Annotated in this window: 413 protein-coding genes, 8 tRNA genes, 14 pseudogenes, 1 riboswitch and 1 other annotated feature (1 of these 437 only partly in view); of the genes and pseudogenes, 186 read left to right on the top strand and 249 right to left on the bottom strand. The window is 52.6% G+C overall.

Going from position 1 to position 461,373, the window contains the following annotated elements; translation table 11 throughout:
- From tssH to AC0XWG_RS16975, 23 genes are all read right to left on the bottom strand, one after another.
- Positions 1-418 carry the 5' end (the start) of a type VI secretion system ATPase TssH gene (gene tssH, locus AC0XWG_RS17085; protein WP_475680850.1) on the bottom strand. The gene continues 2,198 nt to the left of window position 1, outside the view, so 418 of the gene's 2,616 nt are visible here — the first part of the coding sequence; its start codon is at positions 416-418; its stop codon lies beyond the left edge, outside the window.
- 34 nt (positions 419-452) lie between these two features.
- Positions 453-1,496 carry a type VI secretion system baseplate subunit TssG gene (gene tssG / locus AC0XWG_RS17080; protein WP_129323414.1) on the bottom strand — a complete coding sequence of 348 codons (1,044 nt, stop codon included), beginning with the start codon at positions 1,494-1,496 and terminating at the stop codon, positions 453-455.
- Positions 1,493-3,364: a type VI secretion system baseplate subunit TssF gene (tssF, locus tag AC0XWG_RS17075; protein WP_128347558.1), complete on the bottom strand. Its 1,872-nt coding sequence runs from the start codon at positions 3,362-3,364 to the stop codon at positions 1,493-1,495. The genes tssG and tssF overlap by 4 nt, the downstream gene beginning before the upstream one ends.
- A 2-nt stretch (positions 3,365-3,366) precedes the next feature.
- Positions 3,367-3,930 (bottom strand): type VI secretion system baseplate subunit TssE, encoded by a 564-nt coding sequence (tssE, locus tag AC0XWG_RS17070; RefSeq protein ID WP_028018721.1) that lies wholly within the window; start codon positions 3,928-3,930, stop codon positions 3,367-3,369.
- On the bottom strand, positions 3,923-4,735 hold the full coding sequence (locus AC0XWG_RS17065; protein ID WP_128347557.1) for a type VI secretion system accessory protein TagJ: 813 nt from the start codon (positions 4,733-4,735) through the stop codon (positions 3,923-3,925). Before AC0XWG_RS17065 ends, tssE begins: the two co-directional genes overlap by 8 nt.
- Before the next feature lie 9 nt (positions 4,736-4,744).
- Complete coding sequence (locus AC0XWG_RS17060; RefSeq protein WP_128347556.1) at positions 4,745-5,743, bottom strand: hypothetical protein; 999 nt, start codon at positions 5,741-5,743, stop codon at positions 4,745-4,747.
- A gap of 16 nt (positions 5,744-5,759) precedes the next feature.
- A complete protein-coding gene (locus AC0XWG_RS17055; RefSeq protein ID WP_028018718.1) occupies positions 5,760-6,557 on the bottom strand; it encodes a PP2C family protein-serine/threonine phosphatase in 798 nt (265 codons plus the stop codon).
- A complete protein-coding gene (gene tagH / locus AC0XWG_RS17050) occupies positions 6,554-8,302 on the bottom strand; it encodes a type VI secretion system-associated FHA domain protein TagH (RefSeq protein WP_475680849.1) in 1,749 nt (582 codons plus the stop codon). Before tagH ends, AC0XWG_RS17055 begins: the two co-directional genes overlap by 4 nt.
- Positions 8,303-8,411: 109 nt before the next feature.
- Positions 8,412-8,810 carry a hypothetical protein gene (locus AC0XWG_RS17045; protein ID WP_128347554.1) on the bottom strand — a complete coding sequence of 133 codons (399 nt, stop codon included), beginning with the start codon at positions 8,808-8,810 and terminating at the stop codon, positions 8,412-8,414.
- 1 nt (position 8,811) lies between these two features.
- On the bottom strand, positions 8,812-9,801 hold the full coding sequence (locus AC0XWG_RS17040; protein ID WP_257247381.1) for a hypothetical protein: 990 nt from the start codon (positions 9,799-9,801) through the stop codon (positions 8,812-8,814).
- A 42-nt stretch (positions 9,802-9,843) separates the two neighbouring features.
- A complete protein-coding gene (locus AC0XWG_RS17035) occupies positions 9,844-10,197 on the bottom strand; it encodes a T6SS amidase immunity protein Tai4 family protein (RefSeq protein ID WP_128347552.1) in 354 nt (117 codons plus the stop codon).
- A gap of 1 nt (position 10,198) precedes the next feature.
- Positions 10,199-10,621 carry a putative T6SS immunity periplasmic lipoprotein gene (locus tag AC0XWG_RS17030; protein ID WP_128347610.1) on the bottom strand — a complete coding sequence of 141 codons (423 nt, stop codon included), beginning with the start codon at positions 10,619-10,621 and terminating at the stop codon, positions 10,199-10,201.
- Between the two features lie 67 nt (positions 10,622-10,688).
- Entirely contained in the window at positions 10,689-11,171 is a 483-nt protein-coding gene (locus AC0XWG_RS17025) for an Hcp family type VI secretion system effector (protein ID WP_075606776.1), read from the bottom strand.
- A 180-nt stretch (positions 11,172-11,351) separates the two neighbouring features.
- Positions 11,352-11,741, bottom strand: a complete 390-nt coding sequence (locus AC0XWG_RS17020) for a T6SS amidase immunity protein Tai4 family protein (protein ID WP_128347609.1) — start codon at positions 11,739-11,741, stop codon at positions 11,352-11,354.
- A gap of 367 nt (positions 11,742-12,108) precedes the next feature.
- Entirely contained in the window at positions 12,109-13,608 is a 1,500-nt protein-coding gene (gene tssC / locus AC0XWG_RS17015; protein ID WP_475680848.1) for a type VI secretion system contractile sheath large subunit, read from the bottom strand.
- Between the two features lie 3 nt (positions 13,609-13,611).
- Positions 13,612-14,136: a type VI secretion system contractile sheath small subunit gene (gene tssB, locus AC0XWG_RS17010; protein ID WP_008502644.1), complete on the bottom strand. Its 525-nt coding sequence runs from the start codon at positions 14,134-14,136 to the stop codon at positions 13,612-13,614.
- 75 nt (positions 14,137-14,211) lie between these two features.
- Complete coding sequence (gene tssA, locus AC0XWG_RS17005; RefSeq protein WP_028018711.1) at positions 14,212-15,228, bottom strand: type VI secretion system protein TssA; 1,017 nt, start codon at positions 15,226-15,228, stop codon at positions 14,212-14,214.
- A gap of 11 nt (positions 15,229-15,239) precedes the next feature.
- A complete protein-coding gene (gene tagF / locus AC0XWG_RS17000) occupies positions 15,240-15,956 on the bottom strand; it encodes a type VI secretion system-associated protein TagF (RefSeq protein ID WP_028018710.1) in 717 nt (238 codons plus the stop codon).
- Between the two features lie 16 nt (positions 15,957-15,972).
- Complete coding sequence (tssM, locus tag AC0XWG_RS16995) at positions 15,973-19,593, bottom strand: type VI secretion system membrane subunit TssM (RefSeq protein ID WP_257247385.1); 3,621 nt, start codon at positions 19,591-19,593, stop codon at positions 15,973-15,975.
- 2 nt (positions 19,594-19,595) lie between these two features.
- Complete coding sequence (locus AC0XWG_RS16990; protein ID WP_128347549.1) at positions 19,596-20,834, bottom strand: DotU family type VI secretion system protein; 1,239 nt, start codon at positions 20,832-20,834, stop codon at positions 19,596-19,598.
- Positions 20,835-20,851: 17 nt separating this feature from the next.
- Entirely contained in the window at positions 20,852-22,195 is a 1,344-nt protein-coding gene (gene tssK / locus AC0XWG_RS16985) for a type VI secretion system baseplate subunit TssK (protein ID WP_128347548.1), read from the bottom strand.
- A gap of 25 nt (positions 22,196-22,220) precedes the next feature.
- Positions 22,221-22,724, bottom strand: coding sequence for a type VI secretion system lipoprotein TssJ (gene tssJ / locus AC0XWG_RS16980; RefSeq protein WP_049008586.1), 504 nt, complete (start codon positions 22,722-22,724; stop codon positions 22,221-22,223).
- 23 nt (positions 22,725-22,747) lie between these two features.
- Positions 22,748-23,242 carry a hypothetical protein gene (locus AC0XWG_RS16975; RefSeq protein WP_028018705.1) on the bottom strand — a complete coding sequence of 165 codons (495 nt, stop codon included), beginning with the start codon at positions 23,240-23,242 and terminating at the stop codon, positions 22,748-22,750.
- Positions 23,243-24,242: 1,000 nt separating this feature from the next.
- Between AC0XWG_RS16975 and AC0XWG_RS16970 the strand changes: the two genes are divergently transcribed.
- Both AC0XWG_RS16970 and AC0XWG_RS16965 read left to right on the top strand, forming a co-directional pair.
- Entirely contained in the window at positions 24,243-26,531 is a 2,289-nt protein-coding gene (locus AC0XWG_RS16970) for an FdhF/YdeP family oxidoreductase (RefSeq protein WP_128347547.1), read from the top strand.
- A gap of 22 nt (positions 26,532-26,553) precedes the next feature.
- The gene (locus AC0XWG_RS16965; RefSeq protein ID WP_128347546.1) at positions 26,554-27,450 is read left to right on the top strand and encodes a LysR family transcriptional regulator; all 897 of its coding nucleotides are present in this window, start codon (positions 26,554-26,556) and stop codon (positions 27,448-27,450) included.
- Here AC0XWG_RS16965 and AC0XWG_RS16960 read toward each other — a convergent pair.
- The 4 genes from AC0XWG_RS16960 to AC0XWG_RS16945 form a co-directional block, all read right to left on the bottom strand.
- On the bottom strand, positions 27,429-28,175 hold the full coding sequence (locus tag AC0XWG_RS16960) for a phosphate/phosphite/phosphonate ABC transporter substrate-binding protein (protein WP_128347545.1): 747 nt from the start codon (positions 28,173-28,175) through the stop codon (positions 27,429-27,431). The genes AC0XWG_RS16965 and AC0XWG_RS16960 overlap by 22 nt on opposite strands.
- Positions 28,168-29,139, bottom strand: a complete 972-nt coding sequence (locus tag AC0XWG_RS16955) for a fatty acid desaturase (RefSeq protein WP_475681115.1) — start codon at positions 29,137-29,139, stop codon at positions 28,168-28,170. Before AC0XWG_RS16955 ends, AC0XWG_RS16960 begins: the two co-directional genes overlap by 8 nt.
- Positions 29,140-29,276: 137 nt before the next feature.
- Entirely contained in the window at positions 29,277-30,371 is a 1,095-nt protein-coding gene (locus tag AC0XWG_RS16950) for a hypothetical protein (protein WP_475680847.1), read from the bottom strand.
- Positions 30,364-32,241 (bottom strand): AAA family ATPase, encoded by a 1,878-nt coding sequence (locus tag AC0XWG_RS16945; RefSeq protein WP_164881331.1) that lies wholly within the window; start codon positions 32,239-32,241, stop codon positions 30,364-30,366. Before AC0XWG_RS16945 ends, AC0XWG_RS16950 begins: the two co-directional genes overlap by 8 nt.
- A 182-nt stretch (positions 32,242-32,423) precedes the next feature.
- Here AC0XWG_RS16945 and AC0XWG_RS16940 point away from each other — a divergent pair, with 182 nt between their 5' ends.
- On the top strand, positions 32,424-33,404 hold the full coding sequence (locus tag AC0XWG_RS16940) for a GlxA family transcriptional regulator (protein WP_475680846.1): 981 nt from the start codon (positions 32,424-32,426) through the stop codon (positions 33,402-33,404).
- A 78-nt stretch (positions 33,405-33,482) separates the two neighbouring features.
- A complete protein-coding gene (gap, locus tag AC0XWG_RS16935; RefSeq protein ID WP_049008573.1) occupies positions 33,483-34,493 on the top strand; it encodes a type I glyceraldehyde-3-phosphate dehydrogenase in 1,011 nt (336 codons plus the stop codon).
- A gap of 41 nt (positions 34,494-34,534) precedes the next feature.
- Here gap and AC0XWG_RS16930 read toward each other — a convergent pair whose 3' ends face one another.
- A complete protein-coding gene (locus tag AC0XWG_RS16930; protein WP_049008571.1) occupies positions 34,535-35,722 on the bottom strand; it encodes an MFS transporter in 1,188 nt (395 codons plus the stop codon).
- Positions 35,723-35,837: 115 nt separating this feature from the next.
- Between AC0XWG_RS16930 and AC0XWG_RS16925 the strand changes: the two genes are divergently transcribed.
- Together AC0XWG_RS16925 and AC0XWG_RS16920 are read left to right on the top strand one after the other, a co-directional pair.
- Entirely contained in the window at positions 35,838-36,794 is a 957-nt protein-coding gene (locus tag AC0XWG_RS16925) for an AraC family transcriptional regulator (protein WP_128347543.1), read from the top strand.
- 102 nt (positions 36,795-36,896) lie between these two features.
- Positions 36,897-38,582 carry an alpha,alpha-trehalase gene (locus AC0XWG_RS16920; protein ID WP_475680845.1) on the top strand — a complete coding sequence of 562 codons (1,686 nt, stop codon included), beginning with the start codon at positions 36,897-36,899 and terminating at the stop codon, positions 38,580-38,582.
- Between the two features lie 64 nt (positions 38,583-38,646).
- Here the strand turns inward: AC0XWG_RS16920 and AC0XWG_RS16915 are convergent, their stop codons facing one another.
- Positions 38,647-40,749 carry a TonB-dependent siderophore receptor gene (locus AC0XWG_RS16915; protein ID WP_475680844.1) on the bottom strand — a complete coding sequence of 701 codons (2,103 nt, stop codon included), beginning with the start codon at positions 40,747-40,749 and terminating at the stop codon, positions 38,647-38,649.
- 112 nt (positions 40,750-40,861) lie between these two features.
- The gene (locus AC0XWG_RS16910) at positions 40,862-41,116 is read right to left on the bottom strand and encodes a GlsB/YeaQ/YmgE family stress response membrane protein (RefSeq protein ID WP_049008565.1); all 255 of its coding nucleotides are present in this window, start codon (positions 41,114-41,116) and stop codon (positions 40,862-40,864) included.
- Positions 41,117-41,324: 208 nt separating this feature from the next.
- Here AC0XWG_RS16910 and ycgR point away from each other — a divergent pair, with 208 nt between their 5' ends.
- On the top strand, positions 41,325-42,056 hold the full coding sequence (gene ycgR / locus AC0XWG_RS16905) for a flagellar brake protein YcgR (RefSeq protein WP_028018693.1): 732 nt from the start codon (positions 41,325-41,327) through the stop codon (positions 42,054-42,056).
- Positions 42,057-42,094: 38 nt separating this feature from the next.
- Here ycgR and emtA read toward each other — a convergent pair whose 3' ends face one another.
- Entirely contained in the window at positions 42,095-42,706 is a 612-nt protein-coding gene (emtA, locus tag AC0XWG_RS16900; protein ID WP_028018692.1) for a membrane-bound lytic murein transglycosylase EmtA, read from the bottom strand.
- 107 nt (positions 42,707-42,813) lie between these two features.
- On the opposite strand from emtA, the gene ldcA reads away from it, so the two are divergent.
- Both ldcA and AC0XWG_RS16890 read left to right on the top strand, forming a co-directional pair.
- The gene (gene ldcA / locus AC0XWG_RS16895; RefSeq protein ID WP_049008564.1) at positions 42,814-43,728 is read left to right on the top strand and encodes a muramoyltetrapeptide carboxypeptidase; all 915 of its coding nucleotides are present in this window, start codon (positions 42,814-42,816) and stop codon (positions 43,726-43,728) included.
- A gap of 97 nt (positions 43,729-43,825) precedes the next feature.
- Positions 43,826-45,493 (top strand): annotated as a pseudogene (locus AC0XWG_RS16890) (potassium/proton antiporter); the annotation flags it as partial.
- On the opposite strand, the gene AC0XWG_RS16885 reads toward AC0XWG_RS16890, so the two are convergent.
- From AC0XWG_RS16885 to AC0XWG_RS16875, 3 genes are read right to left on the bottom strand one after another with little or no spacing between them, the layout of a single operon-like run.
- The gene (locus AC0XWG_RS16885) at positions 45,410-45,604 is read right to left on the bottom strand and encodes a hypothetical protein (RefSeq protein WP_475681114.1); all 195 of its coding nucleotides are present in this window, start codon (positions 45,602-45,604) and stop codon (positions 45,410-45,412) included. The pseudogene AC0XWG_RS16890 and the gene AC0XWG_RS16885 sit on opposite strands and share 84 nt — an antisense overlap.
- 1 nt (position 45,605) lies before the next feature.
- The gene (dadX, locus tag AC0XWG_RS16880) at positions 45,606-46,676 is read right to left on the bottom strand and encodes a catabolic alanine racemase DadX (protein ID WP_108089702.1); all 1,071 of its coding nucleotides are present in this window, start codon (positions 46,674-46,676) and stop codon (positions 45,606-45,608) included.
- Between the two features lie 9 nt (positions 46,677-46,685).
- Positions 46,686-47,984 (bottom strand): D-amino acid dehydrogenase, encoded by a 1,299-nt coding sequence (locus tag AC0XWG_RS16875; protein ID WP_475680843.1) that lies wholly within the window; start codon positions 47,982-47,984, stop codon positions 46,686-46,688.
- Between the two features lie 321 nt (positions 47,985-48,305).
- On the opposite strand from AC0XWG_RS16875, the gene AC0XWG_RS16870 reads away from it, so the two are divergent.
- On the top strand, positions 48,306-49,838 hold the full coding sequence (locus AC0XWG_RS16870; protein WP_024909810.1) for a SpoVR family protein: 1,533 nt from the start codon (positions 48,306-48,308) through the stop codon (positions 49,836-49,838).
- A gap of 72 nt (positions 49,839-49,910) precedes the next feature.
- On the opposite strand, the gene fadR is transcribed toward AC0XWG_RS16870, so the two are convergent.
- Positions 49,911-50,630, bottom strand: a complete 720-nt coding sequence (fadR, locus tag AC0XWG_RS16865) for a fatty acid metabolism transcriptional regulator FadR (protein WP_028018687.1) — start codon at positions 50,628-50,630, stop codon at positions 49,911-49,913.
- 201 nt (positions 50,631-50,831) lie between these two features.
- Here fadR and nhaB point away from each other — a divergent pair, with 201 nt between their 5' ends.
- Together nhaB and dsbB are read left to right on the top strand one after the other, a co-directional pair.
- Positions 50,832-52,370: a Na(+)/H(+) antiporter NhaB gene (nhaB, locus tag AC0XWG_RS16860; RefSeq protein WP_128347539.1), complete on the top strand. Its 1,539-nt coding sequence runs from the start codon at positions 50,832-50,834 to the stop codon at positions 52,368-52,370.
- Between the two features lie 143 nt (positions 52,371-52,513).
- Positions 52,514-53,044 (top strand): disulfide bond formation protein DsbB, encoded by a 531-nt coding sequence (gene dsbB, locus AC0XWG_RS16855; protein ID WP_028018685.1) that lies wholly within the window; start codon positions 52,514-52,516, stop codon positions 53,042-53,044.
- 65 nt (positions 53,045-53,109) lie between these two features.
- On the opposite strand, the gene AC0XWG_RS16850 is transcribed toward dsbB, so the two are convergent.
- The 3 genes from AC0XWG_RS16850 to AC0XWG_RS16840 form a co-directional block, all read right to left on the bottom strand.
- Positions 53,110-53,550, bottom strand: coding sequence for a YcgN family cysteine cluster protein (locus AC0XWG_RS16850; RefSeq protein ID WP_049008556.1), 441 nt, complete (start codon positions 53,548-53,550; stop codon positions 53,110-53,112).
- A 93-nt stretch (positions 53,551-53,643) separates the two neighbouring features.
- Positions 53,644-54,303, bottom strand: a complete 660-nt coding sequence (locus AC0XWG_RS16845) for a fumarylacetoacetate hydrolase family protein (RefSeq protein WP_028018683.1) — start codon at positions 54,301-54,303, stop codon at positions 53,644-53,646.
- Between the two features lie 47 nt (positions 54,304-54,350).
- Entirely contained in the window at positions 54,351-54,626 is a 276-nt protein-coding gene (locus AC0XWG_RS16840) for a YcgL domain-containing protein (RefSeq protein WP_028018682.1), read from the bottom strand.
- 123 nt (positions 54,627-54,749) lie between these two features.
- Here AC0XWG_RS16840 and minC point away from each other — a divergent pair, with 123 nt between their 5' ends.
- From minC to minE, 3 genes are read left to right on the top strand one after another with little or no spacing between them, the layout of a single operon-like run.
- Positions 54,750-55,457, top strand: coding sequence for a septum site-determining protein MinC (minC, locus tag AC0XWG_RS16835; protein WP_128347538.1), 708 nt, complete (start codon positions 54,750-54,752; stop codon positions 55,455-55,457).
- 23 nt (positions 55,458-55,480) lie between these two features.
- A complete protein-coding gene (gene minD / locus AC0XWG_RS16830; protein ID WP_023312187.1) occupies positions 55,481-56,293 on the top strand; it encodes a septum site-determining protein MinD in 813 nt (270 codons plus the stop codon).
- 3 nt (positions 56,294-56,296) lie between these two features.
- Complete coding sequence (minE, locus tag AC0XWG_RS16825) at positions 56,297-56,566, top strand: cell division topological specificity factor MinE (RefSeq protein WP_008500504.1); 270 nt, start codon at positions 56,297-56,299, stop codon at positions 56,564-56,566.
- A gap of 73 nt (positions 56,567-56,639) precedes the next feature.
- Here minE and rnd read toward each other — a convergent pair whose 3' ends face one another.
- From rnd to AC0XWG_RS16800, 5 genes are all read right to left on the bottom strand, one after another.
- Positions 56,640-57,767 (bottom strand): ribonuclease D, encoded by a 1,128-nt coding sequence (gene rnd, locus AC0XWG_RS16820; RefSeq protein WP_028018680.1) that lies wholly within the window; start codon positions 57,765-57,767, stop codon positions 56,640-56,642.
- A gap of 71 nt (positions 57,768-57,838) precedes the next feature.
- Positions 57,839-59,524: a long-chain-fatty-acid--CoA ligase FadD gene (gene fadD / locus AC0XWG_RS16815; protein WP_475680842.1), complete on the bottom strand. Its 1,686-nt coding sequence runs from the start codon at positions 59,522-59,524 to the stop codon at positions 57,839-57,841.
- 203 nt (positions 59,525-59,727) lie between these two features.
- Entirely contained in the window at positions 59,728-60,309 is a 582-nt protein-coding gene (locus AC0XWG_RS16810; protein WP_028018678.1) for a Slp family lipoprotein, read from the bottom strand.
- Positions 60,310-60,346: 37 nt separating this feature from the next.
- The gene (tsaB, locus tag AC0XWG_RS16805; RefSeq protein WP_049008547.1) at positions 60,347-61,042 is read right to left on the bottom strand and encodes a tRNA (adenosine(37)-N6)-threonylcarbamoyltransferase complex dimerization subunit type 1 TsaB; all 696 of its coding nucleotides are present in this window, start codon (positions 61,040-61,042) and stop codon (positions 60,347-60,349) included.
- A gap of 66 nt (positions 61,043-61,108) precedes the next feature.
- Complete coding sequence (locus tag AC0XWG_RS16800) at positions 61,109-63,019, bottom strand: DNA repair helicase YoaA (protein WP_128347536.1); 1,911 nt, start codon at positions 63,017-63,019, stop codon at positions 61,109-61,111.
- 133 nt (positions 63,020-63,152) lie between these two features.
- Here AC0XWG_RS16800 and AC0XWG_RS16795 point away from each other — a divergent pair, with 133 nt between their 5' ends.
- Entirely contained in the window at positions 63,153-63,497 is a 345-nt protein-coding gene (locus tag AC0XWG_RS16795) for a RidA family protein (RefSeq protein WP_008500498.1), read from the top strand.
- Positions 63,498-63,502: 5 nt separating this feature from the next.
- Here AC0XWG_RS16795 and AC0XWG_RS16790 read toward each other — a convergent pair whose 3' ends face one another.
- A complete protein-coding gene (locus tag AC0XWG_RS16790; protein ID WP_128347535.1) occupies positions 63,503-63,697 on the bottom strand; it encodes a YoaH family protein in 195 nt (64 codons plus the stop codon).
- 61 nt (positions 63,698-63,758) lie between these two features.
- Here AC0XWG_RS16790 and pabB point away from each other — a divergent pair, with 61 nt between their 5' ends.
- From pabB to AC0XWG_RS16770, 4 genes are all read left to right on the top strand, one after another.
- Positions 63,759-65,084, top strand: coding sequence for an aminodeoxychorismate synthase component 1 (gene pabB, locus AC0XWG_RS16785; protein ID WP_128347607.1), 1,326 nt, complete (start codon positions 63,759-63,761; stop codon positions 65,082-65,084).
- Between the two features lie 6 nt (positions 65,085-65,090).
- Entirely contained in the window at positions 65,091-65,669 is a 579-nt protein-coding gene (locus AC0XWG_RS16780) for a CoA pyrophosphatase (protein ID WP_047652298.1), read from the top strand.
- 185 nt (positions 65,670-65,854) lie between these two features.
- Positions 65,855-67,219 carry an L-serine ammonia-lyase gene (sdaA, locus tag AC0XWG_RS16775; RefSeq protein WP_023336071.1) on the top strand — a complete coding sequence of 455 codons (1,365 nt, stop codon included), beginning with the start codon at positions 65,855-65,857 and terminating at the stop codon, positions 67,217-67,219.
- A gap of 131 nt (positions 67,220-67,350) precedes the next feature.
- The gene (locus AC0XWG_RS16770) at positions 67,351-68,949 is read left to right on the top strand and encodes an EAL domain-containing protein (RefSeq protein WP_128347534.1); all 1,599 of its coding nucleotides are present in this window, start codon (positions 67,351-67,353) and stop codon (positions 68,947-68,949) included.
- 6 nt (positions 68,950-68,955) lie between these two features.
- Here AC0XWG_RS16770 and yoaE read toward each other — a convergent pair whose 3' ends face one another.
- Positions 68,956-70,515, bottom strand: a complete 1,560-nt coding sequence (gene yoaE / locus AC0XWG_RS16765; protein ID WP_028018671.1) for a CNNM family cation transport protein YoaE — start codon at positions 70,513-70,515, stop codon at positions 68,956-68,958.
- A gap of 461 nt (positions 70,516-70,976) precedes the next feature.
- Here yoaE and manX point away from each other — a divergent pair, with 461 nt between their 5' ends.
- From manX to mntP, 5 genes are all read left to right on the top strand, one after another.
- Positions 70,977-71,939 (top strand): PTS mannose transporter subunit IIAB, encoded by a 963-nt coding sequence (gene manX, locus AC0XWG_RS16760; protein ID WP_028018670.1) that lies wholly within the window; start codon positions 70,977-70,979, stop codon positions 71,937-71,939.
- A 46-nt stretch (positions 71,940-71,985) separates the two neighbouring features.
- Positions 71,986-72,786, top strand: a complete 801-nt coding sequence (locus tag AC0XWG_RS16755) for a PTS mannose/fructose/sorbose transporter subunit IIC (protein ID WP_028018669.1) — start codon at positions 71,986-71,988, stop codon at positions 72,784-72,786.
- A gap of 12 nt (positions 72,787-72,798) precedes the next feature.
- Positions 72,799-73,650: a PTS mannose transporter subunit IID gene (locus AC0XWG_RS16750; RefSeq protein ID WP_028018668.1), complete on the top strand. Its 852-nt coding sequence runs from the start codon at positions 72,799-72,801 to the stop codon at positions 73,648-73,650.
- 62 nt (positions 73,651-73,712) lie between these two features.
- Positions 73,713-74,171, top strand: a complete 459-nt coding sequence (locus AC0XWG_RS16745) for a DUF986 family protein (protein ID WP_475680841.1) — start codon at positions 73,713-73,715, stop codon at positions 74,169-74,171.
- A 399-nt stretch (positions 74,172-74,570) separates the two neighbouring features.
- Positions 74,571-75,137, top strand: a complete 567-nt coding sequence (gene mntP, locus AC0XWG_RS16740) for a manganese efflux pump MntP (protein WP_028018666.1) — start codon at positions 74,571-74,573, stop codon at positions 75,135-75,137.
- Here mntP and rlmA read toward each other — a convergent pair.
- The 7 genes and pseudogenes from rlmA to mgrB all read right to left on the bottom strand — a co-directional run bounded on the left by rlmA (position 75,134) and on the right by mgrB (position 80,366).
- Positions 75,134-75,949, bottom strand: coding sequence for a 23S rRNA (guanine(745)-N(1))-methyltransferase (gene rlmA, locus AC0XWG_RS16735; RefSeq protein ID WP_108089695.1), 816 nt, complete (start codon positions 75,947-75,949; stop codon positions 75,134-75,136). The two genes, mntP and rlmA, sit on opposite strands and share 4 nt — an antisense overlap.
- A 65-nt stretch (positions 75,950-76,014) precedes the next feature.
- Positions 76,015-77,733, bottom strand: coding sequence for a peptidoglycan glycosyltransferase FtsI (ftsI, locus tag AC0XWG_RS16730; protein ID WP_475680840.1), 1,719 nt, complete (start codon positions 77,731-77,733; stop codon positions 76,015-76,017).
- A 219-nt stretch (positions 77,734-77,952) separates the two neighbouring features.
- The gene (cspE, locus tag AC0XWG_RS16725) at positions 77,953-78,162 is read right to left on the bottom strand and encodes a transcription antiterminator/RNA stability regulator CspE (protein ID WP_001062678.1); all 210 of its coding nucleotides are present in this window, start codon (positions 78,160-78,162) and stop codon (positions 77,953-77,955) included.
- A gap of 12 nt (positions 78,163-78,174) precedes the next feature.
- Positions 78,175-78,319, bottom strand: a pseudogene (locus AC0XWG_RS16720) (DUF2627 domain-containing protein).
- 525 nt (positions 78,320-78,844) lie between these two features.
- Positions 78,845-79,834 (bottom strand): MBL fold metallo-hydrolase, encoded by a 990-nt coding sequence (locus tag AC0XWG_RS16715; protein ID WP_128347531.1) that lies wholly within the window; start codon positions 79,832-79,834, stop codon positions 78,845-78,847.
- A 23-nt stretch (positions 79,835-79,857) separates the two neighbouring features.
- Entirely contained in the window at positions 79,858-80,148 is a 291-nt protein-coding gene (locus tag AC0XWG_RS16710) for a YebO family protein (protein WP_028018662.1), read from the bottom strand.
- A gap of 74 nt (positions 80,149-80,222) precedes the next feature.
- On the bottom strand, positions 80,223-80,366 hold the full coding sequence (gene mgrB / locus AC0XWG_RS16705) for a PhoP/PhoQ regulatory lipoprotein MgrB (RefSeq protein ID WP_089598207.1): 144 nt from the start codon (positions 80,364-80,366) through the stop codon (positions 80,223-80,225).
- Between the two features lie 159 nt (positions 80,367-80,525).
- On the opposite strand from mgrB, the gene AC0XWG_RS16700 reads away from it, so the two are divergent.
- Complete coding sequence (locus AC0XWG_RS16700; protein ID WP_049008652.1) at positions 80,526-80,765, top strand: YobH family protein; 240 nt, start codon at positions 80,526-80,528, stop codon at positions 80,763-80,765.
- A gap of 60 nt (positions 80,766-80,825) precedes the next feature.
- Here AC0XWG_RS16700 and kdgR read toward each other — a convergent pair whose 3' ends face one another.
- The gene (gene kdgR, locus AC0XWG_RS16695) at positions 80,826-81,617 is read right to left on the bottom strand and encodes a DNA-binding transcriptional regulator KdgR (RefSeq protein ID WP_028018660.1); all 792 of its coding nucleotides are present in this window, start codon (positions 81,615-81,617) and stop codon (positions 80,826-80,828) included.
- 179 nt (positions 81,618-81,796) lie between these two features.
- Between kdgR and AC0XWG_RS16690 the strand changes: the two genes are divergently transcribed.
- On the top strand, positions 81,797-83,170 hold the full coding sequence (locus tag AC0XWG_RS16690; RefSeq protein ID WP_128347530.1) for an MFS transporter: 1,374 nt from the start codon (positions 81,797-81,799) through the stop codon (positions 83,168-83,170).
- Between the two features lie 50 nt (positions 83,171-83,220).
- On the opposite strand, the gene htpX is transcribed toward AC0XWG_RS16690, so the two are convergent.
- From htpX to AC0XWG_RS16670, 4 genes are all read right to left on the bottom strand, one after another.
- Complete coding sequence (gene htpX, locus AC0XWG_RS16685) at positions 83,221-84,102, bottom strand: protease HtpX (RefSeq protein WP_028018658.1); 882 nt, start codon at positions 84,100-84,102, stop codon at positions 83,221-83,223.
- Between the two features lie 193 nt (positions 84,103-84,295).
- On the bottom strand, positions 84,296-86,344 hold the full coding sequence (prc, locus tag AC0XWG_RS16680) for a carboxy terminal-processing peptidase (protein ID WP_028018657.1): 2,049 nt from the start codon (positions 86,342-86,344) through the stop codon (positions 84,296-84,298).
- Positions 86,345-86,363: 19 nt separating this feature from the next.
- On the bottom strand, positions 86,364-87,050 hold the full coding sequence (gene proQ / locus AC0XWG_RS16675) for an RNA chaperone ProQ (RefSeq protein ID WP_028018656.1): 687 nt from the start codon (positions 87,048-87,050) through the stop codon (positions 86,364-86,366).
- Between the two features lie 96 nt (positions 87,051-87,146).
- Entirely contained in the window at positions 87,147-87,644 is a 498-nt protein-coding gene (locus AC0XWG_RS16670; protein WP_028018655.1) for a GAF domain-containing protein, read from the bottom strand.
- 132 nt (positions 87,645-87,776) lie between these two features.
- On the opposite strand from AC0XWG_RS16670, the gene yebS reads away from it, so the two are divergent.
- The 4 genes from yebS to AC0XWG_RS16650 all read left to right on the top strand — a co-directional run bounded on the left by yebS (position 87,777) and on the right by AC0XWG_RS16650 (position 93,527).
- Positions 87,777-89,060: a membrane integrity lipid transport subunit YebS gene (gene yebS, locus AC0XWG_RS16665; RefSeq protein WP_014832380.1), complete on the top strand. Its 1,284-nt coding sequence runs from the start codon at positions 87,777-87,779 to the stop codon at positions 89,058-89,060.
- On the top strand, positions 89,029-91,662 hold the full coding sequence (locus AC0XWG_RS16660; RefSeq protein WP_049008513.1) for a PqiB family protein: 2,634 nt from the start codon (positions 89,029-89,031) through the stop codon (positions 91,660-91,662). Before yebS ends, AC0XWG_RS16660 begins: the two co-directional genes overlap by 32 nt.
- A gap of 76 nt (positions 91,663-91,738) precedes the next feature.
- Entirely contained in the window at positions 91,739-93,181 is a 1,443-nt protein-coding gene (gene rsmF / locus AC0XWG_RS16655) for a 16S rRNA (cytosine(1407)-C(5))-methyltransferase RsmF (RefSeq protein ID WP_128347529.1), read from the top strand.
- Between the two features lie 106 nt (positions 93,182-93,287).
- Positions 93,288-93,527 (top strand): YebV family protein, encoded by a 240-nt coding sequence (locus tag AC0XWG_RS16650; protein WP_028018652.1) that lies wholly within the window; start codon positions 93,288-93,290, stop codon positions 93,525-93,527.
- A 34-nt stretch (positions 93,528-93,561) separates the two neighbouring features.
- Here the strand turns inward: AC0XWG_RS16650 and pphA are convergent, their stop codons facing one another.
- A complete protein-coding gene (pphA, locus tag AC0XWG_RS16645) occupies positions 93,562-94,206 on the bottom strand; it encodes a protein-serine/threonine phosphatase (protein WP_108089688.1) in 645 nt (214 codons plus the stop codon).
- Positions 94,207-94,382: 176 nt separating this feature from the next.
- Here pphA and AC0XWG_RS16640 point away from each other — a divergent pair, with 176 nt between their 5' ends.
- Positions 94,383-95,324: a VirK/YbjX family protein gene (locus tag AC0XWG_RS16640; protein ID WP_128347528.1), complete on the top strand. Its 942-nt coding sequence runs from the start codon at positions 94,383-94,385 to the stop codon at positions 95,322-95,324.
- A gap of 407 nt (positions 95,325-95,731) precedes the next feature.
- Here AC0XWG_RS16640 and AC0XWG_RS16635 read toward each other — a convergent pair whose 3' ends face one another.
- Genes AC0XWG_RS16635 through yobA form a run of 3 tightly spaced genes read right to left on the bottom strand, consistent with a single transcriptional unit; the run spans position 95,732 to position 97,329 of the window.
- Positions 95,732-96,070, bottom strand: coding sequence for a YebY family protein (locus AC0XWG_RS16635; protein ID WP_049008505.1), 339 nt, complete (start codon positions 96,068-96,070; stop codon positions 95,732-95,734).
- Between the two features lie 16 nt (positions 96,071-96,086).
- Positions 96,087-96,956: a copper homeostasis membrane protein CopD gene (gene copD, locus AC0XWG_RS16630; RefSeq protein ID WP_475680839.1), complete on the bottom strand. Its 870-nt coding sequence runs from the start codon at positions 96,954-96,956 to the stop codon at positions 96,087-96,089.
- 1 nt (position 96,957) lies between these two features.
- A complete protein-coding gene (yobA, locus tag AC0XWG_RS16625; protein ID WP_128347527.1) occupies positions 96,958-97,329 on the bottom strand; it encodes a CopC domain-containing protein YobA in 372 nt (123 codons plus the stop codon).
- A 137-nt stretch (positions 97,330-97,466) separates the two neighbouring features.
- Between yobA and AC0XWG_RS16620 the strand changes: the two genes are divergently transcribed.
- The 3 genes from AC0XWG_RS16620 to exoX all read left to right on the top strand — a co-directional run bounded on the left by AC0XWG_RS16620 (position 97,467) and on the right by exoX (position 99,146).
- Positions 97,467-97,697, top strand: a complete 231-nt coding sequence (locus AC0XWG_RS16620; RefSeq protein WP_028018646.1) for a DNA polymerase III subunit theta — start codon at positions 97,467-97,469, stop codon at positions 97,695-97,697.
- Positions 97,698-97,808: 111 nt separating this feature from the next.
- Complete coding sequence (locus AC0XWG_RS16615) at positions 97,809-98,459, top strand: carbon-nitrogen hydrolase family protein (protein WP_108089684.1); 651 nt, start codon at positions 97,809-97,811, stop codon at positions 98,457-98,459.
- 24 nt (positions 98,460-98,483) lie between these two features.
- On the top strand, positions 98,484-99,146 hold the full coding sequence (gene exoX, locus AC0XWG_RS16610) for an exodeoxyribonuclease X (RefSeq protein WP_028018644.1): 663 nt from the start codon (positions 98,484-98,486) through the stop codon (positions 99,144-99,146).
- Here exoX and ptrB read toward each other — a convergent pair.
- Together ptrB and AC0XWG_RS16600 are read right to left on the bottom strand one after the other, a co-directional pair.
- Positions 99,143-101,203 (bottom strand): oligopeptidase B, encoded by a 2,061-nt coding sequence (gene ptrB, locus AC0XWG_RS16605; RefSeq protein ID WP_049008497.1) that lies wholly within the window; start codon positions 101,201-101,203, stop codon positions 99,143-99,145. The genes exoX and ptrB overlap by 4 nt on opposite strands.
- A gap of 84 nt (positions 101,204-101,287) precedes the next feature.
- On the bottom strand, positions 101,288-101,938 hold the full coding sequence (locus tag AC0XWG_RS16600) for a tellurite resistance TerB family protein (RefSeq protein ID WP_128347524.1): 651 nt from the start codon (positions 101,936-101,938) through the stop codon (positions 101,288-101,290).
- A gap of 170 nt (positions 101,939-102,108) precedes the next feature.
- Between AC0XWG_RS16600 and purT the strand changes: the two genes are divergently transcribed.
- Positions 102,109-103,287, top strand: coding sequence for a formate-dependent phosphoribosylglycinamide formyltransferase (gene purT, locus AC0XWG_RS16595; protein WP_128347523.1), 1,179 nt, complete (start codon positions 102,109-102,111; stop codon positions 103,285-103,287).
- A 41-nt stretch (positions 103,288-103,328) separates the two neighbouring features.
- Here the strand turns inward: purT and kdgA are convergent, their stop codons facing one another.
- The 3 genes from kdgA to zwf all read right to left on the bottom strand — a co-directional run bounded on the left by kdgA (position 103,329) and on the right by zwf (position 107,531).
- Entirely contained in the window at positions 103,329-103,970 is a 642-nt protein-coding gene (gene kdgA, locus AC0XWG_RS16590; RefSeq protein WP_108089680.1) for a bifunctional 4-hydroxy-2-oxoglutarate aldolase/2-dehydro-3-deoxy-phosphogluconate aldolase, read from the bottom strand.
- A 39-nt stretch (positions 103,971-104,009) separates the two neighbouring features.
- On the bottom strand, positions 104,010-105,821 hold the full coding sequence (edd, locus tag AC0XWG_RS16585) for a phosphogluconate dehydratase (RefSeq protein ID WP_028018639.1): 1,812 nt from the start codon (positions 105,819-105,821) through the stop codon (positions 104,010-104,012).
- A 234-nt stretch (positions 105,822-106,055) separates the two neighbouring features.
- Complete coding sequence (gene zwf / locus AC0XWG_RS16580; RefSeq protein ID WP_028018638.1) at positions 106,056-107,531, bottom strand: glucose-6-phosphate dehydrogenase; 1,476 nt, start codon at positions 107,529-107,531, stop codon at positions 106,056-106,058.
- A 357-nt stretch (positions 107,532-107,888) separates the two neighbouring features.
- On the opposite strand from zwf, the gene AC0XWG_RS16575 reads away from it, so the two are divergent.
- A complete protein-coding gene (locus tag AC0XWG_RS16575) occupies positions 107,889-108,758 on the top strand; it encodes a MurR/RpiR family transcriptional regulator (RefSeq protein WP_028018637.1) in 870 nt (289 codons plus the stop codon).
- Positions 108,759-108,897: 139 nt separating this feature from the next.
- Entirely contained in the window at positions 108,898-110,340 is a 1,443-nt protein-coding gene (gene pyk, locus AC0XWG_RS16570; protein WP_008500455.1) for a pyruvate kinase, read from the top strand.
- A gap of 45 nt (positions 110,341-110,385) precedes the next feature.
- Here the strand turns inward: pyk and lpxM are convergent, their stop codons facing one another.
- The 3 genes from lpxM to znuA all read right to left on the bottom strand — a co-directional run bounded on the left by lpxM (position 110,386) and on the right by znuA (position 113,757).
- On the bottom strand, positions 110,386-111,357 hold the full coding sequence (gene lpxM / locus AC0XWG_RS16565; RefSeq protein ID WP_128347522.1) for a lauroyl-Kdo(2)-lipid IV(A) myristoyltransferase: 972 nt from the start codon (positions 111,355-111,357) through the stop codon (positions 110,386-110,388).
- A 120-nt stretch (positions 111,358-111,477) separates the two neighbouring features.
- Positions 111,478-112,797 carry a murein DD-endopeptidase MepM gene (gene mepM / locus AC0XWG_RS16560; protein ID WP_028018635.1) on the bottom strand — a complete coding sequence of 440 codons (1,320 nt, stop codon included), beginning with the start codon at positions 112,795-112,797 and terminating at the stop codon, positions 111,478-111,480.
- A gap of 15 nt (positions 112,798-112,812) precedes the next feature.
- Positions 112,813-113,757: a zinc ABC transporter substrate-binding protein ZnuA gene (znuA, locus tag AC0XWG_RS16555; RefSeq protein ID WP_028018634.1), complete on the bottom strand. Its 945-nt coding sequence runs from the start codon at positions 113,755-113,757 to the stop codon at positions 112,813-112,815.
- A 77-nt stretch (positions 113,758-113,834) separates the two neighbouring features.
- Here znuA and znuC point away from each other — a divergent pair, with 77 nt between their 5' ends.
- Both znuC and znuB read left to right on the top strand, forming a co-directional pair.
- Positions 113,835-114,590, top strand: a complete 756-nt coding sequence (gene znuC, locus AC0XWG_RS16550; RefSeq protein ID WP_023312233.1) for a zinc ABC transporter ATP-binding protein ZnuC — start codon at positions 113,835-113,837, stop codon at positions 114,588-114,590.
- Entirely contained in the window at positions 114,587-115,372 is a 786-nt protein-coding gene (znuB, locus tag AC0XWG_RS16545; RefSeq protein ID WP_128347520.1) for a zinc ABC transporter permease subunit ZnuB, read from the top strand. Before znuC ends, znuB begins: the two co-directional genes overlap by 4 nt.
- Positions 115,373-115,431: 59 nt before the next feature.
- On the opposite strand, the gene ruvB is transcribed toward znuB, so the two are convergent.
- The 6 genes from ruvB to aspS form a co-directional block, all read right to left on the bottom strand.
- Positions 115,432-116,442, bottom strand: a complete 1,011-nt coding sequence (gene ruvB, locus AC0XWG_RS16540) for a Holliday junction branch migration DNA helicase RuvB (RefSeq protein WP_028018631.1) — start codon at positions 116,440-116,442, stop codon at positions 115,432-115,434.
- 8 nt (positions 116,443-116,450) lie between these two features.
- The gene (ruvA, locus tag AC0XWG_RS16535; protein WP_048223742.1) at positions 116,451-117,065 is read right to left on the bottom strand and encodes a Holliday junction branch migration protein RuvA; all 615 of its coding nucleotides are present in this window, start codon (positions 117,063-117,065) and stop codon (positions 116,451-116,453) included.
- Positions 117,066-117,144: 79 nt separating this feature from the next.
- Positions 117,145-117,666, bottom strand: coding sequence for a crossover junction endodeoxyribonuclease RuvC (ruvC, locus tag AC0XWG_RS16530; RefSeq protein ID WP_014832404.1), 522 nt, complete (start codon positions 117,664-117,666; stop codon positions 117,145-117,147).
- Positions 117,667-117,700: 34 nt separating this feature from the next.
- Entirely contained in the window at positions 117,701-118,441 is a 741-nt protein-coding gene (locus tag AC0XWG_RS16525; protein ID WP_028018629.1) for a YebC/PmpR family DNA-binding transcriptional regulator, read from the bottom strand.
- Between the two features lie 27 nt (positions 118,442-118,468).
- Positions 118,469-118,912 (bottom strand): dihydroneopterin triphosphate diphosphatase, encoded by a 444-nt coding sequence (nudB, locus tag AC0XWG_RS16520; protein ID WP_128347519.1) that lies wholly within the window; start codon positions 118,910-118,912, stop codon positions 118,469-118,471.
- Between the two features lies 1 nt (position 118,913).
- Positions 118,914-120,686: an aspartate--tRNA ligase gene (gene aspS, locus AC0XWG_RS16515; protein ID WP_028018627.1), complete on the bottom strand. Its 1,773-nt coding sequence runs from the start codon at positions 120,684-120,686 to the stop codon at positions 118,914-118,916.
- A 264-nt stretch (positions 120,687-120,950) separates the two neighbouring features.
- Here aspS and AC0XWG_RS16510 point away from each other — a divergent pair, with 264 nt between their 5' ends.
- From AC0XWG_RS16510 to cmoB, 5 genes are read left to right on the top strand one after another with little or no spacing between them, the layout of a single operon-like run.
- On the top strand, positions 120,951-121,517 hold the full coding sequence (locus tag AC0XWG_RS16510; protein ID WP_128347518.1) for a hydrolase: 567 nt from the start codon (positions 120,951-120,953) through the stop codon (positions 121,515-121,517).
- Complete coding sequence (locus AC0XWG_RS16505; RefSeq protein ID WP_108089678.1) at positions 121,514-122,332, top strand: DUF72 domain-containing protein; 819 nt, start codon at positions 121,514-121,516, stop codon at positions 122,330-122,332. Before AC0XWG_RS16510 ends, AC0XWG_RS16505 begins: the two co-directional genes overlap by 4 nt.
- A 52-nt stretch (positions 122,333-122,384) precedes the next feature.
- Positions 122,385-122,780, top strand: a complete 396-nt coding sequence (locus AC0XWG_RS16500) for an MAPEG family protein (protein WP_028018624.1) — start codon at positions 122,385-122,387, stop codon at positions 122,778-122,780.
- 41 nt (positions 122,781-122,821) lie between these two features.
- On the top strand, positions 122,822-123,565 hold the full coding sequence (gene cmoA / locus AC0XWG_RS16495) for a carboxy-S-adenosyl-L-methionine synthase CmoA (RefSeq protein ID WP_028018623.1): 744 nt from the start codon (positions 122,822-122,824) through the stop codon (positions 123,563-123,565).
- Positions 123,562-124,533, top strand: coding sequence for a tRNA 5-methoxyuridine(34)/uridine 5-oxyacetic acid(34) synthase CmoB (gene cmoB / locus AC0XWG_RS16490; protein WP_028018622.1), 972 nt, complete (start codon positions 123,562-123,564; stop codon positions 124,531-124,533). The genes cmoA and cmoB overlap by 4 nt, the downstream gene beginning before the upstream one ends.
- 140 nt (positions 124,534-124,673) lie before the next feature.
- On the opposite strand, the gene cutC is transcribed toward cmoB, so the two are convergent.
- On the bottom strand, positions 124,674-125,417 hold the full coding sequence (gene cutC, locus AC0XWG_RS16485) for a copper homeostasis protein CutC (RefSeq protein WP_049006637.1): 744 nt from the start codon (positions 125,415-125,417) through the stop codon (positions 124,674-124,676).
- Between the two features lie 78 nt (positions 125,418-125,495).
- Positions 125,496-126,056 carry a VOC family protein gene (locus tag AC0XWG_RS16480; RefSeq protein ID WP_128347517.1) on the bottom strand — a complete coding sequence of 187 codons (561 nt, stop codon included), beginning with the start codon at positions 126,054-126,056 and terminating at the stop codon, positions 125,496-125,498.
- A gap of 239 nt (positions 126,057-126,295) precedes the next feature.
- On the opposite strand from AC0XWG_RS16480, the gene argS reads away from it, so the two are divergent.
- Positions 126,296-128,029, top strand: coding sequence for an arginine--tRNA ligase (gene argS, locus AC0XWG_RS16475; RefSeq protein WP_134708050.1), 1,734 nt, complete (start codon positions 126,296-126,298; stop codon positions 128,027-128,029).
- 42 nt (positions 128,030-128,071) lie between these two features.
- On the opposite strand, the gene flhE is transcribed toward argS, so the two are convergent.
- The 14 genes from flhE to AC0XWG_RS16405 all read right to left on the bottom strand — a co-directional run bounded on the left by flhE (position 128,072) and on the right by AC0XWG_RS16405 (position 143,450).
- Positions 128,072-128,464, bottom strand: coding sequence for a flagellar protein FlhE (flhE, locus tag AC0XWG_RS16470; RefSeq protein WP_049006633.1), 393 nt, complete (start codon positions 128,462-128,464; stop codon positions 128,072-128,074).
- Positions 128,464-130,542: a flagellar biosynthesis protein FlhA gene (flhA, locus tag AC0XWG_RS16465; protein ID WP_475680838.1), complete on the bottom strand. Its 2,079-nt coding sequence runs from the start codon at positions 130,540-130,542 to the stop codon at positions 128,464-128,466. The genes flhE and flhA overlap by 1 nt, the downstream gene beginning before the upstream one ends.
- Complete coding sequence (gene flhB / locus AC0XWG_RS16460) at positions 130,535-131,683, bottom strand: flagellar biosynthesis protein FlhB (protein ID WP_028018616.1); 1,149 nt, start codon at positions 131,681-131,683, stop codon at positions 130,535-130,537. The genes flhA and flhB overlap by 8 nt, the downstream gene beginning before the upstream one ends.
- A gap of 148 nt (positions 131,684-131,831) precedes the next feature.
- Positions 131,832-132,476, bottom strand: coding sequence for a protein phosphatase CheZ (gene cheZ / locus AC0XWG_RS16455; RefSeq protein ID WP_008500432.1), 645 nt, complete (start codon positions 132,474-132,476; stop codon positions 131,832-131,834).
- Between the two features lie 10 nt (positions 132,477-132,486).
- Complete coding sequence (gene cheY, locus AC0XWG_RS16450) at positions 132,487-132,876, bottom strand: chemotaxis response regulator CheY (RefSeq protein ID WP_000763862.1); 390 nt, start codon at positions 132,874-132,876, stop codon at positions 132,487-132,489.
- A gap of 17 nt (positions 132,877-132,893) precedes the next feature.
- Positions 132,894-133,943: a protein-glutamate methylesterase/protein-glutamine glutaminase gene (locus AC0XWG_RS16445; protein WP_028018615.1), complete on the bottom strand. Its 1,050-nt coding sequence runs from the start codon at positions 133,941-133,943 to the stop codon at positions 132,894-132,896.
- On the bottom strand, positions 133,940-134,806 hold the full coding sequence (gene cheR / locus AC0XWG_RS16440; RefSeq protein ID WP_028018614.1) for a protein-glutamate O-methyltransferase CheR: 867 nt from the start codon (positions 134,804-134,806) through the stop codon (positions 133,940-133,942). Before cheR ends, AC0XWG_RS16445 begins: the two co-directional genes overlap by 4 nt.
- 19 nt (positions 134,807-134,825) lie before the next feature.
- Positions 134,826-136,427, bottom strand: coding sequence for a methyl-accepting chemotaxis protein IV (tap, locus tag AC0XWG_RS16435; RefSeq protein WP_475680837.1), 1,602 nt, complete (start codon positions 136,425-136,427; stop codon positions 134,826-134,828).
- 44 nt (positions 136,428-136,471) lie between these two features.
- Entirely contained in the window at positions 136,472-138,139 is a 1,668-nt protein-coding gene (tar, locus tag AC0XWG_RS16430; protein WP_049006624.1) for a methyl-accepting chemotaxis protein II, read from the bottom strand.
- An 83-nt stretch (positions 138,140-138,222) separates the two neighbouring features.
- Positions 138,223-139,185, bottom strand: coding sequence for a Csu type fimbrial protein (locus AC0XWG_RS16425; RefSeq protein ID WP_475680836.1), 963 nt, complete (start codon positions 139,183-139,185; stop codon positions 138,223-138,225).
- Positions 139,182-141,566, bottom strand: a complete 2,385-nt coding sequence (locus AC0XWG_RS16420) for a fimbria/pilus outer membrane usher protein (RefSeq protein ID WP_475680835.1) — start codon at positions 141,564-141,566, stop codon at positions 139,182-139,184. Before AC0XWG_RS16420 ends, AC0XWG_RS16425 begins: the two co-directional genes overlap by 4 nt.
- A complete protein-coding gene (locus AC0XWG_RS16415; protein ID WP_134708047.1) occupies positions 141,542-142,300 on the bottom strand; it encodes a fimbrial biogenesis chaperone in 759 nt (252 codons plus the stop codon). The genes AC0XWG_RS16420 and AC0XWG_RS16415 overlap by 25 nt, the downstream gene beginning before the upstream one ends.
- A gap of 16 nt (positions 142,301-142,316) precedes the next feature.
- Positions 142,317-142,865 (bottom strand): Csu type fimbrial protein, encoded by a 549-nt coding sequence (locus AC0XWG_RS16410; RefSeq protein WP_134708046.1) that lies wholly within the window; start codon positions 142,863-142,865, stop codon positions 142,317-142,319.
- A 12-nt stretch (positions 142,866-142,877) separates the two neighbouring features.
- The gene (locus AC0XWG_RS16405) at positions 142,878-143,450 is read right to left on the bottom strand and encodes a Csu type fimbrial protein (RefSeq protein ID WP_028018607.1); all 573 of its coding nucleotides are present in this window, start codon (positions 143,448-143,450) and stop codon (positions 142,878-142,880) included.
- Positions 143,451-143,879: 429 nt separating this feature from the next.
- Between AC0XWG_RS16405 and AC0XWG_RS16400 the strand changes: the two genes are divergently transcribed.
- A complete protein-coding gene (locus tag AC0XWG_RS16400) occupies positions 143,880-145,139 on the top strand; it encodes a dicarboxylate/amino acid:cation symporter (RefSeq protein WP_028018606.1) in 1,260 nt (419 codons plus the stop codon).
- 96 nt (positions 145,140-145,235) lie between these two features.
- Here AC0XWG_RS16400 and cheW read toward each other — a convergent pair whose 3' ends face one another.
- The 6 genes from cheW to flhD form a co-directional block, all read right to left on the bottom strand.
- Positions 145,236-145,739, bottom strand: a complete 504-nt coding sequence (gene cheW, locus AC0XWG_RS16395) for a chemotaxis protein CheW (RefSeq protein WP_008500420.1) — start codon at positions 145,737-145,739, stop codon at positions 145,236-145,238.
- 19 nt (positions 145,740-145,758) lie between these two features.
- Entirely contained in the window at positions 145,759-147,789 is a 2,031-nt protein-coding gene (gene cheA, locus AC0XWG_RS16390; protein WP_049006612.1) for a chemotaxis protein CheA, read from the bottom strand.
- Between the two features lie 4 nt (positions 147,790-147,793).
- A complete protein-coding gene (motB, locus tag AC0XWG_RS16385; RefSeq protein WP_028018604.1) occupies positions 147,794-148,723 on the bottom strand; it encodes a flagellar motor protein MotB in 930 nt (309 codons plus the stop codon).
- Positions 148,720-149,607, bottom strand: a complete 888-nt coding sequence (motA, locus tag AC0XWG_RS16380) for a flagellar motor stator protein MotA (RefSeq protein WP_008500417.1) — start codon at positions 149,605-149,607, stop codon at positions 148,720-148,722. The genes motB and motA overlap by 4 nt, the downstream gene beginning before the upstream one ends.
- A 123-nt stretch (positions 149,608-149,730) precedes the next feature.
- Positions 149,731-150,309: a flagellar transcriptional regulator FlhC gene (gene flhC / locus AC0XWG_RS16375; RefSeq protein WP_475680834.1), complete on the bottom strand. Its 579-nt coding sequence runs from the start codon at positions 150,307-150,309 to the stop codon at positions 149,731-149,733.
- Between the two features lie 2 nt (positions 150,310-150,311).
- Positions 150,312-150,662: a flagellar transcriptional regulator FlhD gene (flhD, locus tag AC0XWG_RS16370; RefSeq protein ID WP_023312264.1), complete on the bottom strand. Its 351-nt coding sequence runs from the start codon at positions 150,660-150,662 to the stop codon at positions 150,312-150,314.
- Between the two features lie 796 nt (positions 150,663-151,458).
- Between flhD and uspC the strand changes: the two are divergent.
- Positions 151,459-151,887, top strand: a pseudogene (gene uspC / locus AC0XWG_RS16365) (universal stress protein UspC).
- A 15-nt stretch (positions 151,888-151,902) separates the two neighbouring features.
- On the opposite strand, the gene otsA reads toward uspC, so the two are convergent.
- The 5 genes from otsA to araF all read right to left on the bottom strand — a co-directional run bounded on the left by otsA (position 151,903) and on the right by araF (position 157,851).
- Positions 151,903-153,327 (bottom strand): alpha,alpha-trehalose-phosphate synthase, encoded by a 1,425-nt coding sequence (gene otsA / locus AC0XWG_RS16360; RefSeq protein ID WP_028018601.1) that lies wholly within the window; start codon positions 153,325-153,327, stop codon positions 151,903-151,905.
- The gene (gene otsB, locus AC0XWG_RS16355) at positions 153,302-154,105 is read right to left on the bottom strand and encodes a trehalose-phosphatase (protein WP_028018600.1); all 804 of its coding nucleotides are present in this window, start codon (positions 154,103-154,105) and stop codon (positions 153,302-153,304) included. The genes otsA and otsB overlap by 26 nt, the downstream gene beginning before the upstream one ends.
- A gap of 176 nt (positions 154,106-154,281) precedes the next feature.
- Entirely contained in the window at positions 154,282-155,262 is a 981-nt protein-coding gene (araH, locus tag AC0XWG_RS16350; protein WP_032666953.1) for an L-arabinose ABC transporter permease AraH, read from the bottom strand.
- A gap of 14 nt (positions 155,263-155,276) precedes the next feature.
- Positions 155,277-156,791, bottom strand: a complete 1,515-nt coding sequence (araG, locus tag AC0XWG_RS16345) for an L-arabinose ABC transporter ATP-binding protein AraG (protein WP_028018598.1) — start codon at positions 156,789-156,791, stop codon at positions 155,277-155,279.
- 70 nt (positions 156,792-156,861) lie between these two features.
- Positions 156,862-157,851 (bottom strand): arabinose ABC transporter substrate-binding protein AraF, encoded by a 990-nt coding sequence (gene araF / locus AC0XWG_RS16340; protein ID WP_024909787.1) that lies wholly within the window; start codon positions 157,849-157,851, stop codon positions 156,862-156,864.
- 789 nt (positions 157,852-158,640) lie between these two features.
- Here araF and AC0XWG_RS16335 point away from each other — a divergent pair.
- Entirely contained in the window at positions 158,641-159,144 is a 504-nt protein-coding gene (locus tag AC0XWG_RS16335) for a non-heme ferritin-like protein (protein ID WP_475680833.1), read from the top strand.
- Positions 159,145-159,301: 157 nt separating this feature from the next.
- Positions 159,302-160,645 (top strand): anaerobic C4-dicarboxylate transporter, encoded by a 1,344-nt coding sequence (locus tag AC0XWG_RS16330; protein ID WP_475680832.1) that lies wholly within the window; start codon positions 159,302-159,304, stop codon positions 160,643-160,645.
- 42 nt (positions 160,646-160,687) lie between these two features.
- Here AC0XWG_RS16330 and AC0XWG_RS16325 read toward each other — a convergent pair whose 3' ends face one another.
- The gene (locus AC0XWG_RS16325) at positions 160,688-160,939 is read right to left on the bottom strand and encodes a DUF2766 family protein (RefSeq protein WP_028018595.1); all 252 of its coding nucleotides are present in this window, start codon (positions 160,937-160,939) and stop codon (positions 160,688-160,690) included.
- Between the two features lie 231 nt (positions 160,940-161,170).
- Here AC0XWG_RS16325 and yecR point away from each other — a divergent pair, with 231 nt between their 5' ends.
- From yecR to tyrP, 3 genes are all read left to right on the top strand, one after another.
- A complete protein-coding gene (gene yecR, locus AC0XWG_RS16320) occupies positions 161,171-161,509 on the top strand; it encodes a YecR family lipoprotein (RefSeq protein WP_128347508.1) in 339 nt (112 codons plus the stop codon).
- Between the two features lie 202 nt (positions 161,510-161,711).
- Complete coding sequence (gene ftnA, locus AC0XWG_RS16315) at positions 161,712-162,209, top strand: non-heme ferritin (protein WP_028018593.1); 498 nt, start codon at positions 161,712-161,714, stop codon at positions 162,207-162,209.
- 248 nt (positions 162,210-162,457) lie between these two features.
- Positions 162,458-163,669: a tyrosine transporter TyrP gene (gene tyrP / locus AC0XWG_RS16310; RefSeq protein WP_475680831.1), complete on the top strand. Its 1,212-nt coding sequence runs from the start codon at positions 162,458-162,460 to the stop codon at positions 163,667-163,669.
- 426 nt (positions 163,670-164,095) lie between these two features.
- Here the strand turns inward: tyrP and AC0XWG_RS16305 are convergent, their stop codons facing one another.
- Entirely contained in the window at positions 164,096-165,064 is a 969-nt protein-coding gene (locus AC0XWG_RS16305; RefSeq protein WP_000654811.1) for an IS5 family transposase, read from the bottom strand.
- Positions 165,065-165,098: 34 nt separating this feature from the next.
- On the opposite strand from AC0XWG_RS16305, the pseudogene AC0XWG_RS16300 reads away from it, so the two are divergent.
- Positions 165,099-165,815 (top strand): annotated as a pseudogene (locus AC0XWG_RS16300) (DUF1214 domain-containing protein); the annotation flags it as partial.
- A gap of 264 nt (positions 165,816-166,079) precedes the next feature.
- Here AC0XWG_RS16300 and AC0XWG_RS16295 read toward each other — a convergent pair.
- The 6 genes from AC0XWG_RS16295 to uvrY all read right to left on the bottom strand — a co-directional run bounded on the left by AC0XWG_RS16295 (position 166,080) and on the right by uvrY (position 169,616).
- Positions 166,080-166,166, bottom strand: a tRNA-Leu gene (locus AC0XWG_RS16295).
- Positions 166,167-166,177: 11 nt separating this feature from the next.
- A tRNA-Cys gene (locus tag AC0XWG_RS16290) sits at positions 166,178-166,251 on the bottom strand.
- Positions 166,252-166,297: 46 nt separating this feature from the next.
- Positions 166,298-166,373 (bottom strand) — tRNA-Gly (locus AC0XWG_RS16285).
- A gap of 152 nt (positions 166,374-166,525) precedes the next feature.
- A complete protein-coding gene (pgsA, locus tag AC0XWG_RS16280; RefSeq protein ID WP_028019572.1) occupies positions 166,526-167,074 on the bottom strand; it encodes a CDP-diacylglycerol--glycerol-3-phosphate 3-phosphatidyltransferase in 549 nt (182 codons plus the stop codon).
- Positions 167,075-167,130: 56 nt separating this feature from the next.
- On the bottom strand, positions 167,131-168,963 hold the full coding sequence (uvrC, locus tag AC0XWG_RS16275) for an excinuclease ABC subunit UvrC (protein ID WP_129323352.1): 1,833 nt from the start codon (positions 168,961-168,963) through the stop codon (positions 167,131-167,133).
- A complete protein-coding gene (gene uvrY, locus AC0XWG_RS16270) occupies positions 168,960-169,616 on the bottom strand; it encodes a UvrY/SirA/GacA family response regulator transcription factor (RefSeq protein ID WP_028019574.1) in 657 nt (218 codons plus the stop codon). Before uvrY ends, uvrC begins: the two co-directional genes overlap by 4 nt.
- 372 nt (positions 169,617-169,988) lie before the next feature.
- On the opposite strand from uvrY, the pseudogene AC0XWG_RS16265 reads away from it, so the two are divergent.
- Positions 169,989-170,057, top strand: a pseudogene (locus tag AC0XWG_RS16265) (hypothetical protein); the annotation flags it as partial.
- Positions 170,058-170,082: 25 nt separating this feature from the next.
- Positions 170,083-170,307 carry a DUF2594 family protein gene (locus AC0XWG_RS16260; protein ID WP_014832453.1) on the top strand — a complete coding sequence of 75 codons (225 nt, stop codon included), beginning with the start codon at positions 170,083-170,085 and terminating at the stop codon, positions 170,305-170,307.
- A 66-nt stretch (positions 170,308-170,373) separates the two neighbouring features.
- Here AC0XWG_RS16260 and sdiA read toward each other — a convergent pair whose 3' ends face one another.
- From sdiA to AC0XWG_RS16225, 7 genes are all read right to left on the bottom strand, one after another.
- Positions 170,374-171,096 (bottom strand): quorum-sensing transcriptional regulator SdiA, encoded by a 723-nt coding sequence (sdiA, locus tag AC0XWG_RS16255; protein ID WP_129323351.1) that lies wholly within the window; start codon positions 171,094-171,096, stop codon positions 170,374-170,376.
- Positions 171,097-171,317: 221 nt separating this feature from the next.
- Complete coding sequence (tcyN, locus tag AC0XWG_RS16250; RefSeq protein ID WP_475680830.1) at positions 171,318-172,070, bottom strand: L-cystine ABC transporter ATP-binding protein TcyN; 753 nt, start codon at positions 172,068-172,070, stop codon at positions 171,318-171,320.
- Entirely contained in the window at positions 172,067-172,735 is a 669-nt protein-coding gene (gene tcyL, locus AC0XWG_RS16245; protein WP_028019576.1) for a cystine ABC transporter permease, read from the bottom strand. The genes tcyN and tcyL overlap by 4 nt, the downstream gene beginning before the upstream one ends.
- A gap of 21 nt (positions 172,736-172,756) precedes the next feature.
- Entirely contained in the window at positions 172,757-173,743 is a 987-nt protein-coding gene (gene dcyD, locus AC0XWG_RS16240; protein ID WP_475680829.1) for a D-cysteine desulfhydrase, read from the bottom strand.
- A gap of 107 nt (positions 173,744-173,850) precedes the next feature.
- The gene (gene tcyJ, locus AC0XWG_RS16235; RefSeq protein ID WP_028019578.1) at positions 173,851-174,651 is read right to left on the bottom strand and encodes a cystine ABC transporter substrate-binding protein; all 801 of its coding nucleotides are present in this window, start codon (positions 174,649-174,651) and stop codon (positions 173,851-173,853) included.
- An 86-nt stretch (positions 174,652-174,737) separates the two neighbouring features.
- Positions 174,738-175,289 (bottom strand): flagella biosynthesis regulatory protein FliZ, encoded by a 552-nt coding sequence (gene fliZ, locus AC0XWG_RS16230; protein WP_028019579.1) that lies wholly within the window; start codon positions 175,287-175,289, stop codon positions 174,738-174,740.
- 54 nt (positions 175,290-175,343) lie between these two features.
- Positions 175,344-176,063 carry an RNA polymerase sigma factor FliA gene (locus AC0XWG_RS16225; protein ID WP_028019580.1) on the bottom strand — a complete coding sequence of 240 codons (720 nt, stop codon included), beginning with the start codon at positions 176,061-176,063 and terminating at the stop codon, positions 175,344-175,346.
- A 238-nt stretch (positions 176,064-176,301) separates the two neighbouring features.
- On the opposite strand from AC0XWG_RS16225, the gene AC0XWG_RS16220 reads away from it, so the two are divergent.
- Both AC0XWG_RS16220 and AC0XWG_RS16215 read left to right on the top strand, forming a co-directional pair.
- Complete coding sequence (locus tag AC0XWG_RS16220; RefSeq protein WP_208595303.1) at positions 176,302-178,698, top strand: hypothetical protein; 2,397 nt, start codon at positions 176,302-176,304, stop codon at positions 178,696-178,698.
- Positions 178,691-180,016: a hypothetical protein gene (locus AC0XWG_RS16215; protein WP_128348958.1), complete on the top strand. Its 1,326-nt coding sequence runs from the start codon at positions 178,691-178,693 to the stop codon at positions 180,014-180,016. Before AC0XWG_RS16220 ends, AC0XWG_RS16215 begins: the two co-directional genes overlap by 8 nt.
- Positions 180,017-180,694: 678 nt before the next feature.
- Here AC0XWG_RS16215 and AC0XWG_RS16210 read toward each other — a convergent pair.
- From AC0XWG_RS16210 to AC0XWG_RS16200, 3 genes and pseudogenes are all read right to left on the bottom strand, one after another.
- Positions 180,695-181,236: pseudogene (locus AC0XWG_RS16210) on the bottom strand (transposase); the annotation flags it as partial.
- Positions 181,237-181,533: 297 nt separating this feature from the next.
- Positions 181,534-181,992, bottom strand: a pseudogene (gene tnpA / locus AC0XWG_RS16205) (IS200/IS605 family transposase).
- 193 nt (positions 181,993-182,185) lie between these two features.
- A complete protein-coding gene (locus AC0XWG_RS16200) occupies positions 182,186-183,010 on the bottom strand; it encodes a flagellin N-terminal helical domain-containing protein (RefSeq protein ID WP_475680828.1) in 825 nt (274 codons plus the stop codon).
- A gap of 389 nt (positions 183,011-183,399) precedes the next feature.
- Here AC0XWG_RS16200 and fliD point away from each other — a divergent pair, with 389 nt between their 5' ends.
- Genes fliD through amyA form a run of 4 tightly spaced genes read left to right on the top strand, consistent with a single transcriptional unit; the run spans position 183,400 to position 187,170 of the window.
- A complete protein-coding gene (fliD, locus tag AC0XWG_RS16195; RefSeq protein WP_128348960.1) occupies positions 183,400-184,824 on the top strand; it encodes a flagellar filament capping protein FliD in 1,425 nt (474 codons plus the stop codon).
- A 21-nt stretch (positions 184,825-184,845) separates the two neighbouring features.
- Positions 184,846-185,250 carry a flagellar export chaperone FliS gene (gene fliS / locus AC0XWG_RS16190; protein ID WP_023312296.1) on the top strand — a complete coding sequence of 135 codons (405 nt, stop codon included), beginning with the start codon at positions 184,846-184,848 and terminating at the stop codon, positions 185,248-185,250.
- Between the two features lie 5 nt (positions 185,251-185,255).
- Positions 185,256-185,630 carry a flagella biosynthesis regulatory protein FliT gene (gene fliT / locus AC0XWG_RS16185; protein ID WP_128348961.1) on the top strand — a complete coding sequence of 125 codons (375 nt, stop codon included), beginning with the start codon at positions 185,256-185,258 and terminating at the stop codon, positions 185,628-185,630.
- A 52-nt stretch (positions 185,631-185,682) separates the two neighbouring features.
- A complete protein-coding gene (amyA, locus tag AC0XWG_RS16180) occupies positions 185,683-187,170 on the top strand; it encodes an alpha-amylase (protein ID WP_128348962.1) in 1,488 nt (495 codons plus the stop codon).
- Between the two features lie 42 nt (positions 187,171-187,212).
- Here amyA and yedD read toward each other — a convergent pair whose 3' ends face one another.
- Both yedD and AC0XWG_RS16170 read right to left on the bottom strand, forming a co-directional pair.
- Complete coding sequence (gene yedD, locus AC0XWG_RS16175; protein ID WP_108089646.1) at positions 187,213-187,626, bottom strand: lipoprotein YedD; 414 nt, start codon at positions 187,624-187,626, stop codon at positions 187,213-187,215.
- 231 nt (positions 187,627-187,857) lie between these two features.
- Entirely contained in the window at positions 187,858-188,247 is a 390-nt protein-coding gene (locus AC0XWG_RS16170; protein WP_128348963.1) for a HumD family translesion DNA polymerase, read from the bottom strand.
- 113 nt (positions 188,248-188,360) lie between these two features.
- Between AC0XWG_RS16170 and AC0XWG_RS16165 the strand changes: the two genes are divergently transcribed.
- From AC0XWG_RS16165 to AC0XWG_RS16155, 3 genes are read left to right on the top strand one after another with little or no spacing between them, the layout of a single operon-like run.
- Complete coding sequence (locus tag AC0XWG_RS16165; protein ID WP_128348964.1) at positions 188,361-188,723, top strand: GtrA family protein; 363 nt, start codon at positions 188,361-188,363, stop codon at positions 188,721-188,723.
- Positions 188,720-189,643: a glycosyltransferase family 2 protein gene (locus AC0XWG_RS16160; RefSeq protein ID WP_257247397.1), complete on the top strand. Its 924-nt coding sequence runs from the start codon at positions 188,720-188,722 to the stop codon at positions 189,641-189,643. The genes AC0XWG_RS16165 and AC0XWG_RS16160 overlap by 4 nt, the downstream gene beginning before the upstream one ends.
- On the top strand, positions 189,640-191,301 hold the full coding sequence (locus AC0XWG_RS16155; protein WP_475680827.1) for a DUF6056 family protein: 1,662 nt from the start codon (positions 189,640-189,642) through the stop codon (positions 191,299-191,301). The genes AC0XWG_RS16160 and AC0XWG_RS16155 overlap by 4 nt, the downstream gene beginning before the upstream one ends.
- Positions 191,302-191,330: 29 nt before the next feature.
- Here the strand turns inward: AC0XWG_RS16155 and AC0XWG_RS16150 are convergent, their stop codons facing one another.
- On the bottom strand, positions 191,331-192,290 hold the full coding sequence (locus AC0XWG_RS16150) for a hypothetical protein (RefSeq protein ID WP_475680826.1): 960 nt from the start codon (positions 192,288-192,290) through the stop codon (positions 191,331-191,333).
- A 166-nt stretch (positions 192,291-192,456) separates the two neighbouring features.
- Between AC0XWG_RS16150 and AC0XWG_RS16145 the strand changes: the two genes are divergently transcribed.
- A protein-coding gene (locus AC0XWG_RS16145) for an IS1 family transposase (RefSeq protein WP_223216367.1) occupies positions 192,457-193,154 on the top strand; the annotation gives its coding sequence in 2 pieces (ribosomal slippage) (positions 192,457-192,706 and positions 192,706-193,154; 699 coding nt in all).
- Here the strand turns inward: AC0XWG_RS16145 and AC0XWG_RS16140 are convergent.
- The 3 genes and pseudogenes from AC0XWG_RS16140 to AC0XWG_RS16130 all read right to left on the bottom strand — a co-directional run bounded on the left by AC0XWG_RS16140 (position 193,089) and on the right by AC0XWG_RS16130 (position 196,827).
- Positions 193,089-194,360, bottom strand: a complete 1,272-nt coding sequence (locus AC0XWG_RS16140) for a tail fiber/spike domain-containing protein (protein ID WP_475680825.1) — start codon at positions 194,358-194,360, stop codon at positions 193,089-193,091. The two genes, AC0XWG_RS16145 and AC0XWG_RS16140, sit on opposite strands and share 66 nt — an antisense overlap.
- Positions 194,361-194,417: 57 nt before the next feature.
- Positions 194,418-196,711 (bottom strand): annotated as a pseudogene (locus AC0XWG_RS16135) (host specificity factor TipJ family phage tail protein); the annotation flags it as partial.
- Positions 196,657-196,827, bottom strand: coding sequence for a hypothetical protein (locus tag AC0XWG_RS16130; protein WP_164881361.1), 171 nt, complete (start codon positions 196,825-196,827; stop codon positions 196,657-196,659). The pseudogene AC0XWG_RS16135 and the gene AC0XWG_RS16130, both read right to left, overlap by 55 nt.
- A gap of 421 nt (positions 196,828-197,248) precedes the next feature.
- Here AC0XWG_RS16130 and AC0XWG_RS16125 point away from each other — a divergent pair, with 421 nt between their 5' ends.
- From AC0XWG_RS16125 to AC0XWG_RS16115, 3 genes and pseudogenes are all read left to right on the top strand, one after another.
- Positions 197,249-197,401: a DUF1317 family protein gene (locus AC0XWG_RS16125; protein WP_128348905.1), complete on the top strand. Its 153-nt coding sequence runs from the start codon at positions 197,249-197,251 to the stop codon at positions 197,399-197,401.
- Positions 197,402-197,536: 135 nt separating this feature from the next.
- A complete protein-coding gene (xisR, locus tag AC0XWG_RS16120; protein WP_128348908.1) occupies positions 197,537-197,746 on the top strand; it encodes an excisionase family protein in 210 nt (69 codons plus the stop codon).
- A 45-nt stretch (positions 197,747-197,791) separates the two neighbouring features.
- A pseudogene (locus tag AC0XWG_RS16115) lies at positions 197,792-199,086 on the top strand (tyrosine-type recombinase/integrase).
- A 26-nt stretch (positions 199,087-199,112) separates the two neighbouring features.
- Here AC0XWG_RS16115 and fliE read toward each other — a convergent pair.
- On the bottom strand, positions 199,113-199,427 hold the full coding sequence (gene fliE / locus AC0XWG_RS16110) for a flagellar hook-basal body complex protein FliE (protein ID WP_028019587.1): 315 nt from the start codon (positions 199,425-199,427) through the stop codon (positions 199,113-199,115).
- 228 nt (positions 199,428-199,655) lie between these two features.
- Between fliE and fliF the strand changes: the two genes are divergently transcribed.
- The 14 genes and pseudogenes from fliF (at position 199,656) to rcsA (ending at position 211,187) form a co-directional block, all read left to right on the top strand.
- Positions 199,656-201,335: a flagellar basal-body MS-ring/collar protein FliF gene (fliF, locus tag AC0XWG_RS16105; protein ID WP_028019588.1), complete on the top strand. Its 1,680-nt coding sequence runs from the start codon at positions 199,656-199,658 to the stop codon at positions 201,333-201,335.
- On the top strand, positions 201,328-202,326 hold the full coding sequence (gene fliG / locus AC0XWG_RS16100) for a flagellar motor switch protein FliG (protein ID WP_008500327.1): 999 nt from the start codon (positions 201,328-201,330) through the stop codon (positions 202,324-202,326). The genes fliF and fliG overlap by 8 nt, the downstream gene beginning before the upstream one ends.
- On the top strand, positions 202,319-203,026 hold the full coding sequence (fliH, locus tag AC0XWG_RS16095) for a flagellar assembly protein FliH (RefSeq protein WP_028019589.1): 708 nt from the start codon (positions 202,319-202,321) through the stop codon (positions 203,024-203,026). The genes fliG and fliH overlap by 8 nt, the downstream gene beginning before the upstream one ends.
- On the top strand, positions 203,026-204,396 hold the full coding sequence (gene fliI / locus AC0XWG_RS16090) for a flagellar protein export ATPase FliI (protein ID WP_475680824.1): 1,371 nt from the start codon (positions 203,026-203,028) through the stop codon (positions 204,394-204,396). The genes fliH and fliI overlap by 1 nt, the downstream gene beginning before the upstream one ends.
- Positions 204,397-204,417: 21 nt before the next feature.
- On the top strand, positions 204,418-204,861 hold the full coding sequence (gene fliJ, locus AC0XWG_RS16085) for a flagellar export protein FliJ (protein WP_006811155.1): 444 nt from the start codon (positions 204,418-204,420) through the stop codon (positions 204,859-204,861).
- On the top strand, positions 204,858-206,087 hold the full coding sequence (gene fliK / locus AC0XWG_RS16080; RefSeq protein WP_128348904.1) for a flagellar hook length control protein FliK: 1,230 nt from the start codon (positions 204,858-204,860) through the stop codon (positions 206,085-206,087). Before fliJ ends, fliK begins: the two co-directional genes overlap by 4 nt.
- A gap of 106 nt (positions 206,088-206,193) precedes the next feature.
- On the top strand, positions 206,194-206,664 hold the full coding sequence (gene fliL, locus AC0XWG_RS16075; RefSeq protein ID WP_028019592.1) for a flagellar basal body-associated protein FliL: 471 nt from the start codon (positions 206,194-206,196) through the stop codon (positions 206,662-206,664).
- A 4-nt stretch (positions 206,665-206,668) separates the two neighbouring features.
- Complete coding sequence (fliM, locus tag AC0XWG_RS16070) at positions 206,669-207,673, top strand: flagellar motor switch protein FliM (RefSeq protein ID WP_028019593.1); 1,005 nt, start codon at positions 206,669-206,671, stop codon at positions 207,671-207,673.
- The gene (fliN, locus tag AC0XWG_RS16065) at positions 207,670-208,083 is read left to right on the top strand and encodes a flagellar motor switch protein FliN (protein ID WP_028019594.1); all 414 of its coding nucleotides are present in this window, start codon (positions 207,670-207,672) and stop codon (positions 208,081-208,083) included. Before fliM ends, fliN begins: the two co-directional genes overlap by 4 nt.
- A gap of 2 nt (positions 208,084-208,085) precedes the next feature.
- Positions 208,086-208,460 carry a flagellar biosynthetic protein FliO gene (gene fliO / locus AC0XWG_RS16060; protein ID WP_128348902.1) on the top strand — a complete coding sequence of 125 codons (375 nt, stop codon included), beginning with the start codon at positions 208,086-208,088 and terminating at the stop codon, positions 208,458-208,460.
- Complete coding sequence (gene fliP, locus AC0XWG_RS16055) at positions 208,460-209,197, top strand: flagellar type III secretion system pore protein FliP (protein WP_008500316.1); 738 nt, start codon at positions 208,460-208,462, stop codon at positions 209,195-209,197. The genes fliO and fliP overlap by 1 nt, the downstream gene beginning before the upstream one ends.
- Positions 209,198-209,206: 9 nt before the next feature.
- Positions 209,207-209,476 carry a flagellar biosynthesis protein FliQ gene (gene fliQ, locus AC0XWG_RS16050; protein ID WP_008500315.1) on the top strand — a complete coding sequence of 90 codons (270 nt, stop codon included), beginning with the start codon at positions 209,207-209,209 and terminating at the stop codon, positions 209,474-209,476.
- Positions 209,477-209,483: 7 nt separating this feature from the next.
- A pseudogene (gene fliR, locus AC0XWG_RS16045) lies at positions 209,484-210,285 on the top strand (flagellar biosynthetic protein FliR).
- Between the two features lie 278 nt (positions 210,286-210,563).
- The gene (gene rcsA / locus AC0XWG_RS16040) at positions 210,564-211,187 is read left to right on the top strand and encodes a transcriptional regulator RcsA (RefSeq protein ID WP_008500313.1); all 624 of its coding nucleotides are present in this window, start codon (positions 210,564-210,566) and stop codon (positions 211,185-211,187) included.
- A 101-nt stretch (positions 211,188-211,288) separates the two neighbouring features.
- On the opposite strand, the gene dsrB is transcribed toward rcsA, so the two are convergent.
- Complete coding sequence (dsrB, locus tag AC0XWG_RS16035) at positions 211,289-211,477, bottom strand: protein DsrB (RefSeq protein WP_013097741.1); 189 nt, start codon at positions 211,475-211,477, stop codon at positions 211,289-211,291.
- Positions 211,478-211,613: 136 nt separating this feature from the next.
- On the opposite strand from dsrB, the gene yodD reads away from it, so the two are divergent.
- On the top strand, positions 211,614-211,841 hold the full coding sequence (gene yodD, locus AC0XWG_RS16030) for a YodD family peroxide/acid resistance protein (RefSeq protein WP_028019596.1): 228 nt from the start codon (positions 211,614-211,616) through the stop codon (positions 211,839-211,841).
- Positions 211,842-212,141: 300 nt separating this feature from the next.
- A complete protein-coding gene (locus AC0XWG_RS16025; RefSeq protein ID WP_108089643.1) occupies positions 212,142-212,960 on the top strand; it encodes a mannosyl-3-phosphoglycerate phosphatase-related protein in 819 nt (272 codons plus the stop codon).
- Here the strand turns inward: AC0XWG_RS16025 and dgcQ are convergent.
- From dgcQ to AC0XWG_RS16010, 3 genes are all read right to left on the bottom strand, one after another.
- The gene (dgcQ, locus tag AC0XWG_RS16020; protein ID WP_028019598.1) at positions 212,927-214,627 is read right to left on the bottom strand and encodes a cellulose biosynthesis regulator diguanylate cyclase DgcQ; all 1,701 of its coding nucleotides are present in this window, start codon (positions 214,625-214,627) and stop codon (positions 212,927-212,929) included. The genes AC0XWG_RS16025 and dgcQ overlap by 34 nt on opposite strands.
- A 75-nt stretch (positions 214,628-214,702) precedes the next feature.
- Positions 214,703-214,885, bottom strand: a complete 183-nt coding sequence (locus tag AC0XWG_RS16015) for a YodC family protein (protein ID WP_028019599.1) — start codon at positions 214,883-214,885, stop codon at positions 214,703-214,705.
- Positions 214,886-214,962: 77 nt separating this feature from the next.
- Positions 214,963-215,877 (bottom strand): DUF808 domain-containing protein, encoded by a 915-nt coding sequence (locus tag AC0XWG_RS16010; RefSeq protein WP_192831230.1) that lies wholly within the window; start codon positions 215,875-215,877, stop codon positions 214,963-214,965.
- Between the two features lie 175 nt (positions 215,878-216,052).
- Here AC0XWG_RS16010 and yedA point away from each other — a divergent pair, with 175 nt between their 5' ends.
- The gene (gene yedA / locus AC0XWG_RS16005; RefSeq protein WP_028019601.1) at positions 216,053-216,967 is read left to right on the top strand and encodes a drug/metabolite exporter YedA; all 915 of its coding nucleotides are present in this window, start codon (positions 216,053-216,055) and stop codon (positions 216,965-216,967) included.
- Here yedA and AC0XWG_RS16000 read toward each other — a convergent pair.
- From AC0XWG_RS16000 to drpB, 4 genes are all read right to left on the bottom strand, one after another.
- The gene (locus AC0XWG_RS16000) at positions 216,939-217,430 is read right to left on the bottom strand and encodes a very short patch repair endonuclease (RefSeq protein WP_128348900.1); all 492 of its coding nucleotides are present in this window, start codon (positions 217,428-217,430) and stop codon (positions 216,939-216,941) included. The genes yedA and AC0XWG_RS16000 overlap by 29 nt on opposite strands.
- Positions 217,411-218,826 carry a DNA cytosine methyltransferase gene (locus AC0XWG_RS15995; protein ID WP_128348899.1) on the bottom strand — a complete coding sequence of 472 codons (1,416 nt, stop codon included), beginning with the start codon at positions 218,824-218,826 and terminating at the stop codon, positions 217,411-217,413. The genes AC0XWG_RS16000 and AC0XWG_RS15995 overlap by 20 nt, the downstream gene beginning before the upstream one ends.
- A 61-nt stretch (positions 218,827-218,887) precedes the next feature.
- The gene (locus AC0XWG_RS15990) at positions 218,888-219,589 is read right to left on the bottom strand and encodes a phosphohydrolase (RefSeq protein ID WP_128348898.1); all 702 of its coding nucleotides are present in this window, start codon (positions 219,587-219,589) and stop codon (positions 218,888-218,890) included.
- 51 nt (positions 219,590-219,640) lie between these two features.
- A complete protein-coding gene (drpB, locus tag AC0XWG_RS15985) occupies positions 219,641-219,910 on the bottom strand; it encodes a cell division protein DrpB (RefSeq protein ID WP_028019605.1) in 270 nt (89 codons plus the stop codon).
- Between the two features lie 435 nt (positions 219,911-220,345).
- Between drpB and ompC the strand changes: the two genes are divergently transcribed.
- On the top strand, positions 220,346-221,509 hold the full coding sequence (ompC, locus tag AC0XWG_RS15980; protein WP_028019606.1) for a porin OmpC: 1,164 nt from the start codon (positions 220,346-220,348) through the stop codon (positions 221,507-221,509).
- Positions 221,510-221,564: 55 nt separating this feature from the next.
- Here ompC and AC0XWG_RS15975 read toward each other — a convergent pair whose 3' ends face one another.
- Positions 221,565-222,428, bottom strand: coding sequence for an N-acetylmuramic acid 6-phosphate etherase (locus AC0XWG_RS15975; RefSeq protein WP_028019607.1), 864 nt, complete (start codon positions 222,426-222,428; stop codon positions 221,565-221,567).
- A gap of 165 nt (positions 222,429-222,593) precedes the next feature.
- On the opposite strand from AC0XWG_RS15975, the gene AC0XWG_RS15970 reads away from it, so the two are divergent.
- Both AC0XWG_RS15970 and dcuR read left to right on the top strand, forming a co-directional pair.
- Complete coding sequence (locus AC0XWG_RS15970; protein ID WP_028019608.1) at positions 222,594-224,210, top strand: sensor histidine kinase; 1,617 nt, start codon at positions 222,594-222,596, stop codon at positions 224,208-224,210.
- The gene (gene dcuR, locus AC0XWG_RS15965; RefSeq protein ID WP_028019609.1) at positions 224,207-224,926 is read left to right on the top strand and encodes a two-component system response regulator DcuR; all 720 of its coding nucleotides are present in this window, start codon (positions 224,207-224,209) and stop codon (positions 224,924-224,926) included. Before AC0XWG_RS15970 ends, dcuR begins: the two co-directional genes overlap by 4 nt.
- On the opposite strand, the gene AC0XWG_RS15960 is transcribed toward dcuR, so the two are convergent.
- Both AC0XWG_RS15960 and AC0XWG_RS15955 read right to left on the bottom strand, forming a co-directional pair.
- Positions 224,907-225,869: an FAD:protein FMN transferase gene (locus AC0XWG_RS15960; protein WP_128348832.1), complete on the bottom strand. Its 963-nt coding sequence runs from the start codon at positions 225,867-225,869 to the stop codon at positions 224,907-224,909. The genes dcuR and AC0XWG_RS15960 overlap by 20 nt on opposite strands.
- A 94-nt stretch (positions 225,870-225,963) precedes the next feature.
- The gene (locus tag AC0XWG_RS15955; RefSeq protein WP_128348833.1) at positions 225,964-228,744 is read right to left on the bottom strand and encodes a flavocytochrome c; all 2,781 of its coding nucleotides are present in this window, start codon (positions 228,742-228,744) and stop codon (positions 225,964-225,966) included.
- Positions 228,745-229,352: 608 nt separating this feature from the next.
- On the opposite strand from AC0XWG_RS15955, the gene AC0XWG_RS15950 reads away from it, so the two are divergent.
- Both AC0XWG_RS15950 and fumA read left to right on the top strand, forming a co-directional pair.
- Positions 229,353-230,861 (top strand): anion permease, encoded by a 1,509-nt coding sequence (locus AC0XWG_RS15950; RefSeq protein ID WP_023325580.1) that lies wholly within the window; start codon positions 229,353-229,355, stop codon positions 230,859-230,861.
- Between the two features lie 55 nt (positions 230,862-230,916).
- Complete coding sequence (gene fumA / locus AC0XWG_RS15945) at positions 230,917-232,566, top strand: class I fumarate hydratase FumA (RefSeq protein WP_128348834.1); 1,650 nt, start codon at positions 230,917-230,919, stop codon at positions 232,564-232,566.
- On the opposite strand, the pseudogene AC0XWG_RS15940 reads toward fumA, so the two are convergent.
- Positions 232,560-232,694: pseudogene (locus AC0XWG_RS15940) on the bottom strand (LysR family transcriptional regulator); the annotation flags it as partial. The gene fumA and the pseudogene AC0XWG_RS15940 overlap by 7 nt on opposite strands.
- A 355-nt stretch (positions 232,695-233,049) precedes the next feature.
- Between AC0XWG_RS15940 and tcuC the strand changes: the two are divergent.
- Both tcuC and AC0XWG_RS15930 read left to right on the top strand, forming a co-directional pair.
- Positions 233,050-234,363: an MFS transporter gene (tcuC, locus tag AC0XWG_RS15935; RefSeq protein ID WP_128348835.1), complete on the top strand. Its 1,314-nt coding sequence runs from the start codon at positions 233,050-233,052 to the stop codon at positions 234,361-234,363.
- Positions 234,360-235,148, top strand: a complete 789-nt coding sequence (locus AC0XWG_RS15930) for a substrate-binding domain-containing protein (protein WP_049005752.1) — start codon at positions 234,360-234,362, stop codon at positions 235,146-235,148. The genes tcuC and AC0XWG_RS15930 overlap by 4 nt, the downstream gene beginning before the upstream one ends.
- On the opposite strand, the gene psrA is transcribed toward AC0XWG_RS15930, so the two are convergent.
- Positions 235,123-236,022: an L-proline-binding transcription factor PsrA gene (gene psrA, locus AC0XWG_RS15925; RefSeq protein ID WP_028019615.1), complete on the bottom strand. Its 900-nt coding sequence runs from the start codon at positions 236,020-236,022 to the stop codon at positions 235,123-235,125. The two genes, AC0XWG_RS15930 and psrA, sit on opposite strands and share 26 nt — an antisense overlap.
- A 334-nt stretch (positions 236,023-236,356) precedes the next feature.
- Here psrA and mtfA point away from each other — a divergent pair, with 334 nt between their 5' ends.
- Positions 236,357-237,154 carry a DgsA anti-repressor MtfA gene (gene mtfA, locus AC0XWG_RS15920; protein WP_028019616.1) on the top strand — a complete coding sequence of 266 codons (798 nt, stop codon included), beginning with the start codon at positions 236,357-236,359 and terminating at the stop codon, positions 237,152-237,154.
- Here mtfA and AC0XWG_RS15915 read toward each other — a convergent pair.
- Positions 237,151-238,362, bottom strand: coding sequence for an MFS transporter (locus AC0XWG_RS15915; protein ID WP_108089629.1), 1,212 nt, complete (start codon positions 238,360-238,362; stop codon positions 237,151-237,153). The two genes, mtfA and AC0XWG_RS15915, sit on opposite strands and share 4 nt — an antisense overlap.
- A 138-nt stretch (positions 238,363-238,500) precedes the next feature.
- Here AC0XWG_RS15915 and AC0XWG_RS15910 point away from each other — a divergent pair, with 138 nt between their 5' ends.
- The 6 genes from AC0XWG_RS15910 to AC0XWG_RS15885 all read left to right on the top strand — a co-directional run bounded on the left by AC0XWG_RS15910 (position 238,501) and on the right by AC0XWG_RS15885 (position 246,705).
- The gene (locus AC0XWG_RS15910; protein WP_475680823.1) at positions 238,501-240,243 is read left to right on the top strand and encodes an IucA/IucC family protein; all 1,743 of its coding nucleotides are present in this window, start codon (positions 238,501-238,503) and stop codon (positions 240,241-240,243) included.
- Positions 240,243-241,190, top strand: a complete 948-nt coding sequence (locus tag AC0XWG_RS15905; protein WP_028019619.1) for a GNAT family N-acetyltransferase — start codon at positions 240,243-240,245, stop codon at positions 241,188-241,190. The genes AC0XWG_RS15910 and AC0XWG_RS15905 overlap by 1 nt, the downstream gene beginning before the upstream one ends.
- On the top strand, positions 241,187-242,929 hold the full coding sequence (gene iucC / locus AC0XWG_RS15900) for an aerobactin synthase IucC (protein ID WP_475680822.1): 1,743 nt from the start codon (positions 241,187-241,189) through the stop codon (positions 242,927-242,929). Before AC0XWG_RS15905 ends, iucC begins: the two co-directional genes overlap by 4 nt.
- Positions 242,926-244,251 carry a lysine N(6)-hydroxylase/L-ornithine N(5)-oxygenase family protein gene (locus tag AC0XWG_RS15895; RefSeq protein WP_049006653.1) on the top strand — a complete coding sequence of 442 codons (1,326 nt, stop codon included), beginning with the start codon at positions 242,926-242,928 and terminating at the stop codon, positions 244,249-244,251. Before iucC ends, AC0XWG_RS15895 begins: the two co-directional genes overlap by 4 nt.
- A gap of 24 nt (positions 244,252-244,275) precedes the next feature.
- The gene (locus AC0XWG_RS15890; protein WP_049006657.1) at positions 244,276-246,465 is read left to right on the top strand and encodes a TonB-dependent siderophore receptor; all 2,190 of its coding nucleotides are present in this window, start codon (positions 244,276-244,278) and stop codon (positions 246,463-246,465) included.
- 164 nt (positions 246,466-246,629) lie between these two features.
- Positions 246,630-246,705 (top strand) — tRNA-Asn (locus tag AC0XWG_RS15885).
- Between the two features lie 54 nt (positions 246,706-246,759).
- On the opposite strand, the gene AC0XWG_RS15880 is transcribed toward AC0XWG_RS15885, so the two are convergent.
- Positions 246,760-247,161: a RidA family protein gene (locus AC0XWG_RS15880; RefSeq protein WP_475680821.1), complete on the bottom strand. Its 402-nt coding sequence runs from the start codon at positions 247,159-247,161 to the stop codon at positions 246,760-246,762.
- A gap of 141 nt (positions 247,162-247,302) precedes the next feature.
- Between AC0XWG_RS15880 and AC0XWG_RS15875 the strand changes: the two genes are divergently transcribed.
- The gene (locus tag AC0XWG_RS15875) at positions 247,303-248,223 is read left to right on the top strand and encodes a LysR family transcriptional regulator (protein WP_475680820.1); all 921 of its coding nucleotides are present in this window, start codon (positions 247,303-247,305) and stop codon (positions 248,221-248,223) included.
- Positions 248,224-248,277: 54 nt separating this feature from the next.
- Here the strand turns inward: AC0XWG_RS15875 and cbl are convergent, their stop codons facing one another.
- Positions 248,278-249,228, bottom strand: coding sequence for an HTH-type transcriptional regulator Cbl (cbl, locus tag AC0XWG_RS15870; RefSeq protein WP_028019625.1), 951 nt, complete (start codon positions 249,226-249,228; stop codon positions 248,278-248,280).
- A 96-nt stretch (positions 249,229-249,324) separates the two neighbouring features.
- A complete protein-coding gene (gene nac, locus AC0XWG_RS15865) occupies positions 249,325-250,242 on the bottom strand; it encodes a nitrogen assimilation transcriptional regulator NAC (protein WP_008499475.1) in 918 nt (305 codons plus the stop codon).
- A 318-nt stretch (positions 250,243-250,560) separates the two neighbouring features.
- Here nac and AC0XWG_RS15860 point away from each other — a divergent pair.
- Positions 250,561-250,636 (top strand) — tRNA-Asn (locus tag AC0XWG_RS15860).
- A 76-nt stretch (positions 250,637-250,712) separates the two neighbouring features.
- Here the strand turns inward: AC0XWG_RS15860 and ldtA are convergent.
- From ldtA to AC0XWG_RS15845, 3 genes are all read right to left on the bottom strand, one after another.
- Positions 250,713-251,609, bottom strand: coding sequence for a L,D-transpeptidase (gene ldtA / locus AC0XWG_RS15855; RefSeq protein ID WP_108089622.1), 897 nt, complete (start codon positions 251,607-251,609; stop codon positions 250,713-250,715).
- A gap of 62 nt (positions 251,610-251,671) precedes the next feature.
- Positions 251,672-254,365 (bottom strand): cation-transporting P-type ATPase, encoded by a 2,694-nt coding sequence (locus AC0XWG_RS15850; RefSeq protein ID WP_475680819.1) that lies wholly within the window; start codon positions 254,363-254,365, stop codon positions 251,672-251,674.
- A 47-nt stretch (positions 254,366-254,412) separates the two neighbouring features.
- Entirely contained in the window at positions 254,413-254,844 is a 432-nt protein-coding gene (locus AC0XWG_RS15845; RefSeq protein WP_028019628.1) for a universal stress protein, read from the bottom strand.
- Between the two features lie 397 nt (positions 254,845-255,241).
- On the opposite strand from AC0XWG_RS15845, the gene AC0XWG_RS15840 reads away from it, so the two are divergent.
- From AC0XWG_RS15840 to AC0XWG_RS15830, 3 genes are read left to right on the top strand one after another with little or no spacing between them, the layout of a single operon-like run.
- Complete coding sequence (locus tag AC0XWG_RS15840; protein WP_028019629.1) at positions 255,242-256,324, top strand: efflux RND transporter periplasmic adaptor subunit; 1,083 nt, start codon at positions 255,242-255,244, stop codon at positions 256,322-256,324.
- Positions 256,324-259,386, top strand: a complete 3,063-nt coding sequence (locus AC0XWG_RS15835; RefSeq protein WP_475680818.1) for an efflux RND transporter permease subunit — start codon at positions 256,324-256,326, stop codon at positions 259,384-259,386. The genes AC0XWG_RS15840 and AC0XWG_RS15835 overlap by 1 nt, the downstream gene beginning before the upstream one ends.
- Positions 259,383-260,348: an acyltransferase gene (locus tag AC0XWG_RS15830; RefSeq protein WP_475680817.1), complete on the top strand. Its 966-nt coding sequence runs from the start codon at positions 259,383-259,385 to the stop codon at positions 260,346-260,348. Before AC0XWG_RS15835 ends, AC0XWG_RS15830 begins: the two co-directional genes overlap by 4 nt.
- Here the strand turns inward: AC0XWG_RS15830 and pagP are convergent.
- Positions 260,345-260,920 (bottom strand): lipid IV(A) palmitoyltransferase PagP, encoded by a 576-nt coding sequence (gene pagP / locus AC0XWG_RS15825; RefSeq protein ID WP_475680816.1) that lies wholly within the window; start codon positions 260,918-260,920, stop codon positions 260,345-260,347. The two genes, AC0XWG_RS15830 and pagP, sit on opposite strands and share 4 nt — an antisense overlap.
- Positions 260,921-261,176: 256 nt before the next feature.
- On the opposite strand from pagP, the gene shiA reads away from it, so the two are divergent.
- The 3 genes from shiA to AC0XWG_RS15810 all read left to right on the top strand — a co-directional run bounded on the left by shiA (position 261,177) and on the right by AC0XWG_RS15810 (position 265,806).
- Positions 261,177-262,493, top strand: a complete 1,317-nt coding sequence (gene shiA / locus AC0XWG_RS15820; RefSeq protein ID WP_475680815.1) for a shikimate transporter — start codon at positions 261,177-261,179, stop codon at positions 262,491-262,493.
- Between the two features lie 73 nt (positions 262,494-262,566).
- Positions 262,567-264,021, top strand: coding sequence for an AMP nucleosidase (locus AC0XWG_RS15815; RefSeq protein WP_108089618.1), 1,455 nt, complete (start codon positions 262,567-262,569; stop codon positions 264,019-264,021).
- A gap of 18 nt (positions 264,022-264,039) precedes the next feature.
- Complete coding sequence (locus AC0XWG_RS15810; RefSeq protein WP_475680814.1) at positions 264,040-265,806, top strand: aminopeptidase P family protein; 1,767 nt, start codon at positions 264,040-264,042, stop codon at positions 265,804-265,806.
- Positions 265,807-265,948: 142 nt separating this feature from the next.
- Here AC0XWG_RS15810 and AC0XWG_RS15805 read toward each other — a convergent pair.
- Positions 265,949-266,024, bottom strand: a tRNA-Asn gene (locus AC0XWG_RS15805).
- A gap of 161 nt (positions 266,025-266,185) precedes the next feature.
- Between AC0XWG_RS15805 and emmdR the strand changes: the two genes are divergently transcribed.
- The 3 genes from emmdR to AC0XWG_RS15790 all read left to right on the top strand — a co-directional run bounded on the left by emmdR (position 266,186) and on the right by AC0XWG_RS15790 (position 268,210).
- Positions 266,186-267,640, top strand: coding sequence for a multidrug efflux MATE transporter EmmdR (gene emmdR / locus AC0XWG_RS15800; protein WP_475680813.1), 1,455 nt, complete (start codon positions 266,186-266,188; stop codon positions 267,638-267,640).
- A 103-nt stretch (positions 267,641-267,743) separates the two neighbouring features.
- Positions 267,744-267,819, top strand: a tRNA-Asn gene (locus tag AC0XWG_RS15795).
- Positions 267,820-267,874: 55 nt separating this feature from the next.
- Positions 267,875-268,210 (top strand): gamma-glutamylcyclotransferase family protein, encoded by a 336-nt coding sequence (locus AC0XWG_RS15790; protein WP_134707788.1) that lies wholly within the window; start codon positions 267,875-267,877, stop codon positions 268,208-268,210.
- A 47-nt stretch (positions 268,211-268,257) separates the two neighbouring features.
- Here the strand turns inward: AC0XWG_RS15790 and AC0XWG_RS15785 are convergent, their stop codons facing one another.
- From AC0XWG_RS15785 to dacD, 4 genes are all read right to left on the bottom strand, one after another.
- Positions 268,258-268,593: a DUF496 family protein gene (locus AC0XWG_RS15785; protein ID WP_008499467.1), complete on the bottom strand. Its 336-nt coding sequence runs from the start codon at positions 268,591-268,593 to the stop codon at positions 268,258-268,260.
- Positions 268,594-268,751: 158 nt separating this feature from the next.
- Positions 268,752-269,810: an FUSC family protein gene (locus tag AC0XWG_RS15780; RefSeq protein ID WP_475680812.1), complete on the bottom strand. Its 1,059-nt coding sequence runs from the start codon at positions 269,808-269,810 to the stop codon at positions 268,752-268,754.
- Positions 269,811-269,902: 92 nt separating this feature from the next.
- Positions 269,903-270,376, bottom strand: a complete 474-nt coding sequence (sbmC, locus tag AC0XWG_RS15775) for a DNA gyrase inhibitor SbmC (RefSeq protein ID WP_049008318.1) — start codon at positions 270,374-270,376, stop codon at positions 269,903-269,905.
- 131 nt (positions 270,377-270,507) lie between these two features.
- Positions 270,508-271,674 carry a serine-type D-Ala-D-Ala carboxypeptidase DacD gene (gene dacD, locus AC0XWG_RS15770; RefSeq protein ID WP_049008316.1) on the bottom strand — a complete coding sequence of 389 codons (1,167 nt, stop codon included), beginning with the start codon at positions 271,672-271,674 and terminating at the stop codon, positions 270,508-270,510.
- A 198-nt stretch (positions 271,675-271,872) separates the two neighbouring features.
- Between dacD and sbcB the strand changes: the two genes are divergently transcribed.
- Complete coding sequence (gene sbcB, locus AC0XWG_RS15765) at positions 271,873-273,309, top strand: exodeoxyribonuclease I (RefSeq protein ID WP_416233447.1); 1,437 nt, start codon at positions 271,873-271,875, stop codon at positions 273,307-273,309.
- A gap of 59 nt (positions 273,310-273,368) precedes the next feature.
- On the opposite strand, the gene AC0XWG_RS15760 is transcribed toward sbcB, so the two are convergent.
- The 4 genes from AC0XWG_RS15760 to AC0XWG_RS15745 all read right to left on the bottom strand — a co-directional run bounded on the left by AC0XWG_RS15760 (position 273,369) and on the right by AC0XWG_RS15745 (position 276,794).
- Positions 273,369-274,727, bottom strand: a complete 1,359-nt coding sequence (locus tag AC0XWG_RS15760; protein ID WP_032666924.1) for an APC family permease — start codon at positions 274,725-274,727, stop codon at positions 273,369-273,371.
- Positions 274,717-274,779, bottom strand: coding sequence for a membrane protein YoeI (gene yoeI, locus AC0XWG_RS15755; RefSeq protein ID WP_099458931.1), 63 nt, complete (start codon positions 274,777-274,779; stop codon positions 274,717-274,719). The genes AC0XWG_RS15760 and yoeI overlap by 11 nt, the downstream gene beginning before the upstream one ends.
- Before the next feature lie 219 nt (positions 274,780-274,998).
- A complete protein-coding gene (locus AC0XWG_RS15750) occupies positions 274,999-275,928 on the bottom strand; it encodes a LysR substrate-binding domain-containing protein (protein ID WP_475680811.1) in 930 nt (309 codons plus the stop codon).
- A 41-nt stretch (positions 275,929-275,969) separates the two neighbouring features.
- Positions 275,970-276,794, bottom strand: a complete 825-nt coding sequence (locus tag AC0XWG_RS15745) for an SDR family oxidoreductase (RefSeq protein WP_028018499.1) — start codon at positions 276,792-276,794, stop codon at positions 275,970-275,972.
- A gap of 175 nt (positions 276,795-276,969) precedes the next feature.
- Between AC0XWG_RS15745 and hisL the strand changes: the two genes are divergently transcribed.
- From hisL to hisIE, 9 genes are all read left to right on the top strand, one after another.
- A complete protein-coding gene (hisL, locus tag AC0XWG_RS15740) occupies positions 276,970-277,020 on the top strand; it encodes a his operon leader peptide (RefSeq protein ID WP_001364200.1) in 51 nt (16 codons plus the stop codon).
- Positions 276,996-277,119, top strand: a sequence feature (His leader region). (Overlaps the previous gene by 25 nt.)
- Before the next feature lie 45 nt (positions 277,120-277,164).
- A complete protein-coding gene (gene hisG / locus AC0XWG_RS15735; RefSeq protein WP_028018500.1) occupies positions 277,165-278,064 on the top strand; it encodes an ATP phosphoribosyltransferase in 900 nt (299 codons plus the stop codon).
- A gap of 5 nt (positions 278,065-278,069) precedes the next feature.
- Positions 278,070-279,374 (top strand): histidinol dehydrogenase, encoded by a 1,305-nt coding sequence (gene hisD, locus AC0XWG_RS15730; protein ID WP_475680810.1) that lies wholly within the window; start codon positions 278,070-278,072, stop codon positions 279,372-279,374.
- Positions 279,371-280,432: a histidinol-phosphate transaminase gene (gene hisC, locus AC0XWG_RS15725; RefSeq protein ID WP_475680809.1), complete on the top strand. Its 1,062-nt coding sequence runs from the start codon at positions 279,371-279,373 to the stop codon at positions 280,430-280,432. The genes hisD and hisC overlap by 4 nt, the downstream gene beginning before the upstream one ends.
- Entirely contained in the window at positions 280,429-281,496 is a 1,068-nt protein-coding gene (gene hisB / locus AC0XWG_RS15720; RefSeq protein ID WP_128348762.1) for a bifunctional histidinol-phosphatase/imidazoleglycerol-phosphate dehydratase HisB, read from the top strand. The genes hisC and hisB overlap by 4 nt, the downstream gene beginning before the upstream one ends.
- Positions 281,496-282,086 (top strand): imidazole glycerol phosphate synthase subunit HisH, encoded by a 591-nt coding sequence (hisH, locus tag AC0XWG_RS15715; RefSeq protein ID WP_128348761.1) that lies wholly within the window; start codon positions 281,496-281,498, stop codon positions 282,084-282,086. The genes hisB and hisH overlap by 1 nt, the downstream gene beginning before the upstream one ends.
- A complete protein-coding gene (gene hisA / locus AC0XWG_RS15710; RefSeq protein ID WP_128348760.1) occupies positions 282,086-282,823 on the top strand; it encodes a 1-(5-phosphoribosyl)-5-[(5-phosphoribosylamino)methylideneamino]imidazole-4-carboxamide isomerase in 738 nt (245 codons plus the stop codon). The genes hisH and hisA overlap by 1 nt, the downstream gene beginning before the upstream one ends.
- A complete protein-coding gene (hisF, locus tag AC0XWG_RS15705) occupies positions 282,805-283,581 on the top strand; it encodes an imidazole glycerol phosphate synthase subunit HisF (protein WP_028018506.1) in 777 nt (258 codons plus the stop codon). Before hisA ends, hisF begins: the two co-directional genes overlap by 19 nt.
- Entirely contained in the window at positions 283,575-284,186 is a 612-nt protein-coding gene (hisIE, locus tag AC0XWG_RS15700; RefSeq protein ID WP_128348758.1) for a bifunctional phosphoribosyl-AMP cyclohydrolase/phosphoribosyl-ATP diphosphatase HisIE, read from the top strand. Before hisF ends, hisIE begins: the two co-directional genes overlap by 7 nt.
- 39 nt (positions 284,187-284,225) lie before the next feature.
- Here the strand turns inward: hisIE and wzzB are convergent, their stop codons facing one another.
- Positions 284,226-285,206 carry an LPS O-antigen chain length determinant protein WzzB gene (gene wzzB, locus AC0XWG_RS15695; protein ID WP_475680808.1) on the bottom strand — a complete coding sequence of 327 codons (981 nt, stop codon included), beginning with the start codon at positions 285,204-285,206 and terminating at the stop codon, positions 284,226-284,228.
- A gap of 193 nt (positions 285,207-285,399) precedes the next feature.
- Here wzzB and AC0XWG_RS15690 point away from each other — a divergent pair, with 193 nt between their 5' ends.
- The gene (locus AC0XWG_RS15690) at positions 285,400-286,404 is read left to right on the top strand and encodes an NAD-dependent epimerase (RefSeq protein WP_128348756.1); all 1,005 of its coding nucleotides are present in this window, start codon (positions 285,400-285,402) and stop codon (positions 286,402-286,404) included.
- A gap of 53 nt (positions 286,405-286,457) precedes the next feature.
- Here AC0XWG_RS15690 and ugd read toward each other — a convergent pair whose 3' ends face one another.
- The 35 genes from ugd to AC0XWG_RS15515 all read right to left on the bottom strand — a co-directional run bounded on the left by ugd (position 286,458) and on the right by AC0XWG_RS15515 (position 324,206).
- A complete protein-coding gene (ugd, locus tag AC0XWG_RS15685) occupies positions 286,458-287,624 on the bottom strand; it encodes a UDP-glucose 6-dehydrogenase (protein ID WP_128348755.1) in 1,167 nt (388 codons plus the stop codon).
- A 230-nt stretch (positions 287,625-287,854) separates the two neighbouring features.
- Positions 287,855-289,261, bottom strand: a complete 1,407-nt coding sequence (gene gndA / locus AC0XWG_RS15680) for an NADP-dependent phosphogluconate dehydrogenase (protein WP_024908082.1) — start codon at positions 289,259-289,261, stop codon at positions 287,855-287,857.
- Between the two features lie 178 nt (positions 289,262-289,439).
- On the bottom strand, positions 289,440-290,267 hold the full coding sequence (locus AC0XWG_RS15675; protein WP_128348754.1) for a glycosyltransferase: 828 nt from the start codon (positions 290,265-290,267) through the stop codon (positions 289,440-289,442).
- Entirely contained in the window at positions 290,260-291,048 is a 789-nt protein-coding gene (locus AC0XWG_RS15670; protein ID WP_244250032.1) for a hypothetical protein, read from the bottom strand. Before AC0XWG_RS15670 ends, AC0XWG_RS15675 begins: the two co-directional genes overlap by 8 nt.
- A 2-nt stretch (positions 291,049-291,050) precedes the next feature.
- Positions 291,051-291,719 carry a haloacid dehalogenase-like hydrolase gene (locus AC0XWG_RS15665; RefSeq protein WP_208594273.1) on the bottom strand — a complete coding sequence of 223 codons (669 nt, stop codon included), beginning with the start codon at positions 291,717-291,719 and terminating at the stop codon, positions 291,051-291,053.
- Positions 291,719-292,597 carry a glycosyltransferase family 2 protein gene (locus AC0XWG_RS15660; protein ID WP_128348993.1) on the bottom strand — a complete coding sequence of 293 codons (879 nt, stop codon included), beginning with the start codon at positions 292,595-292,597 and terminating at the stop codon, positions 291,719-291,721. Before AC0XWG_RS15660 ends, AC0XWG_RS15665 begins: the two co-directional genes overlap by 1 nt.
- Positions 292,581-293,897: an O-antigen polymerase gene (locus AC0XWG_RS15655; protein WP_208594272.1), complete on the bottom strand. Its 1,317-nt coding sequence runs from the start codon at positions 293,895-293,897 to the stop codon at positions 292,581-292,583. The genes AC0XWG_RS15660 and AC0XWG_RS15655 overlap by 17 nt, the downstream gene beginning before the upstream one ends.
- On the bottom strand, positions 293,898-295,154 hold the full coding sequence (locus AC0XWG_RS15650; protein ID WP_208594271.1) for an O-antigen translocase: 1,257 nt from the start codon (positions 295,152-295,154) through the stop codon (positions 293,898-293,900).
- Positions 295,155-295,156: 2 nt separating this feature from the next.
- Positions 295,157-296,260, bottom strand: coding sequence for a DegT/DnrJ/EryC1/StrS family aminotransferase (locus AC0XWG_RS15645; RefSeq protein WP_128347499.1), 1,104 nt, complete (start codon positions 296,258-296,260; stop codon positions 295,157-295,159).
- A complete protein-coding gene (locus AC0XWG_RS15640; RefSeq protein ID WP_164881329.1) occupies positions 296,257-296,721 on the bottom strand; it encodes an acyltransferase in 465 nt (154 codons plus the stop codon). Before AC0XWG_RS15640 ends, AC0XWG_RS15645 begins: the two co-directional genes overlap by 4 nt.
- The gene (locus tag AC0XWG_RS15635) at positions 296,721-297,116 is read right to left on the bottom strand and encodes a sugar 3,4-ketoisomerase (protein ID WP_128347497.1); all 396 of its coding nucleotides are present in this window, start codon (positions 297,114-297,116) and stop codon (positions 296,721-296,723) included. The genes AC0XWG_RS15640 and AC0XWG_RS15635 overlap by 1 nt, the downstream gene beginning before the upstream one ends.
- Positions 297,117-297,119: 3 nt before the next feature.
- Entirely contained in the window at positions 297,120-297,983 is an 864-nt protein-coding gene (rfbA, locus tag AC0XWG_RS15630) for a glucose-1-phosphate thymidylyltransferase RfbA (RefSeq protein WP_128347496.1), read from the bottom strand.
- Positions 297,983-299,068 carry a dTDP-glucose 4,6-dehydratase gene (rfbB, locus tag AC0XWG_RS15625; protein ID WP_128347495.1) on the bottom strand — a complete coding sequence of 362 codons (1,086 nt, stop codon included), beginning with the start codon at positions 299,066-299,068 and terminating at the stop codon, positions 297,983-297,985. Before rfbB ends, rfbA begins: the two co-directional genes overlap by 1 nt.
- A gap of 351 nt (positions 299,069-299,419) precedes the next feature.
- On the bottom strand, positions 299,420-300,316 hold the full coding sequence (gene galF, locus AC0XWG_RS15620) for a GalU regulator GalF (RefSeq protein ID WP_128347494.1): 897 nt from the start codon (positions 300,314-300,316) through the stop codon (positions 299,420-299,422).
- 215 nt (positions 300,317-300,531) lie between these two features.
- Positions 300,532-301,527 carry an NAD-dependent epimerase/dehydratase family protein gene (locus AC0XWG_RS15615; RefSeq protein WP_128347493.1) on the bottom strand — a complete coding sequence of 332 codons (996 nt, stop codon included), beginning with the start codon at positions 301,525-301,527 and terminating at the stop codon, positions 300,532-300,534.
- A 180-nt stretch (positions 301,528-301,707) separates the two neighbouring features.
- The gene (gene wcaM, locus AC0XWG_RS15610; protein ID WP_128347492.1) at positions 301,708-303,105 is read right to left on the bottom strand and encodes a colanic acid biosynthesis protein WcaM; all 1,398 of its coding nucleotides are present in this window, start codon (positions 303,103-303,105) and stop codon (positions 301,708-301,710) included.
- A 12-nt stretch (positions 303,106-303,117) separates the two neighbouring features.
- Positions 303,118-304,338, bottom strand: coding sequence for a colanic acid biosynthesis glycosyltransferase WcaL (gene wcaL, locus AC0XWG_RS15605; protein ID WP_128347491.1), 1,221 nt, complete (start codon positions 304,336-304,338; stop codon positions 303,118-303,120).
- A complete protein-coding gene (gene wcaK, locus AC0XWG_RS15600; RefSeq protein WP_128347490.1) occupies positions 304,335-305,615 on the bottom strand; it encodes a colanic acid biosynthesis pyruvyl transferase WcaK in 1,281 nt (426 codons plus the stop codon). Before wcaK ends, wcaL begins: the two co-directional genes overlap by 4 nt.
- 17 nt (positions 305,616-305,632) lie before the next feature.
- Complete coding sequence (wzxC, locus tag AC0XWG_RS15595) at positions 305,633-307,111, bottom strand: colanic acid undecaprenyl disphosphate flippase WzxC (RefSeq protein ID WP_049008274.1); 1,479 nt, start codon at positions 307,109-307,111, stop codon at positions 305,633-305,635.
- A 1-nt stretch (position 307,112) separates the two neighbouring features.
- Positions 307,113-308,507, bottom strand: coding sequence for an undecaprenyl-phosphate glucose phosphotransferase (wcaJ, locus tag AC0XWG_RS15590; protein ID WP_475680807.1), 1,395 nt, complete (start codon positions 308,505-308,507; stop codon positions 307,113-307,115).
- Positions 308,508-308,553: 46 nt separating this feature from the next.
- A complete protein-coding gene (cpsG, locus tag AC0XWG_RS15585) occupies positions 308,554-309,924 on the bottom strand; it encodes a colanic acid biosynthesis phosphomannomutase CpsG (protein WP_129325206.1) in 1,371 nt (456 codons plus the stop codon).
- A 109-nt stretch (positions 309,925-310,033) separates the two neighbouring features.
- Entirely contained in the window at positions 310,034-311,470 is a 1,437-nt protein-coding gene (gene cpsB, locus AC0XWG_RS15580) for a mannose-1-phosphate guanyltransferase (protein WP_028016378.1), read from the bottom strand.
- Between the two features lie 3 nt (positions 311,471-311,473).
- Positions 311,474-312,697, bottom strand: coding sequence for a colanic acid biosynthesis fucosyltransferase WcaI (gene wcaI / locus AC0XWG_RS15575; protein ID WP_134707765.1), 1,224 nt, complete (start codon positions 312,695-312,697; stop codon positions 311,474-311,476).
- On the bottom strand, positions 312,694-313,173 hold the full coding sequence (locus tag AC0XWG_RS15570) for a GDP-mannose mannosyl hydrolase (RefSeq protein ID WP_475681113.1): 480 nt from the start codon (positions 313,171-313,173) through the stop codon (positions 312,694-312,696). Before AC0XWG_RS15570 ends, wcaI begins: the two co-directional genes overlap by 4 nt.
- Before the next feature lie 2 nt (positions 313,174-313,175).
- The gene (gene fcl / locus AC0XWG_RS15565) at positions 313,176-314,141 is read right to left on the bottom strand and encodes a GDP-L-fucose synthase (protein ID WP_134707764.1); all 966 of its coding nucleotides are present in this window, start codon (positions 314,139-314,141) and stop codon (positions 313,176-313,178) included.
- A 2-nt stretch (positions 314,142-314,143) separates the two neighbouring features.
- The gene (gene gmd, locus AC0XWG_RS15560; RefSeq protein ID WP_028016374.1) at positions 314,144-315,265 is read right to left on the bottom strand and encodes a GDP-mannose 4,6-dehydratase; all 1,122 of its coding nucleotides are present in this window, start codon (positions 315,263-315,265) and stop codon (positions 314,144-314,146) included.
- Positions 315,266-315,288: 23 nt separating this feature from the next.
- Complete coding sequence (gene wcaF / locus AC0XWG_RS15555; RefSeq protein ID WP_475680806.1) at positions 315,289-315,837, bottom strand: colanic acid biosynthesis acetyltransferase WcaF; 549 nt, start codon at positions 315,835-315,837, stop codon at positions 315,289-315,291.
- A 16-nt stretch (positions 315,838-315,853) separates the two neighbouring features.
- On the bottom strand, positions 315,854-316,600 hold the full coding sequence (gene wcaE / locus AC0XWG_RS15550) for a colanic acid biosynthesis glycosyltransferase WcaE (protein WP_134707763.1): 747 nt from the start codon (positions 316,598-316,600) through the stop codon (positions 315,854-315,856).
- 12 nt (positions 316,601-316,612) lie between these two features.
- The gene (gene wcaD, locus AC0XWG_RS15545) at positions 316,613-317,833 is read right to left on the bottom strand and encodes a colanic acid polymerase WcaD (RefSeq protein WP_475680805.1); all 1,221 of its coding nucleotides are present in this window, start codon (positions 317,831-317,833) and stop codon (positions 316,613-316,615) included.
- Positions 317,808-319,025: a colanic acid biosynthesis glycosyltransferase WcaC gene (wcaC, locus tag AC0XWG_RS15540; protein WP_475680804.1), complete on the bottom strand. Its 1,218-nt coding sequence runs from the start codon at positions 319,023-319,025 to the stop codon at positions 317,808-317,810. Before wcaC ends, wcaD begins: the two co-directional genes overlap by 26 nt.
- Entirely contained in the window at positions 319,022-319,513 is a 492-nt protein-coding gene (wcaB, locus tag AC0XWG_RS15535; RefSeq protein WP_023312402.1) for a colanic acid biosynthesis acetyltransferase WcaB, read from the bottom strand. The genes wcaC and wcaB overlap by 4 nt, the downstream gene beginning before the upstream one ends.
- Positions 319,513-320,355, bottom strand: coding sequence for a colanic acid biosynthesis glycosyltransferase WcaA (gene wcaA / locus AC0XWG_RS15530; protein WP_028016369.1), 843 nt, complete (start codon positions 320,353-320,355; stop codon positions 319,513-319,515). The genes wcaB and wcaA overlap by 1 nt, the downstream gene beginning before the upstream one ends.
- Positions 320,356-320,451: 96 nt before the next feature.
- Positions 320,452-322,614 carry a tyrosine-protein kinase Wzc gene (gene wzc, locus AC0XWG_RS15525; protein ID WP_475680803.1) on the bottom strand — a complete coding sequence of 721 codons (2,163 nt, stop codon included), beginning with the start codon at positions 322,612-322,614 and terminating at the stop codon, positions 320,452-320,454.
- 2 nt (positions 322,615-322,616) lie between these two features.
- Positions 322,617-323,060: a low molecular weight protein-tyrosine-phosphatase Wzb gene (wzb, locus tag AC0XWG_RS15520; RefSeq protein ID WP_028016367.1), complete on the bottom strand. Its 444-nt coding sequence runs from the start codon at positions 323,058-323,060 to the stop codon at positions 322,617-322,619.
- 6 nt (positions 323,061-323,066) lie between these two features.
- A complete protein-coding gene (locus tag AC0XWG_RS15515) occupies positions 323,067-324,206 on the bottom strand; it encodes a polysaccharide export protein (protein ID WP_028016366.1) in 1,140 nt (379 codons plus the stop codon).
- Between the two features lie 692 nt (positions 324,207-324,898).
- On the opposite strand from AC0XWG_RS15515, the gene AC0XWG_RS15510 reads away from it, so the two are divergent.
- Positions 324,899-326,482 (top strand): TerC family protein, encoded by a 1,584-nt coding sequence (locus AC0XWG_RS15510; RefSeq protein ID WP_475680802.1) that lies wholly within the window; start codon positions 324,899-324,901, stop codon positions 326,480-326,482.
- A 43-nt stretch (positions 326,483-326,525) separates the two neighbouring features.
- Here the strand turns inward: AC0XWG_RS15510 and asmA are convergent, their stop codons facing one another.
- The 3 genes from asmA to udk all read right to left on the bottom strand — a co-directional run bounded on the left by asmA (position 326,526) and on the right by udk (position 329,713).
- A complete protein-coding gene (gene asmA / locus AC0XWG_RS15505) occupies positions 326,526-328,376 on the bottom strand; it encodes an outer membrane assembly protein AsmA (RefSeq protein WP_475680801.1) in 1,851 nt (616 codons plus the stop codon).
- Positions 328,377-328,398: 22 nt separating this feature from the next.
- Positions 328,399-328,980, bottom strand: coding sequence for a dCTP deaminase (dcd, locus tag AC0XWG_RS15500; protein ID WP_028016363.1), 582 nt, complete (start codon positions 328,978-328,980; stop codon positions 328,399-328,401).
- A 91-nt stretch (positions 328,981-329,071) separates the two neighbouring features.
- Entirely contained in the window at positions 329,072-329,713 is a 642-nt protein-coding gene (udk, locus tag AC0XWG_RS15495) for a uridine kinase (protein WP_008500855.1), read from the bottom strand.
- A 343-nt stretch (positions 329,714-330,056) separates the two neighbouring features.
- On the opposite strand from udk, the gene AC0XWG_RS15490 reads away from it, so the two are divergent.
- Complete coding sequence (locus tag AC0XWG_RS15490) at positions 330,057-333,386, top strand: diguanylate cyclase (protein WP_475680800.1); 3,330 nt, start codon at positions 330,057-330,059, stop codon at positions 333,384-333,386.
- Here AC0XWG_RS15490 and alkA read toward each other — a convergent pair.
- A complete protein-coding gene (alkA, locus tag AC0XWG_RS15485; protein WP_475680799.1) occupies positions 333,351-334,223 on the bottom strand; it encodes a DNA-3-methyladenine glycosylase 2 in 873 nt (290 codons plus the stop codon). The genes AC0XWG_RS15490 and alkA overlap by 36 nt on opposite strands.
- 130 nt (positions 334,224-334,353) lie before the next feature.
- Here alkA and yegD point away from each other — a divergent pair, with 130 nt between their 5' ends.
- From yegD to yegS, 12 genes are all read left to right on the top strand, one after another.
- On the top strand, positions 334,354-335,706 hold the full coding sequence (gene yegD, locus AC0XWG_RS15480) for a molecular chaperone (RefSeq protein ID WP_475680798.1): 1,353 nt from the start codon (positions 334,354-334,356) through the stop codon (positions 335,704-335,706).
- A gap of 159 nt (positions 335,707-335,865) precedes the next feature.
- Positions 335,866-337,068: an MdtA/MuxA family multidrug efflux RND transporter periplasmic adaptor subunit gene (locus AC0XWG_RS15475; protein ID WP_475680797.1), complete on the top strand. Its 1,203-nt coding sequence runs from the start codon at positions 335,866-335,868 to the stop codon at positions 337,066-337,068.
- A complete protein-coding gene (locus AC0XWG_RS15470) occupies positions 337,068-340,190 on the top strand; it encodes an MdtB/MuxB family multidrug efflux RND transporter permease subunit (RefSeq protein ID WP_475680796.1) in 3,123 nt (1,040 codons plus the stop codon). Before AC0XWG_RS15475 ends, AC0XWG_RS15470 begins: the two co-directional genes overlap by 1 nt.
- Complete coding sequence (gene mdtC, locus AC0XWG_RS15465; protein WP_475680795.1) at positions 340,191-343,268, top strand: multidrug efflux RND transporter permease subunit MdtC; 3,078 nt, start codon at positions 340,191-340,193, stop codon at positions 343,266-343,268.
- Entirely contained in the window at positions 343,269-344,684 is a 1,416-nt protein-coding gene (mdtD, locus tag AC0XWG_RS15460) for an MFS transporter (protein ID WP_129325217.1), read from the top strand.
- Positions 344,681-346,084, top strand: a complete 1,404-nt coding sequence (gene baeS, locus AC0XWG_RS15455) for an envelope stress sensor histidine kinase BaeS (protein ID WP_028016355.1) — start codon at positions 344,681-344,683, stop codon at positions 346,082-346,084. Before mdtD ends, baeS begins: the two co-directional genes overlap by 4 nt.
- Complete coding sequence (gene baeR / locus AC0XWG_RS15450) at positions 346,081-346,803, top strand: envelope stress response regulator BaeR (protein WP_028016354.1); 723 nt, start codon at positions 346,081-346,083, stop codon at positions 346,801-346,803. The genes baeS and baeR overlap by 4 nt, the downstream gene beginning before the upstream one ends.
- A gap of 134 nt (positions 346,804-346,937) precedes the next feature.
- Complete coding sequence (locus AC0XWG_RS15445; protein ID WP_028016353.1) at positions 346,938-347,270, top strand: YegP family protein; 333 nt, start codon at positions 346,938-346,940, stop codon at positions 347,268-347,270.
- 155 nt (positions 347,271-347,425) lie between these two features.
- Positions 347,426-348,787 carry a prephenate-dependent tRNA uridine(34) hydroxylase TrhP gene (gene trhP / locus AC0XWG_RS15440; protein WP_049008242.1) on the top strand — a complete coding sequence of 454 codons (1,362 nt, stop codon included), beginning with the start codon at positions 347,426-347,428 and terminating at the stop codon, positions 348,785-348,787.
- A gap of 416 nt (positions 348,788-349,203) precedes the next feature.
- Entirely contained in the window at positions 349,204-350,169 is a 966-nt protein-coding gene (locus tag AC0XWG_RS15435) for a hypothetical protein (protein ID WP_028016351.1), read from the top strand.
- 7 nt (positions 350,170-350,176) lie between these two features.
- Entirely contained in the window at positions 350,177-350,782 is a 606-nt protein-coding gene (locus AC0XWG_RS15430; RefSeq protein ID WP_028016350.1) for a hypothetical protein, read from the top strand.
- A 176-nt stretch (positions 350,783-350,958) separates the two neighbouring features.
- The gene (yegS, locus tag AC0XWG_RS15425) at positions 350,959-351,858 is read left to right on the top strand and encodes a lipid kinase YegS (RefSeq protein ID WP_134707753.1); all 900 of its coding nucleotides are present in this window, start codon (positions 350,959-350,961) and stop codon (positions 351,856-351,858) included.
- Between the two features lie 68 nt (positions 351,859-351,926).
- On the opposite strand, the gene fbaB is transcribed toward yegS, so the two are convergent.
- Positions 351,927-352,979, bottom strand: a complete 1,053-nt coding sequence (fbaB, locus tag AC0XWG_RS15420; protein ID WP_028016348.1) for a class I fructose-bisphosphate aldolase — start codon at positions 352,977-352,979, stop codon at positions 351,927-351,929.
- Positions 352,980-353,228: 249 nt separating this feature from the next.
- Here fbaB and AC0XWG_RS15415 point away from each other — a divergent pair, with 249 nt between their 5' ends.
- The 3 genes from AC0XWG_RS15415 to AC0XWG_RS15405 are packed head-to-tail and all read left to right on the top strand — an operon-like array spanning position 353,229 to position 356,457.
- Positions 353,229-354,506 carry a nucleoside permease gene (locus tag AC0XWG_RS15415; protein WP_028016347.1) on the top strand — a complete coding sequence of 426 codons (1,278 nt, stop codon included), beginning with the start codon at positions 353,229-353,231 and terminating at the stop codon, positions 354,504-354,506.
- Positions 354,503-355,507, top strand: coding sequence for an ADP-ribosylglycohydrolase family protein (locus AC0XWG_RS15410; protein ID WP_049008237.1), 1,005 nt, complete (start codon positions 354,503-354,505; stop codon positions 355,505-355,507). The genes AC0XWG_RS15415 and AC0XWG_RS15410 overlap by 4 nt, the downstream gene beginning before the upstream one ends.
- A complete protein-coding gene (locus AC0XWG_RS15405; protein WP_049008235.1) occupies positions 355,504-356,457 on the top strand; it encodes a PfkB family carbohydrate kinase in 954 nt (317 codons plus the stop codon). The genes AC0XWG_RS15410 and AC0XWG_RS15405 overlap by 4 nt, the downstream gene beginning before the upstream one ends.
- Here the strand turns inward: AC0XWG_RS15405 and AC0XWG_RS15400 are convergent.
- From AC0XWG_RS15400 to AC0XWG_RS15385, 4 genes are all read right to left on the bottom strand, one after another.
- A complete protein-coding gene (locus AC0XWG_RS15400; protein WP_028016344.1) occupies positions 356,431-357,177 on the bottom strand; it encodes a GntR family transcriptional regulator in 747 nt (248 codons plus the stop codon). The two genes, AC0XWG_RS15405 and AC0XWG_RS15400, sit on opposite strands and share 27 nt — an antisense overlap.
- A 42-nt stretch (positions 357,178-357,219) precedes the next feature.
- Entirely contained in the window at positions 357,220-358,020 is an 801-nt protein-coding gene (gene thiD, locus AC0XWG_RS15395; protein ID WP_475680794.1) for a bifunctional hydroxymethylpyrimidine kinase/phosphomethylpyrimidine kinase, read from the bottom strand.
- Positions 358,017-358,787 (bottom strand): hydroxyethylthiazole kinase, encoded by a 771-nt coding sequence (thiM, locus tag AC0XWG_RS15390; RefSeq protein WP_128347471.1) that lies wholly within the window; start codon positions 358,785-358,787, stop codon positions 358,017-358,019. The genes thiD and thiM overlap by 4 nt, the downstream gene beginning before the upstream one ends.
- A 35-nt stretch (positions 358,788-358,822) precedes the next feature.
- Positions 358,823-358,919, bottom strand: a riboswitch (TPP riboswitch).
- Between the two features lie 527 nt (positions 358,920-359,446).
- Positions 359,447-360,415, bottom strand: coding sequence for an IS5-like element IS903B family transposase (locus AC0XWG_RS15385; protein WP_013087110.1), 969 nt, complete (start codon positions 360,413-360,415; stop codon positions 359,447-359,449).
- Between the two features lie 361 nt (positions 360,416-360,776).
- On the opposite strand from AC0XWG_RS15385, the gene AC0XWG_RS15380 reads away from it, so the two are divergent.
- From AC0XWG_RS15380 to AC0XWG_RS15370, 3 genes are all read left to right on the top strand, one after another.
- Positions 360,777-361,733: a YadA C-terminal domain-containing protein gene (locus AC0XWG_RS15380; RefSeq protein WP_128347460.1), complete on the top strand. Its 957-nt coding sequence runs from the start codon at positions 360,777-360,779 to the stop codon at positions 361,731-361,733.
- Between the two features lie 734 nt (positions 361,734-362,467).
- Positions 362,468-362,722, top strand: a complete 255-nt coding sequence (locus AC0XWG_RS15375; protein WP_128347459.1) for a hypothetical protein — start codon at positions 362,468-362,470, stop codon at positions 362,720-362,722.
- Between the two features lie 18 nt (positions 362,723-362,740).
- A complete protein-coding gene (locus AC0XWG_RS15370) occupies positions 362,741-363,073 on the top strand; it encodes a hypothetical protein (RefSeq protein ID WP_128347458.1) in 333 nt (110 codons plus the stop codon).
- Positions 363,074-363,303: 230 nt separating this feature from the next.
- On the opposite strand, the gene AC0XWG_RS15365 is transcribed toward AC0XWG_RS15370, so the two are convergent.
- The gene (locus AC0XWG_RS15365) at positions 363,304-364,734 is read right to left on the bottom strand and encodes a glycoside hydrolase family 32 protein (protein WP_128347457.1); all 1,431 of its coding nucleotides are present in this window, start codon (positions 364,732-364,734) and stop codon (positions 363,304-363,306) included.
- Positions 364,735-364,750: 16 nt separating this feature from the next.
- Complete coding sequence (locus AC0XWG_RS15360) at positions 364,751-365,992, bottom strand: MFS transporter (protein ID WP_028016340.1); 1,242 nt, start codon at positions 365,990-365,992, stop codon at positions 364,751-364,753.
- Positions 365,993-366,230: 238 nt separating this feature from the next.
- Here AC0XWG_RS15360 and AC0XWG_RS15355 point away from each other — a divergent pair, with 238 nt between their 5' ends.
- The 3 genes from AC0XWG_RS15355 to AC0XWG_RS15345 all read left to right on the top strand — a co-directional run bounded on the left by AC0XWG_RS15355 (position 366,231) and on the right by AC0XWG_RS15345 (position 370,433).
- Entirely contained in the window at positions 366,231-367,235 is a 1,005-nt protein-coding gene (locus AC0XWG_RS15355; RefSeq protein ID WP_049008229.1) for a LacI family DNA-binding transcriptional regulator, read from the top strand.
- 336 nt (positions 367,236-367,571) lie between these two features.
- Positions 367,572-368,948 carry a diaminobutyrate--2-oxoglutarate transaminase gene (locus tag AC0XWG_RS15350; protein ID WP_028016338.1) on the top strand — a complete coding sequence of 459 codons (1,377 nt, stop codon included), beginning with the start codon at positions 367,572-367,574 and terminating at the stop codon, positions 368,946-368,948.
- An 18-nt stretch (positions 368,949-368,966) separates the two neighbouring features.
- Positions 368,967-370,433 carry a pyridoxal phosphate-dependent decarboxylase family protein gene (locus tag AC0XWG_RS15345; RefSeq protein WP_028016337.1) on the top strand — a complete coding sequence of 489 codons (1,467 nt, stop codon included), beginning with the start codon at positions 368,967-368,969 and terminating at the stop codon, positions 370,431-370,433.
- 36 nt (positions 370,434-370,469) lie between these two features.
- On the opposite strand, the gene AC0XWG_RS15340 is transcribed toward AC0XWG_RS15345, so the two are convergent.
- The 4 genes from AC0XWG_RS15340 to AC0XWG_RS15325 all read right to left on the bottom strand — a co-directional run bounded on the left by AC0XWG_RS15340 (position 370,470) and on the right by AC0XWG_RS15325 (position 374,872).
- A complete protein-coding gene (locus AC0XWG_RS15340; protein ID WP_475680793.1) occupies positions 370,470-370,985 on the bottom strand; it encodes a protein disulfide oxidoreductase in 516 nt (171 codons plus the stop codon).
- Between the two features lie 100 nt (positions 370,986-371,085).
- The gene (gene etk, locus AC0XWG_RS15335; RefSeq protein ID WP_475680792.1) at positions 371,086-373,284 is read right to left on the bottom strand and encodes a tyrosine-protein kinase; all 2,199 of its coding nucleotides are present in this window, start codon (positions 373,282-373,284) and stop codon (positions 371,086-371,088) included.
- Positions 373,284-373,733 (bottom strand): arsenate reductase/protein-tyrosine-phosphatase family protein, encoded by a 450-nt coding sequence (locus tag AC0XWG_RS15330; RefSeq protein ID WP_028016334.1) that lies wholly within the window; start codon positions 373,731-373,733, stop codon positions 373,284-373,286. Before AC0XWG_RS15330 ends, etk begins: the two co-directional genes overlap by 1 nt.
- The gene (locus tag AC0XWG_RS15325) at positions 373,733-374,872 is read right to left on the bottom strand and encodes a polysaccharide export protein (protein ID WP_028016333.1); all 1,140 of its coding nucleotides are present in this window, start codon (positions 374,870-374,872) and stop codon (positions 373,733-373,735) included. Before AC0XWG_RS15325 ends, AC0XWG_RS15330 begins: the two co-directional genes overlap by 1 nt.
- A 470-nt stretch (positions 374,873-375,342) precedes the next feature.
- On the opposite strand from AC0XWG_RS15325, the gene AC0XWG_RS15320 reads away from it, so the two are divergent.
- The gene (locus AC0XWG_RS15320; protein ID WP_128347454.1) at positions 375,343-375,675 is read left to right on the top strand and encodes an RcnB family protein; all 333 of its coding nucleotides are present in this window, start codon (positions 375,343-375,345) and stop codon (positions 375,673-375,675) included.
- Positions 375,626-376,105: a GNAT family N-acetyltransferase gene (locus tag AC0XWG_RS15315; protein WP_128347453.1), complete on the top strand. Its 480-nt coding sequence runs from the start codon at positions 375,626-375,628 to the stop codon at positions 376,103-376,105. Before AC0XWG_RS15320 ends, AC0XWG_RS15315 begins: the two co-directional genes overlap by 50 nt.
- Before the next feature lie 93 nt (positions 376,106-376,198).
- Here AC0XWG_RS15315 and apbC read toward each other — a convergent pair whose 3' ends face one another.
- Entirely contained in the window at positions 376,199-377,308 is a 1,110-nt protein-coding gene (gene apbC / locus AC0XWG_RS15310; RefSeq protein ID WP_128347452.1) for an iron-sulfur cluster carrier protein ApbC, read from the bottom strand.
- Between the two features lie 137 nt (positions 377,309-377,445).
- Here apbC and metG point away from each other — a divergent pair, with 137 nt between their 5' ends.
- The gene (gene metG / locus AC0XWG_RS15305; protein ID WP_475680791.1) at positions 377,446-379,479 is read left to right on the top strand and encodes a methionine--tRNA ligase; all 2,034 of its coding nucleotides are present in this window, start codon (positions 377,446-377,448) and stop codon (positions 379,477-379,479) included.
- A gap of 31 nt (positions 379,480-379,510) precedes the next feature.
- On the opposite strand, the gene AC0XWG_RS15300 is transcribed toward metG, so the two are convergent.
- The 3 genes from AC0XWG_RS15300 to AC0XWG_RS15290 are packed head-to-tail and all read right to left on the bottom strand — an operon-like array spanning position 379,511 to position 382,426.
- The gene (locus AC0XWG_RS15300) at positions 379,511-379,981 is read right to left on the bottom strand and encodes a YehS family protein (protein ID WP_028016328.1); all 471 of its coding nucleotides are present in this window, start codon (positions 379,979-379,981) and stop codon (positions 379,511-379,513) included.
- A 46-nt stretch (positions 379,982-380,027) separates the two neighbouring features.
- The gene (gene btsR / locus AC0XWG_RS15295) at positions 380,028-380,747 is read right to left on the bottom strand and encodes a two-component system response regulator BtsR (protein ID WP_024908144.1); all 720 of its coding nucleotides are present in this window, start codon (positions 380,745-380,747) and stop codon (positions 380,028-380,030) included.
- Positions 380,741-382,426: a sensor histidine kinase gene (locus tag AC0XWG_RS15290; protein ID WP_208594236.1), complete on the bottom strand. Its 1,686-nt coding sequence runs from the start codon at positions 382,424-382,426 to the stop codon at positions 380,741-380,743. Before AC0XWG_RS15290 ends, btsR begins: the two co-directional genes overlap by 7 nt.
- 217 nt (positions 382,427-382,643) lie before the next feature.
- On the opposite strand from AC0XWG_RS15290, the gene mlrA reads away from it, so the two are divergent.
- Both mlrA and AC0XWG_RS15280 read left to right on the top strand, forming a co-directional pair.
- Positions 382,644-383,384 (top strand): HTH-type transcriptional regulator MlrA, encoded by a 741-nt coding sequence (mlrA, locus tag AC0XWG_RS15285; RefSeq protein WP_108090788.1) that lies wholly within the window; start codon positions 382,644-382,646, stop codon positions 383,382-383,384.
- Between the two features lie 69 nt (positions 383,385-383,453).
- Positions 383,454-383,567: a protein YohO gene (locus tag AC0XWG_RS15280; protein WP_008500895.1), complete on the top strand. Its 114-nt coding sequence runs from the start codon at positions 383,454-383,456 to the stop codon at positions 383,565-383,567.
- Here AC0XWG_RS15280 and AC0XWG_RS15275 read toward each other — a convergent pair.
- The 5 genes from AC0XWG_RS15275 to bglX all read right to left on the bottom strand — a co-directional run bounded on the left by AC0XWG_RS15275 (position 383,542) and on the right by bglX (position 389,738).
- A complete protein-coding gene (locus AC0XWG_RS15275; RefSeq protein ID WP_028016326.1) occupies positions 383,542-384,279 on the bottom strand; it encodes an ABC transporter permease in 738 nt (245 codons plus the stop codon). The genes AC0XWG_RS15280 and AC0XWG_RS15275 overlap by 26 nt on opposite strands.
- Positions 384,263-385,213, bottom strand: a complete 951-nt coding sequence (locus AC0XWG_RS15270; RefSeq protein ID WP_028016325.1) for an ABC transporter ATP-binding protein — start codon at positions 385,211-385,213, stop codon at positions 384,263-384,265. The genes AC0XWG_RS15275 and AC0XWG_RS15270 overlap by 17 nt, the downstream gene beginning before the upstream one ends.
- Positions 385,206-386,363, bottom strand: coding sequence for an ABC transporter permease (locus tag AC0XWG_RS15265; protein ID WP_475680790.1), 1,158 nt, complete (start codon positions 386,361-386,363; stop codon positions 385,206-385,208). The genes AC0XWG_RS15270 and AC0XWG_RS15265 overlap by 8 nt, the downstream gene beginning before the upstream one ends.
- Positions 386,364-386,375: 12 nt before the next feature.
- The gene (gene osmF, locus AC0XWG_RS15260; protein ID WP_028016323.1) at positions 386,376-387,293 is read right to left on the bottom strand and encodes a glycine betaine ABC transporter substrate-binding protein OsmF; all 918 of its coding nucleotides are present in this window, start codon (positions 387,291-387,293) and stop codon (positions 386,376-386,378) included.
- A gap of 147 nt (positions 387,294-387,440) precedes the next feature.
- Positions 387,441-389,738: a beta-glucosidase BglX gene (gene bglX, locus AC0XWG_RS15255; RefSeq protein ID WP_028016322.1), complete on the bottom strand. Its 2,298-nt coding sequence runs from the start codon at positions 389,736-389,738 to the stop codon at positions 387,441-387,443.
- A gap of 189 nt (positions 389,739-389,927) precedes the next feature.
- Between bglX and dld the strand changes: the two genes are divergently transcribed.
- Both dld and AC0XWG_RS15245 read left to right on the top strand, forming a co-directional pair.
- The gene (dld, locus tag AC0XWG_RS15250) at positions 389,928-391,652 is read left to right on the top strand and encodes a D-lactate dehydrogenase (protein WP_475680789.1); all 1,725 of its coding nucleotides are present in this window, start codon (positions 389,928-389,930) and stop codon (positions 391,650-391,652) included.
- A 136-nt stretch (positions 391,653-391,788) separates the two neighbouring features.
- Positions 391,789-392,343 (top strand): GNAT family N-acetyltransferase, encoded by a 555-nt coding sequence (locus AC0XWG_RS15245; RefSeq protein ID WP_028016320.1) that lies wholly within the window; start codon positions 391,789-391,791, stop codon positions 392,341-392,343.
- Between the two features lie 41 nt (positions 392,344-392,384).
- On the opposite strand, the gene pbpG is transcribed toward AC0XWG_RS15245, so the two are convergent.
- Complete coding sequence (gene pbpG / locus AC0XWG_RS15240) at positions 392,385-393,311, bottom strand: D-alanyl-D-alanine endopeptidase (RefSeq protein WP_128347445.1); 927 nt, start codon at positions 393,309-393,311, stop codon at positions 392,385-392,387.
- A 166-nt stretch (positions 393,312-393,477) separates the two neighbouring features.
- Complete coding sequence (locus AC0XWG_RS15235; protein WP_008500904.1) at positions 393,478-394,065, bottom strand: Yip1 family protein; 588 nt, start codon at positions 394,063-394,065, stop codon at positions 393,478-393,480.
- A gap of 157 nt (positions 394,066-394,222) precedes the next feature.
- Between AC0XWG_RS15235 and AC0XWG_RS15230 the strand changes: the two genes are divergently transcribed.
- A complete protein-coding gene (locus tag AC0XWG_RS15230) occupies positions 394,223-394,795 on the top strand; it encodes a DedA family protein (protein ID WP_108090792.1) in 573 nt (190 codons plus the stop codon).
- A gap of 8 nt (positions 394,796-394,803) precedes the next feature.
- Here the strand turns inward: AC0XWG_RS15230 and mdtQ are convergent, their stop codons facing one another.
- On the bottom strand, positions 394,804-396,222 hold the full coding sequence (gene mdtQ, locus AC0XWG_RS15225; protein ID WP_128347443.1) for a multidrug resistance outer membrane protein MdtQ: 1,419 nt from the start codon (positions 396,220-396,222) through the stop codon (positions 394,804-394,806).
- Between the two features lie 145 nt (positions 396,223-396,367).
- Positions 396,368-397,300 carry a tRNA dihydrouridine(16) synthase DusC gene (gene dusC / locus AC0XWG_RS15220; protein WP_128347442.1) on the bottom strand — a complete coding sequence of 311 codons (933 nt, stop codon included), beginning with the start codon at positions 397,298-397,300 and terminating at the stop codon, positions 396,368-396,370.
- Positions 397,301-397,467: 167 nt separating this feature from the next.
- On the opposite strand from dusC, the gene AC0XWG_RS15215 reads away from it, so the two are divergent.
- From AC0XWG_RS15215 to AC0XWG_RS15195, 5 genes are all read left to right on the top strand, one after another.
- Entirely contained in the window at positions 397,468-397,863 is a 396-nt protein-coding gene (locus AC0XWG_RS15215; protein ID WP_049008205.1) for a CidA/LrgA family protein, read from the top strand.
- Positions 397,860-398,555: a CidB/LrgB family autolysis modulator gene (locus tag AC0XWG_RS15210; protein ID WP_128347441.1), complete on the top strand. Its 696-nt coding sequence runs from the start codon at positions 397,860-397,862 to the stop codon at positions 398,553-398,555. Before AC0XWG_RS15215 ends, AC0XWG_RS15210 begins: the two co-directional genes overlap by 4 nt.
- Before the next feature lie 129 nt (positions 398,556-398,684).
- Complete coding sequence (cdd, locus tag AC0XWG_RS15205; protein WP_108090794.1) at positions 398,685-399,569, top strand: cytidine deaminase; 885 nt, start codon at positions 398,685-398,687, stop codon at positions 399,567-399,569.
- Between the two features lie 127 nt (positions 399,570-399,696).
- Entirely contained in the window at positions 399,697-400,416 is a 720-nt protein-coding gene (gene sanA, locus AC0XWG_RS15200) for an outer membrane permeability protein SanA (protein ID WP_014884561.1), read from the top strand.
- A 121-nt stretch (positions 400,417-400,537) separates the two neighbouring features.
- Positions 400,538-401,926: a glutamine synthetase family protein gene (locus AC0XWG_RS15195; protein WP_128347504.1), complete on the top strand. Its 1,389-nt coding sequence runs from the start codon at positions 400,538-400,540 to the stop codon at positions 401,924-401,926.
- Positions 401,927-401,975: 49 nt separating this feature from the next.
- Here AC0XWG_RS15195 and mglC read toward each other — a convergent pair whose 3' ends face one another.
- The 7 genes from mglC to AC0XWG_RS15160 all read right to left on the bottom strand — a co-directional run bounded on the left by mglC (position 401,976) and on the right by AC0XWG_RS15160 (position 410,171).
- On the bottom strand, positions 401,976-402,986 hold the full coding sequence (gene mglC, locus AC0XWG_RS15190) for a galactose/methyl galactoside ABC transporter permease MglC (protein WP_008500921.1): 1,011 nt from the start codon (positions 402,984-402,986) through the stop codon (positions 401,976-401,978).
- 15 nt (positions 402,987-403,001) lie between these two features.
- Entirely contained in the window at positions 403,002-404,522 is a 1,521-nt protein-coding gene (gene mglA, locus AC0XWG_RS15185; protein WP_475680788.1) for a galactose/methyl galactoside ABC transporter ATP-binding protein MglA, read from the bottom strand.
- Between the two features lie 79 nt (positions 404,523-404,601).
- On the bottom strand, positions 404,602-405,600 hold the full coding sequence (mglB, locus tag AC0XWG_RS15180; RefSeq protein WP_024908164.1) for a galactose/glucose ABC transporter substrate-binding protein MglB: 999 nt from the start codon (positions 405,598-405,600) through the stop codon (positions 404,602-404,604).
- Positions 405,601-405,895: 295 nt separating this feature from the next.
- The gene (galS, locus tag AC0XWG_RS15175; RefSeq protein ID WP_028016310.1) at positions 405,896-406,918 is read right to left on the bottom strand and encodes an HTH-type transcriptional regulator GalS; all 1,023 of its coding nucleotides are present in this window, start codon (positions 406,916-406,918) and stop codon (positions 405,896-405,898) included.
- A 155-nt stretch (positions 406,919-407,073) separates the two neighbouring features.
- Positions 407,074-408,231: a DUF418 domain-containing protein YeiB gene (gene yeiB, locus AC0XWG_RS15170; protein WP_128347439.1), complete on the bottom strand. Its 1,158-nt coding sequence runs from the start codon at positions 408,229-408,231 to the stop codon at positions 407,074-407,076.
- A gap of 19 nt (positions 408,232-408,250) precedes the next feature.
- Positions 408,251-408,919 carry a GTP cyclohydrolase I FolE gene (gene folE, locus AC0XWG_RS15165; RefSeq protein WP_028016308.1) on the bottom strand — a complete coding sequence of 223 codons (669 nt, stop codon included), beginning with the start codon at positions 408,917-408,919 and terminating at the stop codon, positions 408,251-408,253.
- A gap of 103 nt (positions 408,920-409,022) precedes the next feature.
- Positions 409,023-410,171, bottom strand: coding sequence for a YbfB/YjiJ family MFS transporter (locus tag AC0XWG_RS15160; protein ID WP_049008202.1), 1,149 nt, complete (start codon positions 410,169-410,171; stop codon positions 409,023-409,025).
- 138 nt (positions 410,172-410,309) lie between these two features.
- Between AC0XWG_RS15160 and fghA the strand changes: the two genes are divergently transcribed.
- Complete coding sequence (gene fghA / locus AC0XWG_RS15155; protein WP_475680787.1) at positions 410,310-411,137, top strand: S-formylglutathione hydrolase; 828 nt, start codon at positions 410,310-410,312, stop codon at positions 411,135-411,137.
- 111 nt (positions 411,138-411,248) lie between these two features.
- On the opposite strand, the gene cirA is transcribed toward fghA, so the two are convergent.
- The 3 genes from cirA to yieE form a co-directional block, all read right to left on the bottom strand.
- The gene (cirA, locus tag AC0XWG_RS15150; RefSeq protein ID WP_475680786.1) at positions 411,249-413,219 is read right to left on the bottom strand and encodes a catecholate siderophore receptor CirA; all 1,971 of its coding nucleotides are present in this window, start codon (positions 413,217-413,219) and stop codon (positions 411,249-411,251) included.
- Positions 413,220-413,443: 224 nt separating this feature from the next.
- Entirely contained in the window at positions 413,444-414,913 is a 1,470-nt protein-coding gene (locus AC0XWG_RS15145) for an amino acid permease (RefSeq protein WP_028016304.1), read from the bottom strand.
- Between the two features lie 164 nt (positions 414,914-415,077).
- Entirely contained in the window at positions 415,078-415,944 is an 867-nt protein-coding gene (gene yieE, locus AC0XWG_RS15140) for a DNA-binding transcriptional regulator YeiE (RefSeq protein WP_028016303.1), read from the bottom strand.
- 97 nt (positions 415,945-416,041) lie between these two features.
- Here yieE and AC0XWG_RS15135 point away from each other — a divergent pair, with 97 nt between their 5' ends.
- Together AC0XWG_RS15135 and nfo are read left to right on the top strand one after the other, a co-directional pair.
- Entirely contained in the window at positions 416,042-417,088 is a 1,047-nt protein-coding gene (locus AC0XWG_RS15135; RefSeq protein ID WP_108090801.1) for a YeiH family protein, read from the top strand.
- A 64-nt stretch (positions 417,089-417,152) separates the two neighbouring features.
- Positions 417,153-418,010 (top strand): deoxyribonuclease IV, encoded by an 858-nt coding sequence (gene nfo / locus AC0XWG_RS15130; RefSeq protein WP_028016301.1) that lies wholly within the window; start codon positions 417,153-417,155, stop codon positions 418,008-418,010.
- A gap of 46 nt (positions 418,011-418,056) precedes the next feature.
- Here the strand turns inward: nfo and fruA are convergent, their stop codons facing one another.
- The 3 genes from fruA to fruB are packed head-to-tail and all read right to left on the bottom strand — an operon-like array spanning position 418,057 to position 421,827.
- Positions 418,057-419,742 carry a PTS fructose transporter subunit IIBC gene (fruA, locus tag AC0XWG_RS15125; protein WP_128347433.1) on the bottom strand — a complete coding sequence of 562 codons (1,686 nt, stop codon included), beginning with the start codon at positions 419,740-419,742 and terminating at the stop codon, positions 418,057-418,059.
- Between the two features lie 16 nt (positions 419,743-419,758).
- Positions 419,759-420,697 (bottom strand): 1-phosphofructokinase, encoded by a 939-nt coding sequence (fruK, locus tag AC0XWG_RS15120; RefSeq protein WP_014170919.1) that lies wholly within the window; start codon positions 420,695-420,697, stop codon positions 419,759-419,761.
- On the bottom strand, positions 420,697-421,827 hold the full coding sequence (fruB, locus tag AC0XWG_RS15115; protein ID WP_128347503.1) for a fused PTS fructose transporter subunit IIA/HPr protein: 1,131 nt from the start codon (positions 421,825-421,827) through the stop codon (positions 420,697-420,699). The genes fruK and fruB overlap by 1 nt, the downstream gene beginning before the upstream one ends.
- Before the next feature lie 361 nt (positions 421,828-422,188).
- Here fruB and setB point away from each other — a divergent pair, with 361 nt between their 5' ends.
- Positions 422,189-423,370: a sugar efflux transporter SetB gene (setB, locus tag AC0XWG_RS15110; RefSeq protein ID WP_475680785.1), complete on the top strand. Its 1,182-nt coding sequence runs from the start codon at positions 422,189-422,191 to the stop codon at positions 423,368-423,370.
- Here the strand turns inward: setB and AC0XWG_RS15105 are convergent.
- Positions 423,367-423,552, bottom strand: coding sequence for a Fe-S-cluster oxidoreductase (locus AC0XWG_RS15105; protein ID WP_475680784.1), 186 nt, complete (start codon positions 423,550-423,552; stop codon positions 423,367-423,369). The genes setB and AC0XWG_RS15105 overlap by 4 nt on opposite strands.
- Positions 423,553-423,632: 80 nt before the next feature.
- On the opposite strand from AC0XWG_RS15105, the gene AC0XWG_RS15100 reads away from it, so the two are divergent.
- The 4 genes from AC0XWG_RS15100 (at position 423,633) to AC0XWG_RS15085 (ending at position 427,745) form a co-directional block, all read left to right on the top strand.
- Entirely contained in the window at positions 423,633-425,549 is a 1,917-nt protein-coding gene (locus AC0XWG_RS15100; protein ID WP_095451859.1) for a recombinase family protein, read from the top strand.
- A 511-nt stretch (positions 425,550-426,060) separates the two neighbouring features.
- Positions 426,061-426,822: a lysozyme inhibitor LprI family protein gene (locus tag AC0XWG_RS15095; protein WP_191979505.1), complete on the top strand. Its 762-nt coding sequence runs from the start codon at positions 426,061-426,063 to the stop codon at positions 426,820-426,822.
- A complete protein-coding gene (locus AC0XWG_RS15090; protein WP_475680783.1) occupies positions 426,812-427,180 on the top strand; it encodes a hypothetical protein in 369 nt (122 codons plus the stop codon). Before AC0XWG_RS15095 ends, AC0XWG_RS15090 begins: the two co-directional genes overlap by 11 nt.
- The gene (locus AC0XWG_RS15085; RefSeq protein ID WP_086813121.1) at positions 427,164-427,745 is read left to right on the top strand and encodes a hypothetical protein; all 582 of its coding nucleotides are present in this window, start codon (positions 427,164-427,166) and stop codon (positions 427,743-427,745) included. The genes AC0XWG_RS15090 and AC0XWG_RS15085 overlap by 17 nt, the downstream gene beginning before the upstream one ends.
- 197 nt (positions 427,746-427,942) lie before the next feature.
- Here AC0XWG_RS15085 and AC0XWG_RS15080 read toward each other — a convergent pair whose 3' ends face one another.
- Positions 427,943-429,310 carry an ApeA N-terminal domain 1-containing protein gene (locus AC0XWG_RS15080; protein WP_086812948.1) on the bottom strand — a complete coding sequence of 456 codons (1,368 nt, stop codon included), beginning with the start codon at positions 429,308-429,310 and terminating at the stop codon, positions 427,943-427,945.
- A 356-nt stretch (positions 429,311-429,666) separates the two neighbouring features.
- Here AC0XWG_RS15080 and AC0XWG_RS15075 point away from each other — a divergent pair, with 356 nt between their 5' ends.
- From AC0XWG_RS15075 to AC0XWG_RS15065, 3 genes are all read left to right on the top strand, one after another.
- Positions 429,667-430,326 (top strand): recombinase family protein, encoded by a 660-nt coding sequence (locus tag AC0XWG_RS15075; RefSeq protein ID WP_045268793.1) that lies wholly within the window; start codon positions 429,667-429,669, stop codon positions 430,324-430,326.
- A gap of 382 nt (positions 430,327-430,708) precedes the next feature.
- Positions 430,709-430,981 (top strand): hypothetical protein, encoded by a 273-nt coding sequence (locus tag AC0XWG_RS15070; RefSeq protein WP_095451861.1) that lies wholly within the window; start codon positions 430,709-430,711, stop codon positions 430,979-430,981.
- Entirely contained in the window at positions 430,978-431,643 is a 666-nt protein-coding gene (locus AC0XWG_RS15065) for a hypothetical protein (protein WP_086812946.1), read from the top strand. Before AC0XWG_RS15070 ends, AC0XWG_RS15065 begins: the two co-directional genes overlap by 4 nt.
- 510 nt (positions 431,644-432,153) lie before the next feature.
- Here the strand turns inward: AC0XWG_RS15065 and AC0XWG_RS15060 are convergent.
- The 5 genes and pseudogenes from AC0XWG_RS15060 to AC0XWG_RS15040 all read right to left on the bottom strand — a co-directional run.
- Positions 432,154-432,618: a M67 family metallopeptidase gene (locus AC0XWG_RS15060; RefSeq protein WP_045268795.1), complete on the bottom strand. Its 465-nt coding sequence runs from the start codon at positions 432,616-432,618 to the stop codon at positions 432,154-432,156.
- Positions 432,593-434,347, bottom strand: coding sequence for a ThiF family adenylyltransferase (locus AC0XWG_RS15055; RefSeq protein WP_158656813.1), 1,755 nt, complete (start codon positions 434,345-434,347; stop codon positions 432,593-432,595). The genes AC0XWG_RS15060 and AC0XWG_RS15055 overlap by 26 nt, the downstream gene beginning before the upstream one ends.
- Positions 434,348-434,498: 151 nt before the next feature.
- Positions 434,499-435,398: pseudogene (locus AC0XWG_RS15050) on the bottom strand (IS3 family transposase); the annotation flags it as partial.
- 21 nt (positions 435,399-435,419) lie between these two features.
- Positions 435,420-436,760 (bottom strand): IS110 family RNA-guided transposase, encoded by a 1,341-nt coding sequence (locus AC0XWG_RS15045; protein WP_008786676.1) that lies wholly within the window; start codon positions 436,758-436,760, stop codon positions 435,420-435,422.
- Between the two features lie 230 nt (positions 436,761-436,990).
- Positions 436,991-437,233, bottom strand: a pseudogene (locus AC0XWG_RS15040) (transposase); the annotation flags it as partial.
- 110 nt (positions 437,234-437,343) lie between these two features.
- On the opposite strand from AC0XWG_RS15040, the gene AC0XWG_RS15035 reads away from it, so the two are divergent.
- Complete coding sequence (locus tag AC0XWG_RS15035) at positions 437,344-438,111, top strand: hypothetical protein (protein ID WP_241178936.1); 768 nt, start codon at positions 437,344-437,346, stop codon at positions 438,109-438,111.
- 35 nt (positions 438,112-438,146) lie between these two features.
- Here the strand turns inward: AC0XWG_RS15035 and AC0XWG_RS15030 are convergent.
- A pseudogene (locus tag AC0XWG_RS15030) lies at positions 438,147-438,230 on the bottom strand (YkgJ family cysteine cluster protein); the annotation flags it as partial.
- Between the two features lie 164 nt (positions 438,231-438,394).
- Between AC0XWG_RS15030 and yeiP the strand changes: the two are divergent.
- On the top strand, positions 438,395-438,967 hold the full coding sequence (yeiP, locus tag AC0XWG_RS15025) for an elongation factor P-like protein YeiP (protein WP_008500940.1): 573 nt from the start codon (positions 438,395-438,397) through the stop codon (positions 438,965-438,967).
- Positions 438,968-439,001: 34 nt separating this feature from the next.
- Here yeiP and uxuA read toward each other — a convergent pair whose 3' ends face one another.
- Positions 439,002-440,192 (bottom strand): mannonate dehydratase, encoded by a 1,191-nt coding sequence (uxuA, locus tag AC0XWG_RS15020; protein ID WP_475680782.1) that lies wholly within the window; start codon positions 440,190-440,192, stop codon positions 439,002-439,004.
- Between the two features lie 205 nt (positions 440,193-440,397).
- On the opposite strand from uxuA, the gene AC0XWG_RS15015 reads away from it, so the two are divergent.
- From AC0XWG_RS15015 to yejF, 9 genes are all read left to right on the top strand, one after another.
- On the top strand, positions 440,398-441,864 hold the full coding sequence (locus tag AC0XWG_RS15015) for a mannitol dehydrogenase family protein (protein ID WP_206616240.1): 1,467 nt from the start codon (positions 440,398-440,400) through the stop codon (positions 441,862-441,864).
- A 123-nt stretch (positions 441,865-441,987) separates the two neighbouring features.
- Entirely contained in the window at positions 441,988-442,974 is a 987-nt protein-coding gene (locus AC0XWG_RS15010; RefSeq protein ID WP_128347429.1) for a CobW family GTP-binding protein, read from the top strand.
- A gap of 33 nt (positions 442,975-443,007) precedes the next feature.
- A complete protein-coding gene (locus AC0XWG_RS15005) occupies positions 443,008-443,721 on the top strand; it encodes a phosphatase PAP2 family protein (protein ID WP_128347428.1) in 714 nt (237 codons plus the stop codon).
- Between the two features lie 415 nt (positions 443,722-444,136).
- The gene (mepS, locus tag AC0XWG_RS15000) at positions 444,137-444,706 is read left to right on the top strand and encodes a bifunctional murein DD-endopeptidase/murein LD-carboxypeptidase (protein ID WP_008500946.1); all 570 of its coding nucleotides are present in this window, start codon (positions 444,137-444,139) and stop codon (positions 444,704-444,706) included.
- A 127-nt stretch (positions 444,707-444,833) separates the two neighbouring features.
- On the top strand, positions 444,834-446,390 hold the full coding sequence (locus tag AC0XWG_RS14995) for a cyclic di-GMP phosphodiesterase (protein ID WP_108090807.1): 1,557 nt from the start codon (positions 444,834-444,836) through the stop codon (positions 446,388-446,390).
- Between the two features lie 74 nt (positions 446,391-446,464).
- Positions 446,465-448,270 (top strand): extracellular solute-binding protein, encoded by a 1,806-nt coding sequence (locus tag AC0XWG_RS14990; RefSeq protein WP_049008187.1) that lies wholly within the window; start codon positions 446,465-446,467, stop codon positions 448,268-448,270.
- A 9-nt stretch (positions 448,271-448,279) separates the two neighbouring features.
- Positions 448,280-449,374: a microcin C ABC transporter permease YejB gene (locus tag AC0XWG_RS14985; protein WP_028016291.1), complete on the top strand. Its 1,095-nt coding sequence runs from the start codon at positions 448,280-448,282 to the stop codon at positions 449,372-449,374.
- The gene (locus tag AC0XWG_RS14980) at positions 449,374-450,399 is read left to right on the top strand and encodes an ABC transporter permease (protein ID WP_028016290.1); all 1,026 of its coding nucleotides are present in this window, start codon (positions 449,374-449,376) and stop codon (positions 450,397-450,399) included. Before AC0XWG_RS14985 ends, AC0XWG_RS14980 begins: the two co-directional genes overlap by 1 nt.
- A 1-nt stretch (position 450,400) precedes the next feature.
- Positions 450,401-451,990, top strand: coding sequence for a microcin C ABC transporter ATP-binding protein YejF (yejF, locus tag AC0XWG_RS14975; protein ID WP_128347427.1), 1,590 nt, complete (start codon positions 450,401-450,403; stop codon positions 451,988-451,990).
- 3 nt (positions 451,991-451,993) lie between these two features.
- On the opposite strand, the gene AC0XWG_RS14970 is transcribed toward yejF, so the two are convergent.
- The 3 genes from AC0XWG_RS14970 to rsuA form a co-directional block, all read right to left on the bottom strand.
- On the bottom strand, positions 451,994-452,338 hold the full coding sequence (locus AC0XWG_RS14970; RefSeq protein ID WP_028016288.1) for a YejG family protein: 345 nt from the start codon (positions 452,336-452,338) through the stop codon (positions 451,994-451,996).
- Positions 452,339-452,617: 279 nt separating this feature from the next.
- The gene (locus tag AC0XWG_RS14965) at positions 452,618-453,814 is read right to left on the bottom strand and encodes a Bcr/CflA family multidrug efflux MFS transporter (RefSeq protein ID WP_108090810.1); all 1,197 of its coding nucleotides are present in this window, start codon (positions 453,812-453,814) and stop codon (positions 452,618-452,620) included.
- A gap of 15 nt (positions 453,815-453,829) precedes the next feature.
- Positions 453,830-454,537, bottom strand: a complete 708-nt coding sequence (gene rsuA, locus AC0XWG_RS14960) for a 16S rRNA pseudouridine(516) synthase RsuA (protein WP_028016286.1) — start codon at positions 454,535-454,537, stop codon at positions 453,830-453,832.
- Between the two features lie 151 nt (positions 454,538-454,688).
- On the opposite strand from rsuA, the gene radD reads away from it, so the two are divergent.
- Together radD and rplY are read left to right on the top strand one after the other, a co-directional pair.
- Positions 454,689-456,449, top strand: a complete 1,761-nt coding sequence (gene radD, locus AC0XWG_RS14955; protein WP_128347426.1) for a DNA repair helicase RadD — start codon at positions 454,689-454,691, stop codon at positions 456,447-456,449.
- Between the two features lie 125 nt (positions 456,450-456,574).
- The gene (rplY, locus tag AC0XWG_RS14950) at positions 456,575-456,859 is read left to right on the top strand and encodes a 50S ribosomal protein L25 (RefSeq protein ID WP_023312497.1); all 285 of its coding nucleotides are present in this window, start codon (positions 456,575-456,577) and stop codon (positions 456,857-456,859) included.
- A 50-nt stretch (positions 456,860-456,909) separates the two neighbouring features.
- Here rplY and yejK read toward each other — a convergent pair whose 3' ends face one another.
- Positions 456,910-457,917 carry a nucleoid-associated protein YejK gene (gene yejK, locus AC0XWG_RS14945; RefSeq protein WP_028016284.1) on the bottom strand — a complete coding sequence of 336 codons (1,008 nt, stop codon included), beginning with the start codon at positions 457,915-457,917 and terminating at the stop codon, positions 456,910-456,912.
- A gap of 134 nt (positions 457,918-458,051) precedes the next feature.
- Here yejK and AC0XWG_RS14940 point away from each other — a divergent pair, with 134 nt between their 5' ends.
- The 3 genes from AC0XWG_RS14940 (at position 458,052) to AC0XWG_RS14930 (ending at position 460,208) form a co-directional block, all read left to right on the top strand.
- Positions 458,052-458,279: a YejL family protein gene (locus tag AC0XWG_RS14940; RefSeq protein ID WP_014884596.1), complete on the top strand. Its 228-nt coding sequence runs from the start codon at positions 458,052-458,054 to the stop codon at positions 458,277-458,279.
- Positions 458,280-458,298: 19 nt separating this feature from the next.
- The gene (gene yejM, locus AC0XWG_RS14935) at positions 458,299-460,059 is read left to right on the top strand and encodes an LPS biosynthesis-modulating metalloenzyme YejM (protein WP_028016283.1); all 1,761 of its coding nucleotides are present in this window, start codon (positions 458,299-458,301) and stop codon (positions 460,057-460,059) included.
- A 72-nt stretch (positions 460,060-460,131) separates the two neighbouring features.
- Positions 460,132-460,208, top strand: a tRNA-Pro gene (locus tag AC0XWG_RS14930).
- A gap of 105 nt (positions 460,209-460,313) precedes the next feature.
- On the opposite strand, the gene AC0XWG_RS14925 is transcribed toward AC0XWG_RS14930, so the two are convergent.
- Both AC0XWG_RS14925 and AC0XWG_RS14920 read right to left on the bottom strand, forming a co-directional pair.
- Positions 460,314-460,634 carry a hypothetical protein gene (locus AC0XWG_RS14925; RefSeq protein WP_049015053.1) on the bottom strand — a complete coding sequence of 107 codons (321 nt, stop codon included), beginning with the start codon at positions 460,632-460,634 and terminating at the stop codon, positions 460,314-460,316.
- A complete protein-coding gene (locus AC0XWG_RS14920; protein WP_023325685.1) occupies positions 460,634-460,873 on the bottom strand; it encodes a hypothetical protein in 240 nt (79 codons plus the stop codon). The genes AC0XWG_RS14925 and AC0XWG_RS14920 overlap by 1 nt, the downstream gene beginning before the upstream one ends.
- A 99-nt stretch (positions 460,874-460,972) precedes the next feature.
- Between AC0XWG_RS14920 and AC0XWG_RS14915 the strand changes: the two genes are divergently transcribed.
- Complete coding sequence (locus tag AC0XWG_RS14915; RefSeq protein ID WP_257246922.1) at positions 460,973-461,212, top strand: DinI family protein; 240 nt, start codon at positions 460,973-460,975, stop codon at positions 461,210-461,212.
- The last annotated feature ends 161 nt before the right edge of the window (positions 461,213-461,373 follow it).

The following is a 461,373-nucleotide window of genomic DNA, read 5'->3' as shown; positions in this document are numbered from 1 at the left end:
GAGTAAACTGTGCAGAGATGCTTTTCAGCACGTTAGCAAGATTCCAGGTTTTCAGTATGCCGATCAGCAAATGCCCGCCACGAATACGGCTGACGCCAAACTTCAGCGAGCCGAACACCCAGGCGCGCTCCACAGCGCTGTCGATATGTTCGGAGAGATCGGAAACGGAGCTCGCGCCGCGCGGAAGTGCGTCCAGCGCGGCCACGATATCACGCGTCAGTTGCTGCTCGTCGAGACCAAAGTGGCGGATGACCTGCTGCAGATCGCCGTCCTGCTGCTGCATCAGCTGATGCAGCCAGTGCACCAGCTCAACATAGGGGTTGCCGCGCAGCTTGCAGAACGCAGTGGCGCTTTCCAGAGAGGTAAATAACAGCGTATCCAGTTTGCCGAAAAGCACGGCACGGCTAATTTCTGACATGTTCGGTTCCGTTGATAACAATGCGTTAGAAAAATTATCGCTCTGCGCAATACACCAGGTCGCCACGCGGGACAGGCTGCGGCTGAAGTCCCAGCCAGGTGTTATAGCCTAATCGCCCGGCGCTGCCGAGCGTGGTGCCCTGTACCGCGTCTTCACGCAGGATCACCCGTGTTTCCCATTCAAACTCCACCCCAAGATACTGGCGCACCCAGTCGCGCAGCTCGGTGACCCACGCTTCGCCCGGCAGAAAACGGTTGTACTCCTCCGCGCTCAGCGGGCCAATGTCGATGCGAAACTTGTGCTGCACGTCGCGGACGGCAACGCCGAGAAACGCAGATTCGCCCAGACGAGGCAAACGACGTCCTTCGCCCAACTGCGCCTGCTCACGCGGTGAAAGCGGCATCCACTGCGGCACGTTGCTTATCAGTTTGACCGGCGCTTTAAAATAGTTGCGCAGGATCTTCTCCAGCCCCTCGGGATCGCGCCCGTGACGGGTCAGGTGCCCGGCGTGGGTAAAGCGTGCATGCGAGCTCAGGCTGCCTTTGTCCATCTGGCCCGGCTGTCCCATGCCAATCAGCGACGCCAGATACCCCTCAAAGCGCCTGTTGTCGGCGCGGTCCAGAGAGACTGCAGGCTGCGCATCCGCCCACGCGCGATAAAACAGCAGCGTCAGACGATGATGGAACAGATCGGCAAACGCGCTCAGGCTGGTGTCCTGATGATGATGAATACGCTCGCGGGCGTACTCGGTCATGTGTACCGGCAGCGGGCCGTTAGGGCCAAACAGGCCGAAACTGAGGATAGACACCTCATGCAGCCCGCTTTCCTCCCGCAGGCCGACCTGTGCCACCGTCGACGGCGCAAAACTCATCGACGGCTGCTGACCGATGCGTAACGGCTCAAACTTTGGCAGTGGCGCGCGTCCCAGCGGGTAGCGCTCGCCGCCCTGAGCATCAATACGCCTTAAGAGCTGGAACAGATCGTAGCGCCACGGGGTCTCGCGAACGCCATGCCAGAACGTATCCGGCAACGGTGTCAGGCGCTGGACGCGCAGCGGTGCGACAGCAACGTCACTCATAGCAGCGCCCTTTTACCCATCCGCGGTGCCCAGTAGCCGATCTCGCCGCGCTGCTGACTTTGCAGGGTGAACTCGGTGAAGCTGTTGATCGACACCAGCCGGGCAAACAGGCGCTCCAGCACGCTGCCAAAAAGCCAGGGGCTGGCACCGGAAAACGCCCGCTCATCCACCGTCAGGGTAATACCGATCCCACGGGCGAAAACGACCGGACCGGGTTCAGGAACACGACGATGAACGGGTTCCAGCACGCAGTGACGAACCCCTTCAACCTGACGCGCAACGGGCGTTTCTGCCAGGTTGGCATACAGCCCTAACAGCTGACGCAGCGCCGCCGCGCCCTCTTCATTTTCGCTGTCCATCAGGCTGAGGTAGTTCATCTGCAACTGGCTTATAAGCCGCCAGGTACTGAACCCTTCGGCCAGCGCCGGACGCGGTGGCGTTGGGCCTTTACGCAAGGTCAGGGATTTCACCGGCATGGAGTCGGCCATAATGAACTGCCCGAGCTCCTGCTGCAGCATCAGCGGCAGATCGCGGCTGGTGCACAACACCTCTGCAGAGATGTAGCGCAGGTTTTCCTGCCAGGGTGCATGCTGTTCATCCACCAGCGAAACAAAGACCTCCGAACCGATATAACCGGTACGGGTGCCGTACCGCAGAGCATGTTCTGAGAGCACGCGCTGTTCCCGGCGCTGAGAAAAATAGGCACCGTAATTACCCGCATCGCCGCTCCAGGTACTCCAGAAAGGACGAAACGTCTGGTCGTCACGCTGGCCGTCGGCGCTGCCGAAGATTTTATTCACGGCGTAAATTTCATAATCCAGCGGACGAATGTTATCCACCACCAGATGATATTCATGCTGGCCTTCGTTGAGCTTTTGCCGGGCCGCCACTTTCGGAAACAGATTGATCACCGGCGTACAGTGCAGCGCCAGATGACTGGCATCAACGACGCGCTCCAGCTGTTCATCCGACTTATCCAGCAGAATGAAAATATCGAAGGCTTTTTCGTCTTCGCAGCGCTCAATAAGCCTGCTCAGACCGCTCAGGCTGATGAAGCGGAAACGTGCCGGAAAAGCAAAATACTCCTGCAACAGGCGATAACCGTCAAAGTTACGCAGATCGTCCGGGAGCAGCGCCTGATCCGGTTCAAAGCCCTCCTGACGCAAAGCGTCAGATGCCAGCAGTTGTCGCTGCGGCTGAGGGCTGACCGTCTGGCAGACGATCCCGGCGTGGTGCTCCATCACCAGCTCCAGCAGCTTCAGCGCTTCAATGTCAGGACCGCCGAGGAAAAATTCCAGACGGTCGAAATCCAGGTGGCCGAGGTTTTGCGGGCCGTCGCAGGCGATGCGGATCCGTAACGCGCTGTTGATCCCCCGTTGGCTCAGGCCCAGCTGCGCCAGCGGCAGGTCAGCAGGCACCCCGCCCAGTTCGACTTTCTCGATTTTCAGCGGCAGCAGGTTGACCTCGTGCGCAGTGGTATAGCTGCAGGTCACGCCGGTTTTTTTCAGCGCCAGGCTGTCCATCATAGTGCCGCGCGGCACGATAAAGCCTTTGCTCAGATCGCCCCGGCTACTGTCTGGCTGGATTTCAGCAATCGCCATTGAGGGGGTCGGGGCGAGGTAGTTCGGTGCAATCATCTCCAGCAGGCGCTGAGAGAAGCGCGGAAACTCCGCATCCATTTTCATCTGCACGCGGGACGTCAGGAAGGCAAAGCCCTCCATCAGACGTTCGGTATACGGGTCCGCAACCTCGATGCCACGCATGCCCAGCCGTCCGGCGACTTTAGGGTAGCGTTCTGCAAATTCAGCCCCCATTTCGCGCAGGTAGGCCAGTTCACGGTTGTAGTATTCGAGCAGTTTACTTTCCATGATTACCCCGCATCTTTCAGTTCAAAATGGCCGTTTTCCAGATCGACATCGGTGCGAAACAGAAACTCCAGCGGGTATGGCACACACCACAAACGCCCTTTGATTTCGATGGACAGCACGTTGTGCAGATCCAGCGATGAGGTATCCGATACGCAGCGAACCTGCAGCCCTTGCGGCAAAATACGTGGTTCAAAATTGATGATGGCCTCAGTGAGCTTGCGCTGAATGTCGTGCCATTCGATATCCGACATGCGCTTCCCGGCCAGCGGCGCAACACCAAAGTTGATCACCGAGCGGTTGACGTGTGGCAACGCACTCAAATCACCGGACGCATCATGGTTAATGGTGTTAAACAGCCACTGCAGATCCCGCAGGACATTGCGACGCAGCGCAGCGTGGGTGATCAGATTGCTGTTGGCCGACTCGCGTTTTTTTTCCGGGTCGTTATCGGTGAGGCGATCCAGCAGTGAGGGCTGCATTTTATCGCGTGCCCCCACCTTCTCCTGCTTGCTGCGGGCTTGCCAGCCGCTGCGCAGCAGATCGCCTTCGCCAGCGGGATTACTCATCGGCTCCATCCGTCGCAAACGTCACGAGGCTTAGCGTCAACAGCGGGCTTTCGCTTTGTTCGCTCAGCCAGGCTTTCTGCCCCATCCCTTCGTAAAGGGTGGCGTCCTCGTCGAGCGGACGCCACTCGGTGGTGCGTCCCAGCTTGACCGCATCGGAGGCATCGGCCGCAAAAGGATAGCGCGCCGGGATCTGGCACACCTGTTCTGTACCGTCGGTCAGACGTACCAGCGCATGGCGCCAGACGAGATCGGTGACGCTGGCCGGGGCCTGGAAGCGGATTTCTGCGATGGCGCTAAACGGCAGCCAGAAATAGCGACCGTTCACAATGGTTTCACACACCGGGCCGAGGCGGGCATCGCCATCCATCAGCCAGTCAAACGTCTGTGTTTCCTCGTTTTCGAGGGTGAGGTGTCCCGGGTTTGCCTGCGCCTGTTCAAGGGCGTCCAGACGCAGTACCGCTGCTTGTTCGCCTTCTTCGCTCAGCGCCGCAGCAAGCGTGGTCAGCCACGGCCACTGGGTTTCAGGCATAGCCGGACGCGCTTGTCCCGCCATAACCTGCGCACGTTGCAACTCGCCCTGGATTGACTGCTCCAGCAGCGTAACCGTTGGCTTTGCCTGAGGCTTCAGCGCCAGCCAGCTTTTCAGTTGAGTCAGCGCACGCGTCCAGTTGCCGTTGAGGGTTAAAAACTGCACGAACGCGGCGCGGAGATCGGCATCTGCCGGACGGGCTTTGATCTCTGCTTCAAGACGCGCCAGCGCATCGCTGAGCGACTCACCCGCCAGGTGTTGATAGAGCGTATTCATAGCCATTCCTTAATTCGCCGCGCGCCACGCACCGACAGCCGGGTCGCGCAGTTGAGGACGCAGGGTATCAATCAGAACGATATTTACCGGGGTGCCGGGTGCAACCCATGCGCTCCAGGTTTTTTTCACTGCCGCAATACGCGCCTGCAGTTTTGCATCGTCGCTGGCGGTTTCACGGGAAATCTCCACCGCTACGGTGCCGTTACTCTTCCAGCTATTGAGGGTGTCGTCGTAAGGCAGGATCATCCAGCTCTGGTCGCTGTTTGGGGTGCTGAATACCATGCGCTCTTTGTTGACGGAGGTGATCAGCGCATTTTCCGGGTTGGCGCTTTGATTCAGCCCCGTTACCGGGAAGCCATGAATGTACGTCACTGCCATCTCTTGCTGCCCGCCGTTACGGGACTGCGAGATGACGGCGTGTCCGCTCAGCCAGCTCCCGTTACCGCAACGGGTGGTGTCAGTATCCGGAATAAACAGCGCCGGTGCTGAGGAGCCCCCTTCCCAGAAGGTGCGCAGGTGGCAACCATCCTGAAGGGTAAATTCCTGCCACGGCGTACGGTCGGCGGCAGCAGTTTGGGCGGCGACATTCTGGTCCGGCGGCACTAACGCACCGCTGGCAGGGGTTGCGGTTACGGTCGCTGCAGGGGCGGTCTGCTCCTGCTTCACCACCAGCGCCCAATCCTGTGCTTTACCTGCTGTGCCCTGTGCCAGCGTCGTGCCCGCCGGATCGTTAAGCGTCCAGTTGAGCTTATTCACTTTGCTGCACTGATGTTCCAGCAGAGAACCAAGACGTGGCACAAAGTTCTCCAGAACGGAAACGTCTTTCTTGCCGTTCGCCACAATACGCAGGGCCACCTCTGGCTTACACCAGCTCTGCGGCGTGTTGTCTTTGATGTTGTCGATCCAGATATCCAGCTTCTGCGCAGGTGACTGCACAATGCGGAAATTCTCAGCCTGCGCGGTGGAAGCCACCGTCAGAAGTGCCAAACCCGATAGCCAAAGTTTCATATCGTTCCTTGTGTGTCTAATCAGTTCCGCAGGGAAGAAATTGTGCTGCGTCAGAGAGTGTGTGCAGCAATGTGGTGTCCTGAGGGTTGCCCATCCATACCGCCAGGGCGGTATAGTTATCCTGCGCATTCCCCTCCTGCTCGGCATTCTTTTGAATAATTTGGTTCATTAAGGTCAGCCACTCTTGCGGCGTGTTGACCATGTGTAGCGATTGTTTCATCTGCTCTTCGCTGACGCCATGCCAGAAACCGTCTGTGCAGAGTAAAAAGGCATCGCCGTCTTCAACCTGAACCACGTCGCTATAGCTCGCTTCCGGTCCACCGTTTTCAATCCCCAGCGCCAGATACAGCAGGTTGCTGTTCAGGTTGTCAGTCTGGTGTCCTGCGTCTTTCATCTGTTGCACCAGGCTGTGGTCGGTGGTGACATGCCACAACCAGCCCCGACGAAACAGATACAGACGGCTGTCTCCGGCGTGCGCCCAGTACGCCAGACCGTAATCCCTGTCAATAAACAGGCTGACCAGCGTCGTGCCCATCCGGCGATAGTCCTGTACCGCCTGCTGTTCACTGAGAATGGTGCGGTTCGCCGTTTTCACATAGTCACGTATATGCTGCGCGTTGAGGTGCTTGTCGCCATCGAAGCGGGAGATAATGCTGTTGCGGGCCAGTTCAGCGGCGACGTCACCACCCGGCAGGCCCGCGATGCCGTCACAGACGACAAAGCAGGCTGAACGTTCCCCAATGGTTTCTCCCGTCTGATCCTGGTTGCTGGCGCGCGTCCCCTGGCGGGAGAGAGAAGCCGTTGCGATATTCATTTGTCTTCCGATCCGCTCTGTGAGTCTTTGTACTGATTCACCTCCATGTCATACGCATGAAGGAATGCTTCGCCAAACAGGGTATGGAAGTCATCCTCAATCTCGCCGGCCGTCTCACCATAGCTGCGGACAAAATAGTCCCACAGGGCGGCTTTGCGGCTGCCCGGTAGCGCCAGACGGGAGGTCATGCCGTTCTGCTTCGCCTGCTCTTCGAGCTGTTCCGGGTTAAAGGACTGCAGCATCGCGGCAATAATGGCGCGGATACCGGAGATCATGCCCAGCTGATGCGCCTGCAAATCGATCAGCGCGTCGCGCACGGATTTTGTTGGCGGCATAAACCCCGGCATCGGGGTGCCGAACATCTGGATCAGCACGGTTTTGCCGGTCGGCAACAGCTTGAACGGGTTGTTGGCATCGTCCAGCACCATGGTCATATCGGCTTTCACGCCGCGCTTGAGGATGGAGCGCGAGGAGAGCAGCGCCACGGTTCCCTGAGAGAACATACCCAGAATCTGCCCCAGCTGACGCATATTTTCACGGTCAAACTGCGGCACCGGCTGCATTTCATTCAGGCCCATGCCTTCCAGTAGCGCCTCCAGCAGTTCACCCTGCAACACATCGCCCTTCTCGCCATTGTTTACCGTGGCGGTTGAGGTGGCAGTGTTATTGACCGGATCGATACGCAGACGGCCCTTAGGGGCCTGAGCGCTACTGCGCGTCACAGCCTGCGGCGTAGGCATCGTGAAGCCTGCATAATCTGGTCGCGCGGGCGCTTCTTCTGCGCGTGGTGCTTCCTGCGGCTCAGGGGCAAACAGCGGAGAATCAGCCAGTACGTTGTCTTCCTGCTCAGGTTCAGACACTGGCTTATTGTCGATGATCTCATCCGGATGGGTTAACGGCGTGCCGCCCATCAGCCCGAGTGGGTCATCATTACGCGCAGCTGGCGCGCTGGCCTTGCCACCAAACAGGGCCAGCGGATCGAGTTCATCTGTCGCCTCTTCTTCTGGTGCGGGTTTACTCTCTACAGGCGGCACCAGTGTTGACGGGGTGACGTCATCGAAGATGCTCTCTTTTTTGAACAACGCTTCATCGCTGAACAGCGTGTCCGGATCGACATTCTTACGCTCAAGCTTAGGATCGCTGTCGTTGAACATCGCCAGCGGATCTTCAGCGTTACGCTCCGGGGCCGCAGGCTGGGAGAAGGGATCGTGCGAAGCTGCAGGCTGCGGTTTTGTGCGGTTGCTGGAGATACTGTCGGAGATAGAGAACTCCTGCATCAGGTTATCCCAGATTTCCGTTGGCACGGCTGTCGGCTCTGCTTTCGCTCGTGGCGCTGCACTCACAGGCTTCGGTTGCTGAGCGGGTGCGACAGTCGGACGTGCCTGCTGCTGCATGCTGGCCGCCATACGGCTCACGGGCTGCGTGTCGTGGATCAGCTCGGTCACTTCGAGGCGGTAGTCATCAATACCGAGAATGTCGCCATCCTGCAGTTCAACCTGACGCCCCCGCTCCAGCGGAATGTCATTTAATACCACGCGGGTGACGCTGCCACGGTTGGTCACGCGGCATTCACCCTGGGCGTCAACGTGAACAATGGCCTGCAGACGAGAGATAGTGCGGTCATTATCCGGCAATACCAGATTGTTATCCGTACCGCGCCCAATGGTGCCGCCCGGGGCGTAAAAATCACAGCTGCTTTGTGGCGGCTGATGACCGGGTTTCGTAGAAATAATCGTGAATCGCATGGCGTATTCCTGCTGGTATGATTAGCGCTCAAACGCTGCCGCTCTCGAGGGTGAAAACGGCGGCGTTTGGGGGCAAACAAAAAGTATTATTTAAATTTTCAATGTATAATTAAATTTCATTAACACCTGCTAGTATTAAAAGCAGTACAAACAAAACCGTGGCAATTTTAACTTTCCTGTTATATGAATTAACCCAAGATAATTCGAAGTTAGATAAAATAGTCTTGCAAGATTGAGGTTCAAGCCAGCGTGATTCCGTCAACTTTATACGCTTACCACGCACAAGCCTTGATAAAATTGTGGTGCGAAAACCAAATCCCCAAAAGCCAATATTTTTCCAGACCTGATAATCCTCTTCCTTGAGAAAATTCTTCTGGATTAGCAACTCATATATTTTATCAACCTGACCGGAATATTTCCGATAATCAATATAAAACGTCAGAACAAGAATTATAAAAACAATAAAAATACAAATAATAAAGGCAGAGTAAATATTATCAGAAATCACATTAGTCTCCGCTAAATATTAAATTATTCATTTGTTCTCCTACAAATCCTCCAACCTTTGTTCCCCCGGCGGCACCCACTGCGCCAACGACCAGACCACAAACGATTGTACCTGTTCCCGCTGTTGGTACGCCTAATGCAAGACAAACAGGAGCTGCAAGTGAGGAGCCTAACGCTGCACCAGCAACACCCCCCCCAAATTTGCTATATTCGCTTACTGCAACCTTGCCACATTCATGCTCTCTACCAAGGGTGCATGCATGATAGACTTCGTTAGTCGTATTCGCAAAAGAAAAACCTAACGCAACCCACCCACCTGCTTTCATATAAGCTGTAATTTTGGACGCTCGGTCGATATACGTTGAGTAGCCGGGAATCGCACCAATACCAACCGTACTCCATTCATGAACAATTGATTTTGTGGAAAGCCCCAATGCTCTTTTAAGATCCGCATAATCTCTAAATCTGAGCTGTTTTTTTGTTAATTTGTTTAATAGCGGCTTAAGTTGTGCAAGAAGAGCATTACGTTCTGCATAAAACTGCTGCCCAATAAGAGCGCCTTGTGTTCGATACTGATTTTGATATGTCTTTTCAATTTTAATCAAAATGTTTTCAATTTGTTTAAAGTAAGACTCCCCCGCACTACTTGCATTCCCTACTAAGGTATCCCCCCATGCAGTTATGGCGGCAATATTATCAAAGTTATTTTTAAAAAATTCAGCCGTATCTCCATCAATTGTAGCCAGTGCGTTATTTACTTTCTTTTTGGCAATAGCTAATCCATTAATCTGATGAGATTGATTAACACTCTGCGGATCAGCAACAATTAATATCTGCCCAGGCTTAACCCACGCTGTATCTTGATTTAGTTGCATAAAATATTCGGATTTTTCATTGCGTGAATTCCCAAACAGTTGTCTTGCCTGGAAATCCAGCGTACCCGGTTGCTGTACCACACAGTAACCCGGAGCAACATTTGACTGATTTGCCATGAAATACTCCTTTTGTCTATCGCATAATTAAATAGGGAAACGCTATTTTTGGGTACCGAGCAGCCGAATTGCGTTGCTATTGGCGATTAAGCTGCATTTCAATACCTGATAATTACCCGGTTCGGTACCGCCTACTGTCTCTTTAAGTAAGGAAGCAATCGCCTTGTCACCTTTTTCAAAATTCTCTGCAGGCAAATCGCTTGCTTCGAGCCATGCCGCGGCACTAGCCTCTGCATCGTCCTTCAGGATTTTACTATCTGCAATCTTGCCGATGCATCGATTTTGCACCCAGTTTTCAAAGATTTGTTGCTGAGAAAAAGCACTCACATCAAGAAGTGTTTGGGCATTAACAGCAGAAGTATTTAAAGCCAATACAATCAGCAGTAAACGTTTCATTTCAGGCTCCAGAAAGTTGCATTGGTAGGAATAACTTAAACTGGCCTGAGGGACCTTCTTCCAACATGAAACGAGCCGCATAGCGAATAGAATCGTTTTTCCCTGACACTTTCAGGGCAATATCATATTCTCCGGTTTGCCACAGGATACCGCGCCACTGGTTGCACTGCTGAGTATTTAACGTCACCACAGGGCTATACGTTGACGGCGGCGATATCGCTTTCCATTCATTTCCCGCGCGTTTCATTATGGTGGGCGAATGGCTGGTGACAGGCGCTTCTAACCCTGAATTAGCAGGGATAGCAAAACAGGGTTCATTATTTTTCAGCGTAACCGAAAGCGACTGATATTGTGCTGGATGAGACACACAGGCGCTGACCATTAACGTGACTGCAAACACACCGAATAACTTTTGCATAACCATGCCCGCCAATCCTTTGGGCTCTTGAGGTTGATAATGGCCGGGGAAAACTCCTCGGCCATATTTGCTATTACGCTTCTTTATTCTCTTTGATGTTCCAGCCAGCGCTGCTTTCAGCACCTTTACCACCAGACGTGGTCTGCTCCCAGTACTGCTGTTTCACTTTCGCAGCCTGGAATGCGTAGGTCACACCAACGGTATCGCCGTTATCTGCACCGGTGTACTGAACAGACGTTACCAGCACGTCTTCCAGCGTGATGCGGGTGTACTCCACCTGCTGGCCGCCCGCTTTACAGACGGACAGCTCAACTTTGGTCAGGTGTTTACCGCTGGCGCAGTGTTTCAGGATAGCGGTGGTGGATTTGTCGATCAGCGCGTTTACGTGCAGGTCGTTAAAGTTAACTTTACCGGCACCGCCGCCACCGCCAACGCTCATATTACCTGGCTGGGAAGCGCCCCAGGAGAAGGAGGTAATATCAGTCCAGCCGGTGTGGTTAGAATCTTTAGATTCGCCCGTAACACCCTCGACCTTCAGAAACATATCAATAGCCATAATATCTACTCTTCGTGGATGAACAATATTGCTTTCGAAAAAGCACTTATATGGCAAACAGGAAAGCATGGGGCTGAATAAAACCGTCCATATTTTACCTCTGCCTCATATCAAACGACTCATGTCATTTGACAGTCTTACACTCCCCCTGAATGAACGGAAAGAATGTGAAGTCTTTTACTACTCTGGGTTATCCTGAATCCAGGTACGATCAGGATCGCCAATGATAACCTGCGGAACCAGTTTATTCAGTTCGTCGCTATGATAAAGACGTAAACAGTTTAAGGTTACGCCGTTGACATCGGGTTTTCGCTCTGAATGAAAACCATTAATTTGATTTTTATATTTTTCGATGAGGGCATTCACTTTATCCGTACCATTTTCAGCATCAAAAGGTATCCACTCAATAAATGCGCTCGCACTTCGGGCCGCATCAGCAGAAAACTGACTGCCTTTATCTGCCACCTGAGCAAGACAGCGCGCCAGAACTAAATCTTTTAAAACCTGCCGGTATGTTTGCTGCTGATAAAAATCAGGATAGTTATTTCCAGCACACACATAAAAAGTCATAAACGCGAGGAAAAAACAGAAATGTTTCACCTTATATCCTTTGCCATATGCTCAGTAGCGCATCTGCCAGCGTGAGGCACTAACTTCTCTCTTTCCATTTCTCTGCGACAACGTATATCCCTATCGCTAATGCATTAAGTCCAGCACATAAGAACCCATGCATTGCGATTCGCGGAACATCATCCGGCCAGTCAAAGATAAACAGATAGTAGCCGGATACCGTCACAAACAGCATGAATGAAATTATTAGCAACGTATAAATGGCTAAATAGCTGATGAATTTTCGTATTAACGTTTTCACAGTCAAATTCATTAGCTATCTCGTATTAACCGAAAAGTTGCCGGCCCAATGGGCCGGCTACATTCATCACGCGTCTTTCGTCTTCAGCGACGGCAGTTTTGAAACCAGACGCAGGGAAACGGTCAGACCTTCCAACTGGTAGTGTGGACGCAGGAAGAACTTCGCGGCGTAGTAGCCCGGGTTGTCTTCGATTTCCTGCACCTGCACTTCCGCAGCCGCCAGCGGTTTGCGGGATTTGGTCTCCTGGGAGGAGTTCGCCGGGTCACCGTCTACGTAGTTCATTACCCAGTCGTTCAGCCAGCGTTCCATCTCTTCGCGCTCGCGGAAGGAGCCGATTTTGTCGCGCACGATGCACTTCAGGTAGTGCGCAAAGCGGCAGCAGGCGAACAGGTACGGCAGGCGTGATGCCAGACGCGCGTTGGCGGTGGCATCCGGGTCGTGGTATTCGGCCGGTTTCTGCAGAGACTGCGCGCCAATGAAGGCCGCAAAGTCAGAGTTTTTGCGGTGAACCAGCGGCATAAAGCCATTTTTCGCCAGCTCGGCTTCGCGACGGTCGCTGATAGCGATCTCGGTCGGACATTTCATGTCCACACCGCCGTCATCGCTCGGGAAGGTGTGGCATGGCAGGTTTTCTACCGCCCCGCCGGACTCCACGCCGCGAATCGAGGTGCACCAGCCGTACTCTTTGAAAGAGCGGTTGATGTTGGCAGCCATCGCATACGCCGCGTTCGCCCAGGAGTAACTGTTGTGGTTCGCGCCGTCGGTCTGCTCTTCAAAGTCAAAGCTGTCGACCGGATTAGTGCGAATGCCGTACGGCAGACGTGACAGGAAGCGTGGCATCACCAGACCCAGATAGCGGGCATCTTCAGATTCACGCAGTGAACGCCAGGCGGCGTATTCGGTGTTCTGGAAGATCTTGGTCAGGTCGCGCGGGTTAGCCAGTTCCTGCCAGGATTCCATCTGCATCACGCCCGGTGCGGTACCGGTGATAAACGGACAGTGCGCCGCAGAGCCGATGCGCGCCATTTCACCCAGCAGCTCAACGCCCTGCGGGCTGTGGTCGAAGTAGTAGTCACCAACGATGCAGCCAAACGGCTCACCACCAAACTGGCCGTACTCCTGCTCGTAGATTTTCTTGAAGATCGGGCTCTGGTCCCAGCCCACGCCTTTATAGCGTTTCAGGGTGCGGCCCAGCTCCTGCTTGGAGATGCTCATAAAGCGGATCTTCAGCATCTCGTCGGTTTCAGTGTTGTTCACCAGGTAGCTCAGACCGCGCCAGGCGCTTTCCAGTTTCTGAAACTCGTCGTGGTGAATGATCTGGTTCACCTGCTGAGACAGCTGTTCGTCGATACCGGCAATCAGGTTTTGAATGGTGCGGTAGGTGTCGTTGGAGAAAGTGACGGTATTTTCCAGCGCCTGCTGCGCCAGAGTTTTGACCGCGCTTTCTACAGCGGAACGCGCCTGATCGGTTTTCGGGCGGAACTCTTTGTTCAGCAGCGCGCTGAATTCATCCTGGCTGAACGCCTGACCCGCCTGCTGCTCATGTTGTTGAGTCTGGTTGCTCATCGATTATTCCTCGCTACCTTTCGCACTTTCGTCATTTTTCGGCAACTGGCTCAGGGATTTGAGCAGCGTCGGATCCTGGAGAATTTTCGCGATCAGCTCTTCCGCACCGTTTTTGCCGTCCATGTAGGTCAGCAGGTTGGAGAGCTGTGTACGGGCTTCCAGCAGCTTGTTCAGCGGTTCAACCTTGCGGGCCACCGCATCCGGCAGGAAGTCGTCCATGCTGTCGAAGGTCAGATCGACATTGAGCTTACCTTCGCCGGTCAGGGTGTTATCCACCTGGAACGCCACACGCGGCTTAAGTGCCTTCATGCGTTCATCAAAGTTGTCGATGTCGATTTCGAGGAATTTACGCTCGTCGACGGCCGGCAGGTTTTCAACCGGTTTGCCGACCAGATCGGCCATGACGCCCATCACAAACGGCAGCTGAATTTTACGTTCTGCACCGTAGATCTCTACGTCGTACTCAATCTGCACGCGGGGGGCACGGTTACGTGCGATGAATTTCTGCCCACTGTTACTCATTGCCATGATGTTCTCCATCAAAGATGCGCGGTGAAGTTGAAACGGCAGGCTCCATGCCTGTCGTCATAATGCCTGGACGCGTTATTCGCGGCGTCCAAAGATGTTTTCCAGTTGGTTAACGCCGTCCGGCGCCAGGTCGCGAATAATGTCCATAAAGTTGAGTTCTGACAGCCGCTGTACCCGTTCAATCATCAGCGGCGCAGGGTGGCTCGGTTCGTACTGCGCAAAATACTGCTTCGCTTTTTCCAGCATCAGCTGCGCGTCGGCGCGGCTGGTGACCTGCACACTGCGCCAGTCGGTGACCTGCTGAACGGGCTGTGCTGTCACCTGTTGCTGCTCAGCTTGTTGTTCAACCTGCGCTTCACGGTTTGGCAGCAGCTTGCTGATGTCGGTCACCTGACAAGCGCCGGCGACCAGCCCCACGGTTTTCAGCAGCTGCTCCATTTCGGGTACGCCGCTTTCACCGAGATACCCGGTGAGGAGATCGCGAATGGCCTGCAGCCGTTCGTGAATGACGATAACCGCGGCGGTACCCGGCTGGTCGCCGCGAGCCAGTTCGTCAATCAGCCGTGGACGACCGCCCGGATAATCCGGACATTCGGTCTTGCTGCCATCCAGCAGCGCCTGGGCATCCCGGAGCGAAATTTCATCGCCGTTTGAACGCAGCAGCGAAGCATTACGCACGGCGACGGTGAGGTCAGATTTATCGCTCAGCCCTGCCAGAGCGTTAATGCGATAGAACGGATCGGTTTCGCCATACTCTTCCAGCAGCGGATAAAGCGGCTCCCAGTAACGGCTGATGGCCTCCTGCACCAGCAATAGTCCGTCTGCGTAACCTGCCAGCCCGCGACGGCGGGTCCAGGCATGCGTGAGTGCCAGCAGTACGCGAAGATCTTTGGTGCGGGTCAGCAGGCTGGTGGCGTATTTTTCAACCGTGTTCCAGTCAGCAGGCTCCGCCGGGATAATGGTGTCGCCAAACTGCTGTTCTGCTTTCCCAAGACTTGCCTGATTCATAATCTGGAAGTCGGCGTCGTACTCCAGGTTTTCGCCGCAGGGCTTGTCGGGGCTTATTGGCGCGAGAAATTCTTCGATATTCATGAGATCCCTGCTTATTCAAACATGGGCGGATAGAGACCGTGACGGCCCGGGCGGGCGCCCCCTGCCGGGTCGAACAGCAGGGTGAAAAGCTGCCCGGTAAAGTTACCGCTGTGAACATGGGTGTACAGCGGATAACCATCGCAGCGGTTAGTCCACCAGTAGCTGGTCTGGCGTAGCGGATCAAAGCATTCCGCGGCCTGGGGCCAGCCCAGCGTGTTCTGACCGTCTTCGTCATAACCAATCACATCAAGGATGTCAGAACGCTTTTGCGGCTCAACGGGCTGCGGCGCCGGAATGGTCATCAGCATCTCATCCAGCTGTGAGGCGGAAAAACTATTGCGCACCGCGTGCAAACCCAGGCGCCCAATCTGCTGATACCAGCTTTCAGCCTGGCTGAGCAGGCTCGTCGACCACTCTGTCGGGGCGAAGCTCAGCTGAAGGCAAACCGGGTATTGTCGACCAACGCTGTCGCGGCCGGGCAGCAGACAGCCCATCTGGATCATCTGGCTACCCAGCATCGGGGGGACAACAAAATTCCAGACCGGCGCTTTGTGAAACTGGCGCTCGCCGCTGCGCTGCTCTTCCTGCTGCCAGGCCAGCAGACCAACCTGGAACCAGTGTGACCACTGGCGCTGTAAAGTGTCAGGAAAGCGACGCTGCAAAAAATCTCCGGCGCTGGGTAACTTGCCATACCAGCTGTAGCGGTTCATCGCAGGGGTATTCGTCATACGGCTGTCCTTGCGGTTATGGGCATGAGAAACGAGGAAGCTGGAACGGGTTGCGAATGCTGTTTGGCGCAAACTCCAGCGTGACCTGATGTCCGTCGACGTTGAACGTGGCCTGGCGGCTCAGGCTACCTGCCCCCGGGCTGGTGCTCGCTTTATCGAAAAAGCGGTTTAGCGCCCAGGCACCGTTGGTCACCAGCGTCGCCGTGCTGCCATTAGCCAGCCCCAGCTGCATACGTACCTGATTAGTACCACCTGGTCCTGGCCAGTTCATGATCTGCACCGCCTGAGGACCATGACTGTAGCGCAGTTGCTGGCCATCAACGTCCAGCGTCAGGTTCAGAATGGTGTTATCCATTCGCACGGTGCGGACCGTCACTTTGAAAGACGGGGTCGTGGCGCCATTAGCAAAGAAAGCGTCGCGAATGGACTGGGCCTGCTGGAACGGTCTCAGCAGCCCTTCGCTTCCCGGCAGCGTTTTGCCGTCAATGCCCGGCATAAAGCGCCAGTTTGCCTGCGTGGTATCCACTTTATTGGTCAGATTGTCGCGGAAGAAGGCGTCCATCAGCCCGGTTCCCGGCGCAAACATACGCGCGAGATCGTCAGGAGTGACCTCGGTGCTGGCGCTGCGTACCAGCGGGTAGCGACCGGCAATCGCCTGACGACAGAATCCGCCCACTTCGACATTGATCCGCTTACGCACATTGTCCAGATCGCGGCGCTGGGTATCACTGCTGGCCCCCACCGCCATGTTGCTGAACATGGTTTGCAGCCCACCCGGCAGACGACCGGCGCTGGCCTGCAGACGGCTGATCGCCTCTCCGCCCGGTGCCGGCATGCCGCTGTTGGCGGCGTCCTGGACGGCGGTCAGGTAACGATAAAGCTCGTCCACCTGCTTAAGAAAGTCATCAAAGACGATAGTCTTACCGCCCTTCTCCAGCGGTTGCGCCAGCTCAATCAGCGGGGCGTAGTGATCGGTAACCAGTTGTTCCGGTGACTGAGCGACAACGGCAGCTTGTGACGGAGCAGAGTTGTTATTGCTGAACAGCGTTTCCAGCGTGCGGGTAGCGCGGTTGCTTTGATCTTGTGCTTTACCGGCATTGTCTGCTGCTGGTTCATCACGAGACAGCGTCAGTACCTGACTCAGGCTCAGCACCAGACGGCGCAGCGGCGAGTTTGTGCCAGAAAGCAGGCGTGCGGTGTTGATACGCTGAGAAAGGTCGGCACTGTTGTTAAGCTGAATGTCGGCGAGCCAGGGATCCCAGTTCGCGATAAAGTCACGCATGTAGAGCTGGCGCACGGCGTTATCGATCTGCTTTTTATCTTCCTGCGCCGTGGCGGCTCCCAGCACCCAGGCATCGTCTTCATGCAGGGCGGTGGTGACGCTGTCAATCTGGCCGTTAAAGCTTTTCCAGTAGCCGTCCGGGGTATAAAGCCCCGGCACACCCTCACTCACCGGCTTGCCGCTTTTACGTGAAAACACCAGTTCGCTCTGTGGCCCTCCCAGGTCGGTAAGAGAAATCGGCTTCAGATTTTCATCATGTTCCAGCAGACGCTTCAGACGACCATATACGCGGGTGGAGAGCGGCTGCTGGTTGATCAGCGCTCTTTCGCGGGTAACCAGGGATTCGTCCTGGGCGTACGGGGAGGCCTGAATTTTCGGTTCCAGCAGCTGCGTCAGATGCCATTCAAGCTGTTGCAGTTGCGCCTTCGTGACGTTCTGCGGCAGGTTGCGCTGCAGATTGAGCATCACCCACGAATGCAGGAATTTGCCGTCGTAGTGCTTTGGCTGATACAGCATTTGATAGGCTTTTAGCGCTTCGTAGCTGTATTCCACATCGCTGCCGTTGTCGTTACGAAGCCAGGTGGTGATGTGCATGGCGACGGCAGGCAGCAGCATCTGATCCAACGCTTTCTGGTACAGAGACTGCGATGCATCACTGACGTCATCCCCACGATAAAGACCCATACGGCGGGATACTGGCGGATCGTTTACATCAAACGTGTCACTCTTCGGCAGGTCCACCAGACCATTGAGCAGCGGCAGCAGATCAAACAGGTCACGCTGAGGCTGGTTCTGTAACGCTTTGCTCTGCTGATCCAGCAGCGGCACCTTCGCATCAACCTCTTCCAGATACGCCTTGTTTTTGGCGTAGCTGGTCAGCCACAGTCCGCCGAGGATCACCAGCAGAGACAGCAGTGCTGCATAGCCGGACCAGATCACCGCCCGGTTGCGCAGTTCCCACCAGCGGTTTTCTCCGGCAATACCGGCCTCCTGGAAAATGACGTTTTGCAGCAGATTCTTGATGAAAAAGCTCTGGCCTTTCGCTCCTGGAATGGGTGCCTCTTTGCTGACTGCATCCCAGCTATCGCCCTCGGCACCTTCAGGTAAAGAGAGCGCGCGGTTCAATTCACCCATCACGCGGTCGAACGGCATGCCCTCCTGCGTCCCGCTGGCGAAGTAGATCCCGCGTGGGGAAAACTCGGTTTCGAAATTCGAACGGGCGAAGACCGTGCTCAGGTAGTCCGCCAGCAGCGGACGCAGCGCGGCAAACTCCTGCGGGAAGAGATAGGCTTCGGCGCGGGTTTTCGCGTCATGCTCTTTCAGCATGGTTTCCGGCAACCCGGCGTCCAGGCGCTGCTGCAGCAGAGAAAACTCCTGCTGGAAGTTGCCCATCAGGTCGTAATCGGCGTGTCTGGTTTGCTCCCACGGCAGCGTAAAGCCCCAGATCTGATCGCGCTGGGCTTTGTCGTAGTCGGCAAACCATGCACGGAAGCCTTTAAGCAGGTCAGCCTTGGTTACCATCACGTACACCGGGAAGCGAATGCCCAGTTGTTCATGCAGCTCAGACAGACGCTGACGCAGATTCACCGCCTGCTGGCGGGACGCCTCGGCAGACTGGGTGAGCAGGTCAGAAATGCTGATAGTGATGATGACACCGTTGATCGGCTGGCGGCGGCGATACTTACGCAGTAACCCCATGAATTCCAGCCATTCTCCGGCATCCTGTACCTGCTCGCTCTCCTGAGTGGTATAGCGACCCGCCGTATCCAGCAGCACCGCCTCGTTAGTGAACCACCAGTCGCAGTTACGTGTCCCCCCAATACCGCGCAATGCAGTCTTACCGAAACGATCGGCCAGTGGGAACTGCAGCCCGGAATTGACCAGCGCCGTGGTTTTACCGGAGCCCGGTGCGCCAATAATGACGTACCACGGCAGTTGATAAAGATATTGCGTGCTGAAGCGCTGCGTCCACTGGGCACTCTGCCCCGCTTTGCTGAAGTGCGCTTTTTTCAGCATCTGCGCGGCTTCATCAAAACGGCTGGCGAGGATCTGCTCCTCGCTGTTCAGTCGTTTCTGCGGATCCGCGGCTTCCGGTTTGCTCGTGTTCTCATTGAGCTTGTCCATCAGCTTGCGGTTCAGCCAGGCATTGTACAACCGCGGCAGGATATGGCCTTGCGCCCAGAGCAGATAGACCACAGCGATGCTGATAATGCGGTTTTGTTCAGACTCAAGCGGTCGGGTGTCCACGATGGACAACAGGGGACCGATCATCCAGATCACCGCCGCAAGCGCCGTTACGCCGAGGAAGCTCCACAGAATGCGGTTGGTCAAAATGGAAAGAAGTGTAGTCAGCATCCTTAGTTTCCTTGCGGCAATCCGTTCAGCTCAGCCTGTGTATTTTCAGGCGACACCAGCAGAGTAATTTCCACACGGCGGTTACGGGCGCGATTTTCAGGCGTCGTGTTCGGCGCCACCGGGTTAATTTCGCCCCGCCCTTCCGCTTTTACACGATCGGGCCGGGAGAGGCTTCCCTGCAGCATTTTCTGTACCGAGCGGGCGCGTTCCAGAGACAGTTCATAGTTAGAGGCAAAGCGCGCGCTGCGGATCGGTACGTTGTCGCTGTAGCCCACCACCAGAATTTTGCCGCTGACGTTATTCATCGCCTGCGCAATACGGTTAATCACCGGTTCATAGCGGTCACGCACAACGGTGGAGGCAGAGGCAAACAGCCCGTCACCTTTCAGGATCACGACGCTGCGGTCCGCTTCGTCTTTCACCGCGACCAGGCCCGCCTCGATTTCAGGTTTCAGGAACCCGCGCAGGTTTAACACCGCAGGTACTTGGCGAGCTGGCTGCTGGATGGTGGTTTCCGGCAGCTGGGACTGGTAAATCTTCGCCAGCACCGGGCTGGTGTTGTCGCCAAGACGCCAGTTAAGGACGATGTAGAACAGGCAGGCGATAAACCCGGCCAGCGCGACACAAGCCCAGAGTGGCACCATCGGACGCCACAGTTTGCGCAGCACCGGGCGATCTTCCGGATGGGGAGAAAGCGGTGGCGGATAGCTGCCACGTACGCCGCGGATCATCTGCCAGAGTCGCTGTTTGATCGTCTCGAGCTGGGTGCGGCCATTATCCAGCACCCGATAACGACCTTCGAAGCCAAGCAGCAGGCAGTAATTGATCATCTCCAGCAGCAGAATATGTTCACGCGGGTTCTGCGACAGGCGCGCCAGCAGCTGGAAGAATTTCTCGCCGCCCCAGGTTTCGTTATGAAACGTCACCAGCAGACCGTTACTTGACCAGACGCCGCTGCTTCCCCAGGGGGTCAGCGCAGCCGCTTCATCCAGGGCCGTACACAGGCAGTAACGTGCCCCGACGATCACCTCATAGGCGAGGCCAGCCTGCTGACAGCGGACTTCGAAACGGCGAATTTCATCGATCAGACGCTGGCGTAATGCCACCTGATCGTCATGAGACACCGAATGACGGATCTGCGGAATCGCATTGAGCAGCGGATTAGCGGCCGCCACCAGCGGATTGTTACTACTGGCTCCGGTAATCGCGGCATCACTGCCGGTATCCTGTCGTTCCTGCATATTTAGCGCTCGCTATATTATTCTGTCGGGCTACGGATGGCCCAAAACTCCATATCCAGCCCCGGGAATTCCCCTGCAAGATGCAGGGCAAATGCACCGGACTTATCCATCTCGTGCCACAGCTCACTGCCTTTCTCCAGCTCAAAGTAGCTGTAGCCCGCATGCCATGGGATCTGCGGTGGCGCAACCGGCATGGCGCGCAGCATAATGCCAGGCAGTTGCAACTGGACCAGATCGCGGATTTTCGATACCGGCGCGATCTTCATCTGGGCAGGGAAATAGGTTTGCAGGTGTTCGCCTGGCACACTGGCTTTTACCGCCAGTACGAAACCAAACTCGCGCACCATGCTGGTTTCAGGCACCGTAGCGATGTTCAGACCGTGAGAGCGTTCGTTAAGCGGCAGCTGAATCGCGTGATCTTCCATCACCAGCGACAGCCCCTGACGCAGCATCAGCATCAACTTACTGAAGCAGTTCGCGAGATCGTCATGATCGTAAATCGGTAGTACGTTTTCGGCGTGACGTTGCGAGGTCCAGGTGGCGAGTTCGGTGGCAAACGGCAGCCAGCTGCGCCAGAGCGTTTCCGGGTGCAGCAGCGGCAGCGTTTTTAAGTGAGAGACCTCGCCCAGATGGCGGTTCACCAGCGACAACAGCGTAAATTCGATCAGTTCAGAGGTGTTAAAGCGGCCAGGCTGACGCAGACGACCGCCAATCTGCTGACTGCGCTGCACCAGTAAGCCGTGCAGATCGTTGATCATGCTGTAGATCTGCGGGCTGTTATTGGCGTTCAGCATTGGCGGAATGTAGCTGTTATCGAGTCGCACGAGGTTATCGTTACGTTTCTCGGTCACTGCCGCCACGCCGATGGCGGTCCATTCTGCTGTCAGATCTTTTTCCAGCATCAGGGTCAGACGAAGACGGCCAAACTGGACGGTGGCATCCCCCACCGACATGGCGTTATCGTCTTCTACCTCTTGCTCAAAAGCGATGAAGCGCGCCAGAGAGGCCTGCTCTTCGCTAAAAATCACCTCTTCTCTCTCGCCACGGCGAACCGGCAGCGCGAGCACCACCTTTTCATTGGTGAGGTTGTCGGGGATTTTCAGCGGTGCAGGCCCGTTGCGCCCGTTACGCACCTGGAAAAAGGTGCCGTCCGGCAGCAACCCGCTGCAGTAGCTCAGGGCAATGCATCCCTGACGCAGCATGGCTTCATCGAGTTCAACGTCCAGAAAGCCCCAAAGATAGGACCGCTGTAGCGCACCCCATTCACGAACATGGTTGAGCAGATAGCTTTCAGCCCGCTGAAAATGGTGTGGACGCAGGAACATGCCTTCGGTCCAGACGACCTTTTCTGCTTTCGTCATGATGTGTTTCCTGTTTTAACGCGCGTTACTGACTGATGACACGAATGCCATTCACGTCGAGAAAAACGTTGGCCTGGAGTTCATCCGCGGACCATTTCCAGAACTGATAGAGATGATTTTCGCCTGGCACAGGCAGAGGGATTGAAACGCGCCATTTTTTGCCATCCAGCATCTGATATTCCGCCATCACACCGATATAGCGGGCCTCCGGAGAGCTTTGTCCGCTGAGGGTTTTCGACAGCTGTCCTGGCATCAGGAAGAACACATCGCTGTTCAGCAGATTCGCGCCAAGCGTTGCTGACGCGTTGTTCTGCAGGGAATAGAAGTCGCTGGACATGAAATCCGCATCGGATTTCAACAACAGTACCCGGACTTTAAGCGGCGCAGATTCATTGATTTGTGGATGAGCCTGAAACTGCAGATTGTAGCGGGAAGGGTCGCTGTGTGAAGACGACGTACAACCACTGACAAGGGTGAAAACCACCGCGTAAAAGACCAACCACAGCCGATGAAAATTTTTATTATTCATAAAAACACGCTCATAAAAGCCGTTTAGTTCAGGATCCAGGTACCGTTAGCGCTGTCTTTGCAGGCTTTGCTGTTGCCATCAACATCGACACAGGTTGCTTTTTTACGTGACTTAGGACGAATGGCCTGTTTACGCACGGCCGCGTCGTACTGATCGGCCTTGATAACGGCGCGCATCGGCACGTAACCAATCAGCTGGTCTTGTCCTTCATCGGCAAGCGCCATCCAGTAGTGTTCAACCTGCCCCAGCACCACGTAGGTTTTTCCGGTTTCCAGCGTACGGATAACCTTTCCGCCAAAGTCAGGACGGCTCATCACGGATGCCGGATACATGGCACGATACGGCTCATTGAGTTGGGTGAATTCTGCTGGGGGGGTAACGGCGTGACGGTGGGTTAAGGTGACGCCGTTGACCTGGCTGGTCACGATCGTATCGTCGTTGATCACAGGTTTCTGCGGCGCTTTACAGCCCGCCACCGCCATTACAAACAGAAGTGAAAACAGTACGCGCATTTTCATATGCTTTTCCGTAGCGATATTTCGATGATGAAGATGAGGGAATGAAGTTTGTTTTAAGTACAAAAGTTAAAACATGCAGGATATTTTCGGGGCGTGACTATTTTAAGGGCATAGCTACCGCACGAGCCCCTCAGAATAAGGCCCAGTGTCTTCCTGACATATTTTGACAAACAGCAAGCAAGTTTACATGAGCTTCGCATCAATTCAATATTTAACGCCCCGCAAGTGATGGTTAATGAAGCACCTGGCGCATTATAGGATTAATCTGACAAACAAAGTGGCGCAGTCTCAATGAGCTAATTATCAGGCAAACAACTAACACAACCACATGTTTTAACAAAAGAAAAACCCAAAAGAGAACCAGTTGCATTAACGCAGAAGCCCTATTTTCACCACTACCATAATTAGTAGAATTTCGTTTATTTTCGGTTTGCACAGAATATATTCATTATGAATTATTTGTTGCATCGATAGAGTATGTTTATTTTTTCCAGCATGGCACCTTAAATGAGATTAATTCGGTCATTGGCAGGCGTTTAATTTCACACCCCAAAATAAGTTTGTATTTTGTATGGTGATAACTGTCTATTCAGACATCAATTGAATGAATTAACAATTAAGCATGAGTAAACTTTTATGCTGCCAGAATGTTCAGATTTTTCTCTAAACCAACTTATGCTGAGGTTTACCGCTAGCTCACCCTTCCCGACTTTCATATGAAGTTTTACCGCTGCTACATCATTTTTTCTTCCTGCGTCATCTATCCCACCGAATGTGTGATAGATAAGATTTATTATCAAAATGATAAAATTTCGTTATAATTTCTTTAAATATTTAGATTACATCGTTGATAAATCACTGTAATAAAGAGGTATTTAAGATAAAGCGCTTTGCAACACCGTGTGCATTGATACACGTGCTGATCATTGCTTGCGCTTATTGCCTCCCACAGTGGTTTTACTGGTCCGACGGTGTATGAGTTAACGAGTCAGGAGTTGGTATGAACAAGAAAAGACGCTCAGTTCCCGGAATCAGGCACTATGACGGTCCTGCCGGAGGCTGGGGGGCGTTAAAAGCCACCGCCATCGCGGTGCGTACCCAAATGGATACCTTTGATGCCCCCGCGACGCTGCTGCGTACCAACCAGCCTGACGGCTTTGACTGTCCAGGCTGTGCATGGCCTGATAAAGAACACAAATCGACCTTCCAGTTTTGTGAGAACGGCGCGAAAGCGGTGACCTGGGAAGCGACCAGCAAACGCGTCACCCCGGCGTTTCTGGCCGAAAACACAGTTACCTCACTGCTGGCTAAGTCAGACTTTGAACTGGAAGGATACGGCCGTCTGACACATCCCCTGCGCTATGACCGGGCAAGCGATACTTTCAAACCTGTCGAATGGGACGAGGCGTTTCAACGCATCGGTGAGGTCCTGCGCGAGCTCGATCCGGATCAGGTTGAGTTCTATACCTCCGGGCGCGCCTCCAACGAAGCGGCCTACCTGTTCCAGCTCTTTGCACGTGAATACGGTACCAATAACTTCCCTGACTGTTCGAATATGTGTCACGAAGCCACCAGCGTCGGATTGCCACGCTCGATTGGTATCGGGAAAGGTACCGTTTCACTGGATGATTTCGATAAAACAGAGCTGGTGATCTCCATCGGTCACAACCCCGGGACTAACCACCCACGGATGATGGGTACCCTTCATGAGCTTGCGCGCCGCAACGTGCCGATTATCGTCTTTAACCCGCTACGCGAACGCGCTCTGGAACGTTTTGCGGACCCGCAAAGCGTCATTGAAATGGCGACCTACAGCTCGACAGATATCGCGTCGACTTACTTCCAGGTGAAGGCCGGAGGCGATGCCGCCGCGTTAAAAGGTATTGCTAAACACCTTCTGCACATGGAGGCCGAACGCGGTAACGTGCTCGACCACGCGTTTATTGCCGAGCACACCCAGGGCTTTGAGGACTTTGCTGCCGATATTGCCCATACGCAGTGGGACGAGATCGAGCGAGAGTCAGGGCTAAGCAAGGCGGCCCTTAAAAGCGTGGCCGACGCCTATGCGATATCCAGAGCCACTATCATTACTTACGGAATGGGGATTACCCAGCACAATAAAGGCACGGCTAACGTCCGGCTGATTGCAGACCTGCTGCTGATGCGCGGCAATATTGGCAAGCCCGGCGCGGGGATCTGCCCTCTGCGCGGTCATTCAAACGTGCAGGGGAACCGCACCGTCGGGATTAGCGAGAAGCCGACACCGGCATTTCTGCAGCGTCTGAAAGACGTTTTTGGGTTTGAGCCCCCTTCCCACCACGGCCATGATGCGGTGCAGGCAACGCAAGCCATGATCGACGGCCGCGCGAAAGCGCTCATCTGCCTCGGCGGTAATTTTGCCGTCGCGATGCCCGATCACGAGCGCGGTTTTCCGGCGATGGGGTCACTTGAACTCAGTGTGCACGTCGGGACCAAGCTCAACCGTACCCATCTGCTGGTCGGTAAAGAGACGATTATTTTACCGTGTCTTGGTCGTACAGAACTGGATGTCCAGGCCACCGGGCGTCAGTCCATTACCGTCGAAGATTCCATGTCGATGGTGCATGCCTCTTCAGGCAAGCTGAAGCCTGCTTCTCCACTGTTGCGGGCTGAACCGGCCATTGTCGCCGGCATGGCGAAAGCCACTCTGCAGACAACCCGCGTGGACTGGATGACGTTGATTGAGGATTACGACCGCATCCGCGATCTCATCGAGCAAACCATTCCGGGGTTCGAGAACTACAATGCGCGGATCCGCGTTCCCGGCGGCTTCCGCATGCCGCTACCGCCAACGAAACGTATCTGGCCAACCGCAACGGGCAAAGCGATATTCTCAATATTCGACGGCGTGCATGAAAATGCCAGTGGTGAAGGAGAGCATGTTCTGCGTCTGATCACGCTGCGCAGCCACGATCAGTACAACACCACCATTTACGCCCTGGACGATCGCTACCGTGGCGTTTTTGGCCGCCGGGATGTGCTGTTTATGAATGAAGATGATATGGCACAGGCCGGGCTGGAACACGGCGATCGCGTGGATATCGAAACCGCCCTCCCCGGCAGTGTTCAGCGTCTGGAAGATATTACCGTTGTGGCATACAGCATCGCACAGGGATCTGTCGGGGCGTACTACCCGGAAGCCAACGTGCTGGTTCCACTCGATTATCTGGATAAGGACAGCGGTACGCCGTCCTATAAATCGGTTCCGGTTCGCATCACCCTGCGCTCGAAAGAGATCCGCATGCTGTAAGGCTGTTCGCGCCGAGTAAACGATGGATATAAAACAGCTAAAATATTTGATCGCGCTCGATCAGACCCGCCACTTTGGTAAGGCGGCCTCGCAGTGCAACATCACCCAGCCGACGCTCTCCATGCGCATCCGCAGCCTGGAAGAGGAGCTTGGGCTGGTGCTGATTGTGCGCGGGCAGCGCTTTGAAGGCTTTACACCGGAAGGTGAACGCATTCTGGCATGGGCGCGTGCCTTGCTTGCTGCCCACGACGGGTTACAGGCCGAAGCCGCGCTGTGCAAAGGCCAGGTGGTGGGTGAGTTACGCCTGGGAATGGTCCCGCTGGCGAGCGTGGACCCGATGACCTTTATCCGCCTGTTGACGCAAAAATACCCGGAACTGACTTACAGCCTTTATTCCATGTCCTCGGCACAGATCGCCGATGGCGTCAGCCGCAATCAGCTTGAGCTGGGTATATGCTACCTCAACAGCATCGACACCAGCCTGTTTGACATTATCCAGCTGCCAAAAACGAAGATGGGCCTGCTGCACGATACGCGTCACTTTCAGTTGGATCAGGACACGCTGACCTGGCGCGACCTGATGGATTTTCCGCTGGGGTTCCTGACCAAAGGGATGCACTACCGGGCGCATATGGAGGCCAGCTTTAACGCAGCAGGGATCGAACCCAAGTCCGTTTTTGAGAGCGACTCCACGTTCCAGATCATTCAGGCGGTGCAGAGCGGCGTGTGCTGCGCCGTGATGCCGCTGAACAACGGGCTGGAAGACCTGAACAGCAATTTCAGGATAGTCCCCATCGCCGATGCAAACATTGAGGCGCCCGTCGGCCTGATTATGCGCAGACAGAAGCCCGTCTCCTCGCTGGCGCTGCGCTGTTTTACTGACGCTCAGGAGATTTTTCAGGCAGACAATGAAGCGTAAGCCTGGCGTGTCACCGCGCTAAAACCGCCGATCAACACCGCGTTGCAAACGTCCCGATTTTCCGGTGATTCCACCAGCGCGCGGAGCGCATCGCGAATGGCGTTAAGCGTTTCAGGCGAGGTGTTATGCGAGGTGATCAGCGGCAGCCCCGGCGTCAGAGGGGTACGGTCAATGACCGCGAGCCCCTCAAGCCGTTCCGGCTCGTGACGCTGGAGCAGCGCCCAGGTCACACAGTCGATGGCCGCGATATCACCTTCTCCGCGTTTGACATCAATCAGCGACTGGCGATGGCTGCCGCTGAATGTTGTTTGTGAGAAAAAATTGTCGTCAGCCACTTTTTTTCGCAGCGCACGGTAGCCGGACTGCGAGTCCGCGGAATTACAGACCGCGCGACGACCGCGAAAATCAGCCAGCGTGAGATGCCGATCCTCCGCACGCACTACCAGAAAACTGCGGTACTGGATCCCTTCGCAGCCCGAAGCGGTGTAGTGAAAACAGCCGACCACCTGCACGTCCGGTAGCAACGTCACCAACGGATAACCACAGGTCTGACTGAGGATAAGCTCAGGCTGTTGCCAGTGGGTCAGCAGATTTGATTCCGGCCAGCCGGGGACACGGTCAACGGACACACCACGTGCGACCAGCAACCTCTTTACCGTTAGCCAAAGCGCGCGGGTATTGGCTTGATCAACGGCATACATGGGAAATGCCAGCAGGTTACTCATCATTTGTCCTTTGTTGGCTCCCCGGATGAACGGTAACGTTAACGGGTCTGCTCCAGAACTGGCGGAACCATTCTCCATAGCCCATAACGAGAAAACCACGATTTCGCAGCCGATACGCATCCTGGTTTTGCTGGTAGATCGTCTTCAGTCCATACCAGGGTACGCCCGGTAAATCATGATGTACTGAATGGTAGTTGAGATTCAAAAACAGTACCCGCCAGAACAGCCCGGCTTCGTTAATGACGGAACGTGCGAGCGGGTCATCTGCGGCGCGATGTTCGAAAAACGATCGAACCTTGGTCAGCGCCAGCGCCGGATAACTGACCGCCAGTACAAACCAGACGGGTGAAAAGCCGGTCTGCGTCATCCAGGCGAAGAGAGCCACCAGCAGCAAAACGTGAACCAGCCACATTGATATTGCCCGCAGTTGAAGATGGCGAAATGCCGCCACGGCGCTGCCCAGTGTTTGAACGATATCCAGCAGCGGCGCCAGCACTATCCGCCCGGTAAAGGTATTCCGCGCCTGGATCACGCGCTTCTGCCAGGGGGAGAAGCGCGCCCAGCTCTCCGGCGTAAAATAGTACGACTCAGGGTCATCCACCGGATGGGTCAGGCTATGGTGCCGATGATGGGCAAGATGGGAGTCCCGGTACAGGCCGTACGGATACCAGACCGCCAGCGGGAGGGTGCCAAACAGCTGGTTAAGCCAGGCAAAACGCGTGGGATGCCCGTGGATCAGCTCATGCTGCAGGGACATGTACCAGGCGGTAAACCCGATGAGCAGCAGCGTGGCGGGCAGCAGGCCGAGCGTTTGCCAGAACGTCAGCGTGGCAAACCAGCCTGCATAAATAGTAACGATCAATAGCCACGTGGGCAGTTCGCTTCGCCACAGGAATCCCGACGCGAGACGGTGGATGTGATTACGTTGTTGTGGATGTAAATAGAGGGAGCTTCGATTACCCATTCCTTCAGACGCCGTTTCGCCAGAGACAGTGCCCTGACGATCGCGGATAACGTCTGAAATAACAAAGAACTTAAATCGCATTGCTTTGCCAGAAAGGTTCGATATTGCAGTCCAAACTTTGCCTGACGTTTTCCAGTCTATAAATCCAGGATATCTTTTTTCGCTCGGGATAAGGGTTTAGTTTTAAAGTCATCCGCATTGCCTGTTGTATCAAACAACATCATTTTTAGTTCATCATCGGAAATGTTTTTCTTAAGAATTGTACTCAGATGAGAACGATATCCGTCGTTGTGGAGAGCTTTTCTTTTGAGCCATAATGTTATCTCTTGCTTATGATTTTCATAGATAGACTCATGCCTGAAAACGTAACCCTTTAGGCGATCCTGCATAGACGCTTTGCTGGTACACACTAAAAAGTCGTCCTTTTCACCAAGCAGTCCCGACAGACTCGTTGGCACAATTTTAAAATACGTCTTTTCGACAGAGTCAGTCACATAAACTGATTTTAATGGATACAGTCTGTCTTTTTTTAGCATACTGTTGCAATAATAACAGGAAGGAACAAAATTGTGCAGCGAAACAGCGTATAAAGGGAATTTTTTTTGTGGATAAAAGTGATCTAAAGCTGCGACATTTTTTTGTTTCTTCTCAAAATGATAGAAATCGCAGTAGTTGCGGTTGCAGTATGGACATATGCGTAGATTGATATTTCTAATAACAAAGCTACGTATTTGATCGTCTATTTTTTTATAGGATATATGCTTGTTAATGTCATTGCTTAAGCTCCTGCGATATGAATCGACATTATCATACATCTTTTTATAGTTAACAGCCGTACGACATGCATCATCCGCAGGCATCGTCGAAAGTTGAGGTAAATATGGTTTTATATACTGTTCAATGACTCTACGGCGCTCCTCACGCAATTTCCCAAGATATATGTTAGAAGGTAATCCTTCTGAAACAAAAATATTTTTAAAAAAATCATAATAAGCTTCACTGTGGAGCAGAAATTGCATCACATTATAGTATTTATCAAAAAAAACGTCCTGCTTCTCTCTCAAGGCGCTGTCGAAAGGATTGATCAGGAGGTATGACAGCGCATCCTCAGTAAAATCCACGCTTTCGGATGAAACGCTTAATTTAAAAGGTTTTATTTTCTCGCGAAGGAGTGCATTATATTCCTGACAAAAATCACCGTCAAAAATACTTTCACTTGAAAACTCAATCATTGTAATTACTCCTTTCCAGTTCAATAATTCTTTTTTTGAGCCTTTCAATCTCCTTTTCATGTTGTCTTTGTGGATATTTAACATCCACCAATTGTTGCAGTTTTGATTGCAGGTACGGATCATCCACAAGCTCAATGATTCGAAGGCATTCAATTAATTCCTCAGATCCTTTCGGCTCTTCAGATGCAAGCATCTCTATGACGCCATCAATTTTTTTCCGGGCAAAGGCGCCAAGGGAGTTATCAAGGAAAAAGCTGTCACTAATGATATCAAATATATTACTACCAAATCCGAAATGACAATTTTCAGTTACCCTCCGGTTATTCTTCCAGACTAACTTTATAATATTTTCTTTAGGTAATTCACTAATGATATAAGGTGTGTGCGTAGCGATAACCACTTGTATTTTTACGTCCTCTTTAAATTGACTGAGCATCGTTATCAAATAATCAAAAAAACGTCTTATCCATTCCGGATGTAGATGCGCCTCATATTCATCAAGTAATAAAATGATATTTTTTGCTCGGTCATATGAAAGCTGATTGTTTATGGCATAACGAATACTTGAAATTTTTTCGACCAATGCCGTTTGCCCTGAACTCATCAGAGGAGAAGTGCATTTCACTGGTGTAGTAAAACGTGCTTTAGCTAACTCATCAAGAAGTGAAATAACATCATATTTATATGCTTCAGGTGTACAAGGGATAGCAAGTTGAATATATCCATGACTATTTTTAAACCACTCATCTGGTAAAGATTCGAGTATTTTGATCACGACTGGCCAATCGATCTCTTCATCTATCCCGATGATATCTTCTGCTACAGAGATAAAACGGAGCATAATATTTGACAGATAGTGTCGAACTTCAGAAAAATTCATAAGATCGCCGTCAAACAACTCTCCAATTTCATTAAGATAGCGTTCAACAAACTTCTGATCTACCTGTTCGTCTAAAATCTCTGTACGCCCAGGTTCCACGGTGTCAATAAAAAGGTCATTAATGAGCATTTCGATTAAATGCAAAATAAAATGCGGTTTACTTCCCTTTAGTCTTTCTGTATATATTGTATGTGGAAAAGGAATTTCCTCTTCAGTATAAAAATCCTTATCCCTGAATAACTTAAGGATTCTTTCAGAAGACATCCTGTTATTCCTGAAGTTGTTATTTATTTTTAATTCATAATGCCATTTTCGGCTTTTAAACTCTGCGAATTCTTCCTGGAAAGTCAAGAATTCATACATTGCCCTTGTCGAGATATTAATATATTCACGTTTGAATCCATAATTATTATACTCGGATTCATAACGCTGCCTTACCTTCATATCAGGATTAAAAAGAACCACTAACTTATTTTCAAAGTCGTTCGTATAATCCTGAAGATGGCTTTTGTAATAAAGTTGTCCGTCATGCTCAACAAGAATATAGGCAAAGTATCCTTTCCGGCGTTGGAGAATACTATCATCAAAAAGCTCCCCAGAACTAATTCCTTCTAGTGCATAGATTTTCCCCTCAATATGATAGAGGCAAAACCATACTGCTTCATCCGTGCGATAAATATCATTGAGGTCACTTTTTTTTAAACCTAACAGACGAAGGATGGTCGATTTCCCTACACCATTGCGTCCAACAATTGCAGTGACGTTTGATATTCCGCTACCAAAGAAATGGGTTAAATCTGTCGTCTTTTTCTCCTGCACGACTATTTTCTTTGTTGCAAAATCATACTCACAATGAATCTTTTGAGAAAGATTAAGTCCTAAAGCAAACTTTTCCCCCCAGCAGGAATGCAGATAAGAATAGATAAGTTCCATAAAATGCCCTTCAGATAGTGATAATTTCCAAAAAAACTGCGCAACATTTTCTTGCATTACCTTGTCATTATCGTCTGAAGATACAAAGTACTTTAGTGACATAACTGCGCAACGTTGCAGTGTTCTCCTGATCCGTATCGTCATTCTTATCCTTTACCGTGGAGTCAAACGATTCTACCCGATTCAGCCTCTTCATTATGCAGCTTGACTTATTCTGCAATAAAGGTACTTTTCAGGACATGAAGAAAATACTGATTATTGTTCCTGACGGCGGCATGCTGTTTGAAGCCGCCGGTATCGCTGACATTCTGATGCAGGCCAATCGACTGCATCCGGAAGGTATTTCGCATCCCCGCTATCGCATTATCATCGCCACCACGCAGCCTCACCAGGTGATCCACGGCCAGTCCGGTCTGAACCTGCTGGCGGACTATCGTCTGCCGGAACTGGACCCGCGTGAACCGCTGGATACGATTATCATCACCGGTCGCGGTATGAATGAACAGGAAAGCACCGCTGTGGTGGACTGGCTGCACCTGGCTGCGCCGCATGCGCGGCGGATAGCGTCAATTTGTGGCGGTGCGATGCTGCTGGCCCAGACGGGATTGCTCGATGGTCGTCGCGCGACCACCCACTGGCGGCTGCTGGAGACAATGCAAGCTCAGTATCCGGCTATCAGGGTCGAAAGTGGTCCGCTGTATGTTCAGGATGGTCCTGTCTGGACCTCTGGCGGCGTAAGTTCCGGGTTCGATCTGACTCTGGCACTGGTGGAAGATGACTATGGCTTTACCCTCGCCCGCGACGTGGCGCAGGATATGGTGATGTATCTGCGCCGCCCCGGTGGGCAACTGCAGTTCAGCCGTTATAGCCTTCAGCAACCCGGCGATTCTGGCCCGCTCAGTGCGTTGCAAACCTGGATCCTGCAAAACCTCACGGAAGACCTGTGCGTGGAAAATCTGGCCGGGAAAGCGGCGATGAGCCCGCGCAATTTCACCCGTGTGTTTACTCGTGAGACCGGGGTTTCTCCGGCCCGCTACGTCACTGAAGCGCGTCTGGCTGCCGCCCGACAGATGCTGGAGCAGACCCGGGATCCCCTTGAGCTTATTGCTGAGCGAACCGGGTTTGGCAGCAGTATTAATTTGCGACGCGTGTTTGAGAAACAGCTCCACCTCACACCGGGTGAGTACCGCCAGCGCTTTCATTGCCGGAAAATGGCGTAATCTGATCCTTTTTTGTCATTTACGCCATTCGACCTGACGCCTACAGTGACTCCAGACAACACAGATAAGGAGTGCACCATGGTTAAGGTCGGTATTAACGGTTTCGGCCGTATTGGACGTAATTTCCTGCGCGCGGCGCTGGGCAACGCGGATCTGCAGATCGTGGCCATTAACGATTTGACGGACAGCAAAACCCTCGCCCATCTGCTCAAACACGATTCCCTTCTCGGTACCCTGCCGGTTCCCGTTGAAGCGGCTGACGGCGCGTTGCAGGTGGATGGTCAGCGAATTACCGTATATAGCGAACGCGACCCGGCGAATATTCCGTGGCGTGATGCCGGTGTTGACGTGGTAATTGAGGCCACCGGCTTCTTTACTGAACGGGAAAAAGCGGCTGTGCATATCACCCACGGTGGCGCTAAGCGCGTTATCATCTCCGCTCCCGGAAAAAACGATGATCTGACGATAGTGATGGGGGTCAATCACGAGCAGTACGATCCTGCCCGGCATGTTGTCGTAAGCAACGGGAGTTGTACCACTAACGGCCTGGCTCCGGCTGCGCAAGTGCTACATCAACAGTTCGGGATTGAACATGGTCTGATGAACACGACCCATGCTTATACCAACAGTCAGGCGCTGCACGATCAGCCTGAAAAAGATCTGCGCGGGGCACGTGCTGCAGCCCTGTCAATCGTTCCGTACTCCAGCGGTGCGGCAAAAGCGCTGGGGAAAGTCATCCCTTCCCTGGACGGTAAACTGACCGGCTACTCCCTGCGCGTGCCGGTTCCAGTGGTATCGATTGTGGATTTAACGGTAACGCTAAGCCGTAACGTGACTGTTGAAGAGGTGAATGACGCGTTTCGTCACGCTGCCGCCAGCGGGCCACTGAAAGGCATTCTGGGATATAGCGATGAACCGCTGGTCTCCAGCGATTACCAGGGCGACCCACGCTCCTCAATTATCGACGGGCTTTCCACGCTGGTGATTGGCGGGAATATGGTGAAGATCCTGGCGTGGTATGACAACGAGTGGGGATTCTCAAACCGCCTGGTAGATCTGGCTTTGTGGATGGATAAGAAAGGGTTGTAACTCTGAAGCCGGGTAGCGATAACGCTTACCCGGCAAATTTATTACTCCGCCTTCACTCTCACACCCATAAACACAATCACCATCGCCGTCACCAGCAGGAAACCACTTCCGGCAAATACGCCGCTGGCACCGTTGAGGTCAAATACCGCCCCGCCCCCGGCCGCACCCGCACTGATTGCCAGCTGAATTGAGGCCACCAGCAACCCCCCTGCACTTTCGGCTTCATCCGGAACGGTGGTAGCAAGCCAGGTTGACCAGCCCACCGGAACCAGACCAAACGCAAAGCCCCACAACGCAACCAGGAATCCATCCAGCATCGCCAGATGACCAAACGCCACCATCGTGAGGGCGAGTACGCCCATCGCAAACGGTACCAGCGCCAGCGTCAGGCGCAGATTACGTGCCAGCAGGTGCCCGGCGACAGAGGTGCCCACAAAATTGGCGAGTCCAAAACCCAGCAGGATCAGTGAAATACTCTCAACGCTTACCTGACCTACTGTTTCCAGGAACGGACGCAGGTAGGTAAAGAAGGCAAAGTGGCCGCTGAAGATCAGGATGGTCGCCAGCATGCCGCCGATCATCCCCGGACGACGCAGCACCCGGAACAGCGTACTCAGGCTACCGCTGCTCTCCGGTTTCATGGAAGGCAGCACCCAGAGCTGCCACAGCAGCGCCAGCATACTTGGCAGAATGCAGAGAATAAAGACGTTACGCCAGCCGATCAGGCTACCCAGATAGCTTCCCAGTGGGGCAGCAACTACGGTGGCAATTGATACACTGGAGAAGATCACCGCCAGCGCTTTCGGCACTTTATCCGCAGGAACCAGACGCATCGTCGTGGCCGTCGACATCGCCCAGAATCCGCCGATGGCAACCCCCAGCAGCAATCGCCCCATCAGCAGGACGTGCAGGCTGGGCGCAAAAGCCACCAGCAGGCTGGAGATGATTTGCAGCACGGAGAAAAACATCAATACCCAGCGGCGGTCGATGTTTTTGGTGGCCGGCGTGATCAGCAATCCCGTGACCAGCGCCACCAGTGCGGTGGCGGTTACGGCCTGACCGGCCATCCCCTCACTTACCCCCAGGCTCGCAGCCATCGGCGTCAGCAAACTGGCGGGCAGAAATTCTGCCGTAATCAACCCAAACACTCCCAGCCCCAGTGAATAGACCGCTCGCCAGGCGGGTTTTGCAGGCGCGATGGCCTCTCTCGCCGCGACACATGAATTCATCTGTTGTTCTCCCGTTATTAAAATGTGACAACTGTCGCAAAAGCATAGAAGGTTCACCCTGGACGATCTATGACATATAATCTCCACTTATTGATTATTCGTCCGGAGTTGCGCCATGACCGTACAGTCACCCGACCTGATCAGCGAACTTTTACGCGGCATGCGCCTGTCAGGTGTGAAATACCGGCGCATCCAGGCCAGTGCACCGTTTGGCGTCGCGTTCCATCAGGCGCCCGGTAGGGCGCAGTTTCATTTTGTAAGCCACGGTAGCGCACTGCTGCGAATGGAGAGCGGTGCAACGTTCGAACTGAGCAGTGGTGACGCCCTTTTTATTCCTGCCGGCAATTCCCATGCCCTGCTCTCAGACGAGCAGGCGACCATTACGCCCATTAACGCCTTTCCCAGCGAGCCCATCTGCAGCTCGGTGTGTGCCATCACCTGCGAGCCCTGCCCGGAAAGCGAGAACACCATCATCTTTAGCGGGTGCATGGATTTTGAGCTGGGCGGGATGCAGCCGCTGATCAAGGCGATGCCGGAAGTGATGATGGTCAGCCGGTTGATGTCCACCTGGCCGGAGATCCATCCGTTGCTGGCGGCGATGGAGCGGGAATCCGTGGCGCGTCAGGCCGGGTACGCGGGGATCCTGGCGCGACTGGCCGACGTGGTGGCAGCGTTAATCGTACGTGGCTGGGTTGAAGGCGGCTGTGGCAAAGCCACCGGCTGGGTGCAGGTACTGCGTGACCCACGCCTGAGCCGCGCCATTTACGCTATGCACCAGCAGCCTGGCCTGAACTGGAGCGTGGCAGACCTGGCAAAAGAAGCGGGGACTTCCCGTTCTGTATTCGCAGAACGGTTTCTGGCGGCGACGGGAACTACGCCGGCAAAATATCTCAGCGAGCTGAGGATGAGGCTGGCCATTCAGTACATTCGACACGAAAATCAGCCGATTGAAACCGTCGCGCTGCGGCTGGGATACGGCTCTCTGGCGGCATTTAGCCGGGCATTTAAGCGCATTATTGGACATGCGCCGGGCACGCTGCGGGAAACCAGCCAGACGCCGGAAGAGGCCTGACCGAACAGCAATATTTAACGCGAAGCAGGCAATATTCGTCTAAGGTTTTCAGGTGATTGACAACAGCGGTCACGCTGTTTAGTGAAGACAGGAGACGAACTAATGATAAGACCTCGTACACTACGCCCTGCGTTCTTGCCCCTTGCGTTAGGCGGCGCGCTGCTCGGCGTAACGACATTGGGTTATGCCGACGATAGCCCCGCGACCCAGACAACCTCACCTGATATCTTGCTGGGCCCTCTTTTCAATGATGTGCAAAGTGCCAAACTGTTTCCCGATCAGAAAACCTTCGCTGATGCCATCCCTAAAAGCGACCCGCTAATGATTCTGGCGGATTATCGGATGCAGCACACGCAGTCCAGCTTTGACTTACGCCACTTTGTCGAGATGAACTTCACGCTCCCTGCGGAAGGGGAAAAATATGTTCCGCCTGCTGGACAAAGTTTACGTGAGCACATTGACGATCTCTGGCCCGTACTGACGCGCACCACGGATAAAGCCAGCAACATATGGGATTCCCTTCTGCCGTTACCCAAACCTTACGTGGTGCCCGGCGGGCGTTTCCGTGAGGTCTACTACTGGGACAGCTATTTCACCATGCTGGGCCTGGCGGAAAGCAATCACTGGGACAAAATCAGCGACATGGTGGATAACTTTGCGTATGAGATTGACACCTTCGGCCACATTCCCAACGGCAACCGTAGCTACTACCTGAGCCGCTCCCAGCCACCGTTTTTCTCAATGATGGTTGAGCTGCTGGCGACCCACGACAGCGATGCGCTGAAGAAATATCGTCCGCAGATGGAGAAAGAGTACGCTTACTGGATGGATGGCGTAGATGCCCTTCAGCCGGGGCAAGCCAGTAAACGGGTGGTGAAACTGGATGATGGCACTATTCTCAACCGCTACTGGGATGACCGCGATACTCCGCGCCCGGAGTCCTGGCTTGACGATGTGAATACCGCCAAAAGTAACCCTAACCGTCCCGCGACGGAGATCTACCGTGATTTACGTTCCGCTGCGGCTTCGGGCTGGGATTTTAGCTCCCGCTGGATGGACGATCCGCAAAAGCTCGGCACGATCCGGACCACCAGTATTGTGCCCGTCGATCTGAATGCCCTGATGTTCAAGATGGAAAAACTGCTGGCGCGGGCAAGCCAGGAGAGTGGCGATGCCGCCAGCGCGAGCAAATACGAAACGCTGGCAACCGCGCGTCAGAAAGCCATCGAGAGCCATCTGTGGAATGATAAAGAGGGCTGGTACGCCGATTACGATCTCAAGAGCAAAAAGGTGCGTAATCAACTCACGGCGGCAGCCCTGTTCCCACTTTACGTGAAGGCGGCGGCACAGGATCGGGCCGACAAAGTGGCAGCCGCAACCTCGTCTCGCTTGTTGAAACCGGGCGGGATTTCCACCACCACCATCAACAGTGGTCAGCAGTGGGATGCGCCAAACGGCTGGGCCCCGCTGCAGTGGGTGGCCGCGGAAGGTCTGCAGAATTACGGGCAAGAGAAGGTCTCGATGGAGGTAACCTGGCGCTTCCTGAAGAACGTTCAGCATACTTACGACCGCGAAAAGAAACTGGTCGAGAAGTATGACGTGTCGACAACCGGGACCGGTGGCGGCGGAGGCGAGTATCCGCTGCAGGACGGCTTCGGCTGGAGTAACGGCGTAACGCTGAAGATGCTGGATCGGGTGTGTCCGAAAGCGAAACCGTGTGACAGCGTGCCGGAAAATCAGCCTGCGGCAAATGATGAGGTGGCACCGGTGAAAGCGACGGCGCAGTAAGTGAGTATTGCCGGGTGGCGGCTACGCCTTACCCGGCCTACGTTTTGTACTCACCGGGCTTTGCTTAGAAACTGTAACTCGCCCCTAGCTGATACGTCCTGTCACCCCCAATCCAGCAGTTGGTCGCGTCGTAGCAGGTTAGCGTCTCTTTGTTGGTGATGTTCTGTGCGCTGGCCTTAAGCGTCAGCCCTGCCAGCGAAGGCATAATTTCCCCCATCCGGTACGAAGCCGCCAGATCGTACTGCGTTGCACCACCCAGTTTACCCGCATCGTTAGCAGGAGAGATTTCCATCGGCCCGGTGTAGCGTGCGCCCGCACCCAGCATCAACCCTTTCAACGCCGTGTTCTCAAAGGTGTAATCCCCCCAGAGATTAAAGGCATTTTCCGGCACCTGCGTTGGACGTTTCCCTTTGTACTTGTCATCTTCCGTATTGATCGCGTGGGTGTAGGCATAGTTAGCAATCAGCGTAAGGTTTTCCATCGGACGGCTGATGGCGGACAGTTCTGCCCCTTTTGATTCCACTTCCCCGGTCTGACGATAGTTCAGGAAGCCCGGATCGGAGGTGACGACGTTTTTCTGACGGATGTTAAACACCGAGGCGGTAAAGGTGGTGGCGTAGTCGGCCAGCAGATATTTTACCCCGCCTTCCACCTGCTTGCTGGTGGTCGGTTTGACGTCTTTCGCCACGAGCGTTCCCTGCGGTGACACCGGCGCAAAACCTTCTGAGTAGCTGATAAATGGCGAAATCCCGTTGTCGAAGGCGTAAAGCGCCCCCAGGCGTTTGGTAACGCGGTCCTGCGATACCCAGGCTTTATCGCCGTTTTGCAGATAGTTGGTGGTGACGGAGCGGTAATCGTCGTAGCGCAAGCTGCCCAGCAGATTGAGGCCGCCAAATTCCATCTGATCCTGCAGGTAATAACCGTTTTGCTGGTAGCTGAGACGGTTTTTCTGGGCGGTGTAGAGCCCCAGCGCGCTTTCCTGGATCTGCGAATAGTCAGGATGACGCATATCCATACCCGGCGTGGCCGACGCGTAGCGATAGTGGAAATGGGAGTTCAGCTTCTGATAGTCAAACCCGGCCAGCAGATGGTGTTTCCAGTCACCCAGCGTAACGGTTTTGGTCACCTGGTTATCGATGTTAAAGCTCTTAAGGTCTTCATCGGTGGTGTAGGCAAAGCGGTTGAGCTGGTATACCTCGCTTCCTGTCCCTGTCGCGTAGGCGCTGCGCTGGTGGGTATCAACGTCGAAATAGCGCGCTTTCTGATTAAAGCCCCAACCGCTGTCAAATTCGTGTTCGAAGCTGTAGCCCAACATCCACTGACGCTGCTTAAATCCATTCCACTCATCTCCGGCGTAATCGCGCTTGCCCGCGTATTTCGAGCGCAGGTAAGCGATCGGCAGAGGGTTAGACGGGGTCAGGCTCGGGGTATTTTGCGCCAGGGCATCCAGGGTGAGGCGGGTTTTACTGTCCGGTTGCCAGGTGACAGATGGGGCAATCAGGTAGTTTTCATACCGGGTAGTGTGCGGCTGATCGTCATTTTCCGTCGCTTTACCCAGCAGACGATAACTCCAGTCGCTGCCGGCAATTTGTCCGGTTGAGTCGAGATAGCCCTCTTTCAGATTACGGTTCCCGGTGTTAAAACCGACCTCAGTTCGGGCTTCTCGCTGCGGCTTTTTACTTTGAATATTCACCAGCCCGCCCGGCGAACCGCCGCCGTATAGGACCGATGAGGGACCTTTCAGGATATCAACGCTGTCTATTAACAGCGGATCGATGCGCGCCTTGGTGTTTCCGGTGACGTTATAGGGTAGTTGCAGCCCGTTGTAGAACTCCTGGTCAACGGTAAAGCCACGAATTTTATATTCGCTCATATAGGAGGTATTCCCCCGTACCTCCGTTGAGACGCCCGGGGCATAGCGCAGGATTTCATTCACCGAATTCGCGTGACGCTTTTCTATTTCCGGCGCAGAGAGGGTCGTGATGACCTGCGGCGTTTTACTTTCAGCAACGGCCGATTTCGTGGCGCTGTTCGTCCAGGCCGGTAGCGCGCTGCCCTGCTCTGAGCCCGTAACAACGATGGTGGATTCTTCGGCAATCGCCTGGGCCTGTAATGCCAGCGTGACGGCACCTGCCAGGGCGCACAGCGCAAAACGTGAGGTATTCATAATGTCGTCTTGTTGTTAGATACAATTAGGAACGACAATTATTATCATTTAGATTAGCAAATCAATACTCCGGTAAAAAAACGGCCCTCCGCAGAGAGCCGTTTATGTCAATTTATGCTCGTCGCAGTAACCTGAATATGACCAGCACCACAATGGCACCCACGACAGCGACCAGAAAACTGTGCAGGTCGAAACCACTTATGTTGCCTCCAAAGCCAAACATCGTCGCCAGCCAGCCGCCCACAACCGCACCAACGACCCCGAGTACACAGGTCAAAATAAAACCGCCACCATCACGCCCCGGCATGATCAGTTTGGCAATAGCGCCGGCAATTAGACCAAAGATAATCCAGGCGATGATACCCATAGCGATGCCCTCTTGCAGGTTTAACGCGTGCGCAGAAAACCTTCTGCACAGCTAACTTAAGTATAGGTCATCGCCGGAAAACCATTTTCATCTCACCGACTTATCTTTGCTTAAACAGGCAAAAAAAACTCACCGGTTTGTATTAAGTTTCATTGTTGATTGCCGATAACGCTAAGACAGTCTGTCATCTTTCAAGGAGCCATCCGGCGTGAGTCATTACAGTGAGCAGTTCCTCAAGCAAAATCCGCTGGCTGTATTAGGGGTATTACGCGACCTGCAAAAAGGCGAAGTGCCGCTGCGCATCAGTTGGTCGAATAATCAGTTCATCAGCAAGATCCTTGATGCCTCGCAGGAGCGGCTGGTTATCGACCTGGGCAGTCAGGAGTATGAAAACCGTGCCGCACTGAAAGCGGAAAATATCGCAGTGATGGCCGAAACTCAGGGTGCGAAAGTTGAGTTTGTGCTGCCACGACTGGAACTGAGTGAATACCAGGGGCTTCCTGCTTTTGTTACGCCTCTTCCCACCAATCTCTGGTTTGTCCAGCGTCGTGAGTATTTCCGCATCAGCGCTCCACTTCAGCCAGCCTATTTTTGTAAGGCCAAAATGCCTGACAAAAAAGAGATCCGTTTCCGCCTCTTCGATCTGTCTCTGGGCGGTATGGGCGCGCTGATGGATACCGCGACTCCTGAGGGATTGGTTGAAGGCATGCGCTTTACCCAGATAGAACTGGATATGGGAGGCTGGGGTCGCTTTTATTTTGATGCACAGCTGATTGCCATCAGCGATCGCAAAGTCGTAGACAGCAAAAATGAAACTATCACTACGCCACGCCTGAGCTTCCGTTTCCTTAACGTGGGGCCCGGCGCAGAGCGCGAGCTTCAGCGTATTATCTATTCACTGGAGCGGGAAGCGCGGCAACGCGCCAATAAAGTTCTGTGAGAAAAGTCGGGCAGCGTAACCGCCGCCCGTCTACGGCATTACATAGCATCCATCGCTTTCTGAACTTTCCAGATATAACGAGGTGCCTGTGGTGCCGGGTGATTCTTAGCTACATGCTCAAAGAACTCATCTTTGTCCATACCATTAATTTCTGCTATCGCCTCTTTCCGGTCAGAGGAGAAGGTTCTGAGCAACGCGCCGGCACCGTTTACATAAGACACCACCAGCGCATACTGCATCACTTCCGGGTCCTGAATCCCCTTCAGCACCCCATGCTCCATAATGCTCAGGTAGGCGGTCCCCATCGAAATGTTGCGTTCCGGGTTCTTCAGCTCACTGGTCGACGGCTGCCCGCTCCAGCCCATGTAACGGTAGACCTCTTTTCCCGCCGTTGACGCTTTAAGCTGCATCAGCCCCACCGCGTTGGATTTGCTGACGAGCGTTGGATTACCGCCGGACTCCACCGCAATAATCGCCGTGATCAGTCGTGGACTAACGCCCCAGGCCTTTCCGGCTTGTTCACTGATCGGCATCCACTGCATGGCCCGTTTTACGGGCACTTCAGGGTTCCAGGGCGGGTTTTGATAATCATGTTTTGAACTACAGCCAGCAAGCAACACAATCAAAAAAGCAAACCATCTCAATTTCACGTCATCTATCCTTATAGCCGGTCATCGCGGTGCGCCGCCTCTTGAAGCAGGCGGCGTATAAGCGGCATGATATAGACAATTAGTTTCTCATTCAGCAAGGAATTGCCATGTCTCAGTTTCATCTCATCGCGCCCTCGGGTTACTGCATTAACCAGGACGCGGCACAACGGGGCGTTCAGCGCTTGCTGGAATCCGGCCATCAGGTAGAAAATCAGACGATTATCCCCCGCCGTCTTCAGCGTTTTGCCGGAACGGAAGCGCAGAGGCTGAATGATATCAATAGTCTGGTGAACCTGAAGGGCGAAAACCAGATTGTGCTCGCGGTGCGCGGGGGATACGGTGCGAGCCGCTTACTGGAGAGTATCGACTGGCAAGGGCTGGCGCAGCGCCAGCTGCAGGATCCGCTGCTGATCTGCGGACACAGCGATTTCACGGCGATCCAGCTTGGGCTGCTGGCCTTGCATAACGTCATCACCTTCAGCGGCCCGATGCTGGCGGGTAATTTCGGTGCGCCGGAGCTGGACCCCTTCACCCAGGAGCATTTCTGGCGCGCGCTGCGTAATCCCACCTACAGCGTGGAGTGGCAAGGCAATGGGCCGTACTGGGAATGTGAAGGCCAGCTCTGGGGCGGCAACCTGGCGATGCTGGTCTCGCTGATTGGTACGCCGTGGCTACCGCAAATTGAGGACGGCATTCTGGTGCTGGAAGATATCAACGAACATCCGTTCCGCGTTGAGCGTATGTTATTGCAGCTTTATCACGCCGGGATCCTCGAACGTCAGTCCGCGATTGTACTGGGCAGTTTTAGCGGCTCAGCACCGAATGATTATGACGCGGGTTATTCTCTTGAGACTATGGTCGACTTCATTCGCTCGCGGCTGGATATCCCGGTTATTACGGGGCTGGATTTTGGCCATGAGCAGCAGACTGTGACCCTGGCGCTGGGCGCACACGCCGCCCTGATTCATGATGATTCAGGCAGTCGACTAACCATCAGCGGCCATCCTGTCATAAAGGCATAAAAAAACCGTTTAACCCCCTTAATAAAACGCTGTTGCCACCGTTAATATGTTAGGGTTTTAGTAACAGCGTTAACATTGAGGTGGGAGAAAGACAACATTGGATGCCGCAGCGATAATCAGCCTTTTCATTCTGGGTTCTGTGCTTGTAACCAGCAGTATTTTATTAAGTTCATTTTCATCGCGTCTCGGCATACCTATTCTTGTTATTTTCCTTGCCATCGGCATGCTGGCTGGCATTGATGGCATCGGCGGTATCCCATTCGATAACTACCCTTTCGCTTACATGGTGAGTAACCTCGCGCTGGCGGTGATCCTGCTGGACGGCGGGATGCGCACCCAGGCGAGTTCGTTCCGCGTGGCCTTAGGGCCTGCACTGTCGCTCGCCACGGTCGGTGTGTTGATTACCTCTGGACTGACCGGGATGATGGCCGCGTGGCTTTTCCATCTCAATATCATGGAAGGTTTGCTGATTGGCGCTATCGTTGGCTCAACCGATGCCGCAGCCGTGTTTTCCCTGCTCGGCGGAAAAGGGCTTAACGAACGTGTCGGTTCCACGCTTGAGATTGAATCCGGCAGTAACGATCCGATGGCGGTGTTTCTCACCATCACGTTAATCGAGATGATTCAGCAGCACGAAAACGGGCTGAGCTGGATGTTTGCCTGGCATATTCTGCAGCAGTTCGGTCTGGGTATTTTCATCGGTCTGGCGGGAGGATATCTGTTACAGCAGATGATCAACCGTATCTCGCTTCCTCTGGGGCTTTACCCTCTGCTGGCGCTGAGCGGCGGCATTCTGATTTTTGCCGTTACCACGGCGCTGGACGGCAGCGGCATTCTGGCGGTTTATCTCTGCGGATTCCTGATGGGCAACCGTCCGATTCGCAATCGTCATGCTATTTTGCAGAATTTCGACGGTCTGGCATGGCTGGCGCAAATCGGCATGTTCCTGGTGCTGGGTCTGCTGGTCACGCCGTCAGACCTGTTGCCGATTGCCGTTCCGGCGCTGTTGCTTTCAGCATGGATGATCTTCTTCGCCCGTCCGCTGTCGGTGTTTGCGGGCCTGCTGCCGTTTCGCGGTTTCAATCTACGTGAACGGGTTTTTATCAGTTGGGTGGGGCTGCGTGGTGCGGTGCCGATTATTCTTGCCGTCTTCCCGATGATGGCCGGTCTGGATAATGCGCGGTTGTTCTTTAACGTGGCGTTCTTCGTGGTACTGATTTCCCTGCTATTCCAGGGAACCTCACTCGGGTGGGCAGCGAAAAAAGCCAAAGTGGTGGTCCCTCCTGTCGGCTGGCCGGTTTCCCGCGTGGGGCTGGACATTCACCCTGAGAACCCATGGGAACAGTTCGTCTATCAACTAAGCGCCGACAAATGGTGTGTGGGAGCATCGCTGCGCGATTTACATATGCCGGCCGAAACGCGTATTGCCGCCTTGTTCCGTGATAATGCCCTGCTGCATCCTACCGGCAGCACTCGTCTGCGCGAAGGCGATATCCTGTGTGTCATTGGCCGCGAGCGCGATCTGCCTGCGCTGGGCAAGCTGTTCAGTCAGTCACCACCGGTGGCGCTGGATCAGCGCTTCTTTGGTGATTTTATTCTGGAAGCGAGTGCCAAGTTTGCCGATGTGGCGCTGATTTACGGTCTGGATGAAGGGCTGGAGTACCGCGACAAGCAGCAAACGTTAGGGGAAATCATTCAGCAACTGCTGGGTGCAGCCCCCGTCGTTGGTGACCAGGTGGAGTTTGCCGGGATGATCTGGACGGTAGCCGAGAAAGAAGATAACGAGGTCAGGAAAGTTGGCGTGAGGCCAATGGACGAGGAAGCGGAGTAGTTGTTTTTTTGCCGGGTAAGCGCTAGCGCTACCCGGCGAATATATGTTACACCGTCACAACCGGCACTCTTGGTGCCAGCGCGCACATTAATTCGTACCCCACCGTTCCCGCCGCGGCAGCCACATCATCAATTTTGATTTCGTTACCCCACAGCTCAACCGGTGAACCGATCCCCGCCTGCGGGCATGGCGTCAAATCAACGGCCAGCATATCCATAGAGATGGTACCCACCGTACCGGTGCGCACACCATCTACCAGGACTGGCGTACCGGTCGGGGCGATGCGCGGGTAACCGTCGGCATAGCCGCCCGCCACAATACCAATCCGTTGCTCGCCCTTCGCCCGGTAACGGCTGCCGTAGCCCACCGTGTCACCGGCCTTCAGCGTCTGCACGCCAATAATTTCACTGCGCAGGGTCATGACCGGCTTCAGGCCGCTGTTGGCGATATCCTGCCACTGACCTGACGGAGATGCGCCGTACAAGACAATCCCCGGTCGTACCCAGTTATAGTGGGCTTCAGGATGCCATAGCGTGGCGGCTGAGTTTGACAGCGAGCGCGGACAATCCAGCCCTTCAGCCGCCTGCTCAATACGCACCATGGCATCGGCAATGCCATCAGGTTTTTCCGCATCGGCAAAGTGCGCCATCAACGTCATTTCACCCACATTCTTCAGCGCACGCAGCTGTTGCCAGACGGTGTGCACCCGCTCAGGCTGGAAGCCCAGGCGGTTCATACCGCTGTTGACCTTGAGGTAAATATCCAGCGGCGCATGCAGTTTTGCATCCTGCAGGGCTTTAATTTGCCAGTTGCTGTGAACGCTGGTGGTCAGACGGTACTTATCAAGTAACGGCAGGTCGTCGGCGTGGAAGAAACCCTCAAGCAACAGGATGGGCCCTTTCCAGCCGCGTTCACGCAGCAGAATGGCCTCTTCCAGATTCAGTAACGCAAAACCGTCGGTCGCGCTGAGGGCGCTCCAGATACGGTCAATACCGTGGCCGTAGGCATTCGCTTTGACCACCGACCAGACGCGTGAACCAGGTGCTGCCCGGCGAACAATTTGCAGGTTATCCTTCAGGGCCTGCAGATCCAGCTGAGCCAGAACAGGACGGGACATGACGACTCCTTAGTTATGCGCGCCGTGCAGGTGCTGTGGACGTGACGGCGTAAACCCTGATTGATAGCGTGCGGCGCTTAAATCGTCAAACGGAATGGCCGGCGTGCGCCCGGAAATCAGGTCGCTCAGCAGTTGACCAGACCCGCAGGCCATCGTCCAGCCAAGCGTGCCGTGTCCGGTATTGGTCCACAGATTTTTAAACGGCGTGCGCCCAACTATCGGTGTGCCGTCGGGAGTCATTGGACGCAGGCCGGTCCAGAACGTTGCCTGCTCAACAAAACCCCCGCGCGGGAAGAGATCCCCCACCACCATCTCCAGCGTTTCACGACGCGGCTTCAGCAGCTCGGTGTTGAAGCCGACAATCTCCGCCATGCCGCCGACGCGGATGCGGTTATCGAAGCGCGTAATCGCAATCTTGTAGGTTTCATCCAGGATGGTCGACACGGGAGCGCCGCTCTCCTCTTTCACCGGAATGGTCAGCGAGTAGCCCTTGAGCGGATAGACCGGAATATCGAGAATGCCTTTCAGCATGGCAGTGGAGTACGAGCCAAACGCCATGACGTAAGCATCAGCTTTGATCACTTCGTCGCCGCACTTCACGCCGTAAATCTTTTCCCCTTCCGACAGCAGCTTATCGACAGAGGTGTTAAAGCGGAATTTCACCCCCGCCTGCTCACACATTTGTGCCAGACGTTGCGTAAAGAGCTGGCAGTCACCGGTTTCGTCATTCGGCAGGCGCAGACCGCCCGTCAGTTTGTGCGTCACTTCCGCCAGGGCCGGTTCAACCTGACCAAGCTGGCTCGCTTCCAGCAGCTCGTACGGTACGCCGGCATCTTCCAGCACGGCGATATCGCGGGTCGCATTTTCGTACTGTTGCTCCGTACGGAACAGCTGTAGCGTCCCGCCCTGACGGCCTTCGTACTCAATGCCGGTCGACGCGCGCAAGGCTTTCAGGCAATCACGACTGTACTCCGCCAGACGCACCATGCGCCCTTTGTTTTCCATGTAGTGGCGGGTGTCGCAGTTGCGCAGCATCTGCCACATCCACTTCAGCTGAAATTGGGTGCCGTCAAGGCTGATGGCCAGCGGCGCATGGCGCTGGAACATCCATTTAATCGCCTTCAGCGGAACACCGGGTGCCGCCCACGGCGCCGCATAGCCCGGAGAGATTTGCCCGGCGTTTGCCGCGCTGGTTTCAAGCGCTGGACCGGATTCACGATCGATAACGGTTACGTCATGTCCCGCCTGACTTAAATACCAGGCGCTGGTTACGCCAACGACACCACTTCCCAGTATGACAACACGCATAGCCACTCCATTATGTGCAAAAGAACAATCTTCTAATTACAGATTGATAACCTAGTTGAAAATATTATTCAACATATGACTTTTTTATGGTGACTTACCTCACACATCCCCCAGCATCAGGGGATAGTGCTAATTTGGGATCTCCTGCTGCGCGTTATTTTTAACCAGCATAATATGCTGCGAGACACCGTTTATTTGCCGTATCAAAAACGCGAAATCGCAAAGAAAAAATTTCTGCTCCAGCACGCTTTTTAACACGTTGATCTATGCTTGAAAGGAGGCTCTCCAGACAGAGAGAGCACCCACAATGAGGGCGCGCTAATGGCTACTATTGATTCCCTGAACAAGGACAACACACGTCTGAGCGATGGACCCGACTGGACCTTCGAGCTGCTGGATGTCTACCTCGCCGAAATCGACCGGGTAGCAAAACTGTATCGCCTGGATACTTATCCGCATCAGATTGAAGTCATTACGTCCGAACAGATGATGGACGCCTACTCCAGCGTCGGGATGCCGATTAATTATCCTCACTGGTCGTTTGGTAAAAAATTTATTGAAACGGAACGGTTGTATAAGCACGGGCAGCAGGGGCTGGCGTATGAGATTGTCATCAACTCCAACCCGTGTATTGCTTATTTGATGGAAGAGAACACCATTACCATGCAGGCGCTGGTCATGGCGCATGCCTGCTACGGACACAACTCCTTTTTCAAGAACAATTACCTGTTCCGCAGCTGGACGGATGCCAGTTCTATTGTCGATTACCTTATCTTCGCCCGTAAGTACATTACCGACTGCGAAGAGCGTTACGGCGTGGATGAAGTGGAAAAACTGCTCGACTCCTGCCATGCGCTGATGAACTACGGCGTGGATCGTTACAAACGTCCGCAGAAAATCTCCCTGCAGGAGGAGAAAGCCCGGCAGAAAAGCCGCGAAGAGTATCTGCAAAGCCAGGTGAATATGTTGTGGCGTACCCTGCCGAAGCGTGAGGAAGAGAAAGCGGTGGCCGAAGCGCGTCGCTATCCGTCCGAGCCACAAGAAAACCTGCTCTATTTTATGGAGAAGAATGCTCCGCTGCTGGAACCATGGCAGCGTGAAATACTGCGCATCGTGCGCAAGGTAAGCCAGTATTTCTACCCGCAAAAACAGACCCAGGTGATGAACGAGGGCTGGGCGACATTCTGGCACTACACCATTCTCAACCATCTGTATGACGAAGGAAAAGTCACCGAGCGGTTTATGATGGAATTCCTGCATAGCCATACCAATGTGGTGTTCCAGCCGCCGTACAACAGCCCGTGGTACAGCGGGATTAACCCGTACGCGCTTGGCTTTGCCATGTTCCAGGACATTAAACGTATCTGTCAGTCACCCACAGAAGAAGACAAGTACTGGTTCCCGGATATCGCCGGTTCTGACTGGCTGGAAACGCTGCATTTCGCCATGCGCGACTTTAAGGATGAGAGCTTTATCAGCCAGTTTATGTCGCCGAAGATCATGCGTGATTTCCGCTTCTTTACCGTTCTGGACGATGATCGGAATAATTATCTGGAGATTTCAGCGATCCATAACGAAGAGGGGTACCGTGAGATCCGCTCTCGCCTCTCTTCTCAGTACAACCTGAGCAATCTTGAACCCAATATTCAGGTATGGAACGTTGATTTACGCGGTGACCGCTCTCTGACGTTGCGGTATATCCCGCACAACCGCGCGCCGCTGGATAAAGGGCGTAAAGAAGTGCTGAAGCATGTGCATCGCCTGTGGGGCTTTGACGTGCAACTTGAGCAGCAGAATGAAGATGGTAGCGTGGAGTTACTTGAGCGTTGTCCGGCGCGGTTGAATACGCTGTAGCTCTGCCCTGTTTGTCTGCTAAGCGTCGCGCCATCCGACGAAAAAAAACCTCTCATATGAGAGGTTTTTTATTTAACGACTTTGAATCGCTAAATCACCCGGTAGCGTTTTCTGCATACGGTGCCAGATTTCACCGGAGTCGTGGCCGTAGCGACGCACGGTTTCATAGACCTGATCGTGCAGGCCTTCAGAACAGAGCTTGCTCAGCTTATGGTAGAAACCCAGTGCCAGGCTGCGGGCTTCCGGATTAGCAAAATAGTGGCGACCAATGCGGGTATACAGCCCTTTCATACCGTTCAGAATAAGGCCGTAAATTGGGTTGCCAGAGGCAAACGCCAGCCCACGGAAGACGTTGTAATCGAGGGTTGCAAACGCATCTGCGTGATCTTCAACTTCGTTCGCACTGGCCAGTACAGCAAGAGCGTCTTCAGGATGCTGACGAAAAGCGGTACGAATAAAGATCGTCGCGATGTTGGTGCGAACAGAAAGCAGATTATCGATCAGCTGCGGCACGCTTTCATGGTCGAGACGCGCCAGCGTTTCAAGAATGTTCAGCCCGGAAGTTTCCCAGAAGTTGTTCACTTTCGTTGGTTTGCCGTGCTGAATCGTCAACCACCCATCACGTGCCAGTCGCTGGAGCACTTCACGCAGCGTGGTGCGAGTGACGCCAATCAGTTCAGAGAGTTCGCGTTCAGCCGGAAGAATGGATCCCGCAGGAAAACGATTATTCCAGATGCTTTCAATGATGTACTCTTCCGCGAAACCCGCCGGGCTCTGCGCCTTAATGACCATAGTGAGATTTCCATTACACAGCTTTAGCAAATTGGACTCATCATACCAGAGGCACGCTGTAGCAGATAGCGCGGCAAAGAGAGAAAAGAGGGATCGCGGTTTCATTTTTGTGAAATTTACAATACTGACTTATCCACCTCCAGGCCGCGATTTTTGCGTATACTCATGTTTTGTCTGAGTTGACGGGGAAGGACGTCTGTCGTGGAAATTTCTTTTGGGCGCGCAGTGTGGCGCAATTTTTTAGGCCAGTCACCCGACTGGTACAAACTGTTATTGCTGGTGTTCCTGGTCGTTAATCCCATCATTTTTATTGTGAGCCCGTTTATTGCCGGCTGGTTGCTGGTGGCCGAGTTTATCTTTACCCTGGCAATGGCGCTGAAATGTTATCCCCTGCTGCCGGGCGGATTGCTGGCGTTTGAAGCGGTCGTTATCGGTATGACCAGCGCAGAGCATGTGAAAGCAGAACTGGCCTCTAATCTGGAAGTGCTTCTGCTGCTGATATTTATGGTGGCCGGTATCTACTTCATGAAACAGCTACTGCTGTTTATCTTTACCCGCCTGCTGCTCAGCATTCCGTCGAAAACACTTCTGTCGCTGGCCTTCTGCGTGGCTGCCGCGTTTCTTTCGGCCTTCCTGGATGCCCTGACGGTCGTTGCGGTGGTGATAAGCGTTGCCGTTGGATTTTACGGCATTTACCACCGGGTGGCCTCTTCGCGCCCCGGTGACGATCTGCTGGATGACAGCCAGGTTGATACTTACCACCGGGAAGTGCTGGAACAATTTCGCGCCTTCCTGCGAAGCCTGATGATGCATGCCGGCGTCGGCACCGCCCTGGGTGGCGTGATGACAATGGTGGGTGAACCCCAAAACCTGATCATTGCCAAAGCGGCAGGCTGGCATTTTGGTGATTTCTTCCTGAGAATGGCACCGGTGAGTATACCGGTTCTGATCTGCGGTCTGTTGACCTGCATGCTGGTGGAGAAGTTTCGTCTCTTTGGCTATGGCGCACAACTCCCGGACCCGGTGCGTCAGGAACTGCATAAATTCGATCTGCAAAGCCGTAGCCAGCGGACGCGCCAGGAGACACTGCGTCTTATTGCGCAGGGGATCATCGGTGTCTGGCTTATTGCCGCGCTGGCGTTTCATCTTGCTGAAGTGGGGTTGATTGGTCTCTCGGTTATTATCCTCGCCGCCACATTTACTGGCGTAACGGATGAACATGCTATCGGCAAGGCGTTTACCGAAGCCTTGCCGTTTACCGCGCTGTTAGCTGTATTTTTTGCCGTTGTGGCGGTAATTATTGACCAACACCTCTTCGCGCCAATTATTGCCTTTGTTTTACAGGCTGCACCGGATGCTCAGCTCTCGCTGTTTTATCTGTTTAACGGCCTGCTCTCGTCGATATCCGACAACGTCTTTGTCGGGACGGTCTACATCAATGAGGCTAAAGCGGCCATGGAGCAAGGCGTCATCAGTACGGGGCAGTTTGAGCTGCTGGCTGTGGCGATCAACACCGGCACTAACCTGCCGTCGGTTGCGACCCCTAACGGGCAAGCCGCTTTCCTCTTTCTGTTGACCTCCGCGCTGGCGCCACTCATACGACTTTCTTATGGCAAGATGGTCTGGATGGCCCTGCCCTATACGCTGGTGCTCACGATCGTGGGATTGCTTTGCGTCAAAATTACCCTCATTCCCTGTACGCAATGGTTGATACAAGCGGGTATACTTGCGGCGCAATAAAGTATGCATCTCGGGCAGTTCGCTGCCCGTTTGCCTTTTCGCACGATAAACATCCAATTACGTTTTATTTCGTCAGGTACAGGTGGCGCGAAAAACGAATTCGTTTACACTGCGCTTTCTAAGCATGTTCCAGGGAAATGATTATGTTGAGATTTTTAAACCAGTGCTCCCGCGGTCGAGGAGCGTGGTTGTTAATGGCCCTGACCGCCTTTGCGCTGGAAATGGTCGCGCTGTGGTTCCAGCATGTAATGGGACTCAAGCCTTGCGTGCTTTGTATTTACGAACGCTGCGCATTGTTTGGCATTATGGGGGCGGGTCTGGTGGGCGCGATTGCCCCGAAATCACCGCTGCGCTATGCCGCAATCGCTATCTGGTTGTACAGCGCCTGGAAAGGGATTGAACTCTCCTGGCAGCACACCATGATGCAGTTGCATCCGTCACCATTTATGACCTGTGATTTCGCCGCCCGCTTCCCGAGCTGGCTACCGCTGGATAAATGGCTGCCGCAGGTGTTTGTTGCTTCCGGCGACTGCTCCGTTCGTCAGTGGGAATTCCTGACCCTGGAGATGCCGCAGTGGCTGGTGGGTATTTTTGTGGCCTACTTCGTCGTGGCACTGCTGGTGCTGATTGCTCAGCCATTCAAACCGAAGAAACGCGATTTGTTTGGAAGGTAAACGCAGCGCTACCCGACATACAGCAAACAATAAAAAACCCGCCTCGGCGGGTTTTTTATTTCAACTCAACGGTTGGGATGATTCATGATGTGATCTTCCCAGTCCCGAACCTCGGACTCTTTCACCGCAATGTGGCGCACTGAAATGCGCTCACCGTGCATCGCCGCTTTCGACCCCGTCAGCAGCGGGTGCCAGTTCGGTAAACCTTTCCCTTCCGCCAGCAGGCGATACGCGCAGGTATGCGGCAGCCATTCGAAGGTTGGCAGATTATCGCGGGTTAATTTGATGCAGTCCGGCTCAAACTCGAACCGACGCTCATAGTTACGGCACTGGCAGGTTTTGATGTTCAACTGTTTGCAGGCAACGTTGGTGAAGTAGATTTCGTCAGAATCTTCATCCATCAGCTTGTGCAGGCAGCACTGCCCGCATCCGTCGCACAATGATTCCCATTCCGCGTCAGTCATGTCATCAAGAGTTTTGCTTTGCCAGAAAGGGATGTCGTTCATCAGGATGTCCACACGTCAAAAGAAAGCGCACCTTATAACGAGTCTGGCACGTTGTTGCAAGTTTTGCCGCCCTCTTCAGGCGGCAAGATGCAGTTACAGCACGCGGGTTTTCAGCGACAGGCCGTTAAAACCAACCTCAAGCTCATCCCCGCTGAGTAGCGGGCCAACACCTTCCGGTGTACCTGTCAGGATCACATCACCCGGTTTCAGGGTAAAGAAGCGGCTCATATAGGCAATCAGCGGTAGGATCTTGTGGATCATATCGGCGGTGGTTCCCTGCTGGCGGAATTCACCATTAACCTTCAGGGAAAGCGGCGTATCCTGCGGGTCAGCAGTGAACTCGCCCACTGGCACAAAACCGGAGATCGGGCAGGAATTATCAAACCCTTTGGCTTTTTCCCACGGCTGCCCGGCTTTTTTCATTTTGCCCTGAACATCACGCAACGTGAGGTCCAGCGCAACGCCGTAGCCAGCAATCGCTTTTTGCACGTGCTCTTCAGAGGCCTGACGCAGCGTCGCGCCGATCAGCACGGCGAGTTCGACTTCGTGGTGGACTGAACCCAACCCCTGCGGCAACGCCAGCGGTTGACGGATATCACAAAGCGCCGTTTCTGGCTTAATGAACAGAACCGGCTCTTCTGGCGTCGCGCTGCCCATCTCCTGAATATGTTTTGCATAGTTGCTGCCCACGCAAACCACTTTGCTGACGGGATAATCCAGTAATGCACCTTGCCAGTTATGATGTTGATACATGGTCGACCCCTAAACGGTTGATGTGTTGTGTCCAAAAACAGTTGAGACTATTTTTTTCCGTTCGCCTCAAGATGCTGTTTTAATAAATTTTCGGGCGGCGGCGGAAGCTGTAAATAATAGCCCTGCTCGGTTAATGCCGTTTTCACTTTTTCCAGATCGGCATTCACCAGCGTCTTACGACCATCCAGCGGCAGCAGCATCGCCAGCTGCGGTCGGCCAAAGCTTTTCATTAATTCTTCAGGCACGCGGGAAAAATCGTCTTTCTTTTCGACATAAAGATAGGTCTGGTCACGACTTGTACTTCTGTAGATCACACAAAACATGTTTTTACTCTGAATTAATGGGTGGTTGCTTGCCTCAATATACTCCTGACTATAACATGCCTGATACTCTTCGGAATATCGCAGCGAGTGGTTGCGGTTAATAGCAAATTGAGTAAGGCCAGGATGTCAAACACGCCCATCGAGCTTAAAGGCAGTAGCTTCACCTTATCAGTGGTACATTTGCATGATGCAAAACCCGAGGTTATTCGTCAGGCGTTAGAAGACAAAATCGCCCAGGCTCCCGCTTTTCTGAAACATGCCCCTGTTGTTATCAATGTCAGCGCGCTTGAAGCACCGGTTAACTGGAAACTTCTCCAGCAAGCCGTCTCCTCGACCGGTCTGCGTATTGTGGGCATCAGCGGCTGCAAAGATGCTGAGTTGAAAGCGGAAATTGACCGTGCGGGGCTGCCACTTCTGACTGAGGGCAAAGAAAAAGCCTCACGTGCAGCACCTGTTGCCGTCCAGACGCCCCCTTCCGTGGTGCAAAACGTTACCCCCGTCACAAAAACGCGAATGATTGATGTACCGGTTCGTTCCGGTCAGCGCATTTATGCACCAAACTGTGATCTGATTGTTACAAGCCACGTCAGTGCTGGCGCAGAGCTGATTGCAGATGGCAATATTCACGTTTACGGTATGATGCGTGGACGCGCGCTCGCGGGAGCAAGTGGCGATCGGGATGCGCAAATATTTTGTACTCACCTGACGGCGGAACTGGTGTCCATCGCAGGTGAATATTGGCTGAGCGACAAGATCCCAGCCGAATTTTATGGCAAAGCGGCTCGCCTGCTTCTGGCAGACGACGCGTTGACCGTTCAACCGTTGAATTGATCCCTTTTTAACAAGGAATTTCTATGGCACGCATTATTGTTGTTACTTCGGGTAAAGGAGGCGTTGGCAAGACCACCTCCAGCGCGGCCATCGCTACTGGTTTGGCCCAGAAGGGAAAGAAAACCATCGTTATCGACTTCGATATCGGTCTGCGTAACCTCGACCTGATCATGGGATGTGAGCGTCGCGTCGTGTATGACTTCGTGAACGTCATTCAGGGCGATGCCACGCTGAACCAGGCGATGATTAAAGACAAGCGCACCGAGAACCTCTACATTCTTCCGGCCTCTCAGACGCGTGACAAAGACGCGCTGACCCGTGAAGGGGTGGAAAAGGTGCTCGACGATCTGAAAAAAATGGATTTCGACTTCATTGTCTGCGACTCCCCTGCCGGCATCGAAACCGGTGCCCTGATGGCGCTCTACTTCGCTGATGAAGCGATCATCACCACCAACCCTGAAGTTTCATCCGTGCGTGACTCAGACCGCATTCTGGGGATCCTCGCCTCTAAATCCCGTCGTGCGGAAAATGGCGAAGACCCGATTAAAGAACACCTGCTGCTCACCCGCTACAACCCTGGCCGCGTGAACAAAGGTGACATGCTGAGCATGGAAGACGTGCTGGAGATCCTGCGCATCAAACTGGTAGGCGTTATCCCGGAAGATCAGTCCGTGTTACGCGCTTCTAACCAGGGCGAGCCAGTGATCCTTGATACAATGGCAGATGCAGGTAAAGCGTATGCTGATACTGTTGACCGTCTGCTGGGAGAAGAACGTCCTTTCCGCTTCATTGAAGAAGAGAAGAAAGGTTTCCTCAAACGCCTGTTCGGAGGATAAGTTATGGCATTACTGGACTTTTTTCTCTCGCGGAAAAAGAACACCGCCAACATCGCTAAAGAACGTCTGCAAATTATCGTGGCGGAGCGCCGTCGTAGCGACGCCGAGCCTCATTACCTGCCGCAGCTGCGTAAGGATATCCTGGAAGTGATCTGTAAGTATGTGCAGATTGACCCGGAGATGGTCACCGTACAGCTGGAGCAGAAAGACGGGGATATTTCGATTCTGGAGCTGAACGTTACGCTTCCGGAAGCGGAAGAGTCACGTCCGTAGGTTTGTGATTTTGTAGCCCGGTAAGCGCAGCGCCGCCGGGGGAATATGCCGGGTATTTCACCCGGCATATTTATTAGCGCGGATACCCTTCCAGCAGCGTATTCAGGCGATCGGCCATCAATTCTCCGCGCCATCCTGCCACCATTTCCGGCAAACCATTTTGCGGTTTCAGCTTCCAGTGCCAGTTCAGCAGCTGGTTAATCTGTCGGCGTGAGGCGAGCAGTTCCGCACTCAGTTTGCTTTCCGTTGCGACGACCTGCACCAGCGCTTTGATATCCTTAAACGCTTTACGGTAGCCCGGCATATCCATCAGATTCAGCAGCGGTTCCGGCAACGCATCTTCCGGCAGCTCCTGCGCTTTTGCGACCAGCGCCAACAGGGTTTTGCCGTGGAAACGGATTTCGCTGCCCGAAAGCCCAATGCTGTCCAGCTCGCCCATGCTGCCAGGCATATAGCGCGCGACCGCCCAGAGATGTTCTTCGCGAACTACAAAGTTAACGGCAAGATCGCGCTCGCGGGCTTTGCGCAGACGCCAGTCCGCTAACAGCTGCAGGCACGCCAGCTGACGCGTACGCAACTGCCAGGCATTACTGATATCGCGCCAGGCGTCTTTCGGGTCAACCACTTCCTGACGACGTTGCTGCGCCATACGACACTCATCCAGGGCCGCAGCCAGCCAGCCTGAAGCTTCCGCCTCTTTCATCAGCTGTCCGGCAATAGGCAGCAGATAAAATACGTCGGCTGCCGCGTATTCCAGCTGACGCTCAGTCAGAGGGCGCGCCAACCAGTCAGTACGGGATTCGCTTTTGTCCAGCGTCAGGCCCGTATACTCCTCTACCATAGCAGCAAAGCCCCATGAGAGCGGACGATTGCTGAATGCCGCCAGGATCTGCGTATCAATCAACGGCTGTGGCATGATGCCAAACGTGTTGAGAAATACTTCCAGATCTTCACTGCCTGCGTGCAGGTATTTCGTCACGGCAGTATCGAGCAGCAGGTCACGCATCGGCGTCCAGTCGGTAATACCGAGAGGATCGATCAGCGACACATGTTTACCGTCGAACATCTGAATCAAACCCAGCTGCGGATAGTACGTCCGGGTACGAACAAACTCGGTATCCAGGGCAATGGCAGGAAAGTCGCGCGTCACTTCGCACAGCGAAGCCAGCTCGTCATTGGTCGTGATCATCTGGTAATTCAAAACGGGTTCTCTTTTGTTTGCGCCCATAAAAAACGCCGGCTTAACCGGCGTCTGGGCGATTAGCGTGAAGCTCAGGCCTTATTGTCTACTTTGCCACGGGCTTCGTCACGTAATTCTCGTCGTAATATCTTTCCGACGTTGGATTTCGGCAACTCATCGCGGAATTCAACCAGCTTCGGTACCTTGTAGCCCGTCAGTTGGCGACGACAGAACGTTACCAGCTCCTCCTCGGTGAGAGAGTGATCCTTCTTGACCACAAAAATTTTGACTGCTTCACCACTGCTGCCGGAAGGAACCCCTACCGCCGCCACTTCGAGTACGCCGCTGTGCTGCATGACGACATCTTCGATCTCGTTCGGATAGACGTTGAACCCGGACACCAGGATCATATCTTTCTTACGGTCAACGATGCGCAGGAAGCCCTCGTCATCCATCACTGCGATGTCACCCGTGTGCAGCCAGCCGTCTTTGATGATTTCGTCGGTCGCATCGGGACGCTGCCAGTAACCCAACATCACCTGTGGCCCTTTGACACACAGTTCTCCCGGCTCGCCCGGTGCAACTTCGTTATCGTCATCATCGACCAGTTTGGCTTCTGTCGAAGGCACTGGCAGACCAATGCTACCGCTGTGGTAGTCGATATCATGTGGATTGACGCTAACCAGCGGAGCACATTCCGTCAGGCCGTAGCCCTCCAGCAAATACTGACCGGTGAGTTTGACCCAGCGCTCGGCGACCGCCTGCTGAACCGGCATGCCGCCGCCCGCAGAGAGATGCAGCGTGGAGAAATCCAGCTGCTGGAACTCTTTGTTATTAAGCAGCGCGTTAAACAGGGTATTCACCCCGGTCATGGCGGTGAACGGATATTTTGCCAGCTCTTTCACCAGGCCCGGGATATCGCGCGGGTTGGTGATGAGGATGTTCTGACCACCCAGCTCAATAAACAGCAGGCAGTTCATGGTCAGCGCAAAGATGTGATACAGCGGAAGCGCGGTGATCACCACCTCTTTGCCCGGATGCAGCAGTGGCCCGTAAGTGGCGTTCACCTGTTCAAGGTTAGCCAGCATGTTACGGTGGGTCAGCATCGCGCCTTTCGCCACGCCGGTAGTCCCGCCTGTGTATTGCAGAAACGCAAGATCTTCTGCCACCACGTCGGGTTTCACATACTGCATACGATAGCCCGCATGGAGCGCACGGCGGAAGGAGATAGCATCCGGCAGATGGTATTTTGGCACCAGGCGTTTGACGTATTTGATGACAAAGTTAACCAGCGTGCCTTTGGCGGTGGAGAGTTGATCCCCCATACGCGTCAGGATGACATGCTTAACCTGGGTTTTATCGACCACTTTTTCCAGCGTGTGGGCAAAGTTAGAGACAATCACTATCGCCGCCGCGCCGCTGTCGTTCAGCTGGTGTTCCAGCTCACGCGGCGTGTACAACGGGTTAACGTTGACGACAATCATCCCGGCTCGCAGGATACCGAACAGCGCCACCGGGTATTGCAGCAGGTTCGGCATCATCAGCGCGACGCGGTCCCCTTTTTGCAGCCCCAGCCCTTCCTGCAGATACGCGGCAAACGCCCGGCTACGCTCCTCAAGTTTACGGAACGTCATCACCTCGCCCATGTTCACGAAAGCGGGTTGATCGGCATAACGCCTTACCGAGTGTTCAAATAATTCAACCAGGGATTGATAACGGTCAGGATTGATCTCGGCAGGAACATCTGCGGGATAACGGTTAAGCCAAACCTTCTTCAATGCATCACCTCTGAAATGAGTGTTCGTCGTCATCACAACCCCGATAATAAACAGTTTGTTAACATTATATTAACTCAGCGTACCAGTTTATTAATTGTTCAGATTTAAGGTTGCGAAGCGCGTCACTCTTTTTTTTCGTCTTGTCCGTAAAAAAACAGAGACAGCGGCTGAGCCGCTGTCTCTTTTCCAACAATAACAGTAAGTTACTCAGTAACGATAGTCTGTACCTGTGCAGGTCCTGGGTTATACCAACCCCAACCCGGGTAGCCATAACGATAAGGATGCGGCCCCCACATCCACGGGTCGATCGGCTGAGGCGGCATGATCACCTGCTGTGCCAGCCGCCAGCGTTTATACCCGTTAACCTGCATGGTCATGAATTTGTACGGCGTGTTGCCGATTTTGCCCTGCACGGCACCGGTAATTGGCCCGACGACGGTCACCAGCTGCCCGCGAAAATCGACCGGGTCAAGGAAACCACTGACGTCCGCATAAATACGTCCGCGAGAGGCTTCACCCAGAACAGGCCTTGCACCGCTGTCCAGCGGGACGGTCGCGATCTCCAGACGGGTTTTCCCCTGCTGATTTTGCACGTCGATCACCTTGCCGCCAAAGCGGGCTTCCTGGCCGACGTACAGCTCAGGCGCATTCATCACCCGAACCAGATCCTGCTGTGGCGTTGGGCTGCTGCCCTTAATCGCATCAGGAACGGAAACGCATCCGCTCAGTGCTATGGCAACTGCGCCTGCCATAATAAGGCGTACTACTTTGGTCTGAACCGCCATGATGCGACTCCTTTTTCTCAGTTCCTGTTACTGAGATTCACTCGCGGCCCGGAAGTTTCTTCCACGCGACGGTGTTTCGCAAATAAACCGGCTCCGCGTGTTCAACGGCAACGGTTTTTCCTTCTGCGAGCAGCTGGCAGGCAATCGGAAGCATATCTTCCGCAGCCGGCAGCAGCATGTTGCCGTCTACCAGCGTCACCCCGGTATCGTGCGCCATCTCGGGCCACGCAGGCCAGCCGGTGCCAACGGTCGCCCATTCACCGGACAACTGTTGCAGCCTTTCAGTGACCGCTTCCGGCTTAAGCACGGCTTCCGTCTCTTCACCGTGCCACACGCCGTTTTCATCGCGCGTATATTCGGCCCAGTAGACTTCACCCATGCGGGCATCAATCGCGGCCAGCACGCGCGTTGCTCCGGTCATGCGCCATGCACCCTGCGCCATGGTGGCGAGAGTAGAGACGCCGATCATCGGCAGCGCAGCGCCCAACGCCAGCCCCTGCGCAATGCCAATCCCGATGCGTACGCCCGTAAAGCTGCCAGGGCCACGGCCAAAGGCCAGCGCATCGAGGTCGGTTAAGGAGGTGTTGCCCTGGGTTAAAATCGCTTTTACCAGGGGCAGAATGCGTTGGGTGTGTTCCCGTGGGCACTCTTCGAAATGGGCAGAGATAGTACCGTCGTCCCACAGGGCAACGGAACAGGCCTCTGTAGCGGTATCAATAGCCAGAATTCGCATCAGTTGTCGCGCTCTCGCAAGGGTCAGTCACAAAATGGCGCGCATCTTAGCACACTCCGGGGCAAATTACTCCGCCGTTGGGTTTGCGAGGAAACGCACCGCGCGTTTTATGTCCCGCGTGCGCGGCGCGGGCGGCAGGCTTGCAAGGAAAGTGGCACCATACGGGCGCATCACCAGCCGGTTATCGCAGATGACCAGCACACCGCGGTCGGTCACGTCGCGGATCAATCGCCCTACCCCTTGCTTAAGGGTGATAACCGCATCCGGCAGCTGGACTTCATCAAACGGATCGCCTCCGCGCAGGCGGCAATCTTCCATGCGCGCTTTCAGCAGCGGATCGTCCGGAGAGGTAAACGGCAGTTTATCAATAATCACCAGCGAGAGCGTGTCCCCGCGCACATCCACCCCTTCCCAGAAGCTGCTGGTGGCCACAAGGAGGGCATTACCGGCGCTGACAAACTGCTGCAGCAGTTGCCCTTTGCTGGTTTCACCCTGTAACAGCACTGGCAAGGTCATGGTGGCACGGAACTGCTCAGCCAGGTCTCTCATCATGGCGTGAGAAGTGCAGAGCATAAAGCAGCGGCCATTGTTGGCCTCAATCATCGGTTTTAACATCGCCGCCAGGTGACGGGCTGCACCGGGCTGATTCGGTAATGGCAAATTGCGCGGCACGCAGAGCAGCGCCTGTTTTTCGTAATCGAACGGGCTTGGCAGCAGCATCGACTCCGCCTGTTCGATACCCAGACGCTCGGTAAAGTGGTGCAAATCGTCATTCACCGAAAGCGTTGCCGAGGTGAAGATCCAGCTTCCCGGTTTTTGCGCCATCACCTCTTTGAATTTATCCGCTACGGTAAGCGGTGTCAGGGCGAGGGTGAAATGACGTGAGGTACACTCATACCAGTAGCTGAAACCCGGCTGGTTAATCTCTTTCAGCCGTTTAAGCCGCCCGCGATAGAGCGTGGCGCGCTCGAAGGCGGCATCCAGCAGCGCGGAGCGTCCGAGCGACAGTTTTGCCACGTCGTAACAGAGCTCAAGGGCATCATCCAGCAGCAGCAGTGCGCGCTGGATATTTTTGTCAGCCAGCAATTCACGCAGGTTGCCACGATAGCCCGGCTCGCCAAGCTGTAAGCGAAAATCCTGCGCGCTTTGCGCCAGACGGTCGGCACATTTCTGTAGCTGCTGGGTATCTTTTAATTCAGTACGGTAAGCAATGGTGAAATCTTTGGCCAGATCCAGTAGCTGACGGCTGGAGAGCGACTGACCGAAATACTGGCTGGCGATATCCGGTAACTGGTGGGCTTCATCGAAGATCATGACGTCCGCCTCGGGGATCAGCTCGCCGAAACCGCTGTCTTTGACCACCATATCGGCGAGAAACAGATGGTGGTTAACCACCACCACATCGGCATCCATCGCCGTTTTGCGCGCTTTCACCACAAAGCAGTCTTTATACAGCGGGCAGTCGCTGCCAAGACAGTTATCGTTAGTACTGGTCACCAGTGGCCAGGCAGGAGAGTCTTCAGGCACGCTCGCGCAGGTGCTGATATCCCCTTCTTCGGTCTGGTTCGCCCAGGCGCGAAGAATAATAACGTCACTCAGGGTTTGCACCGGCAGATCGCCGCCCGCCAGCGCCTGCTGCTCAAGACGTTCCAGACAAAGATAGTTGGAGCGCCCCTTCAGCAAGGCCAGACGGCCTTTGTATTTCAGCGCTTTTGCCACGGTGGGTAAATCGCGGCTGTAGAGCTGATCCTGCAGCGCTTTCGACCCGGTGGAAATGATCACCTTCTTTTTCGCGCGCAGCGCCGGAGCGAGATACGCGTACGTTTTCCCCGTGCCGGTTCCGGCTTCGACCACCAGCGGCTGAGCCTTATCGATGGCGCGTGCAACGGCGTGCGCCATCTGACGCTGTGGTTCACGCGGTTTGAAACCAGGGATGGCCTGTGCTAATTGACCTTCAGGGGAAAAATCGTCTGCCACGTTGTTCTCTCACTGTATTTTTGCACAGGGATTATGTCAGCCCCTTCTCTCCAGTGCCACCCCAAATAGTGACGACAGCGGAACAATATGGCAGTCTTGCCGCCTGATGACGAAAAATAACGAGGAAACGTTTATGACAATTGTGCGCATTGATGCCGAAGCCCGCTGGTCTGATGTGGTGATCCATAACCAGACGCTCTACTACACCGGCGTACCGGCTAACCTGGACGCAGATGCATTCGAGCAGACGGCAAATACCCTGGCGCAGATTGACGCGGTGCTGGAAAAACAGGGCAGTGACAAATCCCGCATTCTGGATGCGACCATTTTCCTGGCAAACAAAGACGATTTTGCGGCGATGAACAAAGCCTGGGATGCGTGGGTTGTGGCGGGTCACGCGCCTGTACGCTGCACCGTACAGGCCACGCTGATGAAACCGGAATACAAGGTTGAGATTAAGATTATCGCGGCAGTGTAAGCCGGTTATTCTTCATCTTCATCTTCATCTTCATCCTCAAAACGCGCCACGATCCGCTCGCCGGTATGGGTGGCGCGCAGTTCCTCCGCCACCTGGGCAATCGCCTGCCCGCTGCTCATCCCCTGGGACATTAACTCCTGAATTCGCTCAACCGCTTTCTGCTGCTGTTCATGGCTCAGAGAAGGTAAACCTGCAAACATCGTCAACTCCTGCTAAATTATTGGCGCTAATTATTTCACGCTGCCCGGTAGTATGCCACACATGAACATGCGCTTCCCCACTGTTATTACCCTGCCCTGGCGTACGGACGCCGCTGAATTCTGGTTTGCTCGCTTGAGCCATCTTCCGTTTGCGATGCTGCTGCACTCCGGCTATGCGGACCACCCGTACAGCCGCTTCGATATTCTGGTCGCCGATCCCGTCAAGACGCTGACAACCGATGACCTGCCGTTAACCGACGATCCGCTGATGCAGCTTCAGCAAGAAATTAACGCGCTGGGCTTATCTGCCACCCCCAACCCGGACCTCCCTTTTCAGGGTGGCGCGCTGGGCCTGTTTGGCTACGATCTGGGTCGTCGTTTCGAAACGCTACCTGAACATGCGCAGGCTGATATTTCCCTGCCCGACATGGCCGTGGGGCTGTATGACTGGGCGTTAATTGTTGATCACCAGAAAAAAACGGTTTCCCTGCTGAGCCATCGTGACGTGCAGGCGCGTCTGGACTGGCTAGAGGCGCAACAGGCTGCACCCGCAGAGACGTTCATGCTGACCTCCGACTGGCGCTCGAATATGAGCGCCGCGGATTATGCCGAAAAATTCTCGCGCGTTCAGGCGTATCTGCAAAGCGGTGACTGCTACCAGGTTAACCTTGCCCAGCGTTTCCAGGCGACTTATGAAGGCGATGAATGGCAGGCATTTACCCGCCTCAATGCCACTAACCGGGCACCGTTCAGCGCGTTTATTCGCCTGAAACAGGGGGCAATACTCAGCTTGTCGCCTGAGCGCTTTATTCATCTGGCAGAGGGTACGATCCAAACCCGTCCGATTAAAGGCACATTGCCGCGTCTTACCGATCCCGACGCCGATCGTCAGCAGGCAGAAAAACTGGCCACCTCACCGAAGGACCGCGCCGAAAACCTGATGATTGTTGATCTCATGCGTAACGATATAGGCCGGGTGGCCGTTGCGGGCAGCGTACGCGTGCCGGAACTGTTTGTCGTCGAACCTTTCCCGGCGGTGCATCATCTGGTCAGTACCATTACCGCGCGTCTGCCCACTTCTCGCACCGCCTGCGATCTGCTCCGCGCCGCGTTTCCTGGCGGTTCCATCACCGGCGCACCCAAAGTGCGGGCCATGGAGATTATTGATGAACTGGAACCGCACCGCCGCAACGCCTGGTGCGGTAGCATTGGCTATATCAGCCTCTGTGGCACGCTGGATACCAGCATCACGATCCGCACGCTGACGGCCTGCAACGGAAATCTTTACTGTTCGGCCGGAGGCGGCATTGTTGCCGATAGCCAGGTCGATGCGGAATATCAGGAAACCTTTGATAAAGTTAACCGTATCCTGAAACAACTGGAGTAATCTCGGGTGGAAAAAGAGAACCTGACGCTGGATGACTTTTTATCACGTTTTCAGCTATTACGGCCGCAGGTCAACCGCGAAGCGCTTAATCAGCGTCAGGCAGCCGTACTGATCCCGGTCGTGCGTCGCGCGCAGCCGGGCCTGCTGCTCACCCAGCGTTCTCCCCATTTACGTAAGCACGCGGGTCAGGTCGCCTTTCCAGGAGGCGCAGTCGACAGTTCCGACGCCTCGCTGATTGCCGCCGCGCTGCGGGAGGCGCAGGAAGAGGTTGCCATTCCGCCAGAGGCGGTGGAGGTTATCGGCGTGCTGCCGCCCGTCGACAGTGTCACCGGGTTTCAGGTCACGCCAGTGGTTGGCATTATCCCGCCGGGCCTGCAGTATCACGCCAGCGTTGATGAAGTTTCCGCGGTGTTTGAAATGCCGCTGGATGAAGCCCTTCGACTGAGTCGTTATCACCCGCTGGATATTCAGCGTCGCGGACATGACCATCGGGTCTGGTTGTCCTGGTATCAGCATTATTTTGTCTGGGGCATGACGGCGGGGATTATTCGTGAGCTGGCGTTGCAAATCGGCCTGAAGCCTTGACTATACTTTACATTCCACCCTCTTCTGCCAGGTTTGCGATCTGCGTCGCGCTATTAGCAAAACCCATCGTTAACCATTAGTTTAATTCATGTGAATAGTTAAGCCGAGGTCGGTGTTCCCTCTTACACTATGCGCAGTTATAACATCGTTACTGGAACCCCGGTAACCCTGTCAGGAGTGTGAAAGTGATTAGTATATTCGACATGTTCAAAGTGGGAATTGGCCCTTCGTCTTCCCATACTGTTGGCCCGATGAAGGCCGGTAAACAGTTCGTCGATGATCTGGTCGAAAAAGGATTACTGGAAAGCGTTACCCGTGTCGCCGTGGATGTTTACGGCTCACTGTCATTAACGGGTAAAGGCCACCACACCGATATCGCCATTATTATGGGTCTGGCAGGCAATATGCCAGATACCGTTGATATTGATGCCATCCCGGCATTCATTCGCGACGTGGAAACACGTGGCCGCCTGCTGCTGGCCAACGGCCAGCAGGAAGTCGATTTCCCGCAGGATGATGGCATGCGTTTTCGTAGCGACAACCTGCCGCTGCATGAAAACGGCATGACCATTCACGCTTATAGCGGTGAAAAAGAGATTTACAGCAAAACCTACTACTCCATCGGCGGTGGCTTTATCGTCGATGAAGAGCATTTTGGTAAAGACAGCGTCGGCGACGTCAACGTACCGTACCCGTTCAAATCGGCTACCGAAATGCTGGGTTACTGCAAAGAGACCGGTCTTTCACTGTCCGGTATGGTGATGCAGAACGAACTGGCACTGCACAGCAAAAAAGAGATTGAAGACTATTTTGCGAACGTGTGGCAAACCATGCGCGCCTGTATCGATCGCGGGATGAACACCGAAGGCGTTCTGCCGGGTCCGCTCCGCGTGCCGCGTCGTGCATCCGCCCTGCGCCGTATGCTGGTGACCACGGACAAGTTCTCCAACGACCCGATGAACGTGGTCGACTGGGTAAACATGTTTGCCCTGGCGGTTAACGAAGAAAACGCCGCAGGGGGTCGTGTCGTGACTGCGCCAACCAACGGCGCGTGTGGCATCGTTCCGGCGGTGCTGGCCTACTACGATCACTTTATTGAGCCCGTGACCCCGGACATCTACATCCGTTATTTCCTGGCGGCAGGTGCCATCGGTGCGCTGTACAAAATGAACGCCTCAATTTCTGGCGCTGAAGTCGGTTGTCAGGGTGAAGTGGGTGTGGCCTGTTCGATGGCGGCAGCCGGTCTGGCAGAGCTGTTGGGAGCAAGCCCTGAGCAGGTCTGTGTGGCGGCTGAAATCGGTATGGAGCATAACCTCGGTCTGACCTGTGACCCGGTCGCGGGCCAGGTGCAGGTACCGTGCATCGAGCGTAACGCGATTGCCTCAGTGAAAGCCATCAACGCCTCGCGCATGGCGATGCGCCGTACCAGCGAACCTCGCGTATCGCTGGATAAGGTGATTGAAACCATGTACGAAACGGGCAAAGACATGAACGCGAAATACCGTGAAACGTCCCGTGGTGGCCTGGCTATTAAGGTGCAGTGCGACTAATACTCTCTTTCGCCCATCTGCAACGGATGGGCGAATTTCCCTCCTGTTTCTCGTCTCCTTCTGCTTTCACCACTACACTTTGTACTGTTGCGTCCGGCTTTTGTGGCTGGTGGCTTATCAGGCGCCCGTTCATGCAAACAGCACAAACGATCATTAAAAACTATCGCCGAAAACGCGTTATCGTCTGTGTGACGGTCGCGCTCCTCACGCTCATCCTGACATTAGGTATTCGCTTTATTTCGCAGCGGAACGTCAACCAACAGCGGATCCTCGATTTTACCAGCCATACCGTTCGCTCCCTTGATAACATACTGCTTTCATTAGAAAACCGTCGCAAGGTGCTGCAGTCCCTCGTGGGTCAACCCTGCCCTCAGGTGCACCTTGCTCTGCGAAAGCAGGCAGCCATTTTGCAGACCGTGCGCTCCATTGCCCTGATTAAAGACGGTATTCTCTATTGCTCCAGTATTTTCGGTAGCCGCGATGTGCCGGTTCGTGATTTCCTGAAAGAATTACCCGCCAATACGACGAAGTTGATTTTATCGACCGACCAGTGGCTGCTTAAGGGCAGTCCGATTTTGATCCAGTGGTACCCTGTTTCCGGTGACGGTGAAGATGGCGTTATTGAAATCATCAATATTGATCTGATCACCAAAATGATACTGGAACCCCAGCGTCCGCTGATCGATGACGTGGCGCTGACCGTGGGCGATCGCTTCCTGCGTTATGGTCAACGCGTCACTGATAGCCTGACATTTGATGAAGATGGCGCTATTTTCCAGCAGTCATCAATCCGTAATCCTTTCTCCATTACAGTAAGCGGGCCGGGTCCTGGACAACTCGCCTTAAAGAGCCTGCCAGCCCAACTGCCGCTGGGGTTAATGCTGAGCCTGTTGCTGGGATATCTCGCCTGGCTCGCTACGGCAAACCGGATGAGCTTCACATGGGAGATTGATATGGGGATTGCGGCGCGGGAATTTGAGCTTTTCTGTCAGCCGCTGGTGAATGCCCGTACTCAGGAGTGCTCCGGCGTTGAGATCCTGCTGCGCTGGAATAACCCTCGTCAGGGGTGGATCTCCCCGGAAGTGTTTATTCCTCTGGCAGAAGAACACAACCTGATTGTTCCCCTGACCCGTTACGTCATCGCCGAAACTGTGCGCCAGATAGGTTACTTTCCTTCCAGCGCAGGTTTCCACATTGGGATTAACGTCGCCGCCAGCCATTTCCGTCGCGCTGTGTTGATACAGGATCTGAACCACTTCTGGTTCAGCGCACACCCGCGCCAGCAACTGGTGATTGAATTAACGGAACGAGATGCGTTGCTGGATGCGGATTATCGCACTGTGCGTGAGCTCCATCGTAAGGGGGTGAAACTCGCTATCGACGATTTTGGCACCGGGAACAGTTCCCTCTCCTGGCTTGAAAAACTGCACCCGGACGTTCTGAAAATTGATCGGTCGTTTACCACTGCAATTGGAACTGATGCAGTAAATTCAACGGTGACAGACATCATTATTGCTCTGGGTCAGCGGCTGAATATCGAACTGGTTGCTGAAGGAGTCGAGACAGAGGAGCAGGCGCGGTATTTACGCCGTCATGGGGTACCTGTCCTGCAGGGGTTTTTCTATGCGCGGCCTATGCCACTGCGAGATTTTCCGCAATGGCTGGCGGGAAGCGCCCCCCCGCCAGCACACCATAACGGACACATCGTGCCTTTAATGCCGTTACGTTAAGCAGACTTACTCATCTTCATCGTGGACAGAGTGTTCTTTAACAATACGAACCATATCAACGCGATAGTCGTTGGCTTCAACGATGGAAATGTGCAACGGCGGCAGTTCGATAACATCCCCCACTCGTGGGATTTGCCCGTTAACCGCGATGACCAGACCCGCCACGGTGGCAATGTCCTCTTCATCGTTGACCACGTTTTCCAGCCCCAGGGTGTGCGAGAGCGCATGCAGATCGGTTGTACCTTTAACCAGCCAGCCTTCGCCGTCAGCCACGATCTCAGGTGTTTCGTCTGCATCCGGGAACTCACCGGCGATCGCTTCAAGCACGTCCAGCGGCGTCACCAGCCCCTGTACTACGCCAAATTCGTTAGTGACGATCACAAAGCTACCGCGAGCACGGCGTAGCACGCCCAGCAGGTTGATTGGATCTAACGTTTCCGGCACCACAATCGCAGGTGAAGCAGCGGCGATGGCTTCGACGTTGACACCCTCTTCCAGAGCCACCAGCATCTCTTTCGCACGGACGACACCGATGATCTCATCCAGCTCACCACGGCAAACCGGGAACAGGCTGTGTGGTGACGAGAGCAACTGCCGACGAATTTCATCCACGCTCAGGTTGGCATCAACCCAGCTGATTTCACCGCGCGGGGTCATGATCCCACGCAGTGAACGCGAGGCCAGGGAGAGTACGCCGTTAATCATGTAGCGCTCTTCTTCCACAAACGCCCCTTCAGGGACCGGAACCGGGTGACGGTTTTCGGAGTCAGACTGGACGTTGACCTGTCGACGCCCCCCCATCAGACGCAGAATGGCGTCTGCAGTACGGGCGCGAAGTGGCTGATTTGACTGCTGTTTAATAAAGTTACGGCGCGCAATCTGGTTAAACAGCTCAATCAGAATTGAGAAGCCAATGGCTGCGTACAGGTAGCCTTTCGGAATATGGAAACCGAAGCCTTCCGCCACCAGGCTCAGACCAATCATCAGCAGGAAGCTCAGACACAGTACCACTACCGTCGGATGCTGATTCACGAAACGCGTCAGCGGTTTCGAGGCCAGTAGCATAACCGCCATCGCAATAACAACAGCCGCCATCATCACCGGGAGATGGTTCACCATACCGACGGCCGTGATCACCGCATCCAGCGAGAAGACTGCATCAAGCACCACGATCTGCATCACGACAACCCAGAAGCTGGCATAGCCTTTACCGTGTCCATCATCGTGCTGACGGTTTTCCAGCCGCTCATGCAGCTCTGTCGTCGCTTTAAACAGCAGGAAGATCCCCCCCAATAGCATGATCAAATCACGGCCGGAGAAGGTGAAATCCATGACGGAAAAGAGCGGTTTTGTCAGCGTTACCATCCACGAGATGACGGACAGCAGTGCCAGGCGCATGACCAGCGCCAGCGACAGACCAATCAGACGCGCTTTATCACGCTGTTTTGGCGGCAGTTTGTCCGCAAGGATGGCGATAAACACCAGGTTATCAATGCCGAGAACAATCTCCAGCACCACCAGCGTGAGCAATCCCACCCAGATTGACGGGTCCATTAAGAATTCCATGACAAGCTCCTGCTAAAGGAATGACGAAACGGTGCCCCACTCAATGTGGGCAAAACAGAGGCAAACAGAGTCGATAGGTGGCGAGGAGCGCCGGTGAAATAGGCGCGAGGTGGCCTGGTAGATGACTGACGTCGGTGACGGTCCATATAGTGGGCTGTAGCCCTATACTCCTGAACAATTAAACGGAGGCTAAACATATCAGAGACAATATCTGTTTAGCAAAGATTTACGTTCCTTTGCAAAAATTCGATAAGACTTAATTCTTGACGAGTAATTTCTCGATTGCGAAAGCTAAATTACGGATCTTCATCACATAAATTATTTTTTCACTATCTAAAATAATTCGCGGAAGTCTTAGTTTTTTGAACTCTAACCCTTATCTGAATCGATTCGGTTCGCCAATACGATTCTCAGTACGACTGCCTGGCAGGCGTATTAATGATAATAAAAGGAGGTAGCAAGTGACCATTGCTATTGTCATAGGCACACATGGTTGGGCTGCTGAGCAGCTACTCAAAACAGCAGAGATGCTGTTGGGCGAGCAGGAAAACGTCGGCTGGATCGATTTCGTTCCCGGTGAAAATGCCGAGACGCTGATTGAGAAGTACAACGCCCAACTCGCGAAGCTGGATACCAGCAAAGGCGTGCTGTTTCTCGTTGATACATGGGGAGGCAGTCCGTTCAATGCTGCCAGCCGCATTGTCGTCGATAAAGAGCACTACGAAGTTGTCGCCGGGGTGAATATCCCGATGCTGGTGGAAACCTTCATGGCGCGCGACGACAATCCCTCTTTCGATGAGTTGGTTGCACTCGCTGTGGAAACCGGCCGCGAAGGCGTGAAAGCGCTGAAAGCACAACCGGTCGAGAAACCCGCACCGGCTGTCGCAGCGCCAAAAGCTGCTGCGCCGGCAAAACCGATGGGCCCGAACGATTACATGGTTATTGGCCTTGCACGTATTGATGACCGCTTAATCCACGGTCAGGTCGCTACGCGCTGGACCAAAGAGACCAACGTTCGACGCATTATCGTCGTCAGTGATGAGGTTGCCGCCGATACTGTACGTAAAACCCTTCTGACTCAGGTTGCTCCTCCTGGCGTTACCGCGCACGTGGTGGATGTCGCCAAGATGATCCGCGTTTATAACAACCCGAAATATGCGGGTGAACGCGTGATGCTACTGTTCACTAACCCGACAGACGTTGAGCGCATTGTTGAAGGCGGCGTGAAAATCACCTCCGTTAACATCGGGGGTATGGCATTCCGTCAGGGCAAAACGCAGGTCAACAACGCCATTTCGGTTGATGCGAAAGATATCGAGGCATTTAACAAACTGAATGCCCGCGGTATTGAGCTGGAAGCCCGTAAGGTTTCCACGGATCAGAAACTGAAAATGATGGATTTGATCGGTAAAGTTGGGAAATAAGCCCGCGCCGGTTTTCACATAACGCTTATGTAATAGGAGAAGTGCAATGGAGATTACCACTCTTCAGATTGTGCTGGTGTTCGTCGTCGCATGTATTGCGGGTATGGAATCCGTACTTGATGAATTTCAGTTCCACCGTCCTCTGGTGGCCTGTACGCTGATTGGTGCCGTTCTGGGTGACATGAAAACCGGTATCATCATCGGTGGTACCCTTGAAATGATCGCCCTGGGCTGGATGAACATCGGTGCGGCGGTTGCGCCTGATGCCGCGTTGGCTTCCATCATTTCTACCGTTCTGGTTATTGCCGGTCACCAGAGTATTGGTGCGGGTATCGCCCTGGCGATCCCGCTGGCAGCAGCAGGCCAGGTACTGACCATCATCGTTCGTACCATCACGGTTGCTTTCCAGCACGCAGCGGATAAGGCGGCCGAAAATGGCAACCTCACGGCGCTGTCCTGGATCCACGTTTCATCGCTGTTCCTGCAGGCGATGCGTATCGCTATTCCGGCGGTCATCGTCGCGATTTCTGTCGGTACCAGTGAAGTGCAGAGCATGCTGAACGCCATTCCAGAAGTGGTCACCGGCGGCCTGAACATCGCGGGCGGTATGATCGTGGTAGTCGGTTACGCAATGGTCATCAACATGATGCGCGCAGGCTACCTGATGCCGTTCTTCTACCTCGGCTTCGTGACCGCTGCCTTCACCAACTTCAACCTGGTTGCTCTGGGTGTAATTGGTGCAGTGATGGCGATTCTCTACATCCAGCTGAGCCCGAAATACAACCGCGTTGCGGGTGCCCCAGTGCAGGCTGCTGGTAACAACGATCTCGATAACGAACTGGACTAGCAGGTGAGCGAAATGGTTGATATGACAAAAACTACCACCGAGAAAAAACTCACTCCGGGTGATATTCGTGGCGTGTTCATCCGTTCTAACCTGTTTCAGGGTTCATGGAACTTCGAACGTATGCAGGCGCTGGGCTTCTGTTTCTCCATGGTGCCGGCAATCAAACGCCTTTATCCGGAAAACAACGAAGCGCGCCGTCAGGCGATTAAGCGTCACCTGGAATTCTTTAACACCCATCCATATGTGGCGGCTCCCGTTCTGGGCGTAACGCTGGCGATGGAAGAGCAGCGTGCGAACGGCGCAGAGATTGACGATGGTGCCATCAACGGTATTAAAGTCGGTCTGATGGGTCCGTTAGCAGGTGTCGGTGATCCTATCTTCTGGGGTACCGTTCGTCCGGTCTTCGCGGCACTAGGGGCTGGTATCGCGATGAGCGGCAGCCTGCTTGGCCCGCTGCTGTTCTTCATCCTGTTCAACGCCGTGCGTCTGCTGACCCGCTACTACGGTGTGGCATACGGTTACCGTAAAGGGGTGGACATCGTTAAGGACATGGGTGGCGGCTTCCTGCAAAAACTGACTGAGGGGGCGTCTATCCTCGGCCTGTTTGTGATGGGGGCATTGGTTAACAAGTGGACACATGTGAACATTCCGCTGGTGGTCTCCACCATCACCGGGCAGGATGGTCAGACCCGTGTCACCACCGTGCAGACTATCCTGGATCAGCTTATGCCTGGCCTGGTGCCGCTGCTGTTAACCTTCGCCTGCATGTGGTTGCTGCGTAAGAAAGTTAACCCACTGTGGATCATCGTTGGCTTCTTTATCATCGGTATCGCGGGTTACGCTGTCGGCCTGCTGGGCCTGTAAAGCAATAACGTTAGACGCCGGGGGCTTGCCCCCGGTTTTTTTATCTGTTCTTCGGAGGATGAATGACTGTCACGGACATCGTATTGGTTTTATTTATTGCTGCCCTTCTGGCTTACGCGATCTATGACGAGTTCATCATGCCTCGCCGCCACGGCGAGACGCTGCTTTCCCTTCCTCTTCTGCGACGCGGACACGTAGATGCGTTTATCTTCACGGGTCTCATCGTCATCCTTATTTACAACAACATCACCAGCCATGGTGCAATATTAACCACATGGTTATTATGTGCGCTGGCATTAATGGCGATTTATCTGTTCTGGATCCGCACGCCAAAAATCATTTTTAAATCCCGTGGATTTTTCTTTGCCAATGTCTGGATAGAATATAACCGTATTAAAGAGATGAATTTATCGGAAGATGGAGTACTGGTCATGCAATTAGAGCAACGCAGCCTGCTTATTCGTGTTAAGAATATTGACGACCTGGAAAAAATATACAAATTACTCGTTAAAACTCAATAAGTTATATATATAGCATCGGCTATATTTTGTGTGTATTTTACGCAATAAACATAGCCTAAGCTATATTACTCTTTTTCTTTCTACCTATATTTCTTAACGATACATTCACCCTTAAATAAAAATGAAAATCGTTATCAACAAGCGTTTGAAATAATGCCTCTCCATTGTTGTTTTATATTCTCAAAATATGTTAAGGTTGCGCCCGTCGTTGGGGAGTAGCCGATTTCCTGTTCTCAGGAAATGTACGTGTCAACATACTCGTTGAAAAACGTGGCGCGTACGGATCGCTTTCTGCACATCTTATGTGCGTTGTGATCAGGCGAGACCATAGATACATCAACTGCTGTTTACTGGGGGCAGTGATGTGTCATATGGATATCTCCCGGTCTGGACGCTGTTATGAATATCTCCGCTACCATCCTTCTTGCTTTCGGCATGTCCATGGACGCGTTTGCCGCCTCCATTGGTAAAGGTGCCACGCTCCACAAACCAAAATTCTCTGAAGCATTACGCACCGGTCTTATCTTTGGCGCGATTGAAACGCTGACACCGCTTATCGGCTGGGGTCTTGGCATGCTCGCCAGCCAGTTTGTGCTGGAATGGAACCACTGGATTGCGTTCGTGCTTCTGGTGTTTCTTGGCGGCCGAATGGTCATTGAAGGTTTTCGCGGCAATGACGATGAAGACGAGGAGCCTCAACACCGCCACGGTTTCTGGTTACTGGTAACCACAGCCATTGCTACCAGCCTTGATGCGATGGCTGTCGGTGTCGGGCTGGCATTTTTGCAGGTCAATATTATCGCTACCGCGCTGGCTATTGGCTGCGCAACGCTGATTATGTCCACGCTGGGAATGATGGTCGGTCGGTTTATCGGCCCGCTACTGGGTAAACGCGCCGAGATTCTGGGGGGGATTGTGTTGATTGGCATCGGAGCCCAGATACTCTGGGCACACTTCGCCGGTTAATCTTCGCGCTGCCAGACGTGGATACTGAAATCCGTCTGGCAGCGAAATGTTGAGTGTGCAGCTAGCGCTTCCCATACTTCCGGTTTTGCCCGCCACGCGAACGGCGTCATCTGCAACAACGCAACGGCCTCTTCTCCTTTAAGCTTCATTTCATACGCCACGCTTTGCTCCTGCTTCAGGCTAAAACCGGCCAGCTGTTCAGAATGAGGGGCATGGAGACGCACTTCGTCGTAGATCAGCCCTTTCAGCTCCATCAGATGACGCGGGCCCGGCGTCACGGTGACTACCCATCCGCCCGGCTTCACCACGCGAGCCAGCTCTTCCGCCTTGCAGGGCGCGTAAATGCGGATAACAGCGTCCATGCTGGCATCGTCAAACGGCAGACGGTGGCTGGATGCCACGCAGAACGTCACGTCGGTGTAACGTTTTGCTGCTGCGCGAATCGCCACTTTCGACACGTCCAGACCGAATGTCAGCGCGCCCTTCTCACGGGCAATCTCGGCAAACCGTGCGGTGTAGTACCCTTCCCCGCAGCCGATATCGAGTATGGCGGTGGCAGAATCAGGCAGAATGTCATTCAGCCTCTGCGCGACGGTCTCCCGCAGCGGCAGATAGTGCCCGGCATTCAGAAACGCGCGACGCGCCTGCATCATCTCTGCACTGTCGCCGGGATCGCGGGAGCGCTTATGCTGCACCGGCAGAAGATTCACGTAGCCTTCTTTTGCCATATCAAACTGATGCCCCTGCGGACAGGTATAACTTTTATCTGAGTGTGTCAGGGGGGCGTGGCAAAGGGGGCAGCTGAAGGACATGGTGACTCCGGAGCATATTCAAAGGGCGAAGTGTACCGCTATTCGCCCTGGTTATAAACGCCCGGTTAACGCATAACGATAAGGTGATCTGAACCCGCCGGTAAACCATCGGGTTTCACATTCTCCAGACGCAGCACGTTTCCCATAATCTCGCTGAAAACGGGCGCGGAGACGGCACCGCCATAGTATGCCCCGTTTTGAGGGTCGTTAATCACGACCACGAGCGCAAAGCGTGGATCGCTGGCGGGCGCAACACCTGCAGTGTAGGCGACGTATTTATCGACATACTTCCCGCTATCATCAATTTTCTTCGCCGTACCGGTTTTCACCGCCACGCGGTAGTCACGGACGGCTGCCTTAACGCCTCCCCCACCAGGCAGTGCCACACTCTCCATCATGTGCTCCACTTCATGAGCGATTTCCTCTGGCATGACGCGTTGTCCAATTACGGGTGGATCGATACGCGTGATTGAGAGAGGACGCTCAAGCCCGTAGCCGCCAATGGTGGCGTAAACATGTGCCAGCTGGAGCGGTGTCACCATCAGCCCGTAGCCAAAGGCAAACGTCGCCCTGTCGAGCTGGCTCCAGAATTTACGCTGTGGCAGTAGTCCCGCACTCTCCCCCGTTAAGCCAAGCCCCGTATTTGTACCAAAACCAAAGTTCCGGTAAGTATCAATAAGATGCTGGATCGGCATCGCCAGCGAGAGGCGGGATACGCCTGTATCGCTCGATTTTTGCAGGATCCCAGTCATGGTCAGTTCAGGGTAGTAACCCACATCGCGGATACGATGCCCGTCGAGAGTATACGGATGGGTGTCAATCACGCTGTCCGGCTGGACCAGCCCCTGCTGCAATGCAGTCATCAGCACCAGCGGTTTGACGGTAGAACCAGGTTCAAACATATCGCTGATCGCACGGTTACGAAAATCGTTTATTGTTGCGCCTTCGCGATTATTGGGGTTGAAATCCGGATAGCTCGCCATGGCGAGTATTTCCCCGGTTGGGATATTAATTAACACCGATGCCCCGGATTCGGCCTTATTCCAGGCCACGGCATTATCAAGCGCATCTTCGGTAATGGTTTGCAGCCGCTCGTCGATGCTCAACTGGATGTTATGCGCCGGTGCAGGAGCAACTTCTGTCAGGTTTTCTACCACACGCCCGTAGCGATCCTCTCTTACCTGCCGGACCCCGGCCTTCCCCGTTAACTGAGCGTTGAAGCTTTTTTCCACACCTTCAATACCCTGCCCGTCAATATTGGTGAAACCAATCAGATTCGCTGCCACATGCCCGGCGGGATAAAAACGACGAGACTCATCACGTAAATTGATACCCGGCAAATTCAGTTTATCGATCCACTTTGCCTGTGCCGGGTCGACCTGGCGGGCAAGGTAAATGAAACGTCCCTGTGGATTCGCGTTGATGCGTGTCGAGAGCGTAGCCAAAGAGAGATGTAGCGCATTCGCCAGCGCTTGCCAGCGCTGATCAAAGCCGACTCCCCCTTTCGCCAGTACCGTTTTTGGATCGGCCCATACGGCCCTGACTGGCACACTGACCGCCAGTGGTCTTCCTTCACGATCCTTGATCATGCCGCGTGGAGCATCAATCGGCAGTTCCCGGAGTGACCGCATATCCTCTTGCTTCACCAGATTGTCTGGCTTGATGATTTGCAGCCACGCAACACGACCCAGTAAAAAAGCCAGACTACAAAAAATGGCAAAACAGAGCAGCGCAAAACGCGCCGGAGTGAAATTTCCGGCTGTCGTAAGTATCTTCTTCTTCACCTGAACCCCAGGACAATTTAACAACGCCCTGATTTAACGGGAAAAGCCGAGCAGAAGGAGCCGAAACAGTGCTACTAACCTCGCAGCTTTGCAACAAGTTACTAACAAGTACGGGGATGGTAATATTTTGAAAGATAAAGGGCATAAAAAAGCCCCGCGTTATGCGAGGCTTTATGTCTGAGAGTGAAGTGCTAAGCGCTTCAGTCAGCAGTGGTTCGATCAGATAGCAGTTACGTTAACTGCAGCTGGGCCTTTCTGGCCGTCCTGAATTTCGAACTCAACGTTCTGGCCTTCAGCCAGAGTTTTGAAGCCGTTACCCTGGATTGCAGAGAAGTGTACGAACACGTCTTTACTGCCGTCAGCAGGAGTAATGAAACCAAAACCTTTAGACTCGTTGAACCACTTAACTTGACCTTTAATCTTTGCCATTTGCAAAATTCCTTAGAGTGTTTTCTTAGCCCGCAGGCATTAACTGAGATAAAACTGAGACATTACTGCATGAGGCACTAATATAAGGTTCGGCAGAGAAGCGGTATTCAACGACAACGTGTTTACTCAGGACTTCTTTACTGAAAATGCCACACATAAACAGAACTGTACCTCGTTTGACCCAAAACGTGTTATCACACACAATGTTTAATATGGCAAGCCATTTTTAAACATGTCTCGATCCGCCGCACAAATTCGAACACTGCCTGTCAGGTTTTGCACAATTATGCGCATAACATACAGGCAATTCTACTTCGTTACAGAGACTCAACGTTGCTTTCGCAGTCGCTGTAATCTAAGACTTTTTTAACATAGCTCAATCATTCCAGTGCGTCCAGCAGCCGGGAAAAGAAATCTTCAAAATTGATTGAGTTAGAACAATTTGTGAAAACTTATGCTTAAATCATTGTAACGACACGGCATTGTTTCGCAGAAAATACAATGTTAATAACCTGCAGTTGACTGTATTAAAATTCATCAGCTAATAAGCCGTGTTATGCACCAAAATAATGAAATTTTTATGACTCTGCATCAAAACAAGGCAAGCAAAACGTTTCGATAAAAATAAAATATTCATTATCGCGTTCACATACAGAATATATGCAACAATTTATCGCTTCGTTTATAAGGATAAATATTCACCAATTTTCAGTATCCTTAAAGAACTATCAACTGGTGCTAAATTATCTAGCGCAACCGTTAACTCCCTCACTGGGTCATCCAGCGCATCATCTGCCAGTTCAAACACGCCCCAGTGAATAGGAAACGCCAGAGGGCAGCCCAACTGTTGCCATAACGCAACGGCAGATTGAGGGTCCATATGATGTACAGCCATGAACCATCGTGGGGCATAAGCTCCGATAGGTAATGCAGCAGCGTCAATTCTCCCCAAACGCTCCGGTATCAATAGCAACTCAGGCGAATAACCTGTATCACCGCTGAACCAGAAACGGTGATGCCGCCCCTCAAAGACCCAGCCGCACCACAAGGTGCGATTTCGATTCCAGGGTGTTCGCATACTCCAGTGCTGTGCCGGAACAGCACTCAAGGTTATCCCTTGCCAGGTGAAACTCTGCCACCAGTCGAGCTCAACCACACATCTTGCCCCCCGGCGGCGAAACCAGTCGGCCAGACCTAAAGGTACAAACAGACTCACGTCAGGGAAGCGTTTAAGGATCCGACGGATAGTTGCGTCATCAAGATGATCGTAATGATTATGGGAGATAACGACGGCATCAAGCTGATGAAGTTGATCGACAGAAAGTACCGGAGGGGTCTTACGTTGTGGTCCCAGAAATGAGAGCGGAGAGGCACGCTGTGAGAAAACCGGGTCAGTGAGGAGAATATTGCCGTCTATCTGCAGCAGCACACTCGCGTGTCCCAGCCACCATACCCCATCCTCATGAGGTTGCATAAGATCAACCGGTTGCCACCACTGACGTATAAAATCCTCATAACCGAGTGCGGGCGGTCTGGGCAAACCGGCCTCTTTACGCGCTTTTCGCCAGCGCTCAAGGTCACCGGGCTGATGCCCGACAGGACGGGTATTACGGAAACCATTCGGCGTGTGATGTTTCAGGGAGGGGTCATACCAGGGATTTTTCCAGACCACAGCCACCTCCCAGGACAAAAAGATTAACGCTCAGCCACCAGGCGGATAAAGTCGTCTTCGTCTTTGTCGTCTTCAGCGACAGCGTCTTTCGGCGCGTCTTTCTCTTCCGGTTCGTTAGCCTCACACAGACGGCGTAACAACGCATTTTGACGTTTTTGCTGATCGAGCAGCGCTTCAAGCAGTTCGATCTGCTCGTTAGTACGTGAACTGGCCCGGTTAACGAAAAACCAAATGACCAGCCCCACAAGCAGAACGACCAAAGAAATCATCAAGGATGCCACATTCAGCAGCCCTGAATTCAGTAACTCACCCATTTCACCACCTCAATAAAAACGTCTATTTTACCACTGGCGCGAAGGAAGGAAATCACCTTGAGAAAAAATGCGTGTTACCACGGAATAAACTTATTTATTGCGCAAACGCCGCTAAAGAACTGTACATCCTGATCGCACATCACATTGATGGTCTGCGTCCATAGCACCACGCACGCTACCAGCACGATAACCAGAATTACCCAGCGTATTTTTTTCACTCCACACTCCGTCAAAAGACCTGATGTAACCAGGTTATCACGGTTATCTTAAACAAGGGCTAACTGTACCGACATCAAGCCTTTTTCAGAATCATGCACTTGTTTCATTACGTAAACCGTTTACGCTTGCTTAATGATAACAACGATAAAGAGGCATTGATGCGCTTAATCATTCGAACAATTGTTGTACTGGCCATCGTCTGGATTGGCCTTCTGTTAACCGGTTATGGTGTGCTGGTGGGAAGCACTGAAAACGCAGCAGGATTAGGCATTCAGTGTAAATATTTAACAGCACAAGGAGTAAGCACCGCGCAGTATCTGCATACTGACAGCGGAATCATTGGCCTGACTAATTGCCCGGTACTGCGTAAAACATCCGTCGTGATCGATAATGGCTAATCAGCCAGGTTAACAGCAAAATCGCCGCAATACTCGCGGCGTTTTTTATGCTAACGAGGATTAAAACGGATAGTCGTGATACCCCATCTGCTCGGAAATCTTACGTGCTGCGGTGTGCAGAATAGCCACATACTCGTGCAATCGCTCCTCAGAGAAGCGCAACGTCGGGAAGGAAATACTGAGCCCCGCAATCACGACGCCAAAGCGGTCAAATACCGGAACACCAATACAGCGCAGCCCCTCTTCCTGCTCTTCGTTATCTTCGCCATAGCCTTGCTCACGCACCTTGTCGAGCACGGTTAACAGCGCATCCGTGCTGGTAATGGTTCGTGCCGTACTGCGTTTGTACTCCACGCCATCAAGGATCTGTTTCACTTCTTCACGATCGCGCCACGCCAGCAGAACCTTACCAATGGCAGTACTATAGAGTGGGTTACGGCGGCCAATGCGTGAATACATGCGCAGGTTGTACATGGAGTCGATTTTATGGATGTAAACAATACTGTCTTCATCCAGTGCTCCCAGGTGGATGGTCTCTTTGGTCAGACGGGAGATTTCACGCATCTGAATATCCGCGCTGCGGATCAGGTCAACATTTTGCAGCGCACGGGCACCCAGTTCGAAGAGTTTCAGCGTCAGAGAGTATTTTTCAGACTCGCCTTCCTGCGCAACGTAGCCCAGTGACTTCATGGTTTGCAAAAAACGATAAACGGTGCTTTTCGACATCATCACACGCTGCGACAACTCTGTAATACCAATTTCACGCTCTTCCCCAAGCGCCTGTAAGATGCCAAACACCTTCAGCACGGAAGAAACAGAATCTGGCTGTTTATCCAAATCCGCAATTGCCATTTACCACCTCATAGAGAGTGTTTTATAAAAATCAGAATCGGTTTTTATTATAAGTTCCCGTCATGTCACCTGCAATCAATCCGCGTTTACTTCGTTACAAATCTGCGACATATCGCGGCTGTAACAATGCTAAAATAGTTACCCTGAGAATAATTTCACGCTGAGCTTTTTTAATCCTAATGGAAAAGACCTTTTCCGATGGCCTGCCTTTACCCCAGCGGTATGGCGCTATAGCGACCATCATTATCGGTATCTCAATGGCCGTCCTTGACGGCGCAATTGCGAATGTGGCCCTGCCAACCATCGCCAGCGACCTGCATGCCTCCCCTGCCAGTTCGATATGGATAGTTAACGCCTATCAGATTGCAATTGTTATTTCCCTGCTCTCGTTCTCTTTTCTGGGCGATATGTTTGGCTACCGTCGGGTTTATCAATGCGGTCTGGTGGTTTTCACCTTCACCTCATTGTTATGTGCCCTTTCTGATTCGCTACATACCCTGACACTTGCACGTATTGCACAAGGTTTTGGCGGTGCAGCGCTCATGAGTGTTAACACAGCGTTGATCCGCTTAATTTATCCGCAGCGTCATCTGGGACGCGGCATGGGGATAAACTCGTTTATTGTTGCGGTCTCTTCTGCCGCCGGGCCAACCATTGCAGCAGCCATTCTTTCCGTCGCGTCCTGGCAATGGCTGTTCGCCATAAACGTGCCGCTGGGCATCGTGGCTATCTTCTTTGCCCTACGCTTTCTTCCCGCTAACGGCCCCAAAAGTACAATGCCGCGCTTCGACGTCGTGAGCGCGATAATGAATGCCCTCACCTTTGGTCTGCTGATTACTGCCCTGAGCGGTTTTGCACAGGGACAATCCCTGATGCTTACCAGCGCGGAACTCATCGTCTTGCTGGTGACAGGTTTCTTCTTTGTTCGCCGTCAGCTCACGCTTCCTGTGCCGTTACTGCCAGTTGACCTGCTGCGCATTCCCCTCTTTTCGCTCTCCATTTGCACATCTGTCTGCTCATTCTGCGCCCAGATGCTGGCCCTGGTCTCTCTGCCTTTCTTCCTGCAAAGCGTAGTGGGACGCTCTGAAGTGGAGACCGGGCTGTTGTTAACCCCATGGCCGCTGGCTACGATGGTAATGGCACCGCTGGCGGGTTACTTGATTGAACGCGTCCATGCCGGTTTATTAGGTGCTCTGGGGCTGGCTGTGATGGCAACAGGCCTTTTCGCGCTGGCACTACTGCCGTCATCGCCTTCCGATCTCGACATCATCTGGCGCATGATCCTGTGCGGAGCCGGGTTTGGCCTGTTCCAGTCGCCTAACAATCACACCATTATTACCTCAGCGCCGCGTCATCGCAGTGGAGGGGCCAGCGGTATGTTAGGCACCGCGCGTCTGTTAGGGCAAAGCAGCGGTGCTGCTCTGGTCGCTCTGATGTTTAACCTTGCCGGGCAAAACGGTAATCACATTGCGCTCCTTAGCGCAGGAGCCCTTGCTACCCTCGCGGCTATCGTCAGCGGTCTGCGCATTACCCAGCCCAGAGCCCAGGCATAAAAAAAGCCGGGCGGAGTCTTCTCCTGCCCGGCTTATTGCGGTTCTTCGCGTTACTTCATGTATTCCCCACTACGCAGCGCTTCGATACGTTTATCCAGCGGCGGGTGAGACATAAACATTTCACTCAGTGACTTCGATTTACCGTTAATACAGAAGGCCATCATGCTGTTCGCTTCCTGCGGCTCGTAACTGGTTTTCAGACGCTGCAGCGCAGCAATCATTTTCTCACGCCCAACCAGTTTTGCGGAGCCGGCATCCGCGTGGAATTCGCGGTGACGGGAGAACCACATGGTGATAATGCTTGCCAGAATACCGAACACCAGCTCCAGTACCATGGAAACTGCGAAGTAGATCAGCGGATTACCGTTGCTCTCTTCACCTTCGTCGCGGTTGCCACCCATAAAGCCTGCAGCAATCTGCGCCAGAATACGGGAGATAAAGATAACGAAAGTGTTCACCACGCCCTGAATCAGGGTCATGGTCACCATGTCACCATTTGCGATATGGCTGATTTCGTGAGCGATAACCGCTTCGGCTTCATCACGGCTCATGTTCTGTAACAACCCGGTGCTGACGGCAACCAGGGATGCATCACGACGAGCACCCGTAGCGAACGCATTAATGTCCGGCGCGTGATAAATAGCGACCTGCGGCATGGCAATCCCAGCCTGACGGGATTGCTGAGCAACCGTATTCATCAGCCACTGTTCCATATCGTTACGCGGCTGTTCAATAACCTCACCACCTACCGATTTCAGTGCCATCCACTTCGACATCAACAGTGAAATGAAAGAGCCACCAAAACCAAACAGCAGCGCCATAATCAACAGACCCTGAACGCTGCTCGACTGAATTCCTGTCAGGCTTAGCACGAGCCCGAAAACCACCATGACCGCAAGGTTGGTGAGCAGGAAGAGCGCGATTCGCATCATAATTTTCTTTTAACCTCAGTTTAACAAAACGCACTATGCGATTACCCACATCGTATGGGTATTGTGGCTATTTTCAAGCATCAGGCGGGCGTAAGTCACCAGAAAGACACAACTTTACACAATTGGAAACCAGCCTGACGGAAGGATGCAGAACAAAAAGAAACAGGCACAATTTCTTGTGCCTGTTGGGAGATTATTTTGCCGGAGCAGGTTGTACGGCAGGTTTCTCTTTTTCAAGATTCGCAAGGTCGAGTGCAATATGCACCGTCTCATCCAGATAAGGATCTGGCTCCTTGTAATCTTTTGGCAGATCGTCCAGTTTCTTGAGCAGAGGCTTGCCTTCCCGTTTGAAGCGATCGTTGATACGCGCCAGACGCGTTGCATCGTCTTCATTGTTCTCTTTTTCACGCTGAGCGTAGTTCAGAGAAACAATATTCCGTTTATCTTTCAGAGCATTGAAACGTGCAATGTCCTTCATGATGTACTGGAATTCCGCATCTTTCGCAATACGGTCATTATGCGCTTTCAGCAGTTCAGGACCAAACTGCGTCATATCACCCGCTTTCACGTAGGTCGCCGCGTTGATGCTGTCCCACGGTAACGCGTTATCTTCAAACTTCTCGCCCGTTTCCGTCTCTTCCGTGCCTGTCGGCATCATGATATCCGGCGTCACGCCTTTACGCTGCGTACTGCCACCGTTCACGCGGTAGAACTTCTGAATAGTGTACTGAACCGAACCCAGCGCAGGCCATTCAGGGCGCAGCATCTGATCGTAAATACGATTCAGAGAGCGATACTGTTGAACGGTGCCTTTACCAAACGTCGGTTCACCCACGATCAACGCACGGCCATAGTCCTGCATTGCGGCAGCAAAGATCTCAGACGCTGAAGCACTGAAGCGGTCCACTAAGACCACCAGCGGGCCTTTGTAGTAAACCACACCATCGTTGTCGGCATCTTCACGGACTTTACCGTTGTTATCGCGCACCTGAACCACAGGACCAGATGGAATAAACAGGCCAGAGAGCGAAACCGCTTCCGTCAGCGCACCGCCGCCGTTACTGCGCAGGTCGATGATAATGCTGCTAACGTTCTGCTTCTCAAGCTTCTGCAGCTGCACTTTCACATCGTCGGTCAGCCCTACGTAGAAGCCCGGGATATCCAGGACACCCACCTTCTCTTTACCCACGGTTTTCACCGACATTTTCACCGCGCGGTCTTCCAGACGGATACGCTCACGGGTCAGGGTAACAATACGGGTTTTAGTGCCTTTTCCTGCAGGCAGCACTTCCAGACGAACCTTGCTGCCTTTCGGGCCTTTAATCAGCGCCACCACATCATCAAGACGCCAGCCGATCACATCAACCATGTTCTGACCGGTTTGTCCCACACCCACAATGCGATCGCCTACGCTTATCGCTTTGCTTTTGGATGCTGGGCCACCCGCGACCATCGAATTGATCACGGTATAATCATCATCCATCTGCAGCACCGCGCCGATACCTTCGAGAGACAGGCTCATTTCAGTATTGAACTGCTCGGTGTTACGCGGGGAGAGATAGTTGGTATGCGGATCGATTTCGTGAGCAAAGGCAGTCATTGCCAGTGAGAAGACATCCTCACTGTTGGTCTGCGCCAGACGACGAATAGCAAATTTGTAACGACGCGTCAGCGTGTCACGGATCTCTTTTTCATCTTTGCCGGTGAGCTTAAGGCTCAGTTCGTCATATTTAACTTTTCCGTCCCACAGCGCATTCAACTCGGCTTCATCTTTCGGCCAGGGTGCTTTACTGCGATCCAGATTAAAGGTGTCATTGCCGGTGAAGTCCATCGGACGTTCCAGCACTTTCAGCGCGTACTGGTAGCGTTCAAAGCGGCGCTTTTGCGACAGGTTATAGAGATCGTAGAACAGATCCAGCTTGCCTGAACGCAACTCATCACCCACCTCAGATTTACGCTTAGCGAACTGCTCGACATCGCTGGCGAGCAAAACGTTATGGCTGTAATCCAGCAAGTTCAGATAGCGGTCAAAGATTTTGGCCGAAAAGGCCTGATCGAGATCGAACTGACGATAGTGCGAACGGGTGAAACGTGAGGTTACGCGCTCACTCACCGTTGCGTGCTGGGTTTCTTCCTTAAGAACCGGAATTTGATCAACACGCGTGATATCGTCCACTGCGAAAGCGTGACCTGTTATGGCAAACAGGCCCGCCAGCGCGGTGAGCTTAAAAAAAGTGTTCATGCCAGGCTTGGCCTCCGTTTCAGAACAACAAGTGTTCTGCGCGTACAATCATTGACATACCAGAAGTCAGCTGTACACGAACGCCATCTTTGGTGATTTCCAGTACAGTGGCGTCCATAGCATTGTTACCCGCTTTTACCTTCAGCGCCTGACCAACGCTCAGGGCGTTAATGTCTGAAACCGGGGTATGACGCGGCTCTTCACGAGGGGCGCGCGGGGCTTTCGCTGCAGGTTTGTCAGCACGCGGTTTGCGATCGTTATTATCATTACGACGCGGTGCAGGGCGTGGTTTACGCTCACGACGAGGCGCTTCTTCCTGGCCGTTTGCCGCTGCGGCTTCGCGTTTTTTCGCTTGCTGTTCAGCACGTTGTGCCTGAACGCGTGCTTTGGCTTCTTCCAGCTGTTTACGCGCGTGTTCAACGTGCTGCTCATCCAGCTCACCACAAGGGTTGCCATCGAGATCCACGCGAGTCGCGCCCGGTTTGATACCGTACAGGTAACGCCAGCTCGAAGTATAAAGACGTAAGGCGGAACGCAGCTGAGTTTTGCTGAGGTTCATTTCCCCCTCAACACGTGCCACCAGATCCTGAAAAATACCGACTTTCAGGGGACGAGCTTCACCTTCAGCACTGAAGCACTGTGGGAAACGCTCGGCCAGAAATGCGATAACTTCTTTACTGCTATTCAACTTAGGTTGATTTTCCATGAAATTTCCTGATTACAACGGACGTTGCCAACAAGCGCAGGCATGAACAGGCGTCATTATAATGACGCTATCAGTAAATGCTACGTTATCCGTTGATTATCCTGCGACGCTCGCAAAGAATTTTTGATAATCGGTTGCAGCGAGAACGTTTTCCAGGTTTGCCACCAGCTCGCGCAGTCCCTGTTCGTCCTCGGCTGTAAAGCGACTGAAGACCGTACTGTCGATATCCAGAACGCCAATAATCTGATTTTTTACCACCAGTGGCAGAACGATTTCAGAATTACTTGCAGCGTCGCAGGCAATATGTCCGTCAAACGCATGAACGTCTTCCACACGCTGTACCTGATTCTCGGCGACCGCGGTACCACACACACCGCGCCCTACCGGGATACGTACGCAGGCCAGCTTGCCCTGGAATGGCCCCAGCACCAGTGTTTCACCTTCCAGAAGGTAAAATCCAGCCCAGTTAACGTCACTGAGACGTTCAAACAGCAATGCGCTAGTATTTGCCAGAGTGGCTAAGAAGCTGGTCTCGCCCGCCATCAATGCCTTAAAATCGCGGTTCAGATCCGCGTAGAATTCTGTTTTGTTCATTATTCAATCACTTAGTTGTCTTACAAAATTACCGCATAGCCTATTAAAATAAGCATTAAATGCGCTCATGCTCAAGATGAATCAGTTCATGAGTTATTATAACTTTCAACAATACTTATTTGTGCGCAGCTGATGGCCTTAAAAACAACCAAAATTACGCCGACAAAAAAGATAACTGTCCATACGGTAAGCGAAGCTTTGCCTCGTGCACATTATCAGCGTTGCCCCCAGTGCGATACGCTTTTTATGTTGCCGAAGATGAAATCGCACCAAAGTGCCTTTTGTCCCCGCTGCGATGCCAAAATTCGTGACGGCCGCGACTGGTCTTTGACCCGCCTCGCCGCCATGGCCGTCACGATGCTGCTTCTGATGCCTTTCGCGTGGAGCGAGCCGCTCCTTAAACTCTATCTGCTTGGTGTACGCATTGATGCCAACGTTCTACAGGGTATCTGGCAGATGACCCGGCAGGGTGATCCGGTAACTGCAGCTATGGTGCTTTTTTGCACCGTTGGCGCGCCGCTGGTCCTGGTCGCGGCGATTGCGTATTTGTGGCTCGGCAACATTCTGGGTATGAACCTGCGACCGGTGTTGCTGATGCTGGATAAACTCAAAGAGTGGGTCATGCTGGATATCTATCTTGTGGGTGTTGGCGTGGCGTCAATTAAAGTGCAGGACTACGCGTTTCTGCAGCCAGGCGTCGGACTCTTTGCTTTTATCTGTCTGGTATTGCTCAGTATCCTGACGCTCATCCACCTGAACGTCGAACAGCTTTGGGAGCGTTTTTATCCTCAGCGCCCAGCCACACGTCCGGATGAGAACCTCCGTGTCTGTCTGGGTTGCCACTATACCGGGCTGCCCGACGCGCGTGGCCGCTGTCCACGCTGCCATATTCCTTTGAGACTGCGGCGCAACAACAGCCTGCAAAAATGCTGGGCGGCGCTGATTGCCTCCCTGGTGTTTCTGATCCCGGCCAATATGCTACCGATTTCCATTATTTACGTGAATGGTGCACGCCAGGAAGATACCATCCTCTCAGGCATTATTTCCCTTGCGCACAGCAATGTGGGGGTGGCTGCCATCGTCTTTATTGCCAGTATCCTGGTGCCGTTTACCAAAGTGGTGGTGATGTTTACGTTACTTATCAGCATTCACTTTAAATGTGAGCAGGGGCTACGTACCCGTATCCTGCTTTTGCGGTTCGTCACCTGGATTGGTCGCTGGTCGATGTTGGATCTGTTCGTGATTTCGTTGATGATGTCGCTGATTAATCGTGACCAGTTACTTGCTTTTACAATGGGACCCGCGGCTTTTTATTTCGGCTCAGCGGTGATATTGACTATTCTTGCTGTGGAATGGCTGGATAGCCGCTTACTTTGGGATGCACATGAGTCAGGAAACCCCCGCTTCGCCGACTGAAGCGAGAATTAAAACAAAACGCCGCATTTCGCCATTCTGGTTGCTGCCTGTCATCGCCCTGATGATTGCGGGCTGGCTTATCTGGACGAGCTATCAAGATCGCGGGAGTACGGTCACCATTGATTTCCAGACCGCCGACGGTATCGTCGCCGGGCGAACACCCGTTCGCTTCCAGGGGGTTGAAGTAGGTACGGTTCAGGATATCTCCCTTGGAAAAGGGCTGAACAAGATTCAGGTGCGGGTCAGTATTAAATCAGACATGCAGGATGCCCTGCGCAGCGAAACGCAATTCTGGCTGGTCACGCCGAAGGCCTCTCTGGCAGGTGTTTCCGGTCTGGATGCACTGGTGGGCGGTAACTATATCGGCATGATGCCAGGTAAAGGTGAACCGCAGGATCACTTTGTTGCCCTGGATACACAGCCCAAGTACCGCCTTAACAACGGCGATCTGATGATCCATCTGCAGGCGCCGGATCTCGGTTCTCTGAACAGTGGCTCACTGGTTTATTTCCGTAAAATCCCGGTGGGTCGCGTTTACGATTACGCCATCAACCCGAATAAACAGGGTGTCACCATTGATGTGCTGATCGAGCGCCGCTTTACCAATCTGGTTAAAAAGGGCAGCCGCTTCTGGAACGTATCCGGCGTGGATGCCGATCTCAGCCTGAGCGGTGCAAAGGTGAAACTGGAGAGTCTGGCTGCGCTGGTGAATGGCGCCATTGCCTTTGATTCCCCTGAAAACTCAAGCCCTGCCACCGCTGATGACTCGTTCGGATTGTACGCTGACCTGGCGCACAGCCAGCGCGGAGTGATTATCAAACTCGTCCTGCCCGATGCGAAGGGGCTTAAAGCCGGTTCAACACCGCTGATGTATCAAGGGTTGCAGGTCGGTCAGCTTACCAAAATGACGCTCAACCCGGGCGGCTCGGTCACCGGCGAAATGACCGTTGATCCGAGCGTGGTCGATCTTCTGCGCGAGAAGACGCGTATTGAAATGCGCAGTCCAAAGCTATCACTCAACGATGCCAGTATCAGTAGTCTGCTGACGGGAAATACGTTTGAGCTGGTGCCCGGTGAAGGTCAGCCCAGCAATAGCTTTGTGATTGCCCCGGCCGACAAAGCCTTATTGCAAAAGCCGGGTGTCGTGACGGTCACGCTGAATGCGCCAGAAAGCTACGGTATTGAAGCCGGCCAGCCGTTGATTTTGCACGGTGTTCAGGTAGGACAAGTTCTTGAGCGTACGCTTACCGAGAACGGCGTGAGCTTCTCGGTCGCCATTGACCCGCAATACAGCAACCTGGTCCATGGCGACAGTAAGTTTGTGGTTAACAGTCGTGTCGACGTGAAAGTAGGTCTGGACGGGGTGGAGTTCCTTGGCGCCAGCGCCAGCGAATGGGTCAACGGCGGGATCCGCATTCTGCCGGGCGATAAAGGCCCTGTGCGTGACAGCTACCCGCTGTATGCCAACCTGGATAAAGCGATTGAAAACAGCCTGAGCGATCTTCCTACCACTACGCTGACATTAAGCGCCGAAACATTGCCGGACGTTCAGGCAGGCTCCGTTGTGCTGTATCGCAAATTTGAGGTCGGGGAAGTGATTACCGTTCGCCCTCGCGCGGACGCATTTGATATCGAGCTGCATATCAAGCCGGAGTATCGCAAGCTGTTGACGCCAAACAGCGTCTTCTGGGCTGAAGGCGGTGCAAAAGTTCAGCTCAACGGTAACGGGCTGACGGTGCAGGCCTCCCCGCTTTCACGCGCGCTGCGTGGGGCAATTAGTTTCGATAACCTCAGCGGTGCAGGTGCGAATCTGCGCAAAGGGGATAAGCGTATTCTCTTCCCGTCCGAAACCGCAGCACGTGCCGTTGGCGGGCAGATTACCCTGCACGCTTTTGATGCGGGAAAACTGGCTGAAGGGATGCCAATCCGTTACCTGGGTATTGATATCGGGCAGATCCAGAAGCTGACGCTGATCACCTCGCGTAACGAGGTGCAGGCCACCGCCGTGCTCTACCCGGAATATGTACAGACGTTCGCCCGCACCGGTTCGCGCTTCTCGGTGGTGACGCCGCAAATCTCGGCCGCAGGCGTTGAGCACCTCGACACCATCCTGCAGCCGTATATCAACGTCGAGCCTGGCCAGGGCAATGCCCGTCGTGATTTTGAGCTGCAGGAAGCCACAATCACTGATTCGCGCTATCTTGATGGTCTGAGCATTGTGGTGGAGGTACCAGAAGCTGGTTCGCTCAGCATCGGCACGCCAGTACTGTTCCGCGGTATTGAGGTGGGCACAGTGACCGGTCTGACGCTCGGGACACTCTCCGACCGCGTGATGGTGGCGTTACGGATAAGCGAACGTTACCAGCATCTGGTGCGAAATAACTCGGTATTCTGGCTGGCTTCCGGCTATTCGCTGGACTTTGGCCTGACGGGGGGGGTCGTGAAAACTGGTACCTTCAACCAGTTTATTCGCGGTGGGATTGCGTTTGCCACACCACCGGGCACACCGCTGGCACCGAAAGCGCAACCGGGTAAACACTTCCTGCTGCTCGAAAGTGAACCGAAAGAGTGGCGTGAATGGGGAACTGCTCTGCCGCGTTAATCTCAGGGCTCCGGTGTCAACGCGCCGGAGCCTTTATGCTACACTGCGCACCTGAACTTTTCCCTGTGGTGTACCCGTGGCTCAAAACTCCGTATTTCTTCCTGAACAATTCCTCGCGCAAATGCGTGAGGCGCTTCCTTTTCACCTGTCGTTAGACGATTTTATCGCCGCCTGTCAGCGTCCGTTGCGCCGAAGTATTCGCGTCAATACGCTAAAAATCAGCGTCGGGGATTTTCTCGCGCTGGTATCCCCGTACAACTGGCAACTGACGCCAGTACCATGGTGTGCTGAAGGGTTCTGGATCGAGCGTGATGACGAAGATGCCGTGCCGCTGGGAAGTACCGCCGAGCATCTGAGCGGGCTGTTTTATATTCAGGAAGCCAGTTCAATGCTGCCAGTTGCCGCGTTGTTCGCCGATGACAACGCGCCTGAGCGGGTGATGGATGTGGCCGCGGCACCCGGGTCGAAAACCACGCAGATTGCCGCCCGGATGGGTAACCAGGGGGCAATTCTTGCCAATGAGTATTCCGCCAGCCGCGTCAAAGTGTTGCATGCCAACATCAGCCGCTGCGGTATTCATAATGTTGCCCTGACACACTTCGACGGGCGCGTGTTCGGTGCTGCCCTGCCGGAAGCCTTTGATGCTATTCTGCTGGATGCTCCCTGCTCCGGGGAAGGTGTGGTACGTAAAGATCCTGATGCGTTAAAGAACTGGTCTGTTGAAAGCAACCTTGAGATCGCTGCTACCCAGCGTGAGCTGATCGACAGCGCATTTCATGCACTGCGGCCAGGCGGCACGTTGATTTACTCCACCTGCACACTGAACCGGGATGAAAACGAAGACGTCTGTCTGTGGCTGAAGGCGCAATATCCCGATGCCGTCGAGTTTCTGCCGCTCAACGATCTGTTCCCCACGGCAAAAGAGGCCATCACGCCTGAAGGATTCCTGCATGTTTTCCCGCAGATCTATGACTGTGAAGGTTTTTTTGTTGCCCGACTGCGTAAAGCTGTCGCCGTTGATCCCCTGCCCGCTCCAACGTTTAAGGTCGGCAATTTCCCGTTCACACCGCTGAAAGGCCGAGAGGCCGAGCAGGCCACCCTCGCCGCCAGAAAAGCCGGGCTTTCCTGGGATGAAACGCACCATCTCTGGTTACGTGAGAAAGAGATTTGGCTTTTCCCGGCCAGTATTGAACCGCTTATTGGCAAAGTACGTTTTTCCCGTATCGGGATCCGTCTGGCGGAAGTTCATAATAAAGGCTATCGCTGGCAGCATGAGGCTGTTATCGCCCTCGCCGGACACGAGAATACGTTCGCGCTGACACATCAGGAAGCCGAAGAGTGGTACCGTGGTCGCGATGTTTATCCTGCCAGTACGCCATCGAATGATGAAGTTGTGGTTACGTATCAGGGATACCCGTTGGGGCTGGCTAAAAAAGTGGGCTCACGACTGAAGAACAGCTATCCGCGTGAACTGGTGCGAGATGGTCGGCTGTTTACCGGTAACGATCGCACCGCCTGAAAAAAAGCGCATTTTTTTACTGGCGATTTCGCTCTCCTTGTCTACGATCAAAAATGGATGGCCGTACTGGTCATACCAGATTTTGACAATCGACCCGGAGAGCAATATGACGAAAACCAGCGTGCGTATTGGCGCTTTTGAGATCGACGACGCAGAACTGCGCGGCGAAATACAAGGCGATCGAACGTTAAGTATTCCCTGCAAATCCGACCCGGATTTGTGTATGCAACTCGATGCCTGGGATGCGGACATCAGCGTCCCGGCAATTCTTGATGGCGAACACTCTGTCCTTTACCGTGAGCATTACGATAGCAAAACTGATGCCTGGGTCATGCGCCTTGCCTGACCTAAAGAGAACCCGCCCGAAGGCGGGTTATTTATTACTGCAGTTGTGCCAGCGTAAAGTAACCGTCAAAAACAGCCCCCGTGTCGATATAGTGTAAATTATCAAAATCATACCTTCGGTCGACAGGCGTATGTCCGAACCAGAAATGATCCGCTCCGCGAATTCCCTGCCCTTTACCCACCATAAACCCCATCAACCGATCGCGATCCCATAATACGCGCTGGGCGCTTACCGGTTTTTGCCAGCGGTATTCCTCCGCAGGATAATCAGCATGGGCGATCACATTCAGGCCATTTGCACAGGTGATCTCGATAATATGCGGCAAACTGCGACAGGCATTGAGCAGCGATAGCGCCAGCTGTTGCTGCTCACGTTCAAGGCGTGCAAACCACATTCCGCCATTCATCGTCCAGAGCGCAAAATCATTATTATCCAGGCTGTCGATTGCCATTTGTTCATGGTTGCCGCGCACCGCGCGAAACCATTTTTCATTGATTAGCGCCAGGCATTTAACGCTGTCAGGACCACGATCAATCAAATCCCCGACGGAGATCAGTAAATCCTCGTATGGATTAAAATGACGACGTTTCAGTTCATCCATCAGCCACTGGTAACAACCATGAATGTCGCTAACAACCCAGACGTGACGCCACCTCCCACCTTCTAATCGCTGATACATAACACCTCCTGTAGCGAGTATAGTTGCACCAGACTTATCCGGAGAGACGCAATCCAGCAGTGCTTTCCACAAAGCTAAACAAACAGTAAACTAAGGATAAATAAATATTTCACCAGTATTAATCCAGTTTTGCATGCCCCCTAAAATATGCAATGCATAAAATTTGAGGTTTTCCCGTGTCAAATACGCGCCTGCAAGACGATGCAGCACATTCGCATCGTACCCATATCATTTCCGAACTGGTGAAAGGTCAACTCGTCCCAGGCCCTATCTGGCAAAAACGCGAGTATCGACTTAAATTTCTGTTGCGTTCGCTGCTTTTCTGGTCTTCAACGCACCGAATGCTCGATGCGCTGGCCCGCCGCGACGATTTTGACCAACTTCTGGCCTCGCAAATCACGCTGCCAAGTAAAACCCATCGTCAGTATCTGATGCGTGGCATGAACTCCAACGCGCGTGCCGACGCTATCATTAGTCATTATCAGTGGATTGACTCTCTGAAAGATGCCGGGCTGGTCAACGCTTTAACTGGCCCCCAGGAGCAATCTATTGTTGAGTTTCATGCAAAAGATGGCGTGAGCTATAACGTCAATGCCATGAACGCCAGTAAAGCGGAGCGCGAAGGCGAGTGTACGCTGTGGCTGCGAGACAATGAAAATACCCTGCTTGCGAGCGTGACCTTTTGCGTCGCCCGGGAAAACGGGGAATATGTGCTGGTGATTGGCGGTCTTCAGGGACCTCGCCGCAGCGTGTCTCGTGATGTGATCAAGCAGGCAACACGAGCCTGCCACGGCCTTTTCCCTAAGCGAGTATTAATGGAGGTGCTTTTCCAGCTGGCAACACTCTCCGGTATCAAAGCGATTTATGCCGTCAGCGATGAAGGGCATATCTTCCGTGCTCTGCGTTATCGCCTGAGTAAAGGCCGTCATTTCCACGCCAGTTACGATGAGTTTTGGGCCTCTATCGACGGTCAAAAGCGCTCAACATTCAGCTGGCAGCTGCCCTTGCAGATGGAACGTAAATCCCTTGAGGAGATTGCCAGTAAAAAACGTGCCGAATATCGCCGTCGCTTTGAACTCCTTGATGAAATTGAGGCATCTGTTAAATCGCGCTTCTAAGCACTGCATAGGCTTTCGCTGACTGCGCACAAAAATTTAACAAAACAGGCAAAAAGGGCTGGACTTCCGCATGCTGTGTTGTGTTATGTTTTAGCAAGACACACACAGTGTGCACGCTGTAAAAGAAAGAAGGCGTTGGATTTATTCGTTTACTTTCATACAGATAAAAAGAGACCGAATACGATTCCTGTATTCGGTCCAGGGAAATGGCTCTTGGGAGAGAGCCGTGCGCTAAAAGTTGGCATTAATGCAGGCTAAGTCGCCTTGCCTTTTAAGAATAGATGACGACGCCAGGTTTTCCAGTCCACAGCTAAAGCGGCCTGAAAAAAAGCGTAAGAGCATCATAAAAAGTAAAAAACCGCAGTGCTTTCGCAAGCATCTGCGGTTTTTTATTGGAAACCTGAACATTAACAGAGCTTGTCGGCACGCTCGATAAACGGTGCCAGACTCATCTTCTGTCCCGGATGAGCCGGGTCATCAATCTGAATAACACTGATCGGCTGGCCGCTACTCTTACCGCTAGCCACCTGCTGCTCTGCGGTCTCATTTAACGGGTATTGCACCAGCGTACTTGGGTTGATCGCATATAATGCATGACCCGGACGGCAAGTCAGCATCACCTCTTCGCGATTGAAAGCCCATTTGTCTTTACCCACCTCAAAACGGCTGACGGTAATCACCTGCGGTGCAGCCAGAGCACTCCCCGTGCAGGCCAGTAATAAGAGAGAAAGTACTGTCTTTTTCATATGCTATTTAACCTTATCAGAAGGGTTCCCAGGTAGCGAACAGACTGACCGTTGCCAGCACCAGCGTTCCCAGCACCACCTCTGCCTGTGTCATCCTGATAAAAATCTGTTGCGCTTGTCCGGTCTCCGGACGAAACCGTGGCACCAGAAAATACCGATTTGCCAGTGCAATTGCTACCATCAACGCCACCAGCGCACATTTGAACAACAAAAACCGCACGTAGTCAGACTGCCATGGGATCTGGATGCCAGTGATAAACAGCGTGTTGATAATGCCAGTGAGCAGCACACCCGCAACGGCATAATGGCCGACACGCGAGAAACGCATCATGGTGTAGATAGCGGCATTTTGCCAGCGCCCTTTCGCCAGACGCATGCAGAACAGCAGCGGAAGTAATCCGCCAAGCCAGGTTGCGGCACACAGCAGGTGAAAAGCGTGATTAAGACGCTGCAAAGCCCCTGTCGGACCGTCGCTCATCGCCGCGTGCCCTACCCCTGCCAGCAGAATAAGCTGCCCCATTGCGAGCAATAACAGCCGGGAACCTTTCAGGGGAGCGAGCCATGCAGCTCCGACAGTAATGGCAGCAAGAATCATTTGCCACAGCCAGACGCTGCCAAACTGCGTCGTCAGCACGCTACGCCAGATCTCCGGGGAAAAGACATCTCCCCAGCCACTGCCCATCAATCCCCCCTGAAACATAAACATCAGGAGTGCAGCACCCAGGCTGATTAAAGACGCCACTTTCTGCTGTAACTGGAAACGCCGGGACATCAGGCGGTGGAGTGAGGAAGGAGCAAACCAGACGCTGTAAAGCGCATTGCCAAAAATGAGCATCAGCGCCCCGAAATGGATAAATCGCAACCCGACATAAAACAGGGCCAGCATGCTATTTCACGCTAAAGTGGTAGCTGCCTTTGGTTTTATGGCCGTCTACGGAGACCACATGCCAGTCGACCTGATAGGTCCCGGGCGTCAGCGGTTGTTCCAGCGGAACCGTCAGCTGAGCGTTGTTCTTTTCGTCTCGTTTAACCGTACCTGTTTTCATGACCTGCTTTTGTGCATCCGTGACCAAGACTCCACTAAAACCAGGTTCGATACCTTCCGAAAAAATCAACGTAAGGAGCTGGGGTGGTGTCACCTGGCTGTCTGCCGCCGGGGTTTGCTGTTTAAGATGAGCATGCGCCAGCACAGAAGGCGTCATGACCAATGATGCCAGAAAGGCAAGCGCGCATACCGCGCGGGAAGTGGTTAGTCCCATCGCAATCATTCCTTTTTGTTATGTCTGTATGCTAAAGAATAACGCTGTATAATAAACGAGTCGAGGATCATCCCGCCTCCGCTTGTCATCATCGTGCAATCGCGGTAACGTTGCCGCCGCATAATAAGGAGAAGGAAATGAAGATCAATCTGGCCACCCTTCCTCAGGACGAGATGGATAAAGTGAATGTCGATCTCGCTGCCGCAGGCGTCGCGTTTAAAGAGCGTTACAACATGCCCATCGTGGCTGAGGTTGTTGAACGTGAACAACCGGCTCATCTGCGCGACTGGTTTCGCGAAAGATTAATTGCCCACCGTCTCGCATCGGTCAACCTCTCTCGTTTGCCCTACGAGCCTAAAGTTAAATAAGCTTAAAAAGTCGTTACACTTCCTTACGCGGAATATGCCAGGATAAGAAAACCCTGATTAATTTAGGTGTATTCTTAAAATCGCTGCGACTCAGTGTATAAGGAAGTCACGATGTCACAATGGAATATTGCCGCAGCCCAGTATACCGGGCAGCATCACAGTGTAGATGACCATGTTGCGCGCCACCTCTGCTTCATCGCCGAAGCAGCACGCCAGCAATGCGATTTGCTGGTATTTCCTGAACTTTCATTAACGGGCTCGGGCACAACGGTATTACCTCCTCCCCCCAGTGATGCGCAGCTTGAACCCCTGCTTGACGCCGCACATTTTTACCAAATTACCCTCATTGCCGGGCTCCCTCTTGAACGGAATGGTCAGCGCCAGAAAGGACTCGCGCTGTTTACGCCTTCCAGCCAGGATATTCTGCGCTACCCGCAGGGGAGCGGTGCAAGTCTGGTTCCGGGAGATAAACAACTTAGCATCATTGATGCGCATACCGATTCACCCAATCTCGATTCACAGGCGGCGCTGTTTACCAGCTGTCAGTCTGTTGTTGATTATCGCTGGCGGCAGTCCATCAGCACCCTGCAGCGCTTCGCACATAAATATGCGATTGCCGTGTTAATGGCTAATGCGTGTGGCGGCAGCGCGTTATGGGATGAAAGAGGTCAGTTGATTGTCCGCGCGGATAAAGGCGAGCTCTTGCTGACCGGCACGCTCGGCAGACAGGGTTGGCAAGGCGATATCATTCCTTTAGGCTAAGCGTTTTAAGCTCAGGAGTTTTCAATGCTGCGCGTCATCGATACCGAAACTTGCGATCTTCAGGGCGGAATTGTGGAAGTGGCCTCTGTCGATGTGGTTGACGGTAAAATCGTCAACCCAATGAGCCATCTGGTGCGCCCTGATCGCCCCATTAGCCCGCAGGCTATGGCAATCCATCGCATTACCGAATCAATGGTGGCGGATAAGCCGTGGATAGAAGAAATTATTCCACACTATTACGGTAGCCCGTGGTACGTCGCGCATAACGCCAGCTTTGACCGCCGGGTGTTGCCCGAAATGCCAGGGGAATGGATTTGTACTATGAAGCTGGCGCGTCGCCTCTGGCCGGGGATCAAATACAGTAATATGGCGCTGTATAAGTCCCGCAAGCTTAGCGTCCGTACACCTGAGGGGCTTCACCATCACCGCGCGTTGTACGACTGCTATATTACCGCCGCGTTACTCATTGATATTATGAATATCTCTGGCTGGACGCCGGATGATATGGCAACGATCACCGGTCGTCCTGCGCTTCTCACCACCTTTACCTTTGGCAAATATCGCGGTAGAGCGGTGTCTGATATTGCGGATAAAGATCCGGGCTATCTGCGCTGGCTTTACAATAACCTCGACAAAATGAGCCCGGAACTGCGCTTAACGCTGAAGCACTACCTGGGCGAAGCTTAAGGCTCTTCACCGCCTGGCAGCGTTCCCTGCGCCAGGCCAATCAGGAAGGCATATTCCAGGGCGACGCCTTCATAGGTTTTGAACCGCCCTGATTTCCCTCCATGCCCGGAATCCATATCGGTACAGAGCAGCAACAGATTATCATCGGTTTTTAGCTCCCGCAGTTTTGCCACCCATTTTGCTGGCTCCCAGTACTGCACCTGCGAATCATGCAACCCGGTGGTGACCAGCATGTGCGGATAGGCTTTTGCCTCCACGTTATCGTACGGGCTGTACTCTTTCATATAGCGATAGTAGATCGCATCCTGAGGATTCCCCCACTCTTCGAACTCCCCCGTCGTCAGGGGAATGGATTCATCGAGCATGGTCGTGACCACATCGACAAACGGAACCTGCGCGACAATCCCTTTGAAGCGATCGGGACGCTGGTTGATCACCGCCCCCATCAACATGCCGCCCGCGCTGCCCCCCATCCCAAAGCAGAGATGCGGATCCCCGTAGCCTTGCTCAATCAGCGCATCACAAACATCGAGATAGTCATTGAAGGTGTTTTTCTTTTTCAGGAATTTCCCGTCTTCATACCAGTGCTGCCCCAGTTCACCGCCGCCGCGCACATGGGCGATAGCGAAAACGAAGCCACGATCGAGCAGACTTAACCTACTGCTGCTGAAATCGGCATCCATGCTTGAGCCATAGGAACCATAGCCGTAAACCAGCAGTGGGTTTTTCCCTTTCCGGAAATGCGCCTGGTGGTAAACAAGTGAGACCGGAACTTCCACGCCATCGCGGACAGTGACCCACAGGTGCTCGCTGCGGTAGTTTTCAGACTCAAACCCTTTGACCTCGGTCTGCTTAATCACCTGACGCTGGCCGGTATCCATATCCAGCTCAAACAACGTGTCCGGCGTGGTCATTGAGGAGTAACCGTAGCGCAACCGCGACGACTCGGGTTCAGGGTTGAAACCAATCCACGTCACATACGCTGGGTCGTCGAACGCAATCCCCACCACTTCCCGGGTTTTACGGTTGATTTGCCGGATACTGGTCAGCCCGCGCTGACGCTCTTCCACCACCAGCCAGTCGGTAAACAGAGTGAACCCTTCCAGCATCACTTGCTCCCGCGCGGGAATAAGCACCTCCCACTTGCGCTCATCGCGCACTTTGGTTTTATAGAGACCAAAGTTTTTGCCCTCGCGATTAGAGCGCAAATAAAAACTGTGCTGGAAGTGATCCAGACTGTACTCATGATCCTTGCGACGCGGCAGAAAACAGAGCGGCTGGGCATCAGGTAGTTCGGCGTCCAGCAGCAAAACCTCAGACGTCGTCGCGCTGGCGAGGAAAATAATCACATAGTGGCGTGAGGAGGTTTTATGCAGGCTGACATAAAACGTTTCGTCTTTCTCTTCATAGACCAGTTCGTCATCGGCAGAACCCGTCCCTACGGTATGTCGCCACACCTGATAAGGCAGTAGCGTGGACGCATGCTTTTTGACGTAGTAGACGGTCTCGGAATCATTCGCCCAGACAAAATCCGGGGAGACATTTTCCAGCATTTCAGGATACCAGTTCCCGGTGTCCAGATTGCGAAAACGCAGGCCATACTGACGGCGGGAGAGGTAGTCCTCAGCCAGCGCCATAATCGTGTTGTCAGGTGAAATGGACATGCCACCCAGCGTATAAAATTCGCTGTGGGCGGCGCGCTGGTTGGCATCCAGCAAAATCTCCCACTCATCCCATTCGGCACTTAACACGGGTTGTCGTTGGTAGATGGGATACTCGTTGCCGGGCTCGTAGATATGACGATAGCGATAGCCATTTTTGGTCCAGGGCGCGGAGATATCATGCTGAGGAATGCGCTGCACCATTTCATTCAGCAGTTGATCCTGAAGTGCCTGCTGGCTGGACATGACCTTGCGGCCATAGTCGTTTTCCTCGTGCAGGTAGTCGAGCACCTCTGGCCGGGAGCGAGAATCGTCCCGTAGCCAGTAATAGTTGTCTATACGCGTATCGCCATGCGTGGTGATCGCATAAGGAGTACGTCGGGCTTTCGGTGGCATGTCATCATTCTTTTAAGTTTTACACCCTATAAGGTTGGCAAAACCCACGCATGATGCAAGCGAAACAGTTTCTCAGCCGCGACGCTATCCCTGTAACGCTTTTTTTTGTTCCCGGATATCCTGCTCAATACCCTCGCGTACATCCTGCGGGATCTTCAACGCATCGCCGAGGGCATTGAGGTAGCTACGTTCCATAAAGTGGTCGATATCAATGGCGGCACAGCTGAGAAAATAGAGTTCAAGCGCCTCTTCCTCATTCTTCACACTCTGCGCAAGACGCTGTGGATCGAGCGGCTGTTCAATCGCCTGCGCCACCAGGGCTCTGCCCTTCTCTTCAACACCGGCTTCGCGAAGCTGCTGCTCAATCGCCGACCGTTCTTTATCGTCAATATGCCCGTCACTCTTCGCGGCAAAGACCAGCGCAAGGATCAATCGTTCGGTACGCAGATCCAGCGGCGAGGTGTGCTCGCTATAATGCGGTTCATCGCAGTGTGCAGCCCGTACCCTGTCTTTGTATTTATTCCATAGTACGGTGCCTGCGATGGCCCCGCCACCGGCCAGCAACGCGCCAGTACCATATTTTGCCAGCAGCTTACGTGAGGATTTATTCGCGACTAAAAGGCCTGCCAGCCCGCCAAGTGCGCCGGGAACCAATAGTTTACTGAGCCCCTGCTCGCCAGACGACGATGCTTTCTGTCCTAACAGCGATTGCAACTGATTTAACCAACCAGACATGGTTTCCCTCACTTAACGGTGAACATATTTCACAGCGTAAGCGAGCAGGCGTCAGGAAATGTCTGGATGGGCTAAAGATGCGCAAATTTCTTCCCCCTCCCTTAGCCCTGCACAAGACACACGCAAACGTTTTCGTTTATACTGCGCGCATCTTTTTCAGGGGGAATGTTATGACTCGTTTAGGCACTGCGCTGCGACCAGCAGCGACGCGTGTGATGCTGTTGGGATCGGGCGAACTTGGTAAAGAGGTCGCCATTGAATGTCAGCGTTTAGGTGTGGAAGTGATTGCCGTAGACCGTTACGCCGATGCTCCTGCCATGCACGTCGCCCATCGTTCTTATGTGATTAACATGCTGGATGGCGATGCCCTACGGGCACTGATTACGCAGGAGAAACCCGATTTCGTGGTCCCGGAAATTGAAGCCATCGCCACCGATACGCTGATCGCTCTTGAACAGGAAGGCCAGCGCGTGGTGCCCTGTGCCAAAGCGGCAAAACTGACCATGAACCGGGAAGGTATTCGTCGTCTGGCAGCGGAAGAGCTGGGGCTCCCCACGTCGAGCTATCGGTTTGCTGGCGATAAGGCCGCATTCCTGAAAGCCGTCGAGGAGATTGGCTACCCGTGCATCGTTAAGCCGGTGATGAGCTCCTCCGGAAAAGGACAGAGCTTTATTCGCGACAGCAGCACCCTGGATAACGCGTGGGATTATGCCCAGCAAGGTGGTCGTGCCGGAGCGGGTCGCGTGATTGTCGAAGGTGTCGTGAAATTTGATTTCGAGATCACTCTGTTGACCGTCAGCGCCATTGATGGCGTCCATTTCTGTGACCCAATTGGCCACCGTCAGGAAGATGGCGATTACCGTGAATCCTGGCAGCCGCAGCAGATGAGTGCCCTGGCACTGGAACGTGCGCAGGCGATCGCCCGTAAAACCGTACTCGCGCTGGGCGGCTATGGCCTGTTTGGCGTAGAGCTTTTCGTCTGCGGAGATGAGGTTATTTTCAGCGAAGTCTCACCTCGCCCGCATGACACCGGCATGGTGACGCTGATTTCGCAGGATCTCTCTGAGTTCGCCCTGCACGTACGCGCGTTCCTCGGATTGCCTGTTGGTGGCATCCGTCAGTACGGCCCGGCCGCTTCCGCAGTGATCCTGCCGCAATTAACCAGCCAGAATGTCACGTTTGATAACGTCGACGGCGCAGTAGGTGCAGGGTTACAGGTGCGTTTATTCGGTAAACCGGAGATCGACGGCACGCGTCGTCTTGGCGTAGCATTATCCACCGGGGATAACGTAGAAGACGCCGTGGCGAGAGCGAAAACAGCCTCCGCAGCTGTTAGCGTAAGAGGATAAAAAAACGGGCCGAATGGCCCGTTTTTCATGCTGCGTATAACTTACTGCTGCGCACCTTCAACCGCTTCACGAGCCAGTTTAGTAATGCGATCCCAGTCGCCCGCTTCCAGCGCATCCGCCGGAACCAGCCATGAACCACCGATGCACAGCACGCTTTTCAGTGCCAGGTAGTCACGGTAGTTAGCAGGAGAGATGCCACCCGTCGGGCAGAAACGAACCTGAGCGAATGGACCCGCAATCGCCTGCAGCGCTTTGGTGCCGCCGTTCGCTTCTGCCGGGAAGAATTTGAACTCTTTCAGACCGTAGTCCATACCCAGCATCAGTTCAGATACGGTGCTAATGCCAGGGATCAGCGGAATCGTGCCTTCGGTTGCCGCTTTCAGCAGAGACTCCGTCAGGCCCGGGCTGATAGCAAACTGTGCGCCCGCTTCAGTCACTTCCGCCAGTTGCTGTGCATTCAGAACGGTACCCGCACCGACGATGGCGTCCGGCACTTCTTTAGCGATTGCGCGAATGGCATCCATCGCGCAGGCGGTGCGCAGGGTGACTTCCAGAACACGAACGCCACCGGCAACCAGCGCTTTCGCCATCGGTACCGCATGCTCCAGTTTATTTACCACGATAACCGGCACGACAGGGCCAGTGGTCATGATTGCTTCTGCACTTGTTTTCCAGTTTTTCATCAGTGTCTTCTCTCGCCAGATCGTTAAAATCAAGTCGTCTTAAAACGTAATACAGGTTGCGCCCTGCTCAGCACCAGAGAGTTTCTCACGCAGCGCACCAAACATTTCGCGCCCTGTCCCCACGCGCGATGCGCTCAGGTCAGGAATATGTGGCTTACGTGCCGCCAGCTCTGCGTCATCCACCAGCAGGGTTAACTCACCTGTCTGACCGTTTACGCGGATCATGTCGCCGTCACGCACTTTCGCCAGCAAACCACCGTCGTAAGCTTCAGGTGTCACGTGGATGGCTGAAGGCACTTTACCGGATGCGCCAGAGAGGCGTCCATCCGTCACCAGAGCAATTTTGAAACGGCGGTCCAATAATACACCAAGTGGCGGCATAAGTTTATGTAATTCTGGCATCCCGTTGGCCTTTGGCCCCTGATGGCGAACGACCACCACGCAGTCTTTATCCAGAAGACCGGCGTCAAAGGCAGGTAATACGTCGTGCTGGCTTTCGAACACTACCGCCGGTGCTTCGATAATCTGATTCTCTTCCGGTACGGCAGACGTCTTCATCACCGCGCGTCCGAGGTTGCCGCTGAGCACTTTGGTACCGCCATGAGGAGAGAACGGTTTGTCGATGGTGGCGATAACCTGTGCATCAAGAGAGGCATTCGCCCCTTCGCGCCAGTCCAGCTCGCCGTTATTCAGCCACGGCTCCTGGGTGTAGCGTTGCAGACCAAAGCCCGCCACGGTATTTACATCTTCATGCAGCAGACCGCCTTTCAGCAGCTCGCGCATCAGCAGCGGCACACCACCTGCGGCCTGGAAGTGGTTAATGTCAGCCGGGCCGTTCGGGTACAGGCGCGCCATCAGCGGCACCACAGAAGAGATCTCGGAGAAATCATCCCAGTTAATCAGAATGCCCGCCGCACGCGCCATGGCCACCAGGTGCATGGTGTGATTGGTTGACCCCCCCGTTGCCAGTAACGCGACGATACCGTTAACGATGACTTTCTCGTCAACCATTTTGCCCATTGGCATCCATTCGTTGCCATTACCGGTCAAACGCGTCACCTGACGGGCAGCAGCTTCGGTCAGCGCCTGGCGCAGCGGTGCATCCGGCTGGATAAAGGACGAGCCCGGAAGCTGCATCCCCATGAACTCTACGACCATCTGGTTAGTGTTAGCCGTACCGTAGAAAGTACAGGTTCCCGGCGCATGGTAGGACGCGGCTTCTGCCTCCAGCAGCGCCTGACGGTCTGCTTTCCCTTCTGCGTACAGCTGACGGATACGCACTTTCTCTTTGTTTGGCAGGCCGCTTGCCATCGGGCCGGATGGCACGAAGATCGCAGGCAGATGACCAAACGACAGCGCAGCCATTACCAGGCCCGGGACAATCTTGTCGCACACGCCGAGATACAACGCGCCATCGAACATGTTGTGTGACAAGCCAACCGCTGCAGACATCGCAATCACTTCGCGGCTCAGCAGGGAAAGCTCCATTCCGTCCTGACCCTGCGTCACGCCGTCGCACATCGCCGGAACACCGCCCGCCACCTGGCCCACGGCATTCACGCTGTGCAGCGCTTTACGGATGATATTGGGATATACCTCATACGGCTGGTGCGCGGAAAGCATATCGTTATAGGAAGTAATGATGGCGATGTTGTTACGCAACATGCTTTTCAGCGAGGCTTTATCATCGGGTTGGCAGGCGGCGAAACCGTGTGCCAGGTTACCGCATGCCAGCTGAGAGCGGTGGACGGTGTTACTTTTAGCTTGTTCAATCCGGGCGAGGTAGGCCGAACGGGTCTCTTTCGAGCGTTCAATAATGCGCTGTGTTACGCGTAACAATGTCGGATTCATAAATGCTCCTCTAATTTATCTGTCCGTGCTCAGGAGTTTACAAAGTCGCTGGCAGTTGTTAACAACGCTGAAACGCTTGCTGTCCGGAGCTCAGGGGCAAAATCACTTCCGGCAGTGTAATAAAAAAAGCTCCGCGGGTGAATCCACACGGAGCTTAAAAGTTTAAAAATTATGCCACTAGCTGTGTTAGATCATGTTACCGGTAAAATAACACTTTCGAGCTAGAGGATGATCTTACTCAAACTCGTTCCAGGAGCGGCCATCGCGGGTGATCATCGCCACGGACGCGACTGGCCCCCAGGTGCCTGCCTGATACGGTTTAGGCGCATCCTGATCGGCTGCCCAGGCTTCGGTAATGGAGTCAACCCATTTCCAGGCCTCCTCCACTTCGTCGCGGCGCACAAACAGCGCCTGGATACCGCGCATGGTTTCCAGCAGCAGGCGCTCATACGCGTCTGCAAGATGCGTCTGGTTGAAGGTTTCGGAGTAACTCAGATCCAGTTTGGTGGTCTGCAGGTTGTGTTTATGGTCAAGACCCGGCACTTTGTTCAGGATCTGAATATCAACCCCTTCGTCCGGCTGCAGGCGAATGGTCAGTTTGTTCTGAGGCAGTTCCTGCCAGGACTCTTTGAACAGGTTCAGTTCCGGGTTTTTGAAGTAGACAACCACTTCGGAGCATTTGGCTGGCAGACGTTTACCGGTACGCAGATAGAACGGAACCCCCGCCCAGCGCCAGTCGTCGATATCCACGCGGATCGCCACAAACGTCTCGGTGTTGCTGGACTTGTTCGCGCCCTCTTCCTCCAGGTACCCAGGCACTTTTTTGCCTTGCGCAAACCCGGCGGTGTACTGACCACGAACGGTCTTCTCACGTACGTTAGAGCGGTCGATACGGCGCAGTGACTTCAGTACTTTCACTTTTGCGTCACGGATGCTGTCAGCCGTCAGGTCAGACGGTGGAGACATAGCAATCATGCACAGAATTTGCAGCAGGTGGTTCTGGATCATGTCGCGCATCTGACCGGCCTGGTCAAAGTAACCCCAGCGCCCTTCAATCCCCACCTCTTCCGCCACGGTGATTTCCACGTGGTCGATAGTGCGGTTGTCCCAGTTGTTCACAAACAGGGAGTTAGCAAAACGCAGCGCCAGCAGGTTCAGGACCGTCTCTTTACCAAGATAGTGGTCAATACGGTAAACCTGGCACTCTTCAAAGAACTCGCCTACCTGATCGTTAATTTCGCGGGAGGTTGCCAGCGATGTACCCAGCGGCTTCTCCATCACCACGCGCGCCGGCTTGGCGTTCAGTTTGGCTTCGCCCAGACCTTTGCAGATGGCACCAAAGGTGCTTGGCGGCATGGCGAAATAGTTAATGGTGACACGATTTTTCTGATCCAGCATGTCGCCCAGGCGGGAAAACGCACTGATGTCGTTCACGTCCAGGTTACAGAAATCAAGGCGTCCGCTCAGCGTATCCCACAAACTTTCATCGATTTTCTCTTTCATGAACGTTTCGAGCGCTTCACGAACGACTTTGGTATAAGCGTCCTTGTCCCATTCGGCGCGCCCTACACCCAGGATACGGGTATCTGGATGAAGTTGGCCTGCTTTTTCCAGTTGATACAGGGAAGGCAGCAATTTCCGGCGTGCAAGATCGCCTTTCGCGCCGAAAATGACCAGGTCACATGCCTGGGCTGTTTGCGTTACCGCCATGTCATTCTCCTCAGTTGGATCACCTGGTACTTCTGCCAGGTATCGTTGTAATTTTATTACAATGCACTGTACTGCTTTTACGTCATTCCCGAAACCATTAGCGCTTATCGCCACGTGCTTTACCGCGATTTTTCGCCATTCCGGTGCTTTCGGAGGTGCAATGACGCAACAACCGTCGATTCTTTGCGCAACAAGGGCCCGGCAAAACCCGACGCCGATCAAGTAATGAAAAAAAACAACAACATTATCTTGTCGACTGTTACCCTTTATGGAAGCCACAGGGGTAATATCGGCTAAATCGAATCACGATTTCACCCATTTATGAAATCGTTTACACCCATGAGCGTCATGTTAACAATGAACATGCTGGAAAAAATCCAGTTTCAACTGGAACACCTTAGCAAATCCGAGCGAAAAGTGGCCGAAGTTATTCTCGCGTCTCCCGCTCAGGCGATTCATTCAAGCATCGCCGCTCTGGCGCAGGAAGCGAGTGTCAGCGAGCCAACGGTAAATCGCTTCTGCCGTAGCCTGGAAACGCGCGGCTTTCCTGATTTTAAACTGCATCTGGCACAAAGTCTGGCTAACGGCACACCTTATGTTAATCGTAATGTGGATGAAGACGACAGCGTTGATGCCTACACAGCGAAAATATTTGAGTCAGCCATGGCCACACTTGACCACGTCCGCCAGAGTCTGGATATGAGTTCGGTGAATCGAGCGGTGGATTTACTCACCCAGGCCAAGCGGATTGCATTCTTTGGTCTTGGCTCATCGGCAGCTGTGGCGCACGATGCCATGAACAAATTCTTCCGCTTCAACGTACCTGTTATTTATTCAGATGACATTGTGTTGCAACGCATGAGCTGTATGAATTGCAGTGAAGATGATGTCGTGGTACTGATTTCGCACACCGGACGCACCAAAAGCCAGGTGGAACTGGCCCAGCTGGCGCGTGAAAACGATGCCATGGTGATCGCTCTTACGACGGCGGGTACACCTCTGGCCCGTGAAGCGACGCTGGCTATTACCCTCGACGTACCGGAAGACACCGATATCTATATGCCGATGGTCTCCCGTCTGGCGCAGCTCACTGTGATTGACGTGCTGGCGACCGGTTTTACCTTACGAAGGGGCGCAAAATTCAGAGATAACTTGAAGCGTGTCAAGGAAGCGCTTAAGGAATCGCGTTTTGATAAAGAATTGCTTATAAAGAGCGATGTTCCCTGATAGTTGATAACAAGACGTAACGAATAATTACGATGTAACGATTTACGGCATTCGGTCCACTCTCTGCCGCCTTGCGGCAAATGAAGGCCGATTCAATGTTCACGCAACACCAAAGTTGTTTCAGTCAACGGAGTAATACATGTCCAGAAGGCTTCGCAGAACCAAGATCGTAACCACCTTAGGCCCGGCCACCGATCGCGATAATAATCTCGAAAAGATTATCGCCGCAGGTGCCAACGTGGTGCGTATGAACTTCTCTCACGGTACGCCAGAAGACCATAAATTACGTGCCGATAAAGTGCGTGAAATCGCAGCAAAACTGGGGCGCCATGTTGCCATCCTCGGCGATCTGCAAGGTCCTAAAATTCGTGTATCGACCTTTAAAGAGGGAAAAGTTTTCCTCAATATCGGCGACAAATTCCTGCTTGATGCCAATCTCGGCAAAGGTGAAGGCGATAAAGAGAAAGTCGGGATTGACTATAAAGGCCTGCCGGCTGACGTGGTACCTGGCGATATCCTGCTGCTCGACGACGGTCGCGTACAGCTGAAAGTGCTGGAAGTTCAGGGCATGAAAGTGTTCACCGAAGTCACCGTCGGCGGCCCGCTCTCCAACAACAAAGGTATTAACAAACTGGGCGGCGGCCTCTCTGCAGAAGCGCTTACCGATAAAGACAAAGCGGATATCGTTACCGCTGCGCTGATCGGCGTTGACTACCTGGCCGTCTCCTTCCCACGCTGCGGTGAAGACCTGAACTATGCGCGCCGACTGGCACGTGATGCTGGTTGCGATGCCAAAATCGTCGCTAAAGTTGAACGCGCGGAAGCCGTTTGCGATCAGGACGCCATGGACGACGTGATTCTCGCCTCTGACGTGGTGATGGTTGCCCGTGGCGACCTGGGTGTGGAAATCGGCGACCCTGAGCTGGTGGGTATCCAGAAAGCGCTGATTCGCCGCGCACGTCAGCTGAACCGCGCGGTGATCACCGCCACTCAGATGATGGAATCCATGATCACCAACCCAATGCCAACCCGTGCGGAAGTCATGGACGTGGCCAACGCCGTGCTGGACGGTACCGATGCGGTTATGCTTTCAGCGGAAACCGCAGCAGGCCAGTATCCTGCAGAAACCGTGGCCGCCATGGCGCGCGTTTGTCTGGGTGCTGAGAAGATCCCAAGCATTAACGTCTCTAAACACCGTCTGGACGTTCAGTTCGACAATGTGGAAGAAGCGATTGCGATGTCCGCCATGTACGCTGCCAACCACCTGAAGGGCGTTACCGCAATCATCACCATGACCGAATCTGGCCGTACCGCGCTGATGACCTCCCGTATCAGTTCCGGCTTACCTATCTTCGCCATGTCCCGTCACGAGCGTACGCTGAACCTGACGGCGCTGTATCGCGGTGTTACCCCTGTTCACTTCGATAGCACCAATGACGGCGTGGCTGCGGCACACGACGCCGTAAACCTTCTGCGTGACAAAGGCTATCTGGTATCCGGTGATATCGTCATCGTGACCCAGGGTGATGTGATGAGCACCATCGGCTCAACCAATACCACTCGCGTTATGACAGTAGAGTAAGTCAGTCTCTGTTAAAAAGCCCTCTCCTTTAAGAGAGGGCTTTTTTTATTTCGTTGGAAAAAGCTCTTTGCGTTTATACGGCTCTTTTTCGCCTGGCTTACGCGTTTTAAGCAGTTTCAGTATCCACGTGTACTGCTCCGCATGCGGTCCCACCAGTATTTCCACCTCTTCGTTCATTCGACGCGCAATGGTGTTATCGTCTGCAGTGAGCAGATCATCCATCGGCGGACGAACTTCAATGCTCAGACGGTGGGTATTACCGTCGTAGACCGGGAAAAGCGGAATAACACGGGCACGGCACACCTTCATCAGACGGCCAATCGCAGGTAGTGTCGCTTTGTAGGTCGCGAAGAAATCCACAAACTCACTGTGTTCCGGGCCGTGATCCTGATCCGGCAAATAGTAGCCCCAGTAGCCCTGACGTACGGACTGAATAAACGGCTTGATACCATCATTACGCGCATGAAGGCGACCACCAAAACGGCGACGTACCGTATTCCACACGTAATCAAAGATCTTGTTGCCCTGATTATGGAACATTGCCGCCATTTTTTGTCCCTGCGACGCCATCAGCATAGCTGGAATATCAACGCCCCAGCCGTGCGGAACGAGAAAAATGACCTTCTCGTTGTTGCGACGCAACTCATCAATGATTTCCAGACCTTTCCAGTCAACGCGATCCATGACTTTCTCCGGCCCTTTCAGCGCCAGTTCAGCCATCATCGCCATCGCTTGTGGCGCAGTGGTATACATGGCATCAATAATGGCCTCCCGCTCTGCGTCGCTCTTTTCCGGGAAACAGTAGTAAAGATTAATCTGCGCGCGGCGACGGGCACTTTTGCCTAAGCGTCCGGCCAGGCGACCTATTTTGCCCAGCACAGGATCGCGTACAGAAGCTGGTAACATCGCAATACCCGCAAATGCATAAACGCCAAGCCAGGCACCCCAGTTACGCGGGTGACGGAAAGATTTTTCAAACTCGGGAATGTATTCAATATTGTTTTTTTGGGTTTCCATGCTGGATCCAGGGTCTGATGACGCAAAATTTTATTCAGATAGTGTAGCGAGGCAGTCGCCCACGCACAAAAGAAAAAGCCGGCGCACACTGACACCGGCTTGTTAAACAACACAGAAGGCTTAGTCTAAGCTCAGCTGCGGCACCACCTCTTTCACCTGCGCCAGGTAATCCGAACGATCTTTACCTGTCAGGCCTTCGGTGCGCGGCAGTTTCGCCGTCAGCGGGTTCACGGCTTGCTGGTTGATCCATACTTCATAGTGCAGGTGCGGGCCGGTAGAACGTCCGGTATTGCCTGACAGCGCGATACGGTCACCACGTTTCACTTTCTGACCCGGTTTGACCAACAACTTGCGCAGGTGCATATAGCGAGTCGTGTAAGTACGACCATGACGCACCGCAACATAGTATCCAGCTGCTCCGCTGCGTTTGGCCATGACCACTTCACCATCACCCACAGCCAGTACCGGTGTACCCTGCGGCATAGCAAAATCAACGCCACGATGCGGTGCAACACGCCCGGTGACCGGGTTCAGACGGCGCGGATTGAAGTTAGAGGAAACGCGGAACTGTTTCGCCGTCGGGAAGCGCATGAAGCCTTTCGCAAGACCTGTACCGCTGCGGTCATAGAACTTGCCGTCTTCAGCACGAATCGCGTAGTAATCTTTGCCCTCTGAGCGCAAACGCACGCCCAGCAGCTGGCTCTGCTCGCGCTTACCCTCCAGCATTTCGCGGGACATCAGAACTGAAAACTCATCACCTTTCTTCAGCTTGCGGAAATCCATCTGCCACTGCATGGCTTTGATGACAGAACTGATTTCAGCGCTGGTCAACCCTGCATCTCGGGCACTGGAAACAAAGCTTGCGCCCACGGTCCCTTTCATAACGCTATTGACCCAGTCGCCCTTCTGCATTTCGCTGGTCATTTTGAAACCGTTTGCAGTGCGTTCGTAGGTGCGGGTTTCGCGGCGAGACATTTCCCAGGTCAGACTCTGCAGATCGCCATCTGCCGTTAATGTCCATGAGAGCTGTTGCCCTATTTTCAAATTACGGAGATCTTTATCTGCAGCCGCCAGCTGGCTGATATTGCCCATGTCGATGCCGTACTGGTTCAGTACGCTACTCAGCGTATCCCCTGTAGAAACAACGTATTCGTGGGTCCCTGCGTCGCTCTCGGTTTTATCGTCCAGTTCATCTTGTGGGATAGCTTCATCTTCCTGAGCCGCCTGATCGATAGGCTCACTGGCTTCAGGCAGCAAAGAACGGATTTCGCTCTTTTCGAGCTCGATGGTTTTGATGATAGGGGCAGAACTCGGGTGGTAAACATAGGGCCGCCAGACGGCGACCGCTAAAGTGAGAACTGTAAGCGACCCCAGCATAACGCGATGGGGTCGAGGCAGATTGTTAAATGCCAGGGCGACAGAGCGGGCTATCTGTTGCACGTATTCACTTCCTCGTTAATCTCCTTTCAGGCAGCTCGCATACTGGTTCGCCAGTTGGCTGAGAAACTGCGAATAGCTCGCTTTGCTCAACTGGATATTCGTTCCTAGCGGGTCAAGGGTCCCCATGCGCACGGATGTCCCCCTGGCCACGGCTTCTACGACCGCTGGCCTGAACTGTGGCTCAGCAAAAACGCATGTCGCTTTTTGCTCAACCAACTGTGTTCTGATTTCATGTAAACGCTGCGCACCAGGTTGAATTTCAGGGTTGACGGTAAAATGACCCAGCGGGGTCAGACCGTAGTGTTTTTCGTAATAGCCATAGGCGTCATGAAAAACGAAATACCCTTTTCCTTTCAACGGTGCGAGCTCAGTACCTACCTGCTTATCGGTTGCGGCTAATTGTGCCTCAAAATCCTTCAGGTTGGCGTCTAGTTTGGCTCGACTTTGCGGCATAAGTTCCACTAATTTGTCATGGATTGCAACCGCTGAAAGCCGCGCTATCTCTGGGGATAACCAAAGATGCATGTTGTACTCGCCGTGATGGTGATCTCCATCACCTTTTTCGCCGTCTGCAGCATGATGGTCATGTTCGTCGCCGTCGTCATCCGACCCTTTCATGAGCAACGGTTTCACGCCAGGGAGTTCGGCAATCGCGACCTGTTTTTCGTCAACTATCTGTTTCGCTGACTTCTGCATAAACGCTTCCATTTCCGGACCAATCCAGACGACTAAGTCCGCGTTTTGTAAGCGCTTTACATCTGACGGGCGCAGGGAATAGTCATGCTCGGATGCACCATCAGGGAGCAGAACCTGGGTTTCCGTTACCCCGTCTGCAATGGCAGATGCGATGAATCCAAGCGGTTTAAGCGAAGCGACAACCGCAGCGTTAACATCTTGTGCGGTTGTACCCCAAAGGGCAGCGGATAATGCTGCGAAAAGAAGCGTATTTTTATGTAACATAATGCGACTAATCATCGTAGTGAATGCGTGGAATGTGATATTATAACATTCGTTGACTTCTTCAAGCTTAAAATGACATGACGACATTGGTTTCTCTTGAAAATATTTCGGTCTCATTCGGGCAGCGCCGCGTCCTCTCTGACGTGTCGCTCGATCTGAAGCCCGGCAAAATTCTGACGCTGCTCGGTCCCAATGGCGCCGGAAAATCTACCCTGGTGCGCGTGGTGCTGGGTCTGGTCGCACCCGATGAAGGCGTGATCAAGCGCGAGGAAAAATTGCGTATTGGCTATGTGCCGCAAAAACTTCACCTCGACGCCACGCTGCCGCTGACGGTCAGCCGTTTCCTGCGTCTGCGCCCCGGCACCCGTAAAGCCGATATTCTCCCGGCACTGAAACGCGTGCAGGCGGGCCATCTTGTCGATGCGCCTCTGCAAAAACTGTCCGGCGGTGAAACGCAGCGAGTTTTACTCGCCCGCGCGCTGCTGAGCAGCCCGCAGCTGCTGGTACTGGATGAGCCGACTCAGGGTGTGGATGTGAATGGTCAGGTTGCGCTTTATGATTTGATCGACCAGCTACGTCGAGAGCTTGATTGCGCAGTGCTGATGGTGTCCCATGACCTGCATCTGGTCATGGCAAAAACTGACGAAGTGCTGTGTCTCAACCACCATATTTGCTGCTCCGGCACGCCTGAAGTGGTGTCAATGCATCCGGAGTTTATCTCCATGTTTGGCCCTCGCGGTGCTGAGCAACTGGGCATTTATCGCCATCATCATAATCATCGCCATGATTTACAGGGACGAATTGTCCTGCGCCGGGGAAATGGACACTCATGATTGAACTGTTACTGCCTGGCTGGTTAGCCGGGATTATGCTTGCCTGCGCCGCGGGCCCACTCGGCTCGTTTGTTGTCTGGCGCAGAATGTCCTATTTTGGCGATACCCTGGCGCATGCCTCTCTGCTGGGCGTCGCTTTTGGTCTGTTACTGAACGTCAATCCTTTCTATGCGGTGATTGTGGTCACGCTGCTCCTTGCCGCGGGTCTGGTCTGGCTGGAAAAACGCCCACACCTCGCCATTGATACGCTGCTTGGCATCATGGCGCACAGCGCCCTGTCGCTGGGTCTGGTGGTCGTTAGCCTGATGTCGAACATTCGCGTCGACCTGATGGCCTACCTGTTCGGCGACCTGCTGGCCGTGACGCCAGAAGATCTGATCTCTATCGCCATTGGTGTCGTCGTGGTGCTCGGCATTCTGCTCTGGCAGTGGCGTAATTTGCTGGCGATGACCGTAAGTCCGGATCTGGCGTTTGTTGACGGCGTGAAATTGCAGCGCGTGAAGTTGCTGCTGATGCTGGTAACAGCGTTGACTATTGGTGTGGCGATGAAGTTTGTTGGAGCGCTGATTATTACCTCCCTGCTGATCATTCCTGCAGCAACAGCGCGCCGCTTTGCCCGCACGCCAGAACAGATGGCCGGTGTGGCCGTGATTATCGGGATGATTGCGGTAACGGGTGGATTAACCTTCTCGGCGTTTTATGACACGCCTGCAGGGCCGTCTGTGGTGCTGTGCGCAGCGGTGCTGTTTATTTTCAGTATGATGAAGAAGACGGCAAGTTGACATCGAGGGCGCTGATGCCCTCACCCTGCCCCTCTCCTACAGGGAGAGGGAATTAAACATTATGGCATTGCCGGTGGGGTAATGCCGAAGTGATTCCACGCCCGCACCGTGGCCATGCGTCCACGCGGAGTACGTTGCAGGAAGCCCTGCTGGATCAAATACGGTTCGAGCACATCCTCAATTGTCTCGCGCTCTTCCCCGATTGCCGCCGCCAGGTTATCCAGCCCGACTGGCCCGCCAAAGAATTTGTCCAGCACCGCCAGTAGCAGCTTGCGGTCCATGTAGTCAAAACCTTCCGCATCGACGTTCAGCATATCCAGCGCCTGAGCAGCAATCTCGGCGGAAATGGAACCATCATGCTTCACTTCGGCAAAGTCACGCACGCGGCGCAGCAGGCGGTTGGCAATACGCGGCGTACCGCGGGAACGCTTCGCCACTTCAAACGCGCCCTCTTCGCTCATTTCCAGTCCCATATAGCGGGCGCTACGGCCAACGATGTGCTGGAGGTCCGCCACCTGGTAAAACTCAAGACGCTGTACGATACCGAAACGGTCGCGCAGCGGAGAGGTCAACGACCCGGCGCGGGTTGTTGCGCCAATCAGGGTAAACGGTGGCAGATCGATCTTGATAGAGCGCGCAGCCGGGCCTTCACCGATCATGATATCCAGCTGGTAATCTTCCATCGCCGGATAGAGCACCTCTTCCACCACCGGAGACAGGCGGTGAATCTCATCAATAAACAGCACGTCATGGGGTTCAAGGTTGGTCAGCATCGCCGCCAGATCGCCTGCTTTCTCCAGCACCGGGCCGGAGGTAGTACGCAGGTTGACGCCCATTTCATTGGCGACGATATTCGCCAGCGTGGTTTTCCCCAGTCCCGGGGGACCAAAAATCAGCAGGTGATCGAGTGCATCGCCACGCAGTTTTGCCGCCTGGATGAAAATCTCCATCTGGGAACGTACCTGCGGCTGGCCAATGTACTCATCAAGCAGCTTCGGGCGGATCGCACGATCCACCACGTCTTCTGCCTGAAGGGAGCCTGCCGATACCAGGCGATCTGCTTCAATCATCCTTTACCTCACAATGCAGCGCGCAGCGCTTCACGAATCAGAGTTTCACTGCTGGCATCCGGTTTGGCGATTTTACTCACCATACGGCTGGCCTCCTGAGGTTTATAGCCCAGTGCCACCAGCGCAGCAACCGCTTCCTGCTCGGCGTCATCATCCGTCGCTGGCGCGCCAGGCGAGGTCAGCACCAGATCGGTCGCAGGGGTAAAGAGATCGCCATGCAGCCCTTTGAAGCGATCTTTCATTTCGACAATCAGACGCTCGGCGGTTTTCTTGCCGATCCCCGGAAGCTTAATCAGCGCTGCGGGATCTTCGCGCTCAACAGCATTCACAAACTGTGGAGCTGACATACCGGAGAGAATTGCCAGCGCCAGCTTCGGCCCGACACCATTAGTTTTAATCAGCTCGCGGAACAGGGTACGTTCCTGTTTGTTGTTGAAGCCGTACAGCAGTTGAGCATCTTCACGCACCACAAACTGAGTAAAGACAATCGCCTCTTTACCCGCGTCCGGCAGCTCGTAGAAGCAGGTCATCGGCATATGGACTTCATAGCCCACGCCACCCACTTCCAGCAGCACTAACGGGGGTTGTTTTTCAATGATGATGCCTCTGAGTCTGCCTATCACGTGACGCTCCTGCGTTCTGGAAAAATTAACTGCCGACATAATAAAAAAAGGCTGGATAAACATCCAGCCTGATTTTTCATTATCGTAACCTGCCTCGCGCCAGATTGAGCCGCGACTCGCTCATTTGCATCGCGTTCTGGCTGACGTGACAGTGGGTAATCGCGATAGCCAGCGCATCCGCGGCGTCCGCCTGGGGGTTCGCGGGGAGCTTCAACAAGGTGCGCACCATATGTTGTACCTGGCTTTTCTCCGCGCTGCCAATCCCCACCACCGTCTGCTTGACCTGCCTTGCCGCATATTCGAACACAGGTAAATCCTGGTTTACGGCTGCAACAATGGCCACACCGCGCGCCTGACCGAGCTTTAATGCCGAATCAGCGTTTTTGGCCATAAAGACCTGTTCGATGGCGAAATAGTCTGGCTGGAACTGGGTTATAATTTCTGTCACACCTGCGTAGATCAGTTTCAGGCGTGACGGCAGATCGTCCACTTTGGTGCGAATGCACCCGCTGCCGAGGTAGGTTAGCTGGCGTCCCACCTGACGGATAACGCCATAGCCGGTGACGCGTGAGCCGGGGTCAATCCCAAGGATAATCGACATCACGCGTCTCCCGTTAACGGTTTACACGCTCTCATCAGAGAGTCGCTGCAACCTCATCAGAGATTTCACCGTTGTGATACACTTCCTGCACGTCGTCGCAGTCTTCGAGCATATCGATCAGGCGCAGCAGTTTCGGTGCAGTTTCCGCATCCATGTCCGCTTTGGTTGATGGGATCATAGACACTTCAGCGTTGTCTGCTTTCAGACCCGCCGCTTCCAGCGCGTCACGTACCGCCCCCATCTCTTCCCACGCGGTGTAGACGTCGATTGCGCCATCATCGAAGGTCACAACGTCTTCTGCACCGGCTTCCAGTGCCGCTTCCATGATCACATCTTCGTCGCCTTTCTCGAAGGAGATCACGCCTTTCTTGCTGAACAGATAAGAAACGGAACCGTCAGTTCCCAGGTTACCACCGGTTTTGGTAAACGCGTGACGCACTTCGGCTACGGTACGGTTACGGTTGTCGGACAGACACTCAACCATGACCGCAGTACCGCCAGGGCCGTAACCTTCATAAATGATGGTTTCCATGTTCGCGTCTTCATCACCGCCCACGCCACGTGCGATTGCACGGTTCAGGGTGTCACGCGTCATGTTATTAGACAGCGCTTTATCAACCGCCGCGCGCAAGCGCGGGTTAGAAGCCGGATCGCCGCCGCCCAGACGTGCCGCTGTTACCAGCTCACGAATGATTTTGGTAAAGATTTTACCGCGTTTGGCATCCTGTGCCGCTTTACGGTGTTTGGTGTTGGCCCACTTACTATGACCTGCCATAAAAAGTTCTCCAAAAATCGCGCCTTCTCAGGCTGCGTTAATTACAAATTCTTCAATCGCCTGCCGGTTGCTCCACGACTTGGTCAGAGCGGCGGCATCCGCCGCACTTACCCAGCGGTAGGTCAGGTGTTCGGTAAACACAACCTCACGTTCGTGGGGGAGTGCAAGACAGAACCACGATTCCGTATTCCGCTCGGTACCCGGCGCATAGCGATGACGTAAATGGCTAAAAATTTCAAACTCCACCGTGCGCTGACAGTCCTTCAGGGTCAGTTGCTCGCGGGCAACATCAATGGTGACCTCTTCCTTTACTTCACGCGCGGCGGCCTGCAGCGCGGTCTCCCCCACTTCCAGACTGCCAGTTACCGACTGCCAGAAATCAGGGTCATCGCGCCGCTGCAACATCAGCACCCGCTTCGTGTCTTCTGCATAGATGACCACCAGGACCGAAACGGGCAGCTTATATGTCATATCAGTTTTTCTCTTCCTTCTTCACCACTTCAATGCCCAGCTCGGCCAGAGAGGCCGGGTTAGCAAAACTTGGTGCTTCGGTCATCAGACACGCCGCGGCAGTGGTTTTCGGGAAGGCAATAACATCACGAATGTTATCGGTACCGGTCAGCAGCATGGTCAGACGGTCAAGACCGAAGGCCAGACCCGCGTGCGGAGGCGTACCGTATTTCAGGGCGTCCAGCAGGAAGCCGAATTTCTCGCGCTGCTCCTGCTCATTGATGCCCAGAATGCCGAACACGGTCTGCTGCATGTCACCGCTGTGAATACGCACGGAACCACCGCCCACTTCGTAGCCATTGATGACCATATCGTAGGCGTTCGCCACAGCATCTTCCGGTGCGGCTTTCAACTCTGCGGCAGTCATGTCTTTCGGCGAGGTGAATGGATGGTGCATTGCGGTCAGACCACCTTCACCGTCGTCTTCAAACATTGGGAAGTCGATAACCCACAGCGGTGCCCATTTGTTCTCGTCGGTCAGGTTCAGGTCTTTACCGAGTTTCAGACGCAGGGCGCCCATCGCATCGGCAACCACTTTCTTGTTGTCTGCGCCGAAGAAGATCATGTCGCCGTCCTGCGCGCCAGTGCGCTCAAGGATCGCTTCCACGATGTCCGCGTTCAGGAATTTCGCGACCGGGCTGGTGATACCTTCCAGACCTTTTGCACGCTCGGTGACTTTAATATAGGCCAGACCTTTCGCGCCGTAGATCTTGATGAAGTTACCGTAGTCGTCAATCTGCTTACGGCTCAGTGCCGCACCGCCTGGTACACGCAGCGCAGCTACGCGGCCTTTAGCATCGTTAGCCGGACCAGCAAATACCGCAAACTCAACGGATTTAACCAGATCAGCAACGTCCACCAGCTCCATCGGGTTACGCAGATCTGGTTTGTCAGAACCGTAGCGACGCTCAGCTTCAGCGAAGGTCATGATTGGGAAATCGCCCAGTTCAACGCCTTTCACGTCGTTCCACAGGCTACGCACCAGAGCTTCCATCACTTCACGCACCTGCTCAGCGGTCATGAAGGAGGTTTCCACATCGATCTGGGTAAATTCTGGCTGGCGGTCAGCACGCAGGTCTTCGTCACGGAAGCATTTTACGATCTGATAGTAGCGATCGAAACCAGACATCATCAGCAACTGTTTGAACAGCTGTGGAGACTGTGGCAGCGCGTAGAATTTACCTTTATGCACGCGGGATGGGACCAGGTAATCGCGCGCGCCTTCCGGCGTGGCTTTGGTCAGCATCGGGGTTTCGATATCCAGGAAACCGTGGTCATCCATAAAGCGACGCACCAGACTGGTGATTTTCGCGCGGGTTTTCAGGCGCTGAGCCATTTCCGGGCGACGCAGATCCAGGTAGCGGTACTTCAGACGTGCTTCTTCAGTGTTGACGTGGTTAGAGTCCAGCGGCAGCGCTTCAGCACGGTTGATAATCACCAGATCGGACGCCAGCACTTCAATTGCGCCGGTCGCCATGTCTGCGTTGACGTTTTTCTCGTCACGCGCACGAACGGTGCCGGTGACCTGAATGCAGAACTCATTACGCAGCTCAGAAGCCAGTTTCAACGCATCTGCGCGATCCGGATCGAAGAACACCTGAACGATACCTTCGCGGTCACGCATATCAATGAAGATAAGGCTACCAAGATCACGACGGCGGTTGACCCAACCACACAGGGTTACCTGCTGTCCAACGTGGGACTGACGCAGCTGCCCGCAATATTCTGTACGCATGAGATATCCCTTAATTAGCCGCAGGCTAAATGTCGCCTGGTATGCAGGCTACTATGTCGCAGCTTTCTGTATGTCACAACTGGATGAAAAAAGGCGGCTATTATACTGGAAATTCCGCCGGACGATAAGAGCGAACCTCGGCCTGAAGGTCGTTTGCTGCACTCTTATTGCGCATTCTCACAAAAATTAACAAAATTATCCGACCGGTAACAGGCCATCACGTCGTATGGTGTAGCGGAAGTGATTAATTTAACTGGAGTGACTATGTTAACACTCGATACCAGCAAAACCGCGCTTGTCATCATTGATTTACAGGAAGGTATCCTGCCTTTTGCCGGAGGCCCGCACACCGCAAATGATGTGGTCAGCCGCGCCGCTCGCCTGGCGGAAAAATGCCGCACAAGCGGAGCGCCTGTTGTCATGGTGCGCGTCGGCTGGTCCGCCGATTTTGCCGAAGCCTTAAAACAGCCCGTCGATGCGCAGATTGCGGCGCATTCGCTACCGGAAAACTGGTGGACGTATCCGGTCTCACTCGGCAAGCGTGACAGTGATATCGAAGTGACTAAACGCCAGTGGGGCGCGTTTTACGGTACCGATCTGGAGCTGCAGCTGCGCCGTCGCGGAATCGACACCATCATTCTTTGTGGCATTTCCACCAACATCGGCGTGGAATCTACCGCCCGCAACGCGTGGGAACTGGGCTTTAACCTTGTTATTGCAGAAGATGCCTGCAGCGCGGCCTCCGCGGAACAGCACCTGGGCAGTATGACTCACATCTTCCCGCGCATCAGTCGTGTGCGCAGCACTGACGAGATTTTAAACGCGTTATGATGTATGTGGGCCTGCCCCAATGGTCGCACCCGAAATGGGTGCGCCTTGGCATCACCAGCCTTGAGGAATATGCCCGACACTTCAATTGCGTCGAGGGTAACACCACGCTGTATGCACTACCCAAAGCAGAGATTGTTGAACGCTGGCGCGAACAAACAACCGATGATTTCCGCTTCTGCTTTAAGTTTCCGGCAACCATCTCCCATAACGCGGCCCTGCGTCACTGCGATGATTTGACCGTCGAGTTCTTGAACAGAATGTCGCCGCTGGCAAACCGCATAGGTCAGTACTGGCTGCAGCTTCCCGCCGTCTTTGGCCCACGCGATCTGCCCGCGCTTTGGCAGTTTCTGGATACACTTCCCCGGGAATTTACCTATGGGGTTGAAGTCAGGCATCCTGCATTTTTTGCCAAAGGTGAAGAAGAGAAAGCGCTCAATCGCGGTCTGCTTGAGCGCTCAGTCAACCGTGTGATCCTCGACAGCCGTCCGGTGCATAGCGCCATTCCGCATAGCGAAGCCATCATTGATGCGCAACGCAAAAAGCCCAAAGTGCCTGTTCATGCCATCGTGACGGCTCATCACCCTATGGTCAGGTTTATAGGCAGCGATAACATGCAGCAAAATCAGGAGATGTTCGCCGTCTGGCTGCAAAAATTAGCGACGTGGGAACAGACCACCACGCCATATCTCTTCCTGCACACCCCGGATATCGCGCAGGCACCTGAACTGGTCGATGCTCTCTGGCAGGCCTTGCAGGCTGCGGTACCGTCCGTGGGCAGCGCCCCCGTCATCCCACAACAATCTTCTCTTTTCTGATATCACCCCCTATCATAGTAAAGTGCCATCTGCCAAAAAACAGGGAGTTTGTATGGTCAGCGCGCTGTATGCGGTATTAGGTGCATTGCTACTGATTAAGTTTTCATTTGATGTTGTGCGCCTCAGAATGCAGTACCGCGTCTCTTACGGTGACGGCGGATTTTCCGAGCTACAAAGCGCTATCCGCGTTCACGGCAATGCGGTCGAATACATCCCGGTGGCGTTAATTTTGCTACTGTTTATGGAGATGAATGGCGCAGAAACCTGGATGGTGCACATCTGTGGCCTGCTTCTGCTTGCCGGCCGACTAATGCATTATTACGGTTTTCACCACCGCCTGTTTCGCTGGCGTCGTTCCGGCATGAGTGCGACGTGGTGTTCACTTTTGCTGATGGTGCTGGCTAACCTTTGGTATATGCCGTGGGAGTTGGTTTTCTCCTTCCATTAGCGCACAATACGCCACTTTATTTTTCCCGGATTTTTTACGTTATGTCAGATCGCGACACGCTTTTTTCCGCGCCTATCGCCAGCCTGGGCGACTGGACCTTCGATGAACGGGTAGCCGAAGTCTTCCCGGATATGATCCAGCGCTCTGTTCCCGGTTATTCCAATATTGTCTCTATGATCGGCATGCTGGCTGAGCGCTTCGTTCAACCCGGCACGAAGGTCTATGACCTGGGCTGTTCGCTTGGCGCGGCAACGCTGTCGGTACGTCGTAACGTTCACCACGAAGGCTGCCGGATCATTGCCGTGGATAATTCCCCCGCCATGGTTGAACGCTGCCGTCGCCATATTGATGCTTACAAAGCCCCTACCCCGGTGGACGTCGTAGAAGGTGATATCCGTGAGATTGAGATCAATAACGCGTCGATGGTGGTGCTGAATTTTACCCTGCAGTTCCTGGTGCCTGAAGACCGTCAGCTGCTGCTGGACAAAATTTATAAAGGGCTGAATCCTGGCGGCGCGCTGGTCCTTTCCGAAAAATTCAGCTTTGAAGACGCCGAGGTTGGCGAACTGCTGTTCAATATGCACCACGATTTCAAGCGTGCGAACGGTTACAGCGAGCTGGAGATCAGTCAGAAGCGTAGCATGCTCGAAAACGTGATGCTCACGGACTCCGTGGAGACCCATAAAGCGCGTCTGCGTCAGGCAGGATTTGAGCATAGCGAACTGTGGTTCCAGTGTTTCAACTTTGGCTCCCTGGTGGCACTGAAAGCGGGGGTTCCTGCATGATTGAGTTCGGCAACTTCTATCAGCTGATTGCGAAAAACCACCTTTCCCACTGGCTGGAAACCCTGCCGGCGCAGATTGCTACCTGGCAGCGCGATCAGCAGCACGGCCTGTTAAAGCAGTGGTCAAATGCAGTGGAGTTTCTGCCTGAACTGACACCTCACCGTCTGGATCTGCTGCATAGCGTGACCGCAGAAAGCGCAGAGCCTCTTTCCGCCGGGCAGACTAACCGCATCGAAACGTTGATGCGAAACCTGATGCCCTGGCGCAAAGGACCGTTTTCACTATACGGTGTGAACATCAATACCGAATGGCGCTCAGACTGGAAATGGGATCGCGTTTTGCCGCATCTGTCCGATCTGACCGGACGTACCATTCTGGATGTCGGCTGCGGCAGCGGTTACCATATGTGGCGCATGATTGGTGCAGGTGCGCATCTGGCGGTAGGTATTGATCCGATGCAGCTGTTCCTGTGCCAGTTTGAGGCAGTGCGTAAATTGCTGGGTAACGACCAGCGCGCACACCTGCTGCCGTTGGGCATTGAGCAACTGCCAGCCCTGAAAGCCTTTGATACCGTGTTTTCCATGGGCGTGCTGTACCACCGCCGTTCCCCGCTGGAGCATCTGTGGCAGCTTAAAGATCAGCTGGTCAGCGGTGGCGAACTGGTGCTGGAAACGCTGGTTATCGAAGGCGATGAGAATGCGGTTCTGGTGCCGGGTGACCGTTACGCGCAAATGCGAAATGTCTACTTCATCCCTTCCGCGCTGGCACTGAAAAACTGGCTTGAGAAGTGCGGGTTTGTGGATGTACGCATTGCAGATGTCTGCGTGACGTCAATCGAAGAACAGCGCCGCACCGACTGGATGATTACCGAATCGCTGGAGCAATTCCTTGACCCGGCCGATCACAGCAAAACCGTTGAAGGCTATCCTGCGCCGATGCGTGCGGTATTGATTGCCACGAAGCCGTAGCCTTTTAGCCGGGTGGTGGCCAACGCAGCTGCGGCTTGAAATATGAAGGATAAAAAAAGGCCCCTGTTGAAATTGCAGGGGCCTGGTACAAGCAAGCATCATATTGGGCGACATGATGCGCGGTAAAAATCGGTACGTTGCTACACGTGATGACGCTCAATCAGCGACTTCATTTCCGCAACCGACTCTCCCTCTACACCGTAGCGTGAATACTCATCCGCTTCAGCATCTGTCGACATTGACAACCCTGTATTGCGATAACGCATGGGAGACGGCATCCACTTGCCTGCCGAGCTGTGAAGCTCCTCTACCCCGGCGTTTAAAAACCGTTCCAGATTGCTGGCACGGACACCCGCACCCGCCATTATTATTGGAACACCAGAATGGGCTTTTAGTTCCGTAATTAATTGCAGACCTTTTTCCGCAGAGGACTGCTGCCCCGATGTCAGAATGCGTGCCACGCCCAGTTCAGCAAGCGAATCAAATGCTTGCAGGGGGTCTTTGCACATATCAAATGCGCGATGGAAAGTCACTGCCATCCCTTTCGCGGCATCCATGACCTGGCGCATACGTGGCATATCGACCTGACCATCTTCATCAAGCAACCCGATAACCAACCCGGGAAATCCCAGTTCGCGAACCAGAGTGATATCTTCAAGCATGGCACTGAACTCGCCCGACGTGTAACAAAAATCACCGCCGCGAGGACGAATAATCGGGTGAACGGGAATGGTGACGGCCTGACGGGCAGACTTCAACATGCCGTAGGATGGCGTCAGCCCACCCTCTTTGGGTGCCGCGCACAGTTCGATGCGATCAGCACCGTGTTTTTGCGCAGTCACGGCACACTCCACGCTGTAACAACAAATCTCCAGCAGTGCCATTTAATCCTCCTGAAAGCCCACTAAACAAATCATCATGACACGCCGCCCGTTTTTAGTCCCGGCGTTGACTCACAACTCTCACGCTTCACTGGCAACAATCTGCTCAATGGTCCACGGGTGAAACTTCACGGTGACCTGTCCGTCCGTGACGGCCAGCGTCGGGTTAGGTAAACGCTCGCGTTCGCCTTTGGGTGAACTCGTTTTGACAAAAATCCCCGGTTTGCTTAAGCCTTCATCAGATAACAAGGCCAGTGCGCGCGCGTTCAGTGTTTCTGGCTCACCCGGCAGAACAATTTCGATATGCTCCCAGCCTTCGTGCGGATAACGTTTTTCCCCCGGCCACGGCAGTTCAATCACAGTGAATTGCCAGTGCGCTACCTTCACGGGTTCATGCAGTTTAAACAGGCATATTGGGCGACCGTTAATAATGTTCTCAGAGAGCAGCTCACCGCACTGTTCAAAACCTCGACGCCAGCGGTCGGCGGTTGCATTTTGATGACAGCGCAAAGAGATGTGATCCGCTTCAAGCGGTGCGATATCCAGACCAAGGCGGGTGGCAAGTTCTGTGAACGCCTGGGTGAAGCGCGGTAAATCTGCGGAAATATCATGCAGTTCGTCAATGGAATGCCAGTTCGCCATAAGTCAGTCTCTTTTCATGTCGCAAAGCCGCTAATTTACTCTGTTGCCCAGTTTTGACCAACCGCAGAATACGGCTTTTTATGACTGCATGATTATGCACGCCTTCTTAGCCTGGATTCTGAACAATCTTCGGCCCGCGCAATGCTGACGCCAGAGGGCATTTGCAGTATACTCCCGCCCTAAATTCTATAACTGGCGCGGGTGGTTGTGAGCCCGCATCAAAAAAGTAAGGTATCCAGGTGAATATTCAGGCTCTTCTCTCCGAAAAAGTCAGTCAGGCACTGATTGCCGCAGGTGCACCTGCGGATTGCGAACCGCAGGTTCGTCAGTCAGCAAAAGTACAGTTTGGCGACTATCAGGCTAATGGCGTGATGGCAGTGGCTAAAAAACTGGGCATGCCGCCGCGACAACTCGCTGAGCAGGTACTGACGCATCTGGATCTCACCGGTATCGCCAGCAAAACCGAAATCGCCGGTCCGGGCTTTATCAACATCTTCCTGGAACCTTCTTTCCTGGCAAGCCACGTTGACGCGGCGCTGAAATCTGACCGTCTGGGTGTCTCCCAGCCGGAAGCGCAGACCGTCGTGATCGACTATTCTGCCCCGAACGTGGCGAAAGAGATGCACGTGGGTCACCTGCGCTCCACCATCATTGGTGATGCTGCCGTGCGTACCCTCGAATTCCTCGGTCACAAGGTGATCCGCGCGAACCACGTGGGCGACTGGGGTACCCAGTTCGGTATGCTGATTGCTTACCTGGAAAAACAGCAGCAGGAAAACGCGGGTGAAATGGCGCTGGCCGATCTCGAAGGGTTCTACCGCGAAGCCAAAAAACACTACGACGAAGACGAAGCCTTTGCCGAGCGCGCGCGCAGCTACGTAGTAAAACTGCAGGGCGGCGACCAGTACTTCCTCGAGATGTGGCGCAAGCTGGTTGACATTACGATGTCTCAGAACCAACTCACCTATAACCGTCTGAACGTCACCCTCACCCGTGACGATGTGATGGGTGAAAGTCTCTATAACCCAATGCTGCCGGGCATTGTGGCTGACCTGAAGGCCAAAAATCTGGCAGTTGAGAGCGAAGGCGCAACGGTCGTGTTCCTTGATGAGTATAAAAACAAGGAAGGTGAACCGATGGGCGTGATCATCCAGAAAAAGGATGGCGGCTATCTCTACACCACTACCGATATCGCCTGTGCAAAATACCGTTACGAAACGCTGCATGCCGATCGCGTGCTGTACTACATCGACTCCCGTCAGCACCAGCACCTGATGCAGGCGTGGACCATCGTGCGTAAAGCCGGTTACGTGCCGGATTGCGTTCCGCTGGAACACCATATGTTCGGCATGATGCTCGGTAAAGACGGCAAGCCGTTCAAAACCCGTGCGGGCGGTACCGTGAAGCTGTCCGACCTGCTGGACGAAGCGCTGGAACGCGCCCGTCGCCTGGTGGCGGAGAAGAACCCGGATATGCCTGCCGATGAGCTGGAAAAACTGGCGAATGCCGTGGGTATCGGTGCGGTTAAATACGCGGATCTTTCCAAGAACCGTACCACCGACTATATCTTCGACTGGGATAACATGCTGGCGTTTGAAGGCAACACGGCGCCGTACATGCAGTATGCCTACACCCGTGTGCTCTCTGTATTCCGTAAAGCCAATATCGACGAAAGCGTACTGGCGAATGCTGCCGTGACCATCACTGAAGATCGCGAAGCGCAGCTGGCAGCGCGTCTGCTGCAGTTTGAAGAGACACTGACGGTTGTGGCGCGAGACGGAACACCGCACGTGATGTGTGCTTACCTGTACGATCTGGCAGGCCTGTTCTCCGGCTTCTACGAGCACTGCCCTATCCTGTCTGCGGAAAGCGACGCGGTACGTAACAGCCGCCTGAAGCTGGCGCAGCTCACGGCGAAGACCCTGAAGCTGGGTCTGGATACCCTGGGTATCGAAACCGTAGAACGCATGTAATACAAAAAACCCGGCAAGCGCCGGGTTTCTTTTTTCACACCGTTAACGATAGTTAACGATGACAGCGTTACTCTGAACTTTCAGCGCCGGAATCAAACGCCCTCCACCCGGTACTTCCCAGATAAAACGCAAAGGTTCGATGGCCGGCACGCCATTAAATGCCTGTGTGGTGCCGTTCTCTCCGTCAATTTCCGTGCAGCGAGTCTGAGAGCAGAGACGTACCCGCAACCCTGCTGGCGTTGGGCCAATCAGCCTGTAGTTCCACACCACAAGCCCCATCTGGCCGGAAACCGGCTCAGAGGGCGATAACGGGTTTGATGACATGGCAACCCCACGATTGCTGAGGGTCACGCCCATGCTGCTCGCCTGCCAGGTCCCTTCCCCGGCAGCCTGCGCCACCAGCGGGAAGAATAAGATCCATAACCACTTACGCATTATTTTCCTCCAATCGTCGCGGTCATGCGGATATGACGGTTATCCGACAGCTCCATATTTGACAGCACGACCAGTTGGTTCAGGCTACGACGCAGGAAGCGCGACAGCAGCGGACGCAGCGCATGGTTAACCAGCAGCACCGGCGGTGCTCCCAGCATCTCCTGACGCGCCAGCGCCTCCTGCGTTTGCGCCAGCAGGCGGTCCGCCAGACCCGGTTCCAGCCCGCCGCCACCCTGCAAGGCCTGCAGCAGCAGACGTTCAAGCGGCGTATCGAGACCAATAACCTGCACTTCTCCGGTTCCAGGGAACCACTGCTGGGTAATCGCGCGCCCCAGCGCCACGCGCACCACCGCGGTGAGCTCATGCGGATCGTTTTGTAACGGCGCATGTTCGGCAAGGGTTTCCAGAATGGTACGCATATCGCGGATCGGTACTTTCTCGTCGAGCAGGTTTTGCAACACTTTGTGCAGGGTAGTCAACGTCAGCACGCCCGGCACCAGGTCTTCCGTCAGCTTCGGCATCTCCTGCGTGACGCGGTCAAGGAGCTGCTGCGCTTCCTGACGTCCAAACAGCTCTGCCGGGAATTGGCCAATCAGGTGATTAAGATGGGTTGCCACCACGGTACTGGCTTCGACTACCGTATACCCCTGAATTTGCGCCTGCTCTTTTAGCGCACTTTCAATCCAGATCGCGGCCAGACCAAAAGCCGGATCGATGGTTTGCTCGCCTGGCAATGTGCCTGCGGCGGTGCCGGGGTTAATCGCCAGCCAGCGTCCCGGATAGGCATCGCCGCTGCCGATTTCAACGCCTTTCATCAGGATGCGATAGCGCGCGGGCGGCAGGTCCATATTGTCGCGGATGTGTACCACCGGCGGCAGGAAACCCATGTCCTGGGCGAATTTTTTACGGATACTGCGGATGCGGCCAAGCAGTTCGCCATCCTGCTGGAAATCGACCATCGGGATCAGGCGATACCCAACTTCCATACCCAGCGAATCTTCCAGCTGAACGTCGTTCCAGGTCGCTTCGACAGCCTGGGTGTTCTCCGGCATTTTAACCGCAACAGGCTCGGCTGCCGGTTGGGTTTCACGCCCTCGCATCCACCAGGCAAGACCCAGCAGTGCCGCAGTGAACAGCAGGAACACGAGGTTTGGCATACCTGGGACCAGACCGAGTAACCCCAGTACCGCAGCGGCCAATAGCATGACGCGCGGGTTACTGAAGAGCTGGCCGACCATCTGCTCGCCAACGTCCTGATCGGTACTCACGCGGGTCACAATCACGCCCGCCGCCGTAGAGATAACCAGCGCCGGGATCTGCGCGACCAGACCGTCACCGATGGTCAGCAGCGTATAACTTTCTGCCGCATGGCCCATGTCCATACCATGTTGCAGAACACCGACCAGCAGGCCACCCACCACGTTGATCACCATGATCAGAATGCCCGCGATGGCGTCACCGCGCACAAACTTACTCGCACCGTCCATGGAGCCGTAGAAGTCCGCTTCCTGCGTCACTTCCGCACGGCGTTTTTTCGCTTCATCTTCCGCGATAAGACCGGCGTTCAGGTCGGCATCAATCGCCATCTGCTTGCCTGGCATCCCGTCCAGCACAAAGCGCGCGCCCACTTCGGCGATACGCCCTGCACCCTTGGTGATAACCATAAAGTTGATGATAACGAGGATCACGAACACCACGATACCGATGGCGAAATTACCGCCTACCAGGAAGTGGCCGAAGGCCTCAACCACTTTACCCGCCGCAGCCGCACCCGTATGACCTTCCATCAGAATGATACGCGTGGAGGCCACGTTCAGCGCCAGTCGCAGCAAGGTGGTAAACAGCAGAATGGTCGGGAACGCCGCGAACTCAAGGGTACGCTGGGTGAACATCGCCACCAGCAGCACCATGATGGACAACGCAATGTTGAATGTGAAAAGCAAATCGAGGATGAATGCCGGGAGCGGCAGTACCATCATCGACAGAATTAGCAGGATGAGAATCGGCCCGGCAAGGATCTGCCATTGGGTCGATTTCAGGTTGCCGGGCAGGCGCAACATTGCCACCAGATTAGCCATCAGTGTCCTTCTCGTTCAAAAAATCCAGCGCTTCAGGCACCGGAAGGTTCTCAGGTTTCACAGGTCGTTGTCCGCCAGCCAGACGCCAGCGCTTCAACTGCCATACCCAGGCCAACACTTCCGCCACGGCGGCGTAGAGTTGTCCGGGGATCTGTTGTCCAATTTCCGCATGGCGGTATAAGGCACGCGCCAGCGGAGGGGCTTCCAGGATAGGTACACGGTGTTCAGTACCAATCTCACGAATGCGAAGTGCTATCAGACCCGCCCCTTTCGCCACCACTTTCGGCGCGCTCATTTTGTTTTCGTCATAGCGCAGCGCAACGGAATAGTGTGTCGGGTTGGTGACGATCACGTCAGCTTTTGGCACGTCTTCCATCATGCGTCGACGGGCAGCGGCGCGCTGCATCTGGCGGATACGCCCTTTGACGTGCGGGTCACCTTCCATCTGTTTGTATTCGTCACGGATATCCTGGCGTGACATGCGCAGTTTCTTGAAGTGGGTATAAAGCTGGAAGATCACGTCAAAACCCACCATCGGAATAATGCTGAGCACCACCAGCAGCGCGCAGAGTCCGACCAGGTTCAGCGCATTGCTCATTGCGGTGAGGGGGGATTCACTGATAAGACGCATCATTTCCGGCCAGTGGTACCAGAGGTAAAACCCCGCTGAACTCCCCATCAGTACCGATTTGAGAATGGCTTTGAGCAACTCCGCCCCGGTCTGCGCAGAGAACATTTTCGCAATGCCCGGCAGCGGGTTCAGTTTGGAAAATTTCGGCTGCAGCGATTTGGCACTAAAGACCAGACCACCCAGCATCACCGGCGAAACCAGCGCGACCAGCACAACCCCTGTAATCAGCGGCAGCAGTGCAACCATCGCCCCTTTTATTAGCTGGATAATTTGGCTGAGGATCAGATTCGGGTCATTGACCATGCTGTGGTCAAAACGTAAGCCAGTAGACAACATTCCCGCCAGCTTGCGGGCGAGCGACTCCCCACCCCACCAGATAATGCACACCCCTACGATAAGGATCAGCAGGGAAGTCAGTTCTCGGGATCGGGGTATCTGCCCTTCCTCACGCGCCTTTTCTAGTCGGTGGGGTGTGGGGGCTTCCGTTTTGTCGTCGTTCTCTTCTGCCACAGTGCATGCCCAACCTATTAAGTCACGGGTATCATGCCAGTGCAGCGAAAATCCAATGGCGGGAAAAGCCCGTTTATTCGGGCTCTTTTCAGTGATTTTGTCGTAAACCGCCTCAGACGGTGTTAACCCTCTGAGGCGGAATGGACAATCAGAAGCCGAGGCTGTCGAGCAGATCGTCCACCTGGTCCTGGCTTGCTACCACGCCCGCTTTGCTGGCGTCGAGCTGTGGACCATTGAGCAGGCTTTCGTTCTCGCGTTTTGGGCGGGCTGCAGGCTCTGGAATATTCTCCAGCAGCACCATCAGCAACTGACGTTCAATCTCCTGGATAACATCCATCATGCGCTTGATAACCTGACCGGTCAGGTCCTGGAAATCCTGCGCCATCATGATGTCCAGCAGTTGTGCGTTGGTGAAGCTGGTATGGCCAGGAACATCCCCCAGGAACTGACGGGTATCGGTAACCAGTTCACGGGCGTCCGCCAGTTCGATCGGATTCTCAAACCACTCATCCCAGCGTTTTGTCAGCGCTTTCGCGCCCTTTTCCATCGCGTCCTGGTGCGGTTGTGACGCTTCAACGCTGTTCAGCGCACGTTCAGCCGCCTGAGCAGTCATCTGCACGACATAGTCCAGGCGATCGCGCGCATCAGGAATGGCTTCCGCCGCTTCGGCAATCGCCTGATCCAGCCCCAGTTCACGCAGGCTGTCACGCAGCATGCGCGTCAGGCTGCCGATGCGTACGATGATATCGCTCGGCGAGTGTTCTTCAACGGGTTTCATAGCAGGTTGCATCATAACCAACACCTCACATGCCGAGTTTCTCGAAGATCTTGCCGAGCTTCTCTTCCAGGGTCGCAGCAGTGAATGGCTTCACCACGTAGCCGCTTGCGCCCGCCTGTGCAGCGGCAATGATGTTCTCTTTTTTCGCTTCTGCGGTGACCATCAGAACCGGCAGAGACGCCATGCCCGCATCTGCACGAATGGTTTTCAGCAGTTCCAGACCATCCATGTTTGGCATGTTCCAGTCGGAGATAACAAAACCAAACCCACCCGCCTGCAGTTTGTTCAGCGCATCAACACCATCTTCTGCTTCTTCAACGTTGTTGAAGCCCAGCTCCTTCAGCAGGTTGCGTACAATGCGACGCATGGTGGAAAAGTCATCCACAACCAAAAACTTAAGCTCTTTATCCGCCATCTAATTCTACTCCTGAGTCAAATACGTATTGCCTGTCCGGCACTGATTTTCGCCAACATCTGCTGGCTTACCTGGCTAAGATCGACCACTTCGCTCACGCCACCCATATTGATGGCCTCGCGCGGCATGCCGAACACCACACAACTTGCTTCATTCTGCGCAATCGTCCAGGCGCCAGCCTGGTGCATTGCAAGCATTCCGGCGGCACCATCGTTGCCCATCCCCGTCAGGATCACCCCAACGGCGTTGCGCCCCGCATGTTTCGCCACCGAATGAAACAGCACATCCACCGACGGACGGTGCCGGTTGACCGGCGGCCCGTCATGAATTTTGATTTGATAGTTAGCGCCGCTGCGCGCCAGCTCCATATGTTTGTCACCCGGCGCAATATACGCATGCCCCGGGAGCACGCGTTCGCCGTCTTCCGCCTCTTTCACGCTGATCTGACACAGCTTGTTCAGACGTTCAGCGAACGAGCGGGTAAAGCCAGGCGGCATATGCTGAGTGATCAGAATACCCGGACTTGAAAGCGGCAATGGCTGGAGTACATGACGAATTGCCTCTGTTCCCCCGGTTGACGCCCCAATCACCAGCAGTTTTTCCGAGCTGAGCAATGGACCCGCCTTCAACGTTGCCGGTGCAACCATCGGTTTGTGAGCGGCGAGTTTCGCTCGCGATGCGGTACGGATCTTCTCTGCGATCATCTCGCTGTAGGCCAGCATTCCTTCACGAATGCCGAGCTGCGGTTTGGTGACAAAATCCACCGCCCCTAACTCCAGCGCGCGCAGCGTGATTTCCGATCCTTTTCCCGTCAGGGAGGAGACCATCACCACCGGCATCGGGCGCAGTCGCATTAATTTTTCCAGAAAATCTATGCCATCCATGCGCGGCATCTCGACATCCAGCGTTAGCACATCGGGGTTATATTTTTTAATTAAATCCCGCGCTACCAGAGGATCGGGCGCAGTGGCCACCATCTCCATGTCGCTGTGGCTATTGATAATTTCAGTCATGATCTGACGCATCAGCGCTGAATCATCGACAGACAACACCCTGATTTTACTCATGCTTTTTCCTTACTCAGCGCATATACCGTTTGCCCACGCAGGCTAAACTCACGCACGAGGTTGCTGAAGTTTTCCGAGTGCCCGGCAAACAGTAAACCGTCAGGCTTGAGCAACGGAACAAACCGACGCAGAATGTCCTGTTGCGTCGTTTTATCAAAATAGATCATGACGTTACGGCAAAAAATAGCGTCAAAAGGTCCCGGCACGTTGTACTGCTTATCCAGCAGGTTAACGGGCGCAAATTCGACGCAGTTCGCCAGTTCCTGGCGTACGCGTACCAGGCCTTCATGTGGACCGGTTCCACGCATGAAATAACGCTGAAGCTGTTGCGGTGACAGCGTTTTCAACTCATCCTGGCGATAAACACCGTTACGCGCCTTCTCCAGTACCTCGGTGTCGATATCGCTGGCGTAGACTTTCCAGCGTCCGGGTGCCATGCCCAGGGTATCGGCAAGGGTGATTGCCAGCGAGTAAGGCTCTTCACCCGTCGAGGCTGCCGCGCTCCAGACGCGATACTCCCCGGTGCGGCGACGCGCGTGCTCTGCCAGGACCGGGAAGTGGTGCGCTTCACGGAAAAACGCCGTCAGGTTCGTGGTTAATGAGTTAATAAAAGCCTGCCACTCGGCGCTGTTCTGGTTCGCTTCGAGCATGCTCAGATAGCGACCAAAGTCATCCAGCCCCAGCGTACGCAAGCGCCGCACCAGACGGTTGTAAACCATGTCTCGCTTATGATCCGCAAGCACGATCCCCGCACGCTGGTAGATTAACTGACATATCCGACGGAAATGCGCGTCGGACAGCGCGAGGCGCTGTGTCATCTGCAACAATAATGACGTTTGCCCGGAGGGCATTGGTGATGTCATAGCGCCTTCTTAATTACATTCAGGATACAACTGGCACGGCCTGCGACCGCCCGACTTCTGTTACTGCTTCAACGTGCTCTTTCACATTAAATACCGCGACCAGTCCGGTGAGATGATCCGCCTGGCTGGCCAGCTGATCGGTTGCCGCTGCCGCTTCCTCAACTAACGAGGCGTTCTGTTGCGTGACCTGATCCATCTGACTGACTGCCTGAGCAACCTGCTCAATCCCGCGACGCTGTTCGTCCGACGCCGAGGCAATTTCGCCCATGATGTCGTTCACCCGCGTGACAGAGGTGACGATCTCGTGCATGGTTTGTGCCGCCGTATCGACCAGCGTAGAGCCCTGCTGGACGCGTGAAACCGACTCTTCTATCAGCACCTTAATCTCTTTCGCCGCGTTGGCACTTCGGCTTGCCAGGTTACGCACTTCACCCGCCACCACCGCAAAACCACGACCCTGTTCACCGGCGCGCGCCGCTTCGACAGCGGCATTGAGCGCCAGAATGTTGGTCTGGAACGCGATACCGTCGATCACGCTGATGATGTCACCAATTTTCTGCGAACTGGTGGCAATCTCCTGCATGGTGCTCGCAACATGAGACGCCTGATCCCCACCCTTTTTCGCCGTCATTGCTGCCTGTTTCGACAGGTCAGACACCTGACGCGCGTTATCGGCGTTCTGACTTACCGTCGCAGTCAGTTGCTCCATACTGGCTGCCGTCTGCGCCAGCGAGGCCGCCTGCTGCTCGGTACGGGACGAGAGATCGTTATTACCTGCCGCAATCTCTGAAATCCCGGTGTGCATGGCATAACTGCCCTGACGCACATCGGATACCGTTTCCCGCAGCGATCCCTGCATCGCCTTCAGGCTGGCAAAGATCGCCGAAATTTCGTTCTTGCCATAAACCGCCACCGGACGCGCCAGATTCCCCTTTGCAATACTGTCGAAGTGGCTGCTGATAATCGCCAGCGGCTGCACAATCATTTTGCGAGACCAGATCAGTGCCCCGCCGGTCAGCAGCGCCGCCAAAATCACCACCACGGCAAAAATCACGCCGGACATGTGGTAGCTCATTCGACTGTCTTCCCCTGCGCGTTTAACAAACTGGTTAATATCCTGCTGCCACGCGTTGAAGCTGCCATCAAACGCCGCCTGAGACGCCTGAACCGGTGCGGTCATAAAATCTGACAGCTGGTTGTTCTCAAGCCAGGTTGCCTGGTGATCCAGATCGCTGTACCACTGTTCAAAGTTCTTTTTCATGGCAGCCTTTAGCGTTTTCTCTTTCTCGCTAACGGCTTCCTGCGCCGTAAAGGCTTTAAACTGCCCGTCTGCCTGTTTCAGACTGTCACGCGCGGTCGCCATCAGCGCTTTGATGTCATCCGGCGGATAACTTAGCGCGGTTAAGGTTCCCGCCTTGTTCAGCGCAGTGCTTGCCTGCAACAGCACGGCACGTGTTTGTGCCAGTGCGGAGCGCTGCTGATTACTCGCCTCAACTTCCTGCAAATTCTGATAGCCATCGCGAAACGCCCAAAAAGACAACCCGTTACTGCCAACCTGCAACACACCGCAAAGGATCAGAATCAAAAACAGTGTGGTCGAGATACGAATACGATTTAACATCCACGCTCCCATCAAGCGGCAAGCAGCCGCGGTTTAATTGTCAGTCAAAATGTTTCCCAGTTTTCATCTTGTCCGGTCGTCGCAGCACGGGTACGGGTTGCCGCTGATTCTGCAGCGGGCACACGATAGGTGGCTTGCGGGGTGACCGTGTTTCCAGCGAGTGAAGCGAGACGAAACGCCGAGACGGCCATCTTCAGACGGCTCGCCTGGTCTTCCAGGGCAGCGGCCGCCGCAGCGGACTCCTGCACCAGCGCGGCGTTTTGTTGTGTCACGCGATCCATTTCCGATACCGCCAGAGCAACCTGGTCGATACCACGACTCTGCTCGTCAGATGCAGAGGCGATTTCACCCATGATGTCCGTTACGCGAGTAACAGCATTCACGATGTCATTCATGGTTTCCCCGGCACTTTCTACCAGCACGGAGCCGGTATCCACGCGGGAAACGGAATCCTCAATCAACGCTTTGATCTCTTTCGCCGCATTGGCACTGCGACTGGCGAGGTTACGCACTTCACCCGCGACCACGGCAAACCCACGCCCCTGCTCGCCCGCACGTGCCGCTTCCACGGCGGCGTTCAGCGCAAGGATGTTGGTCTGGAAAGCAATGCCATCGATGACGCTAATGATGTCGGCGATTTTCTTCGAGCTGTCGGCGATTTCGTGCATGGTTTTCACCACGCCATCCACCACGCGACCACCACGTTGCGCCGTCTCAGAGGCACTTTCAGCCAGTTGAGAAGCCTGACGGGCGTTATCGGCGTTCTGCTTCACGGTCGCGGTAAGTTGTTCCATGCTGGCGGCCGTCTCTTCCAGGGCGGAAGCCTGCTCTTCAGTACGGGAAGAGAGATCGTTATTCCCCAGCGCAATTTCGCTGGTGCCGGTATAGATAGCCTCCGACCCGTTTCGCACGTTGGCGACGGTTTCAATTAATGAACGCTGCATATGGTCAACGCTGTTGGCCAGTTCGGTGATCTCATTGCGCCCGGAAACGGTCAGCGTTTTGGTCAGGTCGCCTCCGGCAATTTCACGAATGTGGGCAATGACGCGACCGAGAGGGTTCAGCAGGATATGGCGAATGCCGTACCAGACCGCGACCAGCACAATGACCAGCGCCAGCGCCATCACGGCCATCTGCCATTTCGCAAAGCGATAGTCATTCTGGCTTTCGGTAAAGGCCGAGTGATACAGATCGCTACTGACCTTCGCATATTCCCCCAGCGCCGCGCCGAGTGCGTTTTGCATCCCTTGCGTTGGCTGTGCGAAATAGGCGTCCATGTTGCCGCTTTCCAGGAACTGAATCAGCTCCGTCAGACCGGCATTGTAGGCGTTGTATTTTTCGTCAATATTCTGGCTCACCTGCTCCATAGCAGGCTGCGGGGTGATCTTTTTGAAGGCGTCGTAATGTTTTGCGGCGTCAGCGAGAGTAGCACGGGCATTTTTCAACAGATCGGTTTTCGCGCTGCTCTGCTGATTATTCGGATCCATCATCATGCGCGCGGACGAGCGGCTCAGATTGATACGCGTTTGCAGCATCAGATCCCACGTCGACGTGAGTTCACTCTGCTGCAGGCGGAGATCGTTCGAGGCCGCGAAACTGTCCTGGTTCTGTTTTAATGACGAGAAAAAAAGCCCGCCGGAGATGAGCTGAAGAAGTGCGAAAATGACCAGCACCATCATGAGCATTGTGACAACGCGGATACGGTTCAACATACAACACCTTCTCATAGATTTATTAACGGTGTTATCGGCACTGCCCACAGGAACTTTACATTTGAGAAAGGGAAAAGCGCGGGTTAAAACGCCACGTCGACAATCAGCGTATCGGTGTAGGTTCCGGCGGGGGGCGTGGCCTGATTGATCAGGACTTTCGCGGTGTAGTTGTAGGTGCGCAGTAAACCATCAGTACTGACCTGCGACGATACCGCGCTGGACCAGCGCTCGCTGCCGCTTCCCCCCCAGCGGTTACTGGTGGCTTCTTTATAGATGTCGTAGCTCATAAAGTTGCTACCATTCACCATACGCCGTACGTTGTTCAGCGCGTTGGCACCGTTATTGATGCCGATGGTATACGAACTTCCTTTGGTACAGGTGACGGCAATCGCCTGTGAGACGGTGGGGAAACTTTGCACCAGCGGCGCGCTGTTGAAGCTCACGTCCGGCGTGGTCATCGCGCTGCAGTCATTGGTGACGGTCATATCTAACAGGATGGTGGTTGTCGAGGTTCCCGTCTGATTGATTGTGCAAATGCCGAGCGCGCCCACGGAGCACACGCTGTAGTTAATGCTGAAGGTTAACTGCACCTGATATGGCCCGGCAGTGACGTTTTGCCCGGCGACGGTGCGAAAATAGAGCGGAATGTTGTACTGCTTTGACCCCAGCAGCCCCAGCAAGGTATTCCCACTCCAGGTATACGATTTACTTATCTGTACCTCGCTGCTGCTTGCGCACCCCGATAGACCGCACAATCGCGTGGGGATCACGTCCGTAATGGTCGCATTATCCGTCCGTTTCATGGTGGCCCGACTGCTGCCCGAGACCGATGCCGAGCTATAGGTCAGCGTCACTGAGTCGCTGGTCAACAGATTCAGTATGGCATCGCACGCCACCACCAGCGTGCCCGTGGTTTCGACCTCTCCGCTTCCGCTGAGTGCGAACGAGGTAACGCTACCAAACGACGCATTGACCGTGCTGATGTTACACGCCGCCCAGCCGCTGCCAGAGAACAGCAACAACATCAACAGCAGCAAGCGTTTCACTGTCCCTCCCGACAAACCAGAGGACCGTAGGTTTGCAGTTTGTGTTGCGGATTGGCACTCACCGTCAGCGTGACCGAGCAGTGCTTTCCGTCAGGGGTGATAACGTCGAGCGGGTTCACATCACTGAGATTTTCCAGCCAGGCGATACCGTCATACCCTACCACCGCATTGCTACGCGATGCGCGTCGGACCTGGCTTCCCACCGGAATAGCCTGTCCCTGCGCATCATGCAGAATAACGCTCGCCACCCGCTCCTGTTCCATCGGGAAATCGACCAGGTAGCCGCTATGGCGGCGGATCGCAATCCGGCGTTCGGTCTCTTTCAGCCGGGTATCCGCAGGCAAATTCAGCGTATTAATCCGGTAACTGGCCGGATAATACGCCGACACCCCGCTCACCAGCAGATAACCGTTGTTATTGGTTTTACCGACGGGCTGGTTCTCGTAGCTGACCGGGACATCCGGGTGACCATCGGTACTGATGACCACAAAGGCATCGTTGATTTTGTTGGCCGCAAACAGCTCGCCGTCCATCAGAACAATCGCCCCCATCGCCTCGCCCCACCAGGTCATGTTGTCCTTTTCACCATAACCGCCTCCCTGTAGCTCAATGTTGTTATTGCGCCAGCCCAGCGTTCCCTGCTGATAGTCACTGGCTTTCGACTGGTTAGCCCATGCCATGTTCCAGCTAAACCCGCCGTCGGAAGGCATCGAGTGGTTATAGTTGATGCGCTGCGTGCTGCCCGCATCCGGGGTGTTTTCGAAAGTGACGGCGGCGCTGTCACGCGCCCCCAGCGGCACCTGCAGCGACAACGCCACCGTCCAGTCTCCCTGCTGCTGGTCCCGGCTTGCCGCCAGATAAATACTGCTCGCACCCCACAGATTACGGCTCCAGGAGAGATTCAGCAGCTCGGTTTTTTGACTGTCGAAGCTCTCTACGCCGATCCAGGCTGCGCCAATATTGCCGTACTGCCCCAGATTAAAGGTGAGAGAATACTGATCCGTATTGCGACTAAAACTGGCGATGGGTTTGTCATTTTCGTCATAGACCGTCGGCTGGTCGTAGAGAGCCAGATTGCCAAAGCCGCGATCGCGCCGCGTGTGCTGGGTTGCCACGCTAAACTCGCTGGTGCTGTACTGGTAACCCCAGTTGATTTGCCCGCCTGCATCACCGCGCATGCGGCTTTGCGAGTAAGAGGTATTCACCACGCCAAACTGTCCGAGTTTAACCACAGTGCCAGCTCCCCCTAACACCAGCTCTTGTGCCCCTTCCGCATGCCCCTCCAGCGTGAGCCAGTCCGTCAAACCATAGCGATATGAACCGCTGCCTGCCGCAGGGCCGTAGTCAAAATTCCTGATGCCATAATTACGCCGCAGGCTTCCGAGCGTCACGGCCCCGTCGCTCAGGCCTTGTTTTAACAAATCACTGGTGACATAAAACGGTAGCGTGGTACTTACCTGACGACCCAATGCATCGGTGGTGACCAGCACCGCATCCCCAGCACCGTTGATATAGGGCAGATTAGTCAGCGTAAATGGCCCCGGCTGGAGCTGAGTTGAGCCGGACCGATAGCCATTAATAAAGAGATCAACCGAGGTGGGTACCGCGGCTTCTCCCGAAAATTCGGGTAGCGGCCATGTGACCAGGTCCGGACGCAGGGAGAAATCCCGTCCGTAACTTATCCCGCCCATACGTACGCTGGTACTCCAGCTCAGGGCGTCGCTGATCACATCCCCGGCACTCCAGGAAATCGCCTCATCCTCATTTGTGAATAGCAGAGTGGTGTCATAGCGGACATATCCTTCCTGCTGACCATTATTCCCGGTGAAATTTTCCCGGGCGTAGCCGGTAGAGGAAAACGAGCCGTTCTCGTTAAAGTAGCGGAATTCGTGCCAGAGCGACGCCTGACCACCAAGATGTTCCGTGTGGTTGGTGTAGAGATCATAATTCAGCAATGCCCCGCGTCCAAAGTGCGGTTTGCTCTGCGCCGTTTGTGTGCTGAACGGCGTCACGCGGGTCGTGACCCAGTCGCGGGGAACGGTCAGCAATAACCGTTGCGCAGCGCTGTCATACTCCACCCTAACCTGAGAAAGCGAAGAGAGATTAACGTCCCCGGTTGGTACATGCTCAGGGGGAAGCCCTGCGCGTAACAAATCTGCGCTGGAGATATAGAAAGCGCCTTTACGTTGCGTCACAGGCACCACCAGACCGGTATCGTAGTGGTTCAGCACGAGGGCGAGCTGGAAGACCGCCTCATCATTGATCGCCTGAGCCTGGGGGGGCGGCGGTAAACTGTCGTCGCCGGTTTCAGCCCAGGAAGTGGTACTGACGCAAAGCAGTATCATCATCGCCGGTTTCAGTTGACGGGCGTCGACTGCCATTGTGCGTCCCTGGCATTAATTTGCGCACTCATCCGGTCTGGCTGGCGAACCCCGGCGGGTATTGGCCAACTGCGGGTGCTGCCGGGAAGAACGTAACCCAGTAGTCCATCCGCTACCGTGTGTTTCCGACCTCCCTGCTCCAGCGCCACCTGGCTCAGCCTGACATGGACATCACCCCGATTTCTGACCTCCAGCGCAGGCTGCCCCTCCGCGCGCGTCACCCGCCAGCTCAGGTTTTGGGTTTCCGCCAGCGCGTGATGCGCGCCTTCTTTGATGGTCGGGATCCCCTGTCCATACACAAACAAAGGGATGGAGTAACGCATCTGCAATTTGAGGCCGATGGCAGGTTCGGCTTTGGTATCAGGCTGAGGGATTTCATCTACGATAATGCGGTAAGCCTGTTCGACACCAGCGGGAACAGAAACCTGTTTGATAAGGCGAATAAGCTGCTTGCTGCCAGTACCAATCGTGACGATGGGCGGGCTGGCGACCACATCCTGCTGCGAGGTATAACGCTCGTGTCCGTCCTCCTGCTTCCAGCGCACGATGCGGACCTGCATCGTCGTGGCGCTGTTTCCCTGATTCTGGATCCACAGTTCCGTGGCGTTGGCGTCTGCAGCAAGCCACGGATCGATCGGCCAGAGCAGAATAGTCGCCGCCGCCTGCACCTGGCCGGTTACCGCAGCCATACCCAACGCACCCGCCAGACATACCGGTCTGAAAAATGGCTTCATCAACACTCTCCCTTTATTACCATGACAAGGTCACGGTGAGTTGATCGGAATAGGTTCCTGCCGGGCTAAATCCGGTCAGTAGCGCCACGCCAAAAAGCGGCAGCGCGATGTTATTGCTGTTGGTATACGTCACCGGTATCGCCTGGTTTACGCCAATTTCGCTGTTCGCGGCCAGCGAGCTGCTGCTGTAGAGCCGGTACGGCACCAGTTCTGTTCCACCGGACCGCTTCATCCGACGCACGGATGAAAAATTTTGACCGCCATTAATGCTCATGCTCAGCGCCACGCCCGGCGTACAGGCGATAGACAACGCCCCGTTTGGCACAAAGCTGGTGCTGACCGGCGCGCTCTCGACGCCGTTATGGGTGCCAAAATCCAGCGTACCGAGAAGCCCTCCGCTGCCGGTGGCCACCGCGCATCCCGGTACTATCGTCGCGCTGACCTTAAAGGACTGTGATGTCACCGCGTCCGCAGAGGGCATCACGAGCAATCCGACAATCAGCGCGAAAAAAGGCTGCACGCGTCCCTCTGCGCGTTTGCGCAGACCTGTGAGAGTTGCCTTCATGGCGGTTCGGGACTAATAGGTGACGCTGACGTTAATCGTGTCGGTGTAGGTTCCCGGGACGACCGTCACGCTGTTACCACCGCCGGTAATACGCCCGTAGAGGGTGTAGCTATCCACGCCTCCGGCCGTAGAGGCGATCGGCAACGCGGCGTTATTGGCAATCACGGTGTTAAACCCGCTGTCGCTGTACAGGCTATAAGCCACGCCCTGTGCCGCGTTGGCCGTATTAACCAGATAGCGTTCAGGCGTACCCGGCGAACCGACAACGGAGCCGGGCGCGGTGGAGTGGGTATTACCGGTGATCGCGACCGTATAGCTTGCGGTCGTACATTGAATGGTGAAGGTGTTTCCACCGCTGGCGCCGCTCAGCTGCGTCGTAAGAGTGGAAAAGGTAGCCGGATGGGTACCGAAATCGAGCGTACCGAAGTTAATGCCACTTTGCGCGGGCGATCCGTTTATCAAACAACCGTTTGTCAGCGTCAGCGTCGCGCCGATGGTGCCGCTGCTGGTAACGGCCAGCGCCTGATGGGCCGTTGTTGCAGTCAGTAAGCTGCCTGCGCAGATCAAAAGGAGTTTTCTTTTCATTTACCACCCTCCAGAAGACGTCTCCGTTCCCTTGCCGCATTTTATTTTTGTCGTTCAAGATGTTAGCCCCGCTTAAGGTTCCTTTGAGGGGGTTATTGAGAATTTAGTTTATGGATATCGCTTCTACCACCTGCCCCATGACGCATAAGCCGAATGTCTTATTGACGAGGTATTTCTATAAATAACAGTCAGTTGAACTTTAAAAAACAGAGATTTTATTTTATCCACAGAGAATATATCCGCAATAATGTGATATTGATCACAATATATCGTCAGTGAATTAACAACAAAATTAATAAAACTTAAAAAGGAGTTGTATCCCCCTACACTTTGCGTCAATTTATGTGCCGAATAATTTCCCGCGTCGTAATAAAAAATTTATATGTATCGACTCGGGCTACATCTAAAGCGCATAGAGGGTCTTTTTTCGTGGCAAGTGCAAACAAACTCACACTCTTCATCGTGATTTTCATGCTGGCGGGTATTCTTTCAGGGGCAGCAATTCATGAGTACGCATCTGCGGATGCTATTAAAGCCTGGTCGGATAATATTACCCTTCTGACCGATATCTTCCTTCGCCTGATCAAAATGGTGATTGCACCTTTGGTCTTCAGCACGTTAACCGTCGGCATCATGAAACTGGGTGAAACCTCCACCATTGGCCGCGTTGGCGGCAAAGCGATGGTGTGGTTTATCAGCTCATCCGTGCTGTCTATTCTGGTGGGGCTGTTTATCGTCACGCTCGAGCATCCGGGAAGCGGTCTGAACCTGACGATCCCAACCGAAGCCGTCGATACCGGTCTGGCCGTTGGGGGCATGACGCTGAAAGCCTTCCTGTCTCACACCATTCCAACCAGTATCGCAGGGGCGATGTCGAACAATGAGATCCTGCAGATTGTGGTGTTCTCGATGTTCTTCGGCATCGGCGGCGCGTCGCTGGGACAGAAATTCAACGCGCCACTGGTTGCCGCGCTGGATGTGGTTTCCCATATCATGCTGAAGGTGACGGGTTACGTGATGTACGTTGCGCCACTGGCCATTTTCGCGGCGATTTCATCCGTTATTGCCACTCAGGGTCTGGGCATTCTGTTGAACTACGCCTCCTTTATTGGTGGCTACTATGTTGCCATTCTTCTCACCTGCATGGTGCTGCTGGCCGTGGGTTACATGGTACTGAAAAAAGAGGTGTTTCGCCTGGTCAGTATGCTGAAAGACCCGGTACTGGTAGCGTTTACCACCAGCAGCTCTGAAGCGGCCTATCCAAAAACGCTGGAACAGCTGGAGCGTTTTGGCTGCTCGCGCAACATTGCCTCTTTCGTTCTGCCGATTGGCTACTCCTTCAACCTGGTGGGTTCGATGGTGTACTGCTCTTTCGCCTCGATGTTTATCGCCCAGGCGTACAACATTCACCTGAGCTTCTCTGAAGTGACGGTATTGATGCTGACCCTGATGCTCGCTTCAAAAGGCATTGCAGGCGTACCGCGTTCATCGCTGGTCGTTCTGGCGGCGACTATTCCAAGCTTCAATATTCCGGTGGCCGGTATTCTGCTGCTGATGGGAATTGATCACTTCCTGGATATGGGTCGCTCTGCAATTAACGTTCTGGGGAATGGTATCGCGACCGCGATGCTGTCGCAGAATGAAGGTGCGCGGGAAGCGGAAGCTGAGCTGGTGGAGCAGGAAGCATAAGGGTATGAAAAAGCCGGGTGGCGGCTTCGCCTTACCCGGCCTACTAATGGCTCGAACACGTAGGCCGGGTAAGCGTCAGTGCTACCCGGCTTTGTTTTACGCTACATGACTCGCCGCGATATCCAGCAGTGCCATCTCATCGCTGTTCAGCAGCTTCTCAATATTCACCAGAATCAGCATACGCTCGCCGAGCGCGCCCAGACCGGTCAGGTATTCCGTCGACAATGTGACGGCAAATTCCGGTGCAGGACGGATTTGGTCAGAGGTCAGGGAAAGCACATCAGACACGCCATCCACCACGATGCCCACTACGCGCTGCCCCAGGTTCAGAACAATCACCACGGTGTTGTCGTTGTAGTCAACGTCGCCCTGGCTGAACTTCACGCGCAGGTCAACGATTGGCACAATCACACCACGCAGGTTGGTGACACCTTTAATAAAAGCAGGCGTGTTAGCGATGCGGGTAACCTGGTCGTAACCACGGATTTCCTGCACTTTCAGAATGTCGATACCGTACTCTTCGTCACCTAAAGTGAAAACCAGGAATTCCTGCCCTGATGGCTCGCCCGCCAGTTTCGTTACATTACTCATACCGGTCATGTTATTACCTTCTACTTAATCAGGCGGCTGTGTACGCCACACGTTGTTCACGATTTAATCCCTGAAGCGCCGATACGTCGACGATCAGCGCCACGCTACCATCACCCAGAATGGTCGCGGCAGAAATACCTGGTACCTTGCGGTAGTTGCTTTCGAGGTTTTTCACCACCACCTGGTGCTGACCAATCAGCTGATCAACCAGCAGCGCGTAGCGACGGCCCGCACTTTGCAGGATCACAACGATACCCTGCGTGGCCTCTGTCTTCGCCCCGTCCACTTCAAACACTTTCCACAGTTCCACCAGCGGCAGATACTCACCGCGCACTTCGAGAACACGCTCGCCACCCGCCAGCGGATGCAGATCTTCCTCACGCGGCTGCAGCGATTCCATCACGGCGTTCAGCGGCAGAATAAAGACTTCGTCTGCCACTTTGACTGACATACCGTCCAGAATTGCCAGCGTCAGCGGCAGCAGGATGCGAATGGTGGTGCCAGAGCCCTGCTTAGACTGGATCTCAACGTGACCGCCCATCTCCTGGATGTTACGTTTCACCACGTCCATGCCCACACCGCGCCCGGACACGTCGGTCACTTGTTCCGCAGTCGAGAAGCCTGGCGCAAAGATCAACATGCCCACTTCTTCGTCGGTCATGTTTTCATTGACCGCCATCCCCTGCGAAATCGCTTTTGCCAGGATGCGTTCACGGTTAAGGCCCGCACCGTCATCGGTCACTTCGATGCAGATGTTCCCACCCTGGTGTTCCGCAGAGAGGATCAGATTGCCGACCGGAGATTTCCCGGCGGCAATGCGGTTTTCCGGCAGTTCGATACCGTGGTCGAGGCTGTTACGCACCAGGTGTGTTAACGGGTCAATAATGCGCTCGATCAGGCTCTTATCCAGTTCGGTTGAGCTGCCCATCAGGGTCAGTTCAATCTGTTTATTCAGTTTGCTGGCAAGGTCGCGGACCAGACGCGGGAAGCGGCTGAAGACATATTCCATCGGCATCATTCGGATGGACATGACCGATTCCTGCAGATCGCGGGCATTACGCTGTAATTGCCCCATGCTGGTAATCAGATCGCCGTGCGTGACCGGGTCCAGTTCGTTTGAACGTTGTGCCAGCATTGACTGAGTGATGACCAGTTCGCCCACCAGGTTAATCAGCTGGTCAACCTTCTCAACGGCAACACGGATGCTGGTGGATTCACTGGAACGCGCAGCCGGTTTTTCACCACGGCCTGGCGCCGCAGCCTCTTTTGGCACGGCTTTCAGCGCCGGAGCCGCAGGCACAACGGCCGGTGCAGTACTCTGAGCAACAACAGCGACCTCTTCTGCTGGCGTTTCGACAACGGCTGTTTCGGTTTCGAAGGCAATCTGGTCGGCTTCAATGACGAAGCACAGCACCGCCACGATATCGTCCTGGCCAATACCGTCATCAAGCGTCGCAGCAAGACTGTCTTTGCCTTTTACCACATTGCTTAATGTCGCCAGATTACCCAGCTCTTCTTCCAGCAGGTTAACTTCATTCTCTTTCAGGCGTGACAGCACAACGCGCAATTTGCCCGCTTGTGCTTCGGCAGGGGCAGACTCCTGGGCGGCAACGGCATCGACAACGCTCAGTTTTGCGGCCGGAACAACGGCTGCTGCAACCTCACCTTTTGCTTCCAGCGCGAGCTGGCGCAGCGCATTGCAGATGTATTCAAAGCTGGCGGCATCAGGCTCTGCCGAGCTTTTATAGGCGTCGAGCTGTTCCTGCATAATATCTTTGGTTTCCAAAAACAGGTTGATAATATCGGTATTGAGCTGCATCTCACCGCGTCGTGCTTCATCAAGCAGGTTTTCCATCAAATGGGTCGTTTCCTGCAGGATGGTAAATCCAAACGTTCCGGCTCCGCCTTTAATGGAGTGCGCCGCACGGAAGATGGCATTAAGCTGCTCAGAGTCTGGTGCTTCAGGCACCAAATCGAGCAAGTGTTGCTCCATATCGGCCAACAACTCGTCGGCTTCATCAAAGAATGTCTGGTAAAAATCGCTAATATCCATGCTCACGCTATCACCTCGGATTGGCTGGTGGCGATGTTGGAACGGCAGCCGAAGGAACGGCCCCAGGCTGTTTTAAATCGTCCAGTGACTCATTCTGACTTTCGGCGTTTTCATGCAGGATGGCCTGCTCCGCCTGCTGGTTCAGCACTAAAAGACTGATACGACGGTTGATGGCGTCATCCGGCCCGCGGTCAGAGACACGCATGGTTGCTGCCATGCCGACCACGCGCAGTACCTTGCCATCATCAAGCCCACCGGCCACCAGCTCGCGACGCGAGGCGTTGGCACGATCGGCAGAAAGCTCCCAGTTGCTGTATCCCTTCTCTCCACTGGCATACGGGAAATCATCCGTGTGTCCTGACAGGCTGATTCGGTTAGGAATGCCGTTCAGCACCGGCGCAATAGCACGCAAAATATCGCGCATGTACGGCTCAACTTCCGCACTCCCGGTCTTAAACATTGGGCGGTTCTGGCTATCAATAATCTGGATACGTAACCCTTCCTGTACCAGATCGATTTTCAGATGCGGACGCAGCGCGCGCAGTTTTGGATCTGCTTCAATCAGCTGATCGAGATCGCCACGCAGTTTCTTCAGGCGCGCCTGCTCCATCTTTCTTTTCAGCTCGTCGATGTTCGGCTCTTTTTTCACCTCACCCTTCTGCTGGGTGTAATCATCGCCACCGCCCGGGATTGGGCTGTCGCTGTTAGAGATGCGAGGCCCACCGGCCACCGCCGTCGCCAGCGGCGTTCGGAAATATTCCGCAATCTGGATCAGTTCTTTCGGGCTGGAGATGGAGATAAGCCACATCACCAGAAAGAACGCCATCATTGCAGTCATAAAATCGGCGTACGCAATTTTCCACGAGCCGTGTGCGCCATGCCCGCCGCCCTTATGCTTGCGTTTTTTTACGATGACGATCGGATGGGACTGGTTTTTCATGCGTCCTCAGTTGTCGTCTGTTGGTTTGGGTTTTTCACCGCACGCACGTGTTCTTCAAGCTCGATAAACGACGGACGCTCGCTGGAGTAAAGCGTTTTACGGCCAAACTCAACCGCGATCGGTGGCGCATAACCGTTGAGGTTAGAGAGCAGCGTGATCTTCACGCACTGCATCATTTTAGTCGTTTCCGCGCTCTTCTGGCGCAGAACGCTTGCCAGCGGAGAGATGAAGCCATACGCCAGCAAAATACCGAGGAAGGTACCCACCATCGCATGGGCGATCAGTGCGCCCAGCTCAGCGGCAGGACGATCCGCCGAGGCCAGGGCGTGAACAACCCCCATGACAGCGGCAACGATACCGAACGCAGGAAGGGAATCGCCCACCAGCGCCAGGCTGTTGGCCGGCACTTCGGATTCACTTTCGTGGGTTTCGATCTCTTCGTCCATCAGCGCTTCAATTTCGAAGGTGTTCATATTGCCGCTGATGATGAGTCGCAGGTAGTCGACGATGAAATCCAGCATCATGGCGTCGGCAAGAATGCGCGGATAGCTGGCAAAAATTTCACTCTCTTTCGGGTTTTCGATATCGCGTTCAAGAGAGAACATGCCCTGTTGACGTGACTTCGCCATCAGGCGATAGAGCAGCGCCAGCAGGTCCATATACATGCTTTTGGTGTATTTCGAGCGACGGAACAGCAATGGAATCGCTTTCAGCGTGCCCTTGATCGATTTACCGTTGTTACCAACGATAAAAGCCCCTACCCCTGCGCCGCCGATGATAATAAGTTCAGCCGGTTGATAGAGTGCTCCAAGGTGCCCGCCGGTCATCATGTAACCGCCGAAAACTGTACCGAGAACTACCAGGTAACCTAATAAGATAAGCACGACATCATCCTTCCGCTAGTGACTATGGCAAGGACGTTCAGTTCGCAGCGTTTACCGTTTGCGGGGTAAAAAAAAGCAGCGGTAATTGCTTACCGCTGCTGGAATCTTGCCCACACGTTCGGGTTAAACAGCTTGTTCGATCTGTTCATCCAGCAGTTGTGGAATAATATCGGCAGCATCCCGGGAAAGTTTACGTCTTTTTACTGCACGGGATGGAGGCTGACATAAACTACAGGCGAAGCTGCCTGCAGGCTGATGAGCATGGGTAATAAAATTGCCATCGCAGCAATTGCAGCGCGACAGTTCAAGCATTTCGCTTTCAACAAAACGCACCAGCGTCCATGCGCGGGTCAGCGCCAGCAGTGGACCATCTTCCTGCTGTGGGCATTGTTCAAGGTAAAGTTTGTACGCTTTGATCACAGCGTCAACGCCGCTACACAAACCGGTTTTGAGAAGATACTGCCAGGCGTTACAGAACATGGATGCGTGGATGTTCTGCTCCCACGTCATAAACCAGTCGGTAGAAAACGGCAGCATGCCTTTCGGCGGGGGACTACCACGTAACTCTTTGTACAGTTTGATGAGACGACCACGGCTCAACTGAGTCTCGCTTTCCAGCATTTGTAAACGAGCACCCAGTGTAATCAGCTCCATGGCCAACTGTATGTCACGCGCTTCCTGAACAATGCTTTTTTCGCTCATTGCTAGGCCCTTTTCTTACGGGCTGCGTCATCAGGCTGGCTGATTTCGTTAAGCAAGCGAGTGGAGAGAAGTATACCGGTATGGATCTGTTGAAGATCGTCAACACGGGATTCCTGCGTCAGACGCGTTATTGTCTGTGAATCATCGAAACGGAACTGACAAACCAGCTGATTCGTTTCGGCCAGTTTAACCATCTGAGGGAGGGTTAACCCCCCCAGCATGGTTGCCATTTCTTCGTTAATACCCAGACGAAACATCGCGGACGCCTTGTCCTGACTAATCAAACGCTGCGCGAGCAGTAAATACGACAAATTGATGTCATAGATATGTTTTAGCAACTCGGATGTATGCATTGTTCCCATCCCGAATAACCAACTATTATTTTTATGCGGAAAGACCGCACCCCGTGATGTCGCCGGGAAATCACCCGGTATAAAAAAGAAAAGGCCAAATGCATAGTTGAATTTAGGTTTGTATTCATTTGATACACGCAAGAGAAGAAACGCCGTTGCGCCTCTTACATCTTTTATCATTTCTTACAAATAACTAAGATTTTTCCTAATTCGACGCAAACTCTACTCGTCAGATTTGATACATACAATGCAGCCTTCCTCAAATTTAAAAAAAATGTGATCCACGTCACATAATTTAAGTGAATATCACCCATAAATCCATCAGTATGACTTGTAATTTGTTCAAATATCGAACAATCAGTACTGTTTTGTATTCTTAAATGCCGAATACTCATGCAGAAGGGTGAACATAACTGGCATATCACGTGCTTTGCCTGTCATTCCCGGTGTCTGCAATCGTTCACATCCCGAGAATGTCCTGGATACATTTTTCTTACCTCGAAAAAACATATACTTATGCGTAACGCTCAAAAAAAATGTTTCAGTATGTGATCATTCGAATTGTGTTTATAACGCGTTAAAATGATTTAATAGTGGAAGAGTAAAATTGTGTGATTTACGTTAAGTTGTTAATTTTTTTCATTTAGGCGTATTTTTCAGTTATTCTTCTTATAAGAATAATTAATGAATAATTATGATAAGCTTCACACTAATGTCGTATTCAACTCTTGCAGAACCAGGGGATTCGCGGTAAAGGTGGGCAGACGCAGTCTGTCAGACATCTAAGGAGTGCACCATGAGTTACTCCCATCTTCTTGTTTCTGTTGCTGTTTCACCCGAAAGCCATCAGCTTGTCGCCCGGGCAGTTTCCATTGCCAGGCCCCATAATGCCCGCATCAGCCTCATCACTCTCGCGGCCGAACCCGAAATGTATAACCAGCTGGCAGCCCCTATGCTTGAAGATATTCGGGAGGTACTTCAGGAATAAACACAGCAATTTCTGCGGGAGCTGGCTGAAAAGGCACAATATCCTGTTTATGAGACCGTTATTGCAACGGGAGAACTTAATGCACATATTCTCGACATGTGTCGTAAACAGAATATTGATTTAGTGATATGCGGGAACCACAACCATAGCTTTTTATCGCGCGCGGCATGTGCGGCGAAATCTATTGTTGCTTCAAGTCAGGTCGATGTGCTGTTAGTACCTCTTGGGGGAGATTAATCCCCCAGTAGAAAATCAGGCGAGTTTAGGAAATGTCGCGATCTTTTTTTGCAGATCACCATCCTTACTTTTCGGGGCGATATCACGTAAATCCTGAATAAAATTCGCCTGCCAGTGATTAATGTCGTTCTTACGGATCGTCTCCATCATTTCGGCATGCCGGGAAATGCGCTCTGTAAGCGGCATTGTCAGGGCGCGGTTCAGGGCGTTAGCCACATCATCCCGATCGTAAGGATTTACGATAAGCGCTGAAGTGAGTTCATTTGCCGCTCCGGCAAACTGTGAAAGTACCAGTACACCCGGGTCGGCAGGATCCTGGGCCGCCACATACTCTTTCGCCACCAGGTTCATCCCGTCACGCAGCGGCGTGACCAGGCCAACGTCTGCATAGCGGAACACTTTCATCAGGATTTTACGGTCAAAGTGTTGATTCAGATAAAAGAGCGGCGTCCAGCCCAGTTGGCCATAGCGGCCGTTAATGCGCCCCGCTTCTGTCTCCAGCTGATGCCGAATGTCCTGGTAGGCCTGAACTTCGCCGCGCGACGTTGGTGCTATCTGCGTATAGCGAATTTTACCGTGGTGTTGAGGGTATTTATCCAACAGCGTTTCATATGCCAGAAAGCGTTCCGGTAACCCTTTGGAATAATCAAGTCGCTCTACCGAGAAGATATTTTTCACATGCTTAAGTTCATTCTTAAGCTGCGCCAGCTTTGATGGCAACGGCCCGGCGGCCTGCTCCGCAATCTCGTCGGGTTCAATCCCAATCGGATACACTTCGGTGTGGAATGTTTTCCCCCATGCGGTATGCGTTTTTCCACCTTTGGTCACCAGGCGCGTTTTGCCTGACACAGAATCCAAAAACGCAAGGCGATCATTTTCAGTCTGGAAGCCCAACAAATCGTAATCACATAGCGCCTCCAGCAACGCTTCATGGGGTGGTAACGCGGTAAAAATCTCCGGTGTCGGGAACGGGATATGCAGGAAAAAACCAATCCGGTTATTTACGCCCCTTTCCCGCAATTCTCTGGCGAAGGGAAGCAGATGATAATCGTGGATCCATAAAATATCGTCTTCTTCGATTAAAGGCAGCAGTTTATCCGCCAGCAGCGCGTTGACTCGCGTGTAGCCTTCGAAGGATTCACGCTGGAATTTAACCAGGTCAAGACGGTAGTGAAATGCAGGCCACAGAACGGCATTCGAGAACTGCGAGTAATACTCGTCATAGTCTTTCTCTTTTAACGCGAACGATGCCCACGTAATATTTCCGCGCGTCACTTTTTTGAGCGGTTTTTCGTCTTCACTGATTTCACCACTCCAGCCAAACCACAGCCCGCCAGCAGCTTTTAAGGCACCTAACACCCCTACCGCCAGGCCACCCGCGCTGACTTTTTTATCATCAGGCGGCGCGATTCGGTTAGAGACGACGACTAAGCGACCCATAATGGTTTCCCCCTTGGTTTTGCGCTATTTGTTGTTGTTGCTGGTTAGCGATGTCAGATATCCACTGCCAGACGCTGGCGACATCCACCAGCCGCCATTGGGCAACAGTGTCGCCGGGCCCAACCTTAACGGAGATCCCTCGGGCCTGATTCACCACGCGGAACCCTGCTTCGTCGGTCAGGTCATCCCCAAAGAAAACGGGCGTCCGGCCCTTAAAAGGTTCCTCCGCCATAAACGCGGTGATGGCCGCGCCTTTATTGATCCCTTGCGGTTTTAGCTCCACCACGCATTTACCCGGCTGTAACGCCAGTTGCGGGTGCGCATTCGCAATTTCTCTGGCAAGGGCAAGCACGCGCTCTTCATGTTGTGGGGCCTGACGATAATGCAGAGCAAAGGCCATGCCTTTAGCTTCCAGTTCTGTGCCCGGCAGTTCTGCCAGCGCAGCAGAAAGTTTCTCCTGAAGACGTTGTGTGAGTGCATCGGGAAGTGAAACGATATGCGTTTGATCATGGATGTCGCGGCGCTCCGCTCCGTGTACACCGGCCAGCGGAAAGTGGTAAGGACTGGCGAGCATATCCAGCTCGGCCATTGAGCGCCCTGATATCAATGCCAGTGCTCCCTCATTCATAAGCGAGAGCTGATGCAAATCCTGTAATACCGCATCCGGAATAGACACCTGATCGGGGTGCGGTTTTATCCCGGCGAGCGTGCCGTCGAGATCAAAAAAGAAAGCATAGTGTCCGGACAGTACAGGCGGTGCGGTTAACAAGTCAGCCACCCTTTTCCTCCTTACGGTTTGCGAAAGGTAAACGCCTTTACCTCTTTCATAGCCATGTAAGTATAGACAGTGTGACGTGGCTCGCCATTTGACAACCGCCCCGCCAGTTTTACTGGCGAGGCGGTTAAGGGGTCAACTAAGGTTATAAGTTGAGCAATAAAAGACGGGAAAAAGCGTTATACGGTACGCTTCGCTTTTTGCTTGTAACGGTCGAAAATCACCGCTGCCAGCAGGATCAGGCCACGAACCACGTACTGAGAGAACGGGGAAATATTCAGCAGGTTCATGGCGTTCTCTACCGTCCCTAAGATCAGGATACCGGCCACCACATATGAGATTTTTCCGATGCCGCCCTTCAGGGAAACGCCCCCTAAAACGCAGGCCGAAATGACGATCAGCTCGTAACCGATAGAGGTCATGGGTTGGCCGCTGGTCATGCGTGATGCCAGAATAATGCCCGCGGCGGCAGAAACCAGCCCCGAGAGCACAAAGATAATAATCTTGGTTCGCACGACCGGCACCCCAGCCAGACGCGCCGCTTCTTCATTGCCACCAATCGCCAGCGTATTACGGCCAAAGGTGGTCCGGTTAAGCAGGAAGCCGAACAGGATCAGGCAGGCTACGGTCAGCCAGATAGGCGCAGGCAGACCGAGCCAGTTGGCGTAACCCAGCGTAAAGAAGCGCTCGTCTTCAATCCCCACCGCTTTACCGTCGGAAATAATATAGGCCAGGCCTCGGACAATTTGCATTGTGGCAAGCGTGGTGATCAGGGCATTTATCTTCAGACGCGCAATGACAAAACCGTTGACCAGACCGCTGATGACGCCCAGTAACAGACCGGCCAGGACGCCGATCCACAGGCTTTCAGTCATGTTGATCACCACTGCCGTGGTCACACCCGCGCAGGCAATAACGGACGCCACCGACAGGTCAAAATCGCCGGAGGCCAGGCAGAAGAGCATGCCGCAGGCCACCATCCCTGACATGGAAATGGCCAACCCCAGCCCTTTCATATTAATGAAAGTGGCAAAATTAGGAACAAAGATCGCACAGGCGAGGAACAGCGCGGCAAAGACCACCAGCATGCCGTACTGATCCCAGATGCGTCCAAAACTGAAAGCCGACTTCGGCACTCCGGATGTAGTAACAGAGGACATCATTAACTCCTTACTCAGGCGACAGCCTGGCTGACTTTAGGCATAGCGAGGTTCAACGCCTGTTGTTCATTCGCCTGTTCATGAAGTAATTCACCGGCAATTTCACCTTCACGCATCACGACAATGCGGTCGGCTACGCCAAGCACCTCCGGCAGATCGCTGGAGGCGAAGAGCACCGCCACGCCGCGTTTTGCCAGTTCATAGATCACGTTATAAATTTCGTGTTTTGCCCCCACATCAATACCGCGCGTTGGCTCATCTAATAAAATGACCTTCATATCTTCCGACAGCCAGCGGCCTAAAATAGCCTTCTGCTGGTTTCCGCCGGAGAGATTCATGATCAGCTGTTCCGGGCCAGGCGTTTTGATATTCAGCGAACGAATATGGTGGTCGGCATTGCTCGACTCCCAGCTATCGTTAATCAGGCAACCGGCGCGGATAAACTTACGGCGGGCGGAAATATTGATGTTATCGCGCACCGAATGAACCGGAATAATCCCCTCCGCTTTACGGTCTTCCGGGCAGAGCATCATCCCCGCCCTGATCGCGTGGGCCGGTTTCTGAATATCTACCCGCTCGCCGTCAATGGAAACCTGACCTTCGGTAATCCGGGTACCGCCGAATAACCCTTTCATCAACTCGCTGCGCCCCGCCCCCACCAGGCCAAACAGTCCGACGATTTCACCGCTGCGTACTGACAAGGAGATTGGCGTACGCACGCCTGGCGCTTTTACGCTATCCAGACGCAGGCGTTCAGGGCCATACTCGCGCGGCTGCCAGTGATAAATGTCACCCAACTCGCGGCCAACCATCGCCTGAACAAGCTGGTCATGGTTAACCTGCTTCATGTCGGTAAAGGTGCGTACATAGCGTCCGTCTTTAAAGACGGTAATGGCATCACTCAGGGCGAATATCTCTTCCATACGGTGCGAAACGTACAAAATGGTGCGGCCTTCCTGACGCAATTCACGGATCACACGGAACAAATTTTCGATTTCACGCGCGGAGAGAGAACTGGTGGGTTCATCGAAGGCTATGATTCGGGCGTTACGCGCCAGCGCCTTAGCAATTTCAACCATCTGCCACTGACCAATGGAGAGATATTTCAGTGGCGTCTGGGGATCAACGTCCAGGCCAAGATGTTTAAGCTGCAGCCCCGCTTCATAATTAAGTAGCGAACGATTCACCACGCCGCTTTTATGCGGAAGCTGTCCTAAATAGATGTTTTCTGCCACGGTCATCTCAGGGATGAGGTGCAGTTCCTGATAAATAATGGCTACCCCGGCGTTGAGCGACGCCGTGGTATCGGCAAACGCCACCTCGTCTCCGCGAATAGCCAGCGTGCCGGTCGTCGGCGTGTAGTTACCGCTGAGGATTTTCAACAGCGTGGATTTTCCCGCGCCGTTTTCGCCCATCAGGGCGTGAACCTGGCCGGCATAGCAGTCGAAACTGATATCGGTCAGCGCATTAACACCGGGGAAAGTTTTACCGATGCCGCGAAAAGAGAGATACGGCTCAGACTGTTGCATAACGTCTCCGTGATTCCAGTAGTGTGTACATCTGGCCCCTCACAGGAATGAGGGGCACAATCACAGCGAATTACTTACCGCCCAATCCTTTTTTCGCCAGTTCCTCTTTGAAGTTATCGCGGGTGATCAGCACCACGTCAGTCACTTCGGTAAATTTCGGCGGTTCAGCCCCTTTGGTTACCCAGTTGTAGAGCATCTCGCTGGATTTGTAGCCGTGAACGTCCGGGCTTGGCAGCAGAGAGCCATAGAAGCCAGTGGCCTGCGCTTTGGACAGCTCGCTGACTGCGTCAACGCCGTTGATGCCGATCCCGATCACGTCAGGCGCTTTGAAGCCCTGGCCTTCCGTCGCGCGTACTCCGCCCAGCACGGTATTGTCGTTCATCCCGACCACCAGCCAGTGTTTCACCTCCGGATGCTGAACCAGCATGGAGTTCGCGGCGTCGAAAGCACCCGGGATATCGTTGGATTTGGTGGGGACTTTGTAGATCTGTTTTTCCGGGAAGCCGGCTGCTTTCAGCGCGTCCATGGAACCGGAAGTACGGCGGCGAGCCGTGTCCAGTTCGTCCGCAGTAATGGCCATCACAGCGGTTTCTTTCACATCCCAGCCACGTTTTTGCATCTCTTTATAAAGTTCCTGGCCCTGACGTTCACCGATTTTGGTCGCCGCCATCATCACCAGAGGGACGCTGTCCATCGGTTTGCCTTTGGCGTTAACGAACTGATCGTCAACCGCAATGACCTTCATGTCGTAACCACGCGCTTTCGCCGCGATTGCCGATCCCAGTTTTGGATCGGGTGTGCAGATAACGAAACCTTTCGCACCGCTGGCCGCCAGGCTGTCGATGGCATTCAGGGTTTTTTCACCGTCAGGCACGGCGATTTTAATCACTTCAAAACCTAAATCTTTTCCGGCTTTATCTGCGAATTTCCACTCAGTCTGGAACCAGGGTTCTTCGGGCTGTTTTACCAAAAAACCGAGTTTTAAATTCTCAGCGATAGCGGATTGTGACATAACGGCAGCCAGACCGATGGCCGCCAGCGCTTTAGTAAATTTGTGCATGGTAAACTCCAGCTTTAGCATTCTTTTCTGTAGGGAATATGTGCGTGCTTCTTATTTAATCGGACTTAAAACAAGGCATTAGCGCTTACCTCGTCATAAGCGTTATTGCTGGTGATAGTTTTAGCGGGAAATTAATCATCCATAAGAGAGCCCCATCACACCGCAGAATTACAGTAATTGCGTACATAAATTCAGCGATAAATGACATAAAAAAGGCAGGATTTGTCAGACAAATGAAAGAGGGTTAAGCAGAATTATCCATAAGATTAGCTAAGAAATCCCTGACACCGTCCGCTGGGAAAAATGGCAACCAACGAAAAAAAAGATCAAACAGCGTTTCATCACAAATGCACGGGAACCACATCAGACTGTTATTCTGCAGAAATTGATTTAGCGCAATTTTTCCCGCGTATCATATATTCGCAATGAATAATCTGTATTTCATTTTTTCTCAGAGCATTATTCCGACTTAATATTTACGGAAGAACATTAGCATGCGACAAATTAAAATAACAATTAATTATCAATGGTTTATGCTATATTTACCTTATGAAAATCCATTTGCAAATTTGTAGTATTTTAATTTTTGTAATGTATGGTAAAAATAAGGTGTTTAGGAGTTTTCTTACCCCGGAGACAAGGGTATGCTTATTTATATCGAACACAGGAAGTGAATTTTAGATCGATTTTAGAAACTGCGGAAATTGTATATCTGCGAGTTCTTCGTCAATGCCTGACGCTCAGGTTAAGCAGCGGACATCTCGTCCCACAGTCAATAAGGATATGAGTATGGCTACCCCAACGATGATGCAAAAACTAAATGCGCAGATGAACCTTGAGTTCTATGCGTCCAATCTGCACCTTCACTTAAGTGCGTGGTGTGCTGAGAACAGTCTTACGGGTTCAGCAACATTCTTCCGTACTCAGGCACAAAGTAACGTCACGCACATGATGCGCGTCTTTAACTTCATGAAGGCCGTTGGCGCCAATCCTGTTGTTAAAGCCCTTGATACCATTAACGATGACTACTCCTCCCTGGAAGAACTGTTCCAGAAAACGCTTGAAGAGTATGAGCAACGTTGCACCACTCTCAGTAAACTGGCCGATGAAGCCAAAGCGCAGCAAGACACTACCACCCTTAAATTCTTACGCGACATGGACAAAGAACAGCAGCAGGACGGCATGCTGCTGAAGATACTGGCGGATGAACTGCGCAATGCGCGACAGGCAGGGTTATGCCCGGAACAAACTGACCGTCACCTGCTCGGCATTGTGACGGTGCAACATCACTGATCCCTTTTAACCTGCTCCCGTCCGGGCGCAGGTTCCCCATCTCACCGCCAACCTTCTGCTTTTGCTGAAATTTAACAAATCAGATCTTGCTCCCAATGATTATCCACACAACATGTAATGATTTATTTAATTACATAATCATTGACGAGGGAGCATCATGATCACCATCGAGTTTGTTGTCATTCTCCTCTGCCTGCTGACAGGTACACGTTTCGGCGGTATGGGGCTGGGGTTAATAAGCGGTATTGGGCTTTTTATTTTGTGTTTTGTTTTTGGGCTGCAACCTGGCAAGCCCCCGGTTGACGTCATGTTGACCATCCTCGCGGTGATTGGTTGTGCTGCTACTCTGCAGACCGCAGGCGGTCTCAATGTCATGATGCAATTTGCAGAGCGCCTTCTGCGTAAACACCCGCAGCACATCACACTTCTCGCCCCCTTTACTACCTGGATGCTGACTTTTCTGTGTGGCACCGGGCATGTGGTCTACACCATGTTCCCGATCATTGCAGATATCGCCCTGAAAAAAGGGATCCGCCCGGAACGTCCAATGGCGGTAGCATCCGTGGCCTCGCAGATGGCGATTACGGCATCACCGGTTTCCGTTGCCGTTGTATCGCTGGTGTCCATCCTGGGCGCTCAGCATGGAATTGGCCATGCGTGGGGCATCCTTGAAATACTTGCAGTGTCAGTTCCTGCTTCACTTTTCGGTGTAGTCATCGCTGCCCTGTGGAGTTTGCGGCGCGGGAAAGATCTGGCCGACGACATGGATTTTCAGGAGAAGCTTAAAGATCCAAAGCAGCGCGAGTTTATCTATGGCGGAACAGAGACGTTAATGAATCAACGTTTTCCAAAACAAGCCTACTGGTCCACGTGGATTTTCTTTGCCGGTATTGCCGTAGTGGTGCTGCTGGGCGCATTCCCGGAATTACGCCCCGCCTTTGAGCTGAAAGGCAAAATGACGGCGCTGTCGATGAACCTTGTCATTCAGATGATGATGTTAATTGCAGGCGCCGTAATGCTGATGGCCTGCAAGGTCAATGCCTCTGCTATTTCTAACGGTGCGGTATTCAAAGCCGGAATGGTGGCGATCTTCTCGGTGTTCGGCGTGGCGTGGATGAGTGATACCTTTTTCCAGGCGCATCTTGACGAGTTAAAACTGGCGCTGGAAGGCGTTGTGAAAAGCCACCCGTGGACGTATGCCATTGTACTGTTTCTGGTGTCGAAGCTGGTGAACAGCCAGGCCGCAGCGCTGACGGCCGTTGCGCCCATGGGCCTGATGTTGGGTATTGAGCCGAAAATGCTGATCGCCTTTTTCCCGGCGTCATACGGCTATTTTGTCCTGCCGACCTACCCAAGTGATTTGGCCTGTATCGGTTTTGACCGTTCAGGAACGACCCGCATCGGCAAATTTATCATCAACCACAGCTTTATTCTGCCAGGGCTGATTGGTGTAAGTTGCGCGTGCGCGGCAAGCTACCTGCTGGTCCAGACGTTCTTCTGATGGCATTGAAGGGCGACAAATACTGTCGCCCATTTCCACTCTTCAGTGAGACTCACTCTGCGGCGTGAATCGCAGCTCAATCAGCGCAATGGCTTTTTGGATGGCACGAAGCGTAACCGGATCAGCCGCTGCCGGATGACTGGCGAAATCAATGTTTTTCAGCTGAGTAGACATCTTCTCGCGCACTTCAACCGGCGCAATAACGTCCAGGACATCAAGGATTTGTTTGATAACCAGCTGACAGGCGACAACGTCAGAGACCAGTTCCTGATCGGCACTCAGGTTTTGAGACATGGGGGCTTTCTCCTTATTTAAAGGCCGCCATAGTAGCAAAACGCAGGCTCTTTTATCTCCCCTTCGTCACGTACAGGTACAAAAAAACCGCCAATATTAAATGTACCGGATGCGGATTACATTCAATTCCATCCCGTTGCAAAGAGAGAGGGCAGATTGTCCGGCTATTCCAGGCATTGCAGCAAACATCTGCAGGTACGATAACGTATTTCCATCCATTCAGAGCGAACCATGAAAAGAGTCATCGTAGCTGGCACGATCCTGCTGCTCGCGGGGTGTAGCATTAACCGCCAGGCTGAGGTCAGTAGTCTCGACGCGCCCAACGGCATAGTCCGCCTCGACTACGGCCAGGCGGCGCTACAAAATGCGTATTCTGATGAGTATGTGAATAACGGTACGGCGGTAAAAGCGTGTCAGAGCATGGGGTATGCCACCGCCTCTGCCTATGGCCAGCCCATCAAAACCTGCACGCTGATTAGCGGCTCTCTGTGTCTGAACGAGAGCGTGACTATCCAGTATAAATGTATGGGTTTTGCCGTTAACCCTAAGTCAAATAATCCGTGGTATTAATCAGGACTGCCAGTGTTTGCTGGCAGTTTATTTCATTACGAACAAAAATAATTCTCATTAATAAATACAAAAATCGTCAATGCGTTTTATTCCCATTCGTATTTTAAATAAAGAAATAAAAATTTTACGTTTTGCAAATAATTAAATAACAAATTATAGTATCGCTCATTGTGAATCAGAAATAATAACCGGGAGCGCCACTATGCTGAAAACTGAAATGATCGACAAGCTCAATGCACAAATGAACCTTGAGCTTTTTTCGTCCCTGCTCTACCAGCAGATGAGCGCCTGGTGCAGCTTCCACAGTTTCGAAGGCGCGGCTGCGTTTTTGCGTCGTCACGCTCAGGAAGAGATGACCCATATGCAACGTCTGTTTGATTATCTGACAGATACCGGCGCCCTGCCGCGCATTGAGAACGTGGCATCACCGTTTGCTGAGTACACATCTCTCGATGAACTGTTCCGCGCGACCTACGAGCACGAACAATTAATCACACAGAAAATTAACGAACTGGTTCATGCGGCAATGACCAGCCAGGATTATCCAACCTTTAACTTCCTGCAATGGTATGTAGCTGAACAGCACGAAGAAGAGAAGCTGTTTAAATCCGTCCTGGATAAATTATCTCTGGTGGGTAAATCTGGTGAAGGTCTTTACTTTATTGATAAAGAACTTTCTACCCTCGATACGCAAAATTAATTCCAGCGCGGTGCCGAAAATCGGTGCCGCGTTTTTTTACTTACATTCCCTGCATCAAAACCCTCATTGTATTTCCTGTTCCCCTTATTAACGTTACGTCTGGATGACGCCCCATGCATGATCGCAGAGCGCTCGATTTCGTAAACATTTCATTACACTACTTGTAACGGTGATTTGACGAGTTACCGCTTTTCCCTTACTCTGCGCCGCAGATTTTGTCGCGATTACGAATCGTTGTAGAGGAAAGCGTGAAAAACAGAACCCTGGGAAGTATTTTTATCGTCGCCGGAACGACGATTGGAGCAGGAATGCTGGCAATGCCCCTGGCAGCCGCAGGCGTGGGGTTTGGGATGACCTTGCTGCTACTTGGCATGCTCTGGGCGTTAATGTGCTACACCGCACTATTGTTGCTTGAGGTGTATCAGCATGTGCCAGCCGACACCGGTCTGGGTTCTCTTGCAGCACGCTATCTGGGACGCTACGGTCAGTGGATAACCGGCTTTAGCATGATGTTCCTGATGTACGCTCTGACTGCCGCCTATATTAGCGGCGCCGGGGAGCTCATCGCCTCCAGCGTCAATGACTGGTTCGGCTCCGATATTACCCCGGCAACCGGCGCCATTTTCTTTGCGCTCATTGGCGGTGGCGTGGTCTGCGTGGGGACATCGCTGGTCGATCTGTTTAACCGTTTTCTGTTCAGCGCCAAAATTCTGTTCCTGATTGTGATGCTGGTACTGCTCGCGCCGCATGTACACAAGGTCAACCTGCTGACGCTGCCGCTGGAAAAAGGGCTGGCGCTTTCCGCGATCCCGGTCATTTTCACTTCGTTTGGTTTTCACGGCAGCGTGCCGAGCATTGTCAGCTATATGAACGGCGATATTCGCAAGCTGCGCCGTGTCTTTGTTATCGGCAGCGCAATCCCCCTGATTGCCTATATTTTCTGGCAACTGGTGACGCTGGGCAGCATTGACTCTTCGACCTTTATTGGACTGATGGCGCAACACGCCGGCCTGAATGGTTTTCTGCTGGCACTGCGCGAGGTTGTGACCTCCCCACATGTGGAACTGGCGGTACACCTGTTTGCCGACCTGGCACTGGCCACGTCGTTCCTGGGTGTTGCGCTGGGCCTGTTTGATTACCTGGCTGACCTGTTCCAGCGTCGCAATACCGCGGCTGGACGGTTGCAGACGGGCGCAATCACCTTCCTGCCACCGCTGGCCTTTGCGCTGTTTTACCCACGCGGGTTTGTGATGGCGCTGGGTTACGCGGGGGTGGCACTGTCGATCCTTGCCCTGTTGCTCCCTTCCCTGCTGGCATGGAAGAGCCGTCAGCAACATCCTCAGCAAGGGTATCGCGTGGCGGGGGGAAAACCGCTGCTGTGTATCGTGCTTGGCTGTGGCGTGGTGATTATTCTGGTGCAGGTTTTGATTGCAGCGGGAATGCTGCCTGAAGTGGGTTAAAAACGGGGGTTAAGGGGAAACTACCAGCTACCATAGGGGTATGTTTACCCTTTGATAAAACCCCTTATGTCCTGATAAGGCAGAGACTGCGCTTACGCGGATTCAGGAAAACATCAGAGAGTTGAAAGAAATTCAGTCGGTGATTTCAGATTTATAAACAATACGCGGGCACGAGGCCCGCGATATTGCTTAACCCCCAATTGAAAAAACTCAGTGAACACTAACATAGTATTTCCTTCGGGAAGGAATACGTATTGACATATACATTCTCATAAATTCTCGGTTCATCTTTCAATGATTTAAATTTATTATGCATACACCATTGTTTTTTGTTAGAACAATCGAAATCTAAATCAACACACAGTCATTAAGGCTTTGTTGAATAAATAAGATTTCGTGCGAACGACCCTGTAGCTGGCTGGATTTTCAGGCAATACGCACGCTTTCTGGCATCCCAGCCTTTGTCATCCTGTTCAACGCACGCACCATGGCCATAGCTTCCGCTACCTGACCATCGTAGTCACGCAGCGTCAGTGAATCTCCCAACAACTGCTTCATTCTGTACATTGCCGTTTCCGCTATCGAGCGACGGTTATATTCCGTTGTCCATTTCCACCGTGCATTGCTTCCGCTCAGCCGCTGATTAGCAACGGCACGGTTGCGGTCTGCGTACTCACCGGGCCAGTAACCTGCTCCTTTTCGGGGAGGAATAAGCGCGCTGATTTTTTTGCGGCGCAGTTCATCGTGACAGAGCCGGGTATCGTAAGCCCCGTCTGCCGCGGCTGCCCTGATTTTTCTGTGAGTCTGCCGGATAAGGCCCGGGAAGGCTTCTGAGTCCGTGACGTTATTCAGCGACAGGTCTGCACAGACAACTTCATGTGTGTTGCTGTCAACAGCAAGATGCAACTTTCGCCAGATACGACGGCGCTCTTTGCCGTGCTTTCTGACTTTCCATTCGCCTTCACCAAAGACCTTCAGCCCGGTGGAATCAATCACCAGGTGTGCGATTTCACCCCGGGTGGACGTTTTGAAACTGACATTAACCGACTTTGCCCGCTTACTGACACTGGTGTAATCCGGGCAGCGCAACGGAACGTTCATCAGGGCAAAAATGGAATCAATAAAACCCTGCGCAGCCCGCAGGGTCAGCCGGAATACGCGTTTAATCACCAGAACGGTGGTGATGGCGAGATCAGAATAGCGCTGGGGCCTTCCTCGTGATGAAGGCGTTGCCGACTCATACCAGGCCTGAATCGCCTCATCATCCAGCCAGAAAGTGAGGGAGCCACGGTTGATGAGAGCTTTGTTGTAGGTGGACCAGTTGGTGATTCTGAACTTTTGCTTTGCCACGGAATGGTCTGTGTTGTCGGGAGGATGCGTGATCTGATCCTTCAACTCAGCAAAAGTTCGATTTATTCAACAAAGCCGCGCAGGCGAGACGCGCTGGGTGGTGCCTGAGAAATTCTTTGATCAATTCGCAAATGTGCTGGAAAAAGTGCCGCCACTGCCTGGCGAAGAGGCCATGTACGCTCAGTACCGCCATCTGGTAGAGGCCGGGAAGAAAAACCCTGAGGTGCGCAAATGGATGGATGAAACAGCCATCGAGACGGATAAAACGGTTATTGCAGAATTCTTTAAATGGAAGAATAACGGCGTACCTGCCGGCAATGGCTGGAACCGTTCTAAAAATAACGCCGAGTTCGGTGTGGACTACTACAACCGAACCGGCACCTCCAAATCGAATATGTTCGATAACAAACCGAACGAAACCCAGTATTTCTACACCGACAATGATGCCGCAAACGTACAGCTTTCCGGAGCCCATGACTACACGGTAACCTTCGCAAAAGGCGAACTTCCTCCTGTAAAAGGGTTCTGGTCACTCACGCTTTACAACAGCAAGCATCTGTTTAGTCCAAATGAGCTTAACCGTTACTCTCTGGGGACGAAAAATAAAAATCTGAAGTACAACGATGACGGCTCTCTGACACTGTACGTCAGCAAAAATCGCCCATCAGAGGATAAAGTGAATAACTGGCTTCCGGCACCTGACGGTAACCTGTCACTCTATATCCGCGCTTACTGGGGAGAGCAGTCGATTCTCGATGGCACCTGGCAGCCACCGAAAATTGAAACGGTAAAATAAGCCTAACTAATGACCCTTTGTTTAAAACTTAGGGTCGTTTTACTTACATATACACAAGGTCTACTTTTCGCTTCAGACCGAAATCGATCGTTACGCTTTGGTCGAGTTCAGATGAGCAAATTCAGTAAACCACTGCAAAGGCTCTAGTCACGCATAGGGGAAACAGGAAAATTACTGTAGTGGAGGGTGGAAAAGGCAATAAAAAACCACCTTTCGGTGGTTTATACGACACTGCTTATCATTGATTTTATTCTTCTGTTCCCATGGTAGCCGGAGTGGGACTTGAACCCACACAGCGCGAACGCCGAGGGATTTTAAATCCCTTGTGTCTACCGATTCCACCATCCGGCCAGGGAAGAAAGTGGAGGCGCGTTCCGGAGTCGAACCGGACTAGACGGATTTGCAATCCGCTACATAACCGCTTTGCTAACGCGCCGTTAAATCTTTCAAACTGACACCCGCTATTGCGCATGTCTTTAATCTGGAGCGGGAAACGAGACTCGAACTCGCGACCCCGACCTTGGCAAGGTCGTGCTCTACCAACTGAGCTATTCCCGCATGTCATCAAGTTGACTTATAACCACTTGATTTCATTATCGTCCGGCTTGCTGTGCCGCCGTTCGATGCGTTGCATTCTACTGATATGACGTTATGAGTCAACGTTATTTTTTGCATCCCAGGATCGTTTGCTGAAAATTACGGCGAAACGATCACTGATCAAGCAAATCCCCGCGGGCAGCGTTCAAATATTGCAGCATTGACCACAGCGTCAGCACTGCCGCAACCCACAGCAGGCCAATCCCCGCCCACTCAACCCAGGCGTTCGGACGCCAGAGCATCCAGACCAGCGCAGCCATTTGCGCAGTCGTTTTCACTTTACCAATCCAGGAGACCGCCACGCTGCTGCGTTTACCCAGTTCAGCCATCCACTCACGCAGTGCAGAGATAATAATTTCACGGCCGATCATCGTCGCCGCAGGCAGCGTCACCCACCAGGTATGATAATGCTCGGCCACCAGTACCATCGCGATAGCGACCATCACTTTATCAGCAACGGGATCGAGAAAGGCACCAAAACGAGTACTTTGATTCCAGCGACGTGCCAGGTAGCCGTCAAACCAGTCGGTGACTGCTGCAATCAGGAAGATCAATGCACAGGCGAAAGGTGCCCAGACAACCGGCAGGTAAAACGCCAGTACAAAGAACGGAATAAGCACGACACGAAAGAGAGTGAGCAACGTAGGGATATTAAATTGCATAATGACGGTAACTGTTTGTTGTCAGTAAAATTTAGCTCTATGTTGCTACAGAGCCCTCAATGTTTCAACGAGTAGTAGATCTTTTCTGCCAGCCCTTGCGAAATACCCGGCACTTTTGCAATTTCCTCCATGCTGGCGTTGAGTAATCCTTGCAATCCACCCATATATTTCAGCAGCATCTGACGACGTTTTGGCCCCACGCCTTCAATCGTTTCCAGGGTACTGGTATTTTTTACCTTTGCCCGTTTTTTACGATGACCGCTGATAGCATGATCGTGTGATTCATCGCGAATATGCTGAATGACATGCAACGCCGGGGAGTCCGGCGGCAGGCTGAACCCCTCACCTTCCGGCTCGAAGAAAAGCGTTTCCAGACCAGCCTTGCGATCGGCCCCTTTTGCGACACCCAGCAGCAGCGGATGGTTTTTATCCCAACTGACATCAAGCGATTCAAATACCGCTTTCGCCTGGCCGAGCTGCCCTTTCCCACCGTCAATCAGGATCACATCCGGGATTTTGCTCTCTTCAATCGCTTTACCATAGCGACGGCGCAGCACCTGATTCATCGCCGCATAGTCATCGCCCGGCGTGATTCCAGTGATGTTATAGCGGCGATACTCGGCGCGCAATGGGCCATTGGCATCAAACACCACGCAGGACGCTACCGTCTGTTCACCCATCGTATGGCTGATGTCGAAACACTCCATACGCTTCACTTCCGGCAGCTTCAGCAGCGTCGCCAGGGCGGTTAAGCGCTGGCTCACCGTAGATTGCTGAGACAGCTTCGTCGTGAGCGCCGTCGCCGCGTTGGTTCGTGCCAGCTTCAGATAACGCGCGCGATCGCCACGCGGTTTGGTTTGTACGTTAACCCGACGACCGGCGAGTTCAGAAAGCGAATCGGCCAGCAGCGTTTTATCACCGAGGTTAAAATCAAGCAGGATCTCCGATGGCAGCGTGCGCATCTGGCTCCCCTGCAGATAGAACTGGCCGACAAAGGTTTCCACCACTTCACCCAGCTCGGTGCCGCCAGGCACTTTTGGGAAATAGCTGCGGCTGCCGAGCACTTTGCCCTGACGAATAAAGAGAACGTGCACACAGGCCATCCCGGCGTCAAAGGCCACGCCGATGACGTCGAGATCGTCACCAGTATTTGAGACAAACTGCTTCTCAGTGACTCTGCGCACCGCCTGGATCTGGTCGCGGATACGCGCTGCCTCTTCAAACTCGAGTGCGGCGCTGGCTTTTTCCATCCGTTCGATCAGCTGCGTTAATACCTGATCGTCCTTTCCAGCCAAAAACAGGCGCACATAATCAACCTGCTGAGCATACTCTTCTTCACTCACCAGCCCGGCAACGCAGGGCCCCAGACAACGCCCAATCTGGTACTGCAGGCACGGACGCGATCGGTTACGGTAGACGCTATTTTCACACTGGCGGATCGGGAAAATTTTCTGCAGCAGCGCCAGCGTCTCGCGAACGGCATAGCCGTTAGGAAACGGTCCAAAATATTCACCTTTCGCATGCTTTGCACCGCGGTGCATGGCAAGACGCGGATGGGTATCACCGCTCAGAAAGATAAATGGATAGGATTTATCATCACGCAACAGGACGTTATAGCGCGGCTGGTAGAGCTTAATATAGTTGTGCTCAAGCAGCAGCGCTTCGGTTTCGGTATGCGTGACGGTGACATCAATGTTCCGAATGAGTGAGACCAATGCTTCGGTCTTACGGGAGGCAAGGTTGCTGCGGAAATAGCTGGAGAGGCGTTTTTTAAGATCTTTTGCCTTCCCCACATAGATAACCGTGCCGCCAGCGTCATACATGCGATAGACGCCAGGCTGGCTGGTTACGGTTTTCAGAAACGCTTTTGAATCGAACACATCGCTCACTGACTTAACAACGTCTCCGCATTACACAAACCATGTCGGATGGCCAGATGAGTCAGTTCGACATCACCATGAATGTTCAGTTTACTGAACATCCGATAACGATAGCTGTTCACCGTTTTCGGGCTGAGATTCAGTTGCTCCGAGATCTCATTCACCTTCTGACCTTTGGTGATCATCAGCATAATCTGCAATTCACGCTCAGACAAACTGGCGAACGGTGATTCGTTTTTCTCAGGCTCGATCTGACTTAGCGCCATCTGCTGAGCAATGTCGGAGGCGATGTAACGCTGTCCGGCAAACACAGAGCGGATAGCATTAACAACTTCTTGTGGTGCGGCACCTTTACTCAGGTAACCCGCAGCACCCGCCTGCATCACTTTCGCGGGCAGAGGATTTTCGGTATGCACGGTCAGCATGATGACTTTCGTATCGACGAAAGTCCGCGCAATTTTGCGTGTTGCCTCGAGTCCACCGATACCGGGCATGTTCATATCCATCAGCACCACATCGGCCGAGTTTGTGCGGCACCATTTTACGGCATCTTCCCCACAGCACGCCTCACCGGCAACTTTAATACCTTTAATATCTTCAAGAATGCGTCGTATCCCTGCGCGCACCAGTTCGTGGTCATCAACAAGAAGGACGTTGATCAAAGGAAATGTCTCCAGAATAGGGATAACGCTACTGAGTGATAATTTGGTTTATATTAACGGTTTTCCTCACAAGATTAAAACGTTAAAAAACTGGCTATTCGATTTTGCTCTCGTTTCTGGAAATTAGCCTGTACAGGCTCTGGAAAGCGGGTCCGTGCATTCAGGGCTTTTGCGGCTATTTTTAAGCATCTGTATTCAAATAGTTACAAAAAAATTGCAGAGATTCCCCACCAGAAAACAGCATTCAAATTTTTGTAACAATAATTAACGGCAAGCGAACCGGACATAAACAATTAATAGCCACTGGCTGTCGCTCAGTTTACGGGCACGCTCTGTTTACGCAATTAAACATCTGCGTAAAAGTACGAAAAACAACCGCTGCATTTTTTGCTGCAGCTTGTGGTATACTCCGCCGCCTTGACTTTCGTCGTCGCGCTTTAGCGCCGTTTAATAATGAGGAAAATAAATGAGCACACCTGAATTTGCCACTGCGGAGAATAACCAGGAACTGGCACAGGAAGTAAACTGTCTGAAGGCGTTGCTAACACTGATGCTACAGGCGATGGGCCAGGCTGATGCCGGTCGTGTGATCATTAAAATGGAAAAACAAATCGCACAGATGGAAGACCAGGCGGAATCAGCGGTATTTGCCAACACCGTTAAGCAAATCAAACAAGCCTACCGCCAGTAATAAAAAACGGCTGGATGCATTGCATTCAGCCGTTAGCTCGTCTGGCACGCAGAACGTAGAGTTTAATCAGATCAGTCCCGTTGCCGCCGCATAGCACGCAATCTGCGTCTTGTTTGGCGCGTTGAATTTCTTCTGCATATTCTTCTGATGGAAGTTAACGGTATTCTCCGAAATTGAAAGAATGATCGCTATTTCCGCTGACGTCTTCCCTTCCGCGGTCCATTTCAGAATTTCGCGCTCACGCTTGCTGAATTTCATTTCAGGCTGCATGACCATCTCATCTTCAAAACGGGTCAGCGTGGTTAAGGCCATTTGTACCAGCATCTGCAAGCGTAATTCTATTTCTTCGCTGGCTAAGGGTATTTCCAGCACACTAGTACGAGAAACAGACAGAAAACCGAGTGCGTGATTCGGCAGCATCAGACACTGCGTTATTCCTTTACGTAAACCGTGGTCTTGCGCGCTGCTCCATAATTCCTGAGCATCCGCAAATAATTCATCGGTCCAGGGTAAATGACCATGAATGAAATTCTCGGGTTTTAACACTGGATCAACCGTGAAATAGTTCGCAGATTGATATTGCGCCATCCACTGCTTTGGGTAAGTGGTATGCACTGCAATCTTAGGACGCGTAAATGGCACGGGATGACGCACACAGAGTGCGTAATAATCAAATTCAAGCGCCTGAGTTTGTCTCTGTAGTTCCTGATATACCTCGTCGGCACAGGTCAATTCCTGAAACCGGAGGGAGCAATCCCGTCGCCAGGTGAAAAAGTCTGAATCCTTCATACTTACTAAATGAAGCCTCTGAAAAGATAATCATTATTATGGTGAATATAAATTAACACATAAAACTTATTTCTAACTACAAAATATCGGCAATAGCACAATTAACTTTACTATTGATAAGGTTTATCCGAGCTGGATGGAATAAAAAAACATGGGATAAGGCGATAAAGGAGAATAATTTGCCCCAGACTAAATTCCTGGAGCAAATTAGTGCAAAAATGCTACTGCATGAGGAATTTTTCCAGGAACTGTCGAGTTCGCGGATGCTGAGGGTTAGCAAACAGGCTTTTCGCCGGCCCCTGCTCCACAATTCGCCCTTGATCCATGAAGATGGCTCTGTCGGCAACATCGCGGGCAAAGCTCATTTCATGGGTCACGATAACCATCGTACGTTTTTCCTGAGCCAGTTGACGAATAGTGTTCAACACTTCCCCCACCAGCTCAGGGTCGAGTGCAGAGGTAGGCTCATCAAACAGGATCACGTCAGGACGCATGGCCAGCGCGCGCGCGATTGCCACGCGCTGCTGTTGCCCCCCTGACAAACGGCGCGGGTAGCTGGTCTCTTTACCCGCCAGCCCGACTTTGGCAAGCAGTTCACGCGCTCGAACTGTTGCTTCCTCTTTTGATTCCCCTTTCACAATTACCGGCCCTTCAATAATGTTTTCCAGCACCGTGCGGTGCGGGAAAAGATTGAAGTTCTGAAAAACGAAGCCAACATGCTGGCGCAAACGGCGAATTAAGCCTTTCTGCTGACTGATGGATTTGCCGGTATCAATGGTTATCTCACCGACACGGATGGTTCCACCTTCCGGCTGTTCGAGCAGGTTAATACTGCGCAGCAGTGTCGTCTTTCCCGACCCACTAGGACCGATAATTGCCACCACTTCACCCTGTTCAACTTCAAGATCAATCCCGTGGAGCACCGTTTGACCGTGGAATTTTTTCACCAGGTTTTTGACGTCGATAGCACTCATTTTGGATCACGCTCCTGGCGGTTTAGCTGGTTTTCGAAGTAGTTTTGCAGGGCGGACAGCACCGTCGCCATCACCCAGTAAATCAGCGAGGCCGCCAGATACATCGTGAAGACTTCCAGCGTACGCGAGGTAATGAGCTGCGCCTGGCGGAACAGCTCAGGCACCTGAATCGTCGCCGCCAGAGAAGTATCTTTCACCAGGCTGATGAAGCTGTTGCTGAGTGGTGGAAGCGCGACTCTGGCAGCCTGCGGCAGAATTGCCCGGCGAAGTGTCTGCCATGGCGTCATACCGATACTGGCGGCCGCTTCCCACTGCCCTTTGTCAATGGAGGAGATGGCCGCACGCAGCGTTTCTGAGGTGTATGCCGCGGTATTGAGCGACAGGCCAATCATTGCCGCCGGAATCGGATCCAGCTCGATACCAAACTGCGGTAAACCGTAGTAAATCATAAAGAGCTGAGCGATAAGTGGCGTACCGCGAAACACAGAGATATAAAAACGCGCCAGCCAACGCACCGGTAAAACCGGTGACATGCGCATTAAGGCCAGCACAAAGCCCAGCACCAGCCCAAAGAACATCCCGCCAATACTGAGTTGTAACGTAAATACCGCACCTTTTAGCAGATACGGCAGCGAATCAATAACCAGTTGAATACTTTCTTGCATTATTATTTTTCGACCTGATATTTAGACATGAGGATGGTAGGCAAACAGCGCAGGTGCCCCACCTGTATGGACAAATAAAATTGGCCCTTCATCCTTAAAGCGTTTCTGTGCAATGCCATCAATAAGCCCGGCCATCGCTTTACCGGTATAGACCGGATCAAGCAAAATACCCTCAAGGCGAGCCAGCAGCTTAACCGCTTCCATGCCCTCTTCGTTAGGCGTGCCGTAACCCGGCGCAAAGTAGTCATCCCAGAGCACAATATCGGCCTTTGCCTTGAGCTCCAGTTGCTCTGCCACCGCCTGCTGCAAGGTGACCACTTTCGGTTTCTGGTCCGCGACGCTACGAGAGACCGTCACGCCAATCAGCTCAGCATCCGGTAGCAACTGCTCAAGCCCTACCGCCAGCCCGGCATGCGTGCCCGCACTGCCTGAGGCCACCACGACGGATGAGAGGTTAACCGCGCCCTCGCACTGCTGAGCAATTTCCAGCGCGCTTTCCACATACCCCAGCGCACCCAGCGCGTTCGAGCCACCGACAGGAATAACGTAGGGACGAAAGCCCTGCGCTTCCAGACGTGTCGCCAGTTCATCAAGCTGTGCGGTCGGGTCGTTCAAGGCATCCACCATCTCAACCTGCACGTTAAAGAGATCTAACAGCAGACGGTTACCGTTGGTCAGATAGTTTTCAGCCCGCGTCCCAATCGGGTTCTCCAGCAAGGCCACGCAATGGAGCCCGAGTTTTGCTGCCACTGCCGCCGTCTGACGAACGTGGTTGGACTGAATAGCCCCGGCAGTAATGAGCGTATCCACCCCTTCGCGCAGCGCATCAGCCGCCAGAAACTCCAGCTTGCGCAGTTTGTTGCCACCCATTGCCATTGGCGTCACGTCATCACGCTTAATAAAAATATCGCGTCCTAAATAATCAGAAAATCGCGGCAGATACTCCAGCGGAGTCGGTGCGCCGATAAACTCCAGGCGAGGAAAGCGCGTTAAATTCTGTAGTGACATGGGTTCTCCGGTAGCTCAGACAAAATGTGATATTTTTCATTATGCACGCAGACGCGTAAGAAATAAAAAAGGCGCTTTTAAAAGCGCCTTTTTTTAACGTCAGAAATTTATTTCGTGACGTCTGCCCCGAACCACTTCTCAGAGAGTGCTTTCAGACTTCCGTCTTTCTGCATATCAGCAATCGCGGTATCAATGGCTTTTACCAGGTCTTCGTTGCCTTTACGAACGGCCACACCTGATTCCTGACGAGAGAACGCATCACCCGCTACTGCCAGGGTATTATTGGTTTTCTTCACCAGATCCAGCGCCGCCAGGCGGTCAACCAGAATCGCGTCAATACGGCCCACGCGCAGGTCCTGGTATTTCGTCGGGTCATCATCATAGGTGCGGATATCCACGCCCTGAACGTTCTGGCGCAACCACTCTTCGTAGTTGGTTCCCAGACCCACACCGACTTTCTTCCCTTTCAGGTCTGCAGCGGTTTTGATGGTACCTTCGTTGCCTTTCTTCACCAGCGCCTGAATACCGGACACGGTGTACGGCGTAGAGAAGTCATACTTCTTCTTACGCTCGTCAGAAATGGTCACCTGGTTAATCACCACATCAATACGTTTAGAATCCAGCGACGCCAGCATACCGTCCCATTTGGTCGGTTTCAGGGACGCTTTAACGCCAAGGTGCTTCGCCAGTTCTTCTGCAAACTCCACTTCAAAACCGGTCAGCTTACCGTCATCGCCCTGGAAGCTGAACGGAGGATAGGTTCCTTCCAGCCCGACCAGCAGCGTACCGCGCTCTTTTACTTTATTCAGCAGGTTTTCTGCGGCGAACGTTTTCACGCTCATGCCCGCAACCAGCGCAACGGCCATAACACCCATCAGCGCCTGACGACCCAGAAGTGCAAATTTCATAAATACCCCGATATAGTGGAATTTTTACGTAGTGTAGAGAAATCGCCTGCAACGTCAAAGGCGACTGCGCTACATCTTATTCTTTTTTAATATATATCAGAAGTTGTTCCGGCGAGCGCTTTCTGCTTCATAACACCCGGCATTTGCACCTTGTATTGTGCATACTTGCGCAGCGCAATACGGTAATTGTTGGTGCTGGTTGCAGGCAGCCACGGCTCCAGATTTTCATCCAGATAACCGGTCTTCAGCAGATCGCGGGAAATGTTGTTTACGGTCAGATGTTGCCCGAGGCGACGCAGGCGAACGACATATTCGCGAACGGTCCCATGGCTCATCTCCGTTTGTTCAAACAGGAACTGTTTGAAGCCGATAATATCGAAGAAGTCGCTTTGCTCTTTGCAGTGGAGATCGCCACAGAAACGGCAAAGCGCCACCCACTCTTTCTGTTCTTCGAGCCATGCTGATTCATCCATCAACGTGTCGAGACGAGAAATCGCGATCTTATTGACGATTTCGCCACGACGAACCAGCGTGATACGATCGAGTAACTTGTTACAGTGGGCGCAATGCGTCTGGCTGTGTTTAAAGTCTTTCAGGTAGCGGCTTAAAGGCCGTCTTTTAGATTGCTGCACCGTCATGATAACTCCTGGTTGTCAATACGTTGTGCGGCATTTCCCAGGTGAATTAATCACCTATAACTTACCCAGCTTTGTTCGTAAGCGTTTAATGGCCTGGCTGTGCAACTGGCTCACCCGCGATTCTCCCACCTCCAGAACAGCGCCAATCTCTTTGAGGTTTAGCTCTTCCTGGTAATAAAGGGTCAACACCAGTTGCTCGCGTTCCGGTAAAGCTTCAATCGCTTCCATTACGCGCTGGCGTAAATTGCCTTCCATTAAATGGTGTAACGGGTTTTCTTGCTGATGCTCATCCGTCACCAGCTCGATGCTATCGCCATGCTCTTCGCGCCACTCGTCATAAGAGAAGAGTTGGCTATTGTTGGTATCGAGCAACATCTGACGATACTCTTCAACAGCAATGCCAAGACGTTCCGCCACTTCAGTTTCCGTTGCGTTACGTCCCAGTTCCTGTTCCAGCTGCCCTATCGCATGCGCCACTTCGCGGGCGTTACGGCGAACACTGCGCGGCACCCAGTCGCGGCTGCGCAGTTCGTCCAGCATCGCACCACGAATACGCTGAACTGCGTAAGTCGTAAATGCCGTTCCTTGCAGAGCGTCGTATCGGTCAACTGCATTCAATAACCCGATACCGCCCGCCTGTAGCAGATCGTCCAGTTCCACGCTCGCCGGCAAGCGCACCTGGAGGCGCAATGCTTCGTGACGCACCAGCGGGACATAACGCTGCCACAGCGAGTGTTTATCCATTACACCTTCAGCGGTATAGAGTGAATTCACGATAAACAGCCCTGCGTTAGTTGAGTTATCGGCATGATTATCCGATTCTGCAGAGGTTTTAATCGGGTGAATAGTGGGTGAAATGAGGGGTTATTTGGAGACTAAAAAAATTTCAAGCACTGTTGAAGCGCCACCATGCACGAATCGTATGAACAAAAGGAAATTAACCTCGTTTTTCGATGCATAACTTTGCTCAAGCAACCGCGACAATAGACTTCATTTGCCTTAGGTGACGAGCATGAAAGCAGAATACACATCTTTAACTAAACTTTATGAATATATTGCAGATACTAATGCCAGAGTAATTTCGTTTGATTGCTTCGATACTCTTTTCTGGCGAAAAACGGCTTCGCCTATAGATGTTTTTACCGTCATTGACCCGTCAATAGATATTGTCAGTCGGGTACAAGCTGAGCAACGTGCACGCGCGAAAAAAATGCTTAATTGTGGTCACTCAGAGGTAAATCTAGCTGAAATATACAAGCAATTATTCCCATTAGACAATCCGATCATTCTTGATGAATATATTCAAAAAGAGATTGCCGCAGAAATAAAACATGGCTTTCTACATGCGCCAACCATAAATATATTGAAGCTTGCGAAAGAGAAAAAATATAAAACCATCATTGTCAGTGACACTTACTTTAATAAAACACAATTAAGGCATATTATAACATCGTTGTCACCTGAAGTTTCAGATTTAATTGATGATATCTATTGTTCCAGCGAACACGGTGTTGGAAAGACGACAGGACTATGGGGTAAAGTTTTAAATAAAGAAAAAATACCTGCTGCGCAGTTAATTCACATCGGTGATAACAAAGCAGCTGATTTTATTTCACCAAATAAATTGGGCATTGAAGCCATTCATTTTCGCCATACTCATAAGGAAATAAATAAAGTTTTTAGACAACGAGAGAGCGTAGCGACTCTCATCTTCCCTAAATTACGCAAGGAAGCACCTATCCCTAACTTGTGGCATGGTTGGTTTTCAGAAAATGTCGATGATGATACATCGCCACAAAAATTAATTGGCTGGAGTGTTCTCGGTCCAACGCTGCGTAGCTTTGCAAAGAAAATTTTTGAAGATTATAAAAAGAAAAATAATACAAAAGTTGCTTTTTTAATGCGGGATGGTTTTATGCCACGCTCAGCATTTAATATTTTATACCCGGAAATAGAAACGCATGATCTTAATATTTCTCGTTTGTGTTCTATTCGCGCAAGTTTCATATCAAAAGAAAGTGTTAGTGACCATCTCATTACTCTTTTTAATAATATAGATGATGACATTGCGAATCAATATGTTAATGATGAGACACTAAATTTAGTGTCCAAACACTTTGGTATTAATCAAAAAGAGATGATGCCACTTAAAAAAAATATTAACCAAGGAAGCTATAAAATCAATGAGCTAATAAAAATAATTCTCAGTGAAAATTATACACAGCATATTATTTATAATTCCAAGCAATATCGTAAAAAGCTAATTAAACACATTATAAACAGTACGGGAATTAAGGCTGGAGATCACTTATTATTAGTTGATTTAGGTTACGAAGGCACAACACAGAATTTATTGCAAACAATTTTACAAGAAGAGTTATCTATTAGTATTTCTGGTTGTTACATGATTGTTTCATATACCCCAGAATGGAAAAATAACCGAACGGGGATGGTGAACCCTGAGACTTTTGACTGCCGTACAATAAAAGCCTTGACAAACCATATTGCAATTTATGAATCCCTTTGCTCATCTCATAGGAATTCAACTGTAGATTATACTGACGAAGGTATTCCTGTAGGCGAAGAACCAAGCATCAGTCAGAAGCATCTATCTTTAATAAGAGAGATACAGAACGAAGCATTATATTTTATCGGTTCACCCGCTACCAATTTGGCATACGAAGCGGAGTATGAAATTACTTCCTCAATCATTGACTTATTCCGTTTTATTTATTTCCCAACAGAAAACGAAATACGCTGCTTCAGTAATATGAAATTCGATATCAATCTTGGCTCTGAACAGACTTCAACACTCTACAATCTAAGTAAACATAATTATCAGATGAAAAAATTCGGACCTTCTTTACTAACTGATAGTAATGCCAATATAAATATTACTAATACCCCAACAGAATTACGTTATGGTGGTATAGAACAATCTATCGCACTCCTAAGCAGTTATCGCTATGGGCTTACTTGGTCCTTAACCGATGCTTCCTACCGCAAGAAAATGGTTGATGTTCTTTATATTAACAACACTACTGTTGTTACAAAAAAATTAACCGCTATGTATACTCATGAAGGATGTTACTCTCTCTACATTCCTATAGTTACGGCAGAAATAGTAATGAAATTGAATGATAAGTATAATGGTATAGAACTGATCTCTGTATCCAGAATCAAAACAAATCTCGTATACAAAATATACAATGATTCTCAAATGCAAGAGCTAACTATAAATAATGATTGGTTTATAGATGGCGCTGATGTGGTAAAAGGTATAATCACAGGCCTTACCCCTACCTCGATTTTATACTTCAGACCTCGCAATTCCCGCAATGATGATGTTATTCATATTGTATATCGCCCCATTGGCGATAGCTGTGACGCGGAGATTGTAAATGGATGATTTTTTCTCCAATGGGCTTGTTTTAGCATTTAATAATGTACCTGTTGAAGTAGATGATAGTGTTTTTTTATTCTGGGAAACGCTGTCTTTAGAACTTCAAAAAAAACAAATGCATTTAATTGTTGCAACTACTACAGAACTACCTGATGCGTCTTTTTTTACAATCCCCATACACTATCACATTGCGGATTTATATCACCAAGATGCCAATAATATTGTTCTGCAAAATTCTAATTTTATTGCTACGGAGGATATTCTTAGCTCATTATCTACGCAATATCATTGTAGTCTATCTATTTCACATGAAATTGCTAATTGTGGCATAGCATTTTATAGTGAGTTGATCACCGCCATTAAGCCAGCAACTATAATTGGTTGGCAAAGTAATGATATAACAAATTGGATTCTACGTAATATTGCATTACAGAGAGGTATCCCTTTTTGGTCAATGGAGCGTGGATTCCTAAAAAATACATTGATGATGGATATTGGGGATAATTACCTTCAATCAGAATTATTAACAAGCTTGATGATAGAGAATTTATATGATAAATACGTGCCTGAACCTGAATTGTGGGAGAAACTAAAATCCATAGTACTTGATAAGCATAATCTTGTCGGAAAGTACCACTCAACTGCTTTTAAAGAAACTGTTCGATTCAAAGCAGAGTATGGTATTCCTGAAAAAAGCGCTATTATCGCGATATTCAATCATGGGCCTCTCGGACTTGCTGTTAAGCATAGTAATAGCCGATACCGTGCCATCAATAAACTGAAAACTGATGAAGTTAATGAAAAGATAAACGCGATAATCAAACAGTGCATCAAAAGAAAAATTTATATCACTTATCAGGAGCACCCGCTATCATTATATGATAATACAGGAATTAAATTACCTAATTCACCTTATATTATAAAAACAGAAGAGAATATACATACTCTTCTGAATGCTGCTGATTACTATCTTTTTACACAATCAACTATTCAGTACGAAGCAGCTTTTTATCAAAAACCTATGGGACTTCTTTCAAGAAGTGTTCTCGGTATACATGGAGGAGTCTATGAAAGTGATTGCTATGATGATATAGATGAATTTCTAAATGCTCTTATTACTGACAAGGACTACGAACTACACCAGCAGCGTTCGAAAAAATGGCTATCATTTATCTATCATTATTTTCTTATAAAAAATGATGATGAAAACAGAGGAAGTGAGAGTCAGCGTGTCAGCAATCTTTTAGCTCGCTATGGCCTTCCAGTAAATATAGAAATCATTTACTCCCTTGAAAAATTCATTGCGCGTTGGTGCAATCATTAAATCACCCAAAAGGAGCTTCTATTTTTGCTTGTTAATGTATTCAGAGATAAATATCCTGTAAATATTTTTAGTTCCCAATTACCTTTAGCTCGCAATATATTATCTCTTAACGTTTAATAACCAATCATAATGGTTCAGTTGTTGGTTGAAATTAAAGGTCACTTGGGGTGAGTGGCCTTTATATTACCACTCACCCCACACAAATAATATTTAACCTCGAATGCGTAACTTAATAAAATTACAAAAGTCATTACAATCCTTATTTTTAATAAATAAAATAAAGCATCACAATTTTAAATTAACATTACGAATCACTTGTGGCCAAAAATGGGCCACCAAGTTACGAAAACACTATTCCCTCTCTCACGCCGACCCCTTAAAATCACTATTTTATATTTACCTTGCTTAACCCACGTTATTCATGTAGCGTCCCAGACACCAGAACTTTTAATTCCTATTTCTTAAGTTTTTGATCACCTAACTACTCGTTAAACATCAGACTATTTTTGCCTTTCACATATCCCATTAAATCTGACACACTCATCTTCATTGGGTTTGACTTGCCCCCAGGATTTGAAAACATTCAGTTATTAATATCGGTTGGATCTTATTCGCACTTTCTGTTTCGCCAGCCCACTACAAATTTAGTTGAAGACTAAATAGCTGCACCTAATACCGCTACTCTTTTGCCAGCCCATGTTTTCCTCCCGGAAATGGGCTGGCGGTTTCCATAAGATACCGTACCTTTTTTCAGTAACTGCCACATCGACGGCACTGATGCTTACGCGTTTTCGTATCATGAAGTGCCTGCCATAACTGATCTACGTGGTTCACACACGTTGAGTAAACAGGTTGATAAATCACGCTGAGCTTCGGGTTCGCTTTCAGCCAGCACAGAGTCTCACGGCTTTTATGGATAATATAGTTATCCACGATTAGAGTGGTGGTTTCGGCTCGCCGGTATGTCACTTTGAGATGCTTTAATAGACTTAAAAATAACGAGGAGATTTTACAGCTGCCTCCAACGTAGCTGACTTTCCTCTGCCAGTAAGTAACGCCCCGGCCAGAAAGTATTTTTCATTCTGTCCCAGCGTAACGACTCGCTTTTGCTGGCCGCGAAGCTGCCAGTATGCGCCAATTTTGGGATTGAAATGAATATCCACTTCGTCTTCATAAAAAACCGGAAGTACTGTGCTTCATTCGCCCAGTGCTTTATGGATTGCTTTTTGCATCAGGCATCGTTCGTCACAGGGAATTGGTGCTATGATCGGCATCGCTCAGTCCGGTTGGTGGTTTGTTTCTTTTTGGCGATTGTTCAGATCGCACAATCCGGGCTGAGTTCCCTCAAAGTGATCTACAATTCCGCGCAGCTATTTAGCTGGGGATTATCTATATTCAATAATAAATATATTCCGGCATAGCCGGAGGTTTTTCATATGCGCCTGTAAGGCTCTGTTAGCAGCCGCGCCCTAACAGGCGCATCGCAATCTGATATTTGCATCTTTTGCATCTATGGATTACTTACGGCCTGTGAACGGGCTGCCCGGATACGAGATCGCTAACTGCTCTCCCATTTTATCCTCTTCCAACTGGTGCTTTATGTAGTCCTGTATCTTCGCCGTGTTCTTACCCACCGTATCGACATAGTATCCCCGGCACCAGAACTCCCTGTTTCTGTATTTGAATTTCAAATCGCCAAACTGCTCGTAAAGCATCAGGCTACTTTTACCTTTCAAGTACCCCATGAAGCCCGACACACTCATCTTCGGTGGGATCTCCAGAAGCATATGGATATGATCCACACAGCATTATGCTTCCAGAATATTCACGTTTTTCCCCTCATATAGCTTTCTTAAAATCGCTCCTATCGCTCTACGTTTCTCTCCGTAGAACGCCTGTCTGCGGTACTTTGGTGCAAAGACTATGTGATATTTACAGTTCCATCGGGTGTGCGCTAAGCTCTTTTCGTCCCCCATTGGGACCCCCTTTTGATTTTTTGTTTCTCTCTTGCAGTTGCCAGACCGCAGTTGTTTTAACAAATCAAAAGGTTTTTTTATAACTGACTCATAGCTGAAAGCTTTCCGGAACCCCCAGCCTAGCTGGGGGTTTTCAGTGCACAAAAAAGCCAACCTTTAGGTTGGCTTTTTGAATATAAGAACTAAAAATTTATTAACGCAGCAGAGACAGAACAGTCTGTGGAACCTGGTTTGCCTGAGAAAGAACAGAAGTACCAGCCTGCTGCAGGATCTGCGCGCGGGACATGTTGGAAACTTCAGTTGCGTAGTCAGCATCCTGGATACGGGACTGAGCAGCAGACAGGTTATTAGAGGTGTTGTTCAGGTTGTTGATTGCAGAAGTGAAACGGTTCTGCACCGCACCCAGGCCAGAACGTGCTTTATCAACTTTAGCGATAGCGGCATCGATAGTTGCCAGATCGGTAGACTTCATGGATTTAAGGTCGATGCTTTTCACAGCCAGAGTAGTAGAGTCCGCTTTAGCACCGCTCAGGTCAAGATCTATGGTGTCTTTGTCGTTTGCGCCAACCTGAATTTTAACCACACCAGAAGCACCTGCAGAACCGTCGAGCAGTTTGATACCGTTGAAGTCAGTTTTGCCCGCTACGCGATCGATTTCAGCCAGACGTGCTGTAACTTCATCCTGCAGAGAGGCCAGGTCAGATGTGCTGTTGGTACCGTTGCTTGCCTGAACAGCCAGCTCACGAACACGCTGCAAGTTGTTGTTGATTTCGTTCAGAGAACCTTCAGCAGTCTGCGCCATGGAGATACCGTCGTTGGCGTTACGTGCTGCCTGAGTCATACCTTTGATCTGAGCGGTCATGCGGTTTGCAATCGCCTGGCCAGCGGCATCGTCTTTCGCGCTGTTGATACGCAGACCTGAAGACAGACGCTCAATAGCAGTGCCCAGAGAAGACTGAGATTTGTTCAGGTTGTTCTGAGTGGTCAGGGACAACAGGTTAGTATTGATAACTGCCATAATTTTCTTTCCTTCAAAAATTGGGTTTTAGGTCCGGTGCCTAACACTCACAGCGTCTCTCACCGTCAATAAGGTTATCGACGGGTCCCCAAAAGACTTTAGAATCAATTTTGAAAAAATTATAATTAACTGATTTTTAAGGTGTTTATTTTTAAAAAGCAATTAAGGTTCACTATCGACTTATTATTTACGGCTTTTTAGCGCAAGGAATAGACACACTTTTCAATGTGTTTTCAGCGCGCTGAAAATTACCCTAAAGTGCAATCCTTGCATTTACCCCACCGGGACCTGTCTATTCTTTGGATTATTTTTTTCTCACCATCGTAAACTTTTACGTTAAGAGGCCGATAAGAGTCCTGAACTACTTTCGTATTTTAAGGAAAATATGCATGGCTACTATCAGTAACCTCGGGATAGGTTCTGCAGGACTCGGGGATTTATATAATCAGTTGGATGCAGCAGAAAGAACCAAGCTGACGACGATTACTTCCCAGCAATCAACGTATAACGCACAGTTAAGCGCTTACGGCAAACTGCAGAGCGCCATGACATCGCTGCAGACTGCCACCGCTGCGCTGGGTAAAGCAACCACCTGGAACTCCACGTCTGTTAGCAGCACGAACACGGCCTTTACAGCCACAACGACCGCTGACGCATCCGTGGGTTCTTTTGTTGTCAACGTCAACCAGGTCGCGAAGGCACAGGCTCTCACCACGGGCTCCTATGCAAACAACACGGATCTTCTGGGCGATACGACAGGTACGACACGTAAAATCACTATCACCCAGCCGGGTACGAAGACACCTTTAGAGGTGAACTTGGCGGATGGCGATACCTCTCTGGCAGGGATCGCGAGCGCCATTAATAAAGCGAACGGCAACGTCACCGCCAGCGTGATTAAAGCGAAAGACGGCGATTACCGCCTGATGCTGTCATCGAAAACCACCGGTACGGATGGGGCGATGACGGTTAGCGTTACGGGTGACGCCAAACTGCAAAGCGCAATTGGCTACGATTCAACCACCAAAACGGGCGCACTGACGGTAAATACCGATGCGCAAAACGCGATTGTGGTGGTGAACAACATCTCGATTGAGCGCCAGTCGAATACCATCACCGATGCGCTGCCAGGTATGACCTTCTCGCTGAAGGCAGAAAGCAAGGCCGACGAGACACTTGAGGTGAGTCGCGCAACAGATGCTAACCAGAAAGCCATCTCTGACTGGGTAACCGCATATAACTCGCTGCAGTCCACCATTAACAGCCTGACGAAATATGTTCCTGTCGACGCAGGTTCAGGAAGCCAGTCCACCAGTAACGGTGCGCTAGTTGGCGACGCGAACGTGCGTGGTATTCAGTCTCAGCTGCGCGGCCTGCTGACTGAAGTGCAGAGCGGTTCCGTTCAGATCATGGCTCAACTGGGCATTACCCAGGATCCGGTAAAAGGGTCTGACGGTACGGTCGGTAACCTGAAAATTGATACCGATAAACTGAAAAAAGCGCTCACCGACAACCCTACCGCCGTACAGCAGTACTTTGTGGGCGACGGGAAAACAACCGGTATGGCCACCCAGATGAGTAAAACGCTGGATACCATGCTCAGCACCAGCACCGGTAGCGCAGGTGTGATCCAGAACGCAAAAGACGGGATCAATAAGACGCTGAAAACGCTGGGTGAACGTTACGATGCGATGGAAGCCACTATTGATGCCACCATGGCGCGTTACAAAACGCAGTTCACCAGCCTGGACGTATTAGTCACCAAAATGACCAGTACAGCCAACTATCTGACCCAACAGTTCTCACAAAAGTAGTCGTAGCCTTCAGGAGTGGATATGTATAAGACCTCTGGTGTTCAATCCTATCAACAGATAGGTGTAGAAAGTGCAGTCATGAATGCCAGTCCACACCAACTGATTGTCATGCTGTTTGACGGGGCGCATAGCGCCCTCGTCCGCGCGCGTTTGTTCATGGAAGCCGGGCAAATTCGTGAAAAAGGTGAGGCTTTATCTAAAGCCATCAACATCATCGACAATGGTTTAAAAGCAGGACTGAACATGGAGGTTGAGAGCGAGTTGTCCGGTAATCTTGCCTCCTTGTACGAATATATGGTTCGACGTTTGTTACTGGCGAATGTCAGTAACGACGTAGACGCAATTGTTGAAGTCGAGGGTTTATTAAACAACATTGCGGATGCGTGGAAGCAAATTGGCCCCAATGCGTCCTCTATTTCAGGATAATTTTAATGAATAATCCCAGCGCAGCGCTTAGCCACTGGCAGGCGTTACATGCTCAGAGCATTGCTATGCTAAATCTCGCACATTCTGGTCAATGGGATGCGCTTATCGAGCAGGAAATGCATTACGTTCAACTGGTGGAAAAGATTTCGCAAACGCCCATCATGTCATGCCCTCCGGCTCAGGTTGAGCAAGCGCGTGCGCTGCTGGAAATGATCCTTGAGAATGAGAATACGCTAAAGGCGCTGCTGAAAGTCCGGATGGACGAACTGCGCAGTCTCATTGATCAAACCGGTAAACAGCAATCCATCACATCTACCTATGGAAAGCTGTCAGGGAATATTCTTTATCCAGAAAGTTTGACCCGCGACACACAATTATGATTTCTTCATCCATACTCCAGAAGTCAGCCAAACGGCTTCTGGAGCACGGACGATGAAAAACCCCACCCTGTTACAATGTTTTCACTGGTACTACCCTGCTGGCGGTGAATTGTGGCGAGAGGTCACGGCATTAGCCCCCAATCTTAACGAAATCGGCATCAATATGATCTGGCTGCCCCCCGCTTATAAAGGCGCGTCTGGTGGGTATTCGGTTGGGTATGATTCTTACGACTTATTCGATCTCGGTGAGTTTGACCAGAAAGGCAGCATCGCCACCAAATACGGCGACAAAGCACAGTTGCTGGAAGCCATTGACGCGCTTAAAAGCAACGACATTGCGGTGCTGCTGGATGTGGTGGTGAATCATAAAATGGGGGCAGATGAGAAAGAGTCTGTCCGCGTTCAGCGTGTAAACGAACAGGACCGCACGCAAATTGATGACGAGGTCATCGAGTGTGAAGCCTGGACACGTTACACCTTCCCTGTCCGCGCCGGGCAATATTCGCAGTTTATCTGGGATTACAAATGTTTCAGCGGCGTCGACCATATTGAAAACCCTGCTGAAGACGGCATCTTTAAAATCGTCAACGACTACACCGGCGAAGGCTGGAACGATCAGGTTGATGATGAAATGGGTAACTTCGATTATCTGATGGGCGAAAATATCGACTTTCGCAATCACGCCGTCACGGAAGAGATCAAATACTGGGCCCGCTGGGTCATGGAACAGACGCGCTGCGACGGTTTTCGTCTGGACGCCGTTAAACATATTCCCGCCTGGTTTTACAAAGAGTGGATTGAACACGTACAGGAAGTCGCGGACCAGCCGCTGTTTATCGTGGCGGAATACTGGTCCCACGAAGTGGATAAGCTTCAGGCCTATATTGACCAGGTTGAGGGTAAAACGATGCTGTTTGACGCCCCCCTGCAGATGAAATTCCACGAAGCGTCACGCCAGGGACGGGATTACGACATGAGCCAAATCTTCACCGGTACGCTGGTGGAAGCCGATCCGTTTCATGCGGTAACCCTTGTGGCTAACCACGACACCCAACCTTTGCAGGCCCTGGAGGCACCGGTCGAACCCTGGTTTAAACCCCTGGCTTATGCGTTGATCCTGCTACGGGAAAATGGTGTGCCGAGCGTCTTTTATCCCGATCTCTTCGGTGCCAGTTATGACGATACGGGGGGCGACGGTGAAATGTACCATATAGACATGCCGGTCATTGAGCAGCTCCACGAATTGATCCTCGCTCGTCAGCGCTTTGCCCACGGCGTGCAGACGCTCTTTTTTGACCATCCTAACTGTATCGCCTTCAGCCGCAGCGGTACCGAGGACGATCCCGGCTGTGTGGTCGTGTTGTCAAATGGTGACGATGGAGAGAAAGTGATTTGTCTTGGGGAAAACTACGGTAATAAAACGTGGCGTGATTTTCTCGGCAATCGCGAAGAGACCATCACCACGGCCGCGGATGGCGAAGGGACGTTTACCTGTAAAGGCGGGAGCGTCAGCATTTGGGTAATAGAGGAAGCGCTGTAAAAACAATGCCGGGTAAGCGTCAGCACCACCCGGCAAAATTGGTTAAGGCGCCTTACTCTCCAGCGGATTTTTGCTCAGGTAATCAGCACACTCAACCGTTGGGCGGTCGACTTTCTGCAGCTCCAGTCCGTCGTACTCAAGCGTTAAACCATCACGTTCCAGCGGATAGATATCCAGCTTGCGGGTTACATTGTAATAACTGTCTGAACGCAGCATGATTTTACCCGGCACGGCAATCACGCGCTGCCACTGACGGCAGTCAAGCGTATCGCCCTCTTCCGTCACCACCAGCGTGGCAATCGCCTCCGGGCTGACCATTTTGCTCTGCGGCCCTTTTGACTGCCAGTATCCCGCCAGCTCCGCCGGAACAGGATGCTTGATCACTTCTTTATAGTTATCGACCTGAACGCACCCGGTCAGTGCCAGCAGCGCACCAGCAATTGCTATTTTTTTCATCACCTTTCCTGCATTCGAAGAAAAAAATATTGTGGCATTAAAGCGCTAAGGCTGCCAGCGAAGATCGACAGGTCTTAAACCTGCATCCCCATGACATGAGCATACATTTTTCATAATCGACAAAGATCGTCCAAGAGCGCACTAAATAACAGACGGTTGCAGTCTTCGAAAACATCAGTCGTCTAAGTTCACCTTAGATCGAGTGCTGTTTTATGTCCCACCCATGCCCCATTACATCACCGGGCAGTCGTCGAACTCGCCAGAGCGAGCATCGTTGATGCTGTACGTGATCACTCCAAACACCGGACGAGATGTGTCAGATGATTCATCCTTCAACGGTAACGGCTCCCTTCTTCCATTTTCAGGGTTCTCCAGGCAAGGATGAGGTTGCGTCCTGTAACGCATAATCCTGAACTCACCATCAATAGCACAGACAAGCAGAGAACCATCTTTAGGTGTCAGTGACGAATCAACGATAAGCATGGCGCCTTTCATGATTCCGGCGCGCAGATATGTCGTGCCTGCCACCATCATGTACGTGGCTGATGGATGAGTGATAAGGCGCTTGTCGAGTGATATGCGCTCTTCAACGTAGTCTGCTGCAGGACTCGGGAAACCCATAATGCACCTCCGATAACAACTGTATGCATATACAGCACATTCAAAATTGAGGGTCGATCAAGTGATCATCTGATGCTAAACTTCCGTCCTTTCAGAATTGACTGATTTCTCTCATGTTAAAGCTATTTAGCCGTTATGTTTCAGTTGGAGTTATCAATACTGCCCTGCACTGGATTTGCTTTGGAATGCTGTTTCACTTCTTCGGTGCAAGCCAGGCTCTGTCAAACGTTATCGCATTTTGCATTGCAGTGACGTTTAGCTTCTTCGCTAACGCAAAATGGACGTTCAAATCAAGGGCAACGTCAGGTCGCTATATGGCGTTTGTGGTGTTCATGGGTGTTATGGCGGCTTTAACCGGATTTATCGCTGATGCTATCGGATCTCCGCCAGTTGTTACTTTGATAGCGTTCTCAGGATTCAGTCTAGCCGCCGGGTTCATATACTCAAAATTCATTATCTTTAGGGATGCGAAATGAAAATTTCTTTGGTCGTTCCCGTCTTCAACGAAGAAGATGCGATACCTATTTTTTATAAAACAGTTCGTGAATTTGAAGAACTCAAGCCGCATGAAGTCGAAATCATCTTCATCAACGACGGAAGCAAAGACGCGACAGAATCCATCATTAACGCGCTCGCTATAGCTGATCCGCTTGTAGTTCCGCTGTCTTTCACGCGAAATTTTGGCAAAGAGCCAGCGCTGTTTGCTGGGCTGGATCATGCTACCGGTGATGCAATTATCCCGATAGACGTTGACCTGCAGGACCCAATCGAAGTCATCCCTCACCTGATTGCGAAATGGCAGGAAGGCGCGGATATGGTTCTGGCTAAACGCTCTGACCGATCTACCGATGGCAGACTGAAGCGTAAGACCGCCGAGTGGTTCTATAAGCTCCACAACAAAATAAGCAATCCTAAGATCGAAGAAAATGTGGGTGACTTCCGTCTTATGTCCCGCGAAGTGGTAGAGAATATTAAGCTTCTGCCTGAGCGCAATCTCTTTATGAAGGGCGTGTTGAGCTGGGTAGGCGGCCGTACCGATGTTGTTGAATATGCCCGCGCAGAACGTGTTGCTGGTAGCACAAAATTCAATGGATGGAAGCTATGGAATCTAGCGCTTGAGGGTATTACCAGTTTTTCAACATTCCCTCTAAGGGTATGGACATATATCGGGCTTGTCGTTGCTGGTCTTTCATTCTTTTATGGAGCATGGATGATTATTGATACCATAGCTTTTGGAAACCCTGTAAGAGGGTATCCTTCTCTACTTGTTTCAATACTTTTCCTTGGCGGAATACAGTTAATCGGAATAGGTGTTTTGGGTGAATACATTGGTAGGATATATATAGAGACTAAGAAAAGGCCAAAATACATTTTAAAACACAGAGGTGATAAGTGAAACATCAAATGTCAAATAAATACATTTATTTTTCTGTATGCGCAATATTTCTTTCTGTGATTTACGTGTTGAATTATTACACACCGCTTCAGTCAGATGATTATGGGTATGCAATTATTGGATTTAATTTAGAAGCGCATTTGCATCATTATCTGACATGGAGCGGAAGGGTTGTTGCTGATTTTATAAGCCCAGCATTACTACAAATAAATAACAAATTTCTTATAGCAGCAATTCAAACATTTGGTGTATTGCTGGTTCTTCTTTTAATTTCCAGATTTGATAATAAAGCAAAAAGCTTGTATATATTATCAGTGATTTCAATTGTTTTTTTCCTTTCTCATCCAAGTTTTGGACAATCAAACTTATGGATTGTCGGTAGTGCAAACTATTTATGGACTTCAGTTTTATATGTTTTTGTAGCTAAAGAGGTAATTGGTTATGCGCAAAATAAAAAAATTAATCCTGTTGTCTATCCCGCATCATTATTAGCAGGATGTACAAATGAAAATGCAAGTCTCGCATTAATAGGAATAATTCTACTTGGTGCTTTATGCTCTTTTATAAAAACAAAAAGAATTGACTATAAGCTTTTGTCAATTTTGATTTTAACAATAATAGGTGCGATTTTTTTATTGGCAACGCCAGGCAATGAGACGCGAATGATGGATCCATCATTCGCACAATGGCGCTCACTTTCTTTAATAGAAAAAATTGACTTGCACATTTTCCATAGAATGCCAGATGTATTTAAATCATCTAAACTAGCTTATATAATTGCTATAGCTTCAATTTTATTATGCGTTCGCATTGAACAACCAAAATTAATCACAAGAGAAGGTAGACCTACTGACTTATTAGTTTCTGTGGTACTTTTATTTGCCTCAGTAGGTTGCTCTTTGGTTATGGTATTTTCTCCAGCGTTTCCTGATAGAGCAAAGACTCCATCATTTATATTCTGCATTATGTCCATCGCATATTCATTAAACTATCTAAGGCATGAGATTTTAAATAACCGCATCATCAAGACTTTGTACGTCACAACTTTCATCGTTTTCATAGCTGAATCAATTTCGGTTGTATCTGTATATCACTCCATTAACTTACAGAATTCAATGCGCCTTAAACTGATAGCGGAAAGCAAAAATGAAACAAAAACACTAATACCAGAGTTTTATTTCAAGCCAATGCCTAGCTCCACATATATGTTTGACACATGGACAAACTTTGATGCCATGTCAAAATACTATAACAAAAAGAATATAGTTGCCTATGGAACAATATTTGATTATTCAGTAATAGATGATGATAATTTTAAAACCCACGATAGTAGCGACATGCTTACAAAAAGTGGATTAAAGGGAATTTATATTTACACAGAAAAATATACATTCAATACTGTTTTTTTGTTTGAATTAACACATCAAGAAAGACTGTCTGAGTTACCTAATCAGCGTTTCTTTTTCCATATCACTGATATAGCAGGAAATTATCACAATTACGATTTCGATCCTAATTACACGTATGTAAATGATAGAGTATTCCTTTACGCAAAATTAGACAACATGCCATCATGGTATATTAAAAGCGTATCATTTGGGTCATTTGACTCAACATCACCAGCTAAAAGATATTCTCAATTAGACTTTACACTTTAAAAACTAGGGCGTAAATTACGCCCTAAATTTCAAGAACCGTAATACGCTTTAGATCTAGCCAGCACATCCCAATCCTTTAGATTCGATGGGCCTTGCACTGCAACATTTCCTACGCATGGATTAACGTTAGCTAATTGAATATTAATCGTCTGATTTTTTGGCAGGTCGAAGGATAGGTATGCAATACCATTATCGTCTGAAACTAAACCTTCAAAAGGTATGTTCAGGGTAAATTTCTGCAAACCCCATGAAGGCCCAGCAGTAAATTCACCAAATGAGTACGCCCTTATTACTCCGCCTCCCGGTGAGAATGCGAGAATAAGCGTCACTGCCACCTTCGTAGGGACTGATGGATTGCCATTAATCATCATGAATGACAGCGTAACGTTTTTCCCCTGACACTTGAAAGCGTCTTTATCAAGTATCATCTGAAGTGATTTATTGTCTGCGTTGGCTGTCGGAACGACAATTCCAATATTTGTGCCTTCGTGCGTAAACTGTGTATCGTTACTCATCAGGTTACGATAAAAATTAGCAGTGGCAGCGCCATTGGAAGTGTACGCCCAGAAATCAAACACTCTGGCCTGTGAAGCTACGGATGAGAAAGTGAAAGAACTGCCATTTCTTGACAGTCTTCCACTACCGTTGATTCCCATGTTTTCAACAGGTTTAAGACTTTCCCAGAGCTGAACCAACGCATTCTGCTGATGAACCTGAATGGCTGGATAGCATACATCACCATACGTATTATTGATGCTTGGCTTACCGGATATTATGTTGGTAAATACCAGCGGGTAATTATTGTCGTAATCAAAAAGATCGATGCGTCCGAGATTACAGTCCCTTAACACTATATCTGTCCTACCCGGTTTCATAAAGCGACAATTTGAGGGAGGATAACCTTCGCTTGTCATAAAGTTATGAGCATTCCAATAAAGAGAGTTTCCGCCTATTACACCACCTTTAAAATAATGGTCATCAGGTACCACTGAATCACCCGGTAATCCGCCATAGGTTATTACAGTCTCACACTCCGGATAAATTGTCTCATGGTACCCATTTATTCTTGGGCTAAAAGCAAATGCCCCTAACTGGTGGGTGGTAATGGTGCCAACTTACTGATTTAGTGTACGATGGTGTTTTTGAGGTGCTCCCGTGGCTTCCATCTCCATCAGTTGTCCCTCCTGCTCAGCTACTGAAGGCGTGGTGCGTAACGGTAAAAGTACTGCCGGACATCAGCGCTATCTCTGCTCTCACTGCCGTAAAACATGGCAACTGCAGTTCACTTACACCGCTTCTCAACCCGGTACGCACCAGAAAATCATTGATATGGCCATGAATGGTGTTGGATGCCGGGCAACCGCCCGCATTATGGGCGTTGGCCTCAACACGATTTTACGTCACTTAAAAAACTCAGGCCGCAGTCGGTAACCTCGCGCATACAGCCGGGCAGTGACGTCATCGTCTGCGCGGAAATGGACGAACAGTGGGGCTACGTCGGTGCTAAATCACGTCAGCGCTGGCTGTTTTACGCGTATGACAGGATACGGAGGACGGTTGTGGCGCACGTCTTCGGTGAACGCACTCTGGCCACACTGGAGCGTCTTCTGAGCCTGCTGTCGGCCTTTGAGGTCGTGGTATGGATGACGGATGGCTGGCCGCTGTATGAATCCCGCCTGAAGGGAAAGCTGCACGTAATCAGCAAGCGTTACACTCAGCGAATTGAGCGGCATAACCTGAATCTGAGACAACATCTGGCAAGGCTGGGACGGAAGTCACTGTCGTTCTCAAAATCGGTGGAGCTGCATGACAAGGTCATCGGGCATTATCTGAACATAAAACACTATCAGTAAGTTGGAGTCATTACCCTGGTGGGTTACCCTCCACCCCTGCGCTACACCGTCAAAACGGTAGTCAGCGCCACCAACATCAAAGCAAACACCACCAGATCGACTACCTTCGATGTGCAAGTATACATCTGTGCCGACGTGCAAACGTGAGTTACCGTAATCTACAGTGCCATCTTTCATTTTTCCGTTAGCGCTCAGGAAATTTACCGCAATTGATTGAGAGTTTGAGTGACGAATATTATCTACCGTGATATCCCAGCATTGGCCCCATAACTTCACCTGATAGAAACTCTCTGAACCGTAGTTTATAAACCTCAACCCTATCAATCTTGGGTTCGTTATAAACTCATTAAACACAATTCCATGATCTAGCAGGCTTCCGGTAAACGTGAACAAACCATGGCCGATAAAACCGTAAGTCACATGTAATTTATGATCAACACCACCACCATCACCATTAAAAGTGATTCCATCAGGACCGAATTTTATTTGATTGCCTGCCCCCGCATACTCTAACTTCGTATCTCCAGTACTAGAGAATACAACTGGACGGGTAAACCATAAAGTTGATGAATGCTTGAACCACCCTGATGGAAATTCGAGAGTTACTGGTCTTCCATTATGTTCAGTATTAGTTACGGAGTTGACAGCAGCTACCATATTTATCATCTGAGCAGTAACATCACTACCTGGTGTATATAGGTCAGGAAGATAATCAGCAGCGTATATCACGTCACCGCTGCGTTTTCGTGAACGATCCAGTTCATCAGCTACTGTACCATCACGATATCCAACCAAGGTTGCTTTACCGTCTGAAAGCAAATCGCTTCTCAGGGAAGCATCTCCAACAGATATCCATTTCCCTAGACCAACACCGCCAGTAGACTCAGGGGTAGAGCCAGCTGGTACATTTTTTGGGAAAGATGCATCCCAACGGTAATACTCACCCGTAGCTTCAAGGCGCAAAACTTGGTTAGGTAGAATGAGATTGTTGCCGTTTTCGAAGCTGTCGAGTGTAATGTACCCAAAAGCTGAAATAGCCTGTTGAGCTACCCAGCGCAAACCCTCGATTGTGTAATGTTTTTTGCCGAATCTGTCTTCATATTCATACTGAAGTGAGGTAACAAACTCATCAATTTTCCCAGCGTTAAATTTCAAATCGCGAGGTGATTCACTTGGTACTGAATCTTGTGTTGGTTGCGTAGCCATATTGATTCCATAAAAAAACCCGGCACGGTGGCCGGGTTCGGTTGGTCGGGGAAGGTCTTATTGGTAGATGGCGTCGCTGTATTCCGCGACGGTCAGAGATACCGTGTTATCTGTGTTCGGTTTGATGCTGTTGACCGTCCATAGCTGGCTGTCCAGTTCCTCTACTGTCGCAATGAGATAGCGAGAAGGAAGCTGCACGGTGTCTCCGTTCCAGATGTTGAGCTGTATGTTTGGTATTGCCGCGGTGAAGCCTTATTTAGTATCGCTACGGGCCGTTGCCGGATAGCGCAGGGTCGGGTTGCCCTCACTGTCAGTGACAAGCGCATACATCGAGCCAGTAAACGCGATCGGCTCACTGGTATCGAAGTTATTCCCGGCGCGGCCAGTGATGTAACCATCCTGCTGGTTGCTGTCGTAGATGTCCGGCATCTGAATGACACTTCCGACCTGGATAATGCCGTCCTCGAACACTTTGGCGTTCATCTTCACCCGTGAGTAAATCAGGCGTTTTGTTTCGCGCAGCGCACGTTCACGAGCCTGATACTCATTACGAAAGCCGACTGTCTCCAGCTTGTTCGGGTTCTCCGCTTCTTGTTCGACGATAGCACCGTTGAGCACGCGGTAGTTGATGTACGTCTTGTTGTTCGTTGTCGGGTGGACATAAGACACCTGCACGCCGTCATAGCCGCCAGGAAGAGTGGCTTCGTACGTAATTTTGTACTCGTCAGTCTTCATGTTTACCCGGTTGAATGCTGCCGCCGGATAATCCACTTTCTGGTCACGGGTAAACGTCAACACTCCATCATCCCAGTACGCCACGACAGACGCTGCATTACAGATGGCCTGCACGCGGTCGCCCAGCGAATCGTTCTCGTCGTCAAACGTGTAGTCGAAGTAACCCAGACGCTCATCAGTCAGGCTTTCAGCAATCGAATACAGCCCGTACAGGTCAATGCTGTTGACCGACTGCTCTCCCATCATCAGCCAGGTGTGCGCCACCGCATCGGCGAACGAACGCGAAGGCCGCAGAGTATAATCCACGGTCTGAGTATTCAGATCGTATGTAATGGTGTGACGTGTCACCAGAGCATTGTACTTGCGGTCACGACTTCCCAGAGCGTTCTCTGTCGCCCTAACCTTCACGCGGACAAGTGTATCGGTGGGATGGACAACGTTTGTGCGCACGTTTACGGCGTGGATCTCTTCCAGTTTGAGTATCGATGCGTCACCAGAGTTATCCGTGCGCTGCAGGTTAATGGCGTACTTCCCGAATCCACCTGTCGGTATAATCTTGTCCGTACGATAGAACATCTCGCTGTCCTGTTTGTGCCATGTTGTCTGCTGAAATATCAGCGTCTGCTGGGTGCCAGGGATCATGTTGTAGTCGTCGTCTATTTTCCACAAAACGACTTTCCAGTTTGTCTGCTTCTTGGGCCCGAGGCTGCTTTGGGTATGGATCCACAATTCTGTTGATTCCACGGGAGAAAAGAACGGCCCGACTACAAGCGCCTCATTATCGTTCAGCACGAATGTGGTCGTGTTTATCGTTGCGCCAGCAGGAATATCAGGAGGACCGTCCAGATCTCCCATCGTGAACGTATACCAGCGAACCGGATTTATCACCGCGCCGTCGTTTGTTTCTACAGCAGAAACAAGTGTCCCTGAAAACGTGGCATCAGTCGTTACCGACCCGGATGCGGTTGCATACGTCACGTTGATAGTGAACGTTACAGCGTGAGGCAGAACCAGGCCCATGAAATAATCGAACTCAGCCTGTTTAACGATTTTCATCGCTATCTGACCACCGGCATACGTGCCGCTGACCACGGTGTTTGCCGTCGCAGTTTCGACAGGGAATGACTCGCCCTGGTTCGCGCCAGGAACTTCCTGACCATCGACATCATCGAAGCTGTAACCTTCGTTAATCGCCGGAACAACCTCTCCCGGCTGAATGAACTGGTATTCGGCCCCGCCATACTTCCAAGACTTGATTCTGAGTAGCGCACAGACTCGTAATTGTACTTTCCGATCCCGATACACATCCATTCAGTCACGTATTTCTTACCGCCGTCACGCACGCCCGTGCTGATGTATTCAAACAGTGATTCCTGAATCAGATCGGGGAATGAACGCACCTGGCCGTAGATATCCGGCTTGGCTTTGTAGACGCGAGCTGTGTTTGTCTGTCCGGTCAGACTATTGTTCGGTGAGTCGACGGTATTGCCGCCAGTGTTGGTGATGGCCGGTTTCGGTGCCAGAAACGAAAACACCTGTCCCACTACTTTGAAGATCGGACTCAGAATATCGCCGACGATGCCCTTTGGCTGGTCGAATAACCGAACTCCTGATAGAGCCGCTGGCGTTTGGTATTACTGGTGCCGTTAAACAGCATTGAGAGGTTTTTATTCCGCTCCCTCTCAGTGCTGGAGTTACTGGCGCGCTGTTGTTTCATTTCGCTTTCGGTCACGATGTCCTCCGTCAGCGCGATCGCACCAACATGCCGGTGATTTTTTGTGGTGAATGCAGTACTCGGTAGCGGGTAACTGCCTGCACAAGTTGGTTATTCACAGGAAGTCCTCCCATCCCTCACGGCTGTTCCAGTGCGGCGTTTCCTGCTCAGCACGTCCACGCTTAGCCAGCGGGTTAACTCGGGCGTTTCTAATCCATACCCTGAAAGCGGAATTCCAGTCGATCAGCAGCGTGCCGCGGGAAAGGCAGTGAAATTGGTGAAGAGATTGACGGAAGCAAAGTGTGGGATTTTGTCCGCGACAGGAAGATCTCCCAGGTAGCCAAATACTGCGAAGGCGACGTTGGGCGCGTGCGAGAAATTTATAAACGCCTCAATTTCACCGAAGAAGTCTAACTCATCAGGCTTGAGGTGCATCGTTATGACTCACGCTCACGACGACATCAGGGTTAGCACACTGTGCCTTCCCTTCATTGGTAACGGATGGCTAATGCCATGGGGTGAAGTGGTCAGCAATCCATTAAAGGCGCAGCGGCTCGCTGAGGAATATCGGGAAAGGCAGGAGGCGGCATGATTCATTTTCACGGCGGCCCTATTACGCCGGACACATGCGCCCTGAAGGCATGGAAAGGCAGGCACGCTTTCATCTCCTTCGCCAACCCCGGCCAATTAGCCCTGGCCAGCGAAGTCACCCAGTCTTTCGCGCTGGATAACCGAAGAAAAGCTCGTCGAGATTACCGGCCTTCGCCCGGGCACTATCGAGCGGGCCCGAAAAAAATGCTGGATGGTCGGCCGGAAATACCTTCACGTCTCACCTGACGGCGTGCCGAAGAAAAACAGCGAATGCATGTACAACCGCAAAGCTGTCGACCAGTGGGTTGAGAGTATGTCAAAGAAACAGCCGGGTGCGCGCCAATGAAGATCCGTTTATGCTTAGCAGGCTCTTGGACGTCAGGAGGGAATAATGGCTAAGTCAGCATACCCAACAGGCGTGGAGAATCATGGCGGTACGCTCCGCACATGGTTCATCTATAAAGGCAGCCGGGTGCGTGAAAACCTCGGCGTGCCGGATACACCAAAAAACAGAAAGGTCGCTGGCGAGCTGAGCGCGTCGGTGTGCTTTTCGATTAAAACCGGCAACTTCAACTATGCGGCCCAGTTCACGGACTCGCCGAACCTGAAAAGGTTTGGGGTGGAGAGTAAGGAAATTACCGTGCTTGAGCTGGCGAACAAGTGGCTTGAACTGAAGCGCATGGAGATCAGCACCAGCGCGATGTCACGCTATTCATCTATAGCGCGCAACATGGTGCCACGTATCGGCGGGGACAGGCTGGTTTCTGCGGTGACCCAGGAAGACCTACTGTTTATCAGGAAGGAATTGCTTACCGGTTATCAGACGCTGAAGGCTGGTCACAAAACACCAGTTAAGGGACGGACAGTCAGAACGGTCAACAACTACATGAAGACCATGGCTGGCATGTTCAAGTTCGCTGCTGAAAGCGGTTATGTGAAGGTTAGCCCGTTCAACGGGATCGCCCTTCTAAAGCGCTCACGTTGCGAACCTGACTCGCTAACGCGAGATGAGTTTGTCAGGATGGTAAATGCCTGCACCACCCAGCAGCTGAAAAACATGTGGTCGCTAGCCGTATACACCGGCGTGCGCCACGGCGAGCTTGTGTCGCTGGCCTGGGAAGATATCGACCTGAAAGCAGGAACGATGATGATCCGTAGAAACCACACGTTAACGAAGGAGTTCACCCTTCCGAAAACAGAGGCTGGAACGGACCGCATCATTAATCTTATTCAGCCGGCGATCGACGTGCTGAAGAGCCAGGCCCAATTAACACGCCTGGGTAAGCAGTATCAGGTAGAGGTGAAACTACGTGAGTATGGCCGCACCGATGTGCATCCGTGCACGTTCGTGTTCAACCCGCAAATCGGATTGCGTAAAGGCCGTGCAGGGCATCATTACGCAGTGGGATCATTAACCAGTCTTGGGAAGCGGCAATGCGACGTGCCGGGATTCGCTATCGCAGAGCATACCAGTCCAGTCACACGTATGCATGCTGGTCGTTGGCTGCCGGTGCTAACCCGAACTTCATCGCGAAGCAAATGGGCCACACCGACGCGCAAATGGTTTACCGGGTGTACGGATCCTGGATGGCTGAAAATAACCAGGACCAGGTACTCATCCTCAACCAGAAATTGAGTGAGTTTGCCCCATCCATGCCCCACGCTGTGGGATCGGATGGTTATTAATAATAAATATCATTAGGTTAGATAACCTAAACCTGCATCCCCATCACTTCCTGGTAAGCCGACACCAGTTTGTTACGCACCTGGATCCCCATCTGCAGGGACACTGAAGCTTTTTGCAAATCGGTCATCACATCATTCAGGGCCACACCCGGTTCACCAAGGGTGAACTTCTCTGCCTGGGTCCGTGCGGCGGTCTGGGTATCGCTGATACGGTCAAGAGCGGCATGCAGTTGCCCTGCAAAGCTGATGCTCGGCTGTTGTTCTGCCACATTCTGATTACGGGCCGTCATCGCCGTTGCCTGCAGCTGACTGATTACCCCTTCAATACCCTGTATAGCCATGACTCTCCCCTGGATGGTTTTTTACGCGGTCAAGACTAACAGCTTGTCAATAAGATAATGGCGGTAAATAGCGTGAAAAAACCAGGTTATTTGACGCATAGAAAATCACGAATCATCAAATAATGGCAGGGCCATCAATATGGAACTTTTGTCGTGTTTGCCGACCCGGGAGTCAGTTTTGTTTCTCTACACGAATAACGTAAACCACCAGGATTTAAGAGGTGCGCAATGAGTGCAACAGCATCGACAGCGCCACAAAATAAATCACTCGAGTGGATGAACCGCCTTCGCGCGAATCCTAAAATCCCGTTGATCGTGGCAGGCGCTGCCGCAATTGCGATCCTTGTAGCGATGGTCCTGTGGGCGAAAAGCCCTGATTACCGGACGCTCTACAGTAACCTTTCCGATCAGGATGGCGGTGCCATCGTCACCCAGCTTACCCAGATGAACATCCCTTATCGCTTTGCCGATAACGGGGGGGCACTTGAGGTTCCTGCGGATAAGGTGCACGAACTGCGTCTGCGTCTGGCGCAGCAGGGGCTGCCGAAAGGTGGCGCAGTCGGTTTTGAACTACTGGATCAGGAAAAATTCGGTATCAGCCAGTTCAGCGAGCAGGTGAACTACCAGCGTGCGCTGGAAGGCGAACTGGCTCGTACCATTGAAACATTAGGCCCGGTGAAAAGCGCCCGTGTGCACCTGGCGATGCCTAAACCTTCTTTATTTGTCCGCGAGCAGAAATCACCTTCCGCCTCCGTTACCGTGAATCTCGAACCTGGCCGCGCGCTGGACGAAGGGCAAATTAGCGCGGTGACGCATCTCGTCTCCAGCGCTGTCGCCGGTCTGCCACCGGGTAACGTGACGCTGGTTGACCAGAGTGGTCATCTGCTGACGCAATCCAATACCGCCGGTCGCGATCTGAATGACGCGCAACTGAAATATGCCGCGGATGTTGAAAACCGTCTCCAGCGTCGTATTGAAGCGATCCTCGGTCCGGTTGTGGGCAACAGTAACGTGCACGCGCAGGTGACCGCGCAGATCGACTTCTCTAATAAAGAACAGACCGAAGAGCAGTACAGCCCGAACGGTGATGCCGCTCAGGCGGTGATGCGTTCTCGCCAGATCAATTCGAGCGAACAGTCTGGGGGGGCATACCCTGGCGGTGTTCCGGGTGCGCTGTCTAACCAGCCTGCCCCTGCTAACGCAGCACCTATTTCTACACCTCCGGCAAACCAGCAGAACGGTCAGCAAAATAACCAGCAGACTACGTCAACGGCCAATAATGCCGGTCCGCATACCAGCAGTCGTAACGAAACCACGAACTACGAAGTGGATCGGACGATTCGCCACACTAAACTGAACGTGGGCGATATTCAGCGTCTTTCTGTTGCGGTAGTGGTGAACTACAAGACGCTTCCAAATGGCAAACCGCTGGCGCTGACAGCCGAGCAGATGAAGCAGATCGAAGACCTGACCCGTGAAGCAATGGGTTACTCCGAGAAGCGTGGCGATAGCCTCAACGTGGTGAACTCACCGTTCAACGCGGTGGATGAGACCGGTGGTGAATTGCCGTTCTGGCAACAGCAGGCGTTTATCGATCAGCTAATGTCCGCGGGACGCTGGCTGCTGGTGCTGATTGTCGCGTGGCTGCTGTGGCGTAAAGGCGTTCGTCCGCAGCTCCAGCGTCGAGCTGAAGCCGAGAAAGCCGCTCGCGAACAGATGAGCGCGCGTCAGGAAGTGGAAGAAGCGGTTGAAGTACGCCTCAGCAAAGATGAACAAATGCAGCAACGCCGTGCTAACCAGCGCATGGGCGCTGAGGTGATGAGTCAGCGCATTCGCGAAATGTCAGATAACGATCCGCGCGTCGTGGCGCTGGTCATCCGCCAGTGGATGGGTAACGAACATGAGTAATACGCTTACAGGCACCGATAAAAGCGTCATCCTGTTGATGACCATTGGCGAAGATCGCGCGGCAGAGGTGTTTAAACACCTCTCCCAGCGAGAAGTGCAAATTCTCAGTGCGGCCATGGCCAACGTGCGTCAAATCTCCAATAAACAGCTGACCGAAGTGCTGTCGGAATTTGAGCAGGAAGCCGAACAGTTTGCCGCGCTCAACGTCAACGCCAACGACTACCTGCGCTCCGTGCTGGTCAAGGCGCTGGGCGAAGAGCGTGCTGCCAGCCTGCTGGAAGATATTCTGGAAACGCGCGATACCGCCAGCGGTATCGAAACGCTCAACTTTATGGAACCGCAGAGTGCCGCCGACCTTATCCGCGACGAGCACCCGCAGATTATTGCCACCATCCTTGTCCACCTCAAACGTGGTCAGGCAGCCGATATTCTGGCGCTGTTCGAAGAGCGTCTGCGCCACGATGTGATGCTGCGTATCGCGACCTTCGGCGGCGTGCAGCCAGCCGCACTGGCGGAGCTGACAGAAGTACTGAACAACCTGCTCGACGGTCAGAACCTCAAGCGCAGCAAAATGGGCGGCGTGAGAACGGCGGCGGAAATCATCAACCTGATGAAAACCCAGCAGGAAGAGGCGGTTATTACCGCAGTACGCGAATTCGACGGCGAGCTGGCACAGAAAATTATCGACGAGATGTTCCTGTTCGAAAACCTGGTCGAAGTGGACGATCGCAGCATCCAGCGCCTGCTCCAGGAAGTGGACTCCGAGTCGCTGCTTATCGCCCTCAAAGGTGCCGAGCAGCCACTGCGCGAGAAGTTCCTGCGCAACATGTCTCAGCGTGCGGCAGATATCCTGCGCGACGACCTTGCCAACCGTGGCCCGGTACGTCTGTCTCAGGTGGAAAACGAACAGAAAGCGATCCTGCTTATTGTTCGTCGTCTGGCGGAAACCGGCGAGATGGTGATTGGCAGCGGAGACGACACCTATGTCTAATGAGATGCCGTGGAAGCGCTGGACACCGGACGATCTGGCACCTCCCCTCTCCGAATTCACGCCAGCGGTGGTATCGCCCGTGGAGCTCGACCCGGACGCTGAGCAGCCCGAACTGAGTGAAGAGGAGCAACAAGCACAGATGCTGGCTCAGCTGCAAATGCAGGCGCACGAGCAAGGCTACAATGCTGGTCTGAACGAAGGCCGACAGAAGGGCCACGAGCAAGGGTATCAGGAAGGTCTGGCGAAAGGGTTAGAGCACGGTATTGATCAGGCGCGTCAGCAGCAGGCCCCGATCCATGCCCGCATGCAGCAGCTGGTCAGCGAGTTCCAGCACACGCTGGATGCGCTGGACAGCGTGATTGCCTCACGACTGATGCAGATGGCGCTGGAAGCCGCGCGTCAGGTTATCGGCCAGACGCCGGTGGTGGATAACACTGCGCTGATCAAACAAATTCAGGGGCTGCTGCAACAAGAGCCGCTGTTCAGCGGTAAGCCTCAGTTGCGCGTTCACCCGGACGACCTGCAGCGCGTGGAAGAGAGCCTGGGGGCGACGCTAAACCTGCACGGCTGGCGTCTGCGCGGCGACCCGTCGTTACATCACGGCGGCTGCAAAGTCTCTGCCGATGAGGGTGACCTGGATGCCAGCGTGGCTACCCGCTGGCAGGAACTGTGTCGCCTTGCGGCACCGGGAGTCGTCTGATGACCGCACGCCTCACCCGCTGGCTCACCACGCTCGACAACTTTGAGACGAAGATGGCGCAACTGCCATCTGTTCGTCGTTATGGGCGACTGACGCGCGCCACCGGGCTGGTACTGGAGGCCACCGGCCTGCAGCTTCCGCTGGGTGCGACCTGCGTCATTGAGCGTCAGGATGGTCTGGAAACGCGCGAAGTCGAAAGCGAAGTGGTCGGTTTTAACGGCCAGCGTCTGTTTCTGATGCCGCTTGAAGAGGTGGAAGGCATTCTTCCCGGCGCACGCGTATACGCCAAAAACATTATCGGTGATGGACTGCAGAGCGGGAAACAGCTGCCGCTTGGCCCTGCCCTGCTGGGCCGCGTGCTGGACGGCAGCGGTAAACCGCTTGACGGTCTGCCTTCACCGGACACTACGGAAACCGGCGCACTCATTACTCAGCCCTTCAACCCCCTGCAACGAACGCCTATTGAGCATGTGCTGGATACCGGCGTGCGTCCGATCAACGCCCTGCTGACTGTAGGTCGTGGACAACGTATGGGCCTGTTCGCCGGGTCTGGCGTGGGGAAATCCGTCCTGCTCGGCATGATGGCACGCTACACTCAAGCCGATGTTATCGTCGTGGGTCTGATCGGCGAGCGTGGGCGAGAAGTTAAAGACTTTATCGAAAACATTCTGGGGGCGGAAGGTCGCGCCCGTTCGGTGGTCATCGCCGCACCGGCAGATGTCTCGCCGTTATTGCGTATGCAGGGTGCAGCGTATGCCACCCGTATCGCCGAAGATTTCCGTGACCGCGGCAAGCACGTGCTGCTGATCATGGATTCCCTGACCCGTTACGCGATGGCACAGCGTGAAATCGCGCTGGCTATTGGTGAGCCTCCGGCGACCAAAGGCTACCCGCCTTCGGTATTCGCCAAGCTCCCTGCTCTGGTAGAACGTGCAGGGAACGGCATCAGCGGCGGCGGCTCCATTACCGCGTTCTATACGGTACTGACCGAGGGAGATGATCAGCAGGACCCGATTGCCGATTCCGCGCGTGCGATCCTTGACGGTCACATTGTGCTGTCGCGTCGTCTGGCCGAAGCCGGGCACTATCCGGCCATTGATATTGAAGCCTCTATCAGCCGCGCAATGACGGCGCTGATAACCGAGAAGCACTACGCCCGCGTGCGTAATTTCAAACAACTCCTCTCCAGCTTCCAGCGTAACCGCGATCTGGTCAGCGTGGGGGCGTATGCCAAAGGCAGCGACCCGATGCTCGACAAAGCGATTAACCTGTGGCCGCAGCTGGAGGCGTTTTTGCAACAAGGCATTTTTGAACGTGCCGACTGGGGAGATTCAATTCAGGCACTGGAGCTGATTTTCCCGCAGGTGTAACACAGGTGGAGGGCGAAGGTTATGGCGCAAAACAGCGCGTTATCAACGCTGAAAGATCTGGCTGAAAAAGAAGTTGATGATGCCGCATTGCAGCTTGGCGCAATGCGACGCGGGTGCCAGCAGGCTGAAGAACAGTTGAAGATGTTAATCGACTATCAGCATGAATATCGCACCAACCTCAATACCGATATGACACAGGGCATTGGCAGTCAGCGCTGGATTAACTATCAGCAGTTTATCCAGACGCTGGAGAAGGCGATAGAGCAGCATCGCCAGCAGCTTAACCAGTGGACCCAGAAAGTGGATACCGCGCTGAATTTCTGGCGCGAGAAAAAACAGCGGCTGCAGGCCTGGCAAACCTTACAGGATCGGCAGATTGCAGCCTCGACCCTGGCGGAAAACCGTCTGGATCAGAAAAAAATGGATGAGTTTGCCCAGCGCGCATCAATGAGGAAACCGGAATGATCACACTGCAACAACTGCTGATGAGCGACAGCGACCTGTCAGGCGGCACGCTGACAGGGAAAGGCACTGACGGTGCGCAAGACTTTCTCTCTCTGCTGGCGGGCGCCCTGACGGATGCAACCGGCAAAGGCAAGGATGCGCCACTGACCCTGGCTGACCTGAAAGCCGCCGGCAGTAAGCTGTCAAAAGTTGCTCAGGACGCCAGGGGCGATACCACGCTGCAGGCTAAAATAACGGACCTGCTCTCGCGTCAGGGTGTGCTGAATAGCGATGAAGCGTCCTCAACCACGCCGCTGGAAACGCTGGTCTCCGGACTGACGCCGCTTTCAAAGGGAGATGCCCTGAAGACCCTGAATACAGCCAGCAAAGATGACAGCAAAAGCGAACTGAGCGAAGAAGAACTGGCAGGTTTGAGTGCGCTGATGGCGATGCTCCCCCACCAGCAGACCAGCACAGCTCACGCGGCAGGCACTGACGGTATTACCGCGAAGTCTGTTCTGAGTTCAGCGACGCTTGCACAGAATGGCGCGGGACAATCGTCCCAGAACACCCCGCTGGCAGGCCATGATAAAGCCCAGCTTTCTGCGTCGTATCAGAGTCAGGGCAAACACAGCGACCCTGTTCTGCCTGACAACGCGCCCGCGACACCGGCTGTAACCGCTGCCGTGGAGAAACAAGAACTCGCCAGCGCGTCGTCTTCAACATCGCCGACCGCAACCCTGGCGCCAGTGATGTCCAGCCACGCGACCAGCCAGCCGGCCGCCACCGTTGCCACTGCGCCGGTGTTAAGCCAGCCTCTGGGAACTCACGAATGGCAGCAATCCCTGAGCCAGCACATCACGCTGTTCACTAAGCAGGGACAACAGACAGCGGAGCTGCGTCTGCACCCGGAAGATCTGGGTCAGGTGCAAATTTCGCTTAAACTGGATGATAACCAGGCGCAACTGCAGATGGTCTCGGCGCACAGCCACGTGCGTGCAGCACTGGAAGCAGCCCTGCCGGTACTACGGACATCGCTGGCTGAGAACGGTATTCAGCTTGCGCAGAGCAGCGTCAGCAGTGAGAGCTTTGCCGGGCAGCAGCAGTCCTTCTCCCAGCAGCAACAGCAGGCTTCGCGTTCCGGTAATACCGGCGGATTTAATGAAGAGAGTGATGAGATACTGCCTACCCCTGCCGCCCTGCAATCCGCAGCACGTGGCAACAGCGCCGTAGACATCTTCGCCTAAACGCCAGAGGTAACGTGATTATCCCCGTCTTTTCCACGCTTTGACGTCGGCAGGACACGGGATAATCACCTTATTAAGCTGTACCGAAACAGGAAGCTCGTATCAGATGACTGACTCCGCTATCACCAAAAAAAGTAAGCGTTCCATCTGGATCCCGCTGCTGGTGTTGATCACGCTCGCCGCCTGCGCCACCGCGGGCTATAGTTACTGGCGTATGCAGCAGGAACCTTCGACCGCTGCGGCCAAAGCCGAACCAGCACCACCGCCGGCACCGGTATTTTTCCCTCTCGATACCTTCACCGTGAATCTCGGTGATGCGGATCGTGTGCTGTATGTCGGTATTACGCTGCGCCTGAAGGATGAGGCCACGCGTGCGCGCCTGAATGATTATCTTCCTGAAGTGCGTAGCCGCCTTCTGCTGCTGTTCTCTCGTCAGGATGCTTCGACGCTGGCCACCGATGTCGGCAAGCAAAAGCTGGTCGACGCCATTAAACAAACGCTGGCGACCCCGCTGGTAAACGGCCAACCTAAGCAGGAAGTCACTGACGTTCTGTATACAGCCTTCATTCTGCGGTAACGACATGGGCGACAGTATTCTTTCTCAGGCAGAAATCGATGCGCTGCTTAACGGCGACAGCGATAAGAGTGATGATCCGCAACCGGGTCTTGGCGGCGATAGCGATATTCGCCCCTATGACCCGAATACCCAGCGTCGCGTGGTACGTGAACGTCTGCAGGCGCTGGAGATCATTAACGAACGTTTTGCACGTCAGTTCCGTATGGGACTGTTTAACCTGCTGCGTCGTAGCCCGGACATCACGGTCGGTGCGATCCGTATTCAGCCGTATCATGAGTTTGCCCGCAACCTGCCGGTGCCAACCAACCTTAACCTGATTCATCTGAAGCCGCTGCGCGGCACTGGACTGGTGGTGTTTTCGCCAAGCCTGGTGTTCATTGCGGTGGATAACCTGTTCGGCGGCGACGGGCGTTTCCCGACCAAAGTAGAAGGTCGTGAATTTACCCACACCGAGCAGCGCGTGATTAACCGTATGCTGAAGCTGGCGCTGGAATCTTACAGCGACGCGTGGAAAGCCATTAACCCACTGGACGTGGAGTACGTACGTTCTGAGATGCAGGTGAAATTTACCAATATCACCACCTCTCCAAACGATATCGTCGTCAACACACCGTTCCATGTAGAAATCGGTAACCTGACCGGGGAATTCAACATTTGCCTGCCGTTTAGCATGATCGAACCGCTGCGCGAACTGCTGGTTAACCCCCCGCTGGAGAACTCACGCAACGAAGACCAGAACTGGCGTGAAAACCTGGTACGTCAGGTTCAGCATTCGCAGCTTGAGCTGATCGCGAGTTTTGCCGATATCCCGCTGCGGTTATCCCAGATACTGAAATTACAACCCGGCGATGTTCTGCCGATAGAAAAACCCGACCGCATTATTGCCCATGTGGATGGTGTCCCGGTGCTGACAAGCCAGTACGGCACACTTAACGGTCAGTATGCGTTACGCGTTGAGCACTTGATCAACCCGATATTGAATTCGCTGAATGAGGAACAGCCCAAATGAGTGACATGAACAATCCGTCCGATGAAAACAGCGGAGCACTGGACGATCTGTGGGCTGACGCGTTAAACGAGCAACAATCCACCCCGAGCAAAAGCGCGGCGGATGCGGTATTCCAGCAGCTCGGTGGGGGTGATGTCAGCGGCACGCTGCAGGACATCGACCTGATTATGGACATCCCTGTTAAGCTGACCGTGGAACTGGGACGTACCCGTATGACCATTAAAGAACTGCTGCGCCTGACGCAGGGTTCCGTGGTGGCGCTGGACGGTCTGGCCGGTGAGCCGCTGGATATTCTGATCAACGGTTATCTGATTGCCCAGGGTGAAGTGGTGGTGGTTGCCGATAAATACGGCGTTCGCATCACCGACATCATTACCCCATCAGAACGTATGCGTCGTCTGAGCCGTTAAGCATGAAAACTCAGGCAACAATATCACAACCTTCTGCCGTCCCCGGCTCACCTCTGCTCCAGGTGAGCGGGGCGTTGTTCGGTATTATTGCCTTTATTCTTATCGCCGCATGGCTGGCGAAACGCGTTGGTCTGGCGGGTAAAACCGCCGGTACCCGCGGTCTGAAGGTCAGCGCCAGCACCACACTGGGGCCACGGGAACGCGTGGTCATTGTCGATGTGGAAGATGCGCGTTTGGTTCTGGGCGTCACTGCCTCAAACATCAACGTATTACATAAACTGCCGCCCGCGCCTGTTCTGGTGAACGAGCGCGCAGACGCCCCTGCGGATTTCCAGTCCGTTATGAAGAGTTTGCTTAAGCGTTCCGGGAGATCCTGATGCGCCGTTTGTTATCCCTTACGCTTGCGGGCGTGGGTCTGTTTGCTCCCGCGGTTTATGCGCAACTGCCTGGTCTGGTCTCAACGCCCCTCGCTGGCGGCGGCCAAAGCTGGTCGCTCCCGGTTCAGACACTGGTTTTCATCACCTCGCTGACGTTTATTCCGGCCATCCTGCTGATGATGACCAGCTTCACCCGCATCATCATCGTCTTTGGTCTGTTGCGAAACGCGCTAGGAACCCCTTCCGCACCGCCAAACCAGGTTCTGCTGGGTCTGGCGCTGTTTTTGACCTTTTTCATTATGTCGCCGGTGATCGATAAGATTTACACCGACGCCTACCAGCCGTTCAGCGAAGACAAAATCTCCATGCAGGAGGCGCTGGATAAAGGCGCTCAGCCGTTACGGGAATTTATGCTTCGCCAGACGCGTGAAGCGGATCTGGCGCTCTTTGCTCGCCTGTCCAACACCGGTGAGCTTCAGGGTCCGGAAGCGGTTCCGATGCGTATTCTGCTGCCTGCCTATGTCACCAGCGAACTGAAAACCGCGTTTCAGATTGGCTTTACCATTTTTATTCCGTTCCTGATTATCGACCTGGTGATCGCCAGCGTGCTGATGGCGCTGGGTATGATGATGGTTCCTCCCGCCACCATTGCCCTGCCCTTTAAGATCATGCTCTTCGTGCTGGTCGATGGCTGGCAGCTGCTGGTCAGTTCTCTGGCCCAGAGTTTCTACAGTTAAGGAACGGCGATGACACCCGAATCGGTCATGATGATGGGCACGGAAGCGATGAAAATCGCGATAGCCGTTGCCGCGCCTTTGTTGCTTGTCGCGCTGGTAACCGGTCTGATTATCAGTATTCTGCAGGCCGCCACGCAAATTAACGAAATGACGCTGTCATTCATCCCGAAAATCATCGCCGTGTTCGTGGCGATTATCGTTGCCGGGCCGTGGATGCTGAACCTGTTGCTGGACTATATGCGCAACCTGTTTACCAATCTGCCGTACATCATCGGCTGACCTGACGATGCTGCACTTCACCAGCGACCAGTGGGTTCAGTGGCTTGGCGTCTATTTCTGGCCAATGCTGCGCATCATGGCGCTGATCTCAACAGCCCCGATTCTCAGTGAGAAATCGATCCCCAAGCGTGTCAAAGTGGGGCTGGGCATTATCATTTCCATTATCGTCGCGCCCTCTCTCCCTCCCGTGGATATTCCGATTTTCTCGGCCAATGCGGTATGGGTGGCATTGCAGCAGGTGATGATTGGCGTCGCCGTCGGCTTTACCATGCAACTCGCCTTTGCCGCCGTGCGCACCGCAGGGGAACTCATCGGCCTGCAGATGGGATTATCGTTCGCCACGTTCGTTGATCCCGGCAGCCATCTCAACATGCCTGTGCTGGCGCGCATTATCGACCTGTTGGCCATGCTGTTGTTCTTGTCGTTCAACGGTCATCTGTGGCTCATCTCCATGCTGGTGGATACGTTCCATACGCTGCCAATTGGTGAGAACCCGGTGAACAGCAATGCTTTTCTGGCGCTCACCCGTGCCGCAGGGCTGATATTCCTGAACGGGCTGATGCTCGCGCTACCGATTATCACACTGCTGCTGACAGTAAACCTGGCATTAGGTTTACTGAACCGAATGGCGCCGCAGTTATCGGTGTTTGTCATTGGTTTTCCGCTGACGTTGACGGTCGGAATTTTATTAATGTCATTACTCATGCCACTTATCGCCCCCTTCTGTGAACATTTATTCGGCGAGATATTCAACCTGTTAGCGGATATTGTCAGCGAACTGCCACGTAAATAATAGCCCTCACTATTGATATTGTCTTTCTGAGGATATTCCTAAAATAAAACCTGAAAAACATCTTCCAGGATATATCTGACGCGGTTTAATTGTTTCTAAGCACCTCACAATACTTAATAATTACTTTACTTTAAGAAGATTCCTGGCAAATTATACGTAACTTTACGGGATAGTGAGTCCGCCTGAAAGTCTTTGTCATGCTCACAGGTTTATTATTTTTTTCCATCCCGTATGGCTGTTTTGAGCTCTCAGGCAGATGGTGAATTATCGTTACGCATTGAGTGAGGGTATGCCATGTCAACGATCATTATGGATTTATGCAGCTACACCCGGCTAGGGTTAACCGGGTACCTGGCAAGCAGAGGGGTAAGAAAGAGAGACATCAACGATGCACACACCGTTGACGAACTCGCAGCCGCTTGTGACGAACTAAAACCAGGCGTGGTGTTTATTAATGAGGACTGTTTCATTCACGATCCAGCCAACAGTCAGCACATTAAGCAAATCATTAATCAGCATCCAAAAACCCTGTTTATTGTTTTTATGGCGATCGCGAATATCCATTTCGATGAGTATTTATTGGTCCGTAAAAACTTATTAATCAGCTCTAAATCGATTAAACCAGAGTCGCTGGATGACATTCTGGGTGATTATTTGAATAAAGAAGTTAAAAATGTAGGAGCGGTTAACTTACCCACCCTATCATTAAGCAGGACTGAATCAAGTATGCTGAGAATGTGGATGGCGGGCCAAGGAACTATTCAGATCTCAGACCAGATGAATATTAAAGCTAAAACCGTTTCGTCACACAAAGGAAATATTAAAAGGAAAATTAAAACGCATAATAAGCAAGTGATCTACCACGTAGTACGCCTGACCGATAATGTGACGAACGGGATTTTCGTCAACATGCGTTAGTCGCTTAAGACCCTGTGCACCCTACCTTTGATCTCTGGCCTGGCCAGAGATTTTTGCTTCTGAGACGTTGTCGGGTACGCGCTGTGCCACCCGACGCCGAGCTACTCTGCTTTCTCAACAAAAATACCGTCAGGATGCCCCAGTTCGTTAAAAAACCAGATGCCAAGCGGGTAGTCTTCCAGTGATACCAGGTACATTGTGCCTTCGCTAAACTCTTCAATTGCCAGTACCACACCCGGGCGGCGCGGCCCACCGTCCGTTTTAACGGTTACCCGATCGTTGACCTTCATACATTCCTCCTCTGGTTTTGAGCCAGTGTAGAACAAAACGCAAAAACGCACATCGCCGTCCGGCGCGAATGGCGTTTTTTTACACAGGCTATACTTAACCCTGGACACGTTTGTAGGTTGAAAGAGGAGTCCCGTAATGAAGACCGACAAAGCGTACAGCGACACCATCAAACGCGACGTCGAAGTGGATGTCGATGCCCTGCTGGCCGCGATCAATGAGATCAGTGAATCAGAAGTCCGCCGTATGGACGATAATTCTGACCGCGTCATTGTTAACGGAAGGGATTATCACACCTATCGTGAACTGGCTGAGGCCTTCGAGCTTGATATTCATGACTTTAGCGTGTCTGAAGCAAATCGGTAGCACGAAAAAAATCCCGGTCATGGGGATGGCCGGGATCAAAACTTGCTTATGCAAGAAGCACTTGAAATTCGTTACACCAGGAAACCTGATGTACATGCCACACTATCCCCAACAATTTTGCCTGACAAGCATATATTCTCGGAATGAATATAACATTTTTAACATATTGATTTTTGTTATGAGCGATAACATACGCCGAATGCGGGTTTGCCTGGGATAGTTCCCTTTTCCAGGATTTCCCTTTCCGTTATTTTTTAGGAATATTCTTAATCTCTGACGCATCCGTTATCTGGAGCCACTATGCCTTCACTGCAGGACACGCTGCTGATTTTTTCTGACCTGGATGGCTCGTTGCTGGATATTCATACCTATGACTGGCAGCCAGCGATACCCTGGCTCGACAGGCTGCTGGATAACCAGGTACCGGTCATTCTTTGCAGCAGTAAGACGGTGGCAGAGATGCTTGAGATCCAGCAGGATCTGGGGCTGGAAGGTTTACCGCTTATTGCCGAAAACGGCGCAGTGATTCAGCCTGATGTCCGCTGGGAAATGGGTCAGCGCCACATCAGAGGGATGTCGCACCAGGATATCCACCGGCTGATTGAACAAATCCGCCTGCAGTTGCGCGTTAAATTCACCACCTTTGACGACGTCGATGAACGGGTTATCAGCGAGTGGACCGGGCTGACGCGCTATCGCTCAGCCCTTGCACGTAAGCATGAAGCCTCCGTCACGCTTATCTGGCGCGACACCGATGAGAAAATGGTTGAGTTTGAAGAGGTGCTGGCGCGAAGTGGCCTGAAATGCCTGCAAGGCGCCCGTTTCTGGCATATTCTGGACGCCCGCTGTGGTAAGGACGTTGCGGTTAACTGGCTTATTGAGCAGTACCGTGAGCAGGAAGATATCACTCATGTCACCCTGGGACTCGGTGATGGCCCCAATGATGCCCCCCTGTTGGACAGCATGGACTTCGCTGTCGTCATCAAAGGGATAAACCGACAGGGTATCGTGCTGCGAGACACTTCCCCTGCGCGGGTCTATTACACTCAGCAGCCCGGACCGGCTGGCTGGAGTGAGGGGCTGGATCACTTCTTGTCGTCATCGCGCCAGATAACCTGATTACGTCCCCCCTGTTTTGCCAGATACAGACGGGTATCGGCAATCGACTGCAGCTGTTCAAAGTTGTAGTTCCCTTTTTCATGAGCACAGCTCACGCCAAATGATGCAGTGATATGTAATGTGGTGCTTTTTTTCACCAGAATCTCTTTGCTGTCAATCCTTGCGCGGATGCGCTCTGCTACCACCGAGGCCTCGGGAAGCGCCACCCCAGGTAATACCACGCAAAACTCTTCCCCGCCGACGCGCCCGGCGACATCGTTTTCACGCAGTCCGCTGGCAATAATCCCGGCAGCATGAGACAGCACCTTGTCACCCGCCTGATGACCAAAGCGGTCATTGATGCTTTTGAAATGATCCAGATCGATCTGAATCACGGAAAACGGTAGCGACTGTTGCTGGCATTGTTGTGCCAGTATTCTGGCCCGTTCGAAGAGCGCACCACGGTTATTCAGACGGGTGAGCGGATCATGCCAGGCCTGCCACTGCAGTGAGCTTTGCAGTGCATACATGTTGCTCACCATTCGGCGGATCACCAGCCAGGAGATAAGCAGCATGGCCGTAAAAAGTGCCCACAGCAGAGCCAGCACAATGCTGATGCTACCGAAATCACCCTGAACACCTTCATGCAGGGTATGCACTCGCAGAACAACGCCATCAAAGTGATCGAGCCGTTCCCAACTGATAAAACGACTGCCGAGACGGACTCCGCCTTCCGTGTCACTTTCAATGGCATGCGCGATTTGCGCCATTTCACGTTCGTCAAAACGGTTCATCAGGCTGGCCGGAGATTCCGAAGAGGCAATCAAGTTGAGGCGCGAATCGTACAGCTGATATTCCCCTTCGGCATGATCGTCCGTTGCATCTGCCAGCAAACGCTTCATGGTGCTAAACGAAAAATCCATCGCCACTACGCCGTACCAGTAATGTTCGAAATAGATGGGTATGCTGGCCGTAATCATGCGTTCGTTGCCGGTCCAGGAGGACGCGGTAGAGATAAACCAGCGCACCGCCCGCGCACGATTGTTACGTTCAGACTGCTGCGTAAACCAGGGCTGGGTCACCAGGTGGTAATAACGCGTAATGATGTCGTCACTCTGCGCAGGCGTATCCGTGGAAAGATAAAACCCGGCGCGGGAGATATAGATAATCCGCTCTTCATTCTGTACCGTCGATGAGGCCAGACGTAGTAAGTAACCGACTTCAAGTGCAGCAGAAATTTCATTACGGATACGTTCATCGTCACGGTTGAGGAGTACCGTTTTTTCAACAAAGGCGTCTGATACGCCATTAATGGGGAGTGTGCGTTCTTTATCCACCGCCAGTTGCCAGGCAGGTCGATTCCGGAGGAGGTCAAAACGATCAACAGCCTGATGCAAAACGTCAAATGCCAGCGGTTTCTGCAGTGCGTCCCGCATGCTGTTGCGGAAAAATAGCGCCTTATCAACGCCAAATTGCAGCTGTCTGTCGAGCGAGCTGGCAACCGTTTCCAGATGATTGCGCTGGCTGGAGATATAGGCCTCTTCCAGCACCACCACCTCGCGCCAGGTCAGAAGAGTGGAGAAGATCAGTACGACGATAAAACAGGAATTAACAATCAGGCCAGGGTTGCTGCGCTTTTGCAGCCATTGAAAAAAAGATCGTCTTACAACAAATGTATCGCGCTGCACACACACTCTCCCTGATGACTGCCTACACCCGGTACCTGAAATAAAAAACGCCCGACAAAGCCGGGCGTTATGTGATTAAGCCTTGTCTCGTTTCTGCTGCCCATCACCCGGCTGAAGCTCATCTTCACGAAATGCTTCCCGCTTGATGCTGTAGCCATCGTGCCACCGACACTCCACCATTCCACTGGAATACCCGGTGACAATCATACGTGGGCCGCCCTTCTTAGGCTTAACTTCATCACTGACCAAAAAGACCATACCTGCCTCCTGTATCAGGGTGAAACTTTTTCAATTTAGACGAGGAATGGTCTTTTTGCATCTGTAACAGGTAGCAATTAGTGCGCCGTGCCACGCATTTTTTCGACCAACTTTACTGCCGCCACCACGATAGCGCCAATGATAAAGCCCAACACAAGATTCAGCAGCGTGGGCAGAATCGCCGCGACAACAGCACCCTGCGCAGTGGAGAAATGTTCGATAGCGTGATGCAATGGCGCAATACCGTGCACCACAATACCGCCGCCAACGAGGAACATCGCCAGCGTGCCGACCACGGATAAACTCTTCATCAGCCAGGGCGCCAGCACCAGTAAGCTTTTGCCTACCCCTTTTGCCACCGCGCTTGATTTCTCTTCCAGCCAGTAGCCGATATCATCCAGCTTAACGATCAACCCCACCAGACCGTACACCCCTACCGTGACCAGAATAGCGATCCCGGAGAGGATCAGAACCTGGTTCATCAGCGGTGCTTCAGACACAATCCCCAGCGTAATGGCAACGATCTCAGCAGAGAGAATAAAGTCGGTACGAATAGCCCCTTTCACTTTATCGCGCTCAAAGGTTTTCGGATCCTGCGCGGCCAGTGCTTCAAGACGCTGCTGGCGCATTTCAGGCGTATCGCTCTTATTACGTGCCGCGAACGAATGCAGGACTTTCTCGACGCCCTCGAAGCATAAAAATGCCCCACCAATCATCAGTAACGGCGTGATGGCCCAGGGAATAAACGCGCTGATCAGTAGCGCCAGTGGTACCAGAATCACTTTATTCAGGAATGAACCTTTCGCAACGCCCCACACCACCGGCAGTTCACGATTAGCCCTAACCCCACTCACCTGCTGGGCGTTAAGCGATAAATCATCTCCCAGAACGCCTGCGGTTTTCTTCGCTGCCAGTTTCCCCATCACTGAAATGTCATCCAGCAAGGTGGCAATATCATCCAGCAATGTTAATAAGCTACTTCCTGCCAAAATCTCAATCCTTCTTTTTTTGCTAATGTAGTGAATAGTATGGAGCAAAAGCGTGAACCCGGAAACAGGCACCTTTCGTCAACAAAAAATTCACATCAACCACACAATTAAAGGGCTCGCCAGCACGATAGTTTTCGCGTTTACTATCAGCGACCTTTTTATTTCGTCGTGAGGGATTATGCGTTTCCGGCAATTGCTACCGCTCATTGGGGCACTTTTTTCACTGTATATCATTTGGGGTTCAACCTACTTTGTCATTCGCATCGGCGTAGAAAGCTGGCCGCCGCTGATGATGGCGGGGATTCGCTTCCTCTCGGCTGGGGTGCTTCTGCTGGCATTCCTGCTGCTACGCGGTCATAAACTTCCCCCACTTCGCCCGCTGCTTAATGCTGCATTGATTGGTCTGCTGCTGTTGGCCGTGGGCAATGGTTTTGTGACCATTGCCGAGCACCAGAATGTACCGTCAGGGATCGCCGCCGTGGTGGTTGCCACCGTCCCGCTGTTTACCCTCTGTTTTAGCCGCCTTTTTGGCATTCGTACCCGCAAACTGGAATGGCTGGGGATTGGCATCGGGCTTGCTGGCATTATTCTGCTCAACAGCGGCGGTAACCTGAGCGGGAACCCATGGGGCGCCGTGATTATTCTGATCGGCTCTATGAGCTGGGCGTTCGGTTCCGTATACGGCTCCCGTATTGAGCTGCCCTCCGGCATGATGGCTGGCGCAATAGAGATGCTCGCTGCGGGGATTGTGCTCTTACTCGCCTCAACGCTGACGGGAGAAAAGCTGACGACAATGCCGGGTCTGTCGGGCTTTCTGGCGGTCGGTTATCTGGCGCTGTTTGGATCGCTCATCGCCATTAATGCCTACATGTTCCTGATCCGCAATGTTTCTCCGGCCGTCGCCACCAGCTATGCCTATGTCAACCCGGTCGTGGCCGTGCTGCTCGGCACAGGATTGGGCGGTGAAACGCTCTCGTCGGTAGAATGGCTGGCACTCGGGGTGATTGTTTTTGCTGTTGTGCTGGTCACGCTGGGCAAATATTTGCTGCCTGCCAAACCGGTTGTCACACCTTGCGAGGTGGAAAAACCGTAAGCGGATGAATACCCTGTGTGTCGATCTGCGCGGTCTGACCGCCGCCGCAGATCCACTCTTCCAGCCGTTCCGTGAGATCGGCATCGTTCAGTTTTAATCTGCCTCTCAGGGCACACTCCCAGACGATCAGCACTCGCCAGCCCTGAGCAATAAGCGTGGTGAGATCCCGGTTGTCACGATCAACATTTTTACCAATTTTCTCCAGCCAGAAATCGGTGCGTGTCGCCGGAACCTTGAACAAGTAGCAGTCGTGATGATGCCAGAAACAGCCGTGGGTAAAGATGATGCACTGGTACGCGTCGACAACGAAGTCCGGGCGACCCGCAAGCGAAGGATCCTGCACGCGGAAATCAACGCCGGCCTGCGTCAGAAGCGCGGCCAGGCGTTTTTCAATTGCGGTATCACGCGTGCCGATGGCACGCATGTTTTTACTGCGTGTTGCTTTATCGTGAACATCCGTCATTGACGGCCTCACTCTGACGTAGCGCCACAGCCTGTTTGATGCGGGAGGCCAGCAGTTTTGCCACCGCCGCAAACGCGGGAACCACCACAGAATTACCAAACTGGCGATAAGCCTGCGTGTCCGAAACCGGAATGCGGAAGCTGTAGCCTTGCGGGGTCTCAAACCCCATTAACCGGGCGCATTCCCGAGGCGTTAAGCGCCGTGGACGGTGACGCTGGTTGTCCGGGTCGTCGAAATTCTGCTCGCCAAGCGCCTTGTCCCAGCCTCTGTCGATCAGAATTTCTGCACCGTCCTTATAGTAGCGGGCAGAAAGCGTGCGGGTGACGCTGTGCGGATCGTTTGGGTTGACCATCCCAAAACCGAAGCCGTTGCCCTTCGCCTGATGTTTTTTGGCATAGCGGTAGAGGTATTTCCACAGCACCGGAGTGAGGATAAATTTCGCGTCGACGACAGGCTCCAGCAGCTCAGCCACGGTGGGACGGTGCGCCGGATATAAAGAAGGAATATCACGCAGGGTGAAATCCCCCTTCAGATTGAGATCGCGGCGGAAACCCACCAGCACGATTCGTTCGCGATGCTGGGGCAGAAAATGTTTCCCATCAATGATTTTTGGGTCATCCGCGCCCATGTCCTGTGAGTCGGCCACGTCATAGCCCAACTCGTCCAGCGTTTGCATGATGATGCGGAAGGTTTTTCCACCATCATGGCTCTTTAGATTCTTGACGTTTTCCAGCACAAAAATCGCCGGGCGTCGGGCGTCAATAATGCGGGCCACATCAAAAAACAGCGTTCCCTGGGTATCACAGGCGAAACCGTGGGCACGTCCGAGGGCGTTCTTTTTCGAGACGCCCGCCAGGGAGAAAGGCTGGCACGGGAAACCCGCCAACAGCACATCATGCGCCGGGATCGTCTGGCGAATGTGCTCCGCGGCTTGTGCATCGCTCACGCCACTTTTATGGCTCAGGGTGACATCGCGGATATCCGCGTTGAAATGATGTTCATGCGGATCGCAGTACCAGTTTGCTTTGTAGGTGCGCACAGCATGTTTGTTCCACTCGCTGGTAAACACGCACTGACCGCCGATGGCTTCAAAGCCGTGTCGGATGCCACCGATACCGGCAAACAGATCGATAAAGCGGAAGGCATAATTCGGGTGCGCGGCTGAAGGGCGTGGAAGCAGGCTCTGCAGGTAACGAAACTCGCCTTCGCTCAGGCGACGCCCTGCCCGCTCGCTGGTCAGCAGTCTTTTCAGGATTGCCGGGCTCCAGTGGCTCTCACCGTGTGCCACCAGCTGATTTGCCAGGGTTTTAGCATCATAGATATCTAACAACTGGTGCAATAACGCCTGCACCGTTGCCGTTGATTTCTCAGCCTGCTCAGGTGCGGGCTCAGTCACTGATCGATTTTCCTGCATTCTTTTAACCGGACAATAAAGACTGGAAACAGATTACCACAGTTCATTTGCGCAAACTGCGACGGAAGCGGCTCTGAACCTGGCTATCCAGCCCGATGCAGTCGCCGTGTAATTCGGCACTGAGTTTCGCCATAAACTGGATCAGAAAATCGGCGTTGTGATGCGCGAGCTCGCGCCCGACATCCGTTTGCATTGTATCAGGCAAGCGCAACAGCTTGGTCTGAAAATGGTCAAGGGCAAACGCCCGGTCATCAAGGGCTCGTGCATCGGCGAACGGATCGTCAGCATTAAACAGTGCCACCCCCAAAGCGCCTGACACGGCAAAGACTCGCGCCAGACCGATGGCACCCAGTGCTTCCAGACGGTCTGCATCCTGGACAATTTTGGCCTCAATACTTTGCGGCGTCAGCCCGGCGCTGAAACTGTGTGCCTCGATGGCATGTTCCACTGCGGCATAACATTCGGACGGAAAATCAGGGAAATCGCATTGCAGAATGCTACGTGTCTTACGCGCCGCCAGACGGGATGACTGACTGCGTTCCGGATGGTTTTTTGGCAGGCTAACGATGTCATGAAAATAACATGCGGTCAGCACAACCAGCGGGTCAACCGTCTGGTTGTCCATAATTTTTTGCGCAGTCATCCAGACACGACGAAAGTGTGAAATATCATGAGCGGCGTCGTCGGTAGTGTGGTTTTCGTCGAGCCAGCGTTCAAAGCGGTGCTGCCACTGCGTAAGTTCCATGATCACATCCTGTCGGTGAAACGGTAACAATAGCAACTTTCCCCGCTGCTATCACCGGTTGTCCTGACGGGGACGCGTATACCAGGCAATCGCGCCCAGAATCAGACCGACGGTGCCCAGCACCATAAACCCCAGAATGGCTCCAAGCCACTTCCCGCTGGTCGACCCTAAATCACCGTCAGCCACGGTATCAGGCAGTGATGGAATTTTACTTACCACCCACGCGTAGCGCGCCATAGCCCAGACAAAGTAACCGCAAAATGCGTAGAACACCCACAGAGCCAGTTTGCCTCCCAGGCTACGTTCAATTTTTCGTTCCATCTTTATCCTTCACTCCACGATAGCTGCACTATCGTTTTCACCTGCTCACTTAGTTTTGTGACAATCATCACATTTTGTCATTAAACGCGGCAGTGTGGGAAGATTTCTTACGCTCAGTTTGCGTTAAGTTGATCTCAGGCAAGATTAACGGTTGTGTTATTTTTGCTCTGAAAGGGCGAAATATATAATTTCAAGCAATTATAAAAATGAAATAATAATAGCGTGAAATACTTAATAATAATTAACCCCTATATGTTCAATCGAATAATTCACAAGAAAAATAAAGCGACATTTAGAAATATTTTGCAATATTTATACGACTTTAATTACATTTATTTTTGAACCAAAATAACAATCCATAGAATAGTATCAGCCATGTAATTGCGGAGGGCAATTACATATATTCATATAAATTATCTTTAAAGGGAATATATAATGAAAAGAAAAGTTCTGGCACTTCTTGTACCCGCTTTATTAATGGCTGGCGCGGTAAATGCGGCAGAGATGTACAATAAAAACGGCAACAAAGTTGACCTGTATGGCAAAGTCGATGCACGTCATACCTTCTCTGACAACCCAGGTGACGACGGCGATGAAACCTATGTACAGATTGGTTTCAAAGGTGAAACTCAGATTACTCGCGATCTGATCGGTTACGGCCAGTGGGAATATAAAACCTACGCAAATGATACTGAAGGCGCGGGTGATAAATCCTTTAACCGCCTGGCATATGCAGGTCTGAAATATGGTGAATACGGCTCATTTGATTATGGTCGTAATTACGGCGTCGTGTACGACGTTGAAGCCTGGACCGATATGCTGCCGGTATTTGGCGGTGATTCTTACACCTGGACCGATAACTTTATGAATGGCCGTGCTAACGGTCTGGCGACTTATCGTAATAATGATTTCTTTGGTCTGGTTGATGGTCTGAATTTTGCGCTGCAATATCAGGGCGCGAATGAAGGTCAGTATGCTCAAGAAGACCAGGAAGGCACGAAAAATGGTCATAAAGATGTGCGTTTCCAGAATGGCGACGGCTTCGGCATGTCGACCTCCTACGACTTCTCTGGCGACCTGTCCGGCCTGAGCCTGGGTGCGGCGTACTCGTCTTCTGATCGTACTAACGAACAGGAAGCGGCAGGCCAATACAGCGCGCGTTATGCTAGCGGTAAAACTGCTGAAGCGTGGACCATCGGTGCCAAATACGATGCCAATAGCATCTATCTGGCGATGATGTATGCTGAAACCCGCAATATGACACCATACGGTGATTATGGTATCGCAGATCAGACCCAGAACTTCGAAGCGGTTGCCCAGTACCAGTTCGACTTCGGCCTGCGTCCATCCCTGGCATGGGTATACTCCAAGGGCAAGGACATGACTTACCCAGGCAACGCTAGCCACCCTCAGGGTCAGCATGGTGACATGGACCTGGTTAACTATATCGACCTGGGTATGACCTACAGCTTTAACAAGAATTTCTCTACCTATGTTGACTACAAAATCAACATGCTGGATAACGATGAAAGCTTCTACGAAGCAAACGGTATTTCCACCGATGACATCGTTGGCATCGGTATGACCTACCAGTTCTAATATCTAAAATACTAAAGCCCGCTTTCGCGGGCTTTTTTATGCCATTTGTCAGGCTCTACGGCGCTTCCTGCAACGCCACGCGAATAAATCCGTTATTCTGCGCCAGTAGCTCATGGGCTTTCCAGGCATCCAGCCCTGTCAGCACCATCAATACCGCTGTTTTACAGTTATGGTTACACCCTTCCAGCGCGGCTTTCGCCTCCGCCCGGGTACATCCGCCTGCTTCCATCACTATTGCGATTTGTCGCTCGGCCCATTTGGTATTGCTTGCCTCAAGATCCACACGCAGGTTGCTGTATGCGCGACCGGTTCGGACGGCCAATCCGGTAGCAATCATCGAGAGGATCATTTTCTGCGCAATCCCCGCTTTGGTATTGATATAGCCTGCGACCACATCAGCACCCAGTTCCGGGGCAATCACCATGCTCGCCAGTTGCGCCGCTTCACTTTGCGCGTCGCCGGTAATGACAGCAACCGAAGAGCCCAGCGACCATGCATGCCGCATCGCGCCCCAAACCCACGGTGTTTTCCCGCTAATGGTCACCGCCAGCATCATATCGTGTTCGCCAAAGGTGATGGCCTGCAGGTCGGCAACGCCACGCTCATAGCTTCCTTCTCCCTCGCCTGCTGTAACGGCAATGACAGGAGTTTTACCCGGAGCATATTCATCCGCTACCTGTTGCGCGACACGGCCCGACGGGCCTGCGCCAACAATGACTAAACGACCACCGTGGCTGAGGGTCGCGGCGGCGTTATCCACCACGCGGGCGATAGTTGTTAAACAGGGGGTAATAGCAGCAGTGATAAGTGCATCATCCTGGTGAATGACTTTCAGCATGTCCAGCGTGGACAATCTATCAATATTCATCGTGCTGGCGTGCCGTCTTTCCTTGACCGAACCGGTAAGCATAATGCTCATAAACAGCCTCCTTATTATGAGTACCCACACACTATAAAGTGTTTTATATGGATGACATGCGAGGAGGGTCACGAAAAGAGGAGCAAATCCACGCCTTTACATGGCTTTAAGAAAAGCGCGTCATCGGCGATAATTACCCCCTTTCTTAATCATCGCGGAGTGTTGATGAGCGATTTGCAGCCTTTCCTTCTGACGCGCAAGCGCCCCATGAAACTGAATACGCTGGTCACGTTGATGGTATGCGCGATTATTGCCTCTGTGCTGCTGGTGGTCTTTGCACTCTATTCAGTACAAATTACCCGGGCGACCCGCGATGATGTTAAAGATACCGCTCTGGGTATCGCCCGAACGCTGGCTAACAGCCCGGAGATCCAGCGAGGCCTGATGCAGCCCCCGCAGGCAGATATCATTCAGCCCATCGCCAAAGCCGTTACCCAACGCAACGATCTGCTGCTCACGGTGGTGACTGACATGCGGGGGATTCGTTACTCGCACCCGAACGAAGCGCTGATCGGCCTGCACTTTATTGGTAATGACCTCGAGCCTGCGCTGGAAGGTAAAGAGAATGTCTCCGTAAACCGTGGTGCGCTCGCCGAAGCGCTCCGTGTTTTCACCCCTGTTTATGACAGCCAGCACGATCAGATCGGTGTGGTGGTGGTCGGTATCTCTCTCAAAAAAGTGGAAGATCAGATCGCCCGCGGACGGATGAACGCCGTCTGGACCATCTTATTCAGTATCTTTATGAGTTCCATGGCGATTTGGGGTCTGGTTCGGGTACTGAAACGCATCCTGTTCGGGCTCGAACCCTACGAAATCTCCGCATTGTTCGAACAGCGTCAGGCAATGCTGCAGTCGCTCCGTGAAGGGGTGCTGGCTGTCGATATTCATGGCCGGGTGACAATGATTAATCAAACCGCCAGAGAGATTTTACTCCTGCCCTCAGGGAAGCAGACTGAAAACGCCAGCGCGCCGCTGCTGGCCAGCCTGCGGGAAGTCTCGAAAACGGGTATTGCCCGCCAGGATCAGGAGATCAGCTGTAACGGGCGGCTGTTGCTGTGCAACATGGTGCCAGTCAAAAGCCAGGATCGGGTGATCGGCGCGATCACCACCTTCCGCGATAAAACGGAAATCAGCCAGCTGATGCAGCGGATTGATGGCATGGTCAGTTACGTCGACGCCCTGCGCACCCATACACATGAGTTTATGAACAAACTGCACGTGATCCTTGGCCTGCTGCACATGAAACGCTACGACAAGCTGGAAGAGTACATCATTCAGACCGCGCACAATTACCAGACAGATATCGGTGAGATACAGAGCAAGGTAAAATCTCCGGTGATTGCGGGGTTCCTGCTGGGTAAAATAAACCGGGCGAAAGAAGCGGGCGTCACCCTGTCGCTGGCCGATGAGTGCCAGATTCCGGATACCGCCAGTGAAGAGCAGGTTGCAGTGCTGATCACCGCGCTGGGTAACCTTATTGAAAACGCACTCGACGCGATGGAAGGACAGCAGGAAGGCGAAATCACTCTGCTGTTGCATTATCAGAATGGCTGGCTCAGTTGTGAAGTCAGTGATGATGGCCCCGGTATTGATCCCACTCAGCTGGAGGCTATTTTTACAAAGGGATTCTCAACCAAAGGTGAAAACCGCGGTGTTGGGTTGTTCCTTGCTCGCCAGCAAATCCAGAACCTGGGCGGAGACATCTCCGTCGAGTCTGAGCCTGGTGTCTTTACCCAATTTTTTGTTCACATCCCCTGGGATAGCGAGAGGAATATCGCGTGATAAATGTATTAATTGTCGATGATGATGCCATGGTAGCTGACCTCAACCGTCTGTACGTCAACCGTGTTGAAGGCTTTAGCTGCTGCGGTGTCGCCTCTACGCTCAACCAGGCCGAGGCCTTTATCAATAACCCCAACCAGCCTGTCGACCTGGTGCTGCTGGACGTTTATATGCAGCAGGATAACGGGCTGGATCTGTTGCCCGTTATTCGCGCTTCGGGCCGCCCGATTGATGTCATTATGATCTCCTCCGCTGCTGACGCCGCCACGATCCAGACCTCCATCCATTACGGCGTGATGGATTATCTGATTAAACCGTTCCAGTTCCCACGCTTTGAGGAGGCACTAAACGGCTGGAAGGCGAAGCACAGTCTGATGGGATCGCACCAGTACTACGAGCAGGCCGACGTTGACAGACTGATCCACGGCGGAGCGCCAGAGCTGGCGGACAGCAAAAAGCTGCCGAAAGGGTTAACGCCGCAGACGCTGCGCACGATTTGTCAGTGGATTGATGCCCATCCGGAGACAGAATTCTCCACCGATGACCTGGCAGGCGCGGTCAATATCTCCCGCGTATCTTGCCGCAAATATCTGATCTGGCTGGCGCAAATCAACATTTTGTTCACCAGCATTCACTACGGTGCCACCGGGCGTCCGGTGTATCGCTACCGCCTCCAGCCGGAACAAACAGGCCTGCTCAAGCAGTATTGTCAGTAACGCAGTAGCTGTTATCCAGCAAGGTAAACCGGAAGTGGTGCGCTGAAGAGAGCACCACTTCTTTTGTTTTTGTCACAAAGATAGCTTCAATATCGGGGCGCGCGCGCAGCGTTGCACACCCCTTCTCTACGCCCATGCCGTACATCAACGTGGTCCAGATATCTCCATCAATGGAGTTTTTAGAAATGATGGTCACGCTATCCAGTTCGTTATCCAGGGGATACCCGGTGCGCGGATCGAGAATGTGGTGGTAGCGTTTGCCGTTTTGTTCAAAGTAGCGTTCGTATGTTCCGGACGTCACGACTGACATGTTCTCGACCGTCATCGTGCCGATCAACGCATCCCCGGCGAACGGTTTTTTGAGCCCCACGCTCCAGCCCCCTTCCGGCGAGCCTAATGTCTGGATATTGCCGCCGAGGTTAATCAGCCCCAGATCGGCCCCCTCTTTGTGCAGATAATCCCGAACTCTGTCGGCGATATATCCTTTGGCGATGGCCCCCAGATCGATTTCCATACCCGTGCTGGTCAGAAAAACGCTGCTGCGGGCCTCATCAAGGATGACATCATCAGGACGGGTAATCGCCAGCAGTGACGCTAATTCATCGGCAGGCGGAACGCTGTCTCCCTGAAAACCAATTTTCCAGCGCTTCACCAGCGGGCCAATGGCCAGGTTAAAGGCGCTGTCCTTGAGGAGGCTTGCCGCTTTTGCACAGCGGATCAGTTCAAATACGGGTCGGCTGACGGTGACCGGATGCTGGCCTGCAGCATGATTAATGTCCATGACCTGCGAGTGCGCGCGGTTGACGGTGAGCAGATCTTCATACTGTTTGATCAGGCGAAACACGCGGGAAGCGAGGGCTTCGTCATGGGAGAAGAGTTTCAGGAGGATGGGTGAGCCCATCAGGACGGCGGAGTAGCTGTAAACGCGATGGCTATCAGGCATAGGATGTATCCTCAAATGTAACCCCGGCAAGCACAGCGCCGCCGGGGAATATGCCGGATGGCGCTGCGTTCATCCGGCCTGAGAAACAGGTGCCTTACCTCTTTTTCGAACGCATAGCCGCCTGGTGTCCAGCCAGAGTACCAAAAATAATGATATCTGCCACTGCGTTACCACCAATACGGTTACCGCCGTGGATCCCGCCGACCACTTCACCGGCAGCAAACGCCCCAGGCAGTACGTTGTGGTTGCTGTCCAGTACGCAGGTTTCGGTATTGATGGTCACGCCGCCCATGGTGTGGTGCACGCCTGGTGCAATCTGAATGGCGTAGAATGGCCCTTCGTTGATTGGCGCACGCAGCGCGGTGGTACGGCCAAAATCATCGTCATGCTGTTTTTCAACGAAACCGTTGTAACGTTCCAGCGTCGCCAGGAAAGCGTGGTAATCCATCCCCAGGGCCTCAGCCAGTGCTTTTGGTGAGCTGGCGCTGGTCACAAACCCCTTGGCGATATACTCATCTGCGGCTTTGTTTTTGGCACGAACATGTTCATCAAAGACGATGTAGGCGTATTTCTCTGGCAGCGCGATGATTGACGCCGAGACTTTATCGCGTGTCGACATTTCGTTGTAGAAGCGTTCCCCTTTCTGATTTACCAGAATCGCCCCGCCGCCGCGGATAGATTCGGAAATCAGATACGATGTTTTCTGCTCAACGGTTGGGTGAATCTGGATTTCGCCCATATCAACGGTGCCTGCACCAATACGTTCCAGCAGCGCAATACCGCCACCGGTCGCCCCTTTGTGGTTGGTGGTAACGAAACCTTCCAGGTCCGGACGGTATTTCACCACCATCTGGCTGTTGGCACTGAAACCACCGGTGGCAACAATGACACTTTTGGTTGCTACGGTAATAGTTTCATTCTCTTCGGTGGTCAGGCGCACGCCGGTGACTTCACCGTTTTCGAAGATAATATCGCTGACGGAGGTGTCCAGCATGACGTCGATGTTGCGTTTGTTGACGTTACGCACCAGACCGCTAATCAGGTAGCCACCCACCGCAGAGCCGTCTTTTGGACGGTGAGTACGGTCGATGCTCATCCCGCCGGTGGTGGTGATGTCGTTTAGCATAATGCCGCGTGTTGCCAGCCACTCAATCGCCTGCGGCGCGTTCTCAACAAAGCGGCGCAGCAGTTCCGGGTTGTTCTTGTTACCGCCGCCTTTCAGGCTTTCCTGGTAGAACAGCTCTTTGCTGTCCTGAATGCCCTTCACGCGCTGGAAGCGGGTTTCGGCGGCGTTCATCCCGGCAGAGGCTTTAATGGTGTTCCCACCGATGGTTGGCATTTTCTCAACAATCAGCACGCTTGCGCCTTCGTCGTGAGCCTGGATGGCGGCGGCCAGACCGGCACCACCGCTACCAACCACCACCACGTCCACGCTGCGGGTTTCATTCGGGTCGGCGCCCTCTTCTGCTGCCAGCGCTTTGCTGGATTTCAGCATTGCTTTCGAGACCGCTTTCTTCACCGCCTCACTCTGGCTGGTTGCGCCAGTGATGGCATCCACATGCGGGGTGTTGGCATCCAGAATGCGGGTACGGATCTCTTCAAAGCTTGTCACAAACTCAACGTCTTCGCTCGGACCCGATGCGAGTTCGATATCCGCAATGCGGTCGGTCTCCAGGCTGACGTTAATCACCAGCTCGTTAGCATCGTCCTGCACTTTCTCAACAAAGGTGCCCGGTTTGAATTTGGATTCACCCATGCTCATGTCGCGGATCATCGCTTCCACCAGCGAGAAGCGCCACAGCGGTTCAGGGATGTTCAGCTCTTCACGTTTGGTGCTGTCCATAAACAGCTCAAGGTTTTCACCGGCCGCGATGCGGTCAGTCCAGTCCGGGTAAGCGATGGTGGCGCGGCCAACGGCAATCAGGTCGTAACCGTGGTCCAGCGCTTCATTCACGTCTGACACATTCACCACGCCGCCCACGCCCATGACTGGAATTTGCGCCAGGGTCTCAGAGCGCAGGGTGCAGTATTTTTCGATAAGCGGAGTCGGGTCCTGGGTATCAACAATAGAAGGACGCAGAGTGGCACCCACGGAGAAGTGCAGATAATCCACACCGCGCGCCGCCAGTTTCTCCAGCAGGTACATGGTGTCTTCAAAGCGGATGCCCGGCACTTCCAGCTCTTCAGGGGAGAAGCGATAGCCAATAATAAACGCGTCGTCCGCGTACTGGCGCACCATTTTGTGAGTAATTTCCAGCACCGCTAGCGGGAATTTCGCACGGTTATCACGGCTGCCGCCCCATTCATCCGTGCGCTGGTTTGAGTTCGGGGAGTAGAACTGCTGGATCAGATAGGTATTGGCCCCGTGGATCTCGACACCGTCAAAACCGGCCTGAATCGCGCGGCGCACGGCTTCACCAAACTTACCGATCATGCCTTCGACTTCGGCAGTGGTCAGCGCAACCGGTGTCGCGGCACCGTCACGTGGAGCGGCAACTGCGCTTGGCCCTACCGGCGTACGGCCACCGATCAGTTTCGGGTCAACCATACGGCCGCCGTGGTAGATCTGCAGCAGGGCTTTAGAACCCTTAGATTTAATTGCCTCAGCGATTTTCGCCAGCCCGGCGATTTTCTCGTCATTATCAATACCGATCGCACCCGGGAAGGCAAGACCGAGATCGTCGACAAAGCAACACTCAACAATAATGGTGCCAATGCTGCCGGAACGGGCCCGATAGTACTCCACTAGCTCGCTGGTCACCGTACCGTCATAGTAGCCGGTACAGGTTGTCATTGGGGCCATTAACAAACGGTTTTTCAGTTCGGTACCATTCGGTAATGTGAAGGAACTCAGAATGCGTTCGTTAGTGCTCATAATAGAAAACTCCAAACTTTTAAAAATTAAGAATTCGTTATCGGATTGATTTTTTATTTCGTCGTTCTTTGCCGATGTCATGATATTAATATAATGATTTTTTTAGTTTCTAAAGCTATTACGTTAGTTAAAAAACTATTTAACCCCTTCAATAACACAAATAACACATTGGTGTTAGAGAATGTAATTCAGTCATTCACAATAATTTAAAATACGTTAAATAAAAATTGGTAAAACCAATTTCCAAATAAATAATAAAACAATCAAAAACAACAAGATAAAAAACAAAGAAAACATAAATGTTACGGAAATGATAAAACAAACCAATAAAACACGTAATACCCACATACGCCTGAGTGGTTATTAATAAAAGAATAAAAATAACGCTGCCATTCTGTTTTTTTGATCGTGATCAATAGTTATGGCATCCAAAAGCGCAATATAAAAACATCATCATTTTTTAATTTAGCGCAATCAAAAATGCGTTAAATCACTATTACTGAAAATACAAAAGCGCACCTTTAATAACTAAAAAAAGCAAAGAAACTTAAGAAAGCCATTTTGTTTTTCAGTACGACCGAATTTTTGACAACTTAAGACGTGAAACTATGAATACAAAAACTGCTGTAACGCCCCCTGTGGCGAACCAGGCATCAAATGGAAACGCAAAACGTCTGCTGATGATGGCACTGCCCGTCATCGTCGCCGTACTGCTGCTGTTTGTTCCGGTACCAGAAGGGCTGCCTCCTTACGCATGGCACTACTTCGCCATCTTTGTCGGTGTGATCGTTGGTTTGATCTTCGAACCGCTGCCGGGCGCGGTGATTGGCCTGACGGGCGTGGTGGCCATTGCGCTCTGTAGCCAGTGGGTACTGTTCAGCCCCGAACAGCTGGCCGACCCGAAATTCAAGCTGGCCGGTGCCTCTTTTAAATGGGCCGTGAGCGGTTTTGGTAACTCAACCGTTTGGCTGATTTTCGGCGCTTTTATGTTCGCCGCTGGTTATGATAAAACCCGCTTCGGACGCCGTCTGGCGCTGATTCTGGTGAAGTATTTGGGCCGTCGCAGCCTGACGCTCGGTTACGCCATTACCTTCGCAGATTTGCTGCTGGCACCGTTCACACCGTCCAACACCGCGCGTAGCGGCGGGACCATCTACCCGATTATCGCTAACCTTCCGCCGCTGTATGGTTCAAAACCAAACGATCCAAGCGCGCGTAAAATTGGTTCGTATCTGATGTGGGTGGCGATCACTGCAGCCTGTATTACTAGCTCAATGTTCCTCTCCGCACTCGCGCCGAACCTGCTGGCGCTGGCGCTGGTGAAAAGTACGGTTGGGATTGATATCTCCTGGGGTACCTGGTTCCTCGCCTTCCTGCCGCTGGGCATCCTGTTGATCCTGACCATGCCGCTGCTGGCCTACTGGTTCTACCCGCCAGAAGTCAAAGTGAACAACGAAGTGCCGCTGTGGGCGACCCGTGAGCTGGAAAAACTGGGCAAACTGTCCCGCAACGAAATCCTGCTGCTGGTATTCGTCTGCTGTGCACTGCTGATGTGGATTTTCGCTGCCGCATGGATTGAACCTGCCATGGCTGCCCTGCTCATCGTCGGCCTGATGCTGTGGACCGGCGTGCTGGAGTGGAACGATATCACCGGCAACAAAGCCGCGTGGAACACCTTCGTCTGGTTCGCCACCCTGGTTGCGCTGGCGGATGGCCTCTCGTCTACCGGCTTTATCAGCTGGCTGGGTAAAGAAGGTGGTTTGTTAATGAGCGGTATCTCACCGGGTGTGGCGACCATTGTCCTGCTGCTGGCGTTCTACCTGCTGCACTACCTGTTTGCCAGCACCACCGCGCACACCACCGCGCTGTTGCCAGCGATGCTGACCATTGCCTCCACCATTCCTGGCATGAATATGGAAGTATTCGTCCTGCTGATGGTGACCTCGCTGGGTGTGATGGGGATCATCACCCCTTACGGTACCGGCCCAAGCCCGATTTACTACGGTAGTGGTTACCTGCCAACCAAAGACTACTGGCGCCTCGGCACCATCTTCGGTGCCATCTTCCTGGCGGCCCTGCTGCTGATTGGTTATCCGTGGATGTCCATGATGTTCTGATTCCTGACCGCCGGGCTCATCCTCCGGCGGTTTTATTTTTGTGGAGCAATACGCTATGTCAAACAAACCGTTTATCTACCAGAACCCCTTCCCTCTCGCGCATGACGACACCGAATACTATCTGCTGACTAAAGAGCACGTCTCCGTTGCCGAGTTCGAGGGTCAGGAGATCCTGAAAGTCGAGCCAGAGGCGCTGACGCTGCTGGCACAGCAGGCTTTCCACGATGCTGCGTTTATGCTGCGTCCTTCTCATCAGAAGCAGGTTGCCGCCATTCTTCACGATCCTGAAGCCAGCCAGAACGACAAGTACGTTGCCCTGCAGTTCCTGCGCAACTCCGAGATTGCCGCCAAAGGCGTGCTGCCAACCTGCCAGGACACCGGAACGGCGATCGTCATGGGGAAAAAAGGCCAGCGCGTCTGGACCGGTGGCGGCGACGAAGCAGCCCTGAGCCAGGGGGTGTATAACACCTACATCGAAGACAACCTGCGCTACTCCCAGAATGCCGCGCTGGATATGTATAAAGAGGTGAATACCGGCACCAACCTACCCGCGCAGATTGATCTCTACAGCGTGGACGGGGACGAATACAAATTCCTGTGCATGGCAAAAGGTGGCGGTTCAGCCAACAAAACCTATCTCTACCAGGAAACCAAAGCGCTGATTACTCCGGCGAAACTGAAAAATTATTTGGTTGAGAAGATGCGTACTCTGGGCACTGCAGCCTGCCCGCCTTACCATATCGCGTTTGTGATTGGCGGTACCTCTGCGGAAAGCACCCTGAAAACCGTGAAACTGGCGTCCACCCGCTATTACGACGCACTGCCAACGGAAGGTAACGAACACGGCCAGGCGTTCCGTGATGTTCAACTCGAACAGGAACTGCTCCAGGAAGCGCAGAACCTGGGTCTCGGCGCACAGTTTGGCGGTAAATACTTCGCCCACGATATCCGCGTGATCCGCCTGCCACGCCATGGCGCGTCCTGCCCAATCGGCATGGGTGTTTCCTGCTCTGCAGACCGTAATATCAAAGCGAAAATCAACCGCGACGGGATCTGGATTGAAAAACTGGAACACAACCCGGGTCAGTATATTCCTGAATCTCTGCGCCAGCAGGGCGAAGGCGACGTGGTCAGCATCAACCTCAACAAGCCGATGAATGAGATCCTGGCGCAGCTCTCCGCGCACCCGGTCTCTACCCGTCTGTCGCTGAACGGTACTATCATCGTCGCGCGCGATATCGCCCACGCGAAGCTGAAAGAGTTGCTCGACAACGGCGAAGAACTGCCGCAGTACGTGAAAGACCATCCAATCTACTATGCGGGCCCTGCTAAAACGCCGGAAGGCTATGCGTCTGGTTCACTCGGCCCGACCACTGCGGGACGTATGGACTCATATGTGGACCTACTGCAATCCCACGGCGCGAGCATGATCATGCTGGCAAAAGGCAACCGCAGCCAGCAGGTAACGGATGCCTGCCATAAGCACGGCGGTTTCTACCTGGGCAGCATCGGCGGCCCGGCTGCGGTGCTGGCGCAAAACAGTATTAAGAGTCTGGAATGCGTGGCGTATCCTGAACTGGGTATGGAAGCCATCTGGAAAATCGAAGTCGAGAACTTCCCGGCGTTTATCCTGGTGGATGACAAAGGCAACGATTTCTTCCAGCAGATCCAGAACCAACAGTGCAAAGGGTGTTCACAGCGCTGAGCGCTTCCCGGCTTCCAGATGGTGACCATCGTCTGACTAATCCCCCGGCTGCCCACTTCGGTGCGCAGCCTTTTTTCGTTCTGCCACTGCACGGCATGAAAATGGGTTGGTAAGAATTCCTGGCCGCAGGCGGAGCCGTCCTTTAGCGCCCAGCCGCTGGAGGCCTCTCTGATGTTTAGCGCCATTGCCCGGGCGCTGCGCTAAATTGCCCCCGCCGGGTAATGAAGCGGTTACCCGGCACTTTCTGAAGCGCCCCTCTGCGCCACATCACAAAATCGCAATATCAGAGACTTACAGAATATTGGTGAATAAAAAGCCAACAACTTGTTAAGTTATTGTTGCCATTAATTGTATTTACACAGTGAATGGTATTCATGCAAAAAATGCATCAGCCGATGCGGCATTTGCGCTTATCTATTTCCTCGTCCTGATCCAGTTTTCAGAAACAGACGCGTAAAACGTCAACAATAACTGGAGATAACCATGTTTTCCTCAACCTCACCTGCAACCGTACGGTCTAAGGCGGGCGCGATACTTCGCGTGACGTCCGGCAACTTTCTTGAACAGTTCGATTTCTTTCTTTTCGGCTTCTATGCCACCTACATCGCCCACACGTTCTTCCCGGCGAGCAGTGAATTTGCGTCGCTGATGATGACCTTCGCCGTCTTCGGCGCGGGCTTTTTGATGCGGCCCATCGGGGCCATTGTGCTTGGTGCGTATATCGACAAGGTGGGGCGCAGAAAGGGGCTGATCGTCACGCTTTCCATCATGGCGGCGGGGACGTTCCTGATTGTGCTTATCCCCTCTTATCAAAGCATTGGTCTGTGGGCACCGCTGCTGGTGCTGACGGGCCGTCTGCTGCAGGGCTTTTCCGCCGGTGCAGAGCTTGGAGGCGTCTCGGTCTATCTGGCTGAAATCGCCACACCGGGCCGCAAAGGGTTTTACACCAGCTGGCAGTCCGGCAGCCAGCAGGTCGCCATTATGGTCGCCGCAGCGATGGGTTTTGCCCTGAATGCCCTGATGGAGGAGAGCGCCATTCGCGAATGGGGCTGGCGCATCCCGTTCCTGTTCGGCTGTTTAATCGTGCCGTTTATCTTCTTCCTGCGCCGCAAGCTGGAGGAGACGGAAGAGTTCAGCGCGCGCCGCCATCATCTGGAGATGCGTCAGGTCTTTAAAACGCTGCTTGGCAACTGGCAGGTGGTGGTCGCAGGCATGCTGATGGTGGCGATGACCACCACCGCGTTCTACCTGATCACCGTCTACGCCCCCACCTTTGGCAAAAAGGTGCTGATGCTCAGCGCCTCGGACAGCCTGCTGGTCACGCTGCTGGTGGCTATCTCTAACTTCGTCTGGCTGCCGGTGGGCGGCGCGCTGTCGGATCGCTTTGGCCGCAAGCCGGTACTGATTGCCATGACGCTGCTGGCGCTGGCGACCAGCTATCCGGCCCTGACGCTGCTGGCTAACGCCCCCAGCTTCTCCATGATGCTGAGCGTACTGCTGTGGCTCTCCTTCCTCTACGGCCTGTATAACGGCGCGATGATCCCGGCCCTGACGGAGATTATGCCTGCCGAAGTGCGCGTGGCGGGCTTCTCTCTGGCTTACAGCCTGGCAACGGCGGTCTTTGGCGGCTTTACCCCGGTAATGTCCACCGCGCTGATTGAATACACCGGTGACAAAGCCTCGCCTGGCTACTGGATGAGTTTCGCTGCCGTGTGTGCCCTGCTGGCCACGCTCTACCTCTACCGCCGCCGTGCGGTATCGCTGCAAAACACCGTCAAGTCACAGGAGGCAGTATGAAACGCACTTATCGCTATACCGCCAGCGCGCTGGTGCTGACGTTTCTGAGCGCCAATGCCTGTGCTCAGGACGTGAAGGTCATGATCTCAGGCGGCTTCAAAGCCGCCCTGGAAAAGCTGGCCCCGGAATATGAACACCAGACCGGGGATAAAATCGTGATCATCCCCGGCCCCTCAATGGGCACGACGCCGCAGGCGATCCCAAACCGCCTGGCGCGCGGCGAGAAAGCCGACGTGGTGATTATGGTGGGCGATGCGCTGGAGAAGCTCGAAAAAGCCAGCCAGACCCAGCCGGGTTCGCGAACTGAACTCGCGGACTCTCCCGTTGGCATGGTGGTGAAAAAAGGTGCGGATGTTCCTGATATCAGCAGCGAGGCGACCCTGCGTAACGCGCTGCTGCAGGCCAGCTCCATCGCCTACTCTGACAGCGCCAGCGGCAGGTACGTCAGCCAGGCGTTGTTCAAAAAGCTGGGAATAGAAAAAGAGGTGGCAGGTAAAGCGACAAAGGTCGAGCGTATTCCAGTTGCCTCAGAAGTGGCGAAAGGAAAATACGCCGTGGGCTTCCAGCAGGTCAGCGAGCTGCTGCCGGTTCAGGGCGTTACCTTTATCGGGAAAATCCCTGATAGTCTGCAGTACATCACGCGCTTCGCGGGTGCGGTCACCCGCCATGCCGAACATCCCGCGGAGGGGAAAGCGCTGCTGACCTATCTCGCCTCACCGCCCTCAAGGGCCGTCATCAAGGAGACGGGGATGATCCCCGTTACGTCCGGCGATACTGCTCGGTGATCTGCTTTTCCAGTTCAGCCGCTATGTAAGACTGGATGCGCCCCCGGCGCCGGATAAGCCCCACGGTGCGTTTCACTTCCGGCGCCACCAGCGGCAGATGGGTCAGCAGCGTATGCTCTGACGTCGGCATCGACATGGCGGGAACGGCAGCAATGCCAATCCCCGCCTCTACCATACCAAGCATCGTGGTGACGTGACGGGTTTCGCAGACGCTGGGGCGCTCGGGAACAATATCTCCCAGCATCCGATCGAGCAGGTTACGGTTACCTGACGTTTTATCGAGAGAGATATAATCCTGCTGATAAAACGCCTGCCACGTCAGGTGACTCTTTTGTGCCAGCGGGTGATCCTTTCTGCACGCCGCGACATAAACATCCTCCACCAGCGGAAAAAATTCGATGTCAGGCGGCAAGTTTCCTGCGAAGCAGATACCAAAATCCGCCTGGCTTCGGGCCACGGCGTCAATCACATTTCCTGCACTGCTATCGATGAGCTTAATGCGAACGCGGGAATAGCGAGACTGAAAACGACGAATCACGTCAGGCATAAAATAACAGGCCGCTGAGGGTACCGTGGCGACCGTGATAAGCCCTGTCCGTTCTTCACTGACTTTATCAACATCAGCCAGCATTGACTCTACGCTGTCGAGCAGCTGAGCGGATCGTTCAGCAAAGTTTTGCCCGTATAGGGTTAAGGCCACGCGGCGGGTGGTACGATCGAACAGCCGGTTTCCCAGCGCGGCTTCCAGCTTTTCAATCCTGCGGCTCAGCGCCGACTGGGATAAGCAGATAGATTCAGCAGCGACACGGAAGTTACCGTATTCCACTAACGCTCTGAAAGCATAGAGATCGTTAAGGTCAAAATTCACGGGCATGGCGTCTAAATGTCCTGTCAGGGAATACGCAACAAAGTCAAAAATAATAGCGTCTTATTGACCTACCGCAACCGGTTAGGTGTTGAAATTCAGATTAGCGTTCGTTGTGGTCAAGCTAACGATGGTTTCTCTTTGTCGGTGAATTCACTGAGACTACAGACAAGGCCACGACAGACGTCACAAAATGAAGGTGATGCCCGCAAACCGCTACCCACCGCTACGTACGAATGATAGTTTATTCAGGCTGGAATTGTCGCAGTGAGCGATTTTCTGGCATCTTAACCGAACCTGACTTTCCCATTTTTGTTCAAGTGACGAGTTTGCGAGCAAAGCGATGATAAAGTGGCCCTGGAAAACGAATGAGGCTGGCCGGGATGTGGCGCTGCCATGGGATGACGCGCTGACGATCCCTGTTCTGGCTAATCTAAACCCGGATGAACAATCGAAACTGGTTCAGCTGGCGGATCGTTTTTTGCAGCAAAAACGCCTGGTTCCGCTGCAGGGATTCGAACTAGACCCGCTGAAAAACGCGCGTATCGCCCTGTTGTTTTGCCTGCCGGTTCTTGAACTGGGTATCGAGTGGCTGGACGGTTTCCACGAAGTGCTTATCTATCCCGCGCCGTTCGTGGTGGATGACGAATGGCAGGACGATATCGGGCTGGTACACAACCAGCGCGTGGTTCAGTCCGGACAAAGCTGGCAGCAAGGACCAATTATCCTCAACTGGCTCGATATTCAGGACTCGTTCGATGCGTCAGGTTTTAATCTGATTATTCACGAGGTGGCGCATAAGCTCGATACCCGCAATGGCGATCGCGCCAGCGGCGTGCCATTGATTCCGCTTCGTGAGGTTGCGGGATGGGAGCACGACCTGCATGCCGCGATGGATAATATCCAGGATGAAATAGACCTGGTGGGGGAAAGCGCAGCCAGCATTGACGCCTATGCGGCGACCGATCCCGCAGAGTGCTTTGCGGTACTCTCTGAATACTTCTTCAGCGCACCAGAACTCTTCGCCCCCCGATTCCCGGCACTGTGGCAGCGATTCTGCCAGTTTTACCAGCAAGATCCCCTGCAGCGTTTACGGCAGAATGAGGATGCTGGCGGCCATTCTCCCCGCCAGGTCCATTAATTTTTTTCAGCAAGGGGACGCTCAGTTGATCGCACCCCTATGCTGAGCACTAAAAACATCAATGCCATGCCTAATGCAGCCATCGTTAAAAACTGTTCACCGTAAAAACGTGTCACTACAGGTACCAGCAGCGCGCTAACACCGTAGCCTAATGTGTGGCTGGTGGCGATCGCTCCCGCCCCTTTGCCCGTGGTTAGCCGATCGTTAAGCAGTAGCTGATATCCCGGTGTTGCCATGGCTGCCCCGAGCGACGTAATGACAATCCCCACGTAGAAAAGAGCCAGACCCGCCACAGACATCAACCCAAGCCCCACTACCATCAATACCGCGGCCATGCAGAGCAGTGTCACCGGGCTGAAATATTGCGGGCGGACCACCAGAAACTGCGCCGCGAGCGTTGCCAGCGCAGCCAGGCTCAGCAGGAGAGCAACATGATGGCTGATGTCCCGGGCGTTACCCTCCAGCAGCGGGCTAAGATGCGGTGACAGGCCAAGCTGCATTAAACTCACCAGGGCCGCCAGCAGCAGCGCCAATAACAGGAACGGCAGCATTGAAGCCCGCAAACGCGTCGACTGATGCGCCACTGGCGGTAACGGTGGGTCCGCCACTTCGCGAAGCACCAGCAGCAAAGCGATGAAAGGTGCAATCGCCATCAGCCAGAGCGGTGCTACCGGATTGACGCTGAGCATCAGCGCCGCCAGCGGTGGCCCAAGCAAACGACCACAACTCAGGCCGGAGCTAATTGTCGCCAGTGCGGTCATTCTTTTTTCCAGCCCCGCGCGCTGGATAGCCCACGTCTGAGCAGCAGGCACCAGACCTGAGACCGTCAGACCATAGAGCGTGCGCGAGAGAACCAACCCCGTCAGGCCCCAGACCTTATCCAGCATCCCGGCCGCCATCGCCCAGACCACCAGCGACATCACCCCGAAACTGACCAGATAGCCACTCAGCGAGGCCAGCATCACGACCTTACAGCCATGTCGCTCGCTCTGGCGTCCCCACCAGGGCGATGCGGGTAAAAAGAGCATGGATCCGAACATCAACAGCCCGGCCCAGACCGAAAGCGAAAGCCCTGTCTGGGTGACCAATTGCGGAAGCATGACCAGCAAACCGTTTTGCCCAATCCCTAATAAACCTGCACATAACGCCAGGGGCCAGTTGGCTTTTGGGGTGACGTTTTCCGTCAACGTTTTAGAGTCAGTGCGCATGAGAATGTGAACATAGTGTCAATAAATGTGTGGAAATCATGAAGTTTATGAAAACAAATATTGCAAAAATGGTTGCGACTGTAAACAGAATGAATATCATAACGAGAATTATTATCAATCATGGAATGAGGTTCATCTATGCGTACTCTGCCCCGCTCCGCCGGTACAGACGTTGCGGCCCAGTGTTTTTTAAACGCCCTGTTGCGTGAAACGAAGGACTGGCACTATCACTCCGCAACCTCTGCGGATGAGTTATCGCACATACATATTCCGCTTTCTCCAGCCCAGGCTCTTCGGGTTCCGGTACGGTATTTTTCCCCGACCCAGCATCATCAGTACTGTTTCCCGGCAACGCTTATCCAGAGTGACAATGACAGTAGTGACGCCGTCACATTCCACCAACTGGTTGATTTAATTCTTGAAAAACCGTCAATAAAAGGTTCGCTGGATGCCGATACGCTGGCGCGTTTTAAGCAACGCGCCCTTGAAAGCCACGCGCACACCTGGCAGGCGATTGATTTGCGCCACAGCTGGCCAACCCTGCGCGATAAACCGTTAACCTTTGCCGAAGCGGAACAGGCGCTGCTGGTCGGCCATGCATTCCACCCTGCGCCAAAGTCGCACGAGCCGTTTAACGAAACCGAGGCGCGTCGCTATTTACCCGATTTCGCTTCTCGCTTCCCGCTGCGCTGGTTCGCCGTTGAGAACACGCTTATTGCCGGTGACAGCCTGAATGTTTCCCTGCGCGAACGTTTACTGCGCTTTGCAGCCCAGAGCGCCCCTGAACTTCTCGGCCACTTCACCGACACCCGCTGGCTGCTGCCTATGCATCCGTGGCAGGCGGAGTACCTGCTCGGCCAGGAGTGGTGCCAGCGGCTGGTGACCAACGGTTCACTGCAGGATCTGGGTGAAGCGGGCGCACAGTGGCTGCCAACCAGCTCTTCACGCTCGCTGTACAGCGAAACCAACAGCGACATGATTAAGTTTTCCCTCAGCGTGCGCCTGACCAACTCCGTGCGCACGCTGTCGGTGAAAGAAGTTAAGCGCGGGATGCGTCTGGCTCGTCTGGCTAAAACCGAACGCTGGCAAGATCTACAGGCGCGCTACCCGACCATGCGCGTGATGCAGGAAGATGGCTGGGCGGGGCTGCGCGACGAAAACGGCGTGATTCAGGAAGAGAGCCTGATGGCCCTGCGCGTCAATCTGCTGTTTGATACTCCGGATACGCAAACCAATGTGCTGGTGAGCCTGACGCAGGCCGCCCCAGACGGCGGTGATAGCCTGCTGGCTGCAGCTGTACGTCGTCTGAGTGAGCGCCTGGATTTACCGCTCGCCCGGGCCGCGCGCTGCTGGCTGGACGCCTATTGCGACCGCGTATTACTTCCGCTGTTCAGTGCCGAAGCCGATTACGGTCTGGTCCTGTTGGCACACCAGCAAAACATTCTCGTTGAAATGCAGCAGGATTTCCCCGTCGGGCTTATCTACCGCGACTGCCAGGGCAGCGCCTGGACCGAGGGCGCCGACGCATGGCTGAAAGAGGCGGGCGAAACTGATGTGGAAAACCGCTTCGGTGAGAGCCAGCTGCTGCGCTACTTCCCTTACTACCTGCTGCTGAACTCTACCCTTGCCGTCACCGCAGCCCTCGCCGCCGCTGGTTTCGACAGCGAAGAAAACCTGATGGCACGCGTGCGTGACGCGCTGGCGGAACTGCGCCGCACGGCCAAGCAGACCCGCTGTCTCGACTACGTGCTCGACAGCCCGACCTGGAACTGCAAAGGCAACTTTTTCTGCTATTTGCACGATCGCAACGAAAACACGATTGCCGACCCGGCAGTGATCTATTTCGACTTTAGCAACCCGTTTTACAAGGAGAAGGTGTGATGGCTAACGCGAACATCGTTCATTCCGGCTACGGCTTTCGTTGCACCGCAACTGACACGCCCCTGCCGCTGACGTTGGGTCTCGACGGTAGCGCGGTGCTGGAGCGCCTGCGCGATATCCAGGACGGCTGGCTGGTTGAAGCGCTGGATCAGCTGTTTGTCGCCGCGCCTGCCCTCAGCGGGATCACCCTCCCCTGGGCTACCTGGAAGGATGAACCGCAGGCACAGGCACTGTTTAACCACGCGTGTGGCGATTATCTGGCGCGCGAAACTTTCTGGCAGCTGCCGCTGTGGCTGAAAGGTGAACGCCCCCTGGCCAGCGGCGGTATGCAGTTTGATGAGAGCCGTCAGCTGTACTTCCCGCTGCGTCCTCACCGCCCGCAGGGCGAGGTATACCGCCGTTATGACCCACAAATCAAGCGCACCCTCAGCTTCCGCGTGGCCGACGTGGCGCTGGACGGCGAGCGCTTCACCCACTGGATGAATAACCCGCGCGTCAATGCCTTCTGGGAGATGGCCGGCCCGCAGGCCGAGCAGGAAAACTACCTGCGTCGTCAGCTCGACTCGACCTATTGCTACCCGGTTATCGGCTGCTTCGACGACCAGCCGTTCGGCTATTTTGAACTCTACTGGGCTCCAGAAGACCGTATTGGTCGCCACTACCGCTGGCAGCCATTTGACCGTGGTCTGCACATGCTGGTGGGCGAAGAGAACTGGCGTGGTGCGCAATACATCCGTAGCTGGCTGCGCGGCCTTAACCACTATCTGTATCTCGATGAACCGCGCACCACGCGCATTGTCGCCGAGCCGCGCTTCGACAACCAGCGCCTGTTCCGCCATCTGGCGTCTGCCGGTTTTGATACCGTGAAAGAGTTCGACTTCCCGCATAAACGTTCGCGCCTCATCATGAGCCAGCGTCACCGCTTCTTCAGCGAGGTGGGACTGTGAACGCGCTCTGGCAAAAAGTGAACCATGAGATGGTGGCGAAGATCCTCGCCGAGCTGGAATATGAACGCACACTGCGCGCCGAGCCGCTTTCGTCGGACGCCTGGCGCATCACCATGGGCAACGAGTCCTGGCAGTTTCATGCCACGCGCGGGATCTGGGGCTGGCTGCATATCGATCCAAATAGCCTGACCACCACCAGCGGTGCCGCCGTGGAAGCGGAGAGTGCGCTGCTGCAGCTGGCGACGGTGCTGGAGATGAGCGATGCGCAAACGGCGGAGCATCTGGAAGATCTCTACGCGACGTTGCGGGGCGATATTCAGCTTTTACAGGCGCGTGAAACGCTGGATGCCGACGCGCTCATTCATCTCGACCCGGATGAATTGCAGTGCCTGATGAGCGGTCATCCTAAGTTTATTTTTAACAAAGGACGCCGCGGATGGGGTCTGGATGCGCTGCGCCAGTACGCCCCGGAATACCGCGGGCGTTTTCGCCTGCACTGGGTTGCCGTTCAACGTGATCATCTGGTCTGGAGCAGCGACGCCGATTGCGATATCAACGTCCTGTTGGCAAGCACTATGGACAACGCCGAACGCACGCGGTTTAACGACCGCTGGCAGACGCTGGGTCTCGACGAAAGCTGGCTGCCGGTGCCGCTGCACCCGTGGCAGTGGCAGCAAAAAATTGCCATTCATTTCCTGGCGCAGCTCGCGCGTGGTGAGATGGTGGAACTGGGGGAATTTGGCGATGAGTATCTGGCGCAACAATCTCTGCGCACGCTGACCAACGCCAGCCGTCGCGCGCCGTATGACATCAAGCTGCCGCTGACTATCTATAACACCTCCTGCTATCGCGGCATTCCGGGCAAGTACATTGCCGCCGGGCCGCTGGCTTCGCGCTGGCTGCAGCAGCAGTTCGCCACCGACGCCACGCTTACCCGCTCAGGCGCGCAGGTGCTTGGCGAACCCGCAGCCGGGTATCTGTCGCATCCGGGTTATGCCGCCTTGCCGAAAGCGCCCTATCGCTATCAGGAAATGCTGGGCGTGATCTGGCGCGAAAATCCGTCGTGTTATCTGCAGGACGGTGAACAGGCGGTGCTGATTGCGGCGCTGATGGAAACCGACAATGCCGGGCGCCCACTGATTGACGCGTGGATCAACCATTCCGGGTTAACTGCTGAAGCATGGCTGGAAAAGCTGTTTGCAGCGACGGTTATCCCCTTCTACCACCTGCTCTGCCGCTACGGCGTGGCGCTGATCGCCCACGGCCAGAACGTGACGCTGGTGATGAAAGACTCTATTCCGCAGCGCATCCTGCTGAAAGATTTCCAGGGCGACATGCGTCTGGTGGATGAAGACTTCCCGCAGGCACAAAGCCTGCCGGAGCAGGTGAAAGCCGTGACGGCACGCCTGAGCGCGGATTACATCATCCATGACCTTCAAACCGGCAACTTTGTCACGGTGCTGCGCTTTATCTCGCGTCTCACCCAGCAAAGCGGCATCAGCGAAACGCGTTTCTATCAGATCCTGGCCGGAGTGCTGCGCCAGTATATGGCGGCTCACCCGGATCTTGCTGAGCGGTTCGCGAAATTCGACCTGTTCAAACCGCAAATTATTCGCGTGATCCTCAACCCGGTCAAACTGACCTTCTCAGAACACGACGGCGGCAGCCGCATGCTGCCGAACTATGTCACCGACCTTGATAACCCTCTTTTTCTGGCCTCCCGGGAGTCAGCACAATGAAAACCTATGATTTCATCGGCATTGGTATTGGCCCGTTTAACCTCAGCATCGCCGCGCTGGCGGAAGGGCTGGACGGTTTTAGCTCGCTGTTCCTTGAGCGCAAGCCGCATTTTTCCTGGCACCCTGGCATGATGGTGCCGGACTGCCATATGCAAACCAGCTTCCTCAAGGATCTGGTCAGTGCCGTCGAGCCTACCAACCGACATAGTTTTCTCAACTACCTGGTACAGCGTAAAAAGTTCTACCGCTTTCTGACCACCGAGCAGCGCACCGTTTCTCGTGAGGAATTTGCCGATTACCTGTGCTGGGCGGCGGAAAACCTCACCAACCTGTCATTCAGCCAGCAGGTACAGCAGGTGAGTTTTGATGAGAAAAACGGCCTGTTTGAGGTGGTCACTCAGCGTGACCGCTTCCTGGCACGCCATGTCTGCGTGGGGATTGGCAAACAGATCAATCTTCCTGACTGCGTCACAACTCAGGACGATACCTGCTTCCACGCCAGCGAGATGATGCTGCGCACGCCGGATCTCGCGGGCAAGCGCGTCACTGTTGTCGGTGGCGGCCAGAGCGGTGCCGACCTGTTTTTGAATATTTTCCGTGGCGAGTGGGGCCAACCGTTGAGCCTGAACTGGGTATCGCGACGTAATAACTACAACGCCCTGGATGAAGCCGCTTTTGCCAACGAGTACTTCACGCCGGAGTACGTGGACAGCTTCTCCACGCTCGGTGAAGAGGCGCGCCGCCAGATGCTGCACGAGCAGAAGATGACCTCCGACGGTATCACCACCGAGTCTCTGCTGGCGATTTATCGCGCCATGTACCACCGCTTCGAAGTGCTGCGTGAAAAACCCTGGGCGCACCTTTTGCCGTCCCGCTCGGTGACCGAGCTTACGAGGCTGCAAAACGGACAGCGCCTGGCAATACAGCATCATCTCGACGGCGGACGCGAACAGCTGGAGACCGATGTGGTGATCTTCGCCACCGGTTACCGCAGCGTACAGCCTGCTTTCCTCGCCCCACTGTCTCACCGCCTCCATCTGGATACGGACGAAGCCTTCTGCATTAACAACGATTTCACCCTCGAATGGGACGGCCCGCAGAGCAACCGCCTGTTTGCCGTGAATGCCGGGATGCACCGTCTCGGTATTGCTGAACCCCAGCTCAGCCTGATGGCCTGGCGTGCCGCACGAATTTTGAATCGCGCACATGCTGACGAGCCGTTTGAGTTGGCTACCTCCCCTGGCGTGATCCACTGGCGTACCACCACCAGCCCGGAAAGCAGCCAGGTTTTTAAATCGTTATCAAAAACGACTGAGTACTGACACACAATCAGGATCGACATAACAATGAAACGTTCTCATCTTTGGGTTTTAAATCCTTGTTTGCTTGCAATGCTTTCTACCTCTGCGTGGGCGGAAGAACAAAAGGAAGAAAATATCGTTGTCTCCGCCAGCCGTGCGCATCGCAGCGTGGCGGAGATGGCGCAGACCACCTGGGTCATTGAGCGGGCTGAAATTGAGCAGCAGGTTCAGGGCGGAAAAGAGATTAAAGAGGTACTGGCACAGCTGATCCCGGGTATGGACGTCAGTAGCCAGGGGCGTACCAACTACGGAATGAACCTGCGCGGCCGTTCGATGATGGTCATGGTCGACGGTGTGCGCCTGAACTCGTCCCGTAGTGACAGCCGACAACTGGACTCCATCGATCCGTTCAACATCGACCGTATTGAAGTGATCTCCGGTGCCACATCGCTCTACGGCGGCGGCAGTACCGGCGGTCTGGTGAATATCGTCACCAAAAAAGGCCAGCCAGAGACTGAAGTTGAGTTCCAGACCGGAACAAAAAGTGGCTTTAACAGCCATAACGACCACGATGAAAACGTGTCGGCAGCCGTCAGCGGCGGCAACGACAATGCTTCCGGTCGCCTGTCGGTCTCCTATCAGCGCTACGGTGGCTGGTACGACGGCAAAGGCAACGAGGTGATCATTGATAACACCCAGACCGGCTTACAGTATTCAGACCGTATTGATGTGATGGGGACCGGCACCATCAACATCGACGATCACCAGCAATTGCAGCTGACGACGCAGTACTACAAAAGTGAGTCAGACGGTAAGCATGGGCTGTACCTCGGGAAGAACTTCTCAGCGGTAACGGGAGATGCTAACGCGTACAACAAAGGGAATCTCGACTCTGACCGCGTGCCGGGTACCGAGCGCCATCTGATAAACCTGCAGTACTCCAATACCGATTTCCTGGGTCAGGATCTGGTTGCGCAGATTTACTATCGTGACGAGAGCTTGACCTATTATCCGTTCCCGACCCTGACCAAAGGTGTGGTGACCAGTATCGGCGCCTCTCAGCAGAAAACCGATTTTTACGGCGGTAAGCTGACGCTGAACAGCAAGCCAGTGGATGATTTGAACCTTACCTGGGGTGTCGACGCCGACCACGAAACCTTCGATGCCAACCAGCAGTTCTTCAACCTGAGCAAAGCCGCGGCGAGTGGCGGCATGGAGCTGGACAACGCGTATAACGTAGGTCGTTACCCGGGTTACAGCATCACCAACCTCGCCCCGTTCCTGCAGGCCAGCTACGATATTGACGCCATCACCCTGAGTGGCGGCGTGCGTTACCAGTACACCGAAAACAAAGTAGACGACTTTGTCGGTTACGCCCAGCAGCAGGCCATCGCCACCGGGAAAGCCACCTCCGCAGACGCGGTACCGGGCGGGAAAACCGATTACAACAACTTCCTGTTTAACGCCGGGATCCTCGGTCGCCTGACCGAACAGCAGCAGGTGTGGTTTAACTTCTCGCAGGGCTTTGAAATTCCTGACCTGGCGAAGTACTACGGTTCCGGCACCTATCAGCTCAGCAATGGTCACTATCGCCTGCTGAATAGCGTGAACGTGAACGACTCAAAACTGGACGGTATCAAGGTTAACGCTTACGAGCTGGGCTGGCGCTACACCGGCGATAACCTGCGCACGCAGGTCGCGGCCTACTACTCGCTCTCGGATAAAACCATCACCATCAACAAGACGGACATGACCATTAACCTCGAAGACGACAAACGTCGTATCTACGGGGTGGAAGGTCAGGTGGACTATTTCTTCACCGACAGCGACTGGAGCACGGGCGCGAACTTTAACGCCATCAAGTCTGAAACCCGTGAAAATGGGAAATGGGAGAAGCTGACGGTTGACAGTGCCAGCCCGTCGAAAGCCAGCGCATGGGTCAACTGGGCGCCGGGCGACTGGACCTTGCGAGTACAGAGCACGCAGACCTTTGACGTCTCTGACTCCGACGGTAAGAAGATTGATGGCTATAACACGGTCGACTTCCTGGGTAGCTACGCCCTGCCGGTGGGTAAAGTCAGCTTCAGCGTGGAAAACCTGCTGGACAAAGACTACACCACCGCCTGGGGCCAGCGCGCGCCGGGGCTGTATAGCCCAACCTACGGTGCACCGGGCCTTTATACCTACAAGGGCCGTGGACGCACGTTTGGTCTGAACTACTCCGTACTGTTCTAATACCGCGCGCCGCCTGCGGGCGGCGCATTTTGCTGTGTAATTTCGAAGCAAATTTACTATAAAATCAGCGATTTGCTGAAATTGTCGGCAAACGAACGAAAAGTGCGTTTTCACCCTTTGACAAGGCGTACTGAGGTCGCTACTATGCGCCTCGTTCACACGATTCCTCTGTAGTTCAGTCGGTAGAACGGCGGACTGTTAATCCGTATGTCACTGGTTCGAGTCCAGTCAGAGGAGCCAAATTTGAAAAGCCTGCTTTTAAAGCAGGCTTTTTGCTTTTCTACGGCTCTGATGTTAACTCAGAATCGCATCCAGCCTGGCAATCACCTTAATCTCAAACTGGAATCCGTACAGCCACGTCACGCCGATCCCGGTCAACGTAGGGTAAGGCGCTTCTCCCCAATATTCTGGCAGGATACTCCAGATAGCGTCGAGGTTTGACTCGGGATCGACGACAAAGAGGGTAACATCAACCACGTCAGCGAACGTGCAGCCCGCAGCCGTAAGAACAGCATTAAGGTTATCGAATGCCAGCCGAACCTGCGCGTTGAGATCCTCTTCTGGCGAACCATCCTCCCGGCTACCAACCTGCCCCGAAACAAACAGAAAACCGTTGGATTTGATGGCCGGTGAATAGCGATTGCGCTCATAGAGCGCCTGGCGTCCGAAGGGAAAAACGGCTTCGCGTGTTGTCATGTTTGTACCTTTGTAATGGGGCGAAATCTGCCCGATGAACATAAAGACACTTTACAGGTGCAGGATCGGGCGGATAAACAAGCGACTTTGTCCATCATTGTTTGTAATATCCAAACAATCGGTGAAAAGAGAGGACAAGGGATGGACCGTTTCGATGCGATGCGCGCCTTTGCTCGCGTGGTGGAGGCAGGCAGTTTCACAAAGGCTGCCCAAACGCTTCATATGAGCAAAACCACGGTGACACAGCTTATTCAGCAGCTTGAAGCGCGCCTGCGCGTTAAGCTGCTCCATCGCACCACCCGCAGGCTCGGTGTCACTCCTGATGGCGCGGTCTACTACGAGCGCGTCATCCGTCTGCTGGCGGATATGGAAGATGCTGAAAACAGCCTGTCCAGTTCGGCGATGACGCCCAGGGGACGGCTACGGATAGATGTGCCCACTCCTCTCGCCCGCCTGGTGCTGGTGCCCGCGCTACCGGCTTTTCACGCGCGATACCCTGATATTCAGTTCGACATGGGCGTGAGCGACCGGGTGGTGGATCTGATCGGCGACAACGTGGATTGCGTCCTGCGCGGTGGCGAAATCAATGACCAGTCCCTGATCGCACGCCACGTCGGCGATTTGCAAATCGGTGTTTACGTCGCGCCAAGCTATGTGGAACGCCTCGGCGCCCCAGCGCATCCGCGAGAGCTGGAAAACACCGACCATCGCATAGTGGGATTCTTGTCCTCACGCACCGGTAAGATTGATCCTCTGGTACTGCGCTGTGAGAGTGAACATATTGAAATCACGGGAAGCTATCTGCTTGCAGTTGATGATGGCAACACCTACCTCGAAGCTGGGCTCGCGGGATTAGGCGTGATTGCGCTCCCCGTCTATATGGCGGCAGCGCATCAGACTGCTGGCTCTTTGATTCCGCTATTTGAAGACTGGCGTATTAATCCAATGCCCCTGTACCTGGCATTTCCGCCTAACCGCCATGTCAACGCCAGACTGCGCGTTTTTATTGATTGGATCGTTGAATTGATGCGGCAGCATGTCGCCATTACTTACAACAAGTGACGACATCCCTCCCCCCTGATTCGGTCAGCGCAGCGCTACCGGGCAAGCCAGCACTTAAATCTGATAATCAATCGCCACTTCTTCGGGTTCCATCACCTGCCGCTTGATCTCATCAACGGATAGCCCGGCATTGCATAGCTCGAGAAAGCGCCATACATAGTTGCGCTGCAGCTGCCCGCGTTTCAGGCCAAGCCATACGGTGTTAGCGTCAAACAGATGACGCGTATCAAGACGCACCAGGTTCCCGTCTTCACGTTCTCCACTGGACTGTTCCGCCACCAGACCAATACCCAGACCCAGTTCGACGTAGGTTTTAATCACATCAGAATCCTGCGCGCTCAGCACCACGTCCGGCGTTAACCCTTTGCGGTTGAAGGCCTCATCAATGCGCGAGCGCCCGGTAATGCCCTGGCGGTAAGTAATCAGTGGCCACTTAGCGATGGCTTCCAGCGTCAGGGGGGATACCTGATTCAACGGATGATCAATGGGAAGTAATAAACTGTGGTACCAGCGGAACCACGGGAACGCCACCAGCAGCGGGTCGTTGCTCAGGCGTTCACTGGCAATACCGATATCCGCTCCCCCGTTTTGCAGCAGCACTTCAATTTCCTGCGGCGTGCCCTGGATAAGCTCCAGACGGACATCAGGGAAAAGTTCACGGAACGCTTTAATCACCGGCGGCAGGCTGTAGCGAGCCTGTGTGTGGGTGGTGGCGATGGTGAGTACGCCCGAGGCATCATTGGTAAAGAGATCCGCCAGACGACGAACGTTGCTGGCCTCGTTGAGGATCCGCTCCGCGATGGTGAGCAATGCCTTGCCAGGCTCCGTCATGCCAAGCAGTCGCTTACCACGACGGATAAAAATCTCTATACCCAGCTCCTCTTCCAGCTCGCGGATATGGCGGCTCACGCCGGACTGAGAGGTATAAAGCATATTGGCGACTTCGGTCAGGTTAAAGTCCCGCCTGGCCGCCTCACGGATAATTTTAAGTTGCTGGAAATTCACGATTCACTCCGGCGCATCTGACATAGCTCTATTGTTAGAGTCAGCTGAGCTGCAGAACAAATAATAAAAACCAGCATCTTATTCTTTTATGGAATATTAACTCACGAGCTGCAGTTCACGGTTCTCCAGCGAAGGCTTGCTGACCAGCGACATCAAAATCTCTTTTACCGCCTGCGCCTGCGGTGACAGCGAACCGCGTGCGGACATGTTCAGCGACAAAGGTAAGCTCATAGACGGCGTTGTGATGCGCGCCATCCAGCCATTTGCCGCACTGCACAGCGAGCGTGCAGCGGATTCCGGCAGAACCGTCACGCCCATTCCGCTAGCGATAGCTGCGGTCAGCGTGGAGATAGAGTCGATTTCGCCAATAATTTTTGCCGTCAGGCGGCGCAGAGAAAATGCTTCATCCACGCGCACGCGCACGGCACTATAATCGCGCGGCAGATAGAGATTCATCTCAGCCACGGCGGTCAGGTCTACGCTCTGCCCCGGACAGTCGCGAGTGCCCACGAGGTAAAGATCTTCTTTCAGCAATGGCTGGCTGGTGATCCCGGCAACCGGGGAACGATCGTAAAGCACCGCCATATCCAGCTGGCCGTTGAGCAGCTTGTCATTGAGCACGGAACCGCTGTTTTCGTGCAGGTATACCAGCACTTCCGGCAGCTCGGCGCGCACGGCCTGCAGCAGCGGCATGGTAATAGACGATGCGGCCGTTCCCGGTGCTAAACCGATGGAGACGTGTCCGCTCAGGGTCTGACCGACATTATTCACCGCCAGCTGCGCCTGTTCACACTGGCGGAGGATGGTGCGTGCGTGGGTATAAAGGATCTTACCTGCTTCCGTTGGCGTAACGCCGCGTTTGGTGCGGATCAACAGCTGCTGATCCATCTCGCCTTCCAGAGTAGCCACCTGCTGGCTCAGCGCAGGCTGCGCGATGTGCAGCACTTCTGCCGCTTGAGTCAGGCTGCCGATATCGACGATTTTTACGAAGTATTTCAGTCGTCTTAAGTTCATTTTGCCCCCTGTTCGAAATGCTGTGCCGTAACCGGCTGTCGTTGTTGAACAGGTTTTGCAATATGAATGCCAGTTTTTCGAAGAGGTCTGATTTGTTGCTAAGCGGCTGAAAATAAGGAAACCTAATCATGGAGGGGCATTTATTACTGAAACAGCAGTTTATGATCTGCCCCATTAGAGGTATAACCGCACCATTACGGTGCATTCCGCTGTCAAAAACATCATTTTGCCGATTTTGTCAGCAAACGATCAAAAGGCGGTGCTCCACCCTTTGACAAGCTCGGCTGACGTCGATACTATGCGCCCCGTTCACACGATTCCTCTGTAGTTCAGTCGGTAGAACGGCGGACTGTTAATCCGTATGTCACTGGTTCGAGTCCAGTCAGAGGAGCCAAATTTGAAAAGCCTGCTTTTAAAGCAGGCTTTTTGCTTTTCTGCGCCAGGTAAAATTGCCGGGGGCGAAAAGGGCTTCACATGCCAAGCTTAACCGGCATCCCCGAGCGCCGTTCAAGTTCAGTTCCTGCGCCCTCGTTAATCAACTGCGTCCGCTGCGCGGCTGAAATTGGCAGAGGCACTTTTCGGGTCGATTCAAATTCCGCACGGTTACGTGATAATGGTTCATGCACTTCCACCCAGCGGCTACCGTCTGGCTCCGTGGTGACTTTAACGGGCCGATCGATAAGCTGTACTCGGGTCCCAACAGGGACATGATCGAAAAGGTATTTGATGTCGTTATTACGCAGACGAATACAGCCCTGGCTCACCCGCAGCCCGATACCGAAATTCGAATTTGTGCCGTGAATGGCATACAGCCTGCCGATATAGATCGCATACAGCCCCATTGGGTTATCTGGCCCTGCAGGGACAAACGCTGGCAGTGTTTTACCTTCAGCCGCATAGGCACGGCGCGTATTCGGCGTAGGCGACCAGGTCGGCCCCACCTGCTTACGCTCAACGGCCGTCACCCAGTTACGCGGTGTTTCACGCCCGGCCTGACCGATGCCGATGGGCAGCACCTCAACGGTGTTGCCGCCCGGCGGATAGTAATAGAGACGCATTTCTGCCACATTCACCACAATTCCTTCGCGGACAGTATCAGGCAAAATCAGCTGCTGAGGGATCGTTAATGTCGTACCTGATTTGGGGAGAAAAGGATCCACGCCAGGGTTGGCCTCCAGCATATTACTCAGCCCCAGTCCGTACTGCGCGGCAAAGGCTTCAAGGGGCAACGTGTTACCCTGTGGAACAGTGATGGTTATCGGAGCACCCACAAGACGGCTGCCTTCGGGTGGCAAGGTATAGGTCACGGCAAACGCGCCGGGAACGGCGGCACAAAGCGTGAGAACGAACGAGGCAAGTCGAATCATAGTGTCCTGAGCTCGAAAATAGAGAAAGCCTGAACGTAAGCAGGCTTTCTCAGTTTACGCTATTACGCCTCAGTTTTGCGCCACTTGCGTGTCAGAACTTTTTCCGCTTCAACAATAAGGAACATCACAAAACCAATCAGCAAGGTGATGACCCAGTAGCGGAACGGCAGCGCTTCTGTGCCAAACAGCATCTGCATGAAAGGTGCGTAGATAATGAGGAGCTGAAGCGCCAGCAGCACACCACTCACGATCCAAATCCCTTTATTTGCCAGCAGACCTTTGCTCAACGAGAAACCATCATTCACGCGGCAGTTGAGCATGTAAAACCACTGCGCCGTCACCAGGGTTTGCAGCAGCACGGTACGGATAAATTCCGCCGAGTAGCCACGCGGTTGCAGCCAGGCCTCCAGGATGAAGGCGCTGATGGCAATCATCAGGCCGACAAATACCACGCGCCAGATGGCATAGCCGTCCATCACATGCAGATTCGCCTTGCGAGGCGGTCGGTTCATGATGTCTTTCTCGCCCGCCTCGAACGCCAGCCCAAAAGAGAGCGTCGCCGATGTTGCCATGTTCATCCACAGGATCAGGACCGGCGTCAGCGGGATCAGGTTCCCCGCCAGCAGCGCGATGATGATCAGTAGGGCCTGCGCGATGTTGCTGGGGATAACGAACAGAATGGTTTTTTTCAGGTTATCGTAAACCCGCCGTCCCTCATGTACCGCGCGGGCAATAGTGGCAAAGTTGTCATCCGTTAACACCATGTCGGCGGCTTCCTTGGTGACTTCTGTCCCCTTAATCCCCATGGCGATACCCACGTCCGCCCGCTTGAGCGCCGGGGCATCGTTCACGCCGTCCCCGGTCATGCCCACCACTTCCTGTTTACTTTGCAGGGCCTGCACAAGGCGGAATTTATCCTCCGGGCTGGTTCGCGCAAAAATATCGTACTGCTGTGCGGCGTCGCTCAGCTGACGATCGTCCATCGCCTCCAGCTCACGTCCGGTGATAGCGCTTGCGGCGTTACCAATACCCAACATTTGCCCAATACTCATCGCCGTTTGCGGGTGGTCGCCGGTGATCATCTTCACGCGGATCCCCGCCTGCAGGCAGTCGGCAATCGCGGTAATGGCCTCCGGACGCGGCGGATCCATCATTCCGGCAATCCCGAGCAGGATCACTCCATCCTGCAGGTCCGGATGATCCAGCTCTCGTTGACCGTCGCGGGCGGGTTTCCAGGCCGCAGCCACCATGCGCAGCCCCTCACGGGCATACTCTTCAATCTTCCCTTCCCAGTAAGGCAGATCGAACGGTTGCATTCCGTCATTCGTCTGCTGGTACTGACAGAGGCGGAACAGCACGTCCGGCGCACCGGTAATCAGAATCACCTCTTCATCGCCCAGACGGTAAAGCGTGGACATGTATTTATATTGCGAATCAAACGGGATTTTACTGCGCATTTCGGTATCGAGCGGCGGGAGCTGAATTTTCGCCGCCAGCACCTTCAGCGCGCCCTCGGTCGGCCCCCCGGTGATTTTCCACAGCCCCTGCTCGTCTTTGATCAACTGGCTGTCATTACAGAGGTCGATGGTGCGCAGGTAGCGTTCCAGTAACGAACCCTGCACCACGCTGACGGGTGTCGGGTCGTCTACGGGGTGAATGTTCCCCACCGGTTCGTAGCTGTCTCCCTCCACGCGATAGGTCGTGTCAGCGGTAATCACCGCTTTGACCGTCATTTCATTCATCGTCAGGGTGCCGGTTTTATCCGAGCAGATGACCGTCATCGCGCCCAGCGTTTCCACCGTAGGCAGCTTACGGATGATGGCCTTGCGGCGCGCCATAGCCTGTACGCCAAGCGAAAGGATGATGGAAATGATCGCCGGCAGGCCTTCCGGCACCGCAGCAACGGCGAGGCTGATGAGCGACAACACCAGCTCGGAAACCGGCATATCGCGGAACAGCAGACTGAAGACAAACAGCGCCACCATCATCACCAGGATAGTGATGAAGATAGTCTTACCGAGCTTATCCATCTGCACCATCAGCGGCGTGCGGTGTTTTTCGATATCAGACATCATCTGATTGATGTGTCCAAGCTCGGTTTCGCCCCCGGTTGCCACCACCACGCCTTTTCCACCGCCGGAGCTGACGGTAGTACCTGAATAAAGCAGATTATACCGGTCACCTAAAGGCAATTCCCCGCTTAACACATCGCTGTTTTTCTCTACAACGGTGGATTCACCGGTCAGAATGGCCTCCTCCACGCGAAGGTTATGCGCTTCAATCACACGCAAATCCGCAGGAATACGATCCCCGGCGCGGATCACCACGATGTCACCCGGAACCAGCGTCGTGGTAGGGATCGTTTCATGATTACCTTGTCGAACCACCACGGCTTCGCTGGAGAGCATATTGCGAATACTTTGCAGCGATTTTTCAGCATTGCTCTCCTGAATGTGACCAATCAGTGCGTTAACGATGGCAACCCCGAGGATGACAAACATATCGACCCACTGGCCCATAAAGAGCTTGAGTAGTGCAGCCACCAGCAGAACGTAAATCAGCACATCGTTAAAATGGGCCAGGAAGCGCAGCCAGGCGGGTTTGCCTTTTTTTTGCGGTAACGCATTTTCACCATACTGCTGGAGTCGGACCGATGCCTCACTGCTGCTCAGCCCCTCCGCAGTGGAGTTGATATTCGCCAGGGTGTCGTCAACGGTTTGTTGATAATAAGGACGTTCAGGTTTTTCTGTTTTCATCGTTCCTTCCTCAGGTTCTTTTCAGAAATCACCTTGCTTTCATGCAATTAACGAATAACGAAAACAGGAACATGTGCGTAACGCACAATACTTGCCGCCTCTGACCCCAGGAGATGGGTTTGAATATTGGGATTTCGAGAGCCGACAATAATTGCCCCGGCAGCAAGTTCATCCGCCAGCTTAATAACCTCATCACGAACATTTCCGCTACGGACATGGAGGTGAACACGTTCTTCTGGCAAATTGAGTTTTTTGACCAGGTCAGACAGTTTTTCTTTAGAATTATTAATCATATATTCATCCATCTTGCGCGCATCTGAAATAAAACCACGCGTCAGTTCGGCAGAAAACTTAGGCATGACGTGCAGCAGATGAATGTCACCCGATGCGCTTTGTGCCAGGAACTGTGCATGCTGAAGGGCTTTATCAGCCAGGCTAGTCTCGTAAACATCCACCGGAACCAGAATATTTTTATACATATCGAGCATCCTTTTTATAACCAACACAGTAGTGAGTGAAGCAATAAAATGCATTAAATGCAGGGAGTTACCCTTAATGCCAGTTACGGGAAAAAAAGATGAATGATATTAAACGTAGCACAGGAATATCAGGTTTAACGCTTACCCACTGATATTGGTTATTTAACATTTATCTTTTCTCCAACTATGCTCTTAGAAAGACGCTCTATACAGCGCATGGAGGAATGAATGTACGGTTTAAGCCTTTTCCGTCTTGGTTTGTTTATTGCACTTGCCATTATTGCCAGCACGGCAATTGGGCTATTCACCTATATGGTTGTCACTGTTCTGGCAGAATAGTGTCACCCCCTGCCCTTGCTACGGAAGAAATAAAACAGTTATTTATTAGGGGAATACAGTGAACCGCTACCTCATTTTACCGTTCGTTATCCTAACGCTCACTGCGTGCGACCCAAAACCCGAGCAAGCCGCACCCCTGCCGCGAATGGTTAAAGTGGCGGAGGTAACTATCCCCGCTCACGCCCAGCAGCGTGTTTTTCCCGCACGTATTGAATCGGGTGATGCAACAGACCTCTCCTTCAAGCGAGGAGGTCAAATCGAGGCGCTCGATATACGTCAGGGTGCAGCCATTAAGCAAGGGCAGCAGCTCGCCAGGCTGAACGCCCGTGAAACCCAGCAGCGGGTAAACGACAGACAAACCGCAGCGACACTCGCCCAGCGGCAGTTCGAACGCTTCCAGACGCTGGCGGGACGCCAGGCTGTCTCGAAAGCAGAAATGGACGTACAGCGCGCGAACCGCGATTCGGCGAATGCAGCGCTGCAAATAGCCCGTGAAGAGCTGAATCAGATGACGCTCGTCGCCCCCTTCAGCGGGACGGCGGCCAGCGTACACGTTCGAAACCATCAGGTGGTGTCTGCCGGTCAACCGATTGCAACCCTGACCCGCACCGACCTGTTGGATGTGGTGTTTAGTATTCCTGAGAACCTGTTCAACACCTTTGATATCCGTAACGCGCAGTATCGCCCCGTGGTGAGAATTAACGCCATTCCGGATCGCGAATTTACCGCCGTCTACAAAGAACACTCGGGCAGCAGCGACAGCAATACGCTGACCTGGCAGGTGATTTTAACCATGCCCCGCCCGGACGATTTTCCCGTCGTGGGAGGTGTAAGCGGTACGGTTACCATCAATCTAACCAACCTTCCGGCTGGCGCAGGCGCTCAGGCGCTGGTTGTGCCGGTCGAGGCGGTCTTTAACCCGGACAATAGCCCGCGCAATGAACCGCACGTCTGGGTTGTGGCCGGGGAAGGCGACACGCTCCACCTGGAAGATCGCAAGGTCAGCGTGGGGCAAGTGACCACAGAGGGCGTGGTAATTACCAGTGGCCTTAAGGCAGGCGAACGCGTGGTGGCCGCTGGCGTAGGAGAGCTCCATGCTAACCAGCCGGTTCGCATCTGGACGCGTGAACGGGGACTGTAATGGATATCTCTCGTCAATTCATCAATAACCCCATTCGTGTCTGGCTGACGATCCTGCTGCTGGGCGTCGGGGGCATTTTCGCCCTGTTGAATATCGGCAGGCTGGAAGATCCCGCGTTTACGATCAAAACTGCTGTGGTCATCACCCACTATCCCGGCGCCTCTGCTCAGCAGGTTGAAGAGGAGGTTACGCTGCCGCTGGAGAATGCCCTCCAGCAGCTGCCTTATCTGGACAATGTCAGCTCCATCTCTTCAAACGGCCTGTCGCAGATCACCGTGAACATTGCCTCACGCTATCATTCGAACGAACTGCCGCAGATCTGGGACGAACTGCGCCGCCGCGTGGGCGATGCCTCACGCCAGTTCCCGCCCGGTGTTGTCACGCCCTTCGTGAATGACGATTTCGGCGACGTGTTCGGCTTTTTCTTCGCAATTTCCGGAGACGAATTCAGCAACCCGGAGCTGGTGCGTTACGCTGAGCAGCTGCGTCGCGAATTAATTCTGGTCCCCGGCGTCGCGAAGGTCGCAATTGGTGGGGCCATTAGCCAGCAGGTCAATATTGATATTTCCCTGACCAAAATGGCCTCGCGCGGTATTACGCTTAGCCAGCTTTCCGCCCTGCTGAGTCGCCTTAATGTGGTGTCCAGCGCCGGGGAGATTACCTCCGGCACGGAGTCGATTCGCCTGCATCCGACCGGTGAGTTTGAAAATCTTGACGAGCTGGCGGACCTGATTATTACGCCGTCCGGTACCGGGGCAGCGACGCGTCTGCGGGATATCGCCACGCTGTCGCGCGGGCTGAACGAGTCACCTGCCAGTATCTATCATGCCAACGGCAGAAAAGCCGTTACCATGGGCGTCTCGTTTATCCCTGGCGTGAACGTGATTGACGTGGGTCACGCCCTGGAAGCAAAGCTAAAACAGATGTCGGCGGAAAAACCGGCGGGAATACATATAAATCTGTTTTACGATCAGGCCGCCGAAGTGGGCCACTCGGTTAACGGTTTTATCATTAACTTCCTGATGGCGCTGGCGATTGTCATCGGCGTGCTATTGATCTTTATGGGCGTGCGCAGCGGGATTATCATCGCCTTTTCCCTCGCGCTCAACGTGCTTGGCACGCTGCTAATCATGTATCTGTGGGGCATTGAACTGCAGCGCATCTCGCTTGGCGCGCTGATTATCGCCCTCAGTATGCTGGTGGATAACGCCATCGTGATTGTTGAAGGAGTGCTGATTGCGAGGCAGCAGGGCTCCTCGCTGTTGAACGCCATTAACTACATCATCCGTCGCTCCGCGCTGCCGCTGCTGGGGGCGACGGTGATCGCCATCCTGGCGTTTGCGCCTATCGGGCTGTCGCAGGATTCTACCGGGGAATACTGTAAATCCCTGTTCCAGGTACTGCTGATTTCCCTGATGCTGAGCTGGTTCTCGGCGCTCACCATCACGCCGGTGCTGATTAAGTGGTGGTTGTTTAAAAACGACAGCGCGCCGGACAACGCCGACGAGTCAGATCCTTACGACAAACGTCTGTACCGCCTCTACCAGCGCCTGCTTAACACGCTGCTGCACTATAAGGCACCGACGCTGGTAGTGATGGCCGCCCTGCTGGCCACGTCTGTCTGGGGGTTTGGCGCGGTGCGGCAAAACTTTTTCCCGTCGTCCAATACGCCGATTTTCTTTGTCGACCTCTGGTTACCCTACGGCACCGATATCAAATGGACCGAGAAAATGACCAGCGATATTGAGAAAACCATTAACGGCCAGCCGGGCGTAGAAACCACCGTTTCAACCATTGGCCAGGGCAGTATGCGGTTTATTTTGACCTACAGCGGACAGCGGCAGTACAGCAACTACGCGCAGATCATGGTGCGCATGGATGACCAGCGCAACATCTCCGCACTGACGCGCTACGTCGACGAGTACATCGCCCGGAACTACCCGCAGGTCAACGCCAGCACCAAACGCGTAATGTTTGGCCCTTCCGGCGACAGCGCCATAGAGGTGCGCATCAAGGGCCCCGATCCTGACAGACTACGTCTGATTGCCAGCCAGGTGGATGATATTCTGGCACGCGATCCGGCCACAGGTAGCGTCAGAAACGACTGGCAAAACCGCAGCAAGGTGATCCGTCCTCAATATGTCGCCGCGCTGGGACGCGAACTTGGCGTGGATAAACAGGACGTCGACAACGCGCTGGAGATGAATTTCTCCGGCAGTCGTGCGGGGCTGTATCGCGAAGGGAGCGATCTGCTTCCCGTCGTGGTGCGCCCGCCGGAAAGCGAACGGCTGGACGCCAATCACCTGAACAACGTGCTGGTCTGGAGCCAAACCCGGCAGCAGTATATCCCGCTGAGTAACGTCGTCAGCCGCTTTTCGCTGGAGTGGGAAGATCCGCTTATTCTGCGACGCGACCGCTCGCGGGTGCTGACGGTTCAGACCGACCCCGATCCGCTTAGCCAGCAAACGTCAGGCGATATTCTCGCCCGGGTGAAACCACAGATTGACGCCCTCGCCCTGCCCCACGGCTACAGCATCGAGTGGGGAGGCGATGCAGAAAACTCCAGCGAAGCACAGCAGGGGCTCTTCACCACGCTGCCGATCGGGTTCCTGGTGATGTTTGTCATTACCGTTTTGATGTTCAGCTCGGTGAAAAACGCCGTCGCCATCTGGCTGACCGTGCCGCTGGCGCTGATTGGCGTCACGCTAGGATTCCTGGTAACCGGGATCCCGTTCGGCTTTATGGCGCTGATTGGTCTGCTGAGCCTGAGCGGGATGCTGATCCGCAACGGCATTGTGCTGGTGGAAGAGATCGAGCAGCAGAAAGCGCATAAAGATCAGCACGAGGCGATCGTTTATGCCGCCACCTCGCGCCTGCGCCCTATCTTGCTCACCGCATTTACCACCGTTCTGGGGCTGGCGCCGCTGCTGCTGGATGTTTTCTTCCAGAGCATGGCCGTTGTGATTATGTTCGGACTTGGGTTTGCGACAATCCTGACGCTGCTGGTACTTCCCGTGATTTATGCGTGCTTCCATCGTAAGGACAAAGCGGAACAACAATGAATGCGACAGGCCTGAACATTATCAAGACGCTGGGCTGTATGACGGCGGTCACCTTCTTCACCATCTACAATACCTGGGATCATTATGATTATGACTATCACTGGATCCTGGGGTTTTTAACCTTTATCTCGACCATCGCCACGCCGCTGTTTTTTGTGGTCGCGGGCTATCTCGACGGCCAGTCCCGACACGGTACCCGCTGGCAGTTGGGCAAGATTAAAAGCCTGGTGATTGTCTTTCTGTTCTGGATAACGATCTACTACCTGTGGGAACCGTATCAGCGCGGGTATTTAATCCAGCCGTGGTTCGTGTTTGCGTTTGTCGTGATTTATACCTTCCACCCGGCGGTGGAGTGGCTCAGCCAGCGACGCGCGCTGTTCTGCGGCGTGATTGCCGGCCTGCTGATCTTCTCCTACGGGTATGATTTGCTTTCAGCGCTCTATCCGGACGTCCACGTCTTTTCCCTTTCACCACAGTACCGCCTGTGGACATGGTTACTGTTTTACCTGACAGGGCAGCTTTTCTGCGATCCCCGCATCGCCGAGTGGATAAGCCGCAGGAATGTGGTCAGGGCCGCGGTTATCGCCATCCCGTTTATTTATCTCTTCACCTGGTTTTACGAGCGCCACTTCTTTTTTGCCCTGTTCAAGGCTGACAGAAACGCCTTTATCCTTACTGGCTCGCAAATCTACATTCTGATCATTGCGCTGGTGATCGCGGCGAACGGCGTGCGTTTTCGCCGCAATGCAGAATTCAAAGAATCCATTCTGGCCGCCATCAGCAAAACGATGACCGGCGTGTACATTGTGCACTACTCGGTGTTTCACCTGCTGACGGCGCTATTCCCGGTGACCTCTCTCGGTATGAAGCTGACCCTGATCGTGCTCACTTTCGTCACCTCGGTGCTGTTCTCCATGCTGGTGCTTTCAAATGCCGTAGCAAAAAAAGTGATCACCCTTTAAAAACCCAAGCGCAACCAGGCAAAGAGCACGTTACCGTTGTTATAGGTCCCGGGAATATAGGTGAACTGGACGGTAACGCGCTTATAGCCAGCAGAGAACAGCGGGAAGATAAACGGCAGGGGCACATAGTTCGCAAAATCATCGCGCGCCGTAATCCCCGCGGCGGCACCAAGCCCAAGCCGGAAGTCTTTGGCATTATCCAGATACCAGCCCTTCTCCCAGCCATAGCCCATCGCGGGCTGCCATTCGTTGTGCGAGTCTTTGAACATCATTGCGAAAAGCGCGCTCCAGTTGCCCTCTTCGTTGTAGCGGGAGACGCCCAGCCCGCCGCCCCACGGCATTTCGTTGTATTTGTCCGTTTTTTCTTTGTCGTACATAAAGCGCGCGTGCCAGCTCAGAAACGGCAGGTAGAGATCGTAGCGTTGAGGCTGCTCCCAGGTTTGCGAAATATCATCCGTCAGCGCATTCCACCAGCCGCCCAGACGCTCTTCGCCATAGACTTTGGGTTCAGCATGGAGCGGTGCCATGAATAAAGACAGGACAATCCAGAATGTCAGAAAAGTGCGTTGCATCGTTAATCCCTCAGCTTCCGTCACGCAGCGGTCTCTATAACTGTAAACCATTGATTGCGAACCAGAGCCAAACAGCCTGATTTATGTTGTAGCAGGTGTCGATGAAATTTATTTATTCTGCACTTTCCGGAAAGATAAAAACGTTTTCTCCAGCGTTCTGTCGCGGTAGTCTCATAGGTTCCGTTTATATGACGGCTGCTATGTGAGTGACCTTTTCTTATACCAATAATTAAAAATCAGTACAGACAGGACTACTATGGACTCCACCCTCATCTCCGATCGCCCCAACGAGGAGACCCCTTCGCTGAACCGCGCCCGCCGTGCCGCTTTGGGTAGCTTCGCTGGCGCCGTCGTCGACTGGTATGATTTTCTGCTCTACGGCATCACCGCCGCACTGGTGTTTAACCGTGAATTCTTCCCGCAGATTAGCCCCGCGATGGGCACGCTCGCGGCGTTTGCCACCTTCGGTGTCGGTTTTCTGTTTCGACCGTTAGGCGGTGTGATTTTCGGCCATTTTGGTGACCGTCTCGGGCGCAAGCGCATGTTAATGCTTACCGTCTGGATGATGGGGCTCGCCACCGCGCTGATTGGCATTCTCCCCTCGTTTACCACTATTGGCTGGTGGGCACCGGTGCTGCTGGTGACGCTACGCGCTATTCAGGGATTTGCCGTGGGAGGCGAATGGGGTGGCGCGGCGCTGCTATCCGTTGAGAGTGCGCCGAAAAATAAGAAAGCGTTTTACAGCAGCGGTGTGCAGGTCGGGTATGGCGTGGGTCTGCTGCTTTCTACCGGGCTGGTATCCTTAATCAGTCAGCTCACCACCGACGAACAGTTCCTGAGCTGGGGCTGGCGCATTCCGTTTATCTTCAGCATCGTGCTGGTGATTGCCGCCCTGTGGATCCGTAATGGAATGGAAGAGTCCGCTGAATTCGAACTGCAGCAGCGCGAAAAAACCGCCGTCAAAACGCGGTTGCCAGTGATGGAAGCCCTGGTTCAGCATCCTGGCGCTTTTCTGAAAATCATCGCCCTGCGCCTGTGCGAATTGCTGACGATGTATATCGTCACCGCATTTGCACTGAACTACTCGACGCAGAACCTCGGACTGCCGCGTGAATTGTTCCTGAATATCGGTCTGGTGGTCGGTGGGATCAGCTGCCTGACGATCCCCTGCTTCGCCTGGCTGGCAGACCGGTTTGGTCGCCGTCGCGTCTACATCACCGGGGCGCTGATCGGCACCCTCAGCGCCTGGCCATTCTTTATGGCGCTGGAAGCGCAGTCGATCTTCTGGATTGTCTTCTTTGCCATCATGCTCGCGAACATCGCTCACGATATGGTGGTCTGTGTCCAGCAGCCGATGTTTACCGAGCTGTTTGGCGCCAGCTACCGCTACAGTGGTGCAGGCGTGGGGTATCAGGTGGCAAGCGTGGTCGGTGGCGGGTTTACGCCGTTTATTGCCGCCGCGCTGGTGACCTTCTCCGGCGGGAACTGGCACAGCGTGGCGATTTATCTGCTGGTCGGTTGCCTGTTGTCCGCCGCCACAGCCCTGTTTATGAAAGAGACGAGCCACCGCTGATCTCACTTTTGTTTCACAGGCGTGTGACATACTATCGGGTAGAGTCGCACACCTGTGGAACAAGGAGACAGAGATGAATAATAAGGGCTCCAGCCTGACCCCGGCTCAGGCGCTGGAAAAACTCGACGCACTGTATGAACAGTCCGTCAACGCGCTGCGCAGCGCCATCAGCGAATACATCGAAACAGGGAAACTTCCCGATGAAAAGGCCAGAACCGAGGGCCTTTTTGTTTATCCATCGCTCTCTGTGACCTGGGACGGTAGCGCCAGTAATACCCCGAAAACCCGCGCCTACGCCCGTTTTACCCACTCCGGCTGCTATAGCACCACCGTCACCCGCCCTGCACTGTTCCGCCCCTATCTTGAAGAGCAACTCACGCTGCTGTATCAGGATTACGGCGCGCATATCGCCGTTGAGCCATCGCAACATGAAATCCCCTATCCTTATGTCATTGACGGTTCAGCGTTAACCCTTGACCGTTCCATGAGCGCGGGTCTGACCCGCCATTTTCCGACGACAGAGCTTTCCCAGATTGGCGATGAGACGGCTGACGGCATCTTCCATCCGGCGGAGTACGCTCCTCTGTCGCACTTTGATGCTCGCCGCGTCGACTTCTCCCTGGCGCGCCTGCGCCACTACACCGGTACGCCAGTCGAACATTTCCAGCCGTTCGTGCTGTTTACCAACTACACCCGCTATGTCGACGAGTTTGTGCGCTGGGGCTGCAGCCAGATCCTCGACCCGGAGAGTCCTTACATCGCGCTTTCCTGCGCGGGTGGGATCTGGATCACCGCAGAGACCGAAGCCCCCGAGCAGGCCATTTCCGACCTGGCGTGGAAAAAACACCAGATGCCCGCCTGGCACCTGATCACCGCCGACGGGCAGGGGATCACGTTGATTAACATCGGCGTTGGACCGTCTAATGCCAAAACCATCTGCGATCATCTTGCGGTACTGCGTCCTGACGTCTGGCTGATGATTGGACACTGCGGCGGGCTGCGTGAAAGCCAGCTGATTGGCGACTACGTGCTGGCTCACGCCTATCTGCGTGATGACCATGTACTTGATGCCGTTCTTCCACCAGATATCCCTATTCCAAGCATCGCCGAAGTACAGCGCGCGCTGTATGACGCTACCAAAGAGGTCAGCGGCATGCCGGGTGAAGAGGTTAAACAGCGCCTGCGCACCGGTACGGTCGTCACTACGGATGACCGCAACTGGGAGCTGCGTTACTCCGCCTCTGCGCTGCGCTTCAACCTCAGCCGCGCGGTGGCGATTGATATGGAGAGCGCCACCATTGCCGCACAAGGGTATCGCTTCCGCGTCCCTTACGGCACGCTGCTGTGCGTTTCTGATAAACCGCTGCATGGTGAAATTAAGCTGCCCGGCCAGGCCAACCGTTTTTATGAAGGGGCAATATCCGAACATCTGCAAATTGGTATTCGTGCCATTGATTTGCTGAGGGCCGAAGGTGACAAGCTTCATTCCCGCAAGCTACGTACCTTCAACGAGCCACCATTCCGCTAATAACAATAAGGAAAAAAAATGTACTCTACATCACCGTTAGCAGCCCTGCGTCAGTGGCTACAGGAAAATAATCTCGACGGGATGATCGTCCCGCGCGCGGATGCCTGGCAGAGCGAATACTGCGCGCCTTACGACGAAAAGCTGGCCTGGCTGACAGGTTTTGACGGCTCTGCTGGTCTGGCCCTGGTACTGAAAAACAAAGCGTTGCTGTTCGTTGATGGCCGCTATCAGGTTCAGGCCCGCGTTCAGGTGAATACGGATGAGGTTGAGATCCATCATCTGCACAACGAGCCGCTGGCAGAATGGTTATCCGCAAACGTTGAGGCGGGTACACGTATCGGCTTTGAAGCGCTGCTGATGACCAATACGGAGTTTGAGCAACTCTCTGCTACACCGTGCAAGCTGGTCCCTCTGAGTGCCTCTCCGTTTGACGTGCTCTGGACCGATCGCCCTGCGGCTCCGACAGGGCTTATCCGTGAAATGCCGATCGAGATGAGTGGCGAAAGCAGTGCTGACAAGCGTCAGCGCGTCGCCGCAGTGCTGGCTGCAAACAACGCCGATTATCTGGCCGTTACCCTGCCGGACAACATTGCCTGGTTGTTAAACGTGCGCGGTTCGGATATCCCATACAGCCCGGTTCCCCTCTCCTTTGCCCTTCTGGGCCGGGACGGGAACGTTGAGTGGTTTGTTGACAACACTAAGCTCAGCGCCCTTCCGGACGCAGTGCGTAATGCTTTCACCATTGCACCTCAGGACGCCTTTATCGCGCGCTGTCAGCAGAACGCCGAAGGCAAACGGGTGATGATGGATGCCGGTTCCGCGCCGGTAGCCCTGCGCTTTGCCATTGAGCCACAGGGGGAAATTGTCTGGCAAACCGATCCCATTACCCTGATGAAGGCCACCAAAAACCCGGTAGAACTGGCAGGTTATCGCGAATGCCATCACCAGGATGGTGCCGCATGGGTGAACTTCCTGGCGTGGCTGAGCCGTGAGGTGCCGCAGCGTGAGGCTGCGGGACAACCCCTGACCGAGCTGGAGGTTCAGGCGCAGCAGCTTGCATTTCGCAAGCAGCAGCCTGGTTTTATTGAACAAAGTTTTGCGACTATCTCCGCCTCCTCCAGCAATGCGGCGATGTGCCACTATCATTCGAGCGAAGCCAGCAACAAGCCCATCGGGCATGACCATTTTTACCTGAATGATTCCGGCGGTCAGTATGTTAACGGCACCACCGATGCCACGCGCACGCTGGCATGGGGTAAGGTCGCCCCGCAGCAGCGCCTGCACTACACTGCCGTGCTGAGAGGCTTCCTGTCGCTCATTACCCTGCAGTTCCCTTCCGGAACTCAGGGGCATCAGCTGGATGCGTTTGCGCGTCGCCCGCTATGGGAGATGGGGCTGGATTACGATCACGGTACGGGGCACGGCGTGGGGCATCAGTTGCTGATCCACGAGAACCCGCATCGTATCGCCAAAAAGGTCAACCCGTGGCCGCTGGTTGCGGGCAATATCATGACTATCGAACCAGGCTACTATCTCGGCGATAGCCACGGTATTCGTATTGAGAACCAGGTAGAGATTGTTGAAAGCCGCCCTGGATTCTGCAAATTCTCTTCGCTGACGCTCATCCCTATCGACTTAAGCCAGGTTGAGTTGCATCTGTTGAGCGAGCAGGAAAAACAGTGGCTGGATGAGTATCACCAGCAGGTCCGCGAGACCCTCTCACCACTGGTGGAAAGCGATGCACGCCCGTGGCTGGTTGAGGCAACGGCACCGATTCGCGTGTAATTTCGTGCGGTCTGGTGCCCTCACCCCATCCCTCTCCCACGGGAGAGGGAGCAAACACTAAAAACGGCAACAAGGTTGCCGTTTTGCGTTTACCTTGCGCAGAAAAGCAAAAAGCCTGCTTTAAAAGCAGGCTTTTTAAATTTGGCTCCTCTGACTGGACTCGAACCAGTGACATACGGATTAACAGTCCGCCGTTCTACCGACTGAACTACAGAGGAATCGTTGTGGAGGCTTATCTTAGCGGCGAAAAAAGTTTTGTCAAACCTGATCTTAGGGAAAATCGATCGATTGCTGATTCTGTCGTCAGTTTGTTGTAAATCCAAACATTTTTAAATTGAAAATACTTTGCAGGATTAGCATTTCTCCCCCATTATTTGAAATGGAGTTTCAACTTTTCTCGCTAAGGTCCATTTTGAACGTCACTGCTCCCCTGCGCCAGGTGATAACGCGCACACCATGGTACGCAAAACGTAAAAGTTATCGTGTTCTGTTCTGGCGTGAAATCACCCCTCTTGCGATACCTATCTTTCTGGAAAATACCTGCGTTCTGCTAATGGGGGTACTGAGTACCTTCCTGGTAAGCTGGCTGGGAAAAGAAGCGATGGCAGGGGTCGGGCTGGCGGATAGCTTTAATATGGTGGTGATGTCATTCTTCGCCGCCATAGATCTCGGGACGACGGTGGTGGTTGCGTTTAGCCTGGGTAAGCTTGATCCCAAACGCGCCCGTGAGGCGGCACGCCAGTCGCTGATGATCATGACCATCTTTTCAGTCATCCTCGCGGCAGTGATCCACTATTTCGGTAAAGAGATTATCGACTTTGTCGCGGGTGAAGCGACGGCCGAGGTTAAGGACCTGGCGCTGACCTATCTGGAAATGTCGGTCTTAAGCTATCCGGCGGCAGCCATTGCGCTGATTGGCAGCGGCGCGCTGCGCGGGGCAGGCAACACCAAAATTCCGTTACTGATTAACGGTGGGATGAACATCCTGAATATCATCATCAGTAGCGTACTGATCTACGGTGTGTTCTCGTGGGATGGGCTGGGATTCGTCGGTGCCGGGCTGGGGTTAACCATTTCACGCTATATCGGTGCGGCGGCCATCCTTAGTGTGCTGATGACGGGGATTACCCCCTCGCTGCGGCTTACGCTTAAAAGCTATTTCCGCCCCTTTAATTTCGCCATTATCTGGGAAGTCATGGGGATTGGTATTCCCGCCAGTATTGAATCGGTATTGTTCAACGGAGGTAAGCTGCTCACGCAGATGTTTGTTGCCGGGATGGGGACCGACGTGATTGCCGGTAACTTTATCGCCTTTTCCATCGCTTCCTTGATTAACCTGCCTGGTAATGCGCTAGGTTCGGCATCGACCATCATTACCGGTAAACGACTCGGTAAAGGGCAGATAGGGCAGGCGGAACGACAGCTGCGACACGTATTCTGGTTGTCGACTATTGGGTTAACGTTGATTGCCTGGGGGAGCGCGCCTTTTGCCGGGCTGATGGCCTCATTCTATACCCACGAAGACGATGTAAAAGAGGTTGTTAAGATCCTTATCTGGCTCAACGCGGCCTTTATGCCTATCTGGGCGGCTTCATGGGTACTGCCCGCCGGGCTGAAAGGGGCGCGCGATGCCCGTTTTGCCATGTGGGTGTCGATGCTCGGCATGTGGGGTTGCCGCGTTGTCGCGGGTTATACGCTGGGGGTGATGCTCGGATGGGGAGTGGTTGGCGTCTGGCTGGGGATGTTCCTTGACTGGGCCGTGCGCGGGGCGTTGTTCTACTGGCGTATGGTGAGTGGGCGCTGGCTATGGAAATATCCACGGAAGAATGCCTGATAAATGCGCGAAATGGAGAATAAATCGGCAAACAATCAGAAATATGCATTCTGCCTTTGACATCCCTGGGGAGCCTCGATAATATGCGCCCCGTTCACACGATTCCTCTGTAGTTCAGTCGGTAGAACGGCGGACTGTTAATCCGTATGTCACTGGTTCGAGTCCAGTCAGAGGAGCCAAATTTAAAAAGCCTGCTTTTAAAGCAGGCTTTTTGCTTTGCTGGTGAGGGAAAATATGAACGCTTTGTTTGTCTACGGCACGCTGCGCCCGGGCCACTCTAACGCACATATCCTTGAAAACATTGGCGGCGAATGGCAGACCGGTTTCGTAACCGGCACGTTCTATGAACGTGGCTGGGGAGCGGCGGCAGATTTTCCGGGGATCGTCCTCCACCCTGATGGCCCCCGCGTCGAAGGTTATCTGTTTATTTCCGATAACCTTGCCGCACACTGGCAAATGCTGGATGAATTTGAAGACGGTTATGATCGGGTTGAGGTCATGGTGACCACACCTGACGAGCAACAGGTTAAGGCCTGGATCTACCAGCTACAACCGCGCTCTGAGTCATAAAAAAAGGCTCTCTGTCACCAGAGAGCCTTTTTCACAATTCACTGCGATTATTCGCTTTTTGCTTCGCCGTTCTTGATTTCACCCATCACTTTCAGCTTCTTAGAGATGTCCCGACGCTCTTTAGACAGCTCAGCATTTTTGATGATGTAATCATCAACACGGTCTTCGTAGTCGCTTTTCATGCTGGCAATGATGCCCTGAATAGCTTCAACGCTCATGCCTGGCTTAATGTAGTCGCTCAGGTTGTCGAGCAGCAGAACACGTTTCTGGTTGTCACGGATCTTCTTCTCAACGTCCTGGATTTCACGCTGCAGTTTGTTTTTGCGGCGGAACAGGCGGACGAATTCCAGAACATCCTGGAACGAAGGCTTGGTAGTTTCCATTTTTACACCCCTGATAATGTGAGATTCGGATTCGTTAAAGCAACCGTTGTAACATTAACCTTACTGACAGCGGCCGCGAATGACAATGAGTATATCGTTTAAAGCTATCATAACCCCAATTGCTGCTGAATCGAAGCAGCAGGCGTCACATCCGCGTTTTATTTGCGCAGTGCGCGGCAAATCAGGTGTGATAACAGCTCAAGCTGTCGCGCCAGTTCCATGCTTAGCCAGACATAGCCATGAATAGGTGTTTCGGCCACGTTATCGCTCTGGCGTTCGTTGATTAACTGCTTCAGCTCAGCGACGATCTCATTCAGACGCTCGCTGTTCGCCAGTATAGGCTGCGGATTACCTTCGTAGAGCGCATGGGCGATGGTCAGCAGAGTTTGCTGCGTCATCCGCTGGGTCTCCTTGAGGGTCTGTGCGTTAAGCATCAACAGATGGCTCGGGCGAGAAGCCCAGTGCGCGTTAATTTGCAGTTCGAGCATGCAGACCAGATTGCGGCTTACCGTCTGGATAGCTTCGAAAATCGCTTTCTGAATATGGGTTTCTTTGCTGGCCGGGGTAATCAGACCGCGCATTTTGACTACATCGTTAAGGATGGCTTGCAGATGCTTTTCCAGCCGGGGGCGCTCAACCAGATTAGGGGAAAAACCGGCCTGATAGACGCGGTTAAACGCGGTGACGTAGTTGGCCATCTGAATACGCCAGTGCAGAAAAGCACGCTGCGGCCAGATACCGGTAAAGAGCATGGCCAGCAGTGACCCCAGGATAACATCCCCGCTTCGCCACAGCGCCGTGGTCATATCCCCGGCAGGGGCACCGACAACCACCGCGAGAGTAATCCCGATCAGCAGCGCCTGATACGGTCTTTTGCCCAACGCCAGCCAGCCGCACAGGAACATGGAGGCACCGCACCATGCCAGCATGACCGGAAACGAAATAAGCTCCAGCTTCAGGGCGATAAGCCCGAGTGCCGAGCCTAAAACAGTCCCACCAATTCGCTCAAAGGCGCGAGGAACAACGTTTCCCCAAAACGAGATGGGCCCCATCACCACTACCAGCGTGATCAGCGGCCACGTTCCTTCCGGAACATCCAGCAAGCGGACAAGGACAAACGTCAACACGAACGCCAGCGCGATACGACACCCATGCACCACTCGGTAATGTTTGTACAACCGAATTTCAAAAGGGGTTAATGATTTGTCGGGACGCACACCCGCTCTCCAGCTACACGGCAAACCACAATTGTACTGTGTTTTCAGCCGGGCGGATCACACCCGACTGAAAAACCCTTCATTTAGCAGGCTTAAACCGTTTTATGCTCAACGGCGATAAACATTTCGATATCCCAGTAGCCGTCTGCATTGCCATCATTAAGATAGCGCTCGAAACAGGGTTTAGGGGCAATCTGGTATTTATTGTCCTGTAGAAGGGAGTTGAAGAATTGATACCACGGGGTCGCAAAGTCGTAGTTTTCCACGCGCGCCATCGCCACGGCATAATCACCGGCCACGATTTCCGTCATCATGACGCCTTCGCTGTTTTCCGGAATAACGAAATCGTCCGGTACCGTCACAGCCGTATCACAGCGCAGTTTTTCTGCCGGAACTTCATCCGGGTTATCGTAATAAACTGCAACCCACTCAAGCGGCTGAATGTGGCGACCGTCCACCCACATCACCAGCTGTTCAAAGCCCTGTTTTACCGTTTGTTCCCACGGTCCAACCAAATGAAAACCGGCAATCTTACGTTTCTGTTGCTGCTTAATGCTGTAGTCCATGCTGCCTCCACCCATTACTGTATATTTATACACTATAAAGCAGATTTTAACTGTTCAGCAAACGAAGAGTGTTTATTATGTGAGCAGACTCGCAACCCTGCCAGTCTGCTCACAAGCATTAACAACGGTATTTAAAGTGAGTGATGAAGGTAATCGCTCAGACGAGAGAAGACACCGCCTTTATCAACGGCTTCCAGGGTGACCAGAGGCCAGTGTGCAACCACTTTGTCACGGTCATAGAGCTGAATCTCCCCAACCCGCTGATGCGCAGCAATCGGTGCTTCCAGCTCTTTTTTATCCAGCACATATTTGGCTTTGATGTTCGGGACTTCCGCTTTTGGCAGCGCCAGCCAGAAGTCCTGGTCGGTACCCAGTTTCACCTGCTCCTTATCGCCGTACCAGATACGCTCTGTACCTACTTTTTTACCGTTTTGCAGGATCTGCACCGTATCGAAATTCTGCTGCCCCCAGTGCAGCAGTTTACGGGCCTGGTCCTCACGCCCTTTCGGACTGTCGGCCCCCATCACCACCGCGATTAAACGGCGCTGACCATCAACTGCGGAAGCAATCAGATTAAAACCTGCGCCCGAGGTGTGCCCCGTTTTAAGCCCATCAACGTTCATGGTTTTATCCCACAACAGGCCGTTACGGTTTTGCTGGGTGATCCCGTTCCAGGTGAGGCTCTTTTCACTGTACATATGGTAAAAATCAGGTTCGCCATGAATGATGGCCCGGGAGAGGACGGCCAGGTCATAAGCGGAACTGTGCTGTCCTGGCGCATCCAGCCCATGAACGGTTTCGAAATGGGTATCGCGCAGGTTCAGCTTTTGCACATAGTCGTTCATCATCTTCACAAACTGCGGCTGCCCGCCCGCCACGTGATCGGCCAGCGCCACGCAGGCATCGTTACCGGAATCCACAATCAGACCACGGCTCAGGTCGCGCACGGTGACGCGATCGCCCTCTTTCAGAAACATCAGCGACGAACCGTCAAAAACCGGGTTGCCTTTTGCCCAGGCATCGCGCCCGACGGTCACAACGTCATCGGGGGAAATACGATGGCTATCAATGGCCCGATCAACCACATACCCCGTCATCAGCTTGGTCAGGCTTGCCGGATTACGTTGTTGATGTTCGTTGCCCGCCGTTAAGATTTGACCAGTCGTGTAATCCATCAGCACCCAGGAGCCAGCCTGAATAGCAGGAGGCTGCGGCGAAAAATCCAGTGGTTCGGCCGCAAAAGCAGATGAGACACTCGAAGCGAGTAAAGAAACAGCAATAAACAGACGGCGTTTCAACGGTATATCCTCAGGTCATTAAAAATCGCTGACCTTTTTACGGGAGTTCTGATGTCGTTACCTGGCTTAATTGCAAAAAAATGTGACAGGACGCAGATTTTTCTCTGAAGCTGACGCGCAAATTTGCGCGGCTGCGGCGCTTTTTATTCGGTCTGACCCGCACGATCGTTTACCATAGTGACGTCATTTTTTAACAGGATGGTATTACTGGTGTCTGACTCTGCCGCTCGCCCGACTTTTTTATTTCACGACTACGAAACCTTTGGTACGCACCCGGCGCTGGACCGACCGGCGCAATTTGCCGCCATCCGTACCGATGACGACTTCAATATTATCGGCGAGCCTGAGGTCTTTTACTGCAAACCGGCTGATGACTACCTGCCGCAGCCTGGGGCCGTTATGGTTACCGGGATTACCCCGCAGGAAGCGCGGGAAAAAGGCGTTAACGAGGCAGAATTCGCCCGACGCATCCACGATCTGTTCACCGTCCCCAATACCTGCGTGGTGGGTTATAACAACATCCGTTTTGATGATGAAGTGACGCGCAATATTTTCTATCGCAACTTCTACGACCCGTATGCCTGGAGCTGGCAGAACCGTAATTCTCGCTGGGATTTACTCGACATCATGCGCGCCTGCTACGCATTACGCCCGGAAGGTATTAACTGGCCGGAGAATGATGAAGGACTGACGAGCTTCAGGCTGGAACATCTGACGCGCGCCAATGGCATTGAGCACAGTAATGCCCACGATGCGATGGCAGACGTGTATGCCACCATTGCCATGGCGAAGCTGGTGAAAACCGCTCAGCCAAGGCTGTTTGAGTATCTGCTGAGCCACCGCAGCAAACAGAAATTGACCACGCTGATTGATGTACCGCAGATGAAACCGCTGGTGCATATCTCCGGTATGTTCGGTGCCTGGCGCGGCAACACCAGTTGGGTTGCGCCACTGGCCTGGCATCCGGACAACCGTAATGCGGTCATTATGGTGGATTTAGCTGGCGATATCTCGCCGCTGCTGGAACTCGACAGCGCTACCCTGCGTGAACGGCTTTACACACCGAAAAATGAACTCGGCGATCTGCCTGCGGTGCCGGTTAAACTGGTGCATATCAATAAATGTCCGGTACTCGCGCAGGCCAATACGCTGCGCCCGGAAGATGCTGACAGACTGGGCATTAACCGACAACACTGCCTGGATAACCTGAAAGTGCTGCGCGAAAACCCACAGGTGCGCGAGAAAGTCGTCGCCATTTTTGCAGAAGCAGAACCGTTCGTTCCGTCTGAAAACGTGGATGCCCAGCTATACAACGGTTTCTTCGGCGATGCCGACCGCGCGGCGATGAATATCGTCCTGCAAACCGAGCCGCGTAACCTGCCGGCACTGGATATCACGTTCGCTGATAAGCGCATTGAAAAGTTGATGTTTAATTACCGTGCGCGTAACTACCCGGGAACCCTCGATGAAGCGGAACAGGAACGCTGGTTGCAACATCGTCGTAATGTCTTTACGCCAGAGTTCCTGCATAGCTATGCTCAGGAGCTGGAGATGCTTTATGCTCAGTATGAAGGGAATGCTGAAAAACAGGCACTGTTGAAATCCCTGTTCCAGTACGCACAAGAGATAGTCTGAATTAGAGATATAAAAAAACCGGAGGCGATGGTCTCCGGTTTTTTTTAGTGCGTTAAAACTCAGGCAACGTCTTCGTACTGAGGAACCGGGTTGCGGAAGCTTTTTGTTACGCAAGCCAGGTAAATCAGACCGATAGCACCCCAGATCAGACCCAGAACCATAGAGCTCTCTTCCAGGTTAATCCACAGTGCGCCAACAGTCAGCGCGCCACACACTGGCAGCACCAGATAGTTGAAGTGGTCTTTCAGCGTTTTGTTGCGCTTCTCACGGATCCAGAACTGCGAGATCACAGAGAGGTTAACGAAGGTGAACGCCACCAGAGCACCGAAGTTAATCAGCGCAGTTGCTGTCACCAGGTCAAATTTAATCGCCAGCAGAGCAATAGCACCAACCAGCAGCACGTTCCATGCAGGAGTACGCCATTTCGGATGAACATAACCAAAGAAGCGAGTCGGGAACACACCGTCACGGCCCATCACGTACATCAGACGAGAAACACCTGCGTGTGCCGCCATACCGGATGCCAGTACGGTTACGCTTGAGAAGATCAACACGCCCCACTGGAAGGTTTTACCTGCCACGTACAGCATGATTTCAGGCTGTGACGCATCCGGATCTTTAAAGCGAGAGATATCCGGGAAGTACAGCTGCAAGAAGTAAGAGGCACCGATGAAGATCATACCGCCAATCAGCGCGGTCAGGAAAATCGCTTTCGGGATCACGCGCTCAGCGTCTTTGGTCTCTTCTGACAGAGAAGAGATACCGTCAAAGCCGAGGAACGAGAAGCACAGAATCGTCGCACCGGTGATCATCGGCACTACATGCGCACCTTCAGACCAGAATGGACGCGTGCTGGTCAGTGTACCTGCACCTTCACCGTGAGAAACACCGTAGATGATCAGGCCAACGATTACCGCAACAATACCCATCTGCAGAATAACAATCAGGGTGTTGAAGTTCGCCACGGTCTTGATGCTGCGCAGGTTAGAGATGGTCATAAAGGCCACCAGCGCCACAACGAAGATCCACGATGGTACGGAAGGTACCAGCGCTTCAAAGTAAATTTTTGCCAGCAGAATGTTGATCATCGGCATGAACAGGTAGTCCAGCAGTGATGACCAGCCCACCATAAAGCCTACCGCCGGGCTAATGGATTTCTGAGCATAGGTGTACGCAGAGCCTGCGGACGGGAAACGGCGAACCAGTTTACCGTAGCTCAGCGCAGTAAAGAGAATAGCGACCAGTGCAAAGGCGTACGCCGTTGCAACGTGACCGTCAGTAAGGCCTGATACGATACCGAATGTATCGAACAGCGTCATTGGTTGCATATAGGCCAGGCCCATCATAACAACCGGAATCAACGTAAGTGTTTTACGTAATTCCACGCGAGAGGTGTTTGGAGTTGCGTTATGCGACATAGTTATTCTCCTTTACGGTGATAACCGCCACGTAAGCGAAAAATTGCCCCATTTCTTTATTCCTCAGCGACAACAACTGTCGGATTTTAGTAAATATCTATCCGGTACGAAGCCCGGCCTCTTGGTTTTTAGTTTCGTTTCGTACATGCAAAAAAAAATAACCGACGCCTTTTATATCGTCGATTATTCATTTGGTTGCAGCGGCCGCATTTTGCCCCACATCGGATACAAAAGGCAATACTTTGCAATGCCCTGGGTGATTTTCTTTTTGCTAACTGGCTGATTTCTCGACGCTGGCCTGAGAGTAAACGGCAGCGATAGCACTATTTGCTAAAATTTCGTCTCGCCACCAGCTGCTTGCCAGTCCAGAGGTTTGTTCATTCCAGCCCACCCACGCTGATTCATTACTGCTTTGAGCAAGCACCTGTTTTTCAACCAGCGCCCCGCTATCAATAAACCGCTGCGCAAGATAACGAGGCAAATAGCCGCAACCCAGACCACTGATTTGCAATTCCAGCTTGGTTTTAAAATCAAAAACGGTAATGGCTTCCTGCTCATCAAGTAATTGCGAGGAAACCGCACACTCTGGCCGTGAACTGTCCCCCACCACAATCGCACGGTAGCCTTTAATAATCCGGCGATTAATAGGCTCCGGCTCCTGAGCAAGCGGATGATGCGGCGCAACGGCAAAAACCTGCTCCAGCACGCCCAGACGGGCAAAACCAAAATCACTCAACTGGGGAGGTTCATGGAGTGCACCGACGAAAATATCCGCCCTTCCCTGGATTAACGCATCCCAGGAACCGCCCAGCACACCGTTTATAAAGATAAGCCGGGTTACGCTGTGGTGTTGATAAAATGTCTCAATCAGCGGCGTAAGAAGCGAAAATGGAAAGGTATCATCGACTCCTATAACCAGCTCATTTTCCCATCCCTGATGAAGCTTGACGGCCTGCTTTTCCAGTTCGCGAACGGTATGGAGGACTTCACGTCCTTTTTCCAGCAGCATCTGCCCGGTACGGGTAAAACGCGCGCGGTGCCCGGAGCGATCGAGGATCTGAATATTGAGATCGCTTTCCAGTTTTTGAACGGTGTAGCTCAGCGCCGAAGGGGTTTTGTAGAGCTTTGCTGAGGCGGCTGCAAAGCTCCCTTCTTTTTCCAGTGCATCCAGAATAATAAGAACATCAAGCAGCGGTTTCATGCTCGCCCCCTTCTGGTGTGCGATCGTCTCCGCTGCGAGACTTATTCCATGGGCATCACCAGCGGATCGGGATACTGATACTCAAATCCCAGCTCATGGCAAATGCGATTGCCATCAACAATTTTGCCTTTGCTTTCATCCTTTGTCTCACCAAAAACCGGCGGAGCCAGGCCCAACTGACGTGCCATTAGCGGGTAAAACGTACTACGCGTCGGATGAGAAGGCGCACATATATTATAGATGTGTCCACCTTTTGGAGCCTGTAAGAGTAGCTCAATTGCGCCAATAACATCGTCAAGATGCACAAGATTGACAACATGTTGCCCGTCTGGCGCTGATTTTCCGGCAAAAAAACGTCCCGGATGGCGCCCTGGCCCCACCAGCCCCGCCAGACGGACGATATCAACCTGCGTGCCGGGTAGATTATGCAGCCAGTCTTCCAGCTCTTTCAGTACCTGGCCGCTCACGGTAACAGGATTGCGCCCGGAGCTCTCTTTCACCACACCTTCGACATCGCCATAGACTGATGTCGAGCTGGTAAAAATAATGCGCGGAACATGGTGTGCCAGCGCGCTGTCGACAATCTCCTGCATCGCCTGCAGATAAAACGACTCGCCCGGACCACTGCGCCGCGCGGGTAGCGTAATTACCAGCGCATCGACGTTCATCAGCGTGTCCAGATCGTCAGCATCACACACCAGCTCGGGTTCCAGACGCAGTTCGACACCATCAATACCGCACATACGCGCTGCTTCTACCCCATCCGCCGTGGTTTTGCTCCCGGTCACTTGCCAGCCTTTCGCGGCTAATGACATCGCCAGCGGCATTCCCAGCCATCCTAAACCGACAATCGCGACCTTTTTCATGCGAATTCTCCTGACTCGTACTCGTCTTTCATAAGGCTACGCCAGCCCGGCAGAACACACAATTCATAGCATCAATATGAAATGAATTAATGATCAAAAAAAGCCCTTGCAATATGTTGCACAACTGGTTTAGGTTAAAAGACATCAAATGAATAAGCATTCATCGAGAATTTATATGACACGCGTTCAATTTAAACACCACCATCATCACCATCATCCTGACTAGTCTTTCAGGCGATGTGTGCTGGAAGACCTTTGGATCTTCCAGTGGTGCATGAACGCATGAAAAAGCCCCCGGAAGATCTTCTTCCGGGGGCTTTTTTTTGGACCAAATTCAGACAGGTTAAAACAGGTTAACGAGGAATAAAGAATGTTAGATAACTCACGTTTACGCATAGCTATTCAAAAATCAGGTCGTTTAAGTGACGACTCACGCGAACTGCTGGCCCGCTGCGGGATCAAAATTAACCTGCACACCCAGCGCCTGATTGCTCTGGCTGAAAACATGCCCATCGACATTCTGCGCGTGCGTGATGACGATATCCCAGGCCTGGTGATGGATGGCGTCGTTGACCTTGGCATCATCGGTGAAAACGTGCTGGAAGAAGAACTCCTGACCCGCCGTGCACAGGGCGAAGACCCGCGTTACTTCACCCTGCGTCGCCTGGATTTCGGCGGCTGCCGCCTGTCGCTGGCAACGCCGGTCGATGAAGCCTGGGATGGCCCGGCTGCACTGAACGGCAAACGTATCGCCACCTCCTACCCTCACCTGTTAAAGCGTTACCTGGACCAGAAAGGCGTGCAGTTTAAATCCTGTCTGCTGAATGGCTCTGTTGAAGTCGCCCCGCGGGCAGGTCTGGCGGATGCCATCTGTGACCTCGTCTCAACTGGCGCGACGCTGGAAGCGAACGGCCTGCGCGAAGTGGAAGTTATCTATCGCTCAAAAGCCTGTCTGATTCAGCGTGACGGCGACATGGCCGATGCCAAGCAGCAGTTGATCGACAAGCTCCTGACCCGTATTCAGGGCGTGATCCAGGCGCGTGAATCCAAATACATCATGATGCACGCGCCAACCGAGCGTCTGGATGAAGTGATTGCTCTGTTACCAGGCGCCGAGCGCCCAACTATTCTGCCACTGGCGGGCGATCAGCAGCGCGTGGCGATGCATATGGTCAGTAGCGAAACCCTGTTCTGGGAAACCATGGAAAAACTGAAGGCGCTGGGGGCAAGCTCTATCCTGGTGCTGCCAATTGAGAAGATGATGGAGTAACGGCCATGGGTTTTAACACAATCATCGACTGGAATAATTGTAGCGACGCGCAACAGCGCGAGCTGCTGATGCGCCCGGCGATTTCTGCCTCAGAAAGTATCTCTCGTACCGTGGCAGAGATCCTCAATAACGTCAAAGCTCGTGGCGATGACGCGCTGCGTGAATACAGTGCCAAATTCGACAAGACTGAAGTGGATGCGCTGAAGGTTACCGAACAGGAAATCATTGATGCCAGTAATCGTCTGGGTGATGACATCAAGCAGGCGATGGCCGTCGCGGTGAAAAACATCGAGACCTTCCACACCGCGCAAAAGCTGCAAACTGTGGATGTTGAAACCCTGCCTGGCGTGCGTTGCCAGCAGGTGACCCGCCCGGTAGCGTCCGTTGGGCTGTATATCCCTGGCGGTTCGGCTCCACTGTTCTCCACCGTATTGATGCTGGCTACCCCGGCGCGTATCGCGGGTTGTCAGAAAGTGGTGCTCTGCTCTCCTCCACCGATTGCTGACGAGATTCTTTATGCGGCGAAGCTTTGCGGCGTGCAGCAGGTCTTTAAAGTGGGTGGCGCGCAGGCGATTTCAGCTCTTGCGTTCGGGACGGAATCCATTCCTAAGGTCGACAAAATTTTTGGCCCGGGCAACGCCTTCGTGACCGAAGCCAAGCGCCAGGTCAGCCAGCGTCTGGACGGTGCGGCAATTGACATGCCTGCCGGTCCGTCTGAAGTATTGGTCATTGCCGACAGCGGCGCTACGCCCGACTTCGTCGCGTCCGACCTGCTGTCTCAGGCGGAACACGGCCCTGACTCGCAGGTCATTCTGCTGACGCCGGATGCCGATATGGCAACACGCGTCGGCGAAGCCGTCGAGCGCCAGCTTGCTGACCTGCCCCGCGCCGAAACGGCACGTCAGGCGTTAGCCGCCAGCCGTCTGATTGTGGCGCGCGATCTGGCGCAGTGCATTGCCATCTCTAACCAGTACGGCCCGGAGCACCTGATTATTCAGACCCGAAATGCACGCGATCTGGTCGACAGCATCACCAGCGCAGGTTCGGTTTTCCTGGGTGACTGGTCACCGGAATCCGCTGGCGATTACGCGTCCGGCACCAACCACGTCCTGCCGACGTATGGTTATACCTCAACCTGTTCAAGCCTCGGCCTGGCGGATTTCCAGAAACGCATGACCGTGCAGGAACTGTCCCGTGAAGGATTTGCCTCGCTGGCATCCACCATTGAAACGCTGGCAGCCGCTGAACGCCTGACCGCCCACAAAAATGCCGTTACGCTGCGCGTTGCAGCCCTGAAGGAGCAAGCATGAGCATTGAAGAATTAGCCCGTGAAAATGTCCGTCAACTGACTCCGTATCAGTCTGCACGTCGTTTAGGTGGTAAAGGTGATGTCTGGCTGAACGCTAACGAATTCCCGACAGCGGTCCAGTTTGAGCTTTCTCAGCAAACCCTGAACCGCTATCCGGAATGCCAGCCAAAGGCCGTTATCGAAAACTACGCGCAGTATGCAGGAGTGAAGCCGGAGCAGGTGCTGGTCAGCCGTGGAGCCGATGAAGGTATTGAGCTGCTGATCCGCGCCTTCTGCGAGCCGGGCAAAGATGCGGTGATGTACTGCCAGCCTACCTACGGCATGTATAGCGTCAGCGCGGAAACCTTCGGTGTGGCGTGTCGCAACGTCCTCTCGCTGAAGAACTGGCAGCTGGACCTGCAGGGCATTGCCGATAATCTCGATGGTGTAAAGGTGGTGTTTGTGTGTAGCCCAAACAACCCGACCGGGCAGATTATCAACCCGCAGGATATCCGTACCCTGCTGGAGATGACGCGCGGCAAAGCCCTGGTGGTCGCTGACGAAGCCTACATCGAGTTCTGCCCGCAGGCGACGCTGACAGGCTGGCTGGAAGAATATCCGCACCTGGTCGTGCTGCGTACGTTGTCGAAAGCCTTCGCCCTCGCCGGTCTACGTTGTGGATTCACGCTCGCCAATAAAGAGGTCATCGACCTGCTGTTGAAAGTGATCGCCCCTTACCCGCTCTCCACGCCGGTTGCCGATATTGCAGCACAGGCGCTGACCCCACAGGGGATCAACGCGATGCGCGATCGTGTGGCGCAAATCCTGGAGGAACGTCAGTATCTGGTGACCGCCCTGAAGGATATCCCGTGCGTGGAGCAGGTGTTCGATTCGGAAACCAACTACATCCTGGTGCGTTTCACTGCATCCAGTGCCGTATTTAAATCTTTATGGGATCAGGGCATTATCTTACGAGACCAGAATAAACAACCTTCCCTGAGCGGGTGCCTGCGCATTACCGTAGGCACCCGAGCAGAGAGCCAGCGCGTGATTGACGCCCTGAAAGCGGAGAAAGTATGACCCAGAAGATCCTTTTTATCGATCGTGACGGCACCCTTATTTCGGAGCCACCAGCCGATTTTCAGGTTGATCGTTTCGACAAGCTGGCTTTTGAACCGGACGTGATCCCCGTACTACTTAAGCTGCAAAACGCCGGGTATAAGCTGGTGATGATCACTAATCAGGACGGTCTGGGTACCGACAGCTTCCCGCAGGCGGACTTTGACGGTCCGCATAATCTGATGATGCAGGTGCTGACCTCTCAGGGCGTGGTCTTTGATGAAGTGCTGATTTGCCCACACATGCCGGCCGATGAGTGCGACTGCCGTAAGCCGAAAGTAAAACTGGTGGAGCGCTATCTGACGGAAGATGTGCTGGATAAAACCAACAGCTATGTCATCGGCGATCGCATCACCGATATTACGCTGGCGGAAAACATGGGTATTGCGGGGTTGCGCTACGATCGTAACGGTCTGAACTGGGCGAAAATTGGTGAGCAGCTAACCAAACGTGACCGCTATTCCCACGTTGAACGTAACACCAAAGAGACGCAGATTGACGTGAAGGTCTGGCTGGATCGCGAAGGTGGCAGCAAGATCCACACCGGTGTGGGTTTCTTCGACCATATGCTGGATCAGATTGCCACCCACGGCGGTTTCCGCATGGAAATTACCGTAAAAGGCGACCTTTATATTGACGATCACCACACCGTGGAAGATACCGGCCTGGCGCTGGGTGAAGCCCTGAAGCTGGCGCTTGGCGATAAGCGCGGCATCAACCGTTTTGGCTTTGTCCTGCCGATGGACGAGTGCCTGGCGCGCTGCGCTATGGATATCTCCGGACGCCCGCACCTGGAATATAAAGCCGATTTCAACTACCAGCGCGTGGGCGATCTCAGCACTGAAATGGTTGAGCACTTCTTCCGTTCATTGTCATACACCATGGGCCTGACGTTGCACCTTAAGACCAAGGGCAAAAACGACCACCACCGCGTGGAGAGTCTGTTCAAGGCTTTTGGCCGTACCCTTCGCCAGGCGATCCGCGTGGAAGGTGACGCCCTGCCTTCATCGAAAGGAGTGCTGTAATGAATGTGGTGATTCTGGATACCGGATGCGCCAACCTGAACTCCGTAAAATCGGCGATTGCGCGCCACGGCTATGAGCCGGTGGTGAGCCGTGACCCGGACGTGGTGCTGCGCGCCGACAAACTCTTTTTACCGGGCGTGGGAACCGCGCAGGCCGCGATGGATCAGATTCGCGAACGCGAGTTGGTCGACCTGATCAAAGCCTGTACCCAGCCGGTGCTGGGCATTTGCCTGGGTATGCAGATCCTGGGCCGCCGCAGTGAAGAGAGCAACGGCGTCGACCTGCTGGGCATTATTGAAGAAGACGTGCCGAAAATGGCCGACCACGGCCTGCCTCTGCCGCATATGGGCTGGAACCGCGTTTACGCCAAAGCAGGTGATCGGTTATTTCGCGGCATTGAAGACGGCGCATATTTTTACTTCGTGCACAGCTACGCCATGCCGGTGAATCCGTACACCATCGCTCAGTGCAATTATGGTGAAGCGTTTACCGCAGCGGTGCAGAAAGATAACTTCTTCGGCGTGCAGTTTCACCCGGAACGCTCTGGCGCCGCAGGCGCGCAGCTGCTGAAAAACTTCCTGGAGATGTGATGATTATTCCCGCTTTAGATTTAATTGACGGCACGGTTGTTCGTCTTCATCAGGGCGATTACGGGCAGCAGCGTGACTACGGGAACGACCCGCTGCCACGTCTGCAGGATTACGCGGCTCAGGGTGCAGAAGTGCTGCACCTTGTGGATCTCACGGGCGCGAAAGACCCGGCGAAACGCCAGATCCCTCTGCTTAAAAATCTGGTTGCAGGTGTTGATGTGCCGGTACAAGTTGGCGGTGGCGTGCGCACTGAAGAGGACGTTGCGGCTCTGCTTGAAGCAGGTGTGGCGCGCGTTGTCGTTGGCTCTACCGCCGTAAAAGACCCCGAAATGGTCAAAGGCTGGTTCCGCCGTTTCGGCGCGGATGCGCTGGTACTGGCGCTGGATGTGCGTATCGACGAACAGGGCCGCAAACAGGTTGCGGTGAGCGGCTGGCAGGAGAACTCTGGCGTGACGCTGGAAGAACTGGTTGCTATTTATCAGCCCGTTGGCCTGAAGCACGTGCTGTGCACCGATATCTCTCGCGATGGCACGCTGGCCGGCTCTAACGTCTCGCTGTATGACGAGGTCTGTGCACGTTTTCCGCAGGTGGCTTTCCAGTCTTCGGGTGGAATTGGCGATCTGAAAGATATCGCCGCGCTGCGCGGTACCGGTGTGCAGGGCGTGATCGTTGGACGCGCCCTGCTGGAAGGAAAATTTACTGTGACGGAGGCGATTCAATGCTGGCAAAACGGATAATCCCTTGCCTGGACGTACGCGACGGCCAGGTGGTGAAAGGCGTGCAGTTCCGCAACCACGAGATCATTGGCGATATCGTCCCGCTGGCAAAACGCTATGCTGATGAAGGGGCTGACGAGCTGGTGTTTTACGATATCACCGCTTCCAGCGATGGCCGAGTGGTCGATAAAAGCTGGGTAGCGCGCGTAGCAGAAGTGATTGATATTCCATTCTGCGTGGCGGGTGGGATTAAGTCCGCTGACGACGCCGCCAAAATTCTCTCGTTTGGTGCCGACAAGATTTCCATCAACTCCCCTGCTCTGGCAGACCCGGAGCTGATTACTCGCCTGGCCGATCGCTTTGGCGTGCAGTGCATTGTCGTTGGGATCGACACCTGGTATGACGACGCAACGGGCAAATATCACGTTAATCAGTATACCGGCGATGAAAGTCGAACCCGTGTGACCCAATGGGAAACTCTCGACTGGGTGCAGGAAGTGCAGAAGCGTGGCGCGGGCGAAATTGTCCTCAACATGATGAACCAGGACGGCGTGCGTAACGGCTATGACCTCGAACAGCTGAAAAAAGTGCGTGCGGTTTGCCACGTCCCGCTGATCGCCTCCGGCGGCGCGGGCACCATGGAACACTTCCTGGAAGCCTTCCGCGATGCAAACGTGGACGGCGCGCTGGCCGCGTCCGTGTTCCACAAACAGATTATTAATATTGGTGAGTTAAAAACGTTCCTGGCCGGCCAGGGCGTGGAGATCAGGGTATGTTAACAGAGCAACAACAGGCACAGCTGGACTGGGAAAAAACGGGCGGACTACTGCCGGTGGTGGTTCAGCATGCCGTTTCGGGCGAAGTACTGATGCTGGGGTATATGAACCAGGACGCGCTGGCTAAAACGCTCGACAGCGGCAAAGTCACGTTTTTCTCGCGCACCAAACAGCGTCTGTGGACCAAAGGGGAAACCTCAGGTCATTTCCTGAACGTGGTCAGCATAACGCCCGACTGCGATAACGACACCCTGCTGGTACTGGCAAACCCAATCGGACCAACCTGCCACAAAGGCACCAGCAGCTGCTTCGGCGAGGCGAGTCACCAGTGGCTGTTCCTGTATCAACTGGAACAACTGCTGGCTGAACGTAAAACAGCGGACCCGGAGAGTTCCTATACCGCGAAGCTGTATGCAAGCGGGACTAAGCGTATCGCACAAAAAGTCGGTGAAGAAGGTGTTGAAACGGCTCTGGCCGCGACCGTGCATGACCGCGAGGAACTGACCAATGAAGCGTCTGATTTGATGTATCACCTGCTGGTGCTGCTGCAGGATCAGGAGCTGGACTTGACGGCGGTGATAGAGAATCTTCGTAAACGGCATAAATAAAAAAACCGGGGAATTTCCCCGGTTTTTTTTATCAATGCATCAGGCTTTTGGTTTGTAGTTGCGTAATGCGTTGCGCCCAAGCACCACTCCGGAACCAATTATTCCGCCCAGCAACACGGCAAGAATCAGAACAATCGCTTTTTTCGGGCTGTCACGACGGACAGGAAGGTCCGGCTTCATGACATAACGATAGACGTGGATAGTGTCCGGGTTTACGTTCAGCTTCTCGATATCCAGCAAGTTTCGCTTGGTCAGATAGTAAGCTGCTGAGAATACCAACGGGCGAGAAGCTTCGTTATCAATCATCGATTTCAGCCCCTCACTTCCCAACAGGAACATCGTTTCCTGCGTCACGTCCTGGGTTTGCTGAATCTGCGGCGAGGTGATTTTTGCTGCTTCAGCATTCTTCAGCGCCTCAGTAATCTGTTTGATGCGCAGATCTTTCTGCTCCTGAGCGACCTTCTCCTGGTTTTCCAGCGAATCGTTCAGGGTTTTAATCTGCTCTTTGATATTGTCCTTGAGGTCAACGGCGAGCTCTTTTGCCGTTTGCTCATCAACCTGCTGGATGTACTGAGCCAGTTGTTTTTGAGCAGCTTCTGCGGATGTACTGGTATAGGAAACACTTAACGGGAGTGGCTGTCCAGTCACAGTCGGTGTTATCGTCAGTTTTTCAGGTTCCTCCTGGTTCTCAAGCGCCTGAGATAATGCCGAGAATGAGGAGCTAAAGCGACCGATAGCGCGCGTTTGGTTGTCCAGCATCGAGGGAGCTGCACTACCATAGAGAATGTTCAATGCGTTTGAGTAGGTCGCTATCTGAGCCGCATCAGGTTGCGCAATAATCGCACTTGAAGTCCACTTTTCCTTCGCGACGAAGAGATATCCAATAGCCAGGGCGATAAAAACAATAACAAATATTGCTATCGTCGACTTGCCACGCCACAGTTGAAGCACTAAATCAAGTAAATCAATTTGCTCAGGGTCATTGCTTTGGCTGACCTGGCGATTGTCGTTTTGCGTCATACAATCCCTAACAGATTAAAAAGGGCAAACATAATTATGTTTGCATAGTGTATCTATTGCTGGGGATTTTTCTATAAGAATCCGATGAGTGATATCAGAAAGATGAGTTATGTAACTTACACCCTTCGCGCTATCATAGACGTCATGTGATGCGCTATGGCATCTGTAAGAATATGGGTTTATGAGGGAAGCTATGAAATTTTTGGTAACGGGTGCAGCGGGTTTTATCGGTGCTAATGTCAGTAAACGCCTCCTCGAGGCCGGTTATCAGGTTGTCGGTATTGATAATCTGAATGATTACTATGATGTCAACCTGAAGCTGGCGCGCCTGGAACTGTTAAAATCTGAGAGCTTCAGCTTTCACAAGCTGGAGTTGGCCGACCGGGAAGGTATGGCAGCGCTTTTCGCCAGCGAGAAGTTTGATCGCGTGATTCATCTGGCCGCACAGGCAGGCGTACGCTACTCCCTGGAAAACCCACATGTGTATGCGGATGCTAATCTTATTGGTCATCTCAACGTGCTGGAAGGCTGCCGCCATAACAAGGTTCAGCATCTGCTTTATGCCTCCTCCAGTTCTGTATATGGACTGAACCGTAAGATGCCATTCTCCACTGAGGATTCAGTGGATCACCCAGTTTCACTTTATGCCGCGACCAAAAAAGCCAATGAACTGATGTCGCATACCTATTCGCATCTCTACAACCTGCCAACAACTGGACTGCGTTTCTTTACCGTGTATGGTCCGTGGGGGCGCCCGGACATGGCGCTGTTTAAGTTTACGAAGGCGATGATTGAAGGCAAAAGTATTGATGTCTATAACTACGGAAAGATGAAGCGTGACTTCACTTACATCGATGATATCTCTGAAGCCATTCTTCGCCTGCAGGACGTTATTCCTCAGCCGGACACAAACTGGACCGTTGAGACAGGCTCTCCGGCATCCAGTTCAGCGCCATACCGTGTTTATAACATCGGTAACAGCGCGCCTGTTGAACTGATGGACTACATCACTGCCCTGGAAGATGCACTCGGTAAGAAAGCAGAGAAAAATATGATGCCACTCCAGCCCGGGGATGTTCTGGAAACCAGTGCCGATACCCAGCCACTTTATGACGCGATAGGATTTAAACCGCAAACCTCCGTTAAAGATGGGGTGAAGAACTTCGTCGACTGGTACCGCGATTTCTACAAAGTCTGAAAATAAAAAAACCCGGCAAATCAGCCGGGTTTTTTACGAAATAAAACAGAGAATCAGTCGCTACCGAACAGATCGCGGGTATACACTTTATCCGCCACGTCAGCCAGTTCTTCCGCCATGCGGTTAGAGATGATGACATCCGCTTCTTTCTTGAAGGCATCCAGATCGCGAATCACGCGGGAATTGAAGAACTGATCTTCCTGCATGGCCGGTTCATAAATAACAACCTCAACCCCTTTCGCCTTGATGCGCTTCATGATCCCCTGGATTGAAGAGGCGCGGAAGTTATCGGAGCCACTCTTCATGATCAAACGGTATACACCGACGACTTTCGGCTGGCGCGCCAGAATGGAATCAGAGATGAAATCTTTACGGGTACGGTTAGCATCAACAATCGCCGAAATCAGGTTGTTTGGTACCGCCTGATAGTTTGCCAGCAGCTGTTTGGTGTCTTTGGGCAGACAGTAACCGCCGTAGCCAAATGACGGGTTGTTGTAGTGGTTGCCGATGCGCGGGTCAAGACATACCCCTTCAATAATCTGACGGGTATTCAGTCCAAGACTCTCTGCATAGCTGTCGAGTTCATTGAAATAAGCCACTCGCATTGCCAGATAAGTGTTCGCGAAGAGTTTAATCGCCTCAGCTTCGGTGGAATCAGTAAACAGCACCTGAATATCTTTCTTCAGTGCCCCTTCCTGCAGCAGTGCAGCAAAACGTTCAGCGCGCTCAGAACGTTCGCCAATGACGATACGCGAAGGATGGAGGTTATCGTAAAGCGCTCTGCCCTCGCGCAGGAATTCCGGCGAGAAGAAGATATTATCAATACCAAACTTCTCTTTGATGGATTTGGTGAAGCCGACAGGGATAGTTGACTTGATAACCATCACCGCACGGGGGTTGATCGCGATAACATCTTTGATCACCGCCTCTACGGTTGAGGTGTTGAAGTAGTTAGTTTTTGGATCGTAGTCAGTAGGCGTCGCAATGATGACGTAATCCGCATCGCGGTATGCATCTTCTTTATCTGTCGTGGCGCGGAAATTCAGCGGTTTATTGCTGAGATAGTCCTGGATCTCTTTGTCGACAATCGGCGATTGCTTCTGATTGAGCATATCCACTTTGGCCTGCACGATATCCAGCGCAACCACTTCATGATTCTGAGCAATCAAAATGCCGTTAGAAAGACCGACATAGCCTGTTCCGGAGATTGTTATTTTCATTCGCTAATGACTTCTGTGAGTTAACTGTACTGATGGCCGCCAGACCATCGCGATAAACATAACTGTTGGGCTTTGTACCTCCTGGGAAACAACACTGTCAAGGCAAACCAGGAGTAATCGCGACGAGTGGGATGAGATTCAGACTACTTCGAGTAACACGCGGCATTTTTTGCATAAAAAAACCCGGAGACAGGCTCCGGGTTGAAATTACAGTGAGTTAGCTAACTAACTCACTCCATCCATTCGGTATGGAACACACCTTCTTTATCGGTGCGTTTATAAGTATGCGCACCGAAGTAGTCGCGCTGTGCCTGAATCAGGTTAGCAGGCAGAACCGCAGCACGGTAACTGTCGTAGTAGGCTACTGCAGCAGAGAAGGTCGGAACCGGGATACCGTTCTGGACAGCGTAGGCAACCACGTCACGCAGCGCCTGCTGGTATTCGTCCGCAATTTTCTTGAAGTACGGAGCCAGCAGCAGGTTGGCGATACCGGCGTTTTCTGCATAGGCATCGGTGATTTTCTGCAGGAACTGCGCACGAATGATGCAACCCGCGCGGAAGATCTTCGCGATTTCACCGTAGTTCAGATCCCAGTTGTTCTCGTCTGACGCAGCACGCAGCTGAGAGAAGCCCTGCGCGTAAGAAACGATTTTACCCAGGTACAGTGCGCGACGCACTTTCTCAACAAATTCAGCTTTATCCCCAGCAGGTTTGGCCTGAGGGCCAGACAGCACTTTGGATGCCGCAACGCGCTGCTCTTTCAGAGAAGAGATGTAACGCGCGAAGACAGATTCGGTGATCAGAGACAGCGGCTCGCCCAAGTCCAGAGAGCTCTGGCTGGTCCATTTGCCGGTGCCTTTGTTCGCAGCTTCATCCAGAATCACATCTACCAGGTATTTACCCTCTTCATCTTTTTTAGTGAAGATATCTTTGGTGATGTCGATCAGATAGCTGTTCAGCTCGCCTTTGTTCCACTCGGTGAAGGTTTCAGCCAGCTCTTCATTGGAGAGATTCAGACCACCTTTCAGCAGGGAATACGCTTCAGCAATCAGCTGCATATCGCCGTATTCGATGCCGTTGTGCACCATTTTCACATAGTGACCTGCACCGTCCGCACCGATATAGGTTACGCAAGGCTCACCATCTTCAGCCACGGCTGCGATTTTGGTCAGGATAGGTGCAACCAGTTCGTATGCATCTTTCTGGCCGCCAGGCATGATAGATGGGCCTTTCAAAGCGCCCTCTTCACCACCGGAAACACCGGTACCGATGAAGTTGAAGCCTTCAGCAGACAGCTCACGGTTACGACGGATGGTGTCCTGGAAGAAGGTATTACCGCCATCAATGATGATATCGCCTTTTTCGAGGTAAGGTTTCAGGGAGTCGATAGCTGCATCGGTACCTGCGCCCGCTTTTACCATTAACAGGATACGACGAGGCGTTTCCAGAGACTCAACAAACTCTTTCACCGTATAGAAAGGAACCAGTTTCTTGCCAGGGTTCTCGGCAATGACTTCTTCGGTCTTATCACGGGAGCGGTTGAAAACGGAGACGGTATAACCACGGCTTTCGATGTTGAGCGCCAGGTTGCGCCCCATGACTGCCATACCGACGACGCCGATCTGTTGCTTGGACATTACATACTCCTGTCAGGTGTGGTCACCACGGCTTGTGCGCGGCTTTAATGTGCTGTTGATGTTAACTCAATATCGTTTAGCTTGGTAGCGGCGTCATTTGAGATAACTACAAAATACTGCTAAACAGCAAGTTTAGTTCATATACCCAGAGATATTCTACGGATAATAACTGAAATGTTTAATTGCGAGTCCTTGAAATATTATAAAGCATTGAGAGCATTGTTACAGGGAGTAAGCGAGGAATAGAACGTATCAAGAAAATGCAAAGCCCGGAAAAGAAAGAATGCAATCCAAGATTTTTCTTAAGTATAAAAAGCTCCCACTCGCTTTTAATATATTTAACCCCCTTTCTTCTCCCTACCATCCCATTGCCAACACGAGCTTTAACGAGTGAGCAATCGATATTCCCAACTTTATATCCTTTAGCAATAACTCTGAGCCAAAGATTATAATCTTCCATAAGGAAATGATGTTGATAACCACCAAGTGATAAAATTTCTTTTTTTCTAAAAACCACAGTCATATGATTGAAAGGATTTTTTATTTTACAACACTCACGAATCTCAGCCTCTGACAAAGGAACTTTCCTGACTGATTTAACTTTATTCTCACATACTTCAAACTCATCAATTCCCGATCCTAGCAATATAAGGTCATTATCACTAAAAAAGAGAGGTATTTGTTTTTGAAAACGTTCAGGGAGGCAAATGTCATCTGAATCCATTCGGGCAACAATATCATATGAACAATGTGCAAGACCTTTGTTTAAAGCATTACCTAACCCGACGTTAACCGGTAACCTTACTATGTTGATATTCATTTTCTCAGACCATTTGAATACAACATTTTCTAATCCTGCATTAAGTGGACCATCAAAAACACAAACAATTTCTGTTGGAGACAATAATTGATTGGCAAGACTTGCAAAACATGTGTCAAGAAAGACTGGTTCTTCTTTATGGTATAAAGACATTAATACACTAAATGATTTTGAACTATCATTCATTAAGATTTACCTGCGCAGACAAGAACCTAAAGGTCATATAGTAAAATGCATAGATCGAAAACACATAAAATATATAACCACCAAAAATGTAGCAACAAGAAAGCCCAATAATAAGCAAAATGAAGTAATAGAGGTATCGACCGCTTTTTTTATTGGTGAGAAAAAAATCGTTAAAAAAATCAAAATCAAATCTTCTCTCGGTACATCTCTCAAGAGTATTAATCAGCGGGAATAATAAAATCATAAAAAGAAAGATAAAGACTTCACTCATTCCTGTAAATAACAATACTGGTGAGCAATATCTTAAAGTAACCAATATAAAATGCAATGGTATATTTAATCTACTTCTAACTGTGTTATATAATGCATATGTTGGAATTATTGCCCAACTGACCAGCAAAAAAATCCATGAACCATCATTGAAGGATAATGCAAAGGTTATTAATAACGCAACTAAAAAGCGGAAGCAATAAATATTTTTTTTATTATTTTCATAATATTGCAATTGCAGATAATCAAGCCTTAATGTTGGTGAAATCTCTTTTTTTATTGTTTCAGCATCATTGTATATATATCCAATCTCATACAAATTATAGACTAACAAGATAGCCAAGAGCGACTTAAATAAATTAATATATCTAAATTCTGGGTATACAAACAAAAAAGATAAAGAAACAGGGATTAAATAAATTATAATCCATGAAAAAAATCTTGTGATTGTTCGAAATCTAGTTTGCTTAGAATACCAGAATGGAAGATAAAAGATATTATAGCCTTTCACAATCACTCACTTTTAATTAAGTTAATAAGCCGATCATAGTTGATAAGTTTAATATTATTATCAATAAATGCCTTTTCATTCTTCAAGTTCGGAACACCAAAACCATAACTACATATTTTCAATATTTTAATATCTTGAATATTATCACTGATAAAACAGTAAGCATTATTGTTTTGCTCTACATCATCAAAAATTTTATTCTTATTAAAAAGGAGATCAAGGGTGATACGTCCTTGACAGTTTCCGTCTTTATATGCAAGTTTACTACTGTAGCAATTAATAGCATAATGCGATGCTACAACCTCAACAATGAAATCTAAGGAAGCAGAAATAATTGTTACCGGAATATGCTTACTTTTAGCACATTGCATAACATCAACAAGTTCCTTATTCTCTATAAAAATACCATTGGCTAGCATCCATTTCACATGTTCTCTAAGAAAATCAATGCTGTATCCATTTAAAAAACGGATCGCAATTCTTCGATTTAGATCTATTTTGGCTGAAAACAGCAATTTAAATATGACTCTCATTATAAATGAGGTGCTGAGTTTTCTGTAAAACCAATAGCGTTTATTTGGGTGATGGCTAAAGAAGGAATCCAGGAACATGAACGTTGTGTTGCCTTTGATTAAGGTATCACACAAATCAACGTAAACATGCTTAAACATTACTTTCTCCAATCAAAAAGTAGCCTGGCCAGGCCGATATATAAATATTTAGACTTAATACTTAATATAACTTTAGGTAGAAGTCTTAACGCATCTTTCTTGGAAGTCGAACCAAAATTAGAGAAATGTTCAAGGTGGATAAAATGAAGTGCTCTTTCATAAAAGGCTTCATCCTTATAATCCTTTAGAATTTTTATTTTCTCTAGCATCATCATTTTATAACGAGTATGAGTGTTATTATCATGAACTCGATACATTGTCAGGAGGTAAGGAATAGTAATAAACTTATAACCTGCATTGAGGAGTTTAAAATATAGCCAGATATCTTCAATCCTGATATCTTTTGGGAAGGTTATTGAGTTATGTTTAAAAACATCTACTCTATACAATTGTGTTGGAGAGTATAAACATATTCTATCTGTCAGTATATCGTTGAGTGTCCACCACTTAAAATCGACCATAGGTAGCAAACCACGTTTGTTGATTGAGCCATCACTATTGATTCTTATCATATTACCAAAGCAAGCAATGGCCTCAGGTTCTTTTCTTAATGCATTAACTTGTAATTCAATTCGATTCGATACCATAATGTCATCACTAGCAAAGAAACTTACAAACTCTCCACTAGCATGTTTTAAGCCTTCGTTAATCCCACCTGTAATCCCCGTATTACTTTCAAGAAAAATTGTTTTTACGTTACCGACGTTCTTGTATTCTTTTAATATCTCAGGTGTTGTATCCGAAGAGTTATTATCGACGATAATAAGCTCAATATCTTTATAAGTCTGACATAATATACTTTCGATTGCACTTTTTATAAACTGGTCATGATTATAAGATATTATAATGATAGAGACCCTATCACTCTGGTACTGCATGTTTTCTTCTCCCGTCGAGAATTGACAATAGCAAATAAATAATAAAAACTAAAATCAGCTGCGTATTAAACAGCATTGCATTAAAACTACTGAGAACGGTTGTTACGGACACAATGTAAAAACTATAAAAACTCATTGTTAATAAAGTTTTTTCTCTTGCTCTAAAATAGATGCATAACAAACTATTTACTATTCCACCGTACATACTTCCAAGAACAATTCCCATGTAACCGAAATTAGAGAAAGTCTCATGTGCAAAAAATCCATTTACATTCCAACCACCATTCGCCACCATACTTGGCAAATATTGGTTCATGAATATCTCTGATGCCCTGGCTGTTGGAGTGACATTAAGTATTTTGTTAAAAATAGTATCCATGCTGGATAACCCCAGCGAACTATGGGAAGAAAAATAATCTGCCGCATAAAACACCGCTGCCTCTTGAGCTATAAATAACCTCTCGATAAGAATATAAAGGAGGTAATCAGAATTATCAAATTGGAAAAGAACAATATACATTAGCAATATCAAGAAAAATATTAATACTGAGGAAAGTACATAAACCTTTTTACTAATTTTTCTTACCGATGAATATGAAACTAAAAGCCCCAAGAAATAAAAAACCAGAGGTGCTTTTTCCCCATTAATAGCCAATGTTAATATTGAAATGAAAGTGATAAAGACAAAAAGAAGAAAATGTTTTTTAAATCTTAGATATGCAATAAAACAATAATACGAAAGAATTATAGGTATAACACCTGCTAGTGTTTTGAAATATCCAATTCCAGAATAATTTTTTGTCACTTCCAGCCTTCGTATAGCAATTTGATCCGCAGAAGCCCCTTGGAATGCCATAAACAATGGTGCTGGATAAATTGATATTATGTAATACACAACTAATGCACAAGATAATATAAAGAGTGTTAGTGTTACCTTGCGACTGCTCATAATCATAGGACTGGAGTAATAATTTTCCCAGCGAATCATTCCCGAACGCTGCCCTGAACATAATGAACACAAAACTTCAACAACAAAAGCAGAAAGAAAGAATATAAAGAAAGAAATAGTAGTAATAAATAAACCAAGGTTTTTTGCCTCAGCATTATTTGCAATTGGCTCTATAAAAAATGAATCATCCATGAAGCCAGAATGTATTATAAATGATCCAATAATGCAGAATAGCAGCATCGACCAGTAAAGAACACAATAATAGTTGAGCCTTTTAAAACGAAATACACCCAAGTAGTACCCAGGAATAAAACTCAGTATTATTATAAGGAAATTTAGAGTAAACTCCATCTAGGATGCCTTTTTATATATGGACTGATAGAAGAAAAATGATGTGAATATCAGATATATAAAGTACGTTGCAGCATATGCCAAAGAAAGATAATGCCAGGACATAAAATAAACAATTATGGTTGTTGACACTGCAAGGACAACCGCTGATAAGATTTCACATGCTATAAAGACCTTCCATTTTTCTTTCGTTAATAGTGCAAAAGAGAAAATCCAACTAAAAACTTTGAAAAAATCTCCAACCATCTGCCAGCCAAATAGCGGTGACATGTTAACAAATGAAGGAGTAAAGAGTATATTTATAATATAAAACTTTAAATAAAAAACACAAAAGCATCCAATAGCTGTAACCGGCACTAGCAACTTAGATATATTGATTAGCTCATACTTATATTTCCTTTTCTCATGTGTTTCAGATAGTTTTGGCAAATAATAAAGGGTTAATGTAGTCGTTGCTAACATAATATTTATTGCGCTTATTCGGTTAATGGCTTCCCAATAACCGGATATCTCCCAAGAAATATTAGTACCTATAAAATTCCTAAGAAACATCTGAGTTAAAGGGACGGCTAAAGATGAGAACAAAGCCATAAAAGCAAATCGACTAAGACCTTTGACAACAGATTTGTTTAAATTCCCCGCCAAAAAACGAACTTTGAACCATTTTTGTTTAATAAAATATGAGAAGGTTATTATAAAATTTAATGATTGATTTATTGTTAATGCTATCAAGGCTCCTTTCAGGCCCATGCTAAATGCAAAAAGGCCAGTCACCACTAACACTAATATACTACTGGATATATTAAGTAATACATACGCTTTTATTGCCTTCATCCCATTTAGAATAGCCATCAAATAACTATTCAACATCATAAACACAAATGAGGTAGCAAGCCAATATGAAAGATTATTATCTATTTTGTCATTAAAAAAAATAACATTTATATCTTTAAAAAAGATCAAAATAATGATTGACACAAACAAGCTAGAAACAATACTGACTGTTCCCGCTGTTTTCCAAACATCTATTAATTCTTTTTCCTCACTTACATTTTGAGCTGTATATTTTGTAATGCCATTTGCAATTGAGCCCGCGGAAAATGTAGCGAGTGTTTGAACAAAACTCTGATACTGACCTATTATGGCATAACCACCAGGACCGACATAAATAGCTAGGACTTTATTAAGCCCTAGCATAGTCAGCATTTTAATTATTACAGAAATACCATTATAAAAACTGACTTTAATTAAATTCATGATTAGCAATTAAATTTATTTAATACATCAATGACATAACTAACTTGCTCTTCTGTAAGAGTGGGATCCATTGGTATTGAAATTACTTCACGGTGCAACTCTTCACTAAGCGGGAAACTCAAGTCTTTGAGTTCTTTATAAGCCAGTTGGCGATGAGGTGGCGTTGGATAATGAATAACGGTCTGGATATCATTATCTGTCAGGTAACGCTGAAGTGCATCCCTGTTCTTTGTCCTGATGACAAAGAGATGCCATACATGATTCTCTTCGCAGGTAATGGTTGGGAGTACTATTAATTCATTTTTAATTTCTTTTAAATAGCGATTTGCGATATTTCGTCTAATACAAATATCTTCATCCAAATAATTCAGTTTTACATTCAGGAAGGCAGCCTGAATTTCATCCAATCGACTATTTACACCTTTGAAATCATGTCTGTATTTTACTTTTGAACCATAGTTCCTCAAGTAACTTACCGTATCTGCTAATTCAGTATCATTAGTAGTTATAGCACCAGCATCTCCTAGCGCGCCAAGGTTTTTGCCAGGGTAAAAACTAAACCCGGCAGCATCACCCCAACTTCCGGCTTTTCTACCATCGATTGAAGCACCATGCGCTTGGGCACTGTCTTCCAATACTAATAGGTTATTATCTCTTGCAAAACTCATGATTTCGTCCATTGGGGAAATCAAACCATAGAGATGGACAGGGAGTATGATCCGCGTATTGGCAGTAATTTTGGATTTAATATTCTCAATTGAGAGATTATAGCTGGACTCATTTGGTTCAACTAAAACAGGCTTTAACCCTGCCTCGCTGATGGCCAGAATTGAAGCTATATAAGTATTAGCCGGGACAAGCACTTCATCATTTCTTTTTACTTTGCCCAGTTCTTGCCATGCTTTAAGAGTTAACGTCAGAGCGTCAAGCCCATTAGCAACACCTATAGCATGCTTAACGTTACAATACTTAGCGAAACTTTCCTCAAATGCATTTAATTCTGAACCTGAGATATACCATCCGCTTTCAATAACTCGTACTGCAGCTTTAATTAATTCATTATTGTAGCGTGCATTGGACTTCTGTAAATTAAGAAAATCAATCATTCTGCCTCCAAAAATTTCACGATTCTTGCTGGATTCCCTAAAACCAGAGCATTGTCAGGAACATCTTTCGTAACAACAGAACCTGCCCCAATCATACAATTGCGCCCAATCTTTACTCCAGGGAGAATAGTCGAATTTGCGCCAATCGATGAATTCTCACCAATTATAGTTTCATAAAATTGTGTATCATAATTTTTAGAACGAGGATATTTATCATTAGTAAACGCAACGCAAGGTCCAATAAATACATTGTCATGTACCCTTACGCCATCCCAGATATAAACACCTGATTTAATAGTTACTGAATTTCCAATGACAACGTCATTTTCAATAAAGCAGTTAGCACAAACATTGCAATTTTTACCAATTCTTGCCTCTTTGAGGACAACAACAAATTGCCATATATTTGTACCTTCACCAATAGATGTTGACTGGACATCACTTAGTTTATGTATAAACATCATTTTGCCGCCAATTTAAATGCATCGTAATCTCTGATATAATCAGATTCATCATATTCATTACTGGCTAAAACCATTAATACACAGTCGTCAGAAAAATCTGACATCTCCCTCCAGATTAATGAATTAACAAGTAATCCTTGAGCTGGGTTATCCAAAAGAACACTTACTCTTTCGTATCCATCATCTAGCGTAAAACGACACGATCCTCTGACAGGGACTACTAACTGTTTCAGATTTTTATGGGCATGGTAGCCTCTGACTACACCTTTTTTTGTATCAAAAATGTAATACACTCGCCTAATTTCAAAGTCTATATTCTTATCTCTTTCTAAAGAAACAAGAGCGCCCCTATCATCACCATGAACCTGTAATGGGATAAGTTGGATATTCATAATTCACCCTACTAATTTTATTAAATACTGACCATAATGATTTTTACAAAGTTGCTGGCCTCTTTCGAATAGATTTTCTTTTGTTAGCCAACCATTTCTCCAGGCGATTTCTTCAAGACAGGCAACCATCATCCCCTGCCGCTTCTGAACTGTCTCAACGAAGCTACCCGCTTCAATCAAACTATCATGGGTTCCTGTATCGAGCCAGGCAAAGCCACGCCCAAGTAGTTCCACATTCAACGCATTATTTTTTAAATACACTTCATTTACGGTAGTAATTTCAAGCTCACCTCGTGAAGAGGGTTTAATATTTTTAGCTATATTTATTACATCGTTGTCGTAAAAATATAAACCAGTCACAGCCCAATTTGACTTTGGATTTTTTGGTTTTTCTTCTATACTTAACGCTTTAAATTCTCTATCAAACTCAACGACCCCAAATCTTTCAGGATCCATTACCTGGTATCCAAAGACAGTGGCACCTCGAGAACGCTCACTTGCAAGTTTAAGTTTGGGAGTAAACCCTTGACCAAAGAAAATATTATCTCCAAGTACCAGACAAACGGAATCATTCCCAATAAAACTTTCACCAATAATAAATGCCTGTGCTAATCCATCCGGACTCGGTTGAATTGCATATTTGATTTCTATACCAAATTGGCTTCCATCACCGAGTAAACGGATAAAACCAGCCTGATCTTCTGGAGTGGTGATCACTAGAATATCTTTGATTCCAGCCAACATGAGCACAGAGAGGGGATAATAAATCATTGGTTTATCGTAAATAGGGAGTAACTGCTTTGATACACCCATTGTAATTGGATATAATCTGGTACCAGAACCACCAGCTAAAATAATACCTTTCATTACTTACGCTCTCTATAATTTTGCTCTATCCAGGACTGATAATTCCCGGTTTTCACGTTTTCCACCCACTGAATGTTTGCCAGATACCACTCTACTGTTTTGCGAATGCCACTTTCGAAGGTTTCTTGCGGTTTCCAACCCAATTCCCGACCAATTTTCTCAGCATCTATCGCATAACGGCGATCATGACCAGGCCGGTCAGCAACATAAGTGATCTGGTCATGATAGGAACCTTCCTTTGGCACAATTTCATCCAGCAGAGAACAAATAGTGTGTACCACATCGAGGTTTTGCTTTTCGTTGTGACCGCCAATGTTGTAGGTTTCGCCAATTTTACCCTGTGTCACTACGGTATAGAGTGCACGTGCATGATCCTCGACATACAACCAGTCACGGATCTGATCGCCTTTACCGTAAATTGGCAGAGTTTTACCCTCCAGCGCATTCAGAATAACCAGCGGAATCAGCTTTTCTGGGAAGTGATATGGGCCGTAGTTATTTGAACAGTTGGTGACAATCGTAGGGAAACCGTAGGTACGCAACCACGCGCGAACCAGATGGTCGCTCGAGGCCTTTGATGCCGAATATGGACTGCTTGGTGCGTAAGCGGTAGTTTCCGTGAATAGAGGCAACTCGAATGATGCAGAATGCTCATCAGGATGCGGTAAATCGCCATAAACTTCATCGGTTGAAATATGATGAAAACGGAAGGCTTTCTTAGCAGCATCATCTAATGTGGACCAATACCCTCGGGCGGCTTCCAGGAGCACGTAGGTACCTACGATATTGGTTTCAATAAACGCAGCAGGGCCGCTAATAGAACGATCAACGTGGCTTTCGGCTGCAAGGTGCATTACGGCATCGGGTTTATGCTCAGCGAAGATTCGATCCATTGCTGCCTTGTCACAGATATCAGCATGCTCAAAGGCATAACGATCGCTATCGCTGACATCAATAAGTGACTCAAGGTTACCGGCATACGTCAGCTTATCCACATTGACGACTTCGTCCTGGGTATTTTTAATAATATGTCGTACAACCGCTGAGCCGATAAAACCGGCCCCGCCCGTCACAAGAATTTTCACGTTATCTGTTCCGTCTGTTGGAAATGTCTGGATACTTACGCTCTGAACCCGATCGTTTTTTGACGGTTTCAGAAATTGAGCACGCTACCGCCCCTGGCTTAACAGCTACCAGTGCACTGAGCGATGTTGGATTAAATGATTCTGTTGCCTGGATTCAGGCAAAAACTGGCGTTAATTGTCGTCCTAAACGACCTCAGAAACAAGCACAAATCGCTACAAAGCTGTCGAGATTTAAACCCGATAACTCTATGTAATCATAGAATTAATAACAAAAAACGGCAGTCATCATTTGGGTTATATTTCAACACACCAAAATAATGACTGCCGCTTGTTCAAGTCGTGGCAGAAATATCAGTCGCTTGCCAGTAACTTCTCAATACGGGCCCTGAACTTCGCCCCTTCCTTCAGATTACGCAGCCCGTAATTCACAAACGCCTGCATATAGCCCATTTTCTTACCACAGTCATAGCTGTCGCCAGTCATCAGCATCGCGTCAACAGACTGCTTCTTCGCCAGTTCGGCAATCGCATCAGTCAGCTGAATACGGTCCCAGGCACCTGGCTCGGTTTTTTCCAGTTCGGCCCAGATATCGGCGTTCAGCACATAGCGGCCAACCGCCATCAGATCGGAATCCAGCGTCTGTGGCTGATCCGGTTTTTCGATGAACTCAACGATGCGACTCACCTGCCCTTCTGTCTCTAGCGCTTCTTTCGTCTGGATAACAGAGTACTCAGAGAGATCGCCCTTCATGCGTTTTGCCAGCACCTGGCTGCGGCCTGTTTCATTGAAACGTGCCACCATTGCCGCCAGGTTATAACGCAGCGGATCGGCAGAAGCGGTATCAATAATGATATCCGGCAGCACAACGATGAATGGGTTATCACCCACAACCGGACGGGCACACAGAATGGAGTGGCCGAGACCCAGCGGCTGCGCCTGGCGCACGTTCATAATGGTCACGCCTGGAGGACAAATAGACTGAACTTCCGCCAGCAACTGACGTTTAACACGCTGCTCAAGCAGAGCTTCGAGTTCGTAAGAGGTGTCGAAGTGGTTCTCTACCGCATTTTTGGAAGAGTGGGTAACCAGAACGATTTCTTTGATCCCTGCAGCAACAATCTCGTCGACAATGTACTGAATCATTGGTTTATCGACGATCGGCAGCATCTCTTTAGGAATGGCTTTTGTGGCCGGCAGCATATGCATGCCCAGACCTGCTACCGGAATGACTGCTTTCAAATTGATCATTATCTCTTCCACCTTAATATGGTTGACGAAGTATAAACCGTGTCAGGAAAAATGCCTGATGAAGAAAGTCTACTGCGTCAAATGCAAATCACGTTTGGCTCAGAACTCTGATTACTAAAACTCATTACGTCATAAGTGTGACCCAGAATCGTCGGAAACCCTATCAATAATGAAGATTAAAAACGTGATTCCGACAAATCCCAGATCATCCGTTGCTACTCAGAAACAAACGTGATGTCATCTTTCTTCTCATGCACGAACTCGTACTTCAACGTACGGTCCAGTCCTTGAGATAGGGTGTAAGGCGCTTTAAAACCAGAGGTGTGCACTTTAGTTGCATCAAACTGAGTGGTGGCACAGAATTTTTTTACACGTACGGAACTAATCGCATACTTCTTGCCGGTAACTTTGCTCAGAATATCAAAGCAATAACCGCCGAGCATCCCTAAAGGATAAGGGAGATGTACTGATGGGATTTTTTTGCTCAGGCTCTTTTCTACTTCGGCAACCAGCTGATTCATATTCAGATCGGGTTTATCGACATAGTTGTATACGTCGTAACCAGGTTTGACGTTGCTCAATCGGAATTTGATAAACTCAACAATATTACCTACATAAGCCATTGACTTATAGTTAGTTCCGGCGCCCACCATTGCGAATTTTCCACCCGCAATTTGCTTCAGAAGATTGAAGACATTGCCTCGATTGCGCTCACCAAAAATGACCGTTGGACGGATAATCGTAAGAGATCGCTCTTCAGGCGCTTTGTTGAACCATTCACGCAGTACCTCTTCCGCCTGCCACTTACTTTTGCCATAGTGGTTAAAAGGATCGTGCGGGTGAGATTCGTCAGGATTCACTTTATTGAGACCATAAACAGCAACTGAACTGGTAAAAATAATGTTCTTAACATTATTTTTTTCCATTGCTGCCAGTACATTACGTGTACCCTGTACGTTTACATCATAGTAGAGTGAAGTCGGGCTAACATCATCACGATGTTCGGCAGCTAGCAGTACCACCGTTCCGAAACTGGCAAGTGCTTGATCGAGCTGCTCCTGATTACGCACATCACCAGAAACAGTAATATCTGGATAGAAATGACTCTGCTGTTTGTCGAAGTTGGTAACATCAAACTCGGACTTAGAAATCTCGATCAAACGAGTCCCAACGAAACCGGACGCGCCAATAAACAAAACTTTATCGTTCATAAACCACTCAATGCGTTATGTGTGTTTGGCAAACCTCCGGGAGTCATGATATTCCGTGAGGTATCGCTAATGACAAGACAAATCTGGAAATTGTGGCACGGATTATAAACCCTAAAATCGCTGAGTTCAGTAACAAATTTTAGGTGTTTACGATGAGTCCGTGCTATGCCTCTTAAAAATTCACTTTCGCATTGATGGAAGCGCAAAATTCAGCCTTTCCACATTCACAACCTGCTGATCCACCCGGTCAATATCCACCGAGCTTTGTCCCTTCTCATTAACCGCTTTGATGTTCGCCAGCGACAGCAGCGTCTCGTCTTTGGCCATAAATTTGCCCCGAACGTCCTTACGCAGGTCGAAATTAATCTTCAGGGCAGGCCCCACGGCAGCTTCCTGCATAACATTGATATTTCGTAAGAAAAGATGCTGTGGCTTATTGTGCAGTTCCAGGGTAGCGCGCTGCATCTCAACGTTGGTAATCGCCACAAAAGACGTCGCGTTACCGGATGAAATTTGTACTCCGCGCAGCTTATACGCCAGCTGCCGATTATCCAGACGAATATTGTTGAGTTTGAAGTTCTGCGGAATGGACAAATAATCGCCTTTTATCACCCCGTAACCGATTAACATACCGGCACTATTGACCATATCGACATTATCAATAATGAAATTATCACAACCATAAATAGCGACGGTGGCGTTGTCTATTCCCGCCTTTTTACTGAAGTCAGGGGTTATGTTTTTGGCCTTAATATTGCGGATAACAAAATGTTTTCCGTTTTCAACGTGCACTAGCTGACGACAGTTGCTGCCCGTGATGTTTGCCACCACGAAGTTCTTGACGGTTTGTTTTTCCGGATAGTCATTATCATAAGTGCTCCCGGCAAGGCCAATGCCGATGCCCCAGTTGATCTTGCCGTTAGTGCAGTTAATGTTGTCGATGACATGGTCGGAAATCAGGATATTGCGGTCATTGATGGCCACGTTCCACTCGATCGCATCGCCCTGCAGGTGGCTAAATTTGCTGTTGGTGATGCGGGCACCGTCCACCTGATTATGGAAACCCTGGCGCAAGATGGCGTAGTTGGCCTGACTGACGCTGATGTTATCAATCAACAAATTGCGCATCACGCTCGGTTTCTTGCCGCCGATGTAGATCTGCGCCACAGGACCAAAACCGCTCATCGCCAGCCCTTTAATCACGCAGTCAGAGCCGCGAATGTCCAGGGTGATATTCTCTGTACGCCCCCCGCCTTCACCGATCACTTTGCTGCCTTCCTGCAACACAAAGCGGCCGCGGCCGTTGCCGGTTAATGCCCCGCGGATCAGCAGCGTTTTACCATCGGGAATGAAAATGCCCGTATTGATGTTTTCGCAGGTGAGTCCCGCAGGTACAACGACCGTATCACCGTCGTTAAACGCCTGCTTAAAGGCGGCAATCCAGTCGTTGTTATTGTACTGATTAACAGAGACCGTCTTTCCGGTTGCCGCCCGCGCAATGCGGGACGACAACAGCGGCGTGGCCGCCAGAACGGACATAGAAGAGACAAAGGTGCGTCGGGTAATCTTTTTCAGCATACAACCTCGGCGTTACAGCGTTTGCAGCAGGCTCGCTAACTGGCGATTAATCACCTGCTGGTTAAAATCGGTTTCAACTTTTTGTCGGGCATTGTGGAGCACAGGCTCCAGCGCCTGCTGGTCGATGTCGCTAAATGCCGCTAATCGATCGGCCAGCGCCATAGCATTATTCTCCGGCACCAGCCAGCCGGAATGGTCAGACTTAATCAGCTCCGGGATCCCGCTGTGCAGGGTAGAAACCACCGGAATACCGACGGCCATCGCCTCCATCAGCGCCACCGGAATACCTTCCATATCGCCATCGGCACCCGTCACCGAGGGCAGCAGAAACACATCCGCCTCATCAAGCATGGCCTTGACCTCGTGGCTTGGCTTGAAGCCCGGCATCTCGATGACGTCTTCCAGTTGATACTGTTCAATCAGCGTGCGCAGTCGACGCTCCCACGGTCCAATGCCGAGAATGCGATAGTGGAAATCTACCCCACGCGCTTTCAGCTGCCGGCAGGCTTCGATAGCCACATGCAGACCTTTCTTCTCCGTCAAACGCGCAACAGAAATGATCTGCAGCGGTTTACCCGGCACCTTCACCGGACGGCGGGTAAAGCGCGTTAAATCCACGCCCATACGAGAAACGGCTATTTTCTCTCCCGGACAGCCCATGTTTTTCAGGCGTCCAGCCCACAGGTCGCTGATGGGCAGCATCATGTCACCGCGTCGGAAAAGCTGCTGATACTCCGGCGTGTAGTGGTTCAAAACTTCGCGGCTGGAAATGTCGATACCGTGGAAAATGGTCGCAATTTTACCGTCAATCACGCCCAGCTCGCGCAGCTTCGCGGCGGTGACGCCCGCCGGGCCAAAGTGGGCGATAAACACATCCGCACGATACGGCTGCGCCGTTTGTCCGCAGATGGCCGACAGGATCAGATTGCGAGATTCGGACCCATAGCGGGAAACATTCAGCGCCCGCCATGTCGATGCACGATGGAATCCACGTAAAGTCTGGCTGGCGCGGTGGCGTAGCTTATTCAGCTTCCCGGACGGCTCATCCTGCAGCCAGCGGGTTTTCGCCTCCAGCCCATACTGGGTATAGGCCGCATGGGTGTTTTTGGTATCGCCCTTTTGCAGGGCGATAATCTCCACGTCATATCCCATATCGATAAACGCGGTGATTTGGTTCAGGACAAACGTTTCAGACGACAGCGGAAATTTCAGTAAGAAGAAACCAACCTTCATTTCCCCTCCCGGACACGGTCAAGCACCGATTTCACCATCCCAATCCCCTTTTCACGTTCGGCTTTCACCGCAACGGCCAGGCGTTCATTGATGGCAGGTAACTGACCCAGGGTGTCCCCCACCATCGCACCGAGCGAACCATCCAGCAGATGACGAATATCCACGGCCATTTCCGGCATTCCAAGCTGCTGCATTATCCCTGCAGACTTGTGCTCATAGTTGATGGCAATGGCTGGCGTACCGAAGTTCATGGAGATAATGGCCGAGTGCAGGCGCGTGCCCACCGTCAGGTCGCAGGCAGAGAGCAGCTTGCCCATCTCAAGATCGTTGAGTTCATCCATCACCACGTGATAACGGGACGGGTCATTAACCAGGCTGCGTAGATTCAGCGCGACCATGCGATCATCTTTATTGTAACTGTCGATACCGGTACAGGTGGAAAGCGCCAGTACCTGATAACCGCTGTCCAGCACGCGGTTCACCACGTCGGCGAAGGCTTTTTCATACGCCGCCTGCGTCGTGCCTAAACGTTTATCAAAAGGCGCCAGCTCGCGCAGGGTTATTGCGACGGTTTTCTGTGTCGCCGCCACGTCGAGCCAGTGCTGCACCGCGTAGCTTGCCTGGAAGCTGTCGTCCTGGTGATCCACCAGCCAGGCCGTGTCCACGCCGTGCTCAACTTTTGAGGTGTCGATCTCGCTGCGCTTCATCATCTCAAGGCTGACCGACTCGCGCAGGATCAGGGCATCGCAGTGGCCGAAGACATAGTTTGCCAGCTGGTTAAACTGCGGGTCCTGGAAGGGCCCGACGCTGTGACCAATCATAAACAGCGGCTTTTTCGCCATGAACGTACACAGCGCATGCTCAAACTGCGGCACGCCGTAGAGATCGACGAAGAACGAGCCGCCGACCTGGATAATGGCGTCGTAACCCGACAGTAGACGAACGAAATCGGTAAAGCCCTGCGCGATAGCAATGTTACGCAGCTTGCCGGTATCGGTCACACGGGAGAGGAGCACCTGATGCTGGTAGCGACGGCGCAGGACTTTCTTCACGCGCCCCATCACGCCCGCGGCGTTGTTATGCTGTTTCATCTGGCTGTAAAGCGGGTCACCCATTACCGGGCGGTTCAGTAGCCAGGATGAACTCACCGGATAACGGCTCATCACGTCCACTTCGGTCTCAGGCTTAAGGGTGTTAATCGCATCCAGTAAACCGCGCAGGATGGCGCTGTCGCCACGGTTGCCGCAGGTATGGTTGCCAAGAATTAATAATTTCATAATGGCCTCTTAAATAACTAGCCTGCGCGAAGCAGCGTTTTCATTTTTTCGTTACGGCAAAACTGGCGCTTCATCTCTACCACCAGCGCATTGCGTGAAAGCACAATCATCACGCCGAATGCCAGCACACCCGCCACTACCTGCACCGCCAGCAGCGCGGCCAGCGGCAGATGACCATTGAGGAGCACACCCAGACCGTAGCTCACCGCCAGGGTTGGCAATGAGAGATAGAACGGCAGCCACAGGCTCAGGATGTACTGACGGTAGCTGGAGCCCAGCACCGGCTTGATCATGATGAAGTAGCTCAGAACGGTATTGACGATCTGCACCAGCAGGAAGCCCAGCGTGACGCCGATGGCCCCCGCCATATGTCCGCCAACAATAATCGCCGGGATAAACAGGAAGGTTTTGAACACGTTGAACTTAAAGCTGATGTCCACGCGCGCTTTTGCCATCAGCAGGGACCCAATCGGGTTCCCTACGGAGCGCAGCAGCCCCACCACGCACAGCAGCTGCAGGATCGGGATGATGCCGTTCCACTTCTCGCCAAACACCAGCGGCACGAAGTTGCTGGATACCACCATCAGCCCCAGCAGCACCGGGAAGTTAATAATTCCCACCACGGAAAGCAGCTTGTAGAAGTTGACGCGCAGCTTCTCGGTGTCGTCCTGGATCTTGGCGAACGCCGGGAACAGCACGCGGGTAATAATCGGGTTCAGCTTCATCGGAGGAACGACCGCGACGTTATAGGCCAGGTTGTAGCCCCCCGCCACGCTCGCGCCGAGAATACGCGCCAGCACCAGCGTGGAAAGGTTGGTGTTGACGTAGTTGATAATGCTATCAGCCGTCAGCCATGCGCCAAAGCGCAGGTTGGACGAAACGGAAGCGAGAGAGAAATGCAACCCCGGACGGTAGATCTTGCGGCCAAAATAACCGAACAGCAGCGTACGCACGGCAGAGTTAACCAGGTATCCCAGAATAGCGGTCATCGCCAGCGGCCAGAAATGGGCGCTCACCACGGTGAAGGTAAAGCCCGCCAGAACGGCGCTGGTCTCAATCATGCCGATCTTGTTGAACTCCAGCTCTTTTTGCATCAGCGCGCGGAACTGCTGTCCGTGCGGGATCACCACGAAAGCAAACGACAGCGTGCGCATCAGCGGAGCGAGATCCGGGTTGTGCAGCACGCTGGCGATGGTATCGCTCAGCAGGAACACCAGCACAAACACGAAAATCCCCAGCCCCACGTTCAGCCAGTAGAGCGTGGTCAGTTCAAGATGGCTGATTTCTTTGCGCTGGATAATCGAGTTGGCGATACCAAAGTCAGACAGCGTATCGGCCAGGGCGATAATCACCAGCGAGACGGTCAGCAGGCCGAACTGGTGATTATCAATAATGCGCGCCAGCACGGTCATCTGCACCAGACCGAGGCCAATGATGACGATGGTCGCCATCGCTGACCACTTCGCCCCGCTGATGGTTTTTTCACGTAAGCTCATCTTAGTACGCCGCTTTGTTCACGAAACCTTTGAAGATGGTCAGAAAAACAATCTTGATATCGAACCAGAGACTCCATTCGCGGATGTACTCCAGGTCAAACTCAACGCGTTTTTCCATTTTTTCCAGCGTGTCGGTTTCTCCGCGCCAGCCGTTGATCTGCGCCCAGCCGGTAATGCCTGGCTTCACTTTATGGCGCAGCATGTAACCTTCAATCAGCGAGCGGTACTGTTCGTTATGCGCCACCGCATGCGGACGCGGGCCAACAATCGACATCCCGCCGGTGAACACATTGATAAACTGCGGCAGCTCATCAAGTGAGGTACGGCGCAGGAAGTTACCCACGCGGGTGACGCGCGGATCGTTCTGCGTTGCCTGCGTCACCACCTTGTCATTCTCCATCACCTTCATGGAGCGGAATTTCCACACCATGATCGGCTTACCGTCCATACCGTAGCGGGTCTGGCGGAAGATGACCGGCCCCGGAGAGCTCAGCTTGACTGCCAGCGCGATGCAGCACAGCACCGGAGAGATCAGCAGCAAAATCAGCGAAGAGAGCACGATATCTTCCAGGCGCTTTAGCACGCGGTTAATACCCGACAGCGGCGTGTCGTACAGCGGTACGACCGGCACACCGTTCACCTCTTCAATACGGGAGTGAAGAATGTTGAAGGTAAAGACGTCCGGGATCAGGATCACCGAACAGGTGGTATCCGCCAGTTCACGCATCAGTTTCTTAATGCGGGATTCGTCTTTCATCTGCATGGCAATGTAGACGTTGTGAATTTTGCCGGCTTTCGCATCGTCGATAAGCTGGTCATAATTGCCGGCCCAGCCCGCAGGCACGCCGCCAGGCTTAGGTTCGTGATAAATCCCGACCACTTCAAAACCTAACCACGGCTCTTTGCGGAAGCTGTCGAGTAGCACCTGCCCCACCGGCAAATCACCGGCCACGGCGACAAAGCGACGGTTATAACCCCGGTTACGCAGCCAGCCCGCGCCAAAGCGGATCAGGGAACGGCAGACCACCATGCCAACGCTGGTGAGCAGATACCAGCACAGATAGGTCACGAGGCGATTATCGAAATCATGGCTAAACGCCACCAGACCCGCGCTGAAGATCAGGCTTAAGGTCCAGTTCTGCAGCAGCAGCAGCAGTTCGGTGGTCATTTTCACACCGCGCCACGAGCGGTAGAAATCCGTCATCCCGCCGATCATCTGAAACACAACCAGCGCAATCAATGCCATCAGCAGATGCATGTATAAGAACGGTAGCCCGCCGATCCGACACACCGCCCATAATCCACCGACCATGATGGTGATATCAGAAAAACGCTGCACCATAGAGATTAACGATGCATTCGTTCTCGCTCGCTCGCGTTTTTTTAGATTCGTCATCGTTGTTCCTGTTTTCGGTTCCCCCTCCCGCCGGGAGGGGCAATTTTTACTGATTCAACAGCGCCAGAATGTCCTTCGTTCGTGCTTCCATTAGCGCAGTATCCGCACGGGACTCCACGTTCAGGCGCACCACCGGCTCAGTGTTCGAGGAACGAAGATTGAAGCGCCACTGCGGGAACGCCATGCTGATGCCGTCCGTGCGGTCAATTTCCAGCGCGTGCAGGGCAAAGTGGTGCTCCACGCGGGCAATGGCCTCGGCTGGCTCCGCCAGCTTGCTGTTAATCTCCCCGCTCGCCGGGAACGCCGCCATACGGTCGCGCACCAGCTCGCCCAGCGTCTGTCCCTTCAGGCACAGCAGCTCGGTGACCAGCAGCCACGGAATCATCCCGCTGTCGCAGTAGGCAAAATCACGGAAGTAGTGGTGGGCGCTCATCTCGCCGCCGTAAATGGCGTCTTCTTCGCGCATGCGCTCTTTGATGAAGGCGTGACCGGTTTTGGACATCACCGGCGTGCCACCTGCCGCGGACACCACATCGACGGTGTTCCAGGAGAGACGCGGGTCATGAATGATTTTCGCGCCCGGGTTTTTCTCAAGGAACGCTTCCGCCAGCAGGCCGACAATGTAGTAGCCCTCGATGAACTGCCCTTTCTCGTCGAACAGGAAGCAGCGGTCGAAGTCGCCGTCAAAGGCGATGCCCATGTCCGCGCCGTGCTCAATCACCGCGTTGCGGGTGTCGTCGCGGCACTCCGGCAGCAGCGGGTTAGGAATACCGTTCGGGAAGTTGCCGTCCGGGGTGTTGTGCACTTTGACGAAGGTCACCGGCACGTTCAGCGCCTTAAAACGGGCTTCCAGGGCATCGACAACCGGACCGGCCGCGCCGTTACCGGAATTAATCACCAGCTTCAGCGGCTTGAGGTTCGCCACGTTGATGTAGCCCAGCAGATGGTCGATGTACTCTTTTTGCAGATTGATTTTTTTGTAGCTGCCGCGCTTCGCGTCGTTCACCGGCGGGAAATCGTTAGCTTCCGCCAGACGCTGCACGTCGCGCAGGCCGGTGTCGCCGCTAATTGGGCGCGCGCCCTTGCGAACCAGCTTCATGCCGTTGTAGTCCATCGGGTTGTGGCTGGCCGTTACTTCGATACCGCCGTCCACGCCCAGGTGGAAGGTGGCAAAGTAAATCTCTTCGGTCCCGGAGAGACCGATATCCAGCACGTCCACACCCGCATCCTGCAGCCCTTTCGCCAGCGCCAGCTTCAGGGACTCACTGGTCAGACGCACGTCGCCGCCCAGCACGATGGTCTGCGGTTTTAAATATTCGCCGTACGCGCGACCAATGCGCCACGCGATGTCTTCATTCAGCTCTTCGCCCAGCTTGCCGCGAATATCGTAGGCTTTAAAACAGGTTAACTTTTCCATGATGACCCCTTTTTCAGGCAACAGTCGGCCCGCCCGATTAACAGGCAAAATTGTTTTTATTCATTCGTAGGCCGGATAAGCGAAGCGCCATCCGGCGTTAAAGACGGTGTTACACGCGCCCGTAGCGGTCCTGGAAGCGCACGATATCGTCCTCTTCCAGATACGAGCCGGAGCGTACCTCAATTAAGTCGAGCGGAATTTTCCCGGGGTTCTCCAGACAGTGCGTCGCCCCCAGTGGAATGTAAATGGACTCGTTTTCACCCAGCAGTTTGACTTCACCGTCAATGGTGACTTTCGCGGTACCTGCCACCACCACCCAGTGCTCGGCGCGGTGATGGTGCATCTGCACCGACAGACCCTCACCCGGTTTCACGGTGATGCGTTTCACCTGATAGCGATCGCCCGCGTCGATGGAGTCATATTTCCCCCACGGACGGTACACTTCGCGGTGAATGTGGTGTTCATGACGACCATCGGCCTTAATCTTCTCCACCACTTTTTTAACGTCCTGCACCGCGTTACGGTCGGCAATCAACACCGCGTCTTTCGTTTGCACCACCACCAGATCTTTCACGCCCACCGTGGTAACCAGCCCGGATTCAGCGTAAACGTAGCTGTTTTCCGTCTTATGGCTGATTACATCACCATGGTGGACATTTCCCTCCGGGGTGTGGGCACTGATCTCCCAAAGCGATGACCAGGAGCCAACATCGCTCCAGCCCGCATCCATCGGTACCACGACGGCGTCAGCCGTGCGTTCCATCACCGCATAGTCAATAGACTCTTCCGGGCAGGCGAGGAAAGCCTCTTCATCCACGCGGATAAAGTCGAGATCCGGGTCCACCACTGCCATCGCCTTTTCGCAGGCGTTCAGAATATCCGGGCGATATTTTTCCAGTTCTTCCAGATAGCGTCCGGCGCGGAACAGGAACATCCCGCTGTTCCAGTAGTATTCACCGCTGGCGACATAGGCCTGCGCGGTTTCCAGATTCGGTTTTTCAACAAACTGCGCCACGTCAAACGCCACGCTGTCGCCTTCACCGGGCGTCACGCTGCCACGGCGAATGTAGCCATAGCCGGTTTCCGGGAGATCCGGCACGATGCCGAACGTCACCAGTTTGCCGCTTTCGGCATAAGGAATGGCCGCACGCACTGCATTGCGAAACGCCTCTTCCTGCTGAATAACGTGGTCTGCCGCCAGCACAAGCATCAGCGGGTCGCAATCCGGACTGCTGCGTTTTGCTGCCAGGGCTGCCAGGGCGATAGCAGGCGCGGTATTACGACCGGCCGGCTCCAGAATGATGTTTTCGGTGAGTTTATTCAGCTGGCGCAGTTGCTCAGCCACGATAAAACGGTGCTGTTCGTTACAAATCACCACCGGGCTTTCACACTCCACGCCATGCAGACGGTTCACCGTGGTCTGCAGCATGGTGAGATCCCCTTTCAGGCAGAGGAACTGTTTTGGATAGAGCACGCGGGACAGCGGCCACAACCGGCTACCAGAGCCACCAGCCATCACAACCGGATACAAAGTGGTTTGACTCATGATTTATCCCCGTATATCTGCAATAAATTGGCTCAACACGTTCTCTTTTTCGAGCGTGCGTTCGGCATATTCACGTGCCACCGTGTTCACTTTTGGCATGGCAAGTGCCTGTTCAATGCCGGTAACCAGCGCCGGGACCGATTCCGGCTCCACGCACACGGCAATCCCCGGATAGCTGTTACACAGCTGGCCTAATTCTGTTTCGGCTTCTGCTGTAATCACCGCGTTGCCACCCACTGCCAGAATGTTGGTCAGTTTGGACGGCAGCACCGCATCCGCCGCGCCACGCTTCTGCACAACCAGATGGCAATCGCCCATCTTCAGCAGCGCAGGCAGAGCTTCGTAGGACTGAAGCGGGAAGAATTTCACGTTGGTCAGGCCGCGTTCGCTTGCCATTTTTTCCAGCCGCGCCTTTCCACCCCCCTGCCCGACAATCACAAACATCCACGGCTGCTTGCTGAGCAACTGGGCCGCTTCAATCACGCTCTCCAGCCCCTGCTTTTCGCCGATATTGCCTGAGTAAAGAATGATTTTTTGATCATCAGGCAAACCGAGCTGGGCGCGTAGCGCCTGAGCGTCACTTTCAGTTACGTCGCGAAAACGCGCCACTTCGGACCAGTTGGGGAAAAAGATCACCTTCTGAGCCGGAACGCCCTTCTCCTGCGCTTTGTTCATCATTGAGCGCGAGATGGTCGAGACATAATCCACGTTATGCAGACCGCTACGCTCAAACGCGCTGGCGAGTTTCGCCACTTTGCCGCCTTTACTTTTGCCTGCCATCCCCAGGCCAAGCATGGCGTCCACTTCATAATCCTGAATATGCAGCAAGGTGCGCGCGCCGGAGAGTTTGCCCAGCAGGCGCATGCCTGGCGTGCAAAACAGCGTCGGCACCACACCGATGATGCGATCCGGCTTCCAGCGACGTTGCGCCATCAGCGGGAAAAAACTGCTCAGGGCAAAGCTGCCAAGGTGAATCAAGCGTTTCAGCGTTGACGGCTGCTTAGGCACATACAGCGGGCAGCGCCAGACGGTAGCCGCCCCCTCCTCGCGCCGGTAGCGCCAGCTTGAGTAGCGCTCACCCACTTTCCATTCCGGGTAGTACGGCGGCGCGGTAATGACCCGCACGTCATGTCCCTGGCTCGCCATCCACTCGACCATCTCGCCGGTGTATTTCCCGATACCGGTTAGCTCCGGCGAGTAGTTGATTCCATACACCAAAATTTTCATAAGCCCGGCACTCCGGCCTGACGATCCGCAAGGAAATACGCCCGACTGTTGTCGTGAACATTGTCGCTCGCGAGCAACGCCTCTGGCGTCTGCCAGCGGTAGTCGTCATGCTGAGCATCAGGCAGACGCAGGTCTGCCTCATGCACCTTCAGGCGGAACCCCAGCACGATGTAGTGCGTGCTGAACCCGGTGCCCGAAAAGTTATCGTCATAGAAGTGCTGCCAGACCCCGTAAAACTGGCCCGCCGCCATCGGCAGCTTAAGGCCCAGTTCCGCCAGAGTGAGACGCTCAAACGCATCGCTCAGCGTCTCATCCTTCTGCACGCGCCCGCCGGGCACGAACCAGAAGCCCTTTGCAGGACGGTTGGTTCGTTTCCCCAGCAAGAACTCGCCGCGTTCGTTCTCCACAATCAAATCTATTGAGATGAGCGGAGTGGAACGAACGATCGTGGCAAAATCTTCCTGACTTAAAAACATCATTACCCCCGGAAGCGGTGCTGGTTTTCCAGGAACCACTGGTAGGTACTGGCCAGTCCCTGCTCCAGTGACACCTCGTGATACCAGCCCAACTGATGCAGACGGGTCACGTCCAGCAGTTTGCGCGGCGTGCCGTCCGGTTTCGTGGCGTCAAACACCACGCGGCCTTTGTAGCCCACCACCTGCGCGATGGTTTGCGCCAGCTCGCGGATGGTGCAGTCAATGCCGGTACCGACGTTGATGTGCGACAGCATTGGCTCGGTGTTCTCCTGCCACACTTCGCGATCCAGCTCCATCACGTGAATGCTGGCGGCCGCCATGTCGTCCACGTGCAGGAATTCACGCATTGGCGTGCCGCTGCCCCACACCAGCACATCCGGCGCGTTCTCGGCAGTCGCCTCGTGAAAACGACGCAGCAGCGCCGGGATCACGTGCGAGTTGCTCGGGTGGAAGTTGTCGTGCGGCCCGTACAGGTTGGTCGGCATCACCGAGCGATAGTCTCGGTTATACTGACGGTTGTAAGACTCGCACAGCTTGATCCCGGCAATCTTGGCGATGGCGTAAGGTTCGTTGGTCGCTTCCAGCGTCCCCTGCAGCAGTTCGCTTTCGGCGATGGGCTGCTTTGCCATTTTCGGGTAGATACAGGATGAGCCGAGGAACAGCAGCTTATTCACGTTGTGCAGGTGCGCCGCGTGAATGATGTTGCTCTCAATCATCATGTTCTCGTAGATGAAATCCGCCGGGTAGGTGTTGTTGGCGACAATGCCGCCCACCTTCGCCGCCGCCAGATACACCTGGTCAATGCGTTCGTTTGCAAAGAAGTCCTGTACCGCACGGCTATCGAGCAGGTTTAGCTCGTCACGCGTGCGGACAACCACTTCAACGTCACCGCGCTGCTCCAGCTGGCGAACAATCGCGGACCCCACCATTCCGCGATGACCGGCGACAAAAATACGTTGTTTTGTCATTTTCAGGACTCCAGCGCGATGGCAACCTCGTAGCCATGAGACTTGAGCAGGGAGTGTTTTTTCGCTGCTTCAAGATCTTTGGCTACCATCTCGGAAACCATCTCCTGCAGAGTGGTCTCTGGTTTCCAGCCCAGGGTCTCGTGCGCTTTGGTTGGGTCGCCGAGCAGGGTTTCCACTTCAGCAGGACGGAAGTAACGCGGGTCAACCTGAACAATCACGTCGCCTGGCTTCACGCCCGGTGCGTCGTGGCCAGTGACGGAAACCACAATGCCCTTCTCATCCACGCCGGTGCCTTCAAAGCGCAGTTTGATGCCCAGCTGTGCCGCAGCCATTTCAACGAACTGACGGACGGAATACTGCACGCCGGTCGCAATGACGAAGTCTTCTGGTTTGTCCTGCTGCAGCATCATCCACTGCATTTTCACGTAGTCTTTGGCATGACCCCAGTCACGCAGGGAGTCCATGTTGCCGAGGTGCAGGCACGATTCCAGACCCTGCGCGATGTTCGCGATAGCGCGGGTGATTTTGCGGGTCACGAAGGTTTCGCCGCGGCGTGGAGATTCGTGGTTGAACAGAATGCCGTTACAGGCGTACATGCCATAGGATTCACGGTAGTTTACGGTGATCCAGTAGGCGTACAGTTTTGCTACCGCGTAGGGTGAACGTGGGTAGAACGGCGTGGTCTCTTTCTGCGGGATTTCCTGCACCAGACCGTACAGCTCAGAGGTAGATGCCTGGTAGAAACGGGTTTTCTTCTCAAGACCAAGGAAACGAATCGCTTCCAGCAGACGCAGGGTGCCCATGGCATCAACGTCAGCGGTGTATTCCGGGGATTCGAAAGAAACGGCTACGTGGCTCATCGCGCCCAGGTTGTACACTTCATCCGGCTGCACTTCCTGCAGAATACGGGTCAGGTTGGAGGTATCGGTCAGGTCGCCGTAGTGCAGATGGAATTTAGGGTTCGCCGCGTGTGGATCCTGATAAATATGATCCACACGTTCAGTGTTGAAAGACGACGCACGACGTTTAATACCGTGCACTTCATACCCTTTTTCCAGCAGTAACTCTGCCAGGTAAGAACCATCCTGTCCGGTAACGCCGGTGATGAGAGCGACTTTAGACATGTTTTATTCCTCTACTTATGAATTTAATCAGTTTCAACGCGTTCGCGTATCACCACTGCGGGGTTGCCACGGCAAACTTTATTTGCCGGTAGCGATTTAAAAACGCTGCTGCGGGCACCCACTACCGTGCCATCGCCAACAGAAACACCCGGTGCAACAAAAACATCTGTCGCCAGCCAGCATTTGTCACCGATCGCAATAGGTGACGCGGTAATATCAAAATGCTGACTCATAAAGTCGTGGCTGCCGGTACACAGATAACACTTCTGTGAAACCACCGAATTTGCGCCAATCGTAATTTCGCCAAGGGTATATAACACCGCGTCATCCCCTACCCATGCGTAATCCCCAAGCGTTAATTTCCAGGGATAGGTAATTTTTACCGACGGGCGAATAACTACGTTTTTTCCGATTTTTGCGCCAAACAGCCGCAATAAGAATGCTCGCCAGCGGTAGAGTATTTGCGGCGACCAGGCAAATAACGTTGCCTGAACGACCCACCACAACTGCACCTTAATACCGTTGCCCCCGCGAAAACCTTTCGGCACGGTGAATCCTTTAAGATCCTGCATTGCGTTTCCTTATATTTCAGGCTTTGTTATATAAGGCTTTGGTTTTACCTGTGGTTTTCAGACGTAATAAATAAGACAGTTCTGCCCAGAAGGCCGGCACGCGCAATATTTTTCGCTGTACGTTTTTTGCATCCTGGCACAACTCCAGGTTGTTCGAAGTGGATACACCGCCCATGGAAAATTCGGACACCAGCCCCTTAATTCGACGGAACGGGTAGCCAGACTTATATAAACTGGCTGCCAGTGCATAATCGGATGACACTTTATACTGCAAGTCGTACGGCTGTTTTTTCAGACCTTTTACCGGAAAAAAAATGGCCTGATGACTGGCGGGTAGACTGTGATAGATATACCAACCCGGCTTCGCACTGCGGCAAACTTTATGTCCATCCCCGAAATCGAGCAGCGCATCGCCAATAAACATGGCCTCTTCTTTCTGGCGAGCCAGCTGTCGGGCAAACATCGCCACGTCGTCGTGGAACACATCGCCAGAGTTCAGGAAGATCGCATAACGCCCCTGCGCCATCTCAATGCCTTTATTCATCGCATCGTAGATGCCTTTATCTTTCTCACTGATGTAGCGTAAGTTGAACTCACCGTTGAGTTTTTCCAGAAACTCCGCCGTGCCATCGTTCGACCCGCCATCAACCACGATCCACTCAAAGGTAAGGCTCGGATCGCGCGCCAGATTGCGCAGCGAGCGCCAGGTTTTTACCACCCCTTCGTAATTACGAAAAGCGACAGTAATGACGCTTAGAAACATAAGACCACCTCGTCATGAATTCGTAATATTAAGCGCTTTACGCAGAATAAACGGACAAACAATTAAGAAAGCATATTCCGGGCTAAATATTGAACCGGTAAAAAACAGCGACACTGGCGTAAACAGATAAAGCTGCACGCGAAAGTTCTGGTTATCACCAAACGCGTTAATCATCATTTTGAAAACTTTAAACAGATACCAAATTGTCAACAGTACGGCAAACCACGAAAAATAAATAATTAACAGATACAGACCATTGTCTATGGTTTTACCGACATCCGCACCGTTAAAGATTCCGAATGATGCAACATATTCGTAAAGTGAGCCAAATCTTACTACACCATCAATATGGGTTAAGGAATAACCCACCATCACCAGCGGACCAATGATGCGATAATAAGATGAAGACCCTTCCGTTCCCAAATCGCCCAGACGTTCTGAGATGTACGGGAAAGCAAATATCACGCCTACCATAAATACCGTCAGGGAGATAATTGCCAGCGGCAGTTTTTTCTTAATTGCCTCTTTGTTCAGGTACTGGAACGCCCACTCCAGCAGGTAAAACAGGATAAATGTCATTACCCCTGAGAACGATCCTGACAGAACAATTCCTGCAAGAATCATAGCATCGGTCTTAGGCGTTTTGATACCAAACTGTTTGATGCTGAGCCAAATTGAGATTAACGCCAGAGCGAAAAACGCCGGTTCAAAATAGAGGGCCGTAGTACGCTTCCCGCCAAACTTGATGAAGTTCAATACATAGCTGTTACTGTAAATGAGATATTTCGAAATTATCTCCATCAGGCTACTACCACCTGTGAGAATAATTTGTGCCATTTCCAGTGCAGCAAGCATAACAATTAACGCAACGGCAATATAAAAGAACCTAAGGATTTTCCGATAATTGTGTGGAGAAATGATTTTAAACCGAATACTCCAGACCATTCCGATAATAATGACAATATAAACAAACAGCATGGTCGAGGTGACGTATTTACTGGCATCCAGTGACTGACCAAAGATGTAGTTAAATAGCGTCAGGCCCGTCCCCATCCCCAGGGCAATCATCAGCTTCTTAAGGTTGATTTTATCGACATACAGCAGAAGCAGGACAGGCAAGAAAGTGACGATAGTTATCGGGAAGCTTTCGCCAAGCTGGGCAATCTTAACGTTAACCAGCAGGTAGATCAGCGGCAGCAGGAGATAACTACAGATTCTGATAGAACGAGACATACTCCTCCAGCATCTGTTGTCCACTGTAGGCCTTGCGGCTGCGCTTGCGGAACGATTCCAGGTCAGTACCAAATACGGCCTGCGCGATATCGGCTTTCGGCAGTTGCACCAGCGGCAGCACCTCGTTTTCAGCGAACGTTTTACCGCCCGATTTTTCCAGCACTTCGCGCGCAGCGTCGCTGTGGGTGGCAATCACCGGCACGCCGATAGAGAGTGCTTCGCAAAGGATCAGGGGGTAGTTATCCACGCGGGAGCTGAACACCAAGGCATCCATTTCGTTCAGTGCACTCATCAGTTTGCGTTTGTCGGTTTCAAACCCGTGATTGACCACGTTTGTCCCTTCGAACGGGGAAAACTTGCCGAAGGTATGCAGCTCGATGTTGTCGCCCAGCGCCATCATGTCGCGCACCAGCTGCTGATTGGTTTTACCGTCATAACGCAGGTCATGCGCAACGATAGCGATTTTCGGTTTGCCCGTGGTTTCGGCCACCGGAGTCAGCTCGGCAAGAATGGCTTCCGTCGCCACGTCGATGCCGTTGTTGATAATCTTGCAGCGCCCTGCCCCGTAAAGGCTGTTGAACGCATCCGCCACATGCTGGCTTGGGGAGATAAACGTGCACCCCAGCCAAAGCATGTCGCGGAACAGCTGGCGCTTACCCTCCACCAGTTGATGAGCACGATCCACTTTCACCGGTGGGTAGTTACTTAATGTCGGGCATTTCCGGCAGTTATTTTTCCAGCCTTCGCAACCGTCGGTAAACGCACAGCGGCCGGTCACGCTCCAGTGATCGTGCAGCGTCCAGACAAAGCGGGTGTCCGGTTTATGTGCCTGCACGTTCTCACAAAACGCGACCACCTCTTCCAGGTTGAGCCAGTAGCTGTGCAACACATGAAAATGCAGCACCACCGGACCGGTGGTTCGCGTCACGGTGCGGTAGAGGTTATTCAGGTTGCCAAACAGATCGCGGTTAAACAGGCGGAACAGCGCAATGTTGGCGATCGACGTCAATCGTGGGGTCTGTTTCAACACCTGCGGATAGCGATCGTGGCTGACGCTTTTCTTGCCGCCCTTGCCATAGCCGTAAATAAAACGAGACTGAAGTCCTTTTTGCAGCGCGCGCTGATGCAGATCCAGCGCCACGCCGGCCGCCCCGCCTTCTGCGAGGCGTACGTTAAATTGCAGAATATTCATTTAATCACCTTCACGCGGGCTTTTTCTCCCACCACCAGCGCGTTATCCGGAATGCTGTCCAGCACCACGCTGCCAGCGCCAATGGTGACGTTATTACCAATCGTAATATCGCCAATGATCACCACGTTCGCGCCCAGCTCAACGTTATTGCCGATAACCGGGCACGCCAGACTGTCTGGCCCACGGTTACCGATGGTGACCGCATGACGAATAGTGAAATCATCCCCGGCGACCACGAACTTGTTGATCACCACCGCATAGCCGTGGTGGATGGTAAAGCGGCGGCCAATGGTGGCTGCGGCCTGAATCTCATAACCAAAAAAGCATTCAGTGATGATGCGGTACAGCACCAGCACCGGTGCAGCCCAGATATTGTTCAGCACATTTTTCTTACGCCACACCGAGCAAAAGTGCGCGATGCGGTAGGCCAGGACCATGCAGCACGGGCGCAGGCTCCAGCTGTTTGCGCGGCAATCTTCCAGAAACATTATTTCCCCCGAAGCCCGTCAGCCAGACGCTTGCCGTTACGCACGGACAGCAATGTCAGCAACGTGCGCCAGTTCATGCGCTTGTTGCGGATCTGATAGAGGGTAAAGAGCTGATACTTCCGGCTGGCACGGTCAAACTTGTCCTTGTGCTTGCGGTAAAAATGGAAGTAGCCCGAGAATTTCTTCGGCGAGGAGGTGATTTGCATCTCCCCGTGGTTGATATGCAGGATCTGCGTGGCCTCTTCCACTTTCCACGGCTCACCGTATTCCACCACCATCCGAAGGAAGATGTCGTAATCCTGCGCGGCCTTGAGTTCGGTATCAAACAGGCACTCTTTAAAGCGCCACGCCCAGGTAAAGACCTGGTTACCAATAATGTTGCGCTTGTAGAACAGGCGGCGGGAGTACGGTGATTTCGGGTACAACGGCAGGCTGGCAGGCTGCGAGTAGACTTCGCCCTGACAGACATAATCGTTGGCATACAGGAAAGCATGCGTGACCAACTGTTCCTTGTGTGACAGGAATGTCGACAGACGGTTCGGCGTCCATTCGTCATCGTCATCAATTCCGGTCAGGTATTGCCCTTTGGCCTGCGTGATCGCCTGATTGCGTACTGCACACGCGCCGGAATTAATCTCGTTATGCGTATACATCACGCGCGGGTCGTTGAGGTCGGCCACAAATTTCTGCAATTGCTCGAAAGAGGAGGAACAGTCATCAACGATGATCAGCTCCCAGTTATCGTAATCCTGTCGCAGTACAGATTTGATTGCACGGATCGCCAGCTGCTGACGATTCCATGTCGGCATATAGATTGAAACTAAAGGGCGTTGTGTGGTCATGGTCTTCCCCTTATCCCTCACCCCGCCCCTCTCCCGGAGGGAGAGGGAGAAAAGCGGCTCTCCCCTCAGAGGAGAGGGTCAGGGTGAGGGGGATTTTTATTTGCTGTCAGATTTGTATTCGTACTCGTAGTAACCGTAATCCTGATACCCACTCGCGCGACGGAAGATGGAGTTCAGGATCACCCCTTTGACCTCAATCCCGTTCTGCTCGAAGCGGCTCAGACTGGTTTCCACTTCTTTAATGGTGTTCACCGCATAGCGCGCGACCATCAACGTAGTACCAGCAAGACGGCCAACCACGGCGGCATCGGTCACGGCCAGAATTGGCGGAGTATCGATTAGCACCAGGTCGTAATGCTTACTTGCCCACTCCACCAGCTCAGCAAAACGCTCGCTCATCAGCAGTTCAGATGGGTTCGGCGGAATCTGTCCACGTGGGATCAGGTCGAATTTCGGGATCGTTGTCGGTTTTGCACTCTGGCCGATCTCACCTTTACCCAGCAGGATTTCCGACAGACCGTTAACGTTGTTGGTGCCCAGCAGTTCGTGGGTATAGCCTTTGCGCATATCGCAGTCGATCAGCAGCACACGCTTGTTGGTCTGGCTGACCACCGCCGCCAGGTTGGCGCAGACGAAGGTCTTACCGATTGAAGGGCTGACGCCGGTTAACATCAGGACGTTGTTTTTGGCCTGCATCATGGCAAAGTGCAGGCTGGTACGCAGGCTGCGGACCGCTTCGATGGCGAGGTCAGTCGGGTTACCCACCGCCAGCAACTGGCTCTGTTTGTAACGCTTAACGCCTTTGATGGTTTTGACGCTGTCACGGGATTTTTGCCATTCAGACAGCGGGATGCTGGCGTAGACGTTGATACCGTTCTCTTCCAGCACCTGCGGGCTTTCGATACCGCGGTTGAACAGCGAACGCAGCAGCACGCCAACGATGGAGAGCATCAGACCGAGAATAATGCTCCCGAGAATGATCAGCGCTTTCTTCGGCTTCAGCACACCAGGCTGAGTAATGGCCGGGTCAACAATACGGACGTCCCCGACGGTACTGGCTTCGGTGATTTTCAGCTCCTGCTGTTTGTTCAGCAGTTGCATATAAACCTGCTGGCCCGATTCCACGTCGCGGGTCAGACGCACGATCTCCTGCTGCGTTTTCGGCATCGCAGTCACGCGACCGTTGAGCTTTGCCTTTTCCTCTTCCAGCGTGCGGCGTTTCTCAAGCAGCGTGCGGTAGGCCGGGTGACGTTTGGTATAGAGCTTGGAAATCTCCGCCTCTTTGAAGGTCAACTCGTTGAGCTGAGCATCAATGTTGACCATCGAATCGAGAACCGATTTCGCCTCCAGCGGCAGGTCGACAGAGTCTTTATCCTGACGGTAGGCGTTCAGCTTGTTCTCGGCCTCATCCAGATGGGCGCGCACTTCCGGGAGTTGTTTCGCGAGGAAGGCCAGGCTTTTCGCCGCTTCCGCCGACTTACGCTCAACGTTCTGCTCAAGATAGTTGCGGGTGATACTGTTCAGGATATTGCGAATCTGATCTTTATCTTCACCGGTAAAGGTCATGCTCAGCACGCCGGTGTCCTTACCGTTTTCAGTGACGGTCAGGTTGTTTTGCAGATTGTTGATCATCCCCAGCGTGGAGAATTTGGTGACGGTGAATTCCCCCCCTTCGTGGGCGTTAATCGCGCTGACCATCATGCTGACGCCCTCTTTGGTCAGCATCTGTCCCACTTCGCCGCGCGCGCTAAAGCCCGCGTCGCTGGTCAACTGATACTGTTTCGGGCCGAGCACCGTCAGGGTAAAGGTCGGATCGGCTGCTCCTTTCGGCAGCACGAAGTCTGTGACCTTCACCGTGTCGTTGTTTCTGCCCATCAACCGATCCCAGCCCGCACCAAATATCGGGAAGGTATTTTTGGTGACGGAGATATCGAGCCCGAGGTCGTGAACCGTTTTACCCAGCACCAGACGTGACTGGATCAGCTGAATTTCAGCGTCGGAGGCCGGCGGTTTGTTCGCCAACGCAGAGCCGATATCCTGCACCAGCGAGTTGCCGGTATTTTGTTCAATCTGTACCAGCGCATCAGCGCTGTAGATAGGCGTTGCGAACAGCGTATAGACGACAGCGGCCGCGGCAAACACGGCGGTGATCCCAAGCACCCACCACTTTGCCTCTACAACCGTGCCGACCAGGCGCCCAATATCAATTTCATCACTGCCCGAAGTCGGGGCGGCAGAAGGTCTTGTTTTTTCGGTCATTGTTATCCCTGCTGAGCTTTCAGTGCCTGCGCCCACTGTTGGGCAGACTGGTCAAGTAAGGTGTAAACCGCCTCGAAGGCCTCATGGCTTTTGCGATACGGGTCAGGGATTTCGCGTTCATTGTCCCAGTGACCAAACAGCATCACCTTGCCGCGCATCTCCGGAGCGATATCGCACAGCGCATGAATATGGCGTTTTTCCATCGTCAGGATCAGGTCATACTCCCGGCACATCCGGCCGGTGACCTGGCGGGCAATGTGGCCATCAAGAGAAAGGTTATGATCCCGGGCCACGCTCGCTGCATGCTCATCAGCGCCTTTGCCGACCAGCGCCCCCAGCCCTGCAGACTCAACGACCAATGCAGGCTGGTACTGTTTCAGCAACCTTTCAGCCGTGGGGGAACGGCAAATGTTCCCCACGCATACCACCAGAATTTTGTTAAACATCATGGATTACCAGGTATGAATGTCGCGCGCCGTATCCGTCATGTAGCGAACGCCACTGATGGTTGGCAGCAACTGGTTGATCAGGCGGTTCCAGCGGGCAACCGGCGCGGTGGTGACGTACACCACATCGTATGGCTGGAGACGGAACTCCGTGGCCATTACCAGAGAGGTCGCATCGGACATATCCAACTGATAAATGTTGGCAATCTTGCCTTTCGCGCTGCCCTCACCTTTCAGTGGACGGATCACAAAGATGCCGCTGGCGTTAGACGAGGTCAGATCGATACCTTCCGCATTGCCCAGCGCTTCGGTCAGGGTCATACCGCTGAAGTCCATTTTGAGGGTGCTCTGTTTCTTCACCTCCCCCATCACGAAGACTTTCAGATCGTCATTGCGTGGCACGTAAAGAATGTCACCCGGATAGAGCAGTCGGTTCTGGGTCAGATCGCCGTTTTGCATCAGCGCCTGCAGAGAAATACGCTGCTCTTTACCGTTGTGGGTCAGCACCACGTTGCGCCAGTCGGCACCATCGGTTAAGCCACCCGCAGAGTTAATGGCGTCCAGCACAGTCAGTGGGACGTTGGTGATGGCCTGCTGACCAGATTTGTTCACCTGGCCGGAGATATAGGCCTTTTGCGAGCGGAATGCGGCGATATTAACGTCCACCTGCGGGTCAGCGATGTACTGCGCTAAGCGGCCGGTAATATCACTACGGATCTCGGCAAGCGTTTTTCCGGCAACATGCACTTTGCCGATATAGGGATAGAACATGGTGCCGTCAGATTGCACCCAGTTCCCGGTGTCGCTTGAGCTACGGTACTGACCCGCAGGGGTGGTCAGTTCAGGGTGATCCCAGACGGTCACGTTGATAACGTCACCCGGCCCCACGCGGTACTGGTAAGCGGCGATCTCCTGGTCCAGAGACATATTCGGCTGGGCAACATTTGGACGTGGACGCAATTGTTCCACCAGACGCGGCGTGAGCGGATAAACATTCACCATTTTGTCGAGATCAAAATCGGCATCTTGTTGTTTAATCACGTCCTTGCCCATCGTGGACATATTGCTGCCGGGAAAGACCGTACAACCGCTCATCAAGAGTGCAGATACCAATAATGGCATCAATTTCATTTTGGATTTCATCATTGATTATTTATCACTTTGGCAGAGTAATTATCCCGTTCAATTTAAATAAGCTCGTGTTGTATTGGGTTTCAGCATGCAGTTAATCAAATAGAAATATAACTGGCATCAGTCCTAAAAAAAGCTTATTCATCCATTGGCTCTTGACAGAATAACCGGGGCTGATTCACACGCTTTCAGACACGCTACCGCCCTTGGCTTTCAGTTACCAATCCACTGACTAAACAATGTGTTATGGATAGACACCCTCTTGAGGATGGTCTTCTGGAAATATATCAACCGCCTGAAACATCCAACGGACAATGAATAACCCTGTCTGAAGACCAAAACAATAATTGCAACACCGTGATTTAACATTTGGTGCCGGGAGAATTGTTGCAGCTTACCTAATAGCAGGCAAGGAGACATCTCTCTCAATATCTGTTTTTAAGATTAATATTAAGAGCAAAGTTTTCACCTTTTAGGATTTTCTTTATATTGACAATATAAAAATAAAAACCATTAGCTGCGATATATCCTAAAATTCCTTTCTGTAATTAAATCTACGCATTTACCTTATTTACAGTTTCAATCAATGCCATTCTGTTTAGTACATCGTATTAAGAGAAATCGCAGCCCGGCATTGCAATTTCTTTCAGCTTTATCCATGATCGAAGTGTGACATTGGTCATATAACAGAAGGTATTGCTATTACTATGGAATGGATTGCCGATCCATCAATCTGGGCCGGGCTGGTTACGCTGGTCGTCATCGAATTAGTTCTCGGTATTGATAATCTGGTCTTTATCGCCATCCTCGCTGAAAAGCTCCCCCCTTCCCAGCGCGACCGCGCGCGCGTAACGGGCTTACTGCTGGCGATGGCGATGCGACTGCTGCTGCTGGCGTCAATTTCCTGGCTTGTCACGCTAACTAAGCCACTGATTACTCTATACAATATCAGCTTTAGCGCCCGCGACCTGATCATGCTCTTCGGCGGGTTGTTCCTGTTGTTCAAAGCCACAGTAGAACTGAACGAACGGCTCGAAGGGAAAGACAGCGAAAATCCCACACAGCGACGGGGAGCTAAATTCTGGCCGGTCGTGGCACAGATTGTGGTACTGGATGCGGTCTTCTCTCTGGACTCGGTGATCACTGCCGTCGGGATGGTGGACCATCTTGCCGTCATGATGGCCGCGGTGATTATCGCCATCACGCTGATGGTAATGGCGAGCAAAGCGTTGACGCGGTTTGTGAACAGCCACCCGACCATCGTCATCCTCTGCCTGAGCTTCCTGCTAATGATTGGCTTTAGCCTGGTAGCCGACGGTTTTGGCTTCCATATTCCTAAAGGCTACCTGTACGCCGCGATCGGCTTCTCGGTGATGATTGAGTCACTGAACCAGCTCGCCATATTCAACCGTCGCCGCTTTTTGTCGGCAAACCAGAGCCTGCGTCAGCGCACTGCCGATACCGTGATGCGCCTGCTCAGCGGGCAAAAAGAGGATGCAGAATTAGATGCCGAATCTTCTGCGATGCTGGCCGATCATAACGACGGGCAGATCTTTAACCCGCAGGAGCGGCTAATGATTGAGCGGGTGCTCAATCTGAATCAGCGTTCAGTCAGCAGCATCATGACTTCACGTCATGATATCGAGCATATCGACCTGACAGCACCGGAAGAACACATTCGCGCATTGCTGGATAGAAATCAGCATACCCGTGTGGTCGTGACTGGCGGTGAGGAAGAGGAAGAGTTGCTGGGGGTGGTACATGTCATCGACCTGCTGCAACAACAGTTACACGGTGAAGCGTTAAACCTGCGCGCCCTGGTGCGTCAGCCACTGGTTTTCCCGGAGGGGCTGCACCTGCTCTCTGCTCTTGAGCAATTCCGTAACGCGCGCACGCACTTCGCTTTTGTAGTAGATGAGTTTGGTTCGGTTGAAGGACTGGTCACGCTCAGCGACGTGATGGAAACCATCGCCGGTAATTTACCCAACGAGGTGGATGAGATTGATGCCCGCCATGACATCCAGAAAAATGCTGACGGTTCCTGGACGGCCAACGGCCATATGCCGCTTGAGGACCTGGTGCAATATGTACCGCTACCGCTGGATGAAAAACGTGAATATCACACCATCGCCGGTCTGCTGATGGAGTATTTGCAGCGTATCCCGCAGCCGGGGGAAGAGGTTCAGGTGGGCGACTATCTGCTTAAAACGCTACAGATTGAAAACCATCGCGTGCAAAAGGTTCAAATCATCCCCCTGCGAGATGAAGAAGAGCTGGATTTTGAGGTGTAAAAAAAGCCGGGAGGCGGCAGCGCCTTACCCGGCACAACAGACATCAAAGCTTATCCAACAGCTTTTTCACATCTTTGCCTGTCTGTGAATCTTTATTACGATCCGCCCAGCTGTTAAGCCGACGTTTGGCTTCATCCTGCAGATGCTTACGCAGGATCTGATCCACCTGAAGGCTGTAATTCAGCGCCTGCCATTTACCATATACGCTAAGCGGAATCGGCGTCTCTTTCAGGAAGTCAATCAGCTTACTTTCACCCTGCCAGCCGGAAAGTACCCTTACATTAAAACGGGTGTCCGCCGTCTCTTTCACCAGATCCAGTGAACCGTCTCCCGTCAGTGACAGCATGGAAGAGGTTCCTTCCATGCTGTCCAGAGTAAGCTGTCCGTTATCCAGCGTCAGGTCGGTGGTGAAGCTGTCGAGGCGCGTGGCGCTATCGTAGTTTTCCTGGGCTTTCACATCACTGCTGCGTTCAACCGCCTGCTGCACCAGCTGTTGGAAGTTAAGGCCTTCCATGCGGGAGTTTTTCAGATCAACATGCGCCTGCCCCTGCCACTCGCGACGGAAAGCATCGGCATCAATTTTTGTACCGGAGAAGTCACCCGCCAGCGTCAACTGCCCGGTCAGAGATATCGGGTAGTTGAAGGCTTTCAGGATGGTACCAATCTCAATGTTATCGAGACGCGGCTGGAATTCGACGCTGGCAACATCTTTACGGACATCCAGCGTGCCCGGCAGTGAGAGGTGTCCGGTCCCCAGTTTGCCGCTCAGTTCAGAGATCACCAGCAAACCGTTATGGTTGAACATCTGGCTGCTTACATCGGTAAAATCAATGCCGCGCCAGCGCAGGCTATTGGCTTTCAGCAGAATATCTGCCGTGAATCCGCGCAGGGCATTATAGTCAGGCTGTTCAAGATTCGACGAGATAACCGGGCGTGAGACCGGTGTCTGGCTTTGCCCCGTTTGCGTGGCATCGCTGTCCGTTGCGCTTGCAGGCAGAGGGGGCAGCAGGTTTTCCAGGTTAAGCTTGTCAAACTGCAGATTCAAAACCCACTTCGGTTTTTCCTCGAGAGAGACGCTCGCCTGCCCTTTCAGGCTACTGTCATTCGCCTGCAGGTTGAGGTTGTCCAGTTCCAGCTGTTTTTGTTCTTCACGCCACACGGCCTGCAACGTTCCCTGACCGGTTATCCCCTGAGAGGGCAGATCGGCTCCCGTCAGTTGCCAGTTCAGTTGCTGAATGTCGGCGGTAAGCTGATGCGGATAATCCGATGCATTCACGTTGGCATTCAGCGACAGGGTCAGATCGCGCTGATCGCGGTTCACCCGTCCGCTAAATTCCACCGTTGCCAGATGATGCGCATCCTGTTCCATCTGCAGGTTGATATTTCTTACGGTAACCTGCTCCTCATCCTCATGCTGGAAAACTAACACGCTATCAGCAACTTTCAGTTTACCAATATCAAAGGACCAGCCCGTATCAGACGGTTCATCGGGCAGGGTGTTTTCTCGCGGCGCAACCGGCGCATTCGCGTCACGAACGGCTTCGGTTTGCGGAGTGAGCTGAATCACCGCGCCTTTCAGCATCACCTGATTAACCTGCAGCTGGTGAGAGAACAGCGGGATTAGTGCCACATCGAGACGCATGTTATCCGCTGAGACCAGTGGCAAAGCAGCCCCCGGCGCCGTTAATGACATGCGACCAGAGAGAATGCTGAGCTGTGGCCAGACGTGCCAGCGCAGCGACCCGTCAAGCTTCAGTTGATAACCACTGCGTGCCTCGACCTGCCGCACCATGTAAGTGCGGAAATCGTTCGGGTTAACCAGCAAAACCAACGCCGAAAGGCCAGCAACCAGCACCACCAGCAAAATCATCAGCGTTGTCAGAACTCTTCTCATGGCATCCTCGATGGACTAACGATCAGTCTTTATCAATACGGCTGGCAACCGCGCCCTGCTGGTCGCGATATTTTGCGTCCTGACGGCGGTTATAAGGACGATCGGCAGGACCTGACAGAGGTTCAAAGCTTAACGCGCCGATCATCATTCCAGGGCGTAGAGCCAGAGGCAGTTTACCGGCATTGAAGAACTCCAGTACGATACGGCCAGACCAGCCGGGATCAATACGGTGCGCGGTTACGTGAACCATCAACCCCAGACGCGCCAGTGATGAGCGACCATCCAGCCAGCCAACCAGGTCCGCTGGCAGCGTCACGGATTCATACGTCACCGCCAGCGCCAGTTCACCTGGGTGCAAATAAAAGGCTTCGCCTTCGTCAATGACGATTTCGTCACTCATCACGCGATCGAGCGCGGCGCTGACTTCATCCTTCGGCCCGCTGAGGTCGATGAACGGCGCGGTGTGGCCACTAAAGGTACGGAATTTATTCCCCAACCGCACATCAACGGTCACACCATTGATACGCTCCACCGGTGGACGTGGGGTAATAGACAAACGGCCTTCATCCAGCCAGGCTTCAATATCGCGATCACAAAGACGCATGGCACTTTCTCCTTTCATGCATCGTACCCTGAGGCGGTAAACACTCAGGGTAAAACCAGGTTATCTCTGAACGGTACACAATTCACGCGGCTTATTCAAAAAACTGGCTGATTTTCGCTTTTAAGATATCAATAGCTATGCGGTTTTTGCCCCCACGCGGCACGATGATATCGGCGTATTGCTTGGACGGTTCAATAAATTGCAGGAACATTGGGCGGACCGTTTTCTGGTATTGCGCCATGACGGAGTCCATCGAACGACCGCGCTCATTAACGTCACGTTTGATGCGGCGCATCAGGCAGATATCCAGCGGGGTATCGACGAAAATAGAGAAGTTCATGGACTCACGCAGACGGGCATCAGTGAGAAGCAGAATGCCTTCCAGGATGATGACCTTCTTCGGCTCGATGCGGATAGTTTCCTGAGTGCGGGTATGTTCTACATAACTGTAAACCGGCAGTTCAATCGCCTGGCCGCTCTTAAGCGCTTCCAGATGCTGGAACAGTAAACTGTGATCCATTGCATTTGGGTGGTCATAGTTGGTTTTTACACGCTCTTCCATCGACAGATGGGATTGATCTTTGTAATAGCTGTCTTCGGGAATGACGCCGATGTGCTCATCACCTACTTGTTCACGCAGTTCGCGATAAAGCGTACTGGCAATTAGACTTTTACCTGAAGCCGATGCGCCGGCGATGCCTATAATGACGCACTGATGAGACTTATCAGTCATAAATTTAGCGACCTGATTAACCTGGATGTTAAGGAAGGACGACGCCGGAGCGTCAAACGCGGCAATTATAGGGATTTCGGGAGCGTGATACCAGTCGAAAGCACAGGTTCTGCGAGACAGCCTGAAAAGTGACGCATTCTTCCTTTAGTTAAATTTAAATGAACACTTTTTCAGCAATTAACATGGATTTTTTTAAGAGTAACTATTTAATAAGTCTATGATGTCAAATTATGAGCAGTCACCATATGAATTGTAAATTGTTTGTACTAGCATAAACCAAATTATCAAATTCACTCGTCCGGACTTCTTTCCTGGCGGCATGGCGTCTCTGGATAAAGCGGTAATGAATAAACAATACCAGCGGGTTTTGGTTACCACCCCACATCCTTTATTACGACTTGTCTGTCTGGGCCTGGTCACCTTTATCTTTACCTTATTTTCGCTTGAGCTAACTCGCTTCGGTACTCTGCTGGCGCCGCTCTGGTTTCCCACCGCCATCATGATGGTGGCGTTTTACCGCCATGCGGGAAAAATGTGGCCGGGGATTGCTCTGGCCTGTTCGTTTGGCAATATTTTGGCTTCATGGATGTTGTTTTCGTGGGGGGCGACAAGCTTCATCTACCCCTCAATCAACGTGATTGAAGCTGTGATTGGCGCGTTGCTACTGCGCAAATTGCTCCCGTGGTATAACCCGCTGCAAAATCTGAATGACTGGATCCGTCTGGCCATTGGCAGCGCGCTGGTGCCACCACTGATGGGCGGTGTTCTGGTCTATTTTCTGGTCCCTACTCCAGAACCACTGCGTAATTTCCTCGTCTGGGTCTTGTCTGAAGCCATCGGTGCGCTGGCGCTGGTGCCGTTAGGATTGCTTTTTAAACCGCATTATCTGCTGCGCCATCGTGATCCGAGATTACTGCTTGAAACGCTGACCACCATGGCGGTGACGTTAGTCCTCAGTTGGGCAGCTATCAGCTGGCTGCCGTGGCCCTTTACCTGCGTTATCGTTCTGCTTATGTGGAGTGCCGTACGCCTGCCGCGAATGGAAGCGTTCATGGTGTTTCTGGTCACCGTTATGGTGGTTTCCCTGATGATCGCCCGTAACCCTCTGGCGTTGACCACTCAGCATACTAACGCCATGTTGAATGCGCCGTGGCTACCGTTCCTGATGCTGCTTCTGCCTGCCAACGTAATGACCATGGTGATGTATGCTTTCCGCGCAGAACGCAAACACATTACCGAGAGCGAGGAGCGTTTTCGTAACGCGATGGAGTATTCCGCTATCGGGATGGCGCTGGTCAGCATTGAGGGCAAATGGCTTCAGGCCAACAAGGCACTGTGCAACTTTCTCGGTTACAGCCAGAGTGAGCTCCAGTCGCTCACCTTCCAGCAGTTAACCTGGCCGGAAGATTTGCATACCGACCTGAAACAACTGGAGCAACTGGTCAACGGAGAGATTAATACCTACACCCTTGAGAAGCGCTACTACACGCGCAATGGAGAGGTGGTCTGGGCGCTTCTTGCTGTCTCTGTCGTGCGTCATACCGACGGCTCACCCCTCTATTTTATTGCCCAGATCGAAGATATTAATGACCTGAAGCAGACCGAGTGGGTCAACAAACGCCTGATGGAGCGTATTACGCTTGCCAACGAAGCGGGGGGGATCGGCATCTGGGAGTGGGACCTGGAGCCTGACATTATTAGCTGGGACAAACGGATGTTCGAGCTGTATGAAATACCGCTGCACATCAAGCCCACCTGGCAACTCTGGCATGAAACGATGCTGCCTGAGGATCGCGCGCATGCAGAAAAGGTGCTGCGGGACTCTCTGATCGCCCGTTTGCCGTTTAAGCTTGAATTCCGCATCCGCGTGAAGGACGGCGTGCGACATATCCGCTCTCTGGCGAACCGGGTGCTGAACAAGCAGGGCGAAGTCGAACGCCTGCTCGGTATCAACATGGACATGACCGAAGTTAAGCAACTCAACGAGGCCCTGTTCCAGGAAAAAGAGCGTCTGCACATAACCCTCGACTCCATCGGCGAAGCGGTGCTGTGCACCGATATCAACATGAATGTCACCTTCATGAACCCGGTTGCCGAAAAAATGAGCGGCTGGCTGCAGACCGAAGCTATCGGTCAGCCCATCCTGCGGGTGCTGCATATTACCTTTGGTGAAAAAGGGCCGCTGATGGAGAACATTCATAGCGGTGATATGTCCCGTTCCGATATCGATCAGGACGTGGTCCTGAACTGCCGCACCGGCGGTAATTTTGATATTCATTACAGCATTACGCCGCTCAGCACACTGGACGGACAAAACATTGGCTCGGTTATCGTGATTCAGGATGTGACAGAGTTGCGCAAAATGCTGCGCCAGTTGAGTTACAGCGCCTCCCACGATGCCCTGACCCACCTGGCAAACCGGGTTAGCTTCGAAAATCATCTCAAACGGCTCTTGCAGACCGTTCGCGAAACGCGCCAGCGCCATGCGCTGGTCTTTATCGATCTTGATCGTTTCAAAGCGGTCAACGATACGGCAGGCCACGCCGCAGGTGATGCCCTGCTCAGGGAGCTCTCTTCATTAATGTTGACCATGCTTCGCTCGAGTGATGTGCTGGCGCGTCTGGGCGGGGACGAATTCGGTTTGCTGTTGCCGGACTGCAACATAGAGAGCGCACGTTATATCGCCAGCCGCCTGATCCATACCATCAATGGCTATCACTTTATGTGGGAAGGACGCCTGCACAGAATTGGTGCCAGCGCAGGTATCACGTTGATTGATGAAAATAATCATCAGGCATCGGAAATCATGTCACAGGCTGATATCGCCTGTTATGCCTCGAAAAACAGTGGGCGCGGCATCGTCACGGTTTACGAACCTCAGCAGGAGCGGGACCACAGCGCACGCAGCATGATGTCACTGGATGAACAGTGGCACATGATTAAAGACAATCATCTGATGATGATAGCCCGCAGTGTCGCCTCGCCACGCATACCGGAAAGCTGTAACTTCTGGCTCATTTCGTTACGCCTGTGGACCAGCCAGGGCGAAGTACAGGAAGAACACGCCTTCCGATCTGGCCTGGCGGAGCCTGAGCTGTTGCACGCTCTCGACAGACGGATCTTTAGCGAATTTTTCCGTACCTCTGCCGCACAGGTTGCCAGTAAAGGTATGGGCGTTGCACTGCCGCTTTCTGAAGCCGGTTTGGCCAGCGTGACGCTGGTCGATGAACTTCTCGACCTGCTGGATAAAAGCCCACTGCCGGGCCGTCTTCTGCATCTGATCATCCCTGCCGATGTGGTGTGCAACCCGGATGAAAACCTGCAACGGGGGCTGCAAAAGCTTCGTCAGGCGGGTTGTCGCGTGATCTTCAGTCAGGTGGGGCGTGACATGAACGTCTTTACCCACCTGAGCGCGAATATGGCCGACTATCTAATGCTGGATGCGGAAGTGGTAACCAATGTTTATGGCAACCTGATGGATGAAATGATGGTGACTATCATCCAGGGCCATGCCCAGCGCCTGGGGATGAAAACCATCGCGGGTCCCTGTAATCAGCCGATCATGATGGATACACTCTCTGGCATCGGGCTCGATTTTATTTATGGTGACACGATTGCCGAGCCACAGCCGCTGGATCTACTTCTCAATACCAGTTATTTCGCTATCAACTGACGGCGCCCAGCCGTCGGTATACCAGATGTGCAGCAGCGCGTAAGAGCGCCAGGGCTGCCAGCGCTGAGCATAGCGACGAATTTGCGCTGGCGTCATCCCGGCAAAGCGTTGCTTAATCAGATAATCATCCGGCAGAAAAACATCCTTCGCCTGCCAGCCGCGCAGAGCCAGATAGTTTGCCGTCCAGCGCCCTATTCCAGGCCGCTGTTGCAAGGCCTTCATGCCTGCCTCAACATCCTCAGGTGGCGTCAGCGGAAACGTGCCTTCAATGACCGATTGCGCCAGATGAATCAACGACTCAGCGCGTTTGACCGGCATCCCGAGCGCTTTCAGCGACAGCGGGTCCGTTGCGGCCAGCGCTTGTGGTGTGGGGAAGCAGACATAGCCTGGCGAATCGTTTACCGGTTCGCCGCACAGCGCCACCACGCGCGACGTCAGTTTCGCCGCCATCGCCACGCTCACCAGCTGCCCGAGAATCGCCCGCACGCCCTGCTCGTACGCGTCCATCGCCCCCGGCAAACGCAAGCCTGGCCGTGCAACGCCGAGATCGCCAAGCGTCTTGTGAATTTCATGCGGATCGCAGGCCAGATCGAACAGACGCCCAATACGTTCAAGACAGGTTTGCGCAACCGGGATTAACCCGAGGCTCAGCGTCACCTGTAGCGTGTGGGTCAGGTTATCCGGTGTAACGCGAAAGATCCCCTGGTGCCCCTCACAGGCGAAACTGCGCTCGTAATAGTATTCAGTGACGGTCTCAACGCCCTCTACCGCACGAGCGCCAAGAAAGCCAAACATCCATTGCCAGTCATAAGGGGGTTGCCAGGTCAGGGTATACATTGTCGCTCCTTTTTTGTTCCCCTCAGCATAAACCGAAAGACCTTGTTTCGCCTTGCTTTCATATTCCTGTTGTCGCGATGCAGACATTTCGTTAAAGTCTCGCCCCTTCTCACTGGCATGGGGATTATTCGTGTTTATTGGATTTGACTACGGTACGGCAAACTGCTCGGTTGCAATTATGCAGGACGGACAGCCACAGCTCCTGAAAATGGAAAAAGAGAGTACGCTGCTGCCCTCAATGCTCTGCGCACCTACCCGCGAAGCGGTCAGCGAATGGCTGTTCCGCCATCATCAGGTTCCGGCCACCGCGGCGGAGACTCAGGCATTGCTGCGCCGCGCGGTCAGTTTTAACCGCGAGGAAGATATCGACGTTACGCCTTCCAGCGTGCAGTTCGGCCTATCTTCGCTCGGGCACTACATCGAAGATCCCGAAGAGGTTTACTTCGTTAAATCACCAAAATCCTTCCTGGGTGCCAGCGGTCTGAAGCCACAGCAGGTGGCGATGTTTGAAGATCTGGTCTGCGCCATGATGCTGCACATTCGCAATCAGGCGCAAACCCAGGTGTCGCAAGCGATCACCCAGGCGGTGATTGGCCGTCCGATCAACTTCCAGGGTCTGGGGGGAGATGACGCTAACCAGCAGGCGCAGGGTATCCTTGAACGTGCGGCGCACCGTGCAGGCTTCCGTGACGTGGTGTTCCAGTATGAGCCCGTTGCGGCGGGACTGGATTTTGAAGCCACACTGACGGAAGAGAAACGCGTATTAGTCGTGGATATCGGCGGCGGTACGACGGACTGCTCGCTGCTGCTGATGGGGCCACAATGGCATAACCGTCGCGACCGCGAAAACAGCTTGCTGGGGCACAGTGGCTGCCGTATCGGCGGTAACGATCTCGATATTGCCCTGGCGTTCAAGAGCCTGATGCCACTGCTCGGCATGGGCGGACAAACTGAAAAAGGTATCGCTCTGCCAATCCTGCCATGGTGGAACGCTATCGCGATTAACGACGTCCCGGCGCAGAGTGATTTTTACAGCACTGCAAATGGCCGTTTCCTGAACGACCTGGTACGCGACGCGCAGGACGCCGAAAAAGTCGCCCTGCTGTATAAAGTGTGGCGTCAGCGTCTTAGCTATCGCGTGGTACGTACCGCAGAAGAGAGCAAAATCGCCCTTTCCGACCGCGCTGAGCATGCGGTCTCCTTGCCGTTTATCAGCGACGATCTGGCCACTGCGATTTCTCAGGACGGGCTGGAGGCTGCGCTCGCGCAGCCGCTGCAGCGTATTCTGGAGCAGGTGCAGCTGGCGCTGGAAAACGGCAAAGAGAAACCGGACGTTATCTATCTGACCGGGGGGAGCGCGCGTTCACCGCTGATCAAAAAAGCGCTGGCGGAACAGCTGCCGGGCATTCCGATTGCGGGTGGCGATGACTTTGGTTCCGTTACCGCCGGTCTGGCGCGCTGGGCGCAGGTGATGTTTAGCTAGTCTCATTGTGCCGGGTGGCGTATCCGCTCCACCCGGCTAAAAAGAGCACCATACTCAGACCATTCCTGACAGTCTTCCATATTTCCTCCATTTTTCCGCTGTGTTACCTGACTAAACTAGTATCATTCCCCGAAGTATTCAGGATGAGAACGTATAACGATGAAAGGCCGTAATAAATCCCGCTGGGCAATCGCCGCTGGCATCATTGTGGTGGTTCTTGCCGCCGCCTGGTACTGGCACAGTCAATCCGCAAACTCCGCAGCACCCGCGGGTGCCACCAGCCAGCCACAGCGCCCGACGGGTGGAGGGCGTCACGGTATGCGCGGCGGTGCGCTGGCACCTGTACAGGCAGCTACGGCAGTGAATAAAGCCGTTCCGCGCTATCTTACAGGTCTTGGGACTATTACCGCCGCCAACACCGTAACAGTACGCAGTCGCGTCGATGGCCAGCTGATGGCTATTCACTTCCAGGAAGGTCAGCAGGTCAAAGCGGGCGATCTGTTGGCGGAAATCGACCCGAGCCAGTTCAAGGTGGCGCTGGCCCAGGCGCAGGGACAGCTCGCAAAGGACAACGCCACGCTCGCCAATGCCCGGCGCGATTTAGCGCGTTACCAGCAGCTGGTCAAAACCAACCTGGTATCGCGGCAGGAGCTGGACACCCAGCAGTCGCTGGTCAGCGAAACGCAGGGCACCATTAAAGCCGATGAAGCTGCCGTCGCCAGTGCACAGCTGCAGCTGGACTGGAGCCGCATCACCGCGCCGATTGACGGGCGCGTGGGCCTGAAGCAGGTCGATATCGGTAACCAAATCTCAAGCGGCGACACCACGGGCATCGTAGTGATCACCCAAACCCACCCGATTGATTTAGTCTTTACCCTACCGGAAAGCGACATTGCGACCGTGGTGCAGGCGCAAAAAGCCGGTAAAGGCCTGGTGGTGGAAGCCTGGGACCGCACCAACAAGCAGAAACTCAGCGAAGGTTCCCTGCTCAGCCTGGACAACCAGATCGACACCACCACCGGCACCATCAAGCTCAAAGCACGGTTTAACAACCAGGACGACGCCCTCTTCCCGAACCAGTTCGTCAATGCGCGGATGCTGGTTGCGACCGAAGAAAACGCTGTGGTGATCCCATCGGCGGCACTGCAGATGGGTAATGAAGGGAACTTTGTCTGGGTACTGAACAGCGACAATAAAGTCAGTAAACATCTGGTGAAAACCGGGATTCAGGACAGCCAGATGGTGGTCATCAGCGCCGGACTTTCCGCGGGCGACCGCGTGGTCACCGACGGCATTGACCGTCTGACCGAAGGGGCGAAAGTGGAAGTGGTTGAGCCTGCAAAACAGGGGGAGAAAGCCTGATGCAGGTCATGCCTCCAGATTCTACAGGTGGGCCGTCACGCCTGTTCATTTTACGTCCTGTCGCAACCACGCTGCTGATGGTGGCAATTCTGCTGGCCGGGATTATCGGCTATCGCTTCCTGCCCGTTTCGGCGCTCCCGGAAGTGGATTACCCCACCATTCAGGTGGTAACGCTTTATCCTGGCGCCAGCCCGGACGTGGTGACGTCAGCCATTACCGCGCCGCTGGAGCGTCAGTTCGGTCAAATGTCTGGCCTGAAGCAGATGTCCTCCCAGAGTTCCGGCGGCGCATCCGTCGTGACGCTGCAGTTCCAGCTAACGCTGTCGCTGGACGTCGCCGAGCAGGAGGTACAGGCCGCCATCAACGCGGCCACCAACCTGCTGCCGTCAGACCTGCCTAATCCACCGGTCTACAGCAAGGTGAACCCGGCGGATCCACCGATCATGACGCTTGCCGTCACCTCTTCCGCCATGCCGATGACGCAGGTGGAAGATATGGTCGAAACCCGCGTGGCGCAGAAGATTTCTCAGGTTTCCGGCGTTGGCCTCGTCACGCTGGCGGGCGGGCAACGCCCGGCGGTACGCGTGAAGCTCAACGCCCAGGCGATTGCCGCTCTGGGGTTGACTAGCGAAACCATTCGCAGCGCCATCAGCAATGCTAACGTCAACTCGGCGAAGGGCTCGCTGGACGGACCAACCCGTGCCGTTACGCTCTCCGCGAACGACCAGATGCAGTCCGCCGATGAATACCGTCAGCTGATTATCGCCTACCAGAACGGTGCGCCGGTGCGTCTGGGTGATGTGGCGACCGTCGAACAAGGAGCGGAAAACAGCTGGCTGGGTGCCTGGGCCAACAAACAGCAGGCGATCGTGATGAACGTCCAGCGTCAGCCGGGCGCAAACATCATTGAAACCGCCGACAGCATCCGCACCATGTTGCCGCAGCTGATCGAAAGCCTGCCGAAATCGGTCAGCGTGAAGGTGCTTTCCGACCGTACCACGAATATTCGCGCGTCGGTCACCGACACCCAGTTCGAGCTGATGCTGGCGATTGCGCTGGTGGTGATGATTATCTATCTGTTCCTGCGCAACGTTCCGGCAACCATCATTCCCGCCGTCGCCGTCCCGCTCTCGCTGGTGGGGACGTTTGCGGTGATGGTGTTCCTCGATTTCTCAATCAATAACCTGACGCTGATGGCGCTCACCATCGCCACCGGGTTCGTGGTGGATGATGCCATCGTGGTTATCGAGAACATCTCGCGCTATATCGAGAAAGGGGAAAAACCGCTGGCGGCCGCGCTAAAAGGTGCGGGTGAGATCGGCTTTACCATTATCTCGTTGACCTTCTCGCTGATTGCGGTGCTGATCCCGCTGCTGTTTATGGGCGATATCGTCGGCCGTCTGTTCCGCGAGTTTGCCGTGACCCTGGCGGTCGCCATATTGATTTCTGCGGTCGTCTCGCTGACGCTGACCCCGATGATGTGCGCCCGCATGCTAAGCCATGAGTCCCTGCGCAAGCAAAACCGTTTCTCCCGCGCCTCCGAACGCATGTTTGAACGTATTATCGCGGCGTACGGACGTCTGCTGGCGAAAGTGCTCAACCATCCGTGGGCAACGCTCGGCGTGGCACTCGGTACGCTGGCGCTCAGCGTCTTACTGTGGATCGTGATCCCGAAGGGCTTTTTCCCGATTCAGGACAACGGCATTATTCAGGGCACGCTTCAGGCACCGCAGTCGGTCTCCTTCGCTAACATGGCCCAGCGGCAGCAGCAGGTATCTGAGATCATCATGAAAGATCCGGCGGTGGAGAGCCTGACCTCCTATGTCGGCGTGGATGGCACCAACCCCTCTCTGAACAGCGCACGTCTGCAAATCAACCTTAAACCATTGAGTCAGCGCGACGATCGCGTAAACGCGGTGATTGAACGTCTGCAAGATTCCGTGGCGCGCGTGCCTGGCGTGGAACTGTATCTGCAGCCGATTCAGGATTTGACCATTGATACCCAGGTCAGCCGCACCCAGTACCAGTTCACGCTGCAGGCCACCACGCTTGATGCCCTCAGCACCTGGGTACCGCAGCTGGTGGATAAGCTAAAAACCCTGCCGCAGCTCTCTGACGTCAGCAGCGACTGGCAGGACAAAGGTCTGGCAGCGTATGTGAATGTGAATCGTGACACCGCCAGCCGTCTGGGCATCACGATGGCAGACGTCGATAACGCGCTGTATAACGCCTTTGGGCAGCGACTGATCTCCACGATTTACACTCAGGCGAATCAGTATCGCGTGGTGCTGGAGCACAACACCGAGCACACGCCTGGCCTGGCGGGGCTGGACTCGGTACGCCTGACCAGCAAAGACGGGGGAATTGTGCCATTAAGCGCCATCTCGACCGTGGAAGAGCGCTATACCCCGCTGTCGATTAACCATCTGGACCAGTTCCCGTCCACCACCATTTCTTTCAACGTACCGGATAACTATTCTCTTGGCGAAGCCGTGGAAGCGATTCTGGCCGCAGAGAAAACGCTGAGCTTCCCGTCCGATATTCAGACCCAGTTCCAGGGCAGTACGCTGGCGTTTCAGGCGGCGCTCGGCAACACCATCTGGCTGATTGTCGCGGCGGTGGTCGCAATGTATATCGTGCTCGGCGTGCTGTATGAAAGCTTTATCCATCCGATCACCATCCTCTCTACCCTGCCGACGGCAGGTGTCGGGGCACTGCTGGCATTGATGCTGGCGGGTAGCGAGCTGGATGTGATTGCGATTATCGGCATCATCCTGCTTATCGGGATCGTGAAGAAAAACGCCATTATGATGATCGACTTTGCTCTTGCTGCCGAGCGCGAGCAGGGGATGAACCCGCGCGATGCGATTTTCCAGGCCTGCCTGCTGCGTTTTCGTCCGATCCTGATGACCACCCTGGCCGCCCTGCTGGGCGCGCTGCCGCTGATGCTCAGTACCGGCGTCGGCGCGGAGCTGCGACGTCCGCTGGGGATCGGCATGGTCGGCGGTCTGCTGGTGAGCCAGGTGCTGACCCTCTTCACCACGCCGGTGATCTACCTGCTGTTCGACCGCCTGGCGCTGTGGACCAAAAGCCGCTTCCCGAAACGTGAAGAGGAGGCATAAGTGAAGTTTTTCGCCCTCTTCATTTATCGCCCGGTGGCGACGATTTTAATCTCGCTCGCCATCACCCTTTGCGGCGTACTGGGATTCCGGCTGCTGCCGGTGGCTCCCCTGCCGCAGGTAGATTTTCCGGTGATCATGGTTAGCGCCTCGCTGCCTGGCGCATCGCCGGAAACGATGGCCTCGTCAGTCGCCACACCGCTGGAACGGTCACTCGGGCGGATTGCCGGAATTAATGAGATGACCTCCAGCAGCTCGCTGGGCAGCACGCGTATCATTCTGGAGTTCAGCTTCGATCGGGATATTAACGGTGCGGCACGCGACGTGCAGGCCGCCATTAACGCCGCGCAAAGCCTGCTCCCGAGCGGAATGCCGAGCCGCCCGACCTACCGCAAGGCTAACCCGTCCGATGCGCCGATCATGATCCTGACGCTGACCTCGGATACCTACTCGCAGGGGCAGCTTTACGACTTTGCGTCTACCCAGCTGGCGCAGACAATCTCACAAATTAACGGCGTCGGTGACGTGAGCGTCGGCGGGAGCTCCCTGCCCGCCGTGCGCGTGGGCTTAAACCCACAGGCGCTGTTCAACCAGGGCGTGTCGCTGGACGACGTGCGCTCCGCCATCAGCACTGCCAACGTCCGTAAACCGCAGGGTGCCGTCGAGAACAACAGCCATCGCTGGCAGATCCAGACGAACGACGAGCTAAAAACTGCCGCCGAATATCAGCCGCTGATCGTCCACTATAACAACGGTGCAGCGGTACGTTTAAGCGACGTGGCCAGCGTCACGGACTCGGTGCAGGACGTGCGTAACGCCGGGATGACCAACGCCAAACCGGCGATTTTGCTGATGATCCGCAAGCTGCCGGAAGCCAACATTATTGAGACGGTGAACAGCATCCGCGCGCGTCTTCCGGTGTTGCAGGAGACGATCCCGGCTGAGATCGATTTGCAGATTGCCCAGGATCGCTCCCCAACCATTCGCGCCTCGCTTGAAGAGGTGGAGCAAACCCTGGTTATCTCCGTCGCGCTGGTGATCCTGGTGGTCTTCCTGTTCCTGCGATCCGGCCGCGCGACGCTGATCCCGGCAGTCGCCGTACCGGTGTCGCTGATTGGTACCTTTGCCGCCATGTATCTGTGTGGCTTTAGCCTCAACAACCTGTCGCTGATGGCCTTGACCATCGCAACGGGATTTGTGGTCGATGACGCCATCGTGGTGCTGGAAAATATATCCCGCCATCTGGAAGCAGGTGTCAAACCGCTACAGGCGGCGCTTCAGGGAACGCGCGAGGTAGGCTTTACGGTGCTCTCCATGAGCCTGTCACTGGTGGCAGTGTTCCTGCCGCTGCTGCTGATGGGCGGGCTGCCGGGCCGGTTACTGCGGGAGTTTGCCGTCACCCTCTCCGTCGCTATCGGTATTTCGCTGATCATCTCCCTTACGCTCACGCCGATGATGTGCGGCTGGATGTTAAAACGCAGCCAACCGCACTCGCAGCCGCGCCGTAAAGGCTTTGGTCGCATCCTGATGGCCATACAGGAGCGCTACGGCAAATCACTGAAATGGGTGCTGAACCATACCCGCCTGGTCGGCCTGGTGCTCATCGGTACCATTGTGCTCAACGTCTGGATGTACATCACCATCCCGAAAACCTTCTTCCCGGAACAGGATACCGGGGTGTTGATGGGCGGTATTCAGGCTGACCAGAGCATTTCGTTCCAGGCGATGCGCGGCAAGCTGCAGGACTTTATGAAGATCATTCGTGAAGACAAAGCCGTGGATAACGTCACCGGCTTTACAGGCGGGTCGCGCGTCAACAGCGGAATGATGTTTATTACTCTAAAACCGCGCGGAGAGCGCAACGAAACCGCCCAGCAGGTGATTGACCGTCTTAGGGTGAAACTCGCCAAAGAGCCCGGTGCCAATCTGTTTTTGATGGCCGTTCAGGATATCCGCGTTGGCGGGCGTCAGGCGAACGCCAGCTATCAGTACACGCTGCTCTCTGATGATTTGGCCGCCCTGCGCGAGTGGGAGCCGAAGATCCGCAAGGCGCTGGCCGCCCTGCCGGAGCTGGCGGACGTGAATTCCGATCAGCAGGACAACGGTGCAGAGATGGCCCTGACCTACGACCGCGAGACCATGTCACGTCTGGGTATTAATGTTGAAGCCGCCAACAGCCTGCTGAACAATGCCTTCGGTCAGCGCGAGATCTCCACCATCTATCAGCCGATGAACCAGTATAAAGTGGTGATGGAAGTTGATCCGCGTTACACCCAGGACATTAGTGCCCTGGATAAAATGTTTGTGATCAATAACGATGGCAAGGCGATACCGCTCTCGTACTTTGCCAGCTGGCGGCCTGCCAACGCGCCGCTGTCGGTGAACCATCAGGGGTTGTCGGCAGCATCGACCATCTCCTTTAACCTGCCAGCCGGTTCATCACTTTCCGAGGCCAGTGATGCGATCAACCGCGCGATGACACAGCTTGGCGTGCCGTCTACCGTACGCGGTAGCTTTGCCGGAACGGCGCAGGTATTCCAGGACACAATGAACTCGCAGGTGATTTTGATCCTGGCCGCCATTGCCACGGTCTATATTGTGCTTGGCGTACTGTATGAGAGTTACGTTCATCCGCTGACGATCCTCTCGACGCTGCCGTCGGCGGGTGTCGGGGCATTGCTTGCGCTGGAGTTGTTTGGTGCGCCATTCAGCTTAATCGCCTTAATCGGGATCATGCTATTAATCGGCATTGTGAAGAAAAATGCGATCATGATGGTGGACTTCGCGCTGGATGCTCAGCGTAACGGCAACCTGTCGCCAGAAGAGGCGATATACCAGGCCTGTCTGCTGCGTTTTCGTCCGATCATGATGACCACCCTGGCGGCGCTGTTTGGCGCGCTGCCGCTGGTTATCTCGGGCGGAGACGGCTCAGAGCTGCGCCAGCCGCTGGGGATCACCATTGTCGGCGGTCTGGTCATGAGCCAGCTGCTGACGCTGTACACCACGCCGGTGGTCTATCTGTTCTTTGACCGTCTGCGACTGCGTTTTTCGCGGAAAAACAGAACTACGGTGACCGAATAAATGACCGACCTCCCCGCTAACGTTCGCTGGCAACTATGGATTGTCGCCTTCGGCTTCTTTATGCAGTCGCTGGACACGACCATCGTCAATACCGCCCTCCCCTCGATGGCGAAAAGTCTGGGAGAGAGTCCGCTGCATATGCATATGGTGATTGTCTCCTACGTACTGACGGTTGCGGTGATGCTGCCGGCCAGCGGCTGGCTGGCGGACAAAGTCGGCGTGCGGAATATCTTCTTTACCGCGATCGTCTTGTTTACCACGGGTTCGCTGTTTTGCGCTCAGGCCAACACCCTCGACCAGCTAATCATGGCGCGGGTGTTGCAGGGTGTTGGCGGGGCGATGATGGTCCCCGTCGGAAGGTTAACAGTTATGAAAATTGTTCCACGTGAGCAATACATGGCGGCAATGACCTTTGTGACTCTTCCCGGTCAGGTGGGGCCGCTGCTGGGCCCGGCGCTGGGCGGTATGCTGGTGGAATACGCGTCCTGGCATTGGATCTTCTTAATCAACCTTCCTGTTGGCATCATCGGTGCCATTGCCACGCTGATGCTGATGCCTAACTACACCATGCAAACCCGACGCTTTGATTTCTTTGGTTTTATCCTGCTGGCGGGAGGAATGGCAACGCTGACGCTGGCACTCGACGGACAAAAAGGTCTTGGGATTTCGCCCCTGACGCTCGGGCTCCTGATCGCGCTCGGCGTTACCGCCATACTGTGGTACCTGTGGCACGCCAGAGGTAACGATAAAGCGCTGTTCAGCCTGAACTTGTTTAAAAACCCCACCTATCGCCTTGGCCTGTTCGGCAGCTTCGCCGGGCGAGTCGGCAGCGGCATGCTGCCGTTTATGACACCCGTTTTCCTGCAAATCGGAATGGGATTTTCGCCGTTCCACGCGGGCCTGATGATGATCCCGATGGTGCTCGGCAGCATGGGAATGAAGCGAATCGTGGTGCAGGTAGTGAACCGCTTTGGCTACCGTCACGTGCTGGTAACCGCCACGCTGGGTCTGGCGCTGGTCAGCCTGCTGTTTATGGCCGTGGCGCTGATGGGCTGGTACTACGTTCTGCCGCTGGTGCTGTTCTGCCAGGGGATCATTAACTCCATGCGTTTCTCGTCGATGAACACGCTGACGCTGAAGGACCTGCCGGACGATCTGGCGAGCAGCGGCAACAGCCTGCTGTCGATGGTTATGCAACTGTCGATGAGCGTGGGCGTCACCGTAGCGGGTTTACTGCTCGGTATGTACGGACAACACCATCTCAGCGTTGATACCCCGGTCGCGCATCAGGTCTTTTTATACACCTATCTCAGCATGGCGGTCATCATCGCCCTGCCCGCTTTCATCTTCGCCAGAGTGCCTGATGATACCAGCAAGAATGTCGTTATCCGGCGCAGTAAAAGGAGTGAATCATGAAATTCTGGCGACCGGGCATTACCGGTAAGCTCTTTGTCGCAATATTTGCCACCTGTATTGTCCTGCTGATCACCATGCACTGGGCCGTGCGGATCAGCTTTGAGCGCGGTTTTATTGATTACATCAAGCATGGCAATGAACAGCGTTTACAGGGCTTAAGCGATGCGCTGAGTGAACAGTACGCCCAGCACGGCAACTGGCGTTTTCTGCGCAACAACGACCGCTTTATTTTCCAGATCTTGCGCTCGCTTGAGCATGACACCGGTGACGATCGCCCTGGGCCTGGCATGCCCCCGCACGGCTGGCGCACGCAGTTCTGGGTGATCGATCAGGATATGCGCCCGCTGGTTGGCCCGCGCGCGCCGATTCCGCCGGACGGCACCCGTCGTGCGATCAAAGTGAATAACGCGACCGTCGGCTGGGTTATCGCCTCGCCGGTGGAGCGCCTGACGCGTAATACCGATATTAACTTTGACCGTCAGCAGCGTCGGACAAGCTGGCTGATTGTCGCCCTCTCCACCCTGCTCGCCGCGCTTGCCACCTTCCCGCTGGCGCGCGGTCTGCTCGCCCCGGTGAAACGGCTGGTGGAGGGCACGCACAAGCTGGCCGCTGGGGATTTCACGACCCGCGTCGATACCCGCAGCCAGGATGAACTGGGTAAGCTGGCTCAGGACTTTAACCAGCTCGCCAGTACCCTGGAGAAAAACCAGCAGATGCGCCGCGATTTTATGGCCGACATTTCGCACGAGCTGCGCACCCCTCTGGCGGTGCTGCGCGGCGAGCTGGAGGCCATTCAGGATGGTGTACGCCAGTTCACGCCTGAATCGGTGGCCTCATTGCAGGCCGAAGTGGGCACGCTCACCAAACTGGTGGATGACCTCCACCAGCTCTCTATGTCCGACGAAGGGGCGCTGGCCTACCAGAAAGCGCCCGTCGACGTGATTAGCGTCCTGGAAGTCACCACCGGCGCTTTCCGGGAACGTTTTGCCAGCCGCAATCTGAAAATTGATCTCTCTTTGCCAGACAGCGCGGTGGTGTTTGGCGACAAAGACCGGCTGATGCAGCTTTTCAACAACCTGCTGGAAAACAGCCTGCGCTACACCGACAGCGGTGGCGGGCTGCATATCTCCGGCAAACAGGAAAACGGGAACTTTGCCCTGACCTTTGCCGATTCCACCCCCGGCGTGCAGGACGCACAGCTGGAAAAACTGTTTGAGCGTTTCTACCGTACCGAAGGCTCGCGCAACCGTGCCAGCGGCGGTTCCGGTCTGGGACTGGCAATTTGCGTTAACATCGTTGAGGCGCATAATGGCACGATCCGCGCCGCCCATTCGCCTTTTGGCGGGGTTAGCATTACAGTAGAGTTACCTCTGGAACGGGATTTATCGAGAGAAGCATGACTGAGTTACCGATTGACGAAAACACGCCGCGCATTTTGATTGTGGAAGATGAGCCGAAACTTGGGCAGTTACTGATCGACTATTTACGCGCGGCAAGCTATGCCCCGTCGCTGATTAATCATGGCGACCAGGTGCTGCCGTACGTGCGCCAGACGCCGCCGGACCTGATCCTGCTGGATCTGATGCTCCCCGGTACCGATGGCCTGACCCTGTGCCGGGAAATTCGTCGCTTCTCCGACGTGCCCATCGTCATGGTCACTGCCAAAATTGAAGAGATTGACCGCCTGCTGGGCCTCGAAATCGGTGCAGATGATTACATCTGTAAACCCTACAGCCCACGTGAAGTCGTCGCCCGCGTGAAAACCATTCTGCGCCGCTGCAAGCCTCATCGTGAACTGCAGGTGCTGGACGCAGAAAGTCCGCTGATTGTGGATGAAAGCCGTTTTCAGGCGAGCTGGCGTAACAAGATGCTGGACCTGACCCCTGCTGAGTTCCGCCTGCTGAAAACCCTCTCCCACGAACCGGGGAAAGTCTTCTCCCGCGAACAGTTGCTGAACCGCCTGTATGACGATTACCGGGTGGTGACCGACCGCACCATCGACAGCCATATCAAGAACCTGCGCCGTAAGCTGGAAGCGCTGGATGCCGAGCAGTCGTTTATTCGCGCGGTGTATGGCGTGGGGTATAGATGGGAAGCGGATGCATGCAGGATTGCGTGACATTTTCGCTATCAAACCCGCCACCGGCGGGTTTTTCATTTCTGGAATCCACACGATAATCAACCATACTCTCTTTACCGATGCGTTTATTTATCATCGGCACTGATAAATTCACTTTCGATCAAGGAGTTCTTATGTCTGGTTGGTTCGAATTAAGCAAAAGCAGTGATGGTCAGTTCAGGTTTGTTCTTAAAGCAGGGAACGCAGAAACCATTCTTACCAGTGAGCTGTATACCACCAAAAGTGCCGCTGAGAACGGTATTGCCTCCGTGCGCTCAAACAGCCCGCTGGAGGAACGTTATGAGAAGAAAACAGCCTCTAACGGCAAATTTTATTTCAACCTCAAAGCGGGCAATCATCAGGTAATTGGCACCAGCCAGATGTACGCATCTGAGCAATCGCGGGATAAGGGCATTGCATCAGTGAAAACTAATGGTCCGAGCCAGACCGTAAAAGACAACACCTGACACAGTTTATACTCGCCGGGTTAGTGGCGTAACGCCCCGGCGCTTTACCTCCCCGTCCCGCAGCGCTACAATGCCCGCCCTTAAAGTGGGGGATCTCCCCTTACCGCTGCACCGGGTGCACGCGGATCTGACCTGTCATCAGAACGAGAACAAACATGTTTAAACCGGAACTCCTTTCCCCGGCGGGAACGCTGCAAAATATGCGTTACGCTTTCGCTTATGGTGCCGATGCTGTCTACGCGGGCCAGCCTCGCTACTCGCTGCGCGTGCGCAACAACGAATTCAACCACGAGAACCTCCAGCTTGGCATCAACGAAGCGCATGCTCTGGGTAAAAAATTCTACGTGGTGGTGAACATCGCGCCGCACAACGCCAAGCTGAAAACGTTCATCCGTGACCTGAAGCCGGTGGTGGATATGGGGCCGGACGCGCTGATCATGTCGGACCCGGGTTTAATCATGCTGGTTCGGGAAAACTTCCCGGAGATGGATATTCACCTCTCCGTACAGGCTAACGCCGTTAACTGGGCGACGGTAAAGTTCTGGAAACAGATGGGGCTGACCCGCGTCATTCTGTCTCGCGAGCTTTCGCTGGAAGAGATCGAAGAGATCCGCACCCAGGTGCCGGATATGGAAATCGAAATCTTCGTTCACGGCGCGCTGTGCATGGCCTACTCCGGCCGCTGCCTGCTCTCCGGTTATATCAACAAGCGCGACCCGAACCAGGGCACCTGCACCAACGCCTGCCGCTGGGAGTATAACGTCCAGGAAGGTAAAGAAGATGACATCGGCAACATCGTTCATAAGCATGAGCCGATTCCGGTGACCAACGTTGAGCCTACGCTGGGCATCGGCGCGCCAACCGACAGCGTATTTATGATTGAAGAAGCCAAACGTCCGGGCGAGTACATGACCGCTTTTGAAGACGAGCACGGCACTTACATCATGAACTCGAAAGATCTGCGCGCCATCGCCCACGTCGAGCGTCTGACCCAGATGGGTGTGCACTCACTGAAAATTGAGGGCCGCACCAAATCCTATTACTACTGCGCGCGTACCGCCCAGGTCTATCGCAAGGCGATCGACGATGCGGCAGCCGGTAAACCGTTCGATACCAGCCTGCTGGAAACCCTGGAAGGTCTGGCGCACCGCGGGTATACCGAAGGCTTCCTGCGCCGTCACACCCACGACGACTACCAGAACTACGAGCACGGCTACTCCGTTTCCGAGCGTCAGCAGTTTGTCGGTGACTTCACCGGCGAGCGCAAAGGCGCGCTGGCGGCTGTGGCGGTGAAAAACAAGTTCACCAAAGGCGACAGCCTGGAGCTGATGACCCCGCAAGGCAACATGAACTTCACGCTGGAACACCTGGAAAACGGTAAAGGTGAAGCGATTGAAGTTGCACCGGGTGACGGTCATACCGTCTGGCTGCCGGTTCCGGAAGAAGTGGAGCTGAAGTTCGCACTGCTGATGCGTAATTTCGATGGCGAAAGCACCCGAAACCCACACAGCAAATAGTTAATCAGGGGAATTTTTTCACGCTGGGATAATTCTTAGAATCGGATCACATACCGCTTCGTTCAATACGGGTATTATCCTCAGCGCTGAAAAACATAACCCATAAATGCTAGCTGTACCAGGAACCACCTCCTTAGCCTGCGTAATCTCCCTTACGCGGGCTTATTTTTTTGTAAAATTCAGTCCACTTATTAAGATTTAAACTGCAAAGACCCACCGTATGAAGAGTGTAGAGTCGGGGCTGCGTCTGCGGGAACACCTTTTGTGAAAATCAGGGGGATATGACATACATCGCACTTTTTGTTGGATCTGGCAGAAAGGCATGCTATTCGGAGAATTCCTAACCCCCAACCATGACATGCCCTTTACTCTTGATTTCTTAGCACTATACGATTTCACATGGATGGAGAGACAACATGGCATTTCCTGGTCAGATTTCAAAGGATATTCCGGATTACGAACTCGCACGCAGTCTTGGTCTTGCCTCCGGTGGCGATATAAATTTCACCGCCCTTGCCAGTCAGTTGGACTGCAGCCGAAACTTTAGTCAGGTTGGGATCATCTATTCAGACGGTGCGCGCCAGTGGCTGGTAAGACCCTCAAGACGGATTGCAACACCAAACGAAAGCTCGGTAAGTCATGTAGTCATAACTAAAGTGAATGCCTCTTCGAATAATCCCATCCAGGCTACGACGACTACGATTCAGTCACCTTCATTAGCGACCGAGATCGGTTCTACGGCGATTTCTTGCGGAGCCGCAATTCTTACTGTCGTCCTCGCCGCAGGTGCAGGTATGGCCATTCCTCTCACCGCAGGCTCCTCCGGCGCTGTTGCCGCTGTGATTGTCGCCGGTGGTGTGGCAACAGGAATTCAGTGTGCAAACGGGCTTGGCCGATTGTCACTTATTGCCATGAATCATAATGACTATATAGCGTGGATGGATTCCCAGGAGTGGTATACCGCAACCAATACCGCTCTCGATGCAATTTCACTTGCCGGGGCAGCCGCGGGTCTAAAAAGCGCTGTATTAACCTACCGTCTTCTCAATCGCTCGACATCTGAAAGTTTACTCTCTTTGCTGCAAAAAATGAGCCGAGCGGACCGCTCGAGGTTGACAGAAGAGATCATTCGTATCCGAAATCCAGGCATCTCGAATTCAGGTGTAAAAGCAGCGATGAAAGCTGGGGTTTACCCTAAACGTTATCCATCGGAAGCGTTGCAGTTGCTCTTACAGCGTGAACTGTTGAATGCCATTTCAAACTCCTCGGCATTTGTTGGAAGTGCTGTCTCGGGTACAATCAGGAATCCGCAGAATATTACACAATCTGGTAAATACGTTTTTGGTTTGATTCAGTCTTTTTCATTTACAGGAAGTTATTGACCCGGACATGATAAATTACATCAAGAAGAGCCTTGCATTAAGTACTGTAATAACAGGTGAAATGGCGACTGACGATCGCCAACGGCTTGAATCATTGAAAGATCGCTTAAAAGGTCAGTTCGGTGTTCCTGTGGGTGTACATATGACAGGCATTCCATTAGCAATAAGTACCTTACTCACTATTTTTTGCTACGCTATGCTACAAGTTTCTGTCTGGATGTGGCTATTTCGTCTGCTCGGCTTACCTGAATTCAAAGTAATGATGGGAGTATTCCTGGCAGCAGTAGCGTATTGCATGATAGTGATGACCACAATGTTCCTGGCTGCCCGGGGTTCCTTGACAGGATATAAACTGCATATTTCCGTTATCACGCTGACTGGCTTGATGAACATCGTTTATTTTATCTGGACGTGGAATTCGCTTTTATTCGGCTCTGTTGAGAATTACACACCACAAATAACTTCTTTTTTAGGGCTGGTATTTTTCTGCCTGAATATCGCGTGGATGAATACATCGGTCTTTTACCGTTCAATCGCTCTAACGCTACATAATCGGGTTTGGCGTAAGCAGTTGAAAATTGAGGCAAAGCAAATGGCAGGCCTCAAAGGTTGACGGTAAGAGTCTATTGAGCGAAAGCCGTACAAAGAGTCAACAACACGGGGGACATCTTTCGTTGTAAAGGAGCCCCTTTTTACACAGGCTTATTTTTTCCCTTTCATCCTGTTCTTACGCGCTTTTTTCCTCCCTGCTATACACTCTTACTAACGCTAAAAAAGGGAGCAGCGCGGATGGCAACCTATCCAGACAGTTTATTGATTCTCAATGGCAAAAGTGCAGGCAACGATCTGTTGCGTCAGGCAATTCAGGTTTTGCGTGAAGACGGTGCGCGTATCCACGTGCGAGTGACATGGGAAAAAGGCGACGCGGCACGTTATATCAATGAAGCGCTCGGCCTGGGTGTCAAAACCATTATTTCCGGCGGCGGTGATGGCACCATCAATGAGATCGCGTCTGCCCTGATTGATTTAAACCAGGCCAACCGCCCGGTGATGGGGATTTTGCCGCTCGGTACCGCCAATGATTTTGCTACCAGCGTCGGGATCCCGGAAGATTTAGAGAAAGCACTCCAGCTGGCAATCCTTGGCAAGGCCACCGCCGTGGATATTGCCCAGGTGAATGACAAAACCTGCTTTATCAATATGGCGACCGGCGGATTTGGTACGCGCATTACCAGCGAAACGCCGGAAAAACTGAAGGCGGCGCTGGGTGGTGTTTCATACCTGATCCATGGACTGATGCGAATGGACACCCTAAAGCCAGACCGCTGTGAAATTCGCGGTGAAGATTTTCAGTGGCAAGGTGACGCGCTGGTGATTGGTATCGGTAATGGCCGTCAGGCAGGCGGTGGGCAGCAGCTTTGCCCGGAAGCGCTGATTAATGACGGTCAGCTGCAGTTGCGTATTTTCACAGGTGATGGACTGCTGCCCGCACTGTTTACCACATTGACCCGCCCGGAAGAGAGCCCGAATATTATTGACGGGGAATCAGCATGGTTTGAAGTGGATGCTCCGCACGGGATGACGTTTAATCTGGACGGAGAGCCATTGAGCGGGAAGCATTTCCGCATAGAAGTTTTGCCCGGCGCGCTACAATGCAGATTGCCGCCGGATTGTGCGCTTTTGCGCTGATGTTTTACACAGTGCACGATGATGCCCTCACCCCAACCCTCTCCCACCGGGAGAGGGAGATGGAGGCGTCAGGCAATCGTTACTTTACTGTCCAGATACACATCCTGAACGGCATTGATCAGCTTCACGCCATCGGCCATTGATTTCTTAAACGCCTTACGGCCCAGTATCAGCCCCATGCCGCCCGCGCGTTTGTTAATCACCGCCGTACGTACCGCGTCGGACAGGTCGGTATCACCGCCCGCCGCACCACCGGAGTTGATAAGCCCCGCACGTCCCATATAGCAGTTCGCCAGCTGGTAGCGCACCAGGTCGATAGGGTTATCGCTGGTCAGCTTGCTATAGACACGGTCATCGGTGTAACCAAAGTTTACCGCTTTGTACCCGCCGTTATTCTCAGCCATTTTCTGCTTCACGATATCTGCGCCGATGGTCGCCGCCAGGTGGTTCGCCTGGCCGGTCAGGTCAGCGGACACGTGATAGTCCACGCCGTCTTTTTTGAACGCCGAGTTACGCAGGTACGCCCACAGCACCGTCACCAACCCCAGCTCGTGCGCGCGCTCAAATGCCGCAGAGATCTCTTCAATCTGACGGCGCGACTGCTCGGAACCGAAGTAGATGGTCGCCCCGACGGCTACCGCGCCCATATTGAACGCCTGCTCTACGCTGGCGTAGAGGGTCTGGTCATATTCTGTCGGGTAGCTGAGGGTTTCGTTGTGGTTCAGCTTCACCAGGAATGGAATACGGTGGGCATAGCGACGTGAAACGGATGCCAGCACGCCATAGGTCGACGCCACACAGTTACAGCCCGCTTCAATCGCCAGCTCAACAATGTTCTTTGGATCGAAATAGAGCGGGTTAGCCGCAAAAGATGCACCGGCCGAATGTTCAACCCCCTGATCTACCGGCAGGATAGAGAGATACCCGGTGCCGCCGAGTCTGCCGGTGTTGTAGAGCGTCTGCATATTTCTCAGGACCGCAGGCGGACGGTTGTTATCAACCATTACGCGGTCAACATAGTCGTGACCAGGCAGATAGAGCTGGTCGGCTGGAATGGTCATACAACGATGCTGTAAAAGGCTGTCGGCGTCTTTGCCAAGCAACTGTGCAATATCAGTCATGTGATACTCCCGTAAGTCCGACGTCATGTCGGTGAATGTAATCCATTCCCACATATTTGCGGGCAGACTAAGCCTGGTACCGACTTAACAGATTTTCCAGCTTTTGCATTTTTTTCAGCGCAATCTGCTGGCTCGTTTCGTGTACAACAAAACTGTTACACCGATCAAACATTCGCCACAAAGGTATTTAAAAGGTATTATTGAATGGTATGTTAAAGGCGTACCCTCTCTGACATGCAGGATTAAAAAATGAAAACGAAAGTCCAACTGTCGTTCATGATGTTTGTTGAATGGTTTATCTGGGGCGCGTGGTTTGTGCCGCTGTGGCTGTGGTTGAGCAAGAGCGGTTTTACCGCCGGAGAAATTGGCTGGTCTTACGCCTGTACAGCGATTGCCGCCATTCTCTCACCTATTCTGGTCGGCTCGCTGACGGACCGCTTCTTTGCCGCGCAGAAAGTGCTGGCGGTGCTGATGTTTGCCGGTGCCATTCTGATGTACTTCGCCGCACAGCAAACCCAGTTCAGCACCTTCTTCCCACTGCTGCTGGTTTACTCTCTGACCTATATGCCCACTATCGCGTTGACTAACAGTATTGCCTTCGCCAACGTGGACGACGTCGAGGCCGATTTCCCACGTATCCGCGTGATGGGGACGATTGGCTGGATTGCCTCCGGTCTGGCGTGCGGTTTCCTGCCGCAGATGCTGGGCTTTAGCGATATTTCCGATACCAATATTCCGCTGTTGATGACCGCAGCCAGCTCCGCCCTGCTCGGCGTATTTGCTCTGTTCCTGCCGAACACGCCGCCGAAAAGTACCGGCAAGCTGGATTTCAAAGTGATGCTGGGGCTGGATGCGTTAATCCTGCTGCGCGATAAAAACTTCCTCGTGTTCTTCTTCTGCTCGTTCCTGTTCGCCATGCCGCTGGCCTTCTATTACATCTTCGCTAACGGCTATCTCACCGAAGTGGGGATGAAAAACGCCACCGGCTGGATGACGCTGGGCCAGTTCTCCGAAATATTCTTTATGCTGGCGCTGCCGTTCTTCACCAAACGCTTTGGTATTAAGAAGGTCTTACTGCTGGGCCTGATCACCGCCGCTATCCGCTATGGTTTCTTCGTTTACGGCGGTGCGGAACAGTACTTCACTTACGCCCTGCTGTTCCTCGGCATTCTGCTGCACGGCGTGAGCTACGACTTCTATTATGTGACCGCCTATATCTATGTGGATAAAAAAGCGCCGGTGCATATGCGCACCGCCGCACAAGGTCTGATTACGCTGTGCTGCCAGGGCTTTGGTAGCCTGCTGGGTTACCGTCTGGGCGGCGTGATGATGGAAAAAATGTTCGCATACAAAGAGCCGGTGAACGGGCTGACCTTCAACTGGGCCGGAATGTGGGCATTCGGAGGGATCATGATTGCCGTGATCGCCGTGCTGTTTATGCTGTTTTTCCGCGAATCGGATAAAGAGATCACCGCAATTGAGGTGGTTGATGGCGATGCCGCGCTGACACAAGGGGAAGTGAAATGAAACAAGAACGTGTTCTCGGTGCCCTTTACGGGCAGGCGTTAGGGGATGCAATGGGGATGCCGTCGGAGCTGTGGCCGAGAAAGCGTGTCAAAGCGCACTTTGGCTGGATCGACCGCTTTTTACCCGGCCCGGCAGAGAATAATGCGGCCTGCTATTTCAAACAGGCCGAGTTCACCGATGACACCTCCATGGCACTATGTCTGGCGGATGCGATTATCGAATGCGATGGGGAGATTAGCGCAGACGTTATCGGCAAACATATTCTGCACTGGGCGCTCGATTTCGACGCGTTTAATAAAAACGTGCTCGGCCCGACCTCCAAAATCGCGCTTAACGCGATTCGCGACGGGAAACCGGTTAGCGAACTGGAAAACAACGGCGTGACTAACGGGGCGGCGATGCGCGCCTCCCCGCTGGGCTGCCTGCTCCCGGCCACGCGTCTGGAACACTTTGTTGAACAGGTGGCGCTGGCTTCCAGTCCGACCCATAAATCGGATCTCGCGATTGCCGGCGCGGTGGTGATTGCCTGGGCGGTTTCTCGCGCCATCGACGGCGAACGCTGGCAGAACATCGTCGATGCCCTGCCGGGTATCGCCCGCTATGCGCAGGAGGTGAAAACCACCACCTTCAGCGCGTCGCTGGCAGCACGTATTGAGCTGGCGCTTAAAACCGTGCGTGAAGCCAACGGCACAGAATCGGCCAGCGAGCAGGTGTATCAGCTCGTCGGGGCTGGAACCAGCACCATCGAGTCCGTTCCGGCGGCCATTGCAATGGTTGAACTGGCAGGAACCGACCCGAACCGCTGTGCCATTTTATGTGCCAACCTGGGCGGTGATACGGACACCATTGGCGCGATGGCGACGGCCATATGCGGCGCACTCCACGGGGTGCAGGCTATTGATCCGCAGCTGAAAGAGGAACTCGACGCTGTGAACCAGCTTGATTTTGGTCACTATTGCGAGAAACTTCTGCGCTACCGGGAGCAAAGGGAGGGCGTATGAATTCTTTTGCCCAACGCCTTAAAACACTGCACGCGACACGACCGGTGACGGTGCTGGGCGCAGCGGTCATTGACGTTATTGCCGATGCCTACGCCCTGCCCTGGCGCGGATGTGATATCGAGCTTAAACAGCAGGGCGTCAATATCGGCGGCTGTGCGCTGAACATTGCCATCGCCCTTAAACGGCTCGGCATTACGGCGCAAAACGCCCTGCCCGTCGGCCATGGCGTTTGGGCGGATATTATCCGTAACGCCATGGCGAAGCAGGATTTGCACAGCGCCGTAGAGGCCGAAACCGGCGATAACGGCTGGTGTCTGGCGCTGGTAGAGCCGGATGGTGAACGCACTTTTATGTCGTTTAGCGGTGTGGAGAACCAGTGGCAACAGCGCTGGCTGGAAGCACTTCACGTGCCGCCAGCGAGTCTGGTATATCTCTCCGGCTATCAACTGGCATCGCCGTGCGGCGAGCTCCTGACGTCCTGGCTGGAAGGGTTACAGGCGATCGCCGCCTTTATTGATTTTGGCCCACGCATCGCCGATATTCCTGACGCACTAATGGCGCGAATTATGGCCTGTAAACCGATCGTCTCGCTTAATCGCCAGGAGGCGCAGATTGCTGCTGAACGATTTGATATGGCGCCTGCACGCTTAGGGGCACAGTGGCAGCAGCGTTTTGGCTCGGCGCTAATTATTCGCCACGACAAAGACGGTGCGACCTGGCATGACGGTGACGCCTCAGGTTCTGTTCCGGCGTTTCCCGCCACCGTGGTCGATACAATCGGGGCAGGTGACAGTCATGCTGGCGGAACGCTTGCCGGGCTGGCTGCGGGGTGGAGTCTTGCAGACTCTGTCCTGCTGGGTAATGCGGTAGCCGCCTGGGTTGTCAGCCACCGTGGCGGTGATTGCGCCCCTACTCTCGAGGAATTACTCCTCGCACACAAAGACGTATAGGTCGCTGCGACAGTAGCTGATGCTGTACTCAATCGGCCGGTGCTGCTGGTCAAGTGCAACCTGCTTGATCACCAGCACCGGAATTTTGTCATCCATCTTTATATGCGCCTGAAATTCGCTGTCCGGCATACGGGCGCTCACCCGTGAACGGGTACGCTGCGGGAAGATGTTCTGGCTGCGAAAATAGTCGTACAGCGAGATACCAATGGCATCCGGATCGTGAATCAGCCCCACCGGAACCCACGACTCCTCAATCGACACCGCATCATCGTCGACATAGCGAATACGCTTAAGGAGAAAGACCTCGCTCTCCGGCTCCACCGACAGCTGGCTGGCGACCTCTTCCGGACACTTCACCACGCGTTTATTCACCCAAAGCGTATTGGGCTTTTTACCGCGTAGTACCACCTGCTGAGAGAAACCGCGCGCTTCTTTAAGCGAATATTCAAAGATGTTGTTAATTTGCGTCCCGTAACCCCGGGCACGCGTCACCACCCCTTCGGACTCCAGAGCCTGCATCGCTTTGCGCACTGTAATGCGCGACACACCGGTTAACTGACTCAGATCGCGCTCGCCGGGCAGAATATTGCCGTGCTCCAGCACCCCGCTGCGCACCGCATTTTTTACCGTTTCGGCAAATTTCAGATACAGCGGCGTATTGTCGGGCGCGGCGATCCGTTCATTTAGTTGATCGATTAACCGGGTATGCGCTTGTTCCATCTCTGTTTTTCTCAGGCGTGGTGTATCCTGCCAGTATACGGCTTACCACCAGGCATGAAAATGGTGTACCGGCCCATTACCGTGACCCACCTCCAGAGTATCAGCTTTTGCCAGCGCGGCTGAGAGCCAGGTTTTCGCTTCGCTCACCGTATCGGCCCAGTTATCATGCCGTGGGCGTAATGCCGCCAGCGCGGCAGAGAGCGTACAGCCAGTGCCGTGGGTGTTTTTAGTGTGTACGCGTGGCGCCGTGAACCGCCGCTCGCCGTCTCGGGTGAAGAGCCAGTCCGGGCTTTCGGCATCGTCAAGATGACCACCTTTCATCATCACGGCCCCGCAGCCCATCGCCAGCAGCGCATTCCCCTGCTCTTTCATTTCCCGTTCATTTCGCGCATGTGTTGCCCCCAACAGTGCCGCAGCCTCCGGCAGATTGGGCGTGATGAGAGCCACCTGTGGCAGTAGCTTTTTACGCAGTGTTTCAACAGCGGAGGCGGAGAGCAATGGATCGCCGCTTTTTGCCAGCATCACGGTATCCAGCACCACGTTTTGTACCTGATAACGTTTAAGTCGCTCAGCCACCGCTTCAACAATATCTGTCTCTGCCAGCATACCGATCTTGGTGGTATCAATTCGCACGTCGCTGAATACGGAATCCAGCTGCGCGGCAACAAAATCCGGTTCAATACGGTAAACCGACTGCACGCCGAGCGTGTTTTGCGCCACCAGCGCGGTAATGACCGAGCATCCGTACGCGCCAAGAGCCGAGAAGGTTTTCAGGTCGGCCTGGATACCCGCGCCGCCGCTGGGATCGGTGCCGGCAATGGTCAGAGCGTTAATGCGTTTCATGCCAGTTCCTCCAGGGTGTAGAGCGCATCCAGGAACGCGCTGGCAAAACTGCCCGGGCCACGAGACTGCGCAATGGCTGCCGTTCCGGCTCGTTTCATAAACCCGCACGCGGCGGAGACGTTATCCAGCCTGTCGCCCGGCAGTGAGCAACTCGCCGCCACAACGGCAGAGAGTGCGCACCCGGTTCCCACGACGCGCGTCATTAGCGGATCGCCGCCGGTAACCGTTCGGGTTCGTTGTCCATCAGTGATGTAATCCACCTCGCCGGTGACCACCACAATGGCATTGGTCTGGCGAGCCAGCGCCTGTGCAGCAGGTAACGCGCTGGCTGTGGTGTCAGTCGTATCGACGCCGCGACCACCGGCGCTCATCCCGGCAAGGGCAAGGATTTCAGAAGCATTGCCGCGAATGGCGGCGGGTTTCAGGGCGAGGATTTGATGACAAAAACGGGTGCGAAACGTCAGAGCGCCCACGGCAACCGGGTCCAGCGTCCAGGGTTTACCCGCAGCTACCGCACTCTCAATCGCCCGACGCATCGCCTGCGCTCGCGGTGAGGTCAGCGTGCCAACGTTTATCAGCAATGCATCGGCGATCGCGGCAAACTGCTCAGCTTCTTCGGCCTCAATCACCATCGCCGGAGAGGCGCCAAGCGCCAGCAGAACGTTGGCAGTAAAGGTCTGTACGACGTCGTTAGTCATACAATGCGTAAGCGGGGAACGGGTTCGGAACTGATGTAAAACGTGTAAATCGAGCAGGTCAGGCTGCATGGGTTCGCTCCTGCCTTGCGTGAAGAAGCGATGACCGGGAAGGCATCTGACTTCCCTACGCTGGCATTATCCAGATCAGGTAATACGGGTATTTCTCAGCCTTCACAAAGAAGGGCACCCCGAGTCATGTAGATTACATTTCTTTATTAATTACCAGCTTAGGGGATGTAGCCTGGCGATGCAAGCTTGCACTTACGTTTATCCTTTTTCACGCTGTACCTCACCTTGTACCCCAATTTGTCTCTCACATGAAATCAATAAAATTCTTATTGTTAGTATCTCGCATAACCGTTCCTTTCCCCCTTTCCCTCTATCGTTACTATCGCTTTGCACTCAGTCACTCGTTGGTGTACCTGCCTTTAATATCTTTTTTGTAATCCTATCAATCTAATTTTCTAATTAAGAGAAATAAAAACATCATTTTTTACAACAATTCAATCACTGATTTATAGCAATCAAAACCATGTTTTATTCTCGATTAAAAATATTTTTCTCCACGCCAAAGCCCCCTTCATTCAAAAGTTTCTATTAATTCGAAAAGAAGGAACTTTCACAAATATATTAATTAACTTTACTGAATGAGCTTGATTTATACGTTTTACGGGCTTTGTTGAATAAATCAGATTTCGGGTAAGTCTCCCCCGTAGCGGGTTGTGTTTTCAGGCAATACGCACGCTTTCAGGTATACCTGCTTTCGTCATTTTGTTCAGCGCTCGTACCAGGGCCATAGCCTCCGCAACCTGACCATCGTAGTCACGCAGCGTCAGTGAACCCCCGAACAGCTGTTTTACCCGGTACATCGCCGTTTCCGCTATCGAGCGACGGTTGTAATCTGTTGTCCATTTCCACCGCGCATTACTCCCGGTCATTCGCTGATTAGCCACTGCACGGTTACGGTCTGCATATTCACCGGGCCAGTAACCCGCACCTTTTCGGGGAGGGATAAGCGCGCTGATTTTCTTACGCCGCAGTTCATCGTGACATAGCCGGGTATCGTAAGCGCCATCGGCGGCGGCTGACCTGATTTTCCGGTGGGTTTGCCGGATTAACCCGGGGAAGGCCTCTGAGTCCGTAACGTTGTTCAGCGACAGGTCAGCGCAGATGATTTCATGTGTTTTACTGTCAACGGCGAGATGCAGCTTACGCCAGATACGGCGGCGTTCCTGGCCATGCTTTTTGACTTTCCACTCGCCTTCACCGAAGACCTTCAGCCCGGTGGAATCAATTACCAGGTGTGCGATTTCACCCCGGGTGGGCGTTTTGAAACTGACATTAACCGACTTTGCCCGCCTGCTGACACAGCTGTAATCCGGGCAGCGTAGCGGAACGTTCATCAGAGAAAAAATGGAATCAATAAAGCCCTGCGCAGCCCGCAGGGTCAGCCTGAATACGCGTTTAATGACCAGCACAGTAGTGATGGCAAGGTCAGAATAGCGCTGAGGTCTGCCTCGTGAAGAAGGTGTTGCTGACTCATACCAGGCCTGAATAGCTTCATCATCCAGCCAGAAAGTTATGGAGCCACGGTTGATGAGGGCTTTATTGTAGGTGGGCCAGTTGGTGATTTTGAACTTTTGCTTTGCCACGGAACGGTCTGCATTGTCGGGAAGATACGTGATCTGATCCTTCAACTCAGCAAAAGTTCGATTTATTCAACAAAGCCCGTTTTACGGACAAAATACATAAATATAATTAATGTATTTATGAAAGCCTGGCATGCATTGGATTTAACGAGGAGATTTATATCTACATGTATTTATTGGTTTTATTTAAAATCACTCGCGTAAGGGCATTTTAGCTTTCAGTGCTTTTAGTGATCCAGGTCAATATCCAAATTTATGTATTACAAGATAGTTACTACACGTTACGAAATAAGTGATTAAACAAAAATCGCCGTAAGTCGCATGAAATCATCTTGATATAACAGGGTGTTATATCTTCCCGCCAGGATAGCGAAATAACCTAATTTACTTTTGTGATAAGAGCTTTTAAATGAAAACTACCGTTAAGACTACTGCTAAAACTACTCTGGCTGTTATCGTGTTTGGTTCTATGTTCGCTGCTGTAGTACCAGCTAAAGCCGCTGCTTTCCCTGTTACTTCCGACACTGACGGGATCACTATCATCGGTCAACAAGGCGCGGGTTATGACCTTGATAAAATTGCTACAATGACTGTTGATCATGATTCAGCTATTACCACTCTTCAAAATGGTAAGGCTGATAAAATGGAAGTTGCTAATATGCAAGGTGAGATTAACACCATCAATAGCAACGCTAACCAGGAAACAGCAAACCGTGTTACTGCTGATCAGCAATTGCAAGGCGAGATCACGCAAAACAAAGATGCACAAGATCAGGTTAATCATGCTTTCCTGAATCAGAACATTCAGCAAGATGGGCGTTTATCTGCTCTTGAAAATGCGCCTAAGCCTAAAGACGGCGTAGACGGTGCAAAAGGTGATAAGGGCGACACTGGCGCTACTGGTGCTAATGGTAAAGACGGGAAAGATGGGGCTAACGGTGTAACAACCACCATCACACAAGTAGACACAGCTACACAAGCTAAAGTAGCGGCTAACACTGCTGCTATCTCTTCAACGTCTAACCAGGCTGCTGGCGTAGCTCAAGATCTGCAAGACGCTAAGAAAGTGTTTAGCCAGCAACAAGCCAACACCAACGCACAATTCAAATCATTGCGCGATGAAGTAGACGGTAACAAGAAAGAAGCCCGTTCTGGTGCTGCGAGTGCAATTGCGATTGCTTCCATGCCTCAAGTTGAAGCAGGTCAAAACGTAATGTTCTCTGCTGGCGTAGGTAGCTTTAAAGACGAGCAAGCCGTAAGCGTAGGCGCTTCTTTCCACGCGGGAGCCGCGACGGTTAAAACGGGTGTATCAACTAGCACAAATAATGATTTCGCTCTCGGAGCCGGAGTAGGTTTCGGGTTTTGATTAATGACCTGCCAGCCCTCAAAATGGGGGCTATATAATGAGAAAGAGATGGTAGTACGGATGATATGGTGCAAAGCACTACTACAAAACTTCCTAACGGTAACTATCAAACTAATGTTTATGAGGGTGATAGATCTTATAGCTCAACGTGCTACACCACTCCAGGTGGTAGCTTGATTTGCAACTAAAAAGAAGAGATTAGCTAACCATAGTAAAGCAACAAAATCACACCATGAATTTTAGCTGACTGGCTCTGTCTGATTATACTGATGATAGCGATTATGGCAAAATATGTTTTTCTTTCTGTTGTGTTGTATCTTATTTTGGTTGTAGTAGGTATCTGGATTGGGTTTATGTGGAATAATTTTAGCTGTATATTCTGAGGTGCTTAGTAGGTTTCTACTTTAATCACACAAGACAGGAATGAACAATATTGAAAACATATATTTATTTGTTGGCTATGGTTAGCGTTATTACTGTATGTACTTCTGGTAACTGACCAAAATCCACTACTTATAGTAACTCATCGCCTTCTTCGGGATGTGCTGCATTAGGGATAATGAAAGCATCTAACAATAAAGAAGATTTCAATAAAACCGGGGGTGTCGTTAAGCGAAGAATTAAAGAGGGTAATTTTAATCTAAAAGCAACTGAATGTGAAGAGATAGCTTTAAACACTATAAGTGCATTTAAATTAATATCGATTGATAGCGTTCTAATCTAAGGTTATGGTAATGAAGAAATTAGTAAATTTAGTATTAGTTGCAAGTATTGCGACTTTCTTATCTGCTTGCTCTTCTCCTGCTCAACGAATGGCTGAATGTGAAGCGAAAGGGATAAGTCGTGATACCTGTTACACCGTAGAGCACAATAGACAAGATTCGATTAATAATGCTGCTCAAAATGCCGCATATGCTAATGCGCGTGATGCGGCTGCAGGTACTGGTATTTGGGCAAAGAACAGCGGCAAGCACCATAATAATGATTAATTAATACGGGTATCTATCATGAAAAGAGTTTTAATATTTTTTTTGCTTTCTTTTGCTGCTTTTAACGCCGCCGCTATCAGTGAGCACCATCGAAAAGAACTTGCTAACTCTGGCTGTACGCAAGTAGATGAGGCCACAGGAAAATGTAACGCTACAGCTTCAACGAAACAAAAAGTTTCTACTCAAGCCAATGAAGCAGATCATGTGATGAACATGTCTATCTCTACTGCTTCTGAGTACCTACTCTCTAAGGGATGGAAACCCAATAACGGAAAATGGCATAAAACAGGTTATACACTTACGTTAATGGTTGAAGATGATAAAGTAGTAAATTCACAGATTTCTAAATAATTGAGGTAATGCTCATAAAAGTAAGCGACATATTATTTACTTCCATAAATAATTCACATCCTGTAAACCTTTAGTACACCGCTAAAGCTGCTCTTACTTACATCCGAGCATACGAAGGCTGGCGCAACGTTATCGGCAGGTCAATGCAATCCCGGATTTAAGTAGCCCCATTAATATGGGGCTTTATTTTAAATTAAGCTGACCGGCTACCCGTATCCCCCGGTCAAGCTTTACTCCAGCTGCCACGCCCCGCCATGTATAAGCGACGCTCCCCCCGTCCAGGCAAACAATGCCAGCTCACGGCATTCTGCATCAGGATATATGCGGCTGCTGAGGCACGCCTCGCCCTCGTTAACAAACACTTCTACGGAAGAGCAGTCAAAGAACAGGCGCAGACTGAGTGCGTCATTCAGGTTAAGCGCGACGCTTCGGGTACCGCACAGGCCATACTGTGGATAGTCTCGCTCCAGTACCAGGCGCTGCATCTGCGCATCAACATAAACACGTAACCCGCTTCCAAGACGAATGCCGTATTGTTCCGCGCTGCTATTAGCACAATCCCACTGCAGAATGACCTCCATCGCCTCGCAGTGTTCCACCAGCGTCATCTGCTGATTATTAAGCGTACTTATCGGCCAGGGGAACCACGCCCCGCGCAGGGTTTCAACTTCTTTGGCCGGCCGCATTTGCAGACGGTTATCCGCACTCAGCGTCAGCTCGCGCGGTAAAGAGAGCATGCCAGCCCAACCATCCTCCTGTTCCGGCAGCGGGGACTCCCACATATCCAGCCAGCCAATGACGATGCGGCGGCCATCAGGTGTCAGGAAACTTTGTGGTGCATAGAAATCATGCCCGCGATCCATCTCCACAAACTCACCTTCACGCACAAAGGGCTGACCGGGCTGCCACTCGCCTATCAGATAGCCGCTCTGGAAAAGATTACGATTTTTGTAGCCTTCAGCCACCAGCCCCTGAGGCGAAAACATCAGCACGCGCTTGCCATTGAGAGTGAAAAAGTCCGGGCATTCCCACATATAGCCCATCTCTTGTTCCGCCACCGCGAGTACGCCCAAATCCAGCCACTCGCGCAGATCAGCAGATCGATAAACGCGCACCTGACCCGTCTCGCCATCTCGCGCACCGACAACCATGTACCAGCTATCCCCTTCACGCCACACTTTCGGATCGCGGAAGTGATGCAGGCCTGGTGGCGTATCAACTACCATTCCCTGTCGCTCAAAATGGACACCATCACGGCTGGTTGCAAGACACTGCACCTGATAGAGATTAGCCTCGTCGGGATCGCCGTGGAATTTGTGTCCGGTGTAAATCAGCGCCAGCGTATCGCCATCCACAACCGCCGATCCGGAAAAACAGCCATCCTTGTCTTCGGGCCCTTCCGGCGCCAGTGCAACCGGGAGATGTTCCCAGTGAACTAAATCCTTGCTGCGCGCATGACCCCAGTGCATCGGACCCCATTGGGTCGAGTATGGATGATGTTGATAAAAAGCGTGATACCAGCCGTCAAACCAGACCAGGCCATTCGGGTCGTTCATCCAGCCAGCGCGCGCAGCGAGGTGGTAACGCGGATACCAGCGCTGGTTAAGCCCTTCACGTCTGGACTGCAGTTCCTGTTCTGCTTTCGTGATTGAATACGTCATTTCTTTACTCTTTCGATCAGATGGTTGAAGGTTGCGGCATGAGCGGGTCAGAAGAGGACTTACCCGAGCGCAACAGGAAGATGGAGATAAACGTGGTGCTGAATACCAGTAGCCCCATGATGAGATAGGACTGGGCAAAGCCGTACTTCTCATAGCTGTAGCCTGCCAGCGGCGACAAGACCGAGGCAATCACCGAGCTTGTACAGGCAAAGCCCACCAGATAGAGGGTGGAAGAGAGCCGCTTATCAAAATGCAAACTGTTGTATTTAAAGATTGAGACCAACAAAACGGGCAGCTCAACAGCGTGTAATAGCTTGGTAATGGAGATCAATACCGGCCCCTCAACCAGACCCGATGCCACCATACGCATCGCCATCACCATTCCCGCGAAAATCAGACCATTCTTCGCGCCAAGGCGATTCACCAGCCACGGGGCACAAAACATACCCGCCGCCTCAAGGAACACCTGGAAGGAGTTGAGATAGCCGTACATGGCGTTCCCTTCCTGCAACGTCGGGAACTGGGAGGAGAAATAGACCGGGAACTGCTGGTCGTAAACGCCATAAATACAGGTGCCGATAACGAAAAACACCAGCGCCCAGAAGCGCGGCAGCGTCAGCAGCCGCAAGGCGTCTTCCAGCGTGACCTTACCGCCGGACACCGCCTCCTGCATGGCGTGCGGGGCGGAAGAGACCCTGAGACGAGCCAGCAACACAAAAAACACCAGCCCGGCGCAGCTCGCCACCGCGAAGTTCAGCTTCGGGTTAATGTTAAACAGGAGCCCCGCAAAAAAAGTTGCCGCCGCCCAGCCAAGCGATCCCCACATCCTCGCCTTGCCGAACTCAAACTGGCTCTGGCGGGCCACGCGCTCGGTATAGGACTCCAGTACCCCTATTCCGCCGTTAAACGTCAGGCCGATATAAATCCCGCCGAAAATGCTGCCGAGTAAAACGTTAACCTGCAGCAGATAACCAAATAGCAAAAAAGCCGGACCAGAAAGAATGAGCAGACAAGTCAGAAACCAGAGCAGGTTTTTACGCAGACCGAGTTTGTCCTGAATGAATCCATAGCAGATTTGAGCAAAAAGTGCGGAGACGGAAAGCACGGCATAGATAACGCCGGTATCCCCCGCTTTTAAGCCCACTTCCTGATGAAGCCAGATGGAGAGCAACGAGCCTGAAGATGACCAGGTGACAAAAAAGAAAAACAGTAATGCGCTCAGTAAAGGGTAGCTGTGAGAGTGATGCGTTTTCATCATGACATTCTCATGTTGGAGTAATGACTCAATGGTAACGTTAACATCATTTCTTTCTCATGCTGTTTGGCTAAGATTTAAGATGTTAATCACGAAAGTTAACGTTAACATTAAAAGAATGAGATCGCGATCAAATATTCATCACTGAGGTAAGCATGACCAGGCCTGGGCATCAGCCTTCCTTTTACATCAGCGACTTAGTTGTATACCCTCTCACACAGAGCACTAACGGAGTAAGAAAATGGCTTCCCTGAAGGACGTCGCAAAGCTGGCTAACGTATCGCTGATGACGGTTTCCCGGGCGCTTAACAGCCCGGAGCGCCTTAAACCGGAAACGCTGGCGCGCGTTCAGTTGGCTATCGAGCAGACCAGCTACGTGCCTGACCTGTCCGCCAAGAAAATACGCGGTGCGCATGCCTCGCCTAAAACCATAGGCGTACTAGCACTCGATACGGTGACGACACCTTTCTCGGTAGAGATTACGCTGTCCATTGAAGAGACGGCCCGGATGCACGGCTGGAACAGCTTCGTGATGAATATGTTTACCGATGACAACCCGGATGCCATTGTCGACCTTCTCCTCTCTCATCGGCCTGACGGAATTATCTATACCACAATGGGGTTACGTCAGGTTCCTCTCCCGGCCAAACTCCTCACCCTTCCCTGCGTGCTGGCTAACTGCGAAAGTATCAATGAAAAAGTTGCCAGCTACATCCCTGATGATGAACAGGGACAGTACACTGCCGTGCATGCGTTACTCGCCGAGGGTTATCGACAGCCCCTGTGCCTGCATTTACCCGTGGACCATCTGGCCACAACCCGACGCCGTCAGGGGCTGGAACGTGCATGCCATGAAGCTGGGCTCGACCCGAACAGTCTGGAACATAGCTATATGGCGTTCGGGGACGAGCACTATCGTGACATTCCGTCAGTTTTGCTGGCGCACATTCAGAACGGCATTCCCCGATTCGACTCCGTTATCTGCGGCAACGATCGTATCGCATTGATGGTGTACCAGACGCTACTGGCTCAAGGGCTTCGCATCCCACAAGATATTGCGGTTATCGGTTATGACAATATGGTGGGCATTGGAGAACTCTTTCTCCCCCCTCTTTCAACGGTTCAACTGCCACATTATGAAATTGGACGTCTGAGTGCCCTGCATATTATTAACGGTGAAAACCATCGGGAAACAACGCGTGTTGAAAGTCCATTTTTAATGCGCGATTCCGTTGCGCATCTATAGAGACCAGGGATTTTTGCATTTCATGGTGGCAAGGAGGTCGTATACCTTCTTTTATGTCAGCGAATGGCACGATTTGTCACACTCTTTTTTCTGCTTTTACACTCCAGGCCGACTGCACATAACCGGCTGTTTTACTTTGTAATAAAGCGCAATTTTCTTTCAGAAAAGAGGGATATTCCCTCCCCTGTGCCCCATGTCACAAAACAGTAAACAAATTAACCATTGAGCCCCGTGGCAAAAGGCTCTATATTGGCGGCGTTTTTTTCAGGCCCCCATCTGTTTTTTAACTTTTTATTCAATCGTGGCTCATAACGAAGCGGCGGTTGTAGGAGTGATATGATGACGGATAAAGTCCGTATTGACACCGTAGATGCCCACAAAAGCAACGAAACCTATCTGGCCCGTCAGGCCGAGTTTGAATCTAACGTCAGGAGTTATCCGCGCAAACTGCCTTTAGCCATCACTAAAGCAGAAGGCGTGTGGATCACCGATGCAGATAATAAAGAATACCTTGACTGTTTAGCAGGCGCAGGGACCCTTGCGCTTGGCCATAACCATCCTGATGTGCTGAAAAGCATCCAAAATGTCATTACCAGCGGCTTGCCGTTACATACCCTGGATCTGACTACGCCTCTGAAAGACGCGTTTTCAGAATACCTGCTCTCTCTGCTGCCAGGTCAGGGCAAAGAGTACTGCCTGCAGTTCACCGGTCCATCCGGTGCTGACGCCGTGGAAGCGGCGCTGAAACTGGCGAAAAAAGTCACCGGCCGTAGCGGTATCATCAGCTTCTCTGGTGGTTACCACGGTATGACCCACGGCGCACTGTCCGTGACCGGCAACCTGTCTCCGAAAGAAGCGGTTGACGGTATGATGCCAGAAGTACAGTTCATGCCTTACCCGCACGAATACCGTTGCCCGCTGGGTATCGGTGGTGAAGCGGGCGTGAAAGCGCTGACCTACTACTTCGAAAACCTGATTAACGACGTGGAAAGTGGCGTGCGCAAACCTGCAGCCGTCATACTGGAAGCCGTTCAGGGTGAAGGCGGCGTGAACCCGGCTCCAGTTGAGTGGCTGCAGCGTATCCGCAAAGTGACTCAGGAACACGGCATTCTGCTGATCCTCGACGAAGTGCAGGCTGGCTTTGCGCGTACCGGTAAATTCTTCGCCTTCGAACACGCTGGCATCGAGCCAGACATCATCGTGATGTCTAAAGCTGTAGGTGGCGGTCTGCCACTGGCTGTGCTCGGTATCAAAAAGCAGTTCGATGCATGGGCTCCAGGTCACCACACCGGTACCTTCCGCGGCAACCAGCTGGCGATGGCAACCGGTCTGACTACGCTGAAAATCCTGAAAGATCAGAACATCGCAGGCAAAGTGGCCGCACAGGGCGAATGGCTGAAAGGCCAGCTGAAAGAGATGGCGAAGCGCTATCCGGTAATCGGCCACGTTCGCGGTCTGGGCATGATGATCGGTATCGAGATCGTTAAGCCAAACGAAGCTGCTGACCACATGGGTTGCTTCCCGGGTGATGGCGAGCTGTCTGCCCTGATTCAGAAGAAGTGCTTCGAAGCCGGTCTGATTCTGGAGCGTGGTGGTCGCAACGGTATCGTTCTGCGTCTGCTGCCTTCCCTGCTGATCAGCGATGAAGAGCTGAAAATCTTCCTGGATAAATTCGAGCAGGCACTGCTTGCTGCGGGCGTTCGCCCGGCGTAACCGGAGTAGTTGAACACGATGTCAGATTCAAACCCAATTTTGTTCTCCTCTGCACAGAGCATTGAAGCTTACCAGCAGGCGATTGAACAAAGCACTCAGGCCGTGATGCAGTGGCTGAAACAGCCTGAGATGTACCAGGGCAAAACGGTCGCGGAACTGCGCGACCGTATTAAGCTGGATTTCAACCCGAAAGGGCTGGGCAACGAAGCGGCAATTGAACGCGCCGTGGAGTTCTTCCTGAAAGACAGTTTGTCCGTTCATCACCCACAGTGTGTGGCGCACCTGCACTGCCCAAGTCTGGTCGTAAGCCAGGCGGCAGAAGTGCTGATCAACGCCACTAACCAGAGTATGGACTCCTGGGATCAAAGCCCGTCCGCAACCATCATTGAGATCAAACTGATCGAATGGCTGCGTACCCGCGTGGGTTATCAGGCTGGCGACGCAGGTGTCTTCACCAGCGGTGGCACCCAGAGCAACCTGATGGGTCTGATGCTGGCTCGTGATGCGTTCTTCGCGCGTCAGGGCCACTCCGTTCAGCAGGATGGCCTGACGGGCGATCTGCGTAAGATCCGCGTACTGTGCTCAGAAAACGCGCACTTCTCCGTACAGAAAAACATGGCGCTGATGGGTCTGGGCTACCAGTCCGTGGTGCAGGTGAAAACGGACGAATTCTCGCGCATGGATCTGACCGATCTGGCGGCGAAAATCGAACAGTGCAACGCGAATGGCGAACAGATCCTGGCGATTGTCGCGACAGCAGGGACCACCGATGCCGGTGCTATTGACCCTCTGCGTGCGATTGCTGAGCTGGCGGCGAAGCAGAATATCTGGGTACACGTTGATGCGGCATGGGGCGGCGCGCTGCTGATGTCTGAGCAGTATCGTCACTACCTGGACGGCATTGAACTGGTGGATTCCGTTACTCTGGACTTCCACAAGCAGTTCTTCCAGACCATCAGCTGCGGTGCTTTCCTGCTGAAAGAAGCACGCCACTATGAACTGATGCGCTATCAGGCGGCTTACCTGAACTCTGAGTTCGACGAAGAAGCGGGCGTGCCTAACCTGGTGTCCAAATCGCTGCAGACCACGCGCCGTTTCGACGCGCTGAAGCTGTGGATGAGCCTGGAAGCGCTGGGTCAGGAGCAATACGCAGCGATCATCGATCACGGCGTGACGCTGGCACAGCAGGTTGCGGCTTATGTGCAAGAGCAGCCTGCTCTGGAACTGGTTATGCAACCGCAGCTGGCAAGCGTACTGTTCCGCTTCCGCGGACAGGTGCAGACCGATGAAGCGGGTATCGCCCTGCTGAACCAGAAAATTGGTGATGCGCTGCTGGAATCCGGCCGTGCAAACGTCGGCGTGACCGAGCATAACGGTGTCACTTGCCTGAAGCTGACGCTGTTGAACCCAACCGTGACGCTGGAAGATATTAAAATCCTGCTGTCTCTGGTTGAGCGCACCGCTCAGGAAGTTCTGGCGAAGTAATACAAAACCCCTCTTCCGCAAGGAGAGGGGTTATTTTTATACCCCTGCCCACCACATTCTGGCTTTTAATCCCCAGTAACTCGTCCACCCCGTAGTCGTGCTGACAACGTTCCCCTTCGACACAATGACCAGCGTCGGCGTTACGCTCACCTGCCATGCCTGCGACAGCGCACCGTTTTCATCATTTATCACCGGCATTTTCAGCTGTTTCTTTTCAACCCAGCGCGCAAGCTTTGCGTCATCACCGGAACGCATGGCAATACTCACCACATTGCCCCCCTCTTCTGCCAGCTTATTGACTGCAGGCGTGGTATAACGGCAGATGCTGCACCAGGTGGCCCAGACGTAAATCAGCAGCGGTCGGTCCTGACTGAGCGCCGCAATGTCGTGCATCGTGCCATCAATCCCCTGCATCGGAGTTGCACTAAACGTGGCAGGTAATGTCGGCTTGCGGTACTGATCCACACCCCACATCACGGCCAGCGCCAGCAGAACGAGTACGATCCCTTCCCGCGCCCAGCGGCGCAGTTTGCTGAATTTGCGGTTTTCCATTATGACCTCGAGAGTTAACGAAGGTCATCTTAGCGAGCTATGCGTCGTTTCGCTGTAAAGAAGTGTCGCGAGTGTACCGCTTTGCCACGCTGGTAAAACTTTAATCCTTGCGCGGTTGCCGTGTCGTGCTATGGCCATATTCGTATTGACCATAGCCTGAGTGGTAATACAGAGCTGCTGACTTCACCACGTCGTTCAGCACGGTCCCTTTTATGCACGCCCCCATTTGTTGCAGGCGCTTGATGCAGTTCTCCATCTCTTTCAGGCTGGTCTTGCCAAAGCGAGCAACCAGCAATGAAGTTGCAGCCACCCTGACTGCCACTGCGGCATCGGTAACAGCCAGCACCGGCGGGGTATCAAGGATCACAAGGTCATAATGTTCATCTGCCCACGTCATTAACACTCTGAAGCGATCGCTCATCAGCAGTTCTGAAGGTTGCGATGGAACCGGCCCACAGGTCAGCACATCAATATTGCCTTTTTCATAGCGCTGAATCGCCTCCTGACACGCACATTTTCCGTCAAGCACCCCGGAAAGTCCGGTGTGGTTTTTTAAACCGAATACGTTATGGACATATCCCTCACGCATATCCGCGTCAATGAATAACACCCTGAGCCCGGCCTGTGCCTCAATCGCAGCCAGTGAGGTGCTGACCAGCGTTTTTCCGCAGTCCTGCGTCGGGCCAGAAATCATGACGATCCGGTTAGCGGCATCCTGCAACGTGAAATGCAAGCTGGTGCGCAACCCCCGCACAGCCTCAACAAAAATATCTGCGGGCCGGTCAACAGGCAGGAAAGGCACATCGGTAATCGTGTGACTCCAGCGCGAGCCAAATACTCTTTTCCTGTGCAGGTGCGTTTTTTTCCACAGCCACATCGAACGCGGCAAGGTAGCCATCACCTGTATTCCCAGCCCTTCAAGCTGCTCAGCGGTGTTGAGACCACGTCTGAGTGCAATGCGGACCAGCACCAGCCCCATTGAGAATATCAACCCCAGCAGGGCACCAAAAACAATAATCAGCGGCTTTCGCGGTTTAACAGGGTCAGGTTGCGTCACCGCGCTGTCGATAATTCGCACATTACCGATGGCGCTGGAACGTGAGATGTTCAACTCTTGCTGACGTGTGAGTAGCTGCAGGTAGATTGTCCGACCTGACTCCACATCCCGACTGAGGCGCAAAATGTCCTGTTGAGTCGAAGGCATGGCTGAGACACGCTGATTCAGGCGAACTTTCTCCTGTACCAGCGTCTGGCGTTTTTCACGCAATGCGCGGTAATTCGGGTGATCTTTCTTGAAGAGTTGAGAAATCTCCGCCTCACGAAACGTCAACTCGTTAAGCTGGTTTTCGATATTAACAATCTGTTCAAGAACCGATTTCGCTTCCAGTGAAAGATCGACCGAGTCACGTTGTTTGCGATACTGATTCAGCCGCTCTTCGGCCTGCTCGAGCTCGATTCTGATTTTAGGTAACTGCTGCTGTAAAAACGCAAGACTTCGCGAATCCTGCGCTTCCTGACGGGCAATATTTTGCTGCAGGTAATTGCTGGCAATACGGTTGAGCACATGGGCAATACGATCAGGATCGTTGCCGGTCAGGGTGAGCGTCATTACTCCACTCTGTTTTGCCGATTCAACTACGCTAAATTGGTTGCTCAGCGCATTGATTGCCTCCAGACGGGAACAGGTTTGTAGCGTGAATTGCGTGCCCGTTGGGGCATTCAGTTTCGCCACCAGCAGGGAAATCCCCTCTTTTTCAAAAGGTTTTCCCTCCCTACCCTCAGCATAAAAATTGTCGCCTTCCAGCCGGTATGCGCCTTTTTCCAGCACCGTGAGCACAAGGGATCGTGGTTTTCCATCAACAAGTGGCAGTTGTAACCAACCAAGGGCGATCGTCGCTGGCTTACGGCCCTGCAACTGCGCCCACAACTGCCCTACGACAGGGAAAGTACGCCACGTCACGTGCTGCGTTAAACCTAATTCATCAACGGTAGCGCCCAGGATCATGCGTGATTTAAGCAGGAGTATTTCGGGTTCCACATCGGGAGACATCTCATTACCAAACTGTCTTAAATTTTTGAGCAGGCTATTATCCTGCTTTCCTTCCACCTGAATTAAGGCATCCGCGCGGTATACGGGCGTGGCCAAAAAAGCATACAGGCCTGCCAGCAAGGTAAAAATGACAGTCATCGATAAAATGACTGCACGATGATCGATCATTTCGCCGAGTAGACGAATGAGATCAATTTCATGATTTTCCGGTGTTGTGGCACCGTAACTGCCTGTTGTGTAAGACGACATTAACGCTTTATTCCTTGTTGACTCAATCGATGAGCCCATTCCTGGCTGGCTTTGCCCAGCAGTCCGAAAACATAGTCGAATGCTTCACGGCTTTTACGATAGGGATCGGGGATGTCCTGCGGCTCCAGCCATTGCCCAAAGAGCAGCGATTTGCCGCGAATTTCCGGGGCTATGGCAGAGATAAAGCGAAGATGAGCAGGTTCCATCACCAGAATAAGATCCGATTCCCGCATGATCTGCGGAGTTAATTTGCGCGCGCGATGTTCACCGAGTGAGAGCCCATGTCGCCCGGCCACGTCCTGAGCGTGGATATCCGCCGGGCTTCCTTCCAGCCCAAATATGCCTGCCGAGGTGATCTGTTTTCCCGGTAGCAACTGGCGTAACAACTGCTCTCCAATCGGTGAGCGACAAATATTGCCGGTGCAAACCACTAAGATGGAATCGAACATTATTGCGGCCACGATCTGATGTAACGGACCGTTTCGGTCAGATCATGAACACCGCTGATGGTCGGCACGAGCTGAGTAATGACGCGATTCCAGCGCGACAGCGGAGCCGTGGTGACATAAACAATGTCGTAGGGTTCAAGCTGGAATTCGGTGCCCAACACCATCGCAGAGGCATCCTGCGCATTAAGCTGATAAATGTTGGCGATTTTTCCCGCATTGTTGCCTTTAGCAATGGAGCGAATGACAAAAATACCCGTCGCATCGGCCATGTCCTGGTTCAACCCGCCCGCATTGCTCAGCGCTTCGGCAAGGGTCATCCCACTCCTGTCCATCTTCAGCGTGCTCTGCTTAATCACTTCCCCCATCACAAAGACTTTCAGTGCGTCATTGCGTGGAACAAAAAGAATATCGCCCGGGTAGAGCAGCTTATTTTGCGTCAGGTCGCCGTGCTGCATCAGCGCGTACAGAGAGAGGTGTAAATCTTTCCCCTCGTGAGTGAGAACCACATTGCGCCAGTCAGCGTCAGCAGAAAGCCCACCCGCCGCGTTGACGGCATCCATAACCGTCATTGGAATATTGGTGATAGCCTGCTGGCCAGATTTGGCGACTTCGCCAGTGACATAAGCTTTTTGCGAGCGGAAGGACGCCACGCTGACATCCACCTGCGGGCTTTCGATAACGCTCTCCAGTCGTGTGGCGATCTCCTCTCTCACTTCAGAGACCGTTTTTCCCGCCACAGTGACCTTTCCGACATAGGGATAAAAGAGGGTACCATCCGCGTTCACCCAGTTACCGGCATCACTGGCACTACGATATTGCCCAGCCGGTGTTGTCAGTTCAGGGTGATCCCAAACGGTAACGGTTAAAACATCACCTGCTCCAATGCGGTACTCCCAGTTTCTGAGCTGCTCATCCAGCTTAGGATTTGGCTGAGATTTCACGACGGCAGGACGTAATTTTTCAATCAGGGAAGGGGTAAGTGGATAAAGATCCACACGCTTATCAACATTATTATATTCATCACCCGTCGTGATGATATTTTTCCCTGATGAGCTTAATGCTTGCCCGGGAGAAAATACACAGCCAGTCAACTGACTTATCGCTAAGAATATTACAAATAGTGTAGTTGTGTTTTTCATTAAAATTAATTTATCATTCATGAGCACAACAAACGTATAACAGAAAATTCAGGAAGAATTACTGAACCCATCAACGCTCTGTTTTTCATGCAGTTAAATAAAAAAACACATCATCGAATGATGCGCTGGATTAATTTAAGAAACGGAAGGAAGTTGAATTGAAAATTAAACCGCTCCGCTTTTATAAGTTTAATTTGTCTTTAAAAAAACGCATGTCTTTCAGATCACAAACTTAGAGTAAATTTATACTTTCAGAATTAATTAAAAAACACATTTCTGTACTGAATTGCTTTTAGGAAATATCATTCATAAGCAAAATGGTATTAACCATTTGATCTACACAAAATCGTCCACTTTTGTTACATTTTTTTTCTAACAGGGTCTGCTGGGATACTTAAAATAGGCTGTCTGCCACATCGTCATCACTACAGCAGGCTGAGAGTATCAGTAACGATATAACTGGAGAAAAAATGGCTAAGCGTACATGGCTACTTCTGGGTGTAATAATGTCTCTTGCGAGTGCGGCTTCAGCAGCCCCGCAAACAGCGTCAGCGTCTGGCGGCATCAAAGCTTATGAAGAACAAGAGTTCATCGCTGATTTCACGAAGTTCAAAATTGGCGACACCGCACCTGCGCAGTATCAAACGCCCGAGTACACCATCAAACAGTACCAGTTGCGTAACCTCCCGGCACCGGATGCCGGTACACACTGGACCTATATGGGCGAGAATTACGTCCTGATCGGTGATACTGATGGCAAAATCTACAAAGCCTATAACGGAGATATCTTCTATCATCGCTGATTCGATCCTGATTCGCCCGTGGCAGGAGAGCGATCGCCCTTTCCTGCGCACGCTCTACCTCCACGCCCGGCGTGAAGCCTGGCCGTGGCTGGACAATTCACAGTGGCAGCTTGAAGACTTTGATGCAGCAACCCGTGACGAAGTAATTTGGGTCGCCGTGCAGAACGGTCATCGCCTGGGTTTTGCTTCAGTCTGGACGAACGATAATTTCCTGCACAACCTGTTTGTTGACCCGCAGTATCAGAGCCTTGGAGTCGGACACTTGCTCCTGGAGCAGGTGCAGAAGACGTTTACCAGCACAGGTTCGCTTAAGTGTCTGGAGAAGAATTCGCGGGCTGTTGCGTTTTACCAGCGACACGGCTGGCACATTGAGTCGAAGGGAATTTCTCCGGACGGAGAGTACTATCTGATGCATTACCGGCTTGGGTAAAGTCAGGTGGCGCTACGCTTACCTGACCTACAAAACCGTATTCCGTAGGCCGGGTAAGGCGAAACCGCCACCCGGCAATTCGGAGCTGGGAACTTACACCGCGCGGAACGCGATATCACCCGGTATCACTTCACCCTGCCAGTAAAGCTGCGCTGCAACGCGCCCCGCCAGCTTGCGATACATCTCAGCAAATTCGCTGTCCGGACGGCTGACGACCGTCGGTTTTCCGCTGTCGAGATCCTCACGCAGAGTGATATGCAGCGGCATCTGGCCCAGCAGTTGGGTGTGATATTTCGCGGCCAGTTTTTCTGCCCCACCCGTACCAAAGATTGGTTCGTGGTGACCGCAGTTGCTGCAGATGTGCATGCTCATGTTTTCAACAATACCGAGCACCGGCACTTCCACTTTCTCGAACATCACGATGCCTTTTTTGGCGTCAATCAGCGCGATATCCTGCGGCGTGGTCACCACAACCGCTCCCGTAACCGGAATATTCTGCGCCAGCGTGAGCTGAATATCACCGGTGCCCGGTGGCATATCCAGCACCAGATAATCCAGATCCGGCCACATCGTCTCCTGCAGCATCTGCATCAGCGCTTTGCTGGCCATCGGGCCACGCCAGACCATGGCGTTATCATCGGTGACAAGATACCCAATGGAGTTGGTCGCCAGACCGTGAGCCATGATGGGTGCCATGTGAGTGCCATCCGGCGAGGTTGGACGCTGGTTTTCCGCCCCCAGCATGTTTGGAATAGAAGGCCCGTAGATATCGGCATCCAGAATACCGACCTTTGCCCCTTCTGCCGCCAGCGCCAGCGCCAGGTTAACCGCGGTGGAGGATTTACCTACCCCGCCTTTGCCTGAACTTACGGCAATTATATTTTTCACACCGTTCACGCCCGGCTGGTTTTTCACCCGCTTCAGGGTAGCGATGCTGTGGGTCAGCTTCCAGTCAATCGCTTTTGCACCGGTAATGCGCAGCAGTTCAGAGCTGGTTTGCTCTTTCAACGCGTCAAATGCGCTGGTCCAGACGAATGGCATCTGCAACTCAATGTGCAGGGTATCGTCCAGCCAGGCGACGTGGTGCAACGCTTTCAGCGTCGTAAGATTATGTTTCAGGGTTGGATGCTGAAAGTTAGCCAGCGTCCCGGCGACCATTGCTCGTAAGGCTTCCGGTGATTTGGCCTGGGATTGAGAACTCATCCCGACTCCTTTGTTCTTGTGAATAAGACCTTAGATGAACAAGTTTACCTGAAAGGCCGTGGTTTGTGCTTACTTAATAATGCCCCTTTTGGTAATATCAAAAACCCTTTTCACAGTTAAAAGAAGTAATGCCTACTATGACTCAAGTCGCGAAGAAAATTCTGGTAACGTGCGCACTGCCGTACGCCAACGGCTCAATCCACCTCGGCCACATGCTGGAGCATATCCAGGCTGATGTCTGGGTCCGTTACCAGCGAATGCGCGGCCACGAGGTTAATTTCATCTGTGCGGACGATGCCCACGGCACGCCGATCATGCTGAAAGCTCAGCAACTGGGGATTTCCCCGGAGCAGATGATTGCCGAAATGAGTCAGGAGCATCAGACTGATTTTGCTGGCTTTGACATCAGCTACGACAACTATCACTCCACGCACAGCGACGAAAACCGTGAGCTGTCGGAGCTGATCTACACGCGTCTGAAAGAGAACGGTTTTATCAAAAACCGCACCATCTCCCAGCTGTACGATCCGGAAAAAGGCATGTTCCTGCCGGACCGTTTCGTCAAAGGCACCTGTCCAAAATGTAAATCCCCGGACCAGTACGGCGATAACTGCGAAGTGTGCGGCGCGACCTACAGCCCGACCGAGCTTATCGAGCCGAAATCCGTGGTGTCCGGCGCAACGCCTGTGATGCGTGACTCCGAGCACTTCTTCTTCGACCTGCCATCCTTCAGTGAAATGCTGCAGGCATGGACCCGCAGCGGCGCGCTGCAGGAGCAGGTAGCGAACAAGATGCAGGAGTGGTTCGAGTCCGGTCTGCAGCAGTGGGATATCTCCCGCGATGCACCGTACTTTGGTTTCGAAATTCCGAATGCACCGGGTAAATATTTCTACGTCTGGCTGGACGCGCCAATCGGCTACATGGGCTCCTTCAAGAACCTGTGCGACAAGCGTGGCGACACCGTCAGCTTCGACGAATACTGGAAGAAAGATTCCACAGCCGAGCTGTATCACTTCATCGGTAAAGACATCGTCTACTTCCACAGTCTGTTCTGGCCAGCAATGCTGGAAGGCAGCAACTTCCGCAAGCCGACCAATTTGTTCGTACACGGCTACGTGACGGTAAACGGCGCGAAGATGTCCAAATCCCGCGGGACGTTCATCAAAGCCAGCACCTGGCTGAACCACTTCGATGCGGACAGCCTGCGCTACTACTACACCGCGAAGCTCTCTTCCCGCATCGACGATATCGACCTGAACCTGGAAGATTTCGTGCAGCGCGTGAACGCCGACATCGTCAACAAAGTGGTGAACCTGGCATCCCGTAACGCGGGCTTTATCGCCAAGCGTTTTGACGGCGTGATGGCAGCCGAACTGGCTGACCCAGCCCTGTACAAAACCTTCACCGATGCTGCAGCCACTATTGGCGAAGCGTGGGAAGCGCGTGAGTTCGGTAAAGCCGTGCGTGAAATTATGGCGCTGGCAGACCTGGCTAACCGCTATGTGGACGAGCAGGCTCCGTGGGTTGTGGCGAAACAGGAAGGCCGTGATGCCGATCTTCAGGCTATCTGCTCCATGGGGATCAACCTGTTCCGCGTACTGATGACGTACCTGAAGCCGGTTCTGCCACAGCTTGCTACACGTGCAGAAGCGTACCTGAACACTGAACTGACCTGGGATGCGATTGCTCAGCCGCTGCTCGGCCACAAGGTGAACACCTTTAAAGCGCTGTACAACCGCATCGAGATGAAGCAGGTTGAAGCGCTGGTTGAAGCTTCGAAAGAAGAGGTGAAAGCCGCTGCTGCGCCGGTTACCGGCCCGCTGGCTGACGATCCGATTCAGGACACCATCACCTTTGATGATTTCGCGAAAGTTGACCTGCGCGTGGCGCTGATTGAAAACGCGGAGTTTGTGGATGGCTCCGATAAACTGCTGCGTCTGACGCTGGATCTGGGCGGCGAGAAACGTAATGTCTTCTCGGGTATTCGTTCTGCGTATCCAGACCCACAGGTGCTGATTGGCCGCCAGACGGTCATGGTGGCTAACCTGGCACCACGCAAAATGCGCTTTGGTATTTCTGAAGGCATGGTGATGGCCGCAGGCCCTGGCGGGAAAGATATCTTCCTGTTAAGTCCTGACGAAGGCGCGAAGCCTGGTCAGCAGGTGAAATAACAAAAAAGCCGGAGATAATCTCCGGCTTTTTTTATGGCTTCGCGCTGTGTATGCGATTCGTCAGCCCGCGCAAGAAATAGCGCATAAACTGGTCTCCGCACTCGCGATAGTTCTTATGGTCCGGGGCACGCATCATGGCGGTGATCTCTGGCATCGAGACGCGGAATTTCTGCTCGGTCATGATCGCCAGGATATCGTCAGTCTTCAGTGAAAACGCAATACGCAGCTTTTTCAGCACCGTATTGTTGTTTACGCGACGCTCCAGCGCCAGCTCTGGCGCAGACTCATCTTTACCGCGCTTGTCATAGATCAGGCCGTTCAGGAAGCCAGACAGAATAATGTCCGGGCAGCGGACAAAGCCCTCTTCGTCTTCTTTGGTCATCCAGGTATCGAAACCGGCCGACGTGGACTCCATGTCGGAGAGCGCAAGAATGCGCACCATGTCGTTATTATTCGCTTTAAGGGTGTAGCGCAGGCTACGGAGTATATCGTTACTGAGCATAGAGCCTTCGAATGTCGATGATGCAATGGCGCGCAGTGTACCAGCTTTACAGGCCAATCGCCTCTTTCAAACTCTTCAGGTAGCGACGGCTAACCGGCACCGTTTGCCCGGCGCGCAGCACCAGCTCTGCCTGACCGTTGTCTTCCAGGCGGATCTCTTTCAGGTGCGCCATATTGACCAGATACTGGCGATGGCAGCGAATGAGCGGCGTACGGCTCTCCAGCGTCCGCAAGGTCAACTCGGTAAACCCTTCATTTCCTTCCGCACTGGTGACAAATACGCCGCTCAGGCGGCTGCTGACAAATGCCACATCATCCATCTGCAAAAGATAAATCCGGCTGTGTCCAGTGCAGGGGATAAACTTCAGCGGCTGCTGGTTCTCGGGCAACAGCGTGACATCCTGAACGGTACGCTCCTGGCGTAATCGGGTCAGGGTCTTTTCCAGCCGCTTCTCTTCAATTGGCTTGAGTAAATAATCAAACGCATGTTCCTCAAAGGCTTTAACGGCATATTCGTCGAATGCGGTTAAAAACACGATGTAGGGACGATGCTCCGGATCGAGCATCCCGACCATCTCCAGCCCGCTGATTCGGGGCATCTGAATGTCGAGGAACAGTACGTCCGGGCGCAGTTTGTGGACAGCACCGATAGCCTCAATGGCGTTCGCACACTCACCCACAATCTCAATATCAGGCTGCTCCTGCAGCAGAACGCGCAGGTTTTCCCGTGCCAGCGGCTCGTCATCCACAATCAGCACTCTTAACATGCGTTTTCCTCCAGCGGCAGTCGTACGGTAATTCGGGTAAATCGATCGGGCTCACAGGCGACGGTGATGCCGCAGTCATCGCCAAAATGGGCACGCAGACGTTTATCTACCAGACTCATCCCTAAACCCCCTGTAGCGGAAGGCTGGTAAAGCCCGGCGTTATCTTCGATATCGAGCACCAGATGATGATTAAAACGGCTGGCGGAAATAGTGACCTCCCCGATACCCAGAAGCTGTGAGGTACCGTGTTTGATGGCATTTTCTACAATAGGCTGCAGGGTAAAAGCAGGAAGATGTTGATGGGCCAGCTCATCCGGGACGGAGAGCGACACCTGCAGGCGCGACTGGAAACGTGCCTGCTCAATCTGTAGATAAGCATTAACGTGCTCAATCTCATCGGCCAGGGTCACGATCTCAGAAGGACGCTTCAGGTTCTTACGGAAAAAGGTCGACAGAAACTGCACCAGCTGCGCGGCCTGATCGCTGTCGCGCCGAATGACCGCTTTGAGCGTATTGAGAGCATTAAACAGGAAGTGCGGGTTCACCTGAGCATGCAGGAGTTTGATCTCTGACTGGGTCAGCAACGCCTTCTGGCGCTCATACTGCCCGGCCAGGATCTGTGCGGAAAGCAACTGGGCGATCCCCTCCCCCAGCGTGCGGTTGATGGAACTGAACAGGCGATTTTTCGCTTCATACAGTTTGATGGTACCCATCACTCTCTGGTTTTCTCCGCGCAACGGAATGACCAGCGTAGAACCCAGTTTGCACTGCGGATGCAGCGAACATCGATAAGGCACTTCGTTACCATCGGCATAAACCACTTCACCAGTTTCAATGGCGCGCAACGTATAGGCTGAGGAGATGGGTTTCCCAGGCAAATGGTGATCGTCCCCGGTACCGGTAAAAGCCAGTAGCCGCTCACGGTCTGTTATCGCCACGGCACCGATATCCAGCTCTTTATAGAGAACCAGCGCAACCTTCATGCTGTTTTCTTCGTTAAAGCCCTGGCGCAGGATCCCTTCCGTCGAAGCGGCAACCTTCAGCGCAGTTGCGGAAAACGCCGAGGTGTACTTCTCAAACATGGCACGTTTATCGAGCAAAATACGCATAAACAGCGCCGCCCCCACGGTGTTGGTCACCATCATCGGGGCGGCAATGCTGCTGACCAGGTGTAGCGCATCCTCAAACGGGCGGGCAATCAGCAAAATGATCGCCATCTGCGCCATTTCAGCGACAAAGGTAATCGCACCTGCGGTCAGTGGGCTGAAGACTTTATCCGGACGGCCACGTTTGATCAGATAGCTATGCACCAGGCCACCGAGCAGCCCTTCTACAATCGTGGAAATCATGCAACTGAGTGCCGTCATCCCGCCCATGGAATAGCGATGCAGGCCACCCGTTAAACCGACAAGACCACCGACGACGGGACCGCCCAACAGTCCGCCCATCACCGCACCGATAGCGCGCGTATTGGCAATAGAGTCTTCGATATGAAGACCAAACCAGGTCCCCATAATGCAGAATATGGAAAATACGACGTAGCAGAGAAATTTGTGCGGCAGGCGGACGGTGACTTGCATCAGCGGAATAAACAGGCGCGTTTTGCTCATCAGCCAGGCGATGACAAGGAACACGCACATCTGCTGAAGCAACAGCAGCACCAGATTAAACTCGTACATACTCAAAACCGCACACGCTAAAAACGCGTAACATACACTGATAAGGGGCTACTTTCTTTGAAGCACCCCAAAAAAGCGCAAAATCGTGTCCGTTATCACACCTTTTTCTGAATATCGCGCATGCTTCGCATTGTTTGTTCAAAAATCAATCAATTCTTCCTGGTTCGGCAAAGTGGGTCTACATTTAAACTGGGAAAGCGTGAGCCAGGGGGCGAATATGGCGCTTTACACAATAGGTGAAGTAGCACTCCTTTGTGATATCAATCCCGTTACCCTACGGGCGTGGCAACGGCGGTATGGATTACTCAAGCCGCAAAGAACAGATGGCGGACATCGCCTTTTCAACGATGCCGATATCGACCGGATCCGTGAGATTAAAAGCTGGATCGACAACGGTGTGCAGGTTGGCAAAGTAAAGTCTCTGCTTTGCCAGGACGATCCTGACACACAGCACCTCTGGCGCGAACAACAGGAAACCCTGCTAAGACTTCTGCAGGCAGGCAACCTGCAGCGCCTGCGCGCATGGATAAAAGAGCAAGGGCGCGATTATCCGGCACAAACGCTGATCACGCATCTTTTCATACCGCTTCGCCGTCGTCTGCAGTGCCAACAGTCCACCCTGCAGGCGCTGCTCAGTATGCTCGATGGTGTGCTTATCAACTACATTGCCGTCTGTCTTGCCTCCGCGAAGAGCAAGGCCGGGAAAGATGCGCTGGTGGTCGGATGGAACGTGCACGATACCACCCGCCTGTGGCTGGAAGCCTGGATTGCAACGCAAAAGGGCTGGCGCGTGGATGTCCTTGCGCATTCGCTGGCACAGCTGCGGCCCGAATTTTTCGATGGTCAGACTCTGCTGGTCTGGTGTGGCGAAGTGCCATCCGCCTCGCAGCAACAGCTGCTGACGGAATGGCGTGAACATGGTTACCCGGTTTACTCACTTGGCCCGGATGAACAGTAACGGCATTTAATGGTTCATTAACAGCTGCGCTTCACCGTATAATTGTTCCGTTAACAACAGGAGCAGATGATGAAGGCAACCAAACTGGCCATTATTACCCTTTTTGTCCTGATGGCCGTAAGCGGTATCGGCGGCGTGATGCTGGCAGGATACTCGTTTATTGTTCGCGGCGGTGTCGGCTGAGGTGCAGCGTCAGCCGCTCAAAAACGCGATCGACGACGATCGCCGCCAGCGCGACCAGCACCGCCCCCTGCACAATATAGGCCGTATTAAACCCGCTTAAGCCGATTATAATCGGCGTTCCCAGCGTATTGGCTCCTACCGTCGACGCAATTGTTGCCGTTCCGATGTTGATAATGACCGACGTGCGGATCCCGGCAATAATAACGGGCGCCGCTAATGGCAATTCAACCTTACGTAGCTGCTGCCCGCGACTCATTCCCATCCCTTCAGCCACACTCAATACAGATGCAGGTACTGCCGCGATACCCGCCAGCGTGCCCTGCAGAATGGGCAATACGCCATATAAAATCAGCGCAATAATTGCCGGTTGCTGACCAAAGCCCATGACCGGAACCGCTATCGCCAGCACCGCCACCGGCGGAAACGTCTGACCAATGGCCGCTATCGTCTCAACCAGCGGACGAAATTCCCGGCCTGCTGGCCGTGTCACCGCAATACCCGCCCCCACTCCCAGCACAACAGCAATAGCGCTTGAGAGGACCACCAGCCAGAGATGTGCCAGGGCAAGATTAATAAAGCTCTCCTGCTGATAAACCGGTCGTGGCAGCCCGGGAAAAAGGGTGCTAAACAGCGCCGCGCTGTGTGGCATCAGAAACAGTAAGGCGACAAAGATGGCTACCAGCCAGAGAAGTGGATCACGCAGTGTTTTCACGTATCACCTCCCCGGCCAGCAGATCGCGAAAATGCAAGGCACCACAAGGCGCACCGTGGGCGTCCGCAACAGGTAGCACCTCACACTGACCCGCAACAAACGCGGAGAGCGCATCCCGCAGGCTCATCTGCTTCTGCAACGGCTCACCGCTCACTGGCGCATCTTCCCGACGCATATAGTCGCTGACCGTCCGCAGGGAGAGCAGCCTGACCCCCAATTCACTGCGGCCAAAAAACTCACGCACAAAATCACTTTTCGGATGGCTTAACAGTTCGAGCGGGGTCCCCTGCTGAACCACTTCGCCGTGATCCATCAGCACCAGATGGTCGGCCAGGCGCAGGGCTTCATCAATATCGTGCGTCACGAGAACGATCGTACGTCCGAGAATGCGGTGAATACGGGTCATTTCCGTTTGTAGCGCCCCGCGCGTGACCGGGTCAAGCGCACCAAAGGGTTCATCCATCAACAATACCTGTGGGTTGGCCGCCAGGGCGCGCGCTACCCCCACCCGCTGCTGCTGTCCCCCGGAAAGCTGGTGCGGATAGCGGTCACGCAGTGTGGACTCTAGCCCCAGTAGAGACATCAGTTCATCAACTCTGTCAGCTATTTTTGCCCGCGACCACTTCTCCAGCTGCAGCACGGTGGCAATGTTCTGCGCCACCGTCCAGTGCGGAAACAGGCCTATCGACTGAATGGCATATCCCATCCGGCGGCGCAACTCCAGCACCGGCAGGCTGCGGATCTCCTCTCCGGCAAAGCGGATCAAACCGCTATCATGCTCAACCAGACGATTGATCATCTTCAGGGTGGTGGATTTTCCCGAGCCCGAGGTACCTATCAGCACGGAAAACGCCCCCTCGGCAAAGTTCAGGTTCAGATGGCTTGCCGCCGGGCGTCCCGCAAAAGTTTTACTGACATCATGAAATTCAATCATTGGCTTTTCTCCTGAGCAGCGCGAGCCATAAGGCAAACAGCGCGTCGACAACAACCGCCAGCGCAATCGTAGGAACCACGCCTAATAACACCAGATCCAGGGCACTACTCAGCAGCCCCTGGAATACCAGCGCGCCAAAACCACCCGCACCAATCAGCGCCGCAATGACCGCCATGCCAACGGTTTGCACCGCCACTACCCGCAGGCTACGCAGCAGGAGAGGCAGTGCCAGCGGAAGCTGTATCTGCCAGAAACATTGTCGCGTGCTCATCCCCATCGCATGGGCGCTTTCCAGCACATCAGGGGCGACCTGACTTAAGCCCGCGACCACGCCGCGTACCAGCGGCAACAGTGCATACAACACCAGCGCGATCAGAGCGGGGGTTAATCCCGTACCGGCGATACCTATTGTTCCCAACACAGGAAATGACTTCACCAGCCCGGCCAGAGGGGCAATCAGCAGACCAAACAGCGCAACGGAAGGGATAGTCTGGATAACGTTCAGCACGGCAAAAACGCCCCCCTGACGTGAAGGGTGACGATAGCACCACATGCCCAACGGGATCCCGAGCAGGAGAGCCGGGAAGAGCGTCCCGAAGAGAATGGTCAGATGTTGCGTCAGGGCATCATCAAACACCTCCTGACGGTTGGCGTACTCCTTTAACAGCGAGAGATTATTCAGTTCGCCACTAAACAGCAGGAGCAATGGAATAACCCATATCTGTGCATTAAGCACCCAACGCCAGACGGACGCAGAGATGAGGCGACGTATAGCATCGCTGCAGGCGAGCAGGCACAACGCCAGCCACAGCCACAGGCCGCTCCCCACCGTTGTTCTTGCCAGCGGGCTTTCCGCCGAAGCCATATGCGTTGCCGCAAGCCCGGCTCCCCAGAAAAGGGTGATAAAAAGCCCTTCAGAGAGCAGCAACGTCAACCATTGTGCTGTACGACCTTGCCAGAGCGATAGCGCAACCCACGCCCCCGGTGCCACCGCAAGCAACCACGGTGTAAACGACCAGACTTCCCAGAGAGAACGCCCCTCCCCCGACATCAGGCGATTAGGGGCGACATTCACAAACGGTAACGCGACCGCTGCGATGGTCACACAGGCCAACAGCAGCAGGACGCGGTTATGACATTTTATTGGCACAGCCTTTTCCCGTTACTTCACAAGCCCTTGTTGTTTCAGGAAGTCGGCGGCCACTTTTTTGGCATCCAGCCCCTCGACGGCAATGCTGGCATTCAGCTGTTGCAGCGTTTTTTCATCCAGTTTTTCGAAAACAGGTTTGAGCCAGTCGGCAATCTCCGGGTAGGCTTTCAGCACTGCCTCACGTACCACCGGCGTCGGGGCATAAATCGGCTGCACACCTTTTGGATCGGTCAGGGTTTGCAGGCCAAGTGCCGCGACCGGGCCGTCGGTACCGTAGGCCATTGCCGCGTTAACACCCGAAGTTTGCTGTGCTGCGGCTTTGATGGTCACCGCCGTATCGCCGCCTGCCAGAGAGAGCAGTTGCGCCTGGTCAAGCTTGAAGTCATAGGCTTTTTCGAACGCAGGCAGCGCATCAGGACGCTCGATAAACTCTGCCGACGCGGCAAGCTTAAAATCGCCCTTCTCTTTCAGGTAGCGGCTAAGATCGGCCAGGGTAGTCAGCTTCCCTTTCTCCGCCACGTCTTTACGCACGGCGATAGTCCAGGTGTTGTTGGCCGGAGCCGGGGTCAGCCAGACCAGCTTGTTCTGTTCAGCATCGAGCTTTTTGACTTTGTCATATCCGGCTTTGGCGTTTTTCCAGGCCGGATCGTTTTCATCTTTGAAGAAGAATGCGCCGTTGCCGGTGTATTCCGGGTAGATATCCAGCTCGCCGGAAGTAATCGCGCCGCGCACGACGGGCGTAGTACCCAGCTGGACTTTATTGACGGTTTTGACGCCGTGGCTTTCGAGCACCTGCAAAATGATATTACCGAGCAGCGCGCCTTCGGTATCTATCTTTGAGCCCACTTTTACCGGCTCCGCCGCCTGTAAGGGCAGACTTATTGCCGCCAGCAACACCGCAGATCCCAACATCCCCTTTGCAATCGTCATTCCGCTATCCTCATATTTTTTTGCTGCCTTTTTCAGAGGCTTGAGAGAAAAGCGTAGCTTAAAACGGCGTGATTAACCGTCAAAATGCCTTTTTAGCATAAGATAAGACGCATCCCCCGCGAACGGGGGATGCAAAGGAAGGAAAGGTTACAGCAGTTCGAACTCGCCTTTATTCACCCGGGCAGAATCCACACCGATAAACACGTTGAATTTGCCAGGCTCAGCATCGTATTTCATCTGCTGATTCCAGAACTTCAGCGCGTCCACGTCAATTGGGAAGCTGATGGTTTTGGTTTCACCCGGTTTCAGGTTGACCTTTTCAAAGCCACGCAGCTGCTTCACCGGACGACTCATGGAGGCAGTCACATCCTGAACGTACATCTGGATCACCGTAGCCCCTTCGCGCTTACCGGTGTTAGTCACCTCAACGCTGGCTGTCACTTTACCGTCACGCTTCAGGCTCGGGGCCGACATTTTCACGTCAGAGACCTTGAAGGTGGTGTAGCTCAGGCCATAACCAAACGGGTACAGCGGGCCATTAGCTTCGTCGAAGTAACGAGACGTGTACTTGTTCGGTTTGTCGGCGTTGTACGGACGACCGGTGTTCAGGTGGCTGTAGTAGACCGGGATCTGACCAACGGAGCGCGGGAAGGACATTGGCAATTTGCCTGACGGGTTGTAATCGCCAAACAGTACGTCGGCAATCGCGTTACCGCCTTCGGTACCGGCGAACCAGGTTTCCAGAATCGCGTCAGCCTGCTGGTCTTCTTTCACCAGCGCCAGCGGACGACCGTTCATCAGCACCAGCACCAGCGGCTTGCCCGTCGCTTTCAGGGCAGCGATCAAATCGCGCTGGCTTTGGGGAATGGTGATATCGGTACGGCTGGAAGCTTCATGCGCCATCCCCTGCGCTTCTCCCACAACCGCCACAACGACATCAGACTGTTTTGCCGTTTTAACCGCTTCGTCGATCATCTCTTTCGGCGTGCGCGGGTCAACCTTCACCGCTTCCTCATACTGGTTGAGGAACGTCACGATGTCTTTATCGTTAGTGACGTTAGCCCCTTTGGCATAGACCACACTGGCGTTTTCACCGACAGCGTTCTTAATACCCGTCAGCACGGTCACGGACTGGTCAGCGACGCCCGCCGCGGACCAACTCCCCATCACGTCGCGCTTGCTGTCGGCCAGCGGACCGACCACGGCAATGGTGCCAGATTTTTTCAGCGGCAGCGTGTCGAGGCGGTTCTTCAGTAGTACCAGGCTTTCGCGGGCGACTTCACGCGCTTCTTTACGATGCAGACGGCTTTCGGCGTTGGTATCTACCGGGTCAGAGTCTTTTGGCCCCAGGTGACTGTACGGATCGTTAAACAGCCCCATGTCGTATTTCACGTTCAGCACGTGACGCGTGGCATCGTCCAGCTCCGCCATCGTTACCTTGCCGCTCTTCACCAGCCCCGGCAGGTATTTGCTGTAGTACTCGTCGCTCATGCTCATGTTAATGCCGGACTTGAGCGCCACGCGCACGGCATCTTCCGGATCGGATGCGGTACCGTGTTTGATCAGTTCTTTAATGGCGCCGTGGTCAGAAACGGTGATGCCCTTAAAGCCCCACTGGTCGCGCAATACGTCTTTCAGCAGCCAGGAATCAGACGTCGCAGGCGTGCCGTTCAGCGAGTTGAGCGCCACCATCACCGCGCCGCTGCCCGCGTCCAGACCTGCCTTGTACGGCGGCATATAGTCGTTGAACAGGCGCTGCGGGCTCATGTCAACGGTGTTGTACTCTTTGCCACCCTCCACTGCACCGTAAGCGGCGAAGTGCTTAACGCTGGTCATGACAGAGTAACGGTCTGCCGGGCTTTTGCCCTGCATCGCTTCCACCATGGTTTTGCCCATCGTGGCGGTTAAATAAGTATCTTCACCAAAGCCTTCGGACGCACGGCCCCAGCGCGGATCGCGGGAGACGTCGACCATCGGTGCCCAGGTCATGTTCAGGCCATCATCTGCCGCTTCATACGCGGAAACTCGCCCCACGGTTTTCACCGCGTCGAGGTTAAAGGAGGAGGCTAAACCAAGGCTGATGGGGAAGACGGTGCGCTGACCATGCAGCACGTCATAGGCGAAGAACAGCGGTATTTTCAGGCGACTGAGTTCCATCACCTGATCCTGCATTTTACGGATATCCTGGCGGGTAACGGTGTTAAAAATCGCCCCGACCTGACTATCCTTAATCATTTCACGGATGGCCTCTTTCGGGTTATCCGGGCCAACGCTGATAAGACGCAACTGGCCGATTTTCTCATCGACCGTCATTTTCTTGAGCAATTCCGTCACAAACGCGTCCCGGGCTTCAGGCGTAAGCGGATGATTGCCAAACAAATCCTCTGCCAGCGCGGGTTGCAGCGCCAGGCTGACGGCAACACCTACAGAACATAGCCATTTCATGTTGTTATACTCTCTCATCAATAACCGCCGGAAGATCTCGGCCAAACCGTGCGAAAGGCGCAGTGTGCCACAAACCCTCTGAACGTTGCAGGGTTATTCTCTGATTTTTCTCGTGAATACTCGACCGCTTAACAGTTAATCGCGCTATGCTTTATTGCGAGAAATTTGCCCCACCACAAGGAGTGGAAGATGTCTTCTGTTCAAACTCACAATAACACGACGTTTATCAACGAACTGTCGCGCCTGGTTGGCTCCTCTCACCTGCTTACCGACCCGGCCAAAACCGCCCGCTACCGTAAGGGGTTTCGCTCCGGTCAGGGCGAGGCGCTGGCGGTGGTTTTCCCCGGCACGCTGCTGGAGCTATGGCGCGTGCTGAGCGCCTGCGTCGCCGCAGACAAGATTATATTAATGCAGGCAGCAAACACCGGCCTGACCGAAGGCTCAACGCCGAACGGCAACGATTACGATCGTGACATTGTCATCATCAGCACCCTGCGCCTCGACAAATTACACCTTCTGGATAAAGGTGAGCAGGTGCTCGCCTTCCCTGGTACAACGCTCTACTCTCTGGAAAAGGCACTTAAGCCGCTGGGTCGTGAGCCGCACTCGGTAATCGGTTCCTCCTGCATTGGCGCCTCGGTGGTAGGTGGGATCTGCAACAACTCCGGCGGTTCGCTGGTGCAGCGTGGCCCCGCTTATACCGAAATGTCGCTTTTTGCCCGTATTGACGAAAACGGCAAACTGACGCTGGTTAACCATCTGGGGATTGATCTGGGCGTTACGCCGGAACAAATCCTCAGCAAACTTGACGACGATCGCGTTAAAGATGAAGACGTTCAGCACGATGGCCGCCATGCGCACGATCACGATTATGTTACCCGCGTGCGGGATATCGAAGCCGATACGCCAGCCCGTTACAACGCCGATCCGGATCGCCTGTTTGAATCTTCTGGCTGCGCGGGCAAGCTGGCGGTTTTTGCGGTACGCCTTGATACGTTCCCGGCAGAGAAAAAACAGCAGGTATTTTACATCGGTACCAATCAGCCTGAGGTGCTGACCGAGATCCGCCGCCATATTCTGGGCGAATTCACGCACCTGCCCGTGGCGGGCGAATATATGCATCGGGATATTTACGACATTGCCGAGCGCTACGGCAAAGACACCTTCCTGATGATCGACAAGCTCGGCACCGACAAAATGCCGTTCTTCTTCACTATGAAGGGTCGCACCGACGCGATGCTGGAGAAAGTGTCGCTGTTTAAACCTCACTTCACTGACCGCTTTATGCAGAAGTTAGGCAACGTCTTCCCGGCACATTTACCGGAGCGGATGAAAACCTGGCGCGACAAATATGAACACCATTTACTGCTGAAAATGGCCGGAGATGGGATTACGGAAGCGCAGACCTGGCTGAGCGAATTCTTCAAAACCGCCGACGGGGATTTCTTTGCCTGTACCCCTGAAGAAGGCAGCAAAGCCTTCCTGCACCGTTTTGCCGCTGCGGGTGCCGCCATCCGTTATCAGGCGGTGCATTCAGAAGAGGTGGAAGATATTCTGGCGCTGGATATCGCCCTGCGACGCAACGATACCGAGTGGTTTGAACATCTGCCGCCAGAGATTGACAGCAAGCTGGTACACAAGCTCTATTATGGCCACTTTATGTGCTACGTCTTCCATCAGGATTACATCGTTAAAAAAGGGGTTGATGCACACGAACTGAAGGAGCAGATGCTCGCCCTGTTACGTGAACGTGGCGCACAATATCCTGCGGAACACAACGTCGGTCATCTTTATAAAGCCCCTGACGCACTTAAGCAGTTTTATCGCGAGAATGACCCTACAAACAGCATGAATCCCGGTATCGGTAAAACAACGCGGAAGAAATACTGGAAAGAGAGTGCTGACACGGAATAGCAGATTACGCAAGCTTCTGATTAATTCCTACAGCCAAATTTGAGAGATTGTTAAGCGCTCCTTAATCGTAATAGAGTAACTGTCTGACGCCGGAGAAACGTTTCTCCGGCATTCTATAACGAGGAGCAGGCACATCATGTCGGCTGTTGATGTTTTATCCGAAACCGAACTGGAAGTGCGTGATGCCCTTCCCGATGATGTGCATGCCATCGCGGCCATCTATGCCTGGCATGTACTTCACGGGCGTGCGTCATTTGAAGAAGTTCCCCCCACTATTGACGAAATGCGTCAACGTATGAAAGGTGTGGCAGAGAACGGTTTACCGTGGCTTATCGCACTGTATCGCGGCATCGTTGTGGGCTATTGCTATGCCACACCTTACCGCCCGCGACACGCCTATCGTTATACTCTGGAAGAGTCAATATACGTGGATGCCAGCACCACCGGACGCGGTTTTGGCTCCGCATTAATGAGTGCGCTGATTGCGCGCTGCGAACAAGGCCCATGGCGCCAGATGATTGCCGTTGTGGGGGATGGCAGTAATAATCCCGGCTCGTTACGGCTGCACAAAAAACACGGCTTTGAGATTGTCGGTCAGTTGCGCAGCGTGGGGTATAAGAAAGGCGACTGGCGGGATACGGTGATTATGCAGCGTCCACTCAACGATGGAGACTGGACGCTGCCGGAGTAAGCCGGGTAAGGCGAAGCCGCCACCCGGCGCTGACAGGCGGCTCAGTCGTTTTGCGCGGTCGCCATCTGTTCAGCTTTCTGCTTTTTATAGGTCAATGCCGCAGCCGGAACAGGTTGCACTTTCCCCGTTTCAATCCAGGTACGCAGTCGGCTTGCATCCGCGAAGTGGGTGTATTTGCCGAAGGCATCCATCACCACCAGCGCTACCGGTTTGCCGTTAAAAACAGTACGCATGACCAGACAGTGTCCCGCCGCATTGGTAAAACCGGTTTTCGTTAACTGGATATTCCAGTTATCCCGGTAAACCAGATGGTTAGTATTACGGAACGGCAGCGTATAGGCTGGGTTCGCAAACGTCGCCGTCTCTTCACGGGTGGTACTGAGCTGACCAATCAGCGGGTACTGTTTGCTGGCGATCAGCAGTTTTGTCAGATCGCGGGCGGTGGAGACGTTGTTAATCGACAGACCTGTCGGTTCAACATAATGCGTATTGTTCATCCCCAGCGATTTGGCTTTCGCATTCATCGCACGAATAAATGCGTCGTAGCCGCCCGGATAATGGTGGGCGAGGCTCGCCGCAGCGCGGTTTTCAGATGACATCAGCGCCAGCAGCAGCATATTTTTACGGCTGATTTCGCTGTTCAGTCGCACGCGGGAATAAATCCCTTTCATCTCCGGCGTGTGGCTAATATCCACTTTCAGTTTTTCGTCCAGCGGCAGATGTGCATCAAGCACCACCATCGCGGTCATTAATTTGGTAATGGAGGCAATCGGGCGCACCAGGTCCGGATGGCTGGCGTAAATGACCTTATTGGTGTTGAGATCAACAATCATTGCGCTGCCGGAGGCAATTTGCGGCTGGGCAGCAGCAGCAGCAGTCACCGCGGGCGTTTTGGCGATGGCTGGCACGGCAGCGGACGCCCCCAGCAACAGTGCCAGGCTAAGTAAAGAGACTCGGAATTTCAGCATGGTGAGACTTCTGATAATTATTCACGCACGTAATGACGTACACCGCCTGTGTCGACGGTAAACACAGGCTGGCTTCGGCATCATAGCCGTCACCGCGCTTTGTCGCCAGCGGATAATCGTGAGCAGATGCTGCATTGCTGGCATTTACGCCAGCAATGCAGTGAACTTAGAAGAGACGGTATCCATAACCCCAAAGAATTACCGTCAGCGCCAGTAACGCCTCCAGCACCAGCACACCGATAGCGAGTGTTGAACTGGAGAAGCTCAGGCCCTCTTCTTTATTAATATTCAGGAAGGTTGGAACCCCCAGATACAGCAAATAACCGGTGTAAAAGAGGGCAATGGTACCGATCAGCGCGCACAACCAGACCAGTGGATAGAGCGCAACAATACCGCTTAAGAACAGCGGGGTCGCGACATATCCGGCGAAGACCATACAGTGCGCCAGCGATGGACGTTGCGGGTAGTTACGCGCCATCCAGTGAATGACACGCCCCATGACGGCAACACCCGCCAGCATCAGGCCATAAAAGATGATGGCCAGATAAAGCCCGGTAAACCATGAAAGCTGAACTACGGTGCCATCCCCGAAGTTCCAGCCGATTTGAGTTGTTCCGATAAAGGCGCATATTACCGGCACCGCGGCCATCAGCAACACATGGTGCGTGTAATGATGCGAGACGGTTTCATTCTCACTTTTGATGACGTGCATTTCACGATCGGGATGGGAGAAAAGTCCCCAGACATGGTTCATAGAGCCCCCTTGTTGTCGGTCCGTCAGCGATACTTTAAGTATAATGCAGGCTTTAGATTATTTTATGTACAGCAGGAAATTTCCGTTGATTTCCCCGCTGTTGATTCATGGGGTATATGATTAACGGAGGTATACCGAGGGAGATGACGTTTACGTAATGGATATCAACAATCTTATTGAACAATATGGATACGCCGCGCTGGTTGCTGGCAGCGTGGCAGAAGGCGAAACCATCACATTGCTCGGCGGCGTCGCCGCGCATCAGGGGTTACTGAAATTCCCGCTGGTCGTCGCCGCCGTCGCCCTGGGGGGGATGATTGGCGACCAGCTGCTCTACTTTCTGGGGCTGCGCTTTGGGCCAGGGCTACTTAAGCGTTTCAAAAAGCATCAGAAGAAAATTCGACGCGCTCAGCGGCTCATTCAACGTCATCCCTATCTGTTCGTCATTGGCACGCGCTTTATGTACGGCTTTCGAATTATCGGCCCGATACTGATAGGTGCCAGCCATCTGCCTCCGAAAATTTTCCTGCCGCTCAATATTCTTGGCGCGATTGCCTGGGCGCTTATCTTTACGACGCTCGGTTACGTCGGTGGCGAAGTGATTGGTCCATGGCTGCATAACCTTGACCAGCACCTGAAGCACTGGGCGTGGTTAATTCTGGTGGTTGTGGCGGTGATTGCAGTACGGCTGTGGCTGAAGCATCGCGAGAAAACTCGCGATGAGGATTGATGACCCTTTCAGCTATGATGATAACCGCCACCCAGTGCCGACGTCAGCTGCAGCGTGGCGTCGATATACTGACCTTTCAGCATCAACCCGGCGAGCTGTTCTTTGAGTGCCGGTATTCTGGCTTCACTGACCCGTGAACCCGCGATAATACCCGCACTAAAACGTGCCTGCGCCAGGGCCACAACGCGCGCCGCATCATTTTCGACCTGCAGCTGTTGGCGATTTTTCGCCATCAGGGTTTCGACTTCACTGGCTGTACGTGCCACCTGATTAACCGCCTCCACCACCGCTTTGTTGTAACTGGCGACCGAGAGATTATTTTGCGCCTGGGCGATATCAAGGTTCGCATTTAGTCTGCCGCTGTCGAAAATCGGCAGTGTCAGCCCCGCTGTCACCCCCATCTGCTGCGCTGAAGAACGGAACAGGTCGCTCAGGTGGAGCGCATCCTGCTGTAAGAATGCCATCAGATTCACATCAGGATAAAAAGCCGCTCTGGCCGCCTCCACCTCGCTCATGGAGGCTTCGATATACCAGTGTGCCTCCTGAAGATCCGGTCGACGCGCCAGCAGTTCATACCCCAGCGTTGACGGTAGAGAGGCATCGACCGTCGGCAGCGCATGCCGCGAAAGCGTCACGGAGGAGGAATTCGTTAGCGCAACCAGACGCGCCTCAACGGCTTTCATCTTCCCGTTAACTTCTGCCAGGTTCTCTTCGGTTTTGCTGGCATTGATATCCGTTTCGACCCCTTCCACAGAAGAGGTGATCCCGTGCTGATACAATTCGAGGTCTGCGCCAATAATATTGTCCTGTTCATGTTTGATCTGGACGAGGACATCCTGCACTGCGGCCTGAGTTTGCCACTCCCAGTAGAGACGGGCCACGCTGCTGGCCAGCAGTTGTCGGGTTTGCTCCAGCTCCGCTTTTTGCGCATTCAATCGGCCTATACGGGCTTCAACCTGCGCGCGATTTTTCCCCCACAGATCGAGATCCCAGCCCGCGGTCAGCCCAAAGGTGCCGTTGGTGTACCACGGCCCGGTAGTACCTGCCGCCGGGTCGGTAATCGCAAAGGGTCCCATAAGCCCTTCAGCAGACATTTTCTGGCGTTCTGCATCAGCTGAAAAATCAATTTGCGGACCGTCGGCAGCCATAGCGGCTTTTGCCTGAGCCTCGGCAAGCGTAATGCGCTGGCGGGCAATTTGCATATCCGGGGCGTCATTCAGCGCTTTGGCAATCAGCGAATTAAGCTCAGGATCGTTATAGTCTTTCCACCACTCATTTTTCGGCCATGCTGAAGGATGGAGTGTTGTGTTAACCGACGCTGTTACTGATTGCGTATTCAGGGGAGATACCGTGGTATGTTCCGGCGCGCAGGCCACCAGAATAAAAGCAAGGGGGAGACTCAGAGATAAAATAAGAGAACGTTTCATTACGCCACACACTCAAAAAATAAAGGCGAAAATTACGCTTAATGCTGTTTATTTTTTTAGGAATGCGTGGCAATGGGGACATTGTTAAACATTTACATAATTGGAAAAATATTCACTAAATGAATTAATTATATATTCATATTTATTATTTTGATTGAATAACCCGCGCAATATCACCAGACGTTTGTAGTGTGCGGATCTCCTGAAACAGCCCCAACGCCTCGCTATATTCTTTGCGCAAATAACTCAGCCACTGTTTAATGCGCGCGACATGATATAGCCCGGTGTCACCCTGTTTTTCCAGACGACTGTATTTTTGCAGCAGCGTGACGACGTCTGCCCACGGCATTCGCGGTTCGTTATATTTTACCACCCGGCTGAGGTTAGGTACGTTAAGCGCGCCGCGGCCGATCATCACCGCATTGCAGCCTGTCTCTTTCAGACATGCCTGCGCGCTCTCGTAATCCCAGATTTCACCGTTGGCGATAACAGGAATAGTCAGCCTTTTACGGATCTCACCGATCGCCTGCCAGTTAATACGCTCGGCTTTGTAGCCATCTTCTTTGGTGCGACCATGCACCACCAGCTCCGTGGCACCGGCCTGCTGTACAGCATCGGCAATTTCAAACTGCCTGGAGTCGCTGTCCCAGCCCAGACGCACCTTTACCGTCACCGGCAAATGCGCAGGAACAGCTTCACGCATCGCCTTCGCACCGCGGTAAATGAGTTCTGGATCTTTCAGCAGTGTCGCCCCACCGCCGCTGCCGTTCACCAGCTTCGACGGACAGCCGCAGTTGAGATCCACCCCGTAAGAGCCCAGCTCAACCGCGCGGGCGGCGTTTTCCGCCAGCCATTCGGGGTACTGGCCGAGCAGCTGAATACGTACCAGCGTGCCGGAGGAGGTACGGCTCTGGTTGTGCAGCTCGGGGCAAAGTCGGTAGAAGGATTTTACTGGCAACAACATATCGACCACGCGCAGAAACTCCGTCACGCAGAGATCGTAGTCGTTCACCTCGGTCAGAAGCTCGCGCACGAGAGAGTCGAGCACGCCTTCCATTGGGGCCAGTAAAACACGCATATCAGTACCTGTGAAAAAAGACGCGCTATAGTATCTGCTCTGTATGTATGTGGAAAGCCCGACGTTCCATTCTGGAATGTCTGGTATGCTCAAAATTCATGATGTGATCCATGGCACATTTTCAGGTTTAATTGTATGATGAATGCGTTTCAGCAAGGACTTTCTCCATGAGCAAATCATTGAACATTATCTGGCAATATCTGCGTGCATTCGTCCTGATTTATGCCTGCCTGTATGCCGGGATTTTCATCGCGTCGCTGCTGCCCATCACGATCCCCGGTAGCATTATCGGTATGCTAATCCTGTTTGTATTACTGGCGTTGCAAATTCTACCCGCTAAGTGGGTCAACCCTGGCTGCTTCGTCCTTATTCGCTATATGGCGCTGCTTTTCGTGCCTATCGGCGTCGGGGTCATGCAGTATTTTGATTTGCTTAAAGCCCAGTTCGGCCCGATCGTTGTCTCCTGTGCGGTCAGTACGCTGGTGGTTTTCCTGGTCGTGAGCTGGAGCTCTCATCTGGTGCATGGCGAACGTAAAGTTGTCGGGGAGAAAACAAAAAAATGATAGCCAATATCTGGTGGTCGCTACCGTTAACGCTGGTGGTGTTCTTCGCCGCACGCAAACTTGCCGCACGTTTCAAAATGCCGCTGTTGAATCCACTGCTGGTGGCCATGGTGGTGATCATTCCATTCCTGCTTCTCACCGGCATTCCTTACGAACGCTATTTTGCCGGCAGCAAAATTTTGAATGATTTGCTACAGCCCGCCGTTGTGGCGCTCGCCTTTCCTTTATATGAGCAACTTCACCAGATCCGCGCTCGCTGGAAGTCCATCATTACGATCTGCTTTGTGGGCAGTCTGGTGGCAATGATCACCGGGACGTCGGTAGCGCTGCTGATGGGAGCGTCTCCACAAATTGCAGCCTCTATCCTGCCAAAATCCGTCACCACGCCAATTGCGATGGCGGTTGGCGGTAGCCTTGGAGGGATTCCAGCCATCAGCGCCATGTGTGTGATTTTCGTTGGTATTTTGGGTGCTGTGTTTGGACATACTCTGCTCAATGGCATGCGCATTCATACCAAAGCTGCGCGGGGCCTGGCAATGGGGACAGCATCGCACGCACTGGGGACAGCACGCTGTGCAGAACTGGATTATCAGGAAGGGGCGTTTAGCTCACTGGCACTGGTCATTTGCGGGATCATCACCTCCCTGCTGGCCCCGTTCATTTTCCCGCTGATTCTGGCGGTAATGGGCTAAAATTTGCGATGCGTCGCGCAAATTTCATTTTGATTTCATAAGTTGCATACATATTGAGAACTGGATCACATATAAAGCCCCATCGGCTCCGTAAACTACCGATCCATTAACCTTTATGAGGCAAACGCAATGCATCCACGTTTTCAAGCTGCTTTCGCCCAGCTTGCCGAGAATTTGCAAACCGCTCTGACCCCGATTCTGGCGGATGAGCATTTCCCCGCCCTGCTGACGGCGGAGCAGGTCACGATGCTGAAACAGGCAACGGGGCTGGACGAAGACGCGCTGGCTTTTGCTCTGCTGCCGCTGGCTGCCGCCTGTGCACGTGCTGACCTCTCCCACTTCAACGTCGGGGCCATTGCACGCGGCATCAGCGGGACATGGTATTTCGGCGGAAATATGGAGTTTCTGGGCGCCACCATGCAACAAACTGTTCACGCTGAGCAGAGCGCCATCAGCCATGCCTGGCTGCGCGGTGAAAAAGCGCTGAGCGCCATCACCGTTAACTACACGCCGTGTGGTCACTGCCGTCAGTTTATGAATGAGCTGAACAGCGGGCTGCAACTGCGCATTAACCTGCCTGGCCGCGCACCGCATACGCTGGGGGATTACCTGCCTGATGCCTTTGGCCCGAAAGATCTTGAGATCAAAACCCTGCTGATGGACGAACAGGACCACGGTTTTGCCCTGTCCGGTGATGACCTGGCCCAGGCTGCCATTCGCGCTGCCAACAAAAGTCACACGCCATACAGCAAATCCCCTAGCGGTGTCGCACTGCAGTGTCGGGATGGTCGTATCTTTAGCGGCAGCTATGCCGAAAACGCCGCGTTTAACCCAACGCTGCCACCGCTGCAGGGCGCACTCAACCTGCTGAGCCTGAACGGCTATGACTATCCGGATATTCAGCGCGCCATTCTGGCAGAAATTGCCGATGCGCCACTGATTCAGTGGGATGCCACCGCTGCCACGTTAAAAGCGCTGGACTGCACAACAATCGACCGCGTACTGCTCGCGTAATCCTTCCGGCGGGCAGAAATGCCCGCCACGTTGCTGAAAAACCCCTCAGTTGAGTCGCTGTTTCTTGCGCTATCCAGGCGGGTAAAGTAGCCTGAGTTAAATTTCATCTTCGGAACGAGCCATCTGCATGTTAAAGCGCGTTTTTTACAGCCTGTCTGTCCTGGTCGGCATACTGCTGTTGATCGTGCTGGGTCTCGATCGCTGGATGAGCTGGAAAACCGCCCCCTATATCTTTGATGACCTGCAGGACCTGCCCTACCGTCAGGTGGGTGTGGTACTCGGTACGGCCAAGTATTACCGCACCGGTGTGATCAATCAGTACTACCGTTACCGAATTCAGGGCGCACTGAACGCCTACAACAGTGGCAAAGTGAATTACCTGCTGTTAAGCGGTGATAACGCCCTGCAAAGCTATAACGAACCGGTGACGATGCGTAAGGATTTGATTGCCGCGGGTGTCGACCCTGCGGATATCGTTCTCGATTACGCCGGGTTCCGCACCCTGGACTCCATCGTGCGCACGCGTAAAGTCTTCGACACAAACGACTTCATCATCATCACCCAGCGCTTCCACTGCGAGCGCGCGCTGTTTATCGCCCTGCATATGGGCATACAGGCGCAGTGCTACGCGGTACCGTCACCAAAAGATATGCTGAGCGTGCGCGTACGCGAGTTTGGTGCCCGTTTTGGCGCGCTGGCAGACCTGTACATTTTCAAACGTGAACCGCGCTTTTTAGGCCCGCTGGTGCCGATCCCGGCGATGCATGAAGTGCCGGAAGATGCGCAGGGTTACCCGGCCGTCACGCCTGAACAACTGCTTGATATGCAGAAAAAAGAGAAAAAATAACATCACCTTTATACTTTCTTTACGCCGGGCCTGACGCTTTTTATCTCCCCTTTATGCCGCCCCCTTTAAGCTGAGTTCACTGCCGCTACGGCTTCATTGAAGAATGACTATGAACTCAATCATGAATGCGTTTTTCCTGAAAAGTCTCCGTCCGTATTTTAACTTCCCGGGCTTATTTCTCCCGACGGCGCTCAATTCAGGCCTCTGGCTGGATGAAAAAATTGAGGCGATGCAGCACAGCATCCCGATGGAGGTCACGGATTATCTGGAGCGTTATCCGCTGACAAAACATATTGATGTTTACCTGAACGATATCAATGGCATTATGCGCGGCAAGCGTCTCTCAGTGGAGAGCATGCTGACGCTGGAAAAAGGCTGCTACTTTCCTCTCTCCGTGTATTCCATGGGCCAGAAAGGCAAAATTTCCGCCCCGCTTCATGATGAACCAGACCGGCTGTGCGTCCCCGTCGCCGGTTCCCTGTGCCCTTCTGCGCAAGATCCACAGCACAACGCGCAGATCCTGCTGACGATGAAAGACAGCAACGGCCAGCCCTGCCCGTTTGAACCACGGGTGATACTGCAAAATGTCCTGGCCCGTTTTCACCAGCACGGGCTATTCCCGGTGATTGCCCCTGAAATTGAGTTCTACCTGACGGGCCGTGAAACATTGGATCCACAGAATCAGGGCTGCTTTCATATGGATACCTCGACAGCACACGCAGCGCTGTTTGACGAGCTGGAACAGCTAGCTCAACTTCAACGCATCCCTCTGACCGGGATCGTGGCAGAAGCTGAACCCGGCCAGTTCGAGTTAAACCTGAAGCATAGCCATCGTGTCGTTGAAGTATGTGATAACGTGCTGGCACTACGACGTCTGACCCGACACGTGGCTGAACAGCATGGCCTGCAGGCCAGTTTTATGGCAAAACCGTTCAGTCAGCAGTCCGGCAGCGGCCTGCATTTCCACTTCAGTCTGAACGATAGCCACGGCAAAAACGTCTTTGCCTCACCAGGGAATGAGCTTAATAGCATGATGCGTTTATGCATCGCGGGCCAGCTTGCACTGATGCCTGCCTCCATCGCCGTGATTGCTCCGGGCGTCAACGCGTTTCGCCGCCTGCGTAAAAACCTGACAGAACCCTTATTTAACTCCTGGGGTTATAACACCCGCTCCGCTGCACTGCGCATTCCCTGCTCGGATGAGAACAACTGTCGTATTGAGTACCGACTGGCCGGGGCCGATGCGAATCCATATCTGGTGGCAGCCACCATCCTGACCGGCATGCTGTACGGGCTGGAAAACATCGACGAAGAAGATTTACCAGAACCGCAGCAGGATGACCCGCTTCTGCCGCTGTTTCAGCAGGAAGCCATTGAGACATTTGCCCACTGTCAGTATCTCACCAACAGCCTGGGCGAGGCTTTTTCCGAACAGTGGATCGCCTGCAAGCTTGCTGAACTCGACTGGTTTGAGAGCATCGTGACCAAAGAAGAGTCGAATCTGGCGTGAGGAATAAAAAAGCCCGCTCAACGAGCGGGCCGGGTGACGCAAAAAGCCATTATTTTTTACGTGCGTACTTCAGGGAATCCAGCGCAACCGCGAAGATAATGATGGCGCCTTTGATGATGTACTGCCAGTACGGGTTCACACCGATGTAGGTCAGACCGTAGTTGATCACGGTGAAGATAATCACACCGGTCACCACGCCGAGCACAGTACCCACGCCGCCGCTGAAGGAGACGCCACCCACCACACAGGCTGCGATCGCATCCAGCTCATACATGAAGCCGAGGTTGTTGGTTGCAGAGCCGATACGGCCCGCTTCCAGCATCCCGCCGAAGGCGTAGAACACACCAGACAGGGCATAGATGATGAGCAGGTTCAGAGCAACGTTTACGCCGGAGACTTTCGCCGCTTCCGGGTTACCACCGATAGCGAAGATGTTCTTACCGAAACGGGTTTTGTTCCACAGGATCCAGACGAAGGCCACCGCAATCAGCGCATAGAAGGTGATATACGACAGGCGGAAGCTGCCCAGCGCGATAAACCCTTGCGTAAAGGTCGAGAAGCCGCTGTCGAAACCAGAAATTGGAGACGCACCGACGAAGTCGTAGTACAGGGAGTTGATACCGTAAACGATGATCATCGTACCTAACGTGGTGATGAATGGCGTCACGTTCAGGTAAGCGATAATGATGCCGTTAATCAGACCAATCACTGCGCCAATAGCACAGACAATCAGGATCACCACGAAAATCGGCATGGTTGCCATTTCCGGGAACACCTTGTTGGCGTTTTCCATCGACTGCAACAGGGTGGCCGCAATAACCGCAGCAAGGCCAACCTGACGCCCTGCGGAAAGGTCAGTACCCTGGGTCACAATCAGCCCCGCCACGCCCAGCGCAATGATAATACGCACGGAGGACTGGGTCAGAATGTTACTCAGGTTCAGCAGACTTAAGAACGTAGGGTCCTGGAAAATGATGATAGCCAGCAGGACTAAAAGAACAACGTAAATACCGCCTTCTTTCAGGTAAGTGAGAAAACTTTTTTTATTTAACGCACTCATGAGGAGCCCCTGATCTTAAAGGTGCAAAGACGCTAAACGCAAAATTTCGTTTTGCGTTGTCGTTTTGGTGTCAACAATACCGGCAACGAGACCATTGCTCATAACCAGAATACGGTCTGTGATCCCTAACAATTCCGGCATTTCGGAAGAAATAGTAATGATCCCTTTATTCTTTTTCGCCAGTTCAGCAATCAGTTGATAAATTTCGAATTTCGCACCAACGTCAATACCGCGGGTCGGTTCATCCAGCATCAGAATTTCTGGCTGAGTTAATAACCAACGACCGATAATCACTTTCTGCTGGTTGCCGCCCGAAAGCGAACCAATTTGTGTGCGGTGGCCAGGTGTCTTAACACGCATAGAGTCAATTACCCATTGGGTATCGCTTTTCATGCGGGAATTATCCAGCAAACCAACTTTGTTCTTATAATTACGAATATTCGAAATTAACGAGTTAAAGTTAATATCCAGATAAGCATAAATACCGGTAGAACGACGTTCTTCCGTCACCAGCGCAAAACCATTATTAATGGCTTCGTTGGCGTTGTGGTTATTGATTTTCTTACCATGGAGCGTAATGGTGCCTTCCGCTTTCTCACGGATACCAAACAGGGTTTCCACGATATCGGTACGTTTGGCTCCGACCAGCCCTGCGATCCCCAGAATTTCGCCTTTATGCAAGTCGAAGGAGACATCGCGAATGGATGGCTGACGCAGTGAAGTCAGGTTACGCACCTCAAGGATCACTTCACCCGGCTTGTTTTCTTTGTCCGGGAAGCGCTGGTTCAGGGAACGACCGACCATCATGGCGATGATCTTGTCCATGTCCAGCCCTTCGAGAGGCTGAGTGGCAATCCACTGACCGTCACGCAGGATGGTAATCTCATCACAGAGCTGGAAGATCTCTTCCATTTTATGGGAGATATACACAATGCCGCAGCCGCGATCTTTCAGCTTACGAATAATGGTAAAAAGGTGGTTAACCTCTTTTTCCGTTAATGACGATGTCGGTTCGTCCATGATGACGATTTTTGCATCATAGGAGAACGCTTTGGCAATTTCGATCATCTGCATTTGAGATACAGATAATGTCCCTACGCGGGCACGCGGATCAATATCAATATCCAGCTCATCGAAAATCGCTTTGGTGTCGCGGTACATTTTGTCCTGATCGACAAAGACACCTTTGGTTGGATAACGACCCAACCACATGTTATCCATCACTGAACGCTGCAGCACCAGGTTTAATTCCTGGTGAACCATCGAGATACCGTTTTCCAGTGCTTCTTTTGCTGAATGGAAATCGATCTCTTTCCCCTGAAAAAGAATACTGCCAGAATCTTTTTGATAGATCCCAAAAAGACATTTTAATAATGTTGATTTACCTGCACCGTTCTCTCCCATCAAAGCATGAATAGAGTGAGGACGAACTTTTAAATTAACATTATCGAGTGCCTTAACACCGGGAAATGACTTGTTGATACCGTTCATTTCCAACAAGTATTCACCGGACGACTGAGTAGTTGTGCTGACCATAATTATACCTTGTTGGCCTCGCATATCGCGTTATAAAAGGGCGCAACAAGTTGCGCCCAGTGAAGACAGTACTAATTACTTATTTACCGATAAACTCAGCCAGGTTGGACTGGTCTACGCCCACGTAAGGTACGCGAACGATTTTGTTTTCAATTTTCCAGTTGGTGCCATCAGCAGCGCCTTTACCGTCGGCCAGGTTTTTCGCCAGATCGAAGGTTGCTTTCGCCTGGTTGTTGGCATCGTTCAGAACGGTACCGGCCATTGCACCCGATTTAACCAGTGCCAGTGCTTCTGGCAGCGCATCCACACCGAATACAGGAATGGAAGATTTGTTGTGTGCTTTCAGCGCTTCTACTGCACCCATTGCCATCGCATCGTTGTTGGCGATAACCACTTCGATTTTGTTAGCATTCGGGCCAGACAGCCACGCGTCCATCTTATCTTTCGCCTGAGCGGTATCCCACATTGCGGTATCTAACGCCAGCTGCTGGGTTTTCAGGCCTTTATCGTTCAGCTCTTTAATAACGTAAGTGGTACGGGCTTCAGCATCCGGATGGCCTGGTTCGCCTTTCAGCAGAACGAACTGGATCTGGCCGTCTTTGTTCAGGTCCCAGTTCGGGTTCGCCGCCCAGTGTTTAGCGATCAGATCGCCCTGAATAATGCCGGACTCTTTGGAGTCAGTACCGACGTAATACGCTTTGTCATAGCTGTCCAGCGCTTTACGGGAAGGTTCTTTGTTGAAGAAGACGATTGGCACATTCTGGCCGCGCGCTTTTTCGATAACTGTGCCTGCTGCAGCCGGGTCAACCAGGTTGATTGCCAGCGCTTTCACGCCTTTAGCCAGCAGAACGTCGATCTGGTCGTTCTGTTTGGACTGGTCATTCTGGGAGTCATTCATCAGCAGCTGAACATCTGGCGCTGCTTTAGCATCTTTCTCGATCGCCTTACGCACAACAGACATGAAGTTGTCGTCGTATTTATAGATGGTCACACCAATACGGGTATCCGCAGCGTGCGCTGCTGCACCAAAAAGCATGCTTGCCATTACAGCAGACAGGGTCAACACCTTCTTATTCATGGTATCTCCGGTTTTTTTTATGCAGGGTAGTTCTTGTGAATAACGATCGGCAGGCGGGTGTTAATAAAACGTTACTGACCGCCGAAGTTCACTTATAAAATTTCTATCTTCCGTGTTCGGTAACGCTCCAGAAATGCGTTTTATTCGTTGTTTGCGGCACATTGGCTATAGTGAAAGTGAATAATCACCGTTACATAGCGTTTCAGCCCCTAAAACGCTGACATCATAGTCAGCGCCTTGTTAAGATACTGTGAATTTACTCACAGATTGAAAACGGTTACATCAGCTCATGTAATCAGTTAGTGATCGGAACCACAATTTGCCGAGCGGCGACAGAATGACGACGAACTAAAGTCGGCATAAAACAGTGGGTTGCCCCTTGATCCAGCAGCCCTGCCGCCCCTTGTAACGCCAGCTCAGTCGCCAGTTTCGCCATAGAGGCAATGGGGTAGCGCACCGTTGTCAGCTGCGGGTCGGTGTAACGGGCAATTGGAATATCATCAAAACCAATGAGTGATAAATGCTGTGGCACCGCAATGCCGTTATCTTTAAGTGCCGTCAGGGCACCTGCCGCCATGCTGTCGTTATAGGCAAACACCGCAGACAGCTGCAAATTACGGCCCAGTAGCTCCACCATCGCCGCTTCACCGCCCTGCATGTCCGGCGTGCCGGTTCCCACCCAGCTCTCGGATGGCGTAATGCCGTGCTCTTTCAGGGCGTTTTGCCACCCCTCGCGCCGCAGATCGTCATCTTCAATATGATGGCTGGAGGCCAGATAACCGACCCGCTGATGTCCGTTGTTGATGAGCATTTTCGTGGCCATCATGGCGCCGCTGACGTTATCCAGCCCGACGCAGCGGTGGGCATAGCCGGGGACGATGCGGTTGATCAGCACCATACCCGGGATCTGCTCCATCAATCCGGTTAGCTCTTCATCGCTCAAGGCTTTTGAATGGACAATCAAGGCGTTACAGCGCTGGCGGATCAACACTTCAATGGCATGACGTTCTTTTTCCGCCTCATGGTAGCTATTGCCGATCAGGACATATTTCTGATGCTGCTGGGCGACCATATCGACCGCTTTCACCAGTGCGCCGAAAAAGGCATCCGAAACATCCATTACCACCACGCCGATGGTGTCGCTGACCTGCGTCGCAAGCGCCTGGGCATTGGCATTTGGCCGATACCCGAGCTGGGTCACGGCTTTCATTACGGTTTCACGGGTTTCAGGGCTGACCAGCGCGCTGTTATTCAGCACGCGTGAGACGGTAGCCACAGAAACACCCGCCTGGCGGGCGACGTCACGAATGGTGATCATATTCACCATCCTTCAAAGGATTGCAGCAACTCACAGACACCCCCTGTGTTTAGCAAGGTGGCTATTCTGGCAGTGAGAGAAAGGGGACTACGTGAAGAAGCTCACACAGATGAAAACGCTTACATCCGTTTTGTTAATGATTGTGATCCAGATCGTTATCTGGATGTATTTCTTAATGATACCCCTGAAGCAAGTGCGGTTAACTGACGCCACATCCACTCCAGCGGTCCCTGGCGGAAATAACGTAGCCAGATAACAGAAAACGCCACGTTAGCCACCCAGACCGGAATAACAAACGCCAGCAGCGCCAGGCGGTCGAATTTCATAAACAGGCCAAATCGATAGAAAAGCGTGGTGCATATCAGGGTCTGCAGAATGTAATTGCTCAATGCCATACGGCCCACGCAGGCAATAGCGCTGACGATCCACAGGCGAGAAAGCGTCGGCCAGAAACCATAGATCAGCGCCGCATAACCGATGGTCTGGAACGGTGCGCTCAGTTCGCGCGGCACCTGAAGGAGGAACGCACACCAGCGGTAATCCCAGTGGAGATGCCACTGCGCAATCACCGCCGGGAGGTTAATCAGCACGCCGAGCAGGACCAGCCCGGTGCCCGTGCGGCGATAGTGGCGCAGGCTAAATTCGCCATTCAGCCAGCCAGTGCGCATCAGTGACGCGCCCATCAGCATCATACCCGCCAGCTGCCAGCCATATTGCGCTCCCAGCGCAAGGAGATTATCACCCAACATATCCGCACGGTTGCTTATCGCCTCCGTGCCACCTTTCAGCTTCCAGTATTGCTCGTACTGGAGGTTAGCGGCATCCGGGATCCAGGAACGGTTTGTCGCTTCGCCAGAGATCATCCCCAGGAGTAAAAGTACCCCAAGCCCCATGACATAGAGCATCACGCCGGTGTTAAACAGGCTTTTTACGCTGTGCGCATCGCGAATCAGACGCCAGCAAATGAGCCCGACTAACCCATACGCAAGAAGAATATCGCCGTCCCAGAAGAACAGGCCGTGGATAAAGCCGAGGAGAACCAGCAGCGTCAGGCGCGACTGGATCCAGCGCGTACCGCGTTTAAGAAGCAGTTGCAGACCTGCGCCAAACAGCAGGGCAAACAGGGTGAGGAATTTAACCTGTGCAAAGAGATCGAGGATTGCCCACGTCCAGGCATCGCTGCGCGTGATGTCGCCATACCAGGCTGGGTTGAGATAAGCCGCCTTCGGCAGACCGAAGGCGCTGATATTAAGCAGCAGGATACCGAGAATGGCGACGCCGCGAACAAAATCGAGCGTGACGTTTCGCTCCATGGTCCCTGCCCTGTAAGACTTAGTTGTGGTGACGCACTGCGCGCAGGAACTCCTGGCGGGTGTTCTGGCTCGATTTAAACAGACCGCCCAGCGACGTGGTGGTGGTCGCACTGGTGGCATCACGCACGCCGCGTGCTTTCACGCAATAGTGAACCGCGTCGATAGAGACAGCTACGTTATTGGTGCCCAGCAGCGTTTGCAGCGCGGTCAGGATCTGCTGCGTCAGACGCTCCTGTACCTGTGGACGCTGAGCAAAGAATTGCACGATGCGGTTAATCTTCGACAGACCAATTACCGTATCTTTTGGGATATACGCCACGGTTGCTTTACCGTCGATAGTCACGAAGTGGTGTTCACAGGTGCTGGTCAGCGTGATGTCACGTACCGTTACCATCTCATCCACTTTCATTTTATTTTCGATGACGGTGATTTTCGGGAAGTTGGCGTAATCCAGACCTGAGAAAATTTCGTCGACGTACATTTTTGCGATACGGTGAGGCGTCTCCATCAGGCTGTCGTCGCTCAGATCGAGATTCAGCAGCTCCATGATCTCGGTCATATGACCGGCAATCAGACGCTTGCGGGTTTCATTGTCCAATTCCTGAACGGGTGGACGCAGCGGCGTTTCAAGACCGCGCGCAACCAGGGCTTCGTGGACCAGGGCAGCTTCTTTACTGAGTGATGACATTTTTGTTCTCCTGCAGGTGTGGCGTCTTTTGCCCTCGTTGTGGCAAAAGTATGCGCTCATTGTGCGTGAGGCCGCGCACATAATCCAGTATTCACGACGATAATTATTGCAATTGCTGTTGCCTTTCAGCGTGACGGTTCCAGACCAGAGCACCACCAACAAACAACGCGATACCCGCCAGCCCCAGCGCAGGCTCAAGCCGATGGGTAAGCCAGGTCGATAACGCCGAGGTCATCGGACCAATCAACTGGCCAATGGCATACCCGGTGGTGAGCAGGCCGGCCATATAACGCGTGTGGTTTGGTGCCAGCTCGCGACCGTATAAAAGAGAGAGCTGCACGGCACACAAAAAGCCGCCGCCGACCAGCAATCCCCCTGTCAGCAACCCGCCAATCCCCGGCAGCAGCCAGGCCGCCAGCACACCAGCGCCTTGCAACCACAGCACAATAGCCAGCCTGCGGTTAGCCGTTGAGGTGTGGCGTAAAAGAATGCTAAGCGCAATGCCCACCACGGCAGCGATACCAAAAATCGGCCAGACAAACTGGGCAAACAGGCTGCCAGGAAAACGCACTGCCGCCATTTGAGATAAAAAGGTTGCCGGAAGAATATAGCCAAATCCGGCCAGGCTATAGCTCCAGACCAGGCGCTTTAAATCCGCCGTCAGCACCAGCGGCTCTGGCGCGGTGCCGGGTCGATGGAGCTGCCCGGATCGCGGCAGGTAGCGCGCCACCAGGGCAATCAGCACCAGCGCCAGCACGCCGTAGATTTGCCATGCTGCCCCGGCCGAGAGGGATTTCGCCTGGATATAGACAGCGAGCAGCCCGCTCAGGGCAATACCCGCGCCTGGGCCGGCAAACACGGCAGCACTCAGGCCCGGTTTGCCCAACTGCCCCAGACGTTCATTTGTCCACGCCGCAATCAGCACCATAGACCAGCCGCTCATGCAGCCAATCACAAAGCGCAGCAGTCCGTGCACGATGGCGTTATCCGCCGCGGCGGAGAGCAGCGTCAACGCAACCGCACCGGTGATACCAAGCCAAAGGCGTGTTTCAACGAAGCGATGCGCACGCATTGCATCCCATGCGCCCACCAGATAGCCCAGATAATTCATCGCCGCCACCAGGCCCGCACTGGTTAGCGTGAGCTGCCCGGCGGCAATCATCAATGGTACCTGAGGTGTAAAAGCAAAACGCCCTATCCCCATCGCCACCACCAGAACGACAAACCCACTGAGCGCAATACGCAGCGCCATGACCGCTCCAATTGTTAAAAAAAAGTAAATTTATGATGCAGCATCTTGTCGTCTGGCGAAAGTGAAAGTTACTCACAGGTCATTGAAAAGGCTGTATTATGGTTTTTATGAATACGCATTCTCATTAAGGAGCCTTGCATGGAACTGCTCGAAGAGCACCGTTGTTTTGAAGGTCGACAGCAGCGCTGGCGGCACGACTCCAGCGTCCTGAACTGTGCCATGACGTTCAGCATTTTCCTGCCGCCGACGGAAAATCCGCCGGTTTTGTTCTGGCTTTCAGGCCTGACCTGCAACGACGAAAACTTCACCACTAAAGCAGGTGCACAACGCATTGCAGCTGAGCTAGGTATTGCGCTGGTGATGCCTGATACCAGCCCGCGTGGGGATGATGTGGCTGACGATGCAGGATACGACCTGGGCAAAGGTGCCGGCTTCTATCTGAACGCGACTGAACAACCCTGGGCAAACCATTACCGCATGTATGATTACATTCGTGACGAGCTGCCCGCGCTTATTCAGGCTGAGTTTGCCGTAAGCAACCGTTGCGCCATCAGCGGACATTCCATGGGTGGACACGGGGCGCTGATAATGGCGCTGAAAAACCCGGGGAAATACGTCAGTGTGTCGGCATTCGCACCAATTGTGAACCCGACTCAGGTGCCGTGGGGCCAGAAAGCCTTCGCAAATTATCTGGGTGATGATGCGGAAAAATGGCTGGCGTGGGATAGCTGCGCACTGATGCTGGCCAGCAAGCCCGAAGACGCAATTCCAACGCTTATCGATCAGGGTGATGCCGATCAGTTCCTCGCCGGCCAGCTGCAGCCTGCGGTACTGGCAGAAGCCGCACGCCAGAAGGACTGGCCGCTGACGCTACGCATTCAGCCGGGATATGACCACAGTTATTACTTCATCGCATCCTTTATTGAGGATCATCTCCGCTTCCATGCGGAGCACTTGTTTGGGTAAGTGCGGCTGCGTGCGCTCTGATACCCTCACCCTGGCCCTCTCCCACCGGGAGAGGGAACAAACACTAAAAACGGCAACTTACGTTGCCGTTTCGCTTTTACCCTGGCTTTATCAGAACTTATAATCCACACCGACAAAGTAGCGACGGCCATCTTCCGTGTAGCTGTAATCGTCACGGCTCAGGTCTTTATCCAGCAAGTTCTGTACACCCGCGCGCAGCTTCACGCTTTTCGTGGCCTGCCACGCCGCACCTGTATTCCAGATGACATAGCCACCCGGCGTTGGTGCACTGCTGGTCAGCGCGCGCTTCTCACCGGTGTAGTTACCCTGAACATAGAACGACCAGTCCTGGGTCGCTTTCCAGTCAACGGTTCCGTTGGCAGTGTGGAACGGCAGATCGGACAGCGGTTTGTTGCCGCCATTGCTGATGTCACGACCATCGTTATAGGTGTAGTTCAGCGTCACTTTCCAGTCTTCCGCCAGCGGGAATTTCAGCTCGGTCTCTACCCCACGGATGCGCGCCTTGTTGACGTTGTAATAACGGAAAATAGGCTCACCGTCCGCATTCAGACCAACGTAGTTAGGGTAGCTCTGCGCCTGTTTAACATTGGCTGTACGGCTGATACTGATGCGGTCATCCACATTATTCTGGAAGGTGGTGACGCTAGCCTGTACGCCCTCTAACCAGCCCTCTTCCCCGCTGTAGTAAAGACCGAATTCGAAGCTCTCGCTGGTTTCAGGTTTCAGATCCGGGTTACCGACAATCTCACAGGCACCGCGGCACGAGCCGGTGACCCAGTCCGGGCTGAGCTGCAGCAGCGACGGCGCTTTAAACGCTGTTGCCCAGCCCCCTTTCACCGTTACGGTATCGGTCGCGTTGTAGACCAGGTACGCACGCGGGCTCCAGTGGTCACCGTAGGTGTCATGGTCGTCCATACGGATGCCGGTGGTCAGCGCCAGGGGTTCAAAGAGACGCCACTCATCTTCAAGGAACAGGGCATACTGGCTTGCTGACGTACTGCTGCTGGAGCCCCCCGTCAGGTTGACCGGATCTTTCAGCTTATCGTGACGCCACTCGCCACCGAAGGTCAGTAGCTGGTTAATTTCGCCAAGAGGCAGCACATATTTCCCGTCCACCGCGTTGCTCTCGGAGGTGATCGGATTGCTGTTGCCCGGGTTTTTGTTATCCACCCTCTCGCCGTAAACCTTCAGCTCGCTGCTGCCGACCCCCCAACGACCATTGTGGCTCAGGGAGTAGTTCTGACGCTCAAGGCGGTTTTTGTCGAGGGAATCTGAGTCACGATCCTGACGGTCGAAACCGTAGCCCGCCGTAAAATCGTGATTTTCAGACGGTGTCCAGGCGAATTCCACATTGGCATCGCGGCTGGTAAAGCCCTCAATGCGCGGTGTTTCACCGCTCGCCGTGGTAGAGGATTTCTGCTGACCGTCTTTCTCACGCTTCGCGAGGCTACCGTAGGCTTTCAGGCCCAGTAGGCCGTCCACCAGCGGACCACTGGTATAGAACTGTCCGTTATACGTGTCTCCACGATCGCGATGTTCCTGAATCGTTGAATCGGCGCTCAGAGTGCCCGTCCATTTCTGCCCGATTTTTTTGGTGATAATGTTCACCACGCCGCCCAGCGCATCGGAGCCATAAAGAGAAGACATCGGTCCGCGCACCACCTCGATGCGTTCGATGGCGTCAACCGGCACCCAGTTGAGATCGAAATCATTATGACGGAATACGGCGTTGCGGGAGTTGACGCGCTTGCCGTCGATCAGGATCAACGTGTAGCTGCTGTCCAGTCCGCGAATACTTACCCCTTTACGGTTGTCCCCTTCGCTCGTGAGCTGAACGCCCGGCACATCCCGTAATACATCTTTCAGATTCTGAACGGGTTTGCGCTGCAAATCTTCCTGGGTAATCACGCTGATGCTTGCTGGTGCGTCTTTCAGGTTTTGCTCGGTCGCGGATGCCGTTACAACCATTGTGTCGCCGGATTCCGCTGCGATACCAGGCAGGGCCAGGGACATTGCGGACGCACAAAGTCCTCCCCTGACGAAGGGATTCAACCTAAACATTCCATATCTCCATGAGGTAAATACAACTAAATCAAATCATCATTGCTCACAGCGTCTTCCATGCCGCCCACATCTGCGGTGGGTCGGTGACACGCTTATTTTTGATAACGATAAAGCAAACGATAATTATTATCAATTAAATTGTTAAGAAATATATCTTTGTTTCAACGTGCGGGAATAAAAAAGCCCGCTCGAATGAGCGGGCTGAAAGAGAGGATTTGCGGTTATTTTTTAAATCGTTCCGGGAATTCCATTTCACTGTAGCGAACGAAGTGTGTTCCTTTCGTCAGTTTGTAGCCAAACCAGATTACCAGGAACAGCGGAATACCAATGTAGGTTGCCGTAACGGCGCCCCAGTCAATGGTGTCCGCCAGGAACGCTTCATAGTTCTGTCCCAGGGTAATAATCAGGCACAGAATGAAGGCGAAAATGGGACCCAGCGGGAAAAACCCTGAGCGATACGGCAGGTCGTTAATATCGTGCCCCTGCTTGACGTAACCACGGCGGAAACGGTAGTGGCTAATGGCAATCCCAAGCCAGGCGATAAAGCCCGTCATCCCTGAGGTGTTAAGCAGCCACAGATATACCGTCTGGTTGCCAAACATAGAGGTCAGGAAGCACAGACCGGCAATCACCGTTGTGGCATACAGGGCGTTACGAGGAACACCGCCACGGGACAATTTTGAGAAAATACGCGGGGCTTTACCGTCACATGCCAGGGTATAGAGCATACGAGTCGATGCGTACATACCGGAGTTACCGGCTGAAAGTACTGCAGTCAGGATTACGGCATTCATCACTGCCGCTGCAGAAAGCAGACCGGCATGCTGGAAGACCAGCGTGAACGGGCTGACGCTGATGTCTTTCACATCATTACGCAGCAGGCTCGGATCGGTATACGGAATGATCAGGCTGATAATCAGGATCGCGAACACATAGAACAGCAGGATACGCCAGAAGACCTGACGGACTGCACGCGGAATATTTTTCTCCGGGTTCTCTGATTCACCCGCAGCGATACCAATCAACTCAGTACCCTGGAAGGAGAAGCCGACGATCATTGCCACGCCGATCATAGCCGAGAACCCACCGGCAAACGGTGCATCGCCTATCGTCCAGTTACTCCACCCGGCCGGTTCTGCGCCTTTGAAAATACCAACGATCATCGCCACACCGACGACGATAAAGATGATGACGGTTGCCACTTTGATCAAAGAGAACCAGTATTCCGCTTCGCCAAAACCACGAACAGAGATGTAGTTCAGCAGGAAGATGACGGCCAGGAACAGAGCACTCCAGATCCAGCCCGGCGTATCCGGGAACCACCAGTTCATCACCAGCTGTGCAGCAACCAGGTCAACGGCAATCGTAACGGCCCAGTTGTACCAATAGTTCCAGCCCAGCGCGAAGCCAAAGCCTTCTTCAACGTATTGTTGACCATAGGTCGAAAACGAACCGGATACCGGCATGTACGCGGCCAGTTCGCCCAGACTGGTCATCAGGAAGTAAACCATCAGGCCAATCAGGATATAAGAGAAAAGTGCCCCACCAGGGCCTGCTGCCGAAATTGTTGCGCCAGACGCAACGAAAAGACCTGTACCGATGGAACCGCCGATAGCGATCATCGTCAGGTGACGCGCCTTCAGTTCACGACGTAGCGTGGGCGCTTCTGTGGTTTTAATTTCTGAAACCATGTGAAAATGCTGTCCATTTAATAAATGAGGCGCGATTGTAGCAGACGATCCGCGTTCCTTCCGGCAGAAATAGGCAGTTATAAGAGAGCTTCATGACTCGGCCAGGATTATAAGCAAAGCAGAAATCGGGTCTTTCCCCTATCTCCATTGGGGTGAGGGGACGATTACATCTCGCAGTAGCGCAGAAAACGCTGCAAAGAGCTGGAAAGATGCTTCTGCCGATGGTGGATACACCAGAGCGTGCGCACCAGTTTCGGCAGTGGAACGGGGACTTCGACCAGCGAGCCCGTCTCAAGCTGCTCGGCAATGACCCGCCGGGAAAGGCAGCTAATACCTAAACCATGACGTACTGCATGTTTAATCGCCTCGGAGTTCCCCAGCTCCATCCCTAACTGGAAATGCGGCAGATGGGAAAGCAGCAGATAATCGACAATTTCACGCGTGCCAGAGCCCTGTTCACGCAGTATCCACTGTGCCTGTGCCAGTCTTTCCAGCGTGACTTCGCCCTGTAGCAAAGGCGAGGCCGGAGAAGCGAACACCACCAGTTCATCTTCCAGCCAGGGTTCAGCAATGATATCGACGTTGTGGCAGGGTCCTTCGATAAGACCGATATCCACACGAAAATCGATCACTGCGTTGATGACATCCTGGCTATTGCCAACGCTCATCTCCAGCGGCAGGGTCGGAAAATCCCGGCGGTATCGGGCAATCACTTCCGGAAGGATGTAGTTCCCAATCGTACTACTGGCAAACACGCGGATCGCACCGTTGTCTTCACGGAACAGCTGTTCGATTTCGGTAGCCTGTTCAAGCAGTGCCAAAGCACGCGGGTAGAGCAGACGACCATGTTCGTTGACGACTAAGCGTTTCCCTACCCTGTCGAAAAGCTGAACGCCTAGCTGTCCTTCGAGATCGGTCAATGCCGCGCTGACCGCAGATTGAGAGAGAGCCAGCATCTGCGAGGCCTGCGTCGTCGACCCACTCTTCAGCACTTCGGCGAAAACTTCCAGCTGACGCAATGTAATGTGCATGGTTGCTTACCACTTATATAGATTAATTATAAGTATATAATCAATTTTATTTTTAAACCAGAGCGACGTAGTCTTTAGCCAGACAAAGGAGAAGGTTATGTCAGAACTCACCTTACAGCATCATCGTACATTGTGGCACTTCGTGCCGGGTCTTGCGCTCAGCGCAGTGGTAACCGGCATCGCGTTATGGGGCGGCAGTATTCCAGCCATCGCTGGAGCAGGTTTTAGCGCCTTAACACTGGCGATATTGCTCGGCATGGTCGTGGGAAATACCGTTTACCCACGCATCTGGAAATCCTGCGATGGCGGCGTGATTTTTGCCAAACAGCACCTGCTGCGCCTCGGGATTATTCTTTACGGTTTTCGTCTTACCTTTTCGCAGATCGCCGATGTCGGCGTCAGCGGGATTGCTATCGATGTCCTGACCCTGACCAGCACCTTTTTACTGGCCTGTTTTATTGGTCAGAAAGTCTTTGGTCTGGATAAGCAAACCAGCTGGTTAATCGGTGCAGGGAGCAGTATTTGTGGTGCAGCAGCGGTGCTGGCAACAGAGCCTGTCGCTAAAGCTGAATCCAGTAAAGTGACAGTTGCAGTGGCAACGGTAGTGATTTTCGGTACGCTGGCGATTTTCCTCTATCCGGCTATGTATCCACTGGTGGCCCACTGGTTTAGCCCGGAAACCTATGGCATCTATATCGGCTCGACCGTGCATGAAGTCGCGCAGGTGGTGGCAGCGGGTCACGCCATTAGCCCGGATGCAGAAAACGCGGCGGTAATTGCCAAAATGCTGCGCGTGATGATGCTGGCGCCCTTCCTGATTTTCCTGGCAGCACGGGTAAAACAGCTGGCTCCAGCGGGCAGTAATCAGAAAAGCAAAATTACCATTCCGTGGTTTGCGATCCTGTTCATCGTGGTGGCAATTTTTAACTCCTTCCACCTCCTGCCCAAAGCGGTAGTGGATATGCTGGTGACGCTGGATACCGTTCTGTTGGCGATGGCGATGGCGGCGTTGGGTGTGACGACTCACGTCAGCGCGCTGAAAAAGGCCGGTGCAAAACCGCTGCTGATGGCGCTGGTACTCTTTGTCTGGCTGATAGTCGGCGGGGGTGCGATTAACCTTGTAGTCCATAGCCTGATGGCATAAACCACTACATCCTTCTCCTGTTAACCCGCTATCATAAGCATTTCGGGTTAACAGGAGTCCCTTTATGAAATATGTTGGAGCGCACGTTAGCGCTGCCGGTGGCCTTGCGAATGCCGCCATTCGCGCCGCCGAAATCGAGGCGACCGCTTTCGCCCTGTTCACCAAAAATCAGCGCCAGTGGCGCGCTGCACCGCTCACTGCAGACGTGATTGATGATTTTAAAGCCGCCTGCGAGAAGTATCATTACGGGCCGGGCCAAATCCTTCCCCACGACAGCTACCTGATCAACCTCGGCCATCCGGTTGAAGAGGCACTGGAAAAATCCCGCGAGGCGTTTCTTGATGAAGTCCAGCGCTGCGAACAGCTTGGACTGACGCTGCTGAACTTCCACCCAGGGAGTCATCTGATGCAAATTGATGAAGATGCCTGTCTGGCGCGCATTGCCGAATCCATTAACATCACGCTGGATAAAACCAAAGGTGTCACCGCGGTGATTGAGAACACTGCCGGTCAGGGTAGCAACCTCGGCTTTAAGTTCGAACATCTGGCGGCGATTATCGACGGCGTTGAGGACAAAAACCGTGTCGGCGTGTGTATTGATACCTGCCATGCCTTTGCGGCCGGCTACGATCTGCGCACAACCGAGGCAACGAAAAACACGTTTGATGAGTTCGAGCGCATAGTTGGCTTTAAGTACCTGCGCGGAATGCACTTAAACGATGCGAAAAGCGCTTTTGGCAGCCGCGTTGACCGCCACCACAGCCTTGGCGAAGGCAATATTGGTCATGATGCGTTTCGCTTTATCATGCAGGACGCCCGCTTCGACGGCATTCCGATGGTGCTTGAAACCATCAACCCCGATATCTGGGCAGAAGAGATTGCCTGGTTGAAGGCGCAGCAGACCGCTGAACAAATGGCATAAAAAAAGCCGGGTTGCATTTGCACCCGGCTTTTTTGTTGTTTACTACTTAGGCTGCTTTCGCGACCACTTCCGCTTCCGGACGTTTCAGCACGGCGTAAGACAGACCCGCCACCAGCGTACCGGCAACAATCGCCATCAGGTACCCCAGAACCGGGGTGATAGCGCCTGGGATCAGCAGAACAAACAGACCACCGTGTGGAGCCATCAGTTTCGCGCCAATCGCCATCGAGATTGCACCTGTCACAGCACCACCCACGATACAGCACGGTAATACACGCATTGGGTCGCGCGCCGCGAACGGAATCGCCCCTTCGGTGATGAAGCACAGACCCAGGACCAGTGCCGCCTTGCCGCCTTCCTGCTGCGCTTTGTCAAACTTACGGCGGGCAACAATCGTCGCCAGACCGAGAGCCAGAGGAGGCACCATACCTGCCGCCATGATGGCTGCCATTGGCGCGTAGGTCTGGGTACTCAACAGGCCAACACCAAAGGCGTAGGCCGCTTTGTTCACTGGGCCACCCATGTCGGTACACATCATGCCACCGAGGATTGCACCCAGCAGAACCGCATTGGCGGTACCCATGGTTTGCAGCCAGTGGGTCAGACCCGCCAGAATACCCGCAACCGGCTTACCAATCAGGTAAATCATTGCCAGACCAACCACCAGGCTGGAAATCAGCGGGATGATCAGAATCGGTTTCAGCGCTTCCATACTCTGTGGCAGCTTGAGCTTCGAGCTGATGAGCTTCGCGACGTAACCGGCCAGGAAACCGGCAATGATACCGCCGATAAAACCAGAGCCCGTGCTCACCGCCAACATACCGCCGATAAGACCTGGCGTCAGACCCGGACGGTCAGCAATGGAGAAGGCGATAAAGCCCGCCAGCACAGGCACCATCAGCGCGAACGCAGAACCCCCACCAATCTGCATTAATGCAGCTGCCAACGTCCCCTGCTCTTTAAATGCGGTGATACCAAACGCGAATGACAGCGCGATACACAGACCACCCGCAACCACCATCGGCAGCATGTAAGAAACACCGGTCAGCAGGTGGCGATAAGCGCCTGCTGACTCTTTCTTACCTTCAGTCGCACTTTGACTGGTGCCCGTTGCCTGATACGGCTTCGCTTCAACCAGCGCTTTATCAAACTCCTGAGCGGTCTTTTTCAGTGCCAGACCTGTCGAAGTGCGGTACATCGGCTTACCGGCAAATTTCGCCAGATCCACTTCGATGTCTGCCGCCACAATCACCAGATCGGCCTCAGCCACTTCTTCTGGGGTGATGGCATTGCCGGCGCCCACGGAACCGCGCGTTTCAACTTTTACCCACCAGCCGCGTTTTTTTGCTTCGGTTTCAATGGCTTCAGCCGCCATAAAGGTATGAGCTACCCCTGTAGGACAGGCCGTCACCGCAACAATGCGTTTTGGTCCAGAAGCTACAACCGGTGCAGCAGCAACAGGGGCGCTGTAAACAGACGCATGACCTTTCGCTTCGCTCAGGAACAGTTCCGGGTGTGCCACCGCACGATTAATATCGCCCAGCCAGACATTTTTGCCATTAAGCGCACTGTCAGCCGGGATTTTATCGCCCAGAACAATGACCAGTTCGGCATCGCCCGGGTTATCAATCATCTCGAGATGTGCTTTGTTCGCCGCCGCTCCCAGCAAGGTCTTCGCCATATAGGCGCGAGCCTGTCCGAGACCGGAGTCAATGATCAGCAGCGTTTTCATTATTCCTCTCCTGCTGTTAGTTAAAAGGTTTTAAGTCAACGCGCGCCATCATCGCGGCTAACTGGGTACGATCGGTAATACCGACATTGCTCTGGCTTACGGCCAGGGCAGCAACGGCGGTGGCAAGACGTAAAGTATGTTCACTGGATTCACGCATCAGCAGACCATAAATCAGGCCGCCAACCATGGAATCCCCTGCACCGACGGTGCTAACAACATCGACCGACGGCGGTTTGGCGATCCATTCGCCAGAAGCGTTAACCCACAACGCTCCTTCTGCACCAAGAGAGATAACTACGTGGGCGATACCCTGCTCGCGCAGTGCATGGGCAGCATCAATCACATCTTTTAATTCTGGTAGCTTACGACCGGCCCAGATCTCCAGTTCGCGGCGATTAGGCTTCACCAACCACGGTGACGCTTTCAGTCCCGCGACCAGTGCATCACGGCTACTGTCAAAAATAATGCATGGACACTGGCTGCGCAGGCGCGTCATCCAGTCGGTAAACGCTTCCGGACTGACGCCGGACGGCAGGCTACCGCTGACGCACACCATGTCGAACTGACCAAGCCAGGTCAGAGAATCGTTAACAAAACGCTCCCAGTCTGACGGCGTCACTTCGAAACCAGAGAAGTTCAGATCGGTCACTTCGCCGTCTTTCTCCGTCAGCTTGACGTTGATACGGGTGCGGCCCTGAACAACCTGAAAACGGTTGGCAATGCCCAGCTCGCTGAACAGCTGCTGGAAACCATCCTGGTTATCTTTACCTAGGAATCCACCCACGGTGACATCAATACCAAGGTCCTTGAGCACTTTCGCGACGTTAATCCCTTTACCCGCAGCATGCAGGCCAGTGGTACGCACGAGGTTTACTTCGCCGCGCTCAATCTCCGGGCAAAACCCCACCAGGTCATAAGCCGGGTTCAGCGTAATAGTCGCAACACGTCTGCTCATTATGCGCCCTCCCCCAGACCTGCCGCGATGGCGTCGCCAATCGCCTTCAGCGCCTGTTCAGCATCCGCACCCTGTGCGGTGAAACGCAGACGGTGACCTTTCTTCACGCCCAGCGCGACAACTTTCATCAGACTACGGCCGTTGGCCGGTTTACCTGTGCCATCAAGGTTGGCCACGGTGATCTCACTTTCAAATTGTTTAATGGTATTTACCAGCATGGTACCTGGACGGGCATGCAGGCCGTGTTCGTTACGCACCACGAATTCAGCGTTAAGAACATCGTCAGTCAGCGCATCATCGCTGGTCAGCAGAGCCAGCACCGTCGCCGCATCTGCGTTCAGCAGTTTTTCAGCTTTGTTATTCAGCAGCAGATCGCCCAGGCGCTTCAGCACGGAAACCGGCTGTTCATCGTTCATCGCCACGGTCAGCAGCATGGCCGCACGCTCGCCGTCGACGTCAAACGCATTTGCCGCACGACTCACGGCGATAGCGCTACGCAGGTTGCCTTCAGCACTGTCGTTCAGCCAGATACCCTGACCGAGATTCAACGGCTTATCATTGATTACGCGTGTCACAAATGTGGCATCTGCCGCACCGGCTTCTTTCAGGCGACCGGCATTCAGCGCCTGGAGTGTCACCAGATCGGAGGCGGCTACATCCAGCGTCAGCGTTTCATTATCCAGTTTCAGCGCTTCACTCTGTTTTTCGCCCATCAGCAAGGCGCGCAGCTCTTCAGCAGTCGTTGCTGACTTCAGCTGTTCAGCAACGGAATCATCGCTCAGTACGTGGGTCAGCTGACGCAGCAGGCCTAAGTGTTCGTCGCTGCTGGCCGCGATACCGATGGCCACATACGCCACCTGACCGTCACCCCAGAGCACGCCCTGCGGGAACTGATAAACCTTCACCCCGGTTTTCAACACCTGGTCGCGGGTGTCGGTTGTGCCGTGCGGAATAGCAATGCCATTGCCGAGGAAGGTTGAGGTCTGCTGCTCACGCGCCAGCATGCCATTTACATAGCCGTCCGCGACGTTACCTGCCTGCACAAGGGCAGCGGCAACCTGGCGAATGGCCTCTTCTTTATCCCCGGCCTGTGCGCCCGGGTGGATATCCTGAACAGATAACTGGAACATGGTTCTCCACTCCTGCTGAAATTGAATCGTTTCAGCTTTAATGAGAAAAAATGCGCTAGCCTGCTCCGTTTGCTTAAACAAGATAGCGCTGAAACGTTTCAAAAAGTCTTGCGCTTTCTGCAATGCCTTGCAAGTAAACTCGTATTTCTGATCTCAGAATTTAGAGATACAGCACATTTCTTCTTCGTTCAGCTGAATATTGCTGAAGTTCAGCAAGTCAGTTTCAGCTAAGGTCAGCCAAACCTTCTATAAGTTGAAATGCCATTTTGATTTTTCGTGGCATCATTGACCGCACCCTCTGTTTATTTAATGAGTGCCAGCGTAAACTCCGCCTCTCTCTGTCACTCGTTAATTATAAAACATGCATAACACCCCCGCGGCCACCTCGCCAAAGCCCTTTGATTTGACTTCAGCGGCGTTCCTGATTGTTGCCTTTTTTACGGGTACTGCCGGTGCGTTACAGACGCCGACGCTGAGCTTATTTCTGACCAATGAGGTTCACGCTCGTCCGGCCATGGTGGGCTTCTTTTTTACCGGAAGCGCCATCATCGGCATTCTGGTGAGTCAGTTTCTGGCGGGCCGATCCGACAGAAAAGGCGATCGTAAAAGCCTGATTGTCTTTTGCTGTCTGCTTGGGATGCTCGCCTGCGTTCTGTTTGCATGGAACCGCAACTATTTCATTTTGCTGTTCATCGGGGTATTTCTGAGCAGCTTTGGTTCGACGGCTAACCCGCAGATGTTCGCACTTGCCCGCGAGCACGCCGACCATACCGGGCGTGAAGCGGTGATGTTCAGCTCGGTAATGCGTGCTCAGGTGTCACTGGCATGGGTGATCGGCCCCCCGCTGGCTTACGCGCTGGCGATGGGGTTTGGTTTTACGGTGATGTACCTGAGTGCGGCTGTCGCATTTGTGGTATGTGGCGCGCTGGTGTGGTTCTTTCTGCCGTCGATGCGCAAAGAGCCCAAAGTGGCGACGGGCACGCTGGAAGCCCCGCGCCGCAACCGCCGCGATGCCCTGCTTCTGTTTGTTATCTGCACCCTGATGTGGGGCACTAACAGCCTGTATATCATCAATATGCCGCTGTTTATTATTGATGAACTGCATCTGCCAGAGAAGCTGGCAGGTATCATGATGGGAACAGCGGCCGGGCTTGAGATCCCGACGATGCTCATCGCAGGCTATTACGCAAAGCGCTTCGGCAAGCGTTTTCTGATGCGTATCGCCGCTGTCGCCGGTCTGCTTTTCTATATCGGTATGCTGACGGTACATACGCCGGGGTTGTTGCTGGCTTTACAGCTGCTGAACGCTATCTATATCGGCATTCTGGCCGGGATTGGCATGCTCTATTTCCAGGATCTGATGCCAGGTCAGGCAGGCTCGGCCACCACCCTTTATACTAATACCACCCGTGTGGGCTGGATTATCGCAGGCTCAATGGCGGGGGTCGTCGCAGAAATCTGGAACTATCACACGGTGTTCTGGATTGCGCTGGTGATGTGCACGCTGACGATTGGCTGTCTGGCGAGGATTAAAGACGTTTAAGGCGCGGTGAGCGATTCCAGCTCGAGCAGATACGTCATCGCCTGCGCTCGCGTGCTGCCACACATTTCGGCTGTTGGCTGAAGTCCGGAGCAAACCTTCGGGCGCAGGGGCGAACCAAAGATCATACACAGGTTAGTTTCAGAGAGCTGAACGCAGCGGGTATTGGCAGGCTTGCCTAACATATAATTATTCACTATTTAAAATTCACATTCCTGCTGTTAGCATCTGATCAATCAAGACCATCCGAAGGGAATCACACTTAATGAAACCAAAGCTGTATTCGTACGTGCGTTTTTCATCTGTGAAACAACGGGAAGGTAACTCCCTGGAGCGTCAGCAAGATACCGCTCTAAAAATTGCGGCCCGTTATAATCTCGAACTTGATACAACGGCTTTCCATGATCTCGGCATGTCCGCGTTCAAAGGAAGAAATGCTCATGAAGGGAAGCTTTCGGAGTTCATCAAGCAGATTGGGGTTAAAGTTCCTGTTGGTTCGTGGCTCGTAGTCGAAAACCTTGACCGCATTAGCCGTGATGATGCTTGGACCGCTTTGGATATATTCAAGAGCATACTTAGCAAGGGGATAGTTGTTGTTACTGGTATGGATGAAAAGGTCTATAAGTACGCGGACGTAAAGAATAATCCAACCGATTTAATCATTTCATTGTTGATGTTCACACGCGCCCACGACGAATCGTTGACAAAAAAGAATCGGGTTGAAGCCCAAGCCCGTTCGCTGATACGGTACAACCTGACAAGAAAAGCGGGAACGCCAGCAAAAGCAATAGAATCAGTGGGTCAGAATGTGTGGTGGGTAGATACAAAATCAGGATACGTTACCCCACACCCAATGTATTTTTCAGCAGCGCAGAAGATTATAGAACTGAAACAAAACGGTGAAACTCTTCTTGGAATCCAACGATATCTTAACGAACACTACACTGCCCCTAAAAAGAGGGTTTATAAAGACAAGACAGGTCAAGCGCTGACACCCAAAACAAAGCAATGGGGCAAACATTTGATCAGAACCTTTTTGAATCCCACTGTTCACGGACAAAAAATCTTCACACTGGATAAACGCGATGAATCAGGTGCTATCATATACGATTCCGAATCAGATGAACCGTTGAAAGAAACATTCATTATTCCGGATTACTATCCAGCACTTATGTCGGAAGTAGACTACTTGACACTTTCGAAGTTAGATCGACATCGTGCTGTCACTCGTAGTTCATCAACATATCCAGGAGGTAATCCTGAACCTGAAATACCGCTACTCTCAGGTATCGGTATTCTTTTTTGCGGTAAATGTGGATCTTTCATGTTCAAATCTGGTTCAAGTGAAAACAAGTACCGATATATATGTGGTTCAAAAATCGTTCAGGGTAAACCTTGCGGTAAAAAAGGGTTTACGTCATACCAACTTGAGCACACTGTTTTACAACTAATCGCTGATCACGTCTGGAACAACCACCAAGAGGATAAAACAGCATGGTACGAATCTGAGATTGAAAAGGCATCTGAAGCTGTTAAGAAGCTGCTAAAACTAGCAACTTTGACAGACAACATCGAAGAATTGGCAGATCAGATTAATGCCAATAAACAAAAAAAAATTACGCTTGAGAAAGAATTTCAACAGTACAAAATCAGCCGTTCAGAAATTCAAACTACTGGCTGGGATCAATTCCGACATTTCGATGTTCACGACACAAAGAATCCTGAGCGTAAGCGGATTAGACTGAAGGTAAAGCAAGCTATCAAACGTATTGATTGTTATGACATTGATGGTCGGCACAGTCATTTTGAAGTGACCTTCGCCGACGAAACAAAGCAGAGAATAGTGATTAAGTTTAATCGCAACAGATCACCTGGTATTTCGTATGTAGAGGCACAAACAGTAAACGATCATGACTTACTAAAAATGCAGGGACTTGTGTTGCACTCCTTCATTGATGAACTGATTTCACCTGAAAAATTTGCGCAGCATATTAAAGACAAACACGAAGTCAGCATTCTAAACCCGACATTTATAACCGAGCTCGAGGATGGCGTAACCCGAGACGAAGACAGTGGAATAGCTATCAGGGTAGATGGCATTACGAGCAAATCATATGCAACTGTCAACGGCATTAAGTACGAGATTAACTCACTGGAAGACTTAGAGAAACTTTCACAGTAAATAACACGCTAAATCACTCTCCCCCTTGCCTACCTGACAAGGGGAAAGCAACCAAACCGTCCCCCAGATACCATTCCATACCAAAGCCCCGTAAAACTTGATACCGAGCGTTTTAGAGCAAGGGTTCAAATTACATCGTATTCATTATGTATACGAACTGTGCGAGTTGCACCGCTTCTTATCGAAACACCTCTATGGTTGCCGGAAAACCCGCACAAAGTAGATGGTTATGTCTTTCAATCGCAGTATTCAATACTAAGCGCAGCCCCGCCCCACATTAGCATCAAGCATATGAACCATACAAAAACCCTGTAAATACAATCGACTTAGTAACAATCCTCTCTCTTCCTCTCATGTCAATTGATCGTTTTTATAGATCAATTTTGCAATATTGATAGATTTCATAGATCAATGTAAGATCATGATTCTTCGGTTGGTGTTTCTCGTAAACAAGACTCATGGAATGAATACTCTGTCCACGATGGAGTGAGAACGATAGAAGGCATCCAGAATGACTATCCTTATAAAAACCTTAAAAATCATGGCGTCAGGTGTTGTTTTCGTTTCAGGTATAACCACCGCCTCCAGTACCGTCTATTTCTTGCCAGAGGCAAAATCAGCAGGTGTCGCAAGCAGCGACAAAAACGCCCTGATGTTTCTCGGGATGGACAGGGATGTAAATCTGAAGGGGATATGCTTCGCGATGACAAAGCAATCCTCATCAATCGTTCCGCTGGTAGATATCACTGCTACAACTGATAACGGTAGATTCACGATGCACGGGTTACGCCCTAATGTCAGTGATACTAAAGAAGTCGCTTGTTCCTTCGGGTCCGAAGCTGGTGATTTCTTGACTGGCATTTCGAAGTCAACAGCCGTTAACGTGAAGCTGGATTTCAATGGCGATATCCGCAATTACAGTTTCGACACCACAGAGTTCGGAAAAATGTTGACTGCCAATGGGAAAGGCCTGTGGGAAAAAGCAGCTAAAGACTACGCTCAGGGAGTACGTGCACCCGTTTTCTATAGCAGCGGTAGCGAAGCTCCCAAAAACAATGCAGTAACCTCAAACGTCGATACACACAGTTATAAAGCAAGCGATGAGAAACTTAATTCGGTCTGGAAAAGCCTTAGCCCTGAAACCCGAAAACGATTGCTTCCTTCTCAAAGAGAATGGATAAAGCACAAATCCGGCTGCAATAATGAACAGAAATGTCTTACCGACATGACGAACAATCGCATTCGTGAACTGGAGTCTGAAAATGGAAAATGATGCACTGACTTTGGTTTTAAAAAACGATTGGGTAGCTTCGTCTTCTGGTAATAACTATACCGGAAAATACACGGTTGGACGGTTTCACCTGACAGATGCTTTCATCGTTGTGTATATGAAGCTGATACATGGAATTGAAATACCCGATTTATGGGTCAGTAGCAGCTTCACTAACATACCAGATACCGATACCCGAAGGGTTATGTATATGGAAGGCTGCGATATGTTATCGAAAGATACAATGAACGAAATCCGTAATGCAGTGAAGTCCCCGCCTGACAAGCTGAAAATATATCGTAATGGAGAGCGTATTGTTAAGATAGAAGTTATGGAGAAACAAAATGATCTCAAAATTTAAAAAGTCAACGAAAATTGTTGCCTTCTTCGGACTTTATATATTGAACGGAATAGCAATAACACCCAGCCAAGCCAGAACATCTGAATCAATACATTTCTCGAACGGAGGTTCAGCATCTTTACAACAAAACGAACAATCAACAAAGCCATCTATAATCGATATACTTCCAAGACTCTATACAACCGAAGAAGTTTATGCACGATTTCAGGAACATGAGTTCAGAGCAACAAATGACTTCAAAAAGTGCCGATTGATGGTTACAGGAAAAATAAAAAAGATTAGCGCAGCCACCTTCAGTAAAAATCCGTTAGTAACGTTACACATCCCTGATTCAAGTGAAGGCTTGAAGTTCTTTTTCGAAAATACGGAATACAATAACAATACTGTAGCAGCATTAAACGTGGGCGATACAGTGATTATTTCTGGCTGGAATGCACGACCAGGAACATTTGGGGGCATTTTCTTCGATGATTCGCAAATCATGACAAAAATGGTTTCAAAGAAGAAGAGGCAAATGCTGGCTTTAAATGGCGGAATTTATGATCGGGAAATTTGTCATAAGTAGCATTTTTGTCGTTTAATATTATAAATAGTAGAAATCCACCTTCATAGAAGGTGGCATATACTCCTCCCTAGATAAGTTTTGCAAACAGCTAAAAAGAAGTCTCTGCCAACCCTGTAAAATTTTAGTATAAAATAGAAAATCCCAGAATCAAAAATCTTAATTTTAGTGAGTATGTGTTCATTGGCTATATTCACCACTTATCGATGATAACAAATTATTTCTTCTATCTTTTGCATAGGAACGCCAAGCCTAATCAATAGTGCCAGTTTTGTAAGTATCTCCGTAGCCTGCATATGTTTATAGATTTTGCTTGGTGTTTCTGAAAACAATGGCTGGTGTATAATTTGATTTCGCGACTTACATACTTCATTGATACTTATTTTTTTAAGATCTAACTTAATAACAACCGATTCAGGAAGGCTTTTTATAAAATGATGGATGCAACTTTCAGTATTGTGCTTACTCTTATTTGTTCTCTTTATCGCACGAATGAAATCACCAAGTGGTGCGCCTGGAAATTTCTTGGCTAATAAACACCTTGATCTATTCAACAATTTTGATAATAACGCTTCATCGACATAACATGATTTTCTTATCGTCATGGATTCAATCATCCTATAAAAACCAAGAAACTTTTCTTCATTGCTGTGAACCATGGAGTAAGTCACATATTTTTTAACGAGTTCTTTGATCTCGTGGTTTTCAGGATTAAAATATCCCTCCCAAACAGAATCAGGAAAATTTTTCTCTGAGTCATCGTGATATATAGTCGAATAGGTTAAAAACATGCCAGTATTGATAGTTTTATGATCTTCTTTTTTTTCTTTTATGTAAATCTGAATGTTTTCTCGCCCATAGTTAGAAACACTATTAGTTTTAATATTTGATATCATTAGCGAACCACCAATGAAGAACCTTAATATCATATATAAATCAATATAGTTTTCGATTAACCTATCAAGTCCAACAGGCTTTTCAAAGGAAACCGTAACATGAGGTTCAACGTCCATTCCTACTGTATGCAAACCACTTAAGCCACCGTATCGATATGAATAATACAATCCAATCTTTCCGAGTCCGTCTATATTTTTCTCAAACTCAACACAATCATCATCATTAGGTAATTTATTTGAAAACCCAAGCCCACATTCTATTATTTTATCTAACTTACGAGTACTGCCAGACCATTTTTTTATATTTTCTCCATGAATGCTTACACTGGTAAATAAAGAGTTAGTATTCACCCTTGATTTTGAATATAAGAAACCCTGAGCGGAGAATGTATAAGTATTGAATCTTCCATCAACCCCCATTCTCATAAAAGAGCTTTCATGTAATTCCAAACCAAACAAAAGATAATAGCGAGTGCCTTTCTGAAACAAAATTGAATTCAATGCCATAACTTCTGAGTATGCACGATTCATTTTACTATTAAAATCAAGCAATCGAATTTCTATTCCATCATCATCTATTGACAATTCTGAAACATAATTACCTCCATCTATTGTTACATACCCTGTAAGACACTCATTGACATTATCTGTATAATAATCAATCTCATCCATAATCATTCATCCTGTTCATGCATCAAACTTTAAACTCGTTAGATTATGTTTATAACAATAGCACGTAAAGATCATCACTTTGATGGTTTTAGTGAGAATAAACCCGCTACTACACACAGAAGACAGCATCCCAATATTGATTAGACTTTATGAATCATCTTGCTCATGTTGTATCCCATTGGCTATTTTAGCCAAGATTCAAACAGAAGTTGCTCATGAGCACAAGATATCAATAGGGTATAGCTGATTAAGACCATGATACAAAGTATCAATAGGGTTAAATTAGACTCTATTGACAATAATAATACGCACTGTATCATATGGGTATCGATTAGGTATTTAAAAGAGAATTCATGATGAATGTCCGTATCTATTGCCGTGCATCTACCGAAGGCCAACATGCTGATCGTGCATTAGTAAGCCTGCGCGAATTCGCGCAAAGCAAAAACTGGCAAGTAGCCGGAGAGTACATTGAGAATGCCAGCGGTGCGAAGCTGGAGCGTGTGGAACTAATGCATCTTCTTGAACAAGCACAACCCGGCGATCTACTTCTGATTGAAGCGATTGACCGTCTAAGCCGTCTTAAACATGAAGAATGGGCTGAACTCAAAGCTACGTTGAACGGGAAAGGGCTGGTGATCGTATCAATGGACTTACCAACAAGTTGGCAAATGGTTGAAATGTCCGATAACGACCTTACCAGTGGCATTCTTAGGGCAGTCAATGCCATGCTAATCGATATCCTGGCAACAATGGCACGACAAGATTATGAAACTCGTCGTAAACGCCAGGCGCAGGGTATCGCAAGAGCAAAACAGGCAGGTTTGTATACGGGGAAAGAAAAAGATATGGAGGCCCGTGAGACCGTTCGCGAGATGCTTGCACAAAACGTTAAACCAGCCCACATAATGAAGGCGGCAGATATAAGCCGTGCAACCTTTTACCGCATCAAGAAAGAGTTATTAGATCGGACTGGAACTGATAATTTTCAGCAAATAGAATGCAATAGAATCTGATCATACGCTTTGAGCGCGATGCGAAAGTTCGGAATTCTTCTCACAATTAGTGGAGCATTACGTATATTGTATTGCCTTGATCAATGGGGATTAGTTTCAAAGACCTTAATGTGAATAAACCCCTTCCATGCAAAAATTGTTTGATGGTAGGATCTTGCACACATGCAGATGCTTAACTGGCGAGGGTAGACTTATAAACAAATTATGGCTTCATCAACTTCTAACTAGACTAGTAGCACAAAGGTCTACCGATTTTGTAGGAATTGGGGTTATTGCTTATCGAACTATCGAGAACTTGCCTGTAGTTCCTTTAGGGTCGCGCCTTAATGCAGATAAAGGCTTACCCATTTCGGGTACAGACGACGTCTTTAAGGTTCTTGCAATGTTGGCAACTCGCGGAAGCAGTATGCATGATGGTTTTCACCTCATTGAGGCAAAAAGTGGAGATCTCACTCATATTGCGCAATTTGTATCTCCTCCTCTCGATGTTGCTCTTGCCAACCCATTAGCTGTTTGGCCGCAAGGCGCTCGTCAGATGACAGCTAAACTAATATCAACCTTACCGCAAGTGGAAGCTGCTGCTGTAATATCCGCAGAAGGATATATACACATTTATAAAAATGGTTTTGAAGATACAATTGGTGAGATCCAATGAATAACCTTAGTCTAACTACCGCCGAGTTTGAACGCCTACTAAAAGTATTTGGCTGGCTAATGGGGATACTGGGCTTGCTAATTTTTCTTATACAATGGTATTACTTCCAGCAACCAATACCCTCTGCTGCATGGAAGGCATTCAGCACATCGCTTGGTCTTTGTGTTTTATTCTTCGGGGTATTCTCAAAATTAGCCTGGCGGTGGCGGCATCTAGCCAAATGGATGAATCGACCTCTCGTACATGGTGTTTGGGTTGGAGAGCTAAGGTCAGACTACGGTGCTGTTGACGGAAACCGATTGGTCATTCCTATTTTTTTCGTGATACGGCAAACCTATCTAACTCTATCTATTCAATCTTTTACCGAAAGACAGGAAGGAGAATCCCGACTTGAAGCTCTTTTAAGAAGCTCTAAAACAGACGTGACTAGGCTTTGCTATATGTTTGAACTAAGGAAAATTTTTTCAGGCGCGCATTCAATAACAAGCGGTGCAGGGGAATTAAAGTTAGCGGGAGATCAATTATCTTTGAACGGAACATATTGGACTAATACACCAACACACGGAGAGATAACTTTAAGACTCGTCACTCGTGACTGTAAAGGGATAGCATCGTATCAGGAAGCAGAAAATGTGCAACGTAAAGTTTCCGTTAAAAAATAACTCTCTCTTTTTTAATTCTGCTCAGATTTGGTTTTTACTACCCCACAAATTCAAAAAAGGAGGCTAACTACCTCCTTCTATCTTCAACCTAAAACATTTAAATACTTCAGGCAATGTACTTTCATTTAGTGCTAATCCTCAAAAACAGATCCAGGTTTGTTCTGATCAAGGTTGTCAGTGAACGAGACACGAGTGATAGTCATTCCTGAAACCACAAGGACTGAGGGGCCTTATGAGTCGCCGTGGGTACTGTCACGACTACGTAGATGGAGAAAGTTTTTTTCCTGTTGCTTAAGCCAGAACGGATAAAGAAAAAGATTCGTGGGACACGGGAAGTAGCCTGTAGTGGTATTTTTTATCATATCGAAATGTTTTATGACAGAAAGTTTTGCTATCGTTATAATAATATGCGACCACCGAAAAAAAATGGGAAAATATAAACAATAGCTAAGAAGAGTCAATATTATCCGTTGTGATTAGACAAGTTAACATTTCTTCCACCTACCTAAATCACGTCTCAATCTTAAAAGTTGATGGAATCTTCGAACCATCAGGAAGGTATGTATGGACTGTTGAAATCATCTCTCCGCCAGGTCCAAGCTTGGTAATCAACAAAGCTACAAAATTCGCTCCGACAGTTTCATCCTTTACGATCTGTAACATAGACAGATCGTCTTTTCTGCTTGGATATGGCTCAAATGAAGGGTGTGAGTGCCATTCACCGATATAATTGAAGCGTACATAATCGTATCCAGTTTCTTTAAAAAAAGCACGGAGCCCACCAATAGCATCCTCAATACGTCTGATAAAGGATGCAAACGTACCATGACGATGTATGGTTATTTCACGAACGATGAAAACATTATTCCCGATATTTTCACCCATAAGAATACCGCCGACTTCACGTTGACCAGCTTTTCGGAGCGCTGCCTTCATTAAATTATGTTGCTTAGTCGGTAGAATCAGAGTTAGCACTTTGTTTTCCTTCATACATATTTATCAATACCTTTGCAACTTCGACCCTATCTTCATCCCTCACAGCATTTTCGTCACGTTCCCAGCCCTCTCCACTTATTTCAACTGGCCGTGTGTCAAACGGCTCCTCGAAAATCCATTCACGACGCATACCAAGCAAGTACAAAGAATACGGGAATTCGCTTGGCTCTCTGCATAAAGCAGTATCCACAGCCAGCCGTGTCAGTGCAGTGGTAATAAACCCCACGTCGCTGTCGTATGCAATAAGTGGTTGTTCATCACTCCCATCGTAACTAGCCATATTCTTAAAAGGTGCTTCGGGGAGGGTTGAGAGATAAGAATGGTAAGCGTCACGCACAGCTAATGGATTTGGGTCGTGTTTGGGGCGTGCTCGCGCGATCATGCCTCCGTAACCACCTGCGAATATCTCCCCCCAGCACATAGGTATTCTATTTCGCCGGGCAGTCGCTGCTAACAACAAAAAGACTTCTGGATTAGCTGTGGCGTCGATCAACAAATCGCAATTAGACAGATCTTTTAGTGCAGCTGCTGCTGTCACCGCCGACTCTTGCCCCGCAAGACGAATAATCTTTACATCCACTTTCACTCCAGCCGCTATAAGCGCTAAAGTATTGCTTACAGCCCATGCCTTATGCGCTCCCACTTGGGCCCACCCCAACTCATGACGCACCAAGTTGCCCGGCGTGAGATAATCGTCATCGACTAATAAGAACTGTCTAACACCTGAACGAGCAAGTGAAATCGCAAGTTTGCTGCCTACGGATCCCAGCCCAACAATTCCTATGCGGACCTTACTCAACTTCTGTGATTCTTCCGAAAGCCTTAAGGCTGAGTTCGGAGAGCTGACAACTCGATGTTCCCGCAGCACTGGTTGCTCCCCAGAATCTATCAGGAATACTCGCAGTGATGTCCACTCTTTGCCTAGTAATATGATCGTCTTAGCCTTGTACTTATCCCCTTCCTTAACCAGAACATCATCGGTGTTAAAACCGGCCATCATCAACATCTGGATTAATGCTTCTACGGAATCTAAGGATTGCCTCTGGCTAAAGTAGTCGCTTCTAAAGACCCAACCCTCATAAGATAATGACAAAATACTAACAAAATCGATGAGCCCTTGAGGGATATCGGAAACATTTCGCAGTTCATCCTGTGCGTCAGCGACTCTTGCTATGAACATTACCGCCGACCCTTCGTTATACACCGTTGAAGATGATATTCGGGTTCTGGACGGAAGTGGGAGCACAGTTAATATATGTTCAACTTCGGAGGTAGGGACATAACGTCGAAATATAAAATTAAGGTTCTGCCCCTCTGTCAAGCGATGCGCAGAGGGAACAGAATGAGGTAACTCAGGATGCTGTTCAGTACTTAGCAACTCGTATGCACTGCGTACCATATCTGCACCAGTCACATTGCTATGCCAGTTATCTGCCCGCCACTGCAAGCACAGTGAGCCACCCACGCCATATTGATGACTAGTCCACCGCTCTGATTTATCTCGCGGACGTATATAGGGCGGAGAATCCGGGAACGCATCCGGATATGTCATCTCCCCTGCAAACAATCGTCCATGGATATACATGTCGATATCAACGGTAATCGAGCCCTCTTCAGATATACGCCAAGCTGTGCTTAGCCAACCTGTCTCGGTTTCAAGATGCGTGAGTTCATCCTTCTCCCTCAGGAAACGCACGGGATCGTCCATAGCCCACTTCATCAGGCAAATCCCGATGATTTGTTAGGTTGTACGGGATGACTAGGAAAAGATAAAGTAGTCGAGGCAGCAACCGCAGGCCGTAACAGCGATTTAGATGTAGTGGTAAACTGAGCACTGAAATTGAATCGCCACGGATAATCTAGACACTTCCGAGCCGTTGATAATACTGGTTTTCATATTCTGTCGGTGACATCTGATCGCTAGAACCATGCCGACGCTTACTGTTATAAAACATTTCGATGTAATCAAAAATATCACTGCGGGCTTCTTCCCGCGTTCCGTAGATCTTTTTCTTTATCCGTTCGCGTTTCAACAACTGGAAAAAGCTTTCTGCGACCGCATTATCATGGCAGTTACCGCGACGGCTCATGCTGCCCTCCAGGCCGTGTGATTTCAGGAACGACTGCCACTCATGGCTTGTGTACTGACTGCCCTGATCCGAATGAACCAGCACCTGTTTTTGGGGATTACGCCGCCATACAGCCATCAGCAGTGCGTTCAGGACAATGTCCTTTGTCATCCGGGATTGCATGGACCAGCCGATAATTTTGCGTGAGAACAGATCAACAACCACAGCAAGATACAGCCAGCCTTCGTGGGTCCTGATATAGGTTATGTCGGTTACCCAACGCTCATCCGGAGCATCCGGATTGAACTGTCGCTGGAGCCTGTTGGGCGACACGATACTGGCCTCGCCTTTACGTGCCCGCGGGCTCTGGTATCCGACCTGAGCCTTTATCCCGACACGTTTCATCAGTCGCCAGACTCTGTTGACTCCGCACTGTTGCCCGCTGTCCCGCAGATCCAGATGGATCTTGCGATAACCATAGACGCATCCCGATTCCAGCCAGAACTGTTTAATCTGTCCTGTCAGTCTCAGGTCTGCCCGATGGCGTTGTGAATGCGGCTGCTGAAGCCATGCGTAAAAGCCACTGGGATGAACATCCAGCACCCGACAGAGCAGGCGAACAGGCCAGCAACGGGCGTTGTCACGGATAAAGGCGTACCTCAGTCGGACAGTTTTGCGAAGTACGCCGCGGCTTCCTGAGAAACTCCCGGTTCACACGCATAACTCGGGATCTTGCTGGAGAGAGTAACCCAGTGATTTTGCCCTTCGTTTAAGCCCGTCGAGTACGCGATTACGGTAGCGCTCTTCATAATAATCCGCGCCAGGATCGACATATTTCTGACCGTATTTAAGGGCATTGTAGAACAGTATTGCCAGTTTTCTTGCCGTTGCAGTGACTGCTTTTGCTTTCCCGATACGGGATGATAATCGACGATAAAAAGCACCCAGCGCTGTATCGCTCCGGCCAATTGTTGTGGCTGCCAGTCTTAGTGCAGCAGCAATTCGACTGGATGAACGCCGTGTTTTCGAGGACAGTACTTTTCCACCGGAGATCTTATTCCCCGGGGACAAACACAGCCACGAGGTAAAATGGCTCGCATCCGGCCAGCGATTCATGTCAGTACCGCATTCGGCAACGAATTTTAGTGCCAGATAAGGTCCGAACCCATGTATCTGTGTCAGGTCTGCTCCGGTAATTTTCCAGAGTAATGGCCTGACATCAAAGGAAAGCTGATTGGGCTGTTTTGTACGATGTCTGGCGGAGGGCAATACTCCTTCAGGCTCTTCAGTTCCGGTGCTGAGCTGCAATAATGAAGTTTCGATTTGATCATCACACTCACGGATTTTTTCCTGGTAAAAATCGAAAAATGCCACCGACTGTTCAAGTGCAAAAAGATGTTCAGGCTGCCAGTTCCCTGTCAGTGCCTGTTGAAGAACCTCTGGCGTCTTTTTACATCTGACATCACGATACTGGATCAATACTGAAGGATCGCGCTCACCACTGACAATAGCTCTGACGATTGAAAGACCGGTAACGCCAGTAATATCCGATACGGCATGATGCAATTGAACATTCATCTGCATCAACGCCTTCTGCATATGTTGGATATGAGCAGCCCGGTATTCAGTCAGGCGTTCCCGTTGTCTCAAATAAGACCTGAGTACGGAAATGTCGTGTTCAGGTCTGAAACTGGCCCGAAGAAGGCCAAATGAATGCAGCTTCTGCAGCCACTGTGCGTCATTGACATCAGTCTTGCGACCGGGAACATTTTTTGCGTCTCTGGCATTAACAAGGATCACATTGAAACCCGCAGCCTCAAGGATCTCAAAAGCAGGCAACCAGTAAACGCCAGTGGACTCCATGGCAATGGTCGTAATGTGACAGGTTTTGAGCCAGTCGGACATCCGATGAAGGTCGCCAGTGAAACTTTGAAAAGTTCTGACCGGCTCGGCGTCAGCATCCGGTGGAACGGCGACTACGTGGAATTCAGCGCCAATATCAACGCCCGCAGCATGAGGATGGATAACAGACATTCGGGAGGATTTTTTCATGGAAATCTCCTTGCTCATTTTTCGATGAACGAAGGAGGGGACGACGGAGAAATCACCTTCCTGAACGGGATCAAAGTCACCACTGCCGGATCCGCCACAGTCCCTGAACCATGTTTTTTTACGGGGTCATACCACCAAAAGGCCGACGGCTGCTTCCTTCGCTAAATTAGCCTGCCAACTTTTCCGGGGAGTTTCTGAGACTCAGGACGGGGTTTCACCCATGGACAGTTTTTTAATATGTCCCGTTCGTCAGTAACCCGCTTCAGCTCTTTCTGGAGACGGCGGATCTCGGTCTGAGCATCTGACTGTTCTTTATGAGTGGAGGAATCCGGACCGTACTTCTTTATCCAGGCGTAAAGGCTGTGGGTGGTGATATCGAGACGTGTTGCCACGCTGGAAACAGAATAACCACGATCAACAACCTGTTTGACTGCTTCAATTTTAAACTCTTCGGGATAACGCTTACCGCTCATGGGCACCTCTCTTTAAGCCATCTTAAATGACTCTGAGGTGTCTGTTAAACCCGTGGCGATTCACTATCTCGGAAATCGTTGATTCAAGTTCTCGAGAACTGCTTGAAGAGTTGAACAACAAACGTAAGAAGTCACAAATATGGCCCTTGGTCATGTGCCTTTCGATTGCGCTATTACTTTACGGTTTTTCACAAGCATGGCCTGAGTGGTGCCTCGCTATAGGATTTATTGTAGGGGTAGCAATATCTGTTTTTGCTTACATGTACGATCAGCTAAGAAAGACTACTGTGCTTTTTTATGATTTTGATGATCAAATGATGGCATGTTACCAGCAACTCCATGATAGTGGAGCCAAGCTCGCAAGCTGCTCAAAAGTTTGGCATATAGAAGCTTCTGGAGCCGTTTATGATCCCAAATATCATGCAGGGGCTGGTAACTTACTACGCAGAAAAGTAACCTCTATCAGCAAATCAAAGCCTCCCTTTGTTAAAACAAATGTTGAGACGATTGCTATCAATGTCGGTCGCCAAACATTACATTTTTTTCCAGATAGAGTTCTCGTTTATGACCGTGAAGGTGTAGGCGCTGTTGGTTATAACCAGCTATTCGTTAATGTTGCCGACAGTCGATTCATTGAAAGCGAAGGTGTACCTGGAGATGCCATAGTCGTTGGAAGGACATGGAAGTATGTGAACAAGTCTGGAGGCCCAGACAGAAGATTTAAAGACAATTCAGAACTTCCTATATGCCTGTATGAAAATCTTTCGTTTACAAGTCATTCTGGACTAAATGAGTTATTACAACTGTCTAAAACTGGCTATGGAGAAAGCTTTTCACATTCAATTGAAACACTTAGCAAAAAAGTCATTTCTGCTTAGCGATGTCTTTTTTACACTGCGAATAATTGACTATTAGGCTTGCCCTCTGGCATTCCTGGAATGGGGCTTGAAATGGACGGTGCGGTACAGCACGCGCCGCAATCTGGACGACAATCCATAAACGCTCTCTTTCGCTGACGAAGGCCCGCGCAGCCGGGCATCGCGCGCACAGTAACACCTTTTGCGTATTGATAGCAAAAGCCACGAATTCCTCTTGCCTGAAAGGCCGCGCACGAGTAATTTGGCGCGATATTTTTTACCTTCCGTATACAGGATTACTGCAATGCCAAGAGCGAACGAAATTAAGAAAGGTATGGTACTGAATTACAACGGCAAACTGCTGATTGTGAAAGATATCGATATTCAGGCACCTAGCGCCCGTGGTGCAGCGACGCTGTACAAAATGCGTTTCGCCGATGTGCGTACCGGTCTGAAAGTTGAAGAACGTTTTAAAGGTGACGATATCGTTGATACCGTGACACTGACCCGTCGCTATGTCGATTTTTCCTATATCGACGGCAACGAATACGTGTTCATGGATAAAGAAGATTACACCCCGTATATCTTCACCAAAGATCAGATTGAAGAAGAGCTGCTGTTTATTCCTGAAGGCGGTATGCCAGACATGCAGGTTCTGACCTGGGATGGAGTGCTGCTGGCTCTGGAACTGCCTCAGACCGTCGATCTGGAAATCGTTGAAACGGCACCGGGTATCAAAGGCGCATCTGCAAGCGCCCGCAACAAACCAGCAACCCTGACAACTGGACTGGTTGTGCAGGTGCCAGAATACCTGTCTGCAGGCGAGAAAATTCGCATCCATATTGAAGAAAAACGCTATATGGGTCGTGCTGACTAACACAAAAAACCCGGCTTTGCGCCGGGTTTTTCTTTTACAGCAAGTCAGGATACTTCGTCATCTTCAGCGCCAGCTCTATGCCGCGCACTTCCGCCATCCCTTTCAGACGACCGATTGCCGAATAACCTGGGTTCGTTTTCTTACGCAGATCGTCCAGCATCTGATGCCCGTGATCCGGACGGAATGGAATAGGACGCACATCGCCAACCTGCTTACGACGTACTTCTTCCGCCAGGATGGCATCCACCACCGCGACCATATTTACATCACCGCCAAGGTGCGCTGCCTCGTGGAAGGTTTTTGGGTTCTCTTCACGACAGGTCGCGCGCAGGTGAGTAAAGTGAATACGATCGCCGAAGGTTTCAATCATCCGCACCAGATCGTTATCCGCACGCACGCCGTAGGAGCCGGTGCACATGGTAAAGCCGTTGTAGATGCTGTCTACCGTCTCTTTCAGCCACTGCATATCTTCAATCGTCGAGACGATACGCGGCAGGCCGAGAATAGGACGCGGAGGATCGTCCGGATGTATCGCCAGGCGAACGCCCGCTTCTTCTGCGACGGGCACAATCGCGCGCAGGAAGTACGCCATGTTTTCACGAAGCTGATGCTTATCAATGTCGCCATATTCCGCCAGACGTGCACGGAACTGTTCCAGCGTATAGCCCTCTTCCGCACCTGGCAGACCAGCAATGATATTGCGGGTCAGCTTTTCGATGTCAGCATCACTGGCGGCGTTAAACCACGCGCGCGCCTGCTGTTGCTCTTCCGCGGTGTAATCCGCTTCGGCGCCAGGACGTTTCAGAATGTGCAGTTCAAATGCCGCAAAGGCAATTTGATCGAAACGCAGTGCTTTTGAACCGTCCGGCATCTGATATTCAAGGTCAGTGCGCGTCCAGTCCAGGATAGGCATGAAGTTATAGCACACCGTATCAATGCCGCAGGTCGCCAGGTTGCGAATACTCTGCTGATAGTTGGCAATCCAGGTCTGGTACTCCCCTGAATGGGTTTTGATATCTTCATGAACCGGAATGCTTTCCACCACAGACCAGGTTAATCCCTTCTCTGCCAGCAGCGCCTGACGCTTTTGAATTTCATCAACCGGCCATACCTGGCCGTTAGGAATATGATGCACTGCCGTGACGACACCCGTTGCGCCAGCCTGACGCACATCATCAAGAGAAACCGGATCGTTCGGCCCGTACCAACGCCAGGTTTGTTCCATTGCCTCACCCTCTTAAGTTGTTATACCAATATGCGTTACCGCAATGACGACTACCATACATGTTTACCATGAAGGGTCAACATACCGCCACGCATTGATTGATCAAACTCACAGAACAGGGATATTTACGGCTTACCAATTTTATTTGCTGTCATATAACTTTACACTGGCATTGTTAATTAATGGTTAATCAGGTGTGTATCTCATGAAGACAATTGCCTCCACCGCCCTTCCTGCCCATGTTCAGCAACCGCGCTACGATCGTCAGCAATTACGCTCTCGCATCGTCCATTTTGGCTTTGGCGCGTTTCACCGCGCGCACCAGGCATTGTTAACAAATCGGGTGCTGAATGAGAAAGGCGGCGACTGGGGAATATGTGAGATTAGCCTCTTTAGCGGTGATGTGCTGATGAGCCAGCTGCGTGCGCAGGATCACCTGTTCACCGTTCTGGAGAAAGGTGCAGAAGGAAATGAGGCAATTATCGTCGGTGCCGTCCATGAATGCCTGAACGCAAAGCTGGACTCTCTGCCCGCTATTATTGAGAAATTTTGTGAGCCTCAGGTGGCGATTGTGTCGCTCACCATCACGGAGAAAGGTTATTGCATCGATCCCGCCACCGGTAAATTGGATCTGCAAAACCCGCGGATTATCCACGATCTGGAAAATCCATCTGAGCCGCATTCCGCCCCGGGGATCCTTGTCGAAGCGCTCCATCGTCGCCGTGAGCGCGGCTTACCTGCTTTTACCGTGCTTTCTTGCGACAATATCCCTGACAACGGCCATGTGGTGAAAAATGCCGTTCTGGGAATGGCGCAAAAACGCTCTCCGGCACTCGCTGCGTGGATTGATAGCCACGTGAGTTTTCCCGGAACCATGGTCGACAGGATTGTTCCTGCTGCAACAGAGGCCTCACTGGCAGAAATCACCGAAACGCTCGGCGTTGAAGATCCGTGCGCCATCAGCTGCGAACCGTTTATTCAGTGGGTGGTGGAAGATAATTTTGTTGCCGGCCGTCCGGCGTGGGAAGTGGCGGGCGTCCAGATGGTGCAGGATGTTCTGCCGTGGGAGCAGATGAAGTTACGCATGCTTAACGGCAGCCACTCTTTCCTGGCTTATCTCGGGTATCTCGCCGGCTATGCGCATATCAATGAATGTATGGAAGACGCAGCCTTCCGCAAAGCCGCCCGTCGGCTCATGCTCGATGAACAGGCACCCACATTACGCATTAAGGATGTCGATCTCACCGCATACGCCGATAGCCTGCTTGAACGCTTTGCTAACCCGGCCTTGCAGCACCGTACCTGGCAAATTGCAATGGACGGTAGCCAGAAGCTGCCCCAGAGAATGCTGGACGGGATCCGCGTCCATCTTGAGCGAAAAACGCCGTGGCTGCTGCTGGCTCTGGGCGTGGCCGGCTGGATACGCTACGTCAGCGGGACTGACAAACACGGAAACACAATTGACGTCCGCGATCCCCTCAGCGATAAAATCCGCGCGATTGTCGACGCCAGCAGCGACGACGATCGCGTCAACGCGCTGCTGGGGCTGAACGAGGTCTTTGGACACGATCTCGCCCAAAATAGCGTTTTTGTTGAAGCTGTCAGCCAGGCATATCAGCGCATTGCCCGCCACGGTGCACGTCAGGCTGTTATTGAAACGTTAAATCTTTAACGATTATTGCGCTTAACACGAACGGAGGTGACCTCCGTTCGCCCTTCCCCTTCTCATTGCGCCCTTTTTTCGCCAGGATAAGAGATAATTGTTATAGCATCACAATTCTCTTCTGGAGCGCACGTGACCAAAACCAACCTCATCACCGGTTTTCTCGGCAGCGGTAAAACCACCTCAATTCTTCACCTGCTGGCGAACAAAGATCCGGCCGAGAAATGGGCCGTTCTGGTCAATGAATTTGGCGAAGTGGGCATCGACGGCGCATTACTGTCGGACAGCGGCGCGATGATCAAAGAGATCCCAGGCGGATGCATGTGCTGCGTCAATGGTTTGCCCATGCAGGTAGGACTCAATACGCTGCTGCGTCAGGGCAAACCCGATCGCCTGCTGATTGAACCCACCGGGCTGGGTCACCCGAAGCAGATCCTTGATTTACTGACCGCACCGGTTTACGAGCCGTGGATTGATCTGCGCGCCACCCTGTGCCTGCTTGACCCTCGTCAGCTTCTGGATGATAAAGCGGTAGCCAACGAGAACTTCCGCGATCAACTCGCCTCAGCAGACATTATCGTTGCTAATAAAGAAGATCGCGCCACGGCTGAAAGCCAGGCCGCGCTGGACGCGTGGTGGCAACATTTCGGGGGTAATCGTCAACGAGTGCAGACCACCCAGGGGAGGATTGATATCTCCCTGCTTGATCTTCCTCGCCTGAACATAGTGGAACTTCCGGCCAGTGCAGAGCATGCCCATAGCCACCCGGTGAAACAGGGTCTGGCTGCCCTCAGCCTGCCGGAACACCAGCGCTGGCGTCGTAATCTGAATAGTGGCCAGGGGTATCAGGCCTGTGGATGGATCTTCGATGCAGATACCGTTTTTGACACCATCGGGATCCTTGAGTGGGCCAGACTTGCTCCGGTCGATCGCGTTAAAGGGATCATGCGCACACCAGACGGACTGGTACGGATCAACCGTCAGGGTGAAGATTTCTTCATTGAAACGCAAAATGTTGCCCCGCCGGACAGCCGAATAGAGTTAATTAGTGCGGTTAACGCCGACTGGAATGCCCTGCAGTCCAGCCTGTTGAAGCTTCGTTTAAGTTTGGGCGGCTAACGTTGCCCCTGTTTTCACTCTTTGCTGAACGTTATGACGACTCGATTTCCCCTGATATTACTGCTTAATGTCGCCGGTCTGGCGCTCTTTTTCTCCTGGTATATCCCGGCGAATCATGGTTTCTGGTTCCCGCTGGATTCTGCAATCTTTCACTTCTTCAACCAGGAGCTGGTGAAAAGCAATGCCTTTCTGTGGCTGGTAGCTATCACCAACAACCGCGCCTTCGACGGTTTTTCGTTGCTGGCAATGGGCTGCCTGATGCTCTCCTTCTGGTTGAAAGAGGATAAAGCAGGGCGTCGGCGTATTATGATTATCGGTCTGGTGATGCTGCTGTTTGCCGTGGTCATTAACCAGCTGGCAACCTCGATTATTCCGGTTAAGCGCTCCAGCCCAACGCTCTTCTTTAGCGATATTTATCGCGTCAGTGAGTTGCTGCATATTCCAACAAAAGATGCCTCGAAGGACAGTTTCCCTGGCGACCACGGCATGATGCTGCTTATTTTTTCCGCAGTTATGCTTCGTTATTTCGGCAAAAAAGCCTTTGCAATAGCCCTGATTATTTTTGTGGTTTTTGCTTTTCCACGCGTAATGATTGGCGCCCACTGGTTCACCGATATTGCCGTCGGTTCGCTCTCCGTTGCTCTGATTGCTCTACCGTGGTGTTTGATGACACCGTTGAGCGACGGGATAATAGCGCTGTTTGATCGCTATCTTCCCGGAAAAACGCAACAACAATTAAACAAATAACTAACCTAAATTAACGTTAGCTATCAGGGATCGACATGATCCCTGACAGGTCTCCTGCCGCGATCTTTTCTCACTGTCATATTCCTGTCATCACATTCATGATAAAAATGAATCAATTACGCGATAAGGTGGCGGATCTGTCGGTATTTTGAGCATTTCCATGTTTTTACTTTCTGTATCACAATTTCTTATAAAAAAAAGGCTTTTTTTACTCGCAATACCCCAGGCAATCGGTTAATCTCGAACTCGTTTTGCCCCATAGAGATAATTATTTCACTGGCTAATAATTTTGTGCGCTGTGCCACAAATGTGAGCAGAAAGAATTGTCTCAATGTGAACAGATAATTAGTCTCGTCACGTTTGGCATTTTTATAACGATATTTGTCGTTAAGGACTTCAAGGGAAAATAAACAAAATGGTCAAATCTCAACCGTTTCTGAGATATATCTTACGGGGGATCCCGGCGATAGCAGTCGCGGTACTGTTGTCTGCATGTAGTACATCGAACACCGCAAAGAATATGCATCCTGAGACGCGTGTTGTGGGAATGGAAGATTCCTCGTCACTGCAAGCCTCTCAGGATGAATTTGAAAATATGGTACGTAATCTGGACGTGAAGTCCCGCATTATGGACCAGTATGCTGACTGGAAAGGCGTGCGTTACCGTCTTGGCGGCAGCACGAAAACAGGTATTGATTGTTCCGGTTTTGTACAGCGTACTTTCCGTGAGCAATTCGGGTTAGATCTTCCGCGTTCGACTTACGAACAGCAGGAGATGGGCAAGTCGATTTCACGTACTAAACTGCGCACCGGTGACTTAGTTCTGTTCCGCGCCGGTTCTACAGGTCGACATGTGGGCATCTATATTGGTAATGACCAGTTTGTACATGCCTCCACCAGTAGCGGTGTGACCATTTCCAGCATGAACGAACCGTACTGGAAAAAGCGCTACAACGAAGCGCGCCGCGTACTGACCCGCAGTTAATATGGAAATTGTATCGTTGGTTATCCCTTGGCTGGCGATATGATGAAAAAAAGCACTGCTTCGGCGGTGTTTTTTTTTGCCCGTTACACTGAATACATTCGGCGGCAATTCAGGAACCACAACGTCTATGTTCACCCGCTACTTCTCCAGTAATCGCAAGATACTGATCCTCAGCATTATCACAGGCCTGATCGCTGCCCTGCTCCTGGGTTCATTGCAATTTTTCTGGAGCTACCACAAGCGGGACGTAAAATTCGACACCCTGATTAACGATGTCAACCTCTACATGGAGAGCTATTTCGCAGAGTTAAAAACCTCTATCGACATCCTCCAGCCACTCACGCTGAACAATTGCCACGACGTCAATGCAGAACTGACTTCACGCGCAGCATTTAGCCTCAACGTGCGCGCCTTTTTGTTGGTCAGGGACAAAATTGCGTTCTGTTCATCCGCCACAGGTCCAATGAATGTCCCGATGGAGGAGCTGATACCCGAGCTGCACATTAATAAGCAGATCGATATGGCGTTGCTTCCAGGCACCCCGATGTTGCCCAACAAGCCCGCGATTGCCATCTGGTATCGTAACCCGTTAGTTAAAGATGGCGGTGTGTTCACCTCGGTGAATATCAATCTGACACCTTATCTGCTCTACACAGCCCGCCAGGACGAGTTCGCTGGCATCGCCATCATCATTGGCGATTATGCTCTAACGACGATGTCCAGCAAGCTGGTCAAAGCGCGTGATTTAGATGAAGCACCGAGCCGCATCGCTACGCTGAAAAACGTCCCCCTGACCATTAAACTGTATGCGGACGCCTGGACCAGCGATGAAATACTTTACGCTCTGTTCTTCGGACTGGTGTGCGGCATTGCGGCCGGATCGCTCAATTACTATATTCTCAGCATACGGCTGAATCCGGGTAAAGAGATTTTAAGCGCCATTAAGCGCGATCAATTCTATGTGGTCTATCAACCTGTGGTGGACGCAAAAGAGCTGAAAATGCGCGGTGTCGAGGTGTTGATGCGCTGGAAACACCCGACCATGGGTGAGATTCCGCCTGACGCCTTTATCAATTTTGCAGAGGCACAGAAGCTGATCGTTCCGCTGACGCTGCATCTTTTTGATCTCATCATTCACGATGCGCCGGTATTACAGACCGTGCTACCGCCGGGCGCAAAACTCGGCATCAACATCGCGCCTGGGCATTTGCATGCGGAAAGCTTCAAAGAAGACATGCTCACCTTCAAAGCGTTACTGCCGCCGGATTACTTCCAGATCGTGCTGGAAATCACCGAGCGCGACATGCTTAATCATCGGGAAGCCAACAGCCTCTTCGAATGGCTGCATAACGAAGGGTTTGAGATAGCCATTGATGATTTTGGTACTGGTCACAGCGCGCTGATTTATCTTGAGCATTTCACCATGGACTATCTCAAGATTGATCGTGGTTTTGTTAATGCGATAGGCACGGAGACCGTGACGTCACCGGTGCTGGATGCAGTCCTGACGCTGGCAAGACGAATGAATATGTTGACCGTCGCCGAAGGGGTGGAAACCCCGGAACAGGCTGCATGGCTACGCGAGCATGGCGTCAATTTCCTGCAGGGCTACTGGATTAGCCGCCCGATGCCACTGGATCAGTTCCGCAACTGGCGGCCTGACGTTTCGCCCGGCAGTGAATAATTTCACATTGCCCGTGACGTCACTTATTATTCAGCTTAACTGAGCTGGTTTGTAAAAGAAGGAGCCGCCACGAGATGCTTATGCGCTTTATGTTGCTGATGTTGGCATTCACGAGCCTGTCCAGCCAGGCGCAAGCCATCAAAGAAAATATCGCCTTCGCGGTGATTGGCGAGCCGAAATACGCGGTCAATTTTACACATTTCGATTACGTCAACCCAGCCGCCCCCAAAGGTGGGAAGGTAACACTTTCCGCCACGGGAACGTTCGACAACTTCAACCGCTACGCCCTGCGTGGCGTGGCGGCCGCGCGAACGGAATCACTTTACGATACGCTTTTTGTCACGTCTGATGATGAGCCCGGCAGCTACTATCCACTGATTGCCGATAACGTGCGTTACGCGGATAACTTTGCCTGGGCTGAAATCTCGATAAACCCTCGGGCACGTTTTCACGATGGTTCACCGGTTAAGGCCAGTGACGTCGCGTTCACCTTTCACAAATTTATGACTGAAGGCGTGCCCCAATTCCGCATCGTGTACAAAGGCGCATCCGTCAGAGCCATTGCGCCGCTCACCGTGCGCATCGAGCTGAGCGAACCCAACAAAGAGAATATGCTCAGCCTGTTCTCACTGCCGGTGATGCCTCAATCGTTCTGGAAAGATCACAAACTGAGCGACCCGCTCTCTACTCCCCCTCTGGCAGGTGGTCCTTACCGCATTACCGACTGGCGCATGGGGCAATATGTGGTCTATTCCCGCGTCAAAGACTACTGGGCCGCAAACCTGCCAGTTAACCGCGGGCGCTGGAATTTCGACACCCTTCGTTATGATTACTACCTCGACGATAACGTGGCATTTGAAGCATTTAAAGCCGGTGCCTTCGATCTGCGCGTCGAGAGCAACGCCAAAAACTGGGCCACGCGGTATATCGGGAAAAATTTCGCGAAAGGTTACATCGTTAAAGATGAGCACAAAAATGAGTCCGCCCAGGACACCCGCTGGCTGGCATTTAATATTCAGCGTCCGGTGTTTAATGACCGCCGGGTACGGGAAGCGATTTCCCTGGCCTTTGATTTTGAGTGGATGAACAAAGCGCTGTTTTACGGGGCCTACAGCCGTGCGAACAGCTATTTCCAGAACACGGAATATGCCGCGCGCGACTACCCGAAAGCTGACGAGCTGCTCCTGCTGGCACCGCTGAAAGCGGAAGTACCCGCGGAAGTGTTCACCTCGGTGTTTCAGCCGCCCGTGTCGAACGGTGACGGCTACGACCGCGCCAACCTGCTGAAAGCCAGCAAGCTGCTGGATGACGCGGGCTGGCCCCTGAAGAATCAAAAGCGTGTGGATGCCAAAACGGGTAAGCCTCTCAGCTTTGAGCTGCTGCTTTCATCCGGGGGCAACGATCAGTGGGTACTGCCATTTAAGCACAACCTTGAGCGGCTGGGCGTTACCATGAACATTCGTCAGGTTGATAACGCGCAGATTACCAATCGCATGCGCAGCCGTGATTACGACATGATGCAGCGCTTGTGGCCCGCACAGCCGTGGCCAAGCTCCGATCTGCAAATTTCATGGGCCTCCAGCTACATCGACTCCTCATATAATGCCCCGGGGGTGAAAAGCCCGGCGATTGATAGTCTGATTGCAAAAATAGTGGCGGCGCAAGGCGATAAAGAAAAGCTCCTGCCGCTCGGGCGGGCGCTCGACAGGGTCTTAACCTGGAACTACTACATGCTGCCGATGTGGTATATGGGCGAAGATCGTCTTGCTCGCTGGGACAAGTTCTCCGTGCCTGCCGTACGCCCTGTCTATTCATTGGGCTTTGATACCTGGTGGTATGACGTCAACAAAGCCGCCAGACTCCCCGCTGAGCGACGCTAAGGAATCATCATGGGTGCCTATCTTATCCGCCGTCTGCTGTTGGTCATCCCGACCCTGTGGGCCATCATCACGATTAACTTTTTTATCGTGCAAATCGCGCCTGGCGGCCCGGTTGATCAGGCTATTGCCGCTATCGAGTTTGGTAATAGCGGCGGTATGCCAGGCGGCGGCGGTGAAGGAATGGGCGCGAGCCATGCGCGAACCGGCGTCGGGAATATCAGTGAAAGTCATTATCGCGGTGGGCGTGGACTGGATCCTGAAGTGATCGCCGAGATCACCCACCGCTATGGCTTTGACAAACCCATTCACGAGCGCTATTTCAAAATGCTCTGGGACTATATTCGCTTTGATTTCGGCGATAGCCTGTTTCGCAGTGCATCAGTCTTAACATTGATTAAGCAAAGCCTGCCAGTGTCCATTACGCTGGGGCTATGGGGAACGTTGATTATCTACCTGGTCTCGATTCCGCTCGGGATCCGTAAAGCCGTTTATAACGGCAGCCGTTTCGATATCTGGAGTAGCACGTTCATCATCATCGGTTATGCCATCCCGGCGTTTCTGTTTGCCGTCCTGCTGATTGTTTTTTTTGCCGGGGGGAGTTATTTCGATATCTTTCCGCTGCGAGGGTTAGTCTCCGCTGATTTCAGTACCCTGCCGTGGTACCAGAAAATCACCGACTATCTCTGGCATATCACGCTACCGGTTCTGGCAACGGTTATTGGCGGGTTTGCGGCTCTGACCATGCTGACCAAAAACGCCTTTCTTGATGAAATTCGAAAACAGTACGTCGTCACGGCCCGCGCCAAGGGCGTAAGCGAGAAGCAGATTATGTGGAAGCACGTATTCCGCAACGCCATGCTGCTGGTCATTGCCGGATTTCCTGCCACGTTCATCAGTATGTTTTTTACCGGTTCACTGCTGATCGAGGTGATGTTCTCACTCAACGGTCTGGGCCTGCTGGGCTATGAAGCCACCGTCTCGCGCGATTATCCGGTGATGTTTGGCACACTCTACATTTTCACCCTGATTGGCCTGCTGCTGAATATCGTCAGTGATATCAGCTATACGCTGGTTGATCCCCGAATTGATTTTGAGGGCCGCTAATGTCGCGTTTAAGCCCCGTAAACCAGGCCCGCTGGGCCCGTTTTCGCCACAACCGCCGCGGCTACTGGTCACTGTGGATTTTTGCCGTGTTGTTTATTTTAAGCATGTGCTCTGAGTTGATTGCCAACGACAAGCCTTTGCTGGTGCATTTTAACGACCGCTGGTATGTACCGGTTCTCGCTAATTACAGTGAAAGCGATTTTGGTGGCCCGTTTGCAACGCCTGCGGAGTATCAGGACCCGTGGCTTCGCCAGCAAATTGAGCAACATGGCTGGGCTATCTGGGCACCGGTGCGTTTTGGCGCAAACAGCATTAACTTTGCCACCACAACGCCCTTCCCTTCCCCACCCTCCGCGCAAAACTGGCTGGGAACGGATGCCAACGGTGGCGATGTCCTGGCGCGCATCCTTTATGGCACACGGATATCGCTCCTCTTTGGACTTATGCTGACGCTTTTTTCCAGTGTGATGGGGGTCGTGGCCGGCGCGGTTCAGGGCTATTACGGTGGAAAAATAGACCTGTGGGGCCAGCGTGTTATTGAAGTCTGGTCAGGCATGCCGACGCTGTTTCTGATCATCCTGCTTTCGAGTGTGGTACAGCCAAACTTCTGGTGGCTGTTAGGTATCACCGTACTCTTCGGCTGGATGGCGCTGGTGGGTGTCGTGCGGGCGGAATTTCTGCGCACCCGCAACTTCGACTATATTCGCGCCGCGCAGGCGCTGGGCGTGAGCGACCGCGGGATTATTTTCCGCCATATGCTGCCTAACGCCGTGGTGGCCACGCTTACCTTCCTGCCGTTTATTCTGTGCAGCTCCATCACCACCCTCACCTCGCTGGATTTTCTTGGCTTCGGGTTACCACTGGGTTCCCCGTCGCTCGGCGAGTTGCTGTTACAGGGCAAGAACAACCTGCAGGCGCCGTGGCTGGGTATTACCGCCTTTCTTTCTGTGGCCGTGCTGCTTTCGTTGCTGATTTTTATTGGCGAAGCCGTGCGCGATGCCTTCGATCCTAATAAGGCGGTATAAGATGACGCAGCCCCTTCTCAGTATTGATAACCTGTCGATTGCTTTTTCAACACAGGGTGAGATGCGTACCGTCGTCACCGACCTGTCACTCCAGATCCAGCGCGGTGAAACGTTGGCGCTGGTGGGTGAGTCAGGTTCAGGCAAGAGCGTCTCAGCTCTCTCCATCCTGCGTCTGCTGCCCTCTCCGCCCGTGAGTTACCCGCAAGGCGACATTCTTTTTCACGGCAACTCGCTGTTGCATGCTGACGAACATACCTTGCGCGCAATCCGCGGTAATAAGATTGCCATGATTTTCCAGGAACCGATGGTTTCTCTTAACCCCCTTCATAGCCTGGAAAAACAGCTCTATGAAGTCCTGTCCCTACACCGAGGTATGCGCAAAGAAGCCGCACGCGGGGAAATTCTGGACTGCCTTGAACGAACCGGCATACGCAATGCAGCCAAACGGCTGAATGATTTTCCGCACCAGCTCTCCGGCGGCGAGCGCCAGCGCGTGATGATTGCCATGGCCCTGCTCACGCGCCCCGAACTGTTAATTGCTGATGAACCTACAACGGCACTGGACGTGACGGTGCAGGCGCAAATTTTGACGCTGCTGCGCGAGTTGCGTGACGAGCTGAACATGAGTTTGCTGTTTATCACGCACAACCTGAGTATTGTGAAAAAGTTGGCCGACAGCGTTGCGGTGATGCAAAACGGGCGATGTGTCGAGCAGAATATCGCATCCACGCTGTTAAACGCGCCACAACACCCGTATACCCAGCGTCTGCTCGACAGTGAGCCCTCTGGCGACCCGGTTCCTCTGTCAGCTGACAGCGTACCGCTGTTGCGTGTTGAGGATTTGTCCGTCTCGTTTCCCATTCGCAAAGGAATTCTGCGGCGCGTCGTCGACCAGAATCCGGTGTTGAAAAATATCCGCTTCTCTCTGCGCCCGGGGGAATCTCTGGGACTGGTAGGTGAATCCGGTTCGGGTAAAAGCACCACCGGCCTGGCGCTGCTGCGTTTAATCGCTTCTCAGGGCGAGATCCTCTTTGACAATATGCCGCTGCATCGGTGGAACCGACGCCAGATGCTCCCGGTACGCCCCCGTATGCAGGTGGTATTTCAGGACCCCAACTCCTCGCTTAACCCACGGCTCAGCGTGTTACAGATCGTTGAAGAGGGTCTGCGTGTTCATCAGCCCAGCCTGAATGCCCAACAACGGGAACAGGAGGTCATGCGGGTCATGAACGAAGTGGGCTTAGATCCCGATACCCGTCACCGCTATCCGGCAGAATTCTCCGGCGGGCAGCGTCAGCGTATCGCTATTGCCCGTGCGCTGATCCTGAAACCGGAACTGATTATTCTGGATGAACCGACGTCTTCGCTGGACAGAACCGTCCAGGCGCAGATCCTGAAACTGCTCAAGGGGTTACAGGAAAAACACCGGCTGGCCTATATCTTTATCAGCCATGATTTACAGGTGGTTCGGGCGCTATGCCATCAGGTGATTGTGTTGCGACAGGGAGAAGTGGTCGAACAGGGGGAGTGCCAGCGCGTATTTACTGCGCCAACGCAGAGTTACACGCGCCAGCTGCTTTCAGCAGACTAGCGCTCAGAATGGATACTGGCCAGAGAAAGGCTCCGCAATAGCAACGCCAAAATTTTTCAGACGGCAGGTCGCGGCAAACTCATCCTGGCTTTTAACAAACAGGCACGGCTCACCTTCGCACTCCAGTACAGAGCTGTCTACTTCGATATCCGTCAACGCCTGGCTTAAGCGTTCCATAACCGGCCATGCGTTTTCGTCGCTCGGGCTAAGCAATTTGAGCGCAACCAGACAATTATCGCAGTCCGCGGCACTTTGCGGAATCGGTTCAACTTTCAAACCTGCAAAACCCGCTGACCAGCGATAGCTCTGGGGCAAGCGATGGACAATGGAGAGTTGTAATGTATTCACGTTCGTTCCCCGGAAGCAAAATTTACTTCACAATTTATTTACATTTATAGTAACACATCATCGCTAACCTGCACTATTCAGCGCTTTTTTATAGGAATCCAGGCTTGCGTCGGCGCTATATGTACCCGTTTCTGCGATCTAACTCAACCTTTTTGAATACAATGATGTGACTTTTTACATAAATAGATTTTACATAAAAGAAACAAACGCCGGGTGTGTGAACGTGGGTTTGGTTGATATGTATCAACAAAAAAGGCCCTGTAGGGCCTTTTTTGTGCTTTAGTGAGCCGTTTTTCGCGGTCGACTGGCGTAAAGATAGAAGAGTATGGAGCTGGTTGCGCAAAAAGCCATCGCCCATAACATCGGCCAGGCCGTCGTAAAGGTAGCCATAGAAAGCAACGCCCCGACAATCGCCCCAATACCAAAGCGGAACGTTCCTGCCAGTGACGATGCTGTTCCCGCCATATGTGGGAATTCATCGAGGATCACCGCCATCGCATTCGACGATACCATCGACACGCAGCCGACAAAAGCCGCCACACCCACTACCAGCGCCCAGAAGCCCACGCCCAGAAACGCGCTCACCACCAGCCAGATCGCCATCACAAACTGGATCCACAGCCCGGCGCGGAACATGTTCAGCGCCCCCACCCGCCGGACAAAACGGCTGTTGATGATGGTCATGATGAACAGGAAGACGATGTTAAGCGCAAAGTAATAGCCGAAGTGCTGCGGCGAAACGTGGTTCAGTTCGATGTAGACAAACGGCCCGGCGCTCAGGAAGGAGAACATCCCGGCAAAGCTGAACCCGCTTGCCAACATATAGCTGAGCACGCGCTTGTGGCGAAACAGTGAGGCGAAGTTACCTATTGTGGTGCGGATGTGGAATTTCTGGCGGCGCTCGACGGGAAGCGTTTCATCAATAAAGAAGAAAATCATCGCGGAGGCCAGCAGCGCGGCCAGCGCCAGGATCCAGAAAATCGCATGCCAGCTAAACCACACCAGCACCGCACCACCCGCCATCGGGGCCACCAGCGGCGCAATCGTCGTCACCAGCATCACGAACGACATCATGCGGGAGAACTCTTCTTTCGGGTAGATATCGCGCATCAGGGCGTTAATCACCACGCTTGCCGCTGCCGCCGCCAGACCGTGGAAGAAGCGCATGATAATCAGATGATCGATGGTCTGAGCCAGCGCACAGGCAACTGCCGCGGCCGCAAAGACCAACGTCCCACCCAGAATAACAGGCTTGCGTCCCAGGCTATCCGCCATCGGGCCATAAAACAGCTGGCCGAGGGCAAAACCGAGTATATAGGTGCTGAGTGTCATCTGTGCGCTGCCTGCCGGTACGCCAAACTGCGCGGCAATAACCGGCAGTGCAGGCAGATACATATCAATCGACAGCGGCATCAACATGGCCAGCAGGCCAAGAATGAAGACAATTTTGAACGACGAGTGTGGCCTGGTGGTCACAGAGTTCTCCTGAGATTAATGCGAAGGCAGACCGACGCTGGCGATCTCTTCTTCCGTTAACGGGCGGTATTCGCCTGGCGCCAGGTCGTGATCGAGTTCAATCGCACCAATCCGCTCACGATGCAAGCCGACAACGTGGTTCCCCACTGCAGCAAACATCCGTTTTACCTGATGATAGCGCCCTTCGCTGATGGTCAAGCGAACTTCGGTCGGGGTGATCACCTCAAGGACGGCGGGTTTGGTGAGATCTTTCTCATTATGCAGCTGAACGCCTTTGGCGAATTGCTCTGCCGTGTCATCCGCTACCGGAGACTCCAGCGTCACCAGATAGGTTTTCTCGCAATGATGGCGCGGAGAGGTAATACGGTGCGACCACTGCCCGTCGTCAGTCATCAGTACCAGTCCGGTGGTGTCGATATCCAGGCGACCAGCGGCATGCAGCTTGTGCGCCACCGGTTCGTCGAGGAAATAGAGTACTGTCGGGTGATCCGGATCGTCCGTTGAACAGACATAGCCTTCCGGCTTGTTGAGCATGAAATAGCGTGGGCCATGCTGCTGGGTCAGCGGATTGCCGTCATACTCAACCTGATGGTCCGGTTGCAGTTTGAAAGCGCTGTCTCTCACAATGTCGCCGTCCACGGTAACGCGGCTGGCGCGAATTTCACGCCCGGCAATAGCGCGGCTTACGCCGAGTTGCTGAGCGATAAACTTATCAAGTCGCATGAAATCTTTTTAGCCTTAATGGTGCTGGAAGTCGAACAGTACGTCCGAAAAAGAAGCAGTCTGGAACGGTTCAGTATAATGGTCTGGTTGCGCCACTCAAGGGAAAAAGTTTCGTGGCATACTATGTGCGGAATAATGAAACCGAGACCCCATGACTTTTACACTTCGTCCCTATCAGCAGGAAGCCGTTGATGCCACCCTCGCGTGGTTCCGTAAACATCGTGAACCTGCGGCTATTGTGCTTCCAACCGGTGCAGGCAAGAGCCTGGTCATCGCCGAACTGGCACGTCTGGCCCGCGGTCGTGTGCTGGTGCTGGCGCACGTCAAAGAACTGGTCGCGCAAAACCATGCCAAATATTGCGCACTCGGGCTGAAAGCCGACATTTTCGCCGCCGGGCTAAAGCGTAAAGAGAGCCACGGTAAAGTGGTCTTTGGCAGCGTGCAGTCGGTGGCCCGCAATCTGGATCTGTTTCGCAGCGAATTTTCGCTGCTGATTGTTGACGAGTGTCACCGCATCAGCGATGACGACGGCAGCCAGTATCAGCAAATCCTGACACACCTGAAAGAAGTGAACCCACACCTGCGCCTGCTGGGCCTGACGGCGACCCCGTTTCGTCTGGGGAAAGGCTGGATCTATCGTTACCATTATCACGGCATGGTGCGCGGCGATGACAAGGCCCTGTTTAGCGACTGCATCTACGAGCTTCCGCTGCGCTACATGATTAAACACGGTTACCTGACGCCGCCTGAACGCCTGGATATGCCGGTGGTGCAGTACGATTTCAGCCGTCTGCAGGCACAGAGCAACGGGTTGTTCAGCGAAGCGGATCTTAACCAGGAGCTGAAAAAGCAAAAGCGCATTACGCCGCATATCATCAGCCAGATTGAGGAGTTCGCCGCGACGCGCAAAGGAGTGATGATCTTCGCCGCCACCGTTGAGCACGCACGAGAAATTACCGGGTTACTGCCCTCCGGCGACGCGGCATTAATCACTGGCGAGACCCCAGGCCCTGAGCGCGACAGCCTGATTGACGCCTTTAAAGCCCAGCAGTTCCGCTATCTGGTTAACGTGTCGGTACTGACCACCGGCTTTGACGCCCCGCACGTCGACCTGATCGCTATTTTGCGCCCGACCGAATCGGTCAGTCTGTATCAGCAAATTGTTGGCCGCGGCCTGCGTCTGGCGCCGGGTAAAACCGACTGTCTGATTCTGGATTATGCCGGTAACCCGCACGATCTCTATACGCCTGAGGTCGGCGCGCCAAAAGGAAAAAGCGACAACGTGCCGGTACAGGTTTTTTGTCCTGCCTGTGGTTTTGCCAACACCTTCTGGGGTAAAACCACCGCCGACGGCACGCTAATTGAGCATTTTGGCCGCCGCTGTCAGGGCTGGTTTGAAGATGACGAAGGGCATCGCGAGCAGTGCGATTTCCGTTTCCGCTTCAAGAACTGCCCACAATGCAACGCCGAAAATGACATTGCCGCACGCCGCTGCCGGGAATGTGACACGGTACTGGTCGATCCTGACGACATGTTAAAAGCGGCACTGAAGTTAAAAGATGCATTGGTGCTCCGCTGCTCAGGCATGGCACTACAGCCCGGTGCGGATGAAAAAGGCGAGTGGTTAAAAATCACCTACTACGATGAGGACGGGGCGGACGTCAGTGAGCGTTTCAGGGTACAAACTCCCGCTCAACGCACGGCCTTCGAGCAACTCTTTATTCGCCCGCACACCCGTACGCCAGGTGTTCCTCTGCGCTGGATAACCGTGGACGATATCGTGCACCAGCAGTCGTTACTGCGCCATCCGGATTTTGTTGTTGCTCGCAAGAAAGGCCAGTTCTGGCAGGTCCGTGAGAAGGTCTTTGACTATGAAGGTCGCTTTCGTCGCGCCAACGAATTGCGCGGTTAACGGGACTTTTCATTGATGTGAGGAGCATTTGAGTATAAAATGCCGCCCGCTTCACATCCGTGAGGCAGAACACTCACCTGCTGCTGGGTCGCCTGTAGTAGGGTTTTAAATACAGAGAGAAATCAATGTTTACTATCGAAGCAGAAGTACGTAACGTGCAGGGTAAGGGTGCGAGCCGCCGCCTGCGTAACGCTAACAAGTTCCCGGCTATCGTTTACGGTGGCGAAGCTGCTCCAGTTGCAATCGAACTGGATCACGACAAACTGTGGAACCTGCAGACCAAAGCTGAATTCTACAGCGAAGTTCTGACCATCGTTGTTGGCGGTAAAGAAGAAAAAGTGAAAGTTCAGGCTGTTCAGCGTCACGCGTTCAAGCCAAAACTGACTCACATCGACTTCGTTCGCGCGTAATCGCAAACTCGTCGAGAAAAACCCCGCTTCTGCGGGGTTTTTTGTGCCTGCTATTTACCGCCAGAAGTACGGCGCTGAAGCTGATCGCGCAGGTTCGGCGGCGTTCCTTTAATGGTCAGCGTATCGGTGGCAGGATCCCAGAAAATGCGTTCTCCCAGCAACATCGCATCAAAGTTAATGGTTAACCCGCCGCCACTGCCGGCAAACTTGGTTAACTGACGCAGCGTACTGCGATCCGCCGGGAAGCTCTCTTCAAGCTCATAGCCTTTATCCGCGGTGAACTCCTGGAAGCTGACTTCGCTGACGCCCGCCAGCTCTTTTGACAGCGACTCCAGCTCAATCTCTTCCCCCGCCTGCAGCTGTTCGTTGCAGTAGCTATAGACCTGCTGGCGCACGTTCTGGCGCTCAGATTTATCGAGCTGCGCTTCTGCCGTGAAGTCATCAACCGCCTGGAGCAGCCCTTTGTTCTGCGCTTTGGCGTTCAGGCCTTCGCTGGCGCCGAGGAAGTCCATAAAGAAATCCGCCACTTTGCGGCCCACGCGCCCCTTCAGGAAAGTCAAGTAGCGAGTCGACTCCGGGTTGGTTTCCCACTCGGTCAAATCAATACGCGCCACGATATCCGCATGGTTAATATCCAGATAATGCGTTGAGCTAATATCCAGCTGTTCGTTCACGCGCATGCTGCTTAAGTTATTCAGTACGGTAACCAGCAGATACTCTACGGCCAGATAGCGGTAGTGGCAGAACAGCACAATCCCGCCGTCGGCGAAGGGATATTTCGCCAGCTCGTCGCGCAGACGTCCGGTCGCGGCGCGGCTAAACGCCAGAAAATCTTCTTCGCCCTGACGTTGCAGACGCAGGCTATCAGCCAGTTCGCTCTCTTCACTGAACAGGCCATAGGCTTTATTTTTAGCGCTGTAGACACGGTGTAACTCCGCCATCATCTCTACAACAGTAGGCGTGGGTTCCAGTAACGAATCGCGCAGCACCACTTCAAGGGTTTGCTCATCACGCTTGATAAGCTGGTGCAAGGCAATCTGGTTGATTTCCAGACTCATGATAAACTCTCCTTTTAGACCGGGCGGTATTCAACCACCACCAGGGCATGTGTGCAACAACAGATAAAAAAGGGGAAAAAAAGCTGTTGCTACGGTAATATGTTGCCCTTTCATCAACAAACTGATTTTGATTTATGCCACAACATTCCCGCTACAGTGATGAACACGTTGAACAGCTGCTCAGTGAGCTGGTTAACGTACTGGAAAAACATAAAACGCCGACCGATCTCTCCCTGATGGTTTTGGGAAATATGGTCACCAACCTGATTAATACCAGCGTTGCTCCGGCTCAGCGTCAGGCGATCGCCAAATCTTTCGCCCAGGCTTTACAGTCATCCGTCAGCAACGACCAGGCCCATTAAGGGATACGAACAACAGTTTATGGTGACGAATCGTCAGCGCTACCGTGAAAAAGTCTCCCAGATGGTCAGCTGGGGGCACTGGTTTGCCCTGTTCAACATTCTGCTGGCGACGGTCATTGGCTGTCGTTATCTGTTTGTCGCAGACTGGCCAACAACGCTAACCGGGCGTATCTACTCCTGGATGAGCGTTGTGGGTCACTTTAGCTTTTTGGTTTTCGCCACCTATCTGCTGATCCTGTTCCCTCTGACGTTTATCGTCATGTCGCAGCGTCTGATGCGGTTCTTGTCCGCCATCCTTGCGACGGTGGGGATGACACTACTGCTTATCGACAGCGAAGTGTTCACCCGCTTCCACCTGCATCTCAATCCCATCGTCTGGGAACTGGTGATTAACCCCGACCAGAATGAAACGGCCCGTGACTGGCAGCTGATGTTTATCAGCGTCCCGGTGATCCTGTTGATTGAGATGCTGTTTGCCACCTGGAGCTGGCAAAAACTTCGCAGCCTGACCCGGCGGCGGCATTATGCCAAGCCCGTCGCCGCGCTCTTTTTTGTCTCATTTATCAGCTCGCATATTATGTATATCTGGGCGGATGCGAACTTCTATCGCCCTATTACCATGCAGCGCGCTAACCTGCCGCTCTCGTATCCAATGACCGCCCGTCGTTTCCTCGAAAAACACGGTCTGCTTGACGCGCAGGAGTACCAGCGCCGTCTGGTCGAACAGGGTAATCCGGAAGCAGTCAGCGTTCAGTATCCTCTGAGCGATCTGCACTATCGCGATATGGGTCGCGGGCAAAACGTCTTGCTGATCACCGTCGATGGCCTGAACTATTCCCGTTATGAGAAGCAGATGCCTGCGCTGGCCGATTTCGCGAGTCAAAACGTCACGTTCACCCAGCATATGAGCTCTGGTAATTCTACAGATGCGGGTATCTTTGGGCTGTTCTATGGCATCTCAGCTGGATACATGGACGGCGTGCTGTCTGCCCGTACGCCTGCGGCACTGATCACCGGGCTGAATCAGCAAGGGTATCAGTTAGGGTTGTTCTCCTCTGATGGCTTTAACAGCCCGCTTTACCGCCAGGCGTTGCTGTCTGATTTCTCCCTGCCGGCGGCACAAAATCAGTCTGATGCGCAGACCGCCAGCCAATGGATAAACTGGCTGCAACGATACGCCCAGGAAGATAACCGCTGGTTCTCGTGGGTTGCCTTTAACGGCACAACGCTCGCTAACAGCAATAAGAATGACTTTGCGCGCCGCTACAGCCGCGCGGCTGGCGATGTGGATGCGCAGATAGGCCGAGTGCTTGAGGCGCTGCGTGAGTCAGGCAAACTGGATAATACCGTGGTGATCGTGACCGCTGGCCATGGCGTCCCGCTGGGTGACGAGACGAAGGGTATGAGTTGGTCTCGCCCGAATCTTCAGGTTCCGCTGGTGATCCATTGGCCTGGCACGCCGGCTCAGCGCATTACTATGCTTACCGAGCATAAAGATGTGATGACCACCCTGATGCAACGCCTGCTGCATGTCAGCACGCCAGCAAACGAGTATTCACAGGGGCAGGATCTCTTCAGTGCCACGCGCCGCCATAACTGGGTTACGGCTGCCGGGAATAACACACTGGTGGTGACCACGCCTAAGCTGACGCTGGTGCTGAACAGCAACGGGAATTATCAGACGTACAACCTGCAGGGCGAGCGGTTGAAAGACCAGAAACCGCAGTTAAGCCTGCTGCTGCAGGTCCTGACGGATGAGAAGCGCTTCATCGCTAACTGATTAATAATAAACCAGTTAGCGATAGATTCCCTTGCATTCAAAACGGAATCGAGTAGTATTCTTTTCATGCGTCGGCACGTAGCGCAGCCTGGTAGCGCACCGTCATGGGGTGTCGGGGGTCGGAGGTTCAAATCCTCTCGTGCCGACCAAAAATACTTTGAAAACCAGCCTCTTATGGTTGGTTTTTTCATGTTTAAAATTTGTGCGGGGAATCATTGGGGAAAAATGGGGGAATAACCCCCGACATTTACACGCTACATTACAGGCGATTTATCGTCTTTAACTTGGTTAAGTGTATGTGTAAGAACGCCGTGCACCGTAACATCATTCAAGGCTTCTCCTTCGATCGCCTCACCCTCTTCCGTTATCAGTGCCTGACCCATTAGCTTCACAAACTGGTTTCTCCCGTCCATGCTAACCAGCAACGTATCCCCTCCTTCTGGCTTCAGACTGACGTTAATAACGGCCCAGCCGCATGAAGTTTCAATAACCCGGCAGTTGTTATCTACACCACAGATAACATCTATCGTCATGCGCTGCTCTTGGTAATCCATGGCTGGCGATGGAAATCCCATTAGAAAACCCTCCCCATGTTACGCAGGATCCAGTATCGGTTCTCGCTTCCGTTTGTCGTCTTATCGGCGAAGTCCGGCTGGTATCGCTCGATCCATGAATTTGCATCTGCCTGGCTGAAATGCCAGTTCCTTTCCTGCAGTTCAGCGATGAATTTGTCTGTATGCAGGCAGAGATAGCCCTTCGGGTTTTGCTGTATGGCCGCAATAAAAGCAGCACGAATATCCGGTTGACGAGGCATAAACGCACCCTCACTCGCTCATTGACTGTATGCATATACAGTAGTATTTTTATAAAAACAGATCAAGCACAGGCAATTTTCACTTTTAAGAGGATCGTTATGTTTGTTGAACTGGTTTATGACAAGCGAAATGTTGAGGGACTTGAAGGAGCCAGAGAGATTATCCTGGCAGAGCTGACGAAGCGAGTGCACCAGATCTTCCCTGATGCCGAAGTGAAAGTGAAGCCGATGCAGGCAAACGGCCTGAATAGTGATGCCAGCAAAAGCGATCGGGAAAAACTGAACCGCATGCTGGAGGAAATGTTTGAAGAAGCCGATATGTGGCTTGTATCTGAATAACTACAACTTTCTGGACTGGACTTTAAAAAACACTAACGTATTATGCCCGCCGATTGCTTAGGCATGAACAACCGGCAGTCACCCGCAGCTCGGTTTTTATTAACGTTGCTGCGGTTTCTCACGAATCTTGATCTGATTCAACAGCATTCAATAACTCTTTA

This window comes from Enterobacter sp. DVT3837, from assembly GCF_056238685.1.
The sequence above is the reverse complement of the archived record's forward strand: the minus strand, read 5'-3'. Positions and strand labels throughout refer to the sequence as shown.

Excerpts from the sequence above, each read along its gene's own strand:
- AC0XWG_RS16615 (WP_108089684.1), top strand. The coding sequence starts at position 97,809 with ATGTCACAATGGAATATTGCCGCAGCCCAGTATACCGGGCAGCATCAC.
- AC0XWG_RS16940 (WP_475680846.1), top strand. The coding sequence starts at position 32,424 with ATGAAGAAAATACTGATTATTGTTCCTGACGGCGGCATGCTGTTTGAA.
- AC0XWG_RS15880 (WP_475680821.1), bottom strand. The coding sequence starts at position 247,161 with ATGACAACACGCGAAGCCGTTTTTCCCTTCGGACGCCAGGCGCTCTAT.
- AC0XWG_RS15070 (WP_095451861.1), top strand. The coding sequence starts at position 430,709 with ATGTTGGCAACTCGCGGAAGCAGTATGCATGATGGTTTTCACCTCATT.
- fruA (WP_128347433.1), bottom strand. The coding sequence starts at position 419,742 with ATGAAAACGCTGCTGATCATTGACTCCGGTCTCGGACAGGCTCGCGCC.
- dusC (WP_128347442.1), bottom strand. The coding sequence starts at position 397,300 with ATGCGTGTTTTACTGGCCCCAATGGAAGGCGTGCTCGACTCTCTCGTG.
- AC0XWG_RS16795 (WP_008500498.1), top strand. The coding sequence starts at position 63,153 with ATGACAATTGTGCGCATTGATGCCGAAGCCCGCTGGTCTGATGTGGTG.
- mglC (WP_008500921.1), bottom strand. The coding sequence starts at position 402,986 with ATGAGTGCGTTAAATAAAAAAAGTTTTCTCACTTACCTGAAAGAAGGC.
- AC0XWG_RS14915 (WP_257246922.1), top strand. The coding sequence starts at position 460,973 with ATGTTTGTTGAACTGGTTTATGACAAGCGAAATGTTGAGGGACTTGAA.
- fliS (WP_023312296.1), top strand. The coding sequence starts at position 184,846 with ATGTATAAGACCTCTGGTGTTCAATCCTATCAACAGATAGGTGTAGAA.
- AC0XWG_RS15745 (WP_028018499.1), bottom strand. The coding sequence starts at position 276,794 with ATGAAAAAGGTCGCGATTGTCGGTTTAGGATGGCTGGGAATGCCGCTG.
- mglA (WP_475680788.1), bottom strand. The coding sequence starts at position 404,522 with ATGGTCAGCACAACTACTCAGTCGTCCGGTGAATACTTGTTGGAAATG.
- AC0XWG_RS15950 (WP_023325580.1), top strand. The coding sequence starts at position 229,353 with ATGAATACAAAAACTGCTGTAACGCCCCCTGTGGCGAACCAGGCATCA.
- AC0XWG_RS16575 (WP_028018637.1), top strand. The coding sequence starts at position 107,889 with ATGAACATGCTGGAAAAAATCCAGTTTCAACTGGAACACCTTAGCAAA.
- flhC (WP_475680834.1), bottom strand. The coding sequence starts at position 150,309 with ATGAGCGAAAAAAGCATTGTTCAGGAAGCGCGTGACATACAGTTGGCC.
- tssF (WP_128347558.1), bottom strand. The coding sequence starts at position 3,364 with ATGGAAAGTAAACTGCTCGAATACTACAACCGTGAACTGGCCTACCTG.
- AC0XWG_RS15660 (WP_128348993.1), bottom strand. The coding sequence starts at position 292,597 with ATGCAGTACCAGAGTGATAGGGTCTCTATCATTATAATATCTTATAAT.
- AC0XWG_RS14995 (WP_108090807.1), top strand. The coding sequence starts at position 444,834 with ATGTTCACCCGCTACTTCTCCAGTAATCGCAAGATACTGATCCTCAGC.
- yecR (WP_128347508.1), top strand. The coding sequence starts at position 161,171 with ATGAAAAGAGTCATCGTAGCTGGCACGATCCTGCTGCTCGCGGGGTGT.
- AC0XWG_RS15380 (WP_128347460.1), top strand. The coding sequence starts at position 360,777 with ATGAAAACTACCGTTAAGACTACTGCTAAAACTACTCTGGCTGTTATC.
- proQ (WP_028018656.1), bottom strand. The coding sequence starts at position 87,050 with ATGGAAAATCAACCTAAGTTGAATAGCAGTAAAGAAGTTATCGCATTT.
- AC0XWG_RS17055 (WP_028018718.1), bottom strand. The coding sequence starts at position 6,557 with ATGAATATCGCAACGGCTTCTCTCTCCCGCCAGGGGACGCGCGCCAGC.
- AC0XWG_RS15320 (WP_128347454.1), top strand. The coding sequence starts at position 375,343 with ATGGCTAAGCGTACATGGCTACTTCTGGGTGTAATAATGTCTCTTGCG.
- psrA (WP_028019615.1), bottom strand. The coding sequence starts at position 236,022 with ATGCCCGTGAATTTTGACCTTAACGATCTCTATGCTTTCAGAGCGTTA.
- thiM (WP_128347471.1), bottom strand. The coding sequence starts at position 358,787 with ATGCAGCCTGACCTGCTCGATTTACACGTTTTACATCAGTTCCGAACC.
- AC0XWG_RS15970 (WP_028019608.1), top strand. The coding sequence starts at position 222,594 with ATGAGCGATTTGCAGCCTTTCCTTCTGACGCGCAAGCGCCCCATGAAA.
- AC0XWG_RS15135 (WP_108090801.1), top strand. The coding sequence starts at position 416,042 with ATGTCAGAACTCACCTTACAGCATCATCGTACATTGTGGCACTTCGTG.
- wcaD (WP_475680805.1), bottom strand. The coding sequence starts at position 317,833 with ATGTCTCGTTCTATCAGAATCTGTAGTTATCTCCTGCTGCCGCTGATC.
- motB (WP_028018604.1), bottom strand. The coding sequence starts at position 148,723 with ATGAAAAACCAGTCCCATCCGATCGTCATCGTAAAAAAACGCAAGCAT.
- fumA (WP_128348834.1), top strand. The coding sequence starts at position 230,917 with ATGTCAAACAAACCGTTTATCTACCAGAACCCCTTCCCTCTCGCGCAT.
- apbC (WP_128347452.1), bottom strand. The coding sequence starts at position 377,308 with ATGAGTTCTCAATCCCAGGCCAAATCACCGGAAGCCTTACGAGCAATG.
- fruB (WP_128347503.1), bottom strand. The coding sequence starts at position 421,827 with ATGTTCCAGTTATCTGTTCAGGATATCCACCCGGGCGCACAGGCCGGG.
- fliQ (WP_008500315.1), top strand. The coding sequence starts at position 209,207 with ATGACACCCGAATCGGTCATGATGATGGGCACGGAAGCGATGAAAATC.
- AC0XWG_RS15095 (WP_191979505.1), top strand. The coding sequence starts at position 426,061 with ATGACTATCCTTATAAAAACCTTAAAAATCATGGCGTCAGGTGTTGTT.
- AC0XWG_RS15910 (WP_475680823.1), top strand. The coding sequence starts at position 238,501 with ATGCGTACTCTGCCCCGCTCCGCCGGTACAGACGTTGCGGCCCAGTGT.
- AC0XWG_RS16970 (WP_128347547.1), top strand. The coding sequence starts at position 24,243 with ATGAACAAGAAAAGACGCTCAGTTCCCGGAATCAGGCACTATGACGGT.
- rlmA (WP_108089695.1), bottom strand. The coding sequence starts at position 75,949 with ATGTCCTTCAGCTGCCCCCTTTGCCACGCCCCCCTGACACACTCAGAT.
- nac (WP_008499475.1), bottom strand. The coding sequence starts at position 250,242 with ATGAACTTAAGACGACTGAAATACTTCGTAAAAATCGTCGATATCGGC.
- hisC (WP_475680809.1), top strand. The coding sequence starts at position 279,371 with ATGAGCATTGAAGAATTAGCCCGTGAAAATGTCCGTCAACTGACTCCG.
- edd (WP_028018639.1), bottom strand. The coding sequence starts at position 105,821 with ATGAATCCGACATTGTTACGCGTAACACAGCGCATTATTGAACGCTCG.
- AC0XWG_RS15400 (WP_028016344.1), bottom strand. The coding sequence starts at position 357,177 with ATGGAACAAGCGCATACCCGGTTAATCGATCAACTAAATGAACGGATC.
- znuA (WP_028018634.1), bottom strand. The coding sequence starts at position 113,757 with ATGTTACATAAAAATACGCTTCTTTTCGCAGCATTATCCGCTGCCCTT.
- AC0XWG_RS15850 (WP_475680819.1), bottom strand. The coding sequence starts at position 254,365 with ATGAAAACAGAAAAACCTGAACGTCCTTATTATCAACAAACCGTTGAC.
- bglX (WP_028016322.1), bottom strand. The coding sequence starts at position 389,738 with ATGAAATGGCTATGTTCTGTAGGTGTTGCCGTCAGCCTGGCGCTGCAA.
- AC0XWG_RS15915 (WP_108089629.1), bottom strand. The coding sequence starts at position 238,362 with ATGCGCACTGACTCTAAAACGTTGACGGAAAACGTCACCCCAAAAGCC.
- AC0XWG_RS15145 (WP_028016304.1), bottom strand. The coding sequence starts at position 414,913 with ATGGTTTCAGAAATTAAAACCACAGAAGCGCCCACGCTACGTCGTGAA.
- fliJ (WP_006811155.1), top strand. The coding sequence starts at position 204,418 with ATGGCGCAAAACAGCGCGTTATCAACGCTGAAAGATCTGGCTGAAAAA.
- AC0XWG_RS16405 (WP_028018607.1), bottom strand. The coding sequence starts at position 143,450 with ATGAAAAGAAAACTCCTTTTGATCTGCGCAGGCAGCTTACTGACTGCA.
- AC0XWG_RS15405 (WP_049008235.1), top strand. The coding sequence starts at position 355,504 with ATGAATTCTTTTGCCCAACGCCTTAAAACACTGCACGCGACACGACCG.
- wcaB (WP_023312402.1), bottom strand. The coding sequence starts at position 319,513 with ATGTTTCTGGAAGATTGCCGCGCAAACAGCTGGAGCCTGCGCCCGTGC.
- AC0XWG_RS16505 (WP_108089678.1), top strand. The coding sequence starts at position 121,514 with ATGATGTATGTGGGCCTGCCCCAATGGTCGCACCCGAAATGGGTGCGC.
- AC0XWG_RS15245 (WP_028016320.1), top strand. The coding sequence starts at position 391,789 with ATGTCGGCTGTTGATGTTTTATCCGAAACCGAACTGGAAGTGCGTGAT.
- fliF (WP_028019588.1), top strand. The coding sequence starts at position 199,656 with ATGAGTGCAACAGCATCGACAGCGCCACAAAATAAATCACTCGAGTGG.
- AC0XWG_RS16945 (WP_164881331.1), bottom strand. The coding sequence starts at position 32,241 with ATGCAAGAAAATGTTGCGCAGTTTTTTTGGAAATTATCACTATCTGAA.
- AC0XWG_RS16770 (WP_128347534.1), top strand. The coding sequence starts at position 67,351 with ATGCAAACAGCACAAACGATCATTAAAAACTATCGCCGAAAACGCGTT.
- cutC (WP_049006637.1), bottom strand. The coding sequence starts at position 125,417 with ATGGCACTGCTGGAGATTTGTTGTTACAGCGTGGAGTGTGCCGTGACT.
- AC0XWG_RS16845 (WP_028018683.1), bottom strand. The coding sequence starts at position 54,303 with ATGTATCAACATCATAACTGGCAAGGTGCATTACTGGATTATCCCGTC.
- AC0XWG_RS16330 (WP_475680832.1), top strand. The coding sequence starts at position 159,302 with ATGATCACCATCGAGTTTGTTGTCATTCTCCTCTGCCTGCTGACAGGT.
- tsaB (WP_049008547.1), bottom strand. The coding sequence starts at position 61,042 with ATGCGAATTCTGGCTATTGATACCGCTACAGAGGCCTGTTCCGTTGCC.
- rcsA (WP_008500313.1), top strand. The coding sequence starts at position 210,564 with ATGTCAACGATCATTATGGATTTATGCAGCTACACCCGGCTAGGGTTA.
- minD (WP_023312187.1), top strand. The coding sequence starts at position 55,481 with ATGGCACGCATTATTGTTGTTACTTCGGGTAAAGGAGGCGTTGGCAAG.
- tssC (WP_475680848.1), bottom strand. The coding sequence starts at position 13,608 with ATGAGCAACCAGACTCAACAACATGAGCAGCAGGCGGGTCAGGCGTTC.
- copD (WP_475680839.1), bottom strand. The coding sequence starts at position 96,956 with ATGCTGGCCCTGTTTTATGTCGGGTTGCGATTTATCCATTTCGGGGCG.
- AC0XWG_RS14980 (WP_028016290.1), top strand. The coding sequence starts at position 449,374 with ATGTCGCGTTTAAGCCCCGTAAACCAGGCCCGCTGGGCCCGTTTTCGC.
- cheZ (WP_008500432.1), bottom strand. The coding sequence starts at position 132,476 with ATGATGCAACCTGCTATGAAACCCGTTGAAGAACACTCGCCGAGCGAT.
- emmdR (WP_475680813.1), top strand. The coding sequence starts at position 266,186 with ATGGAGTTTCAACTTTTCTCGCTAAGGTCCATTTTGAACGTCACTGCT.
- AC0XWG_RS15015 (WP_206616240.1), top strand. The coding sequence starts at position 440,398 with ATGAAGACAATTGCCTCCACCGCCCTTCCTGCCCATGTTCAGCAACCG.
- dsrB (WP_013097741.1), bottom strand. The coding sequence starts at position 211,477 with ATGAAGGTCAACGATCGGGTAACCGTTAAAACGGACGGTGGGCCGCGC.
- nudB (WP_128347519.1), bottom strand. The coding sequence starts at position 118,912 with ATGACATATAAGCTGCCCGTTTCGGTCCTGGTGGTCATCTATGCAGAA.
- cheY (WP_000763862.1), bottom strand. The coding sequence starts at position 132,876 with ATGGCGGATAAAGAGCTTAAGTTTTTGGTTGTGGATGACTTTTCCACC.
- AC0XWG_RS15410 (WP_049008237.1), top strand. The coding sequence starts at position 354,503 with ATGAAACAAGAACGTGTTCTCGGTGCCCTTTACGGGCAGGCGTTAGGG.
- wzzB (WP_475680808.1), bottom strand. The coding sequence starts at position 285,206 with ATGACGCAAAACGACAATCGCCAGGTCAGCCAAAGCAATGACCCTGAG.
- tssA (WP_028018711.1), bottom strand. The coding sequence starts at position 15,228 with ATGAATATCGAAGAATTTCTCGCGCCAATAAGCCCCGACAAGCCCTGC.
- cmoA (WP_028018623.1), top strand. The coding sequence starts at position 122,822 with ATGTCAGATCGCGACACGCTTTTTTCCGCGCCTATCGCCAGCCTGGGC.
- AC0XWG_RS15470 (WP_475680796.1), top strand. The coding sequence starts at position 337,068 with ATGCAGGTCATGCCTCCAGATTCTACAGGTGGGCCGTCACGCCTGTTC.
- hisG (WP_028018500.1), top strand. The coding sequence starts at position 277,165 with ATGTTAGATAACTCACGTTTACGCATAGCTATTCAAAAATCAGGTCGT.
- AC0XWG_RS15640 (WP_164881329.1), bottom strand. The coding sequence starts at position 296,721 with ATGTTTATACATAAACTAAGTGATGTCCAGTCAACATCTATTGGTGAA.
- fliT (WP_128348961.1), top strand. The coding sequence starts at position 185,256 with ATGAATAATCCCAGCGCAGCGCTTAGCCACTGGCAGGCGTTACATGCT.
- AC0XWG_RS15930 (WP_049005752.1), top strand. The coding sequence starts at position 234,360 with ATGAAACGCACTTATCGCTATACCGCCAGCGCGCTGGTGCTGACGTTT.
- cpsG (WP_129325206.1), bottom strand. The coding sequence starts at position 309,924 with ATGGAAAAGTTAACCTGTTTTAAAGCCTACGATATTCGCGGCAAGCTG.
- fliE (WP_028019587.1), bottom strand. The coding sequence starts at position 199,427 with ATGGCTATACAGGGTATTGAAGGGGTAATCAGTCAGCTGCAGGCAACG.
- AC0XWG_RS15810 (WP_475680814.1), top strand. The coding sequence starts at position 264,040 with ATGTACTCTACATCACCGTTAGCAGCCCTGCGTCAGTGGCTACAGGAA.
- AC0XWG_RS15360 (WP_028016340.1), bottom strand. The coding sequence starts at position 365,992 with ATGATGAAAACGCATCACTCTCACAGCTACCCTTTACTGAGCGCATTA.
- radD (WP_128347426.1), top strand. The coding sequence starts at position 454,689 with ATGACTTTTACACTTCGTCCCTATCAGCAGGAAGCCGTTGATGCCACC.
- AC0XWG_RS15270 (WP_028016325.1), bottom strand. The coding sequence starts at position 385,213 with ATGATTGAATTTCATGATGTCAGTAAAACTTTTGCGGGACGCCCGGCG.
- hisIE (WP_128348758.1), top strand. The coding sequence starts at position 283,575 with ATGTTAACAGAGCAACAACAGGCACAGCTGGACTGGGAAAAAACGGGC.
- AC0XWG_RS16215 (WP_128348958.1), top strand. The coding sequence starts at position 178,691 with ATGGATGATTTTTTCTCCAATGGGCTTGTTTTAGCATTTAATAATGTA.
- AC0XWG_RS15570 (WP_475681113.1), bottom strand. The coding sequence starts at position 313,173 with ATGTTTTTAAGTCAGGAAGATTTTGCCACGATCGTTCGTTCCACTCCG.
- yejF (WP_128347427.1), top strand. The coding sequence starts at position 450,401 with ATGACGCAGCCCCTTCTCAGTATTGATAACCTGTCGATTGCTTTTTCA.
- wcaL (WP_128347491.1), bottom strand. The coding sequence starts at position 304,338 with ATGAAGGTTGGTTTCTTCTTACTGAAATTTCCGCTGTCGTCTGAAACG.
- wzxC (WP_049008274.1), bottom strand. The coding sequence starts at position 307,111 with ATGAGCTTACGTGAAAAAACCATCAGCGGGGCGAAGTGGTCAGCGATG.
- AC0XWG_RS15365 (WP_128347457.1), bottom strand. The coding sequence starts at position 364,734 with ATGACGTATTCAATCACGAAAGCAGAACAGGAACTGCAGTCCAGACGT.
- gndA (WP_024908082.1), bottom strand. The coding sequence starts at position 289,261 with ATGTCCAAGCAACAGATCGGCGTCGTCGGTATGGCAGTCATGGGGCGC.
- yieE (WP_028016303.1), bottom strand. The coding sequence starts at position 415,944 with ATGCACATTACATTGCGTCAGCTGGAAGTTTTCGCCGAAGTGCTGAAG.
- cdd (WP_108090794.1), top strand. The coding sequence starts at position 398,685 with ATGCATCCACGTTTTCAAGCTGCTTTCGCCCAGCTTGCCGAGAATTTG.
- AC0XWG_RS15355 (WP_049008229.1), top strand. The coding sequence starts at position 366,231 with ATGGCTTCCCTGAAGGACGTCGCAAAGCTGGCTAACGTATCGCTGATG.
- yeiP (WP_008500940.1), top strand. The coding sequence starts at position 438,395 with ATGCCAAGAGCGAACGAAATTAAGAAAGGTATGGTACTGAATTACAAC.
- kdgR (WP_028018660.1), bottom strand. The coding sequence starts at position 81,617 with ATGGCAATTGCGGATTTGGATAAACAGCCAGATTCTGTTTCTTCCGTG.
- AC0XWG_RS15890 (WP_049006657.1), top strand. The coding sequence starts at position 244,276 with ATGAAACGTTCTCATCTTTGGGTTTTAAATCCTTGTTTGCTTGCAATG.
- AC0XWG_RS15085 (WP_086813121.1), top strand. The coding sequence starts at position 427,164 with ATGATCTCAAAATTTAAAAAGTCAACGAAAATTGTTGCCTTCTTCGGA.
- yedD (WP_108089646.1), bottom strand. The coding sequence starts at position 187,626 with ATGAAAAAAATAGCAATTGCTGGTGCGCTGCTGGCACTGACCGGGTGC.
- ruvC (WP_014832404.1), bottom strand. The coding sequence starts at position 117,666 with ATGTCGATTATCCTTGGGATTGACCCCGGCTCACGCGTCACCGGCTAT.
- AC0XWG_RS15635 (WP_128347497.1), bottom strand. The coding sequence starts at position 297,116 with ATGAATATCCAACTTATCCCATTACAGGTTCATGGTGATGATAGGGGC.
- AC0XWG_RS15955 (WP_128348833.1), bottom strand. The coding sequence starts at position 228,744 with ATGAGCACTAACGAACGCATTCTGAGTTCCTTCACATTACCGAATGGT.
- AC0XWG_RS16965 (WP_128347546.1), top strand. The coding sequence starts at position 26,554 with ATGGATATAAAACAGCTAAAATATTTGATCGCGCTCGATCAGACCCGC.
- fcl (WP_134707764.1), bottom strand. The coding sequence starts at position 314,141 with ATGACAAAACAACGTATTTTTGTCGCCGGTCATCGCGGAATGGTGGGG.
- AC0XWG_RS15655 (WP_208594272.1), bottom strand. The coding sequence starts at position 293,897 with ATGGAGTTTACTCTAAATTTCCTTATAATAATACTGAGTTTTATTCCT.
- tssK (WP_128347548.1), bottom strand. The coding sequence starts at position 22,195 with ATGACGAAAGCAGAAAAGGTCGTCTGGACCGAAGGCATGTTCCTGCGT.
- wcaM (WP_128347492.1), bottom strand. The coding sequence starts at position 303,105 with ATGCTGAAAAAGATTACCCGACGCACCTTTGTCTCTTCTATGTCCGTT.
- pbpG (WP_128347445.1), bottom strand. The coding sequence starts at position 393,311 with ATGCTGAAATTCCGAGTCTCTTTACTTAGCCTGGCACTGTTGCTGGGG.
- osmF (WP_028016323.1), bottom strand. The coding sequence starts at position 387,293 with ATGACGATTGCAAAGGGGATGTTGGGATCTGCGGTGTTGCTGGCGGCA.
- tcyL (WP_028019576.1), bottom strand. The coding sequence starts at position 172,735 with ATGCAAGAAAGTATTCAACTGGTTATTGATTCGCTGCCGTATCTGCTA.
- AC0XWG_RS15905 (WP_028019619.1), top strand. The coding sequence starts at position 240,243 with ATGGCTAACGCGAACATCGTTCATTCCGGCTACGGCTTTCGTTGCACC.
- araF (WP_024909787.1), bottom strand. The coding sequence starts at position 157,851 with ATGCACAAATTTACTAAAGCGCTGGCGGCCATCGGTCTGGCTGCCGTT.
- AC0XWG_RS17065 (WP_128347557.1), bottom strand. The coding sequence starts at position 4,735 with ATGAATACGCTCTATCAACACCTGGCGGGTGAGTCGCTCAGCGATGCG.
- AC0XWG_RS15490 (WP_475680800.1), top strand. The coding sequence starts at position 330,057 with ATGAATAAACAATACCAGCGGGTTTTGGTTACCACCCCACATCCTTTA.
- minC (WP_128347538.1), top strand. The coding sequence starts at position 54,750 with ATGTCAAACACGCCCATCGAGCTTAAAGGCAGTAGCTTCACCTTATCA.
- AC0XWG_RS16650 (WP_028018652.1), top strand. The coding sequence starts at position 93,288 with ATGACGAAAACCAGCGTGCGTATTGGCGCTTTTGAGATCGACGACGCA.
- AC0XWG_RS16015 (WP_028019599.1), bottom strand. The coding sequence starts at position 214,885 with ATGGTCTTTTTGGTCAGTGATGAAGTTAAGCCTAAGAAGGGCGGCCCA.
- AC0XWG_RS15345 (WP_028016337.1), top strand. The coding sequence starts at position 368,967 with ATGTCAGATTCAAACCCAATTTTGTTCTCCTCTGCACAGAGCATTGAA.
- AC0XWG_RS15975 (WP_028019607.1), bottom strand. The coding sequence starts at position 222,428 with ATGAGCATTATGCTTACCGGTTCGGTCAAGGAAAGACGGCACGCCAGC.
- wcaK (WP_128347490.1), bottom strand. The coding sequence starts at position 305,615 with ATGAAATTATTAATTCTTGGCAACCATACCTGCGGCAACCGTGGCGAC.
- AC0XWG_RS15340 (WP_475680793.1), bottom strand. The coding sequence starts at position 370,985 with ATGGAAAACCGCAAATTCAGCAAACTGCGCCGCTGGGCGCGGGAAGGG.
- AC0XWG_RS17035 (WP_128347552.1), bottom strand. The coding sequence starts at position 10,197 with ATGAAACGTTTACTGCTGATTGTATTGGCTTTAAATACTTCTGCTGTT.
- znuC (WP_023312233.1), top strand. The coding sequence starts at position 113,835 with ATGACGACATTGGTTTCTCTTGAAAATATTTCGGTCTCATTCGGGCAG.
- tagH (WP_475680849.1), bottom strand. The coding sequence starts at position 8,302 with ATGCGATTCACGATTATTTCTACGAAACCCGGTCATCAGCCGCCACAA.
- AC0XWG_RS14940 (WP_014884596.1), top strand. The coding sequence starts at position 458,052 with ATGCCACAACATTCCCGCTACAGTGATGAACACGTTGAACAGCTGCTC.
- fliN (WP_028019594.1), top strand. The coding sequence starts at position 207,670 with ATGAGTGACATGAACAATCCGTCCGATGAAAACAGCGGAGCACTGGAC.
- tssJ (WP_049008586.1), bottom strand. The coding sequence starts at position 22,724 with ATGAATAATAAAAATTTTCATCGGCTGTGGTTGGTCTTTTACGCGGTG.
- wcaF (WP_475680806.1), bottom strand. The coding sequence starts at position 315,837 with ATGCAGGATCTTAAAGGATTCACCGTGCCGAAAGGTTTTCGCGGGGGC.
- AC0XWG_RS15215 (WP_049008205.1), top strand. The coding sequence starts at position 397,468 with ATGAGCAAATCATTGAACATTATCTGGCAATATCTGCGTGCATTCGTC.
- etk (WP_475680792.1), bottom strand. The coding sequence starts at position 373,284 with ATGTCGTCTTACACAACAGGCAGTTACGGTGCCACAACACCGGAAAAT.
- AC0XWG_RS16325 (WP_028018595.1), bottom strand. The coding sequence starts at position 160,939 with ATGTCTCAAAACCTGAGTGCCGATCAGGAACTGGTCTCTGACGTTGTC.
- exoX (WP_028018644.1), top strand. The coding sequence starts at position 98,484 with ATGCTGCGCGTCATCGATACCGAAACTTGCGATCTTCAGGGCGGAATT.
- AC0XWG_RS15075 (WP_045268793.1), top strand. The coding sequence starts at position 429,667 with ATGAATGTCCGTATCTATTGCCGTGCATCTACCGAAGGCCAACATGCT.
- AC0XWG_RS15815 (WP_108089618.1), top strand. The coding sequence starts at position 262,567 with ATGAATAATAAGGGCTCCAGCCTGACCCCGGCTCAGGCGCTGGAAAAA.
- AC0XWG_RS16260 (WP_014832453.1), top strand. The coding sequence starts at position 170,083 with ATGAGCACACCTGAATTTGCCACTGCGGAGAATAACCAGGAACTGGCA.
- zwf (WP_028018638.1), bottom strand. The coding sequence starts at position 107,531 with ATGGCGGTAACGCAAACAGCCCAGGCATGTGACCTGGTCATTTTCGGC.
- pphA (WP_108089688.1), bottom strand. The coding sequence starts at position 94,206 with ATGTATCAGCGATTAGAAGGTGGGAGGTGGCGTCACGTCTGGGTTGTT.
- AC0XWG_RS16480 (WP_128347517.1), bottom strand. The coding sequence starts at position 126,056 with ATGGCGAACTGGCATTCCATTGACGAACTGCATGATATTTCCGCAGAT.
- AC0XWG_RS15830 (WP_475680817.1), top strand. The coding sequence starts at position 259,383 with ATGAATGCGACAGGCCTGAACATTATCAAGACGCTGGGCTGTATGACG.
- htpX (WP_028018658.1), bottom strand. The coding sequence starts at position 84,102 with ATGATGCGAATCGCGCTCTTCCTGCTCACCAACCTTGCGGTCATGGTG.
- AC0XWG_RS16410 (WP_134708046.1), bottom strand. The coding sequence starts at position 142,865 with ATGAAGGCAACTCTCACAGGTCTGCGCAAACGCGCAGAGGGACGCGTG.
- AC0XWG_RS16125 (WP_128348905.1), top strand. The coding sequence starts at position 197,249 with ATGACTCACGCTCACGACGACATCAGGGTTAGCACACTGTGCCTTCCC.
- folE (WP_028016308.1), bottom strand. The coding sequence starts at position 408,919 with ATGTCATCACTCAGTAAAGAAGCTGCCCTGGTCCACGAAGCCCTGGTT.
- mlrA (WP_108090788.1), top strand. The coding sequence starts at position 382,644 with ATGGCGCTTTACACAATAGGTGAAGTAGCACTCCTTTGTGATATCAAT.
- AC0XWG_RS16600 (WP_128347524.1), bottom strand. The coding sequence starts at position 101,938 with ATGTCTGGTTGGTTAAATCAGTTGCAATCGCTGTTAGGACAGAAAGCA.
- AC0XWG_RS15370 (WP_128347458.1), top strand. The coding sequence starts at position 362,741 with ATGAAAAGAGTTTTAATATTTTTTTTGCTTTCTTTTGCTGCTTTTAAC.
- otsA (WP_028018601.1), bottom strand. The coding sequence starts at position 153,327 with ATGGGTCGCTTAGTCGTCGTCTCTAACCGAATCGCGCCGCCTGATGAT.
- fbaB (WP_028016348.1), bottom strand. The coding sequence starts at position 352,979 with ATGACTGATATTGCACAGTTGCTTGGCAAAGACGCCGACAGCCTTTTA.
- purT (WP_128347523.1), top strand. The coding sequence starts at position 102,109 with ATGACTCGTTTAGGCACTGCGCTGCGACCAGCAGCGACGCGTGTGATG.
- ptrB (WP_049008497.1), bottom strand. The coding sequence starts at position 101,203 with ATGCCACCGAAAGCCCGACGTACTCCTTATGCGATCACCACGCATGGC.
- AC0XWG_RS16960 (WP_128347545.1), bottom strand. The coding sequence starts at position 28,175 with ATGAGTAACCTGCTGGCATTTCCCATGTATGCCGTTGATCAAGCCAAT.
- setB (WP_475680785.1), top strand. The coding sequence starts at position 422,189 with ATGCATAACACCCCCGCGGCCACCTCGCCAAAGCCCTTTGATTTGACT.
- AC0XWG_RS16415 (WP_134708047.1), bottom strand. The coding sequence starts at position 142,300 with ATGAAGCCATTTTTCAGACCGGTATGTCTGGCGGGTGCGTTGGGTATG.
- rplY (WP_023312497.1), top strand. The coding sequence starts at position 456,575 with ATGTTTACTATCGAAGCAGAAGTACGTAACGTGCAGGGTAAGGGTGCG.
- AC0XWG_RS16810 (WP_028018678.1), bottom strand. The coding sequence starts at position 60,309 with ATGGCGGTTCAGACCAAAGTAGTACGCCTTATTATGGCAGGCGCAGTT.
- AC0XWG_RS15510 (WP_475680802.1), top strand. The coding sequence starts at position 324,899 with ATGGAATGGATTGCCGATCCATCAATCTGGGCCGGGCTGGTTACGCTG.
- fliG (WP_008500327.1), top strand. The coding sequence starts at position 201,328 with ATGAGTAATACGCTTACAGGCACCGATAAAAGCGTCATCCTGTTGATG.
- AC0XWG_RS14985 (WP_028016291.1), top strand. The coding sequence starts at position 448,280 with ATGGGTGCCTATCTTATCCGCCGTCTGCTGTTGGTCATCCCGACCCTG.
- AC0XWG_RS16930 (WP_049008571.1), bottom strand. The coding sequence starts at position 35,722 with ATGAATTCATGTGTCGCGGCGAGAGAGGCCATCGCGCCTGCAAAACCC.
- kdgA (WP_108089680.1), bottom strand. The coding sequence starts at position 103,970 with ATGAAAAACTGGAAAACAAGTGCAGAAGCAATCATGACCACTGGCCCT.
- ruvB (WP_028018631.1), bottom strand. The coding sequence starts at position 116,442 with ATGATTGAAGCAGATCGCCTGGTATCGGCAGGCTCCCTTCAGGCAGAA.
- cspE (WP_001062678.1), bottom strand. The coding sequence starts at position 78,162 with ATGGCAAAGATTAAAGGTCAAGTTAAGTGGTTCAACGAGTCTAAAGGT.
- prc (WP_028018657.1), bottom strand. The coding sequence starts at position 86,344 with ATGAACACTTTTTTTAAGCTCACCGCGCTGGCGGGCCTGTTTGCCATA.
- cirA (WP_475680786.1), bottom strand. The coding sequence starts at position 413,219 with ATGTTTAGGTTGAATCCCTTCGTCAGGGGAGGACTTTGTGCGTCCGCA.
- yegS (WP_134707753.1), top strand. The coding sequence starts at position 350,959 with ATGGCAACCTATCCAGACAGTTTATTGATTCTCAATGGCAAAAGTGCA.
- ugd (WP_128348755.1), bottom strand. The coding sequence starts at position 287,624 with ATGAAAATAACAATCTCCGGAACAGGCTATGTCGGTCTTTCTAACGGC.
- yobA (WP_128347527.1), bottom strand. The coding sequence starts at position 97,329 with ATGGGACTAACCACTTCCCGCGCGGTATGCGCGCTTGCCTTTCTGGCA.
- amyA (WP_128348962.1), top strand. The coding sequence starts at position 185,683 with ATGAAAAACCCCACCCTGTTACAATGTTTTCACTGGTACTACCCTGCT.
- AC0XWG_RS16990 (WP_128347549.1), bottom strand. The coding sequence starts at position 20,834 with ATGCAGGAACGACAGGATACCGGCAGTGATGCCGCGATTACCGGAGCC.
- AC0XWG_RS16910 (WP_049008565.1), bottom strand. The coding sequence starts at position 41,116 with ATGGGTATCATCGCCTGGATTATCTTTGGTCTAATTGCCGGCGCTATT.
- baeS (WP_028016355.1), top strand. The coding sequence starts at position 344,681 with ATGAAATTCTGGCGACCGGGCATTACCGGTAAGCTCTTTGTCGCAATA.
- baeR (WP_028016354.1), top strand. The coding sequence starts at position 346,081 with ATGACTGAGTTACCGATTGACGAAAACACGCCGCGCATTTTGATTGTG.
- AC0XWG_RS16140 (WP_475680825.1), bottom strand. The coding sequence starts at position 194,360 with ATGGCTACGCAACCAACACAAGATTCAGTACCAAGTGAATCACCTCGC.
- cheW (WP_008500420.1), bottom strand. The coding sequence starts at position 145,739 with ATGACCGGTATGAGTAATGTAACGAAACTGGCGGGCGAGCCATCAGGG.
- dcyD (WP_475680829.1), bottom strand. The coding sequence starts at position 173,743 with ATGTCACTACAGAATTTAACGCGCTTTCCTCGCCTGGAGTTTATCGGC.
- AC0XWG_RS14925 (WP_049015053.1), bottom strand. The coding sequence starts at position 460,634 with ATGGGATTTCCATCGCCAGCCATGGATTACCAAGAGCAGCGCATGACG.
- tap (WP_475680837.1), bottom strand. The coding sequence starts at position 136,427 with ATGTTAAATCGTATTCGTATCTCGACCACACTGTTTTTGATTCTGATC.
- galF (WP_128347494.1), bottom strand. The coding sequence starts at position 300,316 with ATGATCAATTTGAAAGCAGTCATTCCGGTAGCAGGTCTGGGCATGCAT.
- mepS (WP_008500946.1), top strand. The coding sequence starts at position 444,137 with ATGGTCAAATCTCAACCGTTTCTGAGATATATCTTACGGGGGATCCCG.
- AC0XWG_RS16875 (WP_475680843.1), bottom strand. The coding sequence starts at position 47,984 with ATGCGTGTTGTCATACTGGGAAGTGGTGTCGTTGGCGTAACCAGCGCC.
- AC0XWG_RS15665 (WP_208594273.1), bottom strand. The coding sequence starts at position 291,719 with ATGTTTAAGCATGTTTACGTTGATTTGTGTGATACCTTAATCAAAGGC.
- AC0XWG_RS15055 (WP_158656813.1), bottom strand. The coding sequence starts at position 434,347 with ATGGACGATCCCGTGCGTTTCCTGAGGGAGAAGGATGAACTCACGCAT.
- AC0XWG_RS15210 (WP_128347441.1), top strand. The coding sequence starts at position 397,860 with ATGATAGCCAATATCTGGTGGTCGCTACCGTTAACGCTGGTGGTGTTC.
- hisA (WP_128348760.1), top strand. The coding sequence starts at position 282,086 with ATGATTATTCCCGCTTTAGATTTAATTGACGGCACGGTTGTTCGTCTT.
- AC0XWG_RS16790 (WP_128347535.1), bottom strand. The coding sequence starts at position 63,697 with ATGTTTGCAGGTTTACCTTCTCTGAGCCATGAACAGCAGCAGAAAGCG.
- AC0XWG_RS15785 (WP_008499467.1), bottom strand. The coding sequence starts at position 268,593 with ATGGAAACTACCAAGCCTTCGTTCCAGGATGTTCTGGAATTCGTCCGC.
- AC0XWG_RS16670 (WP_028018655.1), bottom strand. The coding sequence starts at position 87,644 with ATGAACAAAACAGAATTCTACGCGGATCTGAACCGCGATTTTAAGGCA.
- shiA (WP_475680815.1), top strand. The coding sequence starts at position 261,177 with ATGGACTCCACCCTCATCTCCGATCGCCCCAACGAGGAGACCCCTTCG.
- tssE (WP_028018721.1), bottom strand. The coding sequence starts at position 3,930 with ATGAGTAATCCCGCTGGCGAAGGCGATCTGCTGCGCAGCGGCTGGCAA.
- wcaE (WP_134707763.1), bottom strand. The coding sequence starts at position 316,600 with ATGTTTCTAAGCGTCATTACTGTCGCTTTTCGTAATTACGAAGGGGTG.
- AC0XWG_RS15790 (WP_134707788.1), top strand. The coding sequence starts at position 267,875 with ATGAACGCTTTGTTTGTCTACGGCACGCTGCGCCCGGGCCACTCTAAC.
- tssM (WP_257247385.1), bottom strand. The coding sequence starts at position 19,593 with ATGCTGACTACACTTCTTTCCATTTTGACCAACCGCATTCTGTGGAGC.
- AC0XWG_RS15350 (WP_028016338.1), top strand. The coding sequence starts at position 367,572 with ATGATGACGGATAAAGTCCGTATTGACACCGTAGATGCCCACAAAAGC.
- dsbB (WP_028018685.1), top strand. The coding sequence starts at position 52,514 with ATGTTGAGATTTTTAAACCAGTGCTCCCGCGGTCGAGGAGCGTGGTTG.
- ldtA (WP_108089622.1), bottom strand. The coding sequence starts at position 251,609 with ATGATTCGACTTGCCTCGTTCGTTCTCACGCTTTGTGCCGCCGTTCCC.
- AC0XWG_RS15080 (WP_086812948.1), bottom strand. The coding sequence starts at position 429,310 with ATGGATGAGATTGATTATTATACAGATAATGTCAATGAGTGTCTTACA.
- AC0XWG_RS15230 (WP_108090792.1), top strand. The coding sequence starts at position 394,223 with ATGGATATCAACAATCTTATTGAACAATATGGATACGCCGCGCTGGTT.
- tar (WP_049006624.1), bottom strand. The coding sequence starts at position 138,139 with ATGTTGAACCGTATCCGCGTTGTCACAATGCTCATGATGGTGCTGGTC.
- flhD (WP_023312264.1), bottom strand. The coding sequence starts at position 150,662 with ATGCATACATCCGAGTTGCTAAAACATATCTATGACATCAATTTGTCG.
- AC0XWG_RS15045 (WP_008786676.1), bottom strand. The coding sequence starts at position 436,760 with ATGAAAAAATCCTCCCGAATGTCTGTTATCCATCCTCATGCTGCGGGC.
- ldcA (WP_049008564.1), top strand. The coding sequence starts at position 42,814 with ATGTCTCAGTTTCATCTCATCGCGCCCTCGGGTTACTGCATTAACCAG.
- AC0XWG_RS16500 (WP_028018624.1), top strand. The coding sequence starts at position 122,385 with ATGGTCAGCGCGCTGTATGCGGTATTAGGTGCATTGCTACTGATTAAG.
- AC0XWG_RS15300 (WP_028016328.1), bottom strand. The coding sequence starts at position 379,981 with ATGCTCAGTAACGATATACTCCGTAGCCTGCGCTACACCCTTAAAGCG.
- fliO (WP_128348902.1), top strand. The coding sequence starts at position 208,086 with ATGAAAACTCAGGCAACAATATCACAACCTTCTGCCGTCCCCGGCTCA.
- drpB (WP_028019605.1), bottom strand. The coding sequence starts at position 219,910 with ATGGAACGAAAAATTGAACGTAGCCTGGGAGGCAAACTGGCTCTGTGG.
- AC0XWG_RS15615 (WP_128347493.1), bottom strand. The coding sequence starts at position 301,527 with ATGAACGATAAAGTTTTGTTTATTGGCGCGTCCGGTTTCGTTGGGACT.
- mdtQ (WP_128347443.1), bottom strand. The coding sequence starts at position 396,222 with ATGAAACGTTCTCTTATTTTATCTCTGAGTCTCCCCCTTGCTTTTATT.
- pagP (WP_475680816.1), bottom strand. The coding sequence starts at position 260,920 with ATGCAACGCACTTTTCTGACATTCTGGATTGTCCTGTCTTTATTCATG.
- wcaC (WP_475680804.1), bottom strand. The coding sequence starts at position 319,025 with ATGAATATTCTGCAATTTAACGTACGCCTCGCAGAAGGCGGGGCGGCC.
- AC0XWG_RS15895 (WP_049006653.1), top strand. The coding sequence starts at position 242,926 with ATGAAAACCTATGATTTCATCGGCATTGGTATTGGCCCGTTTAACCTC.
- AC0XWG_RS15650 (WP_208594271.1), bottom strand. The coding sequence starts at position 295,154 with ATGAATTTAATTAAAGTCAGTTTTTATAATGGTATTTCTGTAATAATT.
- AC0XWG_RS14990 (WP_049008187.1), top strand. The coding sequence starts at position 446,465 with ATGCTTATGCGCTTTATGTTGCTGATGTTGGCATTCACGAGCCTGTCC.
- AC0XWG_RS16925 (WP_128347543.1), top strand. The coding sequence starts at position 35,838 with ATGACCGTACAGTCACCCGACCTGATCAGCGAACTTTTACGCGGCATG.
- fruK (WP_014170919.1), bottom strand. The coding sequence starts at position 420,697 with ATGAGCAGACGTGTTGCGACTATTACGCTGAACCCGGCTTATGACCTG.
- AC0XWG_RS15690 (WP_128348756.1), top strand. The coding sequence starts at position 285,400 with ATGAAATTTTTGGTAACGGGTGCAGCGGGTTTTATCGGTGCTAATGTC.
- flhA (WP_475680838.1), bottom strand. The coding sequence starts at position 130,542 with ATGGCTAATCTGGTGGCAATGTTGCGCCTGCCCGGCAACCTGAAATCG.
- AC0XWG_RS16870 (WP_024909810.1), top strand. The coding sequence starts at position 48,306 with ATGGCTACTATTGATTCCCTGAACAAGGACAACACACGTCTGAGCGAT.
- AC0XWG_RS15675 (WP_128348754.1), bottom strand. The coding sequence starts at position 290,267 with ATGAATGATAGTTCAAAATCATTTAGTGTATTAATGTCTTTATACCAT.
- AC0XWG_RS17030 (WP_128347610.1), bottom strand. The coding sequence starts at position 10,621 with ATGGTTATGCAAAAGTTATTCGGTGTGTTTGCAGTCACGTTAATGGTC.
- AC0XWG_RS16710 (WP_028018662.1), bottom strand. The coding sequence starts at position 80,148 with ATGGGTGAGTTACTGAATTCAGGGCTGCTGAATGTGGCATCCTTGATG.
- fliK (WP_128348904.1), top strand. The coding sequence starts at position 204,858 with ATGATCACACTGCAACAACTGCTGATGAGCGACAGCGACCTGTCAGGC.
- btsR (WP_024908144.1), bottom strand. The coding sequence starts at position 380,747 with ATGTTAAGAGTGCTGATTGTGGATGACGAGCCGCTGGCACGGGAAAAC.
- AC0XWG_RS15645 (WP_128347499.1), bottom strand. The coding sequence starts at position 296,260 with ATGATTGATTTTCTTAATTTACAGAAGTCCAATGCACGCTACAATAAT.
- AC0XWG_RS15065 (WP_086812946.1), top strand. The coding sequence starts at position 430,978 with ATGAATAACCTTAGTCTAACTACCGCCGAGTTTGAACGCCTACTAAAA.
- AC0XWG_RS16915 (WP_475680844.1), bottom strand. The coding sequence starts at position 40,749 with ATGAATACCTCACGTTTTGCGCTGTGCGCCCTGGCAGGTGCCGTCACG.
- AC0XWG_RS16690 (WP_128347530.1), top strand. The coding sequence starts at position 81,797 with ATGGAAAAGACCTTTTCCGATGGCCTGCCTTTACCCCAGCGGTATGGC.
- AC0XWG_RS15325 (WP_028016333.1), bottom strand. The coding sequence starts at position 374,872 with ATGAAAAACACAACTACACTATTTGTAATATTCTTAGCGATAAGTCAG.
- dld (WP_475680789.1), top strand. The coding sequence starts at position 389,928 with ATGTCTTCTGTTCAAACTCACAATAACACGACGTTTATCAACGAACTG.
- asmA (WP_475680801.1), bottom strand. The coding sequence starts at position 328,376 with ATGAGAAGAGTTCTGACAACGCTGATGATTTTGCTGGTGGTGCTGGTT.
- AC0XWG_RS16660 (WP_049008513.1), top strand. The coding sequence starts at position 89,029 with ATGAGTCAGGAAACCCCCGCTTCGCCGACTGAAGCGAGAATTAAAACA.
- gmd (WP_028016374.1), bottom strand. The coding sequence starts at position 315,265 with ATGTCTAAAGTCGCTCTCATCACCGGCGTTACCGGACAGGATGGTTCT.
- minE (WP_008500504.1), top strand. The coding sequence starts at position 56,297 with ATGGCATTACTGGACTTTTTTCTCTCGCGGAAAAAGAACACCGCCAAC.
- cmoB (WP_028018622.1), top strand. The coding sequence starts at position 123,562 with ATGATTGAGTTCGGCAACTTCTATCAGCTGATTGCGAAAAACCACCTT.
- AC0XWG_RS16220 (WP_208595303.1), top strand. The coding sequence starts at position 176,302 with ATGAAAGCAGAATACACATCTTTAACTAAACTTTATGAATATATTGCA.
- yejK (WP_028016284.1), bottom strand. The coding sequence starts at position 457,917 with ATGAGTCTGGAAATCAACCAGATTGCCTTGCACCAGCTTATCAAGCGT.
- AC0XWG_RS15515 (WP_028016366.1), bottom strand. The coding sequence starts at position 324,206 with ATGATGAAATCCAAAATGAAATTGATGCCATTATTGGTATCTGCACTC.
- rsuA (WP_028016286.1), bottom strand. The coding sequence starts at position 454,537 with ATGCGACTTGATAAGTTTATCGCTCAGCAACTCGGCGTAAGCCGCGCT.
- AC0XWG_RS15280 (WP_008500895.1), top strand. The coding sequence starts at position 383,454 with ATGAAGGCAACCAAACTGGCCATTATTACCCTTTTTGTCCTGATGGCC.
- yejM (WP_028016283.1), top strand. The coding sequence starts at position 458,299 with ATGGTGACGAATCGTCAGCGCTACCGTGAAAAAGTCTCCCAGATGGTC.
- AC0XWG_RS16170 (WP_128348963.1), bottom strand. The coding sequence starts at position 188,247 with ATGGGTTTCCCGAGTCCTGCAGCAGACTACGTTGAAGAGCGCATATCA.
- fadR (WP_028018687.1), bottom strand. The coding sequence starts at position 50,630 with ATGGTCATTAAGGCGCAGAGCCCGGCGGGTTTCGCGGAAGAGTACATC.
- ompC (WP_028019606.1), top strand. The coding sequence starts at position 220,346 with ATGAAAAGAAAAGTTCTGGCACTTCTTGTACCCGCTTTATTAATGGCT.
- metG (WP_475680791.1), top strand. The coding sequence starts at position 377,446 with ATGACTCAAGTCGCGAAGAAAATTCTGGTAACGTGCGCACTGCCGTAC.
- aspS (WP_028018627.1), bottom strand. The coding sequence starts at position 120,686 with ATGCGTACAGAATATTGCGGGCAGCTGCGTCAGTCCCACGTTGGACAG.
- uxuA (WP_475680782.1), bottom strand. The coding sequence starts at position 440,192 with ATGGAACAAACCTGGCGTTGGTACGGGCCGAACGATCCGGTTTCTCTT.
- wzc (WP_475680803.1), bottom strand. The coding sequence starts at position 322,614 with ATGACCGAAAAAACAAGACCTTCTGCCGCCCCGACTTCGGGCAGTGAT.
- tagF (WP_028018710.1), bottom strand. The coding sequence starts at position 15,956 with ATGACGAATACCCCTGCGATGAACCGCTACAGCTGGTATGGCAAGTTA.
- AC0XWG_RS16510 (WP_128347518.1), top strand. The coding sequence starts at position 120,951 with ATGTTAACACTCGATACCAGCAAAACCGCGCTTGTCATCATTGATTTA.
- AC0XWG_RS15435 (WP_028016351.1), top strand. The coding sequence starts at position 349,204 with ATGGCATTTCCTGGTCAGATTTCAAAGGATATTCCGGATTACGAACTC.
- wcaJ (WP_475680807.1), bottom strand. The coding sequence starts at position 308,507 with ATGACGAATCTAAAAAAACGCGAGCGAGCGAGAACGAATGCATCGTTA.
- cheR (WP_028018614.1), bottom strand. The coding sequence starts at position 134,806 with ATGACATCACCAATGCCCTCCGGGCAAACGTCATTATTGTTGCAGATG.
- AC0XWG_RS16975 (WP_028018705.1), bottom strand. The coding sequence starts at position 23,242 with ATGAAAATGCGCGTACTGTTTTCACTTCTGTTTGTAATGGCGGTGGCG.
- AC0XWG_RS15195 (WP_128347504.1), top strand. The coding sequence starts at position 400,538 with ATGAATGCGTTTTTCCTGAAAAGTCTCCGTCCGTATTTTAACTTCCCG.
- fliD (WP_128348960.1), top strand. The coding sequence starts at position 183,400 with ATGGCTACTATCAGTAACCTCGGGATAGGTTCTGCAGGACTCGGGGAT.
- mglB (WP_024908164.1), bottom strand. The coding sequence starts at position 405,600 with ATGAATAAGAAGGTGTTGACCCTGTCTGCTGTAATGGCAAGCATGCTT.
- yedA (WP_028019601.1), top strand. The coding sequence starts at position 216,053 with ATGCGTTTCCGGCAATTGCTACCGCTCATTGGGGCACTTTTTTCACTG.
- pgsA (WP_028019572.1), bottom strand. The coding sequence starts at position 167,074 with ATGCAATTTAATATCCCTACGTTGCTCACTCTCTTTCGTGTCGTGCTT.
- trhP (WP_049008242.1), top strand. The coding sequence starts at position 347,426 with ATGTTTAAACCGGAACTCCTTTCCCCGGCGGGAACGCTGCAAAATATG.
- lpxM (WP_128347522.1), bottom strand. The coding sequence starts at position 111,357 with ATGGAAACCCAAAAAAACAATATTGAATACATTCCCGAGTTTGAAAAA.
- mntP (WP_028018666.1), top strand. The coding sequence starts at position 74,571 with ATGAATATCTCCGCTACCATCCTTCTTGCTTTCGGCATGTCCATGGAC.
- wzb (WP_028016367.1), bottom strand. The coding sequence starts at position 323,060 with ATGTTTAACAAAATTCTGGTGGTATGCGTGGGGAACATTTGCCGTTCC.
- wcaI (WP_134707765.1), bottom strand. The coding sequence starts at position 312,697 with ATGAAAATTTTGGTGTATGGAATCAACTACTCGCCGGAGCTAACCGGT.
- AC0XWG_RS15100 (WP_095451859.1), top strand. The coding sequence starts at position 423,633 with ATGAAACCAAAGCTGTATTCGTACGTGCGTTTTTCATCTGTGAAACAA.
- wcaA (WP_028016369.1), bottom strand. The coding sequence starts at position 320,355 with ATGACCACACAACGCCCTTTAGTTTCAATCTATATGCCGACATGGAAT.
- AC0XWG_RS15375 (WP_128347459.1), top strand. The coding sequence starts at position 362,468 with ATGAAGAAATTAGTAAATTTAGTATTAGTTGCAAGTATTGCGACTTTC.
- dadX (WP_108089702.1), bottom strand. The coding sequence starts at position 46,676 with ATGTCCCGTCCTGTTCTGGCTCAGCTGGATCTGCAGGCCCTGAAGGAT.
- AC0XWG_RS16200 (WP_475680828.1), bottom strand. The coding sequence starts at position 183,010 with ATGGCAGTTATCAATACTAACCTGTTGTCCCTGACCACTCAGAACAAC.
- sbmC (WP_049008318.1), bottom strand. The coding sequence starts at position 270,376 with ATGGACTACAGCATTAAGCAGCAACAGAAACGTAAGATTGCCGGTTTT.
- cpsB (WP_028016378.1), bottom strand. The coding sequence starts at position 311,470 with ATGAGTCAAACCACTTTGTATCCGGTTGTGATGGCTGGTGGCTCTGGT.
- AC0XWG_RS15235 (WP_008500904.1), bottom strand. The coding sequence starts at position 394,065 with ATGAACCATGTCTGGGGACTTTTCTCCCATCCCGATCGTGAAATGCAC.
- AC0XWG_RS15160 (WP_049008202.1), bottom strand. The coding sequence starts at position 410,171 with ATGGCGCTGCGTATTGCGCTCAGTGGGTTTGTCGTTCTGGTGGTGGCG.
- sdiA (WP_129323351.1), bottom strand. The coding sequence starts at position 171,096 with ATGAAGGATTCAGACTTTTTCACCTGGCGACGGGATTGCTCCCTCCGG.
- AC0XWG_RS15875 (WP_475680820.1), top strand. The coding sequence starts at position 247,303 with ATGGACCGTTTCGATGCGATGCGCGCCTTTGCTCGCGTGGTGGAGGCA.
- znuB (WP_128347520.1), top strand. The coding sequence starts at position 114,587 with ATGATTGAACTGTTACTGCCTGGCTGGTTAGCCGGGATTATGCTTGCC.
- yeiB (WP_128347439.1), bottom strand. The coding sequence starts at position 408,231 with ATGGAGCGAAACGTCACGCTCGATTTTGTTCGCGGCGTCGCCATTCTC.
- AC0XWG_RS15090 (WP_475680783.1), top strand. The coding sequence starts at position 426,812 with ATGGAAAATGATGCACTGACTTTGGTTTTAAAAAACGATTGGGTAGCT.
- hisH (WP_128348761.1), top strand. The coding sequence starts at position 281,496 with ATGAATGTGGTGATTCTGGATACCGGATGCGCCAACCTGAACTCCGTA.
- AC0XWG_RS15315 (WP_128347453.1), top strand. The coding sequence starts at position 375,626 with ATGGCAAAATCTACAAAGCCTATAACGGAGATATCTTCTATCATCGCT.
- AC0XWG_RS16420 (WP_475680835.1), bottom strand. The coding sequence starts at position 141,566 with ATGGCAGTCGACGCCCGTCAACTGAAACCGGCGATGATGATACTGCTT.
- AC0XWG_RS16000 (WP_128348900.1), bottom strand. The coding sequence starts at position 217,430 with ATGACGGATGTTCACGATAAAGCAACACGCAGTAAAAACATGCGTGCC.
- AC0XWG_RS16165 (WP_128348964.1), top strand. The coding sequence starts at position 188,361 with ATGTTAAAGCTATTTAGCCGTTATGTTTCAGTTGGAGTTATCAATACT.
- mdtD (WP_129325217.1), top strand. The coding sequence starts at position 343,269 with ATGACCGACCTCCCCGCTAACGTTCGCTGGCAACTATGGATTGTCGCC.
- tcyJ (WP_028019578.1), bottom strand. The coding sequence starts at position 174,651 with ATGAAATTTGCACTTCTGGGTCGTCAGGCGCTGATGGGTGTTATGGCC.
- fliM (WP_028019593.1), top strand. The coding sequence starts at position 206,669 with ATGGGCGACAGTATTCTTTCTCAGGCAGAAATCGATGCGCTGCTTAAC.
- galS (WP_028016310.1), bottom strand. The coding sequence starts at position 406,918 with ATGATCACCATTCGTGACGTCGCCCGCCAGGCGGGTGTTTCTGTGGCT.
- thiD (WP_475680794.1), bottom strand. The coding sequence starts at position 358,020 with ATGAAACGCATTAACGCTCTGACCATTGCCGGCACCGATCCCAGCGGC.
- tcuC (WP_128348835.1), top strand. The coding sequence starts at position 233,050 with ATGTTTTCCTCAACCTCACCTGCAACCGTACGGTCTAAGGCGGGCGCG.
- AC0XWG_RS17060 (WP_128347556.1), bottom strand. The coding sequence starts at position 5,743 with ATGAAACTTTGGCTATCGGGTTTGGCACTTCTGACGGTGGCTTCCACC.
- AC0XWG_RS15430 (WP_028016350.1), top strand. The coding sequence starts at position 350,177 with ATGATAAATTACATCAAGAAGAGCCTTGCATTAAGTACTGTAATAACA.
- udk (WP_008500855.1), bottom strand. The coding sequence starts at position 329,713 with ATGACTGATAAGTCTCATCAGTGCGTCATTATAGGCATCGCCGGCGCA.
- flhE (WP_049006633.1), bottom strand. The coding sequence starts at position 128,464 with ATGCGTAAGTGGTTATGGATCTTATTCTTCCCGCTGGTGGCGCAGGCT.
- fliH (WP_028019589.1), top strand. The coding sequence starts at position 202,319 with ATGTCTAATGAGATGCCGTGGAAGCGCTGGACACCGGACGATCTGGCA.
- sanA (WP_014884561.1), top strand. The coding sequence starts at position 399,697 with ATGTTAAAGCGCGTTTTTTACAGCCTGTCTGTCCTGGTCGGCATACTG.
- araH (WP_032666953.1), bottom strand. The coding sequence starts at position 155,262 with ATGTCCTCTGTTACTACATCCGGAGTGCCGAAGTCGGCTTTCAGTTTT.
- AC0XWG_RS15845 (WP_028019628.1), bottom strand. The coding sequence starts at position 254,844 with ATGTATAAAAATATTCTGGTTCCGGTGGATGTTTACGAGACTAGCCTG.
- AC0XWG_RS16950 (WP_475680847.1), bottom strand. The coding sequence starts at position 30,371 with ATGATTGAGTTTTCAAGTGAAAGTATTTTTGACGGTGATTTTTGTCAG.
- fliI (WP_475680824.1), top strand. The coding sequence starts at position 203,026 with ATGACCGCACGCCTCACCCGCTGGCTCACCACGCTCGACAACTTTGAG.
- AC0XWG_RS16850 (WP_049008556.1), bottom strand. The coding sequence starts at position 53,550 with ATGAACGACATCCCTTTCTGGCAAAGCAAAACTCTTGATGACATGACT.
- mtfA (WP_028019616.1), top strand. The coding sequence starts at position 236,357 with ATGATAAAGTGGCCCTGGAAAACGAATGAGGCTGGCCGGGATGTGGCG.
- araG (WP_028018598.1), bottom strand. The coding sequence starts at position 156,791 with ATGCAACAGTCTGAGCCGTATCTCTCTTTTCGCGGCATCGGTAAAACT.
- AC0XWG_RS15475 (WP_475680797.1), top strand. The coding sequence starts at position 335,866 with ATGAAAGGCCGTAATAAATCCCGCTGGGCAATCGCCGCTGGCATCATT.
- yodD (WP_028019596.1), top strand. The coding sequence starts at position 211,614 with ATGAAGACCGACAAAGCGTACAGCGACACCATCAAACGCGACGTCGAA.
- AC0XWG_RS16620 (WP_028018646.1), top strand. The coding sequence starts at position 97,467 with ATGAAGATCAATCTGGCCACCCTTCCTCAGGACGAGATGGATAAAGTG.
- AC0XWG_RS16755 (WP_028018669.1), top strand. The coding sequence starts at position 71,986 with ATGGAGATTACCACTCTTCAGATTGTGCTGGTGTTCGTCGTCGCATGT.
- AC0XWG_RS16525 (WP_028018629.1), bottom strand. The coding sequence starts at position 118,441 with ATGGCAGGTCATAGTAAGTGGGCCAACACCAAACACCGTAAAGCGGCA.
- AC0XWG_RS16920 (WP_475680845.1), top strand. The coding sequence starts at position 36,897 with ATGATAAGACCTCGTACACTACGCCCTGCGTTCTTGCCCCTTGCGTTA.
- rfbA (WP_128347496.1), bottom strand. The coding sequence starts at position 297,983 with ATGAAAGGTATTATTTTAGCTGGTGGTTCTGGTACCAGATTATATCCA.
- pyk (WP_008500455.1), top strand. The coding sequence starts at position 108,898 with ATGTCCAGAAGGCTTCGCAGAACCAAGATCGTAACCACCTTAGGCCCG.
- fghA (WP_475680787.1), top strand. The coding sequence starts at position 410,310 with ATGGAACTGCTCGAAGAGCACCGTTGTTTTGAAGGTCGACAGCAGCGC.
- alkA (WP_475680799.1), bottom strand. The coding sequence starts at position 334,223 with ATGTATACCCTGACCTGGCAACCCCCTTATGACTGGCAATGGATGTTT.
- fliL (WP_028019592.1), top strand. The coding sequence starts at position 206,194 with ATGACTGACTCCGCTATCACCAAAAAAAGTAAGCGTTCCATCTGGATC.
- AC0XWG_RS16445 (WP_028018615.1), bottom strand. The coding sequence starts at position 133,943 with ATGAGTAAAATCAGGGTGTTGTCTGTCGATGATTCAGCGCTGATGCGT.
- AC0XWG_RS15445 (WP_028016353.1), top strand. The coding sequence starts at position 346,938 with ATGTCTGGTTGGTTCGAATTAAGCAAAAGCAGTGATGGTCAGTTCAGG.
- hisF (WP_028018506.1), top strand. The coding sequence starts at position 282,805 with ATGCTGGCAAAACGGATAATCCCTTGCCTGGACGTACGCGACGGCCAG.
- AC0XWG_RS15105 (WP_475680784.1), bottom strand. The coding sequence starts at position 423,552 with ATGTTAGGCAAGCCTGCCAATACCCGCTGCGTTCAGCTCTCTGAAACT.
- AC0XWG_RS15835 (WP_475680818.1), top strand. The coding sequence starts at position 256,324 with ATGGATATCTCTCGTCAATTCATCAATAACCCCATTCGTGTCTGGCTG.
- AC0XWG_RS17025 (WP_075606776.1), bottom strand. The coding sequence starts at position 11,171 with ATGGCTATTGATATGTTTCTGAAGGTCGAGGGTGTTACGGGCGAATCT.
- hisD (WP_475680810.1), top strand. The coding sequence starts at position 278,070 with ATGGGTTTTAACACAATCATCGACTGGAATAATTGTAGCGACGCGCAA.
- sbcB (WP_416233447.1), top strand. The coding sequence starts at position 271,873 with ATGGTATTACTGGTGTCTGACTCTGCCGCTCGCCCGACTTTTTTATTT.
- AC0XWG_RS16635 (WP_049008505.1), bottom strand. The coding sequence starts at position 96,070 with ATGAAAAAGACAGTACTTTCTCTCTTATTACTGGCCTGCACGGGGAGT.
- AC0XWG_RS16745 (WP_475680841.1), top strand. The coding sequence starts at position 73,713 with ATGACTGTCACGGACATCGTATTGGTTTTATTTATTGCTGCCCTTCTG.
- AC0XWG_RS16335 (WP_475680833.1), top strand. The coding sequence starts at position 158,641 with ATGGCTACCCCAACGATGATGCAAAAACTAAATGCGCAGATGAACCTT.
- AC0XWG_RS15415 (WP_028016347.1), top strand. The coding sequence starts at position 353,229 with ATGAAAACGAAAGTCCAACTGTCGTTCATGATGTTTGTTGAATGGTTT.
- dcd (WP_028016363.1), bottom strand. The coding sequence starts at position 328,980 with ATGCGTCTTTGTGATCGCGATATTGAAGCCTGGCTGGATGAAGGCCGT.
- AC0XWG_RS16700 (WP_049008652.1), top strand. The coding sequence starts at position 80,526 with ATGCGCTTAATCATTCGAACAATTGTTGTACTGGCCATCGTCTGGATT.
- AC0XWG_RS17040 (WP_257247381.1), bottom strand. The coding sequence starts at position 9,801 with ATGGCAAATCAGTCAAATGTTGCTCCGGGTTACTGTGTGGTACAGCAA.
- yebS (WP_014832380.1), top strand. The coding sequence starts at position 87,777 with ATGGCCTTAAAAACAACCAAAATTACGCCGACAAAAAAGATAACTGTC.
- yoaE (WP_028018671.1), bottom strand. The coding sequence starts at position 70,515 with ATGGAATTCTTAATGGACCCGTCAATCTGGGTGGGATTGCTCACGCTG.
- AC0XWG_RS15960 (WP_128348832.1), bottom strand. The coding sequence starts at position 225,869 with ATGCCTGATAGCCATCGCGTTTACAGCTACTCCGCCGTCCTGATGGGC.
- tssB (WP_008502644.1), bottom strand. The coding sequence starts at position 14,136 with ATGGCAATGAGTAACAGTGGGCAGAAATTCATCGCACGTAACCGTGCC.
- gap (WP_049008573.1), top strand. The coding sequence starts at position 33,483 with ATGGTTAAGGTCGGTATTAACGGTTTCGGCCGTATTGGACGTAATTTC.
- AC0XWG_RS15760 (WP_032666924.1), bottom strand. The coding sequence starts at position 274,727 with ATGTCGCATAACGCAACTCCAAACACCTCTCGCGTGGAATTACGTAAA.
- AC0XWG_RS15990 (WP_128348898.1), bottom strand. The coding sequence starts at position 219,589 with ATGGAACTTACGCAGTGGCAGCACCGCTTTGAACGCTGGCTCGACGAA.
- AC0XWG_RS16750 (WP_028018668.1), top strand. The coding sequence starts at position 72,799 with ATGGTTGATATGACAAAAACTACCACCGAGAAAAAACTCACTCCGGGT.
- fliP (WP_008500316.1), top strand. The coding sequence starts at position 208,460 with ATGCGCCGTTTGTTATCCCTTACGCTTGCGGGCGTGGGTCTGTTTGCT.
- tssG (WP_129323414.1), bottom strand. The coding sequence starts at position 1,496 with ATGAGTGACGTTGCTGTCGCACCGCTGCGCGTCCAGCGCCTGACACCG.
- AC0XWG_RS16160 (WP_257247397.1), top strand. The coding sequence starts at position 188,720 with ATGAAAATTTCTTTGGTCGTTCCCGTCTTCAACGAAGAAGATGCGATA.
- tcyN (WP_475680830.1), bottom strand. The coding sequence starts at position 172,070 with ATGAGTGCTATCGACGTCAAAAACCTGGTGAAAAAATTCCACGGTCAA.
- AC0XWG_RS15005 (WP_128347428.1), top strand. The coding sequence starts at position 443,008 with ATGACGACTCGATTTCCCCTGATATTACTGCTTAATGTCGCCGGTCTG.
- AC0XWG_RS15290 (WP_208594236.1), bottom strand. The coding sequence starts at position 382,426 with ATGTACGAGTTTAATCTGGTGCTGCTGTTGCTTCAGCAGATGTGCGTG.
- AC0XWG_RS17020 (WP_128347609.1), bottom strand. The coding sequence starts at position 11,741 with ATGACTTTTTATGTGTGTGCTGGAAATAACTATCCTGATTTTTATCAG.
- fliZ (WP_028019579.1), bottom strand. The coding sequence starts at position 175,289 with ATGACGGTGCAGCAATCTAAAAGACGGCCTTTAAGCCGCTACCTGAAA.
- hisB (WP_128348762.1), top strand. The coding sequence starts at position 280,429 with ATGACCCAGAAGATCCTTTTTATCGATCGTGACGGCACCCTTATTTCG.
- AC0XWG_RS15750 (WP_475680811.1), bottom strand. The coding sequence starts at position 275,928 with ATGAAACCGCTGCTTGATGTTCTTATTATTCTGGATGCACTGGAAAAA.
- AC0XWG_RS16955 (WP_475681115.1), bottom strand. The coding sequence starts at position 29,139 with ATGGGTAATCGAAGCTCCCTCTATTTACATCCACAACAACGTAATCAC.
- ftnA (WP_028018593.1), top strand. The coding sequence starts at position 161,712 with ATGCTGAAAACTGAAATGATCGACAAGCTCAATGCACAAATGAACCTT.
- AC0XWG_RS15330 (WP_028016334.1), bottom strand. The coding sequence starts at position 373,733 with ATGTTCGATTCCATCTTAGTGGTTTGCACCGGCAATATTTGTCGCTCA.
- AC0XWG_RS14920 (WP_023325685.1), bottom strand. The coding sequence starts at position 460,873 with ATGCCTCGTCAACCGGATATTCGTGCTGCTTTTATTGCGGCCATACAG.
- nfo (WP_028016301.1), top strand. The coding sequence starts at position 417,153 with ATGAAATATGTTGGAGCGCACGTTAGCGCTGCCGGTGGCCTTGCGAAT.
- AC0XWG_RS16840 (WP_028018682.1), bottom strand. The coding sequence starts at position 54,626 with ATGTTTTGTGTGATCTACAGAAGTACAAGTCGTGACCAGACCTATCTT.
- AC0XWG_RS16025 (WP_108089643.1), top strand. The coding sequence starts at position 212,142 with ATGCCTTCACTGCAGGACACGCTGCTGATTTTTTCTGACCTGGATGGC.
- pabB (WP_128347607.1), top strand. The coding sequence starts at position 63,759 with ATGAACATGCGCTTCCCCACTGTTATTACCCTGCCCTGGCGTACGGAC.